This is a genomic window from Mycobacterium terramassiliense, from assembly GCF_900157385.1.
GTDB classification, from domain to species: domain Bacteria; phylum Actinomycetota; class Actinomycetes; order Mycobacteriales; family Mycobacteriaceae; genus Mycobacterium; species Mycobacterium terramassiliense.
The window spans coordinates 390,231-828,602 of sequence record NZ_LT717699.1 but is presented as its reverse complement, the minus strand read 5'-3'; the positions used below and the strand labels follow the sequence as shown (position 1 = coordinate 828,602).

The window sequence follows — 438,372 nt, the reverse complement described above, 5'->3', positions numbered from 1 at the left end:
CACCCAAATGGCCGCCCCGCCGGTTCCACCGGTCCCGGGGGCCACACCGACCGCACCGGGGCCACCGGTCCCCCCGGCGCCTCCGATGCCGATGAGCCCGGCCTGCCCGCCGTTACCGCCGTTGACCCCGACGAGGGTGGAATTCCAGCCGTTGCCGCCGTTGCCCATCAGCAAGCCGCCGTTTTGGCCGTTCGGGCTGGCCTGCGTCCCATTGGCGCCGTTGTAGAACAGCGGCTGTCCCAGGAACGTCTGGCTGGTCTGATTCAACTGATACATCACCGTTGCCAGCGGTTCCGTCGGAGGCGGCAGGGACCCCGTGGACGCTTCGGCCACCGCGTGCGCGAAGATCTGCATCGGCGTTTGAAAAGCCGCTGCGGGCGCCGCAAGCGAGCGCCCGGTCAACAGCGAGGCATTCGTCGCCTCGGCGGCCGAATACGCGCCGCCCGACCCGGTCAAGGCCTGCGCTAACTGGGCTTGAAGCGCCGCCGCCCGGTTGCTGAGCGCCTGAAACTCCGCGCCGGCACGGGAAAACACCGACGCGACCGCCGCCGACACCTCGTCACCGGCGGCGGCCGATACCGCGGTGGTGGGGGCGGCCGCCGCGGCGCGCGCGGCATCGAGCGACGCGCCGATGGCCGCCACATCCGCCGCCGCCGCCGCCAACGCGTCCGGCGCCGCGATCAAATACGACACTGCTGACCTCCGAAGACCGTCGGGGTGATACATCCGCCGTTACGGTCACCATCACTAGCGACTGAAAACCTATCCCGTTGCACACCTGTATAACTGTGTTTCGGGAAATTTCGTAGCCGGCCTGCGCCGCCACGCCGCCGCAGAGCGGGACGGCAAGGCGAAGCCGCGCAGACGGCACCGCGCCCGGTCGCCGTCCGTCGTGACGCGTTGGCCTCCCCGGGGAATCGATTCGGGTGCGCGCGTTGGGTCGCGAAGTGGGGCGCGCCCGTCGCCGGATCAATGGGCCGCGACGCAGACTTCTACGTCGACTATCAAATACTGAAAGCATTCCGGCGGGATCGGATCTGTACGGAATCCAGAAACAAACATTTTCAACGGGGTTGCCACTCCGGAAGTGCCGACCAACTCAGCCAGATACGACCAAACTCGTTGCTTTCCAAGGAGATTCGATCCGCTATTTATGCCGCGGCACGCGGCATAAACGGACTCTTAACGCATGGTTTTAGACACACGTTTAATTAGGCGCAGGACGATTACTGCAACCGGTTTCATATAGAAAATTTATGGGTACGGGCATCGTCGTGGCACATAATGGGAGATCGGGCGCGAGTCAGTCGTGGCGCGTGATCAGGGGGACGATGACGGAGAGCGACTTCGAGGCCGCCGTGGGCGAGGCGGCGCAGGACGCCGTGTGGAAAACGCAACATCCGCTGACCCATCACTTGGCAGAGGATGACCCGCGCCGGGCCGAATACCTGCGCGAGTATCACATGTCAGTCGGTCGACAGGTGCTCAAGGCCATCGAAAACCTGCGACGTGGCAGTGCCGGCCATGAAGGACCGATGGAAGGCGCCCCCGAAGTACCACCGAACGATTTCCATCCCGGTGCGGCACGTGCCGCGCGCGTGCCCTCAGCGCCCAGGTGATCGTTTGCCCGCCCTCGTGCCTGCGGGGTAGTCATCGCTCTGGGTGGGCCGACAACCGCTGCGGATCCCCGGATGCCGATCCTCGGTAGCTCCCGCGATAACGTGCTGATGACGCCGGTCCCGACGAGGTCGACGCCGTGGCAAGCCAACGAGTGGTCCAGCGCGGCAATCGCGCACATCCCCCGGGTAGGCGGCGGTAGTTTCAGTCCTGCGCCTCTGTTTTAGGGTGGCCGCACGGACGAAGGAGCATCGGTGAAGACCATTCCTAAAATGCTGGTGTTTGGGCTTGTCGAGCTGCTCGTGTTCGGCTCGATGGTTTTTTTGCCCGCAGGCACGTTCCATTACTGGCAGGCATGGGTTTTCCTTGTGGTGGTTGGCATCTCGGCCTGGATCCCCGCGGTGTACCTACTGCGTAAGAACCCCGCCGCGCTCGAGGCCCGGATGCGTGGGGGGCCGGCCGCCGAGGGCCGGCTGGCGCAGCGGGTCATCATCGCCGGCCTCTATGTGTCGCTGGCGGCGATGGTCGTGGTGAGCTGCCTCGACCATCGCTTCGGCTGGTCGCCGGTGCCGACGGCGGTGTGCGTGCTCGGTGATGTCCTGGTCGCCGTCGGGCTGGGTGTGGTGGCGCTGGTGATCATCCAGAACAGCTACGCGTCCGCCACGGTCCAGGTGCAGGCGGACCAAAAGGTCGTCTCCAGCGGTCTGTATGGGCTGGTGCGGCACCCGATGTATACCGGCAACGTGATCATGATGGTCGGCATCCCCCTTGCGCTCGGTTCTTACTGGGGACTGGTTTTCGTCGTTCCCGGTCTGCTGGTGCTCACCTCGCGCATCCGCGACGAGGAGAAGCTGCTCCAGAAAGAGTTGGACGGATACCTCGAGTACACGCGGAAGGTTCGCTATCGCCTGGTGCCGTCGATGTGGTAGCCACCGCATGTTTCGCCGAGCCGCGCTCGCCTCGGCGCGGCGCTACAGATCCGGGATGACGGGAACCTCTTCGACCGAGCAGGCGTGTCCGCCCAACCGCTGGCTCAAGCGCCTGACGGACGGGGCCTCGAACAGGGCGGTCACTTCGAGGTTGGCATCGAGGGCGGTGTTGATCGTGGCGGTGGCCCGCATCGCGGCAAGGGAGTCCCCGCCGAGGTCGAAAAACGATTCGTCGACCCCGACGCGGTCCACGCCGAGCACCTGCGTGTAGATCCCGGTCAAGATCTGCTCGATCAGGCTCGTCGGGGCGTGGCCCTCACCGTTGTGGTGGTGTTCGGGTACCGACACCGCAGGGGGTGCCGGCTGGGCCTGCGGCGGGTGGTGGCCGGATCTGTCCGGGCGCGCGTGCCTGCCCTCGTCTGGCGCATCGACCGACGACAGCGGTCGCGCCGGGTCGGTGGTCATGGCGACCAACGTCTCCTTGAACCGCTCGATCAGTGCCTCGATGTCGGCCCGGTCGAAAACGTCCGCGCGGAATTGGACGTGCAGCTCCAATTCGCGGCCCGGCAGCGCCTGGACCGTGAGCGGGTAGTGGTAGTAGTCGCGGTTGGTGATCTCGGTGATGGCCAACCCGTCGCTTCCCGACAATGCGGTGGCGTCCGCCGGGTAATTCTCGTACACGAAAACGGTGTCGAAGAGCCTTGCGTGGCCGGTGGCACGGTGGATCTCGCTCAGCGCCAGGTGCTGATGGTCCAGTGTGCGGTTGTGGTCACCCTGCAGTTGATCGAGCAGGTCGGTGGTGGTGGTCCCGCCGGTGATGCTCGCCCGCACCGGCACGGTGTTGATGAAGAGGCCCACCATCGAGTCCGCCCCCGGCACCTCGGCCGGCCGCCCGGAGACCACGGCGCCGAAGGCGACATCGCGCTGGCCGGTCAGCCACATCAGCAGCTGGGCCCAGGCGGCCTGCAGCACGGTGCTCACGGTGGTGTGGCGCGAGCGCGCCAACTCGCCGAGCGCCCGCGTGGTCGGTTCGGGTACCCGGAACGACGCGACGCCGCGCCGCCCCAGCCCGAACCAATCCGGCGGTCCGACCAGGGTGGGGGCGGCAAAGCCGGCGAATATGTCCCGCCACACCGCGCGGGCGCCCTCCAGGTCGCGACCGGCCAGCCAGGACACGAACCTGCGATACGACCCCGCCGCCGGCAGCCGTTGACCGTAATAGCTGGCGAATAATTCGCCCAGCAGGATCGGCAGCGACCACCCGTCGAGCACGATGTGGTGATTCGTCAGCACGAACCGGTGCCGGTCTTCCGCGGTGCGGATCAGGGCGACCCGCAACGCGGGATGGTCGGCCAAGTCGTAGACCGCGGCGCGTTCGGCGGCGCAGACCTGCTGGATCTGCTCATCGAGGTCCACATCCCCCTCGCTGAGGTCGAGATACCGCCAAGGCACCACGGGATCGGCCGGGATGATCTGCACCGGCTGGTCGAACCGCGCGCTGAACCGGGCCGCCAGGTTGGGGTGGCGGGCGACCACCGTGTGCACGGCGTCGCGCAGGCGGTGCTGGTCGAGCCGACCGCTCAGCGTGACATCGAGCTGCACCGCGTACACGTCGTCGCCACCTTGGGCGGTGCTGGCGTGAAACAGCAGCCCCTGCTGGAGGGGGGTCAGCGGCAGCACGTCGGCGATGCGGTACTGCCGCGCAAGCTCGTCGATCTGCAGCTGGCTCAGCCGGGCGGGCGCGATATCCGACGGCGTCAACCCGCCGCCACCGCCTCGCACATGTGCGCAGATGCCCGCCAGCGCGTCGAACCACAGGCGGCTCAGCCGGCTCACCTGCGCCTGGTCCAGGGCCGACGGCGCCCACGTCCAGCCCGCGCGCAGGCGCGGACCGGTGGCGGCGTCCAGGGTGCCCGCGTTGAGCTCCACGGTGTGCATCAGCGGCATGGGGGTCGCCGCGGCAACGCCGGTCACCGCCCAGCCGTCCTGGCGGATCTCCCAGATGTCGCCGGACACCTCGGTTGCCGCAGCGCCCAGCCGCCCCAGGTAGTTGAACCCGATCGTCGGGTCGGACCCCTCCAGGTCGACGTCACCGTTCAAGTAGCGCAGCAGCCCGTAGGTCAAACCGTCCGGCAGGGCCCGAAGCTGCTCTTTGGCGTCCTTGATCACCGCCCCGAGCCCCGCGTCACCGGCCAGCACCTGGGCCCAGTCCAGCCCGCCTACGGTGAGCGCCACCGGATACTTGGTGGTGAACCACCCCACCGTGCGCGACAGGTCGACGCTGGCGTCCAGCTCCTCCTGGCGCCCGTGACCCTCCGCGTCGATCACGACCGGCGCGGCACCAGTCCCCAAGAACTCGGCGCACGCCAACGCGAACGCGATCAACAGGATCTCGTGTATCCCGGCGTGGAACGCCGCGGGGACCTCACCGAGGAGCATCCGGGTCGTCTCGGCGTCCAGCTCCACCGCCAAGTTCCCGGCGGTCGCATAGGTATCCACCGCCGGCCGCACCGCCGGCAACTCCGCGGGCAGCGCCGCAATCCGCCGCCACGCGGGCGCCTTCTCCACGACCTCTGGGCGGCGGGCGTGCTCGGCCAGCAGCGCCGCCCACCGGGCGAACGACGTCCTCGGAGCCGGCAACACGACCTGCTGCCCGCCGCGGTGCTGCGCCCAGGCAAGGTTGAGGTCCTCGAGCAAGATCCGCCAGGACACCCCGTCGACCGCCAGATGGTGAACGATCAACAGCAACTGACCGGTGGGGGCCGCCCACAGCGCGCTCAGCATCACCCCGGCGGCCGGGTTCAGCCGCGCTCGCGCCGCCAGCACGGCGTCGTCGGACAGCATGTCCACCGTCTGCAGGCAGCCGCGCGCGTCCACCGAGCCCGGGTCGGGCACCGTCACCGACCACCCGTCGGCGCCGTCTGTGTTGTTGCTGTCGACGCGCAGCCGCAACGTCGCGTGCCGATCGAGCAAGGCCTGCAACACCGCCACGACGTCCGACGAGGTCACCCCGACCGGGGCCTGCACCAGCACCGTCTGGTTGAACTCCGCCACCGGGCCCTGCACGCTCTGCAGCCAGCGCATGATCGGGGTGGCCACCACCGCCCCGACGCCCTCGTCGATCACCTCGGCGTCGTCGGCGACCACGCCGGCCACCCGGGCGAGCTTTGCCACGGTCTGCTCGACGAAGATGTCGCGCGGCCTACACACCACGCCGGCGGCGCGCGCCCGCGCCACCACCTGCATCGACAGGATGCTGTCCCCGCCGAGCTCGAAGAACGACTCCTCGACCCCGACCCGCTCCAGCCCCAGCACCTGGGCATAGATGCCGGCCAGGATCTCCTCGACCGCGTCGGCGGGGGCGCGGTAGTGATCGACGTCCTGATACTCCGGCGCCGGCAGGGCGCGGGTGTCGAGTTTGCCGTTGACGGTCAGCGGCAGCGCGTCCAACGCCACCACCGCGGCCGGAACCATGTAGGCCGGCAGCCGCTCGGCCAGCGCGGCGCGCACCCCTGCCGGATCCAGCGTCCCGGTCACGTAACCCACCAGGCGCTTGTCCCCGGGGCGGTCCTCGCGGGCGATCACCACCGCCTGCTCCACGCCATCCAGGCCGTTCAACGTCGCCTGGACCTCACCCAGTTCGATGCGATAGCCGCGGATCTTGACCTGTTCATCGGCGCGCCCCAGGTAGCGCAACTGCCCGTCGGCGCCCCAGCACATCAGGTCGCCGGTGCGATACATGCGCGCTCCCGGGCCGCCGAACGGACACGCGACGAACCGCGTCGCCGTCAAACCCGCGCGGCCGACGTACCCGTGCGCCAACCCGGCGCCGGCGACGTACAACTCGCCGACCACACCGGGGGGCACCGGCTGCAACGACTTATCGAGCACGAAGAAACCGAGGTGCGCCAAGGGCACCCCGATGGGGCTGACCGCGGTGTCGACATCCGCGGCGACGATCTCGCGGAACGAGGCGTGCACGGTCGTCTCGGTGATGCCGTACATGTTGATCAGCCGGGGCTGAGCGGGGTGAGTGTCCCGCCACGCGCGCAGCCGCTGCGGTTCGAGCGCTTCGCCGCCGAACACCACGGCCTCCAGCTCCAACTGAGATCCCAGCTCGGGCTGCAACGCGTCGGCGGCCTGCAGGGCGTAAAACGCCGACGGGGTCTGGCTCAAGACGCTGACCCGCTCAGCCACCAGCAGCGCGTGCAGGTCTTCGGGCGAGCGCACCACCGAGTCGGGCACCACCACCACGCGCCCGCCGTACAGCAGCGCGCCCCAGATCTCCCACACCGAGAAGTCGAAAGCCAGCGAATGGCACTGCGTCCACACCCGTCCGGCGAGCTCCATGTCGCCGGCCAGCGTCTCGAGCAGCCGGGTCACGTTGCGATGCGGGACCGCCACCCCCTTGGGGTTTCCGGTCGTGCCCGAGGTGTAGATGATGTAGGCGACGTCGTCCGGGCACGCCGCCGCCACCGCGGTGCTGGGCCGGCTGCCAACGGCGTCATCGTCGATATCGACGACCAGCAGATCGCGTCCCTCCAACCGCGGGCGGTATTCCGCGGTGGTGATCGCGGCGATCGGCGCGGCGTCGTCGAGCACGAACTGCATGCGCGACGCCGGCACCGCCGGGTCGATCGGCACATACGCCGCGCCCGTCTTCACCACCGCCAGGATCGCCACCACCGCATCGGCCGACCGAGGCAACAACAGCCCGACGCGCCGTCCCGGGCCGACGCCTTCATCGGCCAAGAGATGCGCCAACCTGTTGGCCGCCCTGTCCAGCTCCCGGTAGGTCATCGACGCGCCGTCGAAGGTCACCGCCACGGCGTCCGGTACGCGCGCGACCTGCTGGGCGAACACTTCCGGAATCGAGACCGGCGGGCCGACCGGCTTCGCCAACACCGCCCGGTTACCCCAGTCCTCCAGCCGGGCCCGCTCGACCTCGTCGAGCACGCCGATGGACGACAGCCGCCGAGCCGGGTCGGTGGTCATCGCGACCAGCACGCGCTGCAAACGCGCTATCAGCGTTTCGATGCTGGCCGCGTCGAACACGTCGGTACGGAACTCCACCGACCCGGCGATGCCGGCCGGCTCACCGTCCTCATTCAGGTGTTCTTCCAACGAGAACGCCAAGTCCATGCGGGCGGTGCCGGTGTCCACCGGCAGCTGGGTGAGCTCGAGGTCTCCCAACGCCAACTCGACATCGTCGTCGATGCCGTGCAGGGTCCGCCAGGCCAGCATCACCTGAACCAGCGGGTGATGGGTCAGCGATCGCGTGGGATTCAGCCGCTCGACGACCACTTCGAAGGGCACATCTTGGTGCTCGTAGGCGGCGAGGCTGCGTGCCCGCACCTGAGCGAGCAGGTCGGCGACACTGGGATCGCCGGTCAGATCGACGCGCAACACCAGCGTGTTGACGAAGAAACCGACCAGCTCGTCCAGCGCGGGGTCACGGCGCCCGCCTATTGGGAAGCCAACCGCCACATCGGAACTCGCGCTCAGCTTGGCCAGCAGCACGGCCAACGCGGTCTGCATCACCATGAAATTGGTCGAGTTGTGTTCGCGGGCCACCCGGGCCACCTGCCGGTGCAATTCGGCGGGCCAACCCACCAGCACGGCGGCGCCCCGCTGATCGGCCACCGGCGGGTAGGGCCGGTCGGTGGGCAGCTCCAGCCGCTCGGGCATCCCCGCCAGGGCCTGCTGCCAGTACGCCAGCTGGGCGGCGATCGGGCTGTCGCCATCGCTGAGATCGCCGAACTGCGCGCGCTGCCAGAGCGTGTAATCGACATACTGCACCGGCAGCGGCGTCCAACCGGGAGCTTGCCCCGCACATCGGCCGGCGTAGGCCACGGCCATATCACGCACCAGCGGGTCGATCGACAAGCCGTCGGCGGCGATGTGATGCACCACGGCAACCAGCACGTGTTCGTCGTCGGCGACGCGGAAAAGCTTGGCGCGCAAAGGGATTTCGGCCGCGAGGTCAAAGCTGTGACGCGCCGTCTCCTCGATGGCCTCCTGCAGCCGGACCGGCGACCATGCGGTCGCGTCGACTACGTCCCAACCGAAGTCGGCCCGCTCGGCGGCGAGCACCAGCTGCTGCGGTATCCCGTCGGGGGCGGCGAACAGCGTGCGCAGGCTTTCATGGCGGCCCACCACGTCGGCCAGCGCCGCGCAAAACGCGTCGGCATCCAGCCGCCCACGCAGCCGCAGCGCCACCGCCAGGTTGTACACCGGTGACGGACCCTGCAACTGGTCGATGAACCATAACCGGTTCTGCGCGAACGACAACGGGATCACAGCGGGCCGCTCGACGGCCACCAAGGGCTCCAGCCCGCGCTCACCACCGTGGATGCGCGTCGCCAACTGGGCCACCGTCGGCGCCTCGAACACCGCGCGCACCGCGACGCCGGCGCCCAGACCGGTGTTGATCGCTGCGATCAGGCGCATCGCCGACAGCGAATCCCCACCCAGGTCGAAAAATGAGTCGTCCACCCCGACCCGTTCCACCCCCAACACCTGGGCATAGATGCCGGCCAGGATCTCCTCGGTCGGGTTGGTCGGTGCGCGGTAGCTATCGGTGGCCTCGTATCCGGGGGCCGGCAGCGCCCTGGCGTCGAGCTTGCCGTTGACCGTCAACGGCAGCGCCGCCAACCCCACCACCGCGGCGGGAACCATGTAAGCCGGCAGCCGCTCGGCCAGCGCAGAACGCACCGCCACCGGATCCGCGGTCCCGGTGATGTACCCCACCAGACGCTTATCGCCGGGGCGGTCTTCGCGAGCGACCACCACCGCCTGCTCCACGCCGTCGAACGCGGCCAGCGCGGCCCGGACTTCGCCCGGTTCGATGCGGTAGCCGCGAATCTTGACCTGCTCGTCGGCGCGACCCAGGTACTGCAGCTGCCCGTCGGCGCGCCACCGTACCAAGTCCCCGGTGCGGTACATGCGGGTTCCGGGCGCGTCCGCGCCGCCGAACGGGCAGGCCACAAAGCGCGAGGCGGTCAGCCCGGTCCGGCCGACGTATCCGACGCCCACCCCCCGGCCGGCCACATACAGTTCCCCGACCACACCGGCAGGCACCCGCCGCAACGACTCGTCCAGGACGAACAACGCCGCCGTGGACACGGGCGCACCGATCGGGGCCGCCCCCGACCCCGGTTGCAACGGCGCGCTCATCGAGGCATACACCGTGGCCTCGGTGGGGCCGTAGGCGTTGATCACCACCCGCCCGGGCGCCCACTGGTCCACCACCTCGGCCGGGCAGGCCTCGCCGCCGAGCAGTAACGCCTCCGACTCCAATCGTTGCGGGGACAGTGCGGCAACGGCCGACGGGGTTTGCGTGAGCACGTTGACGCGTTCGCGGGCCAGCAGGTCGTGGAAATCGTCCGGTGAGGCGACGACGGACTGAGGCACCACCACCAGCCGCCCGCCGCCGAGCAGTGCCGCCCAGATCTCCCACACCGAGAAGTCGAAAGCGTACGAGTGGCATTGCGTCCACACCTGTGTCGCCGGCAACGATGTCGGCGTCGACTGGGCCAGGTGGGCCAGGTTGCGGTGGGCGATCGCCACACCTTTAGGCGTTCCGGTGGTCCCCGAGGTGTAGATCAGGTACGCGATGTCGTCGGCCGCCGGTGCCGGCGGCGCGGGGATGGGTTGGTCCCCGACGGCGGCCCCGATTTCATCGATGTCGATGACCGCCAGGTCCCGCCCGTCCAGCCGCTCGGCCAACCCCGCGGTGGTGACCGCGGCGACCGGCGCGGCATCGTCCAGCATGAACGCGATCCGGGCCGCCGGCAGCGCCGGGTCGATCGCCAGGTAGGCCGCCCCGGCCTTCAGCACCGCCAGCATGGTCACGACGGCCTGAGCCGACCGGTCCAACAGCAACGCCACACACGCGCCCGGGCCGACACCGTGGCCGGCCAGCAAGTGCGCGAACCGGTTAGCGGCCTCGTCGAGTTCTCGGTAGGTCATCGACCGGCCCTCGAAGGTCACCGCCGGCGCCTCGGGGGCGCGGGCCACCTGGGCGGCGAACAGCTCCGGTACCGAGACCAAAGGGGCCGGGGCCCGCCTCGTCAATACCGCGCGGTTGCCCGCCTCGTCGAGGCGGGCGTGCTCGGCCTCGTCGAGCAGATCCACCGACGACAGCCGCCGCCCCGCGTCCGCCGTCATGGCGACCAGCACCCGCTGGAGTCGCTCGATCAGCGTTTCGATGCTGGCGGCGTCGAACACGTCGGTCCGGAATTCCACCGCCCCGGTGATTCCAGCGGGCTCACCGGCGTCGGTCCACGTCTCGCCCAGGGAGAACGCCAGGTCGGTGCGGGCCGTCCGGGTGTCGAGCGGCAACGGCGTGACCTGCAAGCCCCCCAAGGCCAACCCGGCCGCGGGGCCGGTCATACCCTGGCCCTGCCCGCTCTGCCAGGCCAACATCACCTGGACCAGCGGGTGGTGGGTCAGGCTTCGGGTCGGGTTGAGCCGTTCCACCAGCACCTCGAAGGGCACGTCCTGATGCTCGTATGCGGCCAGGCTGCGCGCCCGCACCTGGGCGAGCAGTTCGGCGACGCTGGGATCGCCGGCCAGATCAACACGCAGCACCAGGGTGTTGACGAAGAAGCCCACCAGCTCGTCCAGCGCGGGGTCCCCGCGCCCGGCGATCGGAAAGCCCACGGACACATCGGAACTCGCGGTGAGCTTGGCCAGCAACACGGCCATGGCGGCCTGCATCACCATGAAGCTGGTGGCGTTGTGTTCGCGGGCCACCCGGGCGACCTGCCGCTGCAGGTCGGCCGGCCAGTCCACCGACACGCTCGCGCCGCGGTAGTCCGCGACCGGCGGGTAGGGCCGGTCGGTGGGCAGCTGCAGGTGCTCCGGCATCCCGGCGAGGGCCTCCTGCCAGTAGGCCAGCTGCGCGGCGATGCGGCTGCCGCTGTCGCCGAGCTCCCCGAGCTGCGCGCGCTGCCACAGCGTGTAGTCGGCGTACTGCACCGCGAGGTCGGGCCAGTCGGGGGCCGACCCCACGCTGCGGCTGGCGTAGGCGACCCCGAGATCGCGCACCAGCGGGGTGATGGACGCACCGTCGGCGGCGATGTGGTGCACCACGGCCACCAGCACGTGTTCATCGTCGGCAACCCGGAAAAGCCTTGCCCGCATGGGGATCTCGGCTGCCAGGTCGAACGGGTGACGCGCCACCGCGTCGAAGGCCTCGGTCAGCCGGCTCTCCGACCAGCCGATCGCGTCGACGACGGCCCAACCGAAGTCGGCCCGCTCCGGAGGCACGATCAGCTGGCACGGTATGCCGTCGTGTGAGGCAAACAGCGTGCGCAGGCTCTCCTGCCGGGCCACCACGTCGGCCAGCGCCGCGCCCAACGCCTCTTCTTCAACGGCATCCATCCGCCCGCGCAGCCGGAGGGCGACCGCCATGTTGTAGATCGTCGAGGGACCCTGGAACTGGTCGATGAACCACAACCGGCTCTGGGCGAACGACAGCGGAATCACCGCGGGCCGCTCGGCGGCGGCGAAAGGCGCCAGAGGCTCCAACTGCGCCTCATCCCCACCGATGCGCGTCGCCAACTGGGCAACGGTGGGCGCCTCGAACAGCGTACGCACCGAAAGACCGGCATCCAGGCCGCTGTTGACCGCGGCGATCAGGCGCACGGCCGACAGCGAATCCCCACCGAGGTCGAAGAACGACTCATCCACCCCCACCAGCCGCGGCGGCTGCACGCCCAGGACCTGCGCGTAGATGCCGGCCAGCAGCTCTTCGACCGCGCTGGTCGGGGCGCGATAGTGGTCGCCATCCTGGTATTCGGGTGCCGGCAGGGCCCGGGTGTCGAGTTTGCCGTTGACCGTCAACGGCAGCGCGTCGAGCACCACCACCGCGGCGGGCACCATGTATGCCGGGAGCCGCTCGGCCAGCGCGGCGCGCGCCGACGCTCCGAACGAGGCCGGGTCCGTGACTCCGGTGACGTAGCCCACCAGGCGCTTGTCGCCGGGGCGGTCCTCGCGGGCGATCACCGCCGCCTGCTTGACGCCGTCCAGCGCGCTGAGGGCCGCCTGAATTTCGCCGAGTTCGATGCGGTAGCCGCGGATCTTGACCTGTTTGTCGGCACGTCCGACGTACCGCAGCTGTCCGTCGGGACCCCACCACACCAGGTCCCCGGTGCGATACATCCGTTGTCCGGGCGCTCCCGCGCCGACGAACGGGCAGGCCACAAACCGCGTCGCGCTCAGCGACGCCCGGCCCACATAGCCGTCCGCCACTCCGGCACCGGCCACGTACAACTCCCCCACCACACCCGGCGGGACCGGCCGCAACCACCCGTCGAGCACGAAGAACTCCAGATGGGCCAGCGGAACCCCGATGGGGCTCGCGACGCTGTCGACGTCGCTGACGACGATCTCCCGGAACGACGCGTGCACGGTCGTCTCGGTGATGCCGTACATATTGATCAGCCGCGGCAAACCCGGATGGTTGTCCAGCCAACTCCGCAGCCGCTGCGGCTCCAGCGCCTCGCCGCCAAAGACCACGGCCTCGAGCTTCAGACGAGGCTCCGGCTCGGGCTGTGCCGCATCGGCGGTCTGCAACGCATAAAACGCCGACGGGGTCTGGCTCAAGACGGTGACCTGTTCGGCGACCAGCAAAGCGTGCAGATCCTGCGGCGAGCGGACCACCGAATCGGGCACGATCACCAGCCGGCCGCCGTAGAGCAGCGCGCCCCAGATCTCCCACACCGAAAAATCGAAGGCCAACGAATGGCACTGCGACCACACCTGCCCCGCCAGTTCCAGATCGGCGTCCAGCGTCTCGAGCAGCCGCGTCACGTTGCGGTGCGGGATCGCCACGCCCTTGGGGGTTCCGGTGGTACCCGACGTGTAGATGAGGTAGGCGATGTCATCGGGGGCCGGCGCCGGCAACGCGGTGCTGGGTTGGCGATCGACGGCGGGGTCGTCGATGTCGATGACCGCCACGTCGCGCCCGTCCAGCCGGTCCGCCAGGCCCGCGGTCGTGATCACCGCGATCGGCGCGGCGTCGTCGAGCACGAACTCCATCCGGGCCGCGGGCACCGTCGGGTCGATCGGCACGTATGCCGCCCCGGTTTTCAGCACCGCCAACATCGCCACCACCGCGTCGGCCGAGCGCGGCAACAGCAGCGCCACGCGCTGGCCCGGACCCACACCCTGGCCGGTCAACATGTGCGCCAACCGATTGGCCGCCTGCTTGACCTCGCGGTAGGTCCACGAACGCTCCCCCGCGGTGATCGCCACCGCGTCCGGCGTGCGCGCCACTTGCGCGCCGAACAGCACCGGAATCGACACCGGCACACCCACCGGCTGGGCCAATCCGGTGCGGTTGCCCCACCTCTCCAGCTGGGCGTGCTCGGCGGCGTCGAGCACATCCATCGACGACAACCGCCGCCCCGAATCGGCGGTCATCGCCGCCAGCACCCGCTTGAACCGCTCGATCAGCGTCTCGATCGCGGCCGCGTCGAACACATCGGTGTCGAATTCGACGCGAAGGCCCATTTCGGCGCCCGGCATGGCCTGCACCGCGAGCGGGTAGTGGTTGTATTCGCGGTGGGTGAAATCGGTGACGGCCAATCCGTCGGCGCCCGACAACGCGGCCGCGTCGAGCGGGTAGTTCTCGTACACGAAAAAGGTGTCGAACAGCTGGTCCAGTCCGGTGACGCGGTGCATCTCGCTGAGCGCCAGGTGCTGGTGGTCGAGCGTGTGGTTGTAGGCGTGTTGCAGTTGATCGAGCAGCTCGGTGGTGGTGGTCGTGGCCGTGACGCTCGCCCGCACCGGCACCGTGTTGATAAAGAGGCCCACCATCGAGTCGGCGCCGGGCAGCTCGGGCGGCCGTCCCGACACCGTCGTGCCGAAAGCGACGTCGGGCCGGCCGGTCAGCCACATCAGCAGTTGCGCCCAGGCGGCCTGCACGACGGTGCTGACGGTGGTGTGGCTGGCGCGCGCCAGCTCACCGAGCGCCCGCGTGGTGTGCTCGGCCACCCGGAACGATGCGACGCCGCGCGGCCCCAGACCCCGCCGGCCCGGCGGGCTCAGCAATGTGGGGGTGTCGAATCCGGCCAGTACCTCACGCCAGGCTTCGCGCGCGGCGTCAAGGTCGCGGCTCGTCAGCCACGTCACGAAGCTGCGGTACTTCGCCGCCGCGGGCAGCCAGCGCCCGTGATAGCTGGCGAATATTTCCCCCAGCAGGATCGGCAGCGACCAGCCATCCAGCACGATGTGGTGATTGGTCAGCACCAACCGGTGCTGATCTTCGGCGGTGCCGATCAGCGCGGCGCGAAAGGCGGGCTGGTCGGTGAGGTTGCAGACCGCGGCGCGTTCGGCGGCACACACCTGCCGGATCTGCCCGTCGAGGTCCGGGCGAGCGTCGCGAAGGTCGACGTAGCGCCACGGCACCACGGGGTCGGCCGGGATGATCTGCACCGGCTGGTCGAACTTGTCGGAGAATCGGGCCGCCAGGTTCGGGTGGCGGATGACGACCGCCTGCACCGCCGTGCGCAGGCGGTCGTGATCGACCGGACCACTCAGCGCGATCTCCAGCTGCACGGCATACACGTCATCCCCGCCCTGAGCGGTGATGGCATGGAACCACAGCCCCTGCTGCAAGGGGGTCAGTGGCAGAACGTCAGCTATCCGCATATTGCCGCTGTAGGTCGTCGATTTGCTGCTGGCTGAGGCCGGCGGCGATGTCGGAGGGCGTCAATCCGCCCCCGCCGCCTCGCACATGCGCGCAGATGCCGGCCAGCGCGTCGAACCACAACCGGTTCAGCCGGCTGACCCGCACCTGGTCGAGGGTCGAGGGCGCCCACGTCCAGCGGGCGTGCAGCTGTGGACCGGTGGCGGCGTCGACGGTGCTGGCGTTGAGTTCCACGGTGTGCATCAGGGGCATGGGGATGGCCGCGGCGACGTCGGTGACCGACCAGCCGTCCTGGCTGAGCCGCCAAACGTCACCTGACACCTCGGCCGCCGCACCGAGCCGCCCGAGATAGTTGAACCCAATCGGCGGGTCGGTGGGTGCCAGGTCGACGTCGTCGTTCAAGTAGCGCAGCGCCCCGTAGGTCAAACCGTCCGGCAGCGCGCGAAGCTGCTCTTTGGCGTCTTTGATGACCGTGCCCAGCGCCGCGTCACCGGCCACCACCCGCGCCCAGTCCAGCCCGCCGACCGCGAGCGATACCGGGTATTTGGTCGTGAACCACCCGACCGTGCGGGACAGGTCGACATGGGGGGCCAGTTCCTCGTGGCGCCCGTGACCTTCCACATCGATGACCATCGGCGCGCCGCCGCCGCCCACGAATTCCGCGACCGCCAAGGCGAACGCGATCAGCAGGATGTCGTGCACCCCGGCGTGAAACGCCGCCGGTACCTCGTCCAGCAGCGCCCGGGTGGTCTCGGCGTCCAGCTGCGCCGACAAGGTGCCCGCGCTCAGGTAGGTGTCGACCTCGGGACGCACCGGCGGCAGTGCCGCGGGCGCCGCCGCGATCTGCCGCCAAGCGTCGGCCTGCGCCACGACTTCCGGGCGGCGCGCGTGCTCGGCCAACAGCGACGCCCAGCGGCCGAACGAGGTCCCGGGCGCCGGCAACACCAACTGCTGCCCACCACGATGCTGGGCCCAGGCGATATTGAGGTCCTCGAGCAGAATCCGCCACGACACCCCGTCGACGGCCAGATGGTGAACGATCAACACCAACTGCCCGGTGTCGGCCACCCACAGCGCACTCAGCATTCTCCCGGCCGCGGGGTCCAACCGCGACCGCGCCTCGATCACCGCCTCATCGGACAACACCGGCACCGCGCGCAGGCACCCGCGGGCATCCACCGCACCGGCCTCGGGCACCGTCAGCGACCAGCCCCCGGCGCCGTCGGTGTTGTTGCTGTCGACGCGAAGGCGCAGCGTGGCGTGCCGATCCAGCACGGCCTGCAACACCGCGACCACATCGGTCTCGGTCACCCCGGCCGGGGCCTGCACCGACACCGTCTGGTTGAACTGGTCGACCGGCCCCTGGACGCCGTGCAGCCAGCGCATGATCGGTGTCGCCACCATCGGGCCGAGACCCTCGTCGCTGACATCGGCGTCACCGGTGGCCACTTCGGCTACCCGGGCCAGCTGGGCCACGGTTTGCTCGACGAAAACATCGCGCGGCCGGCACACCACGCCCGCGGCCCGTGCGCGCGCCACCACCTGCATCGACAAGATGCTGTCCCCACCGAGCTCGAAGAACGACTCGTCCACCCCGACGCGCTCCAAGCCGAGCACCTGCGCGTAGATGTCGGCCAGGATCTCCTCGACCGCGTTGCCCGGGGCCCGATAGCGATCGACGTCCTGGTATTCGGGTGCGGGCAGGGCGCGCTTGTCGAGCTTGCCGTTGACCGTCAGGGGCACCGCGTCGATGACCACAACCGCGGCCGGCACCATGTACGCCGGCAACCGCTCGGCCAGCGCGGCGCGCGCTGCGGCCGGCTCGGCGCTCCCCGTCACATACCCCACCAGGCGCTTGTCGCCGGGGCGGTCCTCGCGAGCGACGACCACCGCCTGCCCGACCCCGTCCAGTGCGGCGAGTGCGGCCTGGACTTCACCCAACTCGATCCGAAAGCCGCGGATCTTGACCTGCTCATCGGCGCGCCCCACGTACCGCAGCTGCCCGTCGGCCCCCCACCACGCCAGGTCGCCGGTGCGATACATCCGTTGTCCGGGCGCTCCCGCGCCGACGAACGGGCACGCCACAAACCGCGTCGACGTCAAGCCCGGGCGTCGCCAATACCCACACCCCGCGCCGCCGCCGGCCACATACAACTCCCCGACGACACCCGCAGGCACCGGCTGCAACCACGCGTCCAGCACGAAGAACGCGTACTGGCCCAACGGCACGCCGATCGGACTGGCGGGGCGCTCGACGTCCTCGGGGAAGATCTCCCGAAACGAGGCGTGCACCGTCGTCTCCGTCGTGCCATACAAGTTGAGCAGCCGGGTTGATTCCGGATGGTTGTCCAGCCACGTCCGCAACCGCTGCGGCTCCAGCGCCTCACCGGCGAAGATCACCGCCCGAAGCTGGAGTTGACGTCCCAGGTCGGGTGCGAGCGCGTCCGCGGTTTGCAGCGCGTAAAACGCCGACGGGGTCTGGCTCAAGACTTCGACCCGTTCTCTGACCAACAACGCATGGAAGTCTTCGGGCGAGCGGGCCACCGACTCGGGCACCACCACGAGGCGGCCGCCGGACAGCAGCGCACCCCAGATCTCGCACACCGAGACGTCGAACGCCAACGAGTGCCACTGCGACCACACCTGCCCCGGCGACAGCTCGACGTCGAGTGACTCCAGCAGCCGGGTCACGTTGTGGTGCGTGATGGCCACCCCTTTGGGGACGCCGGTCGTCCCGGAGGTGTAGATGAGGTAGGCGATATTGTCCGGCTCCGGCGCGGGCAGCGCCGCGCAGGGGTGGCGGCCGGCGTCGGGGCCTGCGACCTCGGCGACATCGATGATCAGCAGATCGCGCCCGTCCAGCCGGTCGGCCAAGCCGGTGGCGGTAATCGCCGCAATCGGCGCGGCGTCGTCGAGCATGAACGCGATTCGGGCCGTCGGCACCGCCGGGTCAATCGGCACATACGCGGCCCCGGTCTTGAGCACCGCCAGAATGGCCACGATCGCCTCGGCCGAACGCTCCAGCAGCAGCGCCACCCGCTGCCCCGGGCCTACCCCATGGCCGGCCAGCAGCTGCGCCAACCGGTTGGCGGTCTGCTCAACCTCGCCGTAGGTCCACGACGATTCCCCGACAGTGATCGCGACCGCCTCCGGGGCGCGCGCAGCCTGCGCGGCGAACATCGCTGGGATCGACTGCGATGCGGGCGCCGGCCCACTCAACACCGCACGGTTGCCCCACTCGTCGAGCCCGTCCAGCTCGGCGGCATCGCGAAGATCCAGGGACGAGAGCCGCCGCCCCGGATCGGCGGTCATCGCCACCAGCGTCCGGCCCAACCGCGTCGCCAATTCCGAGACGTCGAGATTCGCAAACGGACCCCCGGCACCCGCCGTGCTGAGAAATAGCTGGTCGCCGCCGCCAGAGAAGATCAGCGCGAAGGCGCCCACCTGAACGGGATTGGTGAATGACGCAGAGGCGGCGACACCGGCGAAGTCCATTGTCATCTTCGACGGCATGAAATTGACGCTCACCCGATCGGCTCGCTGTCCCGCGCCGCGCGGGTCGGCCTTGCGTTCCAGGGCGTGCACCGGGAACCGCTGGTGGTCCAGCGCCTCGCGTATTCGCGCGTCGACATACGTACAGAAATCGGCGACCGTGGCTCGCGGCGAAACGCTCAACACCAGCGGTACCACCCCGGAAACCATGCCCGGCAGCGTCTTTGACTCCGGACGCACGCGCCTGCTGACCGGGAAGTCGAGCACCACCTCTGAGCCCTCGGCGCACCACCCACGCACTAAAAGGGCACACGCCGCGGTGATGACCGACGAGCGAGGCATATTCCACGAGTCGGACAATTCTTGAACTCGTCGAAGGACGGCAGCGTCCAGTCGAACCGGCGCGGAAGGCGCAGACCGATCCCCCTCGTCGACGGCCGGGAGAAACCCGTTATGCGGTCCGCTTTCGGGTGGAAGATTCTTGGCCCAATAGTCCTGATCTTCCAGATAATCGGCGGATGCTTCGTATTCCGACTCGCAGCGAACCAAGTCCTGCAGCGAGCCGAAGAAGGCGGGCGGAATGGGTGCGTTCGCAACAATTGCCGCGTAGACGGTTGCAATCCGGTTCGCGATGAGAGTAATTCCGGAGCCGTCCACGATTATGTGATGGAAGCACCCGAATAGGTAGAATTCATCGGACCATGTTTGGAACAAAGTAAAATTGAACAGCGGGCCGGTCGGCGGCATCGGCGTGTGTTGAATCGATAACGCCATACGACGGGCTTCCTGAACCGGATGGCGCGTGTCGCTCAGGTCGTGAAAGGCCACCTCGAAGTCCGGGTCGTCGATCGCCCTCTGCAAGACCTGGCCATCCACCTCGAAGACGGCCGCCCTGGCCGGTTCGGCCTCTCGCATCGCGTGACGGATCGCGCGCGCGAGCAACTCGCGGTCTACCGTGCCGTCGAATCGGACAAGCACACCAAGCTGCCACTCCGTACCGGAGTGACCCGTTTCCTGGGCGAGCCAAATGTCCAGCTGCCCCCGCGTCAGCGGGAAAGCCCGGTCATCAACTTCCATCCGGATTACCTATCAAACCCCTGACCCGCCGCTAATCTGTCGCGCAGGGTTTTCGGCCGTATATCCGTCCAGTTCTGTTCGATGTAGTCCAGGCACGCCGCGCGGTCCGCTTCGCCGTACACGACCCGCCAACCGGCGGGAACATCGGCGAAGGCCGGCCACAGACTGTGTTGTTCCTCGTCGTTGACCAAGACGAAAAAAGTGCCGTCGTCATCGTCGAACGGATTAGTGGTCACCGCGTCTCCAGACCGTCTACTGGACATGGGTATAACAAGTTCTAAACCATACTGGAGCCCCACAGAGCTTGTCTAAGCCTTCGGGGAATTTGTGGTAGCGGTCCGATCCGCCCACACCACTGCATCGGCGACGTTACCTAGGCGAACGATAGGTATGGTTTTCGCGCGGTTCTTCTACCTGCGGTTTGCGGAGCGGCCGTCCTTCCACCCGCCTCCGACGCCGCGTCGCCGTGACCCGCGGCGACTCGCCGGACGGTGTTGGCATATTCGCCGTCCCCGGCGCCTCGGGCATCTCCGCCGCGACGACGCCGGCCTTGGTCGCCTTCCGCATCGACCCCACTCACCCCCTGCGGCGCCGGCGCAACACCGAGGTCCCATCGGCACGACCGACCGGCCGCTGTGGCCCTACGCCACCGTGCCGGCGTTGGATCGCGGTCTGCACACACCTAATCCATCGAGTGCCGAAAAGATGCGGCGCCGCGCCGCGGGTGGCTCGTGCGGTCCGCCGAGCGACTCGCTCTCGCCGCGGCACCTTCGGATGGGCGCACGGGCCCGTCGCGCGCACTGCCGTTGGCGTGATGATGGTGACCGCCTAATTCCGTCGGCGCGAACCGAACGCCGGGGCGCCGGCGGCCGCCCCGCCCAACGACGGCGCCCTCAGAACTTCCGAGGACGGAGCAACGATCTTTGAGATGGCCCACATCGACACTACTGTGTGGACATCGCAATTTAGCGAGGCCGTGGCCGCTGCGCCCGCGGACCGTTCGAGGTGAATTGGAGGCATCTGGACAACATGAATTATGACGCCTAACGCGGGAAGGTTGAGCCGCTACCCGACGCTAGCCGGTCGTGTAGCATGCAACCTGATTGGGCGGCACGTTGGGCCGGTGTATTCCGAATCAAAATATCCACAATAAAGACACCATGTGACCGATCATGGGTCAAAGTAGATCCGGTTGGGGCGACATAATATGGACAACCATAGCGAACCTTCGGCGCAGGTTGAATCGAAGGATAATTCACCAGTTGCAATGTCGGAGCACCTCGCTGACGACCTACTTTCCACCACCGCCGGTGGCTGGAAAAGTTTCTATAATTTGCTCAGTCGCCGGCTAGAGGACGCCGGGGTCGCCGATTCATCTTTTTTCCTCAATTATGGGTACTGCTCGCTGGGTTCGGACGACGAATCCGCGTTCACCATCCGATCGGGAACTTTCAACGCCAACTCGGTCCGGCTGGTGTTCGAAGTCATCGGTTCGGTTGACCTCAATGACCGCACAGTCGTCGAAATAGGGTGTGGGCGCGGCGGCAACGCCGCCCTTGTCGCCGAGAAGTTCAACGCTCAGGTGATCGGCATCGACATGTCCTCGGAAGCGATCGCTTTCTGCAGCAAAACGCACGTCAGGCGTCCGATCGACTTCCGGGTCGGCGATGCGCTGAATATTCCCCTACCCGATGCGTCCTGCGATGCCATCATCAACGTCGAGTCCTCGCATTCCTACGGGAATCTGCCAAAATTCCTGGGTGAAGTTCGCCGGATTTGCCGGCCCGCGGGATGGTTTTTACACACCGACTTTTTAAGCCCCGAAGACTGGGACCAAGTGAGGATGCGTTTGAAGCGATCGGGCTTCGTCACCGAAAGCGACCGGGATATCACCGGTAACGTGCTGGCCTCGCGCGATCAAGCGAGCGATACCTGGGCTGAGGTTTACGGCGACAGAAATGCCCGTGTCGCGAACTTCCTCTCCCTGCCCGGGTCCGCGATCTACGAACAGATGCGGGCCGGCTTGTTGGAGTACCGGATACTGAGGTCTCAACTGCGCGCCGAAGCCGCGTAGGGTCGCCCCGGCCGCGCTGCGACGCCGAGCCTGCCTCGGTGGCGGTGTGCGCACGCTGGCCTGAATTCCCACGCGCGCGAACGCCGACCCCGGACCGGCCGATCCTCGGGTTGATTACGTGGGCTCGGCCAAACCGACCGAATCCGCCTTATCCGACTCTGGCACCTGACCGGCCAGGTACTCGGCCAGCGACCCGATGGTCGGGTAGTCGAACACCGCGGTCGCGCTGATCGTGAACGCGCCACCGAACTGCGGAAGCAACCGGTTGCTGAATTCGACCGCCATCAGCGAATCGGTCCCCAGCTCCAGGAACCGGCTGGTCGCGGCCGGCGGTTGCGCGAGCCTCAGGAAATTCTGGACTTCGTACCGCAGGTACTCCGTGAGGAAGCTGCCGCGCTCCGCCTCGGGGACCTCGTGCAGTTGCCGCAACAACTCGCTGTCGCCGCGTGCCGCCGTGACCGCGCTCGGCAGCACATGGTCGAGCATCGCCGGGCGAGTGGCGCCCAGCCCCTTCGCGGCGCGCTGCCAATTGGCCTTGATGACGGTTGCCTGCCCGGTTCCGTGGGCGACAATCTCGTCGAGCGCGTTGAGGGCGGCAGACGGTTCCAGCGGGATCAGGCCTTGCGCACTGAGATTGGCGCGTGCGGCGTGCGAGGTGGCCATGCCACCCTTGGCCCACGGACCCCAGTTGATGGCGGTCGCGGGCATGCCCTGGGCCCTGCGCTCCGCAACGAGCCCGTCGAGCAGCGCGTTGGCGGTCGCGTAGTTGGCCTGCCCGGGCGAACCGATCACGCTGGAGGCCGACGAGTAGACGATGAAGAAATCGAGATCGTCGTCCTTTGTGAGCCGATCCAGATGGCATCCGCCGAAGGCCTTGGGCGCCAGCGCCGTCCGGAAGCTTTCGGGGCTCTGCTGCGGCAGCAGCGCATCGTCGAGGACGCCCGCCAGGTGCGCGACCCCCGCCAGCGGCGGCAACTCCGCCCGGATCCGTTCCAGCACCGCCGTGATCTGCGCTTCGTCGCCGACGTCGGCGGCGAAGATGTGGATGCGGGTTCGGTAGCGCTCCGTGATGTCGTCGATCGCCCGTTGCGCGTCGGCATCGGGCAGGCGCCGACTGGTCAGGACGATGTCACCGGCCCCGAGCTGGGCCAAGTGGGCCGCGGTGTGCAGACCCAGTGCACCGAGGCCGCCGGTGATCAGGTAGCTCCGATCCCCGCGCGGCTGCAGCGGTTTGGGCATCTGCAGCACGATCTTTCCGATGTGTCGAGCCTGCTGCATCCGGCGGAACGCGGTCTTCGCCTCGGTCACCGGGTAGACCTCGGCGGCGATCGGCCTCAACTCGCCCTTGGCCATGCTGTCCGCCACCTCGGCCAGCAACTTCCCCGTCCGTTCGGGTTCGTGCTCGATGCACGCGTCCAGCGCGATGATCTCGTAGGCGATATCGGGACGGGCCGCCGCCATCTGCTCCCGAGTCCAGATGTCGCGCTTGGCGATTTCGGCGAACCGGCCGCCCTGCGCGGTTGCCCGCACGGTCGCCGCGATGAACCCTTCGTTGGTGAGGCTGTTCAGCACGACGTCGACGCCGGCGCCGCCGGTGTCGGCCAGGATCTGGTCCGCGAAATCCGTGCTGCGCGAGTCGTAGATGTGTTCCACGCCCATTTTGCGCAGCGCCGCCCGCTTGTAGGTGCTGGCGGTGGCGAAGACGGTCGCGCCCCGGTGTTGGGCTATCTGGATCGCGGCCAGCCCCACGCCACCACTGGCGGCGTGAATGAGAACACGGTCACCGGGTCCGACCTTCGCCCAGTCGAAAGCGAGCCGGGTCGTCAGCGCCCCGGCGGGTATGGTCGCCGCTCCCACCGCGCTCACGCCGTTCGGCACCGGCGCCAGGAACTGGGCCGGCACATTGACCCGGGTGGGGAACCCGCCCGGCATGAAGCCGAACACCCGCTGGCCTACCTCGAATCCGCTGACACCGGCGCCCAATTCGGTAACGACGCCGGCGAGGTCGCCGCCGCCGACCCGCCCCGGGTCGCCCGGATAAAGGCCGAGCACGTTCAGCACGTCCCGGAAGTTGAGGCCCGAGGCCTCCACCCGGATCTGCACCTCGCCGGCGCTCGGCGGCGGCACGTGCGTCTCGACCAGGTGCAGGTTGTCGATGGCGCCGCGTTCGGTCGGCTCCAGGTTGTAATCGGTCGCGCGGGGTACCGGCAGCTGGCCGCTGCGCGCCCATGGCAGTAGCCGCGGCACCAGGTACTTTCCTTGTCGCAGCGCGATTTCGGGTTCGTCGGCGGGTGCGCCGAGCAGGCCGGCCAACGAACGCACGGCGTCGTCGGCTCCGTCGCAGTCGACCAGCCTGCAGCGCAGGCTCGGCTGCTCGGTGATGACGGTCCGTCCGAAGCCCCACAGCGCCGACTGCGCCGGGTCCACCGACTCGCCGGGCTCGGTCGCGACGGCCCGTTCGGTGACGATCCAGAGCCCACCGGTGAGTTTCAGGTCTTGCTGGGCCAACAGCGTTCGCACGACCGTGAGCAGCTCATCGATCTCGGTCTCCAGCCGCGCGGCGAATTCGGCGCCCGACTCTTCCGCCTCGGGCCTCCCGGGGCTGCGCCAGACGACGCCGGAGACGGGCACACCACGCTCCTGAGCCTCGGCGAGCGCCCGCTTCCAGCGCTCCGCATCCGTCGAGGCGCGGTCCAAGGAGACACAACCCGGCACGTCGGCCGCCAGCTCGTCGAACCCGGCGATCAGCCAGGTGCCCTCGCCCTTCCCGGCGCCGCCCGGTGCCGGCGCCGGCACTTCCTCCCAGCCGAGGGTGTACATGTTTCGGGTGGCGTCGCCGCCGAGCCCGCGCAGCAACGCCTCCCGCGGCGCGCGTTTGACTGTGAAGTCGCGAATCTCGCCCAGCTGGCGACCGTCACGATCCACGAAGTCGAGATCGAACGCCTGCGTTTCGCTGTCGAGACCGCCCCGCTGCCACCGCGCGCGGCAATAGAACCGTCGTGGCATCTCGTCGTGGAGCACCACCCGCCCGTACCGCAGCGGCAAGAACAGATCGGCCAAACCCGCGCCATCTTCGGTCGCCGCGAGCGCCGCCTCCAAGGCCGGGAAGGCGATTCCGGTGCACAGGTCGAGCAGCACCGGGTGGATCGGCTCGGCGCCGAGTTGTTCGGCGAGCTCGTCGCCGATGGCGATATCGCCGACCGCCTCGCCGTCACCGGCCCACAGCGATTTGAGCGAGGTGGACCAGGTGGGACCCCAGGCCAGCTCCATGTCGGCGAAGGTGTCGAACAGCTGCTGCGGACGGGTGCGGGCCAGCCGCTCGCAGGCCGCGTCGATGGATTCCGTCGGCTCGAGTGCGGGCTCGTCGTCGGCACCGCTGACGATCCGTCCGTCGGCGTTCAACGACCACTCGGCGTCACGGTCACCGAACGGGCGGCTGTGTACCTGGAAGGTCCAGCCGCCATCGACCGGATGCACCGTCAGCTGCACCTCCCGGGAGGTTTTGTCGCCCAGGATGATCGGTTCGTAGAAGAAGACTTCGCGCACCTGCGCCGGCGCTCCGACCGTGGCGAGGGCCATCGCCGCGTACGTCGCACCCGGAACGACCACGGCGCCATAGATGACGTGATGCGCCAGCCAGGGCTGCGTGTTGACGGACCACCGACTGGTGTAGACGGAGTCGCCGGAGGCGAGATCTTTAGCGCTCCCGAGGATTCCGGAGCCGGTGGCACCATGCCCGTCGATGCCGCGGATGTCGGCGTTCTTCGGCCAGAACCGACGCCGCTGGAAAGCATAGGTGGGCAGTTCGAGTTTGCGGCGCGGCAGGTGGTGCAGCGCCGCGAACACGGGCCGATGGCCGCTGACGTAGGCCGCGGCCAGCGCCTCTGCCATCTGACTCCGGGCATCGGCATCCCTGCGCAGCGACACGATCGGCCGCGGAGCGGCCGAGGATTCCGGCCAGGCCTGCATGGCAGCGTTGGTCAGAACCGGTTGCGGACCGATCTCCATCAACACTGAGCAGCCCAGCGCCGCCACGGTTCGCACGCTTTCGGCGAACTGCACCGGCTGGCGGGAATGCCGCCGCCAATACTGGCCGTCGAGCGGGGTTTCCGCGGTGAGGAGCGCGCCGGTCCGGTTGCACACCAGGGGCAGGGTCGGAACGGCGAATTCGAAATTGCTTGCGTACGATTCGAATTCGTCGAGCACCGGGTCCAGCAGCTCGGAATGGAAGGCATGACTGGTGTCCAGCCAGGTGCAGCGCACCCCGTCGCCGGTCAGCTTGGCGACGATTTCCTCCAGGTCCGCGCCGGGACCCGACAGCACCGTGTTGGGGCCGTTGTAGGCGGCGACCGAAATGCGCGGGAATTCTTCGGCGACGCCGTCGACTTTTTGCGCGTCGGCGAACACCGCGACCATCCGCCCACCCTCGGGCAGACTGCCGAACAGCCGGCCGCGTTCGGCGATCAGGCGCGCGCCGTCCTCGAGGCTGAACACTCCGGCCACGCACGCCGCGGCGTACTGGCCCACGCTGTGCCCCAGCACCACGTCCGGCTCGATACCCCAAGACTGCCAGAGCCGCGCCAGGCCCATCTCGACGGCAAATAGCGCCGGCTGAGCAAAAGAGGTGTGCCGCAGGGTTTCTCCGGCATCGCCGTCAGTGTCGAACAGCACCTCGAGCAACGGACGCGGGAGCATCGGATCGACCGCTTCCGCGCATCGCCGCACTGTGTCAGCGAACACCGGCTCGGTGTCGAACAGTTCACGCGCCATTCCGGGGTACTGGCTACCCTGACCGGTGAACAACCACGCCGTCTTCGGTGGGTCACCACACACGCCGCGCACCGCGCCCGGTTCCAGCCGGTTCTCGGTCAATCCGGCCAGAAGCTCGCGGGCCTTGTCGACCGAATCCACGACCAACGCGGCGCGGTGTTCGAAGTGCGAACGCCCCACCCCGGCGGTGAAGCACACGTCGGCGATATCGGCCTGCGGGTGTTCCTCCAACCAGGCCCCATACCGCTGCGCCAACGCCTGCAGCGCCTCCGGTGATCGCGCCGATAGCGGCAACACGCCGATCGGTTCACCTTCGGTGCCGGGCGCCGGTGACACGGTGGTGTCGGGAACCGCGTCGCCTTCCGAGGTGACGTCCGCCGTCGCGGTTGGCGACGGGGCCTCCTCGATCAGGACGTGGGCGTTCGTGCCGGAGAACCCGAACGAGCTTGTCCCGGCGCGCCGTGGCCTGCCGTTGGCGTGCCACGGAATCGGCTGGTCCACCACCCGGACCGGCAGAGAGTCCCAGGGAATGTTCGGCGACGGGTTCTCGAAGTGCAGGTTTTGCGGAAGGACCTCGTGCTGCAACGACAACACGACCTTGATCAGACCGGCGATCCCCGCTGCCGACTCGAGGTGGCCGATGTTGGTCTTGGCCGATCCGATCAGCAGCGGCCGGTTCGGGTCGCGGCCGGCGCCATAGGCGGCCGCGGCGGCCTGGACCTCGATCGGGTCGCCCAGCGAGGTGCCCGTGCCGTGCGCCTCGAGGTAATCGACGTCCCCGCCGACCAGACCGGCGCGAGCCAGCGCCGCGGCGATAAGCCGTTGCTGTGCACCGCCGTTCGGCACCGTCAGACCGCTGGAAGCGCCGTCCTGGTTGACCGCGCTGCCCCGGATGACCGCGCAGATCTGATCGCCGTCGCGCTGCGCATCGCTGAGCCGCTTGAGCACCAGAATCCCGCAGCCCTCGCTGCGTGCGTAGCCGTTCGCGGCGGCGTCGAAGGTCTTGCATCGGCCGTCGGCGGCCAGCATTCTGGCGCGCGCGGTGGCAACGATGGACGCCGGGCTCACCAAGACGTTCACCCCGCCGGCCAGCGCCATGTCGCAGTCACCGGAATGCAGGGCCTGGCAGGCCTGATGGACGGCCACCAGCGAGGCGCTGCACGCGGTGTCCACCGCCATCGCCGGCCCCTCCAGCCCGAGCGCGAACGCCACCCGGCCCGCGATGACGTTGAGAGCGTTGCCGGTGATGAAGTGGGCCTCGATGGTCTCCACCGAGTTGGCGTTCAGCAGCTGTGAATACTCGTTGGCGGCCACGCCCACGAACACGCCGGTTCGACTGCCGCGCAACGCCGCAGGCGCATACCCGGCGCGTTCCAGTCCCTCCCACGCGATCTCCAGCATCAATCGCTGCTGCGGATCCATCCACACGGCTTCGCGCGGGGAAATACCGAAGAACTCCGGATCGAACCCGTCGATGCTTTCGAGGTATCCGCCGTAACGGGTGTAGATCTTGCCCGGCGCCTCGGGATCCGGGTCGTAATACTCGTCGACGTCGAAGCGGTCATCCGGGATCTCCCGGATCGCGTCGACACCGCCGGACAGCAAATCCCAGTAGGCCTCGGGGTCCGGCGCACCCGGAAAACGGCATGCGACCGCGACGATCGCGATCGGCTCGTCCGTGCGCGTCGTCACCGCGGTCGCCACCGGCGCCGGCTGCGCCGCCGCGCTCGCGGCCGCCGGTGCGTTGAGGTTCAGGACGTCATTGAGGAGGAAATTCGCGACGTCGGTGACGCGCGGGTAGTCCATCGCCAGGGTCGACGGCAGCTCCGAGCCCACCGCCCGCTCGAGCCGGCGCCGCAGTTCGACGGCCATCAGCGAATCCATGCCGAGGTCGAACAGCCCGGCCTCCTCGCGGACCTCCGAGGGGTCGATGCGGGTCACGTCCGCGACGGCGTCGCGCAGATAGTCCACGACGAGTTTCTTGCGCTGCTGCACCGGGGCCGCGGTGAGCCGGTCCACCAATTGCGTGGTCCCAGACTCCGACGGCGCCTGTGCGGACTCGGGCACCTCACGCTGCAACTGCGTGAAGAATGCGCGCTTCCCCGCCATCTGGTAGAGCGGCAGGAAGCCGGCCCAGTCGATCCGGGCCACGACCCCGTGGGATACGCCCTTGGCCGAAGACGCCATCAGTTCGGCCATCCCCGCCAGTGCATCGGCCGGCGACAATGGCCGGACCCCACGCTTATCCAGTTCCGCGCGGGCGGCCTCGTCGGCCATGCCCGCCGCCAACCACGGACCGAAGTTGACGCTGATCCCCGGAACGCCCTGCTCACGCAGCCGCCAGGCCAGCCCGTCGAGGAAGGCGTTGGCCGCGCTGTAAGCCGTCTGGCCGCCGGCACCCCATACCCCGGCGATCGAGGAGGTGCTGAGGAAGAAGTCCAGTTTGAGGTCCGCGGTAGCCTCGCTCAAATTCCAAGCGCCCCAAACCTTCCCGGCGAACACCCGATCCACTTCGGCGTCATCCAAGGCTTGCAGGGGGGTCGTGCTGATCTCGCCCGCGGCATGCACGACGCCGGCCAGGGGCGGTAGTTCCGCCCGCACGGTGGCCAGGATGTGGGCAACATCGTGCGGGTTGGACACGTCGGCCGTGATGACCCGGAGTTCGGCGCCGGTCTGTTCGCGTATGGCATCGATGCGCCCCTGCGCGGCGTCGCTCGGTGCGCGCCGGCTGGTCAGCACGAGATGCCGGGCTCCGTGCGCGGCCAGATACGCGGCGACTTCCAGTCCGATCGCGCCCAGCCCGCCGGTCACCAGATACGTCGCGTCATCGCGTAGCGCCAGCGGCGTCCCGGCGGGCTGCCCCGCGCGCCGAGTCAGCCGGGGAACGTAGACCGCCTGGTCCCGAAGCGCGAACTGGTCTTCACCGGTCGGTGTCGCCACCAGCTGGTCGACCAGACGGGACCACACCCCGCCGTCCAGGGCGCCGCCCGCGGCCAAATCGGCCAGGCCGCCCCACAGTCGGGGGTGTTCCAGCGCGGCGGCGCGACCGAATCCCCACAGGCAGGACTGTGCCGGTGACACCTTGTCCGCGCCGGTGACCCGTTGTGCGCCACGGGTTATCAGCCAGATGGGTGTGCGCAGTTCTGCCGCGGCCGCGGCACCGAACAGCCGCCGGGTTCCGCTCAGGACTTGGTGTTGCATCCGCAGCAGCGATTGCGTCGACGGCGAGGTGTCCGATCCGAGGGCCGCGAGATGCAGGATACGCAGCGCCGGTTCGTCCGCCGACGCGGCGCGCAACGCGTCTTTGAGCCGATCCGCGTCGGCGTCGGACACCGGCAGACCCACGATGCTGGTCCGGTGCCCACGCGCGGTGAGCGCGTCGACCAACGGCTGAACCGCCCCGGCGTCGTCGCTGACCAGGAGCCACGCGGTGCCCTCGCCGGCCGTCGCGGCCGGGGCTTTGGCGGCCGATTTCTCCCAGCGGATCTCGTAGCGGGACTCCGCGATGGATTGGGCATTACGCTGCTGATTGTGTTCTGCCGCAAGCTGTTTCAGTACATCGAGGGCCTGCGGGTTAGTGTTCCCGCCGCCCAGCAGCGCCGCGAGCTCCTCGATCCGGCCGTCCTCCAGGAGCCCGACGGCCTGGGTCCGCGTGGCCGAGGCCTGATGGGAGGCATGGGTGGGCGCCACCCGCTGCTCACGGAACCAGTACTGGCGGTGCTGGAACGGATAGGTGGGCAGGTCGAGCTTGCGCGCGGTCACCGGCGCCAGGGCGGCGAAGTCCGGCCGGTGCCCGACGATGTAGGCGTTGGCCAGGGCCTCGGTGATCTGGCGGTGATCGGCGATGTTCTTCCGCATCGACGCGATCGCCCGGGGCGCGGTGGCCGGGTCCGGCCACGCCCGCATGGCCGCGGCGGTGAGGATCGGCTGGGGGCCGATCTCCAGCAGCATCGTGCAGTGCAGTTCGGCCAGGGTGCGCACGCTCTTGGCGAATTCGACCGGCTGCCGCGCGTGGCGGCGCCAGTAGGCGCCGTCCAGTTTCGCGCTTCTGCCCAGGGCCGCGCCGGTGCGGTTGCACACCAAAGTCTTTTGCGGCGGGCCGAACTCGAACCGATTCGCATACGACTCGAATTCGTCGAGGACCGGATCCAGCAGCGCCGAGTGGAAGGCGTGGCTGGTGTCCAGCCAGTCACAGCGCACACCGTCGCCTTCCAGGCCGGCGACCGCCTGGTCGAGATCCTGCACGGGTCCCGACAGCACGGTGTTGGCGCCGTTGTAGGCGGCCACCGACAGGCTCGGGAACTCGTCGGTCATGCTTTCCACGCGCTCGGGGGCGGCGAAGACCGCGACCATCCGGCCGCCGTCGGGCAGGCTGCCGAACAGGCGGCCGCGCTCGGCCATCAGCAGCATGCCGTCCTCGAGTCCGAACACGCCCGCGACGCAGGCCGCCGTGTATTGGCCGACGCTGTGGCCGATCACCACGTCCGCTTCGAAGCCCCACGACTGCCAGAGGCGGGCGAGGCCCATCTCCACCGCGAACAGGGCGGGCTGGGCGTAGGAGGTTTGCCGCAAGGCGGCGTCGCCGTCGGGGTCGAAAATCACGTCCAGCAGCGGTTTTTCGAGCACGTCGGCGACCGCCGCCGCGCACTGGGTCATGGTCTCGGCGAACACCGGCTCGGTCTCGAAGAGCTCCCGTGCCATGCCGGCATACTGGCTGCCCTGGCCGGTGAACAACCACGCCGTCTTCGGCCGGTCGGCGCACTCCCCGCGCAGCAACCCCGGTGCCGGGCGATCGTCGGCCAGCGCGGCGAGTTGCTCACGCGCGGATTCGGTCGAATTGATCACCAAGGCGGCCCGGTGCTCGAAGTGGGATCGAGCGGCTCCGGCGGTGAGGCAGACGTCGGCCAACGACGCGTCCGGGTGGTCGGCCAGCCAGCTGCCGTAGGCCTTGGCGAGCTCCGCCAGGGCAGCCGGGTTGCGCGCCGAGAGCGGCAACAGGCTGAACCGCCGGTCGTCGGACGGGGCCTCCGGCGCCGCGGCGCCGGCTTCGGGCGCTACTGGAGCTTCCTGGAGGATGACGTGCGCGTTGGTTCCGGAGAACCCGAACGAACTGATCCCGGCGATCCGGGGCCGATCGGCGCGCGCCCAGGGCAGCGCCTCGTCCACCACCCGCACGGGAAGCCGGTCCCACGGAATGTGCGGCGACGGCTTGCTGAAGTTCAAGTGCTTGGGCAGCACCTCGTGCTCGAGCGACAGGATCACCTTGATCAGACCCGCGATTCCCGCGGCCGCCTCCAGGTGCCCGATGTTCGTCTTCACCGACCCGATCAGCAGCGGCCGGTCGGCGTCGCGCCCCTTGCCCAATGCCGCACCGGCGGCCTGGACTTCGATCGGGTCACCCAACGAGGTCCCGGTCCCGTGCGCCTCCAGGTATCCCACGTCGCCGGGCGCCACGCCCGCGCACTGCAGCGCCTCGGCGATCACGCGCTGCTGGGCGACCCCGTTGGGCACCGTCAGGCCGCCCGACGCGCCGTCCTGGTTGACCGCGCTGCCCCGGATCACGGCCCGGATCCGGTCACCGTCCCGGATCGCGTCCTCGAGGCGCTTGACGACGACGACGCCGCAGCCCTCGCCGCGCACATAGCCGTCGGCGGCCGCGTCGAAGGTCTTGCACCGGCCGTCCGGGGCCAGCATGTGCGCGTGGGAGAACGTCATCGCGGTCTTGGCGCTCAGCAGGACGTTCACCCCGCCGGCCAGCGCGAGGTCACATTCCCCGAAGCGCAGGGCCTGGCACGCCTGGTGGACCGCCACCAGCGACGAGCTGCACGCGGTGTCGACGGACACCGCCGGGCCCTGCAGCCCCAGCCCATAGCTGATCCGGCCGGCTCCCGCGGCCGACGACGTCCCGATCGCCACGTAGGCCTCGATCTCCTCATAACTCAGCTGTTCGGAGATCAAGCCCAGGTAGTCATGGGTGCCCAGACCCATGAACACACCGGTCTTGGTGTTCGCCAGGGCCGACGGGGCGGTTCCCGAATGCTCCACCGCCTGCCACGCCGTCTCCAGCAGGATCCGGTGCTGCGGGTCGATCAGCATGGTTTCCCGATTCGACAGCCCGAAGAACGGCGCGTCGAACCCCGTTACGTCGTCGATGAACCCGGCGCGGCGGCTGACGATCTTTCCGGGCGCATCGGGATCCGGGTCATAGAACTCCTCGACATCCCAGCGGTCCTGGGGCACCTCCGAGAGCGCATCCCGGCCTTCGCACAGCACATGCCAGAACTCGTCGGCGTTGGCGGCACCCGGGACGCGCACCGCATACCCGACGATCGCGAAGCTGTCGCCCGTGCCCTGCGATCCGCGCACCGGCTTGGGTGTCTCGAGACCGTTCTGCAGATCGGTCATTTCCGACCGCCGATCATCTGCTGTTGCTCCTCGTCGTTAGCCAAGACGAAAAAGCAGCCCCCGCTACCATCGAAGGGATTGATGCTCAACCGCGTCTCCAGACCGTCTACTGAACATGGGTATAACAAGTTCTAGACCATACTTGCTGGGTGAGACGCCTGTCACGCGAATAGGTAACTGAGGCGCCCGTCACGCAGATCGCGGTCGATTCGGTAACGCGGCGCTCTGCCAGTGATCGCGGCGGATCGATCCGAACTCCGTCGATCGGTCCGGCTGCGAGGCATTGCCAATTAAGTAGTGGGAGCTGCCAGGGCGTGCGGTCGGCGACAAGATCGTCTGCCCGATCAGCCGGCACGTTGGGAGCGCGCGAAATCTTCCAGCAGGTCGGCGGCGGCGGCGACGCTCTTGGCGGGGTCGGTCATCAGGGCTGAGAGCTCGCGGGCCCGGGCCACGTATTCCGGGGCGAGGATGGTGCGTAAGTCCGCGACCAGCGATTCCTCGGTCGCGGCCGAAAACCGTCGAGCGGTACCCACCTTCAGGCGCTTGACCCGGGAGCCCGAGAGCATCTGATCGATGTCCGTCGGCAGGATCAGCGTGGGGACTGCCGCGCGCAGGCCCGTGGCCGTGGTGCCCGTGCCCCCGTGGTGCACAACGGCGCGGCAGGCGGGAAAGACGGTCGAGAAATTCACCCCGCCCACCACCTTGACGTGGTCACCACGGGGGACGCCGGTGAAGTCGGTTCCGGCGGCGCCCACCAACGCCCGCTCCCCCAGCCGCTCGCAGGCCGCGCCGATCATGGCAATGGTGTCGGCGGGAGATGCGACCGGGGTGCTGCCGAACCCGAAGTAAATCGGGGGCGTTCCGGCGGCGATCCAGGACGCGACTTCCTCATCGGCGTCCGTCGCCAACCCCAGCGTCAGCGCGCCGACGAAGGGACGTTGACGCTCATATGCCGCCCACTCGGCCGCCAGCCCAGGAAAGAGCGCCTCGTCATAGCCCTGGATTTCCAGCGACCCGCGTTCGGTGATCCGCCGCTGCGCCGATCCTTTTGCCTTCGGTAGGCCCAGTTGGCGGCGCTGGGCTTCCTCGACCTTCTTCGTCGCACGCCAAGACACCCACCAATACGCCGTCACCGCCGCGCGGGCCAGTGGCGCCGGCAGGAGTGCCAGGGTCTGGCCGTTGGGCCGCAGCGGGAAGTAATGCAACGTGGCCAGCGGAATGCCGTAATACTCCGCCACGTTGGCGGCGGCGTCCTCGAAATTGATGCCGGTGAATATGAGGTCGGCCCCGTCCGCCATCGACACCAGCGTCGCGCTCATCTCCTGCCAAGCCCGCAGCAGGGGCCCCGAGATTTCGAGGCGCGACCTGACCAGATCCCGGAGCCGCCAGGGGTGGCTGAAGAAGCAGGTCCAGAACTCGCGGTGCGCGTCCAGGATGGACCCCGCCTCCGGCCCGAATCCGACGGCCGCCACCCCGGCCGCTTCCGTGAAACCGACCAAGTCGGGCGGGACGGCCATGCACACGTCGTGCCCGCGGCGCACCAGCTCGCGCCCGACGGCGAGGTTGGGCTCGACGTCGCCGCGACTACCCCAGCTCGCCAGGACGAATTTCATCGCGCGGCCCACGTTTTGGGGGGCGAATTCACCCGTGGTCCTGGTCGCGCGGACGGGACGGGTCCAACTTACCCAGGCCGGTAATTTCGAGACTGACCGACTTCCGTTGTCCGGCGGCGCCAAGCATGAAAACGATATCGCCGATCGGCGCGCCCAGCCAAAAGCGCCAAAAACGCTTGCCGAAAAACTTCCAGACATAGCTGCCGTCGCCCGCCAACCAATACGCCGCGATCCAGGGCAGGTAGTACGCCACGCGCTTCCAACGCGAGACGACCATCTCGAGGTTCATCTCCATGACTTCCAGACCCCAGGCCCGGTATCGCCATTCCAGCGCGTACCGGCTCTGAAACTCGAAGAACGCCCGCATCTCGGCATTGGTGACGAGGTATTCGTCAAAGACGAGGATCGACCCCTCGATAAAGCGGTCCCTGCAGGTTTCTAGCGCATGCAGGCAACTCTCATAGGTATCCAGATCCATGTGGAAAAGCCGAATCGGGGCGCCCGGTCGGTCGGCCAGGAACGGGGCCAGCGTCTCGTAGGTGCTTCCCTTGATGAACTGGACCTTGCGCCCGAGCGCCGCGGGCACCCCGTCGCGCAGGGTCACCCCGGTGTCGCGCATGGAACGTTGCGCGAGCGGTTCTGACAGTGAAAAGCTTCCACTCTTGATGAGCATCTGGTCGTCCACTTGCCAGTCTTCGACCAGGCCTTCAAACGTGTCGAAGCCATACACCTGCCGGCCGGAAGCGTCAGCCATCAGCCTCGTCGACCAGCCGAGCCAGACGCCCAGATCGAGCAGTAGTTCGTCGGAATCCTGACGGCTGGGTTTAGGCAGGCGCGATGCTTCCCACAACAGCGTGTGGCCCGGAATCTTGCACTTACGCATGCTCGAGAGCGAGCGGGCTATGAACGAGCGGTACGCGTCGTCATATACCGCGGTATCCCGGGAATATAAATTCGGGATGTAGCGGTCGCGGTCCCGATAAACCAGGCGCGCACACAGGAGCAACAGGACAAGCCCCCCGAGCACGGCGAGCAACACCGGCACGAAGTAACACGCCGCGGCCACAACGACCGCGATGACAACGAGAACCGCTTTCCACAGACGGTGAAGAGTCGTCCGGTCCGCTACGGCTGGACTATCGACGGTCGGACTGTCGACTACGCTCACCGGCTCACCTCCGGGTGCTCGGATCGATGCGGCCACGCGCTCCCGCGAACCTTCGCGTGGGCAGGGAAGCCACGGATGACGTCCAGGTTTTCACCCTCACACAGGGCCGCCTTCCGTCGGCTCTAGGACAGCCCAGACAGCCAGGGGCTCCCGATCACGTAATGATTCGCCAACATACCCAATGCATTGGACGGGTGTGTAATAATTCCCCGACTCGAGGAACGCGTCCTCTTCTCCTAAGGTTGGCGATCTTGCAGCACACCGCCCTCTTTCATGGTGGCCTCCCGCTGTGATTGAGTCGTCCATCCCGGCCGTCCTGCGGGAGCATGCCAGGCTGCGGCCGAACGAGACGGCCTACACGTTTGTCGACTATCAGCAGGACTGGAACGGCGTCGGCGAAAGCCTGACGTGGTCGCAGCTGTATCGGCGATCGCTCAACGTCGCGCGCGAGCTCAAATCCCGCGGTTCAATCGGTGATCGCGTGGTGATATCGGCGCCCCAGGGACTCGACTACGTCGCCGGGTTTCTCGGCGCGCTGCAGGCCGGGCAGATCGCGGTGCCGCTGTCGGAACCGCTGGGTGGTGCCACCGACGAACGGGTGAGCGCGGTCCTGGCCGACGCCTCGCCTTCGGTCATTCTCACCACATCCGCTCTCGCGGGAAGCATCGCAAACTACCTTTCGGCGCAGCCCGCCGAATCCCGGTCGTCCATCGTCGAGCTTGATCTGCTGGACCTCGACGCCGAGCCCGGTCCTTTCGCCGAGCCCGAAAACCCGCCAGACATCGCGTATCTGCAATACACGTCCGGGTCGACGCGAACGCCCGCCGGAGTCGTGATCTCGCACAAGAACATTGAGGCCAATTTCCAGCAGATCATTGCCGCCTATTACGGCGGTACCCCTCCCCCCGACGCCACCGTCGTGTCGTGGTTGCCGTTCTTTCATGACATGGGTCTGATCGTGGGCATCGTCCTTCCGGTGTTGGCGGGACTGCGCGCGGTGGTGACGAGCCCGATGTTCTTCCTGCAGCGACCGGCGCGGTGGATCCAGTTGATGGCCAGCAACACTCGCGCGTTTTCGGCGGGGCCCAACGTCGCGTTCGAATTGGCGGCGCTGAAGACGTCGGACGACGACCTGGCCGGGCTCGACCTCGGCGACGTGCGCCACATCCTCAACGGCGCCGAACGCGTACAACCGTCGACGATGCGGCGCTTTGCCGAGCGGTTCGCCCGCTTCAACCTCCGCCCCGACGCTTTGCGGCCTTCCTATGGGCTGGCGGAAACAGTGGTGTTCGTGGCGACCCGCGAATCGGGCCATCCACCGGAGATCGTGAGTTTCGAATCCGAGGAACTGACCGCCGGCCACGCGAAGCGGTGCGGGGCCGGGGAAGGTATGCCGCTGGTCAGTTACGGCATGCCGCCGTCGCCGACCGTGCGCATCGTCGACCCCGAAACCGGCATCGAGTGTGCGGCGGGAACGGTCGGCGAGATCTGGGTGCACGGCGACAACGTGGCCGACGGCTACTGGCAGAAACCCGAGGAGACCGCACGCACCTTCGGCGCAACGCTTGTCGGCCCGTCGGTCGGCACCCCCGAAGGGCCGTGGCTGAGAACCGGAGATTTGGGCTTCTTTTCCGACGGCGAGCTGTTCATCAAGGGCCGCATCAAAGACATCCTGATCGTCTACGGGCGCAACCACGCCCCCGACGACATCGAGGCGACGATCCAGGAGATCACCCACGGCCGCTGCGTGGCCATCGCGGTTGCCAACGGTGACGGCGCCGATCAACTCGTCACCATCGTCGAAGTCAAGAAGCGGGACGAATCCGAAGAGGCTGCGGCGCAGCGGATAGCCGCCGTGCGGCGCGATATCACCGCGGCGATATCCAAGGCGCACGGTCTGAGCGTGGCGGATCTCGTTCTGGTGCAAGCCGGTTCGATTCCCCTCACCACCAGCGGCAAGGTCAGGCGACGGGACTGCGTACAGCTGTACCTGCGTGACGAGTTCGCCCGCTTGGACGAGCCAATCCAGGCGCCGAAGCCGCAGAAAGTCGATGCCGCCGAGGCGGACTCGGGATTGGCCCAACGCCTGCGCACGCTGAGCCGGCAACAGCATGACCTGCTGGTCGCGGAGGTGTGCTCGCAGGCGGCGTCGGTGTTGGGCCGCCCCAACGCTCAACACATCGACCCCGAGCTGAGCTTCCAGGACCTCGGGTTCGACTCGGTGAAGGCCACCGAGTTGCTCGACCGGCTGAAAACGGTCACCGAACTGGACTTGCCGCTCACACTGGCCTTCGACTATCCCAGCCCAGACGAGTTGGCCACTTACCTGAGTCAGTTGCTGGGCGGGTCATCCCCGGCCGCCGCGTCGACGGGCGCGCAGGCGCGGGTGGACGAGCCGATCGCCGTGGTCGGGATGGCGTGCCGGTTCCCGGGTGGGGTGAATTCACCTGCGGCGCTGTGGGATTTGGTGGCCGGCGGCGTCGACGCGCTGGGGGAATTCCCCGCCGACCGGGGCTGGAACCTGGCGGACCTGTTTGACCCCGACCCCGACGCGGTCGGCAAGACCTACACGCGTGCCGGCGGTTTTGTGACGGACGTGGCCGGCTTTGACGCCGATTTCTTCGGGATCTCCGCCCGCGAGGCCCAGACCATGGACCCTCAGCAGCGACTGCTGCTGGAGGTCTGCTGGGAAGCGCTGGAATCCGCCCGCCTTGATCCCACCGCGTTGGCGGGTTCGGAGACCGGGGTGTTCGTCGGGGCCTGGTCACAAACCTACGGCGCTGGCGGTTCCGACAGCGCGGAGGGATACGGCCTGACCGGTTCATCCACGAGCGTGGTCTCCGGTCGAGTCGCCTACGCGCTGGGGTTGCAGGGCCCGGCCGTCACCGTCGACACGGCGTGCTCGTCGTCGCTGGTGGCCACGCACTGGGCCTGTGAATCGTTGCTCAAGGGCGAGTCGGCCCTGGCGTTGGCCGGTGGTGTGACGGTGATGACCACCCCGACCATCTTCACCGAGTTCGCCCGGCAGCGTGGGCTGGCCGCCGACGGGCGGTGTAAAGCCTTCTCCGCCAACGCCGATGGCACGGGCTGGGGCGAGGGCGCCGCTGTGTTGGTGCTGGAGCGGCTCAGCGACGCCCAGCGCAACCACCACCCGGTGCTGGCGGTCATCGCGGGATCGGCGATCAACCAGGACGGCGCGTCGAACGGGCTGACCGCCCCCAACGGGCCCGCCCAACAGCGCGTCATCACCCAGGCCGCGGCCAACGCCGGCATCGCGCTGGATCAGGTCGACGTCGTCGAGGCGCACGGCACCGGCACCAGTCTGGGCGACCCGATCGAGGCCGGCGCGCTGATCGCCACCTACGGCACCGCCCGTAGTGCCGAGCACCCGTTGTGGCTGGGGTCGATCAAATCCAACATCGGGCACACCCAGGCCGCCGCCGGGGTGGCCGGGATGATCAAGATGATCGAGGCCCTCAATCACGACACTCTCCCCCCGACGCTGAACGTCGATCGGCCCAGTCCGCACGTCGACTGGTCGGCCGGCACCGTGCGCCTGCTGACCGAGGCGGTGCCCTGGCCGCACACGGATCATGCCCGCACCGCGGCGGTCTCGTCCTTCGGGATCAGCGGCACCAACGCGCACCTGATCCTGCAACAAGCCCCCACGCCGGCACCGGCCGAACAAAGCGATGACGGCGCCGAGTTCGGGCTGTTGATGTGGCCGGTGTCGGCGCGCACCCCGACGGCGTTGAGCGCGCAGGCCGACCGGTTGCACCAGCACCTGGTCGACCACCCCGACCTGGATCTGACCGACGTGGCCTACAGCCTGGCCACCACGCGGACCCATCACTCGTATCGGGCGGCGATCACCGCGCCGGCGCACAGCGCCGATCCACGCAAAGAGCTTCTGGATGCGCTGGATGCGCTGCGGACCGGCCAACCCCATCCGCAGCTGGTCAGCCACCACTACCTGGCCCAGCCGCACGGCAAGATCGTGTTCGTGCTGCCCGGCCAGGGCGGCCAATACCCCGGGATGGGGCGCGAGCTCTACGAGCACCACCCCGTCTTCGCCGCCACCGTCGATGCCTGTGACGACGCGCTGCGCCCCTTCACCGACTGGTCGGTGCGCGACGTCTTGTGTCAGAACCCGGGCGCCCCGGCGCTGGACCGCGTCGACGTCGTGCAGCCGGTGCTGTTCACCATGATGGTCTCGCTCGCGGAGGTGTTGAGGGGCGACGGCATCGTTCCCGACGCCGTGATCGGCCACTCCCAGGGCGAGATCGCCGCGGCCTACATCGCCGGGGTGCTGCCCCTACCCGAGGCCGCCAAGGTGGTGGCGCTGCGCAGCCAAGCGCTCGGCGCCTTGGGTGGGACCGGCGCCATGGCATCGGTCCTGCTGGCCGCCGACGACCTGCGGCCGCGCCTGCAACCCTGGGGCGACGCGCTCTGCATCGCCACGGTCAACGGCCCCTCGCACACCATCATCAGCGGCGACCCCGCCGCGCTGGAGGAGTTCACCGCGGCCGGCGATCGCGACGGCCTGCACATCCGGCAGATCGCGGTCGATTACGCCTCGCACTCGGCCCACGTCGAACCGCTCCGGGAGCGCCTGCTCGACGAGCTGGCCGACCTGACTCCAATGCCCTCCAGCATCCCGCTGTATTCGACAGTGGGACAGGCGCTTTCGGCCGATCCGCTCGACACCACGACGATGGGCGCCGACTACTGGTATCGCAACCTGCGCGAGCCGGTCGGATTCCACGACCGGGTGGTCGAGCGCCTGGCCGACGGCGAGTGCACGTTCGTGGAACTCTCCCCGCACCCGGTGTTGGCCCCGGCGATCACCGACACCCTGGCCCAGGCCACGGGACGGACCCAGTCCGCGGTGATCACCACGCTGCACCGCGACCATCCCGACCAAGACAACCTGGCCACCGCCCTGGCCCACCTGCACAACCACGGCCACAGCCCGTCATGGTCGGCCCTGTATCCCCACGCCCGCACCATCGAGCTGCCCACCTACCCCTTCGAGCACCGCCGCTACTGGCTGAATCCCACATCGACCGGCGACGCTTCCGGGCTCGGCCAGGACCGGGCCGAGCATCCGCTGCTGGGTGCGGTGGTCGACCTTGCCGACCAGGACCAGGTCGTGTTGACCGGTCGGTTGTCGACGGCCACTCAGGGCTGGTTGCGCGGCCACCAAGTCCACGGCACCGTGCTGTTCCCCGCGACCGGGTTCATCGATGTCGTGTTGCAGGCCGGGGAATACACCGGCTGCCCGGTCATCGACGAACTGGTGCTCCATAGCCCGATGCGGCTGTCCGACGCCACGCCCACCGATCTGCAGATCGCCGTGCATTCGGCCGAGGACGGCGGGCGGCGTGCGTTCAGCGTGCACTCGCGCACCGGTGGCCACTCCGGCGTGTGGACTCTGCACGCCAGCGGCGAGCTGAGCTCCCAGCAGCCCGCCACACCGCCGACCCTGCCGGCGCCGGGTGTCGCGGCGCTCGACCAGGACGACTTCTACGAGGCGTTGTCCCAGCGGGGTTACGGCTACAGCGGACCGTTCCGGTCGCTGCGGGGCATCGGCACCGACCCGGCCCGGCCTGATGTCGTCTACGCCGAGGTGTCGTTGCCCGCCGGGACCGATGTCGCCGGCTACGGCATCCACCCCGCCCTGCTCGACGCCGCCCTGCACGCGATGGCATCCGTGTCGGACCAGACCGCTGCGGCCGACTCGGCGTCGCTGCGGCTTCCGTACGCGTTCAGCGGGATCACCCTGTACGCCACCGCGGCCACCCAGCTGCACGTCCGGCTGAGCGCCACCGCCGACGACACGTACGAGCTGCACGCCACCGACCCCACCGGCGCGCCGGTGATCACCATCCGCACGATCACCCTGCGTGAACTGCCCGACCTCGGCGCGCAACTGACCGCTGCGACCGGACTGCGCGACAGCGTGTTCCAACTGAGCTGGCCACCCTTGCTCGACACCTCGCCGGCGGCCGCCACCGCCCCCGAGTGGGCGGTTGTCACCGGCTCACCCGACCAACTCCCCGCCGCCCTGCGAAAGGGCCCGATCCACACCGACCTGGCGACCGTGACCCCGTGTCCGGAGGTGGTGATCTGGCTCCTGCCCGGGGCAGAAGACGCGGCCGATCCGCTGCGGCAGGCGCACAGCCTGGCCCGTGAGGTGTTGGCTCAGTTGCAGGGTTGGCTGGCCCGGTCCGATGCCGCGCACGCGCATTTGGTGGTCGTCACCCGAAATGCGGTCGGCGTGAGCGCTTTTGACGGGGTCCCCGATGCGGCGCACGCGGCGGCGTGGGCGCTGATCCACACCGCCCAGAACGAGCATCCCGAGCGCATCACGTTGCTGGACACCGATGGCTTCGCCGCCAGCCAGGACAAGCTGTCGGCGATCGTTGTGGCGCGACCGGCCGGTGAGCCGCAGCTGGCCGTGCGCAAGGGTGTTGTCCACGTTCCGCGGCTGGCCCGCACGCCGATCCTGGCGGCGCCGGGTGGGCCCGATTGGCAGTTGGGGACCAGCCGCAAGGGTGATCTGGCCAATCTGGCGTTGTTGCCCACCGAGGCGCCGGACGCGCTGGCGGCGGGGCAGATTCGCGTGCAGGTGCGCGCGGCCGGGCTGAACTTCCGTGATGTGGTGGTGGCGTTGGGCGCCATCGCCGATGACGGCATGGGCAGCGAGGCCGCCGGGGTGGTGCTGGAGGCCGGGCCCGGGACGTCGGTGCGTGTCGGGGATGCGGTGATGGGGCTGTTTCCGCATAACGCGTTTGCGCCCACCGCGATCACCGACGAGGCGATGGTGGTGGCGGTTCCGGCCGGCTGGTCGTTCACCCAGGCCGCCTCGGCGCCGATCGTGTATCTGACCGCCTACGTCTGCCTGGTGGAGATCGCCGGGCTGGCGGCGGGGCAGCGGGTGCTCATCCACGCCGGCGCCGGCGGGGTGGGTCAGGCCGCGATCCAGATCGCCCGGCACCTGGGTGCCGAGGTGTTCGCCACCGCGCACCCCGACAAACAGCACGTGCTGACCGGGCTGGGCATCGACGCCTCGCATATCGCGTCGTCGCGCACGCTGGATTTCGTCGACACGTTCAAGGCGGCCACCGACGGCCAAGGCATGGATGTGGTGCTCAACAGCCTGGCCGGGGACTTTGTCGACGCCTCGCTGCAGTTGCTGCCCCGCGGCGGCAGGTTCGTCGAGATCGGCAAGACCGACATCCGGGTGCCCGCCGAGATCGCCGCGGCCCATCCCGGGGTCGACTACCGCGTCTACGACTTGTCCAGTGCCGCATCGGAATCCCTGCAGCCGGCGTGGGCGGCGCTGCTGCAGCTGTTCGCCGCCGGTGCGCTGCGGCCGTTGCCCACCACCAGCTACGGGCTGGTCAACGCGCCGCAAGCCTTCCGCGACATGAGCCAAGGGATGCATACCGGAAAGATCGTGCTGATCCCGCAACCGGTGTTGGACCCCGAGGGTACGGCGCTGATCACCGGGGGCACCGGCATGCTGGGGGCGCTGTTCGCCGAACACCTCATCACCCACTACGGCATCAAGCACCTGCTGCTGCTGTCGCGCAGCGGGCCCGACGCTGCCGGGGCGGGCGAACTGCACCAACGCCTGGCCCAGCTGGGCGCGCAGGTCACCATCACCGCCTGCGACACCAGCAACCCCGCCGACCTGAGCGCGGCGCTGGACAGCGTTCCCCCGCAGCATCCTTTGACCGCCGTCGTCCACGCCGCCGGGCTGCTGGAGGACGCCGCGGTGAGCGACATGACCGCCGACCAGCTCGGTGCGGTCCTGGCCGCCAAGGCCGACGCCGCCTGGCATCTGCATCGCCTCACCGCCGACCGCGACCTGGCCGCGTTCGTGTTGTTCTCCTCGGCGGCCGGCATCCTGGGCAGCCCCGGGCAGGCCAATTACGCCGCCGCCAACGCCTTCCTGGACGCGCTGGCCCGCCACCGCCACCACACCCAACGCGCGGCCACCAGCGTGGCCTGGGGTTACTGGCAGACCCCGTCCGGGATGACCGCCCACCTCACCACCGGCGACCTGACCCGGCTCGCCGGCACCGGCCTGACGCCCATCACCAACGAACACGGCCTGGCCCTCTTCGACGCCGCACTCAGCAGTCAACGGTCCAACGTCCTGGCCAGCCCCTTCAACGTCGCCGCGTTGACCCGCCAAGCCCGCAACGGCGCCCTGCCCTCGATCCTGTCGACGCTTACCACCAGCCGCCCCCGCGCCAGCGCGGCCAGCGCCCGCAATCTGCGGGCGCAGCTCGCCACTCAAACGCCCGAACAGCAACTCCGCGCTCTCACCGCGATGGTCGCCACCACCACCGCCACCGTGTTGGCCCACCCGGACCCGGCGGGCCTCGATCCCGACCGCCCGTTCAAAGACCTGGGCATCGACTCGCTGACCGCCCTGGAACTGCGCAACACCCTCAACCAACACACCGGCCTGGCCCTGCCGGCAACCGTGGCCCTCGACCACCCCACGCCGGCCACGCTCGCCGCCCACCTGGCCGACCTACTCACCGACACCGCCCCCGCGCCCGCCGCCCCGGCGGCCCAGGTCAGCACGAATGGCGTTGAGCCGGTCGACAACAGGCTCGCATACGTGGATCAAGCGATATTTCTCGCGATGCGAGCGGTGCACGACACGCTGACTCAGTTCACGTGGCTGTACGACCATGCCGTCGACGTCGATGCGTTACGGCGCTTTCACCGCAATCTCGGGCGCGGGTTGCTGGGGCGCAGGATCGAACGGTCTCCGTTGGGGTTCGCGCGTGATCGCTGGGTCCTCGCCCCGGATTCGGCCGACCTCGACATCGACGCGACGCCGCGGCCGCGCGCCGACGTGAGCGCCTGGCTCGACGAGCGGGCACGCCTGCCCATTGATCCCGAGTGGGGACCCGGCTGGCATCTCGGGCTACTTCCGCTCGAGGACGGTGGGGCCGCGATAAGTCTGGTGGTGTCGCACACGCTCGTCGACGGGATCGGGCTCGGCCAGGCCATAGCCGACGCGGCCGAGGGCAGGACACGCGACTTCGGTTATCCGCCCGCGGGATCGCGCACCCGCAGGCACGCGGTGCGTGAGGACCTGCGGCAAACCGCCAAGGAACTGCCCGCAATAGCGAAGGCCTTCTCCTCCGCCGCCGGAAAGATCTGGCCCGACCGCAAGCAATTCACCTCATCGGTCAAAGCGGCGCCGCCGCCCCCTCGGACCGCCGACGACGATCAGGTGGTCGAGGTGCCCGCCCTGACCGCGTTCATCGACCTGGCGGACTGGGACGCTCGCGCGAAAAGCCTTGGCGCGAGCAGCAACTCGCTCGTAGCAGCGGTCGCGAGCAGACTCGCGGTGCGGGCGGGGCGCGTTCATGACGACGGAACGGTCACCCTGCGATTCCCGGTGACGCTGCGGACGGAGAACGATACCCGCGGCAATGCGCTCACCGTGGTCGACGTCGCGGTCGACCCGACGCACGCGGCGACGGACCTCGGGGACACCCACGCCAAGATCACGCGGGCAATCCTCGCGGCGATGAAGAACCCGGACGAGGAGTATCTGTCGACATTCCCACTGGCGCCGTTGGTGCCGAGGCGGTTGAACAGAAGGCTGGCGGCGATGGCGGCGGGGGGCGCCAGCCAACCGGTCACCGTCTCCAACGTCGGTGACCTGTCGCCTGCGGTAAACCGGCCCGACGGCACCGACGCCGACTATGCGTACCTGAGATCCATCGAACCCGACATCAAGAAAAGCACACTCGCTCACATCGGTGGGCAACTCTTCGTGGGTTCGGGGCGCAGCCGCGGGAAGATCTTTTTCAGAATCTCCGCATATGTTCTCGGCCGGGAAAACACCCAGGATGAGCTCCGGGAGATGGTGTCGCGTACGTTCGCCGAATTCGATCTGATTGCAGAAATCGATTGCTGACCTTGACCTTTCGTGCGGCCGGTCCCCTGTCAAGGGCTGCGGCATGAGCCCTGAAGCAAAATTCGGTGCCGGTCGTCCGGTCGTAACCGAAGAACCACCAGCGGCTCCGCCGTCGGACGAGCCGAGTACCCGGCGCCGACTCGGGTACGCGATCGTCGGGCTGCTTGTGCTGCTCTATGTGGCGTCGTGGGTTGTCTTCGCGAGCGTGTACGAACCCAATCTGCAGTTCTTCCCGTACTACGCCGTCGATTACAGCCAAGGCTTCGTCAGGCGGGGGCTCGGCGGCGAGATTCTGAACCTGTTCCCGGCCGACCTCTACTTCGGCGGCCTGTTGGTTCTGCGCTGGTTGGTGCCAACGGTGTTCGGAGTCGGCATCGCGGCGGTGGCGTGGACGGTGGCGGTCAGATTCGGCCGCTCGGAACGGCGGCTGATGCTGGCGCTGCTCACCCCGGTGCTGCCGTTGGGCGTTGTGCACGCCCTGGTTTTGCCAACGCCCGACCTTCTTGGCGAGGCGGCGCTGGCCGTGTTCGCGGTGGTGCTCGCCTCAGCGAAAAGGGACCGATCGCTGCCAGTCGCGAGCGGCATTTACGGCGCCGCGATCGCGGTGCTGACGCTGATCCACGAGGCGGTTCCCTTTCTGCTGGCGCTCGGCGCGATCCTGGCAATTGCGGTGCTGGCGCGCAGTTCCACCACAATCCGGCGGCGCAGCGCAATGCTCGCCGTGGCTCCCGGCTTGGTCGTCGCGCTGGCGATAGCGCTGCTGCGGCGGCGGGACGTGTCGTCGCAATGTGCCCGGTTGCCGCACGGCCCCGTTCGCTGGGCGCCCGGCCCGGCGCCGACCGGCGAACACGCCTACGTGGACTATCACGACTGGACTTGTCGCTTCATCACCGTCACGACAAGAAAGACTCCTTTCATCGGACCCGACCAGATTGGTTGGGGCCCTTTGATCATGTCGACAATGGCGGGGATCGTGATCCTCGCGCTGACGATGCTTGTCGTCAGGGGAATCTCCGGCGCACCCTTCGGACGATTTCGCCAAGCTGTGCAGGGCTGGCTTTCGTGGGTGACCGTGGCGACGCTGTTGTTGCTTCCGGTTTTCGCAACCTCAGCCGATTGGACGCGCTGGTGGATAGCGATCTCGTTCGATGTGGGCGTGGTCTATCTGCTCTACGCGGGCCGCCAACCTGAATCCAGCCGACCCGCCACCAGGGGAACCCGGGTCTGGTTCGCAGTCGCGATCGTCTTTTTTGCGCTCTCCCAAATCCTCGCTGCGGTCAATACCGAGCAGTCGGTGCGGGGTTTGGTAACCCGCTGCTCGCAGTTGGTGGATGACCCGATGTGGGTGGGGATCTGCCCCTGATCGCCATCGGCGTCGATCAGGGTTGATGCTTCCATCAGCGGGGCCGGCGACGCGAACGTCGGCCGACCACCCGCTCGGCCCGATTTGCTTCATGGAACCCACCCGGCTTGCTCGACACGTGTGTGATAATGCCTCGACCCAAAGAGAGCTCGTCTGCATCTCAGGTAGGTGACATTGCACCCGGCCGACAGTGTTAGCCCTACCGAGGCAGTAGCCGGGTCACCCCCGGAAAAGACGAAATTTCGCCCCGACATCGAGGGGTTACGCGCCGTCGCGGTGGTGGCCGTTGTCCTCTTCCACGCCGACATGCCGGGGATCGGTGGCGGGTTCGTCGGCGTGGACGTGTTCTTCGTCATCTCGGGCTTTCTGATCACCGGGCTGCTCTGGCGCGAGGCGAGCGGCACCGGCACCGTCCGGCTGCGCCGCTTCTACGGGGCCCGGGCCCGCCGCCTGCTGCCCGCATCGGCCACCGTCGGCGTGGTCACCATGATCGCGTCGGTGTTGCTGCTCCCCCCGCTGCAGTCCCCGCTGGTCATCATGGACGGCATCGCGTGCGCGCTCTATGTCGGCAACTACTGGTTCATCCAGCAACAGGTCGACTACTTCGCCGCGTCCCGGGCGGGGTCGCCGTTCCAGCACTACTGGTCATTGGGCGTCGAGGAGCAGTTCTACCTGGTGTGGCCGGCCCTGATCATTGGCACGGCCTGGCTCATCCGGCTGGTGCGGCGCCGGACCAGGGCCGAGGCGACCTCCTCAAAACGCCCATACCTGATGGTCCTGGCCCTCGTCGCGGCGGTGTCGTTCGCCCTGTCGCTGGCGATCACCTATGTGGCGCCGTTTGTGGCCTTCTTTTCGCTGCCCACCCGCGCCTGGCAGCTGGCCGCCGGGGGCCTGGTGGCCCTGACCGCCGGTCGGTGGCGCCGAATGGCCCCGAGGACAGCCGCGCTGAGCGGGTGGGCCGGGCTGGTCCTGATCCTCCTGGCCTGCACGCAGTTGGGACCGGCCACGCCGTACCCGGGTCTCGCCGCGCTGTTGCCCGTGCTGGGCGCGGCGCTGGTGATCGGCGCCGGCTGTCCGGCGCCGTCCCAGGGCTGCGGCCGCGCGCTGGCGGTGCGGCCGATGCGCGCGATCGGCCGGGTGTCTTACTCGTGGTACCTCTGGCACTGGCCCGTGGTGGTACTCGCGGCGCCGCTGCTGGGCCACACCCTCGGGCTGGCCGGCAGGCTGGCGGCGGTCCTCGTCTCCGGTGGGCTGGCCGTGCTCACCCTGCGCTTCATCGAGAACCCGCTGCGATTCGCCGCCCCGATACGCCGCTCCGCCCTGGCCAGCCTCGCGCTCGGCGGCGCCGCCACCGTGATCGCGGTCACCGTGGGTGTGGCGCTGCTGGCGTCGATTCCCGTGCCGGTCGGACGCGGCCCGGCGGCTGCGGCGCTGTCCATCACCGCAACGCCGCCTCCCCCGGGGTCCACGATCAACGCCTACGACGCGGCGGTGCGGCAGGAGTTCGCGCAGGTGCAGGCGGCCGTCGCAGCGTCGGCCGACCTCCGAGCCGTCCCGTCGAACCTCACCCCGCCGCTCGCCGGCGCGGCGGCCGAATACAAGACGGTGTTCCAGAACGGGTGCCTGCGCAATCTCTTCGAAGCCGGACAGCCGGAGTGCGCAACCGGCGATACTGCCTCGACAACGACGGTGGCCCTGCTCGGCGACTCCCACGCCACGATGTGGAGCCCGGCGTTCCAGGAGGTCGCCTCGCAACGGCACTGGCGGCTGGAGACCCTGGGGAAGGGCGCCTGCACGCCGATGGACTTGCCCATCGCCGACACCATCCGCCGCGCGGTGTCCAACGCCATGTGCCAGCAGTGGCGCGCTCAGATCCTCGCCAGGCTGCAGACCGAGCAGCCGCGGCTGGTCGTGGTCAGCATGTACCGCGGGTATGGCTTCGGGCACAGCTACACGCCGGGCTTCACCTCCTACGATCCGGTGTGGAACGACGGCCTGGCCCGCCTGGTGCAGCAGCTTCGTCGCGCCGGTGCGCAGGTGCTGGTATTGGGACCGATCCCCAGCCCGCGCGCGGCGGCGCCAATCTGCTTGTCCTCGAACCTCGAAGACGCGAGCGCCTGCTCATCGCCGCGAGCGACGGCGGTCAACGAATCCGGCATCGCCGCCGAGTCCGCCGCCACCCAGGCCGCCGGCGGGCAATACGCCGACCTCACCGAGTTGTTCTGCGCCGGCGGCCGCTGCCCGGTCATCGTCGGCAACACCCTGGTGTACTTCGACGCCAACCACATGACCGTCGAATACGCCCAGGCGCTGGCGCCGGTGATCGGCGCCCTGGCCGATCGCGCGCTCGCCCACAGTTGACATCGTGCAATCGATCCAGCCTTGTTAGGCAGGTGTGTGATAATGCCTCGACTCGACGGACTCGTCCTCTTCCCAGGTAGGTGACCTTGCACCCGACCGACAGCGTTAGCCCTACCCGGGCGGTCCCGAATCGGAGCCCGGAAAAGGCGGGATTTCGTGCCGACATCGAGGGCCTGCGCGCGGTCGCCGTGGTGGCCGTCGTCCTGTTCCACGCGGACGTCACGGGGGCGGGCGGTGGGTTCGTCGGGGTGGACGTCTTCTTCGTCATCTCGGGCTTCCTGATCACCGGGCTGCTCTGGCGCGAGGCAAGCGCGTCCGGCACCGTCCGGCTGGCCCGCTTCTACGGGGCGCGGGCCCGCCGACTGCTGCCGGCGTCGGCCACGGTCGGCGTGGTGATCATGCTCGGCTCGGCTGCCTTGTTACCCGCGTTGCAGTCCCGGCGGATCATCGGTGACGGCATCGCCAGCGCGCTGTACGTCAGCAACTACCGGTTCGTGCTGCAAGGTGTCGAATACCTCGCCACCAACCTGCCGCCGTCGCCGTTCGAGCACTACTGGTCGTTGGGCGTCGAGGAGCAGTTCTATCTGGTGTGGCCGGCCCTGATCATCGGTACGGCGTGGCTCATCCGGCTGGTGCGGCGGCGGACCAGGGCCGAGGCGACCTCCTCGAAACGCCCATACCTGGTGGTACTGGCCCTGGTCGCGGCGGCCTCGTTCGCGTTGTCGCTGGTGGTCACCCGCCTGGCGCCACCGGTGGCGTTCTTTTCGCTGCCCACCCGGGCCTGGGAGCTGGCCGTCGGCGGCCTGGTGGCCCTCACCGCCGGCCAATGGCGCCGCCTGCCGCCACCTGCCGCCGCGGTCGCCGGATGGGGGGGCCTCGCATCAATCCTGCTGGCATGCACTTGGTTGGACCGGAGCACGCCCTACCCGGGTACCGCCGCGCTGTTGCCCGTGCTGGGTGCGGCGCTGGTGATCGGCGCGGGCTGCGCCACCCCCGCGCAGGGATGCGGCCGCGTCCTGGCGGTGCGGCCGATGCGGGCGATCGGCCGGGTGTCCTACTCGTGGTACCTATGGCACTGGCCGGTGCTGCTGGTGGCGATGTCCACCCCCGCATGGTCGCAGCACCCGCTCGGGCTGGCGATCGTGATGATCCTGTTTTCCCTCGGGCTGGCCGCGCTGACCCTGCGTTTCATCGAGAACCCGCTGCGATTCGCGGACCCCGTGCGCCGATCGGCTGCCCGCAGTCTCGCGGTTGGCGGCGGCGCCACAGCGATAGCCGTCTGTGTGGGCGTAACGCTGCTGGTAGCGGTGCCCACCCCGGTCGGCCGTGGCCCGGCGGCAACCGCGCTGACCCTCACCGCGACGCCTCCCCCCGCCGGCTCCGACCTCGCCGCGTACGACACTGCGGTGAAGCAGGCATTCGCGCAGGTGCAGGCTGCGGTCGCGGCATCGGGCGACCTCAAAGCGGTCCCGTCGAACCTGACGCCCCCGCTCGCCGACGCGATGAACGTGCCCCTGGGCCCCACGGACTGCTTGCGCGACATTCTCCAAATCGATCATCCCCTGTGCGCGACGGGCGATACCGCGTCGTCGACGACGGTGGCCCTGATCGGCGATTCGAACGCCGCGATGTGGGAGCCGGCCTTCGAAAGGGCCGCCGCGCAGCGGCACTTGCGGCTCGACACCCTGACCAAGGGCTACTGCCCATGGCTGGACCTGCCCTTCACAATCCCTCTCTTTGGCCGGGAGTACACCGAGTGCGAGCGGTGGCGAGACCAGATACTTGCCCGGTTACGGATCGAGCGGCCCCGGCTAATCGTCCTCGACATGATGCGCCGATACGGTGCCCGCTACGGGTGGGCGTCAGGTTTCACGTCATACGACCCGGCGTGGATCGCCAGCCTGACCCGCGATGTACAGCAGCTGCGCGACATCGGTGCGCAGGTCCTGGTGCTCGGAGCGATCCCGGATCCGCAGTCGGTGGTGCCCATCTGCCTGTCGCTGCACCTCGATGACGCGAGCGCCTGTTCGCCGCCGAGGTCCAAGGCGGTGAACCAACCCGGCGTCGCGGCCGAGTCCGCCGCGACCAAGGCCGGCGACGGGCAATATGCCGACCTCACCGAACTGTTCTGCACCGCCGACCGCTGCCCGGTCATCGTCGGCAACACCCTGGTGTACCGCGATCAGATGCACATCACGTTCGAATACAGCCGGCTGTTGGCGCCGGTCATCGGCGCCCTGGTCGACCGCGCACTCGCCCCGGGCTGACATGGAACGCCCACCCAGCAACGCGTGCCGGTCACGCACTTCCCTGGCAAAGTAACGAGAGGCAACGGATTTTGGCGACATCAGTGCTCATCACTGGCGGGGCAGGGTTTATCGGGTCTGCGCTTGCGCGCCGGCTCGTCGGGGCCGGGTACGACGTCGCCGTGATGGACGTCTTGCACCCGCAGGTACACGGCGAACATGGGGCGATCGACCTGCCGCCATCGGTGCGGCTGTGCACAGGCGATGTCACCCATGCGCCCGACTGGGATGCCGTGCTGCGGTTATGCCGGCCGTCCCAGGTCGTGCATCTGGCGGCCGAGACGGGAACGGCGCAGTCGCTGTCGGAAGCGACCCGCCATGGTTCGGTCAACGTGGTGGGCACCACGCAGCTGCTCGACGCCCTGAGCCGCGCGGCTCATGTGCCCGACCAGATCGTCTTGGCATCGTCGCGGGCCGTCTACGGGGAGGGCGCCTGGCAGTCCGGCTCTCAGGTCTTCTATCCGCAGCCGCGTAGCCACGCTCAGCTCGCGTCCGGCGTCTGGGATCCCCACGGTCCCACCGATCTGCCCGCGATCCCGCTGCCGAGCTCCGCCGGCCGAACCGAGCCCCGGCCCACCAACATCTACGCGGCGACCAAGCTCGCCCAAGAGCACATCTTGGCGGCGTGGACAGCGGCCCACGACTCCCGTCTCAGCGTGCTGCGGCTGCAGAATGTGTACGGACCGGGTCAGTCGCTGACGAATTCCTACACCGGAATCGTCGCTCTCTTCGCGCGGCTGGCACGCCAGCAGCGCGCGCTGGAGGTCTACGAAGACGGACAGATCGTGCGCGACTTCGTCTATATCGACGACGTCATCGCGGCGCTGTTCGCCGCGATCGAAAGACCCGCATCCCCGCAACGCTGCCTGGACATCGGGTCGGGCACCCCTACCACGATCCACGAACTGGCCCTCAAGATCGCCGCCATCTGCCACGCCCCCGAACCTGTCGTCGTGGCGAAGTTCCGCGACGGCGACGTGCGGGCCGCGAGCTGCGACATCGAGCCGGCAAAGAGGGCACTCGACTGGCTCCCGCAACGGGCGCTCGAGGACGGTCTAGATGCCCTGCTCGGCTGGATCGGGGAGCAACCCGAATCGGGCGTCGGGCCAGGCGATCACACGCCCCTGACGGCCCTGCTGAGGTAGACGGCTCAGCCGACCGGCTTGAGGCGGGCGAATTCTTCCACCAGGTCGGCGGTGATCGCAACGCTGTCGGCGGGTTTGGTCATCCGGGTGGCGAGCTCGCGGGCGCGGGTGAGACATTGCGGGGCAAGGACGGTGCGGAGGTCGGCGACCAACGATTTCTCGGTGGTGGCCGAAAAGCGCCGTCCGGTGCCGACTTTCAGTCGTTTCACCCGAGCTCCCCAGAGCCCCTGATCGGGCAGTGTCCAGAGGATCAACGTCGGCAGTCCCGCGCGCAGGCCCGCGTTCGTCGTTCCCGCACCGCCGTGGTGCACGAACGCGCGGCAGGCGGGCAGGGCGGCGGCGTAGTTCATCACGCCCACCACCTTGACGTGCTCCGAATGTTCGACGTTGCTGTAGTCGGTCCCGGCTGCGCAGATCAGCGCCCGCTCGCCCAGCTGCGCGCAGGCCGAGCTGATCATCGACAGCGTGTCGGCGGCTGATTCGACGCCTACGCTGCCGAAGCCGAAGCAGATCGGCGGTGTTCCCGCGGCGATCCATGCCGCGACCTCGCCATCGGTGTCCGTCGGCAACTCCATCGTCAGCGCGCCGACGAACGGCCTTCTGGGGGGCCGCTGCTCATTCCATTTCGCCCATTCGGCCGCCAGCCCGGGGTAGCAAACCTCGTCGTAGGCCTGGATTTCCAACGATCCGCGTTCGGTGATCCGACGCGGCCAGGGGCTGGTCGCCTCGGGCAAACCGAGTTCACGGCGCTGAGCATCCTCGATCTTCTTCCCTCCGCGCCACGCCGACCAGTCGAGCATCCTCGTCGCGGAGCGGGCCAACGGCGCCGGCAAGATCGGCAGGAGCTGGCCGTTGACGCGCAGCGGGAAGATATGCAGGGTGGCGAACGGAATGCCGCAATGCTCCGCGGCGTTGAGCGCGTCGTTCTCGTAATTCATGCCGGTGAGCAACAGGTCGGCCCCGTCCGCCAGCGACGTGAGCGTCTTGGCGACCTCGGCCCGGCACTGCGTCAGGGGCGCCGAATACTCGGCCGACAACCTGCCCAGCTCCCGGATCCTCCAAGGGGTAGTGAACAAGCCCGCCCAGAAATCGCGGTGGGGGTCGAGGATCGCTTTCATAGGCGGTCCGTAGGCCACCGCCGTAGGGCCGGCCGCCTCCGTGAAGCTGACCATTTCGGGCGCGACGGCCATGTGCACCTCGTGGCCGCGGCGCACCAGCTCGCGGCCGACGGTGACGTAGGGCTCGACTTCTCCGCGAGTTCCCCAGTTTGCCAGCACAAATTTCATCGGCGAGACCCTAGCCCTTTCACATCCCGTGCACGCTCTGGCAAATGGAAGCAGCCCGTCTACCCGGCTCAGCCGCCCAGCAGCATAACCCCGGCACTGGCGCTATCAGACTAGAAGCCGGGAAACCCTGGGCAGCAGCGCGCTCGGGCTACAGCTCCCGGTGTGTCCGCAGTTGAGGATTCGGCCGAAAACTGTTGAACAGGTGTGTGATAATTCCTCGATTCTCAGAATACTTTCCCGTTAGGTGGGTGGTAGTGCGTCAGGTCGACAGCGTCACCGCAACCGATGAGGCACAGCACCGGCACCCGCCACGCAAGGAATTCCGTCCGGACATCGAGGGTCTGCGTGCCGTTGCGGTGGTGGCCGTCGTGCTGTTTCACGCCCACATCCCGGGCGTGAGCGGTGGCCTCGTCGGCGTGGACGTATTCTTCATCATCTCGGGCTTTCTGATCACGGGGCTGCTCTGGCGCGAGGTGAGCAGCACCGGGACCGTCGGACTGCGCCGGTTCTACGGGGCGAGGGCGCGCCGGCTGCTACCGGCGTCGGCCACGGTGGGCGTCGTCATCATGATCGGCGCCGCCGCCATGTCGCCTATATTGCAGACCCGGAACATTTTCATTGACGGCATTGCCAGCGCGTTGTACGTCAGCAATTACCGCTTCATGCTCCAGGGCGTCGACTATCTCGCCGACGCCCTGCCTTCGCCATTCCTGCACTACTGGTCATTGGGCGTCGAGGAGCAGTTCTACCTGGTGTGGCCGGCCCTGATCATCGGCACGGCCTGGCTCATCCGGCACGCGCGGCGGCGGACCGGGGCTCAGGGCCCCTCCTCACAACGCCCTTATCTGCTTGTCCTGGTGCTGGTCGCGACGGCGTCGTTTGCGCTGTCACTGGTATTCACTCGCGCAGTGCCCCCGGTGGCGTTCTTTTCGCTGCCCACCCGAGCCTGGGAGTTAGCCGTCGGTGGTCTGGTGGCCCTCACCATCGACCAGTGGCGCCGACTCCCTGCACTGGTCGCCGCGATCGCGGGATACGCGGGACTAGGCATGGTCCTGCTGGCCTGCACCCGGTTGGGTCCGGATACGCCCTATCCGGGCACCGCCGCGCTGTTGCCCGTGCTGGGCGCGGCGCTGGTGATCGGCGCCGGCTGCGCCCTGCCGGCGCGGGGAGTCGGGCGCGTCCTGGCGTTGCGCCCGATGCGCGCGATCGGCCGGGTGTCCTACTCGTGGTATCTATGGCACTGGCCGTTGCTTCTAGTGGTACCCGCGGCGGCGACCGGCCATTCCCTGGGGCAACGGCTGACAGCGGTCGCGGTGTCGCTGGGGCTGGCCTTCTTGACTCTGCGTTTCATCGAGAACCCGATTCGCTTCGCCGCTCCCTTGCGACGGTCGGCCAACCGCAGTCTCGCCGTGGGCGGCACCGCGACCGCGATCGCGGCCAGCGTCGGCGTGGCACTGCTGGTGTTGATGCCCGTCCCGGTCGGCCGCGGTCCGGCGGCTCCAGCGCCGGCCTTCTCCGCGACGTCGCCGCCCGCCGGTTCTGGCATTGACGCCTACGACACGGCGGTCCAGCATGCATTCGCGCAGGTACAGGCGGCGGTCGCCGCATCCGTCGGGCTGCAGGCCGTCCCTTCGAACCTAACCCCACCGCTGGCCGGTGTGACGGCCGAAGTCAAGGCTTTGTACTTGCACGGCTGTCTTCGCAATTTTTTCGAAGTCGGACAGCCCGAGTGCGCGTCGGGCGATACCACCTCCTCGACGTCCGTGGCACTGGTCGGCGACTCGCATGCCGCGATGTGGTATCCGGCGTTTGAACAAGCCGCTACCCAGCGGCACTGGCGGCTGGAGACGATGACCAAGGCCGCCTGCCCCATGCTTGATCTGCCCACCATCAACACCGCCGTTAACCGGCCTTACACCGAGTGCGACCAGTGGCGGGGTCAGATCACCGCGCGGTTAAACGCCGAGCATCCGCGGCTCATCGTGCTCAGCATGATGCGCGGCCATCCGTTGTCCTTCGACTCGGGGTGGATCGACGCCCTAGGCCGCCTCGTAACACAACTGCGCGGCACCGGCGCGCAAGTGCTGGTCCTCGGGCCGATTCCGATTCCGCGGTCAACGGTGCCGGACTGCCTGGCCGGCCACCTTGACGATGCGACGGCCTGCTCGCTGCCGACCTCGAAAGCGGTGAACCAGGCCGGCATCGCCGCTGAAGCCGCCGCCACCAAAGCCGCCGGCGCACGATACTCCGACGTCACCGCGCTGTTCTGCACGGCTGAGCGCTGCCCGGTCATCGTGGGCAACGCCCTGGTCTACGTCGACAACAGCCACCTGACACCCCAGTACGCCCGGGCGTTAGCGCCGCTGATGGGGGCACTTGCCGACCGCACACTCGCCGCTGGGTGACACGCCGGGGCGTACCGGACGCCGCGGGGCGTTGGACATTCGGCGGTCTTACGCCTCGTCCCTCGCGGGCTCTTTGAGGTACCACGGGTTGGCCCGTGCCCACTCGATGGTGCGGCGGATCCCTTCCTCGACATCGACCTGAAGGCGCCATCCCAACTCCCGCTGCGCCTTGGTCGAGTCCGGGATGCGACGGGGAATGTCCTCGTAGCGACCGCCATAACGTGCCGCGGTGTCCACGCCTTCGGCGCCCGACACCGAGTCGACGTTCGCGATCTTGATCGCCAGTGCGACGGCATCACGCATGGTGGTCTCGACCATGCTCCCGATGTTGAAGGCCTCACCGATCGCGGCGTCGCTGTCGGCCGCGAGCAGGGTGCCGGCGATGGCGTCGTCAATATAGGTGAAACAGCGCGTCTGGTCGCCCGAGTCGTACAGCAGGGGCTGGCGGCCGTTGAGGATCCGATGGATGCTCTGCGAGATCACGAAGATCGGATTCTGCCGCGGGCCATACACATTGAAGTAGCGCACCACCGTCACCGGCAAACCGTAGGAGGTGTGCATCGCGAAAACCAAGTGCTCGGCCATGGCCTTGCTGGTGCTGTAGCTCCACCGCGCGGTCCTCGTCGAACCCAGGACGCGGTCGTCGTCCTCGGCGAAGGGCGGGTTGGGATTTTTCCCGAACACCTCCGACGTGCTCGCGAACACCACACGCGTTCCGTGCCGCTGGCTCAGCTCGAGGACGTTGCGCGTGCCGATCACATTCACGTCAAGAACACCGAGCGGATCGTTGAGATAGTTCTTGACACCGACGACCGCGGCCAGATGAAAGACCGTGTCGACCCCCGGCGTCAGGGCTTGTTCCAGCGCGCTCAGGTCGGTGACATCGCCTTGCACGAACCGAAAATTGGGGTGCTGGTCGAAGTCGATGCTGGTGTCACGGGTGTTCTTCGCGAAATCGAACACCGTGACCGAATCTCCGCGGTCCAGCAGTGCCGAAACCAAATGTGATCCGATAAAACCGTAGCCGCCCGTCACGACGACATTCGACATATTTGCTCTTTCGCTTCCGTGTAGCGGTTTTCGTCGGCTATCGGCCGATTCCCTTGTAGATGAAGCCTGCCGCGCGCACCGCCGCCGGGTCAAAGCTATTCCGCCCATCCAGGAACACGCACCCGGCTGCCGTCAGCTCCGCGAGCCGCACCAGCGGAACCTGGTGGAACTCTCGGTGTCCCGCCAGCACCATCAGGGCATCGGCATCCTTGACCGCTGACTCGATGTCTGGGGTCAACGGGATCTTCGTCACCGTGTGGGCCTCCTCGTCCGGTACCCACGGGTCATGGACCGACAGCTGGCAGCCGGACTCCTCGAGCAGGGCGACGACGTACTTGGTGGGCGTGAGCCGACAGTCACCGGTGTTGTTCTTGAACGCGATGCCCAGCACCGCGACCTTGCTGGTCTCGATCACCTTGCCCTGCTCGGCGAGCAGCTCGGTGAGCAACCCGTAGGTGTAGGCCGGCATCGTGTCGTTGACCGTCCGCGACGTCCGCGGGATCGCCAGCTCCAACCCCACGGACTGACCCAGGTGGTTGACGAACCACGGATCCTTGGTCAGGCAGTAGCCGCCGACGCCCATGCTCGGCCGCAAGATGTTCGCGTCGCGACCGCCCTTGGGCATCGTGTTGGCCGCCTCGATGACTTGCAGGGCGTCCATCCCGAGCCGGTCGCACACCTTGGCCAGCTCGTTCGCCAACGCGACGTTGAGGTCGACCCACAGGTTGTCGGCGAGCTTGACCATCTCAGCGGTCCGCGGATCGTCGACGACCACCGAATCCACGCCCAAAGCATGTCGCCACAGCGTCGAACAAGCGCGGGCGCTGCGCTCGTCGACGGCACCCACCACGACGGGGATCGACGTCAGCTCGAAAATGGCTTGCCCTTCGGCAAGCCGCTCGGGACAGAACGCCAACCCGAAGTCCACCCCGGCCCGCAACCCCGAGGTCTCCTCGAGGATCGGGCGAACGATGTTTTCGGTGGTATCAGGCGGCACCGTGCTCTTGAGGATGACAAGATGGCCCACACGCAAATGCGCCCCCACCGCCTTCGCCGCCGCCTTAATGTCGTCAACAATGGGCTCAAAATCCGGGCCCAGCGGCGTTCCCACCGTCACGATCACAAAGTCGTTGTCGGCCAGCGCACCAAAGTCGGTCGTCGCCCGCAGCCGACCGACGCGCACGCTGTCGGCCACCAGTTCGCCAAGCCCCGGCTCAGGCACCGTCGTCTTGCCCAGGTTGATCTCGTCGACAACGGCTTGTCGCACGTCGATCCCCGTCACCGGCCAGCCGCGGTCGGCCAGCACGGCGCCGATCACGGTGCCGATGTAGCCAAAACCCACCACCGCGATGCCCGACCGCATACCACGCACCAGGAGGTCGATCTCAGCGTCGCTGCGCCCGAACACGCCTTCAGCCATCGCGGAACCAAGCCCTTCGTCCCCCGTGCGCATTCATAGGGACAGCGGCGACCTCCCGCCCCGCTAACCCGTCCGGCAGTCTAATCCAACACCCGTGCAATAGGCTCCTTAATCCGGAAGTCTCGGTCGAGCCGCCCCACGGTCCGCTTGTGGGCCGTGCGGACCTTCTCGGCCCGAACGTTCGGCCGTTGAGATCGGGTTGACGGTCCGACGTTGAGCTGCGATCGCAGGGACCCTTGCTGGGGCCGGCTCGGACAGATTTGAAAGGGAGCCTTAGATAGGGAGCTCGCCGACGACGTCGTCGGCGTGTTCAGGCGTGTCGCCAGCGAGCTTGAACAGCCATCGGTCCAAGATGAGAAAGCGGCCCACCCAGACGATCCCCAAGCCCAGCAGTTGGGCAGCGAGCACTGCCGTGCCACGAATGAGGCCTGCCCGGTGCACCGTCGCAATCTCGGCGAGGTGGGTGAAGAGCGTGGCCAGCGCGACGCCCAGCATCACGGCTACCCAGAATACGAGCACCTGGCTGCGCACGTTCTCACGAGACGTGACCCGCCAGACGAAATGCTTGTTGGCGAAGAAGTTGGGCGCTGTGATGACCGCGGCCTGCAGCAACGACGCGGCGGTGTAGTTGTGAAGCCATAGGCCCAAGATTTGGATCAGAATCTGGCCGATTGGGACGAAAACCACCGACACGGCGGCGTATCGCAGTTTTTTGTACGTCTCATCGGTGCGGATGGACACGGTGCGACCCAAACGCCGGGGGGCCATGAGTGGCCAACATACCGGACTGGATCGCTCGCTGCTTCGTCGAACAAAAACGACGCTGACTATTCGACTGCACTGGAATCGATCCAGTTCAGCCAGCGCAGCCATAGTTGCGCGCCATTTTTTTGTAGCGTTACGGCAGCGGCACCCAATTATCTACAATCCACCGCATGATGCGCCTAGCGTTAACCGCTCTCGTATTGTTGCTCGCCGGATGCGGAAGCGCCAGGCAGACAACAGCTACACCGCCGCCAACGGCGGCCCGCCATACCGTCATCGACGCGCAGGGAATATACCGGCCATCGATCGACAAAGACGGCACTTACCTTGTCGGTGTTGACATTCCGATGGGCAAGTATCGCAACGGCGGGGGGACGATGTGTTATTGGGCGCGGCTACGCAGCCTCAGTACAAACGACATAATCGAGAGCAAGAACACCAGCGATCCGCAGGTGATCGAGATCCGCCCCAGTGACACTGCCTTCTTGACGCAAAACTGTGGAAGCTGGCAGACGGCTCCCACCGCGTGAAGGCATTCCCTACCTGTTCGGCCACTTCTTTCAGGTGGTCTTCACGACTGCAACGCCGATCGCGACGACCGACTCCCCGACAGCTTGTCGCTAGCCACTCTGCCTGCGCGCTCGCGGGTGACGCTCAATGATTTGACGACGGTATCGGCCGACGCGGCCTGCGCTACAACATTCTTGGCGCCTGCCCGGCCGGCACAGTTAGTGACCATAACTTGACTCGGTCTATTTACCGGGCGTTGTGACCAAATCTGCGAAAACCGGAAAGACGCGACCGGCATCAACATATATGCTGCGCACTCAGGGAGACGAGTAAACCCGGGGGCCCGACTTGAAACGAGGCCACTCCGTGGGGTCAACAATCGAAGCGCCGGAATTCGAGTTCGATGTCTGTGTGGTCGGCGGGTGCGGGCACGTCGGCCTGCCGCTGGCAATCGCGATGGCGCACCGCGACCTGCGGGTCGCGATCGATGACATCGACACGACCGCCGTCGAAACGGTCCGGGCCGGGCGAATGCCCTTCATGGAAGAAAAGGCCGAGCCCATGCTGGCCGAGGTCATTAACAGAGATCTGGTCGTCGACAATGACCCAACGCTCATCTCTAGGTCACGCATAATCATCGTGGTTATCGGCACGCCCGTTGACGAGCACCTCAACCCCACGTTCCACAGAATCCATCGCTTTTTCGTCGACATCATGCCGTATCTGGTCGATGGCCAGTGCCTCATCCTTCGCAGCACGTTGTATCCAGGAACGACCGAAAAGGTTCATGCCCTGTTGCGCGCCTCGGGGCGGCGCGTCCATGTCGCCTTTTGCCCCGAGAGGATCGCGCAGGGGCAGGCCATGCGCGAACTCGTCGACTTACCACAAATCGTCGCGGGTTGCGACGACGAAGCGAGCAAAGTGGCAACCGAGCTGTTCAGCCGCATCGCTCCCTCGATCGTTCCCATGAAGCCGGTCGAGGCCGAGCTGACGAAGATCTTCGCCAACGTCTGGCGCTACATCCAGTTCGCGACGGCCAACCAGTTCTTCATGATCGCAACCGATTTCGGCCTGGACTTCTACCGGATCTACGACGCGCTCACGCGCGATTATCCGAGGATGGCCGGATTACCGAAGAGCGGGTTCGCCGCCGGACCGTGTCTATTCAAGGACACCATGCAGCTCGCGGCGGCGACCGAGTCGCGGTTCTCCCTCGGCCATGCGGCGATGCTGGTCAACGAGGGACTTCCGGATTACGTGGTGCACCACATGAAACTGCGATACCCGCTGCAGCAGTTGACGGTTGGCATCCTCGGCATGGCCTACAAGGGCGACATCGACGATTCGCGCGAATCGCTGTCGTACAAACTTCGCAAGATTCTCGAATACGAGGCGGCCGCGGTCGTATGCACCGATCCGTACGTGAGCGACCCGCGGTTCGTCGCCCTCGATGAGGCGCTCGAGCGGTCGGATGTACTCGTGCTCGGCGCACCCCATAGCGACTACCGCTCGCTGGCGGTCCCGGACGACAAACCCGTCATCGACGTGTGGAACTTCTTCGGAAAGGGAGCGCAGCTGACGTGAAGATTCTCGTCACAGGTTCGGCGGGGTTCATCGCCGGCTACCTCATCGAAGAATTACTCAACCACGGCTACGAAGTGATCGGCCTCGATAACTACTCCAAGTACGGGCCGGTCGAGCGGGCGTTCGACAAAAGCCCAAGCTACACGGGCGTGCGAGGCGACGCGAAAGACGTTGCGCTGCTGAAGGAGCTGCTCGCCGGCTGCGACCATCTGGTCGCCGGCGCGGCGATTATCGGCGGCATCTCGCTTTTTCATGAGCTGGCCTACGACCTGCTTTCGGAGAACGAGCGGATCACCGCGGCGACCTTCGACGCGGCGATCTGGGCGCACCGCAACGCCAGCCTGCGCAAGGTCACTGTCGTCTCGTCGTCGATGGTCTACGAGAGCACGTCTACCTATCCCACCCCAGAAGGCGAACAGCGCCGGTGCCCGCCGCCGCACTCGACCTACGGGTTCCAAAAGCTCGCCACCGAATACTTCGCCCAGGGCGCGTGGGAGCAGTATGAACTCCCCTACACGATCGTCCGCCCATTCAACTGCATCGGCGTGGGCGAAAAACGCGCCCTATGTGACCGCGAGATCATGTCGGGCAACGTCCGGCTGGCGATGAGCCACGTCGTCCCCGACCTTGTCCAGAAGGTCCTCAAAGGCCAAGATCCGCTGCACATCCTCGGCGATGGCAGCCAGGTCCGGCACTACACCTATGGCGGCGACCTCGCCCGTGGCATTCGCCTGGCCATCGAATCCGACCTGGCGCGCAATGAGGACTTCAATCTCTCGACCGCGACATCGACGACCGTTCATGAGCTCGCCGAGGCGGTGTGGCGAAAGATCAAGAGCAACAGCCCACTGCGACTCGTGAGCGATGATCCGTTCCCCTACGACGTGCAGAAGCGGGTGCCCGAGGTCCAAAAGGCCATGGACGTCCTCGGTTTCAAAGCCACGACATCGCTTGATGAGGCACTGGACGAGATCATCCCGTGGATCGAGAGCCAGATCGAGCTAGGCGGCATCTGATGACCGAACCATACGGCGACCTCAACGCGGAATTGGATCGGTTGTATGCAGCGCGGTTTCACGATGACGAACGTGAGTCGAAGGCGCGGCTCTGGCGCGTCATCTGCGAGGTGTTCTTCTCGCGCTACGTGCCCACCGACGCCTGCGTCCTCGACCTGGGCGCCGGCTACTGCGACTTCGTCAACAACGTCTCGGCCCGTCGCCGGATCGCTGTTGACCTCAACCCCGACACAAAGCGGTTTGCCGCGCCGGGCGTCGAGGTATATCAGCTTCCGCTCGAGCGTCTCACGGAGGCCGTCGAGGCGGGCACGGTCGATCTGGCGTTCGCCAGCAACGTCTTTGAGCACCTTCGCGGCCCTGACGCGCTGCTCAAAGTGCTCGCCAACGTTCGTACGGCGCTCCGTCCCGGCGGGCGGATCATGGTCATGCAGCCCAACGTGCGGCTCGTGGGCGGAGCATTTTGGGATTTCTTCGACCACACGCTGCCGCTGAGCGAGCGCGGCATGACCGAGGCACTCGAGGTCGCCGGGTTCCGAGTCGTCGAGTGCCGCGCCCGGTTTCTGCCGTACACCACCAAGAGTCGCCTCCCGCAGTGGGCCTTCCTCGTCCGGCTGTACCTGCGCTTCCGGCCGGCCCAGCATCTGCTGGGCAAACAGATGCTCGTGGTCGCGGAGCGGCCTCAATGACCGACGAGGTCGACTTCATCGTCCCCGTTTATAACGAAGGCTCCAACATCGGCAGTGCGCTGGCCGAGCTGTACGCGACGGTGACGCACCCGAAACGGGTGCTGATCGTCTACGACTTCGACGAGGACGACACCGTGCCCGTGGTCCGCGAACTCGCGCCGCGCTACCCAGGGGTTGAGTTGGTCCGCAATACTCTCGGCCGAGGCGTGATCAACGCGATTCGCGCGGGCGTCGAGGCGGCTCGTTCGGATGTCGTGATCGTCTCGATGGCGGACTTGTCGGACGACCTCCGGGTCGTCGACGACATGGTCCGATTGATTCGCGACGAGGGGTACGACATCGTGTGCGCTTCGCGCTATATGCGTGGCGGGCGTCAGATCGGCGGGCCAATCCTGAAGCGAACGATCTCGCGGGTCGCCGGCGTAACGCTCTATTGGCTGGGTGGCCTGCCGACACACGATGGCACGAACGCCTTTCGCGCCTACCGCCTCTCCGTTCTTCGGGACATTCCGATCGAAAGCTCGGGCGGGTTCGAGTACTCGCTGGAGATCACGGCCAAGGCGCATGTCTCCGGTCACCGCGTCACCGAAGTACCGTCGACGTGGCGCGACCGTACTGCGGGCCAGTCGCGGTTCCGCTTGATGAAATGGCTGCCCCACTACCTCAAGTGGTATTTCTACGCCCTCAGTCGGGGCCGGGTCACAACGGGAAGTAGTCGATGAGCACGCTGTCCCGAACTCGCGGCGTTCGACTCGGCCTCGGCGTTCTGATATTTGCAGTGACGACGGTGATCACCTACCAGATCGCTCGGTACCGGATCTTCACCGGCTTCCAGAGATACGACGACGAGGGCTACATGCTGGTCTCGCTGAGGTCGTTTCTCGGCCACGGCTGGTTCTACGACGTCTTCAACGGCTACGGCCCCTTCCACTATGAGTTCTGGGGCGCGGTCTTCTCCGCTTTGGGAACCCCGATCGACCACGACGGCGGGCGCGTGGCGACCATGGCCGTCTGGGTGCTGTCGAGCCTGCTCATCGGGCTCTCCACTTGGCGCATGACCGGCAGCATGGTCCTGGGCCTGGCCGCCCAGCTGAGCACCTTCGAGGCGCTTTTCAGCCTCGCAAACGAGCCGATGCATCCGGGCGGCATCATCGTGCTACTGCTCTCAGTGATCGTCGCCTCCTCCTGTTTTGTCCGCAATCGCGTGTCGCCGATCCCGATGGCTCTGCTCGGCGCCTCCGTGATGGCCATAATCCTCGTCAAGATCAATGTCGGCATCTTCGCTCTTGCCGCCGTGGTTTTGATTTGCGCGGTGTGTTACCCGGCCCTTGCCCGGTTTCGCTGGCTGCGGCCGATAGTCGAGGTCGGCTTCGTCGCGCTACCGCTCGTGGTGATGAGCTCGAAGGTGGGCGAACCCTGGGGTCGCCACTACGCAGTCCACGTTTCCGTGGCCGCGCTTGCCGTTGTGGTGGCGTTGAGAGCACGCCACTTCGATCGTCGTGACTCCAAGGAACTGTTATGGCTCGCCGGCGGAATTCTCGTCGTGGGTCTAACCATCCTTTTGGCGACGGTCGCCCGCGGAACTAGCCCGTTCGGGCTCTTCGAGGCGATCGTCGCTTTGCCGATGCGCTTTATTGGTGTGCGCCCGCCGGTGCCTTTAGTACTGCCCAGCTCGACCTATGTCTTTGACCTGCTTCCTCTGGTTGGCGCGCTCGGTTACTGGTACGTCGCTCGCAACCGTGAAACTCGTCCAAGCCGGAATTGGACCAGGGTCTTGGCGACGCTCAGCATCCTCATCGGCCTTTCTATGGCGTTCGCCGTGATCACGTCGATTACGCAATTCACGCCAGCGTCGACACAAATTGTTCCGGTGTATTTCCGTTGGGTCCTCCTTCCCTTTGCCTGGGTGGCGCTGATTCAACCACCCCGAACGCCGGACGACGAGACCCAGTTCGCTCGGCTACTACTACCGCCAGTGGCGGTCTTACAGACAATGCACGCGTACCCGGTAGCGGGCAGCCAGCTGTATTGGGCAACCTTCCTGTTAATCCCGGTCGGGGCGATCTGCATCGCAAACGGGGCCCGGTGGATTGCCGTCGACCGACGCGACGACAGCGTGCGGCGCGTACCCCTTCTGATCGGCACCACCGCGGCGCTCGCGGCCCTAGTCGTCCTCGTCGGCATTCATCTCAACCAAGGGCTCGGCCAGGCGCGAGCCGCCTACAACAGCTCAGTACCGCTGGGACTGCCCGGCGCCAAAGATGTCCACGTCAGCGCCGAAGAAGCGGCGAACTATCGCGCAATCGTCGCCGTGATCGATCAACATTGCACGGCGTTCATGACCCTGCCGGGGATGAACAGCTTTTACGTTTGGACACACCAGCAGCCGCCAACTGACTTTAAGGAGCCGGAACTGATCGCGCTGGTGGACGATGCGCACCAGCAGCAGATGATCGAAACGATCCACTCGATCGACGGTCTCTGCACGGTCGAAAACATCGACCTTGCCCAGTGGTGGGGTACTGCCGCTGCAATCCCGCCGAGCCCCTTGGTGCGCTACCTGCACCATGACTTTGTACCGATTGCAAAGTTCGGCGACTACGAGGTCCTTAAGCACGAACGTGGGGACAGCGGGCCATGACTACCGTGCCGCCCTCACCGGCGCCGGCCACCGGGCCCCTGGTAAGTGTCGTTATACCGGTCTATCGCGCAGCGTTGACGCTGCGGGACCTGTACTCCCAATTGAGCATTACGATGCCGCAGGTCGCGGCGACGTTCGAGATCATTTTCGTCGAGGATTGCGGCGGCGACGAATCGTGGTCCATCATCACGGAACTGGCCGCGGCGGACGCACGCGTACGGGGCATCCGCATGAGTCGCAACTATGGTCAGCACAACGCCCTGCTGTGCGGCATACGCGCCGCGCGCTACGACGTGATCGTGACGATGGATGACGACCTGCAGCATCCGGTGGGTGAGATTGCATCGCTTCTTGCGGCGCTTGGACCCGATGTCGACGTCGTGTACGGCGCGCCGCAGCATGAGCAGCACGGGCTGTTGCGCGACGCCGCCTCACGCCTGACGAAATTGGCGTTAGCCAGCGCTATGGGCGCCGAAACGGCGCGTAACGTCTCGGCCTTCCGCGCCTTTCGTACCCGATTGCGAGACGGCTTTAGCGACTACCGCAGCCCGAACGTCTTCATCGATGTACTGCTGAACTGGACGACCTCTCGATTCGCCGTCGTCAAGGTTCGGCACGAGCCGCGCTCCGCCGGCGTCAGTGGCTACTCGATTCCCCGCCTCGTTCGCCACGCCGTTAATTTGATGACAGGGTTCAGTACGCTGCCGCTCCAGATCTCCAGCTTCATCGGCTTCGGCCTCGTGTTGTTCGGCGTCGTGATCCTTGCCTATGTTGGTGCTGCCTACCTGATTGTTGGCGCTGTGCCAGGTTTCACATTCCTGGCGTCGATCATCTCGATCTTCTCTGGGGCGCAGCTTTTTGCGCTGGGGATCATTGGCGAGTACCTCGCTCGTATGCACTTCCGCACGATGGACCGGCCGGCCTATCTGGTGAGCGAAACGGTGGTACGCGATGGCAGTGAGGGCATGTGCTGACAGATGAATCGAGGCGCCCGGCTGTCCGCCAGCGTGATACATACGAACTCGGCGCGCAGGCGGACCTGGTTCGCCCTAAGTTGATTCGTGCCAGCGAGATTGTCGCCGAAAGCTACGCCGCGGAGCGACCAGAGGCCGTGTTCATGGACCGGATCGCCGAGGGGCTGCAGCCGTCGTCTCGTAGCCTGGCGCGCCACGTGGGCGACCCGTCATGACGTTGCGTGTGGCGATTACCGGCGTCAGTGGCGATGTGGGGCGGGGAGCACTTCGCGGCCTGCGCCGCAATCCGCTTGGTGCCGAGCCGATCTGGATCCTCGGACTCGACGCCGGCGCATCTTCTGAACCGGAGCTAGACGGCCACCGGCAGTTGCCGCTGGTAAGACAGCCGCAGTACCCGGACGCCTTAAAAGCCGCGCTCGAAGAACATGGCGTGGAAGTCTTGCTGCCGTGCATTGATTCGGAAATCGCAATCCTTTCGGCCGCCCGCGGGCTGCTCGCAGAGACCGGCTGCAACGTAGTGCTCGCACCGCATGAGTTAGTCGAAGCGGCCGAGGATAAGTTGTTGACTGCCAAATTTCTGTCGGCCCGTGGCATTCGGGCACCCACCACATTCGAGGCGGCTCCGACCGACGGATTACCGCTGCCAATCTTGGCCAAGCCGCGCAATGGCCATGCCAGCCAGGGGATCAAGCTGCTGACAGACCGCGCTGCACTGCAAGAATTCACCGCTGCGCCGCCCCGCAACTACTGCTTTCAACAATATGTCGAGGGCCCCGAGTTCACCGTTGGCTTTCTCTACGACGCGTACGGCGTCATGCAGGATGCGGTCGCCATGGAGCGTTCGCTCGAAGAGGGCCGGACCGTTCGTGCGCGAGTCGTTGACAATCCTGATATGCAGCAATTTATTTCGAGGTTCGGCGAACAGGTTCCTGGTATCGGGGCAGTCAACGCACAGCTTCGCTGGCACCACGATAATGGACCACTCGTGTTCGAGATCAATGCACGTTTGTCGGGCTCGACCGAAATGCGCATCGCTGTCGGTTGCAATGATCCGCTTCGGCTGGTGCGGCACTTTGGACGTGGCGAGCCGATCGGGCGCGCCCGCCCACGGATTGCCACCGTATACCGGCGCGACCACGAATTGCGGATGGATCCGTGCTGACCGTGGCTGCTACGATCGCCAACTGCCGTGCCGTCGTGTTCGATTGCGCCGGCACCCTTTTGCGTCTAGATCCCTCGCCTGAGCAAATCTTTCAAGATGCCGCCCGCCCGCTGGGGCTTGACATCGCCTTGGCTGAAATTGCCCACGCTTATGAAATCGTCGCTTTTGCAGTCAAGATGAAGAGCAGTGAACTGACGACTAAAGCCAGGAAAGACGCATTCTATGCCGAGCTTAATCGAGCATTATGCGCTGTGCTGGGAATAGATAGCTTGTTCGACCGGCTGCATCCTTTGCTGTTGTCGCGATTCGCGGCGCGACGCCGATGGGTTGCGTTCGATGATGCCGCCCCCGCGTTGTCGACGGTGGGAGCGCATGTCGCGGTCCATGCACTGGCCAACTGGGATCGGCATCTTGACGACGTACTGGTGCGCGCAGGGCTGCGCCACCTACTCGGGGACGCTGCCGCTTCGGAGGCGCTTGGCGCAGAAAAGCCTGCGCGGGCCTGCTTCGACGCTTTCCTCGAACGCATTGCGCTTGATGCTGGCCAAGTGGTTTATGTGGGCAACGAGTACGTGGCCGACGTGATTGGCGCAAGAAACGCCGGGCTGACGCCAATTCTGATCGATCGCGGCAATCGTTTACCACACGCGGACTGCTTACGCGTGCAAAGCTTACTGGATCTCACGCGGCCAACTGACGTCCAGTTGGGAGGATGAATCCCATGGTACAAACGACGAGGTTTCATCGCGGTAAGCGACTTGGCCACGCCGACCTCGATGACGCGCGTGAAATCTGCCCAGTGTGCCATTCCTCGCGGCCACGCCGACCTGTATTGCGCGTGCAGCGCAATCCTGACATCGAGATGCTGGAATGCGACGCATGCGGGGCGGCGTCTGCCTCACACATGCCGAAACCCGAGATCCTAGAAAGCTACTACGCCGAGTACTACTCCGACGCCTGCACGCGTCATACGCTCGATGATCCGGAGCGCTTCGCCCGCCACGTGTTACGCGCCGTGCCGGACCGGCTCGGGTCGACGCCGCTGCGCATTCTCGATTTCGGCGGTGGTGACGGTTCCCTCGCCGTCGCCATCGCGAAAAACCTGCATTCCCGGGGAATGTCGCCGCAGATCACGATTGATTTGGTGGACTACTGTGAGCCGCGAGATCCGCAAGACTCTGGAATCAGCATCCGCGCGCACGAGGACCTAGAAAGCCTCGAAGGCAGTTACGGACTGATCCTTGCCAGTGCGATCTTCGAACACATACCCGACGCTCACACCGCGATTCGCCAGGTCATCGCCCGCGCAGGCGAAGGCGCCTATATGTACGTCCGCACCCCTTTCGTTTTGCCATTGGCGAGAATCATCTCTTTGATCGACATCACCTATCCAGGACACGTCCACGACATGGGCAGCGTCTTTTGGGGCAACATCATTGAGACTTTCGGGATCAAGGGCACGATACTGTCGTCGCGGCCGTCTCTGGTGGAGACAACGTTCACGCGCGCGCCCATTCGCACGTTACTCGCGCATGCACTCAAGGCGCCGGCCCACCTCGAACAAGCCTTGCTCGGTCGCAACCGTTCGCCGCGCTGGAATCTGGTCGGCGGGTGGGAGGCAGTGGTGCGGTTCGAATGATGCATATGGTCCGGGTGCAATTCATACGTTACGTTCTCGTCGGCCTCGGCCTCAATGCCGCGCTTTATACCGCCTACCTCTTGTTGACGTGGGGAAGCATGGGCAGCGAGGCGGCGATGACAATCACCGTAAGCGTCGGCACACTGGTCAGCTTTGTCGCCAACCGGACTCTCACATTTCGTCATCGCGGTGACCGGGGTGCCGCGTTGCGACGGTTCCTGGCCTGCTACGTCATCATTTATTTCATTGACTTTATCGCTCTTTGGGTCTTTGCTGGCCAGATGGCTGTCCCCCATCAGATTGTTCAGGGGGGCGCGGTCATAGTGCTGCCACTGCTGGGTTTCATCATGCAGAGGTATTGGATTTTCCGTCCGGCTGACGGTACCCCCGAACGAATTCCTATGAGGGCCACGCCATGACCATCCGAATCCCATTCAACAAACCCTCGGTCGTTGGGTCGGAACTGATCTATGTCGGCCAGGCGGTCGCGGGCGGGCATGCCAGTGGCGATGGGCCTTTCACTAGGCGCGCCCAGGCGAAGCTGCAAGAACGCTTTAGCGCTAATCGGGTGCTGCTGACCACGTCGGGCACCACCGCACTCGATTTGGCCGCGCTCGTATTAAATCTGCGACCCGGTGACGAGGTGATCGTCCCGTCCTACACGTTCGTCTCCACGGTCAATGCGTTCGTGCTCCGTGGCGCTACGCCGGTGTTCGTGGATATCAGGCCCGACACGCTGAACATCGACGAGCGACTGATCGAGCAGGCCATTACGCCGCGTACCCGTGCCATATTCCCCATCCACTATGCCGGCGTCGCCTGCGAGATGGACGTGATCATGGATATCGCCGACCGCCACGGGCTATTGGTCGTGGAGGATGCCGCGCAAGGCGTATTCGCCCGCTATAAAGATCGGTGGCTGGGCACGATCGGTCATTTGGGTTGCTACAGCTTTCACGAAACCAAGAACATTTCCTGCGGCGAGGGCGGCGCACTCGTCATCAACGATCCGGCTATGGAAGAGCGAGCGGAAATCCTGCGCGACAAGGGCACCAACCGCAGCCAGTATCTGCGCGGCGAGGCTGACAAGTACACGTGGGTGGATGTGGGCTCGGCCTACGGTCTTTCCGATATGCTCGCCGCATATCTGTTGGGCCAGATCGAGAGCATGGAAAAGCTGACCAGGCGACGTGGCGAAATATTTGATCGTTATGTCTCCATACTGGCTCCGTTGGTGGAGCGCGGTCTGATTCGAATTCCGGTAGTGCCGCAGCACTGCGCCACCAATTACCACATGTTTTATCTTTTGGCTGCCGACATCGACGAACGCACGAGGCTCATTGCGCACCTCGGCGCAGCCGGTATCCTCGCCTTATTCCACTACGTGCCGCTGCATTCCTCGCCATTCGCGCAATCGCTCGGATTGCCACCGATGTCTTTGCCATGTACGGAAGAACTTAGCGCTCGATTGCTGCGGTTGCCAATGTATTTCGACCTCAACGACTGGGAAGTGGAGGAAGTGGGCAGTCGCGTGCTGGACTTTTACCAATCAAACCCGGTGATGCAAACTCATGACAGCTGACATCTCGAGCCCGACGGCCACCGGCAACCGCGGCGCGATGCAAAGGCCTGCCCGTTGGCTAGAGGGTCTTGCGGCGGCAGTCGCCGCTCTCGTCTTCTGGCCGCAGTCGTCGGTCGACCCTGGTGTCGGGCTGAATCCATCTTGGCAAGCCGGGCCTGCTCTGGCGCGTGCTCAAGATCTGGAGTGGGGTCCCGGGCTCGTGTTCACGTACGGACCCCTCGCGTTCCTCCAGCACACCCCCTACTACTCGTTCGGCCAGTCGGTCCTCGCGACGATCTACCAGCCAGTCGTCGTCGCCGCCCTGTTCCTCGGCATCGCGACCGTACTGCGCCAGCGCTGCACCCGAATGACATCGCTTATGGGCGCGTTCGCAACGACAGGCGTGGTCGCCATACTCCACACCGGCCACGGTTTATTGATTCCAGGGCTGGAGTACCCCGAGTTGGCTATCCTCGCAGCATTCGTATGGGCGGCTGCGCCTCTGCTGCAAGAACATCCAAAGCGCACGACCGTGTTCGCCACGTGCACTGTGCTCGCCGCGGTCGCGGGGCTTGAGTTGTTAGTGAAGTTGAACGTCGGCGTCACGATATTAGTCATCGCGCTGACCGTTTCGGTCTTGCTCGAGTGGCGCGACGTCGGGCGCCACTGCGCAACTGTGGCAGTCTTTGCCGCGTCCACGCTCATTTGGTGGGTGCTTGCCGGCCAACGACTGGGGAACCTGCCCGCCTGGCTGAAATCCAGCGCCAGCCTGGTAGCGGGCTACAGCGACGCGATGGCCTATCCTCTCTTCGCGTTCGCCGGGATAGCTGCTCCCGCAATGGTATTGATCCTTGTCTGGCTCGCGATGCTCGGGTTGATGTTCTTCAAGGGCGGCGCGCAAACCCCTCGCCGCTTCGTGTTGTTCGTCGGCATCGTGACCCTCATCATCGGAAAAAAGGAGTTCGTACGACTCGACCTCGCGAACTTCTACGACCTCCTCGCCCTGGTCGTTCTTGCGCTAGTCATCGCTCCTCTCTCCAGCATCCCCAAAATCCCTCGCCGAGCGTTTGTGGTGTTCGTGGTGGCGATCGTCCTCGCCGGGCTTGGCGCAGAGAGCTCCTGGTTGCGCACAGCCGGAACCGCTGCCGACGACCCCATCGCGGCGGCGGTGCAGGCGCCCGGGCAAGCGATCGAGCGCCTCATCACGCTGGCGGTGCCGGGCCGCGTCGACCAACGCATAGAACGAGCGAAGACGCACCAGCGTGCGCTCTACGCCATCCCGGACCGCTTCATCAAAACGATCGGCTCGGCAACGGTGCACATCGACCCGAACGAGACGTCGGTCGCGTGGGCCTACAACTTCGCCTGGCGCCCGGTACCCGTATTCCAGACGTACGCGGCCTACACGCCCACCCTCGACGCACTAAACAGCCGATCTTTCGAAACGGGCCCTCAATTTGTCTTATCCCGACTCTCGGCGAACTCGCCCGCAACCGACATCGACGGCCGGCTTGCCGTGCAGGAGTCCCCGCGGTATTCGCGCGCGTTGCTGTGCGATTACACCGTGAACGGCGTCGAGGGCCGCTGGGCACTGTTCGCCCACGCCGCCCCCCGCTGCGGGCCGCTCACCGAGCTCTCGCAAGTGACCGTCCATGGCAACGACACGATCACCGTCCCTGCCCCCAGAGGACCTGATAAAGCAATCCTGGCACGAATCGATATGGAGCCGACCGTCATCGACCGGCTGTTCCGGGGGACCATTGTCCCGCTGACCCTCTCGACGGTCGTGCTCGACGGCGTCACTTACCGCCTTGTCGCCGCGAATGCCGCCGAAGCGTTTCTCGTCGATACCCCTGCGTCTGTGGACGGTACGAACCTGCAGATCCACGCCCGCACCATAGGTGTGGGCCGCGCTCCATCGCTGGGCCAGGGCGACCCTGGTGCGCGACTGCACTTCTACGAGATGAGCGTCGCCCCGTAGGACGGCATGGTGCCTTCTTGACCTGCGATTTGGCTGACAATATTGAGCTGAGCTTCCCGCCGACCGGTGTCTGGACGACGGGTTTGCGTGCGGAAATGAACACCGCGGAATACTGCTAGGGTCCCCCTCTATGGGCCTGTTCGTGCGCGAATCCGGTCTGGCGAGTGCACCTGCCGTCGTCTTCCTGCACGGCGCGTATACGAGCGGCTGGTCCTGGGAACCGGTGGTCGAACGCATGCAGCAATATCGCTGCCTCGTCCCCGATTTGCCCCACTTCGGCAAGAGCTTTGAGCTGGGACCATTCGAGATGGGCCGCGCCGCCGCCGCGGTGGCAGAACTCATTCGCTCCCGGGTAGGGTCCTGCCGGACCCACGTGGTGGGCTGGTGTCAATGGACAGCTGTAACTGCCCATGGGCGGACATGAGAACTGCTCGTAGGTGGCCAATAAGAACTGCCCAGTGGCGGACACGAATCTGCCCATGAGGGTGTGTCCGCCACCGGTCGTTCGCTGGTGTCAGGTCAGGGGTTTGACTCCTTTCCCGTGCAGGGCTTGGGCCAGGCGCACGGAGTCGCCGCTGGTTTGGCATAGGTGCGCGTGGTGCAGGAGCCGGTCGACGGTGGCGGTGGCCAACGTCTTGGGCATGAGCTCATCGAAGCCACTGGGATGCAGATTCGACGAGATCGCCACCGATCTGCGTTCGTAGGCCGCTTCGACGATGCGGTAAAGCCCCTCAGCGGCATCAGCACCGACCGGAAGAAGTCCCACGTCATCAATGACGACGAGCTCCGCGCGCACGATCTTGGCCACCGCCTTGCCCAGGGAATCGTCAGCACGGTGCGCACGCACCAGCACCCCGATCTGCTCGAGGGTGAACCACGCCACCGGCATACCGGCTTCGATAACTTTTTGCCCGAGCGCTTCCAAGAAGAACGTCTTGCCGGTGCCGGCAGGCCCGCAGACCACCAGGTTCTCGCGGCGACCCACCCATTCCAATGTCTGTAGCGCCTGTTGGGTGGGTAACGGGATTGACGAGGCGCCCGGATCCCAGGCGTCGAAAGTCTTCCCGGTCGGGAATCCGGCGGCTTTGCGGCGGGCGGCCAGCATGGAGCGGGCGCGTCCGGCGGCTTCTTCGGTCAGCAGTGCTTTGATGACCTCGGTGGGATCCCAGCGCTGCGCGCGGGCAGTGGCCAGCACATCGGCGGCGATCGCTCGTGCGTGCGGCAATCGCAACCCACGCATCAAGGTTTCGACGTCGGCGGGCAGCGCCGCGGTAGTAGTAGTGGTGGTGGTCATGCGATGCCTGCCTCGGGGGCATCAATGATGGTGCGGCCGAACAGGTTCCACCCGCTGGTGCCTTGCGCCAGCGAGGTGTCCTCGCCGGCGCCACGTCGGGTGGGATCCAACCCCTTGCTGGCAAGGATGGAGTCGAGATCGCCGGTGGCGAACCGGCCGTGCACGGCGGCATGACCCAAGGCCCAGTCGACATCAGCGCAGCCGGCCAGTGCTGAGAGTTCGACGGCGTGGGCCATTTTCTGCAGAATCCGTTCAGTGCCGACGGCGGCGGCTTCTTTGAGCCATACCGCTGCACCGGGACCCAAGGCCAGGAATGTCTGTTCGGAGACGGTGCGGGCATGGACGCGATAATCACCGGGAACCTTGTCACGGTGGTCGGGGAAATGATCATCGTTGATTGCGGGGCTGCCCGGGGCAGCGCGGCGGTGCCGGGCCACCTCGATGGGGCCGCCGTCATCGAGGGCGCAGATCACCACTTCGTCGGCGCTGTCGTGATGTCGGATCCACACCGTGTGGCCCAATAGTGTTGCTGGAACTGAGTATTGGCAGTGGTCGAAGGTGACCATCGGGGTGTTGTCCGGGACCCGACGGGTCACCCCCAATGCGGCGGTGTGGGGCAGGTCGGGCACCGCGTGCAGGGCGGGGCGTTCCTGGGTGAGCATCTCGACGGGGCGTCGACCCGTGGTGCGGTGGACCCGGGCGTTGATCTCGGCGTTGAACTCAGCGCACGCGGCTTCGACGTCGGCGAAGGTGTCGTACTGGGGCAGCAGGTTGGTCTCGGTGGGCACGATATCTGCTTTGGCGAGTTTGACGGCGTTCTCCACCCCACCTTTGGAAGCGGGGTCGGCGGGTTCGCAGGTCAGCACTGAGATGCCGGAGTAGCGGCCGAAGGTGACCGCGGCGCGGTTGCGGACCGGCACCCCGGCGACGTGTCCGGTGGTGACCGTCTTCTCGTTGTCGGTCAGCAGGTAGGTCGGGGCGCCACCTACAATGCGGAAAATCCGGTCCAGGCCGGCGAAGACACTGGGAGCGGTGCGGTCCCGCAGAGCCACGACGACGCGGTATCGGCTCCACGCCAGCCACGCCACCAGCAGGACAATTTTGCGGCCGGCCACAAGCGGGCCGTCGGCGAAGTCGTACTGCAGCCACAGCCCAGGTTCGGTGATCCACGGCCGGTGCACCCGCGTATTGCCCAGTCGCCATTGCGCTTTGATCTCCGCCAGGGCTCGTCGGGTGGTGCGGTCGGTGCCGCTGTATCCGAGCGCGACGAGTTTGTCGTGGGCTTTGTCGCCGCGGATCTTGCCTTTCGAATCCGCGACCCAGCCCTCCAGGACGTCGCGCCAATCGTCGATCATCCGGGCCCGCCGCGTGGCTGGCGGCAAGCCGGCGTCGCGGTCTTCAACCGCTTTCTTCACGGTGTGATGCGAGCACCCACACAGCTCAGCGGCAGCCCGGTAGGACCCGGTCAGGTCGTAGGCATTGAGTATTTCCATGAGTTCTCCGTCAGACTTCAAGTAGGTCTCTCCTGGGGTTGTCGTTTCGACTAGGCATCGACATCGAAACCGCAGGAGAGGCCGCCACAGCGCTGGCGCGCCGAGCAGCATCAGGTAGGTCTGGGCAGATTCATGGCCGCCTGCGGGCACTTTCGTGTCCGCCGGTGGGCAGAACTTATTGGCCGCGAATGGGCATTTCCATGTCCGCCAGTGGGCATTTTTTCATGTCCGCCGACAGGCTGGTCGCTCGGAGCCCAAGTGGGGGTCCAGTTGCTGGCGACCGAGCCGAAAGTCGTCGATCGGGCGGTGCTGTGCGGGACCTTCCTCAACACGCTGCCGTTGGCACAGGTGACGCGGCGCCTGCTGGCACTGCCGGCCCGGAACTCGATGTATCGCTGGATGGTGCGCCGCTACCGCATTACCTGGCAGGTCAAGGTCCCCGCTGCCCACATCGCCGAGTATCGCGAGGACGTCCGGCTGATCACCAGCGGACAGCTCGCCGACGTCACCACGGCGGCCGCGGGGTTCACGCTCCCAGACAAACTCGACAAGTCGGAGTCGCCGACATTGTTCGTCACCGGCGGCAAGGAACTGCCGGTCGCACGCCGCTGGGCCGCGGCGCTCGCGCAGCAAATGCCCAACGGGGTGGACAGGGTGGCAACCGCTATGCCCCATGACTGGCCCACGCACTATCCGGACCTCTTCGCGCGCACCGTCGACTGCTGGCTCACCGATAGCGCCCTGCCGCCCGAGATCGCATCGCCGCACTCGGTTCGTCGCTGATCGCCGTCTCACGCCTTGCTGCAACGGCCCCATCGGAATTGAACAGGTGTGTGATAATGCCTCGATCGAAAGCAAGCGTCCTCTTACTAGGTAGGTGACCGTGCGCCGGGCCGACCGCGTTAGCCCTACCGAAGGACTGCAGGGTCCGCAGTCGGGGCAGACGCGATTTCGCCCAGACATCGAGGGCCTACGCGCCGTCGCCGTGCTGGCCGTCGTCCTGTTTCACGCCGAGGCGCCCGGGGTCGGTGGCGGGTTCATCGGGGTCGACGTGTTCTTCGTCATCTCGGGCTTTCTGATCACCGGGATGCTCTGGCGCGAGGTGAGCGGCTCCGGAACAGTCGGGCTGCGCCGGTTCTACGGGGCGCGGGCCCGCCGCCTGCTGCCGGCATCGGCCGCGGTAGGGGTCGTCACGCTTATCGCCTCGGCGGCGCTGTTATCCCCGTTGCAGGTCCGGACCGTCATCTATGACGGCATCGCCAGCGCGCTGTACGTCGGCAACATGTGGTTCGTCCTGCAGAACGCCGATTACTTCTCCCATTCGGAGACCCCGTCGCCATTCCAGCACTATTGGTCCTTGGGGGTCGAGGAGCAGTTCTACCTGGTCTGGCCACCGATGATCATCGGAACGGCGTGGCTCATCCGGCGTCTGCGTCGGCGCACCGGCGCCGACGAGACGTCGTCGGTGAGGCCGTATTTGGTGATCCTGTTTCTGGTCGCTGCGGTGTCATTCGCGGCCTCCCTGGCGCTCACCGACGCGTGGCCGCCCGCTGCGTTCTTTCTCATGCCGACTCGAGCCTGGCAGTTGGCCGCCGGAGGTGTGGTAGCTCTGACCGCCAGCCAGTGGCGCCGACTACCAGCACCGCTCAGCGCGATCGCAGGATGGGCGGGCCTGGGCGTGATCCTGCTGACCTGCACCCTGCTGGGCACGACCACGCCGTACCCGGGTATCGCCGCGCTGCTGCCCGCGCTGGGGACGGCCTTGGTGATCGGCGCGGGCTGTGCCGCGCCCGCCCAGGGCGTCGGACGTGTTCTGGGATTAGCGCCGATTCGCGCGGTCGGACGGGTGTCGTACTCGTGGTATCTCTGGCACTGGCCGGTGCTGGTGCTCGCGGCGCCATTGTTGGAGCACCCGTTGGGGCTGGCCGGGAGGCTGGCGACGGTCGTCATCTCCGGCGTGCTGGCCGTGCTGACGCTGCGCTTCATCGAAAACCCGCTGCGATTCGCCCCTTCCGTACGTCGGTCGGCCACCCTCAGCCTCGCGCTCGGCGGCGCCGCCACGGCGGTTGCGGCCTGCGTGGGAGTGGCGCTGCTGGCATGGGCGCCAACCCCGACCGGCCATGGGGCGCCCGCTGCGGCGCTCACCGTCACCGCGGTACGGCCGCCGGCAGGCGCCACCATGGATGCTTACGACGCGGCAGTGCAACACGCGTTCGCCCAGGTGCAGAACGCGGTGGCCGCATCCGCCGAGCTGAAAGCCGTACCGTCGAACCTCGAACCGCCCCTTGCCGAGGCGGCCGCCGAGAGCAAAACGATGGGCCACGACAGCTGCGCGCGCAACCTTTTCGAAGTCGCACAGCCGGAGTGTGCGTCGGGCGATACCGCCTCGACCACGACGGTGGCGGTGGTCGGCGACTCCCACGCCGCGATGTGGAACCCTGCGTTCCAGCAGATCGCCGCGCAGCGACACTGGCGGCTGGAAATGCTCAACAAGGGGTTCTGCCCGCTGCTGGACCTGCCCATCATCAGCCCGCTCCTGCATCGGGAGTACACCGAATGCGAGCAGTGGCGGGGCCAGATCGTCGCTCGATTGCAGGCCGAACGCCCGCGGCTGGTCGTCCTCAGCATCGCGCGCGACTACGGCGCCGGCACAGGCTTGGTGTCCTATGACCCGGCGTGGATCGACGGCCTGACCCGCCTTGTGCAGCGGCTGCGCGGCAGCGGTGCGCAGGTTCTGGTGCTCGGGCCCACCCCGAACCCACTCTCAGTCGTGCCGATCTGCCTATCCGACCACCTCGATGACGCGACGGCCTGCGCGCCGCCCAGGTCGACCGCGGTGAACCAGGCCGGCATCGCGGCCGAAACGGCCGCCACCAAAGCCGGCGACGGGCAGTACGCCGACCTCACCGAACTGTTCTGCACGGCTGACCGCTGCCCGGTCATCGTCGGCAACACCCTCGTCTACCTGGATTCGAATCACGTGACGCTCGAATACTCCCGCCAGTTGGCGCCGGTAATCGGCGCGCTCGCCGACCGCGCGCTCGCACACGGCTGACCCGCTCTGCCGCGGAGTTATCACACACCTGTGCAACACATTGAGTAAGTTGGCGAATCATGACATCGATCCCCCGACCCCGAATAGGCGTCGGACCATCATCTGCTGAGGAGCTCGATTGGCTGACGGCGAACTGAGTGCGCGCGAGGCCGAACGCGTGCTGTGGGACGTGATCGTCGTGGGCACCGGCATGGGCGGCGGCATGCTGGGCTACTCGCTGGCCCGCTCTGGACGGCAGGTGCTATTCGTCGAAAAAGGACGCTCCACCCTGCCCGGCACACCGGGAACCATCCGCGCGGCCATGCCCGAACTGGCCGAACCACGCGCGGCCCGGTCACCCGGGACGTACTACGATGCCCTGGCGCGCGCCGGGCGCACCACCGATGAGGTCGAAGACATCAGCGGGCGCTTCCCCAAGCGGTTCGTGCCGTTCATCGGCGCCGGCACCGGCGGCTCGTCGGCGCTGTACGGCATGGTCTGCGAGCGGTTCTTCGCCCAAGACTTCACCCCCCGGCAGAACTTCGACGACCCGGGCGAATCCACCGTTCCCGAGGCCTGGCCCCTCAGCTACGACCAGCTCAGCCCCTGGTACGCCCAGGCCGAGAAACTACTCGGGGTGCGCGGCGCGCCCGACCCCCTGCGCCCCGAAGCTGCCGCGGTCGGCCTGCCCCCGGCACCGCCGTTCTCTGTCGACAACCAGCCACTGGTCGACTATCTAACCGACAACGGGCTGCACCCCTACCACCTGCCGATGGCCTGCGAATACACCGACGACTGCGCCACCTGCCAGACCTACCTCTGCCCCCAGTCGTGCAAGAACGACGCCGCGCGCAACGGCGTCCAGCCCGCCGTGGCCGAGCACGGCGCCCAGTTGCTCGCCGAATGCCGCGTCGTGCGCCTGGAGGCCGACCGCACCCACGTCACCCAGGTGATCGCCGAGCAGCACTCCACCACGTTGGCCCTCAAAGCCAAGGTGGTGGTGCTGGCCGCCGGCGCGCTGGCCACCCCGGTGCTGCTGCTCAACTCCCGCTCGGGCGACTGGCCACGCGGACTGGCCAACGGCTCGGACTACGTGGGACGCAACCTGATGCGCCACCTGATGGACCCGCTCCAGATTTGGCCGGAGCCCGGCTGCAAGATCACGGCCGCAAACAAGGAGATCGGGCTCAACGACTTCTATTTCTGGGAGGGCCAGAAGTTCGGCACCGTCCAGTCATTCGGCGCGATGCCGCCCATGGAGATGATGACCAACCGTCCCGGCTGGCAGGGGAAGGCGTTGCGAGTGATGAACCCCGCGGTGCGCCAGGTCTACGAGCGGTTCTTCACCGGCGGGCTGGTGCTGGCCGCGATCATGGAAGACCTGCCTTACTTGGACAACCGCATCTTGCCTCCCGACCGGCCCAGCGTCGACGGCCGGCAACGGCTGCGCATGCAGTACCGCTTACACCCCAGCGAGATCGAGCGCCACGCGGCGTTTCTCTCTAAGGTCAAGGAGCTGTTGCGACCGTTTCGCCAAATCAGCCTGGGTAACGGCGAAGGCAACGCGAACCTGGGCCACGTCTGCGGGACTTGCCGCTTCGGTACCGATCCGCACACCAGCGTGCTGGACGCCCACAATCGGGCCCATGAAGTCGACAACCTCTATGTCGTGGACACCTCGTTCTTCCCGTCCAGCGCCGGGTTGAACCCCAGTTTGACCGTCGCCGCCAACGCCCTGCGCGTGGCCGCACATCTGGACCAGGCGCACTTCGCCAACTGATGCGCTTGTTGGCCCGAAGTTCGCCCGCGCGAACGGATGAGCGTCAGGCGGGCTTGCGGAGCGGCAGGCCCGCAGCGCGATAGATCGCATCGATGACGGTCATCGTCTCGAGCGCGTCTTCCGGACCGGTCTTCACCGGTTCTCCGCGCAGCACGGCCGCGGCGAAAGCGTCCAGCTGATACGCATAGGTGGGGCGGGTCCCGAAGTTCTCCACCCGCTTTCCGTCGGTTGATCGGACCGAGAACCGTTGGAAAGGGATCAACGGATTGAGCCGCAGTTCCCCGCGATCGCCCACCACCCTGGCCGTGAACCGCGGTGGGGCCGACGACCATATCGAGCAGCGCACGCGGCCGGTGTGCCCGCCCGCGAACCGCAACTCGGCCGTCATGGCCCGGTCGATCTCACGACCACGCAGCTTCGCGCGCGCCGAAACAACTTCCGGGGTCGAACCACCGAACGTGCGGACCATGTCCACGGCATAACATCCCAGATCCATGAGCGCGCCACCGCCGAGGGCGTAGTTGTAGCGGTTGGTGGAAAACTTGGGCATCCAGAAGCACCAGTTCGCCTCCAGCCGCTGCAACTTGCCCAACTCCCCCGAGGCGATTATTTCCTCGACGCGGGCAGCAAAAGGGTGATACCGGTAGTGAAATGCCTCCATCACCACCCGGTCCGCCTTGGCGGCCAATTCGGCAACCTCTCGGGCCTCGGCGGCATTGGCAGTCAACGGCTTTTCGCACAACACGTGCTTGCCCGCATCCAGCGCGGCCCGAGTCCACCTGCCGTGCAAGGCCGTTGGCAACGGGTTGTATACCGCGTCCAGATCCGGGTCGTCCAACAGCGCCTCGTAGCTGTCGTGTACTCGCGGAATACCATTTTTGGCGGCAAAAATTTCGGCATTGGAAACATCGCGTGCGGCCACCGCGGCGACCACGACCTCGTCGTTTTCCTTTGCCGGTTTGATGAGCGCCGCGGGTGCGATGCTCGCCGCTCCCAGGATGCCGATCCGCACTGGGCCGCTGCTTTCAGGCACGGATCGGATGCTAGCACCTAGTCTCAGCCTCACTCGGAGAGATCGCGCAATTGAATCGCCGTCACCATGCAACAGTCCATCGAGTAAACATTGCACTCCGCTTTGCAGGTCATCGGAAACGAATCGGCTCTGGACTTCGCACCCGGATCGAGCGACCGATCTCCGTTCCGCCTGTCACACCTATTCGACGCTCAGGTAAGAAGATCGAATGGGAATCGGTCCGATGCTTCGTGTGCCGGCACTTCTGTGGGCATACACTCTGGCAATGGTTGCTGCTGAACCCTTGCGCCGCGCGGGATCCCGGCTTCGGGCAATCAAAGCGTCACGCAAGAACAGCCCGGTTCCCCGGGCGTTGGTGGTCTCAAACGTAGCCGACTTGGGCGGCGGCGGTGCCCTCTCTTTTTGTGACTTCGTCCTGGCGCTGCAGAAAATGCAGCCCGACCTTGATCTTGTCGGCGTCTATCCGCGAAAGGGAAGCCTGGCGGAGGAGTGCGCCGGATACGGCATCGGGACCGAGATCACGTGGGTACCCTCGTGGGCTTACCTGGAACAGTGGCGAGAACGCATCAGCTCGCCACTGGCCGAGACGCTCGTCGGAGCGTTTCTCGTACCACTCGCTAACGTGGTGGCTGCCGCGCTTCTCATTCCAGGCATCTTGCGGGCACTCTTACTACTTCGTCGACTGCGGCCGAATATGGTGCTCAGCAACACGATGGTTATTCCTTCGCACGCGGTCGCTGCCAAGCTGCTCGGAATCCCGCACTACTGGATGGTCCACGAGTTCGGCAGAGACGACCATTGGTTTCGGTTCCTGTTGGGAGACCGTATGACAATCCGCCTGATTGGCCGGCTGTCCGAATCGGTGATCTGCAATTCGCGGGCGGTGGAAGGGGCTCTGCTCGCGCAAGATCCCAACATGAAGACGCGCGTCATCTACCCGGTCGTCGACACCGCGCTCGGCACGCCGCGCGAGCGGCACCCGGGCGAGCGCATGCGAGTTGTGCTCGTCGGTCATTTCTTTCAGTCCAAGGGGCAACACATTGCAGTCGAGGCCGTTGCCATCGCCCGCAAGGCCGGTGTCGAGCTCGAGTTGACCCTAGTCGGCCCGGGCGACCACGAACCGTTGCGAAAGCTTGCCCGAACTCTGGGCGTCGCCGACCTGGTGGACATCCACGGACCCACCCAGGACGTCGGACCCTACTGGGCCGCCGCCCATGTCGGCCTCATGTGCAGCGACTGCGAGGCTTTCGGCCGCGTCACCGTGGAAGCGATGAGGGCCGGATTGCCGGTGTGCGGGACTAACGCGGGCGGCACCCTGGAGATCATCGATCCAGGGGTCAACGGCCTGCTGAGCGCGGCCCGGGACGCGAAAGGGCTTGCGGCCAACCTGATGTTGCTCGAGTCGGACGAAGACCTGAGGCGTCGCCTCGCCGTTCGTGCGGTGGAAACCGCGCAGCGCTTCGAACGCGACCGTCACGACACCGAACTCGCCGGTGTCCTCGGCCTGCGTTGACGGCGGTGACAATGCCATCCACCATGGACGGAAAAGCGTTGGGGCAGAACGAAAATAGCGTTCACTCAGCCGCCCGACTTCACCGATCGGTCGAGATGCTGGCGACGGACGAAGTCTTCCAGGTGATCGGCAGCGGCAACGACGCTTTCGGCAGGTTTGGACATTCCGTTGGCGATATCGCGGGCGCGAGTGAGGTACTGTGGGGCCAGGATCGTGCGAAGTTCTGCGACTAGCGATTTCGGTGTCACGGACGAAAAACGCCGGGCGGAGCCAACCTTGAGTCGCTTGAGCTGAGCTCCCCAAAAAATCTGATCGGGCAACGTCCAGAGGATCAACGTCGGGACCCCCGCACGCAGGCCCGCGGCCAAGGTGCCCGCGCCGCCGTGGTGCACGACCGCGCGGCAGGCGGGAAAGGTCGTCGCGTAATTGACCGTGTTCACCACCTTCACGTGCTCGAAATCGGGGGCATTGCCGAAGTCACTCGACCCGGCGCAGACCAACGCCCGCTCACCCACCTCGGCGCAGGCCGCGGCGATGATGGCGAGCATGTCGGCCGGGGACGCGATAGGGATGGTGCCAAAGCCGAAAAAGATCGGCGCTGTCCCGGCGGCGATCCACGACGCAACCTCCTCGTCGGCATCGGTCGGCGACTCCATCGTCAGGGTGCCGACGAAGGGCCGCTGGCCACCGAATTTCGCCCACTCGGCGGCCAGCCCAGGAAACCACACCTCATCGTAAGCCTGGATTTGCAGTGAACCGCGTTCGGTGATCCGTCGCGACGGGGGGTGGGTGGCCTTCGGCAGTCCCAGTTCCCGGCGCTGCGCGTCGTCGGTCTTCTTCATCGCGCGCCAATTCATCCACTCGCCCATGAGCCATGCGCGGCGAATCAACGGCGCCGGCAGGAACGGCAGGAGCTGCCCGTTGGCCCGGATCGGGTAGTAATCCAGTGTGGCCAAAGGAATGTCGTAATACTCGGCGACGTTGGCGGCGGGCTGCTCGAAGGTCAGGCCGGTGAAAAGCAGGTCGGCCCCCTCCGCCAGCGGGGCGAGCGTCTTACCCATCTCCCGCCAGCATTGGTTGCTGATCTCCAGGTTCTCGCGCTGCAATCTGTTCTGCTCTTTGAGATTCCACGGAGTCCGGAAGCGACATGTCCAGTAGTTGCGCTGCGCGTCCAGCAGGGCCTGGGTGTCCAGCCCGTAGGCGACCGCCGTGAGCCCCGCCGCCTCGGTGAAGCCAACCAGGTTGGGTGAAACGGCCATCCGCACGTCGTGCCCTCGGCGCTGCAGTTCGCGACCGACAGCGACGGAGGGCTCGACGTCACCGCGGCTTCCATAACATGCGAGCACAAATTTCATCGCGGGCTTTAGCCTTTCAGTTGTCATGGGCACTCTCAGTTGTCATGGGCATCGGCAAAGCCAGAGGCATCGATCATTATTACCGGTCCTCCGATCAGCGACGGGGCGTTCGACCGTCGGTTTGGCTAATCGGTCGTCGTTGGTTGCTTGCCGCCGCGGCGTTCGTCGACACCGACCGGTCCCGAAAGCGCGGGCCTCCGCGACGCGCCCAAGCCATGTCACTCCTCCCGATGTGGCACGACGTCGGGATGCCGCCGCCGTGCGGCCACCGGATCGCCACGGTCGTCGCAGGCTCGGCCGTGCGATCGAAGTGGCGCCACATGCAGCAATTCAAGTGCCTTAATGGCCGGATCCCGATAGGCGAAACTGAGAAGGATGTATCAAACACAGCCACTGAGCTTGCACATCGCGTGACGTGTCGGACAGCTCGCGCTCTTTTGTTGAGCCGCAAGCGTGCCAGACAAGCGCCGTCCCGTCCTGAATGGCCGTGGACAAGCGCCCCCACGCCCCTCCCTATTCCGCGCCGCGGTTGTTCGATCAACATCACAGCACAACCCGCCTAAGGCAGGTGAAAATGCTGTGACTCCGGGAGCGATCAAGGAATCGACTAGGCGAGTCGAACGGAAAGAAGCGGTTTACTGACATTACCGACCAAGCGCTTGTGCGCGATCAGGAGTAGCCGAGCGAGTCACCGGCGTTTTGAGGTCAGGGCGTTGCGGTTCGACGATGCGGAGCCCTTCAATAACTGCCGCACGGCGGCCGAGAAGTTGCTCCGGAAATCGTCGCGAAAATCCCTGAACGCCACGGAGTCTTTTAATGTACGCAGCACGACGGAAGAGAAGGAGAAGTTGTTCCGGAAATCCTCGCGAAAATCCTCGAACGCCGTCTGGAAGACACGTTCGCTCGCCCGATATGACTCGAACACGCGATCTAACACAGACGCATCCCACGGCTCGTCGCGCGCGGCCGCGCCGAGCGCTTCATGGACTGAGGAAATCCAGTCCGTGCCAAACGGCTCTGCTACCGGGCCGTGGTGTCGCTGGTGGTGAAGATCGGATTTAAGGAACTCCCCGACTGCACCCTCATCCCCGGTTTCCAAATCGACCGAGACTGCGTCGGAAATCCGCTTCGTTTCCCGCCGCCAGTCTTCAAGGAGATTGGCGTACTCGACGAACACGCGCGGTACGCCGCGTGTGATGCGTTCGGCCAGCAGAGTGTATTTCAGCCACAAAGCGTTCGAGAGCTCCACCGAGATTCGACGCTTCGCCGCGAGCGACGCGATGGCCTCATGCGGGTGGCGCACCGCCAGCACGGCCACGATGTCGAATCCGGCCAGGCGCGCCGCCTCGAACCACATCTCGCCCAGCCAAGGTATACATAGGTCCTTGATGATCACGAGCGGCGCGGTCGGCAGCGTGTTGAGATACGCCCGCATCCTGGCTATGTAGCGGGCCTTCTCTGCGGCATCGAACGCACCTTCCTGCTGCAGGCGCAGCGACGGGTCGGCGTCGCTGCTGCCGTGGTCGCGCAGAATTGCACCGTGGAGGTATTGGGTTGCGCGCGGCTCCCAATAGCCGAGCGGGTTGTCCGAGTCGGCGTGCCCTAACTCGGCGGGAAGTACACCTCCGCACAGCGACAGAACCCGGGTGAGCGCGGACGTTCCCGACCGAGGCATGCCTAGTACGAACAGGATGACCGGACGAGCCGCGGTCCCAATCTGCTCGGCAGGGCCGGTCACAACCCCGGGCTCGATGCGGCGGAAACGCCCCGAGCGGACGAATTTTTCCAATTGGTCGGCGGCGTTGGCAACGCTTTCGGTCGGTTTCGTCATCCGCGTGGAGAGCTCCCGGGCCCGGGCGGCGTATTCCGGGGCAAGAATTTGGCGCAGGTCCGCGATCAGCGATTCCACCGTGGCGGTCGAAAAGGGCCGGGCGGCGCCCGCCTTGAGTCGGGTGATCTGAGTTCCCCAAAGGGCCTGATCGGACCACGTCCACAGGATCAATGTGGGAACCCCGGCGCGTAGGCCAATGGGCGTCGTGCTGGAGCCGCCCTGGTGAACGAGCGCGCGGCAGAGCGGAAAGATGGCTTCGAAACTCATCTCGCTCACCACCTGGACGTGCTCGAACTGCGGGACGTTGCTGAAGTCAGACGACGCGGCGCACACCAGCGCCCGTTCGCCCAACCGCTCGCACGCCGCGGCGATCATGGCGATCGTGTCGGCTGGAGATTCGACCGGCGTGCCACCAAACCCGAAGTAAATCGGCGGCGTCCCTCCGGCAATCCATGACACGACCGCGTCATCGGCCTCCGTCTCCAACGCCAGCGTCAGCGTGCCGACGAAGGGCCGCTGGCCATCGAATTTCGCCCATTCAGCGGCCAGCCCGGGAAAGCCCGCCTCGTCATAGGCCTGGATTTCCAGCGACCCGCGTTTGGTGATCCGCCACCCCGACGGAGTTGTCGCCTTCGGCAAGCCGAGTTCACGGCGCTGCTCATTGTCGATCTTCTTGAACATTCCCCGGTAATGTCGCCACTCGTTTAACGCGTTGGCGGAGCGCATCTGACGGTTGGCCCGTCTCGGGGTGACATGCACCGTGGCCAACGGAATCCCGTAATACTCCGCGATGTTCAGAGCGGATTCCTCGAGATGCTGATGGTTGACCAGCAGGTCGGCCCCCTCCACCAGGGGCAACAGCGTCGCGCTGGTCTGTCTCCAGGTCTGCGTAAGGAGCGCCTGAGCCTGGAACGACAGCCTGATCAGACGAGGGATGTTCAAAAGGATCCGAAAATCCTTGGCCGGCAACAGCTTGCGTTGGGTGTCATTGAAGGATTGGAAATCCGGTCCGAAAGGAACCGCCGCAAGCCCGGCCGCCTCGGCGAAACCAACCAGACCGGGAGTGACGGCGATGCGAACGTCGTGTCCTCGGCGCAGCAGCTCACGGCCGAGGGCGACACAGGGTTCGACATCGCCGCGAGTTCCATAACACGCCAGCACAACCTTCATCGCGAAGCAGCCTTTCGGTTGTCGTATGTGCCCTGCATGACGGCGGTTAGCGGAAATCAGTGCGGGGATTCTGCCGCCGCGCGGTAGCCACGGACGGCCAGCGGTCCGATCACTGCGGCCAGACCGACGGCCCACACCACAGTCAGCAAAAGCGGCCACCACGCGGGATCGCCTTGGGCAAGTGCCCGCATGGACTCGATCGTCGGCCACATCGGCTGCAGATGCATTTGCTGCCGCATCCACGCTGGCAGCGTTTGCAGGGGGACCACGCCCGAGCTGGAGAAGACCGAGCCGGTGGCCGGAACCGCCAGCCAGACGAGCACGGCACCGCTCTTGGCGCGCACGGCGATTGCTATCACTGCCATCGAGAAGGGGATAACCACCAGCACCGGCACCAGGATGAACGGGATCACGGTCAGCCAGCCGCCTTCGAACCGAAGCCCGAGCCCGACGCCGACCGCCGCGATCAACGCGGTACTCACCAGCGTGCGGGCGGCCTCGGCAAGCAGCCGACCGGTCAGGGCGCTGGCCCGGTGCACCGGGAACACCCACAGTCGCCCGATCAGGCCGCTGTCGCGCTCGAAGGAGAGCCCGCGGCTGGCCGCAATCGCCCCGAACATCGCACCGGCCACGGCACACATCGGCACCAGGCCGTAGAGACTGTCCGTGCCGGTGACCCTGAGTATCGACTTGCCTGCTAGCAGTTTGTAGGCGATCAGCAGAAACGTCGGGAACACCAGGGCCTGGATCAGCACCGCCGGCTCGCGCCACCACCGGGCGAACATCTGGTTTGCGAACACCAGACTTTCGCCCATCAGTGAGCTCCGCGGCGGTGTCGCCGCGCTCACTGCGGCCCCCTTTGTGTCCGCGCCGCGAGCGCACCGAAGACCACCAGCAGCCCAATACACCACGCCACACTGGCCGCCAAGTTGCTGACCACGACGTGGCCCGAGGCGAACCCACGCAGGGTTTGCGTCACCTGCGAAACGGGCTGGTGGCGCACGAAAGGGTGCAGCCAGCTGGGAAACGAGTCGACCGGCGCCATCCCGGTGGACAGCATGACCAGCAGCAATTGTGGAACCAGGAGCAACTGAGTGAGAGCTCCGCTGCTGGCGATCCCACCTCGCCAAGCTGCGGAAAGAACCCCGGCTGCATCGGCGGCGAGCGACAGCGCCAGCGTCAGCATGAGGACGAGGACGGCGAAAGCCGCGGCATATATGAACCCGCCAAACAATCGGAAGCCGAACATGTATCCGACAGCGATCGCGGCGAGCAGGCCGAGGGTGCCGCGGATGAGGCAGTACGACATGCGCGCCATCAGCGGTATCAACGTGGACATGGGGAGCGCGCGGAGCCGATCCGCGAAGTCGGTTCGCTCGTCTTGGGCGGCACGGTCAACGGTCGTCAGTGCGCCGAGGAAGATCACCTGGATGACGACAACCGGTAGGACGTACTGGGGATAGCTCATCCCACCGGTGTCGATCAAATTGCCCAGCATGAAGTTGAACACGACGAAGTTGGCGCCGGGCGACAGGACCGCAAATGGCAAATCGTCGCGCATTGCGTTGCGAACCATGCGCTCGGTGAGAGCCGCAAGCGCACTCACGTGGTGACGCTCTCCGTGAGGTGCAAGAACGCCTCGTCCAAGGACGGTTTGCGCAGCGCTATGTCGACCAGCTCGACGCCGAGCCGGTCCACCCGGCGAAACACCTCGCCGAGCGTCGCGACACCGTCGGGGGCGAGCACCGACACGGTGTTCGCCTCATAATCGGCTTCGGCACCGTCGAGCTCGGAGACCACGGCGAAGATCTTGGAGAGGTCGGCCGGGTTTACCGGACTCACCGTGCAATAGCCCGGCCCCACGCGCCGCTTGAGGTCTTCGGCGGTCCCGTTAGCGACGATGCGGCCGTTGCTCAGCAGGACGATCGAATCGCTGAGCACGTCGGCTTCTTCGAGGTACTGCGTCGTGAGCAGAATGGTGACGCCCTCCGCCGCCAGCGACGACACAAGGCCCCACACATTGCGGCGGCTGCGCGGGTCCAACCCGGTGGTCGGCTCGTCGAGGAAAATCACCTTCGGCGTAACCATCAGTCCGGCGGCGATATCGATGCGGCGCAACATTCCCCCGGAATAGGTCCGCACCTGCCGGTCGGCGGCGTGCGACATATCGAATTGATGAATCAAAGCGTCGGCTCGCAGCCGCGCCTGTTTGCGCCGCATGCCCCGCAGCCGGCCGAACAACACCATGTTCTCGCGGCCGGTGAGCTCGAAATCGAGCGCCGCGAACTGTCCGATGCTCCCAATGCTTGCCCGGACCTTCGCCGGTTCCTTGACGACGTCGCAACCAGCCACAACTGCTCGGCCGGAAGATGGCCGCAGCAACGTGGACAGGATCTTGATGGCTGTCGTCTTACCGGCGCCGTTATGACCGAGCAGAGCGCACACCGACCCCGTCGGAACGAAAAAGCTCACCTCGTGCAGGGCCTGTATCGTTCCGTCGAACGTCTTTGTCACGCCATCGAGCTCGATCACGAAGACAAACGATACCTGTTGCTAAACACGTGTTGAGCAGAAACCGACTCCTTCGGTTTCGCGCTGGCCTCCTGGGTTCACTTGCCCTTCGCCGCCCGCGGCGTTCTTTCCCCGACGCTGCCCCTCAACTCCCGCTCCGGGCGGTGGCAGCGCGGACCGGCCAACGGCTCAGGCTCGTTGGGGCACAACCTGATACGCCGCCTTCTCGACTGCGTTTGACACTATTCCCTGGGGCGGTGGTCACTGTGATTCGCAGAGTGACAGGGAGCCGCGCACAGGTTATGGAGATCGCGGAAAGCCTTGGGCTGGACCGCAACAATTCATCAGCACCTCGTGCCCGGCGGTAGTGGGGGTGGGGCGTCTCGGGTCATAGGTACGGCGGTAACGGCGGTAACGGCCAACGGCGCCGCCGTTCCCGCCTGGGGCGGTGGCGTTCCCGCCGGAACCGCCGTTGCCGCCTTGGCCCCATAGGCCGGCAAACCCGCCTCGCCCACCGGCGCCGCCGTTGGGTCCGTCAGCGCCGTTGCCACCGTTGCCACCGTTGCCGATAAGCCACCCGCCGTTGCCGCCGGCCTGGCCCGCGCCCCCGGGGGTTGTAGCGTTCGCGCCGTTGGCGCCGTTGCCGACCAGCGGACGCCCGGTAAGGGCCTGGACCTCCCCATTAATCGGGTCGAGCACGCTCTGCAACGGGTTCGCGTTGGCTGCTTCCGTTGCGGCGTACTGCGCCGCGCCGCCATGAATGGCGTTGATGAATTGCTGATGAAAAAGCGCCGCCTGCGCGCTGAGCGCCTGATGCTCCTGCGCGTAGGCGCCAAACAATTTCGAGATCGCCTGCGAGATTTCATCCTGCGCCGCGGGTACCAGCGATGTCGTCGCAGGCGCCGCCCCCGCGGCGGCGGAAACAATCGCCTCCCGAATACCGGCCAAGTCGGACGACGCCGCGGCTAACAGATCCGGCGTTGCGATCACATAGGGAGACATGTGTGGCTCCGATTGCAGGCGCGACGTGTCGTCAACGTCCCCGTGAGGACAGCGGCTTACACTACACCCGTCCAATAGTGTTCTCTACCAATTTGCCTTGATTGAATACTTCCGGGCCGCAATAAATTGAGCGGACGGGGAATCGGTCTGGTGATCAGCCATATCGGTCGCTCCAGCGGTGCAACCAGAGGCCCACCTCAGGACAATCGGCGAGGCGATCCGGGGCTGATCGACGTGCGGCGTTGTGCTCGACGGGGCGGGCAATTCACCCCATCTGTCCGTCGTACCGGATGTTACGATCCCGATTCGCCCGGGCCGGTCGCGCTTTGGGCCGATCCTGCACCAAGGAGTTCGATTGGCCGACGGCGAACTGAGTGCGCGCGACGCCGAACGCGTGGTGTGGGATGTGATCGTCGTGGGCACCGGCATGGGCGGCGGGATGCTGGGCTACTCGCTAGCCCGCTCGGGCCGGCGGGTCCTGTTCGTCGAAAAGGGACGCTCGACGCTGCCCGGAACACCGGGAACCATCCGCGCGGCCATGCCCGAACTGGCCGAACCGCTGGCAGCCCGCTCCGCAAAGACCTACTACGACGTCTTGGCCCGGGCCGGACGCAGCACCGACGAGATCGAAGACATCAGCGGGCGCTTCCCCAAGCGGTTCGTGCCGTACATCGGCAGCGGCACGGGCGGGTCCTCGGCTTTGTACGGCATGGTGTGCGAACGGTTCTTCGCCCAAGACTTCACTCCCCGGCAAAACTTCCGCGACCCCGGCGAGTCCACCGTGCCCGAAACCTGGCCCATCACCTACGACCAACTGAGCCCCTGGTACGCGGAAGCCGAAAAACTGCTCGGGGTGCGCGGCGCACCGGACCCCCTGCGACCCGAAGCCGCCCACGTCAAGCTGCCTCCGGCGCCGCCGTTTTCGACCGACAACCAGCCGCTGGTCAACCACCTGGCGCAGCGCGGTCTGCACCCGTACCACCTGCCAATGGCGTGCGATTACACCGACGGGTGTCCGACCTGCCAGGCCCACCTTTGTCCGCACTCGTGCAAGAACGACGCCGCCCGCAACGGCGTGCAGCCCGCCGTGGCCGAGCACGGCGCCCACCTGCTCGACGAATGCCGGGTCGTGCGTCTGGAAGCAGACCGCGCCCAGGTGCAGCGGGTGATCGCCCAACATCACTCCGACATGCTGGCCCTCAAAGCCAAGGTCGTGGTGCTGGCCGCCGGCGCTCTGGTGACCCCGATACTGCTCCTCAACTCCCGTTCGGGTGACTGGCCGCGCGGCCTGGCCAACGGCTCAGACCACGTGGGCCGCAACCTGATGCGGCATCTGATGGATTGGGTCGAGGTCTGGACAGAACCCGGCTGCAAGATCACGGCCGAGAACAAGGAAATCGGCCTCAACGACTTCTATTTCTGGGAGGGCCAGAAGTACGGCACGTTACAGTCGGCCGGCGCGATGGCCAATTTGGCCTCCATGGACATGTTCACCAACCAGCCCGGTTGGCAGTCGAAGGTGCTGCGCATGATGAGCCCGGCGGTGCGACCGATCTACGATCACTTCTTCAACGGTGGGCTGGTGCTGGCCCCGATGATGGAAGACCTGCCGTATCTGGACAACCGCGTCCTGCCCAGTGACCGACCCGGCGCGGACGACCGCCAACGGCTGCGGCTTCGCTATCGGTTACACCCCAATGAGATCGACCGCCGCGCGGTGTTTATCCGGCAGATAAAAGAGGTGTTGAAGCCATTCCGCACGCTCACCCTGCGGACCGGTGCGAACAACTCAACCCTGGGCCATGTCTGCGGCACGTGTCGCTTTGGCAGCGATCCCACAAACAGCGTCCTCGACCCACAAAACCGGGCCCATGAAGTCGACAACCTCTACGTCGTCGACGCCTCGTTCTTTCCCTCGAGCGCCGGTCTGAACCCCAGCTTGACCGTCGCGGCCAACGCCCTGCGGGTAGCCGAGCACGTCAACCGGGTGCATTTCCCCGCCTGACCGGTTGGGGTATCGAGAGTTCCGAGCGTGTATCACCCAACGCGCTCGAGGCGGGCGAAAGTCTCCACAAGATCAGCGGCGGCCGCGACGCTCTCGGCGGGTCTGCCCATCCGCGTGGCGATTTCGCGGGCTCGGGCGGCATATTGCGGGGCCAGGATCCGGCGCAGATCGGCGACCAGCGATTTCTCGGTAGCGCTCGAAAAGCGGCGCGCGGTACCCACTTTCAGTCGTTTGATCGCGACTCCCCAGATCAGCTGAACGTCTGCCATCCAAAGGATCAACGTGGGAACGCCGGCGCGCAGGCCTGCGGCCGTGGTGCCCGCACCGCCGTGGTGGACGACGGCGCGGCAGGCGGGAAAGATCGCCGCGTAATTCACCGCGCCCACCACTTTGACGTGGTCGGAATGGGTGGCATCGCCGAAATCGGTCCAACCGGCGCAGACCAGTGCGCGCTCGCCGAGTTGCGCACACGCGGCGCTGATCATGGACAGCGTATCGGCCGGAGATTCGACCGGTATGCTGCCGAACCCGAAGCAAATCGGCGGCGTTCCCGCCGCGATCCACGAAGCGACGTCGTCATCGGCGCCCGTCGCCAACTCCATCGTCAGCGTGCCGACAAAGGGCCGCTGGGGCGGCTTCCGCGCATTCCATTCCGCCCATTCGGCGGCCAGCCCGGGAAAGCACACCTCGTCGTAGGCCTGGATTTCCAGCGCGCCTCGTTCCGCGATGCGCCGTGGCGCGGGACGTTTCACGGCCGGAAGGCCTAGCTGCCGGCGCTGTGCGTCCTGGACCTTCTTCACGCCCCGCCACACCAACCACTCGTAGGCCGCCATCGCCGAGCGGATCAATGGAGCCGGCAGGCCCGGAAAGAGTTGGCCGTTCACCCGGATCGGGAACCAAAGCAGCGTGGCCAGTGGAATGTTGCGGTACTCCGCGACGTTGACCGAGAGCTCCTGATAACTCATGCCGGTGAGTAAGAGGTCGGCCCCGTCGGCCAGCGCGGTCAGCGCGGTGCTCATCTCCGCCCAGCGCTGAGTACCGGGCTCCCGCGCTTCGCTCAGCAACTTCTTCGCCTCCCGGATATTCCAGAAGTTGCGGAAGAATCGCGCCCAGAAGTTGCGCGTCGATTCCAGCCAGGCCTGCATGTCCGGCCCGTAGGCGGTCGCGGCGAGCCCAACCGATTCGGCGAAGCTGACCAGGTCGGGCGGGACGGCCATGCACACCTCGTGCCCGCGGTGCCGCAACTCGCGGCCGACAGCGATGCCGGGCTCCACGTCGCCGCGAGTTCCATAGAACGCCAGCACAAATTTCATCGCGTGGTCCTGGCCCTTCACTTCCGTGCGCGTGATGCGAGATGAAAGCGGCAGACGGCGTCCCGGCTCAGCCGCCCAGCAGCATAGCCCCAGCGGCGGCGACATCCGCAACCGCGACCAGACCGACCCCCGTCGGGACGGCACCCTGAGAAGTTCCTTAAATCCTGGTCGGAGGCTGTGTGCCACCAGTATGGTGTGGAGCCGTAATTAAACTCGTGTCAGCTAGGGTGGTGCGGTGGTCTGGGGCAGTGTGCACGATGTTGAGCCGGCGTGGCCCGATGTCCCCGTCGAGCGCAGCAGCAATGCCGACGAACGACCAGGTTCCCGGCGTTTGCTTCTGCGACGTCCTCGCCAACCGTCCTCTGCGCCTCGAGCACAAGTGAAATCGGCAAAGAATCGCCGAAATCAGAGGTCCGTGATTCTTCAGCTGTTGCGGCAGCTGTGGATCCCGGTAGTCGTTCTGGTGGTGATCGCCGTCGGGGGTTTGACTGTGTCGCGACTGCACGGCCTCTTCGGCTCTGAGAAGAGCCTCTCGTATGCCGATACCAGAGTCGACAACAAGCCTTACAATCCCCAGCACCTGAGGTACGAGGTCTTCGGACCACCGGGGACCGTGGCCTTGATCAGCTTTTTCGGCGCCAACGGTGATGCGCAACACGTGGCCGGGGCGAGTCTGCCGTGGTCATACGAGTTCGCGATCACCGCGGCAACGGGCTTGAGGAGCGTCGCGGCGCAGGGCGACAGTGACACTATCGGCTGCCGCATCATGCTGGACGGCGTGGTCAAAGCCGAGAAGACCGCGCACGAAGTAAGCGCCTTTACGTCCTGCTCGCTGAACGCCGCATGACCGACCAACGGCCACACGCCAGTCGACCATTGGTAGCGCGGACGATCCGTAGGTTTTCCGTGCCCATCATCGTGGCGTGGTTGGCGATCATCGGTTTCTTGATCATGTTCGTCCCGACGTTGGAGCAGGTCGAGACCGAGCATTCAGTATCCCTGAATCCGATAGATGCCCCGTCCGTCACGGCGGCACAGCGGATGAACGAAGACTTCAAGGCATCCGACCAAACTGGCCGGTCGGATACCGGCCCCGTGGCGATGATCGTTTTGGAGGGCCAGCAACCCCTCGGCGACGATGCCCACAGGTATTACGACCGGTTGGTCTCTCAGTTAAGGGATGATCCGAAGCATGTGGCATACGTCCAGGACTTCTGGGGCGACGAACTAACCAGACACGCGGCGCAAAGCGTCGATGGCAAGGCCGCATATGTTCAGGTGCTTCTCTCCGGCAACTCCAGCCAGACCGTGGGCAACGAATCGATCGAAGCCGTCCAGCGCATCGTCGCGCGGACGCCGGCCCCGCCCGGAGTCAAAGCGTATGTCACCGGGCCCGCGGCGATCAATGCGGATATGAGCCACAGCGGCGACCGGACCGTTGCCACGATCACCGCCGTGAGCATCGCCGTGATCTTCATTACGCTGCTTTTCGTCTACCGTTCCGTGGTCACCGCGATTCTGCTGTTGGTGGTGGTCGGCATCGAATTGCAAGTGGCGCGGGGAATCGTTGCCTTTATTGGCCACCACGGTGCCATCGGCCTCACCACCTTCGCCGTCAATCTGCTGGTATCCCTCGTGATCGCGGCCGGGACCGACTACGGGATATTTTTCGTCGGCCGGTATCAGGAGGCGCGCCAAGCTGGCGCGGACAGGGAAACGGCGTACTACACCACCTACCACGGGGTCACCAAGGTCGTTGTGGCCTCGGGTCTGACGATCGCCGGAGCGCTTTTCTGCCTGATATTTACGCGGCTGCCGTCCTTCTACGTGCTGGCGGTCCCCTGTGCGGTGGGCGTATTGGTCGCCGTCGCGGTCGCGGTCACGCTGATTCCGGCGGTTCTCACCGTCGGAAGCCGTTTCGGCCTGTTCGAGCCCCGGCGGAAAATCAACCCCCGCGCATGGCGACGCGTCGGCACGGCGATCGTTCGATGGCCCGCACCCATTCTCGTCGCCAGCCTGGCGGTCACGCTGATCGGGCTGTTGACGCTGCCGGGCTACAAACCCAGCTACAACGACCAGAAATACATTCCCAAGAATATCCCCGCCAATTTGGGATATGAGGCCGCGGCGCGACATTTTCCGCCGTCGGCAATGATGGCACCCGAGATCCTGTTGGTCGAGACCGATCACGACCTGCGTAACCCGGCCGATTTCCTGGTATTGGAGAAACTGGCCAAGGCCGTCCTCGCCGTGCCGGGCATTTCGTCGGTGCAGGCCGCGACCCGGCCCGAGGGGACCCCGATCAAGCACACGTCGATACCGTATTTCCTCAGCATGCAAGTGGCCGGCCAGCAGCAATTCCTGTTTTTCCAGAAAGAGCGTCTCAACGACATGCTCAAGCAGGCCGACATGTTGGCCGAAGCGATCGGCATCACGCGACACCTCTACAGCCTGACGCAGCAGATGGTCGCCACGACGCACGACATGGTCGGCACCACGCACGACATACAGGACCTCACGAAGGATCTGCGAGGGCATATTTCGGATTTCGAGGACTTCCTCAGGCCGATCCGCAGTTACTTCTACTGGGAAAAGCACTGCTACGACATTCCGGTTTGCTTTTCCTTCAGAAGCGTCTTCGACGCCCTCGACGGCGTTGACTCGGTCACCGACAAGCTGGGCGACGTGGTGACGGACCTCGACAAGATAGACCTGCTCCTGCCGCAGATACTTGCCCAGTTTCCCGAAATGATCGCGATCATGGAGAGTTCGCGGACCATGCTGCTGACCATGCACAGCACCATGTCCGGGGTCCTCGGAAACATGAGCGACGACAACAGCAACGGCAGTGCCATGGGAAGGGCGTTCGACGCCGCCCGAAACGACGATTCGTTTTATATGCCGCCGGAAGCATTCCAGAACAAAGACTTTCAACGAATCATGAAGATATTCTTGTCACCCGACGGGAAAGCCGTCCGCATGCTCATTTTACAAAAAGGCGATCCCGCGTCGCCCGAGGGCATTTCCCGGGTCGACCCGATTAAAAACGCGGCCGAGGAAGCGCTCAAGGGAACTCCGCTGGAAGCGTCGAGGATCTACCTCGCGGGCACCGCGGCGGGTGTGCGCGACGTGGTGCGTGGCTCCACCTACGACCTGATGATCGCCGGGGTCGCGGCGCTCTGCCTGATCTTCATCGTCATGCTGATCATGACGCGAAGTTTCGTTGCCGCCCTGGTCATCGTCGGTACGGTGTTGCTCTCGCTGGGCGCGTCCTTCGGGTTGTCCGTCTTCGCCTGGCAGGATTTGCTCGGCATACCAATACATTGGTCGGTTCTCGTGATGTCCGTGATCGTCCTTCTGGCGGTCGGGTCTGACTACAACTTGCTGCTGGTTGCCCGGATCAAAGAGGAAATAGGCGCCGGCATCAACACCGGCATCATTCGCGCCATGGGTGGCACCGGCAAAGTGGTGACGAACGCGGGGCTGGTGTTCGCGTTCACCATGGGGTCCATGCTGGTCAGCGACCTGCGCGTGATCGGTCAGGTGGGCACGACGATCGGCCTTGGGTTGCTATTCGACACGCTGGTCGTGCGGGCTTTCATGACGCCGTCCATCGCCGCGCTGTTGGGGCGTTGGTTCTGGTGGCCGCAAAAAGTGCGGCCCCGCCCCGCGAGTTCCCTGCTTCGGCCCACCGGGCCCCGTCCGCTGGTACGCGCCTTGTTGCTGAGGTAACGGAAATCAGTGGCGGATTTCAAAGTTCAGGACAAGACCGGCAACCGTGGAGAGCACTGTGGCACAGGGCGATAGCACAGGCAGTGGCTGCCGCTTCGACGCGCACGGCGTGGCCTCCCCCACCGGCCGCCCGTTGAGGGCCGCATGAGCACCGAACAGCCTCGTCCGCCTGTGGTGGCGCGGACGATCCGCAGGCTTACGCCGTTCGTGATTCTGGCGTGGGTCGCGTTGACGCTCGCCGTGACTTTCGGGGTTCCGCCGTTGGAGCAGGTCGGCGAAGAACATTCCGTACCCCTGGCCCCTCGAGACGCGCCGTCGGTGCAGGCCATGACGAACATGGGCAAGGCCTTCAAAGAGTCCGATTCGGACAGTTTTGCGATGATCGTCCTCGAGGCGCAGCGGCCGCTCGGGGACGACGCCCACACTTACTACCGACAATTGGTCCGCGAATTACGAAGCGACCCAACGCATGTCGAACACGTTCAGGACTTGTGGGAAGACCGACTCACGGCGGCGGGCGTGCAAAGCCCTGATGGCAAGGCCGCATACGTTCAGCTGAATCTGGCCGGCAACCAAGGCACCACCTTGGCCAAGGAGTCCGTGGCGGCGGTCCGGGACATCATGAAGCGGACGCCGCCTCCCCCTGGCGTCGAAGTGCATCTGACCGGCCCGGCGGCGCTGATTCCCGACATGCAGCGCAGCGGCGACGCGTCGCTGTTAAAAATGGCGCTGATAGGGGCCGTGATCATCTTCGTGGTCCTGTTGATCGTCTACCGTTCGGTGACCACCGCGGTTCTGGTGGCGGTCGGGGTCGGGATCGAAGCCGGCGCGGCGAGAGGGATCATCGCGTTTCTCGCCGACAACAACGTTGTCGTGCTGTCGACGTTCGCCATCAATCTGCTGGTGACACTGTCGATGGCGGCCGGAACCGACTACGGAATATTCTTCGTCGGCCGCTATCAAGAGGCCCGTCAGGCCGGCGAAGACCCCGAAACGGCCTACTACACCACCTACCGCGGGGTCACTCCCGTCGTCTTGGGTTCCGGATTGACCATCGCCGGGGCGATGTTGTGCCTGGGCTTCACCCGGATGCCCATCTTCCAGACCATCGGCGTGCCATGCGCGGTGGGCATGCTCGTCGCGGTCGCGATCGCGGTCACGCTGGTTCCGGCAATTCTGACCGCCGGCAGCCGCTTCGGGCTGTGCGACCCCAAGCGCAGGATCGCGCAACAACGATGGCGAGGGGTCGGCACGGCGATCGTCCGCTGGCCCGCGCCGATTCTCGCCGCGACACTGGCGGTCGCGCTGATTGGGCTGGTAACGCTTCCGGGCTACAAAACGAGTTATGACGACCGGTCCTATCTACCCCAAGACCTGCCGGCCAACCTGGGATATACGGCCGCCAATCGTCATTTCTCCCAATCGCGCATGATGCCCGACATTCTGATGATCCAGTCGGATCACGATATGCGCAATCCGGCCGATTTTCTCGTCTTGCACAAACTGGCCAAGGCGATCTTCCGGGTCCCGGGCATTTCCCGGGTTCAGGGCATAACCCGGCCCGAGGGGACACCGATTGAGCACACTTCAATACCCTTTTTGATCAGCATGCAAAACGCGACCATGCTGCAAAATGTGACTTTTATCAAACAAGCTATGAACGATCTCCTCAAACAGGCCGACTTGCTGGCCGAACAAATCACGGTGATGAAGCGCCTCTACGGATTGCAGGAGCGCCTCACGGGAATTGCTCATCACACGATCGGCCTCACCAAGGAAATGGTTGACATCATCGACGAAACGGAAGTTAGTTTCTCGGATTTCGAGGATTTCTTCAGGCCGATCCGAAATTACTTCTACTGGGAAAAGCACTGTTACGACATTCCTGTTTGTTTTGCGCTGAGGAGCATATTCGATTCGCTGGACGGTCTCGACCTGCTCGCCGAAAAGACCCACCACGTACTAAAGGACGCGCTGAAGCTCGACGAGCTGCTGCCGCAGATACTCGCGCAGATCCCGCCCATGATCGCGATCGTGGAGGCCACGCGCACCATGCTGCTGACGAACCACAGCACCACATCCGGGTTCTTGGGCCAGCTGGACGACACGAGCCAGAACGCCACCGCCATGGGGCAGGCGTTCGACGCCGCCCACAACGACGATTCCTTCTATCTGCCTCCAGACGTCTTCAAGAACGCGGACTTTCAGCGCGCCATGACGTCCTTCGTAGCTCCGGACGGGAAGGCGGCCCGGTTCATCATTTCCCACCGCGGCGATCCCGCGACGCCGGAGGGCATCGCGCGGATCGATCGGATCAGGTCGGCGGCCGAGGAGGCGCTCAAGAAGACGCCGTTGGAGGGCGCCAAGATCTCCCTCGCCGGCACCGCATCGACCTACAAAGACTTCAGTGACGGCTCGAAATACGACCTATGGATCGCCCTGGTCGGCGCGCTTTGTCTTATTTTCGTCATCATGCTCGTCCTCACGCGAAGTTTTGTGGCGGCCCTGGTTATCGTCGGGACCGTACTGCTTTCGTTGGGCGCATCCTTCGGGCTGTCGGTGCTCGCCTGGCAATACATGCTCGGCATCAAATTGCACTGGATGGTGCTGCCGATGTCCGTGATCGTGCTTTTGGCCGTCGGATCCGACTACAACCTGCTTTTGGTATCACGCATGAAAGAGGAAATCGCGGGCGGCATCAACACGGGCATCATCCGCGCGATGGGCGGAACCGGGAAAGTGGTGACGAACGCGGGCCTGGTGTTCGCCTTCACCATGGCCTCGATGGTGTTCAGCGATCTGCGCATCATCGGCCAGGTCGGCACCACCATCGGCCTGGGCCTGATGTTCGACACCCTGGTCGTGCGCTCGTTTATGACTCCGTCCATCGCCGCCCTGCTCGGGCGCTGGTTCTGGTGGCCACAGACGGTGCGCCCCCGCCCGGCCAGCTACATGCTTCGGGATGTGGGGCCGCGTCCGCTGGTGCGGTCCCTGCTGCTGAGGGAGGATCCGCCCGCCAAGGACGACGACGCGGTCACGGTCGACTTCCCAAAGCTGTCCGTCTAGCTCGGCGCCCGATTTGATGGCGCCGCGAAGCCGGCGGCCTGGAGTGGGCCCTAGACCCGCAAACTAGTTATGGAACCGGAATCGATATGCCGAGGAAACCCTCCAGCAGTTGTACCGCGCCGATCAATAGAGCCAGAGTCAAATATGCCAGTACCAATGCCTCATACGGCACAAGGAAGGCGAGATAGATTGCGCTCACGAGCTTTTGCATTACGTAGTTCACGGTACTAATCAGATTTGTAATCTGATTAATGTATGGCGCGGCCAGGCCGTTTACGACATCAACAATTGATTGCGCGCTCGGCATCATCGACGCGGCGTTGACGGCCTCGGCGGCCGCGTAGGAGCCTGCACCCGCGTGCAGCTGCTGGGCGAACTGCGCACCGAACGCCGTGGCCTTCCCAAGCAGCCCGTGAAACTCCTGGGCTACCCCGGAGAAAAACTGCGCAATACCCGCCGACACCTCGTCGGCGGCGGCCGGCAGCACCGCGACGGTCGGGGCCGCCGCCGCCAGGTGGGCCGCGTTGACCGTCGAACCGATCGCAGCCACGTCAGCGGCCGCCGCCGCCATGATCTCCGGCGCCGTGCTCACGTACGACATATCTATCCTCCAGCCGGTCACTGGTGACCCAGCGGCAAAGCGACAAGCACGACTGGGCACGCCCGTCACGGAGATTACACACAAGTACAACTGCGTGGGGCAGCTTCGGCTGAACGCATTGAACAAAAACCGGCGGCAGTGCAAACCGGCTGCAAGTGCCGCTGCGAACCTGGGCGAAAACGCCCCAAAAGCGTGCGGTCCTCCGGGTTCGGTGCGTCTCTACCGGGCTGCGCGAATGGACCCGGGCCCGAAACCCTCCCGGTTGGCTTCTATACGCCGCAACTTCATCATCGACGGTCCGGCTCCCCGGACCTCCACGTAGCTGCCCGGCCCCCGCCGGAATCTCAGCTCGCGTCGCGCAGCACGGGCTGCGTCGTCGACGCCAACTCGATAACCACCGCCGCCTCAGCAAACAGTTCGACGGCTTCCGCGATGGTGCGGTCGACGAACGAAGCGAATCGCTCGAAGGCGATGCCTTCCGGGATCCACTGGGATCGGCGGGCCACGAGGCCAATGCGCTCCGAATCAGCGGAACCGCGCACAATTGCAGTTACCCCGCGGTTCCGCTGGTTCCATGTGTCGGCAAAGCGCGTCAGCCAGGCGCGATCGGCACCTGGGAAGAACCGCCCAGGGCTGACGCTAACGCTCAACATGTCGTCGAACGACGGGGAGCCCTGTAGGTGGACGTGGAGCCGCCCGGAACCGGCGTCGACGACACAGAAGTATTCGCCATCGTGCTCACCCCTGAGGAACCGCAGCCCGGAGGTGGACAGGTAGCGTTCGATCAGGTTCGTGCAGAGCGACCCAGTTGTCATAGCTAGGAGTCTGGGGCCAGCGACTGGGAGGACCCTTTGAGCCAAGCTAGCCCCCATCGAAGAATCTACTGAGAATTCGCTGAGTGACCTGGGCCGCTTCAGCCGGCGACCCGCGCGACCTCGACCATGGCGGACGCGATCCGCGCGACCTCGTCGCCCGAGCAGATGTACGGCGGCATCGCGTAGACCAGGTTGCGGAACGGGCGCAGCCAGACGCCACGGTCCAGCGCCACCGGCGTGGCGACGGCCAGGTCCACCGGCCGGGCGCATTCGATCACGCCGATGCCGCCGCACACCCGCACATCGACGACGCCGGGCAGCGCCCGGGCGGGGGCCAGGCCCTCGGCCAGCCCCGCGGCTAGCTGGGCCACGCGAGCGCGCCAGTCCTGGCCGAGCAGCAGTTCGACGCTGGCCACGGACACCGCGCACGCCAGCGGATTGGCCATGAACGTGGGCCCGTGCATCAGCGCGCCGGCCTCCCCCGAGCTGATGGCCCGCGCGATGTCGCTCGTGCACAGCGTGGCGGCCAGGCTGAGGTATCCGCCGGTGAGCGCCTTGCCGACGCACATGATGTCCGGGCTCACCCCGGCGTGATCGGCGGCGAAGAGCTCGCCGGTGCGCCCGAACCCGGTCGCGATCTCGTCGAAGACAAGCAGCACATCATGCCGGCGGCACAGCTCGCGCAGGTCGCGCAGGTACGCGGGATCGTGGAAGCGCATCCCGCCGGCCCCCTGCACGACGGGCTCGACGATGACGGCCGCCAGCTCCGCGGCGTGTTGCGCCAAGAGCGCCTCGAACGCCGCGACGTAGGCGGGGTCGTGCTCGCGCGGCACCTGGGGGGCGAACACCTGGCGGGCCAGGATGTCGGTCCACAGCGAGTGCATGCCCCCGTCGGGGTCGCAGACGCTCATCGGGGTGAAGGTGTCGCCGTGGTATCCGCCCCGCCAGGTCATCAGCCGGTGCTTGCCGGGCCGGCCCCGGCCGCGCCAGTACTGCAGGGCCATCTTCACCGCGACCTCCACCGACACCGATCCGGAGTCGCTGAAGAAAACCGTGTCCAAGCCCGCCGGCGTCACCTCTACCAGCAGCTGCGCCAGCCGGGCCGCCGGCTCGTGGGTCAGCCCCCCGAACATGACGTGGTTCATCGTCGCCAGTTGCGCGGCCAGCGCCGCGTTCAGCTCCGGGTGGCCGTGCCCGTGGATCGCGGTCCACCAGGAGCTCATCGCGTCGAGCGCCTCGATGGGCCGGCCGTCCCGGATCAGCGTCAGCGTGGTGCCGTGGGCCGCGACGGCCACCACGGGCGCCACCGCCTCGCAGCCGATGGTGCTGTAGGGGTGCCACAGGTGCGCCGCGTCGATCGCGCTGATTTGCTCGGGCGTCAACCCGGCCCTCGCCGCAGGCATAGAGACCGAGCGTAAAGCAGCCGGCTCGCACAAATCCCGGCCATCGGGGAGCATCTACTGCCATGGACCCCAATCCGGGTGATCGCATCGCCGCCCCGCCGGCGCCCAACCAGCCGCATCAGGCGCCCAGAGTGTTGCGCCTGCGGATAGTCCCCTGGGACGTCGTCTGCACCGTGGCGCTGCTGGTGCTGCTGGTGGTCCTCGCGACGGCGACGACGTGGCCGGCGCGGCTTTTCGGCTTCCTCGCGAACGTGTGTGAGGGCGACGCCTGCGGGTCGGTGCCCTTCGGGGTCGACTTCTACATCCGCCCGCTGGTGTGGGGCGGCATCGGCGCCGCCATCGCCGCGGCCGGCATCGGCCCGTTCGTTTCGCTCCTGAAGGGCTGGTACATGTCCTTCTGGCCGGTCCTGGCCCTCGCCCTCCTCATGGTCGCCTCCGTGGCCGGTTCGATCCTGACCACGTTCAGCGCGCGCTACTGGCTCTGAGCCGACTGAGACCCAAATCACAACTGCGCAGGCCGGATTGGGCCCGCCAGTCACCGTCCGGTCACGTTACGACAAATAATCCCTCGTGGGCCTCATCAGCTATTTTCCGGCTGCAACTTCTGTTGTAAAAGTGTCTGTAGTGACTGGTGTGAATTCACCGGCTAGCCGGCGGGTTCATCCCAAGCGTCACGCAGCGGCGTCCGGCCCCGACGGGGAGGCACTCGCCGCCTGCACTAGCGGCCGCCGCGCGAAGTCACCGCGACGGAGGCCCAGGACCCAAGAAGGTAGGGATCCCAATGAAACGCATCTACGCTTTCGCGATCGGAGTCGCGATGCTGGTGGCCCCGGCGGTCACCGCCAGCATCGCGACGGCCGACCCCGGCGCCAGGTCGATGGACTACCAGCAGGCCACCGACATCGTCGTCATGCGCGGCCTTTCACAGCGCGGGGTGCCGTTCTCCTGGGCCGGCGGCGGTATCACCGGCCCCTCCCGCGGGAAGGGCACTGGCGCCATGACCGTCGGGTTCGACGCGTCGGGCCTGATGCAGTACGCCTACGCGGGGGCCGGGATCAAGCTGCCGCGTTCCTCCGGTGAGATGTACCGCCTCGGCCAGAAGGTCCTGCCGGCGCAAGCGCGCCGCGGCGACCTGATCTTCTACGGTCCCGAAGGCACCCAAAGCGTCGCGATGTACCTCGGCAACAACCAGATGCTGGAGGTGGGCGACGTCGTCCAGGTGTCGCCCGTGCGCGCCAACGGCATGACGCCCTACCTGGTCCGGGTGCTCGGCGTCCAGCAGGTGCCGTACCAGCAGGCGCCGGTCCAGCAGGCGCCCACACAACAGGCCCCGCTGCAGCAAGCTCCGGCCCAGCAGCTGCCCACACAACAGGCCCCGCTGCAGCAGGCGCCGGCCCAGCAGGCGCCCACACAACAGGCCCCGCTGCAGCAGGCGCCGGTCCAGCAGGTGCCCACACAACAGGCCCCGGTCCAACAGGCCCCGGTCCAGCAGGCGCCCCTACAGCAGCTGCCGCTGCTGCAGTCGCCGGCGCCGCAGGCGCCCGTGCAGCCGGCTCCGTACGGCATCACGCGGTAAACCCCACGCGCGGCCCTTCCCGGCGCGCCGAACATCCGCCACTTGCTCCCCGCGGGAGCGAGTGGCGGTTTTCGGTAAATTGGCGGTCGACCATGCCGAGCCTGTCACCGCCCCGCCCACCGGTTGCCCCTGCGAGACCGGTGTCTGCGCGCGCCGCGGGCTTCTATCGTTACGACCTCGACGGCCTGCGCGGCATCGCGATCGCGTTGGTCGCCGTGTTCCACATCTGGTTCGGCCGCGTTTCCGGCGGCGTGGACGTCTTCCTGGCATTGTCGGGCTTCTTTTTCGGCGGAAAAATCCTGCGCGCCGCGCTCAGCCCGGACCTTTCGCTGTCGCCGGTCGCCGAGGTGTTTCGGCTGGTCCGCCGCCTGCTGCCCGCCCTGGTCGTGGTTCTGGCCGGCTGCGGGCTGCTGACGATCCTGGTGCAACCGGAGACCCGCTGGGAGACCTTCGCCGACCAGAGCCTGGCCAGCCTGGGCTACTACCAGAACTGGGAGCTGGCCGACAGCGCGTCCGATTACCTGCGGGCCGGCGAGGCCGTCACACCGCTGCAGCACATCTGGTCCATGTCGGTGCAGGGCCAGTTCTACATCGCGTTCCTGTTGCTGGTCGCCGGCTGCGCGTACGCGTGGCGCGGCCGGCGGGCCGCCCACCTCCGGACCGTGTTCTTGGTGCTGCTCAGCGCGCTCACGGTGGCCTCGTTCGTCTACGCGATCGTCGCCCACCGGGACGATCAGGCGATCGCCTACTACGACAGTTTCGCCCGGGCGTGGGAGTTGCTGCTCGGCGCGCTCGTCGGCGCCCTGGTGCCCTACGTCCGCTGGCCGACGTGGCTGCGCACCGCGGCCGCCACCGCCGGGCTGGCCGCCATCGTGTCCTGCGGGGCGCTGATCGACGGCGTCAAGGAATTCCCCGGCCCGTGGGCGCTGGTCCCCGTCGGGGCCACCGTGCTGATGGTCCTCGCCGGGGCCAACCTGGGGGCCGGCGCCGACGACCGGATGCCGCTGCCGAATCGGGTGCTCGCGACCGGGCCCCTGGTGGCGCTGGGCGCGATGGCCTACTCGCTGTACCTGTGGCACTGGCCGCTGCTCATCTTCTGGCTGTCCTACAGCGGGCATAAGCGCGCGGGCTTCGTCGAGGGCGCGGTGCTGCTGGTGGTGTCCGGGGTGCTGGCCTACCTGACCACGCGGCTGGTCGAGGACCCGCTGCGGTACCGGGCACCCGCCGCCGCCGCGCCGGTCGCGTCGGTCCCGACGGTCCCCTGGTGGCTGCGCCTGCGCCGCCCGACGATGGCGCTGGGATCGATGGTGGTGCTGCTCGGCGTCACGCTGACCGCGACGTCGTTCACCTGGCGTCAGCACGTCACGGTGTTGCGTGCCGCGGGCAAGGAACTCAGCGTCCTCAACCCGCAGGACTACCCCGGCGCGCGCGCCCTGACCGAACACGCGCGGGTGCCGGCGCTGCCGATGCGGCCCAGCGTCCTGGAGATCAAGGAGGACCTTCCCGTCTCGACCCGGGACGGCTGCATCAGCGACTTCGTCAACCCGATCGTCGTCAACTGCGCCTACGGCGACGTCGCCGCCACGCGCACCATCGCCCTGGCCGGCGGGTCGCACGCCGAGCACTGGCTGCCGGCACTCGACATGCTGGGCCGCATGCATCACTTCAAAGTGGTGACGTATCTCAAGATGGGTTGCCCGCTGTCCACCGAGGAAGTGCCGCTGATCATGGGCAACAACGCCCCGTACATGCAGTGCCGCGAGTGGGTGCAGCGCACGATGAACAAGCTGGTCGAGGACCGGCCGGACTACGTGTTCACCACGACGACCCGGCCGTGGAACATCAAGGCCGGCGACGTGATGCCGGCCACCTACATCGGCATCTGGCAAACGTTGTCCGACAACAACATTCCGATCCTCGGCATGCGCGACACCCCGTGGCTGGTCAAGGACGGCAAACCGTTCGACCCCGCGGACTGCCTGGCCAAGAAGGGCGGCAGCCCGCAGTCCTGCGCGGTGAAGCGCTCCGACGTGCTGTCCGACCACAATCAGACCCTTGACTTCGTCGCGCAGTTCCCGCTGCTGAAGGTCCTGGACATGTCGGACGCGATCTGCCGCGCCGACGTCTGCCGGCCCGTCGAGGGCAACGTGCTGATCTACCACGGCGCCCACCACCTGTCCCCCACCTACGTGCGGACCATGACGACCGAGCTGGGCAGGCAGATCGGGGCCAGCACCGGTTGGTGGTAACCGGCCGCCGCACCGCTCCCGCCGATAAGGTCAAGTGATGCCGACGAACGATCCAGCCGTCGAATCGAGTGGTGCGGGGGGCGCCGCCGCGCCGGATGCGGGCCGGGCCCAGCCCAAACTAGCCACGGTGTGGCCGGGCAACCCTTATCCGCTCGGCGCCTCCTATGACGGCGCGGGAACCAACTTTTCGTTGTTCTCCGAGATCGCCGAGCAGGTCGACTTGTGCTTGATCGGCGGCGACGGCAGTGAGTCGCGGATCCCCCTTGATGAGGTCGACGGATACGTCTGGCACGCGTACCTGCCGAACATCACGCCGGGTCAGCGGTACGGATTTCGCGTGCACGGCCCCTTCGACCCGGCTGCCGGCCACCGGTGTGACCCGAGCAAGCTGCTGCTGGATCCGTACGGCAAGGCGTTCCACGGAGACTTCACCTTCGGCCAGGCGCTGTATTCCTACGACCTCAAGGCCGTCACCCCGGACGGCCCCAACGCCGACGGGGCCGACCCGGGGACCCCGCCGATGGTCGACTCGCTCGGGCACACCATGACCAGCGTGGTGAGCAACCCGTTTTTCGACTGGGGCTCCGACCGCGCCCCGCTCACCCCGTACCACGAGACCGTCATCTACGAGGCCCACGTCAAGGGCATGACGCAAACCCATCCCGGCGTCCCCGAGGAGCTGCGGGGCACCTACGCCGGGCTGGCCCACCCGGTGGTGATCGATCACCTCAAGTCGCTCGGCGTCACCGCCATCGAGCTCATGCCGGTTCACCAGTTCATGCACGACTCGCGGCTGCTCGACCTGGGCCTGCGAAACTACTGGGGCTACAACACGTTTGGCTTCTTCGCCCCGCACAATCAGTACGCGGCCAACCGGCGGGCCAGCGTCGCGGAGTTCAAATCCATGGTCCGCAGCTTCCATGAGGCCGGCATCGAGGTGATCCTCGACGTGGTCTACAACCACACCGCCGAGGGCAACCACCTCGGGCCCACGATCAACTTCCGTGGCATCGACAACGCCGCCTACTACCGGCTCGTCGACGAGGATCTGCGGCTGTACAAGGACTACACCGGCACCGGCAACAGCCTCAATCCCCGCCACCCGCACGTGCTGCAGCTCATCATGGACTCGCTGCGCTACTGGGTGATCGAGATGCACGTCGACGGGTTCCGCTTCGACTTGGCCGCCACGCTGGCCCGCGAGCTGCACGACGTCGACCGGCTGAGCGCGTTTTTCGACCTCGTGCAGCAGGATCCGGTGGTCAGCCAGGTCAAATTGATCGCCGAGCCGTGGGACGTCGGCGAGGGCGGCTACCAGGTCGGCAATTTCCCGGGTTTGTGGACCGAGTGGAACGGGAAGTATCGCGATACTGTGCGTGACTACTGGCGGGGTGAGCCCGCAACCCTGGGCGAGTTCGCTTCCCGGCTGACCGGGTCGTCGGACCTGTATGAGGCGACCGGCCGGCGGCCCAGCGCCAGCATCAACTTCGTCACCGCCCACGACGGATTCACCCTCAACGACCTGGTGTCCTACAACGAAAAGCACAACCTGGCCAACGGCGAGGACAACCGGGACGGGGAAAGCCACAACCGATCGTGGAACTGCGGAGTGGAAGGCCCCACCGACGACCCCGACATCATCGAGCTGCGCGGCCGCCAGATGCGCAACTTCTGGGCCACCCTGATGCTCAGCCAGGGCACGCCGATGATCGCGCACGGCGACGAGCTCGGGCGCACCCAGAACGGCAACAACAACGTCTACTGCCAGGACTCCGAATTGTCTTGGATGGACTGGTCATTGGTCGACAAGAACGCGGAACTGCTCGCGTTCGCGCGCAAGGTGACCAGCCTGCGCAAGAACCACTCGGTGTTCCGCCGGCGTCGCTTCTTCGAGGGCGAGCCGATCCGAAGCGGCGACGAGGTCCGCGATATCGCCTGGCTCAATCCGAGTAGTCGCGAGATGACGCACGAGGACTGGGGCGAGAGCATCCACAAGTGTGTGGCGGTATTCCTCAACGGCGATGCCATCACCGCGCCGAACGCGCGCGGCGAGCGCGTGGTCGACGACTCGTTCCTGTTGTGCTTCAACGCCGGCGACGAACCGGTCGAGTTCGTGATGCCGCCCGACGACTATGCCCAGGAGTGGACCGTGGAGCTGAACACCAACGAGCCGGCGGGCTTCAAAGAAGGGGCCGATCAGGTGATGAGTGCCGAGGAGAAGGTCTCGCTGCCGTCACGTTCGCTGCTGGTCCTTCGTAAGACCTTGTGACGCATGGCCTTACCAGTCCTGTCCACCTACCGGCTCCAGCTGCGTGGTGAGTCCAGCGGATTCGCGTTCACCTTCGCCGACGCCGAGAACCTGCTGGACTACCTCGACGACCTGGGGGTGACCCACCTCTACCTGTCCCCGGTGTTGACCGCGGCGCGCGGGTCCGCCCACGGGTACGACGTCACCGACCCGACCACGGTCTCCGACGAGCTGGGCGGTCCAGACGGACTGGCGCGCTTGTCCGCGGCGGCGCGGGCGCGCGGCATGGGCCTGATCATCGACGTCGTGCCCAACCACGTCGGCATCGACGACCCGCGGCAGAACGCCTGGTGGTGGGACGTGTTGCGGCACGGCCGGAGTTCGCGGTACGCGGCGTTCTTCGACATCGACTGGGACCTCGACGCGGACGGCCGAATCGTGTTGCCGATCTTGGGTTCCGACGACGATGCGGCCGAGGCGAAGGTCGACGGCGACCTGCTGCGGCTGGGCGACCTGGCGCTGCCCATCGCGCCCGGCACCGGCGAGGGACCCGGACCGCAGGTGCACGACCGCCAGAACTATCGGATGGTGGGCTGGCGCAACGGAGTCTGCGGTTACCGCCGGTTCTTCTCGATCACCTCGCTCGCAGGCCTGCGGCAGGAGGATCGCGCGGTGTTCGACGCCAGCCACGCCGAGGTCGCCCGCTGGTTCGGCGAGGGGCTGGTGGACGGCGTCCGCATCGACCACCCCGACGGATTGTCCGACCCGTGCGGCTATCTGGAGCGGCTGCGGGAGCTGGTCGGCCCGGACGCCTGGATCGTCATCGAGAAGATCCTGGCCGTCGACGAGGCGCTCGAGCCCACGCTGCCGGTGGCGGGGACCACCGGCTATGACGTGCTCCGCCAGGTCGGTGGGGTTTTCGTCGAGCCGGCCGGCGAGCAGGCGCTGACCGCACTCGTCGGGTCGGCCGGGGTGGATTACCACGCCATGCCGAAGCTGCTCGCCGAACTCAAGATCCGCGCGGCGACGGTGACACTGGCCAGCGAGCTGGCCCGGCTGCGGCGCGCCGTGGTGGCCGCGGCGGGCGCCGATCACCCGCTGCTGCCCGAGGCGGTCGCCGCCCTGCTCACCCACATCGGCGTCTACCGCAGCGACTACCCCGGCCTGGCCGCGCTGCTGCCCACCGCGTTGGCCGAAACCCAGGCGCAATCACCGGAATTGGGGCCCGCGCTGGAGGTGCTCGCGGCGGCGCTGACCCGCGGTGGGGAGTCCGCCACCCGGCTGCAGCAGCTGTGCGGCGCCGTGACCGCCAAGGCCGTCGAGGACTGCCTGTTCTACCGCGACGCCCGGCTGGTGTCGCTCAACGAGGTGGGCGGCGAACCGGATCGCTTCGGCGTCGGGCTGGCCGAGTTTCACCACAGCGCCGCCACCCGCGCCCGGTTATGGCCGCACACGATGACGACCCTGACCACCCACGACACCAAACGCGGCGAGGACGTGCGGGCCCGGATCGGCGTGCTGTCCCAGGTGCCGTCGCTGTGGACCGAGTTCCTCACCCGCTGGGAGGCGAAGGCGCCCTCCCCCGATCCGGCGACCGGACAATTCCTGTGGCAGAACATTTTCGGCGTCTGGCCGGTGGGCGGCCAGGTGACCGAGGAGCTGCGCGGCCGGCTGCACGCCTACGCCGAGAAGGCCATCCGCGAGGCGGCCTGGCACACGTCGTGGAACGACCCGGACGCCGACTTCGAGGGCGCGGTGCACCGCTGGCTGGACGCCGTCCTCGACGGCCCGGTGGCCGGCCAGCTGACCGAACTGGTGGCGCAGCTCAATTCGCACGCGGCCAGCGACGCGCTGGGCCAGAAGCTGCTCGCGCTGACGGTGCCGGGAATACCGGACGTCTACCAGGGGACCGAGCTCTGGGACGACAGCCTGGTCGATCCCGACAACCGTCGCGCCGTCGACTACGCAGCGCGGCGTGGCGCCCTGAAAGATCTGCGCCACCCGAAGATTCGCGTCGTCACCGCGGCGCTTCGGGTGCGGCGATCGCGCCCACAAACGTTCCTGCGCGGCGCCTACGTTCCGGTGCTCGCCGAGGGCGAGGCCAGCGAGCACGTCGTGGCATTTCGCCGCGGTGACGACGTGCTCGTCGCGGTGACCCGCTGGACCGTGCGGCTGGCCGAAAAGGGCTGGGGCAATACCGTACTGCCGCTGCCCGAGGGCACCTGGACCGACGCGCTGTCCGGCGCCGTGGCCAGCGGGGCGACGTCGGCCGCCCAGTTGTTCTCCGACCTGCCCGTGGTGCTGCTGGAGCGCCGGCATGACTGAGTTCCGGGTGTGGGCACCCGGGCCGTCGGTGGTGCGCCTTGACGTCGACGGCGCGGTGCACCGGATGACCCGCTCCGACGACGGCTGGTGGCACGCCGACGTCGCGGCGGCGCCCGACGCCCGGTACGGCTACCTGCTCGACGACGACCCCACCGTGTTGCCCGACCCCCGCTCGGCCCGCCAGCCCGACGGTGTGCACGCCCGGTCGCAGCTGTGGGACCCGACCGGTGCGCGGTGGACCGACGGCGACTGGCCGGGCCGGTCGTTGGAACGCGGCGCCGTGATCTACGAGCTGCACCTCGGGACCTTCACGCCCGCGGGCACTTTCGACGCCGCCGCCGAAAAGCTCGATTACCTGGTCGATCTCGGTGTCGACTTCGTCGAGCTGATGCCGGTCAATTCCTTCGCCGGCACCCACGGCTGGGGCTACGACGGCGTGCTGTGGTACAGCGTGCACGAACCGTACGGCGGCCCCGACGGCCTGGTCCGGTTCGTCGACGCGTGTCACGCGCGCGGCCTGGGCGTGCTGATCGACGCGGTGTTCAACCACCTCGGCCCGTCGGGGAACTACCTGCCGCGCTTCGGGCCCTACCTGTCCTCGGCGAGCAACCCGTGGGGCGAGGGCATCAACATCGCCGACGCCGACTCCGACGAGGTGCGGCGCTACATCATCGGCTGCGCGCTGCGCTGGATGCGCGACTTCCACGCCGACGGGCTGCGCCTGGACGCCGTGCACGCGCTGGTGGACACCACGGCCATCCACATCCTCGAGGAGCTCGCGACCGAAACCGACTGGCTGGCAAGCCAGCTGGGCCGGCCGCTGTCGCTGATCGCCGAGAGCGACCTCAACGACCCGCGGCTGATCACCCCGCGCGATCGCAACGGCTACGGGCTGACCGCGCAGTGGGCCGACGACATCCACCACGCCATCCACACCGCGGTGTCCGGCGAGCGCCAGGGCTACTACGCGGACTTCGGGTCGCTTGCCACCCTGGCGGAAACGCTGCGGCACGGCTACTTCCACGCCGGCACCTATTCGTCGTTCCGGCGCCGTCGGCACGGGCGACCGCTGGACACGGGTGCTGTCCCGGCCACCCGGCTGGTCGCCTACACGTGCACCCACGATCAGGTGGGCAACCGGGCGCTCGGTGATCGCCCCTCGCAGAACCTGACGCCCGGCCAGCTCGCGGTCAAGGCCGCGCTCGCCCTCGGGTCGCCCTACACGGCAATGCTTTTCATGGGCGAGGAATGGGCGGCGTCGACCCCCTTTCAGTTCTTCAGCTCGCATCCCGAGCCCGAGCTCGCGCGTGCCACCGCCGACGGGCGCAAGGCCGAATTCGCCGAGCACGGCTGGGACGCCGACGAAATCCCCGATCCCCAGGATCCGCAGACATTTTTGCGTTCCAAGCTGAAGTGGGACGAGGTCGACACCGGCGAACACGCCCGCTTGCTGCGCGTGTACCGGGACCTGATCGCCCTGCGGCACAACGACGCCGACCTGACCGACCCATGGCTGGAACGCCTCACGGTCGACTACGACGAAGAGCAACGCTGGATCAGCGTTCGTCGCGGCGCATTGCACATCGCGTGCAACCTCGGCGCCGAGCCGGCGACGGTGCCCGTGGCGGGCGAGGTGGTCCTCGCGTGGGGCGAACCCGAGGTCGGCACCGAGGGCACCGTGCTGGACGGTCATACATTTGCCATCCTGCGCGTACAGTAGGCCATAACCCTTATATGACCTAACTAACGCATGGCTGCGTGGACAAGGAGTTCGCGGATGACCCGCACCGAGAACGACACCTGGGACCTGGCGTCGAGCGTCGGCGCGACCGCCACGGCCGTCGCCGCGTCACGGGCAATGGCCTCCCGGGGCCCCGATCCCCTGCTGGCCGACCCGTGGGCCGACCCGCTGGTGCGGGCGGTGGGCATCGACACCTTCGTCAAGCTGATCGATGGCGAGATCGGGCCCGGCGACGACGATCCGGTGCTGAACCGCCGGACCATGAACGAACAGATCACCGTGCGCACCCGCTTTTTCGACGATTTCTTCATGCAGGCGACCGGCTCGGGCATCAGGCAGGCCGTCATCCTGGCGTCGGGCCTGGACACCCGGGCCTACCGGCTGGCGTGGCCGGCGGGCACGGTGGTGTACGAGATCGACCAACCGGCGGTCATCGACTTCAAAACGCGGACGCTGGCGGGCCTGGGCGCCGAGCCGACCGCGCAGCGCCGCACGGTCGCGATCGACCTGCGCGACGACTGGCCCGCGGCGCTGGTGGCCGCCGGTTTCGACACCGGACAGCCGACGGCCTGGAGCGCCGAAGGCCTGCTCCCGTATCTGCCCCCGGAGGCTCAGGATCGCCTGTTCGACAACGTCGTCGCGCTTTCCGCGCCCGGCAGCCGGATCGCTACCGAACATCTGGACCTGCGCAACGTCCCCTCGGACTGGGCGCAACGGCTGACCGAGCGGTCCCGGCGCATCGGCTCCAACATCAACCTGGCCGAGTTGTTCTACACCGGCGAGCGCAACACCGCCGCCGAGTACCTCACCGGGCACGGTTGGCGGGTGAACATCCGAACCACCGAGCAGTGCTACTCCGCCCATGGGTTCGAGCTGCCCAACGACGAGATGGCCGCCTTCGGCGGCGACTCCGGCTACCTGACCGCCGATCTGGACTAGGCAACCGGCGGGTGCGGTGCGGTTCACTCGCGAACAGCTGAAGGGGTTCAGCGGTCGGACGCTGCCCGACCTGATCTCCGCCGACGTCCGGCTACTGTTCGTGGGCATCAATCCGGGCTTGAGAACCGTTGCGGTGCAGGCGCATTTCGCTCCCCGCGGCAATCGGTTCTGGCCGGCCCTCTACCGCGCCGGCATCACCGATCATCTGATCGACGCCTCGTCCGGGTTTACCCCGACCGACCGGGATTACTTGCTAGCGCGCGGAATTGGCATCACGAACCTGGTCGAGCGGGCGAGCGCGGGCGCCGACGAACTCACGGTCGCGGAGCTGGTCGAGGGCCGGCGGAAGCTGGACCGGACGGTGCGGAAGTACTCCCCGAAGGTGGTCGCGGTCCTGGGGATCACCGCCTTTCGAGACGCGTTCGGCGAGCGCCGGGCCGGCTCGGGCAGGCAGGTATCGCCCTATCCGGCGACGGAGCTGTGGGTGGTCCCCAATCCCAGTGGCCGCAACGCCCACGCGTCGCTGTCCGGCCTCGCCGCCGCCTACGGCGACGTAGCCCGCGCCGCCGGCATCCCTACACGCTCGGACGGCCCGTAGCCAGCACGGCCTTGGCGATCCCGTCGGCGAGCGGTTCGATCTCGTCGGATCTCAAATCGGCCACGGTGACGCGTATTCCGGGCGCCGTGCGCATGCGGAACCGGGTGCCCGGCGCCGCGGCCCAACCCGCGGCGAGCAGCCGGGTGATCGCCACCGTCTCGTCCGGCACCGGCACCCACACGTTGAGCCCCGATCGGCCGTGGGCGCTCACGCCGCGTCGAGCCAGCTCCTCGCGCAGCCCGGTGCGGTTGCGGGTGTACTGCGCCTCGGCCCGCGCGATCAGGCGCGACGCCCCGTCGTCGGCCCACAACCGGACCGCGAGGTCTTGCAGGAGGTGGCTCACCCATCCCGGCCCCAGCCGGAGCCGCCCCTGCACCCGCTCGATGGTGCGCCGGTCCCCGGCGAGCACGGCGACGCGCAGGTCGGGGCCGTAGGCCTTGGACGCCGACCGCACGAACGCCCACTGCCCGGTCGAGCCGGCCAGGGTGTGCAGCGACGCGCCCGAAATCCCCGCGCAGTGATCGTCCTCGACCACCAGCAGCTCGGCACCGGAAACCAGGCCACGCAGCTCATCCGCGCGGGCCGCGGATAACGCCGCGCCCGTTGGGTTTTGAGCCCGGCCGGTGAGGACGAGCGCGCGCACGCCGCGGGCCAGGGCGCGCTGCACGTCGGCGACCAGCGGCCCGTCGTCGTCGACCCGCACCGGTTCGGGCGAGAACCCCAGCGCCGCAACAAGATCCAGCAGATTGGCCCAGCCGGGATCCTCGACGGCCACCCGATCGCCGGCGCGCAGGTGGGCGGCCAGCGCCCTCTCGATGCCGTCGAGCGCCCCGCTGGTGACCGCGAGGTGATCCGCCGGGACGCCGTCCGCGGCCAGCGCGGCGCGCGCCCGTTCCAGCAGTTCGGCCGAGGCAGCCGGCTCGCCGTAGAGCAGCGGTCCGGCCCTCGGCGTCTCGACGGATCCGATGGGCAGCAGGGCCGGGTCCGGGTTGCCCGTGGACAGGTCGCGCACGCCCGCGGGGACGTCCAGCCCCAGCAGCGAGCGGGGGGTGGTCGCCGGGCGGTGCCGCACCCGGGTGCCGCGCCGCCCGGCCGCCTCGACGGCCCCGCGTTCGCGCAGCAGGCGGTACGCCGCGGCCACGGTGTTGGCGTTGACGCGCAGTCGTCCGGCCAGTTCGCGGATCGGCGGCAGCGCCGCCCCGGGCACCAGCGCGCCCCGGGAGATGGCCTCCTCGACGCTGGCGGCTATGGATTCCGCACCGGTCCCCGTATATTGTACTGGCACGAGAATTATTATGTACTAGAACAAATGTGAAGGCAATCCGTTGAGTTACCACCCCACCCCCCGGACCACGCCGACCCGCTACCGGGAGCGCGCCGACTACGACCGCGCGACCGTGCACCAGATCCTCGATGAGGCCCTGGTCTGCCACCTGGGCTACCTGGGCGCCGGCGGGCCGGTGGTGCTGCCGACGACGCACGCGCGCCTCGGCGAGACCCTCTACCTGCACGGCTCGACCGGCGGCGGCCCGATGCTGGCGGCGACGGCGGCCGCCGCGACCGGGTCGGGTCTGCCGGTCTGCGTCACCGTCACCCTGGTGGACGGGCTGGTGCTGGCCCGCGCGGCCATGCACCATTCGGTGAACTTCCGCTCGGTGGTCGTGCGGGGCGGCGCGCGCGTGGTCGAGGATCCCGCGGAGAAGCTGCGCGCGCTGCGCTGCCTGCTCGACCACATTCGGCCCGGGCGCGCCGACGACTGCCGGACGCCCAACGCGCGCGAACTCGCCGCCACCGGGGTGCTCGCCCTCGACCTCGTCGAGGTCTCGGCCAAGCTGCGCACCGGCGGGCCGGTTGACGATCCGGAGGACGCCGCGCTGCCGCACTGGGCCGGCGTGGTGCCGCTCGGCCTGGCGGCCGGAACTCCGGTGCCCGCCGACGACCTCGATCCCGCCACCCCGCTGCCGCCCTACCTCTAGGCGTCGAACGTCGACTTGTTTGCGCGCTTTCGCGTTTTCCGCGCCACAACTCGACGTTCGGCGCCTACAGCAGGTACCGGTAGGCCGGCGAGCCCGGCTCGAGGGCCTCGACGTGAATTTCCGTCGCCCGCATCCGCGCCATCAAGCCGTCCAGGCCCGCGGCCGATCCCAGCTCGATCCCGACCAGCGCCTCCCCGGTCTCCCGGTTGTTGCGCTTGACGTACTCGAACAGGGTGATGTCGTCGTTGGGCCCGAGCACCTCGTCGAGGAACCGCCGCAGCGCACCCGGCTCCTGCGGGAAGTCGACCAGGAAGTAGTGCTTGAGCCCGAGGTGGACCAGCGAGCGCTCCAGCACCTCGCCGTAGCGCGACACGTCGTTGTTGCCGCCCGAGATCAGGCACACCACGGTGGAGCCGGGCTCGATGTCGGCCTCCAGCAGGCCCGCGACCGACAACGCACCCGCCGGCTCGGCGATGATGCCCTCGTTCTGATACAGGTCCAGCATCGCGGTGCATACCGCTCCCTCGTCGACCATCGTGATCGACACCATGTCGCCGGCGGCGGCCAGCGCCGCATAGGTCAGCGTCCCCGCCCGTTTCACCGCGGCGCCGTCGACGAACTGGTCGACGTGGTCCAGCGTCACCGGCTCGCCGGCGGCCAGCGCGGCCATCATCGCCGCGGCGCCGGCCGGCTCGATGCCCAGCACCGCGGTGTTGGTCGTCCGTTCGGCCAGGTAGGTGGTGATGCCGGCGATGCAGCCGCCGCCGCCCACCGGGACCACGACCAGGTCGGGCTCGGCATCCAGCTGGTCGAGCAGCTCGACGGCGATGGTGCCCTGGCCGGCCATGGTGCGCAGGTCGTCGTACGGCGGGACCAGCGTCGCGCCGGTGCGTTCGACATCGGCGAGCGCGGCCTCGGCGGCCAGGTCGTAGGTCGATCCGCCCACGATCAGCTCGATGAACTCCCCGCCGTGATAGCGGATCCGGTCGCGCTTCTGCTTGGGCGTCTTGGCCGGCACGTAGACCCGGCCGTGCACGCCCAGCGCCCGGCAGGCGAAGGCGAAGCCCTGCGCGTGGTTGCCCGCAGACGAGCACACCACGCCCGCGGCCAGCTCCTCCCCCGACAGTTGCACCAGCAGGTTGTAGGCGCCGCGCAGCTTGTAGGAGCGCACCACCTGCAGGTCTTCGCGCTTGAGGTACACCTGCGCGCCGGTGATCGCCGACAGCCGATCGCTCAGCTGCAGCGGGGTGGGCGCGACCACAGGGGCAATCCGCTGCGCCGCGGCATCGATGTCAGCCGCGCACAGCGGCGACCTGCTCGGGCTCTGACTGAATTCAGCGGACACCGATCAATGGTGCCATGCCGCCCAGCTGGGAATTAGCCCGGTGGAAATTAGTCGACCGGGGTCAGAACGAAGACCGGAATCTGGCGGTCGGTCTTTTTCTGGTAGTCCGCATAGTCGGGCCACGCTTCGACGGCGCGCTCCCACCAGGTGGCCTTCTCGTCCCCGAATACCTCGCGGGCCTCGTAGTCGCGGGTGACGTTGCCGTCCTGCAGCTCGACGCGCGGGTTCTTTTTGACGTTGTGGTACCAGACCGGGTGCTTGGGGGCGCCGCCGAGCGACGCGACGATCGCGTACTCGCCGTTGTGCTCGACGCGCATGAGCGGGGTTTTGCGCAGCTTGCCGGTCTTGGCGCCGACTGTGGTCAACAGAATGATGGGTTTCCCCTTCATGTCTGCGGCCTCGGTGCCACCGGACTCGGCGTACTTGTCGGCTTGTTCGCGGGACCAATCCCACGGGCTGGGGGCGTATTCACCTGAAAGCGGCATACGCCCACCTTAGGGCGCGCCGATTTCCCCTGACCGGGGGTACTCGCCCGATTCCAGGTCCTCGAGCAGGCTGGGGCCGGTGGGTTTCCAGCCGAATCGCTCGCGCGTCAGCGCGCTCGAGGAGGGCTGGTCGACGGCGAAGATGGCGCCGAGCGGGCCGAAGCTCTCGGCCGGGGCCGAGTCGACGCGAACGCCGAGCCGCCGGCCGATCACCTCGGCGATCGCACGCATCGGATCTCCTTCGTCGCCCACGGCATGCAGCACCGAGCCGGGCGGGGCTTGTTCGAGCGCGAGGCGGAACAACCGCGCCGCGTCGTCTCGATGGACGGCGGGCCAGCGCTGCGCGCCGTCGCCGACGTATGCGGACACGCCACTGGCTTGCGCGGCCTGGATCAGGATGCCGGCGAAACCGTACCGGCCGCCGGCGTCGTGCACCGACCGCGGCAGCCGTACCACCGATGATCGGACGCCGCGCTCGGCCAGATCGACGACGGCCCGGCCGGTGTGGCCGCGTCCCGCCATCGGCCCGCCGCTGGCGAAGGGATCGCCTTCGGTGCTCGGACGTCCCGGTACCGGTGGGGTGCCGCTGGCCAGCACCAGCGGTTTGCCGGTGTCGACGAGCGCTTCACCGAGCGCGGCGACCGCGCGGGCTTCGGCGCCGATGGCGTCCCCCACGCCGGTGAAGTCGTGGTTGAACGCGAGGTAGACGACGCCGTCGGTGTCGCCGGCCGCCTTTTTCAGGACCTCGACGTCGGCGATGTCACCGCGCAGCGGCTCACCGCCGAGCCGGCTGACGGTCGCGGCCGCGGCCTCGGATCGCGCCAGCCCCACCACCCGATGGCCGGCCGCGACGAGTTCCGAGACGACGGCCGAGCCGATTCCTCCGCTGGCCCCGGTGACGAACACGCGCATGAGAGACTTCCCTTCGGGTGATGCGACCATGATCCCATCACCCTACAGCACTGATGGGATAGTTGTCCCATCACGGTAGGATGGCGTCATGGGCCGCTGGCAACCCGACGCACGCGAACGCCTGGTCGCCGCGGCGCTGGAGCTGTTCAACGAGCGCGGCTACGACGAGACCACGGTCGCGCAGATCGCCGAGCGGGCCGGGCTGACGAAGAGCACCTTCTTTCGTCATTTCCCGGACAAACGCGATCTGCTGGCCGCGGGCCAGGACACCATCGCGCAACTACTTCGAGAGGGCATCGCCGCCGCGCCCGCCGACGCCACACCCCTGGCCGTGGTCTGCTGCGGCCTGAAGGCCGCCGCGGCCGCGTTCACCTCGTTCAACCGCGAACTCGCGCCCCGGCTCAAGGCCGCGATCGCCGCCAGCACCGAGCTCCAAGAACGCAACGCGCTCAAGCAGATTGGGCTGTCGGCGGCGATGGCCGAGGCGCTGCAAACGCGCGGCATTCCGGCGCCGACGGCCGTGCTGGCCGCGGAACTGGGCGGCGTGGCGTTCAAAACCGCCTATGCCCAGTGGGCCGAGCCCGGCGAGGAGCAAGACCTGGGCGCCATGGCGTGCGCGGCGTTGCGCGAGTTGCACGCGGCCGCCGTCGATCTCGGCTGATCAGGACCGAGCCCGGGCCAGTTCCGCGATGGCGTTCACGCGCCTGATGGCGGTGGCGATCTCGTCGGCGAAGTCGCGTCGTCGCTGGGCGATGTCCGGACTCTCGAACGCGTCCACCAGCTCGCGGTGCCGCGCCAGCCGCAGCGCGGTCTTGAACAGTTCCATCGACCGCGACTCGGCGTTGGCGATCCTGCGCTGCAGCTCCCACTGCTTGCCCACCTCGAGGCACTCGCCCAGAAATTCGTCCTCGTCGAACGATTCGTCCTCGAGGGCGGCCAGCCGGTCGGCGACGATGTGGTAGGCGTCCAGGAACGGGCGCAACACCAGGTGCGCCAGCAGCAGGTCGGCCTTCTCCAGGAGCCCGCGCACATCGGCCGCGGGCGCGGCCTTACTGGTGTCTTCCACCCGCCCGATCAGGCGCACCTCGTCGGCGAGCTCCTTTTCGAACTGGGCGCGCGCCGAGAACAAGAACTCGAACTTCAGCAACTCGCGCAGGCTCAGCGCCTCGTCGCGCACGGCCGTCGGCAACACCTGGCGGTCCACGGAGTTCTCGGCGTCCTCAACGGCCGCCAGCAACGCCGTCTCCGCGATGGCGCGATCGACCAGGATGTGGATCGCGGTGTTGCGGTAGAACGCCGCGACCAGATGCTGGTCGGCGCCGATCCCCCAGACCGGTTCGGTGCCCGCGTCGTAGACGCTGACCACGCCCGAGGCGACGAGTTGATGCAGCGTCCAGCGGATCGTGGAACGGTTTGTCAGGTCCGCGGCGCCGGCTACCGTCCAGTTGCGCGCCGCGATGTAGCTCGCCAGCGGGCGCACGGTGGCCAGCACCTCGCTGATGGACAGCGACCGGTCGGCGCCCAGCAGCGCGAGGCTCACCACCGCGGTCGGGGTGACGGGCGTGGCGCGATTGATCCGGTGCTCGACGTCCAGCGCGATGCGTTCGATCTCGGTGCCCGTCCCGGGCTCGTCGGCCCGCAGCTCCTCGAGGCGCTTGCGCAGCGGCAGCGGTTCGCCGAAATCCAGGTAGGCGCGGCCCAGCCGCTCCCCCTGCTGTCGCGCCAGCCGGATCAGGAAGCGGAAGTCCTCGGGCCGTTTGGCCGCGCCGTAGGCTTCGGTCGTCATCGCCTCCACCTCGTGCAGCTGGTCGTACACGATGGAGGTCGGCACCAAATAGACCTCGGGGCCGTCGATTTCGTCGACCGCGTCGCTGATGTAGCGCAGGATCCCGTACACCGGGGGCCGCAGCTTGCCGGTCCGGGTCCGGCCCCCCTCGATCGACCAGGTGAGGTTGGCGTGGTTCTGCACCAGCTGGGCGGCGTAGGCGCGCAGCACGAAGCGGTAGACGGGAATGTCCTTGGTCTGGCGCCGGATGAAGATCGTGCCGGTGCGCTTGGCCCAGGCGCCCATCGGGAAGAAGTTCAGGTTGGCGCCGCCGAAGGTGAGCGCGGGCGAGAGCCGGTTGGCCTGGATCGTCTCGGGCAGCAGCAGGCCGTCCAGGTAGGAGCGGTGCGAAAAGGCGAACGCCAGCGTCGCTTTGCGGTCCAGCCTGCGCAGCGCGGCGATCTGATCCTCGTCGACCAGGATGTCGTAGGCCCGCATCAGCCAGCACGAAAAGCTGCGCCAGGCCTTCACCGCGCGCTCGTCCAGCGACGGCGCCATCTCACGCAAGTAAGAGGCGGCCTCGGCGCGCACGCCGTCGTGGTCTCGCCCGAGCTCCTCGGCCAGTTTGCCCAGCCGCTCGTCATACCATGGCGCCGCCAGGAGCTGGACGACCTCGTCGGTATCGGTCGGCAATGGCGCCGTCGATTCGTCGACGATCCCGGTGCGCTGCAGCAGCTTTCGCACTCCGGCGCGACCGATTTCGCGCGCCGTCGCCCCCGGCCCCCCGCTCATGCCGGCTGCACCGTGGCGGCTTCGGCGGGCTCGTGGACCTCGGGGTGCCGATCCGCGGCATAGAGTTCCTCGATCTCGCTCGCGTATTTCGTCATGATCGGCTTGCGCTTGAGCTTCATCGTCAGCGTGATCTCGTCCCCGCCGGGCTCCCACACCGTCGGCAGTATCCGGAAGCGCTTGATCTGTTCCACCCGTGAGAGTTTCGTGTTTCCCTGGGCCACGCCGGCGGCGATCCGCGCGATGACCTCCGGGTGGGCGGCCAGCGCCGCCGGCGACGCGTCGGCAACGCCGTGCTGGGCCGCGTACGGGCCGACCGATTCGGCGTCGAAGACCATCAGCGCCGCGTTGTACGGCCGTCCGTCGCCGATCGTCATCATCACGCCCACCATCGGGCAGGCGGCCAGGATGGTGTTCTCGATGTTGGCCGGGGACATGTTCTTTCCGGCCGCGTTGATGATCAGCTCCTTCTTGCGGTCGACCACCTTGAGATAGCCCTCGTCGTCGACCTCGAGGATGTCGCCGGTGTGCAACCAGCCCTCGGCATCGATCGCCTCCGCCGTCTTGGCGGGTTCCCTGCGGTAGCCCTTCATCACCAGGGGACCGCGCACCAGAAACTCGCCGTCCTCGGCGATCCTGCCCTCCAGCCCGGGCAGCAGCTTGCCGACGGTACCCAGGCGCGCCTCGCGCGGATGGCTCACGCTGGCAACGCAACTCAGCTCCGACATGCCCCACACCTCGGCGATGGGGATGCCGATGCCCAGGAAGAACGCCAGCGTCTCCTTCGGGATCGGCGCCGCCCCGGAGACCGCCCAGCGAAGCTCGCCGAACCCGAGCCCCTCCCGCAGCTTCGACAACACCAACTCGTCGGCCTGGGCCCACTCGGCGGCCAGTTGCTCCGGCATCGGTTCACCGGCCACCAGCGTGGCGGCGCGCCGGGCGGCCACCGACATCGCCCACTGCAACGCCTGCCGCTTGGTCTCGTCCGCCTCGTGGCCGACGGCGAATTCGATTCCGGCCTTGAGCTTTTCCCACACCCGCGGCACCGCGCCCCACACCGTGGGCCGAACGTCCGGCAGGGCCGCCGCGATCGCGCGCGCGTCGGAGACGACGGTGACCTGGCTGCCGAACACCTCCAGGCCGTACAACCCCATCACCCGGTCGGCGATGTGCGCCGTGGGCAAAAAAGACGTCACGCGGTCGCCGAACTTCATCGGCAGGACGGCGTCGAGGGCGAGGCCTTCGAACAGCAGATTGGCGTGCGTCATCTCCACGCCCTTCGGATTTCCGGTGGTCCCGGAGGTGTAGATGAGCGTGACGATGTCGTCGGGTTGCACCGCGCGCCAGGTCGACTCGAAATCGAAATCTTGGCGTGCGGCGGCATACAGGTCGTCCAGCGAGATGGTGCCGGGCGGCGAACCGTCGATGCAGACGATGTGCTCGACGGGCGCACCACTGGCGCGAATCCGGTCCACGTACTGCTCCTCGCAGATCGCGACCTTGGTGCCGGCGTTGTCGAACAGGTAGGTCAGCTGCTCGGCGGGCAGCGTGTTGTAGACCGAAAACGAAGTGGCGCCCAGGTGTTGGGCGCCGATCTCCACCGGGTAGAACTCGATCCGGTTGGCCATCATCAGCGACACGGTGTCGCCCCGCCCCACTCCTAGGCCCGCCAGGCCCGCGGCGGCCTGCCGCACCCGCTCCGCAAGCTCCCGCCACGTCAATGTCTGGGTGTCGCCGGGCGTCCGGAGCGCGACGGCATCCGGGGCGACCGCCGCGCTGCGCTGAAACGCCTCGCACAACGTGGCCGGGCGCTCGGGTGCTGTCATTGGCGTCCTCCTTGGCGCGGGGTCAGATTGCCCTTCGTGAGCGTACGTCCGTAATCAGTGGCGCGGAACACATCACCCGGCTTGTTCAGCCCTGGGGGCGCCAGAGCTGCACGGTGCTGGACGCGCCGCCGGGCAACTCCAGGAGTTCGATGGGGGTGCCGTCGGGGTCGTGGATGAAGAACATCCGGACTCCGCCGATGTCGACCGGCGGCTCGGCCCGCACGCCGGGGTGGTGCCGGCGAACGGTGTCGTAGGTGGCGTCGAGATCGTCGACGCGGAACGACATGTTGGTGTAGCCCAGGTGCGGCCCGCTCGGGGTTTCCGGGACCGCGCCCAGCGACAGCAACTCGACCATGACGCCGCCGATCAGCCCCCCGATCATGCGGCCCTGCTGCGCGGCCCCGCCGGTCACGGAGTCCAATCCGGCGCCTGCCAGCTCGACGTCGAACACGACGTCCATGCCCAGCACCGCGGTGTAGAACTTGCGCGACGCCTCGATGTCGGATACGCCGAGGCAGATATGGGAGAAGTTCTGCACGGCTATGGGCTGGCTCATTGCGCCTCCTTCGCGGTCGTTTGTACATCGAATCGCATCGCTGGGGATTACGCCCGCGATCCGCGCCGCGGCACGGTTTCGGTGCGCACCGCGGAAGGTCACATCTACAGCGCCTGCGTCAAACTCGACGTGGCCGATCGCGATGACCTCGCCGTCATCGTCTCGGCCACCCCTGAAGTCTTAGATCGCGTTCGCCCCGCCGGCGCGGCCCACCCGCGGCGGGCGGCCGGCACAGTCGAGTAGTCCACTACTCGTGCTGCCCCGAGCCCGCGGTGCTGGGATCGGGTGTCGTCAAGTGTTGATCATCTTGTCCCAGGGATGATCGCGTACTAGGGAGACGTCATATGTCGTTTGTCATTGCAGCACCCGAGACCGTGGCGGCCGCGGCTTCGGATTTGGCGCGTATCGGGTCGACGATCAGCGCGGCCAATGCGGCGGCGGCCGCGCCGACGGCAAGCGTGTTGCCAGCGGCCGCCGACGAGGTGTCGGCGGCGATCTCGAGCTCCTTCGGCAGCTACGCCCAGCGGTATCAGGCACTCAGCGCCCAGGTCGCAGCGGTGCACAACGAGTTTGTGCAACTCCTGCGTGGCGGCGCCCAGCAGTACGCCGCCGCTGAGGCCGCCAACGCCTCGCCGTTGCAGGCCGCCGCCACGACCGGCACGGGAACCGGGACGACTACCAACAACCCACCGCAGCAGCCATCGCTCACGCCTTTGCAGAGATTCGAGAAGGCGGTCAATACATTCGTGCAGGAAACCGGACTCGGCGTGCCCTTACAAGTAATACAGACAATCGCGCCGGAAATTACGGCGGGAATCAATGCAATCGGGCGGGAAATCGAAACCGCGCTCGGCCTGCCCTTGGCCTGAGGGAATTCTTGATATCTCGCCACCCAAGCTAACGCGATTGCGGTTCAAATCGTGAGGACCCGGGCTTTCGTGTTGACAAGAACCACCGACGAAAGTGTCGGTGCGACACGCCGGAAACCGCGCACATGTGCGCACCCCCGCGACTTGAGCTGCCCCTAGCCCCCCAGGCAGCCCGGGCCGAGCAGCTCCTTGAGGTCGCCCATCAGCGCCGGCGACGGCGTCACCCGCAGCGAGGCGTCCAGCTCGAGGGTGGTGATGCGGTCCCCGCTGATCAGGCGCAGGTGCACCTGCGACGTGCCGGGATGGCGCGCCAGCACCTGCTTGAGCGCGCTGACCTTGTCGAAGGTGCACTGCCGCGTCGGCAGGCTCACCGCCAGGGGCCGGTCCGCCTGGGCGCTCGAAAAGTCCGGCACCACAAGGTCGTTGGCGATCAGCGCGATCCGGTCGTCGCGGATCGCCACCTTGGCGTTGATCAGCACCACCGCGTCGTCGACGATGTCGGCGCCGAACGTCGAGTATGCGTGCGGGAAGAACATCACCTCGATGCCACCGGTGAGGTCCTCCAATTGCGCCGACGCCCAGGGCATCCCGTTCTTGTTGACCCGCCGGTTGACCGAGGCCAGGATGCCGCCCACCCGCACCTGCGTGTCGTTGGGCACGTCGCCGTCCAGGATCGCCGGGATCGCGGTGTCGACCTGGGCGGTCAGCAGGTGCGCCACCCGGTTGAGCGGATGCCCGGACACGTACAGCCCCAGCATCTCTCGCTCCAGCGCCAGCTTGTGCTTGTCCTCCCACTCGTCCTCGGGCACCTTGATGGTGAACACAGGGTCTCCAGCGTCGCCGGCCTCCCCGGAGCCGCCGAAGAGGTCGAATTGCCCCATCGCCTCGGCCTTCTTGGTGCCCAGCACCGAGTCGACGGCGTCGGTGTGCACCAGGAACAGGCCCTTGCGGGCGTGCCCGAGCGAGTCGAAGGCGCCCGCCTTGATCAGCGACTCGGTGACCTTCTTGTTGCAGGCCGAGATGTCGATCTTGTTGAGGTAGTCCGAGAAGTCGGTGAACTTGCCCTTCTCGCCGCGGGTGCCGATCAACGAGCTCACCACGTTGGCGCCGACGTTGCGCACCGCGCCCAGCCCGTAGCGGATGTCGGCCCCGACCGAGGCGAAGTTCAGTCCGGACTCGTTGACGTCCGGCGGCAGCACCGTGATGCCCAGCTTGCGGCAGTCGGCGAGGTAGACGGCGGCCTTGTCCTTGTCGTCGCCGACCGAGGTCAGCAGCCCGGCCATGTACTCGGCCGCGTAGTTGGCCTTGAGGTAGGCGGTCCAGTAGGACACCAGGCCGTAGCCCGCGGCGTGCGACTTGTTGAACGCGTAGTCGGCGAACGGAAGGATGGTGTCCCACAACGCCTTGATGGCGCCGGCCGAAAAGCCGTTGGCCTTCATGCCGTCGGAGAAGCCCTCGAACTCCTTTTCCAGCACTTCCCGTTTCTTCTTGCCCATCGCCTTGCGCAGGATGTCGGCTCGGGCCAACGAGTAGCTGGCCACCTTCTGCGCGATGCGCATGATCTGCTCTTGGTAGACGATCAACCCGTAGGTCTCGGCGAGGATCTCGCGCAGCGGTTCCTCGAGCTCGGGGTGGATCGGCTTGATCGCCTGACGCCCGTTCTTGCGGTCGGCGTAGTCGTTGTGGGCGTTCATGCCCATCGGGCCGGGCCGGTACAGCGCGAGCACCGCGACGATGTCCTCGAACCCGGTCGGCTGCATGCGGCGCAGCAGGTCGCGCATGGGGCCGCCGTCGAGCTGGAACACCCCCAGCGTGTCGCCGCGGCCCAGCAGCTCGTAAGTAGCCTTGTCGTCCAGCGGCAGGGACTCCAGGTCGAGGTCAATTCCCTTGTTGGCCTTGATGTTCTCGATCGCGTCGCCGATGATCGTCAGGTTGCGCAGCCCCAGGAAGTCCATCTTCAGCAGGCCGATGGCCTCGCACGACGGGTAGTCCCAGCCGGTGATGATGGCCCCGTCCTGCGGGCGCTTCCATAGCGGGATCGCCTCGGTGAGCGGCTCGCTGCTCATGATCACCGCGCAGGCGTGGACGCCCGCGTTGCGGATCAGGCCCTCCAGGCCGCGCGCGGTCTGGTAGATGGTGCGCACGTCCGGGTCGGTCTCGATCAACCCGCGGACCTCGGCGGCCTCCTTGTAGCGCTCGTGGTTCGGGTCGGTGATGCCCGACAGCGGGATGTCCTTGGCCATGATCGGCGGGGGCAACGCCTTGGTGATCCGGTCGGCGATCGCGAAACCGGGCTGGCCGTAGTGGATACGCGCCGAATCCTTCAGCGCCGCTTTGGTTTTGATGGTGCCGAAGGTGATGACCTGGGCCACCCGGTCGGAGCCCCACTTGTCGGCGGCGTAGCGCACCATCTCGCCGCGGCGACGGTCGTCGAAGTCGATGTCGATGTCGGGCATCGACGTGCGCTCGGGGTTCAGGAACCGCTCGAACAGCAGGCCGTGCGGAATGGGATCGATGTCGGTGATGCCCAGCGCGTAGGCGACCAGCGACCCGGCGGCCGATCCCCGGCCGGGGCCCACCCGGATGCCCACCGAGCGGGCGTAATTGATCAGGTCGGCGACGATCAGGAAGTACGACGGGAAGCCCTTGCCGCAGATGACGTCGATCTCGTACTCCGCGCGCGCCGCGTAACCGTCCGGCGCGCCGGCGGGAAACCGGCGGCGCAGCCCGGCGTCCACCTCGTGCCGCAGCCACGACGCCTGGTCGTGGCCCTCGGGCACCGGGAAGACCGGCATCCGGTCGCGGGGCGCCCACACCTCGTCGTAGGGCTGGACGCGCTCGGCGATCAGCAGCGTCGAGTCGCAGGCGCCGGGCACCTCGCTGTCCCAGATCTGGCGCATCTCGGCGGCCGACTTCAGGTAGTAGCCGTCGCCGTCGAACTTGAACCGGTTGGGGTCCGACAGCGTCTTGCCGGTCTGCACGCACAGCAGCGCCTCGTGGTTGTGGGCGGCATCGCGGGTGACGTAGTGGCAGTCGTTGGTGGCCAGCGGCGGAATCCCGAGCTTGCGGCCGATCTCGAGCAGCCCCTCGCGGACCCGCCGTTCGATGTTCAGCCCGTGATCCATCAGCTCGAGGAAGTAGTTGTCCGGCCCCACGATCTCCCGCCACTTGGCGGCCGACTCCAGCGCCTCCCGGTCGTGACCCAGGCGCAGCCGGGTCTGCACCTCCCCGGATGGGCACCCAGTGGTGATGATGATGCCCTCGGCGTGTTCGGCGATGAGCTCGGCGTCCATCCGCGACCACTTGCTCAGCTGGCCTTCGAAGGACGCGAGCGAGGACAGCTTGAACAGGTTGCGCAGGCCGGTGGCGTTCTCGGCCACCATCGTCAGGTGCGTATAGGAACCGCTGCCGGAGACGTCGTCGGCCTTCTGGCTGGGATCGCCCCAGGTGACGCGCCGGGTGTCGAAGCGCGAGCCCGGGGCGATGTAGGCCTCCACCCCGATGATCGGCTTGATCCCCGCCTTGGTGGCCGCGTTGTAGAACTCGCTGGCCCCGAACATGTTGCCGTGATCGGTCATCCCGACCGCGGGCATCCCCAGCCGCTGCACCTCGTCGAGCATCGGCGTGATCTTCGCGGCCCCATCGAGCATCGAGTACTCGGTGTGGTTATGCAGGTGCACGAAGGACGAGGGGTTCATAGGCACGCCAGTCTATGACCGACCACCGACGCATCCCCGGCGTGTCGCGAGTGTGTCTTTAACTCACGCGCCCGGGCGCCGCGGATCTAAGGTGGGCGCTATGCCCCAGACAGCCGACCGGTGCGCGGGGCCGTCGCCGTGGTCGTCGCGCGAGGCCGAGTTGCTGGCGGTGACGTTGCGGCTGCTGCAGCAGCACGGTTACGACGGGTTGACGGTGGACGCCGTGGCAAGCGAGGCCCGGGCCAGCAAGGCCACCGTCTACCGGCGCTGGCCCTCGAAAGCCGAACTGGTGCTGGCCGCCTTCAGCGAGGGCGTCCGCCAGGTCGCGGTCCCGCCGGAGACGGGCACGTTGCGCGGCGACCTGCTCCAGATCGGCGAGACTATCTGCCAACACGGTCGGCTCAACGCCGGCACCATCCGCGCGGTGCTCGTCGAGGTGTCGCGCCACCCCGCCCTCCGCGACGCGCTGCAGCACCAATTCCTCGATCAGCGCAAGGCCGCGATCCAGCACATACTGCGGCAGGCCGCCGACCGCGGCGAGATCGACGAGTCCGCTATCGGCGACGAGCTCTGGGATCTGCTGCCCGGCTACCTGATCTTCCGCTCGATCATCCCCGGCCGGCCACCCACCCGGCGCACGGTGCAAGCCCTGGTAGACGACTTCATCCTGCCCGGACTCGCCCGCTCCAGCGGGTATCAGGCCAGTTGATAGATGAACCCCAAAGTGTACGGTCCCGTCTCTTGCGCAGTACTGGTCAGTACCGTAGGGTCATACCCAGCGATCACGCTCACCCTGGCAGCGTGATGGTGTCGCCCGAGCATCGAAAGGCCAACGGGTGAAGGGGATTTCGATTGCATCCGTCGTCAAGCGAGGATGGATACCGTTGGTCGCGGTGCTCGTCGTCGCGCTCGCGGGATTCGCGATCTATCGCCTGCACGGGATCTTCGGCTCCCATTCCAACGTCTCGGCCAACAGCGGCCTGTCCAACGAAATCGTGCCGTTCAACCCCAAGCAGGTGGTCCTCGAGGTCTTCGGCGCGCCGGGCGCCGTGGCGACCATCAACTACCTGGACGTCAACGCTCAGCCGCAGCAGGTCAAAAACGCGCCCCTGCCCTGGTCGTACACCATCACCACCACGCAGCCCGCGGTCGTCGGCAACGTGGTGGCGCAGGGCACCGGCGGCACCCTCGGGTGCCGAATCACCGTCAACGGCGAGGTCAAGGACGAACGCACCGTGAACGAAGTCGACGCCTACACCTTCTGTCTGGATAAGTCGGGATGAGCAACGATCAGCAGACGCGGCCCCGCCTGCCGCACACCATCCGCCGGCTGTCGGTGCCGATCCTGCTGTTCTGGGTGGCGCTCGCCGCCATCACGAACATCGCGGTGCCGCAGCTGGAGGAGGTGGGAAAGACCCACAACGTGGCGCTGAACTCCCCCGACGCGCCGTCGCTGAAGGCGATCAAGCGCATCGGGCAGGCCTTCCGCGAGTTCGACACCGACAGTTCGGCCATGATCGTCCTGGAGGGCGACAAGCCGCTCGGCGCGGACGCCCACCGGTTTTACGACGAGATGATCCGCAAACTCGAGCAGGACCGCAAGCACGTCGAGCACATCCAGGATTTCTGGGGTGACACCCTGACCGCGGCGGGGTCGCAGAGCAGCGACGGCAAGGCGGCGTACGTCCAGTTGTTCCTCGCGGGCAATCAGGGCTCGGCGCTGGCCAACGAGGGCGTCGGTGCGGTCCGCGACATCGTTGAGCACATGCAACCCCCGCCCGGGCTCAAGGTCTATGTGACCGGCGCGGCGCCGCTCATCTCCGATCAGTTCGACGTGGGCAGCAAGGGCACCGCGAAGGTCACGGCCATCACCGTCGGGGTGATCGCGGTCATGTTGCTGTTCGTCTACCGTTCCCTCTTCACGATGCTGCTCGTGCTCGTCACGGTGCTCATCGAAATGTCCGCCGCCCGGGGGATCGTCGCCTTCCTGGGCAACGCGGGGATCATCGGCTTGTCGACGTACGCGACGAACCTGCTCACGTTGCTGGTGATCGCCGCGGGAACGGACTATGCGATCTTTTTCGTCGGCCGCTACCAGGAAGCGCGCGGCGCCGGCGAGGACAAGGAAACCGCTTACTACACGATGTATCGCGGCACGGCCCACATCGTCCTGGGCTCGGGCCTGACCGTGGCCGGCGCCGTGTTCTGTCTGGCGTTCACCCGGCTGCCGTATTTCCAAAGCCTGGGCATCCCAGCCGCTCTCGGCATCCTGGTGGCGCTTTTCGCCTCGCTCACGCTGGGCCCGGCCGTGCTCACCCTGGGCTCCGCCCTGGGCGTGTTCGACCCGAAACGCGCGATGCGAACGCGCGGTTGGCGACGCATCGGCACCGCGATCGTCCGCTGGCCCGCCCCCATCCTCACGGCGGCGTGCGCCCTGGCCCTGATCGGGCTGCTCGCGTTGCCCGGATACAAGACGAGCTACGACACCCGCCCCTACATGCCCGCCAGCGCCCCGGCCAACATCGGTTACACCGCGGCCGAGAAGCACTTCTCGCGCGCCCGGCTGGAGCCCGAATTGCTCATGGTCGAAACGGATCACGACATGCGCAACCCGGCCGACATGCTGATCCTGGACCGGGTGGCCAAGGCGGTGTTCCATGTGCGCGGTGTCGCGCAGGTGCAGACCATCACCCGGCCGCTGGGAACGCCGCTCGACCACAGCTCGCTCGCCTTTGTGATCAGCAATCAGAGCGCCGCCCAGCAGGAAAACCTGACGTACCAACGGGATCGGGCGGACGACCTGCTCACGCAGGCCGGCGAATTGGCGAAGACCATCAACATCCTCAAGCAGCAGTACGCCCTGCAGCAGCAGCTCGCCTCGGCCACCCACGCCGAAACGCAGAGCTTTCACGACACGGTCGACACGATCAGGGACCTGCGGGACAAGATCGCCAATTTCGACGACTTCTTCCGGCCGATCCGCAGCTATTTCTATTGGGAGAGACACTGCTTTGACATCCCCGCCTGCTGGGCGATCCGGTCCGTCCTCGACGCCCTCGACGGCGTCGATCAGCTCACCGAAAAATTCGAAAACCTCACGGCCACCCTGGACAAGCTCGACGCACTGCAGCCGAAACTCGTCGCGCTGATCCCACCCCAGATCGACAGCCAGGAGACCAACCGCCAACTGGCGCTGGCGAGCCACGCCACCCAGGCCGGCATCAACGCCCAGACGCAGGCCGCGATCGACAATGCGACGGCGCTGGGGCGGGCATTCGACACCGCGAAGAACGACGACAGCTTCTACCTGCCCCCCGAGGTGTTCAACAACCCGGACTTCAAGCGCGGGCTGAAACTGTTCCTGTCGCCCGACGGCAAGGCGGCCCGCATGATCGTCACCCATGACGGCGATCCCGCGACGCCGCAAGGCATTTCGCACATCGACCCGATCGTGACCGCCGCGCACGAGGCCCTCAAGGGCACGCCGATGGCCGACGCCCAGATCTACGTCGGCGGCACCGCGGCGACGTACAAGGACATCCAGGACGGCGCCAAGTACGACCTGCTGATCGTCGGGCTCGCAGCGCTCAGCCTCATCCTGCTCATCATGATGATCATCACGCGAAGCCTGGTCGCGGCGCTGGTCATCGTGGGCACGGTGGCCCTTTCGCTAGGCGCGTCCTTCGGGCTGTCGGTGCTGGTGTGGCAGTACATGTTCGGCATCAAACTGTATTGGGTCGTGCTGGCGCTGGCGGTGATCCTGCTGTTGGCGGTGGGATCCGACTACAACCTGTTGTTGATCTCGCGATTCAAAGAGGAGATCCATGCCGGCCTCAAGACCGGCATCATCCGCTCGATGGCCGGCTCCGGCTCGGTGGTGACCTCCGCCGGCCTGGTCTTCGCGATCACCATGTGCGCGTTCGTGTTCAGCGGTTTCCAAGTGCTTGGCCAGATCGGGACCACCATCGGCTTGGGGCTGCTGTTCGACACGCTGATCGTTCGGTCGTTCATGACTCCTTCCGTCGCAACGCTTCTCGGGCGCTGGTTCTGGTGGCCGCAACGGGTGCGCCCGCGGCCGGCCAGCCAGATGCTGCAGCCCTACGGGTCGCGCGCGTCGGTGCGGCAGTTGCTGCTGTGGGAGGACGACGACCCGGCCGTGCTCCCTAGCCGTAAAGCTCCACAAACTGCTTGAGCGACTTCTCCACGTCCCCTTTGACCGCTCGGGCCGCGGCCGAACCCACCGGGCCGAACAACGGACGCCCGCCCAACTCCAGGCGCAGGCCGAGGGTGGACCCGTCTTCGGCGGCCCGCACGGTCAGCGTGACGGCGTATTTCGCCCCGCCCTTGCCGGACCCCTTCATCGCCACCTCGTGCGGCGGGTCCCACTTCGTCACCGTCCACGTCACCCGGTTGCGCAGGCCCTTGGACCGCGCCACGCCGACGACCTCGGTGCCCTCGGTGATCTCGTCGGGCAGCTCGCTGCGCCACCCCTCGTGCATCACCAGCCAATCGCCCAAATCGGACAGGTCGGACACGCGTTCCCACATGTCCTGCGGGGTCATCGGCATGTCGGCGGTCATCTCAACGGCGGCCATTGCTCGAGCCTAAACCGCGGCCGCTCGGTCACTTCCGCCGCAACGGCGCCCGTCTCGGGAGGGTGCTCTTGTTGCCCACAACGTCGATCCCCCGGCGGAGAGACCGACGACTGGGACCCATGCGGCGGCGCTAGCGGCTGGGCCCGCCGCGGAAGCGGTTGCCGATCCGGAGCCCGGGCAGCAGCAGGGTGCGCGGCACGAACCTCCCGCCGGTGCTGACGACCTTGGGCACGATGCCCGGAACCACGCTGCGCTTGCCGGCCAGCATCCCGCCGATGGCCGCCTCGGCCACGTCGTGCGGCGAAACCTGTGCCACCGGGATGCTGAACCGTTCGGCGTTGGCGATCTCTGCCCATTCCGTGGGGACCGGCCCCGGGCACAGGACCGTGACCGACACCCCGGTCCCGTGCAACTCCTCGTGGATGGCCTCGGAGAACGTCTGCACGAACGCCTTGGTGGCCGAATACACCGCCATGTAGGGCAACGGCTGGAAACCGGCGATCGAGGCGATGTTCATCACCGCGCCCGCGCCGCGCTCGACCATGCCGGGCAGGACGGCGTGGGTGAGTTCCATCAATGCCAGCGCGTTGAGCGTGACCTCTTCGCTTTCGCGTTCGAGGGGCAGCTCGTGGAAGACCCCGCTGGTGCCGAAACCGGCGCTGTTGCATAGCCCGGCGATCGGTTCGGTGCGCAGCCGGTCCGCCAACTTGGCGCGGCTCTTGGCGTCGCTGAGGTCCAGCGGCAGCACCTCCACCGCCACCGAGTATTCCTGGCCCACTTCGTTGGCGAGCTCGTCGAGGCGCTCCCGCCGCCGCGCGACCAGCAGCAGCGGGAATCCCCGGCGGGCCAGGCCGCGAGCCAATTCGGCGCCGATGCCGGAGGAGGCGCCGGTGATGACGACGGTGGTATCGGTGTGAGGTTTCGGAAGGCTCATCGTATTACCAATCTTCCCCGTGTCACCAATGTATCCCTCGGGTCGCCCGGACAAACGTCTCGCTCCGCTTGTCGAAAGGCTCTGCATCGCTGGACGATTCGCCGCCCTTGGCCGCATCGGAATCTTTGAACATGGCGAATGCGCGGTTGCGCAGGCGGTCCATCACCGCCGGATTGACGGCGTCGGCGACGGCGGCGAACTGCCCGAACGGCGAGCTCGCGCGCCTGGGCCGGTGCACGATCGCATCGGCGATCACGCCGGCCGCCTGGTCGGGTGTCAGCGCGGGGAACTTGTCGTACATCGTGGTCGGGCTGATCATCGGCGTGCGCACCAGCGCCATGTGCACGGTGGTGAACTTGACGTCGTCGTTCACCACCTCGGCCTGCAGGGCGTCGCAGAGGCTGTCCAGGGCGGCCTTGCTGGCGATGTAGGCGCCGAAGCGCGGCGCGCGGGTCTGCACGCCGACCGACGAGACGTTGATGATCTGCCCGAAACCGCGTTCCCGCATCCCGGGGATGAACTTGAGGATGAGCTGGACGGCGCCGAGGTAGTTCAGTTGCATGGTCCGCTGGTAGTCGTGAATGCGGTCGTAGGACAGCTTCAGCGAGCGCCGAATCGACCGCCCGGCGTTGTTGATCAGGATGTCGACGCCGCCGAGGTCCTCAATGACCTGGTCGGCCATCGCGGCGATGGCGTCGACGTCGGACAGATCGCACGGGTAGACGTGAGCGGTTCCGCCGTTGCCGCGGATCTCGTCGGCGACCTTCTCGAGGTTCTCCCGGGTCCGGGCGACCAGCACCACCACCCCACCCGCGTCCGCGATCTTCTTGGCGGCGGCCTCGCCGATTCCCGACGAGCCGCCGGTGATGAGGACGATCCTGCCCTGCACGGCATCCTCGAGCGTGCGGCCCTGCACCGCATCCAGCACATTGCGCAGATAGAACGGCCGGTATCGCCCGGCCGAGTTGGGGGTGTTGATGATGCTGGACACCGCCGCGAAAGGCTTTTCCACCAGGCTGGTCAAGTCTCCAAGGAGATTCATCGGCATTGGCTCCTGACGGGCGATGTGACGTGGGTCATATAACCAACCTAGGGCATCCGTCGGCCGTCGGAGGCGAGATTGCCGCCATGTGAACGGCGATTCGGCTGATCACACCGCGGCCCGGGTCGGGGCCATTTGCGGGCAATCCCCTTGTTACAGAGGGTAATCCGGGGGTGATCGCGCACTAACTGGCGGGCAACGCCGCGATGTTCCAATCGGATTTATGAGAATTCTGGCACGCTTCCGCAAACCCGAGCCGGCCACGATCTACGAGCGGATCGGCGGGCACGAGGCCCTCGAGGTCGTCGTCGAGGACTTCTACGTTCGCGTGCTTGCCGATCACCAACTGTCCGGCTTCTTCACCGGCACGAACATGAACCGCCTCAAGGGCAAGCAGGTCGAGTTCTTCGCGGCCGCGCTCGGCGGGCCCGAGCCCTACACGGGCGCGCCGATGAAGCAGGTGCACCAGGGGCGGGGCATCACCATGCACCACTTCAGCCTGGTTGCCGGGCACCTGGCCGACGCGCTCACCACCGCCGGCGTGTCCTCCGCGACCGTCACCGACATCCTGAGCGCCATCGCGCCGCTGGCCCCCGAGATCGCGTCGCCCGAACCCAGCACGGTCTGACCCCGCCGGCCGCCATCATGGCGGTGATCTCGATGCGTCGGTGACAATGCAATGCATGTCCCGCACATTCGAAGACCTGGTCGGCGAAGCCGATTCCGTATCCGTCGACGGCTGGGACTTCTCCTGGCTCGACGGCCGCGCGACCGAGGAGCGGCCGTCCTGGGGCTTCCAGCGGAAGCTGAGCGATCGCTTGGCGACGGTGTCGGCCGCGCTGGACATCCACACCGGGGGCGGCGAGGTGCTCGCGGGCGCGGCGCCGTTCCCGCCCACCATGGCGGCCATCGAGACATGGCCCCCGAACGCGGCGCTGGCGACCAAACGCCTGCATCCGCTCGGCGTGGTGCTCGTGGCCACCCGGGACGAGCCGCCGCTGCCGTTCGCCGACGAGGCGTTCGACCTGGTGACGACCCGTCATCCGATCTCGGTGTGGTGGGCCGAGATCCGTCGCGTGCTGCGGCCGGGGGGCACCTACCTTGCGCAGCACATCGGGCCCGCCACCATGGGCGAGCTGGTCGAGTACTTCATCGGACCGCAGCCGGAGAAATGGGCCGAATTTCACCCGGACGCCGTGCGCGCCCAGGTCGAGTCCGCGGGCCTGCAGGTGGTGGATTTGCGCGCGGAGCGGCTTCGGGCCGAGTTCTTCGATATCGGCGCCGTCGTCTACTTCCTGCGCAAGGTGGTGTGGACGGTGCCGGACTTCACCGTGGAGCGCTACCGGGACCGGCTGCGGCAACTTCACCAGCAGATCGAGGCCGACGGGTCGTTCGTCGCGCACCCGACGCGCGTCCTGGTCGAGGCCCGCAAGGCGGGGTGATCACCCCTCGGCGCGCAAGACGTCCAGCGCGTGCTGCAGATCGGCTGGGTAGGGGCTGACGATCTCCATCCGCCTGCCGTCGGCCGGATGGGCGAAGGACAGCGACCGCGCGTGCAGCCATTGCCGTTCCAGCCCAAGCCTTTTCGCCAGCACCGGGTCGGCTCCATAGACGAGGTCACCGCAGCACGGATGGTGCAGCGCGGAGAAGTGCACCCGGATCTGGTGGGTGCGTCCGGTTTCCAGGTGCACGTCGAGCAGGCTCGCCGCGACGAAGGCCTCCACGGTGTCGTAGTGGGTGAGGCTGTGCCGGCCGTCCTTGGTGACGGCGAACTTCCACTCGCCGCCGCGGTGCCGTCCGATCGGCGCGTCGATCGTCCCGCTGGACGGGTCCGGGTGTCCCTGCACCAGCGCGTGGTAACGCTTGTCGACGGTGCGCTGCTTGAACGCCCGCTTGAGCACGGTGTAGGCCCGCTCGGACAGCGCCACCACCATGACCCCGGAGGTCCCGACATCGAGGCGATGCACGATGCCCTGCCGCTCGGGCACGCCCGAGGTGGTGATCCGGTAGCCGGCGGCGGCCAAACCGCCGAGCACGGTGGGGCCGGTCCAGCCCACCGAGGCGTGGGCGGCCACCGCGGCGGGCTTGTCGACGGCGACGATGTCGTCGTCGGAGTAGAGGATCGTCATGCCCTCGATGTCGACCGGCGTGTTTTCCGGCGGGGGCGGGGCCTCGGGCAGGCGCACGTGCAGGAAGGCGCCGCCGGTCAGGCGGTCGGACTTGCCCGCCCGCACCCCGTCGAGTTCGACGCCGCCGCCTTCGGCCAGCGCCGCCGCGGCGCTGCGCGACAGTCCCAGCAGGCGCGCCAATCCAGCGTCGACACGCATGCCCGCCAGTCCCTCGGGGACGGGCATCGATCGTTCGCTCAACGCTGGTCGGCCTCTCGCCGGCCGCGGCCCGGGGTGGGCTTGCGGCGACCCACGGCGTCGAAGTCATAGCCGAAGATCGACAGCGCCACCAGGAGGATGGCCCCGCCGACCACGGACGGGTCGGCGACGTTGAACACCGGCCACCAGCCGACCGACAGGAAGTCCACGACGTGGCCGCGCAGCGGCCCGGGCGACCGGAAGAAGCGATCGACGAGGTTGCCCATGGCGCCGCCGAGGATCATTCCGAGCCCGACCGCCCACCACGGCGATACCAGCCGTCGCCCCATCCAGAAGATGCCGACCACCACGCCCGTCGCGATCAGCGTCAGCACCCAGGTGTACCCGGTGGCCATGGAGAACGCCGCGCCCGAGTTGCGCACCAGCGTCCAGGTCACCGTGTCCCCGATGATCGACACCGGCTGGCCCGGCGGCAGCAGCCTGACGGCGAGCACCTTCGTCACGATGTCCAGGGCCAGCACCACCGCCGCGACCGAGAGCAGCAGGCGCAGCCGCCTCGGCGTCGTGCTGGGTGCGGGTTCGGGCTCGGCCACCTCCCGGGCCGGCCCTGATGGTTCGTCGGACACGTCACCATCATCCCCTAACCCGAGCGTGCGCGATGATGCCACTGTGGCTTATCCGAAGGCCCGGCTCACCGTCATCGCCACCGGGGGCACGATATCGACCGGCAAAGGCCCCGACGGGGTGCGACGACCCGCCTACAGCGGCGCGGACCTGACGGCGCCCCTCAGCGGGACGTTCGACGTCAGCGTCGTCGACCTGCTGGCCCTCGACAGCTCAGAGCTGACACCGGCCGACTGGGACCGGATCCGTGGCGCCGTGCGCGCCGCGATCGATGACGGAGCCGACGGCGTGGTCGTCACCCACGGCACCGACACCATGGAAGAGACCGCCCTGTGGCTGGATCTCACCTACGCGGGCGACGTCCCGGTCGTCCTCACCGGCGCCATGCGCAGCGCCGACGCCCCCGACGCCGACGGCCCGGGGAACCTGCGCGACGCGTTGGCGGTCGCGGCCAGCCCCGCCGCCCGCGGCCTGGGGGTGCTGGTCTGCTTCGCCGGCCGGGTGCTGCAGCCGCTGGGCATGCACAAGGTGGCCACCGACGACCTGAGCGGCTTCGCCGGCGAGCTGGTCGGCGCGGTGCACGGCGGCGTGACGCTGGCGGGCGCCAAGACGCGACCGTATCTCGGCGAGCTCGGCGCCGCCGGCGCCCCGCGGGTGGACATCGTGGCGGCGTACCTGGGCAGTGACTCGGTGGCGCTGGACGCCTGCGTGACCGCGGGCGCCCGGGCCGTCGTGCTGGAGGCGCTGGGCTCGGGCAATGCCGGAGCGGCGGTCGTCGACGGCGTGCGCCGCCACTGCGGCGACGGGGTGGTCATCGCGGTGTCCACCCGCGTCCCCGGCGGGCGGGTCGGCGCGAGTTATGGCCCCGGCCACGAGATGGCGGCCGCGGGGGCGGTGATGGTGCCGAAGCTGCGGCCACCACAGGCGCGGGTGCTGGCAATGGCCGCGCTCGCCGCGGGGCTACCCGTCGCCGACGTCATCGACCGCTGGGGTTGACACCGCGTCGGCCTGCAGCGCGCCGATGTAGTCGGGCCAGTCCAGGGAGTCGACCGGGTTGGCACCGGTGAGGTCGCTCGTGTCGGCGGGAAACGTGCGGGCCTGGCCCGGGCCCGAGCCGCGGGTCTCGAACCGCACGGTCACCACTCCATGGCCCGCGCCCTGCACCCAGCCGTGCCCGTATTCGCGGTGGGCGACGTCGTCGCCGACCCGCCACGTCGACGCGCCCGGGGCCGGTGCGAACATCGCCTCGGTCGCCGTCACAGCGGGGTGCTCCTCCTGAGAATTCGGGGTGTCGCCCGCCAGCTCCAAGTCCGGGAACAACGATTCCTGGCGCACGTCGCTCAGGCCCGAAAACCCCACGCCCAGAAGGCGAATGGGCCCGATCTCGCGCGGGTCGAGCAGCAGCCGGTGTGCCACCGCGATCAAGGCGCCCGCCTCGGTCGTCGCGTAGGGCAGCGTCGCGGAGCGGGTCAGCGTGCTCATGTCGGACTTCTTCAGCTTGACCGTGACGGTGCGCGCGCCGCGGCCGTCCCGCAGCAGGCGTTGGTGGGCGTGCTCGGCGATCGGGTCGATCGCATCGCGCAGCTGCTCGAGGCTGGTCAGGTCCACGGCGAAGGTGGACTCCGCGCTGATCTGCTTGGCCTCGGCGCGCTCGGCGACGGGGCGGTCGTCGATGCCGCGGGCCAACCGGTGCAGGCCGGGACCGACCGTCGCGCCGAGCAGGTTGGCGACCTCGAGGTCGGTCAGCGCGGCCAGCTGCCCGATCGTCTCGATGCCGAGTCGATTCAGCTTCTCTTCGGCGACCGGGCCGATCCCCCACAGCCGCCGCACCGGCAACCCGCCGAGCAGCGACGGCTCCTCGGCGCGCCGCACCACCCGCACACCATCGGGTTTGGCCAGGCCGGACGCGATCTTGGCGATCTGCTTGCCCGAGCCCGCGCCGACGGAGGCGACCAGGCCGGTCTCGTCGCGAATGCGGCGCCGCAATCCCTCGCAGAACGCCTCGACCTCCTCGGCCGACGCCCCGGCGAGCCGCGGCGGCTCACCGAAGCCCTCGTCGACGGACAGCTGCTCGACGATGGGCACCAGGCCGCGCACCGTGTCGAAGACCCGGCGGCTGGCCACCCCGTACACCACCCCGCGCGGCGGCAACACCACCGCGGTCACGCCGATCAGCCGGCGCGCCTGATGCATCGGCATGGCCGACCGGGCACCGAACACCCGCGCCTCGTAGCTGGCACCGGCCACCACGCCCCGGCCGCCCAGCCCGCCGACCAGCACCGGCCGCCCCCGCAGGGTCGGTCGCGTGAGCTGCTCGACGGAGGCGAAAAACGCGTCCATGTCCAGGTGCAGCACCCAGCGGGACTCCACAACTGCAGATGCTATTGGTCTAACGTCCTGGGGTATGGACCCCGAGCGAGGCGCGCCGACGTCCCGGCTGGCGCGGTTACGTCACCAGTGGGACCAGCGGCTGCAACCAGGCGAGCAGGCCACCGTGCTGGCCTGGGCGTCGTTCACACTCACGTTTGCCGGTCTGCGCGGGCTCACGCACTGGATCCGCGCCGGCCACGGGCCGTCGGGTGGCGGTATGAGCGTGGGGGGCAAGCACTTTCACCACTACAACCTCGGCATCGGGATGCTGGCGACGGTGGCCGGCGTGGGTCTGCGTGGAACGGAGAAGCAGCGCCGGCACTCCGCGGCGGCAATCGCGTACGGCGCCGCGAACGCGATGATCGTCGACGAGCTGGCGCTGCTGCTGGACCTCAAGGACGTCTACTGGGCACAGGACGGCCGCGAGAGCGTCGACGTCGCGGTCGGCGTCATCGCGACCGGCGCGACCGTGGTGGCCGGGATGCCGTTCTGGCCGCACGCCCGCCGCGCGCTGCGGTCGCGCACGTAAAACGCCACGAAAGTGCAACTGCCGACCGTCCCTCTCGGGAAACCTGTCGGCAGTTGCACTTTCGCGGTTGAGCAACCCGGCTCACTTCTTCCCGGGGGTGGGTAGCTGCTGGATCGGTTGCGGGTGGATCGGCTGTTGCTGGATCGGTTGCGGGTGGATCGGCTGTTGCTGGATCGGATGTGGCTGGCAGGCAAGGCACTGAACCGGCGGGTGGCCACCACCCTGCTGGCCGCCGCCCTGCTGCTGGCCGCCACCCTGCTGCTGGCCACCACCCTGCTGCTGGCCACCACCCTGCTGCTGGCCACCACCCTGCTGCGGCGGCAGGGGAACGGGAACGGGCACGGGCACCGGGATCACTCCCGGGACGGTGACCGTCACCGAGGGAGGGGGCGGCGGGGTGCCCGGGTCGGCCGGGGCACCGGGATCGGCCGGGGCCGCCACGGGCGCCGGCGCGGGTGCGGGCAGGACCACGACGGGTGCTGCCCCGCCGGCGGCGGGTCCGGTCGCACCGGGCGAGGCCTGCCCGGCGTCGGGCGCCGTGACCGCCGAGGGCGGAGCCGGCGCCACGGCCGGCGGCGCAACCGCGGCGCTGGGGGCCTGGGGCGACGCCGGGCTGACGGCGGAATTCGGCACCACGACGGCCGGCTTCTGCTCCTTGCCCGACCCGTCGATGAGCATCAGGCCGAGGCCGGTGACCGCGCCGAGCGCCGCGACCACGGCCCCCGCCAGCAAGATGTTCGTGCCCCTCGAGCGCGGCCTCGCGGTCGCGGTCGTGGCCGGGAAGTCCTCAAACGCCGCGGGCGTGGACAGGGATCCGTCCTCGATCGCGGGATCGCCCAGCGGGCTCGATGCCCATGCCTCGGCGACGGTGAGGTCCTCGTGCGGGGTGGCCGCGACCGTCAGGTCGTCGTGCCGGAGGGCTGCGAAGGTCGCCGACTGGAAGTCTTCGATGGTGCTCATGGTGCGTTCCTTAACTGTGGTCGCGACCCCCGTTGGGCCGCCGTCACAGGTAGGAGCAGCCACGCCCCACGGCTCGGACAGTTTTTTCGGAACTTTGTGCCGCGAAAGTGCAACTACCGACGCCCTCGCTCGCGAAATGGGTCGCTAGCTGCACTTTCGCGGTCAGACGGGACAGCCTGCGGCGGCCAACGCGGCGGGGATCCGGGCTATGACGACGTCCGGTCGATTACGCAACAGGTCTGCACTTACCCGGATGATGCGCCAGCCCCTGCGCTCCAGCTCGGCCGCGCGGTCGATGTCGTTGGCACGAATACGCGGATCGGTCCAGTGCTGCGCGCCGTCGTATTCGACACCGACGCGCCACTGCTCCCATCCCATGTCTATGCGGGCCAGCACGGCGCCCCATTCATTGCACACCGCGATCTGGGTCTGCGGTCTGGGCAAGCCTGCCGCGATGATCGCCAGCCTGGTCCGGGTCTCCTGGGGGGATTCCGCTCCCGCGTCGACCAGCGCGAGCACCTGTCGGAGTTGCCTCACGCCACGAGCGCCCCGGTGGACCTCGGCCAGCGGCTGGACCTCATCGACCCGAAGCCCCGTAGCCCGCGCCAACGCATCGACGGCGACGAGGGCGCGAGCCAGGCCGGGCCGCCGTCCCAAGTCGAACGCGGTGCGCGCCGGGGCCGTGACCGCCACGCCATTGACCGCGGTCACCTCTCCGGGAAACAGCGACTCGTTCCGGGTGACGATCAGCGGCGGCGGGCGCTTGCGATCGCTGATCAGCTCCGCCGGGGCCTGCGGATCGACCCACTCCGCGCCCAGCAGTGCGGCCGCGGAGTTACCGGCGACTACCGCCTTCCTCCCCGACCACAGCCACGCGGCCACCGCCCGATCTCTCGCGGTCAGGCCGCTGTCACGTCGTTGGTAGACATTCCGATCAATCCGCGTACACGACCGCCGCAGCTCACGTTCGGTGAACGTGCCTGCGTCGATCGCGTGCGTACCGACGAACGGTGTCCCCTTCCCCATGGCCGCAGACTGCCATGGGCCTCCGACATCACACGAAAGTGCAACTACCGACGCTCCCACTCGAGAAACGCGTCGCTGGTTGCACTTTCGCGGTCAGGCCTTGGCGATCGCCACCCGCACGCCGTCGCCGATATCGGCGCCGTCGGCGGGCTCGCCGAACTCGAAGCTGGTGGCGAGGATCTCCCCCGCGATCAGGTCGCGGTGCGCCTGCGCCCAGTCGGCCCGCTCGGCGGGCACCGACATCACCACGCGAATGCGGTCGGACACGTCCAGCCCGGTCGACTTGCGCAGCTCCTGCAGCTCGCGGATCCGGTCCTTGGCCCAACCCTCGGCCTCCAGCTCCGGGGTCACCGTGCCGTCGAGCACCACCAGACCCGACCCGTCGGGCAGCGCCGCGGTGTAGTCCGGGTCCGCGGCCACCAGCCGGGAGCTGTACTCGTCGGGCTGCAGCACCGCCGGGCCCGCGCTCAGGGTGCCGTCGGGGTTGACGACGCCCTCGCCGGCCTTGACCGCCTTGATGGCGGCCTGCACATCCTTGCCCAGCCGCGGTCCCGCCACCCGCGCGTTGACGGTGAGTTCGAACCGGCCGTAGGCGTCGATCGCGTCGGTGAGTTCGACGCGCTTGACGTTGAGCTCGTCGGCGATCAGGTCGACAAACGGCTCCAACCGCTGCGGATCCTCCACCGCCACGGTCAGTTTCGGCAGCGGCAGGCGCACCCGCAGCTTCTTGGCCTTGCGCAGCGACGACGCGGCCGAGCAGACTTCCCGCACCTGGTCCATCGCGGCGACCAGATCGGCATCCGCCGGTACGGCGTCCGCCTCGGGCCAGTCGGTCAGGTGCACCGAGCGCCCGAAGGTCAATCCCCGCCAGATGATCTCGGTGACCGACGGCAACAGCGGCGCGGCCAAACGAGCGGTCACCTCCAGCACGGTGTGCAGGGTGTCGATGGCCTCGGTGTCTTCCGTCCAGAACCGCGAACGCGACCGTCGCACATACCAATTCGTCAGAGCCTCGGTGAACTGGCGCAGCTGCTCGCAGGCGCCGGAGATGTCGCAGGTCTCCATCGACTCGGTGAGGTCCGCGCGCAGCTCCGCCAGCTTGGCCAGGATGTAGCGGTCCAGCACATTGGCCGAATCGGTGCGCCAAGTGCCGACTTTCGGCGCGTAGAGCGCCAGGAAACTGTAGGCGTTCCACAACGGCAGCTGCACCTGCCGCACGCCCTCGCGGATGCCCTGCTCGGTGACGATCAGGTTTCCGCCGCGCAGGATGGGCGATGCCATCAAAAACCACCGCATGGCATCGGAGCCGTCACGATCGAACACCTCGGACACGTCCGGGTAGTTGCGCAGCGACTTGCTCATCTTCTGGCCGTCGGAACCCAGCACAATCCCGTGCGCCACACACGTTTTGAACGCCGGACGGTCGAACAGCGCGGTGGCCAGCACATGCAGCGTGTAGAACCAGCCACGAGTCTGCCCGATGTACTCGACGATGAAGTCGCCCGGATAGTGCGCGTCCTCTCCCGCCGTCCCGCCGGCGAACCACTCCGCGTTCTCGAAGGGGTAATGCACCTGGGCATAGGGCATCGAGCCCGAGTCGAACCACACGTCGAGCACGTCGGGGATGCGCCGCATCGTGCTGCGACCGGTGGGGTCGTCGGGGTTGGGCCGGGTGAGCTCGTCGATGTAGGGCCGGTGCAAATTGGTGGGCCGCACCCCGAAGTCGCGCTCCAGCTCGTCCAGGCTCCCGTACACATCGATCCTCGGGTGCGCGGGGTCATCCGATTTCCACACCGGAATCGGCGTGCCCCAGTAGCGGTTTCGCGAGATCGACCAGTCGCGCGCGCCCTGCAACCACTTGCCGAACTGGCCGTCCTTGACGTGTTCGGGGTACCAGGTGATCTGTTGGTTGAGTTCCACCATGCGGTCGCGGAATTCGGTGACGGCGACGAACCACGACGACACCGCCCGGTAGATCAGCGGGTTGCGGCACCGCCAGCAGTGCGGGTAGGGGTGCTCGTAGGTCTCGTGGCGGACCAGCACCGCGCCGTTCGCGGCCGCCGGGCCGCTGCCGTTCTTCAGATCCCGGATGATGTTCGGGTTGGCGTCAAAGACGCGCTGCCCCAGGTAATCCGGGACGGTCGCGTCGAAGCGGCCCTTGGAATCCACCGGGGTGACCGGGGCGATGCCGGCCGCCTCGCAGACGGCCATGTCGTCCTCGCCGTAGGCCGGCGCCATGTGCACGATGCCGGTGCCGTCCTCGGTGGTGACGAAATCGCCGGGCAGCACCCGAAAAGCGTTGCGCGTGTCCATGAAATACGGGAAGGGCGGCAGGTAGCGCGTGCCCAACAGGTCCGCGCCCCGACACGTGCCCAGCACCTCGGGCTCTTCCCCCACCTCTCGGGCATAGGCGCCCAGCCGGGCCTCGGCCAGCACGTACCGGCGGTCCCCCACCCGTACCTGCACGTAGGTCACCTCCGGGTTCACGGCCACCGCGAGGTTCGACGGCAGGGTCCACGGCGTCGTCGTCCACACCAACAGATAGGCGCCGTCCAGCTCTCCCCCGGCCACCTTGAATCCGACGGTCAGAGCCGGGTCCTGGCGGCTCTGGTAGACGTCGTCGTCCATCCGCAATTCGTGGTTGGACAACGGGGTTTCGTCGCGCCAGCAATAGGGCAGCACCCGATAGCCTTCGTACGCCAGGCCCTTGTCCCACAGCTGCTTGAACGCCCAGATCACCGACTCCATGTAGCTGCGATCCAGCGTCTTGTAGTCGTTGTCGAAGTCGACCCAGCGCGCCTGGCGCGTGACGTACGCCCGCCACTCGTCGGTGTAGCGCAACACCGATTCGCGGCAGGCCTCGTTGAACGCGGCGATGCCCATGTCGTCGATCTGCGACTTGTCGGTGATGCCGAGTTGGCGCTCGACTTCCAACTCGGCGGGCAACCCGTGGGTGTCCCAGCCGAACCGGCGCTCGACCTTGTAGCCGCGCATGGTGCGGTAGCGCGGGACGATGTCCTTCACATACCCGGTGAGCAGGTGCCCATAGTGGGGCAACCCGTTGGCGAACGGCGGCCCGTCGTAGAAGACGTACTCCGGGGCGCCGTCGCGGCGCGCGATGCTGGCCCGGAAGGTGTCGTCGCCAGCCCAGTAGTCGAGCACCTCGACCTCGAGCGCCGGGAAGTCCGGCGCCCCGCCGGGCAGCTTGGGGTAGGCCTTGACGTCAGCGTTCTCGGTCACGATGTGTGTCGTCTCCTGTGGCCGTCCTGCTCAGGCCGGGGACGACGACGCGCACGGTGCGCGAGCGCCGCGGTACCACCCCGCTTGCCGCGCTTGCGCGCGACCGCTCGATGCGGGCTGTGACGGGCCTACCCGTTCGGTTCTACTGAGCCGTGCCGGCCGTTCTTCCGAAGGCTCCCCGGTGATCGCCGGATCGATGCCATTGCGTCGATTCTACTCAAACGCCGCACCCCAAGGGGCTACCTGGCCTCAGGAAAGACCTGCGGTCGGGTAGCCCCTTGGAGCCGCGATTGCCCACTGTCCACCTGCTCAGGCGCGGACGTCGAGCACACCAACGCGCCAGAGCGCCGCGTAGACGTGCCGTAGGCCGATACTCAGCAGGTGAGCGGCGCCGTCCACCACCGGGTCGCTGATGACAATGGTGCGGCTGTCGGCCGGGCGTGCCGCCTTCTTGGGGGCGGGGGCCGGGCTTGCGTCGCGCACCACCGTCAGCGTGCGGGCGGGCGCCAGGGTTACCACTTCGTCGTGCAGAACTGCGGTCATGATCGTCTCCTACTCGGAATCAACGAGGACTGAATGGACTGACGTGTCCCGTCCCGTAGTGGTTCCGAACCCCAGAACGCTTGGCCGCGAAGCCAATCAGCCGCGAACGTCGCGCCGGAGAACGGATCGGGACGAAACACAGTTCGGACTTCGGCCCGGACTGTCGCTGGAACTCATACGTCCCTCACCTCCTCGACGCCACGACTCGTGCGGTTGTCGCACGATCTACGCGCACCCACAAGGAGTACAGAAACCGGCGATCGCCGGAGATCCGCACCCCTCTCGTCAGAGCTTTGGCACTACACGACGTGTCCGATATTCCGGAAGCCACCTGGGCTCAACCCTTAAGCCGGGAGGAGCTGTCCTGACCCGGGGCGTCTTTGGACGTTCGGGGTCAGTGGCCTGTATTCGTGTAGACGCCTCACCTAACGAGGTGCATACGCGACCGATCATGCACGACGGGCACGACACGGTCAAACGCCCCGACGCAGTGTCACCCAATCTTTATGCGTTCATTACGCGCGCTCACAGCTTTCAGCCAGCATCGCGCGGGCGCAGGCCATCCAGCGCCAGCGCCACGACGAAATCGGCGACCTCGGCCGCGGTGACGTCGTCGTCGGTGCTCAGCCGCCGCTGCGCCAGCTGCCCGACGAGCGCCGCCAGCGTGTACGCCACCATGCGCGGCGGCGCGGCCACCACCTCGCCGCGCTCCTGCGCCGCGACGACGAAGGTTTCGATGTCGTCGACGAACCGCTCGTAGATCCCGCCGAGGTGCTTCTCGAACCGCTCGCCCATCGCGTACGGATCGCGCAGCAACAGCTTGACGGTGGCCTTGTCGGACTCGAAGAACTCCAGCGTCGCGCGAACGGCGACGCGAAGCGGCTCCTCGTGCCCGACGTCCGCCGCCGCCAGCGGAAGCGCGGCCAGGGCCGCACCGACATGCTCGCGCAGCGCGCCCTCCTCGGCGGCCATCAACGCATGGAACAGCTCGTCCTTGGAGTCGAAGTACCAATAGACCGAGCCGTACGCCAGACCGGCCCGCTTGGCGATGTCGGCGATCGTCGTGGCGTGAAAACCCTTGCGCGCGAAGACTTCTTTGGCGGCCGCCATGATCTGGTCGCGCCGCTGCGACTTGTCCTCGTCACTGACCGCGCGGCGCCGCCGGGTCGCGCTGGTCACGTATCGACCAGGCCGTCGAGCCGACCGATCGTGTCGATGAACTCCTCCACCATGTCGAGCACCACCGAGCGCACCGGGCGGACCTTGTCGAGCGAGCCGACCACCTGGCCGACGAAGTAGGTCGCCAGCTCGCGCGCCTCGGCGCCCGGGTGGGTGGCCGCCTGGTTGATGCGCACCTGCGCGCCGGTCACCAGCGCGGTCTGCAGCGGCATGCCGAGGGGATCCGGAGTGTCCGGGCGGGCCCACTCGTCGGTCCAGGCGGTGCGCAGCATCCGGGCCGGCTTGCCGGTCATCGACCGGGACCGCACGGTGTCCGAGGAGCTGGCCGCCAAGAACTTCTCCTTGACGACGGGGACCGTCTCGGCCTCTTCGGTGGTCAGCCACACCGATCCGCACCACACCCCCTCCGCGCCCAGCGCCAGTGCCGCGGCAACCTGGCGACCGCGGGCGATGCCGCCGGCGGCCAGAACGGGAACCGGCGACACGGCATCCACCACCTCGGGTACCAGGACCATGGTCGCCACCTCGCCGGTGTGGCCGCCGGCCTCGGTGCCCTGCGCGACGATCAGATCGACACCCGCGGCCGCGTGCCGCCGGGCGTGCTGGGTGGTGCCGGCCAGCGCGGCCACCAGGACGTCGTGTTGGTGAGCGCGCTCGACGAGGTCGGCGGGGGGCGGCCCGAGCGCGCTGGCGATCAGCCGAATGTTGTGGGCGAAGGCCACGTCCAGCAGCGGCTCGTAACCCTTGGGCGAGATGTTGAGGCCGCCGGAGGACGCCTTGGGCTCGTCGGTGGGCGCCGCGACGCCGTAGCGGGCCAGGATGTCCTCCACGAATGCGCGGTGCTCCTCGGGAAGCAGCTCCCTGGTTTGTTTGGCGTCGATCCCGCCCTGCTCGGCGCCGACGTATTTCGGCGGTAACAGCAGGTCCACGCCGTACGGCCGGCCGCCCGTCTGCTCCTCGATCCAGGTCAGCTCGTTCTCCAGACGCTGCGGACTGTGCGCGACGGCGCCGAGGACTCCGAATCCTCCCGCGTTGGTCACCGCGGCCACCACGTCGCGGCAATGGCTGAAGGCGCAGATCGGAAACTCAACGCCGAGCATCTCGGCGACCCTGGTTCGCATCGCCCGACGTTATGAGTTACTGACTGATAAGTCAATCGTTACGGTGACCGGCCGTCCGGGGGCCAGCTGGACACGCCCTCTTCCAACGGAACCTGGAGGCTGTGCAGGATCGACGCGACCATTCGCCACGCGCCGATAGCGGTGACAAGCTCTATGAGAACCGTTGTGTCACCGTGCAATTCGCGCGAGCACGCGGCCCAACTGTCGGCGCTTACCGCGCCGTCGCGCACCACGTCATCGGTGGCCGCCAGCACCGCGCGCTCGGTGGGCCCGAAGCCGTCGTACCCCTGCCACTCGCGCACGCCGACCATGTCGTCGGGGCTCACGCCCAGTCCCGATGCGACCCTGAAGTGCTGTGTCCACTCGTAATCGCACGCGGTGAGCCAGCCGATCCGCATGATGACCAGCTCCCGCAACCGCGGGTCGAGGGCGCCGTGCCAAAGCATGGTGGCGAGCAGGTCGTTGAGGGCGCGCGCCAGCGTCGGATGGTTCAGCAACACCTGGAAGATGCTGAGCTCGGCCATGTAGTCGGGCACTGCGGCCTCGTCGGCGGCGGCCTTTGCCTCGTCAACCGGCAGTCGAGGGACCCGGGCTCGCCCGATGGGTGGGGTCATCGCGTGAACACTCCGTGTACTAGTGAGACACCTCACATATATCGGCCATCGTAGCCAGCGGTCCGGTCAGGGGCGGGCCCAAGGTGCCGGCGAAAAGCCCGCAGCGCCAAGGCCGAAAACCAGCCCGACCCTCCACAACCGGCACCGCTCGCCCGCCATATCGCCACACGGCACGAATCGGCGGCCTATTTATCGGCACTTAACTTGCAATCTTAAAGATTTCAGCGATTTCCCTGCGGGGCTTCCCAATAACCCCTACCATGGCGGGATTAGGCGTCACCGATGCAGCGCATCGGCGCGTCCAATTTGGTTGCTGCGGAGCCCGCCCTGGGTCGGGCCTGTTCGTGCTACCCCCGCCGCGGCGCCGGTCGACAACGCCCGTGGTCACGTCCGCCACCCGGCACGCCACGTCGCCGGAGCAGTTGCGGCACAGCGCCTCTGACAGCGACCCGAGTCCAGCGCGACGCCCGATAATCGTGCGAAAAGTATGTGACCACCCTGTGACCCAAGCCGCCTGTCAGCGACGATGCTTCGCGCGTTGTTAAATTTTTGTACGTTCGCACGATTTTTCCACGCGGTGGGGGCCGAGCCGCTACGCTGCTGATCGCGCCACGTTGTTACGGCGGGCTTCGATAGCGGGGGTCGGTGGGTTGTTTGTGGGTTGCTCGCGGAGTTAGTCGCTCGCGCAAAAAAATTCGGCGAGATTTCTCGAAGTTGAGATATGAGCGAGCAGCAGTGATAGGAACTTGTGGATAGGCAAGGAGAGGTGAAGGACAGTGGATAAGGCAGTCGTGACTCCGGTCGCCGTCATCGGGATGGCGTGCCGGCTGCCGGGGGGCATCAACTCCCCTGACCTCTTTTGGGAAGCGTTGCTGCGCGGTGAGGACTTTGTCAAGGAAATCCCCGGCGAACGCTGGGATGTCGACTACTACTACGACCCCGAGCCGGGCGTGCCGGGCCGGTCCGTCTGCAAGTGGGGCTCCTTCCTGGACAACGTGGGCGACTTCGACCCCGAGTTCTTCGGCATCACCGAAAAAGAAGCCACGGCCATGGACCCCCAGCACCGGTTGCTCATGGAAACCGCGTGGGAGGCCATGGAACACGCCGGCCTCACCAAGGACACCATCGCCGGGGAAACGGGCGTTTTCGTCGGATTGAACTACGGCGACTACCAATTCGTGCACGCCGCCACCGACGCCTTCGACGGACCCTACGGAAACCCCGGCACCATCTCCTGCATGGCGTCCGGGCGGATCTCCTACGCGCTCGGCCTGCACGGCCCCGCGGTCACGATCGACACCGCCTGCTCGTCCGGCCTGTTCGCGATCCACCAGGCCTGCCGCAGCCTGAACGACGGCGAGAGCAAGCTCGCGTTCGCCGGCGGCGTCAACGTGATGATGGAGCCGCGCCGGTCCGCCTCCGCATCGGCGGGGGGGATGCTGTCGGGCACCGGGCACTGCTACGCGTTCGACGCCAAGGCCGACGGCTTCGTCTCCGGCGAGGGCTGCGTGGTGCTGCTGCTCAAGCGCCTCACGGACGCGCAGCGCGACGGCGACCGGATCCTCGGTGTGATCCGCGGCACGGCCGCCAACCAGGACGGCCACACCATGAACATCGCGATGCCCTCGGGCGAGGCGCAGGCCGCGGTGTACCGCGCCGCGCTCGCGGCGTCGGGCGTGGACGCCGGCACGGTCGGCATGGTCGAGGCGCACGGCACGGGAACCCCCGTCGGCGACCCGATCGAATACGGCAGCCTCGCCGAGGTCTACGGCATCGGCAACCCGTGCGTGCTGGGCGCCTCGAAGACCAACTTCGGGCACCTGCAGGCAGCCGCCGGCGCGCTTGGGGTGATGAAGGCGATCCTGTCCGTCCAGCACGGGGTGGTCCCCAAGAACCTGCACTTCGAAGCCCTGCCCGACGAGATGGCCCGGATCGACACCGGACTGTTTGTGCCGCAAGAGAATACGCCCTGGCCGCTGAGCGGCGGGCAACCCCGACGCGCGGCGGTGTCGGCGTACGGCATCTCCGGCACCAACGTGCACGCGATCGTCGAGGAGGCCCCCGAGCCCCTGTCCCGCAACGGCGCCGCAACCAGGCCGAGCCGCGGCGGCACGCTGCTGTTCCCGCTGTCTGCCACCTCGGCCGACGGGCTGCGCGAAACCGCCGCACGGCTTGCCGACTGGGTCGAGGCGCACGCGGCGGAGGTGCCGGCGCCGGACCTCGCCTACACCCTCGCCCGCCGGCGTGGACACCGCTCCGTGCGGACCACCGTGCTGGCCGGCGACACCCCGGAGCTGGTGACGGCTCTGCGCGAGGTCGCCAGCGGTGACGCCCTGTTCCAGGAAGTCGTGGGCCAGGAGGAGCGCGGTCCGGTTTGGGTGTTCTCCGGACAGGGTTCGCAGTGGGCGACCATGGGCACCGACCTGCTGGCCAAGGAGCCCGCATTCGCGGCGGCCATCGCCGAAATCGAGCCGCTGATCGCCCACGAGTCCGGCTTCTCGGTGACCGAGGCGCTGACCGCACCCGAGAAGGTGACGGGCATCGACCGCGTGCAGCCCACGATCTTCGCCATGCAGGTCGCCCTGGCGACCACGATGAAGTCCTACGGGGTCCGACCCGGTGCCGTCATCGGCCACTCGATGGGCGAGTCCGCCGCGGCCGTCGTCGCCGGAGCGCTGGCGCTCGAGGATGGGGTGCGCGTCATCTGCCGGCGCTCGCGACTGATGACCAATATCGCCGGTTCGGGCGCGATGGCCTCGGTGGAACTGCCTGCGCAGCAAGTGCTTTCGGAGCTGATGGCGCGCGGCGTCAACGACGCCGTGGTCGCCGTGGTGGCCTCCCCGCAGTCCACCGTCATCGGCGGCGCGACGGACACGGTTCGCGAGTTGGTGGCGGTGTGGGAGCAGCGCGAGGTGATGGCCCGCGAGGTGGCCGTCGACGTGGCGTCGCACTCGCCGCAGGTCGACCCGATCCTCGACGAGCTGTACGACGTGCTCGCCGAGATCGAGCCGTTGACCCCGGAGATCCCGTACTACTCGGCCACCTCGTTCGACCCGCGCGAGGAGCCCTACTGCGACGCCAACTACTGGGTGGACAACCTGCGCCACACGGTGCGGTTCTCCGCGGCCGTGCAGGCGGCACTGGAAGACGGCTACCGGGTGTTCGGCGAGTTGTCGCCGCACCCGCTGCTGACCCACGCGGTCGACCAGACCGCCCGCAGCCTGGACATGACGGTGGCCGCGCTCGCCGCGATGCGGCGCGACCAGCCGCTGCCCCACGGGATGCTCGGGTTGCTGGGCGACCTGTACGCCACGGGCGCCACGGTCGACTTCTCCGTGCTCTACCCCGGCGGCCACCTGGTGGACGCCCCGCTGGCCGCGTGGACGCACCGCTCGCTGCTGTTGAGCCGCGAGGGTCACAGCTCCCGCGCGCTGGCTTCCAGCGTCGCGGTGCACCCGCTGATGGGACAGCACGTGCGCCTGCCCGAGGAGCCGGAACGCCACGTCTGGCAGGCCGAGATCGGCACCGCGTCGCTGCCGTGGCTGGCCGACCACCAGGTCCATGGCACGGCGACGCTGCCGGGCGCGGCCTACTGCGAGATGGCGCTGGCCGCGGCCCGCACCGTCTTCGGTGACGCATCCGCGGTACGCGACGTCCGCTTCGAGCAGATGCTGATGCTCGACGAGGAGACGCAGATCAGCCTCACCGCGACCGCGGAGGCGCCCGGCGCGCTGACCTTCGCGGTGGAGACCAACGAGGACGGCGTGCAGGCACGGCGGGCCTCCGCGGTGCTGGTGGACGTCGACGACTCGGGCGATGCGGCACGGCCCGCCGCGGTGGACATCGAGGGGCTGCTGGCCGCGCACCCAAGCCGCCTGGAGGGCGGCGACCTTCGCGACGCGATGGACCTGTGCGGCATTCAGTACGGCCCCGCCTTCACCGGCCTGGCCGCCGCCCACACCGCCGAGGGCACCGGCACCACGGTGCTCGCCGAGATCGGGCTGCCCAGCGTGATCCGGACGCAACAAACGAACTACGGCGTGCATCCCGCGCTGCTCGACGCGTGCTTCCAGTCGGTCGCCGCGCACCCGAGCGTCGCCAACGCCAGCCTGGGCGGCCTGCTCTTGCCGCTGGGCGTTCGCGAGCTGCGGGTCCACACGTCCGTGAGCTCGGCGCGCTACTGCTACTCGCGGGTGACCGCGGCCACGGGCGGGTCCGTCGAGGCCGACCTGGACATCCTCGACAAGCACGGCGCCGTGCTGCTGACGGTGCGCGGGCTGCAGATGGGCACGGGCGTGTCGCCGAGCGGCGAGCGGGCCCGGGTGATGGCCGAGCGGTTGCTGACCGTCGAATGGCAGCAGCGGCAGCTGCCCGAGGTGCCCGCTACCGAGACCGGCGCCTGGCTGCTGATCAGCACCTCCGACGCCGCAGACCTCGTGGCGACGGCTTTCACCGACGCGATGAAGCTGCACGAGGCGGATTGCACCACGCTGTCCTGGCCGTCGGGGGCCGATCACGCGGCGATCGCCGAGCGGCTGCGCGGTGAGGTCGAAAAGGGCGGCTATGCCGGCGTGGTGGTGCTCACCGAGCCGAAGAACGGCAACCCGGACGACGAAAGCGCCGTGCGCGGCGGTGAATACGTCCACCACCTGGTCCGCATCGCCCGCGAGCTCCCGGAGCTGCAGGGCGAGTCGCCGCGGTTGTTCGTGGTGACCCGCAACGCCCAGAAGGTGTTGTCGGAGGACGTCCCGAACCTCGACCAGGGCGGGGTGCGCGGGCTGCTGCGGGTGATCGGCTCTGAGCACCCGCACCTGCACACCACCCACATCGACGTCGACGAGCAGACCAGCGCCGAGCAGGTGGTGCGCCAGCTGCTGACGACGGGTCCCGGAGAGGACGAGACGGCCTGGCGCAACGACGAGTGGTACATCGCGCGCCTGTGCCCCACTCCCCTGCGTCCGGAAGAGCGGCAAACCACCATCGCGGATCACGAGAGCGACGGGATGCGGATGCAGATCCGCACGCCGGGTGACCTGCAGACGATGGAGTTCGCGGCCTTCGACCGGGTTCCGCCGGGCCCCGGCCAGATCGAGGTCGCGGTCACCGCGTCGAGCATCAACTTCGCCGATGTGCTGAACGCGTTCGGCCGCTACCAGAGCCTGGACAACATCCTGCCCGCGCTCGGCACCGACTTCGCCGGTGTGGTCACGGCCGTGGGACCCGACGTCACCAACCACAAGGTCGGCGACCACGTCGGTGGCATGTCGCCCAACGGCTGCTGGGCCACGTTCGTCACCTGTGACGCGCGCCTGGCCACGACGCTGCCGGACGGGCTCACCGACGCGCAGGCGGCCGCGGTCACCACCGCGCACGCCACCGCGTGGTACGGCCTGAACGACCTGGCCCGCATCAAGGCCGGTGACAAGGTGCTGATCCACTCCGGAACCGGTGGTGTGGGGCAGGCGGCGATCGCCATCGCCCGCGCCGCGGGTGCCGAGATCTTCGCCACTGCCGGCAGCGAGGCGCGCCGACAGCTGTTGCGCGACATGGGAATCGAGCACGTCTACGACTCGCGGACCGTCGACTTCGCGGACCAGATCCGTCGCGACACCGACGGCTACGGCGTGGACATCGTGCTCAACTCGGTCACGGGCGCCGCGCAGCTCGCCGGAATCAAACTGCTGGCGCTGGGCGGGCGGTTCGTCGAGATCGGCAAGCGCGACATCTACGGGGACACCAAGCTGGGCCTCTTCCCGTTCCGTCGCAACCTCGCGTTCTGGGGCGTCGACCTGGGCCTGATGTCCGTCAGCCACCCGCAGCAGGTCAGCGAGATCCTCAGCAACGTCTACCGGCTGACGGCCGAGGGCGTGCTGCCGATGCCCGAGAGCACGCACTACCCGCTCGCCGAGGCGGCCACCGCGATTCGCGTGATGAGCGCGGCCGAGCACACCGGCAAGCTCATCCTCGACATCCCGCAGGCCGGCCGCAGCAGCGTGGTGCTGCCCCCGGAGCAGGCGCCGGTCTTCCGTAAGGACGGCTCCTACATCATCACCGGCGGCCTCGGTGGCCTGGGCCTGTTCCTGGCCGAGAAGATGGCCGCGGCGGGCGCGGGCCGGATCGTGCTGACCTCCCGCTCCGAGCCTTCGCAGAAGGCGCTTGAAACGATCGAGCTCGTCCGGGCGATAGGTTCTGACGTGATCGTGGAGTGCGGTGACATCGCCCAGGCCGACGTCGCGCAGCGGCTGGTGGCCACCGCGACGGCAACCGGGCTCCCGTTGCGGGGCGTGCTGCACGCGGCCGCGGTGGTCGAGGACGCCACCTTGACCAACATCACCGACGAGTTGATCGACCGGGACTGGGCACCCAAGGTGTACGGCGCGTGGAACCTGCACGAGGCCACCGCTGGCCAGTCTCAGAAAGCGGACCTGGACTGGTTCTGCCTGTTCTCCTCGGCGGCCGCACTGCTGGGCTCGCCGGGGCAGGGCGCCTACGCCGCGGCCAACAGCTGGCTGGACGCCTTTACCCACTGGCGACGCGCCCAGGGCCTGCCGGCCACGGCGATCGCGTGGGGCGCCTGGGGCGAGATCGGCCGCGGTGCGGACTTCGCGGAAGGCAGTGGCGCAGCGATCGCTCCCGACGAGGGTGCCTACGCGTTCGAGGCACTGCTGCGGCACGACCGCGCGTACACGGGCTACAGCCCGCTGATCGGGACACCGTGGATCGCGTCCTTCGCGGAACGCAGCAAGTTCCTCGAGATGTTCAAGTCCGCGGGCGAAAAGCGTTCGGGTTCAAGCAAACTGCGCGCCGAGCTGGCCGACCTGCCGCTCGACGAGTGGCCGACCCGGCTGCGGCGTCTGCTCTCCGAGCAGATCGGTCTGATCCTGCGTCGCAACATCGATGTGGACCACCCGCTTTCCGAGTACGGCCTGGACTCACTGGGCAATCTCGAATTGCGGACTCACATCGAGGCCCAGACGGGGGTGCGCATTACCTCTGCCGACATCACCACGGTGCGGGGTTTGGCGGATCACCTGTTCCACAAGCTGGCGCCCCAGGAGGAAAACGCTGCGGCGCCCGCGTGAGAGAGGTCCTACGTCAAAGTCGACTGCACTGCTAGGCCGGTACTAAAGGAGGGAAAACGTGTTCATAGGTGGAGGCTCTGAGCACGACAGCCTGCGAGTTGGCAACGCCTACGACTGGAACCCGGAACCGGGACCCGTCGTAACGTGGGAACCTACGCCCGGCTGCGCTGCGAAGGCTCGGCAGGCACCAGTGAGCCCGGTGCCGCCCAGCTCCATGCAGGCGGGTCACCTTCGGGGCTTCGTGGAGTTCCGCGATCGCGGCCTCGACTACTCGCGGGCGGTCATGGGTTCCTGGGAGGTGCCCGGCCGGTGCGACATTCGCGCGATGACGTACGTCATCAACGCGCATCTGCGCCGCCACGCGACCTACCACAGCTGGTTCGACTACTCCGACGACAACATCGTCCGGCACACCCTGAAGAATCCGCGCGACATCCAGTTCGTCGCGAAGGAATATGGCGTACTGACCCAGCAGCAATGGCGCGACCACGTGCTGGCAACGCCCGACCCGCTGCAGTGGGACTGCTTCAGGTTCGGCATCATCCAATACGAGGACCGCTTCGCGCTGTACGCGGTCGTCGACCACCTGCACTGCGACCCGATGTTGATCGCCGGGCTGTACGTCGAGATCGTGATGAACTACAACGCCCTGCTCGAGGGCAAGGCACCGGTTACGCTGCCCCCGGCCGCCAGCTATGACGACTTCTGCATGCGCGAGCACGCCTGCGTGTCGGGGATGACGCTGGAGTCCCCGGAGGTGAAGAAGTGGATCGAGTTCGCCGAAGCCAACGGCGGAACCCTGCCCGACTTCCCCCTGCCGCTGGGTGACCAATCGATCCCGTGCGGCGGGGACACCCACGTCGAGCGGCTGCTGGGCCCGGAGCAAACGGCTCAGTTCGAGGCCCTCTGCCAGCAGGCGGGCGCCCGGTTCAGCGGCGGCCTGTTCGCCTGCGCGGCCCTGGCTCAATACGAATTGACCGGCGCCGAAACGTATTACGGGCTCACGCCGACCGACAAGCGGAAGAGCCCGGCGGACTTCATGACGGTGGGCTGGTTCACCGGCGTGGTGCCGTTCACGGTTCCGGTCGACCCGAACTCGTTCGAGGAGACCGCACGCGCGGCGCAGGCCTCGTTCGACGCGAACATGGACCTGGCCAACGTGCCGTTCGACAAGGTGCTGGAACTGGCACCCTGGCTGCGCCGCCACGGGCCCCAGTTCACCATGATGAGCTACATGGACGCCGGCCTTCCTCCCCTGTCGGCCATCGTCGCCACCGCCCTGGACGGCGTGAACGCGACCGCGTTCACCGATGGCCGCAGCCCGGCGTACATGTACTCGACGGTGTTCCGGTTGTTCGATGAGGTCTCCATCATGGTGTCCTACCCGAACAACCCGGTCGCCCGGGAGTCCGTCACGCGCTACACGGAGGCCATGAAGTCGGTCTTCGAGCGGGTCGTCGCGGGCAAGCTGGCCGCCGTTCCGGTTCGCGTAGCCAGGTAGGCTCCAAAGCGCTTCATCCCCGGGCGGGGATGAAGCGAAAGGCTGAGCTCCGTCGATGAAGTTTGTTCTGGCGGCCCACGGGACCCGCGGCGATATCGAGCCCGGCGCCACGGTAGGTGCGGAACTGCGGCGCCGAGGACACGACGTCCGAATGGCGGTGCCGCCCAACCTGGTTGACTTCGTCGAGGCCGCCGGCGTGCCCGCCGTTTCCTACGGACCGGACACGCGAGAACAGGTCGTGGCCGTCGCGGATTTCACCCACAACGCCTTCAAGGTGCAGAATCCGGTCAACTTCATGCGCGACCTCAAGGAGCTTTTCGTCGAGGGCTGGGCCGAGATGAGCCGCACCCTCACCTCGCTGGCCGACGGGGCCGACCTGTTGGTGACGGGCCAGACCTACCACGGGGTGGTGGCCAATGTCGCGGAGTACTACGACATTCCGGTCGCGGGGCTGCATCACTTCCCGGTGCGGGTCAACGGTCAGCTCGGCGTTCCGTTTCTCCCGTCCCCGGCTCCCGCGGTCCGCGCGACTTTGACGGCGGGCTGGTGGCTGTATACGCACATCACCAAGGCGAACGAGGACGCGCAACGCCGGGAACTGGGCCTGCCCGCCACGGCGGTTTCCGCGTGGCGGCGGATGGCCGAGAACGGAACGCTCGAGCTGCAGGCCTACGACCAGGCTTTGTTCCCCGGTCTTGCCGCGGAATGGAACGGCAGGCGCCCCTTCGTGGGTTCCCTCACGCTCGAACTGGGGGCCGACACCGACGACGAGGTCGCGTCCTGGATCGCCGCGGGAAAACCGCCGATCTACTTCGGTTTCGGCAGCACGCCGGTTCAGTCCCCCGCCGAGACGGTGGCGATGATCGCCGACGCCTGCGCCGAGCTCGGCGAACGCGCCTTGATCTATTCCGGCGCCGAGGGTACGCACACCGCTTCCCGTTCCGACGTGAAGCTGGTCGGGCACGTCAACTACTCCACGATCCTGCCAACCTGCCGCGCGGCCGTCCACCACGGCGGCGCCGGCACGACGGCCGCCAGCCTGCGGGCCGGGCTACCGACGTTGATCCTGTGGGACGTGGCCGACCAGTTCATCTGGGCGACTCAGGTCAAACGCCTCAAAGTCGGCTCCGCAAAACGCCTTTCGCGCATCTCCCGGAAATCGTTGGTCAGGCAACTAAGCAAGATCCTGGCGCCGGACTACGTGGCCCGGGCCCGCGAGATCGCCCCGAAGATGACCAAGCCCGCCGTCGGCGTCGCCACCGCCGCCGACCTGTTGGAGCAGAGGGTCCGCGTCGGCGTCTGAATTCGTCCCCGGGACTAGGGTTGTCGGCTGGCGGCCGCGTCGTGCTGGACGAGCGGGAAGGACTTGTACCATTTGCGGTGGTGCGCCGCCCCCATCTCGCGCAGGATTCCCATGGCAGCGAGCCAGCCGTGCGTTCTGCGCAAGCCTTGAATCATCGCCCAGCTGGAGCCCCAGTGATATTTGCGGCTGCCGAAGTGGGCGTTCGCCGTCCTGCGCCCGAAATGGTTGACGTAGGCCATCTCCGTTGTGTACAAACCGAATCCGGCCTTGCGCGCCCGCAGGGCGAGGTCGAGATCGAGCCCCCAGCCGTAACGCCCGAAGGTATCCAGGTCCATTCCGCCGACGGCGTCCCAGCACTCCCGGGACATCACCAGCGCCGTCCCCTCGATCGCGGGCACCACCCGATATTGGGGCCGAGGAACGTAGGTTGCGGCGTCCGGTATGTCGCCGGCCACCGCGTAGGGGAATCCGATGTTGAACATCGGCCCCACCATGCCGACGTCCGCGGGCAGGCGCGGGTCGAGCAGGGCGGCGACGAATCCCCGCGAGAGGCGGGTGTCGTTGTTGAGCGTCATCGCGTGGGAGTAACCCTCCGCGAACGCCGTTCGGAATCCGAGTTCGCTGCCGCCGGCCCAACCGAGATTGTTACCGGGTGCGATGACCCGTTCCTCGCCGATCTTGGGGTAGTCGCCGCGATTGTCGACGATCAGATAGTCGGCACCCTCCCGCTCCAAATCGGCTAACAGCGCGTGTGTGTACTCGTGCTGCCCGTAAACCGGCACGGTGATCAGTAGCGACACAACCGGAGCGTACACCGGCTCGCCCGGCACCGACGGCCGTTCCGGCATCAGCCAAAACCTTCGCGGCGGGCCGCTTTTTCCAGCAGATCGGCGGCGGTGGCGACGCTCTCGGCCGGCTTGGTCATCCGTGCCGCGATCTCGCATGCCCGGCCGGCACACGCCGGCGCGAGCACCGACCGGAGGTCGCCGGCCAGCGTTTTGCGATTCGTGCCGGAGAATCGGCGGGCCGAGCCGACTTTCAGCTGCTTGATCTGGGCCGCCCAGATCGGCTGATCGGAGGTGATCCAGAGAATCAAAGCCGGGACGCCGGCCCGCAACCCGGCGGCGGTGGTGCCCGAGCCGCCGTGGTGGACGACGGCACGGCAGGTCGGAAAGATCGCGGCGTGATTCACCGCCGTCACAACCTTCACGTGGTCGAAATCGGGGACGCCGGTGCCGGGTGCCCGTGAGCAGATCAGTGCCCGTTCGCCCAGGTCGGCGCATGCCCCGCCGATCATCGTGACGAGATCCTTGAGGGACCCGACGGGCATGCTGCCGAACCCGAAGTAGATCGGCGGCGTCCCGGCGGCAATCCACGACACGACCTCATCGTCGGCGTCGGTGGGCCACTCCATGGTCAGCGCGCCGACGAAGGGCCGTCGAGCGCCCCACTCCGCGGACAACCCGGGGAAGCACAGCCCGTCGTAGGCCTGGATCTCCAGCGCGTTGCGCTCGGACATCCGTTGCGGCGCAGGGCAAGTGGCGCTCGGCAGTCCTAGCTCCCGGCGCTGCGCGTCCTCGGCGCTCCTGGTGAACCGCCAGTACATCCAGTCGAGGGTCTTCATCGTCGAGCGCACCAACGGCGCGGGCAGGCGCGCCGGGAACGCGATGTGACCGTTGGGCCGCATCGGGTAGAAATGCAATGCGGCCAACGGAATGTCGTGGTACTCCGCGACGTTGGCGGCGATTTCCTGGTAGAGCTGGCCCGTCAGCAGCAGGTCGACCCCGTCCGCAAGCGGCCTGAGCGCGGCGCCCAGTTCGTCGAACCCCGCCCTGACGGGCTCCATGGCCTCGCGCGCCAACTTGACCGGATTGGTGAACTTCCACGAGTTGTGCAGGAAATCCTCGTCGAGCTGCTGCTGAGAATCCCGCTGCCCGTAGGCCACCGCGGACAGCCCGGCCGATTCCACGAAGCCGATCAGGTTGGGCGGCACCGCAACCCGGACATCATGACCGCGGCGCTGCAGCTCGCGGCCGACCGCCGCGAGGGGCTCGATGTCGCCGCGAGTTCCGTAGCTTGCCAAGGCAAACTTCATGGGGAGAGTGCAGCCTTTCGGATCCGGTGCGCGCTGGACCCGCATCAATCCTTGGCGAAGTGGTAGACGCGGTAGGAGAACCCACCGGAGCGGCGCAGGTCCCAGTCCAACACGCCCACGCCGTAACGGATCAGGGAGTTCATGAATCCCGGCAGGCGGCCGCTGATCTGCTGCTGGGTCCGTCGCGTGTTGGCGTCCAGCCCGCGCTTGGCCTCTTTGTCGATGTCCCTTTCGGAGATCTTCCGCAGCGGCGCGCCGGCCAGCGCCGCCTCCCATTCGGCGACGACGGGAGCGCGGCGGGAATCGGTGTAGAGGAAATGCCCGCCGGGGCGCAGCACGCGTGCGACTTCCTGCAGGAAGCCGGGAAAGTTCGGATACTGATGGGAGGCCTCGACGTTGATCACCGCGTCGAAGGATTCGTCGGGGAAAGGCAGGTTTTGGGCATCGCCCTGCACGAATTCCAGGCCCGACAGCTGGTGCCGTTCCCGGCACTTGTCGATGCTGGCGGGATTGAGGTCCAGCCCGGTGTAGGAGGCCGGGCCGAGGTTGCGCATGATGTACGACGCTCCGCCGCCGGCCCCGCAGCTGACCTCCAGCACCTTCTTGCCGGTGAGATCCACCTGCGAGGCGGTCACGTGATAGAGCTGGATGCAGTACCGGTTGGGCTCGTCGGATGCCGCCAGCGTCAGGCCCATCGGGGGGTCTTCCTCGTAGCCGAAGTTGAAGAAAACCACGTCGTCGCCGACCTGGCGGGTGCCAAGGGGCAGAAAGTACTTCGTGGTGAGCTTGCCGACGAGCGGGTTGGATTGCAGGCGGTAACCGATGGCCATGGGGAGAGTGTTACACGGATCCGCCGCGGCCCACGCCGGATCGGCGCCTCGACCTCGTCGCCGGCGCGAGTTTCGGGGGCGCTCGCGCACCGGAATCCAGGGCGCTGACCAGCGCATACACTGTCAAGATCACGGGGGGATCACGGTCGCCGCGTAGATCTTGATTACCCCGCGCGCGGGCAGGCTTGATTGTAGGGTTGGTTGGGTGTCGAGCCGGACTGGCACGGGCGAGGCAGCCAAGCCTGGGGGAATCTTCGACCGCATAGGCGATGTCGTCGTGCGGTGGCCGCTGCTTGTCATCGCCTGCTGGATCGCGTTGGCGGCCATCCTTTGGCTGATTTTTCCGCCGCTGATGGTCGAGGCCGGCAGGCACGAGCAAAAGCCCCTGCCGGACAACGCCCCGACCGTGCTCGTCAACCAGGAAATGGCCGCGGCCTTCGCCACCCCCGGCAAGGACTCCGCGGCCCCCAAGGGCCCCGGGGACTCCAAAAAAGCCGGGGACGCCGCCGGGGATGGGGGTGGCGACAATCCGCTCGGCGGCGGCGGCTCGCTCCTGATGATCCTGCTGACCGACGAGAACGGCATTTCCCCCGCCGACGAGGCGGTTTACGCCAAGCTGGTGGACAAGCTGCACCAGGACAAGTCGGACACCATGACGGTGCAGGATTTCCTCACCACCCCCCAGATGCGCGAGGTCCTGGCCAGCAAGGACGGCAAGGCCTTCATCTTGCCGGTGTCTTTCCCCGGCGCGGCCACCGCGCCCACGACGATCGCGGGCTATCACCACGTCAAGGACATCGCCAAACAGGTCACCGCGGGAACGTCGCTGACCGCCTACGTCAGCGGGCCGCTGGCCACCCTCGCCGACGCCACCGAAATCGCGATGGAAGACGCGCACTTCATCGAGATCGGCACCGTCGTCGCCGTCCTGATCATCCTGTTCATGATCTATCGCAACGTGGTCACCATGGTGCTGCCGCTGCTCAACATCGGCGCATCCATCGCGGCATCACAGGGCATCTTGTCCGGGCTGAGCACCCAGTTCGGCCTGCCGGTGATCTTGCAGAGCCTCGTTTTGATGACCGCGGTCATGGTCGGAGCGGGAACGGACTACGCCGTCTTTCTGATCAGCCGCTATCACGACTATTTGCGCCACGGCCACGACTCCGATCAAGCGGTCAAGATGGCGTTGATGTCGATCGGCAAGGTCATCACGGCATCGGCAGCCACCGTCGCGGTCGCCTTCCTGGCGATGGCTTTCACCAAGCTGCAAGTGTTCTCGGCCGTCGGGCCGGCCATTTCGATTTCGGTCGTGGTGGCACTGCTGTCCGCGATCACCCTGCTGCCCGCCCTGATGATCCTCGCGGGCCGACGCGGCTGGATCAAGCCCGGACGCGACCGGACCACTCGTACCTGGCGGATCATCGGAACGCGCGTCGTGCGCCGGCCCAAGATTCATTTGATCGGAAGCCTGATCGTGCTCATCGCTTTGGCCAGTTGCACGAGCGTGATGCGCTTCAACTACGACGACCTCAAAACGATGCCCGCGGACACGGACAGCTCCAGGGGATACGACGCGATGAACGCCCATTTCCCGGCGAACGCGCTCACACCCATGGTGCTATTCATCAAGTCGCCGTCCCACGACTTGCGGACGCCGTCCGCCCTCGCAGACCTGGAGCAGATGGCCAGCCGGGTGAGCCAGTTGCCCGGCATCACGATGGTGCGGGGCTTGACCCGGCCCAACGGGGAACCGCTGGAGCAGACCAAGATCTCGTTCCAGGCCGGAGAGGTCGGCAATAAGCTCTCCGAGGGCTCCACCCAGATTCAGGAGCACGGCAACGATCTGGACCGGCTGGTGAACGGCTCGAACCAGTTGGCCGACGCCCTGGCCCAGCTTCGCGATCAGGTCACCGGGGCCGTGACCAGCCTCGGGCCGGCTGTATCGGCGCTGACGGCCATGGAGCAGATGGCGGGCGGCGATCGCACCATCAACGCGCTCGACCAGGGCGCCGCGATGACCGGGCAGATGAAGAAACTCGGCGACAACCTCAGCATGTCCACCGTGAACGCCGAAAACATCGCCGCCTGGGCCGGCCCGATGCTGGTCGCCCTTAACAACAGCCCGGACTGCAATGCCGACCCGGGCTGCGTGAATTCCCGTGCGAGCCTGGCCGCCATGGTGCAGGCCAACAACGACGGCACCCTGAATTCGATCAAGATCATGGCCCACAACCTGCAATCGGCGGGGCAAGCACAGACCGTCGGGCAGACGCTCGACAAGGTTCAGCAAACTCTGACCCAGGCCTCCAGCGCCATGAAGACGATCAAGAACCTGCAAACCATGATGGGGCAGGCGGAACAGGGCGCCAATGCGCTCGCCGACGGCAGCCGCGCGATCGCCGGCGGCGTGAAGGAACTGGTCGATCAGACCAGGAACATCGGCAGCGGCCTCGGCGAGGCATCGCAATTCCTGCTGAGCATGAAGCACGACACCGACAACAAGGCGTCGATGGCCGGCTTCAACATCCCTCCGCAGATCATGACGAGGGACGAGTTCAAGAAGGGCGCCGCGATCTTCCTCTCCCCCGACGGGCACGCGGCCCGGTACCTCATCCAAAGCGCCATCAATCCGTTCTCCACCGAGGCCATGGACCAGATACCGAAGATCGTCAAGGCCGCCCAATCGGCGCAGCCGAACACCGAACTGTCGGACGCCAAGGTTGCGGTGGCGGGTTTGCCCAGTGGGCTTGACGACACGCGCAACTACTACAACGACGACATCGGTTTCATCGTCTTCGCGACCATCCTCATCGTGTTCCTGATCCTGGTCGGCTTGCTGCGGGCGGTCATCGCGCCGCTGTACCTGATCGGTTCGGTGCTGCTTTCGTATTTGTCCGCGATGGGTCTGGGCGTCCTGGTGTTCCAGATGTTGCTCGGGCAGAACCTGCACTGGAGCCTGCCCGGATTGTCGTTCATCCTGCTCGTTGCCGTCGGCGCGGATTACAACATGTTGCTCATCTCTCGCATCCGCGACGAGTCGCCCCACGGCGTGCGCGTAGGTGTCATTCGCACCGTGGGTTCGACCGGTGGGGTGATCACCTCGGCCGGTCTGATCTTCGCGGCCTCGATGTTCGGGTTGATGACCGCCAGCATCTACACCATGGCCGAGGCCGGTTTCATCCTCGGGATGGGCATTTTGATCGACACCTTCCTGGTGCGCACGATCACGGTGCCGGCCATGGCCGCGCTGATCGGCCAGAAGAACTGGTGGCCCTCGCACCTCGGCAAGAGCGCGGCCCAGGTGTACGCGGCCCACCAGCGCAAGCAGCAACAGCTGGAACAGCTGACCGACCAATTGGTCCGGATGAAGGTGATTCCCAACCGTGAAGCGTTGGCCCCGGCTTCCGCGGGGGCGAATGGCGCTGCCGCACCGTTCATTCCCGACGACCTGCTGGTCCGCCTGAAACTCGTTCCGCCCAGCCACAAGTCGCGCGCAAAGTCACGTCGACCGCGGTCGAGCGGAATCGCTAAAGCCGCGAATGGCCGACGGTCCAGCCGGCGTGCGCCCGAGCACGCGCTGCCCCTATTCGACCTGAGCGGCCTGCCGGATCACGTGACCGACGATCTGCGCGATTCGGCGCTGGATCTCCCGTCGTCCACCACCGGCCATGGCAATGGTGGCGCGCGTGACGCCGATCTCGACCTCGGTCACTCGTTACCGCTGTTCGGGCAGGACTTCCTGTCGCCTCGGCCAATCAGCGTCGGCGCCAACGGAAATGGACATTCGAACGGCAACGGGCACGGCGAACAGTCCGTCGCGGACGACGCCGACAATTCACTGCCGCTGTTCGGTGCGGGTACCCCGGCCCCTCGCGCTACCAACGGCAACGGGCGCGGCAACCACCCGCTCCTCTAGCGTTGTGAGTCTTTATCGAGATCGACGTTGGCGCGAAGAAGTACGAGTGGGTTGCACACTAGCGTCGATTTCGGCGATCACGTAAGCCAAAAGCGGCTACGCGTCCAACCGGACGAACTCATCCTGCCGGTAGAGCTCGACGCACTGCGACCGCCTGATCTTGCCGCTGGTGGTGATCGGAATCGAGCCGGGCGACACCAGAACCAGATCCGCCACCTTCAGCCCGTGGGACTTCGAAATCGCCGACGTGACCTCGCGTTTCACGCCGCGCAGCCGGTCGACGACCTCCTCGTCGGACTCGCCGCGCTTTTTCATCTCGATGATCGCGACCAGCTTTTCGACGCCCTTGTCGGGAACCGCGATCGCCGCGCACCGCCCCGCGGTGATCTCCTGGATCGTCGCCTCGATGTCGTCGGGTGAGTGGTTGCGCCCGTAGACGATCAACAGGTCCTTGATGCGGCCGATGATGAACAGCTCGCCGTCGGAGAAGAACCCCGAGTCCCCGGTTCTCAGCCAGGGACCCTCGGGTGTCCCCTCGGACGGGTCGACGATCGTGCCGCCGAAGACGCGCTGTGTCTCCTCGGGTTTCTGCCAATAGCCCAAGGCGATGTTGTCGCCGCGAATCCAGATTTCCCCGGCCGTCCCCTCCGGACATTCACGGCCGGTGTCGGGATCGACGATGCGCGTCAGGGTCGACTGCTGGCTGCCATAACTGACCAGCGGCGTGCCACCGCCATCCGGGCACGGGATCGCTTGGCCGGCGGGCAGTTTCTCGGAGTCGAACTGACCGATCTTTGGTGGTTCACCCACCTGACGACTCGCGATGTACACCGTGGCTTCGGCCATGCCGTAGGACGGCCGCAGCGCCCTGGGGTCGAAATTGAAGGGGGCGAACCGGTCCGCGAATCGCTTGAGGGTCGCGGGCTGCACGCGCTCGCTGCCGTTGAGGATCGTGTGCACACCGCCGAGATCGAACCCGGCCAGGTCCGCGTCCGACGTCTTGCGCACCGCGAGCTCGTAGGCGAAATTCGGCCCCGCCGAAATCGTGCAACTGTTGTGCGCCAGCATTTGCATCCAGCGGGCCGGTCGCTGCAAGAACCCCACCGGGCTGGAAAGCAGCGTCGGCACCCCCGCGAGGATCGGCATGATGATCCCCAGGAGGAGACCCATGTCATGGTAGAGCGGCAGCCACGACACCACCGTCATGCCGGGCGGCGCTACCCCGCCCTCGGGCGCGAAGAAGTCGCCCATGATCTGCTCGAAATTGGCGAAGACGTTCTTGCTGGAGACCATGACACCCGCGGGTGTACGGGTGGACCCGGATGTGTACTGCAAGTAGATGAATTCCGACCCGTCATCGGCTACGGCGCGGGGTCTGGGGCCGGCGGGCCGCTGCCGCGTCTCGAGGTCCAGCAAATCGATTTCGACGACCGACGGCGCGGATGCGCCCTCCTGCGACTGCACGGAAGCGCTGACCAGCTCCGTGACCGCGGACGTGGTGAGGACGACGGTGGGCGACGTGTCGGCCAGCACGGAGATCGTGCGTTCGTCGTGCGCCCCGCCATAGGGGACCGAAAGCGGAACCGCGACAAGACCGGCCTGCAGGGCACCGAGAAAGCCCAGGACGTAGTCGAGCCCTTGCGGGGCCAGTATCAGCGCCCGGTCACCGGTCGAGCCGTGGGCCCTGAGCTGCTCGCCCAGGCTGACCACGCGCTTATACAACTGCGACCACGTCAGGGTCTGTGCGACGCCATCCCAATCCTGCTCGTAGTCAAGGAATGTGAACGCCGTGTCGTTGGGCTGCAGGCTCGCGCGCTCGCGCAGCACGGCAGGGATCGTAGACTGAACCACGGGCAACACACTACCTTCGTCGAGAGCTTTTCTGACCAGGAACGGCCAGGTTACAACCGTAACAACACGCCCTGGGGGCAGCACCGACCCGCCCTGACGGCGCATAAACTACCGTGAACGCGGTGGACAGCCGACTCGCACACATGGACCAGGCCTCCTACCTGGGTCTGCGGGCGCTTGGCTACGGGGCGCTGGTGCAGTTCATCTGGATCTACAACCGACCGGTAGATCTTGACGGTTTGCGCCGATTCCACCGCAATCTCGGATACGGGCTGTTGGGCCGGCTGGTCGAACCGTCCCCGTTGCCTTTCGCACGTGATCGATGGGTCGTGTCCCGGGGGCAGCCGGACATCGAGGTCGCCCAAACACCGCGCCTTCGTGCAACTCTGAACGCCTGGCTGTATGAGCGGGCCTGCCTGCCGCTGGATCCGGAGTACGGACCCAGCTGGCACATCGGGGTGCTCCCCCTGGACGACGGCGGGGCCGCGGTCTGCCTGACCACGTCGCACACCCTGGTCGACGGACTCGGGGTCCTGCGGGCGCTCGCGGACGCGGCGAACGGAAGGACCCGCTACCTGGGTTACCCCTATCCCCGTTCGCGCGCCCGTCGGCGGGCCATCGTGCAGGACGCCCGCGAAACCATCGCCGCCGCACCGGAACTGGCGCGGGCGGTGCGGGCGACGGTGCGAATTGCCCGGCACCGGCGCAGGGACGTCTTCGCCTCGATGAGGTCGGCACCACCCGCCCCGCGGCGCGCCGGCGGCAACCAGCCGCCCGTCGTGGTGCCCGCACTGATCGCCTTCCTCGACGTTGCGGAATGGGACGCGTGCGCGAAAAGCATTGGCGGAAACAGCTTCACACTTTTCGCCGGATTCGCGGGCAGGCTGGGCGTGCGGATGGGACGGGTTTGCGACGACGGAACCGTCACCCTGTCGTTCCCGATCAGCGATCGCACCGAAGACGATACCCGCGGCAACGCGGTGGTGTTCCCCACCGTTTCCCTCGACCCCAATCGGTTGTCCTCGGACCTGGGCGAAGCTCGTCTCAAGTTCAAGCAGGCGTTTGCCGACCTGCCGGGGCTCACCGAGGAGCTCTTGGGGCCGTTGCCACTGACCTCGTTGACCCCGAAGTGGGTGGCGCGCAGGGCGGCGGGAATGGGGCTCGGTGCGGCCGCCCTGCCCATCGGTTGCTCCAATATCGGAGACATGCCCCCCGAGGTGATGCGCCCGGATGGCACCGACGCCGATTACGCGTCCGGAAGGTTGATCGAACCCGGCATCAACAGGCGCGCCCTCGAGCGCGTGGGTGGTCAGCTGTTTTTGGCTTCAGGGCGCGGTGCGGGGAAGATCTTCGTTGCGGTCAACGCCTACCTCCCGGGCCGGACGAACTCGCAAGACGCGCTGCGCGAGGACGTCTCACGCACGTTCGGCGAGTTCGGGCTGACCGCCGAGATTTTCGGCTAGCCTGCGGGCGCGCGGAAACTCGCGAAAGGGCGCCCGCGCCAACGTCTTCAGGTGCAGCCGCCGCTGCGGCCCGAAACTTGCGATCTCCACGACCAGCGCCAGCCATGCGGGAAACCACCACAGCCGCGCCAGGATCCGGACCGACCGCGGTGAGAACGGGTCAACGGCCAGCCAACTGAGGATGCGCAACTGGTCGAGCACGTACCGTCGGCTGCTCATGACGTGCGTCGTTTCCGTCCCCTTCATGTGGCTGCGCACCGACAGTTGCCGTGGCACGAAGCAGACCGTCGATCGCAGCATCAGGCGCAACCAGAAATCCGCGTCGACGAGCTGATAGATGTCGTTCCGTAGGCCCCCCGCCTCCAGCGCCAGCCGGCGCCGAAACATCACGCAGGTCGGCTCCCCCACCCAGTTCTCCTTGGCGCCGCGCAGCGCGACCTGGCGCACCAAGGAGGGCCCGTCATTGCGTTCCCGCAGGTCGTGGAAGTGCCTGTGCATTTTCCCGTACCGGCGCTGCCACCGCTCGTCGTCGCCCACCACCCGCCGGGGCGCGAACGCCAGCCCCACGCTCGGGTCCTCGAAGTAAGGGGTGAGCGTCGCCAGGGCGCCGGGAAGCAGCCAGTCATCGCCGTGCACGAACTGGACGCACGTGCCGCGCGCCAGCTCCAGACACTTGTTGTGGTTCCCGTTGAGGCCGAGGCGGGGTTGGTTCTTCACCAGCCGGTCCCCGGGCCGCAGCATCGAGGAGGCGATTGCGGCGCCGTCGTCGGTCGAATCGTCGTCGACGACCACGATCTCGAAGTCGACGCCGTCCTGCTCGAGGATGCTGCGCAGGCAGCGCTCGATCGTGCCGGCGTTGTTGTACAGCGGGACGCAGACCGAGACCAGCGGGGCGGCCGGGGGGCCGGCAGGCTGGTCGGGATTCACCGATACCGCGCCCTCGGCAGCACGCTCAGAGCGCGGCAAGGCCCTGCGTCAGCAGTATGAGCCCGGTGCCCCCGACACTGACCTGCATAATTTGCCGACGGTAGGTCCGCAGCCAGTCCTGCAGGCGCAGCATCAGCGCCAGGGTTTGCTCCGGCTTCGCCAGGTAGGCGACGAGCGGGATCTCGATGACCGCGAGCACCATCAGGGTGAACAAGACGAATGCGAGGAACTGCGTGGTGATGGCCGCGCCCGAGGCCATGATGAAGGCCAGCAAGACCACACCCTCGTAGGGCGGAAACGACGAGGCGAGGCCCACGAGAAAGGCCGGCCAGACCACGTCGGTATTGAGCATTTCCTGGGTGCGCCCCCCCAGTCGCTGGAAGACGCCGCGCGGAGGCTCCTCCACCAGGGTGTCCGCGTCGCCGCCGCCCGCCGGAACCGCCGTCGCGGGCACCTGCGCCGTCGACCTTGCGCGGGCCGTCATGACCGCGAGCACCACCAGCGCGAGCAGGCCGAGGGTGATCTGAAGACGCGCGCCGTCGAGGATGAAGATCGCGGACCTGACCTGCGATATCGCGGTTCCCGCGTTGCGGATGGCCACCAGCGCGGCCTCCCGCATCAGCAGCAGGACGCCGACTGCAACGCCGACTCCCGCGACGATGCCTCCGAGCCAGAAGGCGAACAGGTTCAGCATCGGGCGTCGACGCGTCAACAAGACGACCGCCAGCCCAATTCGGACGGGGTCAATCGCCATCCCGAAGCCGCATATCAGCACTACAGTCCACATCAGGTGGGACGCTACCTTGCCGCGCCGTATCTCGTGGCGTAACTGGCGAATTCGTTCGTTCGGCGTCCAACTCCCTTACGGCTTCCGAACGGCTACGTTACGAGCGCATGGCAGTCGTGACAATCGGCATTTTCAGGGCTGGCGACCAATGCCGCAACTCATCGAGATCGATATCCACCGGGGGCTATGCTCGAGCCGATTTGCCTGACGGACAGGGAGGGGCTGCTCGTTGACGGACCGGGCATGGTAGCCAACCCCACTATCTCGGTGTGCGTGCCGATGTACAACAACAGCGCCACCATCGCGCGTTGCCTGCGCAGCATCCTCGATCAGGAGGGCGTCGACTTCGAGATCGTGGTCGTCGACGACAATTCGTCCGACGAATGCGCCGCGACCGCCGAGACAATGCTCAGGCCCGGAGACCGGCTCATACACAACGACTCTCGCCTCGGCCTGAACGGAAACCACAACAAGTGTCTGGAACTCGCGCGGGGCACGTGCATCCAATTCGTCCATGGCGATGACTGGTTGCTCCCGGGGGCGCTCAAGGCTCTCGCGCCATGCTTCGACGACCCTGCCGTGGGGATGGCATTCGCCCCCCGGCGCGTGGTGCAGGACGAAAATCTTCCGTGGCGGCGCCGGGTGGGCCCCGCGCACAAACACTTTTGGCGGCTTCGCGAACGCAACCGCGGAACGTGGCTTGTCGCTCAGCAGCTGCTGCGCGGCGGCGCAGGCAACTGGATCGGCGAACCTACCTGCGTGATGTTCCGCCGCCGGCTCGCACTGGATGCCGGTGGTTTTCGGGGCGACATCTACCAGCTCGTCGATCTGGATTTCTGGTACCGCTTGATGGTCCGTGCGACGGTCTGCTTCGTGCCCCAGGAGCTGTCGGTGCGCACCCACACCGCGACCAACGAATCGATGCACATCGTCAAGGCGGGCCGCAACTGGCTGGACCAGCTGAGGATTCTGACCTGGCTCATCGTCGATCCGGCGTCGTCAGTCCCCATTCGCGCCATCGCGGGAGTGTGGTGGTCAATCACGTGGCTGGCCCTGCCTTTTCGGGTGTTGGCCTTCGGACCCGAGCGGCGGGCGCGGCTGAAGGCGTTGGCCCGGGTCCCGGTCAGCGAATTCGGCCGCGCGCGTCGGTGGCGCGAGGGGCTGGCTAGGCCGGCGGGACGGGCGGTTTGACCCACGTCGACGGTCCGCAGCCGAGCCGGTCCAGGTTCGCCTGGATGAGCTCGTACGGATAGTCGGTGCGCTGCTCGATGAACTCGCGCAACCGCGCCATGGAGTCGTGCCAGGGGTCGTTGTATCGCGGCAAACTCGCCTTGAGGAAGGGAAAACGGAAGTGCTCGATGAGGCCGTCCCAGTAGTAGAGGGTGTGGTTGAACGGTTCTCCCGAGAACTTGCTCGCCCACTGATGGTCCGATGACCGCTCATAAGTCGCCCGAATGTCGGCGACGGAGACGAACGGCCTCATGCTGAGCCCGGCCTCACGGGCGCGGCGGGACAGCCCGATCTCGTATTGCTCGACGATGTTGACCTTGTCGACGATGTATTTGAAGCCGTTCCAGAAGTCCTCGAGGAAGGGGCGGGTTCGCGAATCGAGCTCCCAGGCGAGAAAAAACGACTGAAGGTGGACGCCGAACTCGGCGCTTTCGATGGCGCCGTACATGTCGGCACCGCGGAACGAGCTCCACATCTCGTCGATCGGAAAAAGCGGCCCGAACACGCTGTCGTTGGCGAGGACCAGGCGGTCGAACTGATCGAGCGACCAGCCGCGCTGCTTGAGGATGGACCACGCGAGGTGCCAGGAGCCGAAGTCCAAGCAAAGCGTGCGTCTCGTGTAGATACCCGCACAGAGCGGGCGCAGCGGAGCCACAGACTCCGTCGTCAGCTTGGGCGAACCGGAGACGAAGATGATCGTGGCTCCCAGCCCATGGAGCGCCTTCAGATAATGGACGACGTAGGGATCGACGATTCCCTCGGTATCGAAGTGCGCGAAGAGCACGAGCGTGGGGCGGTCGGGCGAAGGCCGCGCGGGGAGCTGTTGGTGGGTTTCGCGGATGAAACGTAGGGCGTTGCCGCGCAACCGGTACGGCACCGCGGACAAGTAACGGCGGGCGCGTCCCGATTCGGCGCGCAGCCTGCTCACCAGTTCCAACTTCACCTCACGGCGTTCCGCACGTCGCTAGTCCGATCCGACGATAACCTGTGTAGCGCACAGTGTTCGGTTCCGGCGCTCGCGATCGCACACGACTGCTCTTGCCCGTTTTCAGGCCGCAGGCGCTCCCGCGGCCTTCGTACGTTCCCGGTCCTGACGCCGATGAACATCCCGCGAGGATCCGCCTGGTAGGAACCTCCGAGCGAACTTTCGGCGATGCCGGGTTCCAAGGTGCCCCGCATTGGTCATGTGGCGCTTCGCCGTCGGTTCATTAAGCAAGCTAGCTCAAGACCGCTCGGCGCGCTGGGAAAATCCCGGCCGGGGTCGCCGGATCGGCCATTCGAGCGCCGTGCGGCTCCTGAACAGGAACGCCGTCAGGACAGGGGGCCGGATGCCGACCGTCGAATACGGCCGCCGAGCCCGTCAGCGACACGAATCACCGATGCGAGTTCGCCTTCGACGGCAAGCGGTGGGATGCCGGTTGCAGATTCATGAGATGCCCCCGACGCCAGCCGCGACAAAATCGAGTAGGAGACTCCTCAGGTCGGGTCTTCGGGCGCAGGCGCGGCAAACGTACGCGCAGAACGGCCTGATCAGCGCGCATTCGCACGCTTTTATGCAAGATCCGAGATTCGTCGCCGCGTACGGCCGCGGTAGTGTCTGCTGCACGTCCACAGCTGCGCGAGCTCGTGCGGGTACCTCGAGACCATGCAGCTGACATCTCCGACGCGACAAAAGGTGTGGTGTGCCCTCAAAGTTGAAGAAGCGTGTCCAAGAGTCGCTGTTTGCGGCCGGCCTGGTGCTATCGGCCCGACCTCCGTTCGTGACGCGGTACTCCCAGTACCGAGGCCGGCGCCGCATGCTCAAGGCACTCGGCCCGGACTTGAGCCAACAGGTGGCCTGGACAGCATCGGACGCGCCGGGCTCCGACGGCGAGCTGGCCACGATTTTCGCCCAGACCCCGAACATCCATAAGATGCTCCACTATCTGCCGGCCTACGAGTCGGCGCTGTCCGCGTTCCGCTCGCGACCGATCCGGATGCTTGAAATCGGTGTGGCGCGTGGTGGATCACTGCAGATGTGGCGGCGCTATCTCCATCCGGAGTCGACGATTGTCGGCATCGATATCGACACCACCACCCAACGGTTCGACGATCCGGAGCAGCGGGTGCACGTTCGCATCGGCAGCCAGACGGACACCGCTTTCCTGCAGCAGGTGGTGAGCGACCTCGGCCCTTTCGATGTCATTCTCGACGACGGCAGCCACATGAATTCGCACATCGTCCACACGTTTCAGTATCTCTTCCCCAATGGGCTGGCCACGGGCGGCGTCTATATCGTCGAGGACCTGCACTCGAACTATTGGCGCGCTTACCGCGACAGTCCCATGTCGTTCGCCGACTTCACGAAGTGGCTCATCGACGCGATGCACGCGCACTACCAAACGGCTGGCAGCAAGGAGCTCGATTACCGCGTGGACGACCCGCACCGACTGAAGGAACTCCACGTGCCGCTTGCGACAACGCTTGTGGAAAAGGTCGAGTTCTACGACTCGATAGCGGTCATACACCGCGCGCGAGGTCGCCGAGAAGTGCCAGCCAGCGTTTATCACTAGACATGTCGCGCAACGTGACTGGGCTGCTGAGTAGCGGCGCGCGCGCCTTGGTCACCCGGGCGCTGCGCAGCGACGACCGAGTGCTCGTCACCGGCGCGTCGGGTTGGCTTGGCAGAACCGCACTCGATCTGATTGCGCCGCTGGGCCTGCCGACTTTGGCCCTCGCCAGCCGCCCCCGGCTGATCCGGGTCGCGGACCGCGACATCGAGTGCCGCGTATGGGACAATCGCGAGTTGATCGCGTTTGCGCCAACGGTTGTGATCGACTGCGCGTTTCTCACCCGAGATCGGGTTGCCGACATGCCGCTCGGCGAGTACGTCTCGGCCAATCGCGCCCTAACCGAACGCTTGCTGTACGCGGCGCGGCTGGACGGAGTACGTCTCTCCCTCACAGTGTCCAGCGGAGCTGCGGTGTACCCGCACGACGCTCTCGACGGCCCCATCGAGGCCAACCCCTACGGCTACCTTAAACGCGACGCGGAACAACGCCTGGTGCAGGCAGCCACCGAAAGCGGGTCGGTGCCGGTCATCGTGCGGGCCTGGAGCATTTCCGGGGCCCACATGCGGAAGCCACAGAACTACGCGCTGGGTTCAATGATCGCCGCGGCGAGTGCCGGCGCGATCCGCATCACGGCGCGCCGCCCGGTCTTTCGCCGTTACGTGCTCGCGGAGGAGCTCCTCGCTGTGGGCCTCGCCCAGGGCGGGTTGGGCGCGACCACCATCGACAGCGGCGGCGAGCTGGTGGAGATGGACGAGCTGGCCGCACGTATCGCCGCGGTGGTGCGACCGGACGCAACGATCACCCGGGGCGAGGTCGATCCCCGCGAACCGGACCGATACCACTCTGACGGCGTGGATTGGGAAAGGCGTTGCCAGCAATGGGATTTGGCGAGTGCGCCTTTGGATCGCCAAATCGCCCTCACCGCACGCGGAGTGCTTCGCAAACGCCTGTCTGATCGTTAGCTCAAGGCCAGCGCCCGCAAGCGCCAGGCCGGCCGGAATCTGGGTAAAACCTTATTTGGGGAGTCGCCTACACCATCGACTTCGGCGACAGCCCGGCGATAACGCTACCCTCAGCAAATTGCCTGGTTTAGATCTCAGTGTCCGAGATGCCCAATTGGCACCAACCTCGCCCAGCCGACTGTTGATGAATGAATGGCCCACGCCTCAGCCGGGATCAGACACCCAGTGCCTTCCGCAGCTCCTCGATCGTCGCGGCATGTGTCACGACCGTCGGCCCGGTTGATGTGTATCCGTCAGCGAAGTCGGCCTGCCCGTAGCCCCAACCAACCACCACAGTGTCGATGCCGTGTGCGGCCGCGCCGTGCACGTCGTGGCTGCGGTCACCGACCATGAGCATGCGTTCGGGAAGCGGCTGTAGCTGGGAAAGCGCGTGGGCCAGCACATCGAACTTTGTTTCGCGCGAGCCGTCAGGACTCGCGCCGGCGATCACCTCGAACTGCTGGTCAAGCCCGAAATGCTCAAGGATGCGTTGTGCCGTCGATTCCAACTTGGAGGTGGCCACGGCAAGGCGGACACCGGCGGCGCTCAGATCGGCCAGCAGCGGGGCAATCCCGTCGAACAGGCTGTTCATCGCCCAGCCCCGGGCCCCGTAGTCGGCTCGATAGACCGCGATCGCCTCTTCGGTATGCTCGCCCAGCAGCATCGCGCGCATCGTTTCGGCAATCGGCGGCCCGACGACCTTGGTGGTCAGATCGCCCTCGGGCACTACGGCACCGACATGGCTGAGCGCATGGAGGAAACTTGCAACGATCCCCTCAGCTGAGTCGGTAAGCGTGCCGTCGAGATCGAAGATTACCAACTGGGGCGCAGCGCGATCGGCCGAGACTGTAAGTGTCACGTCACGATTGTCCCAGATCGGCGGACTTCCTTAGCCGCTTTGTGCCGGCGGAAATCGATTACGTCCGTGCCTTACCTCGCTGCAAGTACGCGCGGAATGTCGTTGTGCGCCAAGACGTCAACCGTGTGCGGCGTTCAGATTCCGTTGGACTCCAGGGTGTTGACGAACTTCGTCCGATTTCCCGTGGCCCGACCACAAAAATCAGTCGCCCCAAATTGCCCTTCTCACAGGGTTTTCGGATGCGCGTCAGATCCTCGGCGCCGGAGCTCCCGACACCGAGATGCCTGTGCTGAAACCTGGCAAGTGCGCAGAACGTCCGATCGGGATCACCGAGGCTGGTGTTCCAAGTCGCCGCTGAGAATGTGCCAGTGCGATTCGAGCATCTCGATGCGCTTGGCGTCTTCCTGGGTGATCCGGCCGTAGTAGTCGCGCTTGTTGAGCAGCCAGAGGAGCTCGAAGTGCACCGCGTTGAGCAAGCCGTCGGCGACTGAGGCGATCGTTGTCGCCGAGCCGTCGAAGACGACCTTGCGGGTTTCGAAACGGGTCAAGTAAGCACCGGCGACCTCGCGGATGGAGTCCAGCGCATCGCTGGACACCGCACCCCCGACGACGAAGTCCAGGCCAGCCTCTTTGACTTTATACGCAGCGCTTGTTACGTACTCGGTGACCCGAGGCGTGTTGATTCCCTCACGGTCCAGGCCTAGCGAGCTGGCAAAGTCATGGCGGCCGAAAACGACACCATGCACACCGCGGTTCTTGCTGGCTATCTCGAGCATCTCATCGAGGTTGTTGTAACCGGTGATGGTTTCCAGATTGAACAAGAAATCGGTGTCGAGTTCCTCGTCTTCGTCGTACACGCTGTTTTTGGCTGCGATGTACTTCGACAGCGCATACGCGGACTCCACCATGGGAGCGACGATGTAGCGCACTCCAATCTGCTTGGCCTCCAGGAGGTCACGCATCGCCTCACAGCCGCCGATCTTGACGGTGAGCGGCAGACCCGCGGACCGAGCGATGTCGACTAAACGCAGCAGCTCGTCGATCCGCGTCCCCTCCGCCTCGAACTCGGCCTTCACGCTCACAACGCCGTGCTTTTCCTTACCGATGTGCAGGATTTCAGCCATCTGCCGTTCGGTCTTGTTCACTGTGCCTCCCCTAGTCGGCCCCCGATGAAATCTGCAAAGTATGATGCCCCTTGATCGAAACTCGCGGGCGATTTTGCGCAAATCGGTCCCGGCCTATTTGGAGCAGCCATTTTGTCCCCGCCGGGGCCGTTCGACAAGTCAACTTCCGACGGTTCCGGCCGGACTCAACTCGCGGTTGACGGCTGAGGCACAGCGGTGCCGAGATAAATGGTGACGCGTTGCTCGACGTCGGCGGGCAGATCGGGACTCATCCGGTGCAGCGGGTTGGACTTCATCGAGCCATCCGCCTGCACTGCAGAGCTGATCTTCGGGTAGTACGTCTGGTTGGGATCCATCGGTACCTCAATCAGCGCCGGACCGTCCGCCTCCAGCAGCGAGCGGATCGCCTGGGCGCCCAGACCGGATTCCGCGTCGAGTCGGGCAAATGGGATCCGGTATGCCCCTGCCAGGTCCTCCCAGCTCGGCAACCCCAACCCGGTTTGGGCATCGCAGCCGACCCAAGCCCCCCCGAAGTAGTTGCGCTGTGTCATCCTGATCGATGCGTAGCCGTTGTTGTTCAGCACGAAAACCTTGACGTTCGCCGCCGTGGCCGCGAGTGTCCCGAGTTCCTGCAAGTTCTGCGCGAACCCGCCATCCCCCTCGCTCAAGAGCACTTGACGGCCGGGGTTGGCCAGCGCCGCCCCGATCGCCCCGGACAACCCGTACCCCATGCTTGCAAGCGATTTGTTCGCGACGATCTTCTGGTCTGCCCGCTGCTGCAGAGCCTGTATGCCGACGGTGAATGAGCCGCCGCTGCTGCAAGGGAGGACGATGGCGTCCGGCTCGGCGACCTGGGCCAGTTGCATCGCAAACTCGTAAGGCTTCACGTACCCCGGCGCAGTGACGTTCTGCGGGTCGTTGAGCGGTAACTCGGCACGGACCGAGGCAACGAACTCCCGCCATGCCCGCCACCTAGCTGGGTCCCCGAGGTCGGAGGCGTACAGGTCGGTCAGGAATCGGTCGGCGTCCCCGCACAGCGCGAGGTCGATGCGAGGATGTCCCTTCGTCAGCTCGGCGCGGTCGATATCGAGCTGAACGACGCGTCCGATCGGCACGAACTGCTCCCAGGCGAAACCGGTCTGCTGCAGACCTAGCCGGGTGCCAATGGCAACCACCAAGTCGGACTGCTGGATCAGGATGTTTGCGGCGCGCTGTCCCCACGTATTCGGACGCCCGGAATACAAGGGGTGTTCGGTAGGGATCCGGTCGGCCCCGTTCCAAGTGGTCATGATGGGTATGCCGACGGAAACCGTGCGCCCACCTAGAGCCCGGACGGCTCCGCGGCTTACACCGCCACCGATAAGGATGACCGGGCGCTCGGACTCGCGGACCAAAGCGACCACACGTTGGACCTCGACCGCCGACACCTCCGAAAGAGCATTCTCAGCGACCGCGACGGGGTCCTGGCCCGGCAGTGGCGGGGCGGCCTGGGCGTCCAGGCAGACTTCGAGGAAAACGGGCCCCTGGCGTGGGGCGCGGCCGTCGAGAACGGCATCTAGGACGATGTCGCGGGCAACCGGCCGCTCAATTCGCATCGACCGCTTGGTGACGCTACTGACCAGCTCTACACCGTCGATCTCCTGGATACCGCGCTGGCGCACCGCCCCGTGGCTGAGGTCGCTGCTCTTGACTTGTCCGCCAACAACCAGTAGCTCGCGGCTTTCTTGCCAAGCCCCGGCTATTCCCGTCAATGCGTTTGTCACCCCGGGGCCGGCGGTAACCAGCACAAACGCTCGCCCCGTATCCTCGTCACGGGAGGCGTTGAAATACTCCACTGCGATGGCCGCGCCGACCTCATGCACGAACGGCACGCACACCATTCGAGTGCGCACAGAGTTCAGCAGGTGCATGACGTTGCCGCCGGCGACAAAGAAGCAGTGTGTATAGCCGGCCCCCGCCAGCCAGTCCACAAACTGATCCGAATATTTCGCAGGCTGCGGGGGGGTCCGCGTCACACGCCCACCTTCCGGGTGATAACGAAGTTGGGACGCTGCTTGACCTCCTCGTAGATAAGCGCCAAGTACTCGCCGATGACCCCGAGGAGCAGGGTAACAACGCCGAAGCCGATCAGCGTGACGCAGATGATCGAGCCGAAGCCGGGAAACGGCACCCCATAGAAGACGAAGCGGAAGGCGAGGACAAACACAGCGATGACCGCTATTGCGCTCAAAAGGAAGCCGGTGAGGGTGATAAGCCGCAAGGGCACGTAAGAGTGGGCCAGGATGCCCTTCCCTGCTAAGTCGAGCACCTTGAAGGTGTAAGCCTTGGATTCCCCGGCGAAGCGGGGCGCCCGCTTCATGGGCAGCCCGATCGACTTGAATCCAACCCAGGAGAACAATCCCCGGACGAAACGGTTGCGTTCGTCCATCGAGCGAACTGCCTCGTAGACCTTTCGGTCAACCAACCGGAAGTCACTGGCGTTGCTGGTGATTCGGTCGTCGGTGAGCTTGCCCGCCAGCCAATAGAACAGCTGGGAATTCATCCTGCGGACGGGTCCGGTCCCGCCCCGTTCTGTCACCACGCCGTAGACGTTCTCGTAACCCTGCTCCCATGCGCGGATCATTTCCGGGATAAAATCGGGTGGGTCTTGCAGGTCGGCGGTCATCAGGACGACAGCGTCGGCGTCGACCACGTTGAGGCCCGCCGTCAGACCGCCGTCCATCCGGAAGTTGCGAGCCAACTGCAGGATCTTGAAGCGGGGATCCGCCTTATTGATCGCGAGTAGCTTGTCCATCGTGTCGTCGGTGGACCCGTTTTCGACGATGATCGCCTCGAAGTCGTACTCCGGCTCGGAGTCGAACACCTTGGCCAGCTGGCGAGCTAGCTCCTCGATGCACTCACTTTCATTGAAGGCCGGCGAAATTACGGCGATCTTTTTCTTCGCTCCCACACTTACTCCCACACTTTCCAAGGCGGGTCCCCGCTGATCCAGAGGTTGTTCAACAGCTGCGATTCCCGGAAGGTGTCCATCGGCTGCCAGAAGCCGTGGTGTGGGAACGCGGCAATTTGGCGGTCTTCCGCCAACCGGAGCAGCGGCTTGTCCTCGAGCACGGTCTCGTCGCCCTCCAGGTAATCGAACACTCCTGGCTCGAAGAGGAAGTAACCGATGTTGATCCAGTCCTCGGTCTTTGGCTTCTCTCGGAATTTGGCGACCGCGCCGTCGTCCTCCAGGTCGATGACCCCGAACCGGCTCATCGGCTGGGTGGCCGTGACCGTCGCGAGCTTGCCATGGGAGCGGTGAAACTTGAGCAGGGCGTGGATGTCGACGTCGGCGATACCGTCGCCGTAGGTGCAGAGGAACGTCTCGCAGCCTACGTACTTCTGAATGCGCTTGATCCGGCCGCCGGTCATCGTATCGAGCCCGGTGTCCGCGACGGTGACCTGCCAGTTGAATTCGTCGTGCGAGCCGTGGTAGCGGATGCTCGACTGGTCACCAAGGGTGATGGTGAAGTCCAGATTGGCCGCCCCGTAGTTGGTGAAGTAGTTCTTGATGTACTCGCTCTTGTAGCCCGTGCACACGATAAAGTCGGAAATCCCGTAGTGGCCAAGAATTTTCATGATATGCCAGAGCACCGGGCGACCACCCACCTCAACCATCGGCTTGGGGCGGAACTCGGTCTCCTCGCGCATACGCGTGCCAAGACCACCCGCGAGGAGTACGGCTTTCATTACCAATCGTCCAATCTCAAGGCAACCTGTCCCCCAGCGCTGTTTCCCCCACGCCAGCGTCGCGCAGATGACACACTAGCAATGCTGCGGCGCGTTCGGCTGGGTTTTCGGCCGCCGCATAATGTACGGATACGCACGTCTTAGGAGACCTCATTTCAAGACTCGATACCGATCGGTTGGGGACGGGGCTCGAGGAGGATCGCGACGATATCCTCGCCGCGGTGCGCGAGTATGCCAAACGCAAGCTCGCGACATCCGAGTTTGTGGCAGGGACCACGCCGGTGCCCGTGTCGGGCAAGGTTCTCGACCCCGAAGACTTCGCCGCCCTCGTCGACGCGTCGCTGGACGGGTGGCTGACCGCCGGCCGGTTCCATCCGATCTTCGAGCGGGCCCTCGCCCGTTATGTGGGAGCCCGCGACGCGGTCTTTGTCAACAGTGGGTCGAGCGCCAACCTTTGCGCACTCAGCGCATTGACCAGCCCAAAGTTGGGCAGCTATAAGAAAAGGTTCGGCAAACGGCCGCTGGAGCCCGGTGACGAGGTGCTGACCGTGGCGTCCGGATTTCCGACCACCGTCAACCCGATCATTCAGAATCGCCTGCGCCCGGTGGTCGTCGACATCGAGCTTGGCACTTACGACGCGATACCGGAACGGCTTCGAGAGGCCGTCGGGCCCAAGACGCGGGCGATCATGATGGCCCACACCTTGGGCAACCCGTTCGACCTCGATACGGTCCAGGAGTTGTGCGACAAGCACGGCTTATGGCTGGTCGAGGACTCGTGTGACGCACTCGGCTCGACGTACGACGGCAAGCGCACCGGTAGTTTCGGCGACACCGCAACGCTGAGCTTCTACCCCGCGCACCACATCACGACCGGCGAGGGCGGCGCGGTGTTCGTCAAGTCGGCGCTGGTGCGCAAACAGGTCGAGTCCTTCCGCGACTGGGGCCGGGACTGCTACTGCGCCCCCGGAAACGACAACACCTGCCAGAAACGGTTCGAGTGGCAACTCGGCGAGCTGCCCAAGGGCTATGACCACAAATACATCTACAGCCACATTGGATACAACCTGAAGGCCACCGACATGCAGGCGGCGCTGGGCCTCTCACAACTCGCCAAGGTCGACGGATTCGTCAAGGCCCGTAAGGACAACTTCGACTACCTGACTTCCCGACTGTCCGGCGTCGAGGGGCTCATCCTTCCGGTCGCCACACCCAAGTCTGATCCGTCTTGGTTCGGCTTCCCGATCACCCTTGATCCGGAACATCCCGTCGACCGCACCAAGTTCATGCAGTTCCTCGACGAGCGCAAGATCGGCTTCCGCCAGCTGTTCGCCGGCAACCTCGTCAAGCAGCCGGCCTACCGTGGCGTCGACTTCCGGATCGTCGGGGAACTCACGAACACTGACATCGTGATGAACCGGACGTTCTGGGTGGGCACCTATCCAGGCCTTACCGGGCCGATGCTGGAGTTCGTGGCTGACTCGATCCACGAGTACATGGCCGAAGCCGCGCGATAGCCGTGCACTATCTGATCACCGGGCATACGGGGTTCAAAGGACCTTGGCTCGCGCTGCTCCTGCTCAGTCGCGGCCACCGGGTCTCCGGCTTCGCGCTCGACCCTCCCGACGGCGGTCTGTTCAAGCGGGCGGGCCTCGCCGACCTGCTCGTCTACGACTCCCGGGTGGACATCCGTGACGCCGAGGCCACCGCGGCGGCGATGTCTGCCGCGGCTCCGGACGTGGTCGTGCACATGGCGGCCCAGTCACTGGTCCGCGAGTCGTATCGCGACCCGCGCTACACCTACGAGACCAACGCCATCGGAACGCTCAACGCGCTCGAGGCCGTCGCAGCCACGCCATCGGTACGTGCGCATGTCGTCGTGACTACCGACAAGGTCTACCGCAACGTCGACCAGGAGGCCGGTTACGTCGAAACCGATCCCCTGGGCGGCGACGATCCCTACAGCGCATCGAAGGCGATGGCCGATCTGCTGGCCCAGTCCTGGATTCGAAGCTTTCCCGGGCCTCCCACCGCTATTGCCCGCGGCGGCAACGTCATTGGCGGCGCTGATGTCAGCCGTGATCGGCTGCTGCCGGACCTGATGGCCGCCTACGCGCGGGGGGAGGCGCCGCTGCTGCGGTTCCCGCACGCGGTGCGTCCGTGGCAGCACGTGCTCGATTGCCTCAATGGATACCTCACCCTCGTTGACGCGCTACTGGCCGGATCCGGCCTGGGCCAATGGAACTTCGGGCCGGGGCGCGACAGCTTCGTCGAGGTCGGCAAGGTCGCCACCCTAGCCGCCGAGCTGTGGGGCGGGGGCGCCCATTGGAACCTTGACGACGGGGAGCATCCACACGAGGCGAACCTGCTGGCGCTCGACGCCTCCAAAGCGCAGCGGGAACTCGGCTGGCGCAACCGGCTGGGCTTCCGCGACGCCCTGGCCTGGACTGTCGACTGGGAGCGGCGGGTCCACGGAGGCGCCGACCCGCTGACGGTGGCTCAGGAGCAGATCGCCGCTTTCGAGAACCTGAGATGACTGAATTCGATTTGCCATCCGAATCGGCCCCGGCGGGGCCGCTTATTCGGCTGGTCAACGATCAGCGAGTGGCTTTTCTGGTCGTCGGTGGCATCAACACCGTCATCGGCTTTGGGATCTTCGTCGCTTGCTCACAAACCGTGGGTTACGTGGTCGACCATCGGTTCGGCAAGATAGCCGGGTCCTTGGTGACAGTCGGTATAGCGCATGTGCTGAGCGTCCTCTTTGCCTTCGTGATGCATCGGCGCTTCGTCTTCCGCGTCCGCGGCCATGTGTTGCGTGATTTCGCGCGCTTCGAGAGCGTCTACCTCACCGCGCTGGCCATCAATGCCGTTGCCCTGCCCGTGCTGGTCGAGTTCGGTTTGCACCGCATACCGGCGCAGGCGATCATCGTTACGGCGTCCACCCTGCTGAGCTACTTCGGCCACCGGCACTTCTCCTTCCGGCGCAGCACCGCCGAATCCCACGACGACGCGACGCGCGGGTAGCGCGCGCGACAGCTGATCCAATCCGGGCCCCGGCCGCACCGGTTCGTTACCGCAGTCCGATGCTTGACCTTCGCCCAATTTGGCCATGACCTCCTCGCTTACCCATACCCAGCGGGCTTTGAACCCGCGATTTCCGTAACCCACGAAGCTGCACAGATCTATTGGCGGTTGTGGCGATGGCTCTGTCGCTACCTCGGGTTTGCGCGTCGTTCTGCGACTGGTATCCGGTGATAAGTCGGTCACCTGCTCATCGTCATCGCTGTAGGAGGGCGCCGGACGCCGGGCGTAGGAGGCGATGATCGCCCCGCACGCGAGCAACCACAGCAGCGGCGTGAAAAAGACCGTGGTGATAACTAAGTTGAGGAAGCTTTCGACGGCCCCCCCTCCCGATATCGGTACCCGGACGGGTGGACTCGGCAGTGCGATTTGGACGATGCTGATCCCGGCGGCGACGCTGACGCAAATACCAACCGCGCGGCGACGGCCGCCGACGAGCGCGACCCTGTCGAATATCCCGCTTCCCGGAAGCCCATCCGGGTCTCGCGCCAGCAACGCGGCAGCCGGCAACGCGAAGACCAAATAGTACCGACAACTCACCGCGGGAAAGAGGGATGCGGTCGCCAGGAGCGCGATGCCCACCATGACGGGCGGGACCCGTCGCCCAAGCGCCACGACCGCCGCGACGACGACGAATAGGACGACAAACCCGAGCACCGATCGCGGACCGGCCAGAAAGCCCTCCGGCACCGCGCCGCCCGCGGTATATCCCTTGACGAAATCAGGGATCGCCAGGATCCCCTTGCCGAATGACACGTTGCCGTCGCTGACGCTCGATTTGAACGAACCGTAGCCAAGGACGTTGTGCATCGACTGCACGATGGTGTGCGGGAAGTCTTGGGGCCACAACGCGTATGCAGCGACGTTGGAGACGGCGGCTGCGACCACCGCAATGCCACCCCACCGCCATTGCCGCGCCGCGAATAGCGCGACAGCGAGCACGACGAACTGCGGTTTCACCAGCGCCGCCAGGACGACCATGAGCGCGACGAGACCCCAGCGCTGTCGGCACAGCGCCACCAAGAAGACCAGCGCTATCGGTACTACAAATCCCACCGAGTTGCCGCGGTCGATCGTCATCCATGCCGGAATGGCCGCGACGCCGCAGGCGACGAAAACGACTACCGGCTCGAGCCCTCGCGCCGTCCGAGCCGCCCATAACGCTGGAGTGAAAACCGCGGCCGTCAAAGCGATCAGGTAACCAAACAATCCAATTTGTGGCGCACCCAGCCATGCCCCCAGCGACCCGAAAAACATGTGCGGCAACATCGCGGCCGCCGGGTAGTTGTTGAGGGCCGGCTTATAGTCCGGGGGAAGATACATGGGATAGGGCGCCCACGGGTTAGAGCTCATCCCGAAACTCACCGGAATCGTGTAGTCGCTGAAGCAGTGGCGACCGATCCTCACGCCCCAATCGCGTACACAGTCGTAGGGCGAGTACAGGAGCGAGGATATGACATCAACCGAGTAGTAATGGACGAGAACACAACCCGTCACAACGGAAATCGTCGACCCGACCAAGACAAGTCCAACCAAGAGGCAACGTTCGGATTGGCAAACGACTGCCGCGCGTTGCTCCCGTACGAGCGCGATCGTTCGCCGTAGCGGATCAAGGGCTCGCGTCATCGAATCTCCCCGGTTCGTCGCCGAAAGATCTAGTGGGAGTGAGCCCGAGTTCGCCCCCGGGGCGAAGCTTGGCAGATATGTACGGAGTTTTGCTGAAAATCCACCAATTCACTCGGACTAGTTAGGCGCCACCGCGGGATCCACCGGAACCTTCCCCGCTGGCCGCTGGTCACCCGATGGGATGGGTGCGGGACGCCGCGCGAAGGAGCCGACGATCACCCCGCACGCGAGCAACCAGAGGAGCGCCGCAAAGGACGCGGTGGTGACAACGACCCATCGGTCGGGCATCTCGAGGCCGTGTTGTACCGCTCCTACTATCTCCGCGCGAAGGGGCGGACTGGGCAACGCGATATGCGCGATACTCAGAGCTGCGGCGAGGGTCACGCAAATGCCAACCGCGCGACGACCGTCGCCGACGGTAGCGAGGCGGTCGAAGATCCCGGTTCCCGGTGGCCCCGCCGGATCCCGCACCACCAGGGCGGCGATCGGTAGCGCGAACGCCAGGTAATAGGGCAGGACAACGGCGGGGAAAAGGCACGCCGTGGCCAGCAGCATGATGCCGACCAGGACGGGCGGGATGCGGCGCCCGAGAGCAAGTACGGAGACGACAACCAGCAAGAGGACTACGTATCCGATGACCGACCGGGGGCCAGCCAGGAAGCCGTCCGGTAGGTTGCCGCCCGTGGCACGCGCCTCCAGACTGTCGGGCAGGATCAGCAGCGCCTTCCCGAAGGACACGTTTAACCCGATAAGCGCCTTGAACGAGCCGTAGCCGAGGGTGTTATGGATCGATTGCACGATGGTTTGCGGAAAGTCCCGGGGCCACAGCAAATAGGCGGCGATGTTGGACAGCGCGACGCCGGCGACCGCGGTGCCCGCCCATCGCCATTGCCGTGCCGCGAACAGGACCATCCCCAGCACGGCGAATTGTGGCTTCACCAGCGCAGCCAGGATCACCATGACGGTGACGAGCCCCCACCGTTGGCGACACAGCGCCACCAGAAAAGCCAGCGCGATCGGCACCACGAATCCCGTGGAGTTGCCCCGATCGATCACCATCCAGGCCGGAATCGCGGCGGTGCCGCATGCGAAAAAGACCACCACCCGCTCCAGACCACGCGCTCCCCGGGCAGCCCACACCGCCGGAGTAAGGGCCGCCATCGTTAAGAGGAGCAAGTAGGCGACCAACCCTAACTTCGGTGCATGAAGCGCCCGTCCGAGAAACCCGAAGACCGTCTGCGGCAGCATCCCGGCCGCCGGATAGTTGCTGAAACCGAACTGGAGCGATGAGTGGTCCGGAAGCGTAACGACGTTGGAGCCCCAAGGATTGGCCTGCATGCCCACGTTCGCCTGAATCCCGTAGTCGCTGAAGCAATGCCGACCGACCCTGGTGCCCCAATCGACTTGGCAGTCGTCTGGGACGAAGACGAGAGAAGAAAGCGCATCAATCGAGAAATACTGGCCCAGGACGAAGGCAGTCACCGCCGAAACGGACGTCGCCAGCAGGATCGTGCCGAGCAGGGTCGTGCGCTCGGATTGGCCGGTGACCGTAGCGCAACGTTGCCGCAGGGCCGAGGTGGTGCCATGTAGCGCTGCTAGGGGTCGCCGCAATGCATCCTCCCCTTTCCTCCACCGAACGACCGTGGCAGCAGGACGTGCCTGCGGCCCAACCGCTCGGCAGCTTAACGCAATGGGGGGCTTGCCACCCCGGTTTGCGACACCCGGTGGGCGGAGCCGTTCGCCACGTCCAGGTGGCAACGAAAGTCGGCTTCCACCTGGAAGATTCCTCAGCCGTTAGCCGGCGACGGCTCCAGGCTCCGAGAACGGCGCCCCGAACTCAGTCACCGGCTGCAGACCGCGCTTGCGTACCTTCGCGGCGGCGTCGCGGATCAGCTTGTAGATCCCGACGAACGCGGCGTGATCGGTCATCACGAAGGGAGTCAGCAACCGGTTGTGCACCAGCGCGAACGACACCCCCTCCGCGGGGTTGGCCCAACCGACCGAACCGCCCAGCCCGACGTGACCGAAGCCCGGCATCACGTTGCCGATCGGCAGGCTGTGATAGCCCAAGTGGAAAGCCAACGGCACGAACAGGTTTCGGTCCGGCCGCAGGCTCCGCCGACCGGTCAGTCCGGCGACCAGCTCACGGGACAAGAATTGGGTGCCGTCGATCTCGCCGCCGTTGGCGATCGCCCCGTACATGCGCGCGAGCGCGCGGGCCGTCACCACGCCATTGGCCGCCGGGATCTCGGCGTCCAGCAACGGGATCTCGCCCTGGGCGGCGGCGATGAAGCCCGGGAAGTACATGGACCGCCACCCACCGGACAGCTCGTGGGCCACCCTGCGCGTCACATAGTTGAGGGCCGGGTTGACCACGAGGTTCTGCGGCATGATGATCTGCGCGGCCCGCGTCGGCGACTCGGCCGGCGGCCGGCCCAGGTGCATCCCATCGGTACCCAGCGGCTCGGCGAGCTCCTCGCGAATCAGCGCGCGCATGCCCTTGCCGGTCACGCCCCGGGCGAGCCCGGACATCAGCCAGCCGAAGGTCAGCGCGTGATAGGCGGATTTGCCCAGCAGGCGTCCCGGCGACGCGGCCGCCAGCCGCTCTTCCATCAGTTCGTGGTCCAGCAGGTCTTCCTGAGTGGCGCCGCGCAGGCCCGACAGCCCTGCGTGGTGTCTCATCACCTGCCGCACGGTGAGTTCGGCTTTGCCGTTGGCCCCGAACTCCGGCCAGTACTCGGCAACGGGAGCCTCGTAGTCGATGAGGCCGCGGTCGGCGAGCCGGTGGATGACGGTGGCGGCCATGCCCTTGGTTGCCGAGAACACCATCGGGGCAGTGTCGGCCGACCACGGCACGTGACCGCCCCGGTCCTCCCAACCGGTCCACACGTCAACGGCGGGTTGACCGTCGACGTAGACGGCCAGCGCCCCGCCGCCGAACCGGCGAGCCGGAAACATGGTGGAGAAACTCCGAACGACGCAGGCGAAATGTGGGTCCGCCGCACCGGACACACGGTGGCCTGCGTCAGGGCCATCGTGGACAGGGACCGCGCGGCGAGCGACCCGAGACTCCATTGTCACAGTATTGAATTTACTTGGATTCCATACTGTCCGTAGGGGAAACCGCGGCTAATTTACCTTTCCGTTAGGAAGACGCGGCCTGAAGGATTTGCTGGGCCGCCAGCGCCGGGGTCAGCTCGCCCGCCTTGACTTGGCGTTCCACGTCGGCGCGAATTTTGCGCACGGCCGGGTTGGACAGCACCCGGTCCAGGACGGCGTCGCGGACCATCTGCCAGGTCCAGTCGACTTGCTGGGCCCGCCGGCGCTCGTCGAGTTCCCCGGCGTCGGCAAGCACCTTGCGGTGGCGCTCGATCGTCTCCCACAGCTCGGCCAGGCCGGTTCCCTCCGTCGCGCTCATGGTGAGAACCGGTGGCCGCCAGAGTGTTTCGCCGGGGTGGATCAACCTGATCGCCGCTGACAGCTCCCGCGCGGCCTTGCGCGCCTCGGCCAGGTGATCGCCGTCGGCCTTGTTGACCACCACGATGTCGGCGAGCTCCAGCGCGCCCTTCTTGATGCCCTGCAGCTGGTCGCCGCTGCGCGCCAGGGTCAACAGCACGAAGGTGTCCACCATGTTTGCCACGGCCACCTCGGACTGGCCCACGCCGACCGTCTCGACGAGGATCACGTCGAACCCGGCGGCCTCCAGCAGCACGATGGTTTCCCGCGTCGCCTTGGCCACCCCGCCCAGCGTGCCCGACGTCGGCGACGGGCGGATGTAGGCGTCCGGGTGCACCGCCAGCCGCGCCATCCGGGTCTTGTCGCCCAGGATCGAGCCGCCGGTGCGGGTCGACGACGGGTCGACGGCCAGCACCGCCACCCGGTGGCCCCGCTCGATCAGGTGCATGCCGAGCGCTTCGATGCTGGTGGATTTTCCCACCCCGGGGACCCCGGTGATGCCGACGCGGTGTGCGTTGCCCGCGTGGGGCATCAGCTCCAGCAGCAGCTGTTGCGCCGTTTCGTGGTGGTCGGCCCGGGTGGATTCCAGCAGCGTGATGGCCCGCGGCAGCGCCGCGCGGTCGCCGCCGAGGACGGCCTTGGCCAGTTCCCCTGTGGAGCCCTTCATATGGCACGCGCCGAGCGTGACGGCACGGCGAAAAAACGGGCCGATTCTCGCCGTGACGTCACGTTCGCGGGAAGCATTGGCGACGTCACTGGCCCAGGTCATACCCCAGCCGCTCGGCGAGCTTGTGCAGCAAGCCGATCGCGGCGTCGGCGATCACCGTCCCGGGCGGGAAGATGGCGGTGGCCCCGGCGGCGTACAGCTCGTCGAAGTCGCCGGGCGGGATGACGCCACCGACCACGATCATGATGTCGGGCCGTCCGACCTCGGCCAGCGCGTCGCGCAGCGCCGGCACCAGCGTCAAATGGCCGGCGGCCAGCGAGGACACCCCGATGACGTGCACGTCGTTGTCGGCGGCCTGCCGGGCCACCTCCTCGGGCGTGGAGAACAACGACCCGACGTCGACGTCGAACCCGATGTCGGCGAACGCCGTCGCGATCACCTTCTGCCCGCGGTCGTGGCCGTCCTGCCCCATCTTGGCCACCAGGATCCTCGGCCGCCGGCCGTCGGCCTCGGCGAATTTCTCGACCAGTTCGGTGGCGGTGGCGATGTTGGTGGCCTTTCCGGCTTCGTGACGGTAGACCCCGGCGATAGTACGGATCTCCGCCTGATGACGGCCATACACCTTTTCCAGCGCGTCGGAGATCTCGCCCACGGTGGCCTTGGCCCGGGCGGCGTCGATGGCCAGCGCCAGCAGGTTGTTGCCCAGCCCGTCGTCGCCGGCGCGGCCGGTGGCGGCGGCGGCGCGGGACAGCTCCGCCAAAGCGGCGTCGACGGCCGAGGAGTCCCGATTGGCCCGCAGCTCTTGGAGTTTGGCCAGCTGCTCGGCGCGCACGCGGCTGTTTTCGACCTTGAGGACCTCGATCTCCTGGTCCTCGTCGACCTGGTACTTGTTCACCCCGATCACCGGCTGCTGACCCGAGTCGATGCGGGCCTGGGTGCGCGCGGCGGCCTCCTCGATGCGCATCTTGGGGATGCCGTCGTCGATGGCCTGCGCCATGCCGCCGTGCTCGGCGATCTCGGCGATGTGGCCGCGGGCCGCCTGCGCGAGCCGATGCGTCAGCCACTCCACGTAATAGGAACCGCCCCACGGGTCGATCGGCCTGGTGGTGCCCGACTCCTGCGCCAGCAGCAGCTGGGTGTTGCGCGCGATGCGGGCGGAGAAGTCGGTGGGCAGCGCCAGCGCCTCGTCCAGGGCGTTGGTGTGCAGCGACTGGGTGTGACCCTGGGTGGCGGCCATCGCCTCGATGCAGGTGCGCGCGACGTTGTTGAAGGCGTCCTGGGCGGTCAGCGACCAGCCCGAGGTCTGCGAATGTGTGCGCAGCGACAGCGATTTGGGATTCTTGGGGTCGAACTGCGACACCAGCTCGCTCCACAGCAGCCGACCGGCCCGCAGCTTGGCGACCTCCATGAAGAAGTTCATGCCGATGCCCCAGAAGAACGACAGCCGGGGCGCGAACTTGTCGATGTCCAGGCCGGCATCCAGGCCCGCCTTGATGTAGTCGACGCCGTCGGCCAGCGTGTAGGCCAGCTCCAAATCGGCTGTGGCGCCGGCCTCCTGGATGTGGTAGCCGGAGATCGAGATGGAGTTGAACTTCGGCATCTTGGCGCTGGTGTAGGCGAAGATGTCGGAGATGATGCGCATCGACGGCTTGGGCGGGTAGATGTAGGTGTTGCGCACCATGAACTCTTTGAGGATGTCGTTCTGGATGGTGCCGGCCAGCTTCTCCGGCGGCACCCCCTGCTCCTCGGCGGCCACCACGTACAGCGCGAGGATGGGCAGCACCGCGCCGTTCATCGTCATCGACACCGACACCGCGGACAGGTCGATGCCGTCGAACAGCTGCCGCATGTCGAGGATGGAATCGATTGCCACGCCGGCCATCCCGACGTCCCCCTGAACGCGAGGGTGGTCGGAGTCGTAGCCGCGGTGGGTGGCCAGGTCGAATGCGACCGACAGGCCCTTCTGGCCGGCGGCGAGGTTGCGCCGGTAGAACGCATTGGAATCCGCGGCCGTGGAGAACCCGGCGTATTGGCGAATCGTCCAGGGCTGGTTCACGTACATCGTCGGATAGGGGCCACGCACGAAGGGCGGTTCACCGGGGAAGCTGTTGAGTGGATAGCCGTCGGCGACCGCGGCGGCGCGGTCTTCGGCGATGTACACCGGCTTGACGTCGATGCCTTCGGGCGTGTGCCACCGCAGCTGCTCGGGCGCGTAACCGTGCGCCGCCGCCGCCGCGGCGGCCTGCTCTTCCGCGGCGGCCTCGGTGGGCGGCCGTACCTTGCGCTCGCCGTGCAGCGGGACGTCCGAGAAGTTGCCGATCGCGGGTGTCGTCATCGTCATAGCGGCTATGCCCCCAATCGCGTGAGCAGGTCCGACAAGGCTTGCACCGCATTGATTTTCGCGGTCAGGAACTCATCCGGGCGGTGCTGGGCGTCCCCCAGCGCCTGCTCGGGGCCGGCCAGGCAGACCGTCGCGACACCGGCGCTGCGGGCGGCCTCGACGGCGCCCGCTGCCTCGTCGTGATAGCGCTTGTCGGTGCCGCAGATGACGGCCACGGCCGGCGACCCGGCTGCCGTCACGGCCGCCGCGATCCCGGCGGCGTCGACCGGGCCGGGGTTGATCGCCTCGATACCGCCCGAGGCGAGCAGGTTGGCCGCGAACGTCGCCCGAATGTTGTGCTCGGCCAACGGGCCCAGCGGCAGCAGCAGCGCCTTCGGCCGCGCGCCGGTTCGGGCGAGGTAGGCGTCGGACCGGTCCCGCAACGCCTCGAATTCCGCCGCGTAGCGCCGGATTTCGGCCGCCGAATCCCCCTGCTTCAGGGGCGGCTCCTCCAGGTTCGGGTATTCGTTCACGCCGGTGATCGCGGTGCGCCGGTGCGCGATGTCGTCGGCGCGCCGTTCGGCGATGCCTGCGATCTGCTGGGCGACATAGCCGCGGGCGTCGGCGACCCCGCCGCGAGCCTCGATCTCCTGGAACTGCTGCCACGCCCGTTGGGCGAGCTGCTCGGTGAGGTCCTCGACGAACCACGACCCACCGGCGGGGTCGCGCACCTGCCCGACATGCGACTCCTCCAACAGCAGCAGCTGGGTGTTGCGCGCGATGCGCCGCGAGAAGCCGTTCGCCACACCGGGAAAGCCACCCGCGATGGCCGCGTCGAAGGGCAGCACCAGCACGGTGTCGGCGCCGCCGACCCCCGCGCCGAAGGCGGCCACCGTGGCGCGGAGCATGTTCACCCACGGGTCGCGCTGGGTCATCATCGGCAGCGAGGTCTCCGCGTGGACGACGGCGGCGCCGCCCTCGGGGTCGCCGACCACCTCGGCGACCCGCGCCCAGAGCCGGCGCGCGGCGCGCAGCTTGGCGATCGTCAGGAACTGGTCGTCGTCGGCGGCCAGCCGGAAGCTGATCTGGCGCAAGGCTTGTCCGACGGACAGCCCGGAGTCGGTGAGCAACCGCAGGTAGGCCACCGCGGCCGCGATGCCGCCGGCCAGCTCCCAGGTCGCGTTGGCGCCCAGGTTGTGGAAGGCGGGTCCGTCGACGGTGATGGCCCGCACGCCGCCGCCCGCGGCCGCGCGGGTGGCCACGGCGACCACTTGCTCGGTCGACGGGGACTCCCGGCCGCTGAGCTTCGCGGTCAGCGGGTCGGCGCCCAGGTCGACGGACACCGTGGGGCGCCGCTCCGGGTCCAGCTCGTCGACCAGCGCCAGCAGGGCGTTGCAGGCCTCGGCGTAGTCGGCGCCGGCGTCGAGGATGACGGGCACCAGCTCGAGGTACACGCCCGAGAGCAGGGGCCCGAGCTCCGCGGGCGCCACCCCGGACCGGCCCACGCGGACCCGCAGCGCGCTGACCCCCTCGGCGAGGGCGGCCAGCACCGCGGCGTTGCCGTCGCCGCCGGGAACGGGGAACGCCTCGGCCACCTTCCAGCCCGCGTTGACGTCGCGCAGCGGGTCGCCGCCGCGCACGTAGGGCCACTCGCCGGGCAGCGGCGGTTCGGGCAGTTCGTCGAGCGCGGTGTAGAGCGCCCGGATGGCGATTCCGTCGTACGTCGGGGTCGAAAGCAGGCGCTCGGGCTCGTCGCCCAGCTGGTCGGGATCCCTGCGGGCGCTCTTGGACAGCACACCGGCGACCGCACTGCGCCAACGCCCGCGAACCTGTTCTAGGTCGGCGAGCTCGGGTACATCAATGGACACCGATTGCTCCCTTTTTGCCAGCAAATGGGGCTCTGCCACGTACTAATGAGGCTAATTGATCGGGGCTCCCGGCTAAAAACCGCGCGGGCCGGCGATCGGGGCGGCCGGCCGGGGAAACACCCGCGACGGGAAAGGAATTATTCACCCGCGGCCCGTACCCTTGACAGGCGTGACGGCTTCCGCCACCTGCAAAATCGACGCCAGACTGCGTGATCTTCGTGCCGCGATCGGCGCGGGGGCGCGTCAGCTCTCCCGGCCGCGCGCTCTGGCGACAGTGGCCGGGATCACAGCGCTGATCGCGGCGGCGACCTGGCTTCAGTTGCCGACGCCGCTGCAGATGCGGGACTGGGCGGAATCGGTGGGCCCCTGGTTCCCGCTGGCGTTCCTGGGCACGCACGTGGTGGCCACGGTGGTGCCGGTTCCCCGCACGGCGTTCACCCTGGCGGCCGGGCTCCTCTTCGGCCCGCTGCTGGGCGTCGCGATAGCGGTCGTTGCCAGCACGGCCAGCGCGGTGCTCGCGCTGCTGCTGGTGCGCGCGGCCGGCTGGCAGCTCAACCGCCTGGTCCGCCACCGATCGATCGACACCGTCGACGAACGCCTGCGCCAACGCGGCTGGCTGGCCATCCTGTCGCTGCGGCTGATCCCCGCCGTGCCGTTTTCGGTGATCAACTATGCCGCCGGCGCGTCGACCGTGCGGGTGGCGCCTTATACGTTGGCCACCATCGCCGGGTTACTGCCGGGCACCGCCGCGGTGGTGATCCTGGGCGACGCGCTCGCCGGTCACCCCAGCCCGCTGCTGTTCCTGGTGTCGCTGTGCACGGCCAGCCTCGGGGTGACGGGGCTGGTGGTCGAGATCCGCCAGCACCGCCAGCACCACCGCCGCACGACGCAGAGCGCGCCGCAGGGCGAGGCGCCCGCACCGGAGCCGGCGGCCGTCAGCTAACTGCGCCCGGCCCGGCCCGGGCCAGCCTTGGCGATCCCTTTCTGAAGGCAACCTGAAGACGTGCGGCGTAAACGGCCCACTTCAGGTTGACTTCAGCTTCGCTTCCTACCGTCGCTGCCACCACCACAGCAACGAGGAGGCACCGTGACCGTCGAGGAACCGACCCACAGCACACCCCCCGCAAGCCCACCTTCGGTCCTGCATCGGCACCCGGTCGGTGTCGCGGTCGGCAGCGGGTTGGCCGGGCTCGTCGTGGGGGCCTTCGGGGCCGCCACGCGCCGACGGCACCGCCTACGGCGACCCCGCGATCAACCCTGACCCCGGCGGCGGCGGTGGCGGGACGAACGCGCCGGCGCCGGGGTCAGGGTTGATCGCGGGGTCGCCGTAGGCGGTGCCGTCGGCGGTGACCACGAGCGCGCGGACGACGCCGCCGTTGAGTTGGGCGGCGACTTGCTGCGGCGGGGTGCGCGCCTGCGCGAGCGCGTCCGCGCGCGAGGTGGCCGCGAGGAGGCGGTCGTCGAGGTTGCGACGAGCCTGGGCCCGCAGGCTGACGTCGATGACCACCCCGAGCACCACCAGCAGGACCGCGAGCAACCCGATGACCACCAGGACGACCCGCCGCCGCAGCGACGGCGTCGGCGTGACGGGGTCCACCGTCATGACCGGCGGGCTTGCACGCGGTAGCCGATGCCGCGGACGGTGTGCACAATCCGCGGCCCGTGGGCCTCGAGCTTGCGCCGCAGCCCGCTGATATGCACCTGCACCAGGTTGGGGTCGTAGGCGTCGTAGCCCCACACCGCGCTCAGGATCTGGCCGGCGCTGACGGTCCGGCCGCGCTGCTCGACCAGGAAGTGCAACAGCCGCAGCTCGGTGGCGGTCAGCTCCAGCTCGTGCCCCGCGCGCACGGCGACGCGCGCGTCGACGTCCACGATCAGGTCGCCCACCTGCAGCACCCGCGGCAGCCGCCCGCGCCGGCGCAGCACCGCATTGACCCGTGACACCAGTTCGGCCAGCTCGAACGGTTTGACGACGTAGTCGTCGGCGCCGCCGTCGAGGCCGCGCAGCCGGTCGGACAGGCCGTCACGGGCGGTGATCAGCACGATGCCGGCGTCGCCCCAGTCACGGATCACGTCGAGGAGGGTGAACCCGTCGCGCCCCGGCAGCATCACGTCGAGCACCACCAGGTCCGGTCGCAGCCCGTCCAGAGCGTCCTCCAAGCCGCCGCCGTCGCGGCAGGCGTCGGCGTGGTATCCGGCGTCGGTCAGCGCCTCGCTGACCATTTCGCGGATGGTCTCGGAATCCTCGACCACCAGCACCCGCGGTGCGCCGGACGTCGCACGCCTCTCTGCGCGTGGGGAACTCGCCATGCCCCATTGTGAGCGCTCCGCCTCGGCGACCGGCCGCACGAGCCCTTTTCTTCAGGTTCGCTTCACATTCCCCCGCCCCACTCGGCGCCCGCCAACTAGCGTCTGCCAGTACCGAGACCCGACGACATGGGAGCCTCATGACCTCCAACGACACCCGCAACGCCCCGCCGGCCGCGGGCCCCGCCCGCGGCCATTCGACGGCCGTCGTCGGGCCGCGGGCCCCGCCCGCGGCCATTCGACGGCCGTCGTCGCCGTCTCCGGGCTGGTGGGCCTGGTGCTGGGCGCGATCGCCGCCTTCGCGATCACCGGCCTGGTTTTCACGGTCCGGGTTCAACTCCCCCCGCCGCCCTATCCGCCGCCCCTGGGCGGGGCCTCCCCCCCCCCGCCGCCGGGCGGACCGCCCGCTCCGCCGGGCGCCACCGCCACCGAGTTGGTCCATCCCTTGCCCGACGGGGCGCGGCTCATCCTGGTCGCCGACACCACGCAGACCACGCAGGTCACCCGTCAGCTGCGTCAGCTGATGATCGGCGCCGGAGTGGTGACGCTGCTGGTGGCGGCGCTGCTGTCGGTCGCGGTCAGCCGGGTTGCGCTGCGGCCGCTGGACCGGCTCACCGCGCTGGCGACCGACATCGCCACCGGTGACCGCGGCCGGCGATTGCGTCCCAAGCGCACCGATACCGAACTCGGTCGCGCGGCGGGCGCGTTCGACGGAATGCTGGAGGCGCTGGAAGCCTCCGAGAGGCGGGCCCGGGACGCGGCCGAGGATGCCCGGCGCGCGGAGGCGGCCACCCGGCGATTTCTCGTCGACGCCGCCCACGAGCTGCGCACCCCGATCGCCGGCATTCAGGTCGCCGGTCCCGGAACCAAGCAGCGGCTTGCCGGCCACCTCCGGGGCGAAAACCAGGGTGACCGCGCCGACCGCGCCGGCGAACATGAGCATGTACGCCGGCATCATCGGGTTGCGGGTCCCGGTGACCAGCGTCTCGGCGATCAGTGGGGTGGTCCCGCCGAACGCCGACACCGCGATGTTGAATCCGATCGACACCGCGCCGTAGCGCACGTTGGTGGGAAACAGCGCGGGCAGGATCGCCGGCTCGAGGCTGCTCAAGAAGACCATGGGCAGGCCGACCAGCAGCACGCCGGCGAACTTCGTCGGATACGCCCCACCGAAGCGCATCAGGGTGAACGCCGGTAGTGAAACCGCGATGAGCAAGCCACATCCCGTCCACATCAGCGGTTTGATGCCGATGCGGTCGGACAGCATCGCGACGAACAACACGCCGACGGTCAAGGCCGCCAGCACGATCAGGACCATCACCAGCGCCGCGGTGTCCCCCACGCCCGCGGTCTTCTTCAGGTACGTGGGCACGTACCCGCTCACCATGTAACTGGTGTCGGTGACCGCGAGCTCGACACCCAGGCAGATCAGCAGCCCTTTCCACTGCCGCACGACGGTCAGCACGAATTGGGTGCGAACCGAGACGGGCAGCGCGACCTTGTGCACCTTCTCGTAGCCGGGCGACTCGTCGATCCTCGAGCGCAAATACACCGCCACCAGGCCGAACGGCGCCGCCAGGAGAAACGGGACGCGCCAGCCCCAGTTCAGCATGTCGGCGGTGGACAACGCGGTCTGCAGCCCCGTCACCAGCGCGGCGCCCACCACGAAGCCGCCCAGCGTGCCCACCGGCAGGAATCCGGCCAGCATCCCGCGCTTGTGGTCCGGGGCGTGCTCGGCGATGAAGGTCATGGCGCCCGCGTACTCCCCGCCGGAGGACAGGCCCTGGCCGATGCGGACGGCCGTGAGCAGGACCGGCGCCCAGACCCCGATGGTGTGGTAGCCGGGCAGCGCACCGGTCGCCGCCCCGCACACCGCCATCAGCGAGATCGTCATCACCAGCACCGGCTTGCGCCCGATGCGGTCGCCGAGGGGGCCGAAGATGAATCCGCCGAGCGGCCGCACGACGAAGCCCGCCGTCATGGTGCCGAAGGTGGCGATGAGGTTTCCCGCGCCGGAGTTCTCGCCGGGGTAGAACTTCTGCGCCAGGATGGTGGCGACGAGGCTGAACAGGGTGAAGTCGTAGGCCTCCATGAAGTTGCCGATCGCGGTGCCCTGGATCGACCGGTGCGTAGCGCGGGCATCGACCCCCGTGATGCCGCCGCCACCCGCTTTTCGACTCATTGGGTACATGACTTACCCGCAACGCCGCGCAACTATGCCAGGGCCCCCTCGGGCGGAGGACAATCGGGCTCATGGGGCGGACTGCACACGAATCGGTTTTCGCTGCGATCGGCGCGCGGCTGCTGCGTTCCCGCCATCTCACGCGTGCGCCGACCTGGATCTACCGGGCCCGCGCGGGCGCGCTGTTCGGCTCGCGCATCCTGATGCTCGAGCACATCGGCCGCAAGTCCGGCGCACCGCGCTACGCCGTGCTGGAGGTCGTCGGCCACCCCGGTGCCGACGCCTACCTCGTCGCGTCGGGCTTCGGCCGAAAAGCCCAGTGGTTCCGCAACATTGAGGCCAACCCGCGGGTCCGCGTGTACGTCGGCAGCCACGCCCCGCGGCGCGCCACCGCGCGGGTCCTCGACCGGGCGGAGGCCGACCGCACGCTGGCCGCCTACCGCGAACGCCATCCCGGGACGTGGGAACGGTTCCGGCCCGTGCTGGAAAACACGCTCGGCGCCCCGATCACCGACACCGACAGCCCACTGCCGATCGTCGAATTGCGTTGCGGCAGCGGCGACTAGCCCCGCTGCGGGCCCTTGACCGTCATCGCGGCGAAGGTGGCCAGGAACGTCGCGGCCGGAAGGGTGTTGACGAGCTTGTCGCGCGCCCGGACGTGCGCGCCGACGGCCAGGGTGAAGTACAGCGTCAGCATCGCCGTCGTCAGCCTGGCCAGGGCCGGGAACCGGGTGACCGACAGCAGCCCGATGGCGGCGGCCGCCTTCACCACCGGCAGCACGGGGCGGATTTCGTCGGGCACGCCCAGGTCGTCGAGCACCTTCTTGATCGGCGCCACCTGGACTCCGCACGCCACGGCGTCGACGGCATGGAAGGCGGCAAGCGCCGCATAGGTTTTCGGTGACCTCAGCGCGCTCATCCCATGAGTCTATTGGGTCAACTCGGGCGGGACTCCCGGCTGGCCGTCCACCGGCTGGCGGGCGATCGCCTCGGCCTTGGCCACCACCTGGGCGATCGCGGGGTCGGTTTCGGTGGAGAACCAGTCGGCGACGTCCGCGTCGTCGTCGGCGCTGTGCTTCGGCGCGTCCTCGACCGGGGACGGCTGGAACCGGAACACCCCGTCCTCGCCAGGGGTGCCCAGCAGCCGGGTGAAGCCCTGCAACGCGGCGCTGAAGTCGCTGGGCACCACCCACACCTTGTTGGCATCGCCGCGCGCCATCTCCGGCAACGTCTGGAGGTATTGGTAGGCCAGCATCTCCGGGGTGGGCCTGCCGGCCTTGATCGCGGCGAACGTCTTCTCGATGGCCTTGGCCTGCCCCTGCGCCCGCAGGTAGGCCGCGGCGCGCTCGCCCTGCGCGCGCAGCATGCGGGACTGCCGGTCGGCCTCCGCGGCCAGGATCGCGGCCTGCTTGGCGCCCTCGGCGGCCAGGATCTGCGACTGCTTCTCCCCCTCGGCCTGGGTGATCGCGGCCTGCCGGCTGCCTTCGGCGGTCAGGATCATCGCCCGCTTCTCGCGGTCGGCCTTCATCTGCTTTTCCATCGAGGCCTGGATCGACGGCGGCGGGTCGATGCTGCGCAGCTCCACCCGCGCAACCCGCAGGCCCCAGCGGCCGGTGGCCTCGTCGAGCACGCCGCGCAGCTGGCCATTGATCATGTCGCGGGAGGTCAGGGTCTGCTCGAGCGTCATCCCGCCTACCACGTTGCGCAGGGTGGTCGTGGTGAGCTGCTCGACGCCGACGATGTAGTTGCTGATTTCGTAGACGGCCGCCTGCGGGACGGTGACCTGGAAATAGACGACGGTGTCGATGTTGAGGGTCAGGTTGTCCTCGGTGATCACCGGCTGCGGCGGGAACGACACCACCCGCTCGCGCAGGTCCACCCGGGCGCGGATGCGGTCGATGAACGGCACCAAGAGCGTCAGCTGCCCGCTGACGGTGCGGCTGTATCGACCCAGGCGTTCGATCACCGCGGCCTCGGCCTGAGGGATCAGCGCGACGGACTTCGCGACCACGATGATCCCAAAGGCGACGATTGCAAGCGCCACCACCAACAGAGCGATGCCAGCCATCGCGGTTCCTCCTGTTTCTGCAGAGGGTCTACATGTCCTTGAACACCACCGCGGTGGCGCCGTTGATCTGCATGACCGTCACCCGCTCGCCGGGTTCGTACACATCGTTGTCGTTCAGCGGCCGCGCGGTCCATACCTGGCCGTCCAGCTTCACCTGGCCCTCGTCGCGTGCGACGCGGCCAAGGACCAGCGCGCTCTTGCCCTCCAGCGCCTTGATTCCGGTCGGCAGCCCCTTGGCCGGCGTGAGCCGCTTCCGCAGCGCCGGCCTCACCAGCACCAGGAGGAGCACCGAGACGACCACGAACACCGCCGCGTTGGCCCACACCGGCCAGCCCAGCAGCCAGGTGGTCCCCGTGGCGGCCAGCGCACCACCGGAAAGCATCAGCAGGGACATGTCACCCGTCAGCGCCTCCGCACCGGCGAGCACCAGCGCGAATATGAGCCAAATCACCGCGGCGGGCATGCGGTCAGAATACGCGTAATCCGCCTTCGCCGGATCAAACAACTACACTCCGAGATCATGTGGTGTCCCAGTGTCTCGCTGTCCCTGTGGGCCAACGCCTGGCTCGCGGGCAAGGCGGCGCCCGACGACGTCTTGGACGCGTTATCCGTCTGGGCCCCAAAGCAATCGGTCACCGCCTATGATGCGGTCGCCGCGGGTCACACCGGCCTGCCGTGGCCCGATGTGCACGACGCCGGGACCGTCACGCTGCTGCAAACGCTGCGCGCGGCGGTTGGCAGGCCGGCGGTCTCGCTTGCCCCGGGCCGGTTGCGGGGGACCGTGAACATGGTGCTGCCGGTGCCCGGCGACGTGCGGGGCCTCGCGCCGGGAACCCAGTTCGAATCCGACGCCCTGGCCGCCGGCGAGGCGGTGATCGTCACCCACCCCGACGATCCCGGCACGGCCGTCGGGCTGGTGCCGGAGTTCAGCTACGGCGACCTCGACGAGGCCGACGACGACGCGGGATCACCCGAACTGTGCGGCCTGTCTTGGACGGTGTACTCGCTGCCCGGCGCGCCGGTGCTCGACCACTACGAGCTCGGCGACGCCGAGTACGCGCTGCGCTCGGCCGTGCGATCGGCGGCCGACGCGCTCGGCGCCATCGGGCTGGGAGCCGCCGCATCCGAGGTGGACGATCCGCGGGGCCTTGTCGAGCAGCTGCTGGAATCGACACGGCAACACCGCGTTCCCGACCATGCGCCCTCACGCGCCCTGCGTGTGCTGGAGAACGCCGCGCACGTCGACGCCATCATCGCGGTCAGCTCCGGGCTCAGCCGGGTGTCCGACTTCCCGGCGGACCGGATGGTCGCCGGAACGGGAGCGCAATCGTCGTCACAGGCGCGAATCGCCACCGATGCGCTGCGCCCGCTGACGACGGTCGTGCGGTCGGCGCGGATCGCCGCGGTCACCACGATCCTGCACTCGGCCTGGGCCGAGTAGGGCCGCTAACCGCATTCCGGCGCCGCGCAGTGCGGTGGACGGCACGGCGTGCCGTTGACGCTGGCGAGGCAGCCCGGCACCGGGTCGGGGCCGGCGATCCGGGTCGGGCCACGGCCGGTGCGCAGTTCGTCGATCAGATCGGCTGCGAGCCGGGCGAATCGGCGATCGGCGTTGGGCGTGGCGGCCCGGGCGAATCCCAACCCCGCGGCCTCGGCTTGCAGACGCAACTCGTAGTCCAGATCCCACACCACCTCGATGTGGTCGGCGACGAATCCGACGGGGCAAACGACCACGGCCCGGGCGCCCGCATTCGCAATCGCCGCCAGGTGGTCGGCGACATCGGGGCCGAGCCAGGGAACTTGCGGCGGCCCCGACCGCGACTGCCAGGCCAGGTCGTATTCGGCGTATCCCGCGGCCGCGGCCACCAGCCTTGCGGCATAGGCGACTTGGCGGCTGTACAGGCGGGGACCGCAACGCTCGTCGGCGGCCACCGGGACCGAGTGCGCGGTGAACACCAGCCGCGCGCCGGCGGCCACCGAGTCGGCGGCGGCCGCGATGGCCCCGGCGAACATCTCGACGAACAGCGGGTGGTCGAAATAGGGCCGCAGCTTGACCAATTCGGGGACGCCCGATCCGGCCGCCACGCGGGCCCGGGCGATGTCTTCGACATACTGCGCGCAGCTCGAGTACCCACTCCAGGCGGAGGTGGTGAACACCGCGGCGCGACGAACGCCGTTGTCGCGCATGGTCTTAACGGTGTCCTCGACGTACGGCTCCCAATTGCGATTGCCGAAGTAGACGGGCACGTCGAGTTCTGTTTGTAGCTCGGTGATCAACGCCCGGTTGATCCCGTTGATCGGCGACACGCCGCCGAAATGCAGGTAGTGCCCGGCGACTTCGTCGAGGCGCTCGGGCGGCACGTTACGGCCGCGGGTGACGTTCTCCAGGAAGGGCCGCACCTGCTCGGGCCCTTCGGGCCCGCCGAAGGACAGCAGCAGGACCGCGTCGAAGTCCATCAGCGCTGGGAGCAACCTTCTGCTAGAGCAATTGGGTACTGGCGCCGCCGTCGGCGTAGATGATGGTCCCCGTCGTGGCCGGCAGCCAGTCCGAGAGCAGCGCGCACACCGTCTTGGCGACCGGCGTGGGATCCTTCATGTTCCAGCCGATCGGTGCGCGCTGGTCCCAGCCCTCCTCGAGCAGCTGCATCTGGGCGCCAGCCTCTTCGCCGAGGGCGCCGCCCACGATCGCGCTCATCGCCAGCGTCCGGATCGGGCCGGCCGCAACGAGATTCGAGCGCACTCCGTACGGGCCGGCCTCCCGCGCCACGAACCGGTTGACCGATTCCAGCGCGCTCTTGGCCACCGTCATCCAGTTGTAGGCCGGCATCGCGCGCGACGGGTCGAAGTCCATGCCGACGATGGAGCCACCGGGGTTCATGATCGGCAGCAGCGCCTTGGCCAGTGAGGCGTACGAAAAGGCGGAAATGTGAATGCCTTTCGACACGTCCTCATACGGAGCGTCGAAGAACGGGTTGATGCCCATCCCCGTCTGCGGCATGAAGCCGATCGAGTGCACCACGCCGTCAAGCTTGTTGCCCTCGCCGATCTCGGCGGTGACCCGCTCGGCCAGGGTGGCCAGGTGCTCCTCGTTTTGCACGTCGAGTTCGATCAGCGGCGCCTTCTCCGGGAGCCGGTCGGCGATCCGCTGGATCAGGCGCAACCGGTCGAATCCGGTCAGCACCAACTGCGCCCCCGCCTCCTGGGCCACCTTGGCGATGTGAAACGCGATCGACGAGTCGGTGATGATGCCGGAGACCAGCACCCGTTTGCCTTCGAGCAGTCCTGCCATTTTCCGTCCTAGTGTCGGGGCCCTCAGTGGCCCATTCCCATGCCGCCGTCGACCGGGATGACCGCACCGGAGATGTAACTCGCGTCCTCGGAGGCCAGGAAGCTGACCACCCCGGCGACCTCGGCGGCGGTGCCGACCCGCTTCGCCGGGATGAATTGCAGTGCCCCCTCCTGGATCCGCTCGTCCAGCGCGCGCGTCATATCGGTGTCGATGTAGCCCGGCGCCACCACATTCGCGGTCACGTTGGCCTTCGACAGCTCCCGGGCGATCGAGCGGGCCATGCCGATCACGCCGGCCTTGGAGGCCGCGTAGTTGGCCTGGTTGCCGATGCCCCACGTGCCGGAGACCGAACCGATGAAGATCATTCGGCCGAACCGCTTGCGCTGCATACTGCGCGATGCCCGCTGGGCCACCCGGAACGCCCCGGTCAGATTGGCGTCGATGACCTTCTCGAACCTCTCCTCGGTCATCCGGATGAGGAACGCGTCCGCGGACACGCCGGCGTTGGACACCAGCACCTCGACCGGACCCTGGTGCTCCTCGATCTCCTTGAAGGCGCGATCGACGGCGTCGTTGTCGGTGACGTCACACTCGACGGCGAACAGCCCCTCGGGGGCGCCGGATCCGCGGTGTGTGACCGCCACCTTGTGACCATCGGCGGCCAGCCGCTGTGCGATCGCCAGACCGATCCCCCGGTTTCCGCCCGTCACCAGCACTGAGCGGGATACGAATGCGGGTCTGCCGTGGCCGGCAGCACTTTCGGCGTTCTCGGTGGCTGTGTCAGTCACCCCGCCAACCTATCGCCTCACCGCGGCACGGCCCGACTGTCCCCCCGGTTACGTCGGCAGCCGCCGGTTGATCAGCAGCGCCGCCAGCCCCGCGAGCGCGAGCACCAGCGCACCCAGCCGCAGCCAACCCGCGCTGGCGTCGCCCTTGATCGTCTCGTAGCCGATCTGCTGCTGCAGCGACGCGTAGACGGCCTTCAACTCGGCCAGGCTCGCGGCGTTGTACCAATTCCCCCCGGAGAGCTCGGCGACCTTCTTCATGGTGGAGTCGTCGACCGGAACGGGCTGGCGCTGGTCGTTGATCTCGACGAACCCGTAGGGCGTGCCGAACGAGATCGTCGAGATCGGGACGCCCTGGTCCTTGGCGGTGCGCGCGGCGGTGAAGGCGCCCTTCGGGTTGTCCGGGTTGGTCGGCATCGTCTCCTTGCCGTCCGAGAACAACACGATGCGCGCCGGAGGCGGCGTGTCGCCGCCGCCGATCACCGCGCCGACCGTGGCGATGGCCTGCAGCGCGGTGAAGATGCCCTCCCCGGTGGCCGTGCGGTCGGCGAACTGCAACTTGTCCAGCGCGGCCTTGGTCGCTTCCCGGTTGGTCGTCGGGGACACCAGCACGGTCGCCGTGCCCGCGTACTCGATCAGCCCCAGGTTGATTCCCGGCGTCAGCTCGTCGGCGAACTGCTTGGCCGCCTCCTGCGCGGCCGCCATCCGATTGGGCGGAACGTCGGTGGCCCGCATCGACTGGGACACGTCGATCACCAGCATCACCACCGCGCGATTGCGGGGAATCCGGACGTCGTTGGTCGGGCCCGCCATCGCGATCGTGAAGAACACCAGCGACAGCACCAGCAGGATCGCGGGCACGTGCCGCCATCGCGACGGCCGCTGCGGCGCAACGCTTTCCAGCAACTCCATGTTGGCGAACCGCAGCATTCGGCGCTGGCGCGCCAGCTGCAGCACGATGTACAGCGCGGCCAACCCGGCGACCGCCAAGAGGAATAGGAAGAACCACGAGTGCGCGAAGCCCGACAGCGTCATCGGGCCCAGCAGCGGCAACGTCACTGGCGCCCCGCGAGGGCCCCGCGCCGGCGGGACTCGACGAAGCGGACGATGTCGGCGATCCAGTCCCGGTCGGTGCGCAGCGTCAGCACCGGGGCCCCGCAGCTGCGGATGGTGCGGGACACCTCCGCACGGTGCGCCGCGGCCGCCTTGGCGAAGTCGTCGCGCAGCTGGGCGTCGATGGTGAATTCCCGGGTCACGCCGGTTTCGGCGTCCTGCAACACGACGTCGCCGATGTCGGGCAGCTCGACATCGCGCGGGTCGAGCACCTCGATCGCCAGCACCTCGTGGCGGGCCGCGATCGCCCGCAGCGGCCGCATCCAGTTGATGGGGCCGAGAAAGTCGCTGATGATCACGGCCATGCCGCGGCGGCGCTCCGGCCGGCGCAGCGCGTCGATCGCGGTCGCCAGATCCCCGCGCACCCCGACCGGCGCCTTGGGCGTCGTGGCGATGGTCCGCAACAGGGTCTGCTCGTGCTGGCGCCCGGAGCGGGCCGGGACCCGGGTCATGGTGGCGCCGGTGGCGATGATCGCGCCGAGGCGGTTGCCGCCGCCGCTGTTGAGGAAGGTGATCGCCGCCGCGGCCGCCACCGCCAGGTCGCGTTTCTCGCACACCGTGGTGCCGAAGTCCAGGCTGGCCGACATGTCGACCACCATCCAGGTCTCCAGCTCGCGGTCGGCGATCATCTGCCGGACGTGCGGGTGCATGGTGCGTGCGGTGACGGCCCAGTCCATCCGCCGGACGTCGTCGCCGGGCTGGTACTCGCGCGACTCCCCCGGCTCCGAGCCCGGCCCCGGGATCAGGCCGAGGTGGTCGCCATGCAGGACGCCGTCGAGCTTGCGCTTGACCGTGAGCTCGAGCTGCCGCAGCGCCGCCGACAGTTTAGGGTCGTCGATCTGCCCGCGCTCGAACGATGGCGGATGACGCACCGCCGGCTTGTCATCGGTCACCGACCGCTAGCCGCCACGGTCTGCATCACGGGGGGGACCGAATGTCCTTGCTGCGGAACGGCGTTCACCTGAGGCAGGGCCACCGTCTGCAGGATCCGGTTGATGACGATCTCCGGCGAGATCTCGTCGGCGAGCGCGTCGTAGGTGAGTATCAACCGGTGCCGCAGCACATCGGGAATGACCTCGACGACGTCCTGCGGGATGACGTAGTCGCGGCCCCGCACCAGCGCCAGCGAACGCGCCCCGGCGATGATGCCCAGCGAGGCACGGGGGGACGCGCCGAACGAGACCCAGGTCTTGACGTCGTTCATGCCGAGCTGTTCGGGGTTACGGGTCGCGGTGACGACCCGCACCACGTAGTCGACCAGCGCGTGGTGGACGAAGACGTTGGACGCGATGTCCTGCAGCCGCAGCAGGTCCTCGGTGTTCAGGATCTGCTTGGGCACCGGCGGCCGGACACCCATCCGGTAGATGATCTCCCGCTCCTCTTCCGGCGTCGGGTAGCCGACGTTGATCTTGAACAGGAAGCGGTCCCGCTGGGCCTCGGGCAGCGGGTAGACGCCCTCGTGCTCGATCGGGTTCTGCGTCGCCATCACCAGGAACGGGTTGGGCAGCGGGAAGGTCTTGCCGCCGATCGACACGTGGCGCTCCTGCATGACCTCCAGCAGCGCCGACTGCACCTTCGCCGGCGCGCGGTTGATCTCGTCGGCGAGCAGGAAGTTGACCACCACCGGGCCGAGTTCGGTGTCGAACTCCTCCTTGCCCTGCCGGTAGATGCGGGTACCGATGATGTCGGTGGGCACCAGGTCCGGCGTGAACTGGATGCGCGCGAAGGTCCCGCCGACCACCCGCGCGAAGGTCTCGACGGCCAGCGTCTTGGCCACGCCGGGGACGCCCTCGAGCAGCACGTGACCCTTGGACAGCAGGCCCACCAGCATGCGCTCGACGAGCTGGTCCTGGCCGACGATGATCCGCTTGACCTCGAAGATGGCCCGCTCCAGCGTGTGGACCTCGGCGGCCAAACCATTACCGCCGCCGGGGGGCGCTTCGTGGGCGGGCGGCCCGGAGGGCCCACCCTGGCCCGGGTAACTGCTGGCGCCCGGGGGCGGCCCACCTGCTGATGTCATCAAGAACCCTCCACGCTCATTGGGACACGACTGCCGGGCAGCGACGTGCCCTCGTCCAACTATTCCAGGCCTGCCCGTTTCCGTCGACGGCGCGGTTCGCTGGCCTGCGATCAGTACTCGATGATCCTAGTCAGGAACGGCGTCATACCGGGCTTGCGCACCGGGCTCACCGTGACCTTGCCGGCGAGGCTGGACGCCTCCAGCATCTGACCGTTGCCCAGATACATGGTGACGTGCTGGCCACCGTTGGGCCCGTAGAAGATGAGGTCACCGCGCCTGGCCTCGTTGGGCGGGATGTGGCGGCCGGCGTTGTACTGGTCACCGGAGAATCGCGGGATCAGCACGCCGACCCCGGCGAACATGTAGCGCATCAGGCCCGAGCAGTCGAACCCGTTGATGTTGGCGCCGTCGCCCACGCCCTTGCTGGGCCCGTCCAGCGAACCCCCACCCCACGAGTAGGGGACGCCCATCTGCGATCCACCGCGCTTGATCACGTACTCGATCGCCTGCCGGCCATACACGCGCGGGATCTTGCCGCCGGGGTTGGTGGGGGTCGCCGCGGCGGGGGCGGGATCGCCGCCGAGGTTGATCCCCAGGCCGCCGAGGAATTGCTTGCCCAAGTTCAGCGTGGTCTGGGTGGCCTGGGCGGTGGCCTGCAGCGAGGCGTTGGCGACCGCGAGCGGATCGCCCGGGGCGCCGGCGCTGATTTGGGCCGGCAGCGTCGGATCCCATTGCCCCGGGTCGGCCGTGGCCAGGGGAGCCGGGCTAGCCACAGACAACACGAACCCGGTCACCAGTGCGGCGATCCAGGCCAGGTTGATCACGCGAAACCGATTGTGGCGCATAGCTCCTCGTTCAGTAGCTTCCTCGTTTTAATATTCGATGTAGCGGACCACATACGGCGTCATCCCACTGGTGCGGACGGGCGCGACGCGAACCTTCAGACCGATATCCGGGGCCTCGAGCATCTGGCCGTCGCCGAGGTAGATCGTCACGTGCTGGCTGCCGCCCGGTCCGTAGAAGATGACGTCGCCGCGGCGCATCTGCGACGACGGGATCTTGCGGCCGAGGTTGTACTGCGAACCCGAGTAGTGCGGCAGCTTGATGCCCACACCGGCGAACGAATACAGGACCAGGCCCGAGCAGTCGAAACCGGTGATGCCGGCGCCGGAGTCGATGCCCTTACTCGGCCCGGCCGCGTTGCCGCCACCCCAGGAATAGGGCACGCCGATCTGCGACATGCCGCGGCGGATGACGTACTCGCTGGCCTGGCGGCCGTACACGCGCGGAATCCGGGACGGGCGGCCCGGCGCGGCGTTGGTGATGCCGGTGTCGTCGGGCCGCAGGATGCCCAGCTGCTGCAGGAACCCCTTGCCCATGCTGGCGGTGACCTGCGTCGAGGTGGCCGAGATGCCCAGCACCTGGTTGATCACCGCGATCGGGTCACCCGGCACGTTGGCACTGGGCACCATCGGCAGCGTGGGGTCCCACACGCCGTCCCACTGCCGGCCCCCGGGGCGCGGTGTGCCGGCGGGCGCCCCGGGATCCCACCGGTCGCCCGACGCCGGCATGGCGGCGCCCCCGCCCTTGCCGGCCGACCACTGCAGCTTGGCCGCCTCGAGTTTGGCCTGCGCCTCGTCGCGCTCGGCGGCCAGGCGCGAGGCCTGCTCGCGTTGTTCACCGAACTTGCGCTTGGAGTTGGTGAGCGCCGCCACCGCGGCGTCCTGGCTGGCCTTGGCGTCGGCGGCGGCCTGGTCGGCCTTCTGTTTGGCCAGCCGCGCCGCGGACGCCTTGTTCACCTGTTCGGTGCGGGCCCGTTGCAACTTGTCCATCACCGCCTGGGAACTGGCGGTCAGGGTCCGGGCGGCCGATTCGGTGGCGATGATGTCGTCGGGGCTGGTCGCCATCAGGTAGCTGCCCGACGGGCCGTTCATATACGTCGCCGCCGCGAAGGTGTTGAACCGGTGCTGCGCGGCGGCGATCGCGGCGTTGGAGTCCGTGACCGACTGCTGGCTCGCCTCGAGGTCGTGCTGTGCGGCGGCCGCGTTGTCGCGCGCCGTCTCGACGTCGACCAGGGCCTTGTTGACGCTCTCCTGCTCGGTCTGGATTTCGGCCGTCAGGTCTTCCAGGCGCTGGTTGGCCCTGGCCACGTTGGCGATCAGCGCGGCCAGGCTGTCGGCGGCGGGGTCGGCGTCCGCCAGCCCCGGCGTGCATACCAGCATCGCCACACTCAGCACCGCCGGTATCACCGGCCGGACCAGCCCGGCGGCCGGTCGCACCGAGAACCCCCAGCGGGTACGTCTCATACGGCTCAGGTCTCCTACGGCTCAACGCGGACGGGCGGCGCCAGGCACGCAAACCTCGAAAGCGCCAACAACAGAGGCATCATTTGCACCGTACGTCACACAAGACGCGGTGGAAACGCGCGTCACAAACTGCACTCTGGACGTGCGTTTAATGTGACCGAACGGTGACCTAGGGGGTTTGCCGCACGCCGGGCCAGGCGGTTGCCCGACCCGGGGAGCCGAGCCGGATGCGCGTGTTAGACGCCTTTACCCGCCTCGGCCTCGGTGGTTTCCGGTGCACCGGCCTGCGTTGCTGCACGCTTGCCGCGCAACTGCAGGAATCGCGTGGCGACCGCCGCCGCGAGCACCCCGATCAAAAGAAATATGGTCAGGCCGGTCCAGGGAAACTCGGGCGACTGCAGCTCGTGCAGAAAATGCTGCGCCGAGACCACCGGATTGCCCGTCTTGGCGATGTCCTCGCCGGCCTCGAGCGTGACCCGCGGGAACTGCGTGCTGTAGCTGCCGACGTAACTCGGGCTGAGGGTCAGCACCGTGGCGTCGTGGTAGTCGGCGCCGACGACCGTGGAGATGTCGCGCAACGGCGTGTCGTTGGGCGGGTTGTGGTCGAGCAGCACGATCTTGAGGTTGATGCCGTCGGCATGCGCCTGGTTGACCACCTCGAGCAGTCCCGGCAGCGCGTCGGGCGGCGCGCTGACGCCGTCGACGGCGACCTTGGCCTTGATCGCGGTCATGTCGACGTCTTGCGGAATGTAGAGCGGCAGAACCAACGAATCGTGTCCGGTCATCGTGCCCCTCCTGCCCGTTGGCGCCCCGGCGTTACAGGCACCGTACCTACTTCGGTTCGCCGGATCGCGGGCGGCTTGCCGCGACACATAAACCTCGCACACGACACGCCGACGGGCGTCGCAACGTGTTATGCCTCGGCGCCACCGCCCGCGTTCGGGCCTCCAACTGGAACGCCCCAAGGGGTTTAAACCGCCGGGCTCGGCGACAAGACTGGATTGGGAGGTGCCGCGGTAATGCAGGACAAGCGTACTGTTAAAGTTGGCACGGCCGCCGACACGGCCCGTCGGTGGAAGAACTAAATCCTTGGGAGTTGAAGTGACTGATTCTGTGAACTCGTTCGGAGCCCGCGACACCCTCAAGGTCGGCGACAAGAGTTACCAGATCTATCGCCTCGGCGCCGTCCCCAATACGGAGAAACTCCCCTACAGCCTCAAGGTCCTCGCCGAGAACTTGCTGCGCAACGAGGACGGCAGCAACATCACCAAGGACCACATCGAGGCCATCGCGAACTGGGATCCCAAGGCGGAGCCCAGCATTGAGATCCAGTACACGCCCGCGCGCGTCGTGATGCAGGACTTCACCGGCGTGCCCTGCATCGTCGACCTGGCCACCATGCGCGAGGCCATCGGCGACCTCGGCGGCAAGCCCGACAAGGTCAACCCGTTGGCGCCGGCCGACCTGGTGATCGACCACTCGGTGATCGCCGATTTGTTCGGCCGGGCGGACGCGTTCGAGCGCAACGTCGAGATCGAATACCAGCGCAACGGTGAGCGCTACCAGTTCCTGCGCTGGGGCCAGGGCGCATTCGACGACTTCAAAGTGGTGCCGCCGGGCACCGGCATCGTGCACCAGGTCAACATCGAGTACCTGGCCAGCGTCGTGATGGAGCGCGATGGGGTGGCCTATCCCGACACCTGCGTGGGCACCGACTCGCACACCACGATGGTCAACGGCCTGGGCGTGCTCGGCTGGGGCGTGGGCGGCATCGAGGCCGAGGCGGCGATGCTCGGCCAGCCGGTGTCCATGCTGATCCCCCGGGTGGTCGGCTTCAAGCTGACCGGCGAGATCCAGGCCGGCGTCACCGCCACCGACGTCGTGCTCACGGTCACCGAGATGCTGCGCAAGCACGGCGTGGTCGGCAAGTTCGTCGAGTTCTACGGCGAGGGCGTGGCCGAGGTGCCGCTGGCCAACCGCGCCACCCTGGGCAACATGAGCCCCGAATTCGGTTCCACCGCAGCGATTTTCCCGATCGACGAGGAGACCATCTCCTACCTGAAGTTCACCGGTCGCAAGCCCGAGCAGCTCGCCCTGGTCGAGGCGTACGCCAAGGAACAGGGCATGTGGCACGACCCCGAGCACGAGCCGGTCTTCTCGGAATACCTCGAACTCAACCTGTCCGACGTGGTGCCGTCGATCGCCGGGCCCAAGCGCCCGCAGGACCGGATCGCGTTGTCGGACGCCAAATCCACGTTCCGCGAGCAGATTCCCGGCTACGTCGGCGACGACCCCGACAAGAAGGATTACTCGAAGCTGGACGAGGCGGTCGACGAGTCCTTCCCGGCCAGCGACCCCGGCGCGCTGGAGAACGGCCACGCCGACGACCATCCGCCGGTCGAGTCGGCCGCAAGGCACGCCAAGGGCCGGGTGAGCAACCCGGTGACGGTCAAGTCGGAGGAATTCGGCGAGTTCGTGCTCGACCACGGCGCGGTGGTGATCGCGGCGGTCACGTCGTGCACCAACACCTCCAACCCGGAGGTGATGCTGGGCGCGGCGCTGCTGGCGCGCAACGCCGTCGAGAAGGGCCTGGCGTCCAAGCCCTGGGTGAAGACCACGATGGCGCCCGGCTCTCAGGTGGTCCACGACTACTACGACAAGGCCGGGCTGTGGCCGTACCTGGAGAAGCTCGGCTTCTACCTGGTCGGCTACGGCTGCACCACGTGCATCGGCAACTCCGGACCGCTGCCCGACGAGATCTCGAAGGCCATCAACGACAACGACCTGTCGGTGGCGGCCGTGCTGTCGGGCAACCGGAACTTCGAGGGGCGCATCAACCCCGACGTGAAGATGAACTACCTGGCGTCGCCGCCGCTGGTGGTCGCCTACGCGCTGGCCGGGACCATGGATTTCGACTTCGAGTCCCAGCCGCTGGGCACCGACAAGGACGGCAACGACGTCTTCCTGAAAGACATCTGGCCGTCGCAGAAGGACGTCTCGGACACCATCGCCTCCGCGATCAGCCAGGAGATGTTCACCAAGAACTACGCCGACGTGTTCAAGGGCGACGAGCGCTGGCGCAACCTGCCGACCCCCAGCGGCAACACCTTTGAGTGGGACCCGGATTCGACGTACGTGCGCAAGCCCCCGTACTTCGAGGGCATGTCGGCCGACCCGGAGGCGGTGAAGGACATCAGCGGCGCCCGGGTGCTGGCGCTGCTCGGCGATTCGGTGACCACCGACCACATCTCCCCCGCCGGCAGCATCAAGCCGGGCACCCCGGCCGCCCAGTACCTCGACGAGCACGGCGTGGAGCGTAAGGACTACAACTCCTTCGGCTCGCGGCGCGGCAACCACGAGGTGATGATCCGCGGCACGTTCGCCAACATCCGGCTGCGCAACCAATTGCTGGACGACGTCGCCGGCGGCTACACCCGCGACTTCACCCAGGACGGCGGCCCGCAGGCGTTCATCTACGACGCGGCGCAAAACTATGCGGCACAAAACATTCCGCTGGTGGTGCTGGGCGGCAAGGAATACGGGTCGGGCTCGTCGCGCGACTGGGCGGCCAAGGGCACGTTGCTGCTGGGCGTGCGGGCGGTGATCGCCGAGTCGTTCGAGCGCATCCACCGCTCGAACCTGATCGGCATGGGCGTGATCCCGCTGCAGTTCCCGGAGGGCAAGACGGCGCAGGACCTGGGGCTGGACGGCACCGAGGTCTTCGACATCACCGGCATCGAGGCGCTCAACGACGGCAAGACGCCGAAGACCGTGCGGGTCAAGGCCGCCAAGGATTCCGGCGACCCGATCGAGTTCGACGCGGTGGTGCGCATCGACACCCCCGGCGAGGCCGACTACTACCGCAACGGCGGCATCCTGCAGTACGTGCTGCGCAACATGCTCAAGTCCGGCTAGTGGCGATCGCAAGCGCAGCGGGTCGCCACAACAGGCCGCAGCCGGGCGCAGCGGGTCGCCGCAAGAAGCCGCAGCGGGGCGCTGCGGGTCGCCACCTGAAGATCTAGCAGGCTGCCGGTGCCAAAAGTCAGCGAGGACCATCTGGCGGCGCGCCGCCGCCAGATCCTCGACGGTGCCCGTCGCTGCTTCGCCGAGTACGGCTACGAGAAAGCCACCGTGCGCCGGCTGGAGCAGGCGGTCGGGATGTCGCGCGGTGCGATCTTCCATCACTTCCGAGACAAGGACGCGCTGTTTTTCGCGCTGGCGCACGAGGACGCCGAGCGGATGGCCGACGTGGCGTCCCGCGAGGGCCTGATTCAGGTGATGCGCGACATGCTCGCGGCGCCCGACCAGTTCGACTGGCTGGCCACCCGGCTGGAGATCGCGCGCAAGCTGCGCAACGACCCCGTGTTCAGTCGCGGCTGGGCGGAGCGTTCCGCGGAGCTGGCGGCGGCGACCACCGATCGGCTGCGCCGCCAGAAGGAGGCGCACCGGGTGCGCGACGACGTGCCCGCCGACGTCTTGAAGTGCTATCTAGAGCTGGTGCTCGACGGCCTGGTGGCCCGGCTGGCCTCCGGCGAAGACCCGCGGCGGCTGGCCGCGGTCCTCGACCTGGTGGAAACCTCGGTGCGGCGCAGCGATTCCCGGAATTCGGGCCGCAAGCGTAACGCCACTGCGAATGAGGGGACGTAATTTCGCAGTGACGCTACGCCCGCGTGGACTGGCGCGGGGCCGACGTGTGGTTGGGGCCGCCGCGGCCGCGCAACGTGATGCCGGCCTGAAGCAGCATGCTGTGAATCGATCCGTAGGACTTGCCGGTGGTGGCGACCAGGTTGCGAATGCTGGCGCCGCGCTCGTACGCGTTGCGTAGCTCGTACAGCGTCTGCTCGCGCGTCTTCTTCGGCTTTCTCAACTGGCTCCCCTCCAGGCTCGGACTCGCTCCCCAAGCACATAGAGTAAGAAGCCATCGCCGGTCGCGGGCCGCTTTGGCCGAAATCGCCTGCGGCCACTCGCGGATCAAGCCAGCTCGATGAGGTCCCGGTAGTCGTCGGACCAGTAGTCCTCGGTGCCGTCGGGCAACAGCACGACGCGCTGCGGGTCAAGGGCTTCGGCCGCGCCCGGGTCGTGCGTCACCAGCACCACCGCGCCCCGGTAGCTGCGCAGCGCGTCGAGGACCTGTTCGCGCGACGCGGGATCGAGGTTGTTGGTCGGTTCGTCGAGCAGCAACACGTTGGCGGTGGACGCCACCAAGCCGGCCAGCGCCAGCCGGGTCTTCTCCCCGCCGGACAGCGTCCCCGCCGGCTGGTCGAGCTGCGGACCGCTGAACATGAACGCGCCGAGCAGGCCCCTCAGCTCCTGTTCACCGGACTCGGGGGCGGCGTGCCTGACGTTCTCCCAGACCGTCGCGTCGTTGTCGAGCGTGTCGTGCTCCTGCGCGAAATAGCCGATCCGCAAGCCATGCCCGGGCTCGAGGCCCCCGCTGTCGGCACTTTCGACGCCGGCCAGCAACCGCAGCAGCGTGGTTTTGCCGGCGCCGTTGAGGCCCAGCACCACGACGCGCGATCCGCGGTCGATCGCCAGATCGACGCCGCTGAACACCTCGAGCGACCCGTAGGACTTGCTCAATCCCTTGGCCACCAGCGGCGTGCGCCCGCAGGCGGCCGGGGTGGGGAACTTGATCCTGGCCACCTTGTCGGCGACCCGCTCCTCGTCGAGCGCGGCCATCATGCGGTCGGCTCGGCGCAACATGTTCTGGGCCGCAACGGCTTTGGTGGCCTTGGCGCCGAGCTTGGCCGCCTGCGTGCGCAGCGCTGCGGCCTTGCGCTCGGCGTTGGTGCGCTCCCGGCGACGACGCTGCTCGTCGGTGGCGCGGGCGTCCAGGTACTTCTGCCAGCCCATGTTGTAGACATCGACCTCGCCGCGCACGGCGTCGAGGAACCACACCCGGTTGACGACGTCGGCGAGTAGCTCGACGTTGTGGCTGATGAGCACCAGCCCGCCGGTGTGCGCCCGCAGGAAATCGCGCAGCCAACCGAGCGAATCCGCGTCGAGGTGGTTGGTCGGCTCGTCGAGCAGCAGCGTGGTCCCGGACCCGGAGCCGGTGCCCACTCCTTCTGCGGCGGCGAACAGGATGCGCGACAGCTCCACCCGGCGGCGCTGCCCGCCGGACAGCGTCCGCAGCTGCTGGGTCAGCACGCGTTCCGGCAGGCCCAGGCTCGCGCAGATGCGGCCGGCCTCACTCTCGGCGCCGTAGCCGCCCAACGCCACGAACCGCTCCTCGAGCTGCCCGTACCGCCGGATCGCGCGGTCGCGCGCGTCGTCGTCGGCGACCTCCGCCATCAACGCCTGCTGCTTCTCGAGATCGGTGAGCAGGACGTCCAGTCCGCGGGCCGACAAAACCCGGTCGCGGGCCAGCACGTCGAGATCGCCTTCCTTGGGATCCTGTGGCAGGTAACCGATTTCGCCGATGCGAGCGACCGAGCCGGCGTACGGCTCGGACTCGCCCGCCAGGATGCGCAGGGTGGTGGTCTTGCCCGCGCCGTTGCGGCCGACCAGCCCGATGCGGTCGCCGGGCTGCACGCGCAGGTCCGGGCCGTCCGGTGAGAGCAGGATGCGCGCACCGGCGCGGACCTCGAGGTCCGTGGCAGTGATCACGATCGCTCTCCTAGTGGGCTATTTGTCGTCGGTGAACACCGGCGGCCGCTTCTCCGCGCGCGCGGCAACCGCTTCTTCGAAGTTGGCGGTGAGCAGGCGGACGAAGAGCTGTCCCAGGCCTTCGGCTTGCATGTGCCCCTCCAGGCTACCGGCGTCGAGCCCGCTCCACAGTGTGCGCTTGGTCAACTCGGTTCCGGGCCGCGAGAAGGCGGCTATGCGCGCGGCGATCGCGTAGCAGGTGTCCAGCAGCTGCTCCCCGGGCACCTGGCATGACACCAGCCCGATGCGCTCGGCCTCCTCGGCGGTGACGTCGCGACCGGTCAGCATGATCTCGAACGCGCGCGACGACCCGATGGCACGGGGCAGCAGGTAGCTCAGGCCCAGCTCACTGGCGGTCAGGCCGTTGTTGATGCCCGCGGCCCGGAAGTAGGCGCCGGTCGAGGCCACCCGGATGTCGGCGGCCAGCGCCAAACACAGCCCGCCGCCGATCGCGGGGCCATTGACCGCCGCGATCACCGGCTGGTGGAGCCGCCGCAGCGCCAGGATCACGTCGTCGAGCAGCTCCATGGACCGCAGCGCATACGTCGGGCGGGTCAGCCCGTCGACGTGGGGCACCGACCCGGCGGACTTGTGGTCGGCGCCCGAGGAGAACCCGCGACCCGCCCCGGTCAGCACGACGACGCGCACGGAATTGTCGTAGGTGACCTGCTCGAGGGCCTCCTTGAGCGGCACCATGACGTCGAACGCCATGGAGTTCATCCGTTCGGGCCGATTGAGGGTTATCAGCGCGACACCGGGCCGCGGTTGCTCTACCAGTACCAGACTCACCCGTGAAAGGTAGCGTGCCGGAACGCCCGAGGCTCAGACGTGGCCCATGCCGGTGGTCATCAGGAAAACGCCCAGCACGGCCACGACGAGCCCGAGCACGGCCCGCCGGCGGGCCTGCACCCAGTCGTGCACGCGCGACATCACCGCGCCCGTCCGCGCCGGCGCGACCACATGGCAGACCAGCGGGATCTCGGCAAACGCCAAGCCGACCAGCGTGTATGCCGCGGCCGCGCTGACCTGGGCGCCCAAGGCGGCCCCCGACGCCAGGATCACGGTGAGCGCCGCCAGGTAGCGAAAGTCGGTCGTGATCCCCACCCCGACCAGGAAAGTGATCCACGGCGGCCCGGCCCGCAACGCCTCGGTGGCACGGGTCGACAATCGCGAGAGCGCCGTCGGTGCGGCCGGGCTGGACGGGCCCCCGGCGGGCAGCGTCGCGGGTTGACGTGAAAAGCCGACCGCGATCAGCGCGGCCACCACCAGCGCGAACACGCCCATCGCTATCTGAATCCGCCCGGCCGTGGAGGTCGAGGTGGCGAGCTCCACCTTGTCCATGAACCCGAGCACGATGTCGTGCAGCCCCACGAGCGCACCCAGGGCCAGAACCACACCGACCGCCATCCCGCCGAGCCACAATGCGACCAGATGAAGCACGGGCCGTCGCCGGGAAAACAGCAGCAGGGCGATCCCGATCCGCCCCGGGTCCACCCCGGCGACCAGCGCCAACGCCAGCACCGTGCCCCACATGGGCGCGACTTTACCGCGGGAGGGGCGCGTCGCGTTCGTACTTCCAGGCGATTGGGCGGCCGGTGGGTGATGCGCTCGAGTCGCCGCTGCGGCGGTGGGCGCGTACGTTAAATGTCTTCGAAACGCCCCACTCGGGCTGCTTCGGTCTGCTAATTTAGCCACCATTGGTGCGTGTCGGCTATGACGCCGTGATGCGTACCGGTTGGCCGCGCAAATAGGCTGGGCCGCAACGAGATCCGACCACTGGAGGTAGTTCGCGAAGAATCGAGCCGTGGCCGAGTCTATGAATCCGCTATGCCCACGCGGTGAAGCGATCAGGGAGGGAATGTTGTTCATCCCAGGAGAAGAGGCGTTCGGGGCCCTCGACGAATGGGCGCCGGAGCCTGGGTCGGTCGTGTGTTGGCATCCCTCACCCGCCGCGCTTGCCAAGGTCAGGCAGGCGCCGATAAGCGCCGTGCCGGCCAGCCACCAGCAAGCCCGGCACCTGCGCAACTTTCGCGACCACGCCAGCCGTGGGGTCGACATGTCCCGGCTGTGCATTGGCAGTTGGGACATGCCCGGCCAATGCGACATCCGAGTCCTGACGTACGTCATCAACACCCACCTGCGGCGGCATGACACATATCACAGCTGGTTCGCGTTCGCCGAGGACGACCGGATCGTTCGGCACACACTCCGCAAACCCGGCGACATCCAATGTGTTCCGATCCGGCACGGCGAGATGACACCGGAGGCATTGCGGGAGCACATCGTTTCCACGCCGACCCCGCTGGAATGGGATTGCTTCAGGTTCGCGATCATTCAGCGCGCGGACCACTTCACCTTCTGCTTCGCCATCGACCATCTCTACATCGACGCCCAATTCCTGGGGGCCATCCGCCTCGAGCTGTATCTGATGTACACCTCCCTCCTCGCCGGCGGAGCGCCGCCGCCGCTTCCGGCCCCGGGCAGCTACACGGATTACTGCGTCCGGCAACACGAGTACACCTCGGCCCTCACGCTGGATTCGCCGCAGGTGCGTGGCTGGGTCGACTTCTTCGAGGAGAACGACGGAACCCTTCCGGAGTGCCCGGTGTCGTTGGGCGATGGGTCGGGGCCCTGCGACCTGATGTTCGTGCGGGTGATGGACGAGCGGCAGACGGCCAACTTCGAATCCGCTTGCATCGCAGCGGGTGCGCGTTTCAGCGGCGGCGTTTTCGCCTGCGCCGCCCTTGCGCAATATGAATTGACCGGCGCCGAAACGTATTACGGACTTGTCGCGTGTGATACCCGCAGCAGCCGTGCGGAGTTCCTGACGATCGGTTGGTTCACCGGCTTTGTCCCGATCACCATCCCCGTCGACGCATCGTCCTTCGGTGATACCGCCCGCGCCGCGCAGAAGTCGTTCGACTCCGGCAAAGCGCTGGCGAACGTGCCGTTTTCTCGCGTGCTGGAACTGGCGCCGTGGTTGAGGATGCCGGACGGGCGCGTCCCCCTGCTGTTTCACCTCGACGCCAGCAGCCCTCCGCTGTCCACCATCGTCAAGTCCGAATGGGGCGGCTCGAACATCAAGATCCACCACGACGGCGGCGTCCCGGCCCGATTCGACTTGCGCGTCAACCGCTACGAGAACGAGACGCACGCGATGGTGTTTTTCCCAGACAACCCGGTCGCGCGCGAGTCGGTCGCCCGTTACATCGAGACGCTGAAATCCATCTACGTCCGGGTCGCCGAGGGCCGCGGCGCGGTGGCGCCGCTGTGCAGCGCCGCCGCGCTGTAGCGGCACCCCGTCTGATCAGGCTTGCTCGGCCTCGGTCTCGGCCGCCTCGACGTCGAAGGCCTTGATCTGCTGCACCAGGTCCTCCAGGGCCGCCGGCGGCAGCGCACCGGCCTGGTTGAACAGCAGTTTGCCCTTCTTGAAGGCCATCAGCGTGGGAATGGACCGGATCTGGGCGGCCGCCGCGAGCTGTTGTTCGGCTTCGGTATCGACCTTGGCGTACACGACGTCCGGGTGCTTCTCCGACGACTCCTGAAACGTCGGCGCGAACTGGCGGCAGGGGCCGCACCAGGACGCCCAAAAGTCGACGAGGACGATGTCGTTGCCCTCGATGGTTTCGTTGAACTTCTCGGCAGTGAGATCGCGTGTTGTCACAACTGCCTTAACGCCGGTAACCGAGGGAGTGTTCCCGCGGGTTGTCCGGACCCGACCAGGTCTGACGGATCGCGGCCGAGCCGATCGGCCATACCGGCGCTGCCGTCGCGATGGCGTGCCGTCGTTGCGGCTGCACCGTTGGATGATCATGTGTTTGAGTTTGCTTTGGCCGATCCACGAATATCGAATTGCGTTCCAGTCGGCCGTTGAATTCGCCACTGTACCGGGCAAGCGGCCGCCCCACCGCCCGCTCCGTGGGGATTCCTCCGCCCTCGGGGCGCATACCGAACACCCGGTGAATTATGTACGTGTGCAATCAAATTCACTATGCAACGGGTGCCAAATTGGCAAACCAAACCCACCGACAGGGCGGTAGGATACTGCCGTCGCCGACGCTTCAGCTGGAGGTGCGGAATGTCGTTTTTGGTCGCAGATGCGGAATCGATGTCGACGGCCGCAGGGAATTTAGCGCGCATCGGTTCGACAGTTAACGAGGTTAACTCCGCGGTGGCGGCCCGGACGACCGCCCTGGCCGCCGCGGGAGCCGACGAGGTGTCGGCCGCAATCGCGGCGGTTTTCGGCGCGCACGGCGCAAGCTATCAGGCGCTGAGTGCCGAGGTCGCGGCCTTTCACGACCAATTCGTGCAAAACATGTTTGGCGGTGCGGCAGCGTATGCCTCCACCGAGGCCGCGGGCACCAACCCGTTGAAGCCGCTGTTCAACCTGATCAACGAGCCGAGTCGGCTGCTCCTCGGACGCCCCCTCATCGGCAACGGAAACAACGGCGCGCCGGGTCAAGCCGGCGAGGCCGGCGGCATCTTGTTCGGAAACGGCGGGCGTGGCGGGGACGGCGTCGCCGCCGGCCAGGCCGGCGGGCGGCTCGGTTTCGGTGGGGCCGGCGGCACCGGCGGCCTGGGAGCCAACGGCGGTGCCGGCGGCAGGGGCGGCCTGTTCTTCGGCGGCGGCGGCGCCGGGGGCGCCAGCGGCGGCGGCGGCGGCTCCGGCGGCCTCGGCGGCTCCGCGTTGCTGATCGGGGCCGGCGGCGCCGGCGGTACCAGCCCCAACGGCATGGGGGCCGGCGGAGCCGGGGGCAACGGCGGCCTGCTGTTCGGCGCGGGCGGTGACGGCGGCGGCACCTCCCTCGGCGTTGCCGGCAACGGCGGCAGGGCCTTCCTGATCGGCGACGGCGGCACCGGCGGACTCGCATCCAACGCCGGCCAGGCCGGGACCGGCGGCAGCGGCGGGTTTTTCGTCGGCAGCGGCGGTGCAGGCGGCGCCGCCCCGATGGGCGGCATCGGCGGCCAGGGTGGCCAGGCGGGGCTGATCGGCAACGGCGGGGCCGGAGGCAACGCCAATATCAACGCCGGCAATGGCGGCAACGCGCTGCTGATCGGCAACGGCGGCAACGGCGGCAGTCCAAACGGCACGGGCGGCCAGCGCGGACTCCTGTTCGGCGTGAACGGCGCGAACGGCTAGCCGCCCTACCTACGGTTGCGTACGTTTTCTCCCCTCCGACACACTGAGGACCGATCGGCCTGAGTGGAGGGAATTGCGTTGGGCCACTACATCGCCAATGTCCGTGATCTCGAGTTCAACCTGTTCGAGGTCCTCGACATGGGCGCCGTCCTCGGCGCCGGACAATACAGCGACCTCGACGAGGACACCGTCCGGACGATTTTGGGCGAGGCCGCCCGCCTGGCCGAAGGCCCGGTCGCCGAATCGTTCGCCGCGGCCGACCGCAACCCGCCGGTCTTCGATCCCGCCGAGCACACGATCAGCGTCCCGGACGAATTGGCCAAGACGGTGCAGGCGATCAAGGATGCGGGGTGGTGGCGGCTCGGGTTGGCCGAGGAGATCGGCGGCATGCCGGCGCCGCCCCCGCTGGCCTGGGCGGTCACCGAAATGATCCTCTGCGCCAACCCTTCCGCGAACTTCTTCAACTTCGGCCCGTTCATGGCGCAGGCGCTGTACGAAGAGGGCACCGAGCAGCAACGGCAGTGGGCGGCAGTCGGTGTCGAGCGCGGCTGGGGGGCCACCATGGTGCTCACCGAGCCCGACGCCGGATCCGACGTCGGGGCGGGCCGCGCCAAGGCCATCCAACAAGCCGACGGCACCTGGCACATCGAAGGCGTCAAGCGGTTCATCTCCGGCGGCGACGTCGGCGAAACCGCCGAGAACATCTTCCACCTGGTGCTGGCCCGGCCGGAGGGCGCCGGCCCGGGCACCAAAGGGTTGAGCCTCTTCTACGTCCCCAAGTACCTGTTCGATCCCGAGACGTTCGAACTCGGTTCCCGCAACGGGGTTTTCGCCACCGGACTGGAACACAAGATGGGCATCAAGTCCTCGCCGACGTGCGAATTGACGTTCGGCGACGGCGACGTGCCGGCCGTCGGCTACCTGGTCGGCGACGTGCACAACGGGATCGCGCAGATGTTCACCGTGATCGAGCAGGCCCGCATGACGATCGGCGTGAAGGGGGCCGGCACCCTGTCCACGGGCTACCTGAACGCGCTGGCTTTCGCCAAGGAGCGGGTGCAGGGCGCCGACCTCACCCAGATGGCCGACAAGACCGCGCCGCGGGTCACGATCATCCATCACCCCGACGTTCGCCGCAGCCTGATGACACAGAAGGCGTACGCCGAGGGCCTGCGGGCGCTTTACATGTATGCCGCCGCCCATCAGGATCCCGATGTCGCGCAACGTGTTTCGGGCGCCGATCCCGATATGGCGCACCGCATCGACGACCTGCTGCTGCCGATCGTCAAGGGGGTGAGTTCCGAGCGGGCCTACGAGATCCTGACCGAGTCGCTGCAGACGCTGGGGGGCTCGGGCTTCCTGGTCGACTATCCGCTCGAGCAATACATCCGCGACTCCAAGATCGATTCGCTCTACGAGGGCACCACCGCCATCCAGGCGCTGGATTTCTTCTTCCGCAAGATCGTCCGCGACCGCGGCCAGGCGCTGCAGTTCCTGACGGCGCAGATCGGCCGCACCATCGACGCCTGCGACGAGGCGCTCAAACCGCAGGCCGAGCTGGTCCAGGCCGCGCTCGACGAGGTCACCGCCATGACGGGCGCGCTGACCGGATACCTGATGTCGGCCACGCAGCAGCCCACCGAGATCTACAAGGTGGGCCTGGGATCGGTGCGGTATCTCCTCGCGGTCGGCGATTTGCTCATCGGCTGGCGGCTGCTGGTGCAGGCCGGCCTCGCCCACGCCGCGCTGGCCGGCGCCACAGCGAGCGACAGGCACTTCTATCAGGGCAAGATCACGACCGCGACGTTTTTCGCCAAGAACATGCTGCCCCGGTTGGCCGCGCAGCGCAGGGTCCTCGAATCGATCGACGACGACATCATGCGCATCTCCGAAGACGCCTTCTGACTGGGTGTTTCACAGCTCCGACACAGCTCCAGCGGGTACATCTTTTCGTGGTCCAACTCACGAATGGGGGAAACGTTGATATCTGCAAGCTGTCCCACGTCCCGGCTCACCCGGTTCGCCATCCTGGCCGCCACGGGGGCCACCGCGCTGTCCGTCGCGGCGTGCGGGTCGTCGAATCAGTCGGCTCCCACGTCGGCGTCCACCTCCACCTCGACGGTGACCTCGACGACGACGTCGCAGGCGCCGGCCCAGAACGAGGCCAAGGTGAGCGGCCTGATCGCGTCCGTCGCGGGTAATTCGATCCAGGTCACCAAGGAAGACAAGAGCAACGCCGCCGTGAATTTCACCTCGACGACCAAGATCACCGAGGTCTCCCCGGCCACGCTGAGTGATGTCACCGCGGGCAGCTGCGTCACCGTGCGGCCCACCAAGGAAGCCCAGGGCGGACAGCAGCCGGTCACCGCGGCATCGGTCCGCGTCAGCCCGTCCGTCAACGGCACCTGCCCGAAGCCCAAGGAGTCCGGACCGGCCGCCGGCCCCGGTTCCAGCTCGCCCGCCCCCTCGGGCTCCCCCACGCCGGCGCCCGCGAACGCGCAGCCGGTGCGGGGCTCCGTCGCGTCGGTGACGGGAAACACGATCAGCGTCGCGGGCACCGACGCCAGCGGTAACACCACGCAAACGTCGGTGACGGTCGACGACAAAACGAAGTACACCAAGCTCACCACGGCCACCCCCGACGCGATCGCCCAGGGCAAGTGCGTCAACGCCCGCGGAACCATGGACAACGCCGGCACGCTGCAGGCGACGTCGATCAACGTGCGGGCCGCCGTCGACGGCAAGTGCCCGGGCAAACCGCGCGGGTGACCCCGGTTACGCCGCGGTGAAAACCGGGTTCGGGCGGGTACTCACGTTCGAATCCGCAACGCAAGATCGGAGCCACGTCGATGTCTGCCGGCAAGGTCAAGCCTCGGCTGGCTCAGGTCGCGTTCGTCGGGGTCATCGCCGTCATCGCGTTGAGCGTCGCCATGTGCCACTCGGACGGCACGGCGAGCCATAACAACACCGGCAAGCCGACGGTGACGGCGTCGCCGCCCAGCCCTGCGCCGGGCGCGCCGTCGCCGCCGGCTCCACCTCCCCCCGCCCCGAAGGACTACGTCGAGGGCCTGGTCGAGTCGGTGTCGGGCGGCACGATCCAGCTGCGCACGCGGACGGGGTCGGCCACCGTGGACTTCTCCGCGTCGACGCGGGTCGTCGAGGTCACCCCGGCCCAGCTGGCCGACGTCACCCCCGGCAGCTGCGTCAACGTGCGCGCCACCCCGCAGAGCGCCCCCGCGGGTGGGTCCATCACCGCGCAATCCGTGACGGTCACCTCAGCCGTCGACGGCAAGTGCCCGCCGCCGGCGGGGTTCTACGGCACGGTCAGCTCGGTCTCGGGTAACACCATCGCCGTCAGCGGCATGGGCCCCCAGCCGACGCCCACCACCGTGACCGTCGCGAACTCGACCTCCTACCAGAAGCAGACGCCGTCGGACTCCCAGGCGATCGCGAACGGCACGTGCATGGGCGCTCAGGGGACGCAGGACGCCGGTGTGCTGCACGCGATGACGATCAGCCTGCAGGCGTGCCCGCCGATGGGACATCCGCACCACCACCTGCACCTGCCGCATCTGCCCTTCCACATCTAGGAAGGGCCCGTTCAGACGGTGAAGCCGAGGGCGCGCAGCTGCTCGCGGCCCTCCTCGGTGATCTTGTCCGGGCCCCACGGCGGGTTCCATACCCAGTTGATCCGCAGGTCGTCGACCAGGCCGGCGCCGACGAGCGCGCTGCGCGACTGGTCTTCGATGACGTCGGTCAGCGGGCACGCCGCCGACGTCAGGGTCATGTCGATCAGGGCGACGGTTCCCTCGTCGCCGTCCTCGACATTCAGGCCGTACACCAGCCCCAGGTCGACGACGTTGATGCCGAGTTCGGGGTCGACGACGTCGCGCATCGCCTCCTCCAAATCGGCCAGCAATTCGTCGCCCGGTGTGGTGGTTTCGCTCATTTCTGGTCCTCCTCGAAGCTCGCGCTGGCCTGGGCCAGCGCGTCCTTGAACGCCATCCACCCGAGCAGCGCGCACTTGACCCGCGCGGGGTACTTGGCGACCCCGGCGAACGCGACGCCGTCGCCCAGCACGTCCTCGTCGCCCTCGACGGTGCCGCGCGAGGACACCATCTCGGTGAAGGCGGTCGTGGTCTTGAGCGCCTCACCGACGCTGTGGCCGATCACCTGCTGGGTCAGCACCGAGGTCGACGCCTGGCTGATCGAACAGCCCTGCCCGTCATAGGAGACGTCGGCGACGGTTTCGCCGTCGTCGGACAGCGTGACCCGCAGGGTGATCTCGTCGCCGCACACCGGGTTGACGTGGTACACCTGCGCGCCGAACGGCTCCCGCAGCCCCCGGTGTTGGGGGTGCTTGTAGTGATCGAGGATCACGTCCTGATAGATCTGCTCGAGGCGCAACGTCAGCCTCTCCCGAAGAAATCCAGCGCGCGACGCACGCCGGCCACCAGGCGCTCGACCTCGTCGACGGTGTTGTACACCGCGAACGACGCCCGCGCGGTGGCCGCCAGCCCGAACCTGCGGTGCAGCGGCAACGCGCAATGATGCCCCACGCGCACCGCGACGCCGTCGTCGTCGAGCACCTGCCCGACGTCGTGCGCGTGCACGCCGTCGACGACGAAAGACACCGGCGAGCCGCGGTCTTCGGTCGACGCCGGGCCGACAATGCGCACGCCGTCGATGCCGGACAGGCCCTCGATGGTCGCGGCGACGAGTTCGCGTTCGTGGGCCTCGACGGCGTCCATCCCGATGGCGCCGAGATAGCGCGCGGCGGCGGCCAATCCGACCACCTGCGACGTCATCGGGGTGCCAGCCTCGAAGCGCTGCGGCGGCGCCGCGTAGGTCGAGGCTTCCATGGCGACCGTCTCGATCATCGACCCGCCGGTGAGGAAAGGCGGCATGGCGGCCAGCAGCTCGCCGCGCCCGTACAGCACGCCGATCCCGTTGGGGCCCAACATCTTGTGCCCGGAAAACGCACCGAAGTCGACGCCCAGCGCGTGAAAGTCGACCGGCCGGTGCGGCACCGACTGGCAGGCGTCCAGCACGGTCAACGCGCCCACGGCCTTGGCTCGGCCGACCAGTTCGCCCACCGGGCCGTGCGCGCCGGTGACGTTGGAATGATGGCTGAAGGCAACGACTTTCACCCGCTCGTCGAGTTGCAGCGAGTCCAGGTCGATGCTCCCGTCGTTCGTGACGCCATACCAGCGCAACGTGGCCCCGGTGCGCCGGGCGAGCTCCTGCCACGGGACCAGGTTGGCGTGGTGTTCGAGCTCGGTGGTGACGATGACGTCGCCGGGCCCGACGGCGCGCTGGAAACGGTTGTCGCCCAGCACGTATGACACGAGGTTGAGTGCCTCGGTGGCGTTCTTGGTGAACACCACTTCGTGCGCGTCGGCGCCGACGAAGGCCGCGATACCGGCGCGGCCCTGCTCGTAGGCGTCGGTGGCCTCCTCCATCAGCTGGTGGGCGCCGCGATGCACCCCCCCGTTGGAGGTCAACAGGAATTCTCGCTCGGCGTCGAGCACCTGCAGTGGGCGCTGCGACGTCGCGCCGGAGTCCAAGTACACCAACTGGTTTCCGCCGCGCATGATGCGCTTGAGGATCGGAAAGTCGGCGCGGATCGCCGCAACGTCCAACATGCCTAGGCCCCTGTTGCCGCCGCTTGGGTAAAGCGGACGTATCCGTTCTGCTCGAGCTCGTCGGCCAGCTCCGGTCCACCGGATTCGGCGATCCGGCCGCCGACGAACACGTGCACGTGCTCCGGGTGGATGTAGCGCAGGATGCGGGTGTAGTGCGTGATCAACAGGACGCCGCCGTGCTCGGACTCGGCGTAACGGTTGACGCCCTCGCTGACCACCCGGAGCGCGTCGACGTCCAGGCCGGAGTCGGTCTCGTCGAGGATGGCGATCTTGGGCTTGAGCAGTTCCAGCTGCAGGATCTCGTGGCGCTTCTTCTCGCCGCCCGAGAAACCCTCGTTGACGCTGCGCTCGGCGAACACCGGGTCGATCTCGAGCGAGGTCATCGCCGCCTTGACCTCTTTGACCCAGTGGCGCAGCTTCGGGGCCTCGCCGCGGACGGCGGTGGCCGCCGAGCGCAGGAAGTTGGACACCGACACCCCGGGCACCTCGACGGGATACTGCATGGCCAGGAAAATCCCGGCCCGCGCGCGCTCGTCGACGCTCATCGCCAGGACGTCCTCGCCGTCCAGCGTGATCGAGCCCGACGTGACGCGGTACTTGGGGTGGCCGGCGATGGCGTACGACAGCGTGGACTTGCCGGAGCCGTTGGGGCCCATCAGGGCATGCGTCTCACCGGATTTCACCGTCAGGTCCACGCCCTTGAGGATGGGGATGTCCCGTTCCCCCTCCGGCGCGTTGGGGTCGTCGACACTGACGTGCAGGTCCTTGATTTCGAGAGTGGTCATGAGGCCTCTATTGTTTCCGTCTTCTCCGTGATGGCCAGTTCGTGTTCGATGGCGGCGGTCAGGCGTTCCCGCACCTCGGGCACCGCGATTTTCGAGATGATCTCCCCGAAGAACCCGCGGATCACCAGGCGGCGCGCCTGCTCCTCCGGGATGCCGCGCGAGCGCAGGTAGAACAGCTGCTCGTCGTCGAAACGCCCGGTGGCGCTGGCGTGTCCGGCCCCGGCGATCTCGCCGGTCTCGATCTCGAGGTTGGGCACCGAGTCGGCGCGCGCGCCGTCGGTGAGGACCAGGTTGCGGTTCACCTCGAAGGTGTCGGTGCCGGTGGCGTTGGCGCGGATCAGCACGTCACCCACCCACACGGTGTGCGCGTCGGGCAGCGCAGAGTCCGGATCCCCCTGCAGCGCACCCTTGTACAGGACGTTCGATCTGCAGTCGGGCTGCGCGTGGTCCACCAGCAGCCGCGACTCGAGGTGCTGGCCGTCGTCGGCGAAGTACAGGCCCAGCAGCTCGGCGTCCCCGCCGGGGCCGGAGAACCGCACGTTGGCCGACATCCGCACGATCTCGCCGCCCAGCGTCACCGCCACGTGCCGCAGCACCGCGTCCTTGCCGAGCCGCGCGTGGTGGGCGGACAGGTGCACCATGTCGTCGGCCCAGTCGGCGATCCACACGACCGTGAGCCGGGCGGCGTCGCCGACCACGAATTCGACGTTGTCGGCGTAGGTTCCGCTGCCCCGCTGGTCGACGATCACCACCGCCTCGGCGAGTTCCTCGACGCGGATCTGCAGGTGCCCGTAGGCCACGGCGCCTTCGCCCGGCCCGGTGACGGTGACGTTGATCGGCGCGGCGATTCGCGTGTCGCGACCGACGGTGATCAGCGTCGCGGAATTGAACGCCGAAAACGCCTGGGCGGCAACGCGGTCGGCCGGAGCGCCACCGTCCCCGAGCCGCTCGTCGCCGCGGCGGACCGTGTCGACCCGCAGGCCGGGCTGCTCGGCCACGTCAATGTGGGCGCGGCCGGTGGCGTTCGCCGAGCCGTCGTGCAGCCCGCGCAGCCGCCGCAGCGGGGTGAACCGCCACAACTCGTCGCGCCCGTGCGGAACCTCGAACGCGTCAACGTCGAAGGAGGAGAACAGCTCCCCCTTGTTCAAAGCGGCAGTCACGTGCGGCGCTCTCCCCCGCCAGCGGGAGGTGCCCCCACCTCGTCGCTACGCTCTGCATCGTCCTCGCCGCGCGTCATCCGACCGCGCCCTCCATCTGCAGCTCGATCAGCCGATTGAGCTCGAGCGCGTACTCCATCGGCAGCTCTTTGGCGATCGGCTCGACGAAGCCGCGCACCACCATGGCCATCGCCTCGTCCTCGGTCAGCCCGCGGCTCATCAGGTAGAACAGCTGGTTCTCGCTGACCTTCGACACGGTGGCCTCGTGGCCCATCGTGACGTCGTCCTCGCGGATGTCGACGTACGGGTAGGTGTCGCTGCGGCTGATCGTATCGACCAGCAGCGCATCGCATTTCACGCTCGAGCGCGATCCGTGGGCGCCCTTGTTCACCTGCACCAGGCCGCGGTAGGAGGTGCGGCCGCCGCCGCGCGCCACCGACTTGGACACGATGTTGCTCGAGGTGTTCGGTGCCAGGTGCAGCATCTTGGCGCCGGTGTCCTGGTGCTGGTCCTCGCCGGCGAACGCCACCGACAACACCTCACCCTTGGCGTGCTCGCCGGTCATCCACACCGCCGGGTACTTCATCGTCACCTTCGACCCGATGTTGCCGTCGACCCACTCCATGGTGGCGCCGGCCTCCGCCCTGGCCCGCTTGGTCACCAGGTTGTAGACGTTGTTCGACCAGTTCTGGATGGTCGTATAGCGCACGCGCGCATGCGGTTTGACGATGATCTCGACCACGGCCGAGTGCAGCGAATCCGACTTGTAGATCGGGGCGGTGCAGCCCTCGACGTAGTGCACGTAGGAACCCTCGTCGGCGATGATCAGGGTTCGCTCGAACTGGCCCATGTTCTCGGTGTTGATCCGGAAGTAGGCCTGCAGCGGGATGTCGACGTGCACGCCGGGCGGGACGTAGATGAACGAGCCGCCGCTCCACACCGCGGTGTTCAGCGCCGAGAACTTGTTGTCCCCGGCCGGAATCACGGTGCCGAAGTACTGCTGGAAGATCTCGGGATGCTCGCGCAGCGCCGTGTCGGTGTCCAGGAAGATGACGCCCTGCTTCTCCAGGTCCTCGCGGATGGAGTGGTAGACGACCTCCGACTCGTACTGGGCGGCGACACCGGAGACCAGCCGCTGCTTCTCCGCCTCCGGGATGCCCAGCTTGTCGTAGGTGCTCTTGATGTCCGCGGGCAGATCGTCCCAGGTTGCGGCCTGCTTCTCGCTGGAGCGCACGAAGTACTTGATGTTGTCGAAGTGGATGCCCTCGAGGTTGGAGCCCCAGTTCGGCATCGGCTTCTTGTCGAAGATGCGCAGCGCCTTGAGCCGGGTCTGCAGCATCCACTCGGGCTCGCTCTTCTTCGCCGAGATGTCGCGCACCACCGCCTCGGACAGCCCGCGCTGCGCGCTGGCGCCCGCGACGTCGGAGTCCGCCCAGCCGTAGCCGTAGCGGCCCAGCGAGGCGATCGCCTGCTCCTGGGTCAACGGCTCGACGGTCTTGCTGGCCTCGGGCGTGAGTGTCATGCGGACGCTCCTTCGATGGTGGTGGTGTCGCGGCGCGGGCTGGGCGCCTTCGAGACCGGAACAGTGAGTGGCACGTGGGTGGTGCAGGCGCAGTTTCCGTTGACGATCGTCGCCAACCGCTGCACGTGGGTTCCGAGCACCTCGGCCATCGCCTGCTGCTCGGCCTCACACAACTCGGGGAATTCCTCGGCGACGTGGGACACCGGGCAGTGGTGCTGGCAGATCTGCACCCCGTGGATCGGGCCGCCCACCCGGGCCGTGGTGGCGACGTAGCCGGCCTTGGTGAGCGCGCCGGCGACCCGCTCGGCGGCCGCCTCGACGGCGGCGTCCTCGGGGCTGTCGGCCGCCTCGACGCCGGCCAGGATGGAGTCGATGCGCTGCCGGGCGAACGTGCGGACGGCGTCCTCGCCGCCGATCTCCCGCAGTTGCCGCATGGCTGCCGCCGCCAGGTCGTCGTAGGCGTGGTCGAGCTTGGCCCGGCCGGCCCCGGTCAGCCGGAAGCGCTTGGCGGGGCGCCCGCGGCCCACCTGCCGCCACGGCTCGGCGGCCACCGATTCGGCGTCGCCCGCCTCGATCAGCGCGTCGAGGTGGCGCCGCACGCCGGCGGGGGTCAGCCCGAGCCGGTCACCGATCTCGACGGCGGTGATCGATCCGGATTCCAGCAGCAGGCGCACAACGGCGCGGCGGGTGTGACCATCCGGCACCGCGGCGCCAACCGGGGCCGCGGGCGCCTCATCGAGGCTGGTTCGGATTTTCACAACACCAGTGTGACGCAATTCCGGGGATCGGTCCACCAAGGGTCCCCTGTCTCTTCGTTGCGCTGGTCACACTCGCCAGGACGCGGGAGTGCCCCCCAACGCCGGGCCGCGCCGCGCTTGCGATCACCGCAGTACGGCTACTGCCGATCGCCCTGCTCCTCACCGGGCCCGCGTGTCCGCGGCCCGCATCGTCGCAGGGCTAGGCTGCTCTGATGGCAGCCCGCCACCACACGCTGAGCTCGTCGATCGCCAGCCTGCACGGCGACGAGCAAGCGGTGGGTTCGCCGCTGAACGATACCGAGCTGACCGTCCTGCGCCGCACCCGCCTGTTCGGTGCGACCGGCACCGTCCTGATGGCGATCGGCGCGCTGGGCGCCGGGGCGCGGCCCGTCGTCCAGGACCCGACCTTCGGGGTCCGGTTGCTCAACCTGCCGTCGCGCATCCAGACCGTGTCGCTGACCATGACGACGACCGGGGCGGTCATGATGGCGCTCGCCTGGCTGATGCTCGGCCGCTTCGCGCTGGGCAACAGGCGGATGTCGCGCGGCGACCTGGACCGCACCCTGCTGCTGTGGACGTTGCCCCTGCTGATCGCGCCGCCGATGTACAGCAAGGACGTCTACTCCTACCTGGCCCAGAGCCAGATCTCGCTGGAGGGGCTCGACCCCTACAAGGTGGGTCCGGCATCCGGTCTGGGTCTCGGCCACGTGTTCACGCTGTCGGTCCCGACCCTGTGGCGCGAGACGCCGGCGCCCTACGGCCCGTTGTTCCTGTGGATCGGACGCGGGATCTCGTCGCTGACCGGGGAGAACATCGTCGCCGCGGTGCTCTGCCACCGGGTCGTGGTGCTGGCCGGGGTGGGTCTGATCGTGTGGGCCACCCCCCGGCTGGCCCGGCGCTGCGGCGTCGCCGAGGTCAGCGCCCTGTGGCTGGGCGCGGCCAACCCGCTGCTGATCATGCACCTGGTCGCCGGCGTGCACAACGAGGCGCTGATGCTCGGGCTGATGCTGGCCGGCGCCGAGTTCGCGCTGCGCGGCATCGACTCGCCGCGGCTGCTGCCCGCGTCGTGGCGGCCGGGCCCCGATTGGGAACCGCTGGGCATGCTGCTCGTGGGCGCGATCCTGATCACCCTGTCCTCGCAGGTGAAGCTGCCGTCGCTGCTGGCGCTGGGGTTCGTCACGATGGCGCTGGCCTACCGCTGCGGCGGCACCCTGCGGGCGCTGCTGCTCGCCGGCGGCGGGATGGCGGCGCTGGCGCTGGCGGTGATGGCCATCGTCGGCCGGGCCAGCGGGCTCGGCTTCGGCTGGATCTACACCCTGGGCACCGCCAACGTGGTGCGCAGCTGGATGTCGCCGCCGACGCTGCTGGCGCTCGGGACCGGGCAGGTGGGAATCCTGCTGGGCCTGGGCGATCACACCACCGCGGTGTTGGGGCTCACGCGCGCCATCGGCGTGCTCATCATCATGGTGATGGTGGCCTGGCTGCTGGTGGCCGTCTTCCGCGGCCGGTTGCACCCGATCGGCGGGCTGGGCGTCGCGCTGGGCATCACGGTGCTGTTGTTTCCCGTGGTGCAGCCCTGGTACCTGCTGTGGGCGATCATCCCGTTGGCCGCCTGGGCCACCCGCACCGGCTTCCGGGTGGCGGCGATCGTCATCACCCTCATCGTGGGCATCTTCGGCCCGACGGCCAACGGCGACCGCTTCGCGCTGTTTCAGATCGTGGACGCGACGCTGGCCAGCAGCCTCATCGTGGCGTTGCTCATCGCCGTGACCTACACCCGGCTGCCGTGGCGCCAGCTCCCGCCGACGAAGCCGGAAACGAACGGGCGGGCGGCCATCACACTGCCCGCCCCGGCGGCGCCCGAGACCCCCAGTTCCGAGGCGGCGCCCGACGCCTACGCTGATTCCACGTGAGCCCGGTCCCCCAAACGCCCGACACGGTGGTGCGGCTGCGCGGGGTCAGCAAGCGATACGGGTCCGGCGCGGGGGTCGTTGAGGCCGTCTCCGATCTGGACCTCGAGGTGCGCACGGCCGAGGTGCTGGCGTTGCTGGGCCCCAACGGCGCCGGTAAGACCACGACGGTCGAGATGTGCGAGGGCTTCGTGCGCCCGGACGCCGGCACGATCGAGGTGCTCGGCCTGGACCCCGTCGCCGACAACGCACGGCTGCGCGCGCGCATCGGGGTGATGCTGCAGGGCGGGGGCGGCTATCCGGCGGCGCGCGCCGGCGAAATGCTCAGCCTGGTGGCCTCCTACGCCGCCGACCCGCTGGACCCGGCGTGGCTGTTGGACACGCTGGGCCTCACCGACGCGGCCCGCACCACGTATCGGCGGCTCTCCGGCGGCCAGCAGCAACGGCTCGCGCTGGCGTGTGCGCTGGTCGGCCGCCCCGAGCTGGTGTTTCTCGACGAGCCCACCGCGGGCATGGACGCCCACGCCCGGCTGCTGGTCTGGGAGCTGATCGACGCGCTGCGCCGAGACGGCGTGACGGTGGTGCTGACCACCCATCAGCTCAAGGAGGCCGAGGAGCTCGCCGACCGGCTGGTCATCATCGACCACGGCGTGACGGTGGCCGCGGGCACGCCGACGGAGCTGATGCGCGCCGGGGCCAAAGACCAGTTGCGGTTCAGCGCGCCGCCGCGGCTCGAGCTGTCCCTGCTGGTCTCGGCGCTGCCGGAGGACTACAAGGTCACCGAGGTGACCCCCGGCGACTACCTGGTCGAGGGCCCGGTCGACCCCCAGGTGCTGGCGACCGTCACGGCCTGGTGCGCGCAGATCGACGTGCTGGCCACCGACATGCGCGTCGAGCAGCGCAGCCTCGAGGACGTGTTCCTCGACCTCACCGGCAGGAAGTTACGGCCTTGACCGACAACAGGACCCAGTCCGGCGTCTTCCCCGCCGGAACCTTCGCGCCCGACCCGCGCCCCAACGCCGTGCCCCGGATGCTCGCCGCCCAGTACGGGCTGGAGCTCAAGCTGCTGCTGCGCAACGGCGAGCAGCTCCTGCTCACCATGTTCATCCCGATCACGCTGCTGGTCGGGCTGACGCTGCTGCCCTTCGGCTCGTTCGGGCACAACCGCGCCGCCACCTTCGTGCCGCCGATCATGGCCCTGGCGGTGATCTCCACGGCGTTCACCGGGCAGGCGATCGCGGTCGCGTTCGATCGCCGCTACGGCGCGCTGAAACGGCTCGGGGCCACCCCGCTGCCGGTGTGGGGCATCATCGCCGGGAAGTCGCTGGCGGTGGTGACGGTGGTGTTCATGCAGGCAATCTTGTTGGGCGCCATCGGTTTTGCACTCGGCTGGCGGCCGGCCCCGGCGGCGCTGCTGTTGGGCGCGGCCGTCATCGCGCTGGGCACCGCGGGCTTCGCCGCCCTGGGGCTGCTGCTCGGCGGGACGCTGCGGGCCGAGATCGTGCTCGCGGTCGCCAACCTGATGTGGTTCGTGTTCGCCGGGCTGGGCGCGCTGACCCTGGAATCCGGGATGATCCCCGCGGGGGTGAAGTGGGCGGCGCGGCTGACCCCGTCGGGCGCGCTGACCGAGACGCTATCGCGGGCGATGGCGCTGTCGGTGGACTGGTTCGGCGTCGTCGTCCTGGCGGCGTGGGGCGCGGCGGCGGCGCTGGCCGCGCGGCGCTGGTTCCGCTTCACCTGACGCCGAGGGCTCGCGACACATAAACGTTGGCGACGACACGCCGGGGCGGGTGTACGAGGTTTATATCTCGCGGCGCCCGGGCTTACTACAGGCCGTAGTTCTTATGGGCTTACCATCGGGCGGTGCCCGGACGAACACTGCGGCGGTCGGTGGACCTGCTCCCCGACCCCAGCCTGCGCGCCCAGCGGGTGATCGCCGCGCTCGTCGTCCTGACCCAGGGCGGCATCGCGGTCACCGGCGCCATCGTGCGCGTCACCGCCTCGGGCCTGGGCTGCCCGACGTGGCCGCAGTGCTTCCCGGGCAGCTTCACGCCGGTGGCCCACGCCGAGGTACCGCGGATACATCAGGCCGTGGAGTTCGGCAACCGGATGATCACCTTCGCCGTGGTGATCGCCGCGGCGCTCGCCGTGCTGGCCGTGACGCGCGCGCGCCGGCGCACCGAGGTCCTGGTCTACGCGTGGCTGATGCCGGTGTCGACGGTCGTGCAGGCGGTGATCGGCGGCATCACGGTGCGCACCGGGCTGCTGTGGTGGACCGTCGCCGTCCACCTGCTGACGTCGATGACGATGGTGTGGCTGTCGGTGTTGCTCTATGTCAAGGTCGGCCAGCCCGACGAGGGCGTGGTCCGCGACCGGGTGGCGCGGCCACTGCGCGCGCTGACGGCGCTGAGCGCCCTGAACCTGGCGGCGGTGCTGGTCACCGGCACGCTGGTGACCGCCGCCGGCCCGCACGCCGGTGACCGCAGCCCGAGCCGCACCGTGCCGCGGCTCAAGGTCGAGATCACCACGCTGGTGCACGCGCATTCGTCGCTGCTGGTCTCCTACCTGGCCCTGCTGGTCGGGCTCGGCTTCGGCCTGCTGGCCGTCGGCGCCGGCCGGGAGATCCGGCTGCGGCTGGGCGTCCTGGTGGCCCTGGTGTGCGCGCAGGCCGCCGTGGGCACCGCGCAGTACTTCACCGGGGTCCCCGCCGCGCTGGTCGCGGTGCACGTCGCCGGCGCGGCGGCCTGCACGGCGGCGACGGCCGCGCTATGGGCGTCGATGCGAGAACGGGCCCAGGCCCAGCCGCTCGCAGGCTGACTCCACGGCCAGCGCGAAGTCGCGCTGGGCGCGATCACGGGTGTCGACGTCAAGCTGCGACCACCCCAGCGACGGCGCGACGAGGTCGAGACCTACCAGCTCCTCCCCCGCCACGTCGGCGCGGGCGTACAGCAGGTCGCGCGTGCCGATCCGGGCGCGTGCGGCGGCCGACGCGATCGCGGCGTAACCGAGATCCCACGACTCGAATTCCGGCTCGAGCGGCCAGGCGTGCGACGGCTTGCCGGCGAGAAAGATCAACGTCGCCTGCGCCGTTCGGTCCGGGGCCGTCGGCACCCCGTCGTCCTGAAGGTCGCGCAGGTATCGCGCGCCCAGGTTCCAGGCGACGGCGTCGGGCGGGTTGAGCAGGTGGCGGATCCGCCGAGCCCAGCCCAGGAATTCGTCGCGGCCCTCGGCGTCCGGGGCGGCGCGCAGGATCACCAGGTCGGCGCCCGCGGTCTGCGGATCCCGCCAGGGCAGCCAGCGGGCGTGCAGCCCGCGCGCTCGCAGCGCGGGCACCAGCCCGCTGTCGTCGTGGTGTCGTGGGCCGCCCGCCAGCACGATGCGCGGATGGAAGACGTCCGGTCGGGCCAGCTTCATGCCCGGGCATGATATCCCTATGCACGCAATCGAAATCAGCGAAACCGGCGGCCCCGAAGTCCTGCGATACGTCGACGTGCCCGAGCCCAAGCCCGGTCCGGGCGAGCTCCTGATCAAGGCCGAGGCGATCGGCGTCAACTACATCGACACGTATTTCCGCTCCGGGCAGTATCCGCGGGAGCTGCCGTTCGTCCTCGGCCAGGAGACGGCCGGCACCGTCGTCGCCACGGGCGACGGGGTCGACGGGTTCGGCGCGGGTGACCGGGTGGGCACCGCCGCGGCGTCCGGGGCCTACGCCGAATTCGCCACCGCGCCAGCGGCTTTGACCGCAAAGGTGCCCGATCACGTCACGTCCGACGTGGCGGCCTCGGTGATGCTCAAGGGCCTGACCGCGCACTACTTGCTCAAATCCGTGTATCCGGTGCAAAGCGGAGACAGCGTGCTGGTGCATGCCGGCGCCGGCGGCGTCGGGCTGATCCTGACGCAGTGGGCCAAGCTGCTCGGCGCGCGGGTCATCACGACGGTCTCCACGCCGGAAAAGGAACGGATGTCCAAGGAGGCCGGCGCCGACGAGGTGCTCTCCTACCCCGACGACGCCGCCGAGTTCGGCCGGAAAATTCGCGAGTTGACGGGCGGCGCCGGCGTGGCGGCGGTCTACGACGGCGTGGGCAAGACCACGTTCGACGCCAGCCTGGCCAGCCTGGCCGTCCGTGGCACCCTGGCGCTGTTCGGGGCGGCCAGCGGCCCGGTTCCGCCGTTCGACCCGCAGCGCCTCAACGCCGCCGGGTCGGTGTACCTGAGCCGGCCGTCGCTGGTGCACTTCATCCGCACCGGCGACGAATTCCGTTGGCGCGCGGGCGAACTCTTCGCGGCGATCGCCGACGGCGCCCTCACCATCGAGGTCGGCGGGCGCTACCCACTGGCCGACGCGGCGCGCGCGCACCGGGACCTGCAGGGCCGTAAGACCACGGGCTCGATCGTGCTGCTGCCGTAGAGGGCTAGAGCAGCGTCGGCAGCGCGACGACAGAGTCGACCGCCAGCGCGCAGAACACCACCGCCAGGTAGTTGTTCGACTGCAGGAACAGCCGCAGCGGCTTGACCGGCTCGCCGGCGCGCACGCCGGCGTAGAGCTGATGGGCCATGGCCAGGAACCACACCCCGGCCAGCAGGGCGACCGCCGCGTACAGCCAGCCGGTGGCCAGCGCCAGCGCCAGCGTCGCGAGCACGGTCAGCCAGGTGTAGATCAGGATCTGCTTGGTGACCTGGCGCTCGGTGGCCACGGCGGGCAGCATCGGGACGCCGGCCGCCTTGTAGTCGTCCTTGTAGCGCATGGCCAGCGCCCAGGTGTGCGGCGGCGTCCAGAAGAAGATGATCGCGAACATCACCAGCGCCGGCCAGCCGATGGTGCCGGTGACGGCCGACCAGCCGATCATCACCGGCATGCAGCCGGCCGCGCCGCCCCACACGACGTTTTGCGACGTGCGGCGCTTGAGCAACAGCGTGTAGACCAGCACATAGAAGGCGATGGTGGCGCCGGCCAGGTGTGCCGACAGCATGTTCGTCGTCCACCACAGCCAGAAGAACGACGCCACCGACAGCGCCAGCCCGAACACCAGCGCGTGGCTGCGCGGGACGGCGGCCCGCGCCAGCGGCCGGCGCGCGGTGCGCTTCATCACCTTGTCGATGTCGGCGTCGGCCACGCAGTTCAGAGTGTTGGCTCCCCCGGCGGCCAGCATCCCGCCGATCAGCGTGTTGAGGATCAGCAGCGGGTTCACGCTGCCGCGGTGGGCGAGCAGCATCGCCGGAATGGTGGTGACCAGCAGCAGTTCGATGACCCGCGGCTTGGTGAGCGCCAGGTACGCCAGGACCGTGCCGGATACCCGGCTCGGTGCCTCTCGACTCGGGGCGACGCGCCCGCGAACGCTCACGCAATAACTCCTCGGGGTCGCAGCAGCGCGCAGCATCTACTACGCACGATGGTAGACCGCGTGGGACCGGTGGCCAGCCCTCAGGGTCCCTTCGGGTGAATTTTTCCTGCATGGCCGGACTGATTGCGAGGCTTGGGCCGTCGACGCGTAATTTTCACAGCGGCCGGCGTTGGGTACCCCAAACTCTGCACTGCAAGAGCCGGCACTCCCGCATTAGGGTGAGCAATATCAGCTTGATGACCCAAGGACAGAGGCTGTGACCACACTCGAAGAGATCTCCACGCTGACCCAACCGCACCTGCCCGACGACTGGACCGAGATCGATTCGGCTGCGGTCGACACGATCCGGGTGCTCGCCGCCGACGCGGTCCAGAAGGTCGGCAACGGCCATCCCGGGACGGCGATGAGCCTGGCCCCGCTGGCCTACACCCTGTTTCAGCGCACGATGCGCCACGACCCCAGCGACACCCATTGGCTGGGCCGCGACCGGTTCGTGCTGTCGGCCGGGCACAGCAGCCTGACCCTGTACCTGCAGCTGTACCTCGGCGGGTTCGGCCTGGAGCTCTCGGACATCGAGTCGCTGCGCACCTGGGGTTCCAAGACGCCCGGGCACCCGGAGTTCCGGCACACCAAGGGCGTGGAGATCACCACCGGCCCGCTCGGCCAGGGCCTGGCGTCGTCGGTCGGGATGGCGATGGCGTCGCGCTACGAGCGCGGCCTGTTCGATCCGGACGCCGAGCCGGGCACCAGCCCGTTCGACCACTTCATCTTCGTGATCGCCTCCGACGGGGACATCGAGGAGGGCGTGACGTCCGAGGCGTCGTCGCTGGCGGCCGTGCAGCAGCTGGGCAACCTCATCGTGTTCTACGACCACAACCAGATCTCGATCGAGGACGACACCAACATCGCGCTGTGCGAGGACACCGCCGCGCGCTACGAGGCCTACGGCTGGCACGTGCAGCGGGTGGAGGGCGGCGAGAACGTCGTCGGCATCGAGGAGGCCATCGCCAACGCCAAGGCCGTCACCGACCGGCCGTCGTTCATCGAGCTGCGCACCATCATCGGCTACCCGGCGCCCAACCTGATGAACACCGGCAAGGCGCACGGCGCCGCCCTCGGCGACGAGGAGGTCGCGGCCGTCAAGAAGATCCTGGGCTTCGATCCCGACAAGAACTTCGAGGTGCGCGACGAGGTCATCGCCCACACCCGCAAGCTGGTGGACCGGGGCAAGGAAGCCCACGAGAAGTGGCAGGCGGAGTTCGACGCGTGGGCCCAACGCGAGCCGGACCGCAAGGCGCTGCTGGACCGGTTGACCGCCGAGCGGCTGCCCGACGGCTGGGACGCCGACGTCCCGACCTGGACGCCGGACGACAAGCCGCTCGCCACCCGCGCGGCGTCCGGCAAGGTGCTGAACGCGGTGGGCCCCAAGCTGCCCGAGTTGTGGGGCGGCTCGGCCGACCTGGCGGGCAGCAACAACACCACCATGGACAACGTCAAGTCGTTTGGGCCCCCGTCCATTTCGACGAAGGACTACACCGCGGACTGGTACGGGCGCACGCTGCACTTCGGGGTGCGCGAGCACGCGATGGGCGCCATCCTGTCCGGCATCGTGCTGCACGGCCCCACCCGCGCCTACGGCGGCACCTTCCTGCAGTTCTCCGACTACATGCGCCCGTCGGTGCGGCTGGCGTCGCTGATGGACATCGACACCATCTACGTGTGGACGCACGATTCGATCGGGCTGGGCGAGGACGGCCCGACGCATCAGCCCATCGAGCACCTGGCGGCCCTGCGCGCCATCCCCAACCTGTCGGTGGTGCGCCCGGCCGACGCCAACGAGACGGCCTACGCCTGGCGCACGATCCTGGCCCGCGGCAACGGCAGCGGCCCGGTCGGCCTGATCCTGACCCGCCAGGGCCTGCCGGTGCTGGAGGGCACCGACTTCGAGGGCGTCGGGCGCGGGGGCTACATCCTCGGCGACGACGGCGGCGACGAGCCCGACGTGGTGTTGATCGCCACGGGCTCCGAGGTGCAGCTCGCGGTCGAGGCGCGAAACCTGTTGGCGGACTCCGACATCGTCGCCCGCGTGGTGTCGATGCCTTGCGTGGAGTGGTTCGAGTCGCAGTCCGAGGAATACCGGGACAGCGTGCTGCCCCCGTCGGTGTCGGCGCGGGTGGCCGTCGAGGCCGGCATCGCGCAGTCCTGGCACAAGCTGGTCGGCGACACGGGCCGCATCGTGTCGATCGAGCACTACGGCGAATCCGCCGACTACAAGACTTTGTTCCGTGAATTCGGCTTCACCGCCGAAGCCGTCGCGGCGGCCGCGGAGCAGGTAGTCGATAACTGAGAAAGGGTGATTCACATGGCCAGTCAGAACCCCAACCTCGCGGCGCTGAGCGCCGCGGGCGTGTCCGTTTGGCTGGATGACCTGTCGCGCCAGCGGCTCCAGTCGGGCAACCTGCAGGAGCTGATCGACACCAAAAGTGTTGTCGGCGTGACGACCAACCCCTCGATCTTCCAGAAGGCGTTCGCCGAGGGCGACTCGTACAACGGTCAGATCGCCGAGCTGGCCGAGCGCGGCGCCGACGTCGACGCCACCGTGCGCACGGTCACCACCGACGACGTGCGCAGCGCGTGCGACGTGTTCAAGCGCGCGTGGGAGGCCTCCGACGGGGTCGACGGCCGGGTGTCCATCGAGGTGGACCCGCGGCTGGCCGCCGAGACCGACAAGACGGTCGCGCAGGCCGTCGAGCTGTGGAAGATCGTCGACCGGCCCAACCTGTTCATCAAGATCCCCGCCACCAAGGCCGGCATCCCGGCCATCACTTCCGTTCTGGCGGAGGGGATTTCGGTCAACGTCACGCTGATCTTCTCGGTGGAGCGGCACCGCGAGGTGATGGACGCCTACCTGGCCGGGCTTCAGAAGGCCCGCGAGGCCGGTCACGACCTGTCCAAGATCCACTCGGTGGCGTCGTTCTTCGTCTCCCGGGTGGACACCGAGGTGGACAAGCGGCTGGAAAAGATCGGCTCCGAGGAGGCGCTGGGGCTGCGCGGCAAGGCCGGGGTGGCCAACGCCCGGCTCGCCTACGCCGCCTACCAGGAGGTGTTCGAGGGCGGTGATCGCTTCGCCGCGCTCAAGTCCGACGGCGCGCGCGTGCAGCGCCCGCTGTGGGCGTCCACCGGCGTCAAGAACCCCGACTACCCCGACACCCTCTACGTCACCGAGCTGGTCGCGCCGAACACGGTGAACACCATGCCGGAGAAGACGATTGACGCGGTGGCCGATCACGGCGAGATCAAAGGCGACACGGTGACCGGGACTGCCGCGGCCGCTCAGGAGGTGTTCGACAAGCTGAGCGCGGTCGGGGTCGACCTGACCGACGTGTTCGTGGTGCTGGAGAACGAGGGCGTGGACAAGTTCGTGGAGTCCTGGACCGAATTGCTGGAGGAAACTCAGAAGCAGCTCGATTCCCTCGGCAAATGAGCCCGGCGAGCCCGAAGGTGGGCGCCCGCGCCGGGTCGGTGCAATGGCAAAACCCGTTGCGGGACAAGCAGGATAAGCGCCTGCCCAGGATCGCCGGCCCGTGCGGCATGGTGATCTTCGGCGTCACCGGCGACCTGGCCCGCAAGAAGGTCATGCCGGCCATCTACGACCTGGCCAACCGCGGGCTGCTGCCGCCCACCTTCTCCCTGGTGGGCTTCGCCCGCCGGGACTGGCAGACCCAGGACTTCCGCAAGGTCGTCTACCAGGCCGTCAAGGAGCACTGCCGCACGCCGTTCCGCGAGGAGAACTGGGAGCGGCTGGCCGAGGGATTCCGTTTCGTGCCAGGGGCTTTCGATGACGACGAGGCGTTCGCCCGGCTCGCCGAGACGCTGGAAAAGCTCGATGCCGAGCGCGGCACCGGCGGCAATCACGCCTTCTACCTGGCGATCCCGCCCAAGTCGTTCCCGGTGGTGTGCGACCAGCTGCACAAGTCCGGGTTGGCCCGCCCGCAGGGCGACCGCTGGAGCCGGGTCGTCATCGAAAAGCCCTTCGGCCACGACCTGGAAAGCGCACAGGCCCTGAACAAGGCGGTCAACGCCGTCTTCCCGGAGGAGGCGGTGTTCCGCATCGACCATTACCTGGGCAAGGAGACCGTGCGCAACATCCTGGCGCTGCGGTTCGCCAACCAGTTGTTCGATCCGATCTGGAACGCCCACTACGTCGACCACGTGCAGATCACCATGGCCGAGGACATCGGGCTGGGCGGCCGGGCCGGCTACTACGACGGCATCGGCGCCGCCCGCGACGTCATCCAGAACCACCTCATGCAGCTGCTGGCGCTGACCGCGATGGAGGAGCCGGTCAGCTTCAATCCCGCTGCGCTGCAGACCGAGAAGATCAAGGTGCTCTCGGCGACGCAGCTCGCCGAACCGCTCGACGAGACCACCAGCCGCGGCCAGTACACCGGGGGCTGGCAGGGCGGCGAGAAGGTCGTCGGGCTCCTCGACGAAGAGGGATTTTCGAAGGACTCCACCACCGAGACGTTCGCCGCCATCACGCTCGAGGTCGACACCCGCCGCTGGGCCGGCGTGCCGTTCTATCTGCGCACCGGTAAACGGCTGGGCCGCAGGGTGACCGAGATCGCCCTGGTCTTCAAGCGCGCGCCGCACCTGCCCTTCGACGCGACGATGACCGACGAGCTGGGCGCCAACGCCATGGTGATCCGCGTGCAACCCGACGAAGGCACCACGCTGCGGTTCGGCTCCAAGGTGCCGGGCACCGCGATGGAGGTCCGCGACGTCAACATGGACTTCTCCTACGGATCGGCGTTCGCCGAGGAATCACCGGAGGCCTACGAGCAGCTGATCCTGGACGTGCTGCTGGGCGAGCCGTCGCTGTTCCCGGTGAACGAGGAGGTCGAATTAGCTTGGGAGATACTGGATCCCGTGCTGGATAACTGGGCGTCGCACGGTAAACCCGACCCGTACGAGGCCGGCACCTGGGGTCCGGAATCGGCCTTCGAGATGCTGCGCCGCACCGGCAGGGAATGGCGGCGGCCATGATTGTCGACCTGCCCGACACCACCACCACGGCGGTCAACAAGAAGCTCGACGAGCTTCGCCAGAAGGTCGGCGCCGTCACCATGGGCCGGGTGCTGACCCTGATCATCGCGCCGGACAGCGAAGACGTGCTGGAGGAATCGCTCGCCGCGGCCAACGCCGCCAGCCACGAGCACCCCAGCCGGATCATCGTCACGATGCGCGGCGACCCGTACGCCGACGACGCCCGCCTGGACGCGCAGCTGCACGCGGGCGGGGACACCGGCGCCAGCGAGGTGGTGATCCTGACGCTGTCCGGGCCGCTGTCGGGCCACGCCTCCAGCGTGGTCATCCCCTTCCTGCTCCCCGACATCCCGGTGGTGGCCTGGTGGCCCGACATCGCCCCGGCCGAGCCCGCGCGAGACCCGCTGGGCAAGTTGGCGATTCGCCGCATCACCGACGCCACCAACGGCATCGATCCGCTGTCGGCGATCAAGAGCCGGCTGCCCGGTTACAGCCCGGGAGACACGGACCTGTGCTGGGCGCGCATCACCTACTGGCGGGCGCTGCTGACCTCCGCCGTCGACCAGCCGCCGCACGAACCCATCGAGTCGGCGCTGGTGTCCGGCCTGAAGACCGAGCCGGCCCTCGACATCCTGGCCGGCTGGCTGGCCAGCCGGATCGACGGTCCGGTACGCCGGGCCGTCGGCGACCTCAAGGTGGAGTTGGCGCGCAAGAGCGAGACCATCGCCTTGAGCCGTCCCCAGGAGGGCAGGACGGCCACGCTGAGCCGGACCGCCAAGCCGGACGCCCTGGTCCCGTTGGCGCGCAGGGAAACCGGCGAGTGCCTGGCCGAAGACCTGCGGCGGCTGGACGCCGACGAAATCTATCTGGCCGCCCTGGAAGGTATCAAGAAGGTGCAATACTTGTGACTCCCATAGTCGAGGTTTTTCCGGATGGCGACGCCCTGGTCGAGGCCGCGGGCGGGCGCCTGGTCGATACCATCGGCTCCGCGGTGGCGGCCCGGGGGCGGGCGCTGATCGTGCTGACCGGCGGCGGCAACGGCATCGGGCTGCTGAAGCACCTCAGAGGTCAACAGGTCGAGTGGTCCAACGTGCATCTGTTCTGGGGCGACGAACGCTACGTGCCCGAGGACGACGACGAGCGCAACGACAAGCAGGCGCGGGAAGCCCTGCTCGATCACATCGACATCCCGTCCAGCCACGTGCACGCGATGCCGGCCAGCGACGGTGAGTTCGGCACGGACATCGCCGCGGCGGCGCTGGCCTACGAACAGTTGCTGGCCGCCAACGCCCAACCCGGGCAGCCGGCGCCGAATTTCGACGTCCACCTGCTCGGCATGGGTCCCGAGGGCCACATCAACTCGCTGTTCCCGGACACTCCCGCCGTGCACGAGAACGTCCGCATGGTGGTGCCCGTCGAGAACTCCCCCAAGCCGCCGCCGCAGCGAATCACGTTGACGCTGCCCGCGATCCAGCGGTCCCGCGAGGTGTGGCTGATGGTGTCCGGGGCGGGCAAGGCCGACGCGGCGGCGGCCGCCATCAACGGCGTCGCACCGTCGTCGGTGCCCGCGGCCGGCGCCGTCGGGCTCGAGACCACGCTGTGGCTGCTCGACCAAGGGGCCGCATCCAAGCTTCCGCGCTGACCGGCGCGAGTCATAATGGCCGTCATGGCAGACAGAACCGTGCGCGGTGGGCCCGAGCGAAGCCGGATCAAAACCCTCACCCAGGCTGCCCTGAACGCCGACAAGACCGTCGAACAGGTCGAGGACGTCCTGGACGGCCTGAGCAGGACCATGCGGGAGCTCAACAGCTCGCTGTCCAACCTCAACGCCACGGTCGAACGCATGGAGGCCGGCCTGGACCACCTGGACGGCACCCTGGGCAGCCTCGACGATCTGGCCAAGCGGCTGATCGTGCTGGTCGAGCCGGTGGAGGCCATCGTCGCGCGGATCGACGACATGGTGAAGGTGGGCGAGACGATGATGTCGCCGCTGTCGATGACGGAGCAGGCGGTGCGCGGCATGCTGGACAGGCTGCGCAACCGCTAGCCCTACATTTTGGTCGATCGGGCCATCACGAAGCTGTACAGGCCGTACGTGATGATCCCGGCGCCGGCCCCGATCAACAACGCCGCCCCGTAGGGCTGAGCCCCGAGGGTTTTCAGCGCCCCATCCAGGCCGGTGGCCTTCTTCGGTTCCGAGCGGCAGGCGGCGACGACGATCAGCGCCCCGGTGCCCGCGATCACCAAGCCCTTCGCGACGTAGCCGGTCGCGCCGAGGCGCCGCACCAGGTCACCGGACTTGCCCTTGAGGTCGCCGACGAAATTGCGGCTGGCGCCCTTGTAGACGTGGTAGCCGCCCACCGCGACGACGACGATGCCGCAGGCGATGAGCGCGACGGTCCCCGCGGGGGTCTCCATCAGGCGGGCGCTGATGCTCGAGTTCTGTTGATCGGCCGACCTCCCGGCGCCCCGCGCATACCCGAACGCGGAGTAGGCGAACGCGAGATACACCGCCGCCAGCCCGAAGGCTTTCGCCCGGTCCCACGCTCCCGACGAGGAGCCCTCCGGGGTGCGGTCGCTGGATCGACCGAGGGCCGTTTCGACCAGCCGCCACAGACCCATCGTCAGCAGGGCGGCCGCGGCGAACCACAGCACCACCGGGCCGCCCGGTTTGCCCGCCAGCGTCGCCAGCGCTCCGGTCTGATCGGCGGTGCCGCCGTCGCCGAAGGCGATTCGGAACGCGAGGTAGCCGACGATCAGGTGCAGCACCCCGTTGACCACATAGCCGGCCCGGGCAAATCGTTCGAACACGCCGTTTTGGGCGACTTGTGCCGGTTCCATGGCACGTGGATGCCCATCAGCCGCTGTTACGTAACGCGCTCGCAAGCCCGTTCATCGTCAGCAGGATGCCGCGCTGCACCAGCTCGTCGTCGTCGCCCGAGCGGTAGCGGCGCAGCAGCTCCACCTGCAGGTGGTTGAGCGGCTCCAGGTACGGGAAGCGGTTGAACACGGAACGGGCCAGCGCGGGATTGTCGGCGAGCAGGTCGTCGTGACCGGTGATGAGCTTGTGCATGGCGATGGTGCGCCGGTGCTCGTCGACGATCTTGTCGAACACCCTGCGCCGCAACGATTCGTCGGCCACCAGTTCGGAATAGCGTGCCGCCAGGCCCAGGTCGCTCTTGGCGAGCACCTGCGCCATGTTCGACAGGACGCTGCGAAAGAACGGCCACCGCTCGTACAGCTCGTGCAGGACCTTGACCCGCTCGCCCTCGCTTTCCGGTCCGGCCGCGATCCACTCCTGGAACGCCGACCCGGTGCCGTACCAGCCCGGCAACATCACGCGCGACTGGGTCCAGGCCAGCACCCACGGGATGGCGCGCAGGTCGGAAATGGATTCGGTGGGCTTGCGTGACGTCGGCCGGCTGCCGATGTTCAGCGAGCCGATCTCGCTGACGGGCGTGGAGGCCTTGAAATAGTCGACGAAACCCGGTGTCTGGTGGACCAATTCGGCGTAGGCCCGGTGGGCCAGGGCCGCCACCTCGTCGAGCACCGCGTAGGCGGGTTCCGCGGCGTCGCCCAGGCCCTCGACGTCCAGCAGCGTCGACTCCAGCGTGGCCGCCACCAGGCTCTCCAGGTTGCGCCGGGCCGTCTGCGGCTCGGCGTACTTCGCGGCGATCACCTCGCCCTGCTCGGTGAGGCGCAGCGAACCGTTCACCGCCCCCGGGGGTTGCGCGAGGATCGCCTGGTAGCTGGGGCCGCCGCCGCGGCCGACCGTCCCGCCGCGACCGTGGAAAAGCCGCAATCGCACGCCGGATTTGCGCGCCACCTCGACGAGGGTGAGCTCGGCCCGGTAGACGGCCCAGTTGGCCGCCAGGTAGCCGCCGTCCTTGTTGGAGTCCGAGTAGCCCAGCATCACTTCCTGCGAGTTGCCGCGCGCGGCGACGAGCGCCCGGTAGATGGGCAGGTCGAGCATCGCCTGCAATATCGACGCACCGTTGTGCAGGTCGTCGATCGTCTCGAAAAGCGGCGAGATGCCCACGGGGCAATAGGTTTCCGGCCCGGAGGCGTCCAGCAGGCCGGCCTCTTTGAGCAGGATCGCCGCCTCCAGGACGTCCGACACCGACTGGCACATCGAGATGACGTAGTTGGGCACCGCCGCCGGCCCGTAACGCTCGACCGCGCGGGCGGCCGCCGCGACGACGCCCAGCTCGCCGCGGGCCAGGTCGGACAGTTGGGCGCGCTCACCGATCAGCGGGCGGCGGGTGGCCAGCTCCCCGGCCAGCAGCTCGACGCGTTCGTCTTCTGCCAACGCGCCGTAGTCCGGATGCACGCCGGCCCAGGCCAGCAGCTCGCCGATCACCTCCTCGTGCACGTCGGAGTTCTGCCGCATGTCCAGGCCGGACAGGTGAAACCCGAAGACGCGCACGCTCTCCCGCAACCGCGCCAGCCGGTCGTCGGCCAGCAGCCCGGCGCCGTGCGTGCGCAGCGAGGCGTCGACGGCGTCCAGATCGGCCCGCAGTTCGCCCGGCGTGGAATACGCCTCGAGTCCCAGGTCGAGTTCGTGCTGCGGGCGGCGGTCCAGGATCTCGGCGGCCGTCGCGGTGAGCCGGGCCCGGATCACCCGCAGCGCCCGCCGGTAGGGCTCGTCGGCCCGGGCCTTCTCGTCGCAGCCCTCGGCCAGCGCGGCCACCTCGGCGGTGACCGTGATCAGGCGCGCCGACATCGACAGCTCCTGCTCGAGCTCGGTGAGCTCGGCCAGGTAGTGCGCCAGTGCGGTGAACGCGGCGCTGCCGGTGGCCAGCCGCACGACGTCGGCGGTCACGTTTGGGTTCCCGTCGCGGTCACCGCCGATCCAGGAGCCCGGCTGCAGGATCGGGGCCGCGAGCAGGTCGGCGTCGGGCCAGCGGGCCCGCAACGCGCCGCGCACCTCGGCGTTGACCTGCGGGATGACCGTGAACAGCGCGGCCGGATAGTAGCGCAGGCCCACCTCGATCTCGTCGGTGATCTGCAGCCGCGACAGCCGGATCAGCGCGGTCTGCCAGAGCGTGAGGACCTGGCGGCGCAACTCAAGCTCGATGTTGCGGCCGTGATCGGTCTCGGTGTGCCCGGCGGCGTGCAGCCGCATCAACTCGGTGATCCGGTGCTGGGTGACGAACACGGTGCGCCGGCGGGTCTCGGTGGGGTGGGCGGTGATCACCGGCGACACCAGGGCGCCCGCCAGCGCGGCGGCCACCGTGCCCGAATCCAGCTCGGCCCGATCGAGTTTCGCGTACGTCGCGGCCAGGCTGCTGTCCTGCGGGGCCTCGCCGGCGGCGACGTGGATCTTGCGCCGCCGTTCCCGGTGGATGTCCTCGGCCACGTTGGCCAGGAGCGCGAAGTGGCTGAACGCCCGGATGATCGGGATGGCCCGGTGGATGTCGATGCCGTCGAACATGCGGGACATCTCGGCCCGGTCGATCTCGGAGCGCCGCACCCGGAAGGATGCCACCCGCGCGCGCTCCACCAGTTCGAACACCTCGTCACCGTTCTGCTCCCGCACGGTGTCGCCGAGGATGGTGCCGAGCAGCCTGATGTCGGCGCGCATCGGCTCGGTCGCCTCCCGGCCGACCCGGGTGCGCTGGACGGCACCGATCGGCTCCAGCGCGGTGTCGGACGCGTCAGCCATGCGTCCCAGTATCGGTGCGGAACGCGTCGTGCGCCCGCCGAGGGGGTCAGCGGCGCCGGCATGCTAGGCCGACGGCCCGGCCGGCGCGGGTGGCGCTTGCGGAAGCTAGACAACCAGCGGCCGAGTTTTTACGGAATCTCTACGGCGGGGGGCGGTTGCGCGCGTGGATTCGCCACTACGCTCCTACCGTGTCGTCACCGACTTCGCTGGTCAAGCGCCTGATTGTGGGTCGGCCGTTTCGCAGCGATCGCCTGCACCACACGCTGTTGCCCAAGCGGATCGCCCTGGCGATCTTCGCGAGCGACCCGTTGTCCTCGGTGGCGTACGCCACACAAGAGATCCTGTTGATCCTGACCCTCGGGGCCCTGAGCTACCTGTACCTGACGCCGTGGATCGCCGCCGCGGTGGTGGTGCTGCTCGGCGTCGTGGTGTTGTCCTACCGGCAGGTGGTGCAGGCGTATCCCAGCGGCGGCGGCTCCTACGAGGTCGCCTCCAGAAATCTGGGACCGCGCGCCGGCTTGGTGGTGGCGGCGGCGCTGCTGGTGGACTACGTCATGACGGTGGCGGTGTCCGTCGCGGCGGGCGTGGACAACATCATTTCCGCTGTGCCCGAACTCAATCCGTACCGGGTGGCGGTCAATATCGGTTTCATCCTGGTGTTGACCGCGATGAACCTCCGCGGTGTCCGCGAGTCCGGTCGTGCGTTCGCCGTACCGACCTACGCCTTCATCGCCGGCGTGCTGCTGATGATCGGCATCGGTCTGGTTCGCACGCTTCTCGGCGACGCGCCGCAGGCCGAGAGCGCCCACTACGGCATCCACCCCGAGCTGTCGGGACTCAGCCTGCTGGCGATCGCCCTGCTGGCGCTGCGCGCGTTTTCGTCCGGCTGCACCGCGCTCACGGGCGTGGAGGCGATTTCCAACGGGGGGCCCGCGTTTCGGAAACCCAAGGCACTCAACGCCGCACGGACGATGTCCTTGATGGGAGGCCTGGCGATCACGATGTTCGTCGGCGTCACCGCGCTGGCCCTGATCGCCCACACCCGCGTGGTGGAAAACACCTGCGATCTCGTCGGTTTCCGCGGCGATTGCAACCGGGACCCGCAGCGCACGGTGATCGCCCAGATCTCGGCCGCGGTGTTCGGCAACAACAGCGTGATGTTCTTCTACCTGCAGGCCGCGACGGCGCTGATCCTGATCCTGGCCGCCAACACCGCCTACAACGGGTTTCCGCTACTGGGCTCGATCCTGGCCCAGGATCGCTATCTGCCACGGCAACTGCACACCCGCGGTGACCGGCTCGCGTTCTCCAACGGCATCATCCTGTTGGCGGCCATCGCCGGCGGGCTGATCTACGCGTTCGACGGCTCGACGACCCGGCTGATCCAGCTCTACATCCTCGGCGTGTTCACCTCGTTCACGTTGTGCCAGACGGGCATGGTGTGGCATTGGAACCGGGCACTGCGCGACGCCGACGCCGGCGCGCCACGGCTCAAGATCCACCGCGCGCGGGCCATCAACGCGTTCGGCGCCTGCCTGACCGGCGTCGTCCTGGTCGTGGTGATGGTGACCAAATTCACCCACGGCGCCTATCTGGTGGTGATCGCGATCCCGGTGCTGTGCCTCGTGATGCAGGGGATACGACGGCATTACGCGCACGTGGGCACCGAACTTCGCATCGAGGACGAAGACGAGCAAGTCCGGCCGAGCCGGGTGCACGCGATCGTGCTGGTCTCGAGTTGGCACAAGCCGACCCTGCGCGCGGTCATGTTCGCCCGGGCGACCAATCCGGACACGCTGACCGCGTTGACGGTCAAGGTCGACGACGTCGACACCACGGCGCTGGTCCAGGATTGGCGGAACCTGAGCGTCGACGTGCCGCTGAAAGTCATCGAGTCGCCCTACCGCGAGATCACCCGGCCCGTGATCGATTACATCAAGCGGCTGCGCAACGGCCCGTCCCGCGACGTCATCAACGTCTACATCCCCGAATACGTCGTCGGCCGTTGGTGGGAGAACCTGCTGCACAACCAGAGCTCCTGGCGGCTCAAGGGGCGCTTGCTGTTCGAGCCGGGGGTGATGGTCACCAGCGTGCCGTGGCAGCTGCGTTCGTCCGAGCGCCGGGACCTGTCCCGGGTCGTATATCGGGCCGGCGACGTTCGCAGCGGGATCGACCGCGCCGCGTCGAGTGACACGCGCGCCGCCAGCGGGGGTTAGCGGTACTTGATCAGCAGGGCCATGCCGACGATGCACACCAGCCAGATGCCCACGATGAACACCGTCAGCCGGTCGAGGTTCTTCTCCACCACCGTCGACCCGGACAGGCTCGACTGCACACCGCCGCCGAACAGGGTCGACAGGCCGCCGCCCTTGGCGCGGTGCAGCAGCACCAGCAGCACCACCAGGATGCTGGTGACCACCAGGGTGATCTGCAGGCCCAATTGCATGCGGTAAGCCTACCGGGGGCGGGCCGGCGTCACGGTAGCGGCCCGCCGGCGGCGATGGCCGCCAGGGTCGCGAATTGCTCGCCGTCCAGCGACGCGCCGCCGACCAGGGCCCCGTCGATGTCGTTCTGGGCGACGATGTCGCCGATGTTCTTGGCGTTCACCGACCCGCCGTAGAGCACCCGCACGGTGTCGGCGACCTGCGGCGACGCCAGGGTGCCCAGCTGGCTGCGGATCGCGGCGCACACCTCCTGGGCGTCGGTCGCGCTGGCCACCCGCCCGGTGCCGATCGCCCAGACCGGCTCGTAGGCGACGACGACCTTGGCGATCTGCTCTCCCGACAGGCCCGCCAGCGAGCCGCGCAGCTGCTCCTCACAGTGCGGCACGTGGTTGCCCGCCTCCCGGACGTCCAGGTGCTCGCCGATGCACACGATCGGGGTGAGCCCGTGCCTGAGCGCGGCGGCGGCCTTGGCGGCGACCAGCGCGTCGTCCTCGTTGTGGTAGGTGCGCCGCTCGGAGTGCCCGACCACGACGAAGCTGCAGCCGAGCTTGGCCAGGAAGGCGCCGCTGATGTCGCCGGTGTAGGCGCCGGAGTCATGCGGGGACAGGTCCTGGGACCCGTACGTCAGCCGCAACTTGTCGCCGTCGACCAGCGTCTGGACGCTGCGCAGGTCGGTGAACGGCGGGATCACCGTGACGTCCACCTTGTCGTAGTACTTGTCCGGCAGCGCGAACGCCACCTTTTGCACCAGCGCGATCGCCTCGAAGTGGTTGAGGTTCATCTTCCAGTTGCCGGCGATCAGTGGCGTGCGGCTCACGAGTCTCCTTTGCTTTGGCTCGACTTGGCTTCAGGAGGGCTGCGGACGGCCAAGCACCTCGATGCCCGGCAGCGTCTTGCCCTCCAGGTACTCCAGCGATGCGCCACCGCCGGTGGAGATGTGCGAGAAGTCACCCTCGGAGATGCCGAGCGCGCGCACCGCGGCCGCCGAATCCCCCCCGCCCACCACGCTGAACGCGCCCTTGCCCGTCGCCGCGGCGATCGCCTCGGCGATGCCTTTTGTGCCGGCGGCGAACGCCGGGAACTCGAACACGCCCATCGGGCCGTTCCAGAAGATGGTCTTGGCGTTGGACAGCAACGTGGCGAACCGCCTGACCGACTCCGGCCCGATGTCCAGCCCGATCCTGTCCTGCGGAATCCTGTCCGCCGCAACGGTTTCCGGCGGCGAATCGGCGGCGAACTTCTCGGCCGCCACGATGTCCACCGGAAGGTGCAGCACGTCGGCGTAGGTCTCACACAAGCGGTGACAGGTGTCGACCATCTCGTTTTCGAGCAGTGACGTGCCCACCGAAAGGCCCTGTGCGGCAAGGAAAGTGAAGCACATTCCGCCGCCGATGACGATGCTGTCCGCCTTGGTAGCCAGCGACTCGATGACGCCGAGCTTGTCGGACACCTTCGACCCGCCGAGCACCACGGCGTACGGGCGCGCGGTCGAGGTGGTCAGCCGCTTCAGCACCCGGATCTCCTCGGCCACCAGCGTGCCGGCGTAGTGCGGCAGCAGCGTGGCGACGTCGTACACGGAGGCCTGCTTGCGGTGCACCACCCCGAAGCCGTCGGAGACGAAAGCGCCCGTCGGCCCTACCAATTCGGCCAGTTGCCGGGCCAGCGCGAGCCGCTCGCCGTCGTCCTTGCTGGTTTCGCGCGGGTCGAAGCGGATGTTCTCCAGCAGCAGGATGTCGCCGTCGGTCAGTCCCTCGGACCGGGCCAGCGCGTCGCCGCCGACGACATCGCCGGCCAGCTGGACGTGCCGGCCCAGCTGGTCGCCGAGCGCCGCGGCGACCGGCGCCAGCGACAATTTCGGGTCGGCCCCGTTCTTGGGACGACCGAGGTGCGCGGTGACCACTACCTTGGCGCCGGCCTCCAGCAGCGCCTGCAGCGTCGGCACGGACGCGGTGATGCGCCCGGCGTCGGTGATGGCGCCGTCTTCGTCGAGCGGCACGTTCAGGTCGGAGCGCACCAGCACGCCTCGGCCCGAAACACCTTCGGCGAGAAGGTCTTCGAGAGTCGGGATGCTCACGGCTTACAGCGACTTGCCGACCAGGGCGACCAGGTCGATGAGGCGGTTGGAGTAGCCCCATTCGTTGTCGTACCAGGACACCACCTTGGCCTGGTTGTCGATGACCTTGGTCAGCCCCGAGTCGAAGATCGAGCTGTGCGGGTCGGTGACGATGTCGGACGACACGATCGGCGCGTCGTAGTACTTCAGGATGCCCTTCAGCCGCCCTTCGGCGGCGGCCTTGAACGCGGCGTTGATGTCCTGCGCGCCGGCGGCCTTGGACAACTCGACGGTCAGGTCGGTGACCGAGCCGGTGGGGATCGGCACCCGCAGCGCGTACCCGTCCAGCTTGCCCTTGAGCTCGGGCATCACCAGGCCGATGGCCTTGGCCGCGCCGGTGGAGGTCGGCACGATGTTCAGCGCGGCCGCCCGGGCGCGACGCAGGTCCTTGTGCGGCCCGTCCTGCAGGTTCTGGTCCTGGGTGTAGGCGTGGACGGTGGTCATCAACCCCTTGACGATGCCGAACTCGTCGGACAGCACCTTCGTCACCGGCGCGAGGCAGTTCGTCGTGCACGAGGCGTTGGAGATGATGTTCTGGCTGCCGTCGTACTTGTCGTCGTTGACGCCCAGCACGATGGTGATGTCCGGGTCGGTGGCCGGCGCGGAGATGATCACCTTCTTGGCGCCGGCGTCCAGGTGGCCCCTGGCCTTGGCCGCGTTGGTGAACAGGCCCGTGGACTCCACGACCACGTCGACGCCCAGGTCGCTCCACGGCATCGCCGCGGGGCCCTCGCGCACCTCGAGCGCCTTGATCTTCGTGGTTCCCACCACGATGGTGTCCTCGCCTTCGAGGGTGACGTCGTAGGGCAACCGGCCCAGGATCGAGTCGAATTTGAGCAGGTGCGCCAGCGTGGCGTTGTCGGTGATGTCGTTGACGGCCACCACCTCGATGTCCGCGGTGCCCTGCTCCTGCTGGGCCAGCAGGGCCCGGTAAAAGTTGCGTCCGATTCGACCGAAGCCGTTGATGCCTACTCGGACAGTCACTTGTCTCTCCCTGTCTTTCTATGTCCGCTGATGAGCGCTCGTCGTCAGCCTAGATCAGCAGGAAACACCGCCGCGCGCCGGTAACAGCGCCGGACCCGCGCCGCCGCGAAAAGGCGGGTGCGGCAAACGGCGCCGCACCACACGACCTGCGATCCGTAGGTGTGGACCGCCCACTTGGCCGCGATATTCCCGGCGGTGAAATCCGGGCGGCCCGGTCCGCGATTTGCGGAGGCATCCCCCGAGCCGAATACGCCGGGGAGTGGATTCATAGCGCGGGCCGGCGGCGGGCGAGAAAGGGCGCAAAATCCCCTGGTAACCGGAGCGTGTCTCCTTTGTATCGGTTCTATAAGCCCCCGAATCGTCGCGTGTCCAATAGCAATACCAAGCCATACATTCGACACGGCTGCGGTACGGCGATGCGGTTCTGCCGCCGCGTTTGATTGCGAAAGCTGAAGGAGTCGAGGTTGATGACGGGCTTTGATCGGTTCAACATCACGGTTGGTGCCATCGCTGGACTGTGCGGGGCCGCAATAGCGCTGAGCCCGGATACGACGGCCGCCCCGCTGAAAACCGGCGGCTACGCCTGCATCCAGGGGCAGTCGGGCGAGGCCGGCGCGCCGGCAGCCGGCGGGCCGGCGGCCGGCGGCGTACCGCTGGGCGCGGGCGCGCCGGGAGTGGTCGGACCCGCGCCCGCCGGACCCGCACCCGCGGCCGGCGGACCCGCACCGGCCGCCACCGTATGCACGTCGAGCGCCCCGATCACCGACATGTCCGGCGTGCCGCTGGTTGCGCCCGGGCCGGTTCCGGTGGTGCCGGCCGGTGTTCCGCTGATCGCGCTCGGCCCGCCGGTGCCCGTGGGCGCGCCGGTGCCGCCGGTGCCCGTCGGCGCGCCGATACCGCCGGTGCCCATCGGCGCGCCGATACCGCCGGTGCCCATCGGCGCGCCGATACCGCCGGTGCCCGTGGGGGCGCCCGTGCCCGTCGTGCCGGTCGGCGCTCCGCTGATCGCGCTCGCCGGCGGCCCGCTGGACGCCGCGGCGCCGGTGGCCGCTCCCATCATCGACATGGCCGGGACCGGCAAGGGCGAGCCGACCGGCCCGGCGCCGGCCGGCGGCCCGGTGGCCGGCCAGCCGATCGCGCCGGGCCCCGCACGCTGAGCCCGATCCGCTCCGACGAAACGGACCCGCTGGGTTAAGCCCAGCGGGTCCGTTTCGTTGTGGGGGATGAAAAGCCTTCGGTAACAGCGGATTCGGGTGTCAGCTTGGTGGGGCCTCCCACAGCAACGGCGGCTGTGGCCGTTGCGGTGGCGAGTCCTGCACGATCACCGGATCGCCCACGTGGACCGTGTTGTAGTACCACTCCGCGTCCTCGGGGCTCAGGCTGATGCAGCCGTGGCTGACATTCTCCAGCCCCATCGCGTTGACCGCCCACGGAGCCGAATGCACGAAGAGGCCGCGGCTGGTGATGCGGACGGCGTAGTCCACCGGGATGCGGTAGCCGTCGGGGGCGTCGACCGGGATGCCGACGCTGCTCGAGTCCATGATCACCGTGCGCTCCTTGGACAGGACGGTGTAGGAGCCGACCGGCGTCGGGTACTCGGGCCTGCCCATCGAGGCCGGCAGCACGCCCTCTTCCCCCCAGTGGGGCCGGTGGTGCGGGGCGGGCAGCGGCCCGGACTCGACCCCGTCGATGGTCACCTTGAAGGTGTGGTCGGCGATGTTGGCAACGCCGACGACGGCGGGACCCGTTTGAAATTCGGTGGCCAGGCCGCCCACCGCGAGGGCCACCGCGCTGTGCGCAGGCCAGAAACGGTCGGGAACCCAGCGCATCACGTCGTCGTCGAGCCACTCGTACTTGCCGGTCATCGGCGGCGACGAGGTGACCTGGGCGCCGCGCTCGGCCGCGTGCCGGTTGGTGACGGGGGCGCTGAAGGTCACCACCACCGGGTGCGCCACGCCGACCACCGAGCCGCGCGCGGGCAACACCGAGGCGATGGCGAGGCCGTACGGCCGGGTCGCCGCCGCCAGGTGCACGTCGACCGGCCCGGCAACCACGCTTGCAGCGATCCCGATGACGGCAAGCACACACCGAACAACCGCCCGCATGGCTCCAATTCCTTACGATGACTGACCTAAATCCTTCAACTGACACAGTTGTAATAGGATGGTAAAGGCCGGATGACCAGCGGAAGCGCAAGGGCGCGTTCGCAATTGGTCAAATCTCAGTCACGTTTTGGCCACGGTCAGCCACCGCAGCGCCGACTCGGCGGCGTGGTACCCGCACAGCCCGTGGATCCCGGCTCCCGGCGGCGTCGACTGCGAACACAGGTAGACACCCGGCACGCCGGTCGCGTACGGGTCGACCGCGATCCGGGGGCGCAGGATGACCTGGAGCCGGTCGTTGGCGCCGCCGACGATGTCCCCCCCGATGTAGTTGGGGTTGTAGGCCGCCAGGTCGGCGGTGCCCGTGCTGACGGTCGCGGTGACGCGGTCGCGGAAGCCCGGGGCGAACCGCTCGATCTGGTCCACTATCGCGGCCGTCGCATCGCCGGTGTAGCCGAACGGCACATGGGCGTAGGCCCAGATCGGGTTGACGTTGCCCGACGACCGGGACGGGTCGGCCAGGTACTGCTGCCCGACGAGCACGAACGGCCGTTGCGCCATCTTGCCCTGCGCGCGTTGACGTTCGGTGTCGACGGTCTCGGCGAACGCGCCGCCCAGGTGCACGGTGCCGGCGCGGCGGCAGTCGGGGTTGGTCCACGGGATGTGGCCCTCGATCGCGAAGTCGACCTTGAACGCCGAGGACCCCTGGCGGTAGCGCCGGTAGGAGCGCGCGACGCGGCCGGGCATGACGTCGCCGTAGATTTTCAGCGCCGCGGCCGGGCTGAGGTCGAGCATGACGATGTCGGCGGCGGGGACGTCGCGGCGGTCGGCGACGGTCACCCCGGTGCTCACGGTGCCGCCGTGCGCCTGTAGGGCCGCGGCCAGCGCCCGGATGATCGACCCGGATCCTCCCTCGGCGACGGGCCAGCCGTGGCGGTGCCCGCCCGCCACAAACATCAGCCCCATGGCCGCGGTGAGCGGCCGGTCCAGCCGGGTGAACATGTGCGCGGCCGCCCCGCCGAACAACGCGCGCGCCCGCTCGGTGCGAAACCACCGGGCCAGCGCGGTCGCGGGCAGCAGCGCCCGCGGGCCGAACAGGGCGACGCGGACCGGGTGCCGCGGAAGGTGCAGGATCGGCCGGAAGAAATCCTCGGCGAGTTCGTCGAATCCCGCCGCGAGGTCCCCGAAGGCGCGCCGCCACCGTTTCCCGTCCGGCCCCATGCCGGCGGCGGTCGCCTCGATCGACCGATACAGCACGCCCGCGGTGCCGTCGTCGAGCGGGTGCGCGCAGTCGATTTCGGGCCACTTCCACACCAGCCCATGGCTTTGAAGCCCGATCCGTTTCCAGAACGGCGAGCCGACGCCGAACGCGTGGGTCGCCGAGCAGTGGTCGTGGATGACGCCGGGGACCGTCAGCTCACCCGAGCGCGCTCCCCCGCCGACCGTGTCGCGGGCCTCCATCACGTGCACGTCGACCCCGCTGCGAGCCAGGTGGATCGCGGCGGCGAGGCCGTTGGGCCCGGCGCCGACGACGACCGCGTTGGTCACGACTCGCCGTGAACGACCGGTTGCGTCGTGAGGTGGACCGGGAATTCGTCCCCGGGCTCGGGCCACGGTTGGCGGGTCAGCATGTCGGCAACCTCCACGTAGCCCGCCTCGATCAGCCCGGTCTTGGCGTCCAGGATGCGGTACCACTGCTTCTGGATGTGGATCGGTTGGCCTTCGAGCACGATGACGCGGACGTCGCCGTCGGCGAATCCGCAGCGCCGTTGCACCGCCTCGAGCAGTTGCTCGTTGTGCAGGTGACCCTCGCCGAAGTTCCATCCGACCAACGGCCCGGCGACCACTTCGCCCTCGCGGATGCTGTAGTCGGCCTCGTTGTCGATCGCGCGGGGCAGCAGCCCGTTGAGCGCCCGGCCATGGGTGTGCATCGCCCGGAACGCCGCCACCTTGTCCGACATCACTTCGGCGGTCCCGGCGCCGTAGAGCTTGGCCAGCTGATTCACCACGAGCGCAGAGCTTTTCACGACGCTCGCCTCGATCTTGTCCTCGGCGCCCGCGCGGAAGCACCACACGCTGGTGGCCCAGTTGCCCGCGTAGTAGCGCATCGCCGGCAGGAACGAGATCTTCTCGGGGAACATGTTTCCCGCGATCACAATGGCTACGGCGACGGCGATGAGGGCGAGCAGCACAGGCGACCTAAGGTCCGTGGCGCGGATCGCGCCGTAGTGCCCGAACAGATAGAACAGCGAGAAGATGAAGAACACGTTCCACTCCAACGGCACCCCCATCGGGAGGTTGGACAGGATGTTGAGGTGGAAGATCACCATGAACCCGATCAGGAACCATCGCCAGGGTTGATCGCCGGCGACGAACACCAGCAGCGTCGGAACCACGAATTCCGCCGTGGTGCCGCCGATATGCGCCATGGCCTTCGGCAACCAGGAGGGCCGCAGGTCGTTGACGTGGTCGAGGTACAGCGCGTGCTTGACGGGGTTGAACAGCTTGGGCCGCAGCAGCGCGTTGTTGCTCGTCATCACCGAGACCACGTACGGGAAGTGGTGGTTGAGCTTGGAGGTCGCCGCTCCCCACCACAGGCACAACATGATGATCTTGTAGGCCGCGATCTGATCGGTGAACGGGAAGAAGAAAACGAACAGCTTCAGCCAATAGTGTTCGCCGCGCGCGGCCAGGAAGATCGTCTTGTCCCGCAGACCCAGCACCGCCAGCGCGACGATCGTCGGCACCACCCGGACCGGGTCGATCAGGGGCCCCGGCGACACCAGCGCCCACACCCCGCCGAGCAGCACGACGGCATAGAGGGCGACGTCGACGGCGGTGCGGTTGTCACCGGCGGTGAACGGGACCTTGCCCGGCCACGCGGGCAGCCGAATCGTGTTGGGGCGCAACCAATACAGGAACCCCCCGACGGGCGGCATGAACCGACCGGTCAGGGGGCCCGAGCCGCAGCCGAAACCGAGGACCTCGAACAGCAGCGTGAACACGATGAACTTCTGGTACACGATCGGCTGCGTCCACCAGTCGCCGATGCGGGCCAGCCCGCCCAACCCGGGGGTCAGCGAGATGATCGCGGCCGGTGCCGCGACGTACAGGGCGATCTTGAGCAGGTACAACAGGTAGACCGCATAGGGGGTGCCGAACCCGTGCTCCGCCCAGTGCCGGGTCACGACCTGCAGTCGCGTCGCCCGTGACAACGTCCGCCAGGTGTCGGGGTCGACGTCCGGTAGCTCCGGTGACATGAATCCCATGGCAGGCCTTAAGTCCGAGGTGAACCAGCTGGCGAATACAATCTATCCGCAGCGACGGGCCCAACGGTATGGGTCAACGAGAATTGCTGACGCGCAGCCTGTTTGAAGCGGCGACCGCGGTGGCCCTAGCGGGCCGCGGGCCGGGGCCGGTGCGGGAACCGCCGCTGCAGGTTTTCGATCATGCCGTCCAAGGTCTTACATTCCCGCTCTTCGCTGCGCGCCATACGCCGCAAGCCGTCGGCGCCCTCCGCGTCGCCCGCGGCTTCGGCGACCACGATCGCCTTCTGGTACTCACCGAGCCGGTGTTCGATCTGACGGCGGCTCTGGACCAGGATCCGCCGGAAGTAGTCGGCCTGACGGTGGTCGGCCGTCTCGACCGCCGCAGCCGAGAGCGTGACATCGCGGGCTTGCCGGTTCATGGTCACCGAAGGCATGGCCCCTCCTAGGCGGACATTGACGGGGCCGGGGCGGACCGCGCTGCTGCGGGGCTTACGCCCCCGCCGGTCCCGAACGCCACTCGAACCGTGCCCAGCGGCCGGGCGGGTACCGCGCTCGTCGGACAGACCGGCGACGTCCATTTCGGCCCTTTCAGCTGGGGATTGGGTGATTGGCGAGAGGTAACGATAACCCCCCGGCCAGACCGGCGCCATAGGGCCGGACGATGGATACATCCGTTGTAGGTTGGGCCGAACCGACCGTGGGTACAAGTCCGGGCAAAACATCGTGCCGGCGGCCCGCGTCCCGGTCGCTACCATCGAGGGACTCGACGGGCATCGCGGCCCGCCAGCGCCACGAGGAGAGACGTGACCGACAGCGACAGCCCAGACATCGAGGACATCGAAAAATTCGACCCCGGTCTGACCCAGCGCCTGATGAGCGTGATGCGCCCGTTTCTGAAGACGTATTTTCGGTCGGAGGTGCACGGCTTGGATTCATTCCCGCCGGGCGGGGCGCTGGTGGTTGGCAACCACTCCGGCGGCATGTTCCCCATGGACGTCCCGATCTTCAGCGTCGGGTTCTACGAGAAGTTCGGCTACGGCCGGCCGGTCTACACGCTGAGCCACGACATCCTCATGACCGGCCCCACGGCGTCGCTGTTCAGGCGCACCGGTTACATCCGGGCCACCCGGGAGAACGCGGCCAAGGCGCTGCGGTCCGGGGGCGTGGTGGTCGTCTTTCCCGGCGGCGATTACGACGCGTACCGGCCCACGCTCTCGGAGAACGTCATCGACTTCAACGGCCGCAAGGGATACGTCAGCACGGCGATCGAGGCCGGCGTGCCCATCGTCCCCGCCGTGTCGATCGGCGGACAGGAGACCCAGCTCTACCTGACCCGCGGGACCTGGCTGGCCGAGCGCCTGGGCATAAAGCGCTTGCTGCGCAGCGCAATTCTGCCGCTGTCGTTCGGCTTCCCGTTCGGGCTCAGCGCCGTCGTGCCGCCCAACGTGCCGCTGCCCGCCAAGATCGTGACGCAGGTTCTCCCGCCCATCGACATCGCCGCGCAGTTCGGCGACGACCCCGACGTCGACGAGGTCGACGAGCACGTGCGGTCGGTGATGCAGCAGGCGCTCGACGAGCTCGCGGCCCAGCGACGCTTCCCGATCCTGGGCTGAGCCGTGGCCTCCCCTGTCAACCAGGCCCGCGGCGGCTTCGGCGTCTTGGGCACCCTGTGGCGCGCCGGGATGATCGCGCCGCTGCGACCCGACCGCTACCTGAAGATGGCCGCCGCCATGCGCCGCGAAGGCCTGGGCATGACCGTGGGCTTCGCCAGCGCGGCGGCGCGCTGCCCGGAACGTCCCGGCCTGATCGACGAGCTGGGGACGCTGACCTGGCGGCAGCTCGACGAGCGGATCAATTCGTTCGCCGCGGCGCTGCAGGGCTTGCCCTCGGGGCAACCCAAGGTCGTCGGGATCATGTGCCGCAACCACCGCGGCTTCGTCGAGGCGGTGGTGGCCGTCAACCGGATCGGCTCCGACGTCGTGCTGCTCAACACGTCGTTCGCCGGGCCGGCCCTGGCCGAGGTGGTCAACCGCGAAGGCGTCGACGCGGTCGTCTACGACGAGGAGTTCACCGAGACCGTGGATCGCGCGCTGGCCGACAAGCCCGACGCCACCCGGATCCTGGCCTGGACCTCAGACGGGCAGCGCGGGGCGACCGTCGAGCGGCTCATCGCCGATCACCCCGGTCAACGGCCGCACCGCTCCGGGCGCAAGGGCAGGATGATCCTGCTGACCTCTGGCACCACCGGAACACCCAAGGGCGCCAACCAAACTGGCGGCAACGCCGGAGTGGGGACGCTCAAGGCGATTTTGGACCGCACGCCGTGGCGGGCCGAGGAAACCGTCGTGATCGTGGCGCCGATGTTCCACGCGTGGGGTTTTTCGCAGCTGATCTTCGCCGCGTCGATGGCCTGCACCGTGGTCACCCGGCGCAAGTTCGACCCGGAGGCCACCCTCGACCTCATCGACCGCCACCGGGCCACCGGCCTGGCGGTGGTGCCGGTGATGTTCGACCGCATCATGGAGCTGCCCGCCGAGGTGCGAAACCGGTACACCTGCAAGTCGTTACGATTCGCCGCGGCGTCCGGCTCGCGGATGCGCCCCGACGTCGTCATCGCATTCATGGACCAGTTCGGCGACGTGATCTACAACAACTACAACGCCACCGAGGCCGGCATGATCGCCACCGCCACCCCGGCGGACCTGCGGGCGGCCCCCGACACCGCGGGCCGGCCGGCGGGCGGAACCGAAATCCGGATCCTGGACGGGGATTTCAACGAGCTGCCCACGGGGGAGGTCGGGACCATTTACGTGCGCAACGACACCCAGTTCGAGGGCTACACCTCGGGCAGCACGAAGGATTTTCACGCCGGGTTCATGTCGTCGGGCGACGTCGGCTACCTCGATGACGCCGGGCGCCTGTTCGTCGTCGGGCGCGACGACGAGATGATCGTGTCCGGCGGCGAGAACGTCTACCCGATCGAGGTGGAGAAGACGCTGGCGGCACACCCCGAGGTGGCGGAGGCCGCGGTGATCGGCGTCAGCGACGAGCAGTACGGCCAGCGGCTGGCGGCGTTCGTGGTGCTGGCCCCGGGGGCCGGGGCCACTACCGAGAGCCTCAAGCAGCACGTGCGCGAGAACCTGGCCAACTACAAGGTCCCGCGCGAGATCACCGTCCTCGACGAGCTGCCCCGCGGCAGCACCGGCAAGATCCTCCGCAACGAGCTGCAGGCACGGGTCGGCGGCTGATGCGGTTCAAGATCAGACAACCGAGGCCGCTGGCGCGGGCCACGCTGGAATTGGCCAACGCCGCCAACGGGTTACGACCGCTGGCCCGCAAGGGGTACAGCACCGTGCTGGTGTTCTGGTTTGGCTGGCCGACGTCCGAGGTGCCCGGGGTGTACTTCTCGGCCTCGGTGGTGGACGCGCTGCGACGGGCGCGGCGCGGCGACTTCGCCGGGCCCCGCGGCAAGGCGGCGCTGGCGCTCACGGCCGCGTCCTGGGCGATCCTGGGGGTGATCCGCTACCGCGGCGTCACCACGCCGGGTCCGGTGCTCGAGGCCGGCCTGCGCGAGCAGTTGGGGCACGACTACACCGAGGCCCTGGAGGCGCTGCCGCAAACGCAGCCGAGCCGCAGCGGCCGTCGCAACCTGCCGCTGGGCAACACCGTGGCGCGCCGGCGCTACGTCGAGAAGACGAACGTGGTGTCCTACGGCCCGCACGGCCGCGCCAACCTGGCCGACATCTGGCGGCGCCGCGACCTGCCGCGCGACGGCAAGGCGCCGGTGCTGCTGCAGGTCCCCGGCGGCGCGTGGATGATCGGAATGCGCCGTCCCCAGGCCTACCCGCTGATGAGCCACCTGGCCGCCCGCGGCTGGGTGTGCGTGTCGATCGGCTACCGGGTCTCCCCCGTGCATACCTGGCCCGACCACATCGTCGACGTCAAACGGGCGCTGGCCTGGGTCAAGGACAACATCGCCCGCTTCGGCGGCGACCCGAACTTCGTCGCGATCACGGGCGGGTCGGCCGGCGGCCACCTGTCCGCGCTCGCGGCGCTGACGCCCAACGACCCGAAATTCCAGCCGGGGTTCGAGGAGGCGGACACCTCGGTGACCGCGGCGGTCCCGGTGTACGGGCGCTACGACTGGTTCTCCACCCACGGCGAGGGGCGTCGCGAATTCATCGGGCTGCTCGAAAGGTTCGTCGTCAAAAGGAAGTTCACCACCCACCGCCACATCTACCTGGACGCCTCGCCGATCAGGGAGCTCAGGGCCGACGCGCCACCGTTTTTCGTGCTGCACGGCCGTGACGACTCGCTGATCCCGGTCGGCGAGGCGAAGGAGTTCGTCGAGGAATTGCGCGCGGTGTCGAAGTCCCCGGTCGCCTATGCCGAATTGCCGCACGCTCAGCACGCTTTCGACATCTTCAGTTCCCCGCGGGCGCATCGATCCGCCGAGGCCGTCGCCCGCTTCCTGTCGTGGGTGTACGCGACGAACTATGTCACCTGCGAGCCATAGTTGCGCGTTTGCGTTTTCAATGCCGTTGCCGGCCTGAGGATTCGGTCGGCCCCGCCCCGCCTGATGGGCGACGGCGTCGGCAGCTTCACGGCTGGCGCCGTTGTGCTTGCTTCGGGCCGCGCCGATAGGCTCTGATGTGCTCGAGCGCCATGTTCACGGCCAGTTCGAGAGGTCGGGCGCTGCGCATGGTCTGCGCCATCAGCAGTCCGCCTTGCAGCGCACTCATCACGGTCAGGGCGAGCTCGGCAGGGTCGGCATCCGCGGAGAGTTCGCCGTTGTCGCGCATCGTCGCCAAGCCCGTGGACAGATACGATTGCCACTCGGCGAAACTCTGCGCAAGCTCGTGGCGCGCCGAATCGGAGTGTTCGGCAAGCTCGCCTACCAGCGAGCCCAGCGGACAACCGCCGACGCCTTGCGTCGCACGCGTCATGGCCACGACGTGGTCACACCACCGCTGCAGCCCCTCCCACGACGAGACCTCGCCAAGATCGGGCTGCTGGGCCGCGATGACGTGGGCGAGTTGGGTCTTCACGACCTCGCGAATGAGGGCGTCCTTGTTGGCGAAGTAGTGATAAAGCTGCGACTTGCTCGTGCCGGTAGCCGCCATCACGTCGTCCAGGCTCGTCCCGGCCACCCCCTGCCGGCGGACGAGCAGCGCCGCCGCAGCGACGATGCGGGCCCTGGTCGCCGCGCCGCGAGTCGTAAGCCGCCCGGCGCCGGGGCGCTCCTTTGATGACATGCGCGCAGCATATTGAGATTGGACTTGATAGTCCACTTCTGCTTCAGCACAATTCGCCGTGTAGTCCGCCCAACCCTCGGAGAAGATGACGTGTCCCGCCTGAGATATGGCCAGCAGTTCCCCGTGCTCGAAGTTCCCGCCGTCGGTGGCGGCACGATCTCGCTGCCGGGCGATCTCGCCGGCTGCTACGGCGTCGTCTTGATGTATCGCGGGTCTTGGTGCCCGTACTGCAACGCGCAGCTGGCCGCGTTCTCTCGCGCGTCCGACGTGCTGACCGAGCTAGGCGTCAGGGTCGTCGCCGTGTCCGTCGACGATGAGGAGACCTCCGCCGCGCTGGTCGCAAAGCGCAAGCTGCGCTTCCCGGTCGGCCACAGCGCGGACGCCGACAAGATCGCTGAGGCGACGGGCGCCTACGTCAACGACGATCCGCACTACCTGCAATCGACCGGCTTCATCTTGGCGCCGGACGGCAACGTGCGGCTCGCCGTGTACTCCAGCGGCGCCATCGGCCGGCTGGTCGCCGACGATGTGATCGGCTTCATCCGGTATATAACCGACCACCCGGACGCGCGGTGAACGACACCCAAAAGCTCAATCCACAATCCCGCCGGCGTCCCGCGGATAATAAGGTCTTGAGATACAACTCGATGTTTCTGGGTTCCGCGATGTTCTTGTTTGGTTTCCTGAAATTGTTCGAGCCTTTTCGCACGTGGTTCGATGTACAGATCACCAAAAGCGGCCTTCCGCGATTCAGCATCCCAATCGGCATCGCCGGAGAGATATCCATTGGCCTCGGCCTGCTTTCGGCGTCCGGCTGCACACGGAAACAATCGAATCTTTTCAGCCCGATCGTGTTCACCGCCTCAGCCGGCCTGATCGCCAACATGGCGGGTGCCACCTACGTGCACCTGCACCCAGAGGTGCCGGCGAGTGTGCTTCCGCTAAAAATAAAGCCTCCATTCATCCCGCTGTTCTTTATGTTTTTGGCGGCGGTGAATCTCGTTCAACTTGGTCGGGCCAATAACCGACGATCCTGATGGCAGACCGAGACAGCAAAGGACCGACCAGATGCGCCCGCCGCATGAGACCCTGTTCGAAACGACAACTATCGGTGGCGTTGGCCTCGCCGGCCGTGTCGCCCTGGCACCGATGACACGGGTCAGCGCGACGGCCGACGGTCTGCCCACCGACCAGATGGCTTCCTACTACCGCAGATTCGCCGAGGGTGGCTTCGCTCTGTTGATCACCGAAGGCCTTTATATCGACGAGAAGACCAGTCAGGGATACCTCTTCCAACCCGGCATCGCGAACTCCGCCCACGCGGCGGCCTGGCGGCGGATCGTCGACGGCGTCCATGACCGTGGTGCCAAATACTTCGCCCAACTCATGCACGCCGGCAGCCAATCACAAGGCAACCCGCGCACAACGATCACGTGGGGCCCGTCCGCAATACGCCCGAACGGCGAGCAGCTACCCATGTACCGCGGTTCGGGCCCGTTCCGGGTTCCCCAGGCGATGACCGCCGAACACATCGCGCAAGTCCGCGGCGCGTTCGTCAATGCGGCACGGCAGGCGCGCGACGCCGGGTTCGACGGGGTGGAAATCCACGGCGCAAACGGCTATCTGCTCGACGAATTCCTCACCGACTACCTGAATACCCGCACCGACGACTACGGGGGCAACACGGCAAACCGCGTCCGTCTCGCCGCCGAGGTCTGCCATGACGTCGCGTCGGCCGTCGGCGGCGACATCGCCGTCGGCATCCGCATCTCCCAGGGGAAAGTCTCCGACAACCACCATCGGTGGGCCGGCGGCGAGGACGACGCGGCCGCTATCTTCAGCACGCTGGCCGGCACAGGCATCGACTACATCCACACCACGGAATATCGGGCGCTGGCCCCGGCATTCGCCGAATCCGGCAAATCTCTCGCGCAGCTCGCCAAGCAATACGGCAAGCTGCCGGTAATCGCCAACGGTCATCTCGACGACCCCCGGGACGCCGCCGCCATCATCGAGTCCGGCGCCGCCGATGTCGCCGCCCTGGCCAAACCGGCATTGGCCAACCGCGACTGGCCCCACCGGGTGCGTACCGGTCAACCGCTATCACCCGACCTGCCTGCGGATCTGTTCGGGCCCATCGCCAACCTCAAAGAGTGGGAGGTCGTCGGCGCATCCACCACGCGGACGTGATCAACGGTGCGATACGCCACGAGCCCGAAACGTCGACTGCGACTTCGAGTTCGCCGCGGACGCGTCCTAAACGGGTTCGCAGCGTCATCCGCACTGCGAGTCGAGCGACCCGCGCTTGCGACGTCGACGGGGCTGCACTCGCGGGCGGGCGCCGGCCTTCGACGCGGGGGACCACCGGCGCCGCAACGTCATTGAACGACAACGCAACGGCGTCAAGCTATGACGCGGCCTGGCTAGCCGCTACGACGAACCGCGATCGTCTACCGTGCGGCCGCCGAGCTCAGGGCAAACACCATCGGGGCTGACCCAGTTGTCCAGCCCGCTAACCGCTCACTTCCCGCGCCGCGGCCTTCTCGAGTTCGGTCAACGCAGGCTCGATCCGATCGGCCATGTCGTCGATGTCGTTGGCCACCTCGGGCGTCGTCACGAAGCCGAAATCCAGGTAGTCGGTGTAGGAGAAGCAGGTGATGTTCAGGGCGACGTCCATCACGGGCGGCCCGAGCGGCACCAGCGAATCCAGCTTGGCCCCGGCCATGTACAACGGGAACGGCGGGCCGGGGACGTTGGACACGACCAGGTTGATGGGGGCCAGGTTTCGCGACAACCCGCTGGCCGTGTAGGCGCGCGCGGCCAGCTGCAGCAGCCCCGGCGGCGTCGTTTCGGTCAGCCCCATGATCTGGTGCGCGGACAACGCCTTGGCCATCAGCTTGGCGCTCTGGGTGCTTTCGTGGATGGCCATTAATCGCTCGGCCGGATCCTCGATGTCGGTGGCCAGGGACGCGGTCATCGAGCTCACCTTGTTGCCGACGTCGTCCTTGGTCTCGTCGGTGCGGGTGGAGACGGGGATCTGCGCGATGAGCGGTTTGGCCGGCAGCTCGCCGCGCTTCTGCAGGTATTCGCGGGCGGCGCCGGCCACCAGCGCGAGCACGACGTCGTTGAGCTTGACGCCGTACGCGTCCTTGATGGCCTTGACCCGGGCCAGCTCGACGCGGGCGCCGGTGACCCGCCGGTGCGGGGACACCGGCGCGTTGAACCGGGTCTTGGGCGCCTCGAAGTAGCGCGGCGGCCGGCTGCTGACGCCCAGCGCGGCGATTTGCTGGCGCAGGGTCTGCTCCACCAGCCGGGCGAGGCGGAACGGCGTCTTGATGCCGACGTTGATCAGGGCGCCCACCGCGCGTCGCTCCAGCCCCGGAAGCTGGGAGCCCACCAACGACCCGACCGTCTCCTCTTGCGGCGGACGGGGTTCCGGCGTGATGTCCAAGAGGATTTCACCCAGCCCCGCGCCCGAGACGCCGTCGACGATGGCGTGGTGCATCTTGGTCAGCGTCGCGATGCGCCCGCCCTCGAAGCCCTCGATCACCCACATCTCCCAGAGCGGCCGGGCGCGGTCCAGCTTGTAGGACATCAGCCGGCCCACCAGTTCCTCCAGCTCGCGACGGCCGCCCGGGGCCGGCACGCCGATGCGGCGGAGGTGGAAGTCGACGTCGAGGTCCTCGTCCTCGACGAACCATGGCCGATCCAGCCCGAGTGGGGCGCCGGTGACCCGCCAGCGCAACTGCGGCAGCTCGGGCAGCCGCTCGATCAGCAGTTGGCGGAGCCGGGCAAAGCTGTACTCGGGCGCGTCGTTGGGATCGCAGATCGCCAGAGCACCGACGTGCATGTGCCAGCCCGCTGTTTCCGCGGACCAAAACGCCGCGTCAACGCTCGAAAGCCGCTTCATGCCCTGACCGTAGCCCCCGCTCAGGCATCCTCCAATAGGTCGGGCGTCACCGCCGACTCCGTGTCCGGGATCCCCTCGACCTTCGCCTTGCGGTCGGCCATGGACAGCAACCGCCGAATGCGCCCGGCGACAGCGTCTTTCGTCATCGGCGGGTCGGCCAGGCGGCCCAGCTCCTCCAGGGAGGCCTGCCGGTGCTCGACGCGCAGCCGGCCCGCCGAAGCCAGATGGTCCGGGACGGTGTCGCCGAGGATCTCCAGCGCGCGCTCCACCCGCGCGGCCGCCGCGACCGCCGCGCGCGCCGAGCGGCGCAGGTTGGCATCGTCGAAATTGGCCAGCCGGTTGGCCGTGGCGCGCACCTCGCGGCGCATCCGCCGCTCCTCCCAGACCAGCCGCGTGTCCTGGGCACCCATCCGGGTCAGCAGGGCGCCGATCGCCTCGCCGTCGCGCACCACCACCCGGTCGGCGCCGCGCACCTCGCGCGCCTTGGCGCTGACCCCCAGGCGGCGGGCCGCGCCCACCAGCGCCAGCGCGGCCTCCGGGCCGGGGCAGCTGACCTCCAGGGCCGACGAACGTCCCGGCTCGGTCAGCGACCCGTGCGCCAGAAACGCCCCCCGCCACGCCGCCTCGGCGTCGGCGATGCTGCCGCCGACCACCTGGGCGGGCAGCCCGCGCACCGGACGGCCCCGCATGTCGAGCAGCCCGGTCTGCCGCGCCAGTGCCTCGCCGTCGTTGGCCACCCGCAGCACGTACCGGGTGCTCTTGCGAATCCCGCTGGCCGACAACACATGCACGACGGCGTTGTACCCGTAGAGCTCGAAGATGTCCTTGCGAAGCCGGCGCGCGACGTTGCCCAGGTCCACTTCGGCCTCGACGACCACCCGGCCGCCCACGATGTGCAACCCGCCGGCGAACCTCAGCAGGGACGTGACCTCCGCGCGCCGCGCGCTGACCGACTTCACAACCAGGCGGCTCAGTTCGTCCTTGACTTCGGTCGTCATCGCCACGCGTCGTCACCCCTCTCGCCGTCGACCCGGATCTCGTTCGTGGCCGTCGCCGAAGGGGTTTGAGGGCCTGGTAAACCATCACTATGGCCCGCTCGGACCCCGTCGAGCGCCGCCGCGAGCTTGCCCGGGTCATGTAAAGGTGTACCAGGTCGGGACACGTCGGCGAAGTGGACCTCGGCTTCCAGCAGCGTCGCGGTGCGGCGCAGTTGCTCGCGTTCGCGCTCACCCGGCACCCGCTCGGCGTCAATGATGATGTCGTGCACGGTGAATCCGGGCGCGTGCTGGGCCAGCACGTGCAGGTGGCGTTCCACCGAGAAGCCGGCGGTCTCCCCCGGCTCGGCGACCAGGTTGAGCACCAGCGCCCGCCGCGCGGAGGTCGACCGCAGCGCCGAGGCCAGCCCCGGCACCATCACGTGCGGGATCACGCTGGTGAACCACGACCCGGGCCCGAGCACCACCAGGTCGGCGGCCATGATCGCGTCGACGGCCTGCCGGGTCGCCGGCGGGTTGGGCGGTAGCAGCCGCACCCGCCGGACCTTGCCCGGCGTGGTCGCGATCGCCACCTGCCCCCGGATCAGGCGGAAGATCCGCGGGTCGGCCTCCAGGCCGGACACGTCGGCCTCGATCTGCAGGGCGATCGGGCACATCGGCAACACCCTGCCCTTGACCCCGAGGATGCGGCCGAGCTCGTCGAGCGCGGCGACCGGGTCGGCCAGCACCTCGTTGAGGCCGGCCAGCAGCAGGTTGCCGATCGGGTGGCCGGCCAGCGCGCCGTTGCCGCCGAATCGGTGCTGCAGGATGGTCGCCCACAACCGCCCGTACGGACTGTCGGATGCCAACGCCGCCAACGCCATTCGCAGATCGCCGGGCGGGATCACGTCCAGTTCGCTGCGCAGCCGGCCCGACGAGCCGCCGTCGTCGGCGACCGTGACCACCGCGGTGACGTAGGGCGTCAGCCGGCGCGCCGCGGACAGCGTCGCATACAGGCCGTGTCCGCCCCCCAAGGCAACGATGCCATCACTCATTCGCGACCCAGATCCCGGTGCAGCACCCGCACCGCCAGCTGGGGGTTACCCCGAAGCAGCTGCATCAATGCCTCGGCGATCGCGACGCTGCGATGCTTGCCGCCGGTGCAGCCGATGGCGACCGTCATGTAGCGCTTTCCCTCCCTGCGGTAGCCGTCGACAACGAGGTTCAGCAGACGATGGTAAGCGTCGAGGAACTCGGCCGCGCCGGGCTGGCCCAACACGTAGTCGCGCACGGCCGGATGCTCGCCGGTGAGCGGACGCAGGTCGTCGACCCAGTGCGGGTTGGGCAGGAACCGGACGTCCATCACCATGTCGGCGTCCATGGGCAGGCCGTATTTGAAGCCGAACGATTCGACGGTGACGCTCGTGGACGCGCCGGTCTCGCCGCCGAAGGCGCGCTCGATGCTCTCCCGCAGCCCCCGCACCGACAGGGTCGACGTGTCGATGATCAGGTCGGCGGTGGCGCGGACCGGCGCCAGCATCCTGCGCTCGGCGGCGATGCCCTCGGCCAGCGTCTGCTCGCCCTGCAGCGGATGGCTGCGGCGGTTCTGTTCGTAGCGGCGCACCAACATGTCGTCGGAGGCCTCCATGAACACCACGCGCGGGGTGATGTTGCGGGTGGCCAACTCGTTGCGCACCTCGTCGAGATCGCCGGTGAAGCCCCGCGACCGCACGTCCATCACCACCGCCAGCTGCGTGATCCGCGACCCGGCGGCCAGCCCGAAATCGACCATCCGGGTGATCAGCTGGGGCGGCAGGTTGTCGGCCACGTACCAGCCCAGGTCCTCGAGCACCTTGGCCGCGGTGCCCCGCCCGGCTCCCGACAACCCCGTCACCAGGACGACGTCGATGCCGGCCCCGTCTTCGGGGTAGGCGTCGCCCGGGTGTTTGTTGGTGAATTCGTCTTGGCTTGTCATTCGGCGACTTCCGGTTGCTCGGGTCGCAGCGCCTCGAGGACGGCCGTGGCGGTGGCCACGCCGATGCCCGGAACGGCGGTGATCTGGTCGACGGTGGCCTCCTTGAGGCGGGCTATCGATCCGAAATGGGTTACCAGCGCCTTGCGGCGATGTTCTCCCAATCCTGGCACCGAATCCAGCGCCGAAGCGGTCATTCGCTTGGATCGCTTGCTGCGATGGTAGGCGATGGCGAACCGATGTGCCTCGTCGCGGACGCGCTGCAGCAGGTAGAGGCCCTCGCTGTTGCGCGGCATGATGATCGGGTCCGGCTCCGAGGGCACCCAGATCTCTTCCAGCCGCTTGGCCAGGCCGATGACCGCGACGTCGGTGATGCCGAGTTCGTCGAGCACGGCCGACGCCGCGTTGACTTGCGGCGCACCGCCGTCGACGACGAACAGGTTGGGCGGATAGGCGAAGCGGCGCGATTTTCCTTCCGGGGAAAGCATATTGGGATCTTTTTGCTCGCTCAGGTGCCGCGCGAACCGCCGGCGGGTCACCTCGGCGATGGAGGCGACGTCGTCGGAACGTCCCTGCCCGGCGGCCTCCCGAATGCCGAAGTGGCGGTAGTCCGACTTGCGCGGCAGGCCGTCCTCGAACACCACCAGCGAGCCCACCACGTCGGTGCCCTGCACGTGGCTGATGTCGACGCATTCGATGCGCAGCGGCGCATCGGCCAGGCCCAGCGCCTCCTGAATGTTCTGCAGCGCAGCCGATCTCGCGTTGAAGTCACCGGCCCGCTTCAGCTTGTGTTGCTGCAGCGCCTCTTTCGCGTTGCGCAGCACCGTTTCGGCGAGCGCCCGCTTGTCGCCGCGCCGCGGCACCCGCAGCGCGACCCGGGAGCCGCGCAGCCCGGACAGCCAGCTGGTCAGCTCCTCGGCGTTGGACGGAAGGCACGGCACCAGCACCTCGCGCGGGACCGGGTTGGTGGACTCGTCGGCGGCACCGTCCAATTCGGCCTGCTCCCCGTAGAACTGGGTCAGGAATTGCTCGACCAACCGCTCCTCACCGGATTCCCCGGGGTCCCCTGACTTTTCGACGATCCAGCCGCGCTGGCCGCGAACCCTGCCGCCGCGGACGTGGAAGACCTGCACCGCCGCCTCCAGGTCGTCGTCGGCGAACGCGACCACGTCGGCGTCGGTGCCGTCGCCGAGCACCACGGCCTGCTTCTCCATGGCCCGCTTCAGCGCGGACAGGTCATCGCGAAGGCGCGCGGCCCGCTCGAAGTCGAGCTGCTCGGCCGCGGCGTTCATCTGCTGCTCCAGGTCGCGGGCGAACCGGTCGGTCTTGCCGGACAGGAAGTCGCAGAAGTCGTCGACGATCTGGCGATGCTGCTCCGCGCTGACCCTGCCGACGCAGGGGGCCGAGCATTTGTCGATGTAGCCCAACAGGCACGGGCGGTCGATCTGCTTGTGCCGCTTGAAGACTCCGGCCGAGCAGGTGCGCGCCGGAAAGACGCGGGTGAGCAGGTCCAGCGTTTCGCGGATCGCCCACGCATGGGAGTACGGGCCGAAATAGCGCACGCCCTTGCGGCGGGGGCCGCGATAGACCATCAGCCGCGGAAACTCCTCGCCCAGGGTGACGGCCAGCACCGGGTACGACTTGTCGTCGCGGTAGCGCACGTTGAAGCGCGGATCGAATTCCTTGATCCAGTTGTATTCCAGCTGCAGCGCCTCGACTTCGGTGTTGACCACCGTCCACTCGACCTTGGCCGCGGTGGTCACCATCTGCCGGGTTCGCGGGTGCAGGCCGGCGACGTCGGCGAAGTAGGACGTCAGCCGGCTGCGCAGGCTCTTGGCCTTGCCGACATAGATGACCCGACCGTGCGCGTCCCGGAATCGGTAAACGCCCGGCTCCACCGGGATGGACCCGGGCGCGGGGCGATACGTTGCGGGATCTGGCACGTATCCAGGCTAGTAGCCCCCCAAGGCGTTTCCGACCAGCCCCGAAAACCGCCGGATTGACCGGCCCGACGGCTACGATCCGCGTATCGCTGAGCGACTAATACCGCTGGGGGTTCCGAAATGTCGTTTGTGATCGCGGCGCCGGGCCTCGTCTCGGACGCGGCCGCCGACATCGCCGGCATCGGTTCGTCGGTGGCGGCGGCCCATCGCGCGGCGGCGGCATCGACCACCGCGGTGCTGGCGGCCGCCGGCGACGAGGTGTCGGCGGCGATCGCGTCGCTGTTTTCCGGCCACGCCCTGGACTATCAGGCGCTCGGTGTGCAGGCCGAGGCGTTTCACGCCCGGTTCGTCGCGGCACTGGGCGAGAGCGCGGGCGCGTATGCCGCCACCGAGGCCGCCAGCACCTCCCCGCTGCAGATCGTGGCGAACGACGTGCTCGGGGTGATCAACCTGCCCACCGAGCTGCTGGTGGGGCGCCCGCTGATCGGCAACGGCGTCGACGGGACGCCGGGAACGGGGCAGGCCGGCGGGGCGGGCGGCATCCTGCTGGGCAGCGGCGGCAGCGGCGGGTCGGGAGCGTCCGGGCAAGCCGGCGGCCCGGGCGGTCCGGCCGGCCTGCTCGGCTCCGGGGGCACCGGCGGCGTGGGCGGCTGGGACGCCTCCGGCGGGACCCCCCCGGGACCGCGGGCGGTCCCGGCGGGGTCGGCGGCGCCGCCGGGATGGTGGGCCTGCACGGGGCCGCCGGCGGCACCGGTGGCGCGCCCACCATCCCGGTGCAGGTGGACCAGCAAGTGAACCGGCCCTACGTCGACGTCTCCATCGCCGGCGGGCCGAATTCGCAAGTGATTCTCGACACCGGGTCCAGGGGTCTCGTCGTGCCACCCCAAGACGTCAACTTCGCGTCCCTCGGCGCGCCCACCGGGACGGGTACGGTCACGTACGGCGACGGCGGAAATACCGTGACGGAGAACTACACAACGTATTCGGCCACGGTGAACTTCGGGAACGGCATCATCAGCCAGCCGACCAAGGTTGCCGTCGTCACCTCCGTGACCCAGACGCAGAACGGCCAAACAACCAACTTTCCGGCCTCGGACGGGCTACCCGTTCTGGGCATCGGGGGAAGCAACCTCGTCGGCCCGTTGACCACCAGCCCCGTGCAGGCCCTGCCGGGCACCCTCGACCAGGGTGTGCTCCTCAACGAGCCGGCGGGTACCGCGCAGTTCGGCGCCAACCCGCTGACCGCCCTCACCTCGTCTTCCGGGGCGCCGGTGACCACGCTGAAGGTATCGGTCAATGGCGGTACCCCCGTGACCGTTTCGGACGCGTTTGTCGATTCCGGTGGCCTGTGGGGAGACGTGCCCGCCTCGCTGGGCACCGGCTCGGCGGGCGGCTACGTGCCGCAGGGAACGACGCTCACCGTCTACACCGCGAGCAACGTCGCGATCTACCACGAGACGGTCGGGGCGGCCCCCACGGCCCCGGCCGTGGTCAGCGGGGCGAATGGCCTTTTCAATACAGGAAATTTCCCCTTCGAGACGATCCCGATCTACCTGTCCTACAACCCGCTCAACACCGGGACGCTGTTCTACGACGCTTGACGGCTCAACCGTCGCGCGGCTCGGGCCGGTAGCGCGCCAGCAGCGACCGCACGGTGTCCATGGCGTCGACGGCGCGCTCCCGGTCGGCGGCCTGGATCGCCATCAGCGGAACGTACTCGTCGTCGGGCAGGTCGATGCGCGCCCACCGCTTGCCGGCGGGAAACGACACACCCACCACGCTCCCCCAGGGAATCAGCCGGTATCCGAAGAGGTTTCGCACCGACAGCCCGGCCGGCCCCACGCGCAGCCGGGGCCGCGCGAACAACAGCACGCCGCCGGCGATCAGCAGGCCGAGCGCGGCGATCGCCACCTGGTCGGAGGTGTGAAAGATGACGCCGCTGGAACTGATCTTGAGCAGCAGGCCCACCACGATGTGCGCCGCGGCGATCAGGAACGCTGCGGCATAAACGAAGACCGGCGTTCGGTGGGGACGCAGCTCGACATCCCAGACCTCGGGGTTCGGCGCACTCACGACCGAGCGCGCAGGTCACGCAGGGTCAGGGCGGCGGTCAGGGCCGCGCCGGCGGCCTGGGCGCCTTTGTCCTCGGCCGACGTCGGAAGCCCGGCCCGGGCCAGCGCCTGCTCCTCGGTGTTGGTGGTCAACACGCCGTTGGCGACGGGCGTCGACGCGTCCAGGGCGACCCGGGTCAGGCCCTGGGTCACCGCGTCACAGACGTACTCGAAATGCGGTGTCTCACCGCGGATCACGACGCCGAGCGCGATCACGGCGTCGTGGTTGGTGGCGAGCTGCTGGGCCACCACCGGGATCTCGATCGCGCCGAGCACGCGCACCACCGTCGGGTCCTCGATGCCCGACTCGGCGGCGACTTTGCGGGCGCCCTCCACCAGCGCGTCACAGATCCGGCCGTGCCATGTGCTTGCGACGATGCCGAGCCGCAGGCCGGACGCGTCCAGCGCGGGCAGCTCCGGCTCCCCGCTGCCGCTCACAGAGCACCGCCGAATTCCCCCGGCAGATGGACCGATTCGTGAAAGTCGTCCAGCCCCACCAGGTCGTGACCCATCTTGTCGCGCTTGGTCATCAGGTACCGGATGTTCTCCGCGTTGGCGCGCACCGGGAGCGGCACCCGTTCGATGATGTGCAGGCCGTAGCCATCCAACCCGACTCGCTTGGCCGGGTTGTTAGTCAGCAGCCGCATCGAACGAACCCCGAGGTCGACGAGTATCTGCGCGCCGATGCCGTAATCCCGTGCGTCGGCGGGCAGCCCGAGCTTCAGGTTCGCGTCCACGGTGTCGGCCCCGGCGTCCTGCAGCTGGTAGGCCTGCAGTTTGTGCATCAGCCCGATGCCGCGGCCCTCGTGGCCGCGCATGTAGAGCACCACGCCGCGCCCTTCGCGCGCGACCATCGCCATCGCGGCGTCCAGTTGCGGGCCGCAGTCGCAGCGACGCGAGCCGAACACGTCACCGGTCAGGCATTCGGAGTGCACGCGCACCAGGACGTCGTCGCCGTCGGCGTTCGGCCCGGCGATCTCACCGCGCACCAGCGCCACGTGCTCGACGTCCTCGTAGATGCTGGCGTAGCCGATCGCGCGAAACTCACCGTGCCGCGTCGGTATCCGTGCCTCGGCGATCCGCTCGATGTGCTTCTCGTGCTTGCGCCGCCACTCGATCAGGTCGGCGATGGTGATCAGGGCGAGGTCGTGCTCGTCGGCGAACACCCGCAACTCGTCGGTCTGGGCCATCGAGCCCTCGTCCTTCTGGCTGACGATCTCACAGATCGCGCCGGCGGGTTGCAGGCCCGCCATCCGGGCCAGATCGACGGCGGCCTCGGTGTGACCGGGCCGGCGCAGCACGCCACCGTCCTTGGCGCGCAACGGAACCACGTGGCCGGGCCGGGTGAAGTCCTCGGCGATGCTGGTGGGGTCGGCCAGCAGCCGCATCGTCGTGGCCCGATCGGAAGCCGAAATCCCGGTCCCGACACCGTTTTTCGCATCGACGGTGACCGTATAGGCGGTGCCGTGCTTGTCCTGGTTCACCGCGTACATCGGCAGCAGACCCAGCCGGTCGCAGACCGCACCATCCAGCGGGACGCACAGGTAGCCCGACGTATAGCGGACCATGAAGGCGACCAGCTCCGGGGTCGCCTTTTCGGCTGCGAAGATGAGGTCGCCCTCGTTCTCGCGGTCCTCGTCGTCGATGACGATGACGGCCTTACCCGCCGCAATGTCGGCAACCGCCCTCTCGACGGAGTCCAACCTCGTCATCGCTGCTGCCTGCTCTCGTAGGGGCCCACCGGAGAAGCCCAAGTGTTGCATTCAGTATGAACCACCGCGGCGGCGCGGTTATTGCCGCGGCTTCGCGGATGGACGCCGAGTGGCGCGCCCCGCCGACCGGGCGACCCGACGAGGGAAAACGCCCCCGCGCACCGGGGTGCGCCGGGGCCCGACGTAAGCGCCACGTAAGTCCCGGCTGGGAACAACATATGTGGGGTGGAAGCGCAACGGCGGAAGCGTTTTGGTCGCATCTGTACGGGGAATTTGAGGGGCCATGAATACCAACACGCAAACAAAGCCGTGGGTGCGTTTGTGCACCGGTGCCTTGGCGGCCGGCGGTCTGGCCGCATCCATGCTGGGGCTGGCCTCGGGTACCGCGCAGGCGGCGCCTCCCCCGGCCCCCCTCTATCACCACCACTGGTGCCCGGGCGAGCAGTGGGACCCGGGCTGGGGCCCGAACCCGAACTGGAACAACTGCCGTGACTGGGACGACAACTACGGCGGCCCGGCAGGCTACGGCGCCCCTCCGCCGTGGGCACGCCCGATGCCGCCGCCACCGCCGTGGGCGCCGTGGGCCCAGGTCGTCTGGAACCCCCAGGTGAATGACTGGGGCTACTGGGACGGGCCCAACTGGCGCGGGCTGTAATCCGGCGCGCAAGCACCTCATCCACTAGCAGGCCGCTGCAACGGCGCGAGACCGCCGTTGTCAGCGGCCTGCTTTCAAGCGTGACCAGGAAAAACGTGGTGGGCGACGTGCGAGCCAGCGGTCGGCGCGGGCCGGGTGTTGACTGCGTCTGACGCGGTACCGTCAGCGAAATGCGCTACAGACCGGAGAGCTGGCCCCGTCCGCTGTTGCGCGCTCACTTTGCCTTCAACAAGTACGTGATCAACCCGGTTATGCGCGCGCGTGCCGGGCGAAAAAACTCCTACGCCTCCGTTATCCGGCATACCGGCAGAAAGTCAGGCAAACCGTACTCGACGCCAGTCGTAGCGGATCGTGTGCAGGACGGTTTCATCGTTGCGCTGCCCTATGGACCGGAGTGGACTGGCTGCAGAACGTGCTTGCCGCCGGGCACGCGACGGTATCGGCCAATGGCGAAACCCACGAAGTGACCGAACCCAAAGTGATCGACGCGGCGGCCGCCTTGGCAATGCTCTCGCCGAGCCGACGACGGTTCTTTGAGCGCGTAGGCGTGGGAGATGCGAAATACCTAACGGTGAAGCTCGCCTGACGGCGCGACCGTCGAGATCGGCACCTGGTCGAGGGTGTAGGAGCCGATCGTCTGCGCGGATTTACGAGCACCTTCGAGCGACAGTTTCCACGAGATGAGCAGTTCAGAGAGGTCGGGAGCGGGGGCGCGGTGCTGCGGTCATCTGAGACCGGGCAACGGTAAGCCAAGGGATTACGAGCCGTTATCCCCGCTAGACCGGCTATTGTGCAGGAGCAATCGCTCGACGTACTTGGCGATGACGTCGGCCTCGAGGTTCACCTGTGTCCCGACCGGGGCACGGCCGAGGGTGGTCAGTTCCCGCGTCGTCGGGATCAGCGACACCTCGAACCAGTCCCGCGGCTCGGAACCCAGGCCGGACACCGTCAGCGAAATCCCGTCGACGGTGATCGACCCCTTTTCGACGACGTAGCGGGCCACCGCGGCGGGAACCTCGATCCGCACCACCTCCCAGTGCTCCGAGGGGGTGCGCGCCACCACCCGGCCGGTGCCGTCCACGTGCCCCTGCACGATGTGGCCGCCGAGCCGGCTGTTGAGGGCGGCGGCGCGCTCCAGGTTCACCCGGCTGCCGACCCGCAACTCGCCGAGGTTGGACCGGTTGAGGGTCTCGCCCATCACGTCGGCGGCGAACTGGCCGTCCGGCTTCAGCCCGGCAACCGTCAGGCACACGCCGTTGACGGCGATCGAATCGCCGTGTCCGGCATCGGCGGTCACCAGCGGCCCGCGGATGGTCAGCCGCGCGGCATCGGCGAGCACGTCGCGCCCGGTGATCTCCCCGAGCTCCTCGACAATTCCGGTGAACATTGCACCAGGTTAACGGGCCGATGCGCGACGAAGCGGCCCCCGCGTTCCGAAAGCCGGTCACGCGCACCCTCTACGATGCAGGGTATGCAAACCCCCCGCCGTCTGTCGGCTGTCCTTGCATTCTTGAGCCTCGCCACCGCCCTGGTGGCGGGCTGCTCGTTCAGCTCGTCGCAAAGCGGCGGCCCGCTGCCCGACGGCACGACGCTGGTCAAGCAGTCCACGGAGGCCACCAAGAACCTCAAGAGCGCGCATCTGGTGCTGACGGTCGGCGGAAAAATCCCGGGGCTGCCCGTGCGGAACCTGACCGGCGACCTCACCACCTCGCCGAACGTGGCGGCGCAGGGCAACGCCCAGATCAGCTATCTCGGGCAGGACATCAGCGCCGATTTCGTGGTCGTGGGCGGCGACCTGTACACCAACGCCCTCAACCCGGGCGACAAGACGATGACCGATGTCGGTCCGGCCTCCCAGGTCTATGACCCCTCGGCGATCCTGAGCCAGGACACGGGCCTACCCAACGTGCTGGCGAACTTCACCGACGCCAAGGCCGAGGGGCGCGACCAGGTCAGCGGTCAAACCGCCGTCCGCATCAGCGGGAACGTCTCGGCGGACGCGGTGAACAAGATCGTGTCCCCCTTCAAGGCCACCAAGCCGGTGCCGGCCACGGTCTGGATCGTGGAGACCGGCGACCATCAGCTGGCCCAGATCAGCCTGCAGTACAGCCAGGGCAACAACGTGCAGATGACGTTGTCGAACTGGAACAAGCCGGTGCAGATCGACAAGCCCGCGGCGGGCTCATGAGCAGGCTCGCGGGACGACGCGTCGCGATCGGCGCCGGCAGCCTGGCGGTGCTGCTGGGGGCCCTCGACGCCTACGTCGTAGTCACGATCATGCGCGACATCATGCACGACGTCGGGATCCCGATTAACCAGCTGCAGCGGATCACCCCGATCGTCACGATGTACCTGCTCGGCTACATCGCGGCCATGCCGCTGCTGGGCAAGGCATCCGACCGGTTCGGCCGCAAGCGGCTGCTGCAGGTCAGCCTGGCCACCTTCATGATCGGCTCGGTGGTCACCGCGCTCTCGGTGGCGATCGGCAACTTCGACGTGTCCAGCATGAGCGTGGAGATCTTCGGGCATCCGCTGCGGGACCTGGTGATCCTCGGCTACCCGATCCAAAACTTCCACGTGCAGACGCTGCACGTGCTGATCGCCGGCCGAACCATCCAGGGCGTCGCCAGCGGCGCGCTGTTGCCGGTCACCCTGGCGTTGGGCGCCGACCTCTGGGCGCAACGCAACCGCGCGGCCGTGCTCGGCGGTATCGGCGCCGCGCAGGAGCTGGGCAGCGTGCTCGGCCCGCTGTACGGGATCCTCATCGTCTGGTTGTTCCGCGACTGGCGTGACGTGTTTTGGATCAACGTCCCGCTGACCCTGGTCGCCATGGTCCTGATCCAGATCAGCCTGCCGTCGCACGACCGCAGCGAGGCGCCGGAGAAAATCGACGTGGTCGGCGGCGTGCTGCTCGCCATCACCCTCGGCCTCGCGGTCATCGGCCTGTACAACCCGAACCCGAACGGCCAACAGGCGCTGCCCAGCTACGGGTTGCCCCTGGTGATCGCGGCCGCCGCCTTCGCGGTCGTTTTCCTGTTGTGGGAGCGCTTCGCACGAACCCGCCTGATCGACCCGGCGGGGGTGCAGTTCCGGCCCTTCCTGGCCGCGATGGGCGCGTCCTTCGCCGCGGGCGCCGCCCTGATGGTGACGCTGGTCGACGTGGAGTTGTTCGGCCAGGGCGTGCTGGGGTTGAACCAGAACAAGGCGGCCGCGATGCTGACGTCGTTTCTGATCGCGCTGCCAGTCGGGGCGTTGCTGGGCGGCTTCATCGCCACCCGGGTCGGCGACCGCGCGGTCACCTTGGTCGGGCTGCTGATCGCGGCCGGCGGCTACCTGCTGATCTCGCACTGGCCCGTGGACCTGCCGCATTATCAGCACAGCTTCTTCGGGTTGTTCTCGGTGCCCGCGATGAACAACGACCTGCTGATCGGGGGGGTCGCGGTCAACAACGATCTGCTGATCACCGGCCTGGGGCTGGGGCTGGTGATCGGTCCGCTGACCTCGGCCGCCCTGCGGGTCGTCCCCGCCGCCGAGCACGGCATCGCCTCGGCCGCGGTCGTGGTGTCGCGGATGACCGGCATGCTGATCGGCGTGGCCGCGCTCAGCGCGTGGGGGTTGTACCGCTTCTACCAGATCCTCAACGAGAAAAACGGGGAGCTGCCGGCCACCATGAGCAAGCCGGATCGGGCGGTCGCCCAGGCGCAAAACGTCCTCCCGTCGTTCGCGGCGATGTACGGCGAGATCTTCACCATCACCGCGGGCGTCTGCGTGGCGGGAGCGCTGCTGGGGCTGCTGATCAGCGGCCGCACGGAGCACGCCGAGGAACCCGAGGTCCCCGAGCAAGAGCCGGTCAGCGTCCCGACGCCCTGAGGGCTCACTAGCCGCCGTGCGGGACCAGGCTGAGCACCAGATCGGGGCCGGCCCGGTCGATCCCGTCGAACTGCCAGCGCAGCGCCCGTGAGATGGTCGACACCCCGACGTCGTCGACGGCCGTGATGGGCCCGCCCAGCAGCATCGGCGCGACGTAGGCCAGGACGCGGTTGACCGACCCGGCCCGCAGGAAGGCGCCGGCGAGGGTGGGGCCGCCCTCGAGCAGCACGTCGGTGCGGTCCGACAGCGCCTTGATCACCTCCATGGGGTCGTGGGTGCGAATGACCATGGTGCGCGAGTCGTCGTTGAGAACCTTTGCCTCCGGCGGTATTTCACGCATCCCCACCACCACCCGCAGCGGTTGGCGGTCGGCCAGCGACCCGTCGGCGCGCCGGGCGGTCAGCTCCGGGTCGTCGGCCAGCACGGTGCCGGTGCCGACCACGATGGCATCGGCGAGAGCGCGGCGGCGATGCAGATCCAACCGCGAGGCCTCGCTGGAGATCCAGCGGCTGCTGCCATCGGCGGCGGCGCTGCGGCCGTCGACGCTGCTGGCGTACTTCCATGTCACGTGGGGCAGCCCGGTCCGCACCTTGTGCAGCCACTCGCGCAGCGGACCGGCGGCCACCTGATCGGCCAGCACCCCGGACCGCACTTGCACGCCCGCAGCCTGCAGCCGGCCCGCGCCGCCGCCCGCGATCGCGTTCGGGTCGTCCACGGCGTACACGACCATGCTCACCCTGGCTTCGATCAGCGCGTTCACGCACGGCGGGGTCTTGCCGTAGTGATTGCACGGCTCGAGCGTGACGAACGCGATCCCGCCGGCGGCCAGCCCGCCAGCCCGGCGCAGCGCCAACACCTCGGCGTGCTCGCCGCCCGCCGGCTCGGTGGCGCCCACGCCGACGACGCGGCCCTGCGGGTCCACGATGACGGCGCCGACCGGCGGGGTCGGGTACGTCGTGCCCTTGACCTGGTAGGAGTGCTCGATCGCCAGGCGCATGGCCGCGTCGAGGCTGTCGACCGACTGGGGCTGGTTCATGCGCGCAGGTGCGCTGACGCGGCGGCGGCCCGTCGCCGCAACGCCTCGACCGCGGCCTCCGGGTCCTGCGCCCCGTACACCGCCGACCCGGCGACAAAGCAGTCCACGCCCGCCTCGGCGGACTGCTCGATGGTGTCCTCGTTGATGCCGCCGTCGATTTCGACCAGGATCGTCAGCTCGCCCGCGTCGATCATCTTGCGCGCGGTGCGCACCTTGCCGAGCACGTCCGGGATGAAGCTCTGGCCGCCGAAGCCCGGCTCGACCGACATGATGAGCAGCGTGTCGAACTGCGGGAGGATTTCCAGGTAGGGCTCCAGCGGGGTCCCCGGTTTCACGCTGATCCCGGCCTTGGCGCCGGCGGCGCGGATGTCGCGGGCGACGCCGACGGGATTGTCGGTCGCCTCGGCGTGGAAGGTGACGTTGTAGGCGCCCGCCTCGGCGTACGGGGGCGCCCAGCGATCCGGGTCCTCGATCATCAGATGGCAGTCCATCGGGATGGTGGTGGTGGCCAGCAGCGCCTCCACCACCGGCAGGCCGATGGTCAGGTTCGGCACGAAGTGGTTGTCCATCACGTCGACGTGCAACCAGTCGGCGCCCGGCACCGCGGCCGCTTCGTCGGCGAGGCGGGCGAAATCGGCGGCGAGGATCGACGGCGCGATCAGCGGTCTACCGGTGTTGCCGGGCATGTGCGCCACACTACTGAGCGCCGCGGCCGACCTCACGTCAGACGCGGCGCAGCGCGGCGGCGAACATCGCGTCGGTGCCGTGCCGGTGCGGCCACAGCTGTACCGCGTTCTCTGCGGGGCCCTGCCCCGTGCCCTCGTCGACCGGCTCGAACAGCGGCCGGGCGTCCAGGGGCTGCACCGGCTGTCGGCGCAGCGCGTCACCAACCACCCCAACGGTTTCCGCGAGATGCGGCGAACAGGTCGCATACAGCACCACGCCCCCGGGCCGGGTCAGCGCGATCGCGGCGGCCAGCAACTCCCGCTGCAGCTTGGCCAGCGCCGGCACGTCGGCCGGCTGGCGTCGCCACCGGGCCTCCGGCCGGCGCCGCAGCGCCCCCAGCCCGGTGCATGGCGCGTCGACGAGCACCCGGTCGAAGCCCGGCTCGAGGCCTGTCTCGCGCCCGTCGACCCGCAGCACGTCGACCGGCAGCCCGCGGGTGTTCTCCGCCACCATTGCGGCGCGGCGCGCGACGGGCTCCACCGCGGTGACGCGAGCCCCGGAGTCCATGCCCAGCGCGGCCAGCAGCGCGGTCTTGCCGCCGGGCCCGGCGCACAGGTCCAGCCAGCGGCCGGTGTCGCCGTCCACCGCGGCCAGCGTCAGCGCGCGGGCGACCAGTTGGCTGCCCTCGTCCTGAACCAGCGCGGACCCGGCGCGCACGGGTGCCAGCCGCCCGGGATCCCCTCCCGGCAGGTAAACCGCGAAGGGCGAATAACGGCCGACGGTGCCACCCACCGCGTCCGCGAGCTCGGCGGCGGACAGCGCGCCCGGGCGCGCGGCCAGGTGCACCTGGGGCCGTTCGTCGTCGCTGGCCAGGACGGCGTCGAGTTCGGCCGCGGCCGCGCCGAGCGCGTCGGCGAAGGCCTGGGCGATCCAGCGCGGGTGGGCGTGCACGAACGCGGCATGCCCGATCGGATCCCGCGCCGGGTCGGGGGCCAGCTCGTCGACCCAGGATTTCTCGTCGCGGCCGGCGATGGTGCGCAGCACGCCGTTGACGAAACCCGCTCGGGCCGAGTCGAATTCGACCCCGGCCTGTTCGACGGTGGTGGATACCGCGGCGTGGGCGTCGACGCGGGTGCGCAGCAGCTGATAGGCGCCGAGCCGGAGCAGGTCGAGCAGCACCGGGTCGATGGCCTCCGGCGGGCGACCGGCGGCCGCGCCGATGACCGCGTCGAGCAGCCCCCGGGTGCGGCAGGTGCCGTACGTCAGCTCGGTGGCGAAAGCGGCGTCGCGGCCGGAGATTCCGCGCTGGCGCAGCAGCGCGGGCAGGGCCAGGTTCGCGTACGCGTCGCGCTCGCTGACGGCGCGCAGCACCTCGAACGCGGCCGCGCGCGCCGGGTCCAGCGGCCGGCGCCGGCGCTGCGGTTTGGCACTCATGAGGCCCGCGCGGCGGCGTCGAGCCGGGCACCGCGCGCCCAGTCGACGGCGTTCATGAATTTTTTACCGGGCGGCTGGACCTGGCCCAGCCGCACGGGTTCCGAGCCGGTACCGATCCAGACGCTCTTGCGGTCGGCGTGAATGACGCCGGGCGCCAACGGCATTGGGGCCCCGTCGATGCGCACGGGGCCCAGCTTGATGCGCACCTCGCCGATGAGTGTCCAGGCGCCCGGGTTGGGTGTGACGGCGCGGATCCGGCGCTCGACCACCGGCGCCGGCAGCTCCCAGCGCACCCTGGCCTGGTCGACGCTGACCTTCGGCGCCACGCTGACGCCCTGGGCCGGCTGGGGCCGCGGCGTCAGGGTTCCGTCGGCGATGCCGTCCAGCGTCGCCGACAGCAGCGCCGCGCCCGAAACGGCAAGTCGCCCAAGCAGATCCCCCGCGGTGTCGGTCGGCGCGATCGCCTCGGTGACCACCCCGTAGACCGGCCCCGAGTCCAGGCTCGGCTCGATTTGGAAGGTGGTCGCGCCGGTGATGGTGTCCCCCGCGGCGATGGCGGCCTGCACCGGCGCCGCGCCGCGCCAGGCGGGCAGCAGCGAGAAATGCAGGTTGATCCAGCCGTGCGGGGGCACGGCGAGCAGGTCGTCGCGCAGCAGCGCACCGTAGGCCACCACCGGGCAACAGTCCGGTGCGACCTCCGACAGTTCGGCGACGAACTCCGGCGAGTTGGGCCGCGCCGGCCGCAGCACCGGGATGCCGCGGTCGAGCGCCTCGCGGGCCACCGGAGACGGCTCCGGCTTGCCGCGCCGGCCCGAGGCGGCGTCGGGCCGGGTCAGCACCGCGACCACGTCGTGCCGGGGGGACTCGATGAGGCGACGCAGCGCGGGCAGCGCGGGTTCGGGGGTGCCGGCGAAGACGAGACGCACGGGCACAAGTGTAGGAAGCACCGGATCTCCGCAGGACACGCCCAGGATTCATACAGTTTCGTCCGTATATTATTGCTTTCAGCAATTGTTTCTTGTAGCAATGGTCACGACGACGAGGTCGGGCGGCCAAACCGTTCCCATCCAGGAGGTCAGATGACACTCGACGCGGTCGACACCACCATCCCCGACGACGTCGCGGCCACGCACCGCGCCCTGTGGGCGCTGGGCGACTACGCGCTGATGGCCGAGGAGGTGATGGCCCCGTTGGGTCCGGTCCTGGTGGCCGCGACCGGCATCGGACCCGGCGTCCGGGTGCTCGACGTCGCCGCCGGATCCGGCAACATCTCACTGCCGGCCGCCAGGACCGGCGCCGACGTCGTCTCCACCGACCTCACCCCCGAGTTGCTCCGGCGGTCCCAGGCGCGGGCCGCCGCGCAGGGGCTGCTGCTCGACTACCGGGAAGCCGACGCGCACGCGCTGCCGTTCGGCGACGGCGAGTTCGACGCGGTGATCTCGGCGATCGGCGTGCAGTTCGCGCCGGACCACCGGCGCGCGGCCGACGAGTTGGTCCGGGTCTGCCGGCCGGGCGGGACGATCGGCGTGATCAGCTGGACCCCCGAGGGATTCTTCGGCCGGATGCTGGCCACCCTGCGGCCGTACCGTCCCAGCCTCTCGCCGGCGGTGGCCCCGGCGGCGTTGTGGGGGCGCGAGGGTTACGTCGCGGGCCTGCTGGGCGATCGGGTCGGCCGCGTCACGGCGCTGCGGGGCGACCTGCTGGTGGACCGGTTCGACAGCGCCGAGGCCGTGCACGGCTACTTCAAGGAGCATTACGGCCCGACCATCGAGGCGTACGCGAACATCGGCCACAACCGGATCCTGGCCGCCGAGCTCGACGCCCAACTCGTCGAACTGGCGCACCAACACCTGGCCGACGGCGCCATGGGCTGGGAGTACCTGCTGGTCACCGCCGAAAAGCGGTGAGGCGGGGCCCGCGGCCGCGACTACAGGTCGAGGTCGGCGTCCAGGTGGACGTCGGGCTCGCCGCCGGCCGCGGTGAACGCCGTCAGGGCCCGCACCAGGCCACTGCGCTCGGGCGGCGGCATCTTCGCCACGATGGCGGCGATCTCGGCGCGCCGGTGTGCGGTGACCCGGCGGACGACCTCGCGCCCGCGTTTGGTCAGCGCGGCGAGCAGCTCGCGGCGGGACGTGGGGTGCGGGAGCCGGTCGATCAGCCCGGCGGCCACGAGCCGGTCGACCATGCGGCCGGTGGCCGAGGGTTGCACGCCCAGGAGGCCGGCCAGCGTGGCGAGGTTGACCGGGCCGCGGTTGGACAGGATCACCAGCGTCCGGAACTGCGGAATCGTGATGGTTTCGTCGACCTGCCCGATCGAGCGGGCCGAGATCGCCACCAGCAAACGGGACGCCGTCAGCAGCGCATCGGTGATCACATCCAGTGACTCGTCGGCTGTCGTCGGGTTTTCCGTTGCCATCGCGCCCCCTTCAGGGACCTCGTCCGGGCCATCGAGCTAAAGAAGTGAAAGTGTAACAGCGCTGGAGTGTCGTATACCGGGATTATTTCCTACGAATACTATCGCCGCCGAGCACGATCCGGCGCGCTACCCGGGCAGCCCGGGCCGGAGGGTTCCGCGGCCCAGACCTCAGCCGACGTGCAGCGGGTCGATCTGCACCCGCACCGGCTCGTGGTCCTGCCGGGCGCTCAGCACGCCCACCCCGCGGCGCAGCGCCCCCGCCAGCGCCAGCCCCTGCTCGCGGCGGACCCGCACCAGCATCCTGATCACCGGCACGCCGGCGGGGGTGCCCGGCGGGCGCCGCACACCGGGTGGCAGATCCACCGGACCCAGCGACTCGGCCCCCTCGGGCAGCCGCGCCTCGTCGAGCAGTGCCGCCACCGCATCGGCCGCTCCGTCGATGGCCGCCATGTGCACGCTGGGGGGCAGGCCGACCTCGGCGCGCGCCGTCAGTTCGGCCTCCGCATGCCCCACCGGATCCCAACGGATCAGCGATTGCACAGTGGGAATGGAGGATTCGGCGACCACCAGCACCACGCCGCCGTCGCCGCGTGCGCGCACCAGCGCTGCGGCGCTCATCCAGCGCCACAGGGCGTCCTCGGCGGCACGCAGGTCTTGCCGACCCAGCAGCGCCCAGGTGTCCAGCAGGAGCGCCGCCCCGTATCCGCCGTCGGCGCGGGGTTCGGCGCCCGGGGTCGCGACCACCAACGCCGCGCGGGCGGCCACCTCGCCCACGATGGCGTCGCCCGCCGAGGTGATGACCGGGGTACCCGCGAAGGCGCGGCCGAGCTCCTCGGCGGTGCGCCGCGCCCCCACTACCACGGCACGCACCGCCTCGGATCCACAACGCGCGCAACGCAATTGCAGTTCGGCGCGACCACACCAGCGGCACACGGCGCCGCGCTCGTGCAGCGACAGCGGGCCCGTGCAGTGCCGGCACCTCGCGATGGTGCGGCAGCGTCCGCACGCCAGCGACGGGACATACCCGCGCCGCGGCACCTGCACCAGCACCGGCGCCCCGGCCTGCAGCGACGAGCGGGCGGCGCGCAGCGCGATGGACGGGATCCGCGCGGTGCGCGCCGCCGGGTCGCGTTCCTCGGCGTAGCCGCTGTCGTCGAGGGCGACCACCCGCGGGGTGCGGGCCCGCACCACCGGCCGCGCCGCGACGATGTCGTGCGCCCACCCGCTGCGCACCAGGGCCTGGGCCTCGGCGGTGCGCGCGAAGCCGCCGATCAGCGCCGCGCACCGCGCCTGGTGCGCGCGCAGCATCGCCACCTCACGGGCGTGCGGGTACGGCGCGCGCGGCTCGGCCAGGCTGTCGTCGGCGTCGGCCCACACCATGACGAGGCCCAGGTCGGCCAGCGGCGCGAAAACCGCGCTGCGGGTGCCGATCACCAGCCGCGCGCTGCCGCGCAGCGCCGCCAGCCAGCGCCGGTAGCGAGCGGCCGGGCCCAGCCCCGCCGACAGCGCCACCACGCAGTCCTGGTCGATCCGGGCCGTGGCGGCCCGCCACAGCGTGTCCAGGTCGCGCTGGTCGGGCACGATCGCCAGCGCCGCCCGTCCGGTCCGGATGGTTTGCGCGGCGGCCTCGGCGAACCGATCCGCCCACGGTTCGCCCGGCAGCGCCTGCCAGACGGCCCGCGCGGCGCGCGACTGTTCCAGGGCGGCCAGGAACTGCCCGCCGCGGCCGTAGGCCGACCAGCCCGACGGCTCGACGGGCGAGACCATCGGCAGCGCGAAGGCGCGCGCCGGTTCCCGCTCCACCCGGGCGTGCCGCGGCGGCACCGCCAGCCGCAACACGTCGGGCCGGGTGCCGGCGTAGCGCGCCACCACCGCGTCGACCAGCCGGCGGATTTCCGGCGTGAGCACGGGTTCGGCCGACACGACGCGGTCCAGCCACCCGAGCTTGCCGGTGTGGTCGGTGTCGTTGCGGCGCTCCAGCACGAACGCGTCGACCAGCCGGCCGTGGAACCGCACCCGCACCCGCACGCCCGGCTGGGCGTCGTCGGACTGCTCGGCCGACACCAGATAGTCGAACTCGCGGTCCAGGTGTGGCACCGAGAGCATCGGCAGCACCCGGGCGATCGGCTCGACCTCGGGAGTTACCTTGCTGGCCAAGGGAACCGACAACTAGCCTTCGTCAACGTCGGGCTCGTAGTCGCCCTCGTAATCGTATTCGTAATCCAGCTCGTAATCGGGTTCCTCCCGGCCGAAGAAGAAGCCCGCCGTGATCAGGACCTGGGCCGCGGCGTACAACCACCAGATCGGTACCGCCAGCGCGTCGTTGTACAGGATGAACCGGCCGATGGCGATCATGGCGTCCGACGCCGCGAAACACACCGCCCCCACCGCGGTCCAGATCGTCGGCAGGTCCGCCAGCAGCGCCGCGCAGACCATCGCGGTCAGCACGATCATGTACAGCGTCACCGGGATCGTCAGCTTGTCGCGGCCCAGGTGCGGCCAAAACCACAGCAATAACGACATCGAGACAAGGCACAACAGGACGACCGCGGCCAGGCGCGGTCGCGTCGCGCGGGCCAGGGGAACCAGCGCCCCCAGGAAACACAAGTGCGCCAACAGGAATGCCGCCAGCCCCAAACCGAAGGACATCGTCCACCACGGGATCGCCAACAGCCAGTCGCCGACGGCCGACAACAGCAGCGCCGGCATCAGCCACCGCCGCTCGCGGATGATCGGGTGCCCCACCGCCGCCACGGTCAGCAGTAACGCCATCGACGCCTTGAACGGCGGCTGCAAAAGCCAGTGCCCCGTCAAACTGGTTCCCGGCGGCGACTGGCTGTTGGCGATCCCGCACCCGGCCACCACCCAGCCACCGGACACCAGCCGAGGTGCGTACGGTACTTCCATGCCCAGCTTGGACACCGCGGACGAAAACCCAGGTATCGACCCCATCTTGCAGAAGGTACTGGATGCGGTTCCGTTCCGGCTATCAACTGACGATGGTGTCGACGCCGCGCGCCAAAGGTTCCGCGACCTGCCCCGCCGCCCGCTGCACCCGGAGCTGAGAGTCGAGGATCGGGCAATCCCGGGTCCGGGCGGCCCCATCGGCATCCGGATCTATTGGCCCTCCGCCGATCCCGGCCAGAGTGCTCCCGTGGTGCTGTTCTTCCACGGCGGCGGCTTCGTCGTGGGCGACCTCGACACCCACGACGGCACGGCCCGCCAGCATGCCGTCGGCGCCGACGCGGTCGTGGTGTCCGTCGACTACCGGTTGGCGCCGGAGCACCCCTACCCCGCCGCCGTCGAAGACGCTTGGGCCGCAACGCTGTGGGTCATCGAGCACGGAACCGAGCTCGGCGCCGACACCACCCGGATGGCGGTCGCCGGCGATTCGGCAGGCGGGACGATCGCCGCGGTGACCGCGCAGCGCGCCCGCGATCGGGGCGCACCGCCGATCGCGTACCAGTTGCTGTGGTATCCCTCCACGCTCTGGGACCCGTCGCTGCCGTCGTTCACCGAAAACGCCGCCGCGCCGATCCTCGACGCCAGGGCCGTCGCCGCGTTCTCGCGTTGGTACGCAGGTGAAGTCGACCCGTCGAACCCGCCACCGGGCATGGCGCCGGGGCGGGCCGAAACCCTGGACGGCCTGCCGGCGGCCTACATCGGCGTCGCCGGGCACGACCCGCTGCGCGACGACGGGATCCGGTACGGCGAGCTGCTGGCCGCCGCGGGTGTGGCGGTCGAGGTGCACAACGCCGAGACCCTGGTGCACGGCTACCTCGGCTACGCCGGCGTGGTGCCCGCGGCCACCGCCGCGCAGGAACGCGGGCTGGCCGCGCTGCGGAATGCCCTGCATTAACTGCCCGGAAGCGTACGGTGAACGGATGATTGAGCCGACCCTCGCCCGACCGAGCATCGATCCGACGTTGAAAATGCTGCTGGACTCGTTCCCGACGACCTTCAACGCCGCCGACGGTGTCGAGGTCGCGCGTTCGAGGCTGCGGCAGCTCAAAGTGCCCCCGGAACTGCTTCCCGAGCTGCGCACCGAAGAGCGGACGATCGGCCACGGCGAGCTGACCGACATTCCCGTGCGGATCTATTGGCCGCCCAGCGATCGCGAGCCGCTGCCCGTGGTCGTGTTCTTCCACGGCGGGGGCTTCTCGCTCGGCGACCTGGAGACCCACGACCCCGTCGCCCGCGCGCATGCCGCCGGCGCCGAGGCCATCGTGGTGTCCGTCGACTACCGGCTGGCCCCCGAGCACCCGTTCCCGGCCGGGGTCAACGACTGCTGGGCCGCGCTGCAGTGGGTCGCCGAGAACGCCGCCGAGCTGGGCGGCGACCCGAGCCGGATCGCGGTGGCCGGTGACTCGGCCGGCGGCAACCTCGCCGCCGTCATGGCGCACCTGGCCCGCGACAACGGCGGGCCGGCCCTGAGGTTCCAGTTGCTGTGGTACCCCACGGTCACCGCCGACCTGTCGCTGCCGTCGCACACCGAGAACGCCTACGCGCCCATCCTGGATCGCGACGTGATCGAGGCCTTCCTGTCCTGGTACGTGCCCGACCTCGAGATCACCGACCCGAAGGCCCTGCCGACCACCCTGGCCCCCGCCAACGCGGCCGACCTGTCCGGATTGCCGCCCGCCTTCATCGGAACCGCCGAACACGATCCCCTGCGCGACGACGGGTCCCGCTACGCCGAGCTGCTCAACGCCGCGGGCGTGCCCGCCGAACTGAGCCACGAGCCGAACATGGTGCACGGCTACGCCAGCTTCTCGCTGGTGATTCCCGCCGCGGCCGAGGCCACCAACCGGGGGCTGGCGGCGCTGAGGAACGCGCTGCACGCCTAGCTCAGCTCTCCCGCGAATACGCACTGGGCGCAACGCCATACCAGCGCTTGAACGCGTGCGAGAACGTCGACACCTCGGTATAGCCCAGCCGCGTCGACACCTCCTCCACCGTCAGCCCGACATTGCGCAACAGGTCGACGGCCAGCGCGGAGCGCGCCTCGTTGAGCAGGGCCCGAAACGACGTGCCCTCCTCGGCGAGGCGCCGACGCAGCGTTCGCGGATGAACGTCGAGTTCGCCGGCGATGTCGGGAAGCGTTGGGAACAACGCGGATTCGCGGAATAGCTTGCTGCGCACCAGCGCGGTGATGCCCTGGCGGCGCTCGCTGCTCTGCATCAACAGGTCGCACTGCGCCATGCACGTTTCCAGCGTGTGGCGATCGGCCTGCGGCAGCGGCTCGTCGAACATGGCGCGCGGGAAGTGCAACCTGGTGTGCGCCCGGCCGAACCGGACCTCGTGCACCGGCACCAGTTCGAGCAGCGGCCGCAGCAGCTCCTCGTCGACAGCCAGGTCCGCCGACACCTCGCCCGCGTATTTTTCGGCCACCGGCAATGCGAAACTGGCTGTGGTCGCGATGATTCCGGCGATGTCGCGCTCGATGAAGAAGGCCTGCACGTCGGCGGGCAGGTGGCCGGCCTGCAACTCGATCACGTAGCCGTCGGCCGTTTCGAACAGCGCGAGGTCGATCTGCATCATGGTCAGCGCGAAGTACCGCATGGCGATCGAGAACAGCTCGCGCAGGGTGCCGCAGGACATCACCGCAAAGCCGAACAGCCCGAAGTGGGTGAGCGTGAACCGGCTGCCCACGTCGACGCCGATGCCGGCGTCATCGAGCCTGGCCAGCACCCGGCGCACCGCCTCGATCTCGTCGAGCGCACTGACCATCGCGTCCGCCCGGTGCAGGTCGCCCGGCTCGATCGCGGTGCCGGCCAGCACGTCGGCCGTCGCAACGCCGCGTTCGTTGGCCACCTCGCACAACACCCGGGTGGCGTACACCGGGTGACTCAGCGTCAGAAGATCTCGCACCGGCCTGTCCTAAAATCCCAACTCCCTGTCCGATAATCTCATTACCGGCCGCCCGCGTCATCCATACAGTGGAGTCATGGCGACGCTCACCGCCCCGTTGCCCGCCGCAACGCCGGCCGGCCGGCTCAGCTCCTGGACGATGACCCGCGAGGCCCTGACCGTCGGGTTCGACGTCGGCGAGCGCTTCATCGGCCGGCTGCGCGGCCGCGACATCGTCCGATTTCGTTGCGCGGGCAGGCGTTTCGTGTCCATCAGCCATCCCGACTACGTCGATCACGTGCTGCACGGGGCCCGGCTGAAATACGTCAAGTCGAACGAGTACGAGCCCATCCGCGCCACCGTAGGCATCAATTTGCTCACCGACGAGGGCGACTCCTGGGCGGCCCACCGCGGCACGCTGAACCCCACCTTCGCCCGCCGCCACCTCAACGGGATCGTCGAGAAGATGATCGACCCGATCGCGGCCGTCACCGACGCGCTCAGACCGGACGTGACCTTCGACATCCACCAGACGATGGTCGAGGCGACTTCGCGCGTGGTCGCCAATTCCCTGTTCAGCCAGGACTTCGGGCCGCTGGTGCAGAGCATGAACGACCTCGCCACGCGCGGGCTGCGGCACGCCGAGCGCCTGCAGCGACTCGGGCTGTGGGGCCTGATGCCGCCCCCGGTCTACGACGCGCTGCACTGGCTCGCGTTCTCCGGCGTCCGCCTGCCACCGCCGCTGCGCGACATGCAGGACATCACGCTGACGCTCGACCGCGCGGTCAACGCGGTGATCGATGACCGGTTGCTCCACCCGAACGATTCCGCCGACCTGCTGGGCGTGTTGCTCCGCGCCGACGGCGGAAGCTGGCCGCGGCAACGGATCCGCGACGAGGCCCTGACGTTCATGCTGGCCGGGCACGAGACCACCGCGAACGCCATGTCCTGGTTCTGGTACCTGATGGCGCTGCACCCCGACGCCCGCGACCGGATGCTCGCCGAGATCGACGACGTGTTGGGCACCCGCCGCGCATGCGCCGAGGACCTGGGCGGGTTGCCGTGGACCACCGCGTGCGTGCAGGAAGCGCAGCGCTACCTGTCGTCGGTGTGGATCATCTCGCGCCGGGCCGTCGACGACGATGTCATCGAGGGGCCGTCGGCGGCTCACCACATCAGGCGCGGCACCACCGTCCTGATCCCGATCCACCACATCCACCACGACCCGCGCTGGTGGCCCGATCCGGAAACCTTCGACCCCAACCGGTTCTGCCCGCCGGACAAGGACCGCCCACGCTCGGCCTACCTGCCGTTCGGCGGGGGCCGGCGCATCTGCATCGGCCAGAGCTTCGCCCTGATGGAGATGGTGCTGATGGCCGCGATCATGAGTCAGCGCTTCACGTTTGACCTCGCCCCAGGCCACCCCGTCGAACTCGAGGCGACGATGACGCTGCGGCCCAAACGCGGGGTGCACGTCGTCGGAAGCAGGCGCGGATGAACCCCGACTACCACACCCTGATCGTCGGCGCCGGATTCTCCGGCATCGGCGCCGCGATCAAGCTCGACGGGGCCGGCCTGTCCAACTACCTCGTGCTCGAGGCCGGTGACGGGGTCGGCGGAACGTGGCACTGGAACACGTATCCCGGTATCGCCGTAGACATTCCGTCGTTCTCCTACCAGTACTCCTTCGAACAGAGCCCGCGCTGGTCGCGAACCTACGCGCCCGGCCGCGAGCTCAAGGCCTACGCCGAACACTGCGTCGACAAATACGGCATCCGGTCGCGCATCCGCTTCAACACCAAGGTGCTGTCGGCCGAATTCGACGACGAACACGACCTGTGGCGCGTGCAGATCGATCCCGGCGTGGGGGCACCTCCCGCTTGCGGGGGCGAACTCACCGCCCGGTTCTTGATCAACGCCAGCGGGGTGCTGACCGTGCCGAAGCTGCCCGACATCGACGGCGTCGACTCCTTCGCGGGAACCACCATGCACACCGCGCGGTGGGACCACGGCCGGGACCTGACCGGCAAGCGCGTCGCGATCATCGGCACCGGCGCCTCGGCCGTGCAGGTGATCCCCGAGATCGCGCCCATCGTCTCCCACCTCACGGTGTTTCAGCGCACCCCGATCTGGTGCTTCCCCAAGTTCGACGTGCCGCTGCCGGCGCCGGTGCGCCTCGCGATGCGGCTCCCCGGCAGCAAGGTCGTGCAGCGGCTGCTCAGCCAGGTCTTCGTCGAACTGACGTTTTCGCTCGCGGCGCAGTACTTCACGGTGTTCCCGCTGGCCAAGCGGATGCGCTCGGCCGGGCTCGCCTATCTGCGCAAGCAGGTCACCGACCCGGCGGTGCGCGAGCAACTGACCCCCCGGTACGCCGTGGGCTGCAAGCGGCCCGGCTTCCACAACGACTACCTGGCCACCTTCAACCGCGACAACGTCAGGCTGGTCACCGAGCCGATCGACAAGATCACGCCCGCCGCGGTGGCCACCACCGACGGGGAGAACCATGAGATAGACGTGCTGGTGCTGGCGACCGGCTTCAAGGTGATGGACACCGACAACGTCCCCACGTTCGCGGTCGCCGGCAGCGGCGGCAGATCCTTGAGCCGGTTCTGGGACGAGCACCGGCTGCAGGCCTACGAGGGCGTCAGCGTCCCCGGATTTCCCAACATGTTCAGCGTGTTCGGCCCCTACGGGTACGTCGGCTCATCGTATTTCGCGCTGATCGAGACGCAGACCCACCACATCGTGCGGTGCCTCAAGCGGGCCCGGCGCGACCGCGCGACCCGCGTCGAGGTGACCGAGGAGGCCAACGAGCGGTACTTCGCCGAGATGATGCGCAAGCGGCACCGGCAGATTTTTTGGCAGGACAGCTGCAAGCTGGCCAACAGCTACTACTTCGACAAGAACGGCGACGTGCCGCTGCGCCCGGCGACCACGCTGGAAACCTACTGGCGCAGCCGGCGGTTCGACCTGGGCGACTACCGCTTCACCGCCTGAGGGATCGCGCTCACCTGCGCCCCTGCAGGATTCCCTCGATGTTGCGTTCGGCCAGGGCGGTGATCGACATGAACGGGTTGCAGCCCAGGTAGCCGGGGAGCAGCGAGGCGTCGTTGACGTACAGCTTGTCGTAGCCCTTCACCCTGCCGTAGCCGTCGGTGGCCCTGCCCCTGACCACCCCGCCCATCGGGTGAACGGTGTTGGGCGCGAACGCCGTTCCCTCGAAGAGGTCGTCGCGGTAGTCCACGCCGTTGGCCTGCGTCACCTTGTCGAAGACGAGCTGCGCCCGCTCGCGCAGGTGATCCGTGTGGCCCTCCGGCCAGTCGATGGCGATCGAGTCCTTGGTGCGGTCGTAGACGATGTTCGCGCGGTCGCCGGTGCGCACCATCACGTAGTAGCCCAGCGCCAGCGTCTCCACCGGGAGGGGCAGCGAGAACATGCTGGCGTACACCGGGTTGTCCGGATCGTCCCTGCCGTCGAGGTTGATCATTCCCAGCAGCGACTGCTGGGTGCCGGCCGGGTCGCTGGGCTGCAGCATGTGGGAGACCATGATGTCGCCGTTGTTCCCGTATCCGCGGCCGACCTCGTCGCTCAGGTGGGGCAGCGTCCCCGTCTCGCGGGCCCGCAGCAGGATCTCGTTCGTGCCGAGCACCCCGGCACTGAGATAGAGCTCTTCGCAACCGATTTCGGCCCGGGCGACCACCTTCCCGAACCGGTCGATCTCGAGGGTCGAGACCACGTACTCGCCCGAGGGCTCGCGCCGGACGCCGGTGACCTCGGTGAGCGGCTTGAGGGTGACCTTCCCCGTCGCCAGCGCCGCCGCGATGTAGGTCTGGTCGACGCTGCCGAACCTGCCGAAGTTATTGCCGTACTGCTGCTCGAAGTTCAACGCCGAGCGCGGAACCAGTCCCGCCTCCTCGCGCTGCATGTAGTCGAACGAATAGGCGCTGCCGTTGTAGTCGACGCGGTAACCGGCGGCCTCCGCGTACTGCCGTCCCACCCTGGCGTATTGGAACCAGGGCGTGCCCTCGAACCAGTCCATGTCGCGGTAGCTGATCCGCAGCATGGATTTGGCGCGTTCGACGTAGGTCCCCAGGAAGGCGTCGGGATCGATGTCCGGGAAGGTGGCCCGGACCTGATCCGGGGTGGGGATGGCCGCGATCGCCGCGTTGACCATCGATCCCCCGCCGACGGCCGTGCCGCGGTACACGGCGTGCGCGCCATGCACCACCCGCTCGCAGATCCCGGCCTGGACCGGCTGGGACGACGGCGAGTGCTTGGCCACCTGCGCGATCGACACGCCGCGATACGACGGCACCAGGCTGGGCGGCACGGACGTGAACCACCCGGCGCGGTTGTCCGCGGGCACCATCCGCGAGAAGCGCTTCCCGTCCGCGTCGGCGCTGTTGAACCACCGGCCCTTTTCCAGGATCAGCGTCTCGATGCCGGCCTGGCCGAGCCGCAACGCCGACACCCCGCCCCCGTACCCGCTGCCGACCACGATGGCCCGGTAGTGCGGGCGCAGGACGGTCGCGGCTGCTCGCCGCGTTCCCAGGTCGACGGCACCGGCGCCGAGGGCGCCCGCGGCGACACCCGCGGCGGCACCGAGAAAGCGTCTCCGCGAGAAAGCCATCCCCTGCCTCCGGTCCAAGCAGACTGTGATTTAACTAACCGCGGTTTAAGCATACCTGAAGTATGCTAAATGCGCTATCGTGCGTAGGTATGACAGGTGACCGGCTGTCAATTCGACCGTCAGAATGTTATGGGACGCGTGTGCCACTTTTGCCTCGAGTAGGGGCGGCCCGCCGACCGGGGGCCTCCGCCGCGCGCTGGAAGAGGCCCAAGAAGTACCTCTGGCTGCTGGCCGCGGCCGTGCCGGTGCTCGTCTTCCCCTGCTGGGCGGGGGCGCAACACACCGGTTTCGGCATCTTCTGGTGGGGCGTCCCCATCCTGGCGTTCGTGATCATTCCCGTGCTGGACCACCTGATGGGCCCCGACGTCGTCGACAACCCCGACGAGAGCGTCCTCGCCTGGTTGGAAACGAACCGTTTCTACCGCTGGGCCACCTACCTCTACCTTCCCAACCAGTACCTGTCGCTGGTGTTCGCCTGCTGGGTGTGGAGCGGCGGCGGTTGGGTCGCCATGGGGTTCGCCGAGAAGGTCGGCCTGATGGCGACGGTCGGCCTGGTCGGCGGTCTGGCCATCAACGCCGCGCACGAATTGGGACACACGCGGATGAGGGCGGAACGGCGCCTGAGCAAGGTGGCGCTCGCACAAACCTGCTACGGGCACTTCTACGTCGAGCACAATCGCGGGCACCACGTCCGGGTCGCGACGGTCGAGGACCCGGCCAGCGCGCGCCTGGGCGAGCCCCTCTACGCGTTCATCCCGCGTTCGGTGTTCGGCGGCTTGCGCTCGGCCTGGCGGCTCGAGGCGGACCGGCTGGCGGGGATGGGCAAATCCCGCTGGTCGCTCGACAACGAGATACTCAACGCATGGCTAATCAGCGTGGCCCTGTTCACCGTACTTTCGGTATGGTTCGGCCCGGTCGTCCTGCCGTGGCTGATCGGCCAGGCGATCATCGGCTTTTGCCTGCTGGAGACCGTCAACTACATGGAGCACTACGGGCTGCGGCGGCAGAAGCTGCCCAGCGGCCGCTACGAACGGGTCCAGCCCGCGCACAGCTGGAACAGCAGCTCGGTGATCACGAACGTCCTGCTTTTCCATCTGCAGCGGCATTCCGATCATCACGCCAATCCGCTGCGCCCGTACCAGGTGCTGCGCCATGTCGATGAGGCCCCGCAGCTCCCGAGCGGGTACAGCGCCATGCTGCTGTTGGCGGTGCTCCCGCCGCTATGGCGCCGGGTGATGGACCCACGGGTGCTCGACTTCTATGGCGGCGACGTCCGTCGGGCCGCGCTCAAGCCCGGCGACGGCTGTCCCCGGCCGGCGCTACGCTTTCAGGTGTGGCCAAGGAGTTTTCGCGTCTCGATGAGTCGCTGACGGAGTTCATCGGGGATCAGGCGGTCTTCTTCGTTGCCACCGCACCCGCCGAGGGCGGCCGAATCAACCTTTCCCCCAAGGGCTATCGCGACACCTTCGCGGTGCTGGACGAGCACACCGTCGCGTATCTCGACCTGTTCGGCAGCGGTGTCGAAACGATCGCGCACCTGCGTGACAACGGCCGGATCACGATCATGTTCTGCTCGTTCACCCGCAACTCGCGCATTCTACGGCTATTCGGCAGCGGGCGAGTCGTGCGCCCGGACGACGCCGAATTCCCCGGCCTGCTCACGCGATTCGGCGGTGCGCACGCCGGCGTCCGGGCCGTCATCGTCGTCGAGCTCGAACGAATCGCCGACGCCTGCGGATTCGCGGTGCCCTACTACGAGCTCGTCGACGAGCGCCCGGTACTCGACGCGCATCACGCCAAGGCGTCCGATGACGCGTTCGCCCGGCTGACCGCACGCAACCGGCGCAGCATCGACGGGCTGCCCGCGCTGGAGGCTGACCACCCGGCGCCGCGACGACCCGCCTGAGGCCCGCCCGCCGAGATTCCGTAACGCTTTGCCGGTTCTGACCGATGGTGTGCAAGCGGGGGTCGACGGAAAGGGAGACCGACGATGTCGTTTGTGTTCGCCACACCAGAGCACATGCGGACGGCGGCAACGCAGTTAGCCGGCATCGGATCGACGATCGACTCAGCCACCGCGGCGGCGGCCGCCCGGACCACGCAGGTGCTGGCCGCCGGCGCTGACCAGGTGTCCGGCGCGGTCGCGGCGCTGTTCTCCGGTCACGGCCAGGCCTACCAGGCCATCAGCGCCCAGGTGGCGACCTTTCACCAGGGCCTGGTGCAGAACCTGTCGGCCGGCGCGGCCTCGTACGTCGGCGCCGAGGCGAACAACGCGCTGACCATCGGCAACGACGGCATCGCCGACCTGGGTCTGGGCAACATCGGCAACGGCAACATCGGCGGCGGCAACGCCGGCAACACCAACCTCGGCAGCGGCAACGCCGGTTACACCAACATCGGCAACGGCAACGTCGGCAACGGGAACGTCGGCGCCGGCAACATCGGCTACAGCAACGCCGGCAGCGGCAACACCGGCACCGCCAACGTGGGTATCGGCAACGCCGGCAACGCCAACATGGGCGGCGGCAACCTCGGCAACGCCAACGCGGGCGCCGGCAACCTCGGCAGCTACAACCAGGGCGCCGCCAACAGCGGCAACTCCAACGTCGGCCTCGCGAACCTGGGCAGCAACAACCTGGGAATCGGCAACAGCGGCAGCAACGACATCGGCATCGGGCTCAAGGGCGACAACCTGGTCGGCATCGGCGGGCTCAACGCCAACGGCAGCGTCGGCAATGTGGGCTGGGGCAACAACGGCAACCACAACATCGGGCTGGGCAATACCGGCAACAACAACATCGGCTTCGGGCTGACCGGCGACAACGAAATCGGCATCGGCGGAACCTATTACGACACCGCGACGGGCCAGTTCACCCTCGGCGGGCTGAATTCCGGCAGCGGCAACACCGGCCTGTTCAACTCCGGCACCGGCAACACCGGCCTGTTCAACTCCGGCACCGGCAACTCCGGTGTGTTCAACAGCGGCACCCACAACTGGGGGGCGTTCAACTCGGGCAACACCAACACCGGCATCGGCAACACGGGCGACATCAACACCGGGTTGTGGAACGCCGGCTACTCCAACGTCGGCTCGTTCAACGCCGGCTACCAGAACGTCGGCATGGGTGACCCCGGCTTCAGCAACGTGGGCTCGTGGAACGGCGGGGACAACAACATCGGCGCCTTCAACGGCTCGTCGGGCAACATCGGCCACCTCAACGGCGGCTACAACAACATCGGCGTCGGCAACTCCGGCGCGTTCAACGTGGGCAGCTTCAACGGGGGCGACGAGAACATGGGCGACTCCAACGGGGGCTGCAGCAACACCGGATCCTTCAACGGGGGCAGCACCAACACCGGTTTCTTCAACGCGGGCGACACCAACACCGGCGTCTTCAACGCGGGCGGCCTCAACACCGGTGCGGGCAGCCCGTTCACCCAGGCCGTCGCCAACTCGGGCTTCGGCAACACCGGCACCGGCAACTCGGGCTTCTTCAACAGCAGCGACGGCAACTCGGGCTTTTACAACTCGGCGACCGGCGGCTTCAACTCCGGCTTCATGAACACCGGCACCGGCAACAACGACACGGGCGCCTTCAACTCCGGCGGCGGCCAGTTTTCGGTCGGCTTCCACAACTCCGACAGCGGCAGATACAACACCGGCTTCGGTAACTCAGGACCCGGCGACTACAACACGGGCGTCGACAACTCCGGCTACGGCGGCAACAACACCGGCTTCTGGAACACCGACTCGTTCGTCGGCGGCAACACGGGCTGGTTCAACTCCGGCGTCGGCAACAACACCGGGTTCTTCAACTCCGGTGGCGGCTACCCCTTCGACCAGGGGAACTCGGGGTTCGGCAACTCCGGCACCGGCGCCTCGGGCTGGCTTAAACCGCCCGTTTGAGCTCGTCGACCATGTTGAGCTGTTCCCAGGGCAGTTCGATGTCGGTGCGCCCGAAGTGCCCGTAGGCGGCGGTCTGGGCGTAGATCGGGCGCAGCAGGTCCAGGTCACGGATGATCGCGCCGGGCCGCAGGTCGAAGACTTCGGGAACGATCTTTTCGATCTTGACCGGGTCGACGGTGGCGGTGCCGAACGTCTCGATGAACAGCCCGACCGGGGCGGCCTTGCCGATGGCGTAGGCCACCTGCACCTCGACCCGCTCGGCCAGCCCGGCGGCCACGATGTTCTTGGCCACCCAGCGCATCGCGTAGGCCGCCGAGCGGTCCACCTTGGAGGGATCCTTGCCCGAAAACGCCCCCCCGCCGTGGCGCGCCCAGCCGCCGTAGGTGTCCACGATGATCTTGCGCCCGGTCAACCCCGCATCACCCATCGGGCCACCCAGCACGAACTTGCCGGTCGGATTGACCAGCACCCGCGTCGCCGAGGAATCCAACGTCTGATGGTCCAACTCCTGCAGCACAGTCGTGAGCACGTGCGTGCGGATGTCGGGATCCAGCGTCTTGTCCAGGTCGATGCCCTCGGCGTGCTGGGTGGAAACCACCACGGTGTCCAGCCGCACCGGCACATCGTCCTCATAGGCGATGGTGACCTGGGTCTTGCCGTCCGGACGCAGGTAATCCAGCGTCCCGTTCTTGCGCACCTCGGTCAGCTTGCGCGACAACCGGTGCGCCAACGCGATCGGCAACGGCATCAACTCCGGGGTGTCGTTGATCGCATAACCAAACATCAGCCCCTGATCACCGGCGCCCTGAGAATCCAGCGGGTCCGCCGCACCCTCCACGCGGGCCTCATGGGCGCTGTCCACCCCCTGGGCAATGTCAGGCGACTGCGCACCGATACCGATGTTCACCCCACACGACGCCCCGTCAAAACCCTTCTCCGACGAGTCATAACCGATGTCGAGGATGCGCGCACGCACCGTGTTGGTGATCTCGGCGAACGCCTCCTTAGCCGTCGTCGTCACCTCACCCACCACATGCACCTGCCCCGTGGTCACCAACGTCTCCACCGCCACCCGCGAGCGCGGATCCTGCGCCAACAACGCATCAAGGACCGAGTCGCTGATCGCGTCACAGATCTTGTCGGGATGCCCCTCGGTCACCGACTCACTGGTAAACAGCCGACCCTTTTCACTCACAGTCCCTATCCTTCCAATAGTTAGTTAGTCGAATAATATCGTTTGGCGTCAGCAGGCACCCGCGCGGGCGCCGTAGGGCAGTAAACCCCGTTAGCGGCCGTGGCCGTGCAGGAACGCCACGATCGCATCCACGATACGGCTGGCCATCAGCGTCTTGGAGCCGTGCGGGAGTGCCGACTCGGTGCCGTCGGAGGCCAGCAGCCAGCCGTCGTTGCTGTCCACCTCGAACGCCTTGTTGTCGCCGACGGCATTGACCACCAACAGGTCACATCCCTTGCGCCGCAGCTTTTCCCGGGCGTGGAACAGCACGTCGCCGTTGGCGTCGCCGGTCTCGGCGGCAAACCCCACGATGGCGCGCATGTTGGGCAGCTGCCCGTGCGAGCGCGCCCGCACCGCGCCGGCCAGCACGTCGTCGTTGCGCACCAATTCGATCGTCGGCGCCGCGGTGTCTTCTTCGGCGCGCTTCTTGATCTTGGCCGCGGCGACCTGAGCGGGCCGGAAGTCGGCGACCGCGGCCGCCATCACCAGCACGTCGACCCCGGGCGCGTGCTTGGACACCGCCTCGCCGAGTTGCTGCGCGGAGCTGACCTGCACCACGTTGACGCCGGCGGGGTCGATCAGGCCGGCGGTGTGCCCGGCGATCAGGGTGACCTCGGCGCCGCGCTGGGCGGCGACCCGCGCCACCGCGTAGCCCTGCTTGCCGGAGCTGCGGTTACCGATGAAGCGCACCGGATCGATCGGTTCGCGGGTGCCACCGGCGGTGACGAGCACCCGGAAGCCGGCGAGGTCGTAGGGCAGCGCGTCGTGGCGCTCCAGCAGCAGCTGGGCCAGGGTGGTGATCTCCTCGGCCTCGGGCAGCCGTCCCGCGCCGCTGTCGGCGCCGGTGAGCCGCCCGTGCGCGGGTTCCAGCACCACCGCGCCGCGGCGGCGCAGCGTGGCCACGTTCTCGGCGGTGGCGGGGTGCAACCACATCTCCGTGTGCATCGCCGGCGCGAACAGCACGGGGCAGCGGGCGGTCAGCAGCGTGGCGGTCAGCAGGTCGTCGGCCCGGCCGGCAACGGCCCGGGCCAGCAGGTCGGCGGTGGCGGGCGCCACCACCACCAGATCGGCCTGCTTGCCGAGCTGGACGTGCGGCACCTCCGGAACGTCGTCGAACACGCCGGTGCGCACCGGCTGGCCCGACAGCGCCTCGAAGGTGGCGGCGCCCACGAAGCGCAGCGCGGACTCGGTGGGGATGACGCGGACGTCGTGGCCGGCCTCGGCGAGCTGGCGAACGACGGTGCATGCCTTGTAGGCGGCGATGCCCCCGGAGACGCCGACTATGACCTGTTTAGCGATCCGCTCGCGGTCCACAGCGCGCCCGGCCCGCCTGTTACTCGCCCTCGGTGTGTTCGAGAAGGTCGGCGTGGATCTCGCGCAGCGCGATGGACAGCGGCTTTTCCTGCAGCCCGGGCTCGACGAGCGGGCCGACGTACTCGAGGATGCCCTCGCCGAGCTGGTTGTAGTAGTCGTTGATCTGCCGGGCCCGCTTGGCCGCGTAGATCACCAGGGCGTACTTGCTGGACACGCGGTCCAGCAGCTCGTCGATCGGCGGGTTGGTGATGCCCAGCGGGGTGTCGTAGGCGCTTTGTCCGCCTGCCGACGGATCGAACTGGTCCACGGCGGTCAGCGATGCGTCGGACTGAGGAATGCTCACGTAGGTCTATCTCCTGGCGGATTGGAGTCGATGGAATCTGGTGTGGCTGCGGCCTGGCCGGTGTCTGTCTTCGATGCTTGAGCCGTGCCCGACGCAGTTCCCACCAGCAAGGATACCAATTCGGCGCACGCAGACTCCAATCGACTGTTGACCACCACCTCGTCGAAGTCGTCCTGGGCCGCCATTTCGACGCGGGCGGTGTCGAGGCGCCGGCGGATCGCCTCCGGTGTCTCGGTGCCGCGGCCGACCAGCCTGGCCTGCAGGTCCTCCCAGCTGGGCGGGGCGAGAAACACGGTGGTGGCCTCGGGCATTGCCTTCTTGACTGCCCTGGCACCGGCCAGATCGACCTCGATGAGCACGGGCAGCCCGGACTCGGTGGCGGCCCGCACGGGCTCGGCCAGCGTGCCCGATCGGTGCAGCCCGCCGTGGATCTCCGCCCACTCCAACAGGGCGCCGCCGTCGATCAGCTCCTGGAAGCGGGCCGGGGTGACGAAGTGGTAGTCGACACCATCGACCTCGCCGGGCCGCGGCGCCCGGGTCGTGGCCGACACGCTGAACTGCAGGTTGGGGATCCGCTCGCGCAGACACCGCACCACGGTTGACTTGCCGACCGCGGAGGGACCGGACAGCACGACCACACGCCCCTTGCCGGTTGGCTCGGGGCGTGGCCGCTGCGCGACGTCCGGCCCCTCGCCGGCGCTCACTGGCGCCCTTGGGTCGGTGCCCCCACAGGCCGTCCGGCCTGCATCGTCGCTGCTTTGGTTAGGCGGAGCCGAACTTTTCCAGCAGGGCCTTGCGCTGCCGGTCGCCGAGGCCACGCAGGCGGCGGGTGGGGGCGATCTCGAGCTCGGTCATGATTTCCTGCGCCTTGACCTTGCCCACCTTCGGCAACGCCTCAAGCAGGGCAGACACCTTCATCTTGCCCAGGACTTCGTCGCTCTCGGCGTCCTTGAGCACCTGGGTGAGGTTGGTGCCGCCGCGCTTCAGGCGGTCTTTGAGCTCTGCTCGTGCGCGACGAGCGGCAGCCGCCTTCTCCAAAGCGGCCGCGCGCTGCTCGTCGGTCAACTGGGGAAGGGCCACGATTCCTCCGTATCTGATCAATCGGTAATCGATCTCGTTTTGTCTCTGCCGGGTACTTCAGCCAGCGGAGATGACCGTACTCAGCCTTCCTGACGAAATCTAACCCGCCCCCCTGGTTAATTGTGCAAATGTGCAGCGTGGACCGCGCGGGCAAGCCGCGCGGGCGGTCCCCGCGGGGTCGCAAAGACGGGCCCGGCGGGGCGCCATTCCCGGCGTCGAAGGGCCCTCCCAGTCGGCCCGGAAATGGCGATTGAGCTGCGGGTTTAGGCCGGCCGGTGTGGGTCGCGCGGCCCGGCGGCGGCCGCCGTGGATGGCCACGCCGCGCGGCCCCAACTCGGGGTGCGGCGGATCACGCATTTTTCCGTGGCGTGTCGCGCGTGTCGCCCCCGCCGACAAGCGGCAGGTCCGCGGCCCGTGCGCAGCGATGTTTCAGCGAATGCCCAGCCAAATATCAGTTACGATCGAGCCGTGCCGAACCTGCGCATCCGTCAGGCGGCTGAGCTGCTCGGAGTCAGCGACGACACCGTCCGGCGGTGGATCAACCAGGGCACGCTGTCGGTGAGCCACGACGCGGCCGGCCGGAAGGTCATCGCCAGCGAGGATCTGGCCGAGTTTTCGCGTTCCAACGCGCCCACCCCGCCGCCGGATCCCCTGGGCATCGGCAGCTCGGCCCGCAACCGGTTCGTCGGCCTGGTGACCAGGGTGATCAGCGACAAGGTGATGACCCAGGTCGAGATGCAGTGCGGCCCCCATACGGTCGTCTCGTTGATGAGCACCGCCGCCGCCGAGGAGCTGAACCTGCAGCCCGGCAGCGTGGCCGTGGCCGTCGTCAAGGCCACCACCGTGATCGTGGAAACCGCGCGGCCCAGCACGGCCGTCGCTGCCGACTGACTTGGGCCTCCGGCGTGTGCGCTCACGGCTTTGGGCGTGCGCTGACGGCGGAAAAACGGCCGGCATCCACGCCGTGAGCTCGCACAGAAAGCCACAAGTGCACACGAACGCGGCCTAGCGGGCTCCCAGATACGCGACGGCGTCCAGCATCCGCTCGCCGGCCGCGCGCAGGTCGGACACGTCCGGTCCGGCCCGCAGCACCTCGCGGGCCACCGCGGGCAGCAGCTGGCCCGGAGCGGCCCCGCCCAGGCCGCTCAGCGCCCCGGGGCGGCCGCCCTGCACGCCGACGCCGGGCACCAGTACCGGCCCGCCCAGCTCGCTGACGTCGGGCGCCTCGAACACCGTCGCGCCGAGGACCACGCCCACGTATCCGGGCTCGGAGCCGGTGGCGGATCGGTTGACGACCGCCGCCTGGTCGACGATGAGCTGGGCCACCGTCCGGCCGTCGAACGTCGCGCGCTGCACCGTGCCGCCCTCCGGGTTGGACGTCGCGGCCAGCACGAATACGCCGCGATCGCTGGCGAGGGCCGCCTCCAGCAGCGGCCGCAGCGAACCGAACCCCAGATACGGCGAGGCGGTCACCGCGTCGGCGGCCAGCGGCGAGTCGCCGGCCCACGCCGCGGCGTAGGCCGCCATCGTCGTGCCGATGTCGCCCCGCTTGGCGTCGGCCAGCACCAGCACCCCGGCCGAACGCAGCGCGGCGATGGTGCGTTCCAGCACCGCGTACCCGGCCGCGCCGTAGGCCTCGAAGAACGCCACCTGCGGCTTGACGACGGCGAATCCGGCAAACGCGTCGACGCAGATGTCGCAGAACGCGGCCAGCCCGTCGGCGGTGGCCGGCAGGTCCCACGCCCGCAGCAGCTCGGGGTGCGGGTCGATGCCCAGACACAGCGGCCCCCGGCTCAGCTTCGCCGCGGCCAACCGGGCGCCGAAGCCGGTCATTGCGGGCCGGCCCCGGCGCCTTGCGCACCAATGGCCCCGGCGCCTTGCGCACCAATGGCCCCGGCGCCTTGCGCGCCAATGGCCCCGGCGCCTTGCGCACCAATGGCGCTGTGCAGCTCCTGCAGCGAGCGCACGCCGATGTCGCCGCGGATCCCCGCCTCGATGCCCTGCACGGCGGCCGAGGCGCCCTGCACCGTCGTGACGCACGGGATGTTGACCGACACCGCGGCCGAGCGGATCTCGTAGCCGTCGATGCGGGGGCCGGAGTTGCCGAACGGCGTGTTGATCACCATGTCGACCTCGCCGGCCTTGATCGCGTCGACCGCGGACATCGCGGGGCGGCCGTCCTGCGGCGGCTCGAAGTGCTTGCGGACCTCGTCGCAGGGAATACCGTTGCGCCGCAGCATCTCCGCGGTGCCCTCTGTGGCCAGCACCCGGAAGCCGAGGTCGGCCAGCCGCTTGACCGGGAACACCAGCGACCGCTTGTCCCGGTTGGCCACCGACACGAAAATCGTCCCGTCGGCCGGCAGCGAGCCGTAGGCGGCGGTTTGGCTCTTGGCGAAGGCGGTGCCGAAGTCGCGGTCGATGCCCATCACCTCGCCCGTCGACTTCATCTCCGGGCCGAGCAGGGAGTCGATGGCGGCCCCGTCGACGCGGCGGAAGCGGTGAAACGGCAGCACGGCCTCCTTGACCGCGATCGGGGCCTGCGGCGGCGCATGCGCGCCGTCCCCGGAGGCCGCTAGCATGCCCTCGGCGCGCAACTGGGAGATGGTGGCGCCCAACATGATCCGCGCGCACGCCTTCGCGAGCGGGATCGCGGTCGCCTTCGACACGAACGGCACCGTGCGGCTGGCCCGCGGGTTGGCCTCGAGGACGTAGAGCACGTCGTCCTTGAGCGCGTACTGCACGTTGAGCAGCCCGACGACGCCGATGCCGTGGGAGATGGCCTCCGTGGCGCGACGCACCTTTTCGATGTCGCTGCGGCCCAGGGTGACCGGCGGCAGCGCGCAGGCCGAGTCGCCGGAGTGGATGCCGGCCTCCTCGATGTGCTCCATGATGCCGCCGATGTAGACCTCGGCCCCGTCGCACAGCGCGTCGACGTCGATCTCCACCGCGTCCTCGAGGAAGCGGTCGACGAGCACCGGGTGTTCCGGCGAGAGCGCGGTGGCGCGGGTGATGTAGCCCTCCAGCGTCGCCTCGTCGTAGACGATCTCCATGCCGCGGCCGCCCAGCACGTAGGACGGCCGCACCAGCACCGGATAACCGATATCGTCGGCGATCCGGCGGGCCTGGGCGAAAGTCGTTGCCATGCCGTACTTCGGCGCGGGCAGCCCGGCGGTGGCCAGCACGTCTCCGAAGGCGCCGCGGTCTTCGGCCAGGTCGATGGCCTCCGGTGGGGTGCCCACGATCGGAACCCCGGCGTCGAAGAGCCGCTGCGCCAGCCCGAGCGGCGTCTGGCCGCCCAGCTGCACGATGACCCCCGCCACCCCGGGGCCGCCGGAGCCCGACTGCGATTCGGCGCGGAACACCTCCAGCACGTCCTCGAAGGTCAGCGGCTCGAAGTAGAGCCGGTCGGCGGTGTCGTAGTCGGTGGACACCGTCTCCGGGTTGCAATTGACCATCACGGTCTCGAAACCGGCCTGGCTCAGCGTCGTTGCCGCGTGCACGCAGCTGTAGTCGAATTCGATGCCCTGGCCGATCCGGTTCGGCCCGGAGCCCAGGATCAACACCTTGGGCCGCTCGGCCTGCGGCGCCACCTCGGTCTCGGCGGCCGGGTCCAGCTCGTAGCTGCTGTAGTGATACGGGGTCTTGGCCTCGAACTCCGCCGCGCAGGTGTCCACCGTCTTGTAGACGGGGTGGATGCCCAGCCGCTCGCGCAGCGACCGCACCCCGTCCTCCCCCGCCAATTCCGGTCGCAGGGCCGCGATCTGGCGGTCCGAGAGCCCGTGGTGCTTGGCCCGGCGCAGCAGGTCGGCTTCGAGGACGGGTGCGGCGCAGATCTTGGCGCGCAGCGCGACCAGCTCGCCGATCTGCGCGACGAACCACGGGTCGACGCCGCTCGCCTGGGCGACCCGCTCGATCGAGGCGCCCAGCCGCAGCGCCAGTTCGATGTCGTAGAGCCGGCCTTCGGTCGGGGTCTGCAGCCGGGTGAGGGCCTCGTCGACGGTCCCCTCATCGTCGGGCTTCGTCCAAAAGCCGGCGCGCCCGGTCTCCAGCGACCGCATCACCTTGCCGAGTGCCTCGACGAAGTTGCGGCCCAACGACATCGCCTCGCCGACGGACTTCATCGTGGTCGTCAGCGTCGGGTCGGCGCCGGGGAATTTCTCGAACGCGAACCGGGGCGCCTTGACCACGACGTAGTCCAGCGTCGGCTCGAAGCAGGCTGGAGTCTCCTTGGTGATGTCGTTGACGATCTCGTCCAGGGTGTAGCCGATGGCCAGCTTGGCGGCGATCTTGGCGATCGGGAAGCCGGTGGCCTTGGATGCCAACGCGCTTGACCGGGACACCCGCGGGTTCATCTCGACGACGATCAGCCGGCCGTCGCCGGGGTTGACGGCGAACTGGATGTTGCAGCCGCCGGTGTCCACGCCGACCTCCCGCAGGATCGCGATGCCCAGGTCGCGCATCCGCTGATACTCCCGGTCGGTGAGCGTCATGGCCGGCGCGACGGTGACCGAGTCGCCGGTGTGCACGCCCATCGGGTCGACGTTTTCGATGCTGCACACCACCACCACGTTGTCGTGGCCGTCGCGCATCAGCTCGAGCTCGAATTCCTTCCAGCCGAAGATCGATTCCTCGATGAGCACGTTGGCGCTGGGCGAGGCGGCCAGCCCGGCGCCGGCCATCCGCTCGACGGCCTCGGGCGACTCGGCCATCCCCGAGCCCAGCCCGCCCATGGTGAAGCTGGGCCGCACGACGACGGGCAGGCCGAGCTCGGCGACCGTTTCGCGGACTTCGTCCATGGTGAAACACACTCGGCTGCGGGCGGATTCGCCGCCGACCTTGGCGACGATGTCCTTGAACCGCTGCCGGTCCTCGCCCCGCTGGATGGCGTCGAAGTCGGCGCCGATCAGCTCGACGCCGTAGCGCTCCAGCGCACCGTTCTCGTACAGCGCGACCGCGGTGTTGAGCGCCGTCTGCCCGCCCAGCGTGGCCAGCAGCGCGTCGATCTTGTTGCCGCGCTCGGCCTGCTGGGCGATCACACGCTCGACGAACGCCGGGGTGATGGGCTCGACGTAGGTGTGATCGGCGTACTCGGGATCGGTCATGATGGTGGCCGGGTTCGAGTTGATCAGGCTGACCTGCAACCCTTCGGCGCGCAGCACCCGGCAGGCCTGGGTCCCGGAGTAGTCGAACTCGGCGGCCTGCCCGATGACGATCGGCCCGGACCCGATCACCAGCACGTGGCGCAAGTCGGTGCGACGCGGCACTAGCGGCCCTCCCCTCGCAGGCCGGGGGCCCCAGCCATCAGGTCGATGAATTGGTCGAAAAGGTATTCCGCATCGTGCGGGCCGGCGGCGGCCTCCGGATGGTACTGCACCGAAAACGCGCGGCCGTCAGCGAGTTTGACGCCCTCGACCACCCCGTCGTTGGCGCAGGTGTGGCTGACGGTCGCCGGGCCGAACGGCGTGTCGAACGATTGGCCGGCCTCCCCCTCCAGCGCGAAACCGTGGTTCTGTGCGGTCACCGCGACCCGGCCGGTCGCATGGTCGATGACCGGGATGTTGATGCCGCGGTGGCCGAAGACCATCTTGTAGGTGGACAGGCCCAGCGCCCGGCCGAGGATCTGGTTGCCGAAACAGATGCCGAACAACGGGATTCCGGCGCCCAGCACCTCGCGGGTGAGCGCGACGACGTGGTCGGCGGTGGCTGGGTCACCGGGCCCGTTGGACAGGAACACCCCGTCGGGCCTGAGGTCGGCGATCTGCTCGAAGGTCGCCGACGAGGGCAGCACGTGGCTGCGGACGCCGCGGCGGGCGAAATTGCGCGGGGTGTTCGTCTTGATCCCGAGGTCCAGGGCGACCACCGTAAACCGATGTGCCCCTTCGGGTTCCACGACATAGGCGCCCCCGGTGCTGACCTCGCCGGCCAGGTCGGCGCCCAGCATCGACTGCTGGCCCCGCACCCGATCCACCAGCTCGGCCGGCTCGGCCAGCGACTCGCCGGAGAAGACGCCCGCCTTCATCGAGCCGCGGCTGCGCAGGTGCCGCACCACCGCCCGGGTGTCGATCCCGGCGATCCCGACGATGCCCTGGCGGACCAGCTCGTCCTCCAGCGTGCCGGTGGCGCGCCAGTTGGAGGCGCGCGGCGACGGGTCGCGCACCGCGTAACCGGCGACCCAGATCTTGTCGCCGCGGCTCTCGGCGTCCTCGTCGTTCCAGCCGGTGTTGCCGATCTGCGGCGCGGTGGCGACCACGATCTGGCGGTGGTAGCTGGGGTCGGTCAGCGTCTCCTGATAGCCGGACATGCCCGTCGAAAAGACGGCCTCCCCGAGCGTCTGGCCGACCTTGCCGAACGGCGTGCCGGTGAAGACGCGGCCGTCCTCGAGTACCAGTACGGCCTTACCCATCAGCGCCGTCCTCCTTCAGCCAGGCGTCGTACTCGTCGCGGTTGTTGGCCCGGAACCCGATGTCGATCTCGGGGCCCGACGGCAGCCGCCAGCGGATCGCCAGGATCCCGACGCGGGCGACCACCTTGCCGGCCATGCCGCGCTCCATGCGGATGGCCGTGATCGACTCGCGGGGGACCCAAATCGGTTTGGCCCGAACGCGTTCCAGCAGGATCCCCTCGGGGTAGCGGGTCAGCACCGCCTTGCTGCGATAGCCCAGGTCCCCGGCCGTGACGCGCTCGTTCCAGGCCGGCGCCATGGTGCAGCCGCAGTACAACCCGCGGGTGGTGATGCTCGCGGTGCCCACCTTGTCGGGCACGTCGGGCAGGTCGCCGATCAACTCCGTCTGCCGCCATGCGCGGCGCCGCCAGCCACGCATCATCAGCTGGATGAGCACCGCGATCACCACCACCAGCACGGCCGCGAAGATCAGCGACCCCACCAGCGTGCCTGAATTCATGCCGGGCTCTTCCCGTCCCGTGCGGTGACCCGCCCGCGCAGCAGGGTGGCGGTCACGGTGGCGGGCAGGGTCATCGACTCGTAGGGCGTGTTGGTCGACCGGCTGGCCAGATCCGACGCGGCGATCGTCCACGTGGCGTCCGGATCCACCACGGTCAGGTTCGCGGGCTCCCCCACCTCGAGCGGGCGGCCGTGATCGGGCAGCCCGACGATGCGGGCCGGATTCTCACTCATCACCCGCGCCACGTCGCGCCACGTCAGCAGCCCGGGCACCACCATCGTCTGCACCACCACCGACAGTGCGGTCTGCAGGCCCAGCATGCCGGGGCGCGCCGCCGAGAACTCGACGCACTTCTCGTGCTCGGCGTGCGGGGCATGGTCGGTGGCCACACAGTCGATTACCCCGTCGGCCAGCGCCTGACGCAGCGCGACCGCGTCGGCGGCCTCGCGCAGCGGCGGGTTCACCCGGTTCACCCCGGCGTAGCTGACCAGCCGGCTGTCGTCGAGCAGCAGGTGGTGCGGGGTGACCTCCGCGGTGATCGAAATGCCTTGTGCCTTGGCCCATTTCAGGATCTCGACGGTGCCCGCGGTGGAGGCGTGGCAGATGTGCACCCGGGCGCCGGCGTCGCGGGCCAGCAGCGCGTCGCGGGCCACGATCGATTCCTCGGCGGCCCGCGGCCACCCCGCGAGCCCCAGCCGGGCAGCCGTCGGTCCCTCGTGGGCGACGGCGCCGACGGTCAGGCGCGGCTCCTCGGCGTGCTGGGCGATCAGCACCCCCAGGCCGGTGGCGTACTCCAGCGCGCGGCGCATCATCAGCGGGTCGTGCACGCACACCCCGTCGTCGGAGAACATCTTCACCTGCGCGGCGCCGGCGGCCATCATGCCCATCTCGGTCAGCTCGGCCCCGGCCAGCCCGACCGTGACGGCGCCGACGGGGTGCACGTCGACCAGGCCGACCTGCTGCCCGCGGTGCCAGACGTGGTCGGTGACCACCGGGCTGTCCGCGACCGGGTTGGTGTTGGCCATCGCGAACACCGCCGTGTAACCCCCCAAAGCGGCCGCCGCCGAACCGGTTTCGATGTCCTCGGCGTATTCGCGGCCGGGCTCGCGCAGATGGGTGTGCAGGTCGACGAAGCCGGGCAGCAGGACCTGCCCGGTGGCGTCGATGACATCGGCAGTGTCCGGGATGGCGAGGCCGGGGCCGATTTCGGCGATCTGGCCGTCGTCGACCAGTACGTCGACCCGGTCGCCCTCGCCGTAGGGACGCACGCCTCGGATAAGCACGCTCATGCCGCCCCCTCTTTGCCGGCCGCCTCAGCCCCGACCAGCACATGGAACAGCACCGCCATCCGCACGTGCACCCCGTTCGAAACCTGTTGCAGCACCGCGGATTGCGACGAGTCGGCCACCGACGACGAGATCTCCATGCCGCGCACCATCGGCCCCGGATGCAGGACCACGGCGTGGCCGGGCAGCATCGCCTGGCGCCGCTCGGACAGCCCGTAGCGCACCGAGTATTCGCGCACCGACGGGAAGAACCCGCCGTTCATCCGCTCGGCCTGCACCCGCAGCATCAGGACGGCGTCCGCCGCGGGCAGCTCGGCGTCGAAATCGTAGGAGACGGTGGCCGGCCAGCCGTCGACCCCGACCGGCAACAGCGTCGGCGGCGCGACCAGCACCACCTCGGCGCCCAGGGTGGCCAGCAGCATGACGTTGGACCGGGCGACCCGGCTGTGCAGGATGTCGCCGACGATCACGACGCGCCGGCCCTCGATGCCGCCGAGGCGCTGGCGCATGGTCAACGCGTCCAGCAGGGCCTGCGTCGGGTGTTCGTGGGTGCCGTCGCCGGCGTTGATCACCGACGGCGCAGAGTCACTGCCCGCCGTGGCAGGCGTGGTCCATTCGGCCAGCAGGTGCGCGGCGCCGGACGCGGGGTGCCGGATGATCAGCGCGTCGGCGCCGGCGGCCCGCAGCGTCAGCGCGGTGTCGCGCAGCGACTCGCCCTTGCCCACCGACGATCCGGCCGCGCTGACGTTGATCACGTCGGCGCTCATCCACTTGCCGGCCACCTCGAACGACACCCGGGTGCGGGTCGAGTTCTCATAGAACATCGTGACGACGGTGCGCCCGCGCAGCGTCGGCAGCTTCTTGATGTCGCGGCCCACCAGCGCCTGGGCGAACCGGTCGGCGTCGTCGAGGATGGCGGTGGCCTCGTCGCGGCTCAGGTCGCCGGCGGCCAACAGGTGGCGCGTCATCGCGAGATCACCACCCCGTCGCGGTCGTCGTGCTCGCTCAGCAGCACGTGCACGCTCTCGGTGCGCGAGGTCGGCACGTTCTTGCCGACGTAGTCGGCGCGCAGCGGCAGTTCGCGGTGGCCCCGGTCGACCAGCACCGCCAGCTGCACCGCCCGGGGCCGGCCCACGTCGCGCAGCGCGTCCAGCGCGGAGCGCACCGAGCGGCCGGAATACAGCACGTCGTCGACGAGGATCACCAGGGCGTCGTCGATGCCGCCGGCCGGGATCGCGGTGGCCTCCAGCGGCCGCGGCGGCTTTTGCATCAGGTCGTCGCGGTACAGGGTGATATCGAGGGCACCGTGCCCGACGTCGACGCCGCTGTATTCGCCGATGTTGGCGGCCAGACGCTGGGCGAGGATGACGCCACGGGTAGGGATTCCCAACAGCACCACCCGGGGCGCGTCGGGAGCATCCAGCGCGGTCTTTTCGATGATCTGATGCGCGATGCGGGAAATGGTGCGACCCACGTCGGCCGCCGACATCAATTCGCGGCCGGTGCCCGTGTCATTCGCGGCACACATGCGAAGACTTGACCTCCTTCTCCGCCTCTCTGGACGGATCGTTAAAGGATGTCGACTGCCCGGCAGCGTAGCACTGCGGACTAGCCTGGGCGAAATGACAGGCTCGAGTTCCCCCGGCTTTCCCTCCGGATTGCAGCGCATGGATTTCGACGCGCTTTACCGCGGCGAGAGCCCCGGCGAAGGCATCCCGGCGATGGCCTCACCCCCGTGGGATACCAAGGCGCCCAAGGAAAATGTCATCGCGTGGCACACGAGCGGCTGGATCCACGGTGACGTCCTCGACGTCGGCTGCGGCCTCGGCGACAACGCCATCTACCTGGCGAAGAACGGCTACCACGTCACCGGGCTGGACATCTCGCCCACGGCGCTGATCACCGCCGAGCGCCGGGCCGCCGACGCCGGAGTCCAGGTGAAATTCGCGGTGACCGACGCCACCAGGCTCGCGGGCTACACCGACGCGTTCGACACCATCGTCGACAGCGGCATGTTCCACTGCCTCGACGACGAGGGCAAGCGCAGTTACGCCGCCGCGGCGCACCGGGCGACCCGGCCGGGCGCCACGTTGCTCATCAGCTGCTTCTCCGACGCGAGCCCGGCCGATACCGAATGGCCGCGGCCGTCGGTGCCCGAGCGGACGCTGCGCGACGTCCTCGGCGGCGCGGGCTGGGATATCGAATCGCTGGAACCGGCCACGGTGCGCCGCGAGGTGGACGGGACCGAGACCGAAATGGCGTTCTGGTACGTCCGCGCGCGGCGCCGCTAGCCGGCTCTTGTCGGCGGCCCCCGCTAGTATCGAAAGTATGTTCGAATATCGTGGGCATGCCGAGGAGGCCGCGCTGACCGCGCGGATCGCCGATTTGGAGACGGTCAAGTCGGCGGCCGCCGCGGAGCAGGCGCGCGCGTCGGTGCGGTTGGAGGCGCTGCGCCGCGCCCACGAGTCCGACGCCCGGGTGCCGGCCGCCCAGCGCGGGCGCGGGCTGGCCGGCGAGATCGCGCTGGCGCGACGGGATTCCCCGCCCGCGGCGGGCGGCACCTCGGCTTCGCGAAGGCGTTGGTCAACGAGATGCCGCACACGCTCGCTGCGCTCGAGGCCGGGCGGTTGTCGGAGTGGCGGGCCACCCTGATCGTGCGGGAGTCGGCGTGCCTGGACGTCGAGGACCGGCGGGCGCTGGACGCCGAGATGTGCGCCGACGCGTCGCGGCTGGACGGGATGGGCGATGCGCGGATCGCGGCGGCGGCCAGGGCGATCGCCTACCGGCTCGACGCTCGGGCGGTGGTCGACCGCGCGGCCAAGGCCGAGTCCGAGCGCACGGTGACGATTCGCCCGGCCCCCGACACCATGGCGTGGGTGACGGCGCTGCTCCCGGTGGCCCGTGGTGTCGCGGTGTATGCGGCCCTCAGGCGGGCCGCCGACACCACGTTCGACGGCCGCACGCGCGGCCAGGTCATGGCCGACACGCTGCTCGAACGCGTCACCGGCCGGCCCGCCGAGGTGCCCCAGCCGATCGCGGTCAACCTGGTGATCTCCGACGAGTCGCTGCTGGGCCACGACGGCTCGGCGGCGGTGGTCGACGGGTACGGCCCGATACCGGCGGCCGTGGCCCGCCACCTGGTGCGCGACGCGGCCATCGATGACCGGTCGCGGGCCACGCTGCGGCGGCTCTATCGGCATCCCGGTTCAGGGTCCCTGGTCGCCATGGAGTCGCGGGCGCGGTGCTTCCCCAAGGGGCTCGCCAGGTTCATCGGTCTGCGCGATCAGCGCTGTCGCACTCCCTACTGCGACGCCCCGATCCGCCACCACGACCACGCCCGGCCGCACCACCGCGGCGGTGCCACCAGCGCGGCGAACGGGCTCGGCATGTGCGAGCGCTGCAACTACGCGAAGGAGGCGCCCGGCTGGCGCGTCGCCGCGAGCGTGGACGAAATGGGCAGGCACACGGCCGAATTCACGACGCCCGCCGGCATGCGGTATCGCTCCGGCGCGCCGCCGCCGCCCGGGCGGCTCGACATATTCGTCGTCGAGCCCCGCGCCGCCTGACTGGCGGGTGCGCGGAGGCCGCTAGGTGCAGGGATATTGCCCGTTGAGCACGCAATTGCTCGGCGGCGAGTAGGTACCGACCAGCGCGCCTCGGAAACCACCGGTGGCCGAACCGCCCGGGGCAATGACGCGATTCCAGTTCGCGGGGGTAACAACGAAATGCGTGCCCGATTGGGTGACGGTGCTATTCCACGCGTGCAGGACCGATTGCCCCGCCGGCATGTCGAATTCCAGCTTCCAATCGCTCATCGGCGCCATGCTCGCGTTGGTGATCGCGAAGCGGGCGATGAACCCGGTCTGCCACGTATGTTCCACCGACAACGTCGCCGAGGCCGCGGCCGCATGAGCTGCGGGGGCGGTGCCGAGTCCGAGGATGGCAACCGCCACTGCCGACACGGTTACGTGAAGCGCCGTGCGCCAGCGCCTCACGTACTTGTCCAGTCCCGCCATAGCAGCCAACACTAAGACCGAACAGGCGATATCGGTCCCCACATCGCGGGTAGCTGCCGTACCTTTGCGCAACCGAAACCGTCATGAAATTTTGGCTGCCAGGTCCGCGCGCGGCGGTGCCCACTAACCTGAACCGCGTGAACCTGGACGTCAATCAGGCCTCCATCCGCGAGGTGTGCGACGCGGGCCTGCTCGCCGGCGCCTTGACGGTGGTCTGGCAGCGCGGACAAGTGCTGCAGGTCAACGAGATCGGCTACCGCGATATCGACGCGGGCCTGCCGATGCGGCGGGACACGGTGTTCCGCATCGCGTCGATGACCAAGCCCGTCACGGTCGCGGCGGTGATGAGCCTGGTCGACGAGGGCAAGCTGGCGCTCAAGGACCCGGTGGTGCGCTGGGCGCCGGAACTGGCCGACGTGCGGGTGCTCGACGACCCGGTTGGTCCGCTGGACCGGACGCACCCGCTGGGCCGCGCCATCCTGATCGAGGACCTGCTGACCCACACCAGCGGCCTGGCCTACGGCTTCTCGGTGTCCGGACCGATCGCGAAGGCCTACGTGCGGCTGCCCTTCAACCAGGGGCCGGACGCGTGGCTGACCGAGCTGGCCAAGCTGCCGCTGGTGCATCAGCCCGGTGACCGATTGACCTACAGCCATTCCATCGACCTACTCGGCGTCATCGCTTCTCGCATCGAGGGCAAGCCGTTCAACGAGGTCCTCGACGAACGGGTCCTGGGCCCGGTGGGCATGCCCGACACCGGGTTCTACGTGTCCCCGGAGGCGCGCCGCCGCGCGGCGACCATGTACCGGCTCGACGGGCAGGGCCGGCTGCACCATGACGCCATGGGCCCGCCGCACATCAAGCCACCGTCCTTCTGCAACGCCGGCGGCGGGTTGTGGTCGACCGCCGACGACTACCTCCGGTTCGTGCGGATGCTGCTCGGCGACGGGACGATCGACGGCGTTCGGGTGCTCTCCCCCGAGTCCGCCCGGCTGATGCGGACCGACCGCCTCACCGACGAACAGAAGCGGCACCAGTTCCTGGGGGCGCCGTATTGGGTCGGCCGGGGCTTCGGGCTCAACCTGTCGGTGGTGACCGACCCGGCCAAGAGCGGGCCGCTGTTCGGGCCGGGCGGGGTCGGTACGTTCAGCTGGCCCGGCGCGTACGGCACGTGGTGGCAGGCCGACCCGACCGCCGACCTGGTGCTGCTGTATCTGGTCCAGAACCTGCCCGACATGTCCGCGGACGTGGCCGCCGCCGTGGCCGGCAACACCTCGCTGTCGAAACTCCAATCGGCACAACCGAAGTTCGTGCGGCGCACCTATCAGGCACTCGGCCTCTAGCGCGATGGTCGCCTACCCGCCCGACCGCATGACCGGCCCGAAGCTGGTGCTGCGCCCGCCGGTGCTCGACGACGCCGGCCCGCTGTATCAGCGGGTCGCCCGCGATCCCGAGGTCACCAAGTACCTGCTGTGGGCGCCGCATCCCGACGTGGCGGCGACGCGGCGGGTGATCACCGAGAAACTCAACGTCGGCGGCGACGAGCGGACCTGGGCCATCACGCTGCGCAACAGTGGCGAGGTCATCGGGCTGACCAGCTGCCGGCGCCCGGTGGCGCACGCGGTCGAGATCGGTTACTGCCTGGGCCGGCGGTGGTGGGGCAAGGGCTACATGTCCGAGGTGCTCGAGCTGCTGCTCGCCGCGCTGCAGGCGGATCGGCAGGTGTATCGCGTGTGGGCGACGTGCAGCCCCGACAACGAGCGCTCGGCGCGGCTGCTGGAGCGCGCCGGTTTCGGGCTGGAGGGGCGGCTGGCCCGGCACGCCGTGTACCCCACCCTGGGGCCCGAGCCCCAGGACGCCCTCATGTACGCGAAGATCCTGCGCTGACCGCGGCCCGTCGCGTGTGCGTCCAGGGCGGGAAAAGACCAAAATCCGCCCCCTGAGCGCGCTTTGGCAGCCGCCGGCACGCACCCGCTTGCCCTAGGCTGGGTCGCATGCCAAAACCGACCGTTCTGGTCAGCGGCGCCGGCATCGCCGGATCCGCCCTCGCGTATTGGCTCAACCGGTCCGGCTACCACGTCGTCGTGGTCGAAATCGCCCACGGCATCCGCCCCGGGCGGGCAAACCGTCGACCTGCGCGGCGCGGGGCGCGGGGCGGTCGAGCGGATGGGGCTGCTCGAGCAGATGCGCGCCCGCAGCCTCCGTCAACGCGGTGCCGCCTGGGTGCGGGCCGACGGCCGCCGCCGCGCCGAGATGCCGGTTGCGGCCTTCCACGGCAACGGATTGGTCAGCCAGCTCGAGATCCTGCGCGGTGACCTGGCCGAAGTGCTGTACCAGGCGACCGCCGCGGACACCGATTACCGGTTCGGCATCCGCATCACGGATCTCGAGCAGGACGACGACGCCGCGCTGGCCACGTTGTCCGACGGCGCGACGGTGCGCGCCGAGCTGGTCGTCGGCGCCGACGGCCCCCATTCGACCGTGCGGCGGCTGGCCTTCGGCCCCGAGGAGAACTTCGTCAAACACCTGGGCGGCTATCACGCCTGGTTCACCGCACCCGACACCGTCGGCCTGGACGGCTGGTTCCTGATGTATCAGGCGCCCGGCATCCTCGCCTCCCTACGCCCCTCGCACGATCCGGCGATGGCCAAGGCGGGCTTGGCCTTTCGATCCGAGCCGCTGAAATACGACCGCCGCAACCTCGACGAGCAGCGCGGGCTGCTGGCCGACCGGTTCGCCGGTGCCGGGTGGCAATCCGCATCCCTGGTCACCGCGGCGCGGGAAGCCGAGGACTTCTACTTCGACGAGTTCGCCCAGATCCACATGGACCGGTGGTCGTCCGGCCGCGTGACGCTGGTCGGTGACGCCGGCTACTGCGCGTCACCGCTGAGCGGCATGGGCACCAGCCTCGCGCTGGTCGGGGCGTACGTGCTGGCGGGCGAACTCGGCTCGGCCGACGACCTCGACGCCGATCGGTTGGCGGCCGCCCTCGACCGCTACCACGCGGTGATGCGGCCCTATGTCGACCGCTGCCAGAAGCTACCGAAGGGCATCGACGGGTACCTGCCGAAGACCGCCGCCGACATCGTCATCACGGCCATGGTGATGAAGTACGTGCAGCGGTGGCCATTCCGGATCGTCGCGGAGCGGAAATGGTTCAGCACCGCCGACGCCGTCGACCTGCCGGACTACCCCTCGCGTTCCAGCGCCCGCCGCGCGTAGGCCCGCACGTCGGCGTCGCTGTCCTTGAGCGCGATGCCCAGCGCATCGCGGGCGGCGGGCTCGCCGGCAAATCGGGTCAGGCTGAGCACGGCCGCCTTGCGCACGTCGAGGTGCGCGTCGGCCAGCGCCCGGGCCAGTCGCGGCACCGCGACGTCGACCGCCGCGCCCTTCAGCGCCCGCGCAGCGCCCTCCCGCAGCTGCCAGGCCGGCGCCCGCAGCGCCGCCTCGACCGCCGCGAAATCGCCTTCACCGCAGCCTAATTCGCCCAGGGCGGCGAGCGCGGCGGCACACACCAGCGGGTCGGGATCGGCGAGCAGTGCGCCGACGGCCTCAGCACCCCCGCCCAGGGTCGCCAGGCCGGCAACCGCCGCGATGCGGACCTCGCGGCTCTCGTCGCCGGCGGCCCCGACGACCCCGGCCACGTCGTCGACAGACACCAGCGCGCGCACTGCCTCGATGCGCACCCGGTGGTCGGGATCGTCGAGCGCGCCGCGGAATTGGGCGGCGCCACCGACCCGGCGCGCGGCCAGCAGGTAGACGGCGGCCGCACGCACCACCGAATCCCGGGACATCAGCTGCGTCGCGGCGCCGGCCGGGTCGGGCAGCACCTCCACGAGTTCCCGGAGCCCGTCTGCGCCGGTGCGGCGCACCGCGGCGTCGGCGTCGTCCAGGGCCGCGAACAGGGCCGGCGCGTATCCGTCGGGAAGGTGCTCGGTCAGCGTGGCCACCGCGGTGCGCCGCACGCCGGGATCCGGGTCGGCCAGATACGGCTTCAGGTCGGCGATCGCGGGCTCCTCCAACGCCAGCACCTCGGCGATGCGCGGCGAGGGCGGCTCGAACGCCGTTGCGCTCGAGTCGATTCGAGAGCGCGCGGCGGCCGGGGCCTGCCCCCCGACCAGCGCCGGCTGCTCCACCTGCTGCACGCTCTGATCCGCCGGGGGCAGCCCGTCCAGCTCCGGCACCGGCACGAAATACGGTGCGACGGGCCGCTTCAGGAACGCCATCTCCCCGTCGGGCCCCTTGCGCAGGTTCAGGTGATAGCCCCACTGGGCGTCGTCGCGGCCGGGCAGGTCGGCGCGGTCATGATAGAGGCCCCACCGCGATTCGGTCCGGGTGAGCGAGGAGCGGGCGGCCATCTCGGCGCAGTCGCGGATGAAAGACACCTCGACCGCGCGCATCAGCTCGTGCGGGTTGCGGGCGCCCATCTCGGCGATCTCGTCGCGCATCCGCTCGAAGGTGCGCACCGCGATGGACAGCTTGGCCGCCGTCTTCGGCGGCGCCACGTAGTCGTTGACGAACCGACGCAGCTTGTATTCGACCTGCGGTTGGGGCGGACCGTCCGGATGCCGCAGCGGGCGATAGATCAGCTCATGCGCGGCCCGCAGCTGGTACTCCGGGAGTTGTTGCGGCACGGGAACATCGAGCAGGGTCGAGGCGGCGTCCGCGCCGGCGAGGTCGCCGAAGACGAACGCCCCGATCATGTAATTGTGCGGGACGCAGGCGAGGTCGCCCGCGGCGTACAGCCCCGGCACCGTGGTGCGGGCGTGCTCGTCGACCCAGACCCCGGACGCGGAATGCCCTCCGCACAAACCGATCTCGGAGATGTGCATCTCGATGTCGTGGGTGCGGTAGTCGTGGCCGCGGTTGGCGTGGAAGGTGCCGCGGGTCGGGCGCTCGGTGGTGTGCAGGATGTTCTCCAGCGCCGTCAGGGTCTCGTCGGGCAGGTGCGACACCTTGAGGTAGATCGGCCCGCGCGCGGAGTCGATCTCGCTCTTGACCTCGGCCATCATCTGCCCCGACCAGTAGTCGGAGTCGACGAACCGTTCGCCGTGCGCGTTGACCTGGTAGCCGCCGAACGGGTTGGCCACGTAGGCGCACGCCGGCCCGTTGTAGTCCTTGATCAGCGGATTGACCTGGAAGCACTCGATTCCCGACAGCTCCGCGCCCGCGTGGTAGGCCATCGCGTAGCCGTCGCCGGCATTGGTCGGGTTCTCGTAGGTGCCGTACAGGTAACCCGACGCGGGCAGCCCCAGGCGCCCGCACGCCCCCGTCGCCAGGATCACCGCCTTGGCCCCGACGGCGACGAACTCGCCGGTGCGCGTGTGCAACGCGGCGGCGCCCACCGCCCGACCGGCGTCGGTGAGCACCCGCACCGGCATCAGCCGGTTCTCGATGCGAATTCTCTCCCGCATGGACCGCTGCCGCAGCACGCGGTACAGCGCCTTCTTGACGTCCTTGCCCTCGGGCATCGGTAGGACGTAGGAGCCAGAGCGGTGCACCCGGCGCACCGCGTATTCGCCGTGCTCGTCCTTTTCGAACTTCACCCCGTAGCGCTCCAGCCGCTGCACCATCGCGAAACCACGGGATGCGGTCTGATAAATGGTGCGCTGGTTGACGATTCCGTCGTTGGCGCGGGTGATCTCCGCGACGTAGTCCTCGGGCTCGGCCTTGCCGGGAATGACGGCGTTGTTGACGCCGTCCATGCCCATCGCGAGCGCACCGGAGTGCCGCACATGGGCCTTCTCCAGCAGCAGCACCTGCGCGCCGCGCTCGGCGGCCGACAGCGCCGCCATGGTGCCGGCGGTGCCGCCGCCGATCACCAGCACGTCGCAGTCGAGGCGCAGTGGCGAGAGGCCCGGAGCCTGCATCACGCCGCCACCGAATGGTCGAGCGCGGCGGTGACCACCGACGACAGCCGGGGGGCGTGCTTTTTCATTGGGAGCCTTCGTGTTTCAGCGCAAGAGATACGGCATGTTGACGGTGACGGCGCCGGTGGGGCAGCGGGCCGCGCAGGGGCCGCAGTACCAGCACTCGTCGACGTGCATGAAGGCCTTGCCGGTGTCGGGGTCGATGGCCAGCGCGTCCAGCGGGCAGACCTCGACGCACAGGGTGCAGCCGTCGATGCACAGCGATTCGTCGATCGTGACCGGCACGTCGGCGCGGTTGTTGACGAGCGTCATGGCTTACTCCTCACCAGGCTGCCGCGCATGGTGATTCGATCACCACGCATCCGGATGTATTCCAGGTCAACGGGTCTGCCGTCATCGAGACAGGTGAGCCGCTCCAGCATGAGCAGCGCCGCGCCGTCGGGCACCTGCAGGATGGCCGCCGAGTGGGCGTCGGCCGGGATGGCCTCCAGCGCCAGCGAGGCCGAGCCCAGCGGCCGCCCGCTCAACTCCTCGATGAGCGCGAAGATGTCCTTGGTCTCCAGCGGATGGTCCAGGATCTCGGTTCCGATGTCGGCGACCAGGTAGGTCAGGTCGAGGCTGAGCGGCAGGTCGCCGAGGTAACGCAGCCGCTCGATAAACACCGCCTGTTCGCCGGGCTTGAGCCGCAACCGCCTGGCGACCGAGGGGGGCGCGGTCACCGGCATGGCGGCGCGGACCTCGTTGCGCACCTCGCCGAGGTCATTGAACGTTTCCTTCAACCCCAGCAGCGCGTCGAGCCCGTGGGAGTACTTGCGCTGGGCGACATGGGTGCCCACCCTGGGCCCGCGGTCGATCAGCCCCTCGTGTTTCAGGACGCCGAGGGCCTCGCGAACGGTGTTGCGCGACACCGAGAATTCGATCGCCAAGTCGTGTTCGGCCGGCAGCCCGTCCGGATAGGCCTCGGCGTGGATCTGCTGGCGCAACACGTCGGCGACCCGGCGGGCCCGGTCGGCCCGCGGTCCGCTGGTGATGGGGTGCGCCACGCCGTCACGCTAACGCGGCTGACGGGCCCCTTCCGGGCGGCCGAGCGCGGCCCGTCGGGTCAGGTCAGGGTATTGTGCCGGGCGCCGTTCGGCGGCGACCAGCGAAAACCTGCGCCCGTCGCGCTATTGCGCCACCCGCACCAGGGTGTCGTCTTTGCGATCCGGATGAGCAGAATCCGAAGGGTCGGCCGGAACCAGCGGGACCGCCGCCAACGGGAACAGCGCGCACAACGCCCAGGCCGCCGGGTAGTGGGCCGCCATGATCAACGCGCCGAACAGCGGCGGCCCGGCGGCGGCCGCCAGCCGCTGGGTGGTGTTCTGCAGGCCCAGCGCCCGCCCGCTCCAATACGGGCCGGCCAATTCGGTGATCGCGGTCGCCTCCAGCCCGTTGTCGAGCATCGCAAGCACCGACACGGCGACCATGAGCAACACGTCGTAGCCCGAACCGGTGCCGTCGGCGAAGGCGAGCAAGAACAGCGCCAGCGCGGCGGCGATCGCGATGGTGCGGACCGGACGCATGCGCAAGCCGACGCGATCGGACCAGCGGCCGACCGCGATTCGTCCCGCGGCCCCGAGCAGTTGGGTGAGGGTGACCAGACCGCCCGCGGCCGCCACCGACCAGCCGTGGCGATGCATCAGCCACACCAGCATGAAGGTGACGGTCACGGTCTGGGGCATCATCAGCAGGCCGGCCACCGCGTGGATGCGCCACAACACCAACGAGCCCCGGTACGGGCTGGCCAGGTCCGCCTCGGACACCGTCTTGCGGGGCCTGCGGGGCGGATCGACGATTCCGATCGCGCTTGCCACCGCGGCCAGCGTGCACATCAGTGCCAGGAACATCAGCCCCCGGTGCGGGCCACTCTCGGACAGCTCGGGAATGATCAACGCGCCCAACCCGATTCCCAACGGTTGCGCCGTCTGGCGGATGCCCATCGCCAGGCCGCGCTGCCGCGCGGGGAACCACGCGGACACCAGCCGCCCGCCGGCCGCGTTGCAACTGGCCGCCGCCATCCCGCCCATGAACAGAAACACGCCGACCATCAGCAGCGAATGGGCCGACGCCGCAGCGTAAGCCGCCGCCGCGGTGAGCGCGGAGCCCGCCGTGAGCACGATCCGCTCGCCGACCCGGTCCAGCACGTAGCCCCACAGCACCAGGGTGACCACCATGCCCCAGCTGGGCATCGACGCCAAAAGTCCGGCTTCGGTCAGCGGGATGCCGCGGCGGCCCTGCAGCGAAGGGATAAGGAACGCAACGCCATTGATGAAGAGGAAGGAGCTTGCCGTCACCCCCAACGAGATGGCCATGATCGACCACCGCGCCCCCGCGCCGAGTTCGAACGCGATGTCCGTTTCCTTCGACATCCACCCATGGTGGCACCGCAAAAGCGGCGTAACTTATTGAATCCTCAGGTATTTGCGAAGCGGAAACCGGATCGGATCATCGGCGTGACCTGCCGCGACCTGCGGAATACGTTGAGCACGTGGGGCTCTCGGGCCGGCGGTTGGTGCGCGCGGTTCACAGCCAAAACTTAGCCGGTACCTAGGATTGGTCTCAGCGATTTCTCAGCGGGGCTGCCGTAGACATGGACAACAACGACACCGGAAGATCGATACCTGTGAATGATGTTGCGAAACGCGCCTTGACCAAGGTGCCGGCCGTCACGCTCGGCTTTTGGGTGATCAAGATCCTGGCGACGACGCTGGGCGAGACGGGCGGCGACACCGTCACGATGACACTGAATTGGGGTTACCTGGCCGGCGTTGTGTTGTTCGGCGTCGCGCTGATCGCGCTGGTGGCCGCGCAGATCCTCGCCAAGCGGTTTCACGCGGCCCTGTACTGGGCGACGATCGTGGCCTCCACGACGTTCGGCACCACGCTGGCCGACTTCGCCGACCGGCAGCTGGGGATCGGCTACACGGGCGGATCGCTGCTGCTGTTGGCGTGCCTGGTGGCCACCCTGGGCCTGTGGCGCTGGTCGGAGGGAACGGTATCGGTGAACACCGTTTCGACACCCAAGGTGGAAGCGTTCTACTGGGCGACGATCACGTTCTCCCAGACGCTGGGCACCGCCCTCGGCGACTGGCTCGCCGATACCCGCGGATTCGGCTACGAGCGGGGCGCGCTGGTGTTCACCGCCGCCCTCGTCGCCGTCGTGGCGCTGTACTACTGGACGTCCGTGTCGCGGGTCACCCTGTTTTGGGTCGCGTTCATCCTGACCCGCCCGCTGGGGGCGACGGTGGGCGACTTCCTGGACAAGCCCCTCGCCGACGGCGGCCTGGCCCTGAGCCGCCCGCTGGCCTCGGCGGTCATCGCGGCGATCATCGTCGCGCTGCTCATCGTCCTGCCGCAGCGACCGGGACGCCACCCGGGCCAGCCGGAAGTCGCCCACGACGTAGCGTGACGGCATGCGAGTCCTGATCGTCGAGGACGAGCCGCGACTGTCGGCGACGCTGTCCATGGGCCTGAAGGCCGAGGGCTTCGTCGTGGTGACCGCCGGCACGGGCGTCGAGGGCCTGCGGCGCGCGACGGAGAGCAGCTTCGACGTCGTGGTCCTCGACATCATGCTGCCCGGCCACAGCGGATACGAGGTGCTGCGCCGAATGCGGGCGCGCGACGTGTGGACGCCGGTGCTGATGCTGACCGCCAAAGACGGCGAGTTCGACGAGACCGATGCGTTCGACCTCGGCGCGGATGACTATCTGACGAAACCGTTTTCGTTCCGGGTGCTGGTGGCGCGCCTGCGCGCGCTGGTCCGTCGCGGCGCCCCCGAGCGACCGGCGGTGCTGACGGTGGGAACGCTGATGCTCGATCCCGCCCGGCACACGGTCCAACGTGGCTCGACGCCGATCACGCTGACCCCCCGCGAGTACGGAGTGCTGGAGTTCCTGATGCGCAACAAGGACGTGGTGGTGACGAAGGCCGAGATCTTGCGCAACGTGTGGGACGCGCACCACCAGGGCCCGGACAACGTGGTCGAGGTGTATGTGGGATACGTGCGCCGCAAGATCGACGTTCCGTTCGGCACCAACACGATTGAGACGGTGCGCGGCGTCGGTTACCGGTTGGTGGGCTGAGGGAATTCCACGACCATCCTGGTGCCGCCGCCGGGCCGGTCGTCGATGGTGATCGTGCCGCCGTGCGCGGCGACGATCTCGGCGACGATCGCCAGGCCAAGGCCGGCCCCGCCGCCGCTGCGGGACCGGTCGGAATCCAGGCGCACGAAACGTTCGAACACCCGGGTCCGTTCTGCCGGGGGGATCCCGGGGCCGTCGTCGCTGACGATCAGCGCGACTCCCCCGTCGCGGCTGCCGACCTCGATGCCGATGCACGAGTTCGCATGGCGGACAGCGTTGTCCACGAGGTTGCGGATCATCCGGGACATGGCCGCCGGGTCACCGGTCAGGCGCGCCGGACCGATGTCGGTGTGGACCTCGCGTGCCGCTTCGCGCCGCGCGCGGGCGGCTTCCACCTCGGCGAGGCCATCGAGGGCCATTTCCTCCTTGCGCCGCATCAGGTTTCGCTCATCCGCCCGTGCCAGCAGGAACAGGTCCTCGATGAGCGTGCGCATGCGGTGCGCCTCGGGAAGCAGGGTGTCGGTCGCCAGCTCCGCGTTGAGCAGCTCGGGGTGGGCCTCGCCGACCTCCAGCCCGGAGATGATGGTGGCGAGCGGGCTGCGCAGTTCGTGCGAGGCGTCGCCGAGGAACCGTTGCTGCGCGCGGTGGCCGGCTTCCAGGCGCGACAGCATCTGGTTCATGGTGAGCGCCAGGGCCGCGATCTCGTCGCGGCTGCTGGGCACGGGCACCCGCTCGGCGAGATCGGAGGTGGAGATCTCCGCGACCCGGCTGCGGATCGCGTCCACCGACTTCAGCGAGCGACGGACCAGCCAGTAGCTCGCGCCCGCCGCCACCCCGACGACGATCGGCGCGCCGGCGGCCAACAGCAGCGCGACGGCCCGCGCCGTCTCCTCGACCGCCTCGCTGCCCCCTCCGACGATCACCGTGTAATCGCCGTGCGGCGTCGCGACGCGCTGGCCGCTGACCCGCATGTCGTCACCCGCCACCGCGTCGTCGGGCAGGCCGCGGCGCAGCCGAAAGTCGAACGCGCTCAAGGAAACCAGCGGTGCTTTCGGCGCCGAGCCGGACCGCACCACCACCTTGCCGTCGGGGGCGATCACCTGGATCGCGACGATGCGCTCGCCGGTGGTCAGCAGCGAGCTGTCGATGTCGTCGACCGAATCGGACCGCAGCGCCTCCGCGAGGCTGCGAACCCGGCCCGCGGCGGCGGCGTCGACGCCCCCCAACAACGTCCGGTACAGCAGCGCGTCCAGCCCCGCGCCGGCAAGGGTCAGCGCCAACAGCACGACGACCGCGGACACCGCGGCCGAGCGAGCGGCGATGCCCAAGCTTCGCCGAAAGGGCCAGACGGCAGACCACCGCACACCCCGATTCTTCCAAGCCCCCGGACCGGCCGAAAACACCGCAGCTCAACGGGCTTCTCAGCGGGTTCTCAGCGGCACGCTCCTAGGCTGGCGCTGCGATGAACGTCGAGGATTTGCGCCGGATGCTCGCCATCTGGCGCCCGCGCACATTGACCGGCGTGTCTCCGGCAACTTTCTCTACGCGCGTCATCGAGACGGCGCCGACAACTGCCAGGCGCTGTTGATCAGCAGCCTTCATCCTAAGGAGCGGCCATCATGCCTAACGTGCCGAACGTGATCACCAAACTGCTGATCGGCGTCGCCATCGCGGTGGGTGCCGGCGTCGTCGGATCGGCGGCGGCGGGGGCCGACCCGGGCGCGTTCAGCACCCTCAGCTGCAGCTGCCAACAGGCGGCTCCAGCCGGCAGCCCCGCCCGAAAGGAAGCGATCGCCCGGGGAATCCGGCAGGGCATGTCGGACTGGCCGGCCGTGGCCGGGTAGCCCCTCAGGCGCGTTCGGTGACCGGGTGCGCGGCGTCGCCGTTGAGCGCCGAAGCGTCGGCCGGCAGCTCGAAGGCCGGGTACGCCGAACCCACCGCGGCCGTCGCCGCATTGCGTTGGGCCTCCATGCGTGCCAGCGCCGCGTCGGTGAACACCGACAGCCCGAGGTCGGGGTTGTAGCCGTGGATTTCCTTGACGTCCAGCTGCGCGAGGAAGTAGATGATCTCCTTGGAGACCACCTGGCCAGGGACCAGCACCGGGAAGCCCGGCGGGTAGGGCACCACAAACGTGGTGGACACCAGGGTCCTGCCCTCGGCCAGCCGCCGCCCGGCCATGCCGATCAGGACGTGTTCGCGGTCCGACTCCTCGTATCCGGCGTAGAACGCCGAGCGCATGTCGCCGAAGTTGCACGCGTCCACGGGGCGGAAGGCGACGTCGAATTCGCTGAAATCGGGCAGGTGCGGCAAGTCCTCGGTGATCTCCTCCACCCGGCGCTGCTGCAGGGCGCGGTCCTCCTTGCCGCCGACGCTCTCACTGCGCTCGAAGTCGGTCGCGATCCGCCGTAGCACGTCGAGCAGGTAATGCACGCTCGACCAGGTGACCCCGATGGTGAAGATCAGCAGCACGCTGTTGATGGAGGTCTTGTTGATCTGGATGCCGAAGCGTTCCATCAGGATCTTCTCGCGGAAGTCGTAGCCGTTCATGCCGGTCTTGCCGATGAACAGGGTGACCCGCGTCGCGTCGAGCACGAACTGGTCGGAGCGCCACGCCTCGTTCCACTCGGCCAGCGCGCCCTGCCTGACCTGACGGTACGAACTGACCGACGACGCCCGGAACTCGTCGGGCACCAGGTCGGACTCGTCGAGGATGCGGAACCACTTGCCGATCAGCCGGTCCTTGCGGACCCGGTGCCGGAACACCAGCGCCATGTTGTAGACGTTGCGGACCAGCTCGAAGCCCTCGATGTCGACCTGCCGGCGCGCCAGGTCCAGCGACGCCAGCAGCTGCTGGTTCGGCGATGTCGAGGTGTGGGTCAAGAACGCCTCGACGAACGAGTCGCGGGTCAGCGCCTTGAAGTCCTGGTCGCGGACGTGCACCATCGACGCCTGCCGGAACGCCGATAGGGACTTGTGCGTGGAGTGCGTGGCGTACACGCGCACCCGCGCGCGGGCGGGGTCGGGAAGCAGCCGGCGCTCCACCCACTCGGAGCGATCCACCCCCTCCATCTCGGCGGCCCAATCACGGTACTGGGCAGCGTATTGCGGTGACGCCAGCATCTGTTCGAGGCGTTCCGCCGACACCATCGCGGTCCGCTGCCGCGCCCACGGCACCGCGGTGGCGAACGCGTACCAAGCCTCGTCCCACAAGAAGCAGATGTCCGGCTTGATCGCCAGCACCTCCTCCATCACGCGGCGCGGGTTGTACACGACGCCGTCGAACGTGCAGTTGGTGAGCAGAAGCATCCGCACCCGGTGCAGCTGACCGGCGGCCTCGAGGTCGAGCAACGCCTTCTTGATCGTGTGCAGCGACACGGCCCCATAGATCGCGTACTCGGGCAGCGGATAGGCGTCCAAATACAGCGGGTAGGCCCCGGCGAGCACCAGGCCGTAGTGGTGCGACTTGTGGCAGTTCCGGTCGATCAGCACGATGTCGCCCGGACGCGTCAGGGCCTGCACCACGATCTTGTTGGCGGTCGAGGTGCCATTGGTGACGAAGTAGGTGTGATTGGCGTTCCACGTCACGGCCGCCTTGTCCATCGCCGCCTTGATGTTGCCGTGCGGGTCCAGCAGCGAGTCCAATCCCCCGGACGTGGTGGACGTCTCGGCCATGAAGATGTTGCGGCCGTAGAACTCCCCCATGTCCTGCAGGGTCTTGGAGTTGAAGATGCTGGCGCCGCGCGCGACGGGCAGCGCGTGGAATTGGCCGACCGGGGCCGCCGCGTAGGCGCACAGGGCGTCGAAAAACGGGGTGCCGAAACGGTTTCGCAGGCCCGCGAGGACGGTGCTGTTCAGGTCGGTGACGTCGTTGAGCCGGTAGAACGTGCGGTCGTAGACGTCGGGTTCGTCCTCGGTCTCCGCGGCGATCGACTCGTCGGTCAGCAGGTAGAGGTCGATGTGTGGCCGCAGCTCCCTGATCCATTCGGCGCATTCGACCCAGTCCTGGGTGTCTCTGGCCACCACATCGTCGCCGGCCGGACCGAGCAGCGTGTTCATCAACGGCACCCGGTCGCGGGACCGCAGCGGCAGGTCGTGGCGGATGATCGCGGCCTGAATCTCCCCGTTCAGCGCGACCGCGGTGATGGCGTCCTCGATGCTGCCCACCACGAGCAGCTCGTACTGCACCTCGTCGGAGGGTCTGCGCAGCGCCCGCAGGCACTCGGCCAGGCTGTCCGGCGCCGTCGCCGGGGCGTCGTCGGCGAGCAGCACCGTGTAGAACTGCTGCTGCTTGGCCTGGGCGACCAGCTCCTGCTCGGCCAGGGGCGCGGAGGTGTCGAAAAGCCCTGCGCGGTCGCCGTATTCACCCAGCAGCCGCACCGCCAGCGACACCTCCTCGGCGAGCCGCACCGTCGACAGCGAGTCGAGGTGGGCGCGGAACGTCGCCAGGTTCGCCGCACCGGGGTACAGCCAGTACCGCTCGTAGGCCGCCAGCCGGTTCATCAGCCGCTCCACCCGGCACACGTCGTGCGTCTTGTCCATTCCGGCGAGGTCCACTTCGGCCAGGTGACGGCACGCGTCGTCGAGCAGGTTCCAGGTGTCCAGGCGCGTGTGCGACGGGTTGGCCACGGCGGCCAGCGCGGACACACGAAGCCGGCGCGGGCGGGCGCTGTCTGGATCCATCTGGCTTATTGTGCCCGCTCGTCCTTGCCGTCGTCACCGTTCAGGGGCCGCCGATTGGGCCGGGTGCCGTCCATCCACCGCAGCACCGGAAGCTCCCGGCTGCGCGCCGGCAGCTCGGTGACGTCGCTGAGTGACCGCACCACGGCCTGCGTCAGGCCCATGATGGCCGCCATCACCGGCAGCAGCGGCTGCAGCGGCCGGGCCGCCGAGCGGACCGTGCTGATCCGGCGGGCCACGACCAGGCGCTCGATCGAGTGGTACAGCCAGGCGCCCACCCCCAGCGCGTAGATCGCCAGCGCCGAAGCGACGACGGTCCACCCGTACGCGGCGCACACGACGGCACCCAGCACCACCGTCGCGGCCAGGAAGGCGGCGACGGCGGCGCGCAGCTCCAGCCGCGTCACGGTTCTTTCCGGACCGCCCGGGCCGCCGCCCGAATCTGCGGTGTCACCAGCATGACCTGGCCCAGCACCCCGTTGACGAAGCCCGGCGAGTCGTCGGTGGACAGCTCCTTGGCCAGCTGCACGGCCTCGTCCACGGCGACCGCCTCCGGCACGTCGTCGGCGTAGAGCAGCTCCCACACCGCGACCCGCAGGATCGCCCGGTCCACCGCCGGCAGCCGGTCCAGCGTCCAGCCCTGCAGGTGCGAACTGATCAGGTCGTCGATGTGGGCGGCGTGTTCGCTGACCCCGCGGGCCGCCGCAGCCGTGTACGGGTAGAGCGGCGCCACGTCCGGGTTGGTGTCGGCCAGCGCGGTGCGCACCTCGACGACCTCCGCCGGGCTCAACCCCCGGGCCTCGGCCTCGAACAGCAGGTCGACGGCGCGCTTGCGCGCCTGATGACGTCCCTTGGGAGGCCGGCTCACGCGTTGACGCGGCCCAGGTAGCTGCCGTCGCGCGTGTCCACCTTCAGCTTGTCCCCGGTGTTGATGAACAACGGCACCTGGATCTCCGCGCCGGTCTGGACGGTGGCGGGCTTGGTGCCCGCGCTGGACCGGTCGCCCTGCAGGCCGGGCTCGGTGTGAGTGACCTCTAGCTCGACGGACACCGGCAGCTCGATGTACAGCGGCGCCCCGTTGTGGAAGGCCACCTGCACCGGCAGGCTCTCCAGCAGAAACCGCGAGGCGTCGCCGACCAGGGACTCCGGCAGGTGGTGCTGCTCGTAGTCCTGACTGTCCATGAACACGAAGTCCGAGCCGTCGCGGTACAGGTAGGTGGTGTCGCGGCGGTCGACCGTGGCCGTCTCCACCTTGACGCCCGCGTTGTACGTCTTGTCGACCACCTTCCCGGAGACGACGTTCTTCAGCTTGGTGCGCACGAAGGCCGGCCCCTTGCCGGGTTTGACGTGCTGGAACTCGACGATCTGCCATAGCTGGCCGTCGATCACCAGCACCAGTCCGTTCTTGAAGTCGGCAGTACTTGGCACGGTCGGTGTATCTCCTACGGGATGGCCGGTTCCATGGGAACCGGGGTTGCCTGCCCACACATGGGCACCCCGTAGAGGTTACCCGTGCCACCGGCGCCGGCGGTCCGGCGTCCACTCGTCCCTTAGAGGGACACAAGAATATTCAGCGCAATTTCTATCGTCGGAAGAACGAAGACGAAAAAGAACGCGGTCGAAAAGGCGATTGCCTCGCGGATCAGCGGAACCAAGAAGCCGGCCAGCGAATTGAGTAACTGGCTGAACGAAGCGAGAGCGTTGTCGAGGAAACTCTGAATCTCGCCCCCGATCGCGGCCAGGGGCTGCAGCAGCGCCGCGGCGTTGCCGGCCTCGGCGGCCGCATACGAGCCCGCACCGGCACTGAGGTGCTGAACAAACTGTTCCTGAAACGCCGCAGCCTGCCCGGCCTGCGCCTGGTAGTGCTGAGCGTGCCGAGAGAAGAAGTTCGCGATGGTTACCGACACCTCGTCGGCGGCCGCCGGCAGCACCGCGAGCGTCGGGGCAGCTGCCGCGACATGGGCCGCGCTGAGGTTCGAGCCGATGCCTGCCAAATCCGTTGCCGCGGATGCGATTACCTCCGGCCGCGCGGTCACAAATGACATGTCGGCTCTCGCATCCGGTTAGACTATCCCGCGGGTGCGCGCACAGAAACTTAACAAGGAACCAACTTTGGGCATCGTGTCCATCTTTTGGCCTCTTCCGCCCGATATTGGCGCTCAATCAACGCGGTCGGCGACAAGCAGAACACCGCGTTGTATTCGAGGAGCGCCCGGACGCGGCGGGGAGCCCGAGGCCCGCGGACCTACAAAAATATAGGGAAATCCCTAATTGAACGCCGGTGCGCGCGATCGCTAGCGTCAACCGTTGTAGGCCAGGCGACTGCGCGGTGCGTGAAGAAGCCCGCCAACGGGTTTGGCACACCGGTGAGGTAGGTGGGTGGCATGTCGTTTGTCATTGCGGCGCCGGAGTTCATGTCATCGGCGGCCTCGGATCTGGCGAATATCGGCTCGGCGCTCGGCGCAGCGCACGCCGCGGCCGCGGCCCCGACGTCGAATTTGTTGGCGGCCGCGGGCGACGAGGTGTCGGCGGCCGTCGCGTCGCTGTTCGGGGCGCATGGGCAGGCCTACCAGGCGCTCAGCGCCGAGGCGGCCGCCTTCCACCAGCAGTTCGTCCAGCTGATGAGCGCCGGTGCGGCACAGTACGCCGGCGCCGAGGCCGCCAACGCCAACCCGCTGCAGACCCTCGAGCAGGACGTGCTCGGGGTGATCAATGCGCCCACCGAGGCCTTGTTGGGTCGTCCGCTGATCGGCAACGGCGCGAACGGGACGACCACCGCTCAGGGCACTGCCACCAATGGCCGCCCCGGCGGCCTCCTGTGGGGCAACGGCGGCAACGCCAATGTCGGGGCCGGCGGCAACGGCGGGCCGGCCGGGCTGCTCGGCAATGGCGGCAATGGCGGAGGCGGTGTGACCACGGGTGGGCACGGCGGGGCCGGGGGCCTGTTCCGGCAACGGCGGCCAGGGCGGCAACGGCGGGTTCTTCTACGGCAACGGTGGTGCCGGCGGCGCCGGCGGCAGCGGCAACATCAACGGCGCCGGCGGCAACGGCGGCGAAGCCGGCTTGTTGGGCAGCGGCGGCGACGGCGGCGCCGGCGCCACCGGCGGTGACGGCGGCAACGGCGGGAACGGCGGCAACGCCCAGCTGATCGGTAACGGCGGCAATGGCGGTAACGGCGGGCTCGGCATCGTTCACGGTAAAGGTGGGGCCGGCGGGACCCGCGGAATAATTTTGGGTACCCCCGGGAGCATCGGCACCAGCTGACCCTCGAACCACGCCGGTGCCCCGATCACTAGCGTCACCGCTATCGGCCATACAGCACCGCGGAGTGTTGTTCGGCGCCCACGGCACCACGGGTATCAGCTAACTCAAGACCGCCAATTCCTTGGGAAACCGGGTCAGCAGTTCGGGTGCCTTATCGCCCACCACCAGGGTGTCCTCGATCCGGACGCCGCCGCGGCCGGGCAGGTAGACGCCGGGCTCCACGGTAACCACCGACCCCGCCAGCAGCGTGCCGGTGGACGTGGCGCCGATCCCCGGCGCCTCGTGGATCTGCAAGCCGACGCCGTGCCCCAAGCCGTGGCCGAACAGCTCGCCGTACCCGGCGTCGGCGATCAGCCGGCGCGCGGCGCCGTCCACCTCGCGCAGGTCGGCGCCCGGCTTCAGCGCCTCCCGGCCGGCCCGCTGCGCGTCGGCGACCAGCTGGTAGATCTCCAGCTGCCAGTCGGCGGCTTTGCCGAGGACGAAGGTGCGGGTCATGTCGGAGTGGTAGCCGGCGACCAGCGCGCCGAAGTCGATCTTGACGAAGTCGCCGTCGGCCAGCACCGCGTCGGTCGGGCGGTGGTGCGGGATGGCCGAATTCGGGCCGGCGGCCACGATGGTCTCGAACGAGATCGCGTCGGCGCCGTGGTCGAGCATCAGCGACTCCAGCTCGCGGCCCACCTCGCGTTCGGTCCGCCCGGGGCGCAGGCCGCCGCGCGCCACCAGCTCGGCCAGCGCGGCGTCGGCGGCCTCGCAGGCCAGGCGGAGCAGCGCGACCTCGCCGGCGTCCTTGACCTCGCGCAGCGCCTCGACGGTCCCGGCGGCCCGCACCAGCTCGGTGGCCGCCTTGTGCTCCTCGATCTCGCCGGTCAGCGCATCGAAACCGTCGACGGTGACGACGTTGCTCTCGAAGCCCAGCTTGCCGACGCCGGCGTCGGCGGCCCGGCCCGCCAGATAGCGCCCGACGGCCCGCTCGATGGCGACCTCGAGGTCGGGTGCCTGCGCCGCCGCCTGCGAGCGGTACCGGCCGTCGGTGGCCAGCACGGGGCCCCGATCGTCGGCGAAAACCAGCAACGCGCCGTTCGAACCGGTGAAACCCGACAGGTAGCGCACGTTGATCAGGTCCGTGACCAGCATCGCGTCCAGCCCGCTGGCTCCGATTTGCGCTTTCAGATTGTTTCGACGCTGGGAATGTGTCACGACCCTTGACGGTACTCGCTACGCTTTTCCTTCATGAGGAACTGGATGCTGCGCGGATTGGTGTTCGCCGCGGCCATGGTGGTACTTCGATTGCTCCAAGGCGCGCTCATCAACGCGTGGCAGACACAGGCCGGTCTGATCAGCGTCGTGCTGCTGATCTTGTTCGTGATCGGCGTGGCGATCTGGGGGGTGCTCGACGGCCGGGCCGACGCCAAGGCCCAGCCGGATCCGGATCGCCGCCAGGACCTGGCGATGACCTGGCTGCTGGCCGGCCTGTTCGCGGGCATCGTCAGCGGCGCGGTCGCCTGGCTCATCGCGCTGTTCTACCAGGGCCTCTACACCGGGGGCCTGATCAACGAGGTGACGACGTTCGCGGCGTTCACCGCGCTGCTCGTCTTCGTGCCCGGGATCATCGGCGTGGCCGTGGGTCGCTGGCGGATCGACCGCAACCCGCCGCCCCGCCCGGAGGGCGCGGACGAGGAGCGGGCCGACACCGACGTCTTCTCGGCCGTTCGCGGCGACGAGGCTCCCACCGGCGAGATACCCGCGCAGACGGCCGCCGGGGCCCAGGCCGAGGAGCGCACCGGGTCGATCGCGACCGCCGAGCGCGAGGCGCCCACCGAAACGATCCCGGCGGCGGGCGACGACGACGCCAAGACCGAGGTGATCCGCACCGACGACGCCAGGCACGCCAAGCCGGGCGAGGAGCCGGAGAAGGGTTAACCGCCGGCCAGGTAGCGCAGGGCGAGCAGGTAGCCCTGGATGCCGAGCCCGACGATCACGCCGGTCGCGACCGGGCTGAGGTAGGAGTGGCGCCGAAACTCCTCGCGGGCATGCACGTTGGAGATGTGCACCTCGATCAGGGGCGCGCTCAGCTCGGCACACGCGTCGCGCAGCGCCACCGACGTGTGGGTGAGGCCGCCGGCGTTGAGGATCACCGGCTCGCCGGCATCGGCGGCCAGATGAATCCAGTCCAGTAACTGGGCTTCGTTATCGCTTTGCCGCACAACGGCTTTGAGCCCGAGGGTCTCGGCTTCGCGCTCGATCAGCGCGGCCAGCTGGTCGTGCGTCGTGTCCCCGTACACGTCGGGGTCGCGCCGGCCCAGCCGCCCCAGGTTCGGGCCGTTGATCACGTGCACCGTCTCACTCATGAGCCAGCCCCGCGTACGCCGCCGCCAGCAGCGACGGGTCCGGCCCCGTCAACCGGCCCGGCTTCCCGAGCCCATCGAGGACGACGAACCGCAGCACGCCGGCGCGGGTCTTCTTGTCGCCGGCCATGTATTCCAGCAACTGAGGCAGCGCGTCGGCGTCGTAGCTGACCGGCAGGCCCAGCGAGGTGAGGATGGTGCGATGGCGCCGCACGGTGTCGTCGTCGAGCCGGCCGGCGAGCCTGGCCAACTCCGCGGCGAACACCAGGCCGACCGACACCGCGGCCCCGTGCCGCCACCGGTAGTGCTCCCGGCGCTCGATGGCGTGCGCCAAAGTGTGGCCGTAGTTGAGAATTTCGCGCAGCTCGGACTCCCTCTCGTCAGCGGCCACCACCTCGGCTTTGACCGCGATGGCGCGCCGGATCAGTTCCGGCAGCACCTCACCCTGCGGGTCCAGGGCGGCCTGCGGGTCGGCCTCGATCAGGTCCAGGATCACCGGGTCGGCGATGAAGCCCGCCTTGACCACCTCCGCCATGCCGGCGACGAGTTCGTCGCGCGGCAACGTCTTCAGCGTCGCCAGGTCGACGACGACGGCGAGCGGCTGGTGGAACGCCCCGACCAGGTTCTTTCCCGCGTCGGTGTTGATGCCGGTCTTGCCGCCGACGGCCGCGTCGACCATGCCGAGCAACGTGGTGGGCACGTGGACGATGTCGACGCCGCGCAGCCAGGTTGCCGCCGCGAAACCGGCGACGTCGGTGGCCGCGCCGCCGCCGAGGCTGACCAGGGCGTCCTTGCGGCCGATTCCGATGCGCCCCAGCACTTCCCAGATGAACCCCACCACGGGCAGGTCCTTGCCGGCCTCGGCGTCCGGGATCTCGATGCGGTGCGCGTCAATCCCCTTGTCCGCCAACCTGGTTCGGATGACCTCGGCGGCCTCGGCCAGCACCGGCTGATGCAGGATCGCGACGCGGTGCCGGCCGGCCAGGATTCCTTCCAGCTCGCCCGTCAGCCCGGTGCCGATGACCACCGGGTAGGGCTCGTCGACGGCCACGTACACGGTGACCGGCCCGCTGCGCTCGGTCACCTGGCGGCCTCGCTCGGCGCCTGGAGCCGCGAGACGATGTGGCGGACCACCGCCCCGGGGTTGCGGCGGTTGGTGTCGACCCGGATGGTCGCGACGCGCCGATAGAGGGGGGCGCGCTCGGCCAGCAGGGCACGGTACTTCTCGGCGCGGTCGGGCCCGGCCAGCAAGGGCCGCACGGCCCCGCCGCCGGTGCGCCGCACCCCTTCCCGGGCGCCGATCTCCAGGTAGACGACGGTGTGCCCGGCGAGCGCGTCGCGCACCCCGGGGCTGGTGACGGCGCCGCCGCCGAGCGAGAGGACGCCGTCGTGGTCGGCGAGCGCCGCCCGCACCACCTCCTCCTCGATGCGCCGGAACTCCGGCTCCCCGTCGGTGGCGAAGATGTCGGCGATGGTGCGGCCGGTGCGCTGCTCGATCGCCACGTCGGTGTCGAGCAGGCCGACGCCGAGGGCCTTGGCCAGCCGCCGCCCGATGGTGGACTTGCCCGAGCCCGGCAGCCCCACGAGCACCGCCTTGGGCGCCATCACGCGGTCCCGCGCGCGGCCGGCGATTCCCGGTCGGCGACCGCCCGCTGGTAGGACTCGATGTTGCGGCGGGTCTCGGTCAGGGAGTCGCCGCCGAACTTCTCCAGCGCCGCGCGGGCCAACACCAGCGCCACCATGGTCTCGACGACGACCCCGGCGGCCGGCACCGCGCACACGTCCGAGCGCTGATGGATGGCGACGGCCTCGTCGCCGGTCGCCATGTCGACGGTGGCCAGCGCCCGCGGGACGGTGGAGATGGGCTTCATCGCGGCCCGCACCCGCAGCGGCTGCCCATTGGTCATGCCGCCTTCCAGCCCGCCCGCCCGGTTGGTGGAACGCACGACGCCGTCGGGCCCCGGGTACATCTCGTCGTGCGCGCGGCTGCCGCGGCGGCGCGCGGTCTCGAAACCGTCGCCGATCTCGACGCCCTTGATCGCCTGGATGCCCATGACGGCGGCGGCCAGCTGGCTGTCGAGGCGGTTGTCGCCGCTGGTGAACGAGCCCAGCCCCACCGGCAGGCCCAGCACCACCACCTCGACCACGCCGCCGAGGGTGTCGCCGTCCTTCTTGGCCGCCTCGATCTCGGCGATCATGGCCGCTTCGGCGGCCTTGTCGAACGCGCGAACCGGGCTGTCGTCGATGGCGGGCAGGTCCGCAGGTGCAGGCGGCGGGCCGGCGTAGGGCGCCGACGGGCCGATCGAGACGACGTGCGAGAGCACCTCGACGCCCAGCGCCTGGCGCAGGAACGAGCGCGCGATGGTCCCGGCCGCGACGCGGGCGGCCGTCTCCCGGGCGCTGGCCCGCTCCAGCACCGGCCGGGCGTCGTCGAAGCCGTACTTGAGCATCCCCGCGTAGTCGGCGTGGCCGGGCCGCGGCCGGGTCAGCGGTTCGTTGCGGGCGCTGTTTTCCAGTTCGGCCGGGTCGACGGGGTCGGTGGCCATCACGGTTTCCCACTTCGGCCACTCGGTGTTGCCGATCTCGACGGCGATGGGGCCGCCCAGCGTGACGCCGTGGCGTATCCCGGACAGGATGGTCACCGCGTCGCGCTCGAACTTCATCCGCGCGCCGCGGCCGTAGCCGAGGCGGCGCCGGGCCAGCTGGTCGGCGATTTCGGTGGAGGTGACCTCCACGCCGGCGACCATGCCGTCGACCACGGCCACCAGCGCCCGGCCATGGGATTCTCCGGCGGTGATCCAGCGCAACACCCGGCTATTCTCCCACGGGGGCATGCGCGGACTTAAATCCGAGCATTGCTTCGAATTCGACGTTGGCACGTCAGCCGAGGAGATGCTCCGTGAACACCTCAATGGCCAACTGAGCATCAGCAGCCGCCGTGGTCGCGTCCAGATCAGGGTGGTCCATCGTGATCTGCGCGACGTAACCCTCGGTGCCCTGGGAACCCTCATCCTCGAAGTTGGACTGCAGATCCAGCACCCACGTGCGGATCGCGCCGATCGCATCGGGGAACACCGCGAGAACCCGTGCCGCGGCCGCGGCGGGGTCGCCGTAGTCGTTGTGCAGCAGCACAAACGCGATGTCGTACCAGTCCTTCGATTTGCGTCGCCCGTGCGCTGCGGCCATCTTGGCGACTAGAAAGCCTGCCAACCCGGCGACCTTGATCTCAGCGTTGAGCAAGGTTCCGTGATCCTTGGCGCTGATCTTGTGAATCACGGTGTCCCGGGCGGCGTAACCCGTGCCGCGCAGGTTCACTGCCCCCAATTGGTCGCATTCGACGAACTCGACGGTCGCCTCGTTTGGCTGATCATCGAGGTCGGCGAGCAGCTCGAACTTGATGACAGTAGGTGAGTCGACGAGTCTCCACCGCCAGACGTGCTCGCCGCCCGGCTCGAATTCGGCATTCCGCAGTGCCCTTTCAAGGCGACCAGCTTCGACGGCGCCCGCGGCGATCTCCAGGTCGACTTGGACGTCGACGTCCGTCGTTCCTGCGTGTCGCCGACCCGAACGAGCGCACAGCAAGCCGGGCACGAGACCGCCGAGCAAGACGAACTCAGGGGTTCCGGCGTAATGATGTACCACGCGCACGAGGGCACGTTCGGCTGCTCGTCGCCCCGCTTCTGACCGCTCAGGTTCCTCATCAGTCATCGAACATTTGCTCCTCACGTAGGTGCTGCGCGGCGTCTTCGCCGCGCACCCCGGTCGTACGCAGGTCCGCGTAAACCCGCGGCCACAACATCGACCGCAAACCGTGGACCTTGTCGACCATGGTGAGCTTGTCACCAGCCGGCGTTGGGAATGGGCGCAACAGCAGCCGGCCGCCGTCGATCGGTTTCAGTCCCGCCGCGAAGGCCACTCGACCAAGATCACTCGGCGTCCGCCCCGCCACGTAGATCTCAAGGGGACTGACCTCGGTCTGCAACGGAGCCAGCACCCGGGCCGACAACGCGCCGGTCGCTGCCCACGCGATGCCGTTGCGTGCCATCGCCATACCGAACTCGACTGCATCCGCGACCGGGTGACGCCACAGAATCCCCACTCGCAGTGACAGCGGTGATCGCAACCGCTCCGCCGCGATCGCGTAGGCGTCCAGCAGCGCGCCGCGATCAACGACCCGACGGGCTGAACCCGGCCCCCGTGCCACCGCGCTTTCCAGGTGGCCGTCTTTTTCGAGGAACTTCAGCGCTGCGGCAGCCGAGCCCATCGAGATGCCCGTAGCCTTCACGACCGAGGAGACGGTCGGTTCGGCGGCGCCGGCCAACAACGCCTCGCACGCCGCGAGGGCCGCGGGTCGCCAGCCCGGCCTGGTATCGAGCGGCACTGGCGGGGTGCCCTTTGTCTCAATCACGATGGTGGTTCCTGTTGACGGATTGCGGTAATAGATGTCCGCAGCGCCCGACTCGTCGACCCAGCCAACACCGGCATCGTGCGCCGCCGCCCGGGCCCCCGGCGACATGGAAGGTGCAACCAAGATTTCGGGCTTGGGCTGGTCGTGCAATGCCGCGGCAACCTGATGAGGAAAACCCACGGGCAGCCATCGCACAAGAAACTCCGCGTCGTCGAACGACACAATCACGTCACGGTGGGGGCTTTCCGGGTGCCGTGTGCCGCGCAGCGCACAGCGCATCACCGCTTGTAATGCGCTCACGGCGCGTTCATCCCACGACATGCTCCCATCATACTTCACTCAGATGCCATACTTCAATGTAGCAGTGAAGTATTGAGATGAATTGAAGTATATGCGCGTACGGGCGCTCGACCGTGTGACCTTATGGCCCACAACCCGCCGGGGCGATTCGACCTCCAGCTACTAGCCGAATGCCGCCAACCCCGCCGCGGCCGCGGTGGCCAGGCACATCGACGGGCCGTGGGGAACCGTGCACGCGCCGCGCACCACGCCCACCAGCGCCGTCAGCAGCGGCGCCCCCAGCGCCGCGAGGAGCCACACCGGCGCGCCGAAGCAGCCGGCGAGCCCGCCCAGCCCGATCGCCAGCTTGACGTCACCGGCCCCCATCGCCGCCGGCGCTAGCAGGTGGACCAGCAGGTAGGTCGCGCTCAACGCGGCCGCCCCGGCCAGCGCGGGCGGCCCGTGGCCGGTCGCGGCGGCGCCCAGCAGGATGGCGGCCGCCCCCGGCAGCGTCAGCAGGTTGGGCAGCCGGCGTCGCCGGACGTCGTAGCAGCTCAGCGCGCCCATCCACAGCAACACCAGCCCGGCCGCCATGCCGCGGCACGTTAACCCAGCGCCGCCTCCATCGCCGCTCGCGGGGCGGGCAGGCCGGTGAATTGCTCGACCTGAGAAAAGGCCTGGTGCAACAGCATCTGCAGGCCGTTGATCACCCGGCCGCCGGCGGCGGCCACCGCGGCGGCCAGCGGTGTGGGCCACGGGTCGTAGACGGCATCCAGCAGCACCGGGATCGGGGTCAGCGTGGCGGCGTACCGCGCGGCCACGTCGGCGGGAATGGTGCTGACCAGCACCTCTGCGGCCGCCACCTCGTCGGCGAGCCCGTCGCTGTCCAGGCCGCAGAACCGGGTCGCGACGCCGATCCGGTCGCCGAGATCCACCAGCCGGGCGGCCTTGTCCGGATCCCGCGCCACCACCGTGACCCCGGTGACGCCGAGCCCGGCCAGGCCGACGACGGCCGCCGGCGCGGTGCCGCCCGATCCACAGACCAGCGCCCATCCCGAGGCCGAACCGATGGCGCCGGAGACCCCGTCGACGTCGGTGTTGTCGGCCCGCCAGCCCGCCGGCGTGCGCACCAGGGTGTTGGCCGACCCGACGAGCTCCGCGCGCTCGGTGCGCTCGTCGGCGAACCGCAGGGCGGCGAATTTGCCCGGCATGGTCACCGACACCCCGACCCATTCCGGCCCGAATCCGCTGACCACGCCCGGCAACTCCTCGGCGCCGCAGTCGATGCGCTCGTAGGTCCAGTCGTGCAGCCCCAGCGCCCGGTACGCGGCCAGGTGCAGGTCCGGGGACTTCGAATGCGCGATGGGGCGCCCGAGCACCCCCGCCTTCTTAGCGGGCTGAGTCGAGGACACCGTTGCGCTTAGCCAGCTCGATGTTGGCCAAATGCTGCTGATAATCCTTCGTGAACAGCGTCGTGCCCTGGGCATCGATGGTGACGAAGTACAGCCAGTCCCCCGGCTCCGGATGCTCGGCCGCGCGCAACGCGTCGACGCCGGGCGAGCAGATCGCGGTGGCGGGCAGGCCCTGGGACACGTAGGTGTTCCACGGGGTCCGCTGGCCGCGGTCGGCGTCGGTGGTGGCGACCTCGCGGCGGTCCAGCGGATAGTTCACGGTCGAGTCGAACTCCAGTGTGTGGTGGGCGTGCAGCCGGTTGTAGATGACCTGCGCCACCTTCGGGAAGTCCTGCGTGTTGGATTCCTGCTGCACCAGCGACGCGACCACCAGGATGTCGTAGGGCGACAACCCCATGGCCTGCGCGGAATCCACCAAACCGGACTTCGCGTACTCGACGGCGCCCGCGCTGATCAGGCTCGTCAGAATGCTTTCGGCCGACGCCGAGGGATCGACGTTGAAGGTCCCCGGCGCGATCAGGCCCTCGATCCGGCGGTGGTCCTTGCCCAGCTCGGTGACCGGCTCGACCGCCCACGGCGGCACCGCCAGGCTCGTCGGCGCGCTGTCGGAGGCCGCCACGCGCAAGTCGTCCACCGAGACGCAGCGCTTGTTGCCGTCGAGATCCACGCAGGTGGCGCGGGAGATCAACGAGAAGATGCCGGGGTTCACCACGTTGGTCTTCATGTCGGTGGTGTCGTCGAGCTGACGGCCCTCGGGGATGACGAGCCGCCCCACCCGGCTGTTCGGATCGGCCAGCCGCGCGACGGCGTTGGCCGCCGGGATTTCCGTGCGCATCCGGTAGAAGCCGGGCTGGATCGAGTTGATCGCGGCGTTGCCGTGCGCGGCGTTGACGAACGCGCGCACCGTGGCGACCACGCCCTGGGTGTGCAGCGTCTCCCCGACCATCGTCGTCGAGTCGCCGGCTTGGATCTGAATCACGATGTCGCGCTTGCCGTTTCCGGTGTAGTCGTCGCCGGATCCGAACACCGTGTTCCACAGCCTGGTGCCGACGAAGACGGCGACCACCGCGATCACGACGAGCACCACCAGGGTGACCCGGCCGGCGACGCGGCGGCGGTTCTTGCGCTGTTCGCTGCGTCGGCGCGCGCCGCGGTCGACGCGGCTCATCCCGCGCCGGGGCGCCCCGACCGCGCCGGGGTCGGTGCGTTCGCGCCGCGCGCTGTCAACCATGGCCGGCTCCCCTGCGCTGGTCGAGCCAGCTCTGCAGGATCGCCACCGCCGCCGCCTGGTCGATCACCGACCGCTGCTGTCTGGCCCGCACCCCGGCGGCCCGCAGCGACCGCTGGGCGCTCACGGTGGTCAATCGCTCGTCGGCCAGCCGCACCGGCGTGGGTGCGATCCGGCGGCCGAGCGCCTCCGCGAACTCGATCGCGTCCTGGGCCGACGGCCCGGTCCGATCGGCCAGCGTCCTCGGCAACCCGACGATCACCTCGACGGCTTCCAGCTCCGCGGCGAGCTCGGCCAGCCGGCGCAGGTGCCTGCCGGAGCGGTCGCGGCGCACGGTTTCCAGCGGGGTGGCCAGGATGCCGTCGGGGTCGCTGGCGGCCACGCCGATGCGCACGCTGCCGACGTCGACGCCCAGCCGCCGCCCCCGCCCGCGGTCCTGATCAGGATCGCCGGGCCGGTCGGGGAGGCGGTGCTGTGTCAAGACCACTCAACCGACCCGCGCTATCGCCCTGCGCACTGCAGCAAGCGCGGCGTCAATTCCCGTCGGATTTTTTCCTGCACCCTGCGCCAGGTCGGCCTTGCCGCCACCGCGGCCGTCGACTTCCGCGGCAAGCTCTTTGACCAGGTCGTTGGCGCTGAGGCCGAGGTCCTGGGCGGCCGGGTTGGCGGCAACCACGTAGGGCACCGTCCCGCCGTCGCCTTCGGCGATCAGCGCCACCACCGCCGGGTCGTGGCCCAGCTTTCCGCGAACGTCGCCCACCAGGGAGCGCAGGTCGGCCGCCGTCATCCCGCTCGACATCCGCTGCGCCACCACACGCACGTTACCGATGCGCTCCGCGCCGGCCGCGGCGTTGGTCGCGGCCGCGCGGGCGCTCGCCAGGCGGGCGCGTTCGAGCTCCTTCTCGGCGGCCTTGAGCCGGTCGACCAGGTTGGCCACCCGGGCCGGCACCTCGTCGGACGGCACCTTCAGCGACGACGCCAACCCGGCCATCAGCGCGCGCTCCTTGGCCAGGTACCGGAACGACTCCAGCCCGACGTAGGCCTCGACCCGGCGCACCCCCGAGCCGATCGACGACTCGCCCAGGATGGTCACCGGGCCGATCTGCGCCGAATTGTGCACGTGGGTGCCGCCGCACAGCTCGAGGGAGAACGGGCCGCCGATCTCCACCACCCGCACCTCGTCGGGGTAGGCCTCGCCGAAGAGCGCCATCGCCCCCATCGCCTTGGCCTTCTCCAGCTTCTCGGTGAAGGTGTGCACCTCGAAGTCGGCCTGCACCGCCTCGTTGGTGACCTCTTGGATTTGTGAGCTCTGGGTGTCCGTTAGCGGCCCCTGCCAGTTGAAGTCGAACCGCAGGTAGCCCGGCCTGTTGAGCGATCCGGCCTGAACGGCGTTGGGCCCCAGCACCTGTCGCAGCGCGGCGTGCACCATGTGGGTGCCCGAATGCCCCTGGGTGGCGCCCCGGCGCCAGCCCGGGTCCACCGCCGCGACGACGGTGTCGCCCTCGACGAATTCCCCGGACTCCACGTTGACCCGGTGCACCCACAGCGTTTTGGCGATCTTCTGCACGTCGGTGACGGCCGCGCGGGCGCTCCCGCCCGCGCCGGTTCCGCTGATGCTGCCCTCGTCGGCGATCTGGCCGCCCGATTCGGCGTAGAGCGGGGTGCGGTCCAGCACCAGCTCGACCCGGGCCGCGCCGCCCCCCTCCCCCTGCAAACCGTGTGCGACCACGGGCACCCGCTTGCCGTCGGCGAAGATCCCCAAAATCCTTGCCTCGGAAGTCAGCTCGTCGAACCCGGTGAACTCGGTGGGCCCGGCGTCGACCAGCTCGCGGTAGGCGCTCAGGTCGGCGTGCGCGTGCTTGCGCGCGGCGGCGTCGGCCTTGGCGCGCTGGCGCTGCTGCAGCATCAGCTCGTGAAAGCCGCTCTGGTCGACCTTCAGGCCGGCTTCGGAGGCCATCTCGAGGGTGAGCTCGATCGGGAATCCGTAGGTGTCGTGCAGGGTGAAGGCGTCGGAGCCCGAGACCACCGCGGCGCCCGACGATTTCGTCGCGCTGACCACCTCGTCGAACAACCGCGAACCCGAGGCCAGCGTCCGGTTGAACGCCGTCTCCTCGGCCACGGCGATCCGCCTGATCCGGTCGAAGTCGGTGACGAGTTCGGGATACGACGGGCCCATCGAGTCCCGCACGGTGGCCATCAGGTCGCCGACGATCGGCTCCTCGATGCCCAGCAGCTTGGCCGACCGGATCACCCGGCGCAGCAGCCGGCGCAGCACGTAGCCGCGCCCGTCGTTGCCGGGGCTGACGCCGTCGCCGATCAGGATCGCCGCCGTGCGGCTGTGGTCGGCGATGACGCGGTAGCGCACGTCGTCCTCGTGGTTCCCCTCGTCATAGCCACGCGGCGCGCGCGTCGCGACCAGATCGATGATCGGCCGCAGCAGGTCGGTTTCGTAGACGTTGTGCACGCCCTGCAGGACCAGCGCGATCCGCTCGACGCCCATGCCGGTGTCGATGTTCTTGCGCGGCAACGGCCCGAGGATGGCGTAGTCCTCCTTGGTGCTGCCCTCGCCGCGCTCGTTCTGCATGAACACCAGGTTCCAGACCTCGAGATAGCGGTCCTCGTTGGCGATGGGGCCGCCCTCCGGGCCGAACTCGGGTCCGCGGTCGTAGTAGATCTCCGAGGAGGGCCCGCACGGCCCGGGAATGCCCATCGACCAGTAGTTGTCGGCCATGCCGCGGCGCTGGATCCGCTCGGCGGGCAGTCCGGCGATCTCCTGCCAGAGCTCCACGGCCTCGTCGTCGTCGTGAAAAACGGTGGCCCACAGCCGATTCGGGTCCAGGCCGTAGCCGCCGTCGGCGATGGGATCGGTCAGCAGCGACCAGGCCAGCTCGATCGCGCGGCGCTTGAAGTAGTCGCCGAACGAGAAGTTGCCGGCCATCTGGAAGAAGGTGTTGTGCCGGGTGGTGATGCCCACCTCGTCGATGTCGGGGGTGCGGATGCACTTCTGGATGCTGGTGGCCGTGGCGTACGGCGGGGTGCGTGCGCCCAGGAAGTACGGCACGAACTGAACCATGCCGGCGTTGACGAACAGCAGGTTGGGGTCGTCGAGGATCACCGATGCGCTCGGCACCTCGGTGTGGCCCGCCTTCACGAAATGATCGAGGAATCGCTTCCTGATCTCGTGTGTCTGCACTTTGAGTTCCGCTTCTTCCTGTCGCTTCGACTTGCCTTGATCGGGGATTCCCAGCCTAGACAGCTAGCCCTCCAGGAAGCTCAACCGCACCGACCGCCGCGGGTTGTCCCGGTTGAGGTCGACCAGCACGATGCTTTGCCAGGTTCCCAGCTGGGGGTCGCCGCTGGCGACCGGCACCGTCACCGACGGCGCGACGATCGCCGGCAGCACATGGTCGGCGCCGTGCCCCGCCGAGCCGTGCGCGTGCCGGTAGCGGTCGTCGCGCGGCAACAGCCGTTCCAGCGTGTCGACCAGGTCGTCGTCGGAGCCGGCGCCGGTCTCGATGATCGCGACCCCGGCCGTCGCGTGCGGGACGAACACGTTGCACAGGCCGTCGCCATAGCTGAAGCAGAACCGGCGCACCGCGTCGGTCAGGTCGACGACGCGGCGGCGCGCGGTGTCCACCTCCAGGACATCGGTATGCACCCGCTCCAGCCTACGGCGCCCGCACCCGCGGCGCCCATTGCGGCGGATTGCCCCCTAGGAGGAAGGTATTTGGTGGGACCGGTGGAGCCCACCGGGGCCCGGTGAGATACAAGCCCCGACACGGGAGGCCCGACCATGTACGCACGCTCTACCACCATCCAGGCCCAGCCCCTTTCGGTCGACATCGGCATCGCGCACGTTCGCGATGTCGTCATGCCCGCGCTGCAGGAGATGAACGGGTATGTCGGGCTGTCGTTGTTGGTGGACCGCCAGTCCGGCAGATGCATCGCCACCAGCGCCTGGCAGACGATGGAGGCGATGCGCGCCAGCGCCGAGCGGGTCGCGCCGGTGCGGGATCGCGCCGCGTTGATGTTCGACGGCAGCGCCAAGGTCGAAGAGTGGGACATCGCCCTGCTGCACCGCGACCACCACTCGGCCGACGGGGCATGCGTGCGGGCGACCTGGCTCAAGGTGGTGCCGGACCAGCTGAGCCGTTCGCTGGACTTCTACCGGATGGCGGTGCTCCCGGAGATGGAGAAGCTCGACGGGTTCTGCAGCGCCAGCCTGATGGTCGATCACCCGGCGTGCCGCCGGGCGGTGTCCTGCTCGACGTTCGACAGCATCGACGCGATGGCCCGCAACCGCGACCGCGCCACCGAGCTGCGCAGCAGGCGGGTCCGCGACCTGGGCGCCGAGGTGGTGGACGTGGCCGAGTTCGAGCTGGCGATCGCCCACCTGCGGGTGCCCGAGCTCGTCTAGGTCTTACGGCAGCGCGTCCCCGGGGAACCCGCGGCAGGGGTGCACCTGGTAGGTGAAGACACCCGCCGCCACCCCCGGGTCGTCGTCCATGAGGGCGGTGGTCTCCTCGAGCGTCGCGGCGAACACCCCGATGCCGCACACGTCGGAGGAGTCGGTGACCGGCAGCACCACCGCCAGCACGCCGTCGTCGCGCAGGCCGAAGTTGCGCCGGCCGTGCTCCCAGATGAGCCCCGGCGACGACTCGTCGCCGAACCTCGGGCCGCGGTTGAGGATCACGACGCTGTAGGGCTTGGCGGTGGGCAGCAACCGGCCCATCTCCTCGTCCGTGAAGGTTTTCATGCCCGTCCCTTCTTGCGGATGATCGCGCGCAGCCGGTCCAGCCGGCCGGCCAGCTCGCGTTCGCCGCCGCGGCCGGTGGGCCGATAGTAGTCCACGCCCACCAGCTCATCCGGCGGATATTGTTGCGCCACAACGCCATCGGGATCGTCGTGGGAGTACTTGTAGCCCTGGGCGTTGCCCAGCCCCGCGGCACCGGAGTAGTGCCCGTCGCGCAGGTGGGGCGGCACCAGCCCGGCCCTGCCCGCCCTGATGTCGTCCATCGCCGCTGCCAGCGCGGTGGTGACCGCGTTCGACTTCGGCGCGGTGGCCAGATGGATGGTGGCGTGCGCCAGCGTCAGCTGGGCCTCGGGCATGCCGATCAGCGCCACGGTCTGGGCGGCGGCGACCGCGGTCGGCAGCGCCGTCGGGTCGGCCAGGCCGACGTCCTCGCTGGCCAGGATCATCAGCCGGCGCGCGACGAACCGCGGGTCCTCCCCGGCGATGAGCATGCGGGCCAGATAGTGCAGCGCGGCGTCGACGTCGGAGCCGCGCACCGACTTGATGAAGGCGCTGACGACGTCGTAGTGCTGGTCGCCGTCGCGGTCGTAACGCACCGCGGCCTTGTCGAGGGACTGCTCGATGGTCTCGACGCTGACGGCTTCGCCGGCCTCGGCGGCGACCTCCAGCGCGGTCAGGGCCCGGCGGGCGTCGCCCGCGGCCAGCTGCACCAGCAGGTCGACGGCCTCCGGCGCGACGGCGCGCTGGACGACGGTGCGGACGTCGTCGGGGGTCAGCGGCCGCAGCTGCAGGATCAGCGACCGCGACAGCAGCGGCGCCACCACGGAGAACGACGGGTTTTCGGTGGTCGCGGCCACCAGCAACACCACCCGGTTCTCCACGGCGGACAGCAGCGCGTCCTGCTGGGTCTTGGAGAACCGGTGCACCTCGTCGATGAACAGGACGGTCTGCTCGCCCGAAAGCAGGGCCCGGCGAGCGACGTCGATGACGGCCCGGACCTCCTTGACCCCGGCCGACAGCGCCGACAGCGCCTCGAACCGGCGCCCGGTGGCCTGCGAGATCAGCGCCGCCAGGGTCGTCTTTCCGCTGCCCGGCGGGCCGTACAGGATGACCGACGCCATGCCCGAGCCCTCCGCCAGGCGGCGCAGCGGCGACCCGGGCGTCAGCAGGTGGTCCTGCCCCACCACCTCGTCCAGCGATGCCGGCCGCATCCGCACGGCCAGGGGCGCACCGGCCGACACGCCCAGGCCGTGGTCGGTTGTCCGCGGTGCGCCGGGGAGGTCAAACAGACCGTCGGGCACGGTTTCAGGCATACCACGTCGTGCCGACGGCGCGCCCCGGGCAGTTATTTGCTAAGTTCCGGTTTGCCGAGTTTGGATGCGCGTGCCCACAAGTTGAATCCAGCAGCTAGGACGGACATGAGCCAGCCTCCCGAGTACCCAGGCCAGAACGTCCCCCCGCGATCAACGGGACCGAGTTCTGCGAGAACTTGCCCCACGCCCAGCTGAACGCCTCGCCCACGCTGTATTGCGGGCCCGCCGCCACCGCCGGGCCCGCAATACAGCGTGGGCGAGGCGTTCAGCTGGGCGTGGGGCAAGTTCTCGCAGAACTCGGTCCCGTTGATCGTGGCCACCCTCATCTACCTGGCGTTGGCCGGCGCCGCCTACGCCCTGATCCCCGTCGGCGGCAGCATGGGCTCGACCACCACCACGACCAACTCCGACGGCTACGCCACCACCACCGCGAACATCAGCGCCAGCGGCTTGGCCCTAATGATCGTCGGCTACATACTCATGTACGCGGTGATCATCTACGCCGAGTCCGCATTCCTGTCCGGAGTCCTCGACATCGCCGACGGGCGGCAGGTCGGCCTCGGTTCGTTCTTCAAGCCGCGCAACCTCGGCATGGTGATCCTGGCGGCGATCATCGTGGGAATCCTGACCTCGATCGCCTCGGCGTGCTTCGTCATCCCCGGCCTCATCGTGGGCATCTTCGCGCAGTTCACCGTCCCGTTCGTCATCGACCGGTCGCAGAACGCCATCGAGGGGCTGAAGTCCAGCTTCACGACCGTCTCGTCGAACTTCGCCAACTCCCTGCTGGCGTGGCTGGTCCAGGTGGCCGCATTGTTCATCGGCGCGGTGGCCTGCGGCGTGGGCCTGCTCGTCGGGGCGCCGCTCGCCGTGCTCGTGCTGATCTACACCTACCGCAAGCTGTCCGGCGGCCAGGTCGTGCCGCTGGTGCCGGGCGGCTACCAGGCCGGACCGCCACCCGGCCCGCCGCCGGGCCCGCAGTTCGGGTAGGCACGACCCGCGAATCTCGCTGCGCTGCGGCCTTGTGGCGCTTGTGATGAGATCAGCGGGTGACCATCAAAGTCGCGCTGGAGCACCGCACCAGCTACACCTTTGACCGGCTGGTCCGGGTGTACCCGCACGTGGTGCGGCTGCGCCCGGCGCCCCACTCCCGCACGGCCATCGAGGCCTACTCGTTGCGGGTCGAGCCGACCGACCACTTCATCAACTGGCAGCAGGACGCGGTGGGCAACTTCCTTGCCCGGCTGGTGTTTCCGAATCCGATGACCCGGCTGACCATCACGGTCGGGCTCATCGCCGACCTCAAGGTGATCAACCCGTTCGACTTCTTCATCGAGGATTGGGCCGAGACCTGGCCCGCCGGCGGGTGGAGCTATCCCAAGGCGCTGGCCGACGACCTCAAGCCCTACCTGCGGCCCGTCGACGAGGACGGCGAGGGATCGGGCCCCGGCGAGCTGGCGCAGGCGTGGGTGGGCAACTTCCGGGTGCCCGAGGGCACCCGCACCATCGACTTCCTCGTCGCGCTCAACCGCGCCGTCAACGCCGACGTCGCCTACAGCCTGCGGATGGAACCCGGTGTGCAGACACCGGATTTCACGTTGCGCAACGGGGTCGGCTCATGCCGGGACTCGGCGTGGCTGCTGGTCTCGATCCTGCGCCAGCTGGGGCTGGCCGCCCGGTTCGTCTCCGGCTATCTGGTGCAGCTGGCGTCCGACGTCGAGGCGCTCGACGGCCCGTCCGGACCGGCCGCCGACTTCACCGATCTGCACGCGTGGACCGAGGTGTACATCCCGGGCGCGGGCTGGATCGGGCTGGACCCGACGTCGGGGCTGTTCGCCGGCGAGGGTCACATTCCGCTGGCGGCCACGCCGCACCCGGCGTCCGCGGCGCCCATCAGCGGCGGCACCGAACCCTGCGGATCGACGCTGGAGTTTTCCAACACCGTCACCCGCGTGCACGAGGACCCGCGCGTCACCCTGCCCTATTCCGATGAGGCCTGGCGGGTGATCTGCGACGTCGGGCGGCGCGTCGACGAACGGCTGGCCGCCGCCGACGTCCGGCTGACCGTAGGCGGGGAGCCGACGTTCGTTGCGGTGGGCATCCCCCCAGAAGGGTCAGTCGAGGAGTGGACGACCGCCGCCGACGGCCCGCACAAGCGCCAGCGCGCCTCCGATCTGGCCGCCCGGCTGAAGCGGGCGTGGGCCCCGCAGGGGCTGATCCAGCGCGGGCAGGGCCGGTGGTATCCGGGAGAACCGTTGCCGCGCTGGCAGATTGCCCTGTACTGGCGCACCGACGGGCGCCCGCTGTGGACCGACGGCGCGCTGCTGGCCGACCCGTGGAGCGGGTCGCCGGGCCTGCAGCGGGGCGACGCCGCCTGCGAGGTGCTCGCCGCGGTCGCCGACGGCTTCGGGCTGCCGCCCTCCCAGGTGCGGCCGGCCTACGAGGACCCGCTGGCCCGGCTGGCCGCCAAGGTGCGCAAGCCCCACGGCGAGCCGGTGAGATCGGACGACGACCTCGGCACGGACACTGCGCAGGGGCGCGCCGAGCTGCTGGCGCGCCTCGACGAATCCACCACGGCCCCGGCGGCTTTCGTGCTGCCGCTGCACCGCCGCGACGACGACCGGGGCTGGGCCAGCGCGAACTGGCGGCTGCGCCGCGGCCGGATCGTGCTGCTGGAAGGCGATTCCCCGGCGGGCCTGCGGCTGCCGCTGGATTCGATCAGCTGGCGGCCGCCCCGGCAGCGGTTCGACGCCGACCCCCTGACCGCGGGCGGCGAGCTCGCGGCGGACGCCGCGAGTGACGCCGTGGTCACCGAACCCGGCGACGCACCGCCGACCGCGATGGTCGCCGAGGTCCGCCGTGGGCTGCTGTACGTCTTCCTGCCGCCCACCGAGGCCCTGGAACACTTTGTGGACCTCATCGCCCGGGTCGAGGCCGCCGCGGCCAAGGCGGACTGCCGGGTGGTGATCGAGGGCTACGGCCCGCCGCCGGACCCGCGGCTGAGGTCGGTGACGATCACCCCCGACCCGGGCGTCATCGAGGTCAACGTGCCGCCCACCGCCAGCTTCGCCGAACAGACGCGGCTGCTGGAGAGCCTGTACGAACAGGCCCGCCTGGCCCGGCTGTCCACCGAGTCGTTCGACGTCGACGGCACCCACGGCGGCACCGGCGGGGGCAACCACATCACCCTCGGCGGCGTGACGCCCGCGGACTCGCCGCTGCTGCGCCGCCCCGACCTGCTGGTCTCGCTGCTGACCTACTGGCAGCGCCACCCGGCGCTGTCCTACCTGTTCGCCGGGCGATTCGTCGGCACCACGTCCCAGGCCCCGCGGGTCGACGAGGGGCGCGCCGAGGCGCTCTACGAGCTCGAGATCGCGTTCTCCGAGATCGCGCGGCTGTGCGCCGGCGGGGCCGCCAAGCCGTGGGTGACCGACCGCGCCCTGCGGCACCTGCTCACCGACATCACCGGCAACACCCATCGCGCCGAGTTCTGCATCGACAAGCTGTACAGCCCCGACAGCCCCCGCGGCAGGCTCGGCCTGCTGGAGCTGCGCGGCTTCGAGATGCCGCCGCACCTGCGCATGGCGATGGTGCAGTCGCTGCTGGTGCGCTCGCTGGTGGCGTGGTTCTGGGACGAACCGCTGCGCGCCCCGCTGATCCGGCACGGCGCCAACCTGCACGGGCGATACCTGTTGCCGCACTTCCTGATTCATGACATCGCCGACGTCGCCGCCGACCTGCGCGCGCACGGCATACCCTTCGAGACCAGCTGGCTGGACCCGTTCACCGAGTTCCGCTTCCCCCGCATCGGCACCGCGGTCTTCGACGGCGTGGAGATCGAGCTGCGCGGGGCGATCGAACCGTGGAACACCCTCGGGGAGGAGGCCACCGCCACCGGCACCGCGCGCTACGTCGACTCGTCGGTCGAACGCATCCAGATTCGCATCATCGGCGCCGATCGCCACCGCTACGTGGTGACGGCCAACGGCTACCCGGTGCCGCTGCTGGCCACCGACAACCCCGACATCCACGTCGGCGGCGTGCGGTTCAAGGCCTGGCAGCCGCCCAGCGCGCTGCACCCGACCATCAGCACGGACGTCCCACTGCAGTTCGAGCTGATCGACCTCACCTCCGGGACGTCGCGCGGCGGCTGCACCTACCACGTCGCCCACCCCGGCGGCCGCGCCTACGACGAGCCGCCGGTCAACGCCGTCGAGGCCGAGTCGCGCCGCGCCCGCCGCTTCGAGGCGACCGGCTTCACCCCGGGCAAGCTCGACCTGTCCGCCATCAGGGAGCGCCAGGCCAGGATCCTCACCGACATCGGCGCGCCGGGCATCCTCGACCTGCGCCGCGTCCGTACCGTACAGCAGTAATGGCGCTTTCCCACATGGCAACCGACACCGGCGGCCACTACGACGCCGACCGGCTGCTGGCCGGGTACCGGACCGCGCGGGCCCAGGAAGCGCTCTTCGACCTGCGGCACGGCCCGGGGATCGGCTACGACGAGTTCGTCGACGGCGAGGGCAACGTGCGCCCGGCGTGGTCGGAGCTGGCCGACGCCGTCGCCGACCGCGGCCGGGCCGGACTGAACCGGTTGCGCTCGGTGGTGGAAAGCCTGGTCGACAACGACGGCATCACCTACACCGAGGTCGACGCGGGCCGCGACGGCGCGCACGCCCTGGAGCCCCGGCCCTGGCGGCTGGACGCCCTGCCGATCGTTGTCTCCGCGGCCGATTGGGAAGCCCTGGAGGCCGGGCTGGTGCAGCGGTCGCGCCTGCTCGACGCCGTGCTCGCAGATCTGTACGGCCCGCGCACCCTGCTCACCGAGGGGGCCCTGCCGCCGCAGCTGGTCTTCGGGCACCCGGGTTACGTGCGGCCCGCCAACGGCATCGAGGTGCCCGGACACCACCAGCTGTTCATGCACGGCTGCGACGTCAGCCGGCAGCCGGACGGCGGCTTTCAGGTCAACGCCGACTGGACGCAGGCGCCGTCGGGCGCCGGGTACGCGCTGGCCGACCGGCGCGTGGTGGCGCACTCGATTCCGGACCTCTACGAAAGGATCGCGCCGCGACCCACGACGCCGTTCGCGCAGGCGTTGCGGCTGGCGCTGATCGACGCCGCGCCCGACGTCGCGCAGGACCCCGTCGTCGTGGTGCTCAGCCCGGGCATCTATTCGGAGACCGCCTTCGACCAGGCGTATCTGGCCACCCTGCTGGGCTTCCCGCTGGTGGAGAGCGCCGACCTGGTGGTGCGCGACGGCAAGTTGTGGATGCGCTCGCTGGGCACGCTCAAACGCGTCGACGTGGTCCTGCGCCGGGTCGACGCGCAGTACACCGATCCGCTGGACCTGCGTGCCGATTCCCGCCTCGGTGTGGTCGGCCTGGTGGAAGCGCAGCATCGCGGGACGGTGACGGTCGTCAACACGCTGGGCAGCGGCATCCTGGAAAGCCCCGGGCTGCTGCGGTTTCTGCCCGAGCTGGCCGAGCGGCTGCTCGGCGAGGAGCCGCTGCTGCACACCGCGCCGGTCTACTGGGGCGGCGTGGCGAGCGAGCGTTCGCACCTGCTGGCCAACCTGTCGTCGCTGTTGATCAAGTCGACCGTCGGCGGGAACACCCTTGTCGGGCCGACGCTTTCGTCCGCTCAACTGGCCGAGCTGGCCGCGCGCATCGAGGACATGCCGTGGCAGTGGGTCGGCCAGGAACTGCCGCAGTTCTCGTCGGCGCCCACCGACCATGCCGGCGTGTTGTCGTCGGCCGGCGTCGGGATGCGGTTGTTCACCGTCGCCCAGCGCGGCGGCTACGCTCCGATGATCGGCGGCGCGGGCTACGTGCTGGCCCCCGGGCCGGCCGCCTATACGCTGAAAACCATTGCGGCGAAGGATGTCTGGGTGCGCCCGACGGAGCGCGCGCGGGCCGAGACGATCGCTGTCCCCTCTTTGCAGCCCTCGGGTCTAGAACCGGCGAAGACCGCGGCGGGCACCTGGGGCGTCAGCTCGCCGCGCGTGCTGTCCGACCTGTTCTGGATGGGCCGCTACGGCGAACGCGCCGAACAGATGGCCCGGCTGCTCATCGTCGCCCGCGATCGCTTCCACGTCTACCGGCACCACCAGGACATCGAGGAGAGCGAATGCGTGCCGGTGCTGCTGGCCGCGCTGGGCCGAATCACCGCTAACGACACCGGGTCTGAGAGCGATGGCGCCGAGATGATCGCCGTCGCACCCTCGACGCTGTGGTCGCTGACCGTGGACCCCAACCGGTCCGGATCCCTGGTGCAGTCGGTGGAGGGGCTGGCGCTGGCCGCCCGCGCGGTGCGGGACCAGTTGTCCAACGACACCTGGACGGTGCTGGCGGGGGTGGAGCGCGCGATTGCGCTGCGGCCGGAGCCGCCGGACTCCCTGGCCGAAGCCGACGCGCTGCTGGCGTCGGCCCAGGCGCAGACGCTGGCCGGGATGCTGACGCTGTCGGGGGTGGCCGGCGAGTCGATGGTGCGCGACGTCGGCTGGACGATGACGGACATCGGCAAACGCATCGAGAGAGGCCTGTGGCTGACCGCGCTGTTGCGGGCCACGATGATCGACGTCCGCGGCGCGCCCGCCGAGCAAACGATCATCGAGGCGACGCTGGTGGCGTGCGAATCGTCGGTGAGCTACCGGCGCCGCACCGTCGGCAAGGTCAGCGTCGCCGCCGTGGCCGAGCTGATGCTGTATGACATCAGCAACCCGCGGTCGCTGCTCTATCAGCTGGAGCGGCTGCGGACCAACCTCAAGGACCTGCCGAGCTCCTCGGGGTCGTCGCGCCCCGAGCGGCTGGTCGAGGAGATCGGCACGCTGGTGCGCCGGTCGCACCCCGAACAGCTGGAAGCGGTCAGCGGCGGGCGCCGCGCGGTGCTGGCCGAACTGCTCGACACCATCCACTCCGAGCTGCGCGAGTTGGCCGAGGTCATCACCGAAACGCAATTGCGGTTGCCGGGCGGCATCCAGCCGCTGTGGGGCCCCGATGAACGACGGGTGATGCCGGCCTAGACCCGCGACTATCCCGCGATGGTGGCCCGCCCGATCAGCTCCGACGTCACCTCGTCGATCACGTCGTGGATGAACTGCATCTTGTCCAGCACGGCGACCGGCAGCACGAACGGGTACAGGTCGTCGCGTCCCATCGAGCGGTTCACCATGTTCAGCGACCACGACACCGGCAGCCACATCTCGATGATGGTGGGAAAGGCGCTGGGGCCCAACGGTGTACGGTCGAAGGTCGCCGACGCCGGCGCGAACGCGCACCACGCCGCGGTGTCCAGGGTGTCGCGGATGTGCAGGTAGTGGGCGAACGTCTCGGCCCAATCCTCGGCGGCGTGCATGGTCGCGTACGACGACACGAAGCTTTCCTGCCAACCCTCGGGCGCGCCCTGGTTGTAGTGCCGGTCAAGCGCCGCTTGGTAATCCGCGTCGGGATCGCCGAACAGCTCGTTGAACCGCGCCACGTACTCACTCGACGGGGTGATCAGCCGGTAGAAGTAGTAATGCCCGACCTCGTGGCGAAAGTGCCCGAGCAGCGTCCGGTAGGGCTCGTCCATCTCGACCCGCAGCTGCTCGCGGTGCACGTCGTCGCCCTCGGCCAGATCGATTGTGATGATGCCGTTCTCGTGGCCGGTGAGCACCTTCTCGTGCGCGCTGGACAGCAGGCGAAAGCCCAGTCCGTAGTCCGGGTCGCGGTCGCGGCCGATGATCGGCAACTTCATTTCGTGCAGCTCGACGACCAGCCGCCGCTTGGCCGCCTCGGCGCGGGCGAACGCGGCCAGGCCGTCGGTGTCCGCGTCGTTGGGGCGCTCCAGCGTGAGCGCGCACGACGGGCACAGGCCGCCGGGAAGGTTGGTTGGGACCAGCCAATTGCATTCGGCCAGATGGCGATTGGCGCACAGCTCGTATTCGGCGGCGCTGACGAAACCGGCGCGGTCGGCCTCGTCGCCGGCGCTGATCACCAGCAGGGCCATCTGCTCGAGCGAGAACCCCAGCGCGCTGCCGCACGACAGGCACGTGGAGTTCTCGAACGTCAGGCGCTGGCCGCAGTTGGGGCAATGGAAGTCACGCATGCAGCGCGTCGCCTTCAAAGGGCACCACGTCGACGGCGACGTCGATCACGCTGTGCTCGGAGTTGGTGTAGATGATGCCGCGCAGCGGCGGCACATCGGCGTAGTCGCGCCCGCGCCCCACGATGATGTAACGCTCGTCAACGAGCTGGTCGTTGGTGGGATCGAGCCCCAGCCACTCGAACCGGCCGGGCTCCTGCGGGGTCCACACCGCCGCCCAGGCGTGGGTGGCGTCGATGCCGATCATCCGATCCTTTCCCGGGGGCGGGTCGGTGGCCAGATAACCGGACACGTAGCTGGCCGCCAGACCGTTGGCGCGCAGGCAGGCGATCGCCAGCCTCGCAAAGTCCTGGCATACCCCTTCCCGGGCCGCCAGAACCTCGTTGACCCCGGTGGAAATCGTCGTCGACCCCGAGCGGTAGGTGAAGTCGGCGAAAATCCGCGACGTGAGATCGCGCAGCACCTCGACCAGGGGGCGCTCGGGCGCGAAACTGGGCGCCGCGTACTCGCGCACCCCGTCCGTGATCTCCGGCGGGTTCAGGTCGAGCGCGAACTCGGTCGCCAGCGCTCCCCTGCGTCCGGCCGGCCGGGCGGCCTCCCAGGGCTGCACCGCCGGCCCGCTGCTGTAGCGCTCTGGGGGCGGCGGATACACGTCGACGATGGAGTCGCTGGTGATCGTCAGGGCCTGGTGCGGCTCGGTGACGTGGAAGTAGGAGCTGACGTTGCCGTAGCTGTCGACGCTGGTGGAGCTGTCGGCGGGGGGCGGGTCGATGGTCAGCACATGCGCGACGCACCGCTGGCGTTGCGAGTCCCGCGGCGTGAGGAAGCCCCGACCATAAGAGCTGGTCACGACGTCGGAATAGCGGTACTCGGTGCGATGGGTGACCCGGTGCCGGCGGGCATGACCTTCCAGCAAGGCTTCTGACACAAGGCTGATCCCACCACACCTCGTTTGCCGTTCGCGAGCCAAGCGCGCCATGTCGGGAGCACAATCGAAAGCGTGGCCACGTGGAACGACGTCGCCCGCATCGTTGGTGAGCTGGCACTTACCTCCGAGCCGTCACCGCACGAGTGGCGGGTCGGCAAGAAGTTGCTGGCGTGGGAGCGGCCACTGCGCCCGTCGGATCGCAAAACGCTGGCGGACAGCGGCGTCGAGCCGCCCGAGGGCGACATCCTCGGGGTGCGGGTCTCCGACGAGGGCGTCAAGTTCGCGTTGATCGCCGACGAGCCCGGGGTCTACTTCACCACCCCGCATTTCGACGGCTATCCGGCGGTGCTGATCCGGCTCGGCGAGATCGGGGTGCGCGATCTCGTCGAGGTGATCACCGAGGCCTGGCTGACGCAGGCGCCCAAGAAACTCGTCCAGGAGTACCTGGCCGATTCGCTATGAGCGCAGGTCGATGACCCGCTGCAGGTCGTCGACGCAGGCCTGGACGACGTCGGCGAGCACCACCTGGGTTCGCTCGCGGGCGAGGGCATGCAGCTGAGAGGCGTGATGGCGCGCGGACGCGGTGTAGGCGCACGCCCCGGCGGGGTCGGAGTCGGCGAGGGCGGTCGCGGCCGCGAGCACCACCAGCGCGCTGTGTGCGGGCTGGGGAAGCCGGGGGCACCCGTCGGCGCCGGGCGCGACCGCCCGGGCCAGCTCCAGCGCCGAGCCGGCGAGCAGCGCCACGTGCACCCCCTGGTGATCGGCGGCCCGCACCGCGTCGCGCAGCCCCCAGCGGCGCGGCGCGATCTGCACGACGTGGCGGGCCGTCGTGCGCGCCTCGATGAGGTTGCCGAGCTGCTGGTGCACCCGGTCGACGGCCGACAGCGGCCAGTCGGGCGGGGCCTCCCGGCGTCCGGCGGCGAAGTCCGCGGCGCGCGACAGCACACCGTGCAGCACACCCAGCACGCCGACGCGCGCGCTGCGCAACACCTGCAGGGGGTCGGCGGGGAAGAGCAGGACGGCGAAGACGATCGCCACGGCGCCGCCGAGCAGCGCGTCGTAGATGCGTTCCAACCCGACGTTGCTGCGGTAGAGGGCCAGCACCAGGATCGCCGAAATGGCGGTCTGATTGGCGAACATCATGCCCTGGCCGATGTAGCCGTGACCGATGAACACCGCGACGAACAGCGCGATCAGCGCGGCGGCGCCGATCGCCACGGCGCCGGGCCCCAGCAGCGCCTGGACCAGGGTGCCGACCCCGATGCCCAGGGTCACGCCCACCATCATCTGGATGGCGCGCTGGGCGCGCAGCACGTTGCTGACCGACAGCGACACCGCGGCGGCGATGGGCGCGAAGAACGGCTGCGGGTGGCCGAGCAGGTCGTGCGCGAGGTACCAGGACAGGCCCGCGGCGACCGACGTCTGCACGAGCGTGAACCACACGGCGCGGAGCCGTTTGATGCCCGCGCGCGCGGCGTTCACCGCCGTCAGGCCGGCTGCAACTCGAACAGCGGAATGACCCGGCTGGTCTTGGCCTGGTACTCGGCGAACCCGGGTGCGGAGGCGGCGACCTTCTCGAAGAGCGCGTCGCGCTCGGCGGGCGGCAGCTCGCGGGCGGTGACGTCGAACGCGTCCGTCCCGATCTCCACGTGCGCCGCCGGGTTGGCCCGCAGGTTGTGCACCCAGGCCGGGCTGACGGGGGCGCCGGCGAACGACCCGATGATGATCAGCTTGCCGTCGATGCGGAAGTAGGCCAGCGGGTTGACCCGGGGCTCGCCGGACTTGGCGCCGGTGGTGGTGAGCAGCAGCAGGTTGGCGCCCTCGAACTGGCCGCCGACCTTGCCGCCGTTGGCCCGGAATTCGTCGATGATGCTCGTGTTGAACGCGTTGATGGTGCCGGTGTCAGGCATTTCTTCGGTCATGCCCGCTCAACCTTCTCGGGCTTGGCGTCTATTCCGGACTCCTTGCGCTGCTGGGCGGTGATGGGCGCCGGGGCGTCGGTGAGCGGGTCGACGCCGCCGCCGGTCTTGGGGAAGGCGATCACCTCGCGGATGGAGTCGACGCCGGACAGCAGCGCGTTGATCCGGTCCCAGCCGAACGCGATGCCGCCGTGCGGCGGCGCGCCAAACATGAACGCCTCCAACAGGAATCCGAACTTCTCCTGGGCCTCGGCCGCATCGAGGCCCATCACCGCGAACACCCGCTCCTGGATGTCGCGGCGGTGGATACGGATCGAGCCGCCGCCGATCTCGTTGCCGTTGCAGACGATGTCGTAGGCGTCGGCCAGCACGCCGCCGGGATCCTTGTCGACCGCGTCCTCGAATTCCGGCTTGGGCGAGGTGAACGCGTGGTGCACGGCCGTCCACGCCCCGGTGCCCACCGCCACGTCGCCGGCCGCGGTCGCGTCCTCGGCGGGCTCGAACAACGGCGGGTCGACCACCCACACGAACGCCCACGCGTCCGGGTCGATCAGGCCCAGCCGCTTGGCGATCTCGCCGCGCGCGGCGCCCAGCAGCGCCCGCGACGACTTGGCCGGGCCCGCCGAAAAGAAGATGCAGTCGCCCGGGTCGGCCCCGACGTGGGCGGCCAGCCCGCCGCGCTCGGCGTCGGACAGGTTCTTGGCCACCGGGCCGGCCAGCTCGCCGTCCTCGCCGACCAGGACGTAGGCCAGCCCGCGGTGCCCGCGCTGCTTGGCCCACTCCTGCCAGCCGTCCAGGGTGCGCCGCGGCTGCGAGGCCCCGCCGGGCATGACGACCGCGCCGACGTAGGGCGCCTGGAAGACGCGAAAGGTGGTGTCGGAGAAGAACTCCGTGCACTCGACGAGCTCGAGGGCGAACCGCATGTCGGGCTTGTCGGAGCCGAACCGGCGCATCGCGTCGGCGTAACTGATTCGCGGGATCGGCGTCGGGAGCGCGTAGCCGATCAGTTCCCACAGCGCGGCCAGGATCTCCTCGGAGACGGCGATGATGTCCTCGGCGTCGACGAAGCTCATCTCCATGTCGAGCTGGGTGAACTCGGGCTGGCGGTCGGCGCGGAAATCCTCGTCGCGGTAGCAGCGCGCGATCTGGTAGTAGCGCTCCATGCCGGCCACCATCAGCAGCTGCTTGAACAGCTGCGGGCTCTGCGGCAGGGCGTAGAACGAGCCCGGGTGCAGGCGCGACGGCACCAGGAAGTCGCGCGCCCCCTCCGGGGTCGAGCGGGTGATCGTCGGCGTCTCGATCTCGACGAAGTCGTGCCGCGCGAGCACCGCGCGCGCGGCGGCATTCACCTTGGAGCGCAATCGAATCGCCGCGGCCGGACCGTCGCGGCGCAGGTCGAGGTAGCGGTACTTCAGCCGCAGCTCCTCGCCGGCGGGCTCGTCCAGCTGGAACGGCAGCGGTGCGCTCTCCCCCAGCACGCTCAGCGAGGTCACGTTGACCTCGATGTCCCCCGTCGCGATCTCCGGGTTGGCGTTGCCCTCCGGGCGGACCTCGACGACGCCGGTGACCGCGACGCAGAACTCGGCGCGCAGCCGGTGGGCCTGGGCCAGGACATCCGCCGCGCGGAACACCGCCTGGGCGACCCCGGAGGCGTCGCGCAGGTCGATGAAGATGACCCCGCCGTGATCGCGGCGCCGGGCCACCCAACCGGCCAACGTCACCTGCTGGCCGGCGTCGCTGCTTCTCAGCGAACCGGCGGCGTGGCTGCGCAGCACAAACACTCCCTTTCCCGCGGTCGGAACGAGTGCCCAGTCTAGAGGCAGGTAATTTCGGTCCTATCGTCACCAACATCGCACTCGTCGGTCCCGGCGCCGTCGGCACGACGGTCGCCGCGCTGCTGCACAAGGCCGGGCATCCGGTGCTGCTGTGCGGTCACACGCCCCGCGACAGCATCGAATTGCGGCCTGACGGCGCCGATCCGATCGTCGTGCCCGGCCCGGTGCACACCGATCCCGCCGAGGTGAGCGGCCCCGTCGACGTCCTGGTGCTGGCGGTCAAGGCCACCCAGAACGACGAGGCGGCGGGCTGGCTGGCCCGCCTGTGCGGCGAGCACACCATCGTCGTCGTGCTGCAAAACGGGGTGGAGCAGGTCGAGCAGGTGCAGTCGCACTGCCCGTCGTCGCCGGTGGTCCCCGGGATCGTCTGGTACGGCGCCGAGACGCAGCCGCAAGGCTGGGTGCGGTTGCGCACCGAGGCCCGGCTGGTGCTGCCGTCGGGACCCTCGGCGGAAAGCGTCGCCCAGCTGCTGCGCGGCGCCGGCTGCCGGGTGGACTGCGATCCCGACTTCCTCACCGCCGCCTGGCGCAAGCTGCTGACCAACGCGCTGGCCGGGTTCATGGCCCTGTCGCGGCGGCGCTCCGGCATGTTCCGCCGCGACGATGTCGCCGAGCTGTCGCGGCGCTACGTGGCCGAATGCCTGGCCGTCGCGCGGGCCGAGGGCGCCCGGCTGCCCGACGACGTGGCCGACGAGTTGGGCGGGCTCTTCCGGCAGGCCCCCGAGGACATGGGCACCTCGATCCTGGCCGACGCGGAGAACCGCCGGCGGATGGAGTGGGACATCCGCAACGGCGTCATCATCCGCAAGGCCCGCGCCCACGGCCTGGCGACGCCGATCAGCGACGTGCTGGTGCCGCTACTGGCCGCGGCGAGCGACGGCCCCGGCTAGATTATTTCCATGTTCCCCTGCGAGCGCGTCGACCTGAGCTTCGTCGACACCGCACCCTTTCGCTTTGCCAACAGCGTCGACCTGGCCATCACCCCCGAGCAGCTTTTCGACGTGCTGGCCGATGCCGAGTCGTGGCCGCGGTGGGCATCGGTGATCACCAAGGTCACCTGGACCAGTCCCGAGCCGCGCGGAGTGGGCACCACCCGCACCGTCGACATGCGCGGCGGCATGGTCGGCAACGAAGAGTTCCTGGCGTGGGAGCCGTTCACCCGCATGGCATTCCGGTTCAACGAATGCTCCACGCAGGCCGTCGCCGCGTTCGCCGAGGACTACCGGGTCGAGGTGATCCCCGGAGGCTGCCGGCTGACCTGGATCATGGCGCAGAAGCCGGCCGGCCCCGCCTGGTTGGCGATGTTGGTGGCCCGCCCGCTGCTGAACCTGGGCCTGCGCCGGTTCCTGCGCAACCTGCGCGGCTACACGGACGCCCTTGCGGCCCGGCAACCCTAGGAGCGCGCGATGACCTTCAACGAGGGCATGCAGATCGACACCAGCACCGCGTCGTCGTCCGGTGGCGGCGGCCTGGGCATGGCCGTCGGGGGCGGCGGAATCGGGCTGCTGATCCTCATCGGCGCGTTGTTTTTCGGCATCGATCCGGGCCGCGTGATGAACCAGCAGATGAACACGGGCGGCTATTCGGCGCCCGGTTTCGACCTGAGCCAGTGCAAGACCGGGGCCGACGCCAACAAGTACGTGCAGTGCCGCGTGATCGCGACCGGCAACTCCGTGGATGCGGTGTGGCACCAGCTGATGCCGAACTACACCCGCCCGCACGTGCGCCTGTTCACCGGTTCGGTCAACACCGGGTGCGGGCCCGCCACCACCGCGGTGGGCCCGTTCTACTGCCCGGTGGACCAGACCGCGTACTTCGACACCGACTTCTTCAAGGAGCTGGTCGACCGATTCGGTTCCAGCGGTGGGCCTTTCGCGCAGGAGTACGTGGTCGCGCACGAGTACGGCCACCACGTACAGCAGCTGCAGGGCATCCTGGGCCGCTCCCAGCAGGGGGCGCAGGGCGCCGGCGGCAACGGCGTGCGCACGGAGCTACAGGCCGACTGCTACGCCGGCATCTGGGCGCACTACGCGTCGACGGTGAAGCAGGAGAGCACCGGCGTGCCCTACCTGCAACCGCTGAGCGACCAGGACATCTCCGACGCGCTCTCGGCGGCCGCGTCGGTGGGCGATGACCGGATTCAGAAGGAGTCGACGGGACGCGTCAACCCCGAGTCGTGGACGCACGGCTCGTCGGCGGAACGGCAGAAGTGGTTCACCATCGGGTACCAGACCGGCGACCCCAACAAGTGCGACACCTTCTCCGCGACGAACCTGGGCTAACCCTTGGCCGCGCAGGTGACGGTGGTCGTCGCGTCCTGATGCGCGACCACTTGGCCGTCGACGGCGATCTCGCAGTGGAACGAAGCGGGACCATTGCCCGAATCCGGCCAGTGCAGCATGCCACTGGCGGTGATGCTCGCCCACTGGGTCGGGTTGGCCAACGTGGCTGTGTAGGTGACCGGCGCTCCCCCGCTCAGCGGCGCCTGCACACTGGTCATGAACTTCGACGGGTCCGCGTTGTAGGCGGCCTGGCTGGGCGGATCGGAACTCACGTAGCTGACCGTGGCGGTCAGATTGTTAGGGCTCGTCACGGTGTAGGTCACCTGATGGCCGTCCGCGTGTGCGGTCGCGGGGATCGCGGCCACTCCCGCGGCCGCCGCAAACGTTGCCGACGCGACCGCGCCGATCACTTTTCGCACGTTCGTCATATCGAAAACGCTACCGGATTCGTTACCGATGCCGCCGGTTCGCCCGCGTCAGGTATGAAGCACACATGACTGCCGACGCCGGGATCAGCCGCCGCCGGCTGTTGACCAACGGCGCCGTCTCGGCCGCGCTGGGGGCGGGCATCGGGGGCGGCGCGACCCTGCTCTGGTCGCATCCCCAGGCGCCCTCGGCGTGGTATCAGCCCGACCGCAGCGGCGCACCGCCGGTGACCGGTCTGCATCTGCAGTTCGGCAAGAGCGCCGCGACCGAGGTGGTGGTCTCCTGGCACACCACCGAGGCCGTCCGCAATCCGCGCGTCGTGCTGGGCACCCCCGAATCCGGGTTCGGGCGCACCGTCGCGGCCGAAACGCGCACTTACCGGGATGCCAAGTCGGGTGTCGAGGTTCGCGTCAACCACGCCCGCCTGACGGGGCTGGCGCCCGATTCCGACTACGTGTACGCCGCGGTGCACGACGGCGCCGAGCCGGAGAGCGGGACGGTGCGGACGGCCCCGTCGGGGCGAAAGCCGCTGCGCTTCACCAGCTTCGGGGACCAGTCCACGCCGACGCTGGCCAGGCTGCCCGACGGCAGGTACGCCACCGACAACATCGGATCGCCCGCGGCCGCCGACACCACGCTGGCGGTTGAGCGCCTCGGCCCGCTGTTCAACCTCGTCAACGGCGACCTGTGCTATGCCAACCTGGCGCGGGACCGCATCCGCACCTGGTCGAACTGGTTCGAGAACAACACGCGCTCGGCGCGGTACCGCCCCTGGATGCCGGCCGCGGGCAACCACGAAAACGAATTGGGCAACGGGCCAATCGGTTACGGCGCCTACCAGACCTACTTCGCATTGCCGGACTCGGGGTCCAGCGTGGAAACCCGCGGGCTGTGGTACTCGTTCACCGCCGGCTCGGTCCGGGTGATCAGCCTCAACAACGACGACATCGCCTTCCAGGACGGCGGCAACTTCTACGTGCACGGCTACTCGGGCGGAGAGCAAAAGCGTTGGCTGGCCGGCGAACTCGCGGCCGCACGGCGCGACCCCGACGTCGACTGGATCGTCGTCTGCATGCACCAGACGGCGATCTCCACCGCCGACAAGGCCAACGGCGCCGACCTGGGCATCCGCGAGGAATGGCTGCCGTTGTTCGACCAGTATCAGGTCGATCTGGTGGTGTGCGGCCACGAGCACCATTACGAGCGGTCGCATCCGCTGCGCGGAGCGCTGGGCACCGACACCCGCACGCCGGTGCCCGTCGCCACGCGCAACGACCTCATCGATTCGACGCGCGGCACCGTGCACCTCGTCATCGGCGGCGGCGGCACGTCGGCGCCCAGCAACGGGTTCTTCTTTCCCGAGCCGCGGTGCCGCGTGCTGACCGGCGTCGGGGCGTTCGACCCCGGGCTCGGCCGCAAGGCGCCGATCTACGTCCTGGAGGACGCGCCCTGGTCGGCGTTCCGCGACCGCGACAACCCCTACGGCTTCGCGTCTTTCGACGTGGACCCGGGCCAGCCCGGCGGCAACACCACGATCAACGCCACGCATTACGCGCTGACCGGTCCCTCCGGCCAGGTCACCGCGGTGGACCAGTTCACGCTGACCAAGCCGCGCGGCGACCGGTCCGCCTAGCTCAAAACAGCGTCGTCTGCTGGGGTTTCGGCGTGGCCGTGGGCTGTGGCACCGGGCGGTGATCGCCGCCCAGCCGATGCTTGGCGATCAGCGGCGCCGCCCGCGCGCGCAGCGCGTCGCGGTAGCTCGGCGGCAGGTAGGCCCCGCGGCGGTACAGCTCGCGATACCGCCCGACCAGTTCGGGGTGCGAGCGGGCCAGCCACGCCATGAACCAGCCCCGGGTCGAACTGCGCAGGTGCAGGCCGAAAACCGTCACGCCCGTGGCGCCGGCCGCGGCGATCTGGCCCAGCAGCCGATCGAGGTGCTCGGCGGAATCGGTGAGATGCGGCAGCACCGGGGCGACCATCACGTGGCAGTCCAGGCCGGCATCGCGGATCGCGGTGACAAGGCCCAGCCGCGCCTGCGGTGTCGGGGTGCCCGGTTCGACGTCGCGGTGCAAGTCCGGGTCGCCGACCGCCAGCGACACCGCCACCGATACCGGAACCTGTTGGGCCGCATCGGCTATCAGCGGAAGGTCGCGCCGCAGCAGCGTGCCCTTGGTGAGGATCGACAGCGGGGTGCCGGACCCCGCGAGCGCGCCGATGATGCCCGGCATCAGCGCGTAGCGGCCCTCGGCGCGCTGGTAGGGATCGGTGTTGGTGCCCAGCGCGACGGTCTCACGCTGCCACGACGGCCGGCGCAGCTCGCGACGCAGCACCTCGGCGACGTTGGTCTTGACCACCACCTGGGTGTCGAAGTCGGTGCCGCAGTCGAAGTCGAGATATTCGTGGGTGGGACGGGCGAAACAGTAGCGGCAGGCGTGCGAGCAGCCGCGGTAGCCGTTGACGGTGTAGCGGAACGGCAGGGCCGACGCGTTGGGCACCTTGTTGAGCGCCGACTTGCACAGCACCTCGTGGAAGGTGATCCCCTCGAATTGCGGCGCGCGCACGCTTCGGAGCAGGCCGATCCGCTGCAGCCCCGGCAGCGCCCCGTCGTCGACGGGGTCCCCGTTGACCGCGACGGCCTGGTTGGACCAGCGCATAACCTCTATTCGAACAATAGTTCGATTGCGTTGTCAAGCGCGCCGCTAGAAAGGTGGTGGGTCGTCGTCGTCGTCGTCGGGCGGGGCGGGTCCGCCGTAGGTCCAGTAGTCCGCGGCCGGGGCCGTGCGTGCTTCGCGGGCCTCCCGATTGTGTCGGCGTTCGGCGGCGATGCGGTACGCGCGATCTTGGGCGCGGGTGCGACGGCGGGTGGGCATCATCGCGGTCCGCTCGCCGCAGCAATCGGCCGGCGGGTCGGCCTCGGCGGCGGCGAACCCGCCCACCGCCCGACACAAACTCGGAAACAGCAGCGCGCTGCCCGGCGTGGTCACATAGGTGTGCCCGGCCGGGGAAGTGAGGATCAACGTCCCGTCGGCCAGCTGTTGGTCGGCCCAGCCCATGAACGTCTTGATCAGGTGATGAGTTCTGCAGTAGCACTTGAGGTTTGACGCGTGGGTGAGCCCGCCCTGGCCGTAGGGGATGGTGTGGTCGAGATCGCATTGCACCGCGGGGCAGTCGCAGCCCGGCCAGCGACACGTCAGATCCCGGCAGCGCACGAAATCGGCCAACGCCTTCGAAGGCAGGTAACCGTTTTCGGGTGGGGCATCGCCGGGGTGGATCAGCGGCACCAGCTTGGCTGAGGCGGCAAATTCCCGCACGAGTTCGGGCGGGACGAGCCCGTCGGCACCCACCTCCGACCCCGGCGCCGTACCGCCCTCGAGGGTCGCCTGCTCGGCGATCACATGGATCACCACCGGGCCGGCCGCCGGACGTTTGCCCGACGCACAATCGGCGCGCCCGCACCGGCAGCCCAGCCGATCCGCCCCGGCCGCCAACGCGCCCAGCGCGTCGGCGCGGCGCTGCTCACGGCTGCGCGGATCGTGCGCACACACCGTGGCCGCCAGCGCATCCAGCCGCTTTTCCAACGCGTGCGCGTCCGGGGCGAACAGGGTGCCGTGGATCTCCGAGAGCCCGTCCTGGACCCGTTCGCCGATCCAGATCTCGCGATCGCGCTGGGCCTCCCGGCGCCGGCGCACGGCATCGGCGTCGGCTCTGGCCACGATCTTGTCCACCTGCCCGGCCAGCCGCCCCCGACTCATCGACGGCCAGCGCGCCACGTTGGCCCCCAGCTTCGCATCCACGCCCGCCAACACCTCATCGTCGGTGATCAGATCGGTGCGAAACACGATCGTCTGAAACGTCCGGTAGTCGATGTCACCCGCCCGAAACACCTCGGCGACCCGGGGCAGGCGCTCACGCATCGCCCGGGCATAGCGCAGCCGGCTGGCCGCCAGGCCCTGGCTTACCCGCAGCGCGGCCGCGACCTCCGCGGCCACCGCCGCCATGGTGTCGATCGCCCAGTCCTCGCTCTCCGCGCACCGCGACAACCGGTACCTGAACAACTCGTGGATCGCGGCCAGTTGCGCGGCCGCGTCCCGGTTCTCCGCCCGCCAAGCCGCGCCGATGCGCTCCACCATCTCCGCCGACTCCGCCGTCTTGGACGGATAGCGTCGCTCGATCATCTCGTCGAACCGAGCCCGCACGTCTTCGAACATGTGTTCGAGTATGCCACCGGGGTGTGACAGAACTCAGCCGCCCAGACGCGCCAGCACGTCGGCGACGACGGAATCCACGGGCACGGACACCTGATCGCCTGTCCCCAGATCCTTGACCCCGACGGTCCCGGACTCGAGGTCCCGGTCGCCCGCCACCAGCGCGACCCGCGCGCCGGAACGGTCGGCCGCGCGCATCGCGCCCTTGAGCCCGCGGTCGCCGTAGGCCAGGTCGACGCGGACGCCGGCGGCGCGCAGCCGCGCCCCGAGCACCGCCAGGGTGAGCTTGGCCGGCTCGCTCAGCGGCACCCCGAACACGTCGCAGCGGGCGGTCTCCCCCACGCTCTTCCCCTCGGCGCGCAGGGCCAGCAGGGTCCGGTCCACGCCGAGCCCAAATCCGATGCCCGACAGGTCTTGTCCGCCGAGCTCGCGCATCAGGCCGTCGTAGCGGCCGCCGCCGCCGATGCCGGACTGCGCGCCCAGGCCGTCGTGCACGAACTCGAACGTGGTCTTGGTGTAGTAATCCAGCCCGCGCACCATCCGCGGGTTGATGACGTACGGCACCCCGAGCGCGTCCAGGTGCGCCAGCACCGTGTCGAAGTGCTGCTTGGCGCCGTCGGAGAGGTGATCCAGCAGGACCGGCGCGTCGGCCGTCATCGCGCGCACCGCGGGCCGCTTGTCGTCGAGCACGCGCAGCGGATTCAGCCGCGCGCGCCGCAGCGTCTCCTCGTCGAGGTCCAGGCCAAACAGGAACTCCTGCAACAGTTCCCGATATTGCGGGCGGCAGCTGTCGTCGCCCAGGGAGGTGATCTCCAGCCGGAAGCCGGCCAGGCCCAGCGAGCGGAAGCCGGCGTCGGCGACGGCGATCACCTCGGCGTCCAGCGCGGGATCGTCGACGCCGATCGCCTCCACCCCGACCTGCTGCAGCTGGCGATACCGGCCGGCCTGCGGGCGTTCGTAGCGGAAGAACGGACCCGCGTAACAGAGCTTCACCGGCAGCGCGCCGCGGTCGAGGCCGTGCTCGATCACCGCGCGCACCACGCCGGCGGTGCCCTCCGGCCGCAGCGTCACCGAGCGGTCACCGCGGTCGGCGAACGTGTACATCTCCTTGGAGACGACGTCGGTGGATTCGCCTACGCCGCGGGCGAATAGGGCGGTGTCTTCGAAGACGGGCAGCTCGACGTCGCCGTAACCGGCCCGCCGCGCCGCCCCCAGCAGTCCGTCGCGCACCGCGACGAACTGCGCCGACTCGGGCGGCAGGTAGTCCGGCACCCCCTTGGGAGCGGAGAACTCCGTCACCGGCTCAGGCCCTCGAGGAACGGGTTGAAACGCCGCTCGGCACCGATGGTGGTGGCGTTGCCGTGGCCGGGCAGCACCACGGTGTCGTCGTCGAGCACCAAGAGCTTGTCCATGATCGACGTCAACAGGTCGCGGCCGCTGCCGCCGAACAGGTCCGTGCGGCCCACCGAGCGCTCGAACAGCGTGTCGCCGGTGAAGGCTAGGTCCTTTCCGTCCTTGCTCCCGCCGGCGACCCGGAAGACCACCGATCCGCGCGTGTGCCCCGGCGTGTGATCCACGTTGACGGTCACGCTGCCCAGGTCCAGCTTGTCGCCGTCGCGGTCCAGCTCCACCACCTGTCTGGGCTCGCGGAAGAAGGCGCCCGCCACCACCTGCGCCAGCCGCGGTCCGAGGCCGACGATGGGGTCGGTCAGCATGAAGCGGTCCTCGGGGTGGATGTAGGTGGGGCAGCCGAAGGTGTCGGAAACCTTCTGGGCGGACCACATGTGGTCGATGTGGCCGTGGGTGAGGAGCACCGCGGCCGGGGTCAGCCGATTCTCGTCGAGGATTCGCCGCAGCGCGCCCATCGCACGCTGGCCGGGATCGACGACGACGGCGTCGGCTCCGGGGCGTTCGGCCAGCACATAGCAGTTGCACGCCAACATGCCGGCGGGGAATCCGGTGATCAACACGGTTCCCAGTTTCCCACGGGGCCCGGTTGGCGCCGGTCAGGACGCCCACATTAGCCTGGGCTGGCTAGCTCGGGCCCTATCGACCGACATGGAGGCATACCGGCCGTGCCGACCAACGAACAGCGACGTGCCAGCGCCAAGCGCAAACTCGAACGGCAGCTCGAGCGGCGCCAGAAGCAAGCCAAGAGGCGCCGCGCCATGGTGATCGCCGGGGGCTCGATCGCGGCGGTGGCCGTGATCGCGGCGGTGGTGATCGCGATCGTCAACACCAAACACGAGCACAAGAGCACCACCGCCACACCGACGAGCAGCCCCGCCGCCAGCAGCGCCCCGGACACGACGACGCCCGCCGGGCCGACGCCGCCCGTTCCGCCGCTGCCGGCGTTCAAGCCGTCGGCCAATCTCGGCGCCAACTGCCAATACCCGGCGTCCTCGGACCCGGCCGCCAAACAGGTCAAGCCCCCGCGCACCGGCAAGGTCCCGACCGACCCGGCCCAGGTGAGCGCCAGCATGGCGACCAGCCAGGGCAACATCGGCCTGATGCTGGCGAACAACGAATCGCCTTGCACCGTCAACAGTTTCGCCAGCCTGATCGGCCAGAAGTACTTCGACGACACCAAATGCCACCGGTTGACCACCTCGGACACGCTGGGCGTGCTGCAATGTGGCGACCCCAAGGGCGACGGCACCGGCGGCCCCGGCTATCAATTCGCCAACGAATACCCGACCGACCAATACCCGCCCAACGACCCCAAGCTGCAGCAGCCGGTGCTCTATCCGCGCGGCACCCTGGCGATGGCCAACGCCGGGCCCGGCACCAACGGCAGCCAGTTCTTCATGGTGTACAAGGACTCGCAGCTGCCGCCCCAGTACACGGTCTTCGGCACCATCCAGGCCGACGGGCTGGCCGTCCTGGACAAGATCGCCAAGGCCGGCGTTGCCGGCGGCGGCGAAGACGGGGCGCCGGCCAGCGAAGTCACCATCAAGTCGCTGCTGCTCGACTAAACCCGGGGCAGCTCAACACCATCGCGCAGATTGCTGAGAATCACCAGACTCACACCTTCCACGGTTTAGGGTTCGTGGGGTGAGTATTGATCCGGAGTCCTTCGGTCATTACCAAATAGTGGAGTTGCTGGGCCGCGGTGGCATGGGGCGCGTCTACCGCGCCTACGATGCGTCCACCGATCGGGTGGTGGCTCTCAAAGTGCTCCCGCCACATCTGGCCGAGGATCAGGACTTTCAGCACCGCTTCCGCCGGGAGGCGCGCATCGCGGCCGGCCTCAACGACCCGCACATCGTGCCCATCCACGGCTACGGCGAGATCGACGGCCAGCTGTACGTCGACATGCGGCTGATCGAGGGCCGCGACCTGTCACAGTACATCGACGAAAGCGGCGGACGGCTGTCCCCCGAGCGCACGGTCGCGGTGATCGAACAGGTTGCGGCCGCGCTGGATAGCGCCCACCGGGTGGGACTGGTGCACCGCGACATCAAGCCGAAGAACATCCTGGTGACCACCGCGCACAATTTCGTCTACCTGATCGACTTCGGCCTGGCCCGCGCGGAGTCCGACACCCAACTGACCCACACCGGCGCCACGATGGGCACCGTGGCGTACCTGGCGCCCGAGCGTTTCAGGGGGACAACGGATCAGCGCGCCGACGTGTATTCGCTGGCGTGCGTGCTCTACGAGTGCCTGACCGGAAGCCGCCCCTACCCCGGCGACAGCCTCGAAGAACAGCTGCACGCACACGTCAACGCGCCGCCGCCGCGAGCATCGATCATGGCACCCGGCATACCGCCGGCCTTCGACGCGGTGATATCCCGCGGCATGGCCAAGGACCCCGACGCCCGCTACCAGTCGGCGGTCGAGCTCGCCGAGGCCGCCCGGGCGGCGCTCACCGGCCACGTCGACTCGGTGGCGCCCGCCGCCGCGGCACCCGCCCCGCCGCCTGCCCCGGCGAGGACCTCGAACCGGCGCCTGGTCCTGGGCATCGTCGGCGGGTCGGTGATCGCGCTGGCGGCGGTGGTCGCCCTGGTCATTTCCCTGGTGACCCAGAGCCACGGCTCCACGAACAGCGCGGCGTCGCCCACCCCGACCCGCGCCCGGGTGCCCACCAGACCGGGGGCGGCCCCGGGGACGTCCGCCGCGGCCGGCGCGACCGTGCCGCCGCTGCCGGCGTTCGCGCCCCCACCCGGCGTCGGCGCCGACTGCCAATACCCGCCGTCGCCGGATCCGGCAAGCAAGCCCGCCACCCCGCCGCCGTCCGGCAGGGTGCCCACCGAGCCGGCCCAGATCCACGCCGTCATCTCGACCAACTTCGGCGATATCGGCATCCAGCTCGCCAACAACGAGTCCCCGTGCACGGTGAACAGCTTCACCAGCCTCGCGAGGCAGGGCTTTTTCGACAACACCATTTGCGGGCGCATCATCGACGAGCCGGAAGGGGGGACGCTGCTGTTCGGCGGCGGCGATGCCGACGGCGGCGGGGGCGCCGGTTATGAATTCGCCGACGAATATCCCACCAACCAATACAAGGCCGACGATCCCGCGCTCAAGGCCACCGTGATCTATCCGCGCGGGACGGTCGCGATGGCCACGAACGGGCCCAACACCAACGAAAGCCAGTTCTTCATGGTGTACCGGGATGCCGAGATCGAGCCGACGTCCACGGTGTTCGCCTCGATCGACCAGGCGGGCCTGGACACCCTCGACAAGATCGCCAAGGCGGGGATCGCCGGCGGTCGCACGAGGGGCAATCCCGCCAGCACCGTGACGATCAACTCGGTGCGGGTGGGCTAGCGGCCAAAGTCGGCCGATCGCACGTCGAGCGACTGAGCCTTTCCATCCGCACCGTGGAAAGCCACATGTGCCAAAGGCGCAAAGAGACTGAGATTCCCGCTGACGTCGCGCGGGTGGAGATAGATGCCCGACCGCGCCCAGGCGAGGAAGAGCAGTAGTCGGTTACTCGAACTGCAGTAGTCGGTTACTTAATGCCCCGCCGCAGCACCGCCAGACGATAAGCCATACCTGTTCTGGCGGTAGGAGGCCCGCCGGGCTCGTGACAACCAGGGGCCAGCTAGTAGGTGGATCGACATGTCGTATGTGATCGCGGCGCCGGAGATCATCGCGTCGGCGTCTTCCGACTTGGCCAGTATCGGCTCGACGCTCAGCGCGGCCAGCACGGCGGCGGCAGCCCCGACTACGGGGCTGCTGAACGCTGCTGAGGATGAGGTGTCGGCCGCCATCGCGGCGCTGTTCTCCGCCCATGGTCAGCAGTTTCAGGCACTCAGCGCGCAGGCGGCGGCGTTTCATGACCAGTTTGTGCAGACCCTGACCGCCGGTGCGGGATCCTATGTCAGCGCGGAGGCCGCCAATGTTGCGGCGTTTGCGGCCAATCCGGCGCAGACGGTAGGGCAGGATCTGCTCAACGCGATCAATGTGCCCAGCGTGGCGCTGACCGGGCGCCCGCTGATCGGCAACGGCGCCAACGGGGCCCCGGGCACCGGACAAAACGGCCAGCCCGGCGGGTGGCTGTTCGGCATCGGTGGCGCCGGCGGCTCCGGCGCGCCCGGCCAGAATGGCGGTAACGGCGGCGGGCACGGCGGCACCCCCGGGCCGTTCCTCGGACCCGGCGGGCCCGGCGGGGCCGGCGGATTCAGCGACAGCACGGTCGGCGGGAACGGCGGGGCCGGCGGCCAGGCCGGCCCACTCCTCGTGGGCGCCGGCGGAGCCGGCGGCGCCGGCGGAGACGGCGTCACGACGGGCGGCAACGGCGGCAACGGCGGCAACGGCCTAGGGGTGATCCTCGGCGCGGGCGGCAACGGCGGCAACGCCGGAGTCGGCGCGACCTTGGGCACCCCCGGCACCGGCGGCACCATCGCGCTGCTCGGCCTACCCGGGCTGAACGGGTTGCCCTAGCCGCACATCTCCTGAGCCCAGGCGATGTGACCTTTGTAGCCAAGCGATTCCGCCATGGCGCGATAGCGATCCCGGTAATCGCGGTAGGCGACATCGTCGCCGCGGGCGCGGGCCAGCAGCGCGCGCAGCCGCAGCAGCAAGACGTTCCGTATCACCAAACCCTCGTCGCCCGGCGCCGACGCCAACCGTTCGATCGCGGCCTCAGCTTCGGCCACGTCCCCGTTGGCGGCGCGATCGAGCAGGGTCTCCACCAGCACACCGGTCGTTGCAATGCCATGCAGGCACAGTCGTCCTTCGCGGAACAGATGGTCGACGGCGGCACGCATCAGCGGTATGGCCTGATCGCGGTCCCCGTCCCGAGCTAGCTCGCGTGCCCAGTAGACATTGACGAGCCAGAGGTCGCATAACGCCTGTCCCCGCGGTTGGCATAGGTCGGTGACGTCGGCCAGAAGCTGCTGCCCCCGACTACGGTCGGCGGCCGTGGGGCGGTGTACCAGCGCAAGGCCCAGCGTCACCTTGGCTTGGGACAACGCGAAGTCATCACCGGCTCGTTCCGCATTCTGCAGGGCATTCTCGATGTTACGCACTACGCGATCGTCGGGGTTGAGCAGGCCGAAAACTACGCCCGTGGAATAAGTCCAGCCGACAACCGTGGCGGCCGACATCGGGTCGAATTCGTCAGCAATGGCCAGGCCGTCCCGCAGGTCGTCGCGCCACCCGGGATGACCCAGGAACGACCGGGCCACACCCCGCGCCGTAATAGCGATCGCTAGCGGCGCTCCGAAGAGGAAGTCGCCCTTAGTCGGGTCACCGTCGGCCAGGTCGATCACTCGCTGCGCCCAGCGCAGCGTGTCAGCGAAGTCGGCGGTCTCGGCCTTGGCATAGAGCAGCGGCATAGACAGTCCCACCGCGAGGATCGGATCACCGATCGACTCGATCAAAGTCCAGGCTTCCGATGCCACCTGCGACGCTTCGCACACCCGGTCCGCAAACGCGTGATCGATTATCAACCCGGCCATCCCGATGGCCAGCGACGCCTTGTCCCCGGCGGCGGCGCACAACTCCCGCAACTCCCCAAAACGGGTGCCGGCCACCGGCTCATAAACTCGGTAGGCGACCCCGCACAACATGGTACGCGGAGCAATGCGCATCGCTGTTCGGTTTGGGTCATCGGCGGGTAGCACGTCGGCGATCTTCTGGGCGCGCTCCCAGCTCAGTCGCGCAGCGTTGATATCGCGGTAGGTCGCCCAGGTTGCCGCCCGCATGTGCCAGCCGTAGGCGGCATGCGAATCACCGGCGGCCTCTAGATGCGCCGCAATTAGGGCTGAATTTTCGTCAGCTGCTGCCGGGTCACCTGCTTCGATGGCGGCTGCAACGCGCCGGTGCAACTCGGCGCGATCGGATTTGAGTTGCGATTCGTAGGCCACCGCGCGGATCAGCGGGTGGCGGAAGGCGTACTCGGCGGTTGGGGTGAACCGCACCTGATCGATGAGCTCCGCGCCCAGCGGCTCGTCGAGCACCGCGTCGATGCCCAACGCAGCCAGCAGATCTGCCCCGAAGCGGGCGCCGATCACCGACGCCGCGTGCAACGTCCGCTTGGCCGAGGCGTTCAACAGGTCGATGCGCGCCCCGATGGCGGTCTGCACCGTGGCCGGCACGGTCACCCCGGCGACATCGACCCGGCGGTAGCCACCATGCTCGCCGGTCAGCACGCCGCGCTGGGCCAACTCGCGCACCATCTCCTCGGCAAAGAACGGATTCCCGGCGGCCCGTCCAACGATGATCTCCGCGAGCTCGCCGACCGAGGGATCCGATCCCAGCAGCTCGGCGATCAGCGCCGCGGTGTCCGAATCGTTCAGTGCCGCAAGCATAATCGTCTCCACGTCGTGCACCCGTGTCAACGCTCCCCGGTACTCGGGGCGGGCGGTGATCAACACGGTGGACGGGGTCTGCGGGATGACGGTGAGGAAGTCGGCCAGCATCGACTCGCTGACCGCATCGATCCACTGAGCGTCTTCGATGACGAAGAGCGCCGGTCGGGTGGTGGCCAGCGACGTCGCGTTGATCAGCGCGGTCAAGCGGCGCCGCCGCGCATCCGGATCGATCTGGGGAAGCGGCACATCGAGGTCCGCGATGCCCAGCAGATCGTCGAGCAGCAGCAGATCCTGCGGGTCGGCACCGGGAAGCTGTTCCCGCACTCGCACGCGAGCGGCTTCCCTGTCGAGGTCAACCACGCCGGTGGACGCACGCAGTAGCTGTGCGACAACACGGAAGGGGATGTCGTTGGCGTGCGATTCGCAGAAGGCCCAAAACACCTCGAGCCCGCGACCGGCTGCCAAGGCCGCCGTCTCACGGGCCGTTCGGCTCTTGCCGATGCCCGGCGGTCCCACCACCGCCACTACACCACCGCGGCCACTGATCGCGCGGTCCACCATGGCGTCCAGGGCCGCCATCTCCCGGCGGCGACCGACCAGCATCGCCTCTGCGCGCCGGAGCGGTCCATGCCGCGGACCTACTCCCACCAGTCGGCGCGCGCGTACCGGCTGGTCGGTGCCCTTGACGCGCACCCACTCCGGCTCGGTCAGCGTGACGCTCTGTTCGACCAGGCGTGCCGTCGACTCCGACACCATCACGCCGCCCGGCGGCGCCACAGATTGCATCCGCTCGGCGAACCCAACGGGCTCACCGGTCGCGGCATACCTCAGCGAACCCGAGCCTGTCTGACCGGCGATCACCCGCCCCGAATTCAGGCCCACCCGCAGCCGCACCGGCACGCCATCACGGCGGGTTACTTCGGCCGCCAGCCGGTTCACCTCCTCCTGGACGGCCAGCGAGGCCAGGCATGCACGAAAAGCGTGATCCTCCAACGCAATTGGTGCGCCGAACAGCGCCATCAGCCCGTCGCCGTAGTATTCGACCGTGCCGCCGTAGCGGCGCACGACCCCGGCCGACCGCTCGACGACTTCGGTCATGATCTCGCGCGACCGCTCCATATCGAGCGCGCTCGCGATGTCCATCGAGCGCACCATGTCGGCGAACAGCACAGTCACCTGCTTGTACTCCGCCGGTGTGCCCGCACCGGCAACCGGAGACCCGCACTGATTGCAGAACTTGGAGTCCGGCGGCAGGTCGGTACCGCAGGACACGCACGCCAAGCCCGCCGTCGTCATCCGAACACCACCGATCCGCGGTCCGGCCCCCGATCCGCCAAGAATAAGGCGTTTGGCGGCGAACAACACCGTTAATGAAGCGATGCATTCGGGCGCCGTCTTTAGCGTTGGCGTTAAGCCGCCGAGGTCACCCGGTAGACGTCGTACACGCCTTCGACGTTGCGCACCACGTTGAGCAGATGCCCGAGGTGCTTGGGGTCGCCCATCTCAAAGGTGAACCGGCTGATCGCGACCCGGTCACCCGAGGTGGTGACCGACGCCGAGAGGATGTTGACCTTCTCGTCGGCGAGCACCCGGGTGATGTCCGACAGCAGCCGGTGCCGGTCGAGCGCCTCGACCTGAATGGCGACCAGGAACACCGACGACGCCGACGGCGCCCACAGCACCTCGATGATGCGCTCGGACTGCTGTTGCAGCGACGCGGCGTTGGTGCAGTCGGTGCGGTGCACGCTGACCCCGCCGCCGCGGGTGACGAACCCCATGATCTGGTCGCCGGGCACCGGGGTGCAGCACTTGGCCAGCTTGGTCAGCACACCCGGGGCGCCGGGGACCGACACCCCGACATCGTCGCTGCTGCGCGGGCGGCGCAGCATCGTGGTCGGCGTGGACCGCTCGGCGAGTTCCTCCTCGGCCTGGTCGATGCCGCCGAGTTCGGCCAGCAGCCGCTGCACGGCGTGCTTCGCCGACACATGCCCCTCACCGATCGCGGTGTAGAGCGCCGACACGTCGGCGTAGTGCAGCTCGCGGGCCACCGCGGCCATCGACTCGCCATTGACCAAGCGCTGCAACGGAAGTCCGCCGCGCCGCACCTCGCGGGCCATCGCCTCCTTGCCGGCCTCCAGCGCCTCTTCACGCCGCTCCTTGGCGAACCACTGCCGGATCTTCGCCTTGGCCCGCGGCGACACCACGAACTGCTGCCAGTCCCGCGACGGCCCCGCATTGGGCGCCTTGGAGGTGAAAACCTCGACGACTTCCCCGTTTTCGAGCTTGCGTTCCAGCGCCACCAGGCGGCCGTTGACCCTCGCGCCGATGCAGCGGTGGCCGACCTCGGTGTGCACGGCGTACGCGAAATCGATCGGCGTCGACCCCGTCGGCAGCGTGATGACGTCGCCCTTGGGCGTGAAGACGAAGATCTCCTGGACCGCAAGGTCGTACCGCAGCGACTCCAGGAACTCGCCGGGGTCTGCCGCCTCCCGCTGCCAGTCGAGCAGTTGGCGCATCCAGGCCATGTCGTCGATCTCGGCGGTGGCGTGCGGGTGCGGAACCCCGTTGCGGCCCTTGGCTTCCTTGTAGCGCCAGTGTGCGGCGATGCCGTATTCGGCGGTGCGGTGCATGTCGCGGGTGCGGATCTGGATTTCCAGCGGCTTGCCCTCCGGCCCGACGACGGTGGTGTGCAGCGACTGATACACCCCGTATCTGGGCTGGGCGATGTAGTCTTTGAACCGCCCGGCCATCGGCTGCCACAGCGAATGCACCACGCCGACAGCGGCGTAACAGTCCCGGATCTCATCGCACAGGATGCGGATGCCGACCAGGTCGTGGATGTCGTCGAAGTCGCGTCCCTTGACGATCATCTTCTGGTAGATCGACCAGTAGTGCTTGGGCCGGCCCTCCACGGTCGCCTTGATCTTCGACGCGTTCAGCGTGTTGATGATCTCGGTGCGGACCTTGGCCAGGTAGGTGTCCCGCGACGGCGCGCGGCCGGCGACCAGCCGTACGATCTCCTCGTACTTCTTGGGGTGCAGGATCGCGAAGGACAGGTCCTCCAGCTCCCACTTGACGCTGGCCATGCCCAGCCGATGGGCAAGGGGCGCAATGACTTCCAGCGTCTCGCGGGCCTTTCGCGCCTGCTTTTCGGGCGGCAGGAAGCGCATGGTGCGCATGTTGTGCAGCCGGTCGGCGACCTTGATCACCAGCACCCGCGGGTCGCGGGCCATGGCGGTGATCATTTTGCGGATGGTCTCGCCCTCGGCGGCGCTGCCCAGCACCACCCGGTCCAGCTTGGTCACGCCGTCGACGAGGTGGCCGACCTCCTCGCCGAATTCCTCGCTCAACGCCTCGAGCGTGTAGCCGGTGTCCTCGACGGTGTCGTGCAGCAGCGCGGCCACCAAAGTGGTGGTGTCCATGCCCAATTCGGCCAGGATGTTGGCGACGGCCAGCGGGTGGGTGATGTAGGGGTCACCGGAGTGGCGCAACTGGGTCGCGTGCCGCTGGTCGGCGACCTCGAAGGCGCGTTGCAGTATCGACAAATCCGCTTTGGGGTAGACCTCGCGGTGCACCGCGACCAGCGGCTCGAGCACGGGGTTCAGCGTGCTGCGCTGGGCCGTCATCCGGCGGGCAAGCCGGGCCCGGACCCGCCGCGAGGCGCTCGTCTTCTCGACCGGCGGCTCCCCGACCAGCAGGGGTTGGGTGACGTCCGCGGGCGCGTCGAGGGCCGGCGCCGCGCTCTTCTCGTCAGCCACGTTGGTCACCTCCGACCTCGAGGATATCGCTTATGTGCGATGGCTAGGCCGTGCTCAGGCTGAACACGGGCAGGGGCGCGATGGCCTCGCGACCGCCCAGCGCGGTCAGTTCCATGACCACCGCGGCCGCGCGCACGTGGGCCCCGGCGCGGTGCAGCAGCCGGGCGGCGGCGCCCAGGGTGCCGCCGGTGGCAAGCACGTCGTCGATGATGACAACGTCGCGGCCGCGCAAATCGATCCCGTCGGCGGGGATCTCCAGGGTGGCGGTGCCGTACTCCAGGGCGTACTGCTCGGCGTGCACCGGCGGTGGCAGCTTGCCGGACTTCCGAATGGCCAGCACCCCCGTGCCCAGCCGGCCGGCGACGGCCGCGGCCACCAGGAAGCCGCGGGAGTCGATGCCGGCCACCAGGTCCGCGCCGGACGCGACGTCGATCAGCGCGTCGACGACCGCCGTCATGCCGGCCCGGTCGGCGAAGACGGGGGTGAGGTCCTTGAACTGGACGCCGGGCTTCGGAAAATCCGCGACATCCCGGGCCAGGGACGCGATCAGGTCGGCCACCGGCGTGCTGCCGCCGGCGCCCGTCACTCGACCAGCGCCCATCGGTCCATGTTCCAGCCCACGCCCCAGCGCGTCGGATTCCTGCTCACGGCGTACATCTTCTTCGACTTCAGCAGCGTGCGCTGCTGGCGGTACAGGGGCAGGGTCGGCATGTCGGCCCACAGGATCGGAGCCGCCTGCGTAAGCAGCCTGGCGCGCTCGGCGGGGTCGGCGGACACGGCCAGCGCGCTGATCGCGGTGTCGACCTGGGGATTCGAGTACCCGGACAGGTTATTGCCGTTGCCGCTGTGCAGGTCGTAGGCGTCCATCGCCGAGGAACCGGTCGAGCCGCTGCCGCTGGCCCCGCCGGTGCTGGCCAGCAGCACGTCGATCTTGCCGTCCCGCAGCGCCTGCGGCCCCGGGGTGTCCAGCTTGGTGTCGGCCACGGTGATCCCGGCCGCGGCGCAGGACTTGGTGATGACCCCCACGGTCACCGCCAGCCGCGCGTTGGGCCCCTGGTAACCGATCCGCACGGGCAGCGGTTCGCCGCCCAGCGCGTCGCGGGCCGCGGCGGGGTCCGCCTTGGCAAACGGGCCGGCCTCGGCGGCGCCCTCACCGGCGGCGATCGCGTCGTCGGTGGCGGGCTGCAGGCGCGTGTTGGCGATCGCCACCCCGGCGTCGTGCGCGATCGTGTCGCGCGGGGTGCACAGCGCGACGGCGCGCCGGGCCTTGGGCTGCGCCAGGGGCCCCTGTGGCGCGAAGATCAGCTGCGCGATGCCGTCCGAGGGCGACTCGGTGCGCTCGTAGTTGTCCGGGGTGGACAGCGTCCCGGACGAGCCGGACGCGACGTCGACCACGTCGACGCTGCGGTTGTTCACCCGGTCCTGGATATCGGGCCCCTGCGGCCACACGGTGATGCGCTTGGTGATCGGCTTGGGACCCCACCAGCGGTCGTTGGCGACCAGCACCACGGCGCCGCCGCTGAGCATGGATTCGATCTTGTACGGCCCCGACGACGGGAAGCGCTTCAGGTCCAGGCCGGGCTTGAGGTCCCAGGTGGTGTTCCACAGCCTGGCGATCTGCTGCACGACCTGCGAGTTGTTGCTCAGCAGCGCGGCGGTCACGTCCACGTTCAGCTCGTCGGCGATGACGTGGGACGGCATCATCGAGGTCGCGCCGAACAGCTGGTTGTAGTCGACGACCCCGCGGTCGGGGACGAAGGACACCCGCGCCTTCTTCTGTCCCGGGATGCACTCGATGTTGGCGATGTCGACGTAACCGGCCTGGCTGGCGGCGTCGAAGCCGGGGAACCGCCCGGATTGCGCCGCCCAGGCCAGGACGAGGTCGTCGCAGGTCACCGGCTTGCCGTCGCTGTAGACGGCGTTGTCGGCGATCTGGTAGTCGAGCACCAGCGGCGACCCGCCGACGACCGAGACCGTCCCGAAGTCGTGGTCGGCGACGACCTGCCCGTCCGGGCCGTGATAGCCGAAGCCGGTGAGCGTGCGGGCGAACGCCTGCGCCCCCGCCGAGGCGGCACCGGCGACGGTGTTGGTGTTGTAGCTGCCCAGCGGGCCGTCGACCACGTAATCGATCTTCGAGGCGGCGCTACCCGAACAGGCCGTCAGCCCGAAAGCCGCCACCACGAGCCCGGCCAATCCGAGCCGACACCAGGTGGCCATCGGGGCTACCGCCGGCCGGCGTTTCGCTTGCCGCTCGGGCGCCGGGTTCCGGTGGGGCGCACCGGCCGTGCGCCCGGCGCCGGCTTGTTCGCCGCGGGCTTGCTGGCCGCCTCGGTCTCCGCGGGCGCCTCGGGCGTCTCGGCGGTCTCGGCCACTTCGACGGCTTGCGAGCTCACCTCGACGGGCTCTTCGGGCGACGACTCGTGGGAGGGCTTGCGCCGCTTGAGGACCCGGCGCGTGTGGGTGCGCACCAGCTCGGTGCGTTCGCGCAGGGTGACCAGCAGCGGGGTGGCGAAGAAGATCGAGGAATAGGTGCCGACCAGGATGCCCACCAGCTGCACCAGCGCCAGGTCCTTCAGCGTGCCGACACCCAGCAGCCACACCGCGACGACCATCAGCGCCAGCACCGGCAGCACGCCGATCAGGCTGGTGTTGATCGAGCGCATGAAGGTCTGGTTGATCGCCAGGTTCGCGTGCTCGGCGAAGGTGCGCCGGTTGGTGTGCTGGAAATCGCGGGTGTTCTCCTCGACCTTGTCGAACACGATGACGGTGTCGTAGAGCGAGAAGCCCAGGATGGTCAGCAGGCCGATGACCGTGGCCGGGCTGACCTCGAAGCCGACCAGCGAATACACGCCGGCGGTGACGGTCAGGTCGAAACACATGGTGGTCAGCGCGGAGATCGCCATATAGCGCTCGTAGCGCACGGTGATGTACAGGCTGACCAGCGCCAGGAACACCACCAGCGCGATCAGCGCCTTCTTGGTGATCTGGTCGCCCCAGGTCTCAGACACCGCCGAGTCGCTGATGGCCTGCTTGCTGGGCTTGCCGTCGTTGCCCTTCGGCTGGAACGCGTCGAACAGGGCATTGCGCAGCTTGGTGGTCTGGTCGTTGGTCAGCGTTTCCGAGCGGATCTGCACCGTCGCCGAGGCGCCGTTGCCGACGATGACCACCGACTCCGGGTCCTTGCCGATGGCCTTGCGGAACACCTCGGACACCTGGGCCGTCTGCGCGTTGCCCCGCGGCATCGAGACCGTGGTGCCGCCCTTGAAGTCGATCCCGAAGGTGAAGCCCCGCAGGACGATGCTGAGCAGCGCGACCGCGACGATCGCGCCGCTGATCCCGTACCACAGCTTGCGGCGCCCGATCACCTCGAACGCGCCGGTGCCCGTATAGAGCCGGGAGATGAAGTTGTGGTGGGGCGGCTGGGCGCCGCCGGTCAGCTCGGCCGCGCCCTCGGACGCCTTGGAGGAAGTCATGCGTTAGCCCCGTCCCGTCTTCACGTCCGCCGCCCGGCGTTCGCGCGCGACCTGTTGCACCGCCCCCAGGCCGTTGTACGCGGGCTGGGCCAGCGTGGACGACTTGGAGGCCAGGTAGACCAGCGGCCAGGTCACCAGGAACACCACCACGATGTCGAGGATCGTGGTCAGGCCCAGGGTGAACGCGAACCCCCGCACCTGGCCGATCGCCAGGGCGTACAGCACCGCGGCGGCCAGGAAGGTGACGGCGTTGCCCGACACGATTGTCTTGCGGGCCCGCACCCATCCCCGCGGCACCGCCGACCGGAACGAACGGCCTTCTCGTATCTCGTCTTTGATGCGTTCGAAGAAGACCACGAACGAGTCGGCGGTGGTGCCGATGCCGATGATCAGACCCGCGATGCCCGCCAGGTCCAGGGTGTAGTTGATCTGGCGGCCCAGGATCACCAGGATCGCGAAAACCATTGCGCCGGAAGCGCTCAGCGACAACGCCGTGAGCAAACCCAGCACGCGGTAGTAGAGCAACGAGTACACCAACACCAGAACCAGGCCGATGGCGCCGGCGAGCAGGCCGGCCCGCAGCGAGGTCAATCCCAGTGTCGCCGAGACGGTTTGGGCCTCCGAGGATTCGAAGGACAGCGGCAGCGACCCGTATTTCAAGACGTTGGCCAGCTGCTTGGCGGTGGAGGCGTTGAACGGCGGCTGGCCTCCGGAGATTTGGGTGCGCCCGCCGGGGATGGCCTCCTGGATCATCGGAGCGCTGACCACCTGGGAGTCCAGCGTGAACGCGGTCTGGGTGCCGACGTGGGCGGCGGTGAAGTCCGCCCAGGTGTTGGCCGCGGCGGGCTTGAACTGCAGGTCGACGACGTAGCCGAGGCCGCGCTGGTTCTGGCTCGCCGTGGCGTCCGCGATCTGGTCGCCGCTGATGATCGACGGACCCAGCAGGTAGGCGACCTTGTGGTCGGTCGAGCAGGTCACCAGCGGCAGGGCCGGGTCGTCGTTGCCGGCGAGGATGTCGTCCTTCTTATCGCACTGGGTCGCCTGGAACTGCAGCGCGAGGTACTGGATGCCCTGGCGGGTGCTCTGCCGCCACTCCTTCTCCTCGGCGATGCGGTCGGCGAGGTCCTTGCGCGGGTCGGGCGGCGCGGGCGCCGCGGGCGGCGGCGCCGCCGGTGCGGGTGCGGGTGCCGGTGCGGGGCCCGGCGCCGGGCTCGGCGGGTCCTGCGGGTAGGGCCTCGGTTGCGCGCCGGGTTGGCCGGGCGGCGGCGGTGGCTCAGCCCAAGCCCCCCGCCCAGGCGCCCGGCGGGGGCGCCTGGGCGGGGGGCTTGGGCTGAGCGGCCTGCGCCGGCATCGAGTTCAGCACCGGCCGGATGTAGAGCCGTGCGGTCTGTCCGAGGTTGCGCGCCTCGCTGCCGTCGCTGCCGGGCACGGTGATCACCAGGTTGTCGCCGTCGACCACGACCTCCGAACCGGACACGCCGAGCCCGTTCACCCGCGCGCTGATGATCTGCTGCGCCTGCGCCAGGGCCTCCCGGCTCGGCCGCGAGCCGTCCGGCGTGCGGGCGGTCAGCGTGACGCGGGTGCCGCCCTGCAGGTCGATGCCGAGCTTCGGCGCGGCCCGCTTGTCGCCGGTGAGAAACACCAGCAGGTAGACGCCGACCAGCAGCAACAGGAAAACCGACAGGTAGCGGGCAGGGTGCACCGGCGCCGAAGACGATGCCACGTTCCTCGTATCTCCTTGAGAATCGGTTTCTTGCCCTGACAGAGCCTACGTGTCTCGGGCCTATCGGCCCGGGTCGGTCAGTCCCTCGGATTCTTCCAAGTCCTGGTCTGTGGGGTCGTCGGGCAGGATCTTGTCGCGCACGGCCAGCTTCATCCATGTCGTCAGCACGCCGGGCGCGATCTCCAGGTCGACGGTGTCCTCGGTGATCGCGACGATGGTGCCCTGCAACCCGGACGTGGTGTGCACCCGGTCGCCTGGCTGCAACGAATCCTGCAGGTCGATGGTGGCCTGCATCGCCCGGCGCTGGCGACGCGACGCGAAGTACATGACGCCGATCATGATGATCACGAACGGCAAGAACAGGATCAAGCTTTCCATGCGGCCAGTCTGCCAGCACCGCAGGTCGCCACCTACTGACCCCGCTCCCTCGCGCCGTAGCGGATAGGCTTGAGCGGCGACGTGACAGCCGCGCCGCGGTGAGGAGGACGTCGTGGCCAGCCTCGAACAGAGCCGCCAGCTGGTCACCGAAATCCCCGGTCCCACATCGCTGGAGCTGAACAAGCGCCGGGCCGCCGCGGTCTCGGGCGGGGTCAACGTCTCCGTGCCGGTGTACGTCGCGCGCGCCGGCGGCGGGATCGTCGAGGACGTCGACGGCAACCGGCTCATCGACCTGGGTTCCGGCATCGCCGTCACCACGATCGGCAACTCGTCGCCCCGCGTCGTGGACGCGGTGCGCGCGCAGGTGGACGACTTCACCCACACCTGCTTCATGGTGACCCCGTACGAGGAGTACATCGCCGTCGCCGAGGAGCTCAACCGGATCACCCCGGGCTCGGGCGGGAAGCGCTCGGTGTTGTTCAACTCCGGCGCCGAGGCCGTCGAGAACGCCGTCAAGGTCGCCCGGGCCTACACCCGCAAGCCCGCGGTGGTGGCGTTCAACCACGCCTATCACGGGCGCACCAACCTGGCGATGGCGCTCACCGCCAAATCCATGCCCTACAAGAGCGGCTTCGGCCCGTTCGCGCCGGAGGTGTACCGGGCGCCGCTGTCCTACCCCTACCGGGACGGGCTGCACGACAAGGAGCTCGCCACCGACGGCGAGAAGGCCGCCGCGCGCACGATCGGCATCATCGAAAACCAGGTCGGCGCCGACAGCCTGGCGGCCGTCATCATCGAGCCGATCGCCGGCGAAGGCGGATTCATCGTTCCCGCAGAGGGATTCCTGCCCGCGCTGCTCGACTGGTGCCGCCGCAACGACGTGGTGTTCATCGCCGACGAGGTGCAGACCGGCTTCGCGCGCACCGGCGCGATGTTCGCCTGCGAGCACGAGGGGCCAGCAGGTCTGGTGCCGGACCTGATCTGCACCGCCAAGGGCATCGCCGACGGACTGCCGCTGTCGGCGGTCACCGGGCGCGCGGAAATCATGGACGCATCGCACGTCGGCGGTTTGGGCGGCACGTTCGGCGGAAACCCGGTCGCGTGCGCGGCGGCGCTGGCCACCATCGCAACCATCGAGAGTGACGGACTGGTCGAGCGGGCGCGGCAACTGGAACGGCTGATCACCGAACCGCTGCTGCGCCTGCAGGCCGGCGATGACCGGATCGGCGACGTGCGCGGCCGGGGCGCCATGATCGCCCTCGAGCTGGTGAAGTCGGGAACCGCCGAGCCCGATGCGGACCTGACCAAGCGGCTGTCCACGGCGGCCCACGCGGCCGGCGTGATCGTGTTGACGTGCGGAATGTTCGGCAACATCATCCGGCTGCTGCCGCCGCTGACCATCAGCGACGAGCTGTTGATCGAGGGGATCGACATCCTGGGCAGGCTGCTGCGCGACCTCTAGCCCCGGGGGTGCGAAAGATCACACCATCGGTGTCTCGTTGAGGAATACCATTAGTTTAGCTAACGTTCTAGTTGTCAGCGCAGCGTCGCGCTTCGGATCACCTTTTCAGCGAATCAAGGAACACCTATGTCGACTACTCCCGAACAGCGGCTCGCACGCCGAGTCGACGACCTCACCGCCAACGACCCTCAGTTCGCCGCCGCGCGGCCCGACCCGGCGGTCGCCGAGGCCCTTGAGCAGCCCGGACTGCGCCTTGCGCAGATCATCCAGACCGTGCTCGAGGGTTACGCCGACCGCCCGGCCCTGGGGCAGCGCGTGGTGGAGTTCGTCAAGGACCCCAAGACCGGACGCACCTCGCTCGAGCTGCTCCCCCGCTACGAGACCATCACCTACCGCCAGCTGAACGAACGCGCCGGTGCGCTGGCGCGAGGGCTGACCGCCGACTCGGTGCGGCCGGGCGACCGGGTCGCCGTACTGGGCTTCAACAGCGTCGACTTCACGACCATCGACGTCGCGCTGGCTCAGCTCGGCGCGGTGTCCGTGCCGCTGCAGACCAGCGCGGCGCTCGCGCAGCTGCAGCCCATCGTGGCCGAGACCGAACCCGCCGTCATCGCGGCGAGCGTGAACCAGGTGCCCGACGCCGTCGAGTTGATCCTGACCGGCCACACCCCGGCCAAGCTGGTGGTCTTCGACTACCACCCCGAGGTCGACGACGAGCGCGAGGCGGTCGAGGCCGCGCGCGACCGGCTGCGCGACACCGCGGTCACTGTCGAGACCCTGGCCGAGCTCCTCGAGCGCGGGACGTCGCTGCCGTCCGCGCCCCTCCCCGCCTCCGACGAGGACGACCCGCTGGCGCTGCTGATCTACACCTCCGGCAGCACCGGCGCGCCCAAGGGCGCGATGTACCGCGCCGGCAACGTCGGCAAGATGTGGTGCCGGTCCGCCAGGAACTGGTTCGGTCCGAGCGCCGCGTCGATCACCCTCAACTTCATGCCGATGAGCCACGTCATGGGGCGCGGCATCCTCTACGGCACCCTCGGCAACGGCGGCACCGCCTACTTCGCCGCCCGCAGCGACCTCTCCACGCTGCTCGAGGACCTCGAGCTGGTCCGCCCCACCGAGTTGAACTTCGTGCCGCGCATCTGGGAGACCCTGTACGCCGAATTCCAGCGCCAGGTCGACCGCGGGGTCCCCGCGGAGCAGGTCCTCGACGAGCAGCGGCAGTACCTGCTGGGCGGGCGGTTCATCTTCGCGATGACGGGCTCGGCGCCCACCTCCCCCGAACTGCGCAATTGGGTCGAGTCGCTGCTCGAGATGCACCTGTTGGACGGCTACGGCTCCACCGAGGCCGGCATGGTCCTGTTCGACGGCGAGATCCAGCGCCCGCCGGTCATCGACTACAAGCTGGTCGACGTTCCCGACCTGGGCTACTTCGCCACCGACCGGCCGCACCCGCGGGGCGAGCTGCTGCTCAAGACCGCGAACATGTTCCCCGGCTACTACAAGCGGGCCGAGACCACGGCCAACGTGTTCGACGAGGACGGCTACTACCGGACCGGCGACGTCTTCGCCGAGGTGGCCCCCGACCGGCTGGTGTACGTGGACCGCCGCAACAACGTGCTCAAGCTCGCGCAGGGCGAGTTCGTCACGCTGGCCAAGCTGGAGGCGGAGTTCGGCAACAGCCCGCTGGTGCGCCAGATCTACATCTACGGCAACAGCGCGCAGCCCTACCTGCTGGCCGTCGTCGTCCCGACCGAGGAGGCCCTGGCGCGCTACCAGCCCGACGAGCTGAAGCCGCTGATCGCCGATTCGCTGCAGAACGTCGCGCGCGACGCGGGCCTGCAGTCTTATGAGGTGCCGCGCGACTTCATCATCGAGACCACGCCGTTCAGCCTGGAGAACGGCCTGTTGACGGGGATCCGCAAGCTGGCGTGGCCGAAGCTCAAGGCGCACTACGGCGAGCGGCTCGAAGCGCTCTACGCCGAACTGGCCCAGAGCCAGGCCAACGAGCTCAGCGAGCTGCGCCGCAGCGGCGCGGACGCCCCGGTCCTGCAGACGGTGAGCCGGGCCGCGGTCGCGATGCTGGGCACCGCGACCAGCGACCTGTCCCCCGAGGCCCACTTCACCGACCTCGGCGGTGACTCGTTGTCCGCCTTGACATTCGGCAACCTGCTGCGCGAGATCTTCGACGTCGACGTGCCGGTGGGCGTCGTCGTCAGCCCGGCCAACGACCTGCGGGCCATCGCGGACTACATCGAGGCCGAGCGCAAGGGCACCAAGCGGCCCACGTTCGCGGCCGTGCATGGCCGCGACACGACCGAGGTGCACGCGAGCGACCTGACGCTCGACAAGTTCCTCGAGGCGTCGACGCTGGCCGCCGCGCCCGAGCTGCCGAAGCCGGCCTCCGAGGTGCGGACCGTGCTCTTGACCGGGTCCACCGGCTTCCTCGGCCGCTACCTGGCGCTCGACTGGCTCGAACGGATGGACCTGGTCGACGGCAAGGTGATCGCGCTGGTGCGGGCGCGCTCCGACGAGGAGGCCCGCGCCCGGCTGGACAACACCTTCGACAGCGGCGACCCCAAGCTGCTGGAGCACTACCGTGAGCTGGCCGCCGACCACCTCGAGGTCCTCGCCGGCGACAAGGGTGAGGCCAACCTCGGCCTGGACCAGGCGACGTGGCAGCGGCTGGCCGACACCGTCGACCTCATCGTCGACCCGGCGGCCCTGGTCAACCACGTGCTGCCGTACAGCGAGCTGTTCGGCCCCAACGCGCTGGGCACCGCCGAGCTGATCCGGCTCGCGCTGACCACCAGGCAGAAGCCGTACCTCTACACGTCGACGATCGGTGTGGGCGACCAGATCGAGCCGGGCAAGTTCGTCGAGGACGCCGACATCCGCGAGATCAGCGCGACGCGGGCGATCAACGACAACTACGCCAACGGCTACGGCAACAGCAAGTGGGCCGGCGAGGTGCTGCTGCGCGAGGCCCACGACCTGTGCGGCCTGCCCGTGGCGGTGTTCCGGTGCGACATGATCCTGGCCGACACCACCTACGCGGGACAGCTCAACCTGCCGGACATGTTCACCCGGCTGATGCTGAGCCTGGTGGCCACCGGCGTGGCGCCCGGTTCGTTCTACGAGCTGGACGCCGACGGCAACCGGCAGCGCGCCCACTACGACGGGCTGCCCGTCGAGTTCATCGCCGCGGCGATCTCCACCCTGGGAACCCAGACGGAGGGCTACCAGACGTACCACGTGATGAACCCGTACGACGACGGCATCGGGCTCGACGAATACGTCGACTGGCTGATCGACGCCGGCTACCCGCTGCATCGGGTCGCCGACTACGCCGAATGGCTGCGCCGGTTCGAGGGGTCGATGCGGGCCCTGCCGGAGCGGCAGCGCCAGTACTCGCTGCTGCCGCTGCTGCACAACTACCAGAAGCCGGAGAAGCCGCTGCGCGGTTCGCTGGCGCCGACCGAGAAGTTCCGCGCCGCGGTGCAGGAGGCGAAAATCGGCCCCGACAAGGACATCCCGCATGTCTCGGCGCCGATCATCGTCAAGTACATCACCGACCTGCAGTTGCTCGGATTGCTCTGAGGTAGGCCGAACAGCACATCGCCCAGCCCCGTTCGGGGCTGGGCGATTGCTTTGTGCGCGTTCAGCGTTGGGGGTGCGGCCAGCGCAGGTAGGCCGCGTTGGGCGACCCGCCCTCCGGGCGCTGGCGGCGCCATCCCCGCTTCGGCTCGCCTTCCGATCCGTACCGGTCCACCCGCGGCTGGGTCAGCGCGCCCGAGGACACTTCGGGCGTCTCCCGCAGGCCGGACACGTACGCGGGCTCCCCGTGCGACGGTTCGGCCTCCCGCGCGGCCCGCGCCTCTTCCACGCGTGCCAGCGCTTCGACGTCGCTCGCCAGGCGCACCGCAAGGCGCGCTATGGCGACGCCGCCCACGAAGACGATCAGCGCGCCGAGACCGGAGAAGTAAGAGACTTCGAGCGCGGCCCGTTTGCGGTCGCTCGCCGCGATCGGATCACCGGCCGAACCGATGCCCAGCATCGGGGCGAGCTCACGACCGATCACAAACCACGCGCCGGCCAGCACGGCCAGCCACCCGCCCACCATCGCGGTGATCCGATTTCCCGAGAAGATGAGCAGCAAACCCGCCGCGACGGTCGCCGCGCCGGGGAGCACGTCGAGCCAGCCCCGAGCCGTGCTCCACGCCCAGTCCTGATCGGGGGTGTAGGCGAAATTGAAATGGGGACCGACAAACGGGATCAACGCACCCCAGGCACCCAGGATGACCAGGATCAGTCCGCTCAGCGCACCGCGCGAGCGTGGCATCCACAACGCGCTGGGTCGGCCACTTCGTGCGTTTCTCATCAACTCTCCTCGATAGACGCCGGACTACTTCAGCATCGGCTGCATACCCCGGCGGTCTCGGGATGTAACCGGCACGCCCCAAGCCCCGGCGTTTAGCGACCGGTGAGGTTGCAGTGGCCGGTGTTACCGGTAGAGGCCCAGCACCACCAACATGATGGCGATCACCGGGAACGTCCCCTGAAGGAGCGCGGCCCGCGCCTTCTCCGGTGCGGACAGCAACAGCACGACCGCGGCGGCGGCCATCGATCCGACGCCCGCCAGCACGAGGGCCACTCCGACGGCGGTGTCCCCCAGCAGCACGGGCGGAATGCCGAGGCCGGTGACGATCGCCAGGAACAGGTTGTAGAAGCCCTGATTGAAGGCGAGCAGCTTGGTGACCTCGGCCTCTTCGGCCGAGGTGCCGAACCTGGCGCGGGTGCGTTCCGAGGTCCAGGTGAACGACTCCATCGTGAAGATGTAGACGTGCAACAGGGCGGCCAGCGCGGCGAACACCAACCCGGCGGTGAGCATCGCTCCTCCTCGCTAGTCGAACAGCCCGTTGCTGCGCCAAGAACAATACCGACCGGCGATTGTCCGGGCTGCCCCGACGGCGGGAGGAGTTACACGCCGGCGTGGTGGTGGCGTCGTCCGAAGAGGCCGCCCCCGGCGCGCCGGTGGAACAGGCCGCCCCGACCGCGCCCGTCGGCGGGCACGTCGCGAGCCGATTCGTCGTCCACGACCGGTTCGGCCGCCGGCGCGGTCGCGACGGGCGCCGGTTCGGCCACCACGACGTCGCGGGCGTGCCGGACCGCCACGCGGGCCAGCGCCGCCCCGGCCAGGAACACGATCAGCGCGCCCAGGCCGGTGAAGTAGGTGACCTCGAGCAGGGCCCTCTTCAGGTCCGACGCGGCCGCGGGCTGGCCGACGTCCCCGATTCGCAGGATCGGCGCGAAAGCCCGGCCGACCACGAACCAGGCGCCGGCGAACGCCGCCAGCCAGCCGCCGAGCATGGCGGTGGCGCGGTTTCCGGAGACGAGCAGCACCAGGCCGCCCACCGCGGCGACGACGCCGGGGAACACCTCGAGCCAGCCTTTCGCGGCCGTCCACGTCCACGCGGGGTCGAGGGAATAGGTCCACCTGATCAGGGGTCCGATGAACGGTGCCAGCGCGCCCCAAGCACCCAAGAGGATCAGGAGTAGCCCGGTCACGGCGCCGCGGGTGCGTGGCATGTAAGGCGCGGATGGGCGTTCATAGTCGGGGCCGGTGTGCCTCATCAGAATCTCCTCCGACAAGCGGTAACTGATGTTGACCCGGGTACCCGCGCCGGCGGTGGCGTAACCGGCGCTAGTCGAACAGGCCCGGTTGGCCCAGCCCCACGGCCCCGGCCGGCGGGGTCAGGCCGAGGTGCGTCCAGGCCTGCGCGGTGGCCACCCGGCCGCGCGGGGTGCGCGCGATCATGCCCGCCCGCACCAGGAACGGCTCGCACACCTCCTCGACGGTCGCGGCCTCCTCACCCACCGCGACCGCCAGCGTGGAGACACCCACCGGGCCGCCGCCGAAGCCGCGGGTCAGCGCAGACAGCACCGCCCGGTCCAGCCGGTCCAGTCCCAGCTCGTCGACGTCGTAGACCGCCAGCGCGGACTTCGCGACGTCGCGGGTGATCACGCCGTCGGCGCGCACCTCGGCGAAGTCGCGGACCCGGCGGAGCAGCCGGTTGGCGATCCGCGGGGTGCCCCGCGAACGCCGCGCGATCTCGGCGCCGGCGTCGGCGCCCAGCTCGATGCCGAGAATCCCGGCCGACCGGACCAGCACCCGCTCCAGCTCGGCGGGTTCGTAGAAGTCCATGTGCGCGGTGAACCCGAACCGGTCGCGCAGCGGGCCGGTCAGCGCGCCGGACCGGGTGGTCGCGCCGACCAGGGTGAAGGGCGCCACCTCCAGCGGGATCGACGTCGCCCCGGGCCCTTTGCCGACGACGACGTCGACCCGGAAGTCCTCCATCGCCAGGTAGAGCATCTCCTCGGCGGGCCGCGCGATGCGGTGGATCTCGTCGATGAACAACACGTCGTGCTCGACCAGGTTGGACAGCATCGCGGCCAGGTCGCCCGCGCGCTCCAGCGCCGGCCCGGACGTGACCCGCAACGACGTGCCGAGCTCGGCCGCGATGATCATCGCCAGCGAGGTCTTGCCCAGCCCCGGCGGGCCGGACAGCAGGATGTGATCGGGTGTGCCGCCGCGGTTTTTGGCCCCCTCGATGACGAGCTGCAGCTGTTCGCGCACCCGCGGCTGGCCGATGAACTCCGCCAACGAGCGCGGCCGCAGGCTGACGTCGATGTCGCCCTCGCCCACGGTCAGTGCCGCGGAGACGTCGCGGTCGGCGTAGTCGTCCTGGTAGTCGTCCGTCATCGCGACTGACCCAGCAACGACAGGGCGGCCCGCAGGGCGCCGGACGTCGAGGCGTCGTGATCCGCGGACAGCACCTTGTCGGTCGCCTCCTCGGCCTGCTTGACGGCGAAGCCGAGGCCGACCAGCGCCTCCACCACCGGACCCCGCACCGCGTTGCCGTTGAGGGCCGGGGCGGCCCCCGGGCCGCCGGCCGCCACCACTTTGTCGCGCAGCTCCAGCACCATCCGCTCGGCGCCGCGTTTCCCGATGCCGGGCACCCGGGTCAGCGCGGCGACGTCGCCGTCGTGCAGCGCCTGCCGCAGCGCCGCGGCGTCGTGCACGGCCAGCGTCGCCATCGCCAGCCGCGGCCCGACGCCCGACACCGACAGCAGCGTCAGGAACAGGTCGCGGGTGTCGGAGTCGGTGAAGCCGTACAACGTCATGGAATCTTCGCGGACCACCATCGCGGTGATCAGCCGCGCCTGGCTGCCCTGCCGCAGCGTCGCCAGCGTGGACGGCGTCGCGTTGACCCGATAGCCGACGCCGGCGGCCTCGATCACCACATGATCGAGCGCCACGTCGAGCACCTCGCCGCGCACCGAGGCGATCATCGGGCGGCCCTCAGCTTGGCCTGCACCTTGGCGCGGTAGGCGTGCCGCTGCTGCGCGGCCAGGGCTTCGGCGGCGGCCATCCGGGCGAGCATCGGCGCCCGCCAGCAGTGGCAGATCGCCAACGCCAGCGCGTCGGCGGCGTCGGCCGGCGTCGGCTTGGCTTGCAGCTCAAGGATTCTGGTGACCATGGCGGTGACCTGCGCCTTATCGGCGGCGCCGTTGCCGGTGACCGCGGCCTTGACCTCGGTGGGGGTGTGGAAGTGCACGTCGATGCCGCGCCTGGCCGCCGCCAGCGCGACCACGCCGCCGGCCTGCGCGGTGCCCATCACGGTCGTCACGTTCACCTGGGAGAACACCCGCTCGATGGCCACCACGTCGGGCTGATGGGTGGCCAGCCAATGCTCGACGGCATCGCTGATCGCCAGCAACCGCTTGGCCAGCGGCGCGTCCGACGGGGTGCGCACCACGTCGACGTCGAGCGCGACGACGCTGCGCCCGCGCCCGGTCTCCACGACCGACAGGCCGCATCGGGTCAGCCCGGGATCGACGCCCATCACGCGCATGGCCGGCTCCTTCGTACGAACAGCTGTTCGAGAGCCTAGCGGGCCGGGCCGACGTGATCCGGTAGACACGCCTGCGGCCGGACGAATGCTGTTAACTTAAAGCCCACGTTCGCTCCGGCACTGTGGCTAGCACCGTGGCAAGGAAGGTTTGTGTGGGAACACTCCTGCTCGTCCTCGCGGCAGTGCTGTTCATTGCATCGATTGTGGTGCTGGTCGTCGCGGTGCGGCGACCCAAGAAACCGGCCCCACCGGGCGGGCGCCAGGACCCGCTGTCCTTCAACGCGATGCCGCAGTTCGGGCCCCGCCAACTCGGGCCGGGAGCCATCGTCAGCTACGGCGGCGTCGACCTCGTGGTCCGCGGCTCGGTGACGTTCCGCGAGGGCCCGTTCGTGTGGTGGGAGCACCTCCTGGAGGGCGGCGACCAGCCGATCTGGCTGAGCGTCGAGGAAGACGACGGCCGCCTGGAGCTGGCCATGTGGGTGACCCGCAAGGACCTCACGCTGCAGCCCGGCGACCAGTACGTCATCGACGGCGTGGCGTTCCACGAAACCGAGCGCGGGCGAGCGTCTTACACCACCGAGGGCACCACCGGCCTGCCGGCCGGCGGCGAGATGGAGTTCCTCGACTGCGCCAACGCCGGCGAGACCGCCCTGCTCTCCTTCGAGCGGTGGGCCCCGGACATGCCCTGGGAGATCTCGACCGGCAAGCACGTCGTGCCCGGTGAGCTGACCGTCTACCCCGCGCCGCCGCCCACGGCCCCCTAGGACCAGGTCCGTGCCCCTTCATCAGCTCGCCGTGACTCCCGCGGACGTGTCCGGCGAGCGGCTGGGGCTGGCGCTCAACGCGCCCGCGCCGGTGCCGCTGGCCACCTGCACGCTGCGCCACCCCGACGGGAGCGCGCTGGTGCTCGGCGTCCTCGGCGCCTCGCACGTCGTCGCGGTCGAACACTCCAAAGGCGGCTTCTCCGAGCAGGTTTCGTGCACCGCACGCAGCGTCGGGGGCGAGTTGCCGCCGCGGTCCACGGCCCCCGGCTACCGCCTGCAGTCGCGCACCGAGACGCACGACGAGGCGAGCTTTCGCCGACTGGCAGGTGACCTTCGCGAGCGTTGCGCGCGGCGGCCGGGCTGGCTCGGGGGCACGTTTCCCGGCGACGACGCCGCCCTGACCGCGCTGGCCGCCGAACCCGACGGCGCCGGCTGGCGGTGGCAGACCTGGCACCTGTACCCGCGACCGGGATCCGGCGGCGTCGTGGTGCACACGGCGAGCCGGTGGCGCCCGTGAGCCGCACTCGCCTGTTTGTGATTTCCGGCGCGCTCGCGGTCGCCGCGGTGGTGTCGCTGGTTTTCGGAATCATCCTGCAGCAGAAGGACATCGGGTCCTATATCGCGGGCCACTATCACGAGTACTCGCGTGACGTGAACGGAACGCGCTACGTCTGCACCGGAACACCCGAGCAGGTCGCCGACACGCTCGCCGACTATCAGGCACCCGAGGCCCGCGCCGCCAACGGCAACAGCGAATACCTGCGCTATAGCAACAACATCGTGATCGTGGGCCCCGACGGCAACTACCCGTGCAGCATCCGCGTCGAGCCCCTGAGCGCCGGGTACAGCCACGGCTCATTCATCTTCCTTGGCCCCGGCTTCTTCCCCGGATCCCCGTCCGGCGGCGCCGGCGGCTCCCCCGGCGGGCCCGGCGGGACCAAGTGATGGCCTAGCGATTGCAAGCAAAGGAGACAACCATGTACCTCGCCGTCGAGATCGGAACCGTCGACGTCAATCCCGTGCTGAAGGGCGCCCTCGCGACGATCCTGTACTTCGCGGTCGGCATGGCCGTGCTGCTCATCGGGTTCTACATGGTCGACTGGCTGACCCCGGGCAAGCTGCGCCAGCTGGTGTTCATCGATCGGCGCCCCAACGCCGTCGTCGTCGCCGGATCCATGTACATCTCGCTCACCACCGTCATCATCAGCGCCATCACCAACAGCTACAGCCAGCTCGGTCAGGGACTGCTGGGCGTGGCGGTGTACGGGTTGATGGGCGTGATCCTGCTGGGCATAGCGATGCTGGCGATGCACCTGCTGATCCCGGGCAGTTTCCATGAGCACGTCGACGAGCCGGAGCTGCATCCGGGGTCGTTCGCGGTGGCGCTGATACTGCTCGCCGTGGGAGGGGTGACCGCCGCGGCGGTGTCATGAGCCCGCCCGGGCGGTGGCGCGCGTTGCTGCTGGCCGCGGTGGCGGCGTGCGCGGCCTGCGGCATCATCTACGAGCTCGCCCTGCTGACCCTGTCGGCCAGCCTCAACGGCGGCGGGATCGTCGCCACCTCGCTGATCGTCGCGGGCTACATCGCCGCGCTGGGCGCCGGCGCGCTGCTGGCCAAACCGCTGCTGGCGCACGCGGCGATCGCCTTCATCGCCGTCGAGGCGGCCCTCGGCATCGTCGGCGGGCTGTCGGCGGCCGCGCTGTACGTGGTGTTCGCGTTCCTGGACGGCTCGGTCGGCTCGACGTGGGTGCTGGCGGCGGGCACGGCGCTGATCGGGGGGCTGGTCGGCGCCGAGGTGCCGTTGCTGATGACCCTGCTGCAACGCGGCCGGACGGCCGGACCCTCCGACGCGGGCCGCACGCTGGCGAACCTCAACGCCGCCGACTACCTGGGCGCGTTGCTGGGCGGGCTGGTCTGGCCGTTTCTGCTGCTGCCGCATCTGGGCATGATCCGCGGCGCGGCGGCCACGGGCATCGTCAACCTGGCCGCGGCGGCCGTCGTGTCGCTCTTCTTGCTGCGGCGCGTCGTCTCGCCGCGGCAGCTGGCGACGGCGCTGTGCGCGCTCACCGCCGCGCTCGCGGTGCTCGCCACGCTGCTGGTGCGTTCGGCCGACATCGAAACCACCAGCAGGCAAAGGCTTTACGCCGACCCGATCGTCGCCTACCGGCACACGCCCTACCAGGAGATCGTGGTGACCCGGCGCGGCAACGACATGCGCCTGTACCTGGACGGGGGCCTGCAGTTCTCCACCCGCGACGAGTACCGCTACACCGAGAGCCTGGTCTACCCGGCGCTCGGCGGGGAGGTCAAAGGCGCGCGCTCGGTGCTCGTGCTCGGCGGCGGTGACGGCCTGGCGGCCCGCGAGCTGCTGCGCCAGCCCGGCGTCGCCAAGATCGTTCAGGTCGAGCTCGACCCCGCCGTGATCGACTTGGCGCGCACCACGATGCGCGACGCCAACGGCGGTGCGCTGGACGACCCGCGCGTCAAGATCGTGATCGGCGACGCGATGACGTGGCTGCGGGGCGCCCCGGACCGGTTCGATGCGGTCATCGTCGACCTCCCCGACCCCGACACACCCACCCTGGGCAGGCTGTATTCGACGGAGTTCTACGCGCTCGCCGCCCACGCGCTCGCCCCGGGCGGGCTGATGGTCGTGCAGGCGGGCAGCCCCTTCTCCACGCCGACCGCCTTCTGGCGCACGATCTCGACGGTCCGGGCGGCCGGCTACGCGGTCACGCCGTATCACGTGCACGTGCCGACGTTCGGCGACTGGGGGTTCGCGCTGGCGCAGCGCGCGGACACCGCGCCCATCCCCACGATGCCGCCCGGCGCACCCCCGCTGCGTTTCCTCAACCAGCAGGTGCTCGCGGCCGCCACCGTGTTCTCCGGTGACATCGGGCCCCGCACCCTCGAGCCGTCGACGCTGGACAATCCGCGCGTCGTCGACGACATGCGGCGCGGGTATTACTGAGCGGCGTGCTCCGGTCGGACCGCTTGCACCGCCCACACCGACCCTCGGCCGCGCCGGTGCTCGTCGCGGCGCACGTCGCCGAATCCGGCGGCGCGGCACCGCGACGCGAAGGATTCGGCCTGCTGTTCGGTCCACCCGTGGCTCGCAAGTCCCGTGGCCGCGGGCCGGACGCGTCGCTCCAGCACCAGCAAGCGCCCCGCCGGCGCCAGCGCGCGCCGCAACTCGGCCAGCCCGGCCGTGACGTCCTTCCAGTGGTGCACCGTCTTGAGCGACCACACCACGGTCGCCCAACCGTCGGGGACGGGCAGGGCTTCGGCGGTGCCCTGCGACCAGCTCACGTTCGGGTGATCGCGCGTCGCACGGCGGGCCAGGCGCAACATCAGCGGAGACGGGTCCACACCGACGACCCGCGCACCCCGGTCGGCGGCGGCCCGCGCCGCATTGCCTGGGCCACAACCGATATCGACGAGGCGGTCGGTGGCCGACACGGAGGCCAACTCGGCGGCAAAGCGCGCGTTGCCGCGACCCGTGAGGAGCATGCCGACGGCGGCCACCAGGCCGATCGGGCCGCTGAAGCCCTCGTGGTCGGCGTGATGGTTGACGACGGTTGGCTCGGTCATCGGTATGCGTGCCGGCGGTTCACTCCTCGTCGAGGGCGGCCAGCACCTCGTCCGATACGTCGACGTTGGTGTAGACGTTCTGCACGTCGTCGCTGTCCTCCAGCGCGTCGACGAGCTTGAACACCTTGCGGGCGCCGTCGAGGTCGACGGGAACGCTGACCGACGGCTGAAAACTGGCCTCGGCCGACTCGTAGTCGATGCCGGCGTCCTGCAGCGCGGTGCGCACCGCGACCAGATCGGTCGGCTCGGAGATGACCTCGAAGGTGTCGCCCAGGTCGTTGACGTCCTCGGCGCCCGCGTCGAGCACCGCGGTCAGCACGTCGTCCTCCGTCAGGCCGTTCTTCTCCAGGGTGACCACGCCCTTGCGGGAGAACAGGTAAGCCACCGAACCGGGGTCGGCCATGGTGCCGCCGTTGCGCGTCATCGCCACCCGCACCTCGCTGGCGGCGCGGTTGCGGTTGTCGGTCAGGCACTCGATCAGCACCGCCACACCGTTGGGCGCGTAGCCCTCGTAGGTGATGGTTTGCCAGTCCGCGCCGCCGGCCTCCTCGCCCGCCCCCCGCTTGCGGGCGCGCTCGATGTTGTCGTTGGGCACCGAGGTCTTCTTGGCCTTCTGGATCGCGTCGTAGAGCGTCGGGTTGCCGGCCGGGTCACCGCCGCCGGTGCGGGCGGCGACCTCGATGTTTTTGATCAGCCGGGCGAACTCCTTGCCGCGGCGGGCGTCCTTGACGGCCTTCTGGTGCTTGGTGGTGGCCCACTTGGAATGGCCGCTCATCGGTGTTTCTACCTCTTCTTTTGCACGCTGTTGCTCGATAACTCGCCAGACGAGTCTACGTGGGCGCCCGACATCGCCGAGCGTCACGCGTCAGGCGACGCCGTTGACGATGTCGACGAACATGTGGTGGATGCGCCGGTCGCCGGTCATCTCGGGGTGAAACGCCGTCGCCAGCATCGGGCCCTGGCGCACCGCGACGACGTGGCCGGCCGCCCGGGCCAGCACCCGCACGCCCTCACCCGTTCGCTCCACCCAGGGCGCGCGGATGAACACCGCGCGCACCGGCCCGTCGAGGTCCGCGAAGTCGATGTCGCCCTCGAACGAGTCCACTTGGCGCCCAAAGGCGTTGCGCCGCACCGTCATATCGATCGCGCGCAGCGGCAGCGCCTGCCGCCCCCGGGCGCCGGCGTCGAGGATCTCGCTGGCCAGCAGGATCATTCCCGCGCAGGCCCCGTAGGCCGGCAGGCCCTCGGCCAGGCGGCGGCGCAGCGGCTCGAGCAGCTCCAGGTCGAGCAACAGGTGGCTCATGGTGGTGGATTCGCCGCCGGGGATGACCAGCCCGTCCACCGCGTCGAGCTCGTCGCGGCGGCGAACCGGCATGGACTCGGCTCCGGCCTCGCGCAGCGCCGCCAGGTGTTCGCGGGTGTCGCCCTGCAGCGCCAGCACGCCGATCCGCGGCGCGCTCACGGCCGGAACCCGCGCCGATAGCGGGTCAGTCCCTCCTGCATGACCGCCGCGACCATCTCGCCGGTCTGGGTGAAGATCTTGCCCTGGCACAGCGAGCGGCCGCCGCTGGCCGACGGTGACGACTGGTCGTACAGCAGCCACTCGTCGGCGCGGAACGCGCGCATGAACCACATCGCGTGGTCCAGCGACGCCACCTGCAGGTGCTCCCGCACGTCGAGGTGGGTGACCTGCGCCGAGCCCAGCAGCGTGAGGTCGCTCATGTAGGCCAGCGCGCAGATGTGCAGCACCGGGTCGTCCGGCAGCGGGTCGCGGTGGCGAAACCACACCTGCTGCTGGGAGGCCTTGCCCGGCGAGAGCTGCAGCCGGTCGCGGGGCACGATGCACACGTCCCACTCCTCGAACTGCTTGAACCCGGCGTCGTCGAACACCTTGATCGAGTCGAGGCCCGGCAGGCCGTCGGGGGGCGGCGCGGCCGGCATCGGGTCCTGGTGGTGGATGCCTTCCTGGTCGGTCTGGAAGGACGCCCCCATGCTGAAGATGATCTCCCCATGCTGGATGGCGTTGACCCGCCTGGTGGCGAACGAGCCGCCGTCGCGGGTCCGCTCGACGATGAAGACGGTGGGCTCGTTGGCGTCGCCGGGCCGCAGGAAGTACCCGTGCAGCGAGTGGACCTGGTAGCGCGGGTCCACCGTGCGCACCGCCGAGACGAGCGACTGCCCCGCCACGTGGCCGCCGAACGTGCGCTGGAAATATCCCGACTCCGGGCTGAACACCCGACCGCGGTAGATGTTGACCTCGAGCTGCTCGAGATCGAGGATCTCTTCGATCGCCACCGAAAGCCGCCGGCTCACCAGCCGCGTTCGGCGAGGCGATGGGGCTGCGCGATCTGCTCCACGTTGATGCCCACCATCGGCTCGCCCAGCCCGCGCGACACCTTGGCCAGCACGTCGGGGTCGTCGTAGAAGGTGGTGGCCTTGACGATCGCGGCGGCGCGGTGCTCGGGCGCACCGGACTTGAAGATGCCCGAACCCACGAACACGCCCTCGGCGCCGAGCTGCATCATCATCGCCGCGTCGGCGGGTGTGGCGATGCCGCCCGCGGTGAACAGCGTGACCGGCAGCTTGCCCGCCCGGGCCACCTCGACGACGAGCTCGTAGGGGGCCTGCAATTCCTTTGCCGCCACGAACAATTCGTCCTCGGACAGCGACGTCAGCCGGCGGATCTCACCGCTGATGGCGCGCATGTGCGTGGTGGCGTTGGAGACGTCACCGGTGCCGGCCTCGCCCTTGGAGCGGATCATGGCCGCGCCCTCGTTGATGCGCCGCAGCGCCTCGCCGAGGTTGGTCGCGCCGCAGACGAACGGCACGGTGAATTTCCACTTGTCGATGTGGTGGGTGTAGTCGGCCGGGGTGAGCACCTCGGATTCGTCGACGTAGTCCACCCCGAGGCTCTGCAGGATCTGCGCCTCGACGAAATGCCCGATCCGCGCCTTGGCCATCACCGGGATGGTCACCGCGGCGATGATGCCCTCGATGATGTCGGGGTCGCTCATCCGCGACACCCCGCCGTGCGCGCGGATGTCGGCCGGCACCCGTTCCAGCGCCATCACCGCGACGGCGCCGGCGCCCTCGGCGATCCGGGCCTGCTCGGGGGTGACGACGTCCATGATGACGCCGCCCTTGAGCATTTCGGCCATACCGCGCTTGACGCGCGCCGTGCCCGTCACCGCCCGGTTCGACTCCACTGGCTTGTTCTGTTCGTCCATTGCGCTTCCACTCTAATGGTCAGCGACTAGCGAGTTTTCTCCTGATCAGCGGATCGACTCGAGCAGGCCGGGGTTCGGGGCGCCGTCCGCCAACCGGTTGGCCGCGGGCAGCAATTCGCCCAGTTGCAGCGGGTACACCTGCTCGCCCGCCGCGGTCAGGGCGGCGATGTCATTTGCGTCACACCACCGGGCGCCGTGGATGTAGTTGCGTTCCAGCTCGGTCCGTCCCGCCAGCGACGGCTCGAACCGGCCGGTGCGGTGGACCAGGTAGAACTCCTCGCTGTCGATCAGCGAGCCGTTGAACTCGAAGACCTCGTCGCGCCGCCAGATCGGCCCGATCATGTCGGCCGGCGAGACCCGCAGGCCGGTCTCTTCGGCCAGTTCCCGCGCGGCGGCCTCGGCCAGCCGTTCGCCGGTACCCACCTCGCCGCCCACGGTGAACCACCACCGGGGCGCGGCACCGTCACCAAACGCCGGGTTCGCCGGGTCGGACCCGCACAGCAGCAGCACGGCGCCGGTCTCGTCGAGCAGCACCACCCGCGCCGAGGTGCGGTGACTGGGCACGCCCGCCCCGCCGTGCGCCAGCGCGTGCGGGCGCTCGGCGATCTCGAAATAGCTTGGCAGGGCGGCGGTGCCGCCGAGCCTGAAGGCGCGCACCAGGGGTCGTTCGGCCAGCGCCAGGGTGTCCCGGACGGCGTCGTTGTGAAAACGGCGGGCCAGCACCACGCGGGCCTCGGCGTCGGCCAGCTCGGCGATCAGGCCCGCCGGCAGCGCCGCCGGATCGACCATCGCCAGCGCCTCCGACAGCTCGTTCTCCGCGCGCTCGCGGGCGGGCCGGGCAGCCCCTTCCGCGGCGTCGGCCAGCGCCGCCAGCCGGCGGCCTTCGGGCGAGCGGCCGTAGGCGTCGATCGCGACGGCGCGCGCCACCACCGCGCGGCGCGCCAGCGCGCCGTCGAGCGCCTGCCACGACAGGTCGTAGCGGACGTTGAGCCGGTCCAGCCGGTTCGCGGTCCGGTACGCCCACGCGCCCAGGACGACGAACACGACGCCGAGCGCCGTCATGGCGAGGATCGCCCAACTCATCAGCTCGCCACCTGCACCTTGGCGCCCGAACCGGCGACCGTCTCGTACACGCGCATGATCTGGCTGGCCACCACCGACCAGTCGTAGCGGCGCACCGCCGCGGAGGCGGCCGCCGTGTAGCGCTCGCGCAGCGCGTCGTCGGCCAGCACCTCGATCAGGGCGTCGGCCAGCGCGGCGCCGTCATCGACCGGCACCAGCCGCCCGCATTCACCGTCGTGCAAGACCCGCCGGAAGGCGTCCAGGTCGCTGGCGACGACGGGGGTACCCGCTGCCATCGCCTCGACCAGGACGATGCCGAAGCTCTCTCCGCCGGTGTTGGGCGCGCAGTAGGCGTCGGCGCTGCGCAGCGCCGACGCCTTGCCCGCGTCGTCCACCTGGCCAAGAAAACGGAGGTAGCGCGTCATTTCGCCTGCCTGAGCGCGCAATTCGTCCTCGTCGCCGCGACCGACGATCAGTAACTGGGCATCCGGGTAGCGCTCGACCACCCGGGGCAGCGCGTCGAGCAGCACCGCCATGCCCTTGCGGGGCTCGCCGTAGCGCCCCAGGAAGAGCACCGTCTTGCCCGGTCGCGGATAGCCGTCCAGCCGCGGGGCCGAGGCGAAGGAGTTGACGTCGACCCCGTTGGGGATCTCCACCGCGTCGGTGCCCAGCGCCTCCATCTGCCAGCGCCGGGCCAGATCGGACACCGCGATGCGCCCGACGATCTTCTCGTGCATCGGCCGCAGGATGCCCTGGAAGACGGTCAGGGTCAGCGATTTGGTGGTCGACGTGTGGAACGTCGCCACGATCGGGCCCGCGGCGATGTTCAGGGCCAGCATCGACAGGCTCGGCGCGTTGGGCTCGTGCAGGTGCAGGACGTCGAAACCGCCCTCCCCAAGCCACTTCTTGACCTTGCGGTGGGTGGCCGGCCCGAACCGCAGCCGGGCCACCGACCCGTTGTAGGGAATCGGGACGGCCTTGCCCGCGGAGACGACGTAGTCGGGCAGCGAGGCGTGCGGCGAAACCGGTGCCAGCACGCTCACGTCGTGCCCGCGGGCGCGCATCACCTCGGCCAGCTGCAGCACGTGGGACTGCACCCCGCCCGGCACGTCGAACGAGTACGGACAGACCATCCCGATCCGCATCAGGCTTCCCTCAACCTCGCCTGCCTGGTCTCGGACAGGTCGGCCAGCCACTGCGGCTGCATCATGTGCCAGTCCTCGGGATGGGCGGCGATACCCGTGGCGAACTGATCGGCCAGCGCCTGGGTGATGGCGCCGACGTCACCGCTGCTGCAGTCCAGCGGCGGCTGGATCCAAAAGCCCCAGCCCCCATTGCCCTCGAACCAGGAATGGTCCGACAGCAGGGCCGCCCCGGTCTCGATCGCGAGTCTCGCCGGCCCCGCCGGCATCCGGGTCGCCTCGCCGAAGAACTCGACCTCGACGCCGCTGCGGGTGAGGTCGCGGTCGGCCATCAGGCACACCAGCCCGCCGTCTCGGAGCCGCTCGCAGAGCACCTCGAAGACGGGCCGGTCGCCGCCGGACAGCGGCAAGACTTCGAAGCCGAGACCCTCCCGGTAGTCGATGAAACGCCGGTACAGCGACTCGGGTTGCAGGCGCTCCGCGACGGTGGTGAACGTGCCGTACCGGTGCACCGCCCACACCCCGGCCATGTCCCAGTTCCCGCTGTGCGGCAGGGCCACGACGGCCCCGCGGCCGGCGGCCAGCGCGGCGTCCAGATTCTCGAAACCGCGGAACGATTCGTGGAGCCGGCGGGCCAACACCCCGTGATTCATCGTCGGCAACCGGAAGGCCTCCCGCCAATACCGGGCGTAGGAGGCCAGCGAGGCGCGCACCAGCTCGTCCGGCACCTGGTCCGGCGGCACCCCGAGGACGCGGGCCAGGTTCTTGCGCAACTGCGCGGGGCCGCCGTTGCGGGCCGCATAGCGCGCCCCGGCGCCAAAGGCGTTGCGGGCGGCGAACTCCGGCATCGCCCGCACGGCCATCCAGCCGGTCGCGAACGCCCAGTCGGTCGCCGTACCGCGGGTCAGGCGGGCCAGATCCGCGATCATGGCATGGGCTCCGTCGCGCCGGGGGACGTGCGCACGGTGTGCAACCGCTGCGCGCAGGTGACCAGGCTGGCCCCGGCCAGCAGCCACATCGCCACCGGCAGCGCGGGCGGCCACGCCACGAACGGAAAATCGGACACGCCGGCGCCGACGAGCACGATGATCAGCCGTTCGGGCCGTTCGATGATGCCGCCGTCGCCGCGCAGCCCGCTGGCCTCGGCCCGGGCCTTGATGTAGGAGATCACCTGCGAGGTGACCAGGCAGACCAGCGTCGCCACCACCAGCGGTTTGTCGTGCATGCCGAACGCGGCCCACCACAGCAGGCCGCAGAACACCGCGCCGTCGCTGACCCGGTCGCAGGTGGCGTCCAGCACCGCGCCGAAGCGGGTGCCGCCGCCGCGCTCCCGGGCCATCGCGCCGTCCAGCATGTCGAAGAGCACGAAGAACCAGACCACCAGCGTGCCGGCGAACAGCTTGCCCATCGGGAAGAGCGTCAGCGCCCCCGCCACCGCGACGACGGTACCCAGGATCGTGACGGCGTCCGGCGTCAACCCGACCCGCAGGCAGGCCCGGGCGGTCGGGGTGGTGAGCCGGGCGAAAGCCGCCCGCGACAGGAACGGCACCTTACTCATGCGCGGCTCACTGCCTCGCCCACTCCGTGGCCAGCAGCTGGCGGGTTTCGCGCAGCAACTGCGGGATCACCTTGGCACCCCCGACGATGGTGATGAAATTGGCGTCGCCGCCCCAGCGCGGCACGACGTGTACGTGCAGGTGTTCGGCCAGCGAGCCGCCCGCCGAGGTGCCCAGGTTGACGCCGACGTTGAAGCCGTGCGGGCGCGACACGTTCTTGATGACGCGAATCGCCTTCTGGATGAAGGACATCAGCTCCGCGCTCTCCGCGTCGGTCAGGTCCTCCAGCTCGGAGACCCGCCGGTAGGGCACCACCATGAGATGCCCGGGGTTGTAGGGGTAGAGGTTGAGCACGGCGTAGACGAGTTCGCCGCGGGCGACCACCAGGCCGTCCTCGTCGGACAGCTGCGGGATCTCGGTGAACGGCTCGTCGGGTTTGCCGTTGTCCCGCTTCGTCGGCGCCTCGGCCAGATAGTTCATCCGGTACGGCGTCCACAACCGTTGCAGGTGGTCCTGCTCGCCGACGCCCCGGTCGAGGATGGTGTCGTCGCGCTGCTCGTCACTCACCGCCGACAACTTTCAGCGATTCGGCTGTGGGAGCGGTGTTTTCACGGTCGGCGATCCATTTGACGATGGCGTCGACGGCGCTGTCGCGATCCACGCCGTTGATCTGCGTGCGGTCGCCGAAGCGGAAGCTCACCGCGCCGGCCTGCACATCGCGGTCGCCGGCCAGCAACATGAACGGCACCTTCTGGTTGGTGTGGTGGACGATCTTCTTGGCCATCCGGTCGTCGCTGGCGTCCACCTCGACCCGCACTCCGTGCGACTTCAGCTGCGCGGCAACGCTTTCCAGATATTCGACGTGGTCGTCGGCGACGGGGATGCCGACCACCTGAACCGGCGCCAGCCACGCCGGGAACGCCCCCGCGTAGTGCTCGGTGAGGATGCCGAAGAACCGCTCGATCGACCCGAAAAGCGCGCGGTGGATCATCACCGGGCGTTGCCGGGTCCCGTCCGGGGCGGTGTATTCCAGCTCGAAACGCTCCGGGAAGTTGAAGTCCAGCTGGATGGTCGACATCTGCCAGGTCCGACCCAGCGCGTCTTTGACCTGGACCGAGATCTTCGGGCCGTAGAACGCCGCGCCGCCGGGGTCGGGCACCAAGTCCAACCCCGACTCGGCGCCCACCTCGGCCAGCACGTTGGTGGCTTCCTCCCAGACCTCATCGGAGCCGACGAACTTCTCCGGGTCCTTCGTCGACAGTTCCAGGTAGAAATCGGTGAGGCCGTAGTCGCCGAGCAGGTCGAGCACGAAGCGCAGCAACGAACGCAGCTCGTCGCGCATCTGGTCGCGGGTGCAGAAGATGTGGGCGTCGTCCATCGTCAGGCCGCGGACCCTTGTCAGCCCGTGGATGACACCGGACTTCTCCAGGCGATAGACCGTTCCGAACTCGAAGAGCCGCAACGGCAATTCGCGATAGGACCGCCCGCGCGCCCGGAAGATCAGGCAGTGCATCGGGCAGTTCATCGGCTTGAGGTAGTAGTCCTGGCCCGGTTTGCGCAGCGAGCCGTCCTCGTTGTACTCCGCGTCGAGGTGCATCGGCGGGAACATGCCGTCGGCGTACCAGTCCAGGTGCCCCGACGTGTGGAACAGCTGGGCCTTGGTGATGTGCGGGGTGTTGACGAACTCGTACCCGGCCTCGGTGTGCTTGCGCCGCGAGTAGTCCTCGAGCTCCCGGCGCACGATCCCGCCCTTGGGATGGAATACCGCCAGGCCCGAACCGATTTCGTCGGGGAAGCTGAACAGGTCCAATTCGGCGCCCAGCTTGCGGTGGTCACGGCGCTGGGCCTCTTCGATCAGCTCCAGGTGGCGATCGAGGGCCTCCTGCGACTCCCACGCCGTGCCGTAGATGCGCTGCAGGCTGGCGTTCTTCTGGTCGCCGCGCCAATACGCCGCCGAGCTTCTGGTCAGCTTGAACGCGGGGATGTGCTTGGTGGTGGGGATGTGCGGTCCGCGGCACAGGTCGCCCCAAACGCGTTCGCGGGTGCGGGGATTGAGGTTGTCGTAGGCGGTGAGCTCGTCGCCGCCGACCTCCATGATCTCGGCGTCACCGGACTTGTCGTCGACGAGTTCGAGCTTGTAGGGCTCGTCGGCCAGCTCGGCGCGCGCGGCGTCCTTGGACTCGTAGACGCGCCGGTCGAACAGCTGGCCGTCCTTGACGATCTGGCGCATCCGCTTTTCCAGCTTGTCCAGATCCTCCGGCGTGAACGGCTCGGCCACGTCGAAGTCGTAGTAGAAGCCGTCCGTGATGGGCGGCCCGATGCCCAATTTGGCGTGCGGGAACAGGTCTTGGACGGCCTGGGCCAACACGTGCGCGGCCGAGTGCCGGATGACGCTGCGGCCCTCGTCGGTGTTGGCCGCGACCGGGATGACCTCCGCGTCGGCGTCCGGCGCCCAGCTCAGGTCGCGCAGCTTGCCGTCGGCGTCGCGCACCACCACGATCGCGTCGGGCGCACCGCGCCGCGGCAGCCCCGCCTCACCGACCGCGGCGGCCGCCGTGGTCCCGGCGGGCACCCGGATCGGGGCTGCGGGATCGGGCTTTGCGGCGGCGCTCATCGGGTTCGCTCTCCAGACTTTTCGGTGCGCGGATTGATCGTTGCAATGCTATCGGTGCCGAGCCGGCTCAGGGCTGGCCAGGCTTGAGCCGCACGAACAGCGCGTCGGCCTCGGTCAGCAGGGTGTCGCCGTCGCTCAGCCGGCCCGACACGAAGATCTTGCGCCCGTCCACCCGGTCGATGCCGGCCTCGAACTGCAATTCCTTCTCGATCGGCACGATGTGGCGGTAGTTGATCTTGAGGTAGGCGGTGCGCTGGCGGGGGCCCCCGGTGATCACCGAAGACGTCAGGCCGAGCACGGAGTCGAACAGCATCCCGAGGGCCCCGCCGTGCACCGCGCCGTTGCGGCCCAGGTGAAAGCGGGCGAAGCGCGCCCAACCGTGGATGCGGCCGTCCTCACCCTTGCTCGCCTTCATCGGGATGCTCAGGATGTTGCCGCGCGTGGGCAGGTCCATCCGGCGCCCGGACGGCGATTCCCATTCGTCGGCGTCGTACGGGCTGAGTAGCGCCGAGAGCTTCTCCAGCTGGTCCGCGGCCTCGGTGATCACCTCGTCGGGCGCGTCGACGGCGCGGGCGTGGTCCTGCAGCCTGCGCACCGCCTCGATGAACCGGCCGTAGTCGGGGCCGCCCTTGGTGGTCGGCTCGGGCGGGTTGAACCCGCCGCCGGGGTGTCTGTGATGGTCGCCGGGCACCAGGACACCGTATTGCCCCCAGCTCGCGAGAGTGCAACCACCAACGCGTTTACTCGCGGAACGTGTCGGTAATGGCACTTTCGCGGCGGTGCGGTCGCCCGCCAACAGCGGTCAGACCGTCTGCTGAGCCCCCGCGGTAGCCAGGGTCTCGAACTCCTCGTCGCTCAGTGTGATCTCGGCCGCGGCGACGTTCTCCTCGACGTGCGCGACGCTGGACGTGCCCGGGATCGGCAGCATCACCGGTGAGCGCTTGAGCAGCCAGGCCAGCGCCAGTTGCGACGGCGTCGCGTCGTGCTCGGCGGCGATGCGCTGCAGCGGGCCGTCGGGGGCGGCCAGCGGCCCGGCGGCCAGCGGGAACCACGGGATGAAGCCGATGCCCTGGCGGGTCGCGGCGTCCACCAGCGGCTCGGCCGCCCGCGACGCCAGGTTGTACATGTTCTGCACCGACACGATCTCGGTGATCTGCTGCGCGGCGGTGAGCTGGTCGACGTCGATCTCGGACAGCCCGATGTGGCGGATCTTGCCCTCGTTCTTCAGCGTGAGCAGCTCGCCCACCTGATCGGCCAGCGGGAAGTTGCCGTCGATGCGGTGCAGCTGGAACAGGTCGATGGTGTCGACGCCGAGGCGGCGAAGGCTCATCTCGCATTCCTGGCGCAGGTAACTGGGATTGCCCAGCGGGACCCAGACGTCCGGGCCGGTGCGCAGCAGCCCCGCCTTGGTCGCGATCACCAGGCCGTCGTAGGGATGCAGGGCCTCGTGAATGATCTCCTCTGAGACGTAGGGGCCGTAGGAGTCCGCGGTGTCGATGAAGTTGACGCCGAGTTCGACGGCCCGCCGCAGGACCCGCACGCATTCGGCGCGGTCGGCCGGAGGGCCCCACACTCCCTTGCCGGTGATGCGCATGGCGCCGAAGCCGAGGCGGTTGACGGTCAGGTCGCCACCGATGGTGAACGTTCCGGATGCTTGGGCAACAGTCTTAGTGGTCACCTTTACGACCGTACGCCGGGAACGTGACGACGCATCCCGGCGTGGCAAGCTGGGGCGCGTGGACCTGGAAACGCTCGAGGAACTTCCGCTGACCTACGCCGAGGTGGGCGCGACCGCGGCGGGCGAGCTGCCCGCCGGCTACGACCATCAACATGTCGAACGCCAAATTGGCACGGGCCGAGAGCGTTTCGAGCACGCGGCGGACGCGGTCATGCGCTGGGGCATGCAACGCGGATCCGGGTTGCGCGTGCAGGCCAGCTCCGAGGTCGCCGTCGTCGACGCGGTGTTGGTGGTGCGGATGGGTTTTCTGCCGGCGCCCTGCCGCGTGGTGTACGTCATCGACGAACCCGACATGCGCGGCTTCGCCTACGGCACCCTGCCCGGGCACCCGGAGTCCGGCGAGGAGCGCTTCGTGGTGCGCCACGACCCGGCCACCTCCGCGGTGTACGCGGAGGTGTCGGCGTTCTCCCGGCCCGCGGCCTGGTGGAGCAAGGCCGGTGGGCCGCTGGTGAGGGCGGCCCAGCGCGTCATCGCCCGGCGCTACCTGCGGGCGGTGTGACCCGCGCCGCCGTCGTTCAGCGGTCGGCGCCCGCGACACATAAACCTCTGCGAAGACACGCCGGCGAGGTTCGCAGTAATTTCAGTCTCGGCGCAGGACGCGCGTTAAGGTCCCCAGCCGGCCAGCAGCCGCTCTGCGCCCGAGCACATCTGCTCGATGACCTCCCCCACGGACGCGTCGTCGCGGATCATGCCGACGCCCTCCCCCGCATCCACCGGGGCGACGCGGCGATCGTCGGCGGCGATCGCCGCGGACAGCTCGTCGCACGCCGGCGCATCGAGCGCGTCCTCGTGGCCCGTCCAGCGCGCGACGAAGTCGTTGGCCAGCACCCGCGCCGGGAGCCGCGCCGGCCAGGGCCGCCCCCTGGCGACGTCGAAGGCGCGGGTGACCGCCGTGTCGGTGGCCTCGGCGGCGATCAGCGCGCGGCGGCTGCCGTCACCGGTGAGGGCTTCCGGGCAGGCCGCCAGGCGGGTGCCGACCCACGCCCCGCTCGCGCCGGCGGCCAGCACGGCGGCCAGGCTGCGCGGCGAGGCGATGCCGCCGCCGGCGAGGACCGGCACCGAGACGGCGTCCAGTACGGCGTCGAGCAACGGCAGCGTGCCGAGCTTGACCTCGCCGTGCCCGCCGCCCTCGGCGCCACGCGCGACCAGGACGTCGACGCCCGCATCGACGGCGCGGCGGGCGCCCACGGCGTCGTAAACCTGTGTGACGGTGGGAATTCCGGCGTCGTGCGCACGGGGCACCCACGACCAGTCGGTGCCGAAACTGACCGACAACAGGGCCGGCGCCGCGGCCAGCGCGTCCTCGAGCAGCCCCTCCTCGTTGCGCATCACCCAGTCCACCAGGCCGATCCCGAACCTGCCGCGCACGTGCGGCAGCTGGGCCCGCAGCGACTCCCGGCTCCCGTCGCTGCCCATGCCGACCATCCCCAGCCCGCCCGCGGCGGTGACCGCCGCGGCCAGCCGGCCGCCGGCGACCCCGCCCATCGGGGCGTTGAGGATCGGCACCCGCAGCCCGAAGCTGCTCGACCAGGGCGTGGACAGCATCTAGTGGGCCGCCCCGGGCTGGCTCTTCAGCACGGTCAGCATCACCACCGAGTCCTCGACCGCGTGCAGGGCGTGCCGCTCCGCCGGGATCGCGACGTAGTCGCCCGCCTTGCCCTCCCAGGCTTCGCCGCCCGTCGTCAGGCGCACGTGGCCCTGCAGCACCTGCAGCGTCGCCTCGCCGGGGCTGTCGTGCTCGGAGAGGTCATGGTCGGCGAGCAGCGCCAGCACGGTCTGGCGAAGCTCGTGCGTGTGCCCGCCGTGGATGGTGTGCGCGGCGCGTCCGCTGTGCGACTTCCCCGCCTCGGCCAGCTTTTCGGAGGCGAGCGCGGTCAGCGAGATGGATTCCATAATCGGCCCCTTCGGTCGTCAAAGCCCGCAATCAGACGGTCAGTAGCAGTATCCCCGCCACCAGCAAGGCCACGGTCTTGACCGCCTCCAAGCCGACGTAGACGTAGTGGGCGTGGGACCGCGGTCCCTCCGACCCGGCGAGCACCTGATCGGAGCGGCGGGTCAACCGCGGGCGCACGGCGATCAACTGGGCGGCCAGCGCGGCGACGGCGACGGCAAAAGGCACGGCGACGCGCGTGGGTGGCGGGCCCGCTGTGCCCCCGGTGCCCGACGCCAGGATCGCCACGATGACGAGGGCGAAGGCCACCTCGACGGTGTTGAGCGCGCGAAAGACCAAGCGGCCGATGCCGAGTCCGATCTGCAGCGTCACGTCGGGCGCGCGGAATTTCAGGGGGGCCTCCAGGAACGAGATGGCCAGCACCATGCCGAGCCAGACGAAGGTGACCGCGACGACGATCGCCGATCCGGTGCTCACCGGCCGGCCCCGACCGGCGCCAGGTGCGCCAGGCACAGGTCCGGTTCGACGAACGCGTCGAGCCGATCGACGGACACCGGCGCCGCCATCGTCTCCAGCGCGCCCTGCATCAGTCCGAGGTGGATGGGGCACACGACCGCGCCGCGGGTCTCGGCCAGTTCCAAAAACGGGCAGTGCCGCAAGCCGACCAGTTGCTGCCCATCCGACGTCCGGCGCTCGGGGGCGAATCCCAGCTCGTCGAGCACCCCGACGAGGTGGTCGATGGCTTCCTCGGCGCCAATGGCCCGGGCCGCCGGCGCCGGGGCCGATTCCAGGTTGCGACCCCACGCCCGGCCGGCGGCCACCGCCCTGGCGCGCGGATCGCGGTCGGCGGCCAGCGCCTCGGTCAGGATCTGGGCCAGGAGCCGGTAGTGGCGCGTCCCGCCGCGGTCCATCTGGCGGACCGCGGCGAACATCAGCGGCGGCCGCCCGGGTCCCTTGCGTCCGTGCGCGACCTGCTCCACCCGTCCGTCGGCGACCAGGCTGTCGAGGTGGAAACGCACGGTGTTGGGATGCACGCCGAGTTGCTCGGCGATGGCGAGGATGCTCATCGGGGCGGGCGACGACCGCAATAACCGCAGCACCTCGCGGCGGCGGTGACCCGTGGGTTCTCCGACTGACGTAATCCCGCTCACGCTCCTTCGATCTCCCTGGGCTGGGCGGCGACCAGCGGTGTGTCGACTCCCAGGGCTCCGATCTTGGCCGCCCCACCCGGCGACCCGAGCGGCTCGTCCCGGCCGGGCAGCACTTCGGTGAAGAACGCCTCATTATCGGCCAGGTACGGCCTCAGGTCCTCGGGGAGGTCGTCCTCGTAGTAAATCGCCTCCACCGGGCACACCGGCTCGCACGCGCCGCAGTCCACGCATTCGTCGGGATGGATGTAGAGCGACCGGCCGCCCTCGTAGATGCAGTCCACGGGGCACTCCTCGACACAGGCCCGGTCCATCACGTCGATGCAGGGCTTTCCGATCACGTATGTCATGCGCTAGAGTTTACACAAATCGAATTGTGAAAACTAGAGATTGCGGAGAACCAGTGGCAGACAACGAACTTGACGTGCGCGAGCTACGCAAGCCGGACAAGCACCCGACGATCTTTGCGGCCTTCGGCGCGCTGGCGGTCGGCGAATCCTTCGTGCTGGTGAACAACCACGACCCCAAGCACCTGCGGGCAGAGTTCGACGCCGACCACCCCGGCGGCTACGGCTGGGAATACCTGGACAAAGGGCCGCGGGTCTGGCGGATCCGGATCACCAAGCTCGCTCCTACCCCGCTGCCCCGAATCCTGGCCGACACCAACGACTTTGTCCCCGGCGCCGAGCCCGACGCGACCGGCGCGGTGTGGCGGCTGGAGGCCAGGGTGGTGGGCGCCTGACCACCGAGACGGGCGCCGTCGAGCTGTTCCCCGGAGCCCTGCTCTGGTTGCCACGCCGTTCCCGGCGGCGGTTCACCGCCGGACCCGACGGGCTGCGCCACCTCACCGTGCACCGGCGGGGCGAGGCGCTCGCCTTGGAGCCGGCGGCGAAAACTTCTGTGCCGCGGGCGGTCTGACCCGACGCGAAGGACCTCTGCTTGTCCGATCTGTGACAAACGGCTCTGACGCCGACGCGCCCGCCTCAGTACCGTCGTGCGTGACAGACCACGCCCGACAAACGCAAGGACACGCCATGTCGTCGCACAACGCAGCTACGGGACCCATGGGGATCGTCGTCGGCATCGACGACTCACCGGCCGCGAGGGCCGCGGTGCAGTGGGCGGCACGCGAGGCCGAACTCCGCAACGTTGCGCTGACGCTCGTCTACGCCGTTTCGCCGGAGGTTTCGACATGGCTGAAGACGCCGTTGCCGGCCGGCGTGATGCGCTGGCAGCAGGATCACGGCCGCCGGCTCATCGACGGCGCCCTCAAGGTCGTGGAGGAGGCGACCGCGCCCGGCGGGCCCGCCGCCGTGCACACCGAAATCCTGGCGTCGGGCGCCGTCCCCACGCTGATCGACCTGTCCAAAGAGGCGGACATGGTGGTGATGGGCGCACAGGGAAGCGGGCGCTGGCCCGGTCGGCTGCTCGGCTCGGTCAGTTCGGCGCTGCTGCGGCACGCGCATTGCCCGGTCGCGATCGTGCATGAGGAGGACCCGTCCGCGCCCGCGGGCGGTCAGTCGCCGGTCGTGGTCGGCATCGACGGTTCATCCGCATCCGAGCTGGCCACCGCGATCGCCTTCGACGAAGCCTCGCGCCGGCGCGTCGGCCTGGTCGCTGTGCACGCGTGGAGCGATCTCGACGTCTCGGAGTGGCCCGGCATCGATTGGCCCGCAACACAATCCATGGCCGAAGAAGTACTGGCCGAGCGGCTGGCGGGCTGGCAGGAACGGTACCCGGACGTGCGGGTGACGCGGGTCGTGGTGCAGGCCCAGCCGGCGCGCCGGCTCGTCGAGGCGTCCACGGAGGCCCAATTGGTCGTCGTCGGCAGCAGGGGCCGCGGCGGGTTCGCCGGGATGCTGGTGGGCTCGGTCGGCGAAACCGTCGCCCAGATGGCGCGCGTTCCGGTCATCGTGGCGCGCGAGGCGCCGGCGTGACCTCGCGAACCCTGCCTAGCGGACGACGAGCACCGAGCATTCGGGGTGGCGGAAGAGCGGATGCCCGTGAGGCCCGACGAGCCGCGCCAGCTGGTCGGCCTCGGCGCCGCCGATGACCGCGAGCTGGACCCGCTCGTCATTGGCGGCCAGAAAACCGGCGATCGCGTCCCTCGTGGTGATCGGGTAGACGCGCACCTCGGGATGGCGCCGTCGCCAATCCTGTACCCGTCGTTCGAACTCCCCGTCGGCATGGTCGCCGAGGCCCTCCGGCGCGCCGCCGAGCACGAGCATGGGTGCCCGGCGCAATTTCGCTTCCGCCACGGCGTATTGGACAACGACGTCGCTGTCGGGTTCGTCGGTCATCCGGACCACGATCCAGTTGATGTCGGGCGGCGCCTGCTCGGCATCGGTGCGCAGCACCGCCACGGGGCAATGCGCCTTCTCGGCGAGCTCGGTTGCGGTCGAACCCAGGATCGAGCGGGCATAGCGCCCGATCCCGACCGATCCGACGCAGATCATCTCGGCGTCCGAGGACGCCTCCACCAGCAGCGGTCCGGCCGGCCCGCGCAGTATGTCGGTTTCGACGGTGACCGTCTTACGGGCGGCTTCGATCGCGGATCGCGCCTCGCGAAGCGCCTTCTCGGCGTGCGAGAGGTCGCGGGCGTACTCGTCCGTGGACGGGTGCGTCAGCTTCATGACAGCGAGGAGGCGCACCGGCACACCGCGGCTGATGGCTTCGTCGGCACCCCACAGTCCGGCCGCGATCGCCGCCGGTGAACCATCGATGCCCACCATGATCGGTTTCATAATCCTGCCAATGCCTTTCGGCGCTTACACGTGGCCTGTGAGGGCGGGTCCCGGGTGGGCGAGCCGGTAGACATCCATCAGCCGCGTGAGGTCGCTGGGCGTGATGATGCCGACAACCCCGCCGCCGTCGACGACCAGGGCTCGGCTGCGTGCGCCGACCGGTTCCATCCGTTCGAGCAGCGCGGTCAGGGGCTCCTGCGGCGCCGCGGTCGGCACCGCGTCCAGCGGCAGGGCGATGTCAACGACTCGGGTGGTGCTGCGCCGGGCCGGTGCAACGTCGCGCAGCTGGCCCAATGTGACCAGCCCCACGATCGATCCGTTCGGGTCGGCCACCGGATAGGCCGAGTGGCGGTCCCCCAGCACATAGCGCTGGACGAAGTCCTCGACGGTGATCCACCCGGGGGCGGTGTGGGGCCGGGCGGTCATCGCGTCCGAGGCGCGCACCCCGGCGAAAAGCTGTTGGGTGGTTATCCGCGTCTCTTCCTCGCGACTGGCGGCGAAGATGAACCAGCCGATGAACGCCAGCCAGACGCCACCCACGAGGCCGCCCGCGACGAACTCGGCCAACCCCAGGGCGATGAGGATGAACGCGAGCACCCGTCCGGCATGCGCCGCGCCGATGCCGGCGCGCACCATGTCGCCGTGGCGGCGCCACAGGTAGGCCCGCAACACGCGGCCACCATCGAGCGGGGCGCCCGGCAACAGGTTGAACAGACCCAGCAGCAGGTTGATCGCGGCGAGCCACGAGGCGACGCCGACGACGACGGGAGCTGCCCCCACACTACGCAGCGCCGCGACCAGCCCGCCGAACGTCGCCGCCAGCGCGAGGCTGGTGGCCGGGCCCGCGATGGCAATCCGGAAGGCCGCTTTCGGTGTCTTCGCCTCGCCGCCGAGTGCGGTCACCCCGCCGAACAGCCAGAGCGTCACGCTGTCCACGGCTACCCCCGCGCGGCGGGCGACGATCGCATGAGCGAGTTCGTGGGCCAGCAGCGAGGCCAGCAGCACCAGCGCGCCCCCGGCTCCGGCCAGCCAATAGGCCAGGGGCGAATAACCTTTGGCGGTGCTCGGCAGCGTGCTCGCCAGGCTCCACGTGAACAACCAGAGGATGACCAGGACGCTCCAGTGCACCTTCACCGGGAAACCGGCGACCCGTCCTAGTGGGATCGCATCGCGCACTTTCTGACCTCCAACATCATGGGCGGAAGAAGGGCTGCTTTCAGCCGATTTCGACGCCCGGCCGTTCGGGCGTCGTGATCTGGGACCGCTCGACCCGATGCTTGACGCGAAGCAGTAAAGCCCGGGTACCCAGGGCGATCGCCGGCCTGACCATTTCCATGGCGAATACCTCGCCGGGGTGGCGCAGGGCGATCCGGACGCGGGTGAGGAGCCGAACCCGGTCTTCCCAGTGCGGCTGAACGTGGAAGGACCACACCGCGTTCCAACGCCGATCCGCCAGCGCGGCGGTGAGCACGACGTACTTTTCTCCGACGATCTCGGCGACGCTCAGCGTCACCCCGTCGGCGAGACCCATCCAGTCGTCGGGCGCCAGGCGAACGACATCCCCGACGGCAAGTTGTTGCGCCTCCGGTGCTGAATCCGCCTCGCGGCGCCGATGAGCCACCTGCAACAGCTCGGACCACACCGCCGACGCCGGCGCATCGATGTACACCGCCTCGGTTGTCTGAATGGCCGGATCGCTCACCAACTGGTCGCCGGGCAGCACCATCCGGCACTCCGCCTTGGTCGCACCCCAGTTTCGGTAGTACCGGCGCGCGGCATAAAGCAGCCCGATCAGCGCCGCCGTCCGGGTGATCGGTCGTATCGCGTTGGCCATGACCCAAGTCTGGGTGCGCTGCCGCACCGTCCGACAGGGCCAATGGTCCTTGCGCCTCGGCCAATGTGCCCCGCGCGCTGTCAAGGACTTTGGACCCTATCCGCAACGTTCGCGTGACGGAATAATGACCTCGTCTGACGTAACTTGGCTGCGGCGGTTGCGGCTGAACAAAGGAGCATGACGGTTATGGGTCTAAACCCACCGTTGTTATTGACCGATACTGACGTAGACGCCCTCGCGCGGGAATTTTTGCTCTCGCGCTACCTCGGCCCCATTTATGCCGATTGGTCGCCCGATCGGCGCCTGGACACGTTCCTGCGGCGGCGGGGCCTGGCCCGAGTCGCCGACGACGGGGATCTGTCCATGATGGTGCTGGAGCGCATCATGGCTAACGTGAGCGCCGCGCCGCGCTCCTAGGACCCGCGCACACCCACGGCGGATTCGAGCTCGGTCAGGCACTCCTCGGTGAGCGGGATCAGCGTGTCGATGTCGGGCATCAGCTCGGCGCCGGCGACATAGCCGAAGCCGATCCGGTCGGCGTAGGAACACGTCGTCACGTTGAGCGCCATCCCGTCGAAGACCGTCGACACGGGATAAATCTCCTCTAGATGGGCGCCGTTCCAATACATTTCGGTACCGGGACCGGGCACGTGCGAGATGGGCAGATTGCATCCGGTGCGGATCTTCGGCGTGAACGGTAGGAGCGGAGCAATCACCGTCGCCGCGATGCTCGCCGCGTTCGTCAGCAGCGATGCCGCCGATCCGCGCTCGGCAACCCAGCGTTTTCCCTCCGACATAGACCGGTGGATCAGGTTCAGCCGTGCGGCCGGGTCATCCACGTCGGTGCCCAACGGACACAACCAAAGACCGAACATGTTGCCGTGCCGGTCATTTGCGGCGTCGTACTCGCGACCGCGCACCGTGATCGGGCAGATGGCCACCAGTGACCGGTTGGGCAGCTCGCCATGCGCAATCAGCCAGCGGCGCACCGCGCCGGCCACCATCGCGGTCACCACGTCATTGCCGCTGACACCCGTGGCCCGCTGCATCGCCAGGATGCGATCCTTCGCCCAGCTGCCGGCCGCGACGGCGCGCTCGGGCCCCAGGCGGCCGTTGAACCGCGTGTAGGGAGCCTCGAAGGGCAACACCGTCGTGTGCCCGACCAGCCTGTCGATGACGGTGGATATCTCGCCGGTGACGGTGCGCCCGATCAGCCCGACGCTCGACGCCGCCGTGCCGACCAGCGAACGCAGCGGCGCCACAAGGCGAGACACCAGCCCGTTCGCCGCCGACGGCGGGGACTCGCGACGGCGGTCGGCGTAGAAGGGCGGCATCGACCGGTGCCCGGGATCGGTGCTCAGGGCGTCGGCGATCATCTGAAAACCGGCCACGCCGTCGACGACGGTGTGGTGCACCTTGATGTAGAAAGCGAACCGGCCGCCGTCGAGGCCGTCGATCAGGTACGACATCCACATCGGCCGGGACCGATCGAGCCGCTCGGCGTCCAGCTCGCCGATGAGCCGCCAGAACTCGTTGCGGTCCCCGGACACGGTCCTGCGCCGGCAATGTCGGCTCAGGTCAAGGTGATCCACGTGACGCCAGACCCACACGCCGCCGGTGTCCACGCCGCGGTGCGGATGCCGGCACAGCCTGGGATCGACCGGATCGTTGCCGGCGAGCGCGTCGCGGTACAGGGCGTCGACGTAGTCCGGGCCGGCGTCCTGCGGCGGCGACAGGATCAGCACGGCGCCGACGTGCATCGGGCTGGCCACCAACTCCCCGGCCATCATCGCCACGTCCAGCGGGTCCAGCGGATCCATTTCTTGCGCCTATGCGGGTCGGTCGCGCCGCGCCGAAGTGGCGTCGAGGAGCCCCGACTGCCGCACCGCGTCCCACACGAATTTCTGCACCGGCCGCGACCGGAAGAATCCGGTGTGACCGCCGGGGTACCAGACGATTTCGGGTTTACCCCAGTGCTCCCAGAGGCGCACCACCTGCTCCCGCGGGTGCACGACCTGGTCGGCGACGCCGGCATAGATGAACCGGCCTGCCAACGGCACGAGCGGGGTCAGCGACAGCGGCGACGTCATCCGGCCGATGGGTTCGGCCAATTCCATCGTGCGCCGGCGGGGGTCGTCCTCGGCCAGACCGGAATGGCGGCCCAGCAGCTGCACCAGGTCGGCCACCGGAACGCCGAGGATCGCGCAGGTGAGGCCCTTTTCGAGGCTGGCGACCAGCGCCGCGATGTAGCCGCCGAGGGAAAGGCTGTTCAACCCGATCAGCGAATCGGGCTCCTGCACCCGGATCCAGGACAACAGCCGCCGGATATCCCACACCGCCTGGCCCGTCGCGTGCACGTCGTCGAGGATGTCCTCGCCCGGAAACACCGCGCTTTTGGGCAGGCCGCGGGCCCGGGGGCCGTGCATCGGCAGGACCGGCATCACGACGTTCAGCCCGAGCTCGTCGTGCAGCTTCCAGGAGCGAAACAGGGCGAGGTCCATGGCGGCGCGTCCCATTTCCGTGCCGTGCACACACACCAACCAGGGCCGCGGTTCCGGGTGGCGGAGCACCAGGGCGTATTCGCGGTCGTTCGCGGTGTAGCCCATCCACCGCTGTGCGCCCGGCTCGCCCGGCCGCGGCAGATACCCGCTGTCGAAGGAGAGGCGATACAGCGAGCGGGTGCGCCCCTTGACCTTTCGGACCGTGACGTCGGTAAGCGGCGGCGGGGCGCCGAAGAATCGCTTCGGGTGCTCGAGCCATCCCCTCTTGCCATAGAACTCCAGCCCCGCGGCCACCTCGCGGGTGATGCGCTCGAACGCCTCGGGCCGGCTGACCGGGCGGCGCGCCTTGAGGCCCATCAGGACGATCTCGTCGCGGAAGGCCTGCGCGGCCAGGGCGAGGGTCGGCCGCGCGATGGGGAGTTCGCCGGGCGCCTTGTCGAGATAGTCGCGCCACGACTGCGCGACGTAGCGGCCGGTGCTGGTGAACGGCTCGACGGCCTTGCCCAAACCGCCGACGGCCGGCGCGCTCCAGTGGGGAGCGCCCGGTCCCCCGCGGTCGTGGCTGTCGGGTGTGGCCATGGCCGCACGCTAACACCCCGCCGATTCGGTGCGTTAGGGACCTATGACCCGCTGAAAGCCACGAAAGTCCTTGACCGGCAGGCGCGGATCATCGAGGCGGTTCGGACGAAATGATCCCATGCGCGGGACTTTAGGCACTCGTGGCGAGGGCCCGCGAGTCGTAGCGTCAGGGGCCGTCGGCGCAAGGCCGAAGACCCGAACAAGGAGTTGACAAGGAGTTGACAATGACATCACCGGAAAAATCCGAGCCGCGCTGGGCCGAGCTTTCCGAAGACGTGCTCGAATCCGTCGAGAGCGGCCGCAAGCAGGCCATCGAGGCCGTCCGCAAGTTCGTCGATCAGATCAGTCCCGTGCTCCCCGAGCAGTCGCGACGCAAGACCGTGGTCGACGCCGCCCTGGACCTGGCCGAGGAGCTGGGCGCCGCGCGCATCGAGTTGTTCCGCAGCGTCGTGCACAGCGCCGGCCAGGCGGTCGGCAAGCACAGCGAGTGAACCGGCCGCCACCCGGCCGTCTGCCGTCATGAAGCGGCCGCCGACCCTCCGACGCGTTTGCGCATGTGGGCCGCGAAGGCCGCGGCCCGATCGAGGTCGTGGTCGTTGGGCCGTCCCCTATTGATCCCGCCGATGAACCCGAACGGCCCGACCGTGTCGAAGCCCCGGCAAGAAAACGAACCGATCACCTCAAACCCCTTGGCTTCCAGGCGCTTTCGAACCGGTTTGTGGTAGTTCAGCAGCGGAATTCCCCGGGCGCCGCTGGTGAAGAAGGTAAACGCCCGAATGTCGGCGACGTCCGGGAGGCGGCGTATCAACTTCCGTAGCCTGTCGTCCACCGCCATGTAGTAGATGCCGGATCCGAAGCCGACGAGGTCGTACTGGCGGAGCGCTTCGGGGTCGACCGACTCGGGTTCGACGACCTCGGCGCCCAGCACCTCGGCCATCCGTTCGGCCACCCGGCGGGTGTTGCCGTGCGATGTGGAAACGCAGACGATGAGCGACTTCATGGGGTCCATGCTGGGCGCGCGCCGCGACGTCCGATAAGGGCGCAAAGGCACGAGGGGGCGGGGCGTAAGTCACTTCGGGGCCACTGACAGTCGCGTCAGTCGAACGCATGGATCACCTGGCGGGCCACGCGCTGGATTTGCGAGCGGGTCTTGCGATCGAGGGGCAATTTAGCGGGGTTCGGGATTTCCCCGGTCGTGGTGATCACCCCGGGTTCCCCGGACTCCCAGCGCGCGTCGACCCTGTCCCCCAGCACGCGCGCGGCCGGGTTGTCGGCCAGCACTTGGGCATGAAAGCGCTCGATGCCGTCGACGCGCGCGGCCACCGCCAGCGCGCCGAGCAGCAGCGTCCCGATCCCGCGGTTCTGATACGCATCCGCGACGGTGAGGGCAACCTCCGCCGAACGCGGGTCGTCTACATCGCGGATGAAGCGGGCGTCGGCGACGGCCGGCCCGTCCGCGCAGGCCGTGACGACCCAGACGAAATGGTCGAGGTAATCGACCTCGAACAGGTAGGCCAACCCCGCCGCGTTGGGAGTGCCGCCTTGGTAGCGTCGGTACAGCGTCTCGCGCGAGAACGAGCCGCCGCTCTTGAACCGCTCGGCATCACCCGGTAGGACCGGGCGCAGCAGGAACTCGGCACCGTCTTTGGCCTTCACCGGGATCGGCTCGATGTAGGCGATCAGCCGCTGCCTCGCCGTGCGTACCATCCGGTCCGCGACGACGGGCATGCCCAGCATGAGCTCGAAGGCGCTGTCGTACCCGACGTAACCCCGCACGTCGTCCTTCGCGGTCACCGTCGCCGTTCTGGTTTTGCGCCGCAGCAAAGCGATTTCGCCGACGATGGTCCCCGGCGCCAGCTCGGTGACCACCACCTGGCCGTCCGGGCCGACGTGCCTGATCTCCACGCGGCCCGAGGTGATGATCGAGAACGAAGACGCTTTCTCCCCTTGACGCATCAGGGCCTCGCCGGCGGCCGCGTGCAGCGGATGCAGGTGGGCGGCCAACGCCGCGAGATCCTGCGCCGGGATATCGGCGAACACATCCAGCGCCGACAACTCCGCGATGCTCACCGTCGTCACCCCGCTGTACGGTACGCGAAACGCGCCGCCATCGCCGGGGCAATTCGCGGGGAGGCGTAGTGACAAAGGGCCCTGTCGGGCGGGACTTCGGCGGGTCGAGGGCGAGACCAAAGCAACGCCGTAGCCGTGCTCTTCGCCTCTATGGCGCGGCCCGGGCCGGTGGTCGGATAAAGCGATACGGCTAACCGGGAGACGAAAATGTACTCAGCGACATGGCGGCCTCATTGGCCACAGCGCAAGCCGACGATTTACCAGTTGACCGATTGCCTGCACGACGGGCACACCACCCGGGTGGCGGCGCACGAGATCCCGGCCACCGTCTCCGCGTGGCTGGCCGACCTGGGCGCCCACAGCCCATTGGTGGACGACCTCGAGCGCGCGGTGCGCGGCGGCGACTGGGCAAGGGCGCATGCCATCGGTGAGCGCTTGTCCGTTCGGGTGGCGCTTGCCGCCTGAGGACGCGGACCACGAGTTCTCCGGCCCGAAGGACTTTGGACACTATCCCCGACGCGCGAGGCGACAGCAGGATCGAGGGTTGAGACCATGAACACACCACCTGCCTCGATGGAGAGGCCCGACTTCACCAAGATCGAGAAGCGCGCGCCGTCGGTGGCGCATCTGTTCCTCGACCGCGTCGCCGCGACGCCGGACGCGGAGGCGTTTCGGTATCCGCAGGACCACACCTGGGAGAGCGTGACCTGGCAGCAGGTCGGCGAACGCGTCCACAACATCGCCGGCGGGCTGATCGCGCTCGGCATCGCCCCGGAGGACCGGGTGGCGCTGGCGTCCGCGACGCGCTACGAGTGGGTGCTCGTCGATTTCGCGGTGATGTGCGCGGGCGCGGCGACCACCACCGTGTATCCGACGACCAACGCGGGCGACGTCGCGTACATCGTCGCCAATTCCGGAAGCCGGGTGGTCGTCGCCGAAAACCAAACCCAGGTCGACAAATTGCTGCAACACCGCGCCGAGCTGCCCGAGGTCAGCAAGGTGGTGATCATCGACGGCAACGGGGACGGCGACTGGGTGATGACCCTCGCCGAGCTGGAGCAGATGGGCAAGCAGCTGCTGGCCGACTCCCCCACCGTGATCAACGACCGCGTCGCGACCATCGGTCCGGACCAGCTCGCCAGCCTCATCTACACCTCGGGCACCACCGGGCGGCCGAAGGGTGTGCGGCTCACCCACGGCGCCTGGACCTACACCGCGGCCGCCATCGACGCGCTGGGCATCCTGGGCCCCGACGACCTGAACTTCTTGTGGCTGCCCCTGGCGCATGCCTTCGGCAAGGTGATGCTGGCACTGCCGCTGCAGGTCGGCTTCCCGACGGCGATCGACGGGCGCGTCGAGAGGATCGTCGACAACCTGGCGACCTTGCGCCCCACCATCATGGGCGCGGCGCCGCGCATCTTCGAGAAGGCGCACGCCCACATCGAGAGCATGGTCGCCGAGCGGGGCAGGCTCACCAAGTTGATGTTCGACTGGGCGATCAGGCTGGGCCTGAAGGTGTCCGAAACCCGGCAAGCCGGCAAGGAGCCGTCGGTGTTTTCCTCGCTGGCCTACAAACTGGCAGACCGGGCGGTGTTCGCCACGATCCGCGAGCGGTTCGGTGGTCGATTGCGGTTCTTCGTCTCCGCGGCCGCCGCCCTGGACCGTGACGTCGCGCAGTGGTTCGACGCCGTCGGCATCGTGGTGCTGGAGGGCTATGGGCTGACCGAAACCGCGGCCGCGTCATTCATCAACCGCCCCAACGCCTACCGGTTCGGGACGGTCGGGTGGCCATTCCCGGCCACCGAAGCCCGCATCGCCGACGACGGCGAAATCCTGCTCCGGGGACCGGGTTTGATGACCTCGTATCACGAACTCCCCGACGCCACCGCCGAGGCGCTCGACGGGGATGGTTGGTTTCACACCGGCGACATCGGCGAGATCGACGACGACGGCTTCCTGCGGATCACCGACCGCAAGAAGGACATGTTCAAGACCTCGCAAGGCAAGTACGTGGCGCCGTCGGCGATCGACGCGAAATTCAAGGGGCTGTGCCCGTATGCCAGCGAGCTCCTGGTCTACGGCGAGGGAAAGCCGTATTGCGTGGCGCTGGTCAGCCTCGACGGCGAGGCGATCGCCGAGTGGGCCGCCAAGAACGGCCTGGCGGACAAGTCGTTCGCCGAGATCGCCCGCGACGAGAAGACAGCGGAACTGATCGCCGGATACGTCGACGCGCTGAACCTGGAACTGAATCGCTGGGAGCAGATCAAGAGATTCGCGATCCTCGACCGCGAACTCACCGTCGAATCCGGTGATCTCACGCCGAGCATGAAACTGCGCCGCAAGGTGGTCATCGAGAAGTTCGCGGAATGCCTCGACGCTCTCTATGACCGTTCGCCGCGCTGAGAAACCGTGTGCCGCCGCAGCGGAGCGCTTTTCCGCCCGGGCCGATCGCGCCGCCTCGGTGACCTAAGACCCGCACCTGGGGGCTAATGACTCTGCCTCGGACGCGTTCGTCGTCCATAGGGTTGCCACCATCATGGCGCGACGGCGGAGAGGGATGGCATGCGATCGGATCGCCTCAGATGGCTGGTAACAGCGAAGGGCCCGTTTGCCTCGGTCTATTTCGACGACTCGCACGACACCGTGGATGCCGTCGAGCGGCTGGAAGCGCAATGGGGCGACATCCGCAAGCAGCTCGAGGAGCTGGGTGCAAGCGGCGCGCTCATCGGCAGGCTCGAGGAAGCCGTGCTGCACCACCGGCCGCCGGTCGGACGGCGCGGCCGCGCGGTGATCGCGACCGCCGATCAGCTGCTGATCAACGAGCCCCTCGTCAGCCCGCCGCCGGCCATCGTGGCTCGCCTGTCGGATTACCCGTACGTCGTGCCGTTGATCGAACTCGAAATACGGCGACCGACGTACGTCTTCGCCGCGGTTGATCACACCGGGGCCGACGTCACCCTCCATCAAGGGGACGCCGTCAGCTCCAAGAGCATCGACGGCGCCGGGTATCCGGTGCACAAGCCGTCGACTGCCGGCTGGAATGGCTACGGCGACCTGCAGCACACGACCGAAGAGGCCATCCGCATGAACTGCCGCGCGGTCGCCGACGAACTCACGCGACTGGTCGACGAGGCGGACCCCGAGGTGGTGTTCCTGTGTGGCGAGGTCAGTTCGCGCGCGGACGTGATTGCCGAATTGCCGCTTCGGGTGGCCCGCAGGGTGTCGGAGTTACACGCCGGTTCCCGCAAAAGCGGTATCGATGAAGATGAGGTACGTCGGCTGACTGCCGCCGAGTTCGCCCGTCGCCTTGACGTCGAGATGGGCGACGTCGCGGGTCGATTCGCGGCCGAACTCGGGCGCGGCTCCGGCCTGGCGGCCCAGGGCATCGCCGCCGTGTGCGCGGCGCTGCGTGAGGGCGACGTCGACACGCTGTTCGTCGGCGCACTGGGCGACGCGACCGTCGTCACCGGCACCGCGCCGACCGCGGTGGCGCCCGACGCCGACGCGCTGTCCGACTTCGGCGAACCGGTGCAGCGCGTGGCACGCGCCGACGAGGCCCTGCCGTTCGCCGCGATCGCGGTGGGTGCCTCCGTGGTGGTGCCCGGCGATCGGATCGGCCCCACCGACGGGGTCGGCGCATTGCTGCGATACGTCGCGAACGACGCGGCCAGTCGCCGCGGGGCGTAATCATGCTGCGTGACGAGGAAATTCAGGTGGTCGCCGGGGCGGTCTCGGTCGCCGGACACCTGACCATCCCCGAGCACCCCCAGGGCGTCATCGTGTTCGCGCACGGCAGCGGCAGCAGCCGGCACAGCCCCCGCAACCGTTTCGTCGCCGAGGTCCTCAACAAGGCCGGGTTCGCCACCGTGCTGTTTGACCTGCTGACGCCCGAAGAAGAGCGCGACCGCGCCAACGTCTTCGACATCGGATTGCTCGCGCGCCGATTGGTCGACGTCACGACCTGGCTGGCCACCCAGCCGGACACGGCGTCACTGCCGGTCGGCTACTTCGGGGCCAGCACCGGCGCGGGCGCCGCCCTGGCCGCGGCCGCGCACCCGGAGGTCAAGGTGGCGGCGGTGGTATCCCGCGGCGGGCGGCCCGATTTGGCCGGCGCCTCGCTGCGCAACGTGCACGCCCCGACCCTGCTGATCGTGGGCGGACGCGACGAGATGGTCCTGCGGCTCAACCGGCAGGCGCAAGCGGCGATCCCGGCCCGGTGCGAAGTCGCCGTCGTTCCCGGCGCCACCCACCTGTTCGAAGAACCGGGCACGCTCGAGGAGGTCGCCGTGCTGGCGCGCGACTGGTTCACCGACCATCTGGGAGCACACGCCTGAGGGCGTCAGCGGGGTGGCTTGCTCAGCCCGCCGGAGTGATGAGGCCGTAGTGCCCGTCGTAGCGGTGATAGAGCGCGCTCCCGCGGTCCCGGGCGGTGTCGACGAAGAACAGGAACGGCAGACCGAGCAGGCCTATCCGCTCGATCGCCTCGTTCACGGTGAGCCGGGGTGCCGGCTGCGGGCTGATGGTCAGCGGCATGTCGAACGGCGCCAGCTCGTCCGCCAGCTCCGGATTCACCAGTGCCAGGCGGTATTCGGTGCGCCCCTCGCGATACAGCAGGCTGTCCTGCTTGGTGCCCTTCTCCGTGAACAGGTGGAAGTCGTAGTCGAGTAGCTCCATCTCGAGCGCGGCCTCGTCCACCGTGCGGGCGGGCAGGCTGTACGACTTGTGGCGCATGATGCGGCGTTCGCTTTCGGGCCGGGGGAAGTAATTCGGCCGGTGGGCGGGCTCGGACTCATGCCGCCACTCGTGCGGGCCGAGCCGTGGGACGCCGCCGCGTTTGGCCTCCCAGTGTTCGGCGGCGCGTTCCAGCCCACGACGCAGCCGCGCCGCGAGCCGATCGATCGCCTCCCGGGCGGTGACGCCCTCGACCTGTGCGCGGACCAACCGGCCGTTGACATCGAGGTTCGCCTGTGCGATGACGCGCCGGGCCACCGCCGGGTCGCCGTGCTCACTGAGCCTGACGTGCGCGTGCAGCACCGGTTCGTGGGTCAGCCGGCCGAGCTCGCCGATCTTGGTGCGCGCATATTCCTCGGCGTCGGGGGACAGGCCGTGCCTCGTCACCTGGACGTCCAAAACGGCCGCTAAATCGGGTCTCTGTTTCATTCGTTGCGATGTTCCCTTCAAAATCAGCGGTGCAGGCCGGTGACCGGCTGATGGGTGCTGATCTGGATATCGTTGGAGGTCACCGCCATTAGCTGGTTCGACAAATCCGAGAGGGCCCGGGCGATCGCCAGTTCGTCGCCGATCCGGGCCACCGGCACGTCGGCGGGATCGAGCCGCGCCAGACCGACACCGACGAAGTCCCTGCCCGCCCAGGACAGCCGGGCCTTGGCCCGGGTGCGCTCTTCGTGCTCTTCGATCAGCACGTCGATCTGGCAGTTCTTGGCGTCGTCGCCCTTGTCCGTCATCGCCGGTCTCCTCGTTTTGCGGACTGGATTGCTCTGATTCGATGCGACCATCACCGGGCGGGCGCAAAGTAGGGGCGAAAGTCATCAGGTTCCTGGGGCGAAGGCCGCTGCGTGGCGCCCATGTGCCAAGAATTGGCCGCGACGGGAACCGTCGATTTAATCGACAATATTGTTGGTTGTCATCAACAATTTCGTTGGCATATATCGACGCATCCATAAAGTAACTGACGTGGCCGACCCCAGGCAGGGCGAGAAAATGCACGCCTCCCGAGGCCGCCGTTCGTCGCACTATTCGGGTGACGACCGCGAACAAGCGATCCTGGCCACCGCCGAGCGGCTCCTGCAGGAACGGCCGCTGGCCGACTTCTCCGTCGACGACCTGGCCAGAGGTGCGGGCATCTCCCGCCCCACCTTCTACTTTTATTTCCAATCCAAGAACGCGGTGTTGCTGTCGCTGCTGGACCAGATGAACGGCAGGGCCCACGCGGCGCTTACGGCGCTGGGCGGCAAGCTGTTCGGCGACCCCGCGACGCATTGGCGGGCACGCATCGAGGCCTTCTTCGAGGTGTCCGGCTCGCATCGGGCGGTCGCGGTGGCCGGCGCCGCGGCGAAAGCCACCAACCCAGAGGTGCGGCAATTGTGGTCGGCGCTCATGCAGAAGTGGATCTCCCACACCACGGCGGCGATCAAGGCCGAACGCCGCCGCGGCGCGGCCCCCGACACCTACCCGGCCGAGGACCTGTCCGTCGCGCTGAACATGTTGAGCGAGCGGGTGATGGCCGCGACGTTCACCACCGAGGAGCCGGCGATCCCGGAAGATCGCGTGATCGACACGCTGGTGCACATCTGGCTGGCCAGCATTTACGAGGCCGACGGCAGGGCGCTGGCGACTAGCGGTTCTTGAGGATCCGCTCGGCGCGGCCCAGGCTCTCGTCGATCAACCGGTCGGCGGCGCCGACGTAGGTCGCCGACGCGGCCTTGCCCGCCAGCTCGGCGGTCGCCCGCTGTTCGCCGTAAACGTCTGTCATTCGCAGGTTTTCGGCCATCCGCGCGGAATGCACGCGCAGCCCGGCCAGCAGCTCGCCGGCCTGGGAACCCGCGACGACGGTTCGCCGGGCCAGGGTGCGCAGGGTGTCCCACTCGGCGTGCCAGGGGCCGTCGGGCCGTTCGTCGTTGGCCAGCGCCGCGGCGGTGTGCAGGGTGGCCGCCAGCGGGGGCGCGGCGAGGGCGGCCCGGCGAATCAGGATCGACAACACCGGATTGCGCTTGTGCGGCATCGACGACGAGCCGCCGCGGTGCTCGCCCGCCGGCTCGCTCAGTTCGCCGATCTCCGGGCGGACCAGGGTCACGACGTCCGAGGCGATGCGGCCCCAGGCGTCGGTGCAGCCGACGAAGGCGTCGGCGGCCGCGGTGACGGGCGTGCGTGTCGTGTGCCACGGCGATCGGACGTCCAAGCCCAAAGCGGTTGCGGCGCTGCGCACTAACCGGTCGGATATGTCCGCCGGGCCGGCCGCGCCGAGCAGCGCCGCCAGCTCGGTGGCGGCGGCCCGCGTCCCGACGGCTCCGCCGATCTGAACCGGGGTGACCAGCCCGCGCAGCCCCTCGAGCGCGTCGGTGATCCCGTTCAGCCAGACGGCCGCCTTGGCGCCGAAGGTGGTGGGCGCCGCGTGCTGGGTGAGGGTGCGGGCCACCATGGGGGTGGCCCGGTGGGCCGTGGCGAGGGCGGACAGCGTCGAAAGCTGTTGCGTCAGCTGTGCCGTGAGATCGTCGATGACATCGCGCACGCCCAGCATCAGCGCGGTGTCGAGGACGTCCTGGCTGGTGAGGCCCCGGTGGATCCAGGGCGCCACGGCCGGGGCGGCGCGCCGTCGCAGCAGTTCGACCAGGCCGATGATCGGGTTGCCGCCGCCCTCCGCGGCGGCCGCGAGCGACTCGCCGTCCGCGTCGCCCACCAGGTTCGACAGGTCCGTGGCGGCGCAGTCGCCGGGCGCCAGGTCGGCGCCGGCCAGGGCTTCCAGCCAGGCGGACTCCACCGCCACCATGGCGCGCAGCAGCGCGGCGTCCGTCATGTGTTCGCCGGCCCGCTGGTCGCCGGGCCACAGCAGGTTGGTCATCGCCGAAACTCCAGGAACACGGTCTCGTTCGGACCCTGCAGGTGGATGTCGAAACGGTAGGTGGCGCCGTCATTTTCGGAGATGCACACGAGGGCGGCCAGCGCCGCGTCGGCGTTCACCTCGACATGGGGCAGGTAGGCGCGGGTGAACAACCGGTGCAACAGCCCGCGCGCGAAGACGGCAATCGCGAAGAACGGCGGCCGCCCGGAGTCCGCCCCGGGCGGCACCGTCGTGAAGGCATAGTGCCCGGCCGCGTCGGTCGCGCACCGGCCCCACCCGGTGAAGCCCGCATCGCCGCGTCGCAGCGAGCCTTCCCGCCGCGGGATGCGTCCGGCGCCGTCGCGCTGCCACAGTTCGACCAGCGCGTCCGGGACCGCCTCGCCGGCGCCGTCGTACACCGTCCCGTGTAGCCGCACGGCGTGCGGATGCCCGTCGGCGACCAGATCGCTGTCACCGGGATACGGCAACCCGAGGCCGAGGAAGGGGCCCACCGTTTGCCCTGGGGTGCAAGGCAATTCAGTCATCGGCTTCGGTCCAGGCGCGGTGGCCGCCGCAAA

345 protein-coding genes, 13 pseudogenes and 1 riboswitch (1 of these 359 cut by a window edge) are annotated in these 438,372 nt (G+C 68.5%); of the genes and pseudogenes, 146 read left to right on the top strand and 212 right to left on the bottom strand.

Annotation, left to right across the window (positions count from 1 at the left end):
- Positions 1 to 693 (bottom strand): PE family protein (locus MTAB308_RS07910; RefSeq protein WP_173842131.1); only part of this gene is annotated, 693 nt, incomplete at its 3' end.
- A 638-nt stretch (positions 694 to 1,331) separates the two neighbouring features.
- On the opposite strand from MTAB308_RS07910, the gene MTAB308_RS07905 reads away from it, so the two are divergent.
- Complete coding sequence (locus tag MTAB308_RS07905) at positions 1,332 to 1,619, top strand: hypothetical protein (protein ID WP_077098903.1); 288 nt, start codon at positions 1,332 to 1,334, stop codon at positions 1,617 to 1,619.
- Between the two features lie 252 nt (positions 1,620 to 1,871).
- Entirely contained in the window at positions 1,872 to 2,546 is a 675-nt protein-coding gene (locus MTAB308_RS07900) for a methyltransferase family protein (RefSeq protein ID WP_077098902.1), read from the top strand.
- 42 nt (positions 2,547 to 2,588) lie between these two features.
- Here the strand turns inward: MTAB308_RS07900 and MTAB308_RS07895 are convergent, their stop codons facing one another.
- The 3 genes from MTAB308_RS07895 to MTAB308_RS07885 are packed head-to-tail and all read right to left on the bottom strand — an operon-like array spanning position 2,589 to position 20,009.
- The gene (locus MTAB308_RS07895; RefSeq protein ID WP_083746463.1) at positions 2,589 to 15,206 is read right to left on the bottom strand and encodes a non-ribosomal peptide synthetase; all 12,618 of its coding nucleotides are present in this window, start codon (positions 15,204 to 15,206) and stop codon (positions 2,589 to 2,591) included.
- A complete protein-coding gene (locus MTAB308_RS07890) occupies positions 15,193 to 19,773 on the bottom strand; it encodes a non-ribosomal peptide synthetase (protein ID WP_083746472.1) in 4,581 nt (1,526 codons plus the stop codon). The genes MTAB308_RS07895 and MTAB308_RS07890 overlap by 14 nt, the downstream gene beginning before the upstream one ends.
- Before the next feature lie 5 nt (positions 19,774 to 19,778).
- A complete protein-coding gene (locus MTAB308_RS07885) occupies positions 19,779 to 20,009 on the bottom strand; it encodes an MbtH family protein (protein WP_077098901.1) in 231 nt (76 codons plus the stop codon).
- A gap of 971 nt (positions 20,010 to 20,980) precedes the next feature.
- On the opposite strand from MTAB308_RS07885, the gene MTAB308_RS07875 reads away from it, so the two are divergent.
- Positions 20,981 to 21,847 carry a class I SAM-dependent methyltransferase gene (locus MTAB308_RS07875; protein ID WP_083746462.1) on the top strand — a complete coding sequence of 289 codons (867 nt, stop codon included), beginning with the start codon at positions 20,981 to 20,983 and terminating at the stop codon, positions 21,845 to 21,847.
- Positions 21,848 to 21,961: 114 nt separating this feature from the next.
- Here MTAB308_RS07875 and MTAB308_RS07870 read toward each other — a convergent pair whose 3' ends face one another.
- The 3 genes from MTAB308_RS07870 to MTAB308_RS07860 all read right to left on the bottom strand — a co-directional run bounded on the left by MTAB308_RS07870 (position 21,962) and on the right by MTAB308_RS07860 (position 35,803).
- A complete protein-coding gene (locus tag MTAB308_RS07870) occupies positions 21,962 to 33,022 on the bottom strand; it encodes a type I polyketide synthase (RefSeq protein ID WP_077098899.1) in 11,061 nt (3,686 codons plus the stop codon).
- 344 nt (positions 33,023 to 33,366) lie between these two features.
- Complete coding sequence (locus MTAB308_RS07865) at positions 33,367 to 34,635, bottom strand: glycosyltransferase (protein WP_077098898.1); 1,269 nt, start codon at positions 34,633 to 34,635, stop codon at positions 33,367 to 33,369.
- 28 nt (positions 34,636 to 34,663) lie between these two features.
- Positions 34,664 to 35,803, bottom strand: a complete 1,140-nt coding sequence (locus MTAB308_RS07860) for a class I SAM-dependent methyltransferase (protein WP_077098897.1) — start codon at positions 35,801 to 35,803, stop codon at positions 34,664 to 34,666.
- A 289-nt stretch (positions 35,804 to 36,092) separates the two neighbouring features.
- On the opposite strand from MTAB308_RS07860, the gene MTAB308_RS07855 reads away from it, so the two are divergent.
- The 5 genes from MTAB308_RS07855 (at position 36,093) to MTAB308_RS07835 (ending at position 52,936) form a co-directional block, all read left to right on the top strand.
- Entirely contained in the window at positions 36,093 to 45,761 is a 9,669-nt protein-coding gene (locus MTAB308_RS07855; RefSeq protein WP_077098896.1) for a type I polyketide synthase, read from the top strand.
- A gap of 166 nt (positions 45,762 to 45,927) precedes the next feature.
- Complete coding sequence (locus tag MTAB308_RS07850; RefSeq protein WP_077098895.1) at positions 45,928 to 47,124, top strand: hypothetical protein; 1,197 nt, start codon at positions 45,928 to 45,930, stop codon at positions 47,122 to 47,124.
- 168 nt (positions 47,125 to 47,292) lie between these two features.
- On the top strand, positions 47,293 to 49,485 hold the full coding sequence (locus tag MTAB308_RS07845) for an acyltransferase family protein (RefSeq protein ID WP_077098894.1): 2,193 nt from the start codon (positions 47,293 to 47,295) through the stop codon (positions 49,483 to 49,485).
- Between the two features lie 80 nt (positions 49,486 to 49,565).
- Positions 49,566 to 51,752 (top strand): acyltransferase family protein, encoded by a 2,187-nt coding sequence (locus tag MTAB308_RS07840; RefSeq protein WP_077098893.1) that lies wholly within the window; start codon positions 49,566 to 49,568, stop codon positions 51,750 to 51,752.
- A gap of 83 nt (positions 51,753 to 51,835) precedes the next feature.
- Positions 51,836 to 52,936 carry an NAD-dependent epimerase/dehydratase family protein gene (locus MTAB308_RS07835; protein ID WP_077098892.1) on the top strand — a complete coding sequence of 367 codons (1,101 nt, stop codon included), beginning with the start codon at positions 51,836 to 51,838 and terminating at the stop codon, positions 52,934 to 52,936.
- Positions 52,937 to 52,941: 5 nt separating this feature from the next.
- Here the strand turns inward: MTAB308_RS07835 and MTAB308_RS07830 are convergent, their stop codons facing one another.
- The gene (locus MTAB308_RS07830) at positions 52,942 to 54,222 is read right to left on the bottom strand and encodes a glycosyltransferase (RefSeq protein ID WP_077098891.1); all 1,281 of its coding nucleotides are present in this window, start codon (positions 54,220 to 54,222) and stop codon (positions 52,942 to 52,944) included.
- Between the two features lie 248 nt (positions 54,223 to 54,470).
- Here MTAB308_RS07830 and MTAB308_RS07825 point away from each other — a divergent pair, with 248 nt between their 5' ends.
- The gene (locus MTAB308_RS07825) at positions 54,471 to 56,627 is read left to right on the top strand and encodes an acyltransferase family protein (protein ID WP_083746461.1); all 2,157 of its coding nucleotides are present in this window, start codon (positions 54,471 to 54,473) and stop codon (positions 56,625 to 56,627) included.
- 48 nt (positions 56,628 to 56,675) lie between these two features.
- On the opposite strand, the gene MTAB308_RS07820 is transcribed toward MTAB308_RS07825, so the two are convergent.
- The 3 genes from MTAB308_RS07820 to MTAB308_RS07810 all read right to left on the bottom strand — a co-directional run bounded on the left by MTAB308_RS07820 (position 56,676) and on the right by MTAB308_RS07810 (position 59,838).
- On the bottom strand, positions 56,676 to 57,677 hold the full coding sequence (locus MTAB308_RS07820; protein WP_077098890.1) for an NAD-dependent epimerase/dehydratase family protein: 1,002 nt from the start codon (positions 57,675 to 57,677) through the stop codon (positions 56,676 to 56,678).
- A 37-nt stretch (positions 57,678 to 57,714) separates the two neighbouring features.
- Positions 57,715 to 59,097, bottom strand: coding sequence for a nucleotide sugar dehydrogenase (locus tag MTAB308_RS07815; protein ID WP_083746460.1), 1,383 nt, complete (start codon positions 59,095 to 59,097; stop codon positions 57,715 to 57,717).
- A gap of 273 nt (positions 59,098 to 59,370) precedes the next feature.
- Positions 59,371 to 59,838, bottom strand: a complete 468-nt coding sequence (locus MTAB308_RS07810) for a GtrA domain-containing protein (RefSeq protein ID WP_245831306.1) — start codon at positions 59,836 to 59,838, stop codon at positions 59,371 to 59,373.
- 194 nt (positions 59,839 to 60,032) lie between these two features.
- On the opposite strand from MTAB308_RS07810, the gene MTAB308_RS07805 reads away from it, so the two are divergent.
- From MTAB308_RS07805 to MTAB308_RS07735, 15 genes are all read left to right on the top strand, one after another.
- Positions 60,033 to 60,392 (top strand): Rv1352/Rv1906c domain-containing protein, encoded by a 360-nt coding sequence (locus MTAB308_RS07805; RefSeq protein WP_077098888.1) that lies wholly within the window; start codon positions 60,033 to 60,035, stop codon positions 60,390 to 60,392.
- Between the two features lie 391 nt (positions 60,393 to 60,783).
- Positions 60,784 to 61,956: a nucleotide sugar dehydrogenase gene (locus MTAB308_RS07800; protein ID WP_245831305.1), complete on the top strand. Its 1,173-nt coding sequence runs from the start codon at positions 60,784 to 60,786 to the stop codon at positions 61,954 to 61,956.
- Positions 61,953 to 62,972 carry an NAD-dependent epimerase/dehydratase family protein gene (locus MTAB308_RS07795; protein WP_077098887.1) on the top strand — a complete coding sequence of 340 codons (1,020 nt, stop codon included), beginning with the start codon at positions 61,953 to 61,955 and terminating at the stop codon, positions 62,970 to 62,972. The genes MTAB308_RS07800 and MTAB308_RS07795 overlap by 4 nt, the downstream gene beginning before the upstream one ends.
- Positions 62,972 to 63,658: a class I SAM-dependent methyltransferase gene (locus MTAB308_RS07790; protein ID WP_077098886.1), complete on the top strand. Its 687-nt coding sequence runs from the start codon at positions 62,972 to 62,974 to the stop codon at positions 63,656 to 63,658. The genes MTAB308_RS07795 and MTAB308_RS07790 overlap by 1 nt, the downstream gene beginning before the upstream one ends.
- The gene (locus tag MTAB308_RS07785) at positions 63,655 to 64,380 is read left to right on the top strand and encodes a glycosyltransferase (protein ID WP_077098885.1); all 726 of its coding nucleotides are present in this window, start codon (positions 63,655 to 63,657) and stop codon (positions 64,378 to 64,380) included. The genes MTAB308_RS07790 and MTAB308_RS07785 overlap by 4 nt, the downstream gene beginning before the upstream one ends.
- Positions 64,377 to 66,299, top strand: coding sequence for a hypothetical protein (locus MTAB308_RS07780; protein ID WP_157900921.1), 1,923 nt, complete (start codon positions 64,377 to 64,379; stop codon positions 66,297 to 66,299). The genes MTAB308_RS07785 and MTAB308_RS07780 overlap by 4 nt, the downstream gene beginning before the upstream one ends.
- A complete protein-coding gene (locus MTAB308_RS07775) occupies positions 66,296 to 67,273 on the top strand; it encodes a glycosyltransferase family 2 protein (RefSeq protein ID WP_077098883.1) in 978 nt (325 codons plus the stop codon). The genes MTAB308_RS07780 and MTAB308_RS07775 overlap by 4 nt, the downstream gene beginning before the upstream one ends.
- Positions 67,267 to 67,488 (top strand): hypothetical protein, encoded by a 222-nt coding sequence (locus MTAB308_RS07770; RefSeq protein WP_077098882.1) that lies wholly within the window; start codon positions 67,267 to 67,269, stop codon positions 67,486 to 67,488. Before MTAB308_RS07775 ends, MTAB308_RS07770 begins: the two co-directional genes overlap by 7 nt.
- On the top strand, positions 67,485 to 68,435 hold the full coding sequence (locus tag MTAB308_RS07765) for an ATP-grasp domain-containing protein (protein ID WP_077098881.1): 951 nt from the start codon (positions 67,485 to 67,487) through the stop codon (positions 68,433 to 68,435). The genes MTAB308_RS07770 and MTAB308_RS07765 overlap by 4 nt, the downstream gene beginning before the upstream one ends.
- Positions 68,429 to 69,151 carry an HAD family hydrolase gene (locus MTAB308_RS07760; RefSeq protein WP_077098880.1) on the top strand — a complete coding sequence of 241 codons (723 nt, stop codon included), beginning with the start codon at positions 68,429 to 68,431 and terminating at the stop codon, positions 69,149 to 69,151. The genes MTAB308_RS07765 and MTAB308_RS07760 overlap by 7 nt, the downstream gene beginning before the upstream one ends.
- 5 nt (positions 69,152 to 69,156) lie before the next feature.
- Positions 69,157 to 70,074 carry a class I SAM-dependent methyltransferase gene (locus tag MTAB308_RS07755; protein WP_157900920.1) on the top strand — a complete coding sequence of 306 codons (918 nt, stop codon included), beginning with the start codon at positions 69,157 to 69,159 and terminating at the stop codon, positions 70,072 to 70,074.
- 5 nt (positions 70,075 to 70,079) lie between these two features.
- On the top strand, positions 70,080 to 70,493 hold the full coding sequence (locus MTAB308_RS07750; RefSeq protein ID WP_157900919.1) for a GtrA family protein: 414 nt from the start codon (positions 70,080 to 70,082) through the stop codon (positions 70,491 to 70,493).
- Positions 70,490 to 71,656 carry a dTDP-4-amino-4,6-dideoxygalactose transaminase gene (gene rffA / locus MTAB308_RS07745; protein WP_077098877.1) on the top strand — a complete coding sequence of 389 codons (1,167 nt, stop codon included), beginning with the start codon at positions 70,490 to 70,492 and terminating at the stop codon, positions 71,654 to 71,656. The genes MTAB308_RS07750 and rffA overlap by 4 nt, the downstream gene beginning before the upstream one ends.
- Positions 71,646 to 73,616 (top strand): hypothetical protein, encoded by a 1,971-nt coding sequence (locus MTAB308_RS07740; RefSeq protein WP_077098876.1) that lies wholly within the window; start codon positions 71,646 to 71,648, stop codon positions 73,614 to 73,616. The genes rffA and MTAB308_RS07740 overlap by 11 nt, the downstream gene beginning before the upstream one ends.
- A gap of 130 nt (positions 73,617 to 73,746) precedes the next feature.
- The gene (locus MTAB308_RS07735; RefSeq protein ID WP_077098875.1) at positions 73,747 to 74,040 is read left to right on the top strand and encodes an alpha/beta fold hydrolase; all 294 of its coding nucleotides are present in this window, start codon (positions 73,747 to 73,749) and stop codon (positions 74,038 to 74,040) included.
- Between the two features lie 90 nt (positions 74,041 to 74,130).
- On the opposite strand, the gene MTAB308_RS07730 is transcribed toward MTAB308_RS07735, so the two are convergent.
- Entirely contained in the window at positions 74,131 to 74,910 is a 780-nt protein-coding gene (locus MTAB308_RS07730) for an ATP-binding protein (protein WP_077096936.1), read from the bottom strand.
- Positions 74,907 to 76,424: an IS21 family transposase gene (gene istA, locus MTAB308_RS07725; protein WP_077098874.1), complete on the bottom strand. Its 1,518-nt coding sequence runs from the start codon at positions 76,422 to 76,424 to the stop codon at positions 74,907 to 74,909. Before istA ends, MTAB308_RS07730 begins: the two co-directional genes overlap by 4 nt.
- Before the next feature lie 237 nt (positions 76,425 to 76,661).
- On the opposite strand from istA, the gene MTAB308_RS07720 reads away from it, so the two are divergent.
- The 3 genes from MTAB308_RS07720 (at position 76,662) to MTAB308_RS07710 (ending at position 81,217) form a co-directional block, all read left to right on the top strand.
- Positions 76,662 to 77,186: an alpha/beta fold hydrolase gene (locus MTAB308_RS07720; RefSeq protein ID WP_077098873.1), complete on the top strand. Its 525-nt coding sequence runs from the start codon at positions 76,662 to 76,664 to the stop codon at positions 77,184 to 77,186.
- 94 nt (positions 77,187 to 77,280) lie between these two features.
- Positions 77,281 to 79,458 carry an acyltransferase family protein gene (locus MTAB308_RS07715; RefSeq protein WP_077098872.1) on the top strand — a complete coding sequence of 726 codons (2,178 nt, stop codon included), beginning with the start codon at positions 77,281 to 77,283 and terminating at the stop codon, positions 79,456 to 79,458.
- Between the two features lie 118 nt (positions 79,459 to 79,576).
- Positions 79,577 to 81,217, top strand: coding sequence for a GMC oxidoreductase (locus tag MTAB308_RS07710; protein WP_077098871.1), 1,641 nt, complete (start codon positions 79,577 to 79,579; stop codon positions 81,215 to 81,217).
- Between the two features lie 43 nt (positions 81,218 to 81,260).
- Here MTAB308_RS07710 and MTAB308_RS07705 read toward each other — a convergent pair whose 3' ends face one another.
- Positions 81,261 to 82,250, bottom strand: a complete 990-nt coding sequence (locus tag MTAB308_RS07705) for a Gfo/Idh/MocA family protein (RefSeq protein WP_108637222.1) — start codon at positions 82,248 to 82,250, stop codon at positions 81,261 to 81,263.
- Positions 82,251 to 82,515: 265 nt separating this feature from the next.
- Here MTAB308_RS07705 and MTAB308_RS07700 point away from each other — a divergent pair, with 265 nt between their 5' ends.
- Positions 82,516 to 83,763 (top strand): glycosyltransferase family 4 protein, encoded by a 1,248-nt coding sequence (locus tag MTAB308_RS07700; protein ID WP_157900918.1) that lies wholly within the window; start codon positions 82,516 to 82,518, stop codon positions 83,761 to 83,763.
- A 65-nt stretch (positions 83,764 to 83,828) separates the two neighbouring features.
- Here the strand turns inward: MTAB308_RS07700 and MTAB308_RS07695 are convergent, their stop codons facing one another.
- The 6 genes and pseudogenes from MTAB308_RS07695 to MTAB308_RS30265 all read right to left on the bottom strand — a co-directional run bounded on the left by MTAB308_RS07695 (position 83,829) and on the right by MTAB308_RS30265 (position 91,632).
- A complete protein-coding gene (locus MTAB308_RS07695; protein WP_077098869.1) occupies positions 83,829 to 85,118 on the bottom strand; it encodes a glycosyltransferase in 1,290 nt (429 codons plus the stop codon).
- A gap of 1,762 nt (positions 85,119 to 86,880) precedes the next feature.
- A pseudogene (locus MTAB308_RS29705) lies at positions 86,881 to 88,119 on the bottom strand (glycosyltransferase); the annotation flags it as partial.
- Positions 88,120 to 88,175: 56 nt separating this feature from the next.
- On the bottom strand, positions 88,176 to 88,934 hold the full coding sequence (locus tag MTAB308_RS29700; RefSeq protein ID WP_077098867.1) for an ABC transporter permease: 759 nt from the start codon (positions 88,932 to 88,934) through the stop codon (positions 88,176 to 88,178).
- Between the two features lie 29 nt (positions 88,935 to 88,963).
- Positions 88,964 to 89,725: an ABC transporter permease gene (locus MTAB308_RS29695; protein WP_077098866.1), complete on the bottom strand. Its 762-nt coding sequence runs from the start codon at positions 89,723 to 89,725 to the stop codon at positions 88,964 to 88,966.
- On the bottom strand, positions 89,722 to 90,651 hold the full coding sequence (locus MTAB308_RS07680; RefSeq protein ID WP_077098865.1) for an ATP-binding cassette domain-containing protein: 930 nt from the start codon (positions 90,649 to 90,651) through the stop codon (positions 89,722 to 89,724). The genes MTAB308_RS29695 and MTAB308_RS07680 overlap by 4 nt, the downstream gene beginning before the upstream one ends.
- 279 nt (positions 90,652 to 90,930) lie before the next feature.
- A complete protein-coding gene (locus tag MTAB308_RS30265; protein WP_077098864.1) occupies positions 90,931 to 91,632 on the bottom strand; it encodes a PE family protein in 702 nt (233 codons plus the stop codon).
- A gap of 355 nt (positions 91,633 to 91,987) precedes the next feature.
- Here MTAB308_RS30265 and MTAB308_RS07670 point away from each other — a divergent pair, with 355 nt between their 5' ends.
- Positions 91,988 to 93,637 carry a GMC oxidoreductase gene (locus tag MTAB308_RS07670; RefSeq protein ID WP_077098863.1) on the top strand — a complete coding sequence of 550 codons (1,650 nt, stop codon included), beginning with the start codon at positions 91,988 to 91,990 and terminating at the stop codon, positions 93,635 to 93,637.
- A gap of 32 nt (positions 93,638 to 93,669) precedes the next feature.
- On the opposite strand, the gene MTAB308_RS07665 is transcribed toward MTAB308_RS07670, so the two are convergent.
- A complete protein-coding gene (locus tag MTAB308_RS07665; protein WP_077098980.1) occupies positions 93,670 to 94,950 on the bottom strand; it encodes a glycosyltransferase in 1,281 nt (426 codons plus the stop codon).
- 430 nt (positions 94,951 to 95,380) lie between these two features.
- On the opposite strand from MTAB308_RS07665, the gene MTAB308_RS07660 reads away from it, so the two are divergent.
- The 3 genes from MTAB308_RS07660 (at position 95,381) to MTAB308_RS07650 (ending at position 101,748) form a co-directional block, all read left to right on the top strand.
- Positions 95,381 to 95,797, top strand: coding sequence for an MmpS family transport accessory protein (locus MTAB308_RS07660; protein WP_077098979.1), 417 nt, complete (start codon positions 95,381 to 95,383; stop codon positions 95,795 to 95,797).
- On the top strand, positions 95,794 to 98,682 hold the full coding sequence (locus MTAB308_RS07655) for an MMPL/RND family transporter (protein ID WP_077098862.1): 2,889 nt from the start codon (positions 95,794 to 95,796) through the stop codon (positions 98,680 to 98,682). The genes MTAB308_RS07660 and MTAB308_RS07655 overlap by 4 nt, the downstream gene beginning before the upstream one ends.
- A 144-nt stretch (positions 98,683 to 98,826) precedes the next feature.
- Positions 98,827 to 101,748, top strand: a complete 2,922-nt coding sequence (locus MTAB308_RS07650; protein WP_077098861.1) for an MMPL/RND family transporter — start codon at positions 98,827 to 98,829, stop codon at positions 101,746 to 101,748.
- A gap of 67 nt (positions 101,749 to 101,815) precedes the next feature.
- Here MTAB308_RS07650 and MTAB308_RS07645 read toward each other — a convergent pair whose 3' ends face one another.
- The 3 genes from MTAB308_RS07645 to MTAB308_RS07635 all read right to left on the bottom strand — a co-directional run bounded on the left by MTAB308_RS07645 (position 101,816) and on the right by MTAB308_RS07635 (position 104,567).
- Positions 101,816 to 102,349: a PE family protein gene (locus MTAB308_RS07645; RefSeq protein ID WP_077098860.1), complete on the bottom strand. Its 534-nt coding sequence runs from the start codon at positions 102,347 to 102,349 to the stop codon at positions 101,816 to 101,818.
- A 344-nt stretch (positions 102,350 to 102,693) separates the two neighbouring features.
- The gene (locus MTAB308_RS07640) at positions 102,694 to 103,164 is read right to left on the bottom strand and encodes a hypothetical protein (protein ID WP_077098859.1); all 471 of its coding nucleotides are present in this window, start codon (positions 103,162 to 103,164) and stop codon (positions 102,694 to 102,696) included.
- Positions 103,165 to 103,262: 98 nt separating this feature from the next.
- Positions 103,263 to 104,567 (bottom strand): adenosylmethionine--8-amino-7-oxononanoate transaminase, encoded by a 1,305-nt coding sequence (locus tag MTAB308_RS07635; RefSeq protein WP_077098858.1) that lies wholly within the window; start codon positions 104,565 to 104,567, stop codon positions 103,263 to 103,265.
- Between the two features lie 62 nt (positions 104,568 to 104,629).
- Between MTAB308_RS07635 and MTAB308_RS07630 the strand changes: the two genes are divergently transcribed.
- The 8 genes from MTAB308_RS07630 to MTAB308_RS07595 all read left to right on the top strand — a co-directional run bounded on the left by MTAB308_RS07630 (position 104,630) and on the right by MTAB308_RS07595 (position 116,243).
- Positions 104,630 to 105,052 carry a hypothetical protein gene (locus MTAB308_RS07630; protein WP_077098857.1) on the top strand — a complete coding sequence of 141 codons (423 nt, stop codon included), beginning with the start codon at positions 104,630 to 104,632 and terminating at the stop codon, positions 105,050 to 105,052.
- A 296-nt stretch (positions 105,053 to 105,348) separates the two neighbouring features.
- On the top strand, positions 105,349 to 106,143 hold the full coding sequence (gene ripD / locus MTAB308_RS07625) for an NlpC/P60 family peptidoglycan-binding protein RipD (protein WP_077098856.1): 795 nt from the start codon (positions 105,349 to 105,351) through the stop codon (positions 106,141 to 106,143).
- A gap of 92 nt (positions 106,144 to 106,235) precedes the next feature.
- On the top strand, positions 106,236 to 108,392 hold the full coding sequence (locus MTAB308_RS07620) for an acyltransferase family protein (protein ID WP_077098855.1): 2,157 nt from the start codon (positions 106,236 to 106,238) through the stop codon (positions 108,390 to 108,392).
- Between the two features lie 37 nt (positions 108,393 to 108,429).
- Positions 108,430 to 110,661: a glycogen debranching protein GlgX gene (gene glgX, locus MTAB308_RS07615; protein ID WP_077098854.1), complete on the top strand. Its 2,232-nt coding sequence runs from the start codon at positions 108,430 to 108,432 to the stop codon at positions 110,659 to 110,661.
- 3 nt (positions 110,662 to 110,664) lie between these two features.
- Complete coding sequence (treY, locus tag MTAB308_RS07610; RefSeq protein ID WP_077098853.1) at positions 110,665 to 112,965, top strand: malto-oligosyltrehalose synthase; 2,301 nt, start codon at positions 110,665 to 110,667, stop codon at positions 112,963 to 112,965.
- Positions 112,958 to 114,685 (top strand): malto-oligosyltrehalose trehalohydrolase, encoded by a 1,728-nt coding sequence (gene treZ / locus MTAB308_RS07605; protein WP_077098852.1) that lies wholly within the window; start codon positions 112,958 to 112,960, stop codon positions 114,683 to 114,685. Before treY ends, treZ begins: the two co-directional genes overlap by 8 nt.
- 57 nt (positions 114,686 to 114,742) lie before the next feature.
- Positions 114,743 to 115,645: a class I SAM-dependent methyltransferase gene (locus MTAB308_RS07600; RefSeq protein ID WP_077098851.1), complete on the top strand. Its 903-nt coding sequence runs from the start codon at positions 114,743 to 114,745 to the stop codon at positions 115,643 to 115,645.
- 16 nt (positions 115,646 to 115,661) lie between these two features.
- Entirely contained in the window at positions 115,662 to 116,243 is a 582-nt protein-coding gene (locus tag MTAB308_RS07595; protein ID WP_077098850.1) for a mismatch-specific DNA-glycosylase, read from the top strand.
- Here the strand turns inward: MTAB308_RS07595 and MTAB308_RS07590 are convergent.
- A complete protein-coding gene (locus MTAB308_RS07590) occupies positions 116,221 to 117,528 on the bottom strand; it encodes an aminotransferase class I/II-fold pyridoxal phosphate-dependent enzyme (RefSeq protein ID WP_077098849.1) in 1,308 nt (435 codons plus the stop codon). The genes MTAB308_RS07595 and MTAB308_RS07590 overlap by 23 nt on opposite strands.
- Positions 117,529 to 117,568: 40 nt before the next feature.
- Here MTAB308_RS07590 and MTAB308_RS07585 point away from each other — a divergent pair, with 40 nt between their 5' ends.
- Positions 117,569 to 118,219, top strand: coding sequence for a pyridoxamine 5'-phosphate oxidase family protein (locus tag MTAB308_RS07585; protein ID WP_077098848.1), 651 nt, complete (start codon positions 117,569 to 117,571; stop codon positions 118,217 to 118,219).
- A 64-nt stretch (positions 118,220 to 118,283) separates the two neighbouring features.
- On the opposite strand, the gene ilvA is transcribed toward MTAB308_RS07585, so the two are convergent.
- From ilvA to MTAB308_RS07570, 3 genes are read right to left on the bottom strand one after another with little or no spacing between them, the layout of a single operon-like run.
- Positions 118,284 to 119,564 (bottom strand): threonine ammonia-lyase, encoded by a 1,281-nt coding sequence (gene ilvA, locus MTAB308_RS07580; protein ID WP_077098847.1) that lies wholly within the window; start codon positions 119,562 to 119,564, stop codon positions 118,284 to 118,286.
- A gap of 47 nt (positions 119,565 to 119,611) precedes the next feature.
- Entirely contained in the window at positions 119,612 to 120,049 is a 438-nt protein-coding gene (locus tag MTAB308_RS07575) for a nitroreductase family deazaflavin-dependent oxidoreductase (protein WP_077098846.1), read from the bottom strand.
- Between the two features lie 9 nt (positions 120,050 to 120,058).
- Positions 120,059 to 120,961, bottom strand: a complete 903-nt coding sequence (locus MTAB308_RS07570; protein WP_077098845.1) for an SDR family oxidoreductase — start codon at positions 120,959 to 120,961, stop codon at positions 120,059 to 120,061.
- A gap of 88 nt (positions 120,962 to 121,049) precedes the next feature.
- Here MTAB308_RS07570 and MTAB308_RS07565 point away from each other — a divergent pair, with 88 nt between their 5' ends.
- Complete coding sequence (locus MTAB308_RS07565; protein WP_077098844.1) at positions 121,050 to 121,622, top strand: TetR/AcrR family transcriptional regulator; 573 nt, start codon at positions 121,050 to 121,052, stop codon at positions 121,620 to 121,622.
- Here the strand turns inward: MTAB308_RS07565 and MTAB308_RS07560 are convergent, their stop codons facing one another.
- The 3 genes from MTAB308_RS07560 to MTAB308_RS07550 form a co-directional block, all read right to left on the bottom strand.
- Positions 121,623 to 123,518, bottom strand: coding sequence for a lysophospholipid acyltransferase (locus MTAB308_RS07560; protein ID WP_077098843.1), 1,896 nt, complete (start codon positions 123,516 to 123,518; stop codon positions 121,623 to 121,625).
- Complete coding sequence (fadD11, locus tag MTAB308_RS07555; RefSeq protein ID WP_077098842.1) at positions 123,515 to 125,341, bottom strand: fatty acid--CoA ligase FadD11; 1,827 nt, start codon at positions 125,339 to 125,341, stop codon at positions 123,515 to 123,517. Before fadD11 ends, MTAB308_RS07560 begins: the two co-directional genes overlap by 4 nt.
- A gap of 85 nt (positions 125,342 to 125,426) precedes the next feature.
- A complete protein-coding gene (locus tag MTAB308_RS07550) occupies positions 125,427 to 125,897 on the bottom strand; it encodes a VOC family protein (RefSeq protein ID WP_077098841.1) in 471 nt (156 codons plus the stop codon).
- Between the two features lie 81 nt (positions 125,898 to 125,978).
- Between MTAB308_RS07550 and MTAB308_RS28840 the strand changes: the two genes are divergently transcribed.
- A complete protein-coding gene (locus MTAB308_RS28840) occupies positions 125,979 to 126,140 on the top strand; it encodes a hypothetical protein (protein WP_157900917.1) in 162 nt (53 codons plus the stop codon).
- A gap of 101 nt (positions 126,141 to 126,241) precedes the next feature.
- Positions 126,242 to 126,538: pseudogene (locus MTAB308_RS30445) on the top strand (PE family protein); the annotation flags it as partial.
- A 383-nt stretch (positions 126,539 to 126,921) separates the two neighbouring features.
- Here the strand turns inward: MTAB308_RS30445 and dnaE are convergent.
- Positions 126,922 to 130,464 carry a DNA polymerase III subunit alpha gene (gene dnaE / locus MTAB308_RS07540; protein WP_077098840.1) on the bottom strand — a complete coding sequence of 1,181 codons (3,543 nt, stop codon included), beginning with the start codon at positions 130,462 to 130,464 and terminating at the stop codon, positions 126,922 to 126,924.
- A gap of 100 nt (positions 130,465 to 130,564) precedes the next feature.
- On the opposite strand from dnaE, the gene MTAB308_RS07535 reads away from it, so the two are divergent.
- From MTAB308_RS07535 to MTAB308_RS07525, 3 genes are all read left to right on the top strand, one after another.
- The gene (locus MTAB308_RS07535; protein ID WP_077098978.1) at positions 130,565 to 131,173 is read left to right on the top strand and encodes a TetR/AcrR family transcriptional regulator; all 609 of its coding nucleotides are present in this window, start codon (positions 130,565 to 130,567) and stop codon (positions 131,171 to 131,173) included.
- Positions 131,174 to 131,300: 127 nt separating this feature from the next.
- On the top strand, positions 131,301 to 131,747 hold the full coding sequence (locus MTAB308_RS07530; protein WP_173842130.1) for an MmpS family transport accessory protein: 447 nt from the start codon (positions 131,301 to 131,303) through the stop codon (positions 131,745 to 131,747).
- Positions 131,744 to 134,656 carry an MMPL/RND family transporter gene (locus MTAB308_RS07525; protein WP_077098839.1) on the top strand — a complete coding sequence of 971 codons (2,913 nt, stop codon included), beginning with the start codon at positions 131,744 to 131,746 and terminating at the stop codon, positions 134,654 to 134,656. Before MTAB308_RS07530 ends, MTAB308_RS07525 begins: the two co-directional genes overlap by 4 nt.
- On the opposite strand, the gene MTAB308_RS07520 is transcribed toward MTAB308_RS07525, so the two are convergent.
- The 3 genes from MTAB308_RS07520 to MTAB308_RS07510 all read right to left on the bottom strand — a co-directional run bounded on the left by MTAB308_RS07520 (position 134,628) and on the right by MTAB308_RS07510 (position 137,035).
- Positions 134,628 to 135,059, bottom strand: coding sequence for a type II toxin-antitoxin system Rv0910 family toxin (locus tag MTAB308_RS07520; protein WP_077098838.1), 432 nt, complete (start codon positions 135,057 to 135,059; stop codon positions 134,628 to 134,630). The genes MTAB308_RS07525 and MTAB308_RS07520 overlap by 29 nt on opposite strands.
- Positions 135,060 to 135,189: 130 nt before the next feature.
- Positions 135,190 to 135,993, bottom strand: coding sequence for an SDR family NAD(P)-dependent oxidoreductase (locus MTAB308_RS07515; protein ID WP_077098837.1), 804 nt, complete (start codon positions 135,991 to 135,993; stop codon positions 135,190 to 135,192).
- A gap of 22 nt (positions 135,994 to 136,015) precedes the next feature.
- A complete protein-coding gene (locus MTAB308_RS07510; RefSeq protein WP_077098976.1) occupies positions 136,016 to 137,035 on the bottom strand; it encodes an SDR family NAD(P)-dependent oxidoreductase in 1,020 nt (339 codons plus the stop codon).
- A 223-nt stretch (positions 137,036 to 137,258) separates the two neighbouring features.
- On the opposite strand from MTAB308_RS07510, the gene MTAB308_RS07505 reads away from it, so the two are divergent.
- Both MTAB308_RS07505 and MTAB308_RS07500 read left to right on the top strand, forming a co-directional pair.
- Positions 137,259 to 137,663 carry a group I truncated hemoglobin gene (locus MTAB308_RS07505; protein WP_077098836.1) on the top strand — a complete coding sequence of 135 codons (405 nt, stop codon included), beginning with the start codon at positions 137,259 to 137,261 and terminating at the stop codon, positions 137,661 to 137,663.
- A 55-nt stretch (positions 137,664 to 137,718) separates the two neighbouring features.
- On the top strand, positions 137,719 to 138,477 hold the full coding sequence (locus MTAB308_RS07500) for a class I SAM-dependent methyltransferase (protein WP_077098835.1): 759 nt from the start codon (positions 137,719 to 137,721) through the stop codon (positions 138,475 to 138,477).
- Here MTAB308_RS07500 and MTAB308_RS07495 read toward each other — a convergent pair whose 3' ends face one another.
- Together MTAB308_RS07495 and lspA are read right to left on the bottom strand one after the other, a co-directional pair.
- Positions 138,478 to 139,404 carry an RluA family pseudouridine synthase gene (locus MTAB308_RS07495; RefSeq protein WP_077098834.1) on the bottom strand — a complete coding sequence of 309 codons (927 nt, stop codon included), beginning with the start codon at positions 139,402 to 139,404 and terminating at the stop codon, positions 138,478 to 138,480.
- Positions 139,401 to 139,988: a signal peptidase II gene (gene lspA, locus MTAB308_RS07490; RefSeq protein WP_077098833.1), complete on the bottom strand. Its 588-nt coding sequence runs from the start codon at positions 139,986 to 139,988 to the stop codon at positions 139,401 to 139,403. The genes MTAB308_RS07495 and lspA overlap by 4 nt, the downstream gene beginning before the upstream one ends.
- 43 nt (positions 139,989 to 140,031) lie before the next feature.
- On the opposite strand from lspA, the gene MTAB308_RS07485 reads away from it, so the two are divergent.
- Positions 140,032 to 140,982 (top strand): asparaginase, encoded by a 951-nt coding sequence (locus MTAB308_RS07485; RefSeq protein WP_425436211.1) that lies wholly within the window; start codon positions 140,032 to 140,034, stop codon positions 140,980 to 140,982.
- Here the strand turns inward: MTAB308_RS07485 and MTAB308_RS07480 are convergent.
- Entirely contained in the window at positions 140,947 to 142,356 is a 1,410-nt protein-coding gene (locus MTAB308_RS07480; RefSeq protein WP_483869898.1) for a DNA polymerase IV, read from the bottom strand. The genes MTAB308_RS07485 and MTAB308_RS07480 overlap by 36 nt on opposite strands.
- 34 nt (positions 142,357 to 142,390) lie before the next feature.
- Between MTAB308_RS07480 and MTAB308_RS07475 the strand changes: the two genes are divergently transcribed.
- The gene (locus tag MTAB308_RS07475; RefSeq protein ID WP_077098831.1) at positions 142,391 to 142,885 is read left to right on the top strand and encodes a hypothetical protein; all 495 of its coding nucleotides are present in this window, start codon (positions 142,391 to 142,393) and stop codon (positions 142,883 to 142,885) included.
- A gap of 81 nt (positions 142,886 to 142,966) precedes the next feature.
- On the opposite strand, the gene MTAB308_RS07470 is transcribed toward MTAB308_RS07475, so the two are convergent.
- From MTAB308_RS07470 to MTAB308_RS07440, 7 genes are all read right to left on the bottom strand, one after another.
- A complete protein-coding gene (locus MTAB308_RS07470; protein ID WP_077098830.1) occupies positions 142,967 to 143,845 on the bottom strand; it encodes a hypothetical protein in 879 nt (292 codons plus the stop codon).
- Positions 143,846 to 144,007: 162 nt separating this feature from the next.
- Complete coding sequence (locus MTAB308_RS07465) at positions 144,008 to 144,871, bottom strand: endonuclease domain-containing protein (protein ID WP_077098829.1); 864 nt, start codon at positions 144,869 to 144,871, stop codon at positions 144,008 to 144,010.
- A gap of 93 nt (positions 144,872 to 144,964) precedes the next feature.
- Positions 144,965 to 148,111, bottom strand: coding sequence for an isoleucine--tRNA ligase (gene ileS / locus MTAB308_RS07460; RefSeq protein WP_077098828.1), 3,147 nt, complete (start codon positions 148,109 to 148,111; stop codon positions 144,965 to 144,967).
- A gap of 309 nt (positions 148,112 to 148,420) precedes the next feature.
- Complete coding sequence (locus MTAB308_RS07455) at positions 148,421 to 148,654, bottom strand: Rv1535 family protein (protein WP_077098827.1); 234 nt, start codon at positions 148,652 to 148,654, stop codon at positions 148,421 to 148,423.
- 270 nt (positions 148,655 to 148,924) lie between these two features.
- A riboswitch (M-box (ykoK) riboswitch) is annotated at positions 148,925 to 149,094 on the bottom strand.
- A gap of 94 nt (positions 149,095 to 149,188) precedes the next feature.
- Positions 149,189 to 149,833, bottom strand: coding sequence for a TetR/AcrR family transcriptional regulator (locus tag MTAB308_RS07450; protein WP_077098826.1), 645 nt, complete (start codon positions 149,831 to 149,833; stop codon positions 149,189 to 149,191).
- Positions 149,830 to 150,954 carry an NAD(P)H-dependent flavin oxidoreductase gene (locus MTAB308_RS07445; RefSeq protein ID WP_077098825.1) on the bottom strand — a complete coding sequence of 375 codons (1,125 nt, stop codon included), beginning with the start codon at positions 150,952 to 150,954 and terminating at the stop codon, positions 149,830 to 149,832. The genes MTAB308_RS07450 and MTAB308_RS07445 overlap by 4 nt, the downstream gene beginning before the upstream one ends.
- Positions 150,955 to 150,992: 38 nt before the next feature.
- A complete protein-coding gene (locus MTAB308_RS07440) occupies positions 150,993 to 151,556 on the bottom strand; it encodes a carboxymuconolactone decarboxylase family protein (protein ID WP_108637244.1) in 564 nt (187 codons plus the stop codon).
- A gap of 788 nt (positions 151,557 to 152,344) precedes the next feature.
- Between MTAB308_RS07440 and pks2 the strand changes: the two genes are divergently transcribed.
- The 3 genes from pks2 to MTAB308_RS07425 all read left to right on the top strand — a co-directional run bounded on the left by pks2 (position 152,345) and on the right by MTAB308_RS07425 (position 161,454).
- The gene (gene pks2, locus MTAB308_RS07435; protein ID WP_077098823.1) at positions 152,345 to 158,650 is read left to right on the top strand and encodes a sulfolipid-1 biosynthesis phthioceranic/hydroxyphthioceranic acid synthase; all 6,306 of its coding nucleotides are present in this window, start codon (positions 152,345 to 152,347) and stop codon (positions 158,648 to 158,650) included.
- Positions 158,651 to 158,840: 190 nt separating this feature from the next.
- On the top strand, positions 158,841 to 160,151 hold the full coding sequence (locus tag MTAB308_RS07430; RefSeq protein ID WP_281253078.1) for a condensation domain-containing protein: 1,311 nt from the start codon (positions 158,841 to 158,843) through the stop codon (positions 160,149 to 160,151).
- Positions 160,152 to 160,206: 55 nt separating this feature from the next.
- On the top strand, positions 160,207 to 161,454 hold the full coding sequence (locus tag MTAB308_RS07425) for a glycosyltransferase (RefSeq protein ID WP_077098821.1): 1,248 nt from the start codon (positions 160,207 to 160,209) through the stop codon (positions 161,452 to 161,454).
- Positions 161,455 to 161,468: 14 nt separating this feature from the next.
- On the opposite strand, the gene MTAB308_RS07420 is transcribed toward MTAB308_RS07425, so the two are convergent.
- Genes MTAB308_RS07420 through MTAB308_RS07410 form a run of 3 tightly spaced genes read right to left on the bottom strand, consistent with a single transcriptional unit; the run spans position 161,469 to position 164,379 of the window.
- On the bottom strand, positions 161,469 to 162,269 hold the full coding sequence (locus tag MTAB308_RS07420) for a glycosyltransferase family protein (protein ID WP_077098974.1): 801 nt from the start codon (positions 162,267 to 162,269) through the stop codon (positions 161,469 to 161,471).
- 32 nt (positions 162,270 to 162,301) lie between these two features.
- Complete coding sequence (locus MTAB308_RS07415) at positions 162,302 to 163,549, bottom strand: glycosyltransferase (protein WP_077098820.1); 1,248 nt, start codon at positions 163,547 to 163,549, stop codon at positions 162,302 to 162,304.
- Positions 163,550 to 163,593: 44 nt separating this feature from the next.
- Positions 163,594 to 164,379, bottom strand: a complete 786-nt coding sequence (locus tag MTAB308_RS07410) for a phthiotriol/phenolphthiotriol dimycocerosates methyltransferase (RefSeq protein ID WP_108637221.1) — start codon at positions 164,377 to 164,379, stop codon at positions 163,594 to 163,596.
- A gap of 250 nt (positions 164,380 to 164,629) precedes the next feature.
- Between MTAB308_RS07410 and MTAB308_RS07405 the strand changes: the two genes are divergently transcribed.
- Positions 164,630 to 168,298 (top strand): MMPL/RND family transporter, encoded by a 3,669-nt coding sequence (locus MTAB308_RS07405; protein ID WP_425436216.1) that lies wholly within the window; start codon positions 164,630 to 164,632, stop codon positions 168,296 to 168,298.
- A gap of 96 nt (positions 168,299 to 168,394) precedes the next feature.
- On the opposite strand, the gene MTAB308_RS07400 is transcribed toward MTAB308_RS07405, so the two are convergent.
- Positions 168,395 to 170,149, bottom strand: coding sequence for an AMP-binding protein (locus tag MTAB308_RS07400; protein WP_077098818.1), 1,755 nt, complete (start codon positions 170,147 to 170,149; stop codon positions 168,395 to 168,397).
- A 122-nt stretch (positions 170,150 to 170,271) separates the two neighbouring features.
- Here MTAB308_RS07400 and MTAB308_RS07395 point away from each other — a divergent pair, with 122 nt between their 5' ends.
- The gene (locus tag MTAB308_RS07395; protein ID WP_245831303.1) at positions 170,272 to 171,612 is read left to right on the top strand and encodes a hypothetical protein; all 1,341 of its coding nucleotides are present in this window, start codon (positions 170,272 to 170,274) and stop codon (positions 171,610 to 171,612) included.
- Here the strand turns inward: MTAB308_RS07395 and MTAB308_RS07390 are convergent.
- Entirely contained in the window at positions 171,565 to 172,539 is a 975-nt protein-coding gene (locus tag MTAB308_RS07390) for a glycosyltransferase family 2 protein (protein WP_077098817.1), read from the bottom strand. The two genes, MTAB308_RS07395 and MTAB308_RS07390, sit on opposite strands and share 48 nt — an antisense overlap.
- A 25-nt stretch (positions 172,540 to 172,564) precedes the next feature.
- Positions 172,565 to 173,326, bottom strand: coding sequence for a GAP family protein (locus MTAB308_RS07385; RefSeq protein ID WP_077098816.1), 762 nt, complete (start codon positions 173,324 to 173,326; stop codon positions 172,565 to 172,567).
- A 243-nt stretch (positions 173,327 to 173,569) separates the two neighbouring features.
- On the opposite strand from MTAB308_RS07385, the gene MTAB308_RS07380 reads away from it, so the two are divergent.
- Positions 173,570 to 174,517, top strand: a complete 948-nt coding sequence (locus MTAB308_RS07380) for a glycosyltransferase family 2 protein (RefSeq protein WP_077098971.1) — start codon at positions 173,570 to 173,572, stop codon at positions 174,515 to 174,517.
- Here MTAB308_RS07380 and MTAB308_RS07375 read toward each other — a convergent pair.
- A complete protein-coding gene (locus tag MTAB308_RS07375) occupies positions 174,492 to 175,484 on the bottom strand; it encodes a rhamnan synthesis F family protein (protein WP_157900916.1) in 993 nt (330 codons plus the stop codon). The two genes, MTAB308_RS07380 and MTAB308_RS07375, sit on opposite strands and share 26 nt — an antisense overlap.
- An 868-nt stretch (positions 175,485 to 176,352) precedes the next feature.
- On the opposite strand from MTAB308_RS07375, the gene MTAB308_RS07370 reads away from it, so the two are divergent.
- Entirely contained in the window at positions 176,353 to 177,108 is a 756-nt protein-coding gene (locus MTAB308_RS07370) for a class I SAM-dependent methyltransferase (RefSeq protein WP_077098814.1), read from the top strand.
- A gap of 2 nt (positions 177,109 to 177,110) precedes the next feature.
- Positions 177,111 to 178,070 (top strand): NAD-dependent epimerase/dehydratase family protein, encoded by a 960-nt coding sequence (locus tag MTAB308_RS07365; protein ID WP_245831301.1) that lies wholly within the window; start codon positions 177,111 to 177,113, stop codon positions 178,068 to 178,070.
- Between the two features lie 214 nt (positions 178,071 to 178,284).
- On the opposite strand, the gene MTAB308_RS07360 is transcribed toward MTAB308_RS07365, so the two are convergent.
- From MTAB308_RS07360 to rfbF, 5 genes are all read right to left on the bottom strand, one after another.
- Positions 178,285 to 178,968: an HAD-IA family hydrolase gene (locus MTAB308_RS07360; RefSeq protein WP_077098813.1), complete on the bottom strand. Its 684-nt coding sequence runs from the start codon at positions 178,966 to 178,968 to the stop codon at positions 178,285 to 178,287.
- 326 nt (positions 178,969 to 179,294) lie between these two features.
- Positions 179,295 to 180,113, bottom strand: coding sequence for an aldolase/citrate lyase family protein (locus MTAB308_RS07355; RefSeq protein ID WP_083746454.1), 819 nt, complete (start codon positions 180,111 to 180,113; stop codon positions 179,295 to 179,297).
- Positions 180,114 to 180,277: 164 nt separating this feature from the next.
- Positions 180,278 to 182,107, bottom strand: a complete 1,830-nt coding sequence (locus MTAB308_RS07350; protein ID WP_077098812.1) for a thiamine pyrophosphate-binding protein — start codon at positions 182,105 to 182,107, stop codon at positions 180,278 to 180,280.
- Positions 182,104 to 183,042: a glycosyltransferase family 2 protein gene (locus tag MTAB308_RS07345; RefSeq protein WP_245831300.1), complete on the bottom strand. Its 939-nt coding sequence runs from the start codon at positions 183,040 to 183,042 to the stop codon at positions 182,104 to 182,106. Before MTAB308_RS07345 ends, MTAB308_RS07350 begins: the two co-directional genes overlap by 4 nt.
- Positions 183,043 to 183,044: 2 nt before the next feature.
- The gene (gene rfbF, locus MTAB308_RS07340; protein WP_077098810.1) at positions 183,045 to 183,821 is read right to left on the bottom strand and encodes a glucose-1-phosphate cytidylyltransferase; all 777 of its coding nucleotides are present in this window, start codon (positions 183,819 to 183,821) and stop codon (positions 183,045 to 183,047) included.
- Between the two features lie 176 nt (positions 183,822 to 183,997).
- Here rfbF and rfbH point away from each other — a divergent pair, with 176 nt between their 5' ends.
- Genes rfbH through MTAB308_RS07325 form a run of 3 tightly spaced genes read left to right on the top strand, consistent with a single transcriptional unit; the run spans position 183,998 to position 186,845 of the window.
- Positions 183,998 to 185,338, top strand: a complete 1,341-nt coding sequence (rfbH, locus tag MTAB308_RS07335) for a lipopolysaccharide biosynthesis protein RfbH (RefSeq protein ID WP_077098809.1) — start codon at positions 183,998 to 184,000, stop codon at positions 185,336 to 185,338.
- A 2-nt stretch (positions 185,339 to 185,340) separates the two neighbouring features.
- Entirely contained in the window at positions 185,341 to 186,357 is a 1,017-nt protein-coding gene (gene rfbG, locus MTAB308_RS07330) for a CDP-glucose 4,6-dehydratase (protein ID WP_077098808.1), read from the top strand.
- Positions 186,354 to 186,845 (top strand): GtrA family protein, encoded by a 492-nt coding sequence (locus tag MTAB308_RS07325; RefSeq protein WP_077098807.1) that lies wholly within the window; start codon positions 186,354 to 186,356, stop codon positions 186,843 to 186,845. Before rfbG ends, MTAB308_RS07325 begins: the two co-directional genes overlap by 4 nt.
- A gap of 1,800 nt (positions 186,846 to 188,645) precedes the next feature.
- On the opposite strand, the gene MTAB308_RS07315 is transcribed toward MTAB308_RS07325, so the two are convergent.
- The 5 genes from MTAB308_RS07315 to mutA form a co-directional block, all read right to left on the bottom strand.
- Complete coding sequence (locus MTAB308_RS07315) at positions 188,646 to 190,010, bottom strand: glycosyltransferase family 87 protein (protein ID WP_077098806.1); 1,365 nt, start codon at positions 190,008 to 190,010, stop codon at positions 188,646 to 188,648.
- 312 nt (positions 190,011 to 190,322) lie between these two features.
- On the bottom strand, positions 190,323 to 191,603 hold the full coding sequence (gene lipL / locus MTAB308_RS07310; RefSeq protein ID WP_425436210.1) for an esterase/beta-lactamase LipL: 1,281 nt from the start codon (positions 191,601 to 191,603) through the stop codon (positions 190,323 to 190,325).
- A gap of 70 nt (positions 191,604 to 191,673) precedes the next feature.
- Positions 191,674 to 192,651 (bottom strand): methylmalonyl Co-A mutase-associated GTPase MeaB, encoded by a 978-nt coding sequence (meaB, locus tag MTAB308_RS07305; protein ID WP_077098968.1) that lies wholly within the window; start codon positions 192,649 to 192,651, stop codon positions 191,674 to 191,676.
- 85 nt (positions 192,652 to 192,736) lie between these two features.
- Complete coding sequence (gene scpA, locus MTAB308_RS07300) at positions 192,737 to 194,992, bottom strand: methylmalonyl-CoA mutase (protein WP_077098804.1); 2,256 nt, start codon at positions 194,990 to 194,992, stop codon at positions 192,737 to 192,739.
- A gap of 5 nt (positions 194,993 to 194,997) precedes the next feature.
- Positions 194,998 to 196,839 (bottom strand): methylmalonyl-CoA mutase small subunit, encoded by a 1,842-nt coding sequence (gene mutA / locus MTAB308_RS07295; RefSeq protein ID WP_077098967.1) that lies wholly within the window; start codon positions 196,837 to 196,839, stop codon positions 194,998 to 195,000.
- A 169-nt stretch (positions 196,840 to 197,008) separates the two neighbouring features.
- On the opposite strand from mutA, the gene MTAB308_RS07290 reads away from it, so the two are divergent.
- Positions 197,009 to 197,782, top strand: a complete 774-nt coding sequence (locus tag MTAB308_RS07290; protein WP_077098803.1) for a TVP38/TMEM64 family protein — start codon at positions 197,009 to 197,011, stop codon at positions 197,780 to 197,782.
- Positions 197,783 to 198,103: 321 nt separating this feature from the next.
- Here the strand turns inward: MTAB308_RS07290 and MTAB308_RS07285 are convergent.
- Together MTAB308_RS07285 and MTAB308_RS07280 are read right to left on the bottom strand one after the other, a co-directional pair.
- Positions 198,104 to 198,442 (bottom strand): annotated as a pseudogene (locus tag MTAB308_RS07285) (two-component sensor histidine kinase); the annotation flags it as partial.
- Positions 198,439 to 199,149: a response regulator transcription factor gene (locus MTAB308_RS07280; RefSeq protein WP_077098802.1), complete on the bottom strand. Its 711-nt coding sequence runs from the start codon at positions 199,147 to 199,149 to the stop codon at positions 198,439 to 198,441. The pseudogene MTAB308_RS07285 and the gene MTAB308_RS07280, both read right to left, overlap by 4 nt.
- Before the next feature lie 337 nt (positions 199,150 to 199,486).
- Here MTAB308_RS07280 and MTAB308_RS07275 point away from each other — a divergent pair.
- Positions 199,487 to 200,005, top strand: a pseudogene (locus MTAB308_RS07275) (HAMP domain-containing protein); the annotation flags it as partial.
- Here MTAB308_RS07275 and MTAB308_RS07270 read toward each other — a convergent pair.
- A pseudogene (locus MTAB308_RS07270) lies at positions 200,006 to 201,238 on the bottom strand (MFS transporter); the annotation flags it as partial.
- A gap of 161 nt (positions 201,239 to 201,399) precedes the next feature.
- Between MTAB308_RS07270 and MTAB308_RS07265 the strand changes: the two are divergent.
- Positions 201,400 to 201,894: a nitroreductase family deazaflavin-dependent oxidoreductase gene (locus tag MTAB308_RS07265; protein ID WP_077098801.1), complete on the top strand. Its 495-nt coding sequence runs from the start codon at positions 201,400 to 201,402 to the stop codon at positions 201,892 to 201,894.
- Here MTAB308_RS07265 and MTAB308_RS07260 read toward each other — a convergent pair.
- The 3 genes from MTAB308_RS07260 to MTAB308_RS07250 are packed head-to-tail and all read right to left on the bottom strand — an operon-like array spanning position 201,891 to position 203,859.
- A complete protein-coding gene (locus tag MTAB308_RS07260; RefSeq protein WP_077098800.1) occupies positions 201,891 to 202,247 on the bottom strand; it encodes a DoxX family protein in 357 nt (118 codons plus the stop codon). The two genes, MTAB308_RS07265 and MTAB308_RS07260, sit on opposite strands and share 4 nt — an antisense overlap.
- A 9-nt stretch (positions 202,248 to 202,256) precedes the next feature.
- Positions 202,257 to 203,396, bottom strand: coding sequence for an SPFH domain-containing protein (locus MTAB308_RS07255; RefSeq protein WP_077098799.1), 1,140 nt, complete (start codon positions 203,394 to 203,396; stop codon positions 202,257 to 202,259).
- Positions 203,397 to 203,424: 28 nt separating this feature from the next.
- The gene (locus tag MTAB308_RS07250) at positions 203,425 to 203,859 is read right to left on the bottom strand and encodes an NfeD family protein (RefSeq protein ID WP_077098798.1); all 435 of its coding nucleotides are present in this window, start codon (positions 203,857 to 203,859) and stop codon (positions 203,425 to 203,427) included.
- Positions 203,860 to 203,916: 57 nt separating this feature from the next.
- Between MTAB308_RS07250 and MTAB308_RS07245 the strand changes: the two genes are divergently transcribed.
- Entirely contained in the window at positions 203,917 to 204,837 is a 921-nt protein-coding gene (locus MTAB308_RS07245; protein ID WP_077098797.1) for a hypothetical protein, read from the top strand.
- Between the two features lie 5 nt (positions 204,838 to 204,842).
- On the opposite strand, the gene MTAB308_RS07240 is transcribed toward MTAB308_RS07245, so the two are convergent.
- The 9 genes from MTAB308_RS07240 to MTAB308_RS07200 all read right to left on the bottom strand — a co-directional run bounded on the left by MTAB308_RS07240 (position 204,843) and on the right by MTAB308_RS07200 (position 213,694).
- Complete coding sequence (locus MTAB308_RS07240; RefSeq protein WP_077098796.1) at positions 204,843 to 205,853, bottom strand: ferrochelatase; 1,011 nt, start codon at positions 205,851 to 205,853, stop codon at positions 204,843 to 204,845.
- Between the two features lie 22 nt (positions 205,854 to 205,875).
- Positions 205,876 to 206,685: an NADH-dependent enoyl-ACP reductase InhA gene (inhA, locus tag MTAB308_RS07235; protein WP_077098795.1), complete on the bottom strand. Its 810-nt coding sequence runs from the start codon at positions 206,683 to 206,685 to the stop codon at positions 205,876 to 205,878.
- Positions 206,686 to 206,708: 23 nt separating this feature from the next.
- Positions 206,709 to 207,473 (bottom strand): 3-oxoacyl-ACP reductase FabG1, encoded by a 765-nt coding sequence (gene fabG1, locus MTAB308_RS07230; protein ID WP_077098794.1) that lies wholly within the window; start codon positions 207,471 to 207,473, stop codon positions 206,709 to 206,711.
- A gap of 48 nt (positions 207,474 to 207,521) precedes the next feature.
- Positions 207,522 to 208,529, bottom strand: a complete 1,008-nt coding sequence (locus MTAB308_RS07225) for a VWA domain-containing protein (RefSeq protein ID WP_077098793.1) — start codon at positions 208,527 to 208,529, stop codon at positions 207,522 to 207,524.
- Complete coding sequence (locus MTAB308_RS07220; protein WP_077098792.1) at positions 208,526 to 209,476, bottom strand: DUF58 domain-containing protein; 951 nt, start codon at positions 209,474 to 209,476, stop codon at positions 208,526 to 208,528. Before MTAB308_RS07220 ends, MTAB308_RS07225 begins: the two co-directional genes overlap by 4 nt.
- Positions 209,473 to 210,603 carry a chaperone MoxR1 gene (gene moxR1 / locus MTAB308_RS07215; protein WP_077098791.1) on the bottom strand — a complete coding sequence of 377 codons (1,131 nt, stop codon included), beginning with the start codon at positions 210,601 to 210,603 and terminating at the stop codon, positions 209,473 to 209,475. The genes MTAB308_RS07220 and moxR1 overlap by 4 nt, the downstream gene beginning before the upstream one ends.
- Before the next feature lie 110 nt (positions 210,604 to 210,713).
- A complete protein-coding gene (gene ripB / locus MTAB308_RS07210; RefSeq protein ID WP_077098790.1) occupies positions 210,714 to 211,448 on the bottom strand; it encodes an NlpC/P60 family peptidoglycan endopeptidase RipB in 735 nt (244 codons plus the stop codon).
- Between the two features lie 27 nt (positions 211,449 to 211,475).
- Positions 211,476 to 212,909, bottom strand: a complete 1,434-nt coding sequence (ripA, locus tag MTAB308_RS07205; protein WP_077098789.1) for an NlpC/P60 family peptidoglycan endopeptidase RipA — start codon at positions 212,907 to 212,909, stop codon at positions 211,476 to 211,478.
- A 236-nt stretch (positions 212,910 to 213,145) separates the two neighbouring features.
- Complete coding sequence (locus MTAB308_RS07200; protein ID WP_077098788.1) at positions 213,146 to 213,694, bottom strand: Rv1476 family membrane protein; 549 nt, start codon at positions 213,692 to 213,694, stop codon at positions 213,146 to 213,148.
- 316 nt (positions 213,695 to 214,010) lie between these two features.
- Here MTAB308_RS07200 and MTAB308_RS07195 point away from each other — a divergent pair, with 316 nt between their 5' ends.
- Together MTAB308_RS07195 and MTAB308_RS07190 are read left to right on the top strand one after the other, a co-directional pair.
- Positions 214,011 to 216,824 carry an aconitate hydratase gene (locus MTAB308_RS07195; protein WP_077098787.1) on the top strand — a complete coding sequence of 938 codons (2,814 nt, stop codon included), beginning with the start codon at positions 214,011 to 214,013 and terminating at the stop codon, positions 216,822 to 216,824.
- A gap of 117 nt (positions 216,825 to 216,941) precedes the next feature.
- On the top strand, positions 216,942 to 217,556 hold the full coding sequence (locus MTAB308_RS07190; RefSeq protein ID WP_077098786.1) for a TetR/AcrR family transcriptional regulator: 615 nt from the start codon (positions 216,942 to 216,944) through the stop codon (positions 217,554 to 217,556).
- A gap of 13 nt (positions 217,557 to 217,569) precedes the next feature.
- Here the strand turns inward: MTAB308_RS07190 and MTAB308_RS07185 are convergent, their stop codons facing one another.
- The 4 genes from MTAB308_RS07185 to MTAB308_RS07170 form a co-directional block, all read right to left on the bottom strand.
- Entirely contained in the window at positions 217,570 to 217,776 is a 207-nt protein-coding gene (locus MTAB308_RS07185) for a helix-turn-helix domain-containing protein (RefSeq protein WP_077098785.1), read from the bottom strand.
- 104 nt (positions 217,777 to 217,880) lie between these two features.
- Positions 217,881 to 219,518, bottom strand: coding sequence for an ABC-F family ATP-binding cassette domain-containing protein (locus tag MTAB308_RS07180; RefSeq protein ID WP_077098784.1), 1,638 nt, complete (start codon positions 219,516 to 219,518; stop codon positions 217,881 to 217,883).
- 18 nt (positions 219,519 to 219,536) lie between these two features.
- Positions 219,537 to 220,346 carry an enoyl-CoA hydratase gene (locus MTAB308_RS07175; protein WP_077098783.1) on the bottom strand — a complete coding sequence of 270 codons (810 nt, stop codon included), beginning with the start codon at positions 220,344 to 220,346 and terminating at the stop codon, positions 219,537 to 219,539.
- A 33-nt stretch (positions 220,347 to 220,379) separates the two neighbouring features.
- Positions 220,380 to 221,090 carry a GAP family protein gene (locus MTAB308_RS07170; RefSeq protein WP_077098782.1) on the bottom strand — a complete coding sequence of 237 codons (711 nt, stop codon included), beginning with the start codon at positions 221,088 to 221,090 and terminating at the stop codon, positions 220,380 to 220,382.
- Between the two features lie 325 nt (positions 221,091 to 221,415).
- Between MTAB308_RS07170 and MTAB308_RS07165 the strand changes: the two genes are divergently transcribed.
- Complete coding sequence (locus tag MTAB308_RS07165) at positions 221,416 to 222,849, top strand: condensation domain-containing protein (RefSeq protein WP_077098781.1); 1,434 nt, start codon at positions 221,416 to 221,418, stop codon at positions 222,847 to 222,849.
- A 15-nt stretch (positions 222,850 to 222,864) separates the two neighbouring features.
- Here the strand turns inward: MTAB308_RS07165 and trxA are convergent, their stop codons facing one another.
- Complete coding sequence (gene trxA, locus MTAB308_RS07160; protein WP_077098780.1) at positions 222,865 to 223,221, bottom strand: thioredoxin; 357 nt, start codon at positions 223,219 to 223,221, stop codon at positions 222,865 to 222,867.
- Between the two features lie 414 nt (positions 223,222 to 223,635).
- On the opposite strand from trxA, the gene MTAB308_RS07155 reads away from it, so the two are divergent.
- The 4 genes from MTAB308_RS07155 to MTAB308_RS07140 all read left to right on the top strand — a co-directional run bounded on the left by MTAB308_RS07155 (position 223,636) and on the right by MTAB308_RS07140 (position 228,287).
- Positions 223,636 to 224,697: a PE family protein gene (locus tag MTAB308_RS07155; protein ID WP_077098779.1), complete on the top strand. Its 1,062-nt coding sequence runs from the start codon at positions 223,636 to 223,638 to the stop codon at positions 224,695 to 224,697.
- 78 nt (positions 224,698 to 224,775) lie between these two features.
- Positions 224,776 to 226,602 (top strand): acyl-CoA dehydrogenase, encoded by a 1,827-nt coding sequence (locus MTAB308_RS07150; protein ID WP_077098966.1) that lies wholly within the window; start codon positions 224,776 to 224,778, stop codon positions 226,600 to 226,602.
- A gap of 63 nt (positions 226,603 to 226,665) precedes the next feature.
- Positions 226,666 to 227,466, top strand: a complete 801-nt coding sequence (locus tag MTAB308_RS07145; RefSeq protein ID WP_245831298.1) for a DUF5666 domain-containing protein — start codon at positions 226,666 to 226,668, stop codon at positions 227,464 to 227,466.
- An 80-nt stretch (positions 227,467 to 227,546) separates the two neighbouring features.
- Positions 227,547 to 228,287, top strand: a complete 741-nt coding sequence (locus tag MTAB308_RS07140) for a DUF5666 domain-containing protein (protein WP_077098778.1) — start codon at positions 227,547 to 227,549, stop codon at positions 228,285 to 228,287.
- Between the two features lie 11 nt (positions 228,288 to 228,298).
- Here the strand turns inward: MTAB308_RS07140 and MTAB308_RS07135 are convergent, their stop codons facing one another.
- The 7 genes and pseudogenes from MTAB308_RS07135 to MTAB308_RS07105 form a co-directional block, all read right to left on the bottom strand.
- Positions 228,299 to 228,646, bottom strand: coding sequence for a metal-sulfur cluster assembly factor (locus MTAB308_RS07135; protein WP_077098777.1), 348 nt, complete (start codon positions 228,644 to 228,646; stop codon positions 228,299 to 228,301).
- Positions 228,624 to 229,110 (bottom strand): annotated as a pseudogene (sufU, locus tag MTAB308_RS07130) (Fe-S cluster assembly sulfur transfer protein SufU); the annotation flags it as partial. The pseudogene sufU and the gene MTAB308_RS07135, both read right to left, overlap by 23 nt.
- Entirely contained in the window at positions 229,107 to 230,342 is a 1,236-nt protein-coding gene (locus MTAB308_RS07125) for a cysteine desulfurase (RefSeq protein ID WP_077098775.1), read from the bottom strand. The gene MTAB308_RS07125 and the pseudogene sufU, both read right to left, overlap by 4 nt.
- A gap of 2 nt (positions 230,343 to 230,344) precedes the next feature.
- Positions 230,345 to 231,127 carry a Fe-S cluster assembly ATPase SufC gene (gene sufC / locus MTAB308_RS07120; protein ID WP_077098774.1) on the bottom strand — a complete coding sequence of 261 codons (783 nt, stop codon included), beginning with the start codon at positions 231,125 to 231,127 and terminating at the stop codon, positions 230,345 to 230,347.
- Complete coding sequence (sufD, locus tag MTAB308_RS07115; protein WP_077098773.1) at positions 231,124 to 232,287, bottom strand: Fe-S cluster assembly protein SufD; 1,164 nt, start codon at positions 232,285 to 232,287, stop codon at positions 231,124 to 231,126. The genes sufC and sufD overlap by 4 nt, the downstream gene beginning before the upstream one ends.
- A 73-nt stretch (positions 232,288 to 232,360) precedes the next feature.
- Positions 232,361 to 233,806: a Fe-S cluster assembly protein SufB gene (sufB, locus tag MTAB308_RS07110; protein WP_077098772.1), complete on the bottom strand. Its 1,446-nt coding sequence runs from the start codon at positions 233,804 to 233,806 to the stop codon at positions 232,361 to 232,363.
- On the bottom strand, positions 233,803 to 234,603 hold the full coding sequence (locus MTAB308_RS07105; RefSeq protein WP_077098771.1) for a helix-turn-helix transcriptional regulator: 801 nt from the start codon (positions 234,601 to 234,603) through the stop codon (positions 233,803 to 233,805). Before MTAB308_RS07105 ends, sufB begins: the two co-directional genes overlap by 4 nt.
- A gap of 173 nt (positions 234,604 to 234,776) precedes the next feature.
- On the opposite strand from MTAB308_RS07105, the gene mptB reads away from it, so the two are divergent.
- The 4 genes from mptB (at position 234,777) to MTAB308_RS07085 (ending at position 239,291) form a co-directional block, all read left to right on the top strand.
- The gene (gene mptB, locus MTAB308_RS07100; protein WP_077098770.1) at positions 234,777 to 236,477 is read left to right on the top strand and encodes a polyprenol phosphomannose-dependent alpha 1,6 mannosyltransferase MptB; all 1,701 of its coding nucleotides are present in this window, start codon (positions 234,777 to 234,779) and stop codon (positions 236,475 to 236,477) included.
- Positions 236,474 to 237,427: an ABC transporter ATP-binding protein gene (locus MTAB308_RS07095; RefSeq protein WP_108637220.1), complete on the top strand. Its 954-nt coding sequence runs from the start codon at positions 236,474 to 236,476 to the stop codon at positions 237,425 to 237,427. The genes mptB and MTAB308_RS07095 overlap by 4 nt, the downstream gene beginning before the upstream one ends.
- A gap of 77 nt (positions 237,428 to 237,504) precedes the next feature.
- Positions 237,505 to 238,215, top strand: coding sequence for an ABC transporter permease (locus MTAB308_RS07090; RefSeq protein ID WP_245831329.1), 711 nt, complete (start codon positions 237,505 to 237,507; stop codon positions 238,213 to 238,215).
- Between the two features lie 122 nt (positions 238,216 to 238,337).
- Positions 238,338 to 239,291, top strand: a complete 954-nt coding sequence (locus MTAB308_RS07085) for a COX15/CtaA family protein (RefSeq protein ID WP_077098768.1) — start codon at positions 238,338 to 238,340, stop codon at positions 239,289 to 239,291.
- On the opposite strand, the gene MTAB308_RS07080 is transcribed toward MTAB308_RS07085, so the two are convergent.
- Entirely contained in the window at positions 239,241 to 239,888 is a 648-nt protein-coding gene (locus MTAB308_RS07080; protein WP_077098767.1) for a hypothetical protein, read from the bottom strand. The genes MTAB308_RS07085 and MTAB308_RS07080 overlap by 51 nt on opposite strands.
- A 19-nt stretch (positions 239,889 to 239,907) precedes the next feature.
- On the opposite strand from MTAB308_RS07080, the gene MTAB308_RS07075 reads away from it, so the two are divergent.
- Positions 239,908 to 240,882, top strand: coding sequence for a quinone oxidoreductase family protein (locus MTAB308_RS07075; RefSeq protein WP_077098766.1), 975 nt, complete (start codon positions 239,908 to 239,910; stop codon positions 240,880 to 240,882).
- 4 nt (positions 240,883 to 240,886) lie between these two features.
- Here the strand turns inward: MTAB308_RS07075 and MTAB308_RS07070 are convergent, their stop codons facing one another.
- On the bottom strand, positions 240,887 to 241,816 hold the full coding sequence (locus tag MTAB308_RS07070) for a heme o synthase (RefSeq protein WP_077098765.1): 930 nt from the start codon (positions 241,814 to 241,816) through the stop codon (positions 240,887 to 240,889).
- A 256-nt stretch (positions 241,817 to 242,072) separates the two neighbouring features.
- Here MTAB308_RS07070 and tkt point away from each other — a divergent pair, with 256 nt between their 5' ends.
- The 6 genes from tkt to MTAB308_RS07040 are packed head-to-tail and all read left to right on the top strand — an operon-like array spanning position 242,073 to position 248,909.
- Positions 242,073 to 244,163, top strand: coding sequence for a transketolase (tkt, locus tag MTAB308_RS07065; protein WP_077098764.1), 2,091 nt, complete (start codon positions 242,073 to 242,075; stop codon positions 244,161 to 244,163).
- Between the two features lie 15 nt (positions 244,164 to 244,178).
- On the top strand, positions 244,179 to 245,300 hold the full coding sequence (gene tal / locus MTAB308_RS07060; protein ID WP_077098763.1) for a transaldolase: 1,122 nt from the start codon (positions 244,179 to 244,181) through the stop codon (positions 245,298 to 245,300).
- Positions 245,297 to 246,862, top strand: coding sequence for a glucose-6-phosphate dehydrogenase (gene zwf / locus MTAB308_RS07055; protein WP_077098762.1), 1,566 nt, complete (start codon positions 245,297 to 245,299; stop codon positions 246,860 to 246,862). The genes tal and zwf overlap by 4 nt, the downstream gene beginning before the upstream one ends.
- Positions 246,859 to 247,770 carry a glucose-6-phosphate dehydrogenase assembly protein OpcA gene (opcA, locus tag MTAB308_RS07050; protein ID WP_077098963.1) on the top strand — a complete coding sequence of 304 codons (912 nt, stop codon included), beginning with the start codon at positions 246,859 to 246,861 and terminating at the stop codon, positions 247,768 to 247,770. The genes zwf and opcA overlap by 4 nt, the downstream gene beginning before the upstream one ends.
- A complete protein-coding gene (gene pgl, locus MTAB308_RS07045) occupies positions 247,767 to 248,504 on the top strand; it encodes a 6-phosphogluconolactonase (RefSeq protein WP_077098761.1) in 738 nt (245 codons plus the stop codon). The genes opcA and pgl overlap by 4 nt, the downstream gene beginning before the upstream one ends.
- A gap of 15 nt (positions 248,505 to 248,519) precedes the next feature.
- Entirely contained in the window at positions 248,520 to 248,909 is a 390-nt protein-coding gene (locus MTAB308_RS07040) for an ATPase (protein WP_077098760.1), read from the top strand.
- A 2-nt stretch (positions 248,910 to 248,911) separates the two neighbouring features.
- On the opposite strand, the gene MTAB308_RS07035 is transcribed toward MTAB308_RS07040, so the two are convergent.
- Positions 248,912 to 249,703, bottom strand: a complete 792-nt coding sequence (locus MTAB308_RS07035) for a DUF1206 domain-containing protein (protein WP_077098759.1) — start codon at positions 249,701 to 249,703, stop codon at positions 248,912 to 248,914.
- Positions 249,704 to 249,719: 16 nt separating this feature from the next.
- On the bottom strand, positions 249,720 to 252,527 hold the full coding sequence (ppc, locus tag MTAB308_RS07030) for a phosphoenolpyruvate carboxylase (protein ID WP_077098758.1): 2,808 nt from the start codon (positions 252,525 to 252,527) through the stop codon (positions 249,720 to 249,722).
- Positions 252,528 to 252,715: 188 nt separating this feature from the next.
- On the opposite strand from ppc, the gene MTAB308_RS07025 reads away from it, so the two are divergent.
- Complete coding sequence (locus tag MTAB308_RS07025) at positions 252,716 to 254,743, top strand: APC family permease (RefSeq protein ID WP_077098757.1); 2,028 nt, start codon at positions 252,716 to 252,718, stop codon at positions 254,741 to 254,743.
- Here MTAB308_RS07025 and secG read toward each other — a convergent pair.
- The 4 genes from secG to gap are packed head-to-tail and all read right to left on the bottom strand — an operon-like array spanning position 254,740 to position 258,068.
- Complete coding sequence (gene secG / locus MTAB308_RS07020; RefSeq protein ID WP_066910601.1) at positions 254,740 to 254,973, bottom strand: preprotein translocase subunit SecG; 234 nt, start codon at positions 254,971 to 254,973, stop codon at positions 254,740 to 254,742. The genes MTAB308_RS07025 and secG overlap by 4 nt on opposite strands.
- A 29-nt stretch (positions 254,974 to 255,002) precedes the next feature.
- Positions 255,003 to 255,788 carry a triose-phosphate isomerase gene (gene tpiA, locus MTAB308_RS07015; protein WP_077098756.1) on the bottom strand — a complete coding sequence of 262 codons (786 nt, stop codon included), beginning with the start codon at positions 255,786 to 255,788 and terminating at the stop codon, positions 255,003 to 255,005.
- Between the two features lie 30 nt (positions 255,789 to 255,818).
- On the bottom strand, positions 255,819 to 257,045 hold the full coding sequence (locus MTAB308_RS07010; protein WP_077098755.1) for a phosphoglycerate kinase: 1,227 nt from the start codon (positions 257,043 to 257,045) through the stop codon (positions 255,819 to 255,821).
- Positions 257,046 to 257,048: 3 nt separating this feature from the next.
- Positions 257,049 to 258,068 (bottom strand): type I glyceraldehyde-3-phosphate dehydrogenase, encoded by a 1,020-nt coding sequence (gene gap, locus MTAB308_RS07005; protein ID WP_077098754.1) that lies wholly within the window; start codon positions 258,066 to 258,068, stop codon positions 257,049 to 257,051.
- Between the two features lie 467 nt (positions 258,069 to 258,535).
- Here gap and MTAB308_RS07000 point away from each other — a divergent pair, with 467 nt between their 5' ends.
- Positions 258,536 to 259,225: a beta-xylosidase gene (locus MTAB308_RS07000; protein WP_077098753.1), complete on the top strand. Its 690-nt coding sequence runs from the start codon at positions 258,536 to 258,538 to the stop codon at positions 259,223 to 259,225.
- Positions 259,226 to 259,324: 99 nt separating this feature from the next.
- Here the strand turns inward: MTAB308_RS07000 and MTAB308_RS06995 are convergent, their stop codons facing one another.
- The 4 genes from MTAB308_RS06995 to MTAB308_RS06980 form a co-directional block, all read right to left on the bottom strand.
- Positions 259,325 to 260,173: a L,D-transpeptidase gene (locus MTAB308_RS06995; protein WP_077098752.1), complete on the bottom strand. Its 849-nt coding sequence runs from the start codon at positions 260,171 to 260,173 to the stop codon at positions 259,325 to 259,327.
- Between the two features lie 120 nt (positions 260,174 to 260,293).
- Entirely contained in the window at positions 260,294 to 261,718 is a 1,425-nt protein-coding gene (locus tag MTAB308_RS06990) for a phytoene desaturase family protein (RefSeq protein WP_077098751.1), read from the bottom strand.
- Positions 261,715 to 263,439 (bottom strand): DUF3556 domain-containing protein, encoded by a 1,725-nt coding sequence (locus tag MTAB308_RS06985; RefSeq protein ID WP_077098750.1) that lies wholly within the window; start codon positions 263,437 to 263,439, stop codon positions 261,715 to 261,717. The genes MTAB308_RS06990 and MTAB308_RS06985 overlap by 4 nt, the downstream gene beginning before the upstream one ends.
- A 125-nt stretch (positions 263,440 to 263,564) precedes the next feature.
- The gene (locus MTAB308_RS06980) at positions 263,565 to 263,873 is read right to left on the bottom strand and encodes a hypothetical protein (protein ID WP_083746452.1); all 309 of its coding nucleotides are present in this window, start codon (positions 263,871 to 263,873) and stop codon (positions 263,565 to 263,567) included.
- A 369-nt stretch (positions 263,874 to 264,242) separates the two neighbouring features.
- Between MTAB308_RS06980 and MTAB308_RS06975 the strand changes: the two genes are divergently transcribed.
- From MTAB308_RS06975 to MTAB308_RS06965, 3 genes are read left to right on the top strand one after another with little or no spacing between them, the layout of a single operon-like run.
- The gene (locus tag MTAB308_RS06975; protein ID WP_077098748.1) at positions 264,243 to 265,052 is read left to right on the top strand and encodes a lysophospholipid acyltransferase family protein; all 810 of its coding nucleotides are present in this window, start codon (positions 264,243 to 264,245) and stop codon (positions 265,050 to 265,052) included.
- A 45-nt stretch (positions 265,053 to 265,097) separates the two neighbouring features.
- On the top strand, positions 265,098 to 266,687 hold the full coding sequence (gene fadD12 / locus MTAB308_RS06970; protein WP_425436215.1) for an acyl-CoA ligase FadD12: 1,590 nt from the start codon (positions 265,098 to 265,100) through the stop codon (positions 266,685 to 266,687).
- The gene (locus tag MTAB308_RS06965; RefSeq protein ID WP_077098746.1) at positions 266,687 to 267,955 is read left to right on the top strand and encodes an alpha/beta hydrolase; all 1,269 of its coding nucleotides are present in this window, start codon (positions 266,687 to 266,689) and stop codon (positions 267,953 to 267,955) included. Before fadD12 ends, MTAB308_RS06965 begins: the two co-directional genes overlap by 1 nt.
- Positions 267,956 to 268,040: 85 nt before the next feature.
- On the opposite strand, the gene MTAB308_RS06960 is transcribed toward MTAB308_RS06965, so the two are convergent.
- Positions 268,041 to 268,694: a TetR/AcrR family transcriptional regulator gene (locus MTAB308_RS06960; RefSeq protein WP_077098745.1), complete on the bottom strand. Its 654-nt coding sequence runs from the start codon at positions 268,692 to 268,694 to the stop codon at positions 268,041 to 268,043.
- 90 nt (positions 268,695 to 268,784) lie between these two features.
- Here MTAB308_RS06960 and MTAB308_RS06955 point away from each other — a divergent pair, with 90 nt between their 5' ends.
- The 3 genes from MTAB308_RS06955 to MTAB308_RS06945 are packed head-to-tail and all read left to right on the top strand — an operon-like array spanning position 268,785 to position 270,884.
- Positions 268,785 to 269,270, top strand: a complete 486-nt coding sequence (locus MTAB308_RS06955) for a peroxiredoxin family protein (protein ID WP_077098744.1) — start codon at positions 268,785 to 268,787, stop codon at positions 269,268 to 269,270.
- A complete protein-coding gene (locus MTAB308_RS06950; RefSeq protein ID WP_083746451.1) occupies positions 269,267 to 269,731 on the top strand; it encodes a hypothetical protein in 465 nt (154 codons plus the stop codon). The genes MTAB308_RS06955 and MTAB308_RS06950 overlap by 4 nt, the downstream gene beginning before the upstream one ends.
- 31 nt (positions 269,732 to 269,762) lie before the next feature.
- Positions 269,763 to 270,884, top strand: coding sequence for an oxidoreductase (locus MTAB308_RS06945; RefSeq protein WP_077098743.1), 1,122 nt, complete (start codon positions 269,763 to 269,765; stop codon positions 270,882 to 270,884).
- A 322-nt stretch (positions 270,885 to 271,206) separates the two neighbouring features.
- On the opposite strand, the gene MTAB308_RS06940 is transcribed toward MTAB308_RS06945, so the two are convergent.
- The 5 genes from MTAB308_RS06940 to uvrC are packed head-to-tail and all read right to left on the bottom strand — an operon-like array spanning position 271,207 to position 277,493.
- Positions 271,207 to 272,604, bottom strand: a complete 1,398-nt coding sequence (locus MTAB308_RS06940; RefSeq protein ID WP_077098742.1) for a WS/DGAT/MGAT family O-acyltransferase — start codon at positions 272,602 to 272,604, stop codon at positions 271,207 to 271,209.
- A 20-nt stretch (positions 272,605 to 272,624) separates the two neighbouring features.
- Positions 272,625 to 273,602, bottom strand: coding sequence for a DNA-binding protein WhiA (gene whiA, locus MTAB308_RS06935; protein ID WP_108637241.1), 978 nt, complete (start codon positions 273,600 to 273,602; stop codon positions 272,625 to 272,627).
- Complete coding sequence (locus MTAB308_RS06930) at positions 273,599 to 274,633, bottom strand: YvcK family protein (RefSeq protein WP_077098741.1); 1,035 nt, start codon at positions 274,631 to 274,633, stop codon at positions 273,599 to 273,601. Before MTAB308_RS06930 ends, whiA begins: the two co-directional genes overlap by 4 nt.
- Complete coding sequence (gene rapZ, locus MTAB308_RS06925; protein ID WP_077098740.1) at positions 274,630 to 275,553, bottom strand: RNase adapter RapZ; 924 nt, start codon at positions 275,551 to 275,553, stop codon at positions 274,630 to 274,632. The genes MTAB308_RS06930 and rapZ overlap by 4 nt, the downstream gene beginning before the upstream one ends.
- Positions 275,550 to 277,493 carry an excinuclease ABC subunit UvrC gene (gene uvrC / locus MTAB308_RS06920; RefSeq protein WP_077098739.1) on the bottom strand — a complete coding sequence of 648 codons (1,944 nt, stop codon included), beginning with the start codon at positions 277,491 to 277,493 and terminating at the stop codon, positions 275,550 to 275,552. Before uvrC ends, rapZ begins: the two co-directional genes overlap by 4 nt.
- Before the next feature lie 120 nt (positions 277,494 to 277,613).
- Here uvrC and MTAB308_RS30575 point away from each other — a divergent pair.
- A pseudogene (locus MTAB308_RS30575) lies at positions 277,614 to 279,094 on the top strand (PecA family PE domain-processing aspartic protease).
- 4 nt (positions 279,095 to 279,098) lie between these two features.
- On the opposite strand, the gene MTAB308_RS06905 reads toward MTAB308_RS30575, so the two are convergent.
- The 3 genes from MTAB308_RS06905 to MTAB308_RS06895 are packed head-to-tail and all read right to left on the bottom strand — an operon-like array spanning position 279,099 to position 281,316.
- Complete coding sequence (locus MTAB308_RS06905; protein ID WP_077098738.1) at positions 279,099 to 279,566, bottom strand: PH domain-containing protein; 468 nt, start codon at positions 279,564 to 279,566, stop codon at positions 279,099 to 279,101.
- A complete protein-coding gene (gene ribH / locus MTAB308_RS06900) occupies positions 279,563 to 280,042 on the bottom strand; it encodes a 6,7-dimethyl-8-ribityllumazine synthase (protein ID WP_077098737.1) in 480 nt (159 codons plus the stop codon). The genes MTAB308_RS06905 and ribH overlap by 4 nt, the downstream gene beginning before the upstream one ends.
- A complete protein-coding gene (locus MTAB308_RS06895) occupies positions 280,039 to 281,316 on the bottom strand; it encodes a bifunctional 3,4-dihydroxy-2-butanone-4-phosphate synthase/GTP cyclohydrolase II (RefSeq protein ID WP_066910529.1) in 1,278 nt (425 codons plus the stop codon). Before MTAB308_RS06895 ends, ribH begins: the two co-directional genes overlap by 4 nt.
- 283 nt (positions 281,317 to 281,599) lie before the next feature.
- Here MTAB308_RS06895 and MTAB308_RS06890 point away from each other — a divergent pair, with 283 nt between their 5' ends.
- Together MTAB308_RS06890 and MTAB308_RS30440 are read left to right on the top strand one after the other, a co-directional pair.
- Positions 281,600 to 281,971 (top strand): Mtp family mycobacterial-type pilin, encoded by a 372-nt coding sequence (locus MTAB308_RS06890; protein WP_077098736.1) that lies wholly within the window; start codon positions 281,600 to 281,602, stop codon positions 281,969 to 281,971.
- Between the two features lie 394 nt (positions 281,972 to 282,365).
- Positions 282,366 to 282,557, top strand: a complete 192-nt coding sequence (locus tag MTAB308_RS30440; protein WP_342744142.1) for a hypothetical protein — start codon at positions 282,366 to 282,368, stop codon at positions 282,555 to 282,557.
- 171 nt (positions 282,558 to 282,728) lie between these two features.
- Here the strand turns inward: MTAB308_RS30440 and MTAB308_RS06880 are convergent, their stop codons facing one another.
- A complete protein-coding gene (locus MTAB308_RS06880; RefSeq protein ID WP_077098735.1) occupies positions 282,729 to 283,358 on the bottom strand; it encodes a riboflavin synthase in 630 nt (209 codons plus the stop codon).
- A 75-nt stretch (positions 283,359 to 283,433) separates the two neighbouring features.
- Here MTAB308_RS06880 and MTAB308_RS06875 point away from each other — a divergent pair, with 75 nt between their 5' ends.
- Positions 283,434 to 284,159, top strand: coding sequence for an LppX_LprAFG lipoprotein (locus MTAB308_RS06875; RefSeq protein ID WP_108637217.1), 726 nt, complete (start codon positions 283,434 to 283,436; stop codon positions 284,157 to 284,159).
- Entirely contained in the window at positions 284,156 to 285,841 is a 1,686-nt protein-coding gene (locus MTAB308_RS06870) for an MFS transporter (protein WP_077098733.1), read from the top strand. Before MTAB308_RS06875 ends, MTAB308_RS06870 begins: the two co-directional genes overlap by 4 nt.
- Positions 285,842 to 285,848: 7 nt before the next feature.
- Here MTAB308_RS06870 and ribD read toward each other — a convergent pair whose 3' ends face one another.
- The 4 genes from ribD to fmt are packed head-to-tail and all read right to left on the bottom strand — an operon-like array spanning position 285,849 to position 289,903.
- Positions 285,849 to 286,877, bottom strand: a complete 1,029-nt coding sequence (gene ribD, locus MTAB308_RS06865; RefSeq protein WP_077098732.1) for a bifunctional diaminohydroxyphosphoribosylaminopyrimidine deaminase/5-amino-6-(5-phosphoribosylamino)uracil reductase RibD — start codon at positions 286,875 to 286,877, stop codon at positions 285,849 to 285,851.
- Positions 286,874 to 287,563 carry a ribulose-phosphate 3-epimerase gene (gene rpe / locus MTAB308_RS06860; RefSeq protein ID WP_077098731.1) on the bottom strand — a complete coding sequence of 230 codons (690 nt, stop codon included), beginning with the start codon at positions 287,561 to 287,563 and terminating at the stop codon, positions 286,874 to 286,876. Before rpe ends, ribD begins: the two co-directional genes overlap by 4 nt.
- Before the next feature lie 37 nt (positions 287,564 to 287,600).
- Entirely contained in the window at positions 287,601 to 288,977 is a 1,377-nt protein-coding gene (locus MTAB308_RS06855) for an RsmB/NOP family class I SAM-dependent RNA methyltransferase (RefSeq protein ID WP_077098730.1), read from the bottom strand.
- A complete protein-coding gene (gene fmt, locus MTAB308_RS06850; RefSeq protein WP_077098961.1) occupies positions 288,974 to 289,903 on the bottom strand; it encodes a methionyl-tRNA formyltransferase in 930 nt (309 codons plus the stop codon). The genes MTAB308_RS06855 and fmt overlap by 4 nt, the downstream gene beginning before the upstream one ends.
- Positions 289,904 to 290,056: 153 nt before the next feature.
- Here fmt and MTAB308_RS06845 point away from each other — a divergent pair, with 153 nt between their 5' ends.
- The gene (locus tag MTAB308_RS06845) at positions 290,057 to 290,884 is read left to right on the top strand and encodes a class I SAM-dependent methyltransferase (protein WP_077098729.1); all 828 of its coding nucleotides are present in this window, start codon (positions 290,057 to 290,059) and stop codon (positions 290,882 to 290,884) included.
- A 20-nt stretch (positions 290,885 to 290,904) separates the two neighbouring features.
- Here the strand turns inward: MTAB308_RS06845 and MTAB308_RS06840 are convergent, their stop codons facing one another.
- The 3 genes from MTAB308_RS06840 to MTAB308_RS06830 form a co-directional block, all read right to left on the bottom strand.
- Entirely contained in the window at positions 290,905 to 291,393 is a 489-nt protein-coding gene (locus tag MTAB308_RS06840) for a MarR family winged helix-turn-helix transcriptional regulator (RefSeq protein WP_077098728.1), read from the bottom strand.
- Positions 291,394 to 291,561: 168 nt separating this feature from the next.
- The gene (locus tag MTAB308_RS06835) at positions 291,562 to 293,499 is read right to left on the bottom strand and encodes a primosomal protein N' (protein WP_077098960.1); all 1,938 of its coding nucleotides are present in this window, start codon (positions 293,497 to 293,499) and stop codon (positions 291,562 to 291,564) included.
- Positions 293,500 to 293,562: 63 nt separating this feature from the next.
- Positions 293,563 to 294,300 (bottom strand): lysoplasmalogenase, encoded by a 738-nt coding sequence (locus tag MTAB308_RS06830; RefSeq protein ID WP_083746450.1) that lies wholly within the window; start codon positions 294,298 to 294,300, stop codon positions 293,563 to 293,565.
- Here MTAB308_RS06830 and MTAB308_RS06825 point away from each other — a divergent pair.
- Together MTAB308_RS06825 and MTAB308_RS06820 are read left to right on the top strand one after the other, a co-directional pair.
- Positions 294,299 to 295,252 (top strand): alpha/beta hydrolase, encoded by a 954-nt coding sequence (locus MTAB308_RS06825; RefSeq protein WP_077098727.1) that lies wholly within the window; start codon positions 294,299 to 294,301, stop codon positions 295,250 to 295,252. The two genes, MTAB308_RS06830 and MTAB308_RS06825, sit on opposite strands and share 2 nt — an antisense overlap.
- A 25-nt stretch (positions 295,253 to 295,277) precedes the next feature.
- On the top strand, positions 295,278 to 296,240 hold the full coding sequence (locus tag MTAB308_RS06820; protein ID WP_077098726.1) for an alpha/beta hydrolase: 963 nt from the start codon (positions 295,278 to 295,280) through the stop codon (positions 296,238 to 296,240).
- Between the two features lies 1 nt (position 296,241).
- On the opposite strand, the gene MTAB308_RS06815 is transcribed toward MTAB308_RS06820, so the two are convergent.
- Positions 296,242 to 297,264, bottom strand: a complete 1,023-nt coding sequence (locus tag MTAB308_RS06815) for an AraC family transcriptional regulator (RefSeq protein WP_077098725.1) — start codon at positions 297,262 to 297,264, stop codon at positions 296,242 to 296,244.
- 76 nt (positions 297,265 to 297,340) lie between these two features.
- Between MTAB308_RS06815 and MTAB308_RS06810 the strand changes: the two genes are divergently transcribed.
- Both MTAB308_RS06810 and MTAB308_RS06805 read left to right on the top strand, forming a co-directional pair.
- A complete protein-coding gene (locus MTAB308_RS06810) occupies positions 297,341 to 298,741 on the top strand; it encodes a cytochrome P450 (RefSeq protein ID WP_077098724.1) in 1,401 nt (466 codons plus the stop codon).
- Positions 298,738 to 300,240 carry a flavin-containing monooxygenase gene (locus MTAB308_RS06805; RefSeq protein WP_077098723.1) on the top strand — a complete coding sequence of 501 codons (1,503 nt, stop codon included), beginning with the start codon at positions 298,738 to 298,740 and terminating at the stop codon, positions 300,238 to 300,240. Before MTAB308_RS06810 ends, MTAB308_RS06805 begins: the two co-directional genes overlap by 4 nt.
- 10 nt (positions 300,241 to 300,250) lie before the next feature.
- Here the strand turns inward: MTAB308_RS06805 and MTAB308_RS06800 are convergent, their stop codons facing one another.
- Positions 300,251 to 301,873, bottom strand: coding sequence for a GMC oxidoreductase (locus MTAB308_RS06800; protein ID WP_077098722.1), 1,623 nt, complete (start codon positions 301,871 to 301,873; stop codon positions 300,251 to 300,253).
- Between the two features lie 140 nt (positions 301,874 to 302,013).
- Between MTAB308_RS06800 and MTAB308_RS06795 the strand changes: the two genes are divergently transcribed.
- The 3 genes from MTAB308_RS06795 to MTAB308_RS06785 all read left to right on the top strand — a co-directional run bounded on the left by MTAB308_RS06795 (position 302,014) and on the right by MTAB308_RS06785 (position 305,780).
- On the top strand, positions 302,014 to 303,243 hold the full coding sequence (locus MTAB308_RS06795; protein ID WP_083746448.1) for an alkane 1-monooxygenase: 1,230 nt from the start codon (positions 302,014 to 302,016) through the stop codon (positions 303,241 to 303,243).
- Positions 303,207 to 303,779, top strand: coding sequence for a pyridoxamine 5'-phosphate oxidase family protein (locus MTAB308_RS06790; protein ID WP_077098720.1), 573 nt, complete (start codon positions 303,207 to 303,209; stop codon positions 303,777 to 303,779). The genes MTAB308_RS06795 and MTAB308_RS06790 overlap by 37 nt, the downstream gene beginning before the upstream one ends.
- An 84-nt stretch (positions 303,780 to 303,863) precedes the next feature.
- Positions 303,864 to 305,780: a PE family protein gene (locus MTAB308_RS06785; protein ID WP_077098719.1), complete on the top strand. Its 1,917-nt coding sequence runs from the start codon at positions 303,864 to 303,866 to the stop codon at positions 305,778 to 305,780.
- Here the strand turns inward: MTAB308_RS06785 and metK are convergent.
- The 5 genes from metK to mihF all read right to left on the bottom strand — a co-directional run bounded on the left by metK (position 305,764) and on the right by mihF (position 309,751).
- Positions 305,764 to 306,975, bottom strand: coding sequence for a methionine adenosyltransferase (metK, locus tag MTAB308_RS06780; protein WP_077098718.1), 1,212 nt, complete (start codon positions 306,973 to 306,975; stop codon positions 305,764 to 305,766). The genes MTAB308_RS06785 and metK overlap by 17 nt on opposite strands.
- A 90-nt stretch (positions 306,976 to 307,065) precedes the next feature.
- Entirely contained in the window at positions 307,066 to 308,328 is a 1,263-nt protein-coding gene (gene coaBC, locus MTAB308_RS06775) for a bifunctional phosphopantothenoylcysteine decarboxylase/phosphopantothenate--cysteine ligase CoaBC (RefSeq protein WP_077098717.1), read from the bottom strand.
- Between the two features lie 19 nt (positions 308,329 to 308,347).
- The gene (gene rpoZ, locus MTAB308_RS06770; RefSeq protein ID WP_066910468.1) at positions 308,348 to 308,671 is read right to left on the bottom strand and encodes a DNA-directed RNA polymerase subunit omega; all 324 of its coding nucleotides are present in this window, start codon (positions 308,669 to 308,671) and stop codon (positions 308,348 to 308,350) included.
- Positions 308,668 to 309,375, bottom strand: coding sequence for a guanylate kinase (gene gmk, locus MTAB308_RS06765; RefSeq protein WP_108637214.1), 708 nt, complete (start codon positions 309,373 to 309,375; stop codon positions 308,668 to 308,670). The genes rpoZ and gmk overlap by 4 nt, the downstream gene beginning before the upstream one ends.
- Before the next feature lie 58 nt (positions 309,376 to 309,433).
- Positions 309,434 to 309,751: an integration host factor, actinobacterial type gene (gene mihF, locus MTAB308_RS06760; RefSeq protein WP_003407240.1), complete on the bottom strand. Its 318-nt coding sequence runs from the start codon at positions 309,749 to 309,751 to the stop codon at positions 309,434 to 309,436.
- Between the two features lie 468 nt (positions 309,752 to 310,219).
- On the opposite strand from mihF, the gene MTAB308_RS06755 reads away from it, so the two are divergent.
- Positions 310,220 to 310,642 (top strand): TOBE domain-containing protein, encoded by a 423-nt coding sequence (locus MTAB308_RS06755; protein ID WP_077098716.1) that lies wholly within the window; start codon positions 310,220 to 310,222, stop codon positions 310,640 to 310,642.
- 114 nt (positions 310,643 to 310,756) lie between these two features.
- Here MTAB308_RS06755 and pyrF read toward each other — a convergent pair whose 3' ends face one another.
- From pyrF to pyrR, 7 genes are read right to left on the bottom strand one after another with little or no spacing between them, the layout of a single operon-like run.
- Positions 310,757 to 311,584 (bottom strand): orotidine-5'-phosphate decarboxylase, encoded by an 828-nt coding sequence (pyrF, locus tag MTAB308_RS06750; RefSeq protein WP_077098715.1) that lies wholly within the window; start codon positions 311,582 to 311,584, stop codon positions 310,757 to 310,759.
- Positions 311,581 to 315,015, bottom strand: coding sequence for a carbamoyl-phosphate synthase large subunit (gene carB, locus MTAB308_RS06740; RefSeq protein ID WP_245831294.1), 3,435 nt, complete (start codon positions 315,013 to 315,015; stop codon positions 311,581 to 311,583). Before carB ends, pyrF begins: the two co-directional genes overlap by 4 nt.
- Positions 315,015 to 316,154 carry a glutamine-hydrolyzing carbamoyl-phosphate synthase small subunit gene (gene carA / locus MTAB308_RS06735; RefSeq protein WP_077098714.1) on the bottom strand — a complete coding sequence of 380 codons (1,140 nt, stop codon included), beginning with the start codon at positions 316,152 to 316,154 and terminating at the stop codon, positions 315,015 to 315,017. The genes carB and carA overlap by 1 nt, the downstream gene beginning before the upstream one ends.
- A complete protein-coding gene (locus tag MTAB308_RS06730) occupies positions 316,147 to 316,653 on the bottom strand; it encodes a PH-like domain-containing protein (protein ID WP_077098713.1) in 507 nt (168 codons plus the stop codon). Before MTAB308_RS06730 ends, carA begins: the two co-directional genes overlap by 8 nt.
- Positions 316,650 to 317,942, bottom strand: a complete 1,293-nt coding sequence (locus MTAB308_RS06725; protein ID WP_077098712.1) for a dihydroorotase — start codon at positions 317,940 to 317,942, stop codon at positions 316,650 to 316,652. The genes MTAB308_RS06730 and MTAB308_RS06725 overlap by 4 nt, the downstream gene beginning before the upstream one ends.
- Complete coding sequence (locus tag MTAB308_RS06720) at positions 317,939 to 318,907, bottom strand: aspartate carbamoyltransferase catalytic subunit (protein ID WP_077098711.1); 969 nt, start codon at positions 318,905 to 318,907, stop codon at positions 317,939 to 317,941. Before MTAB308_RS06720 ends, MTAB308_RS06725 begins: the two co-directional genes overlap by 4 nt.
- Positions 318,904 to 319,467 (bottom strand): bifunctional pyr operon transcriptional regulator/uracil phosphoribosyltransferase PyrR, encoded by a 564-nt coding sequence (gene pyrR, locus MTAB308_RS06715; RefSeq protein ID WP_077098710.1) that lies wholly within the window; start codon positions 319,465 to 319,467, stop codon positions 318,904 to 318,906. Before pyrR ends, MTAB308_RS06720 begins: the two co-directional genes overlap by 4 nt.
- Positions 319,468 to 319,597: 130 nt before the next feature.
- Here pyrR and MTAB308_RS06710 point away from each other — a divergent pair, with 130 nt between their 5' ends.
- Positions 319,598 to 320,230 carry a class I SAM-dependent methyltransferase gene (locus MTAB308_RS06710; RefSeq protein ID WP_108637213.1) on the top strand — a complete coding sequence of 211 codons (633 nt, stop codon included), beginning with the start codon at positions 319,598 to 319,600 and terminating at the stop codon, positions 320,228 to 320,230.
- Between the two features lie 37 nt (positions 320,231 to 320,267).
- A pseudogene (locus MTAB308_RS06705) lies at positions 320,268 to 321,505 on the top strand (HNH endonuclease).
- Between the two features lie 21 nt (positions 321,506 to 321,526).
- Here the strand turns inward: MTAB308_RS06705 and MTAB308_RS06700 are convergent.
- Entirely contained in the window at positions 321,527 to 321,955 is a 429-nt protein-coding gene (locus MTAB308_RS06700) for a cellulose-binding domain-containing protein (protein WP_077098708.1), read from the bottom strand.
- A gap of 137 nt (positions 321,956 to 322,092) precedes the next feature.
- Here MTAB308_RS06700 and MTAB308_RS06695 point away from each other — a divergent pair, with 137 nt between their 5' ends.
- The 3 genes and pseudogenes from MTAB308_RS06695 to MTAB308_RS06685 all read left to right on the top strand — a co-directional run bounded on the left by MTAB308_RS06695 (position 322,093) and on the right by MTAB308_RS06685 (position 325,177).
- Complete coding sequence (locus MTAB308_RS06695) at positions 322,093 to 323,298, top strand: serine hydrolase domain-containing protein (RefSeq protein ID WP_077098959.1); 1,206 nt, start codon at positions 322,093 to 322,095, stop codon at positions 323,296 to 323,298.
- A gap of 4 nt (positions 323,299 to 323,302) precedes the next feature.
- Complete coding sequence (locus MTAB308_RS06690) at positions 323,303 to 323,842, top strand: GNAT family N-acetyltransferase (protein ID WP_077098707.1); 540 nt, start codon at positions 323,303 to 323,305, stop codon at positions 323,840 to 323,842.
- Positions 323,843 to 323,949: 107 nt separating this feature from the next.
- A pseudogene (locus MTAB308_RS06685) lies at positions 323,950 to 325,177 on the top strand (FAD-dependent monooxygenase).
- Here the strand turns inward: MTAB308_RS06685 and MTAB308_RS06680 are convergent.
- The 4 genes from MTAB308_RS06680 to MTAB308_RS06665 form a co-directional block, all read right to left on the bottom strand.
- Positions 325,144 to 327,825 carry a fumarate reductase/succinate dehydrogenase flavoprotein subunit gene (locus MTAB308_RS06680; protein WP_077098706.1) on the bottom strand — a complete coding sequence of 894 codons (2,682 nt, stop codon included), beginning with the start codon at positions 327,823 to 327,825 and terminating at the stop codon, positions 325,144 to 325,146. The pseudogene MTAB308_RS06685 and the gene MTAB308_RS06680 overlap by 34 nt on opposite strands.
- An 84-nt stretch (positions 327,826 to 327,909) precedes the next feature.
- Positions 327,910 to 328,137: a 4Fe-4S dicluster domain-containing protein gene (locus MTAB308_RS06675; RefSeq protein ID WP_077098705.1), complete on the bottom strand. Its 228-nt coding sequence runs from the start codon at positions 328,135 to 328,137 to the stop codon at positions 327,910 to 327,912.
- Positions 328,134 to 328,868: a GntR family transcriptional regulator gene (locus MTAB308_RS06670; protein ID WP_077098704.1), complete on the bottom strand. Its 735-nt coding sequence runs from the start codon at positions 328,866 to 328,868 to the stop codon at positions 328,134 to 328,136. The genes MTAB308_RS06675 and MTAB308_RS06670 overlap by 4 nt, the downstream gene beginning before the upstream one ends.
- Positions 328,869 to 328,991: 123 nt before the next feature.
- The gene (locus tag MTAB308_RS06665) at positions 328,992 to 330,233 is read right to left on the bottom strand and encodes an MFS transporter (protein WP_077098703.1); all 1,242 of its coding nucleotides are present in this window, start codon (positions 330,231 to 330,233) and stop codon (positions 328,992 to 328,994) included.
- A gap of 254 nt (positions 330,234 to 330,487) precedes the next feature.
- Here MTAB308_RS06665 and MTAB308_RS06660 point away from each other — a divergent pair, with 254 nt between their 5' ends.
- Together MTAB308_RS06660 and MTAB308_RS06655 are read left to right on the top strand one after the other, a co-directional pair.
- The gene (locus MTAB308_RS06660) at positions 330,488 to 331,273 is read left to right on the top strand and encodes a COG4705 family protein (RefSeq protein WP_077098958.1); all 786 of its coding nucleotides are present in this window, start codon (positions 330,488 to 330,490) and stop codon (positions 331,271 to 331,273) included.
- 4 nt (positions 331,274 to 331,277) lie between these two features.
- Positions 331,278 to 331,946, top strand: a complete 669-nt coding sequence (locus MTAB308_RS06655; protein WP_077098702.1) for a response regulator transcription factor — start codon at positions 331,278 to 331,280, stop codon at positions 331,944 to 331,946.
- On the opposite strand, the gene MTAB308_RS06650 is transcribed toward MTAB308_RS06655, so the two are convergent.
- Both MTAB308_RS06650 and MTAB308_RS28835 read right to left on the bottom strand, forming a co-directional pair.
- The gene (locus MTAB308_RS06650; protein ID WP_077098701.1) at positions 331,928 to 333,349 is read right to left on the bottom strand and encodes a sensor histidine kinase; all 1,422 of its coding nucleotides are present in this window, start codon (positions 333,347 to 333,349) and stop codon (positions 331,928 to 331,930) included. The two genes, MTAB308_RS06655 and MTAB308_RS06650, sit on opposite strands and share 19 nt — an antisense overlap.
- Before the next feature lie 43 nt (positions 333,350 to 333,392).
- Complete coding sequence (locus tag MTAB308_RS28835) at positions 333,393 to 333,548, bottom strand: hypothetical protein (RefSeq protein ID WP_157900913.1); 156 nt, start codon at positions 333,546 to 333,548, stop codon at positions 333,393 to 333,395.
- A gap of 17 nt (positions 333,549 to 333,565) precedes the next feature.
- Here MTAB308_RS28835 and MTAB308_RS06645 point away from each other — a divergent pair, with 17 nt between their 5' ends.
- Positions 333,566 to 333,790, top strand: a complete 225-nt coding sequence (locus MTAB308_RS06645) for a hypothetical protein (RefSeq protein ID WP_245831292.1) — start codon at positions 333,566 to 333,568, stop codon at positions 333,788 to 333,790.
- A gap of 4 nt (positions 333,791 to 333,794) precedes the next feature.
- On the opposite strand, the gene MTAB308_RS06640 is transcribed toward MTAB308_RS06645, so the two are convergent.
- From MTAB308_RS06640 to MTAB308_RS30255, 5 genes are all read right to left on the bottom strand, one after another.
- Positions 333,795 to 336,626, bottom strand: a complete 2,832-nt coding sequence (locus MTAB308_RS06640) for an aminotransferase class I/II-fold pyridoxal phosphate-dependent enzyme (RefSeq protein WP_077098700.1) — start codon at positions 336,624 to 336,626, stop codon at positions 333,795 to 333,797.
- 5 nt (positions 336,627 to 336,631) lie between these two features.
- The gene (locus MTAB308_RS06635) at positions 336,632 to 337,030 is read right to left on the bottom strand and encodes an antitermination protein NusB (protein WP_077098699.1); all 399 of its coding nucleotides are present in this window, start codon (positions 337,028 to 337,030) and stop codon (positions 336,632 to 336,634) included.
- Positions 337,027 to 337,491, bottom strand: coding sequence for a transcription antitermination factor NusB (gene nusB, locus MTAB308_RS06630; RefSeq protein ID WP_077098698.1), 465 nt, complete (start codon positions 337,489 to 337,491; stop codon positions 337,027 to 337,029). The genes MTAB308_RS06635 and nusB overlap by 4 nt, the downstream gene beginning before the upstream one ends.
- The gene (efp, locus tag MTAB308_RS06625) at positions 337,488 to 338,051 is read right to left on the bottom strand and encodes an elongation factor P (protein WP_077098697.1); all 564 of its coding nucleotides are present in this window, start codon (positions 338,049 to 338,051) and stop codon (positions 337,488 to 337,490) included. Before efp ends, nusB begins: the two co-directional genes overlap by 4 nt.
- 122 nt (positions 338,052 to 338,173) lie before the next feature.
- On the bottom strand, positions 338,174 to 338,668 hold the full coding sequence (locus tag MTAB308_RS30255; RefSeq protein WP_077098696.1) for a PE family protein: 495 nt from the start codon (positions 338,666 to 338,668) through the stop codon (positions 338,174 to 338,176).
- 339 nt (positions 338,669 to 339,007) lie between these two features.
- Between MTAB308_RS30255 and MTAB308_RS30250 the strand changes: the two are divergent.
- Positions 339,008 to 339,860: pseudogene (locus MTAB308_RS30250) on the top strand (PE family protein); the annotation flags it as partial.
- Between the two features lie 126 nt (positions 339,861 to 339,986).
- Here MTAB308_RS30250 and MTAB308_RS06605 read toward each other — a convergent pair.
- A complete protein-coding gene (locus tag MTAB308_RS06605) occupies positions 339,987 to 341,084 on the bottom strand; it encodes a M24 family metallopeptidase (protein ID WP_077098694.1) in 1,098 nt (365 codons plus the stop codon).
- A 33-nt stretch (positions 341,085 to 341,117) separates the two neighbouring features.
- On the opposite strand from MTAB308_RS06605, the gene MTAB308_RS06600 reads away from it, so the two are divergent.
- A complete protein-coding gene (locus MTAB308_RS06600; RefSeq protein WP_077098693.1) occupies positions 341,118 to 341,807 on the top strand; it encodes a B-4DMT family transporter in 690 nt (229 codons plus the stop codon).
- Here the strand turns inward: MTAB308_RS06600 and aroQ are convergent.
- From aroQ to MTAB308_RS06540, 12 genes are all read right to left on the bottom strand, one after another.
- Positions 341,804 to 342,235, bottom strand: a complete 432-nt coding sequence (gene aroQ, locus MTAB308_RS06595) for a type II 3-dehydroquinate dehydratase (RefSeq protein WP_077098692.1) — start codon at positions 342,233 to 342,235, stop codon at positions 341,804 to 341,806. The two genes, MTAB308_RS06600 and aroQ, sit on opposite strands and share 4 nt — an antisense overlap.
- A complete protein-coding gene (gene aroB, locus MTAB308_RS06590; RefSeq protein WP_077098691.1) occupies positions 342,228 to 343,316 on the bottom strand; it encodes a 3-dehydroquinate synthase in 1,089 nt (362 codons plus the stop codon). The genes aroQ and aroB overlap by 8 nt, the downstream gene beginning before the upstream one ends.
- The gene (locus tag MTAB308_RS06585; RefSeq protein WP_077098690.1) at positions 343,313 to 343,837 is read right to left on the bottom strand and encodes a shikimate kinase; all 525 of its coding nucleotides are present in this window, start codon (positions 343,835 to 343,837) and stop codon (positions 343,313 to 343,315) included. The genes aroB and MTAB308_RS06585 overlap by 4 nt, the downstream gene beginning before the upstream one ends.
- Positions 343,837 to 345,042, bottom strand: a complete 1,206-nt coding sequence (aroC, locus tag MTAB308_RS06580) for a chorismate synthase (RefSeq protein ID WP_077098956.1) — start codon at positions 345,040 to 345,042, stop codon at positions 343,837 to 343,839. The genes MTAB308_RS06585 and aroC overlap by 1 nt, the downstream gene beginning before the upstream one ends.
- 70 nt (positions 345,043 to 345,112) lie before the next feature.
- Positions 345,113 to 345,940 carry a nucleotidyl transferase AbiEii/AbiGii toxin family protein gene (locus tag MTAB308_RS06575; RefSeq protein ID WP_108637210.1) on the bottom strand — a complete coding sequence of 276 codons (828 nt, stop codon included), beginning with the start codon at positions 345,938 to 345,940 and terminating at the stop codon, positions 345,113 to 345,115.
- Entirely contained in the window at positions 345,933 to 346,961 is a 1,029-nt protein-coding gene (locus MTAB308_RS06570) for a hypothetical protein (RefSeq protein ID WP_077098687.1), read from the bottom strand. The genes MTAB308_RS06575 and MTAB308_RS06570 overlap by 8 nt, the downstream gene beginning before the upstream one ends.
- A gap of 141 nt (positions 346,962 to 347,102) precedes the next feature.
- The gene (locus MTAB308_RS06565) at positions 347,103 to 347,513 is read right to left on the bottom strand and encodes an A24 family peptidase (protein ID WP_077098686.1); all 411 of its coding nucleotides are present in this window, start codon (positions 347,511 to 347,513) and stop codon (positions 347,103 to 347,105) included.
- An 11-nt stretch (positions 347,514 to 347,524) separates the two neighbouring features.
- Positions 347,525 to 348,331: a shikimate dehydrogenase gene (locus MTAB308_RS06560; protein WP_245831290.1), complete on the bottom strand. Its 807-nt coding sequence runs from the start codon at positions 348,329 to 348,331 to the stop codon at positions 347,525 to 347,527.
- Complete coding sequence (locus tag MTAB308_RS06555) at positions 348,309 to 349,562, bottom strand: endolytic transglycosylase MltG (RefSeq protein WP_077098685.1); 1,254 nt, start codon at positions 349,560 to 349,562, stop codon at positions 348,309 to 348,311. The genes MTAB308_RS06560 and MTAB308_RS06555 overlap by 23 nt, the downstream gene beginning before the upstream one ends.
- A complete protein-coding gene (gene ruvX / locus MTAB308_RS06550; protein WP_077098684.1) occupies positions 349,555 to 350,046 on the bottom strand; it encodes a Holliday junction resolvase RuvX in 492 nt (163 codons plus the stop codon). The genes MTAB308_RS06555 and ruvX overlap by 8 nt, the downstream gene beginning before the upstream one ends.
- Complete coding sequence (gene alaS, locus MTAB308_RS06545) at positions 350,047 to 352,752, bottom strand: alanine--tRNA ligase (protein ID WP_077098683.1); 2,706 nt, start codon at positions 352,750 to 352,752, stop codon at positions 350,047 to 350,049. It lies immediately after the preceding gene.
- Between the two features lie 63 nt (positions 352,753 to 352,815).
- Positions 352,816 to 353,217: a secondary thiamine-phosphate synthase enzyme YjbQ gene (locus MTAB308_RS06540; protein WP_066910390.1), complete on the bottom strand. Its 402-nt coding sequence runs from the start codon at positions 353,215 to 353,217 to the stop codon at positions 352,816 to 352,818.
- Positions 353,218 to 353,352: 135 nt separating this feature from the next.
- Between MTAB308_RS06540 and MTAB308_RS06535 the strand changes: the two genes are divergently transcribed.
- On the top strand, positions 353,353 to 353,976 hold the full coding sequence (locus MTAB308_RS06535) for a hypothetical protein (RefSeq protein ID WP_077098682.1): 624 nt from the start codon (positions 353,353 to 353,355) through the stop codon (positions 353,974 to 353,976).
- Between the two features lie 3 nt (positions 353,977 to 353,979).
- On the opposite strand, the gene MTAB308_RS06530 is transcribed toward MTAB308_RS06535, so the two are convergent.
- Complete coding sequence (locus MTAB308_RS06530; protein WP_077098681.1) at positions 353,980 to 354,315, bottom strand: YciI family protein; 336 nt, start codon at positions 354,313 to 354,315, stop codon at positions 353,980 to 353,982.
- Positions 354,312 to 355,625 (bottom strand): replication-associated recombination protein A, encoded by a 1,314-nt coding sequence (locus MTAB308_RS06525; protein WP_077098680.1) that lies wholly within the window; start codon positions 355,623 to 355,625, stop codon positions 354,312 to 354,314. The genes MTAB308_RS06530 and MTAB308_RS06525 overlap by 4 nt, the downstream gene beginning before the upstream one ends.
- A gap of 252 nt (positions 355,626 to 355,877) precedes the next feature.
- On the opposite strand from MTAB308_RS06525, the gene MTAB308_RS06520 reads away from it, so the two are divergent.
- Genes MTAB308_RS06520 through MTAB308_RS06510 form a run of 3 tightly spaced genes read left to right on the top strand, consistent with a single transcriptional unit; the run spans position 355,878 to position 362,643 of the window.
- Entirely contained in the window at positions 355,878 to 356,612 is a 735-nt protein-coding gene (locus MTAB308_RS06520) for a hypothetical protein (RefSeq protein ID WP_077098679.1), read from the top strand.
- Positions 356,613 to 356,671: 59 nt separating this feature from the next.
- Positions 356,672 to 359,995: a transglutaminase family protein gene (locus MTAB308_RS06515; RefSeq protein ID WP_077098678.1), complete on the top strand. Its 3,324-nt coding sequence runs from the start codon at positions 356,672 to 356,674 to the stop codon at positions 359,993 to 359,995.
- 14 nt (positions 359,996 to 360,009) lie between these two features.
- Entirely contained in the window at positions 360,010 to 362,643 is a 2,634-nt protein-coding gene (locus MTAB308_RS06510) for a circularly permuted type 2 ATP-grasp protein (protein ID WP_108637239.1), read from the top strand.
- Between the two features lie 8 nt (positions 362,644 to 362,651).
- Here the strand turns inward: MTAB308_RS06510 and MTAB308_RS06505 are convergent, their stop codons facing one another.
- Both MTAB308_RS06505 and MTAB308_RS06500 read right to left on the bottom strand, forming a co-directional pair.
- A complete protein-coding gene (locus MTAB308_RS06505; protein ID WP_077098676.1) occupies positions 362,652 to 363,707 on the bottom strand; it encodes a zinc-binding metallopeptidase family protein in 1,056 nt (351 codons plus the stop codon).
- A complete protein-coding gene (locus tag MTAB308_RS06500; protein WP_083746447.1) occupies positions 363,700 to 364,683 on the bottom strand; it encodes a transglutaminase family protein in 984 nt (327 codons plus the stop codon). The genes MTAB308_RS06505 and MTAB308_RS06500 overlap by 8 nt, the downstream gene beginning before the upstream one ends.
- Positions 364,684 to 364,704: 21 nt before the next feature.
- On the opposite strand from MTAB308_RS06500, the gene MTAB308_RS06495 reads away from it, so the two are divergent.
- The gene (locus MTAB308_RS06495) at positions 364,705 to 365,094 is read left to right on the top strand and encodes an MmcQ/YjbR family DNA-binding protein (RefSeq protein ID WP_077098674.1); all 390 of its coding nucleotides are present in this window, start codon (positions 364,705 to 364,707) and stop codon (positions 365,092 to 365,094) included.
- Here the strand turns inward: MTAB308_RS06495 and MTAB308_RS06490 are convergent.
- From MTAB308_RS06490 to aspS, 3 genes are read right to left on the bottom strand one after another with little or no spacing between them, the layout of a single operon-like run.
- Positions 365,089 to 366,114, bottom strand: a complete 1,026-nt coding sequence (locus MTAB308_RS06490) for an FUSC family protein (RefSeq protein ID WP_083746446.1) — start codon at positions 366,112 to 366,114, stop codon at positions 365,089 to 365,091. The genes MTAB308_RS06495 and MTAB308_RS06490 overlap by 6 nt on opposite strands.
- Positions 366,115 to 366,119: 5 nt before the next feature.
- Positions 366,120 to 366,554: a nitroreductase family deazaflavin-dependent oxidoreductase gene (locus tag MTAB308_RS06485; RefSeq protein WP_077098672.1), complete on the bottom strand. Its 435-nt coding sequence runs from the start codon at positions 366,552 to 366,554 to the stop codon at positions 366,120 to 366,122.
- Positions 366,551 to 368,332 carry an aspartate--tRNA ligase gene (gene aspS, locus MTAB308_RS06480; RefSeq protein WP_108637209.1) on the bottom strand — a complete coding sequence of 594 codons (1,782 nt, stop codon included), beginning with the start codon at positions 368,330 to 368,332 and terminating at the stop codon, positions 366,551 to 366,553. Before aspS ends, MTAB308_RS06485 begins: the two co-directional genes overlap by 4 nt.
- A 56-nt stretch (positions 368,333 to 368,388) precedes the next feature.
- Here aspS and MTAB308_RS06475 point away from each other — a divergent pair, with 56 nt between their 5' ends.
- From MTAB308_RS06475 to ypfJ, 3 genes are read left to right on the top strand one after another with little or no spacing between them, the layout of a single operon-like run.
- Positions 368,389 to 369,276: an oxidoreductase gene (locus MTAB308_RS06475; RefSeq protein WP_216823653.1), complete on the top strand. Its 888-nt coding sequence runs from the start codon at positions 368,389 to 368,391 to the stop codon at positions 369,274 to 369,276.
- 9 nt (positions 369,277 to 369,285) lie between these two features.
- Entirely contained in the window at positions 369,286 to 369,783 is a 498-nt protein-coding gene (locus MTAB308_RS06470) for an SRPBCC family protein (RefSeq protein WP_077098671.1), read from the top strand.
- 9 nt (positions 369,784 to 369,792) lie between these two features.
- On the top strand, positions 369,793 to 370,668 hold the full coding sequence (ypfJ, locus tag MTAB308_RS06465; protein ID WP_077098670.1) for a KPN_02809 family neutral zinc metallopeptidase: 876 nt from the start codon (positions 369,793 to 369,795) through the stop codon (positions 370,666 to 370,668).
- Here ypfJ and MTAB308_RS06460 read toward each other — a convergent pair.
- On the bottom strand, positions 370,665 to 371,096 hold the full coding sequence (locus tag MTAB308_RS06460; protein ID WP_077098669.1) for a hypothetical protein: 432 nt from the start codon (positions 371,094 to 371,096) through the stop codon (positions 370,665 to 370,667). The genes ypfJ and MTAB308_RS06460 overlap by 4 nt on opposite strands.
- Before the next feature lie 65 nt (positions 371,097 to 371,161).
- On the opposite strand from MTAB308_RS06460, the gene MTAB308_RS06455 reads away from it, so the two are divergent.
- On the top strand, positions 371,162 to 372,727 hold the full coding sequence (locus MTAB308_RS06455) for a purple acid phosphatase family protein (protein ID WP_077098668.1): 1,566 nt from the start codon (positions 371,162 to 371,164) through the stop codon (positions 372,725 to 372,727).
- 1 nt (position 372,728) lies between these two features.
- Here MTAB308_RS06455 and MTAB308_RS06450 read toward each other — a convergent pair whose 3' ends face one another.
- Genes MTAB308_RS06450 through MTAB308_RS06435 form a run of 4 tightly spaced genes read right to left on the bottom strand, consistent with a single transcriptional unit; the run spans position 372,729 to position 377,269 of the window.
- A complete protein-coding gene (locus MTAB308_RS06450; protein ID WP_077098667.1) occupies positions 372,729 to 373,748 on the bottom strand; it encodes an Rv2578c family radical SAM protein in 1,020 nt (339 codons plus the stop codon).
- Between the two features lie 45 nt (positions 373,749 to 373,793).
- Positions 373,794 to 375,302: an HNH endonuclease signature motif containing protein gene (locus MTAB308_RS06445; protein ID WP_077098666.1), complete on the bottom strand. Its 1,509-nt coding sequence runs from the start codon at positions 375,300 to 375,302 to the stop codon at positions 373,794 to 373,796.
- Between the two features lie 33 nt (positions 375,303 to 375,335).
- A complete protein-coding gene (hisS, locus tag MTAB308_RS06440) occupies positions 375,336 to 376,598 on the bottom strand; it encodes a histidine--tRNA ligase (RefSeq protein ID WP_077098665.1) in 1,263 nt (420 codons plus the stop codon).
- Complete coding sequence (locus tag MTAB308_RS06435; protein ID WP_077098664.1) at positions 376,595 to 377,269, bottom strand: MBL fold metallo-hydrolase; 675 nt, start codon at positions 377,267 to 377,269, stop codon at positions 376,595 to 376,597. Before MTAB308_RS06435 ends, hisS begins: the two co-directional genes overlap by 4 nt.
- Positions 377,270 to 377,374: 105 nt before the next feature.
- Here MTAB308_RS06435 and MTAB308_RS06430 point away from each other — a divergent pair, with 105 nt between their 5' ends.
- The 3 genes and pseudogenes from MTAB308_RS06430 to MTAB308_RS30245 form a co-directional block, all read left to right on the top strand.
- On the top strand, positions 377,375 to 378,274 hold the full coding sequence (locus MTAB308_RS06430; RefSeq protein WP_077098663.1) for a peptidylprolyl isomerase: 900 nt from the start codon (positions 377,375 to 377,377) through the stop codon (positions 378,272 to 378,274).
- A 79-nt stretch (positions 378,275 to 378,353) separates the two neighbouring features.
- Positions 378,354 to 380,072 (top strand): protein kinase domain-containing protein, encoded by a 1,719-nt coding sequence (locus MTAB308_RS06425; protein ID WP_077098662.1) that lies wholly within the window; start codon positions 378,354 to 378,356, stop codon positions 380,070 to 380,072.
- A gap of 294 nt (positions 380,073 to 380,366) precedes the next feature.
- Positions 380,367 to 381,173, top strand: a pseudogene (locus MTAB308_RS30245) (PE family protein); the annotation flags it as partial.
- 14 nt (positions 381,174 to 381,187) lie between these two features.
- Here the strand turns inward: MTAB308_RS30245 and MTAB308_RS06415 are convergent.
- The 7 genes and pseudogenes from MTAB308_RS06415 to yajC all read right to left on the bottom strand — a co-directional run bounded on the left by MTAB308_RS06415 (position 381,188) and on the right by yajC (position 392,397).
- Positions 381,188 to 384,361: an adenylate/guanylate cyclase domain-containing protein gene (locus tag MTAB308_RS06415; RefSeq protein ID WP_077098660.1), complete on the bottom strand. Its 3,174-nt coding sequence runs from the start codon at positions 384,359 to 384,361 to the stop codon at positions 381,188 to 381,190.
- Positions 384,362 to 384,474: 113 nt separating this feature from the next.
- The gene (locus MTAB308_RS06410) at positions 384,475 to 386,763 is read right to left on the bottom strand and encodes a RelA/SpoT family protein (protein ID WP_245831321.1); all 2,289 of its coding nucleotides are present in this window, start codon (positions 386,761 to 386,763) and stop codon (positions 384,475 to 384,477) included.
- A 103-nt stretch (positions 386,764 to 386,866) separates the two neighbouring features.
- Positions 386,867 to 387,409 (bottom strand): adenine phosphoribosyltransferase, encoded by a 543-nt coding sequence (locus MTAB308_RS06405; protein ID WP_077098659.1) that lies wholly within the window; start codon positions 387,407 to 387,409, stop codon positions 386,867 to 386,869.
- Positions 387,406 to 389,040 (bottom strand): ABC transporter substrate-binding protein, encoded by a 1,635-nt coding sequence (locus MTAB308_RS06400; protein ID WP_077098658.1) that lies wholly within the window; start codon positions 389,038 to 389,040, stop codon positions 387,406 to 387,408. Before MTAB308_RS06400 ends, MTAB308_RS06405 begins: the two co-directional genes overlap by 4 nt.
- A gap of 5 nt (positions 389,041 to 389,045) precedes the next feature.
- Positions 389,046 to 390,296 (bottom strand): protein translocase subunit SecF, encoded by a 1,251-nt coding sequence (gene secF, locus MTAB308_RS06395; RefSeq protein WP_077098657.1) that lies wholly within the window; start codon positions 390,294 to 390,296, stop codon positions 389,046 to 389,048.
- A gap of 3 nt (positions 390,297 to 390,299) precedes the next feature.
- Positions 390,300 to 392,019, bottom strand: a pseudogene (gene secD, locus MTAB308_RS06390) (protein translocase subunit SecD).
- Positions 392,020 to 392,079: 60 nt separating this feature from the next.
- A complete protein-coding gene (yajC, locus tag MTAB308_RS06385; RefSeq protein WP_077098656.1) occupies positions 392,080 to 392,397 on the bottom strand; it encodes a preprotein translocase subunit YajC in 318 nt (105 codons plus the stop codon).
- A 112-nt stretch (positions 392,398 to 392,509) separates the two neighbouring features.
- Here yajC and gabT point away from each other — a divergent pair, with 112 nt between their 5' ends.
- Together gabT and car are read left to right on the top strand one after the other, a co-directional pair.
- On the top strand, positions 392,510 to 393,859 hold the full coding sequence (gene gabT, locus MTAB308_RS06380) for a 4-aminobutyrate--2-oxoglutarate transaminase (protein WP_077098655.1): 1,350 nt from the start codon (positions 392,510 to 392,512) through the stop codon (positions 393,857 to 393,859).
- 126 nt (positions 393,860 to 393,985) lie between these two features.
- Positions 393,986 to 397,459 carry a carboxylic acid reductase gene (car, locus tag MTAB308_RS06375; RefSeq protein WP_077098654.1) on the top strand — a complete coding sequence of 1,158 codons (3,474 nt, stop codon included), beginning with the start codon at positions 393,986 to 393,988 and terminating at the stop codon, positions 397,457 to 397,459.
- A gap of 61 nt (positions 397,460 to 397,520) precedes the next feature.
- Here car and MTAB308_RS06370 read toward each other — a convergent pair whose 3' ends face one another.
- From MTAB308_RS06370 to ruvC, 6 genes are all read right to left on the bottom strand, one after another.
- On the bottom strand, positions 397,521 to 398,240 hold the full coding sequence (locus MTAB308_RS06370; RefSeq protein ID WP_077098653.1) for a hypothetical protein: 720 nt from the start codon (positions 398,238 to 398,240) through the stop codon (positions 397,521 to 397,523).
- 123 nt (positions 398,241 to 398,363) lie between these two features.
- Positions 398,364 to 398,750: a DUF1304 domain-containing protein gene (locus tag MTAB308_RS06365; RefSeq protein WP_077098652.1), complete on the bottom strand. Its 387-nt coding sequence runs from the start codon at positions 398,748 to 398,750 to the stop codon at positions 398,364 to 398,366.
- Between the two features lie 89 nt (positions 398,751 to 398,839).
- A complete protein-coding gene (locus tag MTAB308_RS06360) occupies positions 398,840 to 399,493 on the bottom strand; it encodes a hypothetical protein (protein WP_077098951.1) in 654 nt (217 codons plus the stop codon).
- Between the two features lie 70 nt (positions 399,494 to 399,563).
- The gene (gene ruvB, locus MTAB308_RS06355; protein WP_077098651.1) at positions 399,564 to 400,622 is read right to left on the bottom strand and encodes a Holliday junction branch migration DNA helicase RuvB; all 1,059 of its coding nucleotides are present in this window, start codon (positions 400,620 to 400,622) and stop codon (positions 399,564 to 399,566) included.
- On the bottom strand, positions 400,619 to 401,212 hold the full coding sequence (ruvA, locus tag MTAB308_RS06350) for a Holliday junction branch migration protein RuvA (RefSeq protein ID WP_077098650.1): 594 nt from the start codon (positions 401,210 to 401,212) through the stop codon (positions 400,619 to 400,621). The genes ruvB and ruvA overlap by 4 nt, the downstream gene beginning before the upstream one ends.
- Entirely contained in the window at positions 401,209 to 401,775 is a 567-nt protein-coding gene (ruvC, locus tag MTAB308_RS06345) for a crossover junction endodeoxyribonuclease RuvC (RefSeq protein WP_077098649.1), read from the bottom strand. Before ruvC ends, ruvA begins: the two co-directional genes overlap by 4 nt.
- 152 nt (positions 401,776 to 401,927) lie before the next feature.
- Here ruvC and MTAB308_RS06340 point away from each other — a divergent pair, with 152 nt between their 5' ends.
- Genes MTAB308_RS06340 through MTAB308_RS06320 form a run of 5 tightly spaced genes read left to right on the top strand, consistent with a single transcriptional unit; the run spans position 401,928 to position 405,510 of the window.
- A complete protein-coding gene (locus tag MTAB308_RS06340; protein WP_077098648.1) occupies positions 401,928 to 402,539 on the top strand; it encodes a DUF4178 domain-containing protein in 612 nt (203 codons plus the stop codon).
- A gap of 10 nt (positions 402,540 to 402,549) precedes the next feature.
- Entirely contained in the window at positions 402,550 to 403,056 is a 507-nt protein-coding gene (locus MTAB308_RS06335; RefSeq protein WP_077098647.1) for a DUF2617 family protein, read from the top strand.
- Complete coding sequence (locus MTAB308_RS06330; RefSeq protein WP_077098950.1) at positions 403,053 to 403,484, top strand: DUF4247 domain-containing protein; 432 nt, start codon at positions 403,053 to 403,055, stop codon at positions 403,482 to 403,484. Before MTAB308_RS06335 ends, MTAB308_RS06330 begins: the two co-directional genes overlap by 4 nt.
- 32 nt (positions 403,485 to 403,516) lie before the next feature.
- On the top strand, positions 403,517 to 403,972 hold the full coding sequence (locus MTAB308_RS06325; protein ID WP_077098646.1) for a DUF350 domain-containing protein: 456 nt from the start codon (positions 403,517 to 403,519) through the stop codon (positions 403,970 to 403,972).
- Positions 403,969 to 405,510, top strand: a complete 1,542-nt coding sequence (locus tag MTAB308_RS06320; RefSeq protein WP_077098645.1) for a polyamine aminopropyltransferase — start codon at positions 403,969 to 403,971, stop codon at positions 405,508 to 405,510. The genes MTAB308_RS06325 and MTAB308_RS06320 overlap by 4 nt, the downstream gene beginning before the upstream one ends.
- Here MTAB308_RS06320 and MTAB308_RS06315 read toward each other — a convergent pair.
- From MTAB308_RS06315 to MTAB308_RS06255, 13 genes are all read right to left on the bottom strand, one after another.
- Positions 405,504 to 406,130: a class I SAM-dependent methyltransferase gene (locus tag MTAB308_RS06315; RefSeq protein ID WP_077098644.1), complete on the bottom strand. Its 627-nt coding sequence runs from the start codon at positions 406,128 to 406,130 to the stop codon at positions 405,504 to 405,506. The genes MTAB308_RS06320 and MTAB308_RS06315 overlap by 7 nt on opposite strands.
- Positions 406,131 to 406,149: 19 nt before the next feature.
- Positions 406,150 to 406,905: a YebC/PmpR family DNA-binding transcriptional regulator gene (locus MTAB308_RS06310; RefSeq protein WP_077098643.1), complete on the bottom strand. Its 756-nt coding sequence runs from the start codon at positions 406,903 to 406,905 to the stop codon at positions 406,150 to 406,152.
- A 90-nt stretch (positions 406,906 to 406,995) separates the two neighbouring features.
- Positions 406,996 to 407,592, bottom strand: coding sequence for a pyridoxal 5'-phosphate synthase glutaminase subunit PdxT (pdxT, locus tag MTAB308_RS06305; protein WP_077098642.1), 597 nt, complete (start codon positions 407,590 to 407,592; stop codon positions 406,996 to 406,998).
- Positions 407,589 to 408,425, bottom strand: coding sequence for an acyl-CoA thioesterase II (gene tesB / locus MTAB308_RS06300; RefSeq protein ID WP_077098949.1), 837 nt, complete (start codon positions 408,423 to 408,425; stop codon positions 407,589 to 407,591). The genes pdxT and tesB overlap by 4 nt, the downstream gene beginning before the upstream one ends.
- 14 nt (positions 408,426 to 408,439) lie before the next feature.
- Complete coding sequence (pdxS, locus tag MTAB308_RS06295) at positions 408,440 to 409,357, bottom strand: pyridoxal 5'-phosphate synthase lyase subunit PdxS (RefSeq protein WP_077098641.1); 918 nt, start codon at positions 409,355 to 409,357, stop codon at positions 408,440 to 408,442.
- 45 nt (positions 409,358 to 409,402) lie between these two features.
- Entirely contained in the window at positions 409,403 to 410,440 is a 1,038-nt protein-coding gene (locus MTAB308_RS06290) for an NUDIX hydrolase (RefSeq protein ID WP_077098640.1), read from the bottom strand.
- Entirely contained in the window at positions 410,440 to 411,564 is a 1,125-nt protein-coding gene (locus tag MTAB308_RS06285) for a glycosyltransferase family 4 protein (RefSeq protein WP_077098639.1), read from the bottom strand. Before MTAB308_RS06285 ends, MTAB308_RS06290 begins: the two co-directional genes overlap by 1 nt.
- On the bottom strand, positions 411,564 to 412,490 hold the full coding sequence (locus MTAB308_RS06280; protein ID WP_077098638.1) for a phosphatidylinositol mannoside acyltransferase: 927 nt from the start codon (positions 412,488 to 412,490) through the stop codon (positions 411,564 to 411,566). The genes MTAB308_RS06285 and MTAB308_RS06280 overlap by 1 nt, the downstream gene beginning before the upstream one ends.
- A complete protein-coding gene (gene pgsA, locus MTAB308_RS06275; protein ID WP_077098637.1) occupies positions 412,487 to 413,119 on the bottom strand; it encodes a phosphatidylinositol phosphate synthase in 633 nt (210 codons plus the stop codon). The genes MTAB308_RS06280 and pgsA overlap by 4 nt, the downstream gene beginning before the upstream one ends.
- 7 nt (positions 413,120 to 413,126) lie before the next feature.
- Entirely contained in the window at positions 413,127 to 413,684 is a 558-nt protein-coding gene (locus MTAB308_RS06270; protein WP_077098636.1) for an ATP adenylyltransferase, read from the bottom strand.
- Positions 413,677 to 415,731 carry a threonine--tRNA ligase gene (gene thrS / locus MTAB308_RS06265; protein ID WP_077098635.1) on the bottom strand — a complete coding sequence of 685 codons (2,055 nt, stop codon included), beginning with the start codon at positions 415,729 to 415,731 and terminating at the stop codon, positions 413,677 to 413,679. Before thrS ends, MTAB308_RS06270 begins: the two co-directional genes overlap by 8 nt.
- A 67-nt stretch (positions 415,732 to 415,798) precedes the next feature.
- Positions 415,799 to 416,422 carry a PaaI family thioesterase gene (locus MTAB308_RS06260; RefSeq protein WP_425436199.1) on the bottom strand — a complete coding sequence of 208 codons (624 nt, stop codon included), beginning with the start codon at positions 416,420 to 416,422 and terminating at the stop codon, positions 415,799 to 415,801.
- 111 nt (positions 416,423 to 416,533) lie between these two features.
- Positions 416,534 to 417,409 carry an aldo/keto reductase gene (locus MTAB308_RS06255; protein ID WP_077098634.1) on the bottom strand — a complete coding sequence of 292 codons (876 nt, stop codon included), beginning with the start codon at positions 417,407 to 417,409 and terminating at the stop codon, positions 416,534 to 416,536.
- A gap of 58 nt (positions 417,410 to 417,467) precedes the next feature.
- On the opposite strand from MTAB308_RS06255, the gene MTAB308_RS06250 reads away from it, so the two are divergent.
- Positions 417,468 to 417,968 carry a DUF1990 domain-containing protein gene (locus MTAB308_RS06250; RefSeq protein ID WP_077098633.1) on the top strand — a complete coding sequence of 167 codons (501 nt, stop codon included), beginning with the start codon at positions 417,468 to 417,470 and terminating at the stop codon, positions 417,966 to 417,968.
- A gap of 104 nt (positions 417,969 to 418,072) precedes the next feature.
- Here the strand turns inward: MTAB308_RS06250 and MTAB308_RS06245 are convergent, their stop codons facing one another.
- The 5 genes from MTAB308_RS06245 to fdxA are packed head-to-tail and all read right to left on the bottom strand — an operon-like array spanning position 418,073 to position 420,858.
- The gene (locus MTAB308_RS06245) at positions 418,073 to 419,014 is read right to left on the bottom strand and encodes an NAD(P)H-dependent flavin oxidoreductase (protein ID WP_077098632.1); all 942 of its coding nucleotides are present in this window, start codon (positions 419,012 to 419,014) and stop codon (positions 418,073 to 418,075) included.
- On the bottom strand, positions 419,015 to 419,362 hold the full coding sequence (locus MTAB308_RS06240; protein ID WP_077098631.1) for a cupin domain-containing protein: 348 nt from the start codon (positions 419,360 to 419,362) through the stop codon (positions 419,015 to 419,017).
- A 31-nt stretch (positions 419,363 to 419,393) separates the two neighbouring features.
- Entirely contained in the window at positions 419,394 to 419,837 is a 444-nt protein-coding gene (locus MTAB308_RS06235) for a hypothetical protein (protein WP_077098630.1), read from the bottom strand.
- Positions 419,834 to 420,511: a helix-turn-helix transcriptional regulator gene (locus MTAB308_RS06230; protein WP_077098629.1), complete on the bottom strand. Its 678-nt coding sequence runs from the start codon at positions 420,509 to 420,511 to the stop codon at positions 419,834 to 419,836. The genes MTAB308_RS06235 and MTAB308_RS06230 overlap by 4 nt, the downstream gene beginning before the upstream one ends.
- Positions 420,508 to 420,858: a ferredoxin gene (fdxA, locus tag MTAB308_RS06225; protein WP_077098628.1), complete on the bottom strand. Its 351-nt coding sequence runs from the start codon at positions 420,856 to 420,858 to the stop codon at positions 420,508 to 420,510. The genes MTAB308_RS06230 and fdxA overlap by 4 nt, the downstream gene beginning before the upstream one ends.
- A 53-nt stretch (positions 420,859 to 420,911) precedes the next feature.
- On the opposite strand from fdxA, the gene MTAB308_RS06220 reads away from it, so the two are divergent.
- The 3 genes from MTAB308_RS06220 (at position 420,912) to MTAB308_RS06215 (ending at position 422,445) form a co-directional block, all read left to right on the top strand.
- Positions 420,912 to 421,250, top strand: a complete 339-nt coding sequence (locus MTAB308_RS06220) for a DUF2249 domain-containing protein (RefSeq protein ID WP_342744141.1) — start codon at positions 420,912 to 420,914, stop codon at positions 421,248 to 421,250.
- Positions 421,217 to 421,426 (top strand): hypothetical protein, encoded by a 210-nt coding sequence (locus MTAB308_RS30435; RefSeq protein ID WP_342744140.1) that lies wholly within the window; start codon positions 421,217 to 421,219, stop codon positions 421,424 to 421,426. Before MTAB308_RS06220 ends, MTAB308_RS30435 begins: the two co-directional genes overlap by 34 nt.
- Positions 421,427 to 421,542: 116 nt before the next feature.
- Positions 421,543 to 422,445, top strand: coding sequence for a universal stress protein (locus MTAB308_RS06215; RefSeq protein WP_077098627.1), 903 nt, complete (start codon positions 421,543 to 421,545; stop codon positions 422,443 to 422,445).
- A gap of 15 nt (positions 422,446 to 422,460) precedes the next feature.
- On the opposite strand, the gene MTAB308_RS06210 is transcribed toward MTAB308_RS06215, so the two are convergent.
- The 3 genes from MTAB308_RS06210 to MTAB308_RS06200 are packed head-to-tail and all read right to left on the bottom strand — an operon-like array spanning position 422,461 to position 425,086.
- Entirely contained in the window at positions 422,461 to 423,252 is a 792-nt protein-coding gene (locus MTAB308_RS06210) for a universal stress protein (protein WP_077098626.1), read from the bottom strand.
- 24 nt (positions 423,253 to 423,276) lie between these two features.
- A complete protein-coding gene (locus MTAB308_RS06205) occupies positions 423,277 to 424,428 on the bottom strand; it encodes a site-2 protease family protein (RefSeq protein WP_077098625.1) in 1,152 nt (383 codons plus the stop codon).
- A gap of 40 nt (positions 424,429 to 424,468) precedes the next feature.
- Positions 424,469 to 425,086, bottom strand: coding sequence for a hypothetical protein (locus MTAB308_RS06200; protein WP_077098947.1), 618 nt, complete (start codon positions 425,084 to 425,086; stop codon positions 424,469 to 424,471).
- A gap of 186 nt (positions 425,087 to 425,272) precedes the next feature.
- Between MTAB308_RS06200 and MTAB308_RS06195 the strand changes: the two genes are divergently transcribed.
- Positions 425,273 to 425,503 (top strand): hypothetical protein, encoded by a 231-nt coding sequence (locus tag MTAB308_RS06195; protein ID WP_077098946.1) that lies wholly within the window; start codon positions 425,273 to 425,275, stop codon positions 425,501 to 425,503.
- Here the strand turns inward: MTAB308_RS06195 and MTAB308_RS06190 are convergent.
- Positions 425,500 to 426,906: a wax ester/triacylglycerol synthase family O-acyltransferase gene (locus MTAB308_RS06190; RefSeq protein ID WP_077098624.1), complete on the bottom strand. Its 1,407-nt coding sequence runs from the start codon at positions 426,904 to 426,906 to the stop codon at positions 425,500 to 425,502. The two genes, MTAB308_RS06195 and MTAB308_RS06190, sit on opposite strands and share 4 nt — an antisense overlap.
- A 9-nt stretch (positions 426,907 to 426,915) precedes the next feature.
- Positions 426,916 to 428,166 (bottom strand): alpha/beta hydrolase family protein, encoded by a 1,251-nt coding sequence (locus tag MTAB308_RS06185; RefSeq protein ID WP_077098623.1) that lies wholly within the window; start codon positions 428,164 to 428,166, stop codon positions 426,916 to 426,918.
- A gap of 224 nt (positions 428,167 to 428,390) precedes the next feature.
- Between MTAB308_RS06185 and MTAB308_RS06180 the strand changes: the two genes are divergently transcribed.
- Positions 428,391 to 428,657 carry a hypothetical protein gene (locus MTAB308_RS06180; protein WP_077098622.1) on the top strand — a complete coding sequence of 89 codons (267 nt, stop codon included), beginning with the start codon at positions 428,391 to 428,393 and terminating at the stop codon, positions 428,655 to 428,657.
- Between the two features lie 26 nt (positions 428,658 to 428,683).
- On the opposite strand, the gene MTAB308_RS06175 is transcribed toward MTAB308_RS06180, so the two are convergent.
- Together MTAB308_RS06175 and MTAB308_RS06170 are read right to left on the bottom strand one after the other, a co-directional pair.
- A complete protein-coding gene (locus tag MTAB308_RS06175; RefSeq protein WP_077098621.1) occupies positions 428,684 to 429,166 on the bottom strand; it encodes a flavodoxin family protein in 483 nt (160 codons plus the stop codon).
- A gap of 95 nt (positions 429,167 to 429,261) precedes the next feature.
- Positions 429,262 to 430,245, bottom strand: coding sequence for a GNAT family N-acetyltransferase (locus MTAB308_RS06170; RefSeq protein ID WP_077098620.1), 984 nt, complete (start codon positions 430,243 to 430,245; stop codon positions 429,262 to 429,264).
- Positions 430,246 to 430,443: 198 nt separating this feature from the next.
- On the opposite strand from MTAB308_RS06170, the gene MTAB308_RS06165 reads away from it, so the two are divergent.
- The 4 genes and pseudogenes from MTAB308_RS06165 to MTAB308_RS06150 form a co-directional block, all read left to right on the top strand.
- On the top strand, positions 430,444 to 430,701 hold the full coding sequence (locus MTAB308_RS06165) for a hypothetical protein (RefSeq protein WP_077098619.1): 258 nt from the start codon (positions 430,444 to 430,446) through the stop codon (positions 430,699 to 430,701).
- An 87-nt stretch (positions 430,702 to 430,788) separates the two neighbouring features.
- A complete protein-coding gene (locus MTAB308_RS06160) occupies positions 430,789 to 432,639 on the top strand; it encodes an AMP-dependent synthetase/ligase (protein ID WP_077098618.1) in 1,851 nt (616 codons plus the stop codon).
- A 159-nt stretch (positions 432,640 to 432,798) separates the two neighbouring features.
- The gene (locus tag MTAB308_RS06155; RefSeq protein WP_077098617.1) at positions 432,799 to 433,923 is read left to right on the top strand and encodes an Rv2629 family ribosome hibernation factor; all 1,125 of its coding nucleotides are present in this window, start codon (positions 432,799 to 432,801) and stop codon (positions 433,921 to 433,923) included.
- Positions 433,848 to 434,570 (top strand): annotated as a pseudogene (locus MTAB308_RS06150) (dienelactone hydrolase family protein); the annotation flags it as partial. The gene MTAB308_RS06155 and the pseudogene MTAB308_RS06150, both read left to right, overlap by 76 nt.
- A gap of 22 nt (positions 434,571 to 434,592) precedes the next feature.
- Here MTAB308_RS06150 and MTAB308_RS06145 read toward each other — a convergent pair.
- Together MTAB308_RS06145 and MTAB308_RS06140 are read right to left on the bottom strand one after the other, a co-directional pair.
- Positions 434,593 to 435,396 (bottom strand): ribosome hibernation promotion factor, encoded by an 804-nt coding sequence (locus tag MTAB308_RS06145; protein WP_077098615.1) that lies wholly within the window; start codon positions 435,394 to 435,396, stop codon positions 434,593 to 434,595.
- Between the two features lie 23 nt (positions 435,397 to 435,419).
- Positions 435,420 to 435,701 carry a DUF1876 domain-containing protein gene (locus MTAB308_RS06140; RefSeq protein WP_077098614.1) on the bottom strand — a complete coding sequence of 94 codons (282 nt, stop codon included), beginning with the start codon at positions 435,699 to 435,701 and terminating at the stop codon, positions 435,420 to 435,422.
- Positions 435,702 to 435,957: 256 nt separating this feature from the next.
- On the opposite strand from MTAB308_RS06140, the gene MTAB308_RS06135 reads away from it, so the two are divergent.
- Positions 435,958 to 436,605, top strand: coding sequence for a TetR/AcrR family transcriptional regulator (locus tag MTAB308_RS06135; protein ID WP_077098945.1), 648 nt, complete (start codon positions 435,958 to 435,960; stop codon positions 436,603 to 436,605).
- Here MTAB308_RS06135 and MTAB308_RS06130 read toward each other — a convergent pair.
- The 3 genes in view from MTAB308_RS06130 to pcaH are tightly spaced (each overlapping or abutting the next) and all read right to left on the bottom strand, a layout consistent with a single transcriptional unit that may run on beyond the window.
- A complete protein-coding gene (locus tag MTAB308_RS06130; protein WP_077098613.1) occupies positions 436,592 to 437,815 on the bottom strand; it encodes a lyase family protein in 1,224 nt (407 codons plus the stop codon). The genes MTAB308_RS06135 and MTAB308_RS06130 overlap by 14 nt on opposite strands.
- Positions 437,812 to 438,339, bottom strand: coding sequence for a protocatechuate 3,4-dioxygenase subunit alpha (gene pcaG, locus MTAB308_RS06125; protein ID WP_077098612.1), 528 nt, complete (start codon positions 438,337 to 438,339; stop codon positions 437,812 to 437,814). The genes MTAB308_RS06130 and pcaG overlap by 4 nt, the downstream gene beginning before the upstream one ends.
- Positions 438,332 to 438,372, bottom strand: the 3' end of a protein-coding gene (gene pcaH, locus MTAB308_RS06120; protein ID WP_077098611.1) for a protocatechuate 3,4-dioxygenase subunit beta. It continues 715 nt past the right edge of the window; only the last 41 of its 756 coding nucleotides appear in the window; its start codon lies beyond the right edge, outside the window — the gene reads right to left on this strand; the stop codon is at positions 438,332 to 438,334. Before pcaH ends, pcaG begins: the two co-directional genes overlap by 8 nt.

Bases quoted from the DNA above. Each gene is read 5' to 3' on its own strand.
- MTAB308_RS07905 (WP_077098903.1), top strand. From the start codon at position 1,332: ATGACGGAGAGCGACTTCGAGGCCGCCGTGGGCGAGGCGGCGCAGGAC.
- MTAB308_RS07895 (WP_083746463.1), bottom strand. From the start codon at position 15,206: ATGCGGATAGCTGACGTTCTGCCACTGACCCCCTTGCAGCAGGGGCTG.
- MTAB308_RS07890 (WP_083746472.1), bottom strand. From the start codon at position 19,773: ATGGAAGTTGATGACCGGGCTTTCCCGCTGACGCGGGGGCAGCTGGAC.
- MTAB308_RS07875 (WP_083746462.1), top strand. From the start codon at position 20,981: ATGGACAACCATAGCGAACCTTCGGCGCAGGTTGAATCGAAGGATAAT.
- MTAB308_RS07870 (WP_077098899.1), bottom strand. From the start codon at position 33,022: ATGACCGATCTGCAGAACGGTCTCGAGACACCCAAGCCGGTGCGCGGA.
- MTAB308_RS07865 (WP_077098898.1), bottom strand. From the start codon at position 34,635: ATGAAATTCGTCCTGGCGAGCTGGGGTAGTCGCGGCGACGTCGAGCCC.
- MTAB308_RS07830 (WP_077098891.1), bottom strand. From the start codon at position 54,222: ATGAAATTTGTGCTGGCAAACTGGGGAACTCGCGGAGAAGTCGAGCCC.
- MTAB308_RS07820 (WP_077098890.1), bottom strand. From the start codon at position 57,677: ATGTCGAATGTCGTCGTGACGGGCGGCTACGGTTTTATCGGATCACAT.
- MTAB308_RS07815 (WP_083746460.1), bottom strand. From the start codon at position 59,097: ATGGCTGAAGGCGTGTTCGGGCGCAGCGACGCTGAGATCGACCTCCTG.
- MTAB308_RS07805 (WP_077098888.1), top strand. From the start codon at position 60,033: ATGATGCGCCTAGCGTTAACCGCTCTCGTATTGTTGCTCGCCGGATGC.
- MTAB308_RS07790 (WP_077098886.1), top strand. From the start codon at position 62,972: ATGACCGAACCATACGGCGACCTCAACGCGGAATTGGATCGGTTGTAT.
- MTAB308_RS07785 (WP_077098885.1), top strand. From the start codon at position 63,655: ATGACCGACGAGGTCGACTTCATCGTCCCCGTTTATAACGAAGGCTCC.
- MTAB308_RS07780 (WP_157900921.1), top strand. From the start codon at position 64,377: ATGAGCACGCTGTCCCGAACTCGCGGCGTTCGACTCGGCCTCGGCGTT.
- MTAB308_RS07775 (WP_077098883.1), top strand. From the start codon at position 66,296: ATGACTACCGTGCCGCCCTCACCGGCGCCGGCCACCGGGCCCCTGGTA.
- MTAB308_RS07765 (WP_077098881.1), top strand. From the start codon at position 67,485: ATGACGTTGCGTGTGGCGATTACCGGCGTCAGTGGCGATGTGGGGCGG.
- MTAB308_RS07755 (WP_157900920.1), top strand. From the start codon at position 69,157: ATGGTACAAACGACGAGGTTTCATCGCGGTAAGCGACTTGGCCACGCC.
- MTAB308_RS07750 (WP_157900919.1), top strand. From the start codon at position 70,080: ATGGTCCGGGTGCAATTCATACGTTACGTTCTCGTCGGCCTCGGCCTC.
- rffA (WP_077098877.1), top strand. From the start codon at position 70,490: ATGACCATCCGAATCCCATTCAACAAACCCTCGGTCGTTGGGTCGGAA.
- MTAB308_RS07740 (WP_077098876.1), top strand. From the start codon at position 71,646: ATGACAGCTGACATCTCGAGCCCGACGGCCACCGGCAACCGCGGCGCG.
- MTAB308_RS07735 (WP_077098875.1), top strand. From the start codon at position 73,747: ATGGGCCTGTTCGTGCGCGAATCCGGTCTGGCGAGTGCACCTGCCGTC.
- MTAB308_RS07730 (WP_077096936.1), bottom strand. From the start codon at position 74,910: ATGACCACCACCACTACTACTACCGCGGCGCTGCCCGCCGACGTCGAA.
- MTAB308_RS07700 (WP_157900918.1), top strand. From the start codon at position 82,516: ATGGTTGCTGCTGAACCCTTGCGCCGCGCGGGATCCCGGCTTCGGGCA.
- MTAB308_RS07695 (WP_077098869.1), bottom strand. From the start codon at position 85,118: ATGAAATTTGTGCTCGCATGTTATGGAAGCCGCGGTGACGTCGAGCCC.
- MTAB308_RS29700 (WP_077098867.1), bottom strand. From the start codon at position 88,934: ATGGGCGAAAGTCTGGTGTTCGCAAACCAGATGTTCGCCCGGTGGTGG.
- MTAB308_RS30265 (WP_077098864.1), bottom strand. From the start codon at position 91,632: ATGTCTCCCTATGTGATCGCAACGCCGGATCTGTTAGCCGCGGCGTCG.
- MTAB308_RS07665 (WP_077098980.1), bottom strand. From the start codon at position 94,950: ATGAAATTTGTGCTGGCGTTCTATGGAACTCGCGGCGACGTGGAGCCC.
- MTAB308_RS07655 (WP_077098862.1), top strand. From the start codon at position 95,794: ATGACCGACCAACGGCCACACGCCAGTCGACCATTGGTAGCGCGGACG.
- MTAB308_RS07650 (WP_077098861.1), top strand. From the start codon at position 98,827: ATGAGCACCGAACAGCCTCGTCCGCCTGTGGTGGCGCGGACGATCCGC.
- MTAB308_RS07645 (WP_077098860.1), bottom strand. From the start codon at position 102,349: ATGTCGTACGTGAGCACGGCGCCGGAGATCATGGCGGCGGCGGCCGCT.
- MTAB308_RS07640 (WP_077098859.1), bottom strand. From the start codon at position 103,164: ATGACAACTGGGTCGCTCTGCACGAACCTGATCGAACGCTACCTGTCC.
- MTAB308_RS07635 (WP_077098858.1), bottom strand. From the start codon at position 104,567: ATGCCTGCGGCGAGGGCCGGGTTGACGCCCGAGCAAATCAGCGCGATC.
- MTAB308_RS07630 (WP_077098857.1), top strand. From the start codon at position 104,630: ATGGACCCCAATCCGGGTGATCGCATCGCCGCCCCGCCGGCGCCCAAC.
- ripD (WP_077098856.1), top strand. From the start codon at position 105,349: ATGAAACGCATCTACGCTTTCGCGATCGGAGTCGCGATGCTGGTGGCC.
- MTAB308_RS07620 (WP_077098855.1), top strand. From the start codon at position 106,236: ATGCCGAGCCTGTCACCGCCCCGCCCACCGGTTGCCCCTGCGAGACCG.
- glgX (WP_077098854.1), top strand. From the start codon at position 108,430: ATGCCGACGAACGATCCAGCCGTCGAATCGAGTGGTGCGGGGGGCGCC.
- treY (WP_077098853.1), top strand. From the start codon at position 110,665: ATGGCCTTACCAGTCCTGTCCACCTACCGGCTCCAGCTGCGTGGTGAG.
- treZ (WP_077098852.1), top strand. From the start codon at position 112,958: ATGACTGAGTTCCGGGTGTGGGCACCCGGGCCGTCGGTGGTGCGCCTT.
- MTAB308_RS07600 (WP_077098851.1), top strand. From the start codon at position 114,743: ATGACCCGCACCGAGAACGACACCTGGGACCTGGCGTCGAGCGTCGGC.
- MTAB308_RS07575 (WP_077098846.1), bottom strand. From the start codon at position 120,049: ATGCCGCTTTCAGGTGAATACGCCCCCAGCCCGTGGGATTGGTCCCGC.
- MTAB308_RS07570 (WP_077098845.1), bottom strand. From the start codon at position 120,961: ATGCGCGTGTTCGTCACCGGGGCCAGCGGAGGAATCGGCTCGGCCGTC.
- MTAB308_RS07565 (WP_077098844.1), top strand. From the start codon at position 121,050: ATGGGCCGCTGGCAACCCGACGCACGCGAACGCCTGGTCGCCGCGGCG.
- MTAB308_RS07560 (WP_077098843.1), bottom strand. From the start codon at position 123,518: ATGAGCGGGGGGCCGGGGGCGACGGCGCGCGAAATCGGTCGCGCCGGA.
- fadD11 (WP_077098842.1), bottom strand. From the start codon at position 125,341: ATGACAGCACCCGAGCGCCCGGCCACGTTGTGCGAGGCGTTTCAGCGC.
- MTAB308_RS07550 (WP_077098841.1), bottom strand. From the start codon at position 125,897: ATGAGCCAGCCCATAGCCGTGCAGAACTTCTCCCATATCTGCCTCGGC.
- dnaE (WP_077098840.1), bottom strand. From the start codon at position 130,464: ATGAACCCCTCGTCCTTCGTGCACCTGCATAACCACACCGAGTACTCG.
- MTAB308_RS07535 (WP_077098978.1), top strand. From the start codon at position 130,565: ATGCCCCAGACAGCCGACCGGTGCGCGGGGCCGTCGCCGTGGTCGTCG.
- MTAB308_RS07525 (WP_077098839.1), top strand. From the start codon at position 131,744: ATGAGCAACGATCAGCAGACGCGGCCCCGCCTGCCGCACACCATCCGC.
- MTAB308_RS07520 (WP_077098838.1), bottom strand. From the start codon at position 135,059: ATGGCCGCCGTTGAGATGACCGCCGACATGCCGATGACCCCGCAGGAC.
- MTAB308_RS07515 (WP_077098837.1), bottom strand. From the start codon at position 135,993: ATGAGCCTTCCGAAACCTCACACCGATACCACCGTCGTCATCACCGGC.
- MTAB308_RS07510 (WP_077098976.1), bottom strand. From the start codon at position 137,035: ATGAATCTCCTTGGAGACTTGACCAGCCTGGTGGAAAAGCCTTTCGCG.
- MTAB308_RS07505 (WP_077098836.1), top strand. From the start codon at position 137,259: ATGAGAATTCTGGCACGCTTCCGCAAACCCGAGCCGGCCACGATCTAC.
- MTAB308_RS07500 (WP_077098835.1), top strand. From the start codon at position 137,719: ATGTCCCGCACATTCGAAGACCTGGTCGGCGAAGCCGATTCCGTATCC.
- MTAB308_RS07475 (WP_077098831.1), top strand. From the start codon at position 142,391: ATGGACCCCGAGCGAGGCGCGCCGACGTCCCGGCTGGCGCGGTTACGT.
- MTAB308_RS07470 (WP_077098830.1), bottom strand. From the start codon at position 143,845: ATGAGCACCATCGAAGACTTCCAGTCGGCGACCTTCGCAGCCCTCCGG.
- MTAB308_RS07465 (WP_077098829.1), bottom strand. From the start codon at position 144,871: ATGGGGAAGGGGACACCGTTCGTCGGTACGCACGCGATCGACGCAGGC.
- MTAB308_RS07455 (WP_077098827.1), bottom strand. From the start codon at position 148,654: ATGACCGCAGTTCTGCACGACGAAGTGGTAACCCTGGCGCCCGCCCGC.
- MTAB308_RS07445 (WP_077098825.1), bottom strand. From the start codon at position 150,954: ATGCGAACCAGGGTCGCCGAGATGCTCGGCGTTGAGTTTCCGATCTGC.
- MTAB308_RS07425 (WP_077098821.1), top strand. From the start codon at position 160,207: ATGAAGTTTGTTCTGGCGGCCCACGGGACCCGCGGCGATATCGAGCCC.
- MTAB308_RS07415 (WP_077098820.1), bottom strand. From the start codon at position 163,549: ATGAAGTTTGCCTTGGCAAGCTACGGAACTCGCGGCGACATCGAGCCC.
- MTAB308_RS07410 (WP_108637221.1), bottom strand. From the start codon at position 164,379: ATGGCCATCGGTTACCGCCTGCAATCCAACCCGCTCGTCGGCAAGCTC.
- MTAB308_RS07385 (WP_077098816.1), bottom strand. From the start codon at position 173,326: ATGTGGACTGTAGTGCTGATATGCGGCTTCGGGATGGCGATTGACCCC.
- MTAB308_RS07380 (WP_077098971.1), top strand. From the start codon at position 173,570: ATGGTAGCCAACCCCACTATCTCGGTGTGCGTGCCGATGTACAACAAC.
- MTAB308_RS07370 (WP_077098814.1), top strand. From the start codon at position 176,353: ATGCTCAAGGCACTCGGCCCGGACTTGAGCCAACAGGTGGCCTGGACA.
- MTAB308_RS07365 (WP_245831301.1), top strand. From the start codon at position 177,111: ATGTCGCGCAACGTGACTGGGCTGCTGAGTAGCGGCGCGCGCGCCTTG.
- rfbF (WP_077098810.1), bottom strand. From the start codon at position 183,821: ATGAAAGCCGTACTCCTCGCGGGTGGTCTTGGCACGCGTATGCGCGAG.
- MTAB308_RS07325 (WP_077098807.1), top strand. From the start codon at position 186,354: ATGACTGAATTCGATTTGCCATCCGAATCGGCCCCGGCGGGGCCGCTT.
- lipL (WP_425436210.1), bottom strand. From the start codon at position 191,603: ATGGAGTCTCGGGTCGCTCGCCGCGCGGTCCCTGTCCACGATGGCCCT.
- meaB (WP_077098968.1), bottom strand. From the start codon at position 192,651: ATGAAGGGCTCCACAGGGGAACTGGCCAAGGCCGTCCTCGGCGGCGAC.
- scpA (WP_077098804.1), bottom strand. From the start codon at position 194,992: ATGACGATGACGACACCCGCGATCGGCAACTTCTCGGACGTCCCGCTG.
- MTAB308_RS07280 (WP_077098802.1), bottom strand. From the start codon at position 199,149: ATGGCGAGTTCCCCACGCGCAGAGAGGCGTGCGACGTCCGGCGCACCG.
- MTAB308_RS07265 (WP_077098801.1), top strand. From the start codon at position 201,400: ATGGGGCGGACTGCACACGAATCGGTTTTCGCTGCGATCGGCGCGCGG.
- MTAB308_RS07260 (WP_077098800.1), bottom strand. From the start codon at position 202,247: ATGAGCGCGCTGAGGTCACCGAAAACCTATGCGGCGCTTGCCGCCTTC.
- MTAB308_RS07255 (WP_077098799.1), bottom strand. From the start codon at position 203,396: ATGGCTGGCATCGCTCTGTTGGTGGTGGCGCTTGCAATCGTCGCCTTT.
- MTAB308_RS07250 (WP_077098798.1), bottom strand. From the start codon at position 203,859: ATGCCCGCCGCGGTGATTTGGCTCATATTCGCGCTGGTGCTCGCCGGT.
- MTAB308_RS07245 (WP_077098797.1), top strand. From the start codon at position 203,917: ATGTGGTGTCCCAGTGTCTCGCTGTCCCTGTGGGCCAACGCCTGGCTC.
- MTAB308_RS07240 (WP_077098796.1), bottom strand. From the start codon at position 205,853: ATGGACTTCGACGCGGTCCTGCTGCTGTCCTTCGGCGGGCCCGAAGGG.
- inhA (WP_077098795.1), bottom strand. From the start codon at position 206,685: ATGGCAGGACTGCTCGAAGGCAAACGGGTGCTGGTCTCCGGCATCATC.
- moxR1 (WP_077098791.1), bottom strand. From the start codon at position 210,603: ATGACATCAGCAGGTGGGCCGCCCCCGGGCGCCAGCAGTTACCCGGGC.
- ripB (WP_077098790.1), bottom strand. From the start codon at position 211,448: ATGCGCCACAATCGGTTTCGCGTGATCAACCTGGCCTGGATCGCCGCA.
- ripA (WP_077098789.1), bottom strand. From the start codon at position 212,909: ATGAGACGTACCCGCTGGGGGTTCTCGGTGCGACCGGCCGCCGGGCTG.
- MTAB308_RS07200 (WP_077098788.1), bottom strand. From the start codon at position 213,694: ATGACCGGACACGATTCGTTGGTTCTGCCGCTCTACATTCCGCAAGAC.
- MTAB308_RS07170 (WP_077098782.1), bottom strand. From the start codon at position 221,090: ATGTGGGGCACGGTGCTGGCGTTGGCGCTGGTCGCCGGGGTGGACCCG.
- MTAB308_RS07165 (WP_077098781.1), top strand. From the start codon at position 221,416: ATGTTGTTCATCCCAGGAGAAGAGGCGTTCGGGGCCCTCGACGAATGG.
- MTAB308_RS07155 (WP_077098779.1), top strand. From the start codon at position 223,636: ATGTCGTTTTTGGTCGCAGATGCGGAATCGATGTCGACGGCCGCAGGG.
- MTAB308_RS07145 (WP_245831298.1), top strand. From the start codon at position 226,666: ATGGGGGAAACGTTGATATCTGCAAGCTGTCCCACGTCCCGGCTCACC.
- MTAB308_RS07140 (WP_077098778.1), top strand. From the start codon at position 227,547: ATGTCTGCCGGCAAGGTCAAGCCTCGGCTGGCTCAGGTCGCGTTCGTC.
- MTAB308_RS07135 (WP_077098777.1), bottom strand. From the start codon at position 228,646: ATGAGCGAAACCACCACACCGGGCGACGAATTGCTGGCCGATTTGGAG.
- MTAB308_RS07125 (WP_077098775.1), bottom strand. From the start codon at position 230,342: ATGTTGGACGTTGCGGCGATCCGCGCCGACTTTCCGATCCTCAAGCGC.
- sufC (WP_077098774.1), bottom strand. From the start codon at position 231,127: ATGACCACTCTCGAAATCAAGGACCTGCACGTCAGTGTCGACGACCCC.
- sufB (WP_077098772.1), bottom strand. From the start codon at position 233,806: ATGACACTCACGCCCGAGGCCAGCAAGACCGTCGAGCCGTTGACCCAG.
- mptB (WP_077098770.1), top strand. From the start codon at position 234,777: ATGGCAGCCCGCCACCACACGCTGAGCTCGTCGATCGCCAGCCTGCAC.
- MTAB308_RS07090 (WP_245831329.1), top strand. From the start codon at position 237,505: ATGCTCGCCGCCCAGTACGGGCTGGAGCTCAAGCTGCTGCTGCGCAAC.
- MTAB308_RS07080 (WP_077098767.1), bottom strand. From the start codon at position 239,888: ATGAAGCTGGCCCGACCGGACGTCTTCCATCCGCGCATCGTGCTGGCG.
- MTAB308_RS07075 (WP_077098766.1), top strand. From the start codon at position 239,908: ATGCACGCAATCGAAATCAGCGAAACCGGCGGCCCCGAAGTCCTGCGA.
- tal (WP_077098763.1), top strand. From the start codon at position 244,179: ATGGCCAGTCAGAACCCCAACCTCGCGGCGCTGAGCGCCGCGGGCGTG.
- zwf (WP_077098762.1), top strand. From the start codon at position 245,297: ATGAGCCCGGCGAGCCCGAAGGTGGGCGCCCGCGCCGGGTCGGTGCAA.
- opcA (WP_077098963.1), top strand. From the start codon at position 246,859: ATGATTGTCGACCTGCCCGACACCACCACCACGGCGGTCAACAAGAAG.
- MTAB308_RS07040 (WP_077098760.1), top strand. From the start codon at position 248,520: ATGGCCGTCATGGCAGACAGAACCGTGCGCGGTGGGCCCGAGCGAAGC.
- MTAB308_RS07035 (WP_077098759.1), bottom strand. From the start codon at position 249,703: ATGGAACCGGCACAAGTCGCCCAAAACGGCGTGTTCGAACGATTTGCC.
- ppc (WP_077098758.1), bottom strand. From the start codon at position 252,527: ATGGCTGACGCGTCCGACACCGCGCTGGAGCCGATCGGTGCCGTCCAG.
- secG (WP_066910601.1), bottom strand. From the start codon at position 254,973: ATGCAATTGGGCCTGCAGATCACCCTGGTGGTCACCAGCATCCTGGTG.
- MTAB308_RS07000 (WP_077098753.1), top strand. From the start codon at position 258,536: ATGACGGGCTTTGATCGGTTCAACATCACGGTTGGTGCCATCGCTGGA.
- MTAB308_RS06995 (WP_077098752.1), bottom strand. From the start codon at position 260,173: ATGCGGGCGGTTGTTCGGTGTGTGCTTGCCGTCATCGGGATCGCTGCA.
- MTAB308_RS06985 (WP_077098750.1), bottom strand. From the start codon at position 263,439: ATGGGATTCATGTCACCGGAGCTACCGGACGTCGACCCCGACACCTGG.
- MTAB308_RS06980 (WP_083746452.1), bottom strand. From the start codon at position 263,873: ATGCCTTCGGTGACCATGAACCGGCAAGCCCGCGATGTCACGCTCTCG.
- MTAB308_RS06965 (WP_077098746.1), top strand. From the start codon at position 266,687: ATGCGGTTCAAGATCAGACAACCGAGGCCGCTGGCGCGGGCCACGCTG.
- MTAB308_RS06960 (WP_077098745.1), bottom strand. From the start codon at position 268,694: ATGTCATCAAAGGAGCGCCCCGGCGCCGGGCGGCTTACGACTCGCGGC.
- MTAB308_RS06945 (WP_077098743.1), top strand. From the start codon at position 269,763: ATGCGCCCGCCGCATGAGACCCTGTTCGAAACGACAACTATCGGTGGC.
- MTAB308_RS06940 (WP_077098742.1), bottom strand. From the start codon at position 272,604: ATGAAGCGGCTTTCGAGCGTTGACGCGGCGTTTTGGTCCGCGGAAACA.
- whiA (WP_108637241.1), bottom strand. From the start codon at position 273,602: ATGACGACCGAAGTCAAGGACGAACTGAGCCGCCTGGTTGTGAAGTCG.
- MTAB308_RS06930 (WP_077098741.1), bottom strand. From the start codon at position 274,633: ATGAGTGATGGCATCGTTGCCTTGGGGGGCGGACACGGCCTGTATGCG.
- rapZ (WP_077098740.1), bottom strand. From the start codon at position 275,553: ATGACAAGCCAAGACGAATTCACCAACAAACACCCGGGCGACGCCTAC.
- MTAB308_RS06895 (WP_066910529.1), bottom strand. From the start codon at position 281,316: ATGACGAGGTTGGACTCCGTCGAGAGGGCGGTTGCCGACATTGCGGCG.
- MTAB308_RS06890 (WP_077098736.1), top strand. From the start codon at position 281,600: ATGAATACCAACACGCAAACAAAGCCGTGGGTGCGTTTGTGCACCGGT.
- MTAB308_RS06880 (WP_077098735.1), bottom strand. From the start codon at position 283,358: ATGTTCACCGGAATTGTCGAGGAGCTCGGGGAGATCACCGGGCGCGAC.
- MTAB308_RS06875 (WP_108637217.1), top strand. From the start codon at position 283,434: ATGCAGGGTATGCAAACCCCCCGCCGTCTGTCGGCTGTCCTTGCATTC.
- MTAB308_RS06870 (WP_077098733.1), top strand. From the start codon at position 284,156: ATGAGCAGGCTCGCGGGACGACGCGTCGCGATCGGCGCCGGCAGCCTG.
- ribD (WP_077098732.1), bottom strand. From the start codon at position 286,877: ATGAACCAGCCCCAGTCGGTCGACAGCCTCGACGCGGCCATGCGCCTG.
- rpe (WP_077098731.1), bottom strand. From the start codon at position 287,563: ATGCCCGGCAACACCGGTAGACCGCTGATCGCGCCGTCGATCCTCGCC.
- MTAB308_RS06855 (WP_077098730.1), bottom strand. From the start codon at position 288,977: ATGAGTGCCAAACCGCAGCGCCGGCGCCGGCCGCTGGACCCGGCGCGC.
- MTAB308_RS06845 (WP_077098729.1), top strand. From the start codon at position 290,057: ATGACACTCGACGCGGTCGACACCACCATCCCCGACGACGTCGCGGCC.
- MTAB308_RS06840 (WP_077098728.1), bottom strand. From the start codon at position 291,393: ATGGCAACGGAAAACCCGACGACAGCCGACGAGTCACTGGATGTGATC.
- MTAB308_RS06835 (WP_077098960.1), bottom strand. From the start codon at position 293,499: ATGCTCTCGGTGCCACACCTGGACCGCGAGTTCGACTATCTGGTGTCG.
- MTAB308_RS06825 (WP_077098727.1), top strand. From the start codon at position 294,299: ATGCCCAGCTTGGACACCGCGGACGAAAACCCAGGTATCGACCCCATC.
- MTAB308_RS06830 (WP_083746450.1), bottom strand. From the start codon at position 294,300: ATGGAAGTACCGTACGCACCTCGGCTGGTGTCCGGTGGCTGGGTGGTG.
- MTAB308_RS06820 (WP_077098726.1), top strand. From the start codon at position 295,278: ATGATTGAGCCGACCCTCGCCCGACCGAGCATCGATCCGACGTTGAAA.
- MTAB308_RS06810 (WP_077098724.1), top strand. From the start codon at position 297,341: ATGGCGACGCTCACCGCCCCGTTGCCCGCCGCAACGCCGGCCGGCCGG.
- MTAB308_RS06805 (WP_077098723.1), top strand. From the start codon at position 298,738: ATGAACCCCGACTACCACACCCTGATCGTCGGCGCCGGATTCTCCGGC.
- MTAB308_RS06800 (WP_077098722.1), bottom strand. From the start codon at position 301,873: ATGGCTTTCTCGCGGAGACGCTTTCTCGGTGCCGCCGCGGGTGTCGCC.
- MTAB308_RS06785 (WP_077098719.1), top strand. From the start codon at position 303,864: ATGTCGTTTGTGTTCGCCACACCAGAGCACATGCGGACGGCGGCAACG.
- pyrF (WP_077098715.1), bottom strand. From the start codon at position 311,584: ATGACCGGCTTCGGCGCCCGGTTGGCCGCGGCGAAGCTGAGCCGGGGG.
- carA (WP_077098714.1), bottom strand. From the start codon at position 316,154: ATGGGTAAGGCCGTACTGGTACTCGAGGACGGCCGCGTCTTCACCGGC.
- MTAB308_RS06730 (WP_077098713.1), bottom strand. From the start codon at position 316,653: ATGAATTCAGGCACGCTGGTGGGGTCGCTGATCTTCGCGGCCGTGCTG.
- MTAB308_RS06725 (WP_077098712.1), bottom strand. From the start codon at position 317,942: ATGAGCGTGCTTATCCGAGGCGTGCGTCCCTACGGCGAGGGCGACCGG.
- MTAB308_RS06720 (WP_077098711.1), bottom strand. From the start codon at position 318,907: ATGACGCGCCACCTGTTGGCCGCCGGCGACCTGAGCCGCGACGAGGCC.
- pyrR (WP_077098710.1), bottom strand. From the start codon at position 319,467: ATGTGTGCCGCGAATGACACGGGCACCGGCCGCGAATTGATGTCGGCG.
- MTAB308_RS06700 (WP_077098708.1), bottom strand. From the start codon at position 321,955: ATGGCGGGACTGGACAAGTACGTGAGGCGCTGGCGCACGGCGCTTCAC.
- MTAB308_RS06690 (WP_077098707.1), top strand. From the start codon at position 323,303: ATGGTCGCCTACCCGCCCGACCGCATGACCGGCCCGAAGCTGGTGCTG.
- MTAB308_RS06680 (WP_077098706.1), bottom strand. From the start codon at position 327,825: ATGCAGGCTCCGGGCCTCTCGCCACTGCGCCTCGACTGCGACGTGCTG.
- MTAB308_RS06675 (WP_077098705.1), bottom strand. From the start codon at position 328,137: ATGACGCTCGTCAACAACCGCGCCGACGTGCCGGTCACGATCGACGAA.
- MTAB308_RS06665 (WP_077098703.1), bottom strand. From the start codon at position 330,233: ATGTCGAAGGAAACGGACATCGCGTTCGAACTCGGCGCGGGGGCGCGG.
- MTAB308_RS06655 (WP_077098702.1), top strand. From the start codon at position 331,278: ATGCGAGTCCTGATCGTCGAGGACGAGCCGCGACTGTCGGCGACGCTG.
- MTAB308_RS28835 (WP_157900913.1), bottom strand. From the start codon at position 333,548: ATGAAGGCTGCTGATCAACAGCGCCTGGCAGTTGTCGGCGCCGTCTCG.
- MTAB308_RS06645 (WP_245831292.1), top strand. From the start codon at position 333,566: ATGCCTAACGTGCCGAACGTGATCACCAAACTGCTGATCGGCGTCGCC.
- MTAB308_RS06640 (WP_077098700.1), bottom strand. From the start codon at position 336,626: ATGGATCCAGACAGCGCCCGCCCGCGCCGGCTTCGTGTGTCCGCGCTG.
- MTAB308_RS30255 (WP_077098696.1), bottom strand. From the start codon at position 338,668: ATGTCATTTGTGACCGCGCGGCCGGAGGTAATCGCATCCGCGGCAACG.
- MTAB308_RS06600 (WP_077098693.1), top strand. From the start codon at position 341,118: ATGAGGAACTGGATGCTGCGCGGATTGGTGTTCGCCGCGGCCATGGTG.
- aroQ (WP_077098692.1), bottom strand. From the start codon at position 342,235: ATGAGTGAGACGGTGCACGTGATCAACGGCCCGAACCTGGGGCGGCTG.
- MTAB308_RS06585 (WP_077098690.1), bottom strand. From the start codon at position 343,837: ATGGCGCCCAAGGCGGTGCTCGTGGGGCTGCCGGGCTCGGGCAAGTCC.
- MTAB308_RS06575 (WP_108637210.1), bottom strand. From the start codon at position 345,940: ATGACTGATGAGGAACCTGAGCGGTCAGAAGCGGGGCGACGAGCAGCC.
- MTAB308_RS06570 (WP_077098687.1), bottom strand. From the start codon at position 346,961: ATGTCGTGGGATGAACGCGCCGTGAGCGCATTACAAGCGGTGATGCGC.
- MTAB308_RS06565 (WP_077098686.1), bottom strand. From the start codon at position 347,513: ATGGCGGCCGGGCTGGTGTTGCTGTGGATGGGCGCGCTGAGCTGCTAC.
- MTAB308_RS06555 (WP_077098685.1), bottom strand. From the start codon at position 349,562: ATGGTTGACAGCGCGCGGCGCGAACGCACCGACCCCGGCGCGGTCGGG.
- MTAB308_RS06535 (WP_077098682.1), top strand. From the start codon at position 353,353: ATGTACGCACGCTCTACCACCATCCAGGCCCAGCCCCTTTCGGTCGAC.
- MTAB308_RS06530 (WP_077098681.1), bottom strand. From the start codon at position 354,315: ATGAAAACCTTCACGGACGAGGAGATGGGCCGGTTGCTGCCCACCGCC.
- MTAB308_RS06525 (WP_077098680.1), bottom strand. From the start codon at position 355,625: ATGCCTGAAACCGTGCCCGACGGTCTGTTTGACCTCCCCGGCGCACCG.
- MTAB308_RS06510 (WP_108637239.1), top strand. From the start codon at position 360,010: ATGGCAACCGACACCGGCGGCCACTACGACGCCGACCGGCTGCTGGCC.
- MTAB308_RS06505 (WP_077098676.1), bottom strand. From the start codon at position 363,707: ATGCGTGACTTCCATTGCCCCAACTGCGGCCAGCGCCTGACGTTCGAG.
- MTAB308_RS06500 (WP_083746447.1), bottom strand. From the start codon at position 364,683: ATGGCGCGCTTGGCTCGCGAACGGCAAACGAGGTGTGGTGGGATCAGC.
- MTAB308_RS06485 (WP_077098672.1), bottom strand. From the start codon at position 366,554: ATGACCGAAGAAATGCCTGACACCGGCACCATCAACGCGTTCAACACG.
- MTAB308_RS06470 (WP_077098671.1), top strand. From the start codon at position 369,286: ATGTTCCCCTGCGAGCGCGTCGACCTGAGCTTCGTCGACACCGCACCC.
- ypfJ (WP_077098670.1), top strand. From the start codon at position 369,793: ATGACCTTCAACGAGGGCATGCAGATCGACACCAGCACCGCGTCGTCG.
- MTAB308_RS06460 (WP_077098669.1), bottom strand. From the start codon at position 371,096: ATGACGAACGTGCGAAAAGTGATCGGCGCGGTCGCGTCGGCAACGTTT.
- MTAB308_RS06455 (WP_077098668.1), top strand. From the start codon at position 371,162: ATGACTGCCGACGCCGGGATCAGCCGCCGCCGGCTGTTGACCAACGGC.
- MTAB308_RS06450 (WP_077098667.1), bottom strand. From the start codon at position 373,748: ATGCGCTGGTCCAACCAGGCCGTCGCGGTCAACGGGGACCCCGTCGAC.
- MTAB308_RS06445 (WP_077098666.1), bottom strand. From the start codon at position 375,302: ATGTTCGAAGACGTGCGGGCTCGGTTCGACGAGATGATCGAGCGACGC.
- MTAB308_RS06415 (WP_077098660.1), bottom strand. From the start codon at position 384,361: ATGACGACGGCGGGCTTGGCGTGCGTGTCCTGCGGTACCGACCTGCCG.
- MTAB308_RS06400 (WP_077098658.1), bottom strand. From the start codon at position 389,040: ATGGCCACCTGGTGTCGGCTCGGATTGGCCGGGCTCGTGGTGGCGGCT.
- secF (WP_077098657.1), bottom strand. From the start codon at position 390,296: ATGACTTCCTCCAAGGCGTCCGAGGGCGCGGCCGAGCTGACCGGCGGC.
- yajC (WP_077098656.1), bottom strand. From the start codon at position 392,397: ATGGAAAGCTTGATCCTGTTCTTGCCGTTCGTGATCATCATGATCGGC.
- car (WP_077098654.1), top strand. From the start codon at position 393,986: ATGTCGACTACTCCCGAACAGCGGCTCGCACGCCGAGTCGACGACCTC.
- MTAB308_RS06370 (WP_077098653.1), bottom strand. From the start codon at position 398,240: ATGAGAAACGCACGAAGTGGCCGACCCAGCGCGTTGTGGATGCCACGC.
- MTAB308_RS06365 (WP_077098652.1), bottom strand. From the start codon at position 398,750: ATGCTCACCGCCGGGTTGGTGTTCGCCGCGCTGGCCGCCCTGTTGCAC.
- MTAB308_RS06360 (WP_077098951.1), bottom strand. From the start codon at position 399,493: ATGAGGCACACCGGCCCCGACTATGAACGCCCATCCGCGCCTTACATG.
- ruvB (WP_077098651.1), bottom strand. From the start codon at position 400,622: ATGACGGACGACTACCAGGACGACTACGCCGACCGCGACGTCTCCGCG.
- ruvA (WP_077098650.1), bottom strand. From the start codon at position 401,212: ATGATCGCCTCGGTGCGCGGCGAGGTGCTCGACGTGGCGCTCGATCAT.
- ruvC (WP_077098649.1), bottom strand. From the start codon at position 401,775: ATGCGCGTGATGGGCGTCGATCCCGGGCTGACCCGATGCGGCCTGTCG.
- MTAB308_RS06325 (WP_077098646.1), top strand. From the start codon at position 403,517: ATGTACCTCGCCGTCGAGATCGGAACCGTCGACGTCAATCCCGTGCTG.
- MTAB308_RS06320 (WP_077098645.1), top strand. From the start codon at position 403,969: ATGAGCCCGCCCGGGCGGTGGCGCGCGTTGCTGCTGGCCGCGGTGGCG.
- MTAB308_RS06315 (WP_077098644.1), bottom strand. From the start codon at position 406,130: ATGACCGAGCCAACCGTCGTCAACCATCACGCCGACCACGAGGGCTTC.
- MTAB308_RS06310 (WP_077098643.1), bottom strand. From the start codon at position 406,905: ATGAGCGGCCATTCCAAGTGGGCCACCACCAAGCACCAGAAGGCCGTC.
- pdxS (WP_077098641.1), bottom strand. From the start codon at position 409,357: ATGGACGAACAGAACAAGCCAGTGGAGTCGAACCGGGCGGTGACGGGC.
- MTAB308_RS06290 (WP_077098640.1), bottom strand. From the start codon at position 410,440: ATGAGTTGGGCGATCCTCGCCATGACGGCGCTCGGCGTCGTGTTCGTC.
- MTAB308_RS06285 (WP_077098639.1), bottom strand. From the start codon at position 411,564: ATGCGGATCGGGATGGTCTGTCCGTACTCGTTCGACGTGCCGGGCGGG.
- MTAB308_RS06280 (WP_077098638.1), bottom strand. From the start codon at position 412,490: ATGATCGCGGATCTGGCCCGCCTGACCCGCGGTACGGCGACCGACTGG.
- pgsA (WP_077098637.1), bottom strand. From the start codon at position 413,119: ATGAGTAAGGTGCCGTTCCTGTCGCGGGCGGCTTTCGCCCGGCTCACC.
- thrS (WP_077098635.1), bottom strand. From the start codon at position 415,731: ATGAGCGCCGCCGCAAAGCCCGATCCCGCAGCCCCGATCCGGGTGCCC.
- MTAB308_RS06245 (WP_077098632.1), bottom strand. From the start codon at position 419,014: ATGCTGTCCACGCCCTGGTCGAGCAGCTTCGGGCTGCGGGTGCCGATC.
- MTAB308_RS06240 (WP_077098631.1), bottom strand. From the start codon at position 419,362: ATGGAATCCATCTCGCTGACCGCGCTCGCCTCCGAAAAGCTGGCCGAG.
- fdxA (WP_077098628.1), bottom strand. From the start codon at position 420,858: ATGACATACGTGATCGGAAAGCCCTGCATCGACGTGATGGACCGGGCC.
- MTAB308_RS06215 (WP_077098627.1), top strand. From the start codon at position 421,543: ATGTCGTCGCACAACGCAGCTACGGGACCCATGGGGATCGTCGTCGGC.
- MTAB308_RS06210 (WP_077098626.1), bottom strand. From the start codon at position 423,252: ATGAAACCGATCATGGTGGGCATCGATGGTTCACCGGCGGCGATCGCG.
- MTAB308_RS06200 (WP_077098947.1), bottom strand. From the start codon at position 425,086: ATGGCCAACGCGATACGACCGATCACCCGGACGGCGGCGCTGATCGGG.
- MTAB308_RS06195 (WP_077098946.1), top strand. From the start codon at position 425,273: ATGGGTCTAAACCCACCGTTGTTATTGACCGATACTGACGTAGACGCC.
- MTAB308_RS06190 (WP_077098624.1), bottom strand. From the start codon at position 426,906: ATGGATCCGCTGGACCCGCTGGACGTGGCGATGATGGCCGGGGAGTTG.
- MTAB308_RS06185 (WP_077098623.1), bottom strand. From the start codon at position 428,166: ATGGCCACACCCGACAGCCACGACCGCGGGGGACCGGGCGCTCCCCAC.
- MTAB308_RS06180 (WP_077098622.1), top strand. From the start codon at position 428,391: ATGACATCACCGGAAAAATCCGAGCCGCGCTGGGCCGAGCTTTCCGAA.
- MTAB308_RS06175 (WP_077098621.1), bottom strand. From the start codon at position 429,166: ATGAAGTCGCTCATCGTCTGCGTTTCCACATCGCACGGCAACACCCGC.
- MTAB308_RS06165 (WP_077098619.1), top strand. From the start codon at position 430,444: ATGTACTCAGCGACATGGCGGCCTCATTGGCCACAGCGCAAGCCGACG.
- MTAB308_RS06160 (WP_077098618.1), top strand. From the start codon at position 430,789: ATGAACACACCACCTGCCTCGATGGAGAGGCCCGACTTCACCAAGATC.
- MTAB308_RS06155 (WP_077098617.1), top strand. From the start codon at position 432,799: ATGCGATCGGATCGCCTCAGATGGCTGGTAACAGCGAAGGGCCCGTTT.
- MTAB308_RS06145 (WP_077098615.1), bottom strand. From the start codon at position 435,396: ATGAAACAGAGACCCGATTTAGCGGCCGTTTTGGACGTCCAGGTGACG.
- MTAB308_RS06140 (WP_077098614.1), bottom strand. From the start codon at position 435,701: ATGACGGACAAGGGCGACGACGCCAAGAACTGCCAGATCGACGTGCTG.
- MTAB308_RS06135 (WP_077098945.1), top strand. From the start codon at position 435,958: ATGCACGCCTCCCGAGGCCGCCGTTCGTCGCACTATTCGGGTGACGAC.
- MTAB308_RS06130 (WP_077098613.1), bottom strand. From the start codon at position 437,815: ATGACCAACCTGCTGTGGCCCGGCGACCAGCGGGCCGGCGAACACATG.
- pcaG (WP_077098612.1), bottom strand. From the start codon at position 438,339: ATGACTGAATTGCCTTGCACCCCAGGGCAAACGGTGGGCCCCTTCCTC.